Annotated in this window: 455 protein-coding genes, 25 pseudogenes and 1 riboswitch (1 of these 481 cut by a window edge); of the genes and pseudogenes, 82 read left to right on the top strand and 398 right to left on the bottom strand. The window is 37.3% G+C overall.

The window, feature by feature from the left end; genetic code table 11:
- Window positions 1-27: 27 nt before the first annotated feature.
- The gene (locus RE409_RS10910; protein ID WP_201249708.1) at window positions 28-492 is read right to left on the bottom strand and encodes a GNAT family N-acetyltransferase; all 465 of its coding nucleotides are present in this window, start codon (window positions 490-492) and stop codon (window positions 28-30) included.
- A 110-nt stretch (window positions 493-602) separates the two neighbouring features.
- Between RE409_RS10910 and RE409_RS10905 the strand changes: the two genes are divergently transcribed.
- Complete coding sequence (locus RE409_RS10905) at window positions 603-2,003, top strand: MocR-like pyridoxine biosynthesis transcription factor PdxR (protein ID WP_201224900.1); 1,401 nt, start codon at window positions 603-605, stop codon at window positions 2,001-2,003.
- Window positions 2,004-2,365: 362 nt separating this feature from the next.
- On the opposite strand, the gene RE409_RS10900 is transcribed toward RE409_RS10905, so the two are convergent.
- The 3 genes from RE409_RS10900 to RE409_RS10890 all read right to left on the bottom strand — a co-directional run bounded on the left by RE409_RS10900 (window position 2,366) and on the right by RE409_RS10890 (window position 5,012).
- Window positions 2,366-2,671 (bottom strand): hypothetical protein, encoded by a 306-nt coding sequence (locus RE409_RS10900; RefSeq protein WP_201181094.1) that lies wholly within the window; start codon window positions 2,669-2,671, stop codon window positions 2,366-2,368.
- Between the two features lie 451 nt (window positions 2,672-3,122).
- Window positions 3,123-4,400 (bottom strand): MFS transporter, encoded by a 1,278-nt coding sequence (locus RE409_RS10895; protein ID WP_309558952.1) that lies wholly within the window; start codon window positions 4,398-4,400, stop codon window positions 3,123-3,125.
- A 3-nt stretch (window positions 4,401-4,403) separates the two neighbouring features.
- The gene (locus RE409_RS10890; RefSeq protein ID WP_201224903.1) at window positions 4,404-5,012 is read right to left on the bottom strand and encodes a PadR family transcriptional regulator; all 609 of its coding nucleotides are present in this window, start codon (window positions 5,010-5,012) and stop codon (window positions 4,404-4,406) included.
- Between the two features lie 463 nt (window positions 5,013-5,475).
- Between RE409_RS10890 and RE409_RS10885 the strand changes: the two genes are divergently transcribed.
- Window positions 5,476-6,711, top strand: coding sequence for an IS110 family RNA-guided transposase (locus RE409_RS10885; RefSeq protein WP_116821653.1), 1,236 nt, complete (start codon window positions 5,476-5,478; stop codon window positions 6,709-6,711).
- Between the two features lie 224 nt (window positions 6,712-6,935).
- On the opposite strand, the gene RE409_RS10880 is transcribed toward RE409_RS10885, so the two are convergent.
- The 5 genes from RE409_RS10880 to RE409_RS10860 form a co-directional block, all read right to left on the bottom strand.
- Window positions 6,936-7,283, bottom strand: coding sequence for a VOC family protein (locus RE409_RS10880; RefSeq protein ID WP_201224904.1), 348 nt, complete (start codon window positions 7,281-7,283; stop codon window positions 6,936-6,938).
- Between the two features lie 264 nt (window positions 7,284-7,547).
- Complete coding sequence (locus RE409_RS10875) at window positions 7,548-7,685, bottom strand: DUF4272 domain-containing protein (RefSeq protein ID WP_201181098.1); 138 nt, start codon at window positions 7,683-7,685, stop codon at window positions 7,548-7,550.
- Between the two features lie 284 nt (window positions 7,686-7,969).
- Window positions 7,970-8,173, bottom strand: a complete 204-nt coding sequence (locus tag RE409_RS10870) for an alpha/beta-type small acid-soluble spore protein (protein WP_034304517.1) — start codon at window positions 8,171-8,173, stop codon at window positions 7,970-7,972.
- Window positions 8,174-8,874: 701 nt separating this feature from the next.
- On the bottom strand, window positions 8,875-9,717 hold the full coding sequence (locus RE409_RS10865; protein ID WP_309558950.1) for an alpha/beta fold macrolide esterase: 843 nt from the start codon (window positions 9,715-9,717) through the stop codon (window positions 8,875-8,877).
- A 129-nt stretch (window positions 9,718-9,846) separates the two neighbouring features.
- Window positions 9,847-10,038, bottom strand: a complete 192-nt coding sequence (locus RE409_RS10860) for a hypothetical protein (protein ID WP_053345565.1) — start codon at window positions 10,036-10,038, stop codon at window positions 9,847-9,849.
- 348 nt (window positions 10,039-10,386) lie between these two features.
- Here RE409_RS10860 and RE409_RS10855 point away from each other — a divergent pair, with 348 nt between their 5' ends.
- On the top strand, window positions 10,387-11,619 hold the full coding sequence (locus tag RE409_RS10855; RefSeq protein ID WP_309558949.1) for an IS110 family RNA-guided transposase: 1,233 nt from the start codon (window positions 10,387-10,389) through the stop codon (window positions 11,617-11,619).
- A 133-nt stretch (window positions 11,620-11,752) separates the two neighbouring features.
- Here the strand turns inward: RE409_RS10855 and RE409_RS10850 are convergent, their stop codons facing one another.
- The 3 genes from RE409_RS10850 to RE409_RS10840 all read right to left on the bottom strand — a co-directional run bounded on the left by RE409_RS10850 (window position 11,753) and on the right by RE409_RS10840 (window position 13,018).
- Entirely contained in the window at window positions 11,753-12,376 is a 624-nt protein-coding gene (locus RE409_RS10850; RefSeq protein WP_201224907.1) for a hypothetical protein, read from the bottom strand.
- 107 nt (window positions 12,377-12,483) lie between these two features.
- The gene (locus RE409_RS10845; protein ID WP_201224908.1) at window positions 12,484-12,756 is read right to left on the bottom strand and encodes a CPCC family cysteine-rich protein; all 273 of its coding nucleotides are present in this window, start codon (window positions 12,754-12,756) and stop codon (window positions 12,484-12,486) included.
- Between the two features lie 28 nt (window positions 12,757-12,784).
- Window positions 12,785-13,018, bottom strand: a complete 234-nt coding sequence (locus RE409_RS10840) for a hypothetical protein (protein WP_201249709.1) — start codon at window positions 13,016-13,018, stop codon at window positions 12,785-12,787.
- A gap of 234 nt (window positions 13,019-13,252) precedes the next feature.
- Here RE409_RS10840 and RE409_RS10835 point away from each other — a divergent pair, with 234 nt between their 5' ends.
- Window positions 13,253-13,741, top strand: coding sequence for a GNAT family N-acetyltransferase (locus RE409_RS10835; protein WP_309558948.1), 489 nt, complete (start codon window positions 13,253-13,255; stop codon window positions 13,739-13,741).
- A gap of 150 nt (window positions 13,742-13,891) precedes the next feature.
- Here the strand turns inward: RE409_RS10835 and RE409_RS10830 are convergent, their stop codons facing one another.
- The 8 genes and pseudogenes from RE409_RS10830 to RE409_RS10795 form a co-directional block, all read right to left on the bottom strand.
- Window positions 13,892-14,569 carry an alpha/beta family hydrolase gene (locus RE409_RS10830; RefSeq protein ID WP_201249711.1) on the bottom strand — a complete coding sequence of 226 codons (678 nt, stop codon included), beginning with the start codon at window positions 14,567-14,569 and terminating at the stop codon, window positions 13,892-13,894.
- Between the two features lie 153 nt (window positions 14,570-14,722).
- Entirely contained in the window at window positions 14,723-15,184 is a 462-nt protein-coding gene (locus tag RE409_RS10825; protein ID WP_201249712.1) for a GNAT family N-acetyltransferase, read from the bottom strand.
- 51 nt (window positions 15,185-15,235) lie between these two features.
- Window positions 15,236-16,240 (bottom strand): phosphotransferase enzyme family protein, encoded by a 1,005-nt coding sequence (locus RE409_RS10820; protein WP_309559259.1) that lies wholly within the window; start codon window positions 16,238-16,240, stop codon window positions 15,236-15,238.
- 306 nt (window positions 16,241-16,546) lie between these two features.
- Window positions 16,547-16,738, bottom strand: coding sequence for a hypothetical protein (locus tag RE409_RS10815; RefSeq protein ID WP_201224913.1), 192 nt, complete (start codon window positions 16,736-16,738; stop codon window positions 16,547-16,549).
- A 360-nt stretch (window positions 16,739-17,098) separates the two neighbouring features.
- On the bottom strand, window positions 17,099-18,496 hold the full coding sequence (locus tag RE409_RS10810) for an amino acid permease (RefSeq protein WP_201183326.1): 1,398 nt from the start codon (window positions 18,494-18,496) through the stop codon (window positions 17,099-17,101).
- A 372-nt stretch (window positions 18,497-18,868) separates the two neighbouring features.
- Window positions 18,869-20,386, bottom strand: a complete 1,518-nt coding sequence (gene hutH / locus RE409_RS10805; protein WP_309558947.1) for a histidine ammonia-lyase — start codon at window positions 20,384-20,386, stop codon at window positions 18,869-18,871.
- A gap of 116 nt (window positions 20,387-20,502) precedes the next feature.
- Window positions 20,503-20,898, bottom strand: a pseudogene (locus tag RE409_RS10800) (HutP family protein).
- Between the two features lie 113 nt (window positions 20,899-21,011).
- Window positions 21,012-21,185 (bottom strand): hypothetical protein, encoded by a 174-nt coding sequence (locus RE409_RS10795; protein WP_157443890.1) that lies wholly within the window; start codon window positions 21,183-21,185, stop codon window positions 21,012-21,014.
- Between the two features lie 296 nt (window positions 21,186-21,481).
- Here RE409_RS10795 and RE409_RS10790 point away from each other — a divergent pair.
- Window positions 21,482-21,607: pseudogene (locus RE409_RS10790) on the top strand (IS110 family transposase); the annotation flags it as partial.
- 345 nt (window positions 21,608-21,952) lie between these two features.
- Here RE409_RS10790 and RE409_RS10785 read toward each other — a convergent pair.
- The 5 genes and pseudogenes from RE409_RS10785 to RE409_RS10765 form a co-directional block, all read right to left on the bottom strand.
- Window positions 21,953-22,831 carry a glucosaminidase domain-containing protein gene (locus RE409_RS10785; protein WP_201249715.1) on the bottom strand — a complete coding sequence of 293 codons (879 nt, stop codon included), beginning with the start codon at window positions 22,829-22,831 and terminating at the stop codon, window positions 21,953-21,955.
- A 137-nt stretch (window positions 22,832-22,968) separates the two neighbouring features.
- Window positions 22,969-24,366, bottom strand: coding sequence for a sensor histidine kinase (locus tag RE409_RS10780; RefSeq protein WP_201224915.1), 1,398 nt, complete (start codon window positions 24,364-24,366; stop codon window positions 22,969-22,971).
- Window positions 24,350-24,997: a response regulator transcription factor gene (locus RE409_RS10775; protein WP_201181125.1), complete on the bottom strand. Its 648-nt coding sequence runs from the start codon at window positions 24,995-24,997 to the stop codon at window positions 24,350-24,352. The genes RE409_RS10780 and RE409_RS10775 overlap by 17 nt, the downstream gene beginning before the upstream one ends.
- A 103-nt stretch (window positions 24,998-25,100) precedes the next feature.
- A pseudogene (locus tag RE409_RS10770) lies at window positions 25,101-26,362 on the bottom strand (glycoside hydrolase family 5 protein).
- Between the two features lie 362 nt (window positions 26,363-26,724).
- Window positions 26,725-27,459, bottom strand: a complete 735-nt coding sequence (locus RE409_RS10765; protein WP_201181129.1) for an SDR family NAD(P)-dependent oxidoreductase — start codon at window positions 27,457-27,459, stop codon at window positions 26,725-26,727.
- A 253-nt stretch (window positions 27,460-27,712) separates the two neighbouring features.
- On the opposite strand from RE409_RS10765, the pseudogene RE409_RS10760 reads away from it, so the two are divergent.
- Window positions 27,713-28,003, top strand: a pseudogene (locus RE409_RS10760) (hypothetical protein); the annotation flags it as partial.
- Window positions 28,004-28,516: 513 nt separating this feature from the next.
- On the opposite strand, the gene RE409_RS10755 reads toward RE409_RS10760, so the two are convergent.
- The 9 genes and pseudogenes from RE409_RS10755 to RE409_RS10715 all read right to left on the bottom strand — a co-directional run bounded on the left by RE409_RS10755 (window position 28,517) and on the right by RE409_RS10715 (window position 37,281).
- The gene (locus RE409_RS10755; protein ID WP_201181130.1) at window positions 28,517-29,068 is read right to left on the bottom strand and encodes a GNAT family N-acetyltransferase; all 552 of its coding nucleotides are present in this window, start codon (window positions 29,066-29,068) and stop codon (window positions 28,517-28,519) included.
- A gap of 226 nt (window positions 29,069-29,294) precedes the next feature.
- Window positions 29,295-29,594, bottom strand: coding sequence for a DUF3784 domain-containing protein (locus RE409_RS10750; protein WP_397444180.1), 300 nt, complete (start codon window positions 29,592-29,594; stop codon window positions 29,295-29,297).
- Between the two features lie 149 nt (window positions 29,595-29,743).
- A pseudogene (locus RE409_RS10745) lies at window positions 29,744-30,109 on the bottom strand (DUF4440 domain-containing protein).
- Between the two features lie 453 nt (window positions 30,110-30,562).
- Window positions 30,563-31,006: a hypothetical protein gene (locus RE409_RS10740; RefSeq protein WP_201181137.1), complete on the bottom strand. Its 444-nt coding sequence runs from the start codon at window positions 31,004-31,006 to the stop codon at window positions 30,563-30,565.
- Window positions 31,007-31,027: 21 nt separating this feature from the next.
- Window positions 31,028-31,852 (bottom strand): DUF3100 domain-containing protein, encoded by an 825-nt coding sequence (locus RE409_RS10735; RefSeq protein ID WP_056523451.1) that lies wholly within the window; start codon window positions 31,850-31,852, stop codon window positions 31,028-31,030.
- A gap of 80 nt (window positions 31,853-31,932) precedes the next feature.
- Complete coding sequence (locus tag RE409_RS10730; RefSeq protein WP_201249717.1) at window positions 31,933-33,153, bottom strand: M20 metallopeptidase family protein; 1,221 nt, start codon at window positions 33,151-33,153, stop codon at window positions 31,933-31,935.
- A gap of 1,177 nt (window positions 33,154-34,330) precedes the next feature.
- Window positions 34,331-35,458 (bottom strand): PepSY-associated TM helix domain-containing protein, encoded by a 1,128-nt coding sequence (locus tag RE409_RS10725; protein ID WP_309558945.1) that lies wholly within the window; start codon window positions 35,456-35,458, stop codon window positions 34,331-34,333.
- Between the two features lie 464 nt (window positions 35,459-35,922).
- Window positions 35,923-36,114, bottom strand: a complete 192-nt coding sequence (locus RE409_RS10720) for a hypothetical protein (protein ID WP_056523459.1) — start codon at window positions 36,112-36,114, stop codon at window positions 35,923-35,925.
- Between the two features lie 726 nt (window positions 36,115-36,840).
- Complete coding sequence (locus tag RE409_RS10715; protein ID WP_201249718.1) at window positions 36,841-37,281, bottom strand: Lrp/AsnC family transcriptional regulator; 441 nt, start codon at window positions 37,279-37,281, stop codon at window positions 36,841-36,843.
- Between the two features lie 139 nt (window positions 37,282-37,420).
- On the opposite strand from RE409_RS10715, the pseudogene RE409_RS10710 reads away from it, so the two are divergent.
- Together RE409_RS10710 and RE409_RS10705 are read left to right on the top strand one after the other, a co-directional pair.
- A pseudogene (locus RE409_RS10710) lies at window positions 37,421-38,012 on the top strand (DJ-1/PfpI family protein).
- Window positions 38,013-38,668: 656 nt separating this feature from the next.
- Window positions 38,669-39,322: a hypothetical protein gene (locus RE409_RS10705; protein ID WP_201181142.1), complete on the top strand. Its 654-nt coding sequence runs from the start codon at window positions 38,669-38,671 to the stop codon at window positions 39,320-39,322.
- A 143-nt stretch (window positions 39,323-39,465) separates the two neighbouring features.
- Here the strand turns inward: RE409_RS10705 and RE409_RS10700 are convergent, their stop codons facing one another.
- The 27 genes from RE409_RS10700 to RE409_RS10570 form a co-directional block, all read right to left on the bottom strand.
- Window positions 39,466-41,088 carry a long-chain-fatty-acid--CoA ligase gene (locus RE409_RS10700; protein ID WP_201181144.1) on the bottom strand — a complete coding sequence of 541 codons (1,623 nt, stop codon included), beginning with the start codon at window positions 41,086-41,088 and terminating at the stop codon, window positions 39,466-39,468.
- A gap of 148 nt (window positions 41,089-41,236) precedes the next feature.
- Window positions 41,237-41,641, bottom strand: a complete 405-nt coding sequence (locus tag RE409_RS10695) for a PaaI family thioesterase (protein ID WP_098174792.1) — start codon at window positions 41,639-41,641, stop codon at window positions 41,237-41,239.
- Between the two features lie 104 nt (window positions 41,642-41,745).
- A complete protein-coding gene (locus tag RE409_RS10690) occupies window positions 41,746-42,930 on the bottom strand; it encodes a thiolase family protein (protein ID WP_309558944.1) in 1,185 nt (394 codons plus the stop codon).
- A gap of 168 nt (window positions 42,931-43,098) precedes the next feature.
- Window positions 43,099-44,247 carry an acyl-CoA dehydrogenase family protein gene (locus RE409_RS10685; protein WP_201181149.1) on the bottom strand — a complete coding sequence of 383 codons (1,149 nt, stop codon included), beginning with the start codon at window positions 44,245-44,247 and terminating at the stop codon, window positions 43,099-43,101.
- A 108-nt stretch (window positions 44,248-44,355) separates the two neighbouring features.
- On the bottom strand, window positions 44,356-45,525 hold the full coding sequence (locus RE409_RS10680; protein ID WP_309559258.1) for a thiolase family protein: 1,170 nt from the start codon (window positions 45,523-45,525) through the stop codon (window positions 44,356-44,358).
- Between the two features lie 118 nt (window positions 45,526-45,643).
- Window positions 45,644-46,915 carry an MFS transporter gene (locus RE409_RS10675; protein ID WP_056523475.1) on the bottom strand — a complete coding sequence of 424 codons (1,272 nt, stop codon included), beginning with the start codon at window positions 46,913-46,915 and terminating at the stop codon, window positions 45,644-45,646.
- A 232-nt stretch (window positions 46,916-47,147) separates the two neighbouring features.
- On the bottom strand, window positions 47,148-48,761 hold the full coding sequence (locus tag RE409_RS10670; protein ID WP_201181152.1) for a long-chain-fatty-acid--CoA ligase: 1,614 nt from the start codon (window positions 48,759-48,761) through the stop codon (window positions 47,148-47,150).
- A 469-nt stretch (window positions 48,762-49,230) separates the two neighbouring features.
- The gene (locus RE409_RS10665) at window positions 49,231-49,344 is read right to left on the bottom strand and encodes a thiolase family protein (protein WP_201181153.1); all 114 of its coding nucleotides are present in this window, start codon (window positions 49,342-49,344) and stop codon (window positions 49,231-49,233) included.
- 19 nt (window positions 49,345-49,363) lie between these two features.
- Window positions 49,364-49,792: an SRPBCC family protein gene (locus RE409_RS10660; protein ID WP_309558940.1), complete on the bottom strand. Its 429-nt coding sequence runs from the start codon at window positions 49,790-49,792 to the stop codon at window positions 49,364-49,366.
- A gap of 230 nt (window positions 49,793-50,022) precedes the next feature.
- On the bottom strand, window positions 50,023-51,813 hold the full coding sequence (locus RE409_RS10655) for an adenine deaminase C-terminal domain-containing protein (protein ID WP_309559257.1): 1,791 nt from the start codon (window positions 51,811-51,813) through the stop codon (window positions 50,023-50,025).
- A gap of 202 nt (window positions 51,814-52,015) precedes the next feature.
- Entirely contained in the window at window positions 52,016-53,596 is a 1,581-nt protein-coding gene (locus tag RE409_RS10650) for a benzoate-CoA ligase family protein (RefSeq protein ID WP_309558939.1), read from the bottom strand.
- A 91-nt stretch (window positions 53,597-53,687) separates the two neighbouring features.
- On the bottom strand, window positions 53,688-55,055 hold the full coding sequence (locus tag RE409_RS10645; RefSeq protein WP_309558938.1) for an aldehyde dehydrogenase family protein: 1,368 nt from the start codon (window positions 55,053-55,055) through the stop codon (window positions 53,688-53,690).
- Window positions 55,056-55,095: 40 nt separating this feature from the next.
- Entirely contained in the window at window positions 55,096-55,887 is a 792-nt protein-coding gene (locus RE409_RS10640) for a 3-hydroxyacyl-CoA dehydrogenase family protein (protein ID WP_201181159.1), read from the bottom strand.
- Window positions 55,880-56,908, bottom strand: coding sequence for a 3-hydroxyacyl-CoA dehydrogenase family protein (locus RE409_RS10635; protein WP_309558937.1), 1,029 nt, complete (start codon window positions 56,906-56,908; stop codon window positions 55,880-55,882). The genes RE409_RS10640 and RE409_RS10635 overlap by 8 nt, the downstream gene beginning before the upstream one ends.
- The gene (locus RE409_RS10630) at window positions 56,898-57,548 is read right to left on the bottom strand and encodes a Phenylacetic acid catabolic protein (RefSeq protein WP_201181161.1); all 651 of its coding nucleotides are present in this window, start codon (window positions 57,546-57,548) and stop codon (window positions 56,898-56,900) included. Before RE409_RS10630 ends, RE409_RS10635 begins: the two co-directional genes overlap by 11 nt.
- Before the next feature lies 1 nt (window position 57,549).
- Window positions 57,550-57,780 carry a hypothetical protein gene (locus RE409_RS10625; RefSeq protein WP_057217666.1) on the bottom strand — a complete coding sequence of 77 codons (231 nt, stop codon included), beginning with the start codon at window positions 57,778-57,780 and terminating at the stop codon, window positions 57,550-57,552.
- Entirely contained in the window at window positions 57,777-58,103 is a 327-nt protein-coding gene (locus tag RE409_RS10620; protein ID WP_201181163.1) for a metal-sulfur cluster assembly factor, read from the bottom strand. The genes RE409_RS10625 and RE409_RS10620 overlap by 4 nt, the downstream gene beginning before the upstream one ends.
- Window positions 58,104-59,042: a Phenylacetic acid catabolic protein gene (locus RE409_RS10615; RefSeq protein WP_116821863.1), complete on the bottom strand. Its 939-nt coding sequence runs from the start codon at window positions 59,040-59,042 to the stop codon at window positions 58,104-58,106.
- A 147-nt stretch (window positions 59,043-59,189) separates the two neighbouring features.
- Window positions 59,190-60,170, bottom strand: coding sequence for an MBL fold metallo-hydrolase (locus tag RE409_RS10610; protein ID WP_201181165.1), 981 nt, complete (start codon window positions 60,168-60,170; stop codon window positions 59,190-59,192).
- A 2-nt stretch (window positions 60,171-60,172) separates the two neighbouring features.
- On the bottom strand, window positions 60,173-60,952 hold the full coding sequence (locus RE409_RS10605; protein ID WP_201224934.1) for an enoyl-CoA hydratase-related protein: 780 nt from the start codon (window positions 60,950-60,952) through the stop codon (window positions 60,173-60,175).
- Between the two features lie 17 nt (window positions 60,953-60,969).
- Entirely contained in the window at window positions 60,970-61,851 is an 882-nt protein-coding gene (locus RE409_RS10600) for a PaaX family transcriptional regulator (protein ID WP_056523501.1), read from the bottom strand.
- A 96-nt stretch (window positions 61,852-61,947) separates the two neighbouring features.
- The gene (locus RE409_RS10595; protein ID WP_057219234.1) at window positions 61,948-62,376 is read right to left on the bottom strand and encodes an acyl-CoA thioesterase; all 429 of its coding nucleotides are present in this window, start codon (window positions 62,374-62,376) and stop codon (window positions 61,948-61,950) included.
- Between the two features lie 88 nt (window positions 62,377-62,464).
- Entirely contained in the window at window positions 62,465-63,268 is an 804-nt protein-coding gene (locus tag RE409_RS10590; protein ID WP_056523504.1) for an enoyl-CoA hydratase/isomerase family protein, read from the bottom strand.
- Between the two features lie 339 nt (window positions 63,269-63,607).
- On the bottom strand, window positions 63,608-64,786 hold the full coding sequence (locus tag RE409_RS10585; protein ID WP_309558936.1) for an amidohydrolase: 1,179 nt from the start codon (window positions 64,784-64,786) through the stop codon (window positions 63,608-63,610).
- A gap of 59 nt (window positions 64,787-64,845) precedes the next feature.
- A complete protein-coding gene (locus RE409_RS10580) occupies window positions 64,846-66,300 on the bottom strand; it encodes a YfcC family protein (RefSeq protein WP_309558935.1) in 1,455 nt (484 codons plus the stop codon).
- Between the two features lie 102 nt (window positions 66,301-66,402).
- Window positions 66,403-68,019 (bottom strand): M20/M25/M40 family metallo-hydrolase, encoded by a 1,617-nt coding sequence (locus RE409_RS10575; RefSeq protein ID WP_309558934.1) that lies wholly within the window; start codon window positions 68,017-68,019, stop codon window positions 66,403-66,405.
- A gap of 80 nt (window positions 68,020-68,099) precedes the next feature.
- Window positions 68,100-68,861 carry a dimethylarginine dimethylaminohydrolase family protein gene (locus RE409_RS10570; protein ID WP_309558933.1) on the bottom strand — a complete coding sequence of 254 codons (762 nt, stop codon included), beginning with the start codon at window positions 68,859-68,861 and terminating at the stop codon, window positions 68,100-68,102.
- Between the two features lie 255 nt (window positions 68,862-69,116).
- Here RE409_RS10570 and RE409_RS10565 point away from each other — a divergent pair, with 255 nt between their 5' ends.
- Both RE409_RS10565 and RE409_RS10560 read left to right on the top strand, forming a co-directional pair.
- Entirely contained in the window at window positions 69,117-69,887 is a 771-nt protein-coding gene (locus RE409_RS10565; protein ID WP_201181175.1) for an IclR family transcriptional regulator, read from the top strand.
- 348 nt (window positions 69,888-70,235) lie between these two features.
- Window positions 70,236-70,643 carry an Hsp20/alpha crystallin family protein gene (locus tag RE409_RS10560; RefSeq protein ID WP_201181177.1) on the top strand — a complete coding sequence of 136 codons (408 nt, stop codon included), beginning with the start codon at window positions 70,236-70,238 and terminating at the stop codon, window positions 70,641-70,643.
- A 73-nt stretch (window positions 70,644-70,716) separates the two neighbouring features.
- Here the strand turns inward: RE409_RS10560 and RE409_RS10555 are convergent, their stop codons facing one another.
- From RE409_RS10555 to RE409_RS10525, 7 genes are all read right to left on the bottom strand, one after another.
- A complete protein-coding gene (locus tag RE409_RS10555; RefSeq protein ID WP_201224937.1) occupies window positions 70,717-73,848 on the bottom strand; it encodes an SbcC/MukB-like Walker B domain-containing protein in 3,132 nt (1,043 codons plus the stop codon).
- Entirely contained in the window at window positions 73,845-74,990 is a 1,146-nt protein-coding gene (locus RE409_RS10550; protein ID WP_201181181.1) for an exonuclease SbcCD subunit D, read from the bottom strand. Before RE409_RS10550 ends, RE409_RS10555 begins: the two co-directional genes overlap by 4 nt.
- Before the next feature lie 160 nt (window positions 74,991-75,150).
- Window positions 75,151-75,579, bottom strand: coding sequence for a DUF2621 domain-containing protein (locus RE409_RS10545; RefSeq protein WP_053345530.1), 429 nt, complete (start codon window positions 75,577-75,579; stop codon window positions 75,151-75,153).
- Window positions 75,580-75,660: 81 nt separating this feature from the next.
- Window positions 75,661-75,966: a DUF3219 family protein gene (locus RE409_RS10540; protein ID WP_053345529.1), complete on the bottom strand. Its 306-nt coding sequence runs from the start codon at window positions 75,964-75,966 to the stop codon at window positions 75,661-75,663.
- Between the two features lie 215 nt (window positions 75,967-76,181).
- On the bottom strand, window positions 76,182-76,661 hold the full coding sequence (locus tag RE409_RS10535) for a CcdC family protein (protein WP_223305315.1): 480 nt from the start codon (window positions 76,659-76,661) through the stop codon (window positions 76,182-76,184).
- Window positions 76,662-76,768: 107 nt separating this feature from the next.
- Complete coding sequence (locus tag RE409_RS10530) at window positions 76,769-77,128, bottom strand: response regulator (RefSeq protein ID WP_309558932.1); 360 nt, start codon at window positions 77,126-77,128, stop codon at window positions 76,769-76,771.
- 215 nt (window positions 77,129-77,343) lie between these two features.
- Entirely contained in the window at window positions 77,344-78,051 is a 708-nt protein-coding gene (locus RE409_RS10525; RefSeq protein ID WP_053345525.1) for a cytochrome c biogenesis protein CcdA, read from the bottom strand.
- A 258-nt stretch (window positions 78,052-78,309) separates the two neighbouring features.
- Between RE409_RS10525 and RE409_RS10520 the strand changes: the two genes are divergently transcribed.
- From RE409_RS10520 to RE409_RS10495, 7 genes and pseudogenes are all read left to right on the top strand, one after another.
- Window positions 78,310-78,483: an aspartyl-phosphate phosphatase Spo0E family protein gene (locus tag RE409_RS10520; protein ID WP_082527497.1), complete on the top strand. Its 174-nt coding sequence runs from the start codon at window positions 78,310-78,312 to the stop codon at window positions 78,481-78,483.
- 480 nt (window positions 78,484-78,963) lie between these two features.
- A complete protein-coding gene (locus RE409_RS10515; protein ID WP_201225209.1) occupies window positions 78,964-79,686 on the top strand; it encodes a polysaccharide deacetylase family protein in 723 nt (240 codons plus the stop codon).
- Window positions 79,683-79,892, top strand: coding sequence for an NlpC/P60 family protein (locus tag RE409_RS30660; protein WP_313889333.1), 210 nt, complete (start codon window positions 79,683-79,685; stop codon window positions 79,890-79,892). Before RE409_RS10515 ends, RE409_RS30660 begins: the two co-directional genes overlap by 4 nt.
- A gap of 734 nt (window positions 79,893-80,626) precedes the next feature.
- Window positions 80,627-81,027 (top strand): annotated as a pseudogene (locus RE409_RS10510) (DoxX family protein).
- 526 nt (window positions 81,028-81,553) lie between these two features.
- Window positions 81,554-82,484: pseudogene (locus RE409_RS10505) on the top strand (IS1595 family transposase); the annotation flags it as partial.
- 150 nt (window positions 82,485-82,634) lie between these two features.
- Window positions 82,635-83,126 (top strand): DinB family protein, encoded by a 492-nt coding sequence (locus RE409_RS10500; protein ID WP_201224939.1) that lies wholly within the window; start codon window positions 82,635-82,637, stop codon window positions 83,124-83,126.
- A gap of 1,148 nt (window positions 83,127-84,274) precedes the next feature.
- A complete protein-coding gene (locus RE409_RS10495; protein ID WP_309558931.1) occupies window positions 84,275-86,074 on the top strand; it encodes a laminin G domain-containing metallophosphoesterase family protein in 1,800 nt (599 codons plus the stop codon).
- Window positions 86,075-86,379: 305 nt separating this feature from the next.
- Here RE409_RS10495 and RE409_RS10490 read toward each other — a convergent pair whose 3' ends face one another.
- The 4 genes from RE409_RS10490 to RE409_RS10475 all read right to left on the bottom strand — a co-directional run bounded on the left by RE409_RS10490 (window position 86,380) and on the right by RE409_RS10475 (window position 88,916).
- Window positions 86,380-87,504 carry an NADH-dependent flavin oxidoreductase gene (locus RE409_RS10490; protein WP_201224940.1) on the bottom strand — a complete coding sequence of 375 codons (1,125 nt, stop codon included), beginning with the start codon at window positions 87,502-87,504 and terminating at the stop codon, window positions 86,380-86,382.
- Between the two features lie 128 nt (window positions 87,505-87,632).
- Window positions 87,633-87,947: a thioredoxin gene (trxA, locus tag RE409_RS10485; protein WP_098174818.1), complete on the bottom strand. Its 315-nt coding sequence runs from the start codon at window positions 87,945-87,947 to the stop codon at window positions 87,633-87,635.
- 57 nt (window positions 87,948-88,004) lie between these two features.
- On the bottom strand, window positions 88,005-88,391 hold the full coding sequence (locus tag RE409_RS10480; protein ID WP_201224941.1) for an IDEAL domain-containing protein: 387 nt from the start codon (window positions 88,389-88,391) through the stop codon (window positions 88,005-88,007).
- A gap of 105 nt (window positions 88,392-88,496) precedes the next feature.
- Window positions 88,497-88,916, bottom strand: a complete 420-nt coding sequence (locus RE409_RS10475; protein WP_056523814.1) for an RrF2 family transcriptional regulator — start codon at window positions 88,914-88,916, stop codon at window positions 88,497-88,499.
- Window positions 88,917-89,226: 310 nt separating this feature from the next.
- On the opposite strand from RE409_RS10475, the pseudogene RE409_RS10470 reads away from it, so the two are divergent.
- Window positions 89,227-89,787: pseudogene (locus RE409_RS10470) on the top strand (MsnO8 family LLM class oxidoreductase); the annotation flags it as partial.
- A 620-nt stretch (window positions 89,788-90,407) separates the two neighbouring features.
- Here the strand turns inward: RE409_RS10470 and RE409_RS10465 are convergent.
- Together RE409_RS10465 and RE409_RS10460 are read right to left on the bottom strand one after the other, a co-directional pair.
- Window positions 90,408-91,394, bottom strand: coding sequence for a 2-hydroxyacid dehydrogenase (locus RE409_RS10465; protein ID WP_201181196.1), 987 nt, complete (start codon window positions 91,392-91,394; stop codon window positions 90,408-90,410).
- A 21-nt stretch (window positions 91,395-91,415) separates the two neighbouring features.
- Window positions 91,416-92,714: an MFS transporter gene (locus tag RE409_RS10460; protein WP_201181198.1), complete on the bottom strand. Its 1,299-nt coding sequence runs from the start codon at window positions 92,712-92,714 to the stop codon at window positions 91,416-91,418.
- An 837-nt stretch (window positions 92,715-93,551) separates the two neighbouring features.
- Here RE409_RS10460 and RE409_RS10455 point away from each other — a divergent pair.
- Together RE409_RS10455 and RE409_RS10450 are read left to right on the top strand one after the other, a co-directional pair.
- A complete protein-coding gene (locus RE409_RS10455; RefSeq protein ID WP_201224943.1) occupies window positions 93,552-94,313 on the top strand; it encodes a GTP cyclohydrolase II in 762 nt (253 codons plus the stop codon).
- A gap of 191 nt (window positions 94,314-94,504) precedes the next feature.
- Complete coding sequence (locus RE409_RS10450; protein WP_201224944.1) at window positions 94,505-94,666, top strand: hypothetical protein; 162 nt, start codon at window positions 94,505-94,507, stop codon at window positions 94,664-94,666.
- A 495-nt stretch (window positions 94,667-95,161) separates the two neighbouring features.
- Here the strand turns inward: RE409_RS10450 and RE409_RS10445 are convergent, their stop codons facing one another.
- The 8 genes from RE409_RS10445 to RE409_RS10410 all read right to left on the bottom strand — a co-directional run bounded on the left by RE409_RS10445 (window position 95,162) and on the right by RE409_RS10410 (window position 100,654).
- The gene (locus RE409_RS10445) at window positions 95,162-95,317 is read right to left on the bottom strand and encodes a hypothetical protein (protein WP_201181202.1); all 156 of its coding nucleotides are present in this window, start codon (window positions 95,315-95,317) and stop codon (window positions 95,162-95,164) included.
- 208 nt (window positions 95,318-95,525) lie between these two features.
- Complete coding sequence (locus RE409_RS10440) at window positions 95,526-95,723, bottom strand: hypothetical protein (RefSeq protein WP_201254514.1); 198 nt, start codon at window positions 95,721-95,723, stop codon at window positions 95,526-95,528.
- Window positions 95,724-96,094: 371 nt separating this feature from the next.
- Window positions 96,095-96,310, bottom strand: coding sequence for a YneF family protein (locus tag RE409_RS10435; RefSeq protein ID WP_034312934.1), 216 nt, complete (start codon window positions 96,308-96,310; stop codon window positions 96,095-96,097).
- A gap of 84 nt (window positions 96,311-96,394) precedes the next feature.
- A complete protein-coding gene (gene sirA / locus RE409_RS10430; RefSeq protein ID WP_201249729.1) occupies window positions 96,395-96,835 on the bottom strand; it encodes a sporulation inhibitor of replication protein SirA in 441 nt (146 codons plus the stop codon).
- A 296-nt stretch (window positions 96,836-97,131) separates the two neighbouring features.
- Window positions 97,132-99,135 (bottom strand): transketolase, encoded by a 2,004-nt coding sequence (tkt, locus tag RE409_RS10425; protein ID WP_201181206.1) that lies wholly within the window; start codon window positions 99,133-99,135, stop codon window positions 97,132-97,134.
- 233 nt (window positions 99,136-99,368) lie between these two features.
- Window positions 99,369-99,602 (bottom strand): DUF896 domain-containing protein, encoded by a 234-nt coding sequence (locus RE409_RS10420; RefSeq protein ID WP_201181208.1) that lies wholly within the window; start codon window positions 99,600-99,602, stop codon window positions 99,369-99,371.
- 64 nt (window positions 99,603-99,666) lie between these two features.
- Window positions 99,667-100,323: a YneB family resolvase-like protein gene (locus RE409_RS10415; RefSeq protein WP_201181209.1), complete on the bottom strand. Its 657-nt coding sequence runs from the start codon at window positions 100,321-100,323 to the stop codon at window positions 99,667-99,669.
- 19 nt (window positions 100,324-100,342) lie between these two features.
- Window positions 100,343-100,654, bottom strand: a complete 312-nt coding sequence (locus tag RE409_RS10410) for a cell division suppressor protein YneA (protein WP_201181210.1) — start codon at window positions 100,652-100,654, stop codon at window positions 100,343-100,345.
- 155 nt (window positions 100,655-100,809) lie between these two features.
- Here RE409_RS10410 and lexA point away from each other — a divergent pair, with 155 nt between their 5' ends.
- A complete protein-coding gene (lexA, locus tag RE409_RS10405) occupies window positions 100,810-101,433 on the top strand; it encodes a transcriptional repressor LexA (protein WP_053345509.1) in 624 nt (207 codons plus the stop codon).
- 808 nt (window positions 101,434-102,241) lie between these two features.
- Window positions 102,242-102,529, top strand: a complete 288-nt coding sequence (locus tag RE409_RS10400) for a hypothetical protein (RefSeq protein WP_098174826.1) — start codon at window positions 102,242-102,244, stop codon at window positions 102,527-102,529.
- A 258-nt stretch (window positions 102,530-102,787) separates the two neighbouring features.
- Here the strand turns inward: RE409_RS10400 and RE409_RS10395 are convergent, their stop codons facing one another.
- The 4 genes and pseudogenes from RE409_RS10395 to RE409_RS10380 all read right to left on the bottom strand — a co-directional run.
- Window positions 102,788-104,320, bottom strand: coding sequence for an esterase/lipase family protein (locus tag RE409_RS10395; RefSeq protein ID WP_397444178.1), 1,533 nt, complete (start codon window positions 104,318-104,320; stop codon window positions 102,788-102,790).
- Window positions 104,321-104,984: 664 nt separating this feature from the next.
- Window positions 104,985-105,446: an NUDIX hydrolase gene (locus RE409_RS10390; protein WP_201224950.1), complete on the bottom strand. Its 462-nt coding sequence runs from the start codon at window positions 105,444-105,446 to the stop codon at window positions 104,985-104,987.
- Window positions 105,447-106,194: 748 nt separating this feature from the next.
- The gene (locus RE409_RS10385) at window positions 106,195-106,518 is read right to left on the bottom strand and encodes a YqaI family protein (RefSeq protein WP_201224951.1); all 324 of its coding nucleotides are present in this window, start codon (window positions 106,516-106,518) and stop codon (window positions 106,195-106,197) included.
- A gap of 358 nt (window positions 106,519-106,876) precedes the next feature.
- Window positions 106,877-106,986 (bottom strand): annotated as a pseudogene (locus RE409_RS10380) (class I SAM-dependent methyltransferase); the annotation flags it as partial.
- A gap of 61 nt (window positions 106,987-107,047) precedes the next feature.
- Between RE409_RS10380 and RE409_RS10375 the strand changes: the two are divergent.
- Window positions 107,048-108,396, top strand: a protein-coding gene (locus tag RE409_RS10375; protein WP_201182105.1) for an IS3 family transposase whose coding sequence is annotated in 2 segments (ribosomal slippage) — window positions 107,048-107,492 and window positions 107,492-108,396 — 1,350 coding nt in all. Because the reading frame shifts where the segments join, the coding sequence is not laid out codon by codon here.
- A 245-nt stretch (window positions 108,397-108,641) separates the two neighbouring features.
- Here RE409_RS10375 and RE409_RS10370 read toward each other — a convergent pair.
- Window positions 108,642-110,096, bottom strand: coding sequence for an amidase (locus tag RE409_RS10370; protein ID WP_201181213.1), 1,455 nt, complete (start codon window positions 110,094-110,096; stop codon window positions 108,642-108,644).
- Window positions 110,097-110,276: 180 nt separating this feature from the next.
- On the opposite strand from RE409_RS10370, the gene RE409_RS10365 reads away from it, so the two are divergent.
- The 4 genes and pseudogenes from RE409_RS10365 (at window position 110,277) to RE409_RS10350 (ending at window position 113,515) form a co-directional block, all read left to right on the top strand.
- Window positions 110,277-111,329, top strand: coding sequence for a LuxR C-terminal-related transcriptional regulator (locus RE409_RS10365; protein ID WP_201224953.1), 1,053 nt, complete (start codon window positions 110,277-110,279; stop codon window positions 111,327-111,329).
- A 387-nt stretch (window positions 111,330-111,716) separates the two neighbouring features.
- On the top strand, window positions 111,717-112,199 hold the full coding sequence (locus RE409_RS10360) for a DUF2690 domain-containing protein (RefSeq protein ID WP_201181217.1): 483 nt from the start codon (window positions 111,717-111,719) through the stop codon (window positions 112,197-112,199).
- Window positions 112,200-112,723: 524 nt separating this feature from the next.
- A pseudogene (locus RE409_RS10355) lies at window positions 112,724-112,957 on the top strand (IS110 family transposase); the annotation flags it as partial.
- A 135-nt stretch (window positions 112,958-113,092) separates the two neighbouring features.
- On the top strand, window positions 113,093-113,515 hold the full coding sequence (locus RE409_RS10350; protein ID WP_201224954.1) for a hypothetical protein: 423 nt from the start codon (window positions 113,093-113,095) through the stop codon (window positions 113,513-113,515).
- 312 nt (window positions 113,516-113,827) lie between these two features.
- Here the strand turns inward: RE409_RS10350 and RE409_RS10345 are convergent, their stop codons facing one another.
- Together RE409_RS10345 and RE409_RS30655 are read right to left on the bottom strand one after the other, a co-directional pair.
- Window positions 113,828-114,109 (bottom strand): hypothetical protein, encoded by a 282-nt coding sequence (locus RE409_RS10345; RefSeq protein ID WP_201181221.1) that lies wholly within the window; start codon window positions 114,107-114,109, stop codon window positions 113,828-113,830.
- Between the two features lie 587 nt (window positions 114,110-114,696).
- On the bottom strand, window positions 114,697-114,936 hold the full coding sequence (locus tag RE409_RS30655; RefSeq protein WP_397444177.1) for an S-Ena type endospore appendage: 240 nt from the start codon (window positions 114,934-114,936) through the stop codon (window positions 114,697-114,699).
- A 230-nt stretch (window positions 114,937-115,166) separates the two neighbouring features.
- On the opposite strand from RE409_RS30655, the gene RE409_RS10335 reads away from it, so the two are divergent.
- The 3 genes and pseudogenes from RE409_RS10335 (at window position 115,167) to corA (ending at window position 118,147) form a co-directional block, all read left to right on the top strand.
- On the top strand, window positions 115,167-115,643 hold the full coding sequence (locus RE409_RS10335; RefSeq protein WP_201224955.1) for an S-Ena type endospore appendage: 477 nt from the start codon (window positions 115,167-115,169) through the stop codon (window positions 115,641-115,643).
- Window positions 115,644-115,800: 157 nt separating this feature from the next.
- Window positions 115,801-115,971, top strand: a pseudogene (locus RE409_RS10330) (cation transporter dimerization domain-containing protein); the annotation flags it as partial.
- 822 nt (window positions 115,972-116,793) lie between these two features.
- Window positions 116,794-116,955, top strand: a riboswitch (M-box (ykoK) riboswitch).
- A gap of 220 nt (window positions 116,956-117,175) precedes the next feature.
- Entirely contained in the window at window positions 117,176-118,147 is a 972-nt protein-coding gene (corA, locus tag RE409_RS10325) for a magnesium/cobalt transporter CorA (RefSeq protein WP_201181223.1), read from the top strand.
- A gap of 556 nt (window positions 118,148-118,703) precedes the next feature.
- Here the strand turns inward: corA and RE409_RS10320 are convergent.
- Entirely contained in the window at window positions 118,704-118,865 is a 162-nt protein-coding gene (locus RE409_RS10320; RefSeq protein WP_200949483.1) for a hypothetical protein, read from the bottom strand.
- 283 nt (window positions 118,866-119,148) lie between these two features.
- On the opposite strand from RE409_RS10320, the pseudogene RE409_RS10315 reads away from it, so the two are divergent.
- Window positions 119,149-120,573: pseudogene (locus RE409_RS10315) on the top strand (IS4 family transposase).
- 380 nt (window positions 120,574-120,953) lie between these two features.
- Here RE409_RS10315 and RE409_RS10310 read toward each other — a convergent pair.
- The 8 genes from RE409_RS10310 to RE409_RS10275 all read right to left on the bottom strand — a co-directional run bounded on the left by RE409_RS10310 (window position 120,954) and on the right by RE409_RS10275 (window position 129,103).
- Window positions 120,954-123,260 (bottom strand): glycoside hydrolase, encoded by a 2,307-nt coding sequence (locus RE409_RS10310; RefSeq protein WP_201181225.1) that lies wholly within the window; start codon window positions 123,258-123,260, stop codon window positions 120,954-120,956.
- A 36-nt stretch (window positions 123,261-123,296) separates the two neighbouring features.
- Window positions 123,297-124,598 (bottom strand): sensor histidine kinase, encoded by a 1,302-nt coding sequence (locus RE409_RS10305; protein ID WP_201181226.1) that lies wholly within the window; start codon window positions 124,596-124,598, stop codon window positions 123,297-123,299.
- A 61-nt stretch (window positions 124,599-124,659) separates the two neighbouring features.
- Complete coding sequence (locus RE409_RS10300) at window positions 124,660-125,307, bottom strand: response regulator transcription factor (protein WP_201181228.1); 648 nt, start codon at window positions 125,305-125,307, stop codon at window positions 124,660-124,662.
- Between the two features lie 28 nt (window positions 125,308-125,335).
- Window positions 125,336-126,172: a metallophosphoesterase gene (locus RE409_RS10295; protein WP_201181230.1), complete on the bottom strand. Its 837-nt coding sequence runs from the start codon at window positions 126,170-126,172 to the stop codon at window positions 125,336-125,338.
- A 29-nt stretch (window positions 126,173-126,201) separates the two neighbouring features.
- Window positions 126,202-126,366 carry a hypothetical protein gene (locus RE409_RS10290; protein ID WP_201224958.1) on the bottom strand — a complete coding sequence of 55 codons (165 nt, stop codon included), beginning with the start codon at window positions 126,364-126,366 and terminating at the stop codon, window positions 126,202-126,204.
- Between the two features lie 100 nt (window positions 126,367-126,466).
- Window positions 126,467-127,366 carry a DHHW family protein gene (locus RE409_RS10285; protein WP_309558929.1) on the bottom strand — a complete coding sequence of 300 codons (900 nt, stop codon included), beginning with the start codon at window positions 127,364-127,366 and terminating at the stop codon, window positions 126,467-126,469.
- Between the two features lie 21 nt (window positions 127,367-127,387).
- Entirely contained in the window at window positions 127,388-127,699 is a 312-nt protein-coding gene (locus RE409_RS10280; RefSeq protein ID WP_201224960.1) for a DHHW family protein, read from the bottom strand.
- Between the two features lie 12 nt (window positions 127,700-127,711).
- The gene (locus RE409_RS10275) at window positions 127,712-129,103 is read right to left on the bottom strand and encodes an MBOAT family O-acyltransferase (RefSeq protein ID WP_201249739.1); all 1,392 of its coding nucleotides are present in this window, start codon (window positions 129,101-129,103) and stop codon (window positions 127,712-127,714) included.
- A gap of 225 nt (window positions 129,104-129,328) precedes the next feature.
- Between RE409_RS10275 and RE409_RS10270 the strand changes: the two are divergent.
- Window positions 129,329-130,723 (top strand): annotated as a pseudogene (locus RE409_RS10270) (IS4 family transposase); the annotation flags it as partial.
- A 388-nt stretch (window positions 130,724-131,111) separates the two neighbouring features.
- Here the strand turns inward: RE409_RS10270 and RE409_RS10265 are convergent.
- The 6 genes and pseudogenes from RE409_RS10265 to RE409_RS10240 form a co-directional block, all read right to left on the bottom strand.
- Window positions 131,112-131,213, bottom strand: a pseudogene (locus RE409_RS10265) (recombinase family protein); the annotation flags it as partial.
- Window positions 131,214-131,224: 11 nt separating this feature from the next.
- A complete protein-coding gene (locus RE409_RS10260; protein WP_201181238.1) occupies window positions 131,225-131,740 on the bottom strand; it encodes a DUF6262 family protein in 516 nt (171 codons plus the stop codon).
- Between the two features lie 23 nt (window positions 131,741-131,763).
- Window positions 131,764-132,033 carry a hypothetical protein gene (locus RE409_RS10255; RefSeq protein WP_201181240.1) on the bottom strand — a complete coding sequence of 90 codons (270 nt, stop codon included), beginning with the start codon at window positions 132,031-132,033 and terminating at the stop codon, window positions 131,764-131,766.
- A 464-nt stretch (window positions 132,034-132,497) separates the two neighbouring features.
- Window positions 132,498-132,722 carry a YqaI family protein gene (locus RE409_RS10250; protein ID WP_223305321.1) on the bottom strand — a complete coding sequence of 75 codons (225 nt, stop codon included), beginning with the start codon at window positions 132,720-132,722 and terminating at the stop codon, window positions 132,498-132,500.
- The gene (locus RE409_RS10245) at window positions 132,715-132,930 is read right to left on the bottom strand and encodes a hypothetical protein (protein ID WP_056523836.1); all 216 of its coding nucleotides are present in this window, start codon (window positions 132,928-132,930) and stop codon (window positions 132,715-132,717) included. The genes RE409_RS10250 and RE409_RS10245 overlap by 8 nt, the downstream gene beginning before the upstream one ends.
- Before the next feature lie 376 nt (window positions 132,931-133,306).
- Window positions 133,307-133,531 carry a helix-turn-helix transcriptional regulator gene (locus RE409_RS10240; RefSeq protein WP_309558928.1) on the bottom strand — a complete coding sequence of 75 codons (225 nt, stop codon included), beginning with the start codon at window positions 133,529-133,531 and terminating at the stop codon, window positions 133,307-133,309.
- A 134-nt stretch (window positions 133,532-133,665) separates the two neighbouring features.
- Between RE409_RS10240 and RE409_RS10235 the strand changes: the two genes are divergently transcribed.
- The 4 genes from RE409_RS10235 (at window position 133,666) to RE409_RS10220 (ending at window position 137,297) form a co-directional block, all read left to right on the top strand.
- A complete protein-coding gene (locus tag RE409_RS10235; protein WP_116821842.1) occupies window positions 133,666-134,304 on the top strand; it encodes a LexA family protein in 639 nt (212 codons plus the stop codon).
- Window positions 134,305-134,816: 512 nt separating this feature from the next.
- Window positions 134,817-135,143 (top strand): DUF4183 domain-containing protein, encoded by a 327-nt coding sequence (locus RE409_RS10230; RefSeq protein ID WP_207198844.1) that lies wholly within the window; start codon window positions 134,817-134,819, stop codon window positions 135,141-135,143.
- Window positions 135,144-135,643: 500 nt separating this feature from the next.
- The gene (locus RE409_RS10225; RefSeq protein ID WP_201224963.1) at window positions 135,644-136,204 is read left to right on the top strand and encodes a copper resistance CopC family protein; all 561 of its coding nucleotides are present in this window, start codon (window positions 135,644-135,646) and stop codon (window positions 136,202-136,204) included.
- 1 nt (window position 136,205) lies between these two features.
- Entirely contained in the window at window positions 136,206-137,297 is a 1,092-nt protein-coding gene (locus RE409_RS10220; protein ID WP_309558927.1) for a CopD family protein, read from the top strand.
- A 745-nt stretch (window positions 137,298-138,042) separates the two neighbouring features.
- Here RE409_RS10220 and poxB read toward each other — a convergent pair.
- The 5 genes and pseudogenes from poxB to RE409_RS10195 all read right to left on the bottom strand — a co-directional run bounded on the left by poxB (window position 138,043) and on the right by RE409_RS10195 (window position 142,231).
- The gene (poxB, locus tag RE409_RS10215) at window positions 138,043-139,767 is read right to left on the bottom strand and encodes a ubiquinone-dependent pyruvate dehydrogenase (RefSeq protein ID WP_201181247.1); all 1,725 of its coding nucleotides are present in this window, start codon (window positions 139,765-139,767) and stop codon (window positions 138,043-138,045) included.
- 278 nt (window positions 139,768-140,045) lie between these two features.
- Window positions 140,046-140,198 (bottom strand): hypothetical protein, encoded by a 153-nt coding sequence (locus tag RE409_RS10210; RefSeq protein WP_201224964.1) that lies wholly within the window; start codon window positions 140,196-140,198, stop codon window positions 140,046-140,048.
- A 272-nt stretch (window positions 140,199-140,470) separates the two neighbouring features.
- On the bottom strand, window positions 140,471-140,641 hold the full coding sequence (locus RE409_RS10205; RefSeq protein ID WP_201181248.1) for a hypothetical protein: 171 nt from the start codon (window positions 140,639-140,641) through the stop codon (window positions 140,471-140,473).
- Between the two features lie 162 nt (window positions 140,642-140,803).
- Window positions 140,804-140,962, bottom strand: a pseudogene (locus RE409_RS10200) (histidinol-phosphate transaminase); the annotation flags it as partial.
- A gap of 402 nt (window positions 140,963-141,364) precedes the next feature.
- The gene (locus RE409_RS10195) at window positions 141,365-142,231 is read right to left on the bottom strand and encodes a LysR family transcriptional regulator (RefSeq protein WP_201181249.1); all 867 of its coding nucleotides are present in this window, start codon (window positions 142,229-142,231) and stop codon (window positions 141,365-141,367) included.
- 240 nt (window positions 142,232-142,471) lie between these two features.
- Between RE409_RS10195 and RE409_RS10190 the strand changes: the two genes are divergently transcribed.
- From RE409_RS10190 to RE409_RS10180, 3 genes are all read left to right on the top strand, one after another.
- Entirely contained in the window at window positions 142,472-143,140 is a 669-nt protein-coding gene (locus RE409_RS10190; protein WP_242486123.1) for an L-2-amino-thiazoline-4-carboxylic acid hydrolase, read from the top strand.
- Complete coding sequence (locus tag RE409_RS10185) at window positions 143,133-144,350, top strand: Zn-dependent hydrolase (RefSeq protein ID WP_201224965.1); 1,218 nt, start codon at window positions 143,133-143,135, stop codon at window positions 144,348-144,350. The genes RE409_RS10190 and RE409_RS10185 overlap by 8 nt, the downstream gene beginning before the upstream one ends.
- A 203-nt stretch (window positions 144,351-144,553) precedes the next feature.
- A complete protein-coding gene (locus RE409_RS10180; RefSeq protein ID WP_201249741.1) occupies window positions 144,554-146,017 on the top strand; it encodes a sodium/proline symporter in 1,464 nt (487 codons plus the stop codon).
- 411 nt (window positions 146,018-146,428) lie between these two features.
- Here RE409_RS10180 and abc-f read toward each other — a convergent pair whose 3' ends face one another.
- The 4 genes and pseudogenes from abc-f to RE409_RS10160 form a co-directional block, all read right to left on the bottom strand.
- The gene (gene abc-f / locus RE409_RS10175; protein ID WP_201181252.1) at window positions 146,429-148,066 is read right to left on the bottom strand and encodes a ribosomal protection-like ABC-F family protein; all 1,638 of its coding nucleotides are present in this window, start codon (window positions 148,064-148,066) and stop codon (window positions 146,429-146,431) included.
- A 734-nt stretch (window positions 148,067-148,800) separates the two neighbouring features.
- Window positions 148,801-148,912 (bottom strand): annotated as a pseudogene (locus RE409_RS10170) (CoA-transferase); the annotation flags it as partial.
- Window positions 148,913-148,960: 48 nt separating this feature from the next.
- On the bottom strand, window positions 148,961-149,890 hold the full coding sequence (locus RE409_RS10165; RefSeq protein WP_242486185.1) for a VanW family protein: 930 nt from the start codon (window positions 149,888-149,890) through the stop codon (window positions 148,961-148,963).
- Window positions 149,891-149,961: 71 nt separating this feature from the next.
- On the bottom strand, window positions 149,962-150,816 hold the full coding sequence (locus RE409_RS10160; protein ID WP_201181253.1) for a hypothetical protein: 855 nt from the start codon (window positions 150,814-150,816) through the stop codon (window positions 149,962-149,964).
- 731 nt (window positions 150,817-151,547) lie between these two features.
- Here RE409_RS10160 and RE409_RS10155 point away from each other — a divergent pair.
- Complete coding sequence (locus tag RE409_RS10155) at window positions 151,548-152,045, top strand: hypothetical protein (RefSeq protein WP_201254505.1); 498 nt, start codon at window positions 151,548-151,550, stop codon at window positions 152,043-152,045.
- A 217-nt stretch (window positions 152,046-152,262) separates the two neighbouring features.
- Complete coding sequence (locus RE409_RS10150; RefSeq protein ID WP_201254504.1) at window positions 152,263-152,901, top strand: hypothetical protein; 639 nt, start codon at window positions 152,263-152,265, stop codon at window positions 152,899-152,901.
- Between the two features lie 298 nt (window positions 152,902-153,199).
- Here the strand turns inward: RE409_RS10150 and RE409_RS10145 are convergent, their stop codons facing one another.
- Window positions 153,200-154,099, bottom strand: a complete 900-nt coding sequence (locus RE409_RS10145; protein ID WP_309558926.1) for a LysR family transcriptional regulator — start codon at window positions 154,097-154,099, stop codon at window positions 153,200-153,202.
- Window positions 154,100-154,214: 115 nt separating this feature from the next.
- Between RE409_RS10145 and hutG the strand changes: the two genes are divergently transcribed.
- Together hutG and RE409_RS10135 are read left to right on the top strand one after the other, a co-directional pair.
- Window positions 154,215-155,159 carry a formimidoylglutamase gene (gene hutG / locus RE409_RS10140; protein WP_201224971.1) on the top strand — a complete coding sequence of 315 codons (945 nt, stop codon included), beginning with the start codon at window positions 154,215-154,217 and terminating at the stop codon, window positions 155,157-155,159.
- Window positions 155,160-156,254: 1,095 nt separating this feature from the next.
- Entirely contained in the window at window positions 156,255-156,566 is a 312-nt protein-coding gene (locus RE409_RS10135) for a CotD family spore coat protein (RefSeq protein ID WP_201224972.1), read from the top strand.
- A 452-nt stretch (window positions 156,567-157,018) separates the two neighbouring features.
- Here the strand turns inward: RE409_RS10135 and RE409_RS10130 are convergent, their stop codons facing one another.
- The 3 genes from RE409_RS10130 to RE409_RS10120 all read right to left on the bottom strand — a co-directional run bounded on the left by RE409_RS10130 (window position 157,019) and on the right by RE409_RS10120 (window position 157,783).
- Window positions 157,019-157,165, bottom strand: a complete 147-nt coding sequence (locus RE409_RS10130) for an FbpB family small basic protein (RefSeq protein ID WP_152952254.1) — start codon at window positions 157,163-157,165, stop codon at window positions 157,019-157,021.
- 3 nt (window positions 157,166-157,168) lie between these two features.
- Window positions 157,169-157,324 carry a Fur-regulated basic protein FbpA gene (locus RE409_RS10125; protein WP_083450699.1) on the bottom strand — a complete coding sequence of 52 codons (156 nt, stop codon included), beginning with the start codon at window positions 157,322-157,324 and terminating at the stop codon, window positions 157,169-157,171.
- A 228-nt stretch (window positions 157,325-157,552) separates the two neighbouring features.
- Complete coding sequence (locus RE409_RS10120) at window positions 157,553-157,783, bottom strand: flavodoxin domain-containing protein (RefSeq protein ID WP_201254502.1); 231 nt, start codon at window positions 157,781-157,783, stop codon at window positions 157,553-157,555.
- A gap of 567 nt (window positions 157,784-158,350) precedes the next feature.
- Between RE409_RS10120 and RE409_RS10115 the strand changes: the two genes are divergently transcribed.
- On the top strand, window positions 158,351-159,376 hold the full coding sequence (locus RE409_RS10115) for a serine hydrolase domain-containing protein (RefSeq protein ID WP_201183346.1): 1,026 nt from the start codon (window positions 158,351-158,353) through the stop codon (window positions 159,374-159,376).
- A 421-nt stretch (window positions 159,377-159,797) separates the two neighbouring features.
- Here RE409_RS10115 and RE409_RS10110 read toward each other — a convergent pair whose 3' ends face one another.
- From RE409_RS10110 to RE409_RS10100, 3 genes are all read right to left on the bottom strand, one after another.
- The gene (locus RE409_RS10110) at window positions 159,798-160,400 is read right to left on the bottom strand and encodes a nitroreductase family protein (RefSeq protein WP_309558924.1); all 603 of its coding nucleotides are present in this window, start codon (window positions 160,398-160,400) and stop codon (window positions 159,798-159,800) included.
- A gap of 73 nt (window positions 160,401-160,473) precedes the next feature.
- Window positions 160,474-161,124, bottom strand: coding sequence for a DsbA family oxidoreductase (locus tag RE409_RS10105; protein ID WP_201224974.1), 651 nt, complete (start codon window positions 161,122-161,124; stop codon window positions 160,474-160,476).
- A 458-nt stretch (window positions 161,125-161,582) separates the two neighbouring features.
- Window positions 161,583-164,618, bottom strand: coding sequence for an efflux RND transporter permease subunit (locus RE409_RS10100; RefSeq protein ID WP_309558923.1), 3,036 nt, complete (start codon window positions 164,616-164,618; stop codon window positions 161,583-161,585).
- Between the two features lie 771 nt (window positions 164,619-165,389).
- On the opposite strand from RE409_RS10100, the gene RE409_RS10095 reads away from it, so the two are divergent.
- Together RE409_RS10095 and RE409_RS10090 are read left to right on the top strand one after the other, a co-directional pair.
- Window positions 165,390-165,788: a hypothetical protein gene (locus RE409_RS10095; RefSeq protein ID WP_201224976.1), complete on the top strand. Its 399-nt coding sequence runs from the start codon at window positions 165,390-165,392 to the stop codon at window positions 165,786-165,788.
- A gap of 21 nt (window positions 165,789-165,809) precedes the next feature.
- Window positions 165,810-166,379 (top strand): hypothetical protein, encoded by a 570-nt coding sequence (locus RE409_RS10090; protein ID WP_309558922.1) that lies wholly within the window; start codon window positions 165,810-165,812, stop codon window positions 166,377-166,379.
- Window positions 166,380-167,047: 668 nt separating this feature from the next.
- Here the strand turns inward: RE409_RS10090 and RE409_RS10080 are convergent.
- The 5 genes from RE409_RS10080 to RE409_RS10060 form a co-directional block, all read right to left on the bottom strand.
- Window positions 167,048-167,482, bottom strand: a complete 435-nt coding sequence (locus RE409_RS10080; RefSeq protein ID WP_201181267.1) for a protein-tyrosine phosphatase family protein — start codon at window positions 167,480-167,482, stop codon at window positions 167,048-167,050.
- 1,070 nt (window positions 167,483-168,552) lie between these two features.
- A complete protein-coding gene (locus RE409_RS10075) occupies window positions 168,553-168,975 on the bottom strand; it encodes a hypothetical protein (protein ID WP_201224978.1) in 423 nt (140 codons plus the stop codon).
- A gap of 415 nt (window positions 168,976-169,390) precedes the next feature.
- Window positions 169,391-169,735 (bottom strand): hypothetical protein, encoded by a 345-nt coding sequence (locus RE409_RS10070; RefSeq protein ID WP_053345474.1) that lies wholly within the window; start codon window positions 169,733-169,735, stop codon window positions 169,391-169,393.
- Window positions 169,736-169,924: 189 nt separating this feature from the next.
- Window positions 169,925-170,131, bottom strand: coding sequence for a hypothetical protein (locus RE409_RS10065; protein WP_053345473.1), 207 nt, complete (start codon window positions 170,129-170,131; stop codon window positions 169,925-169,927).
- Window positions 170,132-170,724: 593 nt separating this feature from the next.
- A complete protein-coding gene (locus tag RE409_RS10060; RefSeq protein ID WP_201224979.1) occupies window positions 170,725-171,030 on the bottom strand; it encodes a hypothetical protein in 306 nt (101 codons plus the stop codon).
- Window positions 171,031-172,536: 1,506 nt separating this feature from the next.
- Between RE409_RS10060 and RE409_RS10055 the strand changes: the two genes are divergently transcribed.
- The 4 genes from RE409_RS10055 to RE409_RS10040 all read left to right on the top strand — a co-directional run bounded on the left by RE409_RS10055 (window position 172,537) and on the right by RE409_RS10040 (window position 176,158).
- Window positions 172,537-173,895, top strand: coding sequence for an IS1182 family transposase (locus tag RE409_RS10055; RefSeq protein ID WP_201180978.1), 1,359 nt, complete (start codon window positions 172,537-172,539; stop codon window positions 173,893-173,895).
- 821 nt (window positions 173,896-174,716) lie between these two features.
- A complete protein-coding gene (locus RE409_RS10050; RefSeq protein ID WP_309558920.1) occupies window positions 174,717-175,091 on the top strand; it encodes an S-Ena type endospore appendage in 375 nt (124 codons plus the stop codon).
- A 211-nt stretch (window positions 175,092-175,302) separates the two neighbouring features.
- The gene (locus tag RE409_RS10045) at window positions 175,303-175,641 is read left to right on the top strand and encodes an S-Ena type endospore appendage (protein WP_201181274.1); all 339 of its coding nucleotides are present in this window, start codon (window positions 175,303-175,305) and stop codon (window positions 175,639-175,641) included.
- Between the two features lie 181 nt (window positions 175,642-175,822).
- Window positions 175,823-176,158, top strand: coding sequence for an S-Ena type endospore appendage (locus RE409_RS10040; RefSeq protein WP_201181276.1), 336 nt, complete (start codon window positions 175,823-175,825; stop codon window positions 176,156-176,158).
- A gap of 309 nt (window positions 176,159-176,467) precedes the next feature.
- Here the strand turns inward: RE409_RS10040 and RE409_RS10035 are convergent, their stop codons facing one another.
- A complete protein-coding gene (locus RE409_RS10035) occupies window positions 176,468-176,806 on the bottom strand; it encodes a YolD-like family protein (RefSeq protein WP_201181278.1) in 339 nt (112 codons plus the stop codon).
- 223 nt (window positions 176,807-177,029) lie between these two features.
- On the opposite strand from RE409_RS10035, the gene RE409_RS10030 reads away from it, so the two are divergent.
- Window positions 177,030-177,242: a hypothetical protein gene (locus RE409_RS10030; RefSeq protein WP_201183530.1), complete on the top strand. Its 213-nt coding sequence runs from the start codon at window positions 177,030-177,032 to the stop codon at window positions 177,240-177,242.
- A 105-nt stretch (window positions 177,243-177,347) separates the two neighbouring features.
- Here the strand turns inward: RE409_RS10030 and RE409_RS10025 are convergent, their stop codons facing one another.
- From RE409_RS10025 to RE409_RS10005, 5 genes are all read right to left on the bottom strand, one after another.
- Window positions 177,348-177,680 carry a hypothetical protein gene (locus tag RE409_RS10025; protein WP_201221166.1) on the bottom strand — a complete coding sequence of 111 codons (333 nt, stop codon included), beginning with the start codon at window positions 177,678-177,680 and terminating at the stop codon, window positions 177,348-177,350.
- 69 nt (window positions 177,681-177,749) lie between these two features.
- Window positions 177,750-178,022, bottom strand: coding sequence for a hypothetical protein (locus tag RE409_RS10020; RefSeq protein WP_201181282.1), 273 nt, complete (start codon window positions 178,020-178,022; stop codon window positions 177,750-177,752).
- A 302-nt stretch (window positions 178,023-178,324) separates the two neighbouring features.
- The gene (locus tag RE409_RS10015) at window positions 178,325-179,413 is read right to left on the bottom strand and encodes a GerAB/ArcD/ProY family transporter (RefSeq protein WP_201181284.1); all 1,089 of its coding nucleotides are present in this window, start codon (window positions 179,411-179,413) and stop codon (window positions 178,325-178,327) included.
- 494 nt (window positions 179,414-179,907) lie between these two features.
- Entirely contained in the window at window positions 179,908-180,111 is a 204-nt protein-coding gene (locus RE409_RS10010; RefSeq protein ID WP_201254501.1) for a hypothetical protein, read from the bottom strand.
- Between the two features lie 6 nt (window positions 180,112-180,117).
- Window positions 180,118-180,363 (bottom strand): major tail protein, encoded by a 246-nt coding sequence (locus tag RE409_RS10005; protein WP_207196311.1) that lies wholly within the window; start codon window positions 180,361-180,363, stop codon window positions 180,118-180,120.
- A gap of 984 nt (window positions 180,364-181,347) precedes the next feature.
- Here RE409_RS10005 and RE409_RS10000 point away from each other — a divergent pair.
- Both RE409_RS10000 and RE409_RS09995 read left to right on the top strand, forming a co-directional pair.
- Complete coding sequence (locus RE409_RS10000) at window positions 181,348-181,659, top strand: CotD family spore coat protein (RefSeq protein WP_201181289.1); 312 nt, start codon at window positions 181,348-181,350, stop codon at window positions 181,657-181,659.
- Window positions 181,660-181,962: 303 nt separating this feature from the next.
- Complete coding sequence (locus RE409_RS09995; RefSeq protein WP_309558918.1) at window positions 181,963-182,151, top strand: aspartyl-phosphate phosphatase Spo0E family protein; 189 nt, start codon at window positions 181,963-181,965, stop codon at window positions 182,149-182,151.
- Window positions 182,152-182,244: 93 nt separating this feature from the next.
- Here RE409_RS09995 and RE409_RS09990 read toward each other — a convergent pair whose 3' ends face one another.
- The 3 genes and pseudogenes from RE409_RS09990 to RE409_RS09980 all read right to left on the bottom strand — a co-directional run.
- A complete protein-coding gene (locus RE409_RS09990; protein WP_274606901.1) occupies window positions 182,245-182,373 on the bottom strand; it encodes a hypothetical protein in 129 nt (42 codons plus the stop codon).
- Window positions 182,374-182,490: 117 nt separating this feature from the next.
- A complete protein-coding gene (locus tag RE409_RS09985) occupies window positions 182,491-182,694 on the bottom strand; it encodes a hypothetical protein (RefSeq protein WP_201181291.1) in 204 nt (67 codons plus the stop codon).
- 167 nt (window positions 182,695-182,861) lie between these two features.
- Window positions 182,862-183,011 (bottom strand): annotated as a pseudogene (locus RE409_RS09980) (DnaB-like helicase C-terminal domain-containing protein); the annotation flags it as partial.
- 270 nt (window positions 183,012-183,281) lie between these two features.
- Between RE409_RS09980 and RE409_RS09975 the strand changes: the two are divergent.
- On the top strand, window positions 183,282-183,470 hold the full coding sequence (locus tag RE409_RS09975) for a hypothetical protein (protein WP_098177535.1): 189 nt from the start codon (window positions 183,282-183,284) through the stop codon (window positions 183,468-183,470).
- Between the two features lie 41 nt (window positions 183,471-183,511).
- Here the strand turns inward: RE409_RS09975 and RE409_RS09970 are convergent, their stop codons facing one another.
- On the bottom strand, window positions 183,512-183,736 hold the full coding sequence (locus tag RE409_RS09970; RefSeq protein ID WP_201181292.1) for a hypothetical protein: 225 nt from the start codon (window positions 183,734-183,736) through the stop codon (window positions 183,512-183,514).
- A 164-nt stretch (window positions 183,737-183,900) separates the two neighbouring features.
- On the opposite strand from RE409_RS09970, the gene RE409_RS09965 reads away from it, so the two are divergent.
- Entirely contained in the window at window positions 183,901-184,395 is a 495-nt protein-coding gene (locus RE409_RS09965; RefSeq protein ID WP_201181293.1) for an FUSC family protein, read from the top strand.
- 31 nt (window positions 184,396-184,426) lie between these two features.
- Here the strand turns inward: RE409_RS09965 and RE409_RS09960 are convergent, their stop codons facing one another.
- Together RE409_RS09960 and RE409_RS09955 are read right to left on the bottom strand one after the other, a co-directional pair.
- The gene (locus RE409_RS09960) at window positions 184,427-184,672 is read right to left on the bottom strand and encodes a Fur-regulated basic protein FbpA (protein WP_309558917.1); all 246 of its coding nucleotides are present in this window, start codon (window positions 184,670-184,672) and stop codon (window positions 184,427-184,429) included.
- A 62-nt stretch (window positions 184,673-184,734) separates the two neighbouring features.
- Window positions 184,735-185,166 carry a DUF6944 family repetitive protein gene (locus tag RE409_RS09955; protein ID WP_242485295.1) on the bottom strand — a complete coding sequence of 144 codons (432 nt, stop codon included), beginning with the start codon at window positions 185,164-185,166 and terminating at the stop codon, window positions 184,735-184,737.
- A 427-nt stretch (window positions 185,167-185,593) separates the two neighbouring features.
- On the opposite strand from RE409_RS09955, the gene RE409_RS09950 reads away from it, so the two are divergent.
- Window positions 185,594-186,178: a cupin domain-containing protein gene (locus RE409_RS09950; protein WP_309558916.1), complete on the top strand. Its 585-nt coding sequence runs from the start codon at window positions 185,594-185,596 to the stop codon at window positions 186,176-186,178.
- Window positions 186,179-186,605: 427 nt separating this feature from the next.
- Here the strand turns inward: RE409_RS09950 and RE409_RS09945 are convergent.
- From RE409_RS09945 to RE409_RS09925, 5 genes and pseudogenes are all read right to left on the bottom strand, one after another.
- A pseudogene (locus RE409_RS09945) lies at window positions 186,606-186,728 on the bottom strand (LysM peptidoglycan-binding domain-containing protein); the annotation flags it as partial.
- 12 nt (window positions 186,729-186,740) lie between these two features.
- Complete coding sequence (locus RE409_RS09940; protein WP_242485296.1) at window positions 186,741-187,532, bottom strand: GH25 family lysozyme; 792 nt, start codon at window positions 187,530-187,532, stop codon at window positions 186,741-186,743.
- Between the two features lie 48 nt (window positions 187,533-187,580).
- Window positions 187,581-187,727 (bottom strand): hypothetical protein, encoded by a 147-nt coding sequence (locus RE409_RS09935; protein ID WP_309558915.1) that lies wholly within the window; start codon window positions 187,725-187,727, stop codon window positions 187,581-187,583.
- 7 nt (window positions 187,728-187,734) lie between these two features.
- Window positions 187,735-187,917, bottom strand: a complete 183-nt coding sequence (locus tag RE409_RS09930; protein ID WP_309558913.1) for a hypothetical protein — start codon at window positions 187,915-187,917, stop codon at window positions 187,735-187,737.
- 635 nt (window positions 187,918-188,552) lie between these two features.
- Window positions 188,553-189,119, bottom strand: coding sequence for a hypothetical protein (locus RE409_RS09925; protein ID WP_201221181.1), 567 nt, complete (start codon window positions 189,117-189,119; stop codon window positions 188,553-188,555).
- Window positions 189,120-190,101: 982 nt separating this feature from the next.
- Here RE409_RS09925 and RE409_RS09920 point away from each other — a divergent pair.
- Window positions 190,102-191,532 carry a PQQ-dependent sugar dehydrogenase gene (locus tag RE409_RS09920; RefSeq protein ID WP_201249753.1) on the top strand — a complete coding sequence of 477 codons (1,431 nt, stop codon included), beginning with the start codon at window positions 190,102-190,104 and terminating at the stop codon, window positions 191,530-191,532.
- A 488-nt stretch (window positions 191,533-192,020) separates the two neighbouring features.
- Here the strand turns inward: RE409_RS09920 and RE409_RS09915 are convergent.
- The 7 genes and pseudogenes from RE409_RS09915 to RE409_RS09885 all read right to left on the bottom strand — a co-directional run.
- Window positions 192,021-192,459 (bottom strand): annotated as a pseudogene (locus RE409_RS09915) (RNA-guided endonuclease TnpB family protein); the annotation flags it as partial.
- A gap of 88 nt (window positions 192,460-192,547) precedes the next feature.
- Window positions 192,548-192,640: a phage holin gene (locus RE409_RS09910; protein WP_201181296.1), complete on the bottom strand. Its 93-nt coding sequence runs from the start codon at window positions 192,638-192,640 to the stop codon at window positions 192,548-192,550.
- 228 nt (window positions 192,641-192,868) lie between these two features.
- Entirely contained in the window at window positions 192,869-193,756 is an 888-nt protein-coding gene (locus RE409_RS09905; RefSeq protein WP_309558912.1) for an alpha/beta hydrolase, read from the bottom strand.
- A 328-nt stretch (window positions 193,757-194,084) separates the two neighbouring features.
- Entirely contained in the window at window positions 194,085-194,474 is a 390-nt protein-coding gene (locus RE409_RS09900; RefSeq protein ID WP_201181300.1) for a phage portal protein, read from the bottom strand.
- A gap of 267 nt (window positions 194,475-194,741) precedes the next feature.
- On the bottom strand, window positions 194,742-196,091 hold the full coding sequence (locus RE409_RS09895; RefSeq protein ID WP_309558911.1) for an FAD-binding oxidoreductase: 1,350 nt from the start codon (window positions 196,089-196,091) through the stop codon (window positions 194,742-194,744).
- A 407-nt stretch (window positions 196,092-196,498) separates the two neighbouring features.
- A pseudogene (locus RE409_RS09890) lies at window positions 196,499-197,470 on the bottom strand (terminase TerL endonuclease subunit); the annotation flags it as partial.
- A 275-nt stretch (window positions 197,471-197,745) separates the two neighbouring features.
- Window positions 197,746-198,804: an alkene reductase gene (locus RE409_RS09885; protein ID WP_397444160.1), complete on the bottom strand. Its 1,059-nt coding sequence runs from the start codon at window positions 198,802-198,804 to the stop codon at window positions 197,746-197,748.
- A gap of 835 nt (window positions 198,805-199,639) precedes the next feature.
- Between RE409_RS09885 and RE409_RS09880 the strand changes: the two genes are divergently transcribed.
- Window positions 199,640-199,942 (top strand): hypothetical protein, encoded by a 303-nt coding sequence (locus tag RE409_RS09880; protein ID WP_201181306.1) that lies wholly within the window; start codon window positions 199,640-199,642, stop codon window positions 199,940-199,942.
- Between the two features lie 321 nt (window positions 199,943-200,263).
- Here the strand turns inward: RE409_RS09880 and RE409_RS09875 are convergent, their stop codons facing one another.
- A complete protein-coding gene (locus RE409_RS09875; RefSeq protein ID WP_309558910.1) occupies window positions 200,264-200,851 on the bottom strand; it encodes a peptidoglycan recognition protein family protein in 588 nt (195 codons plus the stop codon).
- Between the two features lie 130 nt (window positions 200,852-200,981).
- Here RE409_RS09875 and RE409_RS30650 point away from each other — a divergent pair.
- Window positions 200,982-201,095 (top strand): annotated as a pseudogene (locus RE409_RS30650) (YjcZ family sporulation protein); the annotation flags it as partial.
- 561 nt (window positions 201,096-201,656) lie between these two features.
- Here RE409_RS30650 and RE409_RS09865 read toward each other — a convergent pair.
- Both RE409_RS09865 and RE409_RS09860 read right to left on the bottom strand, forming a co-directional pair.
- Complete coding sequence (locus tag RE409_RS09865; RefSeq protein WP_274608341.1) at window positions 201,657-201,788, bottom strand: hypothetical protein; 132 nt, start codon at window positions 201,786-201,788, stop codon at window positions 201,657-201,659.
- 26 nt (window positions 201,789-201,814) lie between these two features.
- Complete coding sequence (locus RE409_RS09860; RefSeq protein ID WP_201221197.1) at window positions 201,815-202,084, bottom strand: zinc ribbon domain-containing protein; 270 nt, start codon at window positions 202,082-202,084, stop codon at window positions 201,815-201,817.
- 670 nt (window positions 202,085-202,754) lie between these two features.
- Between RE409_RS09860 and RE409_RS09855 the strand changes: the two genes are divergently transcribed.
- The gene (locus RE409_RS09855) at window positions 202,755-203,282 is read left to right on the top strand and encodes a DUF421 domain-containing protein (RefSeq protein ID WP_309558907.1); all 528 of its coding nucleotides are present in this window, start codon (window positions 202,755-202,757) and stop codon (window positions 203,280-203,282) included.
- 387 nt (window positions 203,283-203,669) lie between these two features.
- Here the strand turns inward: RE409_RS09855 and RE409_RS09850 are convergent, their stop codons facing one another.
- The 19 genes and pseudogenes from RE409_RS09850 to RE409_RS09760 all read right to left on the bottom strand — a co-directional run.
- On the bottom strand, window positions 203,670-203,894 hold the full coding sequence (locus RE409_RS09850) for a hypothetical protein (protein WP_201221201.1): 225 nt from the start codon (window positions 203,892-203,894) through the stop codon (window positions 203,670-203,672).
- 126 nt (window positions 203,895-204,020) lie between these two features.
- Window positions 204,021-204,170, bottom strand: coding sequence for a Fur-regulated basic protein FbpA (gene fbpA / locus RE409_RS09845; RefSeq protein WP_207205080.1), 150 nt, complete (start codon window positions 204,168-204,170; stop codon window positions 204,021-204,023).
- A 41-nt stretch (window positions 204,171-204,211) separates the two neighbouring features.
- Window positions 204,212-205,315: a tape measure protein gene (locus RE409_RS09840; RefSeq protein WP_309558905.1), complete on the bottom strand. Its 1,104-nt coding sequence runs from the start codon at window positions 205,313-205,315 to the stop codon at window positions 204,212-204,214.
- 36 nt (window positions 205,316-205,351) lie between these two features.
- Window positions 205,352-205,474 carry a phage tail assembly chaperone GT gene (gene gpGT / locus RE409_RS09835; RefSeq protein WP_309558903.1) on the bottom strand — a complete coding sequence of 41 codons (123 nt, stop codon included), beginning with the start codon at window positions 205,472-205,474 and terminating at the stop codon, window positions 205,352-205,354.
- A 62-nt stretch (window positions 205,475-205,536) separates the two neighbouring features.
- Window positions 205,537-205,899, bottom strand: coding sequence for a phage tail assembly chaperone G (gpG, locus tag RE409_RS09830; RefSeq protein WP_201181320.1), 363 nt, complete (start codon window positions 205,897-205,899; stop codon window positions 205,537-205,539).
- A 138-nt stretch (window positions 205,900-206,037) separates the two neighbouring features.
- Window positions 206,038-206,520: an S-Ena type endospore appendage gene (locus RE409_RS09825; RefSeq protein ID WP_309558901.1), complete on the bottom strand. Its 483-nt coding sequence runs from the start codon at window positions 206,518-206,520 to the stop codon at window positions 206,038-206,040.
- Window positions 206,521-206,662: 142 nt separating this feature from the next.
- The gene (locus RE409_RS09820; protein WP_201181322.1) at window positions 206,663-207,016 is read right to left on the bottom strand and encodes an S-Ena type endospore appendage; all 354 of its coding nucleotides are present in this window, start codon (window positions 207,014-207,016) and stop codon (window positions 206,663-206,665) included.
- Between the two features lie 256 nt (window positions 207,017-207,272).
- Window positions 207,273-207,764 carry a head fiber protein gene (locus tag RE409_RS09815; protein WP_201221209.1) on the bottom strand — a complete coding sequence of 164 codons (492 nt, stop codon included), beginning with the start codon at window positions 207,762-207,764 and terminating at the stop codon, window positions 207,273-207,275.
- Window positions 207,764-208,390, bottom strand: coding sequence for a major tail protein (locus RE409_RS09810; RefSeq protein WP_201221211.1), 627 nt, complete (start codon window positions 208,388-208,390; stop codon window positions 207,764-207,766). The genes RE409_RS09815 and RE409_RS09810 overlap by 1 nt, the downstream gene beginning before the upstream one ends.
- Window positions 208,391-208,428: 38 nt before the next feature.
- Window positions 208,429-208,815, bottom strand: coding sequence for a DUF3168 domain-containing protein (locus RE409_RS09805; protein ID WP_309558900.1), 387 nt, complete (start codon window positions 208,813-208,815; stop codon window positions 208,429-208,431).
- Window positions 208,815-209,207, bottom strand: a complete 393-nt coding sequence (locus tag RE409_RS09800; RefSeq protein WP_201221215.1) for a hypothetical protein — start codon at window positions 209,205-209,207, stop codon at window positions 208,815-208,817. The genes RE409_RS09805 and RE409_RS09800 overlap by 1 nt, the downstream gene beginning before the upstream one ends.
- Window positions 209,204-209,572 carry a phage head-tail adapter protein gene (locus tag RE409_RS09795; RefSeq protein WP_201254486.1) on the bottom strand — a complete coding sequence of 123 codons (369 nt, stop codon included), beginning with the start codon at window positions 209,570-209,572 and terminating at the stop codon, window positions 209,204-209,206. Before RE409_RS09795 ends, RE409_RS09800 begins: the two co-directional genes overlap by 4 nt.
- Window positions 209,559-209,810: a phage gp6-like head-tail connector protein gene (locus tag RE409_RS09790; protein ID WP_190271699.1), complete on the bottom strand. Its 252-nt coding sequence runs from the start codon at window positions 209,808-209,810 to the stop codon at window positions 209,559-209,561. Before RE409_RS09790 ends, RE409_RS09795 begins: the two co-directional genes overlap by 14 nt.
- A 44-nt stretch (window positions 209,811-209,854) precedes the next feature.
- The gene (locus RE409_RS09785) at window positions 209,855-211,000 is read right to left on the bottom strand and encodes a phage major capsid protein (RefSeq protein ID WP_201221219.1); all 1,146 of its coding nucleotides are present in this window, start codon (window positions 210,998-211,000) and stop codon (window positions 209,855-209,857) included.
- 12 nt (window positions 211,001-211,012) lie between these two features.
- Window positions 211,013-211,735, bottom strand: a complete 723-nt coding sequence (locus RE409_RS09780) for a head maturation protease, ClpP-related (protein WP_201221221.1) — start codon at window positions 211,733-211,735, stop codon at window positions 211,013-211,015.
- A complete protein-coding gene (locus RE409_RS09775) occupies window positions 211,725-212,870 on the bottom strand; it encodes a phage portal protein (RefSeq protein WP_309558899.1) in 1,146 nt (381 codons plus the stop codon). Before RE409_RS09775 ends, RE409_RS09780 begins: the two co-directional genes overlap by 11 nt.
- 351 nt (window positions 212,871-213,221) lie before the next feature.
- Window positions 213,222-214,034: a hypothetical protein gene (locus RE409_RS09770; protein WP_309558898.1), complete on the bottom strand. Its 813-nt coding sequence runs from the start codon at window positions 214,032-214,034 to the stop codon at window positions 213,222-213,224.
- A 20-nt stretch (window positions 214,035-214,054) separates the two neighbouring features.
- A complete protein-coding gene (locus RE409_RS09765) occupies window positions 214,055-214,606 on the bottom strand; it encodes a hypothetical protein (protein ID WP_201221225.1) in 552 nt (183 codons plus the stop codon).
- A 403-nt stretch (window positions 214,607-215,009) separates the two neighbouring features.
- Window positions 215,010-215,318: pseudogene (locus RE409_RS09760) on the bottom strand (terminase TerL endonuclease subunit); the annotation flags it as partial.
- Window positions 215,319-215,469: 151 nt separating this feature from the next.
- Here RE409_RS09760 and RE409_RS09755 point away from each other — a divergent pair.
- Window positions 215,470-215,910 carry a hypothetical protein gene (locus RE409_RS09755; protein WP_201254483.1) on the top strand — a complete coding sequence of 147 codons (441 nt, stop codon included), beginning with the start codon at window positions 215,470-215,472 and terminating at the stop codon, window positions 215,908-215,910.
- 272 nt (window positions 215,911-216,182) lie between these two features.
- Here the strand turns inward: RE409_RS09755 and RE409_RS09750 are convergent, their stop codons facing one another.
- The 9 genes from RE409_RS09750 to RE409_RS09710 all read right to left on the bottom strand — a co-directional run bounded on the left by RE409_RS09750 (window position 216,183) and on the right by RE409_RS09710 (window position 221,748).
- The gene (locus RE409_RS09750; RefSeq protein WP_201221231.1) at window positions 216,183-216,503 is read right to left on the bottom strand and encodes a hypothetical protein; all 321 of its coding nucleotides are present in this window, start codon (window positions 216,501-216,503) and stop codon (window positions 216,183-216,185) included.
- Window positions 216,504-216,789: 286 nt separating this feature from the next.
- Window positions 216,790-217,323 (bottom strand): hypothetical protein, encoded by a 534-nt coding sequence (locus tag RE409_RS09745; protein ID WP_309558897.1) that lies wholly within the window; start codon window positions 217,321-217,323, stop codon window positions 216,790-216,792.
- 175 nt (window positions 217,324-217,498) lie between these two features.
- Window positions 217,499-217,744 carry a hypothetical protein gene (locus RE409_RS09740; RefSeq protein ID WP_201221235.1) on the bottom strand — a complete coding sequence of 82 codons (246 nt, stop codon included), beginning with the start codon at window positions 217,742-217,744 and terminating at the stop codon, window positions 217,499-217,501.
- A 178-nt stretch (window positions 217,745-217,922) separates the two neighbouring features.
- Window positions 217,923-218,339 carry a hypothetical protein gene (locus RE409_RS09735; RefSeq protein WP_201254481.1) on the bottom strand — a complete coding sequence of 139 codons (417 nt, stop codon included), beginning with the start codon at window positions 218,337-218,339 and terminating at the stop codon, window positions 217,923-217,925.
- Window positions 218,340-218,761: 422 nt separating this feature from the next.
- Window positions 218,762-219,199, bottom strand: a complete 438-nt coding sequence (dut, locus tag RE409_RS09730) for a dUTP diphosphatase (RefSeq protein WP_201221239.1) — start codon at window positions 219,197-219,199, stop codon at window positions 218,762-218,764.
- Window positions 219,199-220,047, bottom strand: a complete 849-nt coding sequence (locus RE409_RS09725) for a dCTP deaminase (RefSeq protein WP_201221241.1) — start codon at window positions 220,045-220,047, stop codon at window positions 219,199-219,201. The genes dut and RE409_RS09725 overlap by 1 nt, the downstream gene beginning before the upstream one ends.
- Window positions 220,048-220,244: 197 nt before the next feature.
- The gene (locus RE409_RS09720; protein ID WP_201221243.1) at window positions 220,245-220,451 is read right to left on the bottom strand and encodes a DUF4177 domain-containing protein; all 207 of its coding nucleotides are present in this window, start codon (window positions 220,449-220,451) and stop codon (window positions 220,245-220,247) included.
- 417 nt (window positions 220,452-220,868) lie between these two features.
- Entirely contained in the window at window positions 220,869-221,411 is a 543-nt protein-coding gene (locus RE409_RS09715; RefSeq protein ID WP_201254480.1) for a tyrosine-type recombinase/integrase, read from the bottom strand.
- Window positions 221,386-221,748 carry an ArpU family phage packaging/lysis transcriptional regulator gene (locus RE409_RS09710; protein ID WP_397444159.1) on the bottom strand — a complete coding sequence of 121 codons (363 nt, stop codon included), beginning with the start codon at window positions 221,746-221,748 and terminating at the stop codon, window positions 221,386-221,388. The genes RE409_RS09715 and RE409_RS09710 overlap by 26 nt, the downstream gene beginning before the upstream one ends.
- A gap of 573 nt (window positions 221,749-222,321) precedes the next feature.
- Between RE409_RS09710 and RE409_RS09705 the strand changes: the two genes are divergently transcribed.
- The 5 genes from RE409_RS09705 to RE409_RS09685 all read left to right on the top strand — a co-directional run bounded on the left by RE409_RS09705 (window position 222,322) and on the right by RE409_RS09685 (window position 226,362).
- Window positions 222,322-222,942: a hypothetical protein gene (locus RE409_RS09705; protein ID WP_201221247.1), complete on the top strand. Its 621-nt coding sequence runs from the start codon at window positions 222,322-222,324 to the stop codon at window positions 222,940-222,942.
- A gap of 205 nt (window positions 222,943-223,147) precedes the next feature.
- The gene (locus tag RE409_RS09700; protein WP_309559256.1) at window positions 223,148-223,726 is read left to right on the top strand and encodes a site-specific integrase; all 579 of its coding nucleotides are present in this window, start codon (window positions 223,148-223,150) and stop codon (window positions 223,724-223,726) included.
- Window positions 223,727-224,246: 520 nt separating this feature from the next.
- Window positions 224,247-225,092 carry a helix-turn-helix domain-containing protein gene (locus RE409_RS09695; protein WP_309558896.1) on the top strand — a complete coding sequence of 282 codons (846 nt, stop codon included), beginning with the start codon at window positions 224,247-224,249 and terminating at the stop codon, window positions 225,090-225,092.
- A gap of 191 nt (window positions 225,093-225,283) precedes the next feature.
- Window positions 225,284-225,532 carry a hypothetical protein gene (locus tag RE409_RS09690; protein WP_309558895.1) on the top strand — a complete coding sequence of 83 codons (249 nt, stop codon included), beginning with the start codon at window positions 225,284-225,286 and terminating at the stop codon, window positions 225,530-225,532.
- Window positions 225,533-225,582: 50 nt separating this feature from the next.
- Window positions 225,583-226,362, top strand: coding sequence for a peptide arginase family protein (locus RE409_RS09685; RefSeq protein ID WP_309558894.1), 780 nt, complete (start codon window positions 225,583-225,585; stop codon window positions 226,360-226,362).
- 45 nt (window positions 226,363-226,407) lie between these two features.
- Here RE409_RS09685 and RE409_RS09680 read toward each other — a convergent pair whose 3' ends face one another.
- From RE409_RS09680 to RE409_RS09520, 33 genes are all read right to left on the bottom strand, one after another.
- Window positions 226,408-226,752 carry a YolD-like family protein gene (locus tag RE409_RS09680; RefSeq protein ID WP_309558893.1) on the bottom strand — a complete coding sequence of 115 codons (345 nt, stop codon included), beginning with the start codon at window positions 226,750-226,752 and terminating at the stop codon, window positions 226,408-226,410.
- A gap of 218 nt (window positions 226,753-226,970) precedes the next feature.
- A complete protein-coding gene (locus RE409_RS09675; RefSeq protein WP_309558892.1) occupies window positions 226,971-227,279 on the bottom strand; it encodes a hypothetical protein in 309 nt (102 codons plus the stop codon).
- An 814-nt stretch (window positions 227,280-228,093) separates the two neighbouring features.
- Window positions 228,094-229,242, bottom strand: a complete 1,149-nt coding sequence (locus RE409_RS09670; protein ID WP_309558891.1) for a peptidoglycan-binding protein — start codon at window positions 229,240-229,242, stop codon at window positions 228,094-228,096.
- A gap of 56 nt (window positions 229,243-229,298) precedes the next feature.
- Complete coding sequence (locus RE409_RS09665) at window positions 229,299-229,571, bottom strand: holin (RefSeq protein ID WP_397444158.1); 273 nt, start codon at window positions 229,569-229,571, stop codon at window positions 229,299-229,301.
- A 1-nt stretch (window position 229,572) separates the two neighbouring features.
- Complete coding sequence (locus RE409_RS09660; RefSeq protein ID WP_201221267.1) at window positions 229,573-229,857, bottom strand: hypothetical protein; 285 nt, start codon at window positions 229,855-229,857, stop codon at window positions 229,573-229,575.
- A gap of 143 nt (window positions 229,858-230,000) precedes the next feature.
- On the bottom strand, window positions 230,001-233,135 hold the full coding sequence (locus RE409_RS09655; protein WP_309558890.1) for a gp58-like family protein: 3,135 nt from the start codon (window positions 233,133-233,135) through the stop codon (window positions 230,001-230,003).
- Window positions 233,136-233,222: 87 nt separating this feature from the next.
- Window positions 233,223-234,689 (bottom strand): phage baseplate protein, encoded by a 1,467-nt coding sequence (locus RE409_RS09650; RefSeq protein WP_309558889.1) that lies wholly within the window; start codon window positions 234,687-234,689, stop codon window positions 233,223-233,225.
- Window positions 234,690-234,716: 27 nt separating this feature from the next.
- Window positions 234,717-235,580 (bottom strand): phage tail spike protein, encoded by an 864-nt coding sequence (locus tag RE409_RS09645; protein ID WP_309558888.1) that lies wholly within the window; start codon window positions 235,578-235,580, stop codon window positions 234,717-234,719.
- Between the two features lie 14 nt (window positions 235,581-235,594).
- Window positions 235,595-237,286 carry a distal tail protein Dit gene (locus RE409_RS09640; RefSeq protein ID WP_309558887.1) on the bottom strand — a complete coding sequence of 564 codons (1,692 nt, stop codon included), beginning with the start codon at window positions 237,284-237,286 and terminating at the stop codon, window positions 235,595-235,597.
- A gap of 44 nt (window positions 237,287-237,330) precedes the next feature.
- The gene (locus tag RE409_RS09635; RefSeq protein ID WP_309558886.1) at window positions 237,331-242,292 is read right to left on the bottom strand and encodes a phage tail tape measure protein; all 4,962 of its coding nucleotides are present in this window, start codon (window positions 242,290-242,292) and stop codon (window positions 237,331-237,333) included.
- Window positions 242,293-242,308: 16 nt separating this feature from the next.
- The gene (locus RE409_RS09630) at window positions 242,309-242,443 is read right to left on the bottom strand and encodes a hypothetical protein (RefSeq protein ID WP_309558885.1); all 135 of its coding nucleotides are present in this window, start codon (window positions 242,441-242,443) and stop codon (window positions 242,309-242,311) included.
- Between the two features lie 47 nt (window positions 242,444-242,490).
- Window positions 242,491-242,817 carry a phage tail assembly chaperone G gene (gene gpG / locus RE409_RS09625; RefSeq protein WP_309558884.1) on the bottom strand — a complete coding sequence of 109 codons (327 nt, stop codon included), beginning with the start codon at window positions 242,815-242,817 and terminating at the stop codon, window positions 242,491-242,493.
- A gap of 58 nt (window positions 242,818-242,875) precedes the next feature.
- Window positions 242,876-243,448, bottom strand: coding sequence for a major tail protein (locus tag RE409_RS09620; RefSeq protein ID WP_309558883.1), 573 nt, complete (start codon window positions 243,446-243,448; stop codon window positions 242,876-242,878).
- Window positions 243,449-243,832: a DUF3168 domain-containing protein gene (locus RE409_RS09615; protein WP_309558882.1), complete on the bottom strand. Its 384-nt coding sequence runs from the start codon at window positions 243,830-243,832 to the stop codon at window positions 243,449-243,451.
- Window positions 243,829-244,230, bottom strand: a complete 402-nt coding sequence (locus RE409_RS09610; protein WP_309558881.1) for an HK97 gp10 family phage protein — start codon at window positions 244,228-244,230, stop codon at window positions 243,829-243,831. Before RE409_RS09610 ends, RE409_RS09615 begins: the two co-directional genes overlap by 4 nt.
- A complete protein-coding gene (locus tag RE409_RS09605; RefSeq protein ID WP_309558880.1) occupies window positions 244,227-244,643 on the bottom strand; it encodes a phage head-tail adapter protein in 417 nt (138 codons plus the stop codon). The genes RE409_RS09610 and RE409_RS09605 overlap by 4 nt, the downstream gene beginning before the upstream one ends.
- On the bottom strand, window positions 244,627-244,926 hold the full coding sequence (locus tag RE409_RS09600) for a phage head-tail connector protein (protein ID WP_309558879.1): 300 nt from the start codon (window positions 244,924-244,926) through the stop codon (window positions 244,627-244,629). Before RE409_RS09600 ends, RE409_RS09605 begins: the two co-directional genes overlap by 17 nt.
- An 8-nt stretch (window positions 244,927-244,934) precedes the next feature.
- Window positions 244,935-245,156 (bottom strand): hypothetical protein, encoded by a 222-nt coding sequence (locus tag RE409_RS09595; protein WP_309558878.1) that lies wholly within the window; start codon window positions 245,154-245,156, stop codon window positions 244,935-244,937.
- An 18-nt stretch (window positions 245,157-245,174) separates the two neighbouring features.
- The gene (locus tag RE409_RS09590) at window positions 245,175-246,326 is read right to left on the bottom strand and encodes a phage major capsid protein (RefSeq protein WP_309558877.1); all 1,152 of its coding nucleotides are present in this window, start codon (window positions 246,324-246,326) and stop codon (window positions 245,175-245,177) included.
- A gap of 15 nt (window positions 246,327-246,341) precedes the next feature.
- Complete coding sequence (locus tag RE409_RS09585) at window positions 246,342-247,049, bottom strand: head maturation protease, ClpP-related (protein ID WP_309558876.1); 708 nt, start codon at window positions 247,047-247,049, stop codon at window positions 246,342-246,344.
- Complete coding sequence (locus tag RE409_RS09580) at window positions 247,042-248,184, bottom strand: phage portal protein (RefSeq protein ID WP_309559255.1); 1,143 nt, start codon at window positions 248,182-248,184, stop codon at window positions 247,042-247,044. Before RE409_RS09580 ends, RE409_RS09585 begins: the two co-directional genes overlap by 8 nt.
- A gap of 37 nt (window positions 248,185-248,221) precedes the next feature.
- Entirely contained in the window at window positions 248,222-249,907 is a 1,686-nt protein-coding gene (locus tag RE409_RS09575) for a terminase TerL endonuclease subunit (protein ID WP_309558875.1), read from the bottom strand.
- Window positions 249,904-250,233, bottom strand: coding sequence for a hypothetical protein (locus tag RE409_RS09570; protein WP_309558874.1), 330 nt, complete (start codon window positions 250,231-250,233; stop codon window positions 249,904-249,906). Before RE409_RS09570 ends, RE409_RS09575 begins: the two co-directional genes overlap by 4 nt.
- Window positions 250,234-250,383: 150 nt before the next feature.
- Window positions 250,384-250,542, bottom strand: coding sequence for a hypothetical protein (locus RE409_RS09565; RefSeq protein ID WP_309558873.1), 159 nt, complete (start codon window positions 250,540-250,542; stop codon window positions 250,384-250,386).
- A gap of 19 nt (window positions 250,543-250,561) precedes the next feature.
- A complete protein-coding gene (locus RE409_RS09560; protein ID WP_309559254.1) occupies window positions 250,562-250,891 on the bottom strand; it encodes an HNH endonuclease in 330 nt (109 codons plus the stop codon).
- A 70-nt stretch (window positions 250,892-250,961) separates the two neighbouring features.
- On the bottom strand, window positions 250,962-251,183 hold the full coding sequence (locus RE409_RS09555; RefSeq protein WP_309558872.1) for a hypothetical protein: 222 nt from the start codon (window positions 251,181-251,183) through the stop codon (window positions 250,962-250,964).
- 86 nt (window positions 251,184-251,269) lie between these two features.
- Window positions 251,270-251,509, bottom strand: coding sequence for a hypothetical protein (locus tag RE409_RS09550; protein ID WP_309558871.1), 240 nt, complete (start codon window positions 251,507-251,509; stop codon window positions 251,270-251,272).
- 120 nt (window positions 251,510-251,629) lie between these two features.
- Window positions 251,630-252,460, bottom strand: coding sequence for an ATP-dependent DNA ligase (locus tag RE409_RS09545; protein WP_309558870.1), 831 nt, complete (start codon window positions 252,458-252,460; stop codon window positions 251,630-251,632).
- A gap of 175 nt (window positions 252,461-252,635) precedes the next feature.
- A complete protein-coding gene (locus RE409_RS09540; protein ID WP_309558869.1) occupies window positions 252,636-253,421 on the bottom strand; it encodes a hypothetical protein in 786 nt (261 codons plus the stop codon).
- A gap of 981 nt (window positions 253,422-254,402) precedes the next feature.
- On the bottom strand, window positions 254,403-255,701 hold the full coding sequence (locus RE409_RS09535) for an ImmA/IrrE family metallo-endopeptidase (RefSeq protein WP_309558868.1): 1,299 nt from the start codon (window positions 255,699-255,701) through the stop codon (window positions 254,403-254,405).
- Window positions 255,702-255,712: 11 nt separating this feature from the next.
- Complete coding sequence (locus RE409_RS09530) at window positions 255,713-256,033, bottom strand: hypothetical protein (protein WP_309558867.1); 321 nt, start codon at window positions 256,031-256,033, stop codon at window positions 255,713-255,715.
- Window positions 256,026-256,259 (bottom strand): colicin E3/pyocin S6 family cytotoxin, encoded by a 234-nt coding sequence (locus RE409_RS09525; RefSeq protein ID WP_309558866.1) that lies wholly within the window; start codon window positions 256,257-256,259, stop codon window positions 256,026-256,028. Before RE409_RS09525 ends, RE409_RS09530 begins: the two co-directional genes overlap by 8 nt.
- Window positions 256,260-256,462: 203 nt before the next feature.
- The gene (locus RE409_RS09520; RefSeq protein ID WP_309558865.1) at window positions 256,463-256,846 is read right to left on the bottom strand and encodes an ArpU family phage packaging/lysis transcriptional regulator; all 384 of its coding nucleotides are present in this window, start codon (window positions 256,844-256,846) and stop codon (window positions 256,463-256,465) included.
- A gap of 107 nt (window positions 256,847-256,953) precedes the next feature.
- Between RE409_RS09520 and RE409_RS09515 the strand changes: the two genes are divergently transcribed.
- Complete coding sequence (locus tag RE409_RS09515; RefSeq protein ID WP_309558864.1) at window positions 256,954-257,199, top strand: hypothetical protein; 246 nt, start codon at window positions 256,954-256,956, stop codon at window positions 257,197-257,199.
- A 92-nt stretch (window positions 257,200-257,291) separates the two neighbouring features.
- Here the strand turns inward: RE409_RS09515 and RE409_RS09510 are convergent, their stop codons facing one another.
- The 9 genes from RE409_RS09510 to RE409_RS09470 form a co-directional block, all read right to left on the bottom strand.
- Complete coding sequence (locus RE409_RS09510; RefSeq protein WP_309558863.1) at window positions 257,292-257,726, bottom strand: hypothetical protein; 435 nt, start codon at window positions 257,724-257,726, stop codon at window positions 257,292-257,294.
- Window positions 257,727-258,636: 910 nt separating this feature from the next.
- Entirely contained in the window at window positions 258,637-258,861 is a 225-nt protein-coding gene (locus tag RE409_RS09505) for a hypothetical protein (RefSeq protein WP_309558862.1), read from the bottom strand.
- A gap of 117 nt (window positions 258,862-258,978) precedes the next feature.
- Entirely contained in the window at window positions 258,979-259,146 is a 168-nt protein-coding gene (locus tag RE409_RS09500; RefSeq protein ID WP_309558861.1) for a Fur-regulated basic protein FbpA, read from the bottom strand.
- A gap of 171 nt (window positions 259,147-259,317) precedes the next feature.
- Window positions 259,318-259,857 (bottom strand): ERCC4 domain-containing protein, encoded by a 540-nt coding sequence (locus tag RE409_RS09495; RefSeq protein WP_309558860.1) that lies wholly within the window; start codon window positions 259,855-259,857, stop codon window positions 259,318-259,320.
- A gap of 1 nt (window position 259,858) precedes the next feature.
- The gene (locus tag RE409_RS09490; RefSeq protein WP_309558859.1) at window positions 259,859-260,260 is read right to left on the bottom strand and encodes a YopX family protein; all 402 of its coding nucleotides are present in this window, start codon (window positions 260,258-260,260) and stop codon (window positions 259,859-259,861) included.
- Window positions 260,261-260,262: 2 nt separating this feature from the next.
- Window positions 260,263-260,697, bottom strand: coding sequence for a hypothetical protein (locus tag RE409_RS09485; protein ID WP_309558858.1), 435 nt, complete (start codon window positions 260,695-260,697; stop codon window positions 260,263-260,265).
- Window positions 260,698-260,968: 271 nt separating this feature from the next.
- Complete coding sequence (locus RE409_RS09480; RefSeq protein ID WP_309558857.1) at window positions 260,969-263,407, bottom strand: phage/plasmid primase, P4 family; 2,439 nt, start codon at window positions 263,405-263,407, stop codon at window positions 260,969-260,971.
- 70 nt (window positions 263,408-263,477) lie between these two features.
- Window positions 263,478-263,915 carry a DUF669 domain-containing protein gene (locus tag RE409_RS09475; RefSeq protein ID WP_309558856.1) on the bottom strand — a complete coding sequence of 146 codons (438 nt, stop codon included), beginning with the start codon at window positions 263,913-263,915 and terminating at the stop codon, window positions 263,478-263,480.
- A 15-nt stretch (window positions 263,916-263,930) separates the two neighbouring features.
- Entirely contained in the window at window positions 263,931-264,848 is a 918-nt protein-coding gene (locus RE409_RS09470) for an AAA family ATPase (protein WP_309558855.1), read from the bottom strand.
- A 194-nt stretch (window positions 264,849-265,042) separates the two neighbouring features.
- On the opposite strand from RE409_RS09470, the gene RE409_RS09465 reads away from it, so the two are divergent.
- On the top strand, window positions 265,043-265,210 hold the full coding sequence (locus RE409_RS09465; protein WP_309559253.1) for an aspartyl-phosphate phosphatase Spo0E family protein: 168 nt from the start codon (window positions 265,043-265,045) through the stop codon (window positions 265,208-265,210).
- A gap of 56 nt (window positions 265,211-265,266) precedes the next feature.
- Here the strand turns inward: RE409_RS09465 and RE409_RS09460 are convergent, their stop codons facing one another.
- The 7 genes from RE409_RS09460 to RE409_RS09430 form a co-directional block, all read right to left on the bottom strand.
- Window positions 265,267-265,815: a host-nuclease inhibitor Gam family protein gene (locus RE409_RS09460; RefSeq protein ID WP_309558854.1), complete on the bottom strand. Its 549-nt coding sequence runs from the start codon at window positions 265,813-265,815 to the stop codon at window positions 265,267-265,269.
- Window positions 265,815-265,985 (bottom strand): hypothetical protein, encoded by a 171-nt coding sequence (locus tag RE409_RS09455; protein WP_309558853.1) that lies wholly within the window; start codon window positions 265,983-265,985, stop codon window positions 265,815-265,817. The genes RE409_RS09460 and RE409_RS09455 overlap by 1 nt, the downstream gene beginning before the upstream one ends.
- Window positions 265,986-266,082: 97 nt before the next feature.
- Window positions 266,083-266,310: a YqaI family protein gene (locus RE409_RS09450; protein ID WP_309558852.1), complete on the bottom strand. Its 228-nt coding sequence runs from the start codon at window positions 266,308-266,310 to the stop codon at window positions 266,083-266,085.
- The gene (locus RE409_RS09445) at window positions 266,303-266,527 is read right to left on the bottom strand and encodes a hypothetical protein (protein ID WP_309558851.1); all 225 of its coding nucleotides are present in this window, start codon (window positions 266,525-266,527) and stop codon (window positions 266,303-266,305) included. Before RE409_RS09445 ends, RE409_RS09450 begins: the two co-directional genes overlap by 8 nt.
- A complete protein-coding gene (locus RE409_RS09440) occupies window positions 266,511-266,633 on the bottom strand; it encodes a hypothetical protein (protein WP_309558850.1) in 123 nt (40 codons plus the stop codon). Before RE409_RS09440 ends, RE409_RS09445 begins: the two co-directional genes overlap by 17 nt.
- Before the next feature lie 15 nt (window positions 266,634-266,648).
- Window positions 266,649-266,915 (bottom strand): group-specific protein, encoded by a 267-nt coding sequence (locus RE409_RS09435; RefSeq protein ID WP_309559251.1) that lies wholly within the window; start codon window positions 266,913-266,915, stop codon window positions 266,649-266,651.
- Window positions 266,916-266,924: 9 nt separating this feature from the next.
- Window positions 266,925-267,182: a helix-turn-helix transcriptional regulator gene (locus RE409_RS09430; RefSeq protein ID WP_309558849.1), complete on the bottom strand. Its 258-nt coding sequence runs from the start codon at window positions 267,180-267,182 to the stop codon at window positions 266,925-266,927.
- Between the two features lie 150 nt (window positions 267,183-267,332).
- Between RE409_RS09430 and RE409_RS09425 the strand changes: the two genes are divergently transcribed.
- Genes RE409_RS09425 through RE409_RS09415 form a run of 3 tightly spaced genes read left to right on the top strand, consistent with a single transcriptional unit; the run spans window position 267,333 to window position 269,356 of the window.
- The gene (locus tag RE409_RS09425; RefSeq protein ID WP_309558848.1) at window positions 267,333-267,728 is read left to right on the top strand and encodes a helix-turn-helix domain-containing protein; all 396 of its coding nucleotides are present in this window, start codon (window positions 267,333-267,335) and stop codon (window positions 267,726-267,728) included.
- Between the two features lie 16 nt (window positions 267,729-267,744).
- Entirely contained in the window at window positions 267,745-268,206 is a 462-nt protein-coding gene (locus RE409_RS09420) for an ImmA/IrrE family metallo-endopeptidase (protein WP_309558847.1), read from the top strand.
- Window positions 268,199-269,356, top strand: a complete 1,158-nt coding sequence (locus RE409_RS09415) for a site-specific integrase (protein WP_309558846.1) — start codon at window positions 268,199-268,201, stop codon at window positions 269,354-269,356. The genes RE409_RS09420 and RE409_RS09415 overlap by 8 nt, the downstream gene beginning before the upstream one ends.
- 128 nt (window positions 269,357-269,484) lie before the next feature.
- On the opposite strand, the gene glnA is transcribed toward RE409_RS09415, so the two are convergent.
- The 4 genes from glnA to hflX all read right to left on the bottom strand — a co-directional run bounded on the left by glnA (window position 269,485) and on the right by hflX (window position 273,992).
- The gene (gene glnA / locus RE409_RS09410; RefSeq protein WP_053345435.1) at window positions 269,485-270,819 is read right to left on the bottom strand and encodes a type I glutamate--ammonia ligase; all 1,335 of its coding nucleotides are present in this window, start codon (window positions 270,817-270,819) and stop codon (window positions 269,485-269,487) included.
- A gap of 40 nt (window positions 270,820-270,859) precedes the next feature.
- A complete protein-coding gene (locus RE409_RS09405; RefSeq protein WP_201181339.1) occupies window positions 270,860-271,264 on the bottom strand; it encodes a MerR family transcriptional regulator in 405 nt (134 codons plus the stop codon).
- 205 nt (window positions 271,265-271,469) lie between these two features.
- On the bottom strand, window positions 271,470-272,738 hold the full coding sequence (locus RE409_RS09400; protein WP_201181341.1) for a methionine gamma-lyase family protein: 1,269 nt from the start codon (window positions 272,736-272,738) through the stop codon (window positions 271,470-271,472).
- A 12-nt stretch (window positions 272,739-272,750) separates the two neighbouring features.
- Window positions 272,751-273,992: a GTPase HflX gene (gene hflX, locus RE409_RS09395; protein ID WP_201183364.1), complete on the bottom strand. Its 1,242-nt coding sequence runs from the start codon at window positions 273,990-273,992 to the stop codon at window positions 272,751-272,753.
- A 178-nt stretch (window positions 273,993-274,170) separates the two neighbouring features.
- On the opposite strand from hflX, the gene RE409_RS09390 reads away from it, so the two are divergent.
- Window positions 274,171-274,779 carry a trimeric intracellular cation channel family protein gene (locus RE409_RS09390; protein WP_201181342.1) on the top strand — a complete coding sequence of 203 codons (609 nt, stop codon included), beginning with the start codon at window positions 274,171-274,173 and terminating at the stop codon, window positions 274,777-274,779.
- A 37-nt stretch (window positions 274,780-274,816) separates the two neighbouring features.
- On the opposite strand, the gene spoVK is transcribed toward RE409_RS09390, so the two are convergent.
- The 10 genes from spoVK to RE409_RS09340 form a co-directional block, all read right to left on the bottom strand.
- Complete coding sequence (spoVK, locus tag RE409_RS09385) at window positions 274,817-275,779, bottom strand: stage V sporulation protein K (RefSeq protein WP_053348021.1); 963 nt, start codon at window positions 275,777-275,779, stop codon at window positions 274,817-274,819.
- 423 nt (window positions 275,780-276,202) lie between these two features.
- On the bottom strand, window positions 276,203-276,436 hold the full coding sequence (gene hfq, locus RE409_RS09380) for an RNA chaperone Hfq (protein WP_034313436.1): 234 nt from the start codon (window positions 276,434-276,436) through the stop codon (window positions 276,203-276,205).
- Window positions 276,437-276,439: 3 nt separating this feature from the next.
- Window positions 276,440-277,426, bottom strand: a complete 987-nt coding sequence (gene miaA, locus RE409_RS09375) for a tRNA (adenosine(37)-N6)-dimethylallyltransferase MiaA (protein ID WP_309558845.1) — start codon at window positions 277,424-277,426, stop codon at window positions 276,440-276,442.
- Between the two features lie 914 nt (window positions 277,427-278,340).
- Window positions 278,341-279,591, bottom strand: coding sequence for an ATP-binding protein (locus RE409_RS09370; RefSeq protein WP_309558844.1), 1,251 nt, complete (start codon window positions 279,589-279,591; stop codon window positions 278,341-278,343).
- 804 nt (window positions 279,592-280,395) lie between these two features.
- Window positions 280,396-282,336 (bottom strand): FtsX-like permease family protein, encoded by a 1,941-nt coding sequence (locus RE409_RS09365; RefSeq protein WP_201221334.1) that lies wholly within the window; start codon window positions 282,334-282,336, stop codon window positions 280,396-280,398.
- Complete coding sequence (locus RE409_RS09360; RefSeq protein WP_309558843.1) at window positions 282,314-283,090, bottom strand: ABC transporter ATP-binding protein; 777 nt, start codon at window positions 283,088-283,090, stop codon at window positions 282,314-282,316. The genes RE409_RS09365 and RE409_RS09360 overlap by 23 nt, the downstream gene beginning before the upstream one ends.
- Before the next feature lie 98 nt (window positions 283,091-283,188).
- Window positions 283,189-284,250 carry a sensor histidine kinase gene (locus RE409_RS09355; protein ID WP_201221336.1) on the bottom strand — a complete coding sequence of 354 codons (1,062 nt, stop codon included), beginning with the start codon at window positions 284,248-284,250 and terminating at the stop codon, window positions 283,189-283,191.
- Window positions 284,247-284,954 carry a response regulator transcription factor gene (locus tag RE409_RS09350; RefSeq protein WP_201221338.1) on the bottom strand — a complete coding sequence of 236 codons (708 nt, stop codon included), beginning with the start codon at window positions 284,952-284,954 and terminating at the stop codon, window positions 284,247-284,249. The genes RE409_RS09355 and RE409_RS09350 overlap by 4 nt, the downstream gene beginning before the upstream one ends.
- 197 nt (window positions 284,955-285,151) lie before the next feature.
- Window positions 285,152-285,607, bottom strand: coding sequence for an SMI1/KNR4 family protein (locus RE409_RS09345; protein ID WP_201181350.1), 456 nt, complete (start codon window positions 285,605-285,607; stop codon window positions 285,152-285,154).
- 718 nt (window positions 285,608-286,325) lie between these two features.
- Window positions 286,326-286,673, bottom strand: coding sequence for an AzlD domain-containing protein (locus RE409_RS09340; RefSeq protein ID WP_309558842.1), 348 nt, complete (start codon window positions 286,671-286,673; stop codon window positions 286,326-286,328).
- 20 nt (window positions 286,674-286,693) lie between these two features.
- On the opposite strand from RE409_RS09340, the pseudogene RE409_RS09335 reads away from it, so the two are divergent.
- The 3 genes and pseudogenes from RE409_RS09335 to RE409_RS09325 all read left to right on the top strand — a co-directional run.
- Window positions 286,694-286,885: pseudogene (locus RE409_RS09335) on the top strand (zinc-binding dehydrogenase); the annotation flags it as partial.
- A gap of 1,420 nt (window positions 286,886-288,305) precedes the next feature.
- A complete protein-coding gene (locus RE409_RS09330; RefSeq protein ID WP_053345419.1) occupies window positions 288,306-288,752 on the top strand; it encodes a DUF1641 domain-containing protein in 447 nt (148 codons plus the stop codon).
- Window positions 288,753-288,790: 38 nt separating this feature from the next.
- The gene (locus RE409_RS09325) at window positions 288,791-289,972 is read left to right on the top strand and encodes an NAD(P)/FAD-dependent oxidoreductase (protein ID WP_309558841.1); all 1,182 of its coding nucleotides are present in this window, start codon (window positions 288,791-288,793) and stop codon (window positions 289,970-289,972) included.
- Window positions 289,973-290,428: 456 nt separating this feature from the next.
- Here the strand turns inward: RE409_RS09325 and chbG are convergent, their stop codons facing one another.
- The 5 genes from chbG to RE409_RS09300 are packed head-to-tail and all read right to left on the bottom strand — an operon-like array spanning window position 290,429 to window position 294,520.
- Window positions 290,429-291,157, bottom strand: a complete 729-nt coding sequence (chbG, locus tag RE409_RS09320; RefSeq protein ID WP_201221348.1) for a chitin disaccharide deacetylase — start codon at window positions 291,155-291,157, stop codon at window positions 290,429-290,431.
- A complete protein-coding gene (locus tag RE409_RS09315; RefSeq protein WP_053345416.1) occupies window positions 291,154-292,497 on the bottom strand; it encodes a 6-phospho-beta-glucosidase in 1,344 nt (447 codons plus the stop codon). The genes chbG and RE409_RS09315 overlap by 4 nt, the downstream gene beginning before the upstream one ends.
- Window positions 292,494-292,841, bottom strand: a complete 348-nt coding sequence (locus RE409_RS09310) for a PTS sugar transporter subunit IIA (protein ID WP_056526942.1) — start codon at window positions 292,839-292,841, stop codon at window positions 292,494-292,496. The genes RE409_RS09315 and RE409_RS09310 overlap by 4 nt, the downstream gene beginning before the upstream one ends.
- 16 nt (window positions 292,842-292,857) lie before the next feature.
- Window positions 292,858-294,207: a PTS sugar transporter subunit IIC gene (locus RE409_RS09305; RefSeq protein WP_056526939.1), complete on the bottom strand. Its 1,350-nt coding sequence runs from the start codon at window positions 294,205-294,207 to the stop codon at window positions 292,858-292,860.
- Window positions 294,208-294,211: 4 nt separating this feature from the next.
- Window positions 294,212-294,520, bottom strand: a complete 309-nt coding sequence (locus RE409_RS09300) for a PTS sugar transporter subunit IIB (protein WP_053348020.1) — start codon at window positions 294,518-294,520, stop codon at window positions 294,212-294,214.
- Window positions 294,521-294,815: 295 nt separating this feature from the next.
- On the opposite strand from RE409_RS09300, the gene RE409_RS09295 reads away from it, so the two are divergent.
- On the top strand, window positions 294,816-295,532 hold the full coding sequence (locus RE409_RS09295) for a GntR family transcriptional regulator (RefSeq protein WP_053348019.1): 717 nt from the start codon (window positions 294,816-294,818) through the stop codon (window positions 295,530-295,532).
- Between the two features lie 363 nt (window positions 295,533-295,895).
- Here the strand turns inward: RE409_RS09295 and RE409_RS09290 are convergent, their stop codons facing one another.
- From RE409_RS09290 to RE409_RS09270, 5 genes are all read right to left on the bottom strand, one after another.
- Window positions 295,896-297,161 (bottom strand): L-lactate MFS transporter, encoded by a 1,266-nt coding sequence (locus RE409_RS09290; protein ID WP_201181356.1) that lies wholly within the window; start codon window positions 297,159-297,161, stop codon window positions 295,896-295,898.
- A 333-nt stretch (window positions 297,162-297,494) separates the two neighbouring features.
- On the bottom strand, window positions 297,495-298,100 hold the full coding sequence (locus RE409_RS09285; RefSeq protein WP_201181358.1) for a methyltransferase: 606 nt from the start codon (window positions 298,098-298,100) through the stop codon (window positions 297,495-297,497).
- Between the two features lie 205 nt (window positions 298,101-298,305).
- Window positions 298,306-299,115 (bottom strand): SDR family NAD(P)-dependent oxidoreductase, encoded by an 810-nt coding sequence (locus RE409_RS09280; protein ID WP_098175292.1) that lies wholly within the window; start codon window positions 299,113-299,115, stop codon window positions 298,306-298,308.
- Between the two features lie 274 nt (window positions 299,116-299,389).
- Complete coding sequence (locus RE409_RS09275; protein ID WP_053345410.1) at window positions 299,390-299,755, bottom strand: PqqD family protein; 366 nt, start codon at window positions 299,753-299,755, stop codon at window positions 299,390-299,392.
- Window positions 299,745-301,637 carry an OPT family oligopeptide transporter gene (locus RE409_RS09270; RefSeq protein ID WP_201181360.1) on the bottom strand — a complete coding sequence of 631 codons (1,893 nt, stop codon included), beginning with the start codon at window positions 301,635-301,637 and terminating at the stop codon, window positions 299,745-299,747. Before RE409_RS09270 ends, RE409_RS09275 begins: the two co-directional genes overlap by 11 nt.
- 802 nt (window positions 301,638-302,439) lie before the next feature.
- On the opposite strand from RE409_RS09270, the gene RE409_RS09265 reads away from it, so the two are divergent.
- Window positions 302,440-303,096 carry a cupin domain-containing protein gene (locus tag RE409_RS09265; RefSeq protein WP_309558840.1) on the top strand — a complete coding sequence of 219 codons (657 nt, stop codon included), beginning with the start codon at window positions 302,440-302,442 and terminating at the stop codon, window positions 303,094-303,096.
- A gap of 563 nt (window positions 303,097-303,659) precedes the next feature.
- Here RE409_RS09265 and RE409_RS09260 read toward each other — a convergent pair.
- The 3 genes from RE409_RS09260 to gpG (RE409_RS09250) form a co-directional block, all read right to left on the bottom strand.
- On the bottom strand, window positions 303,660-305,189 hold the full coding sequence (locus RE409_RS09260; protein ID WP_201221356.1) for a multicopper oxidase family protein: 1,530 nt from the start codon (window positions 305,187-305,189) through the stop codon (window positions 303,660-303,662).
- A 165-nt stretch (window positions 305,190-305,354) separates the two neighbouring features.
- Window positions 305,355-305,600 (bottom strand): hypothetical protein, encoded by a 246-nt coding sequence (locus RE409_RS09255; protein WP_201221358.1) that lies wholly within the window; start codon window positions 305,598-305,600, stop codon window positions 305,355-305,357.
- 230 nt (window positions 305,601-305,830) lie between these two features.
- Complete coding sequence (gpG, locus tag RE409_RS09250; RefSeq protein WP_201181366.1) at window positions 305,831-306,004, bottom strand: phage tail assembly chaperone G; 174 nt, start codon at window positions 306,002-306,004, stop codon at window positions 305,831-305,833.
- 338 nt (window positions 306,005-306,342) lie between these two features.
- On the opposite strand from gpG (RE409_RS09250), the gene RE409_RS09245 reads away from it, so the two are divergent.
- On the top strand, window positions 306,343-307,038 hold the full coding sequence (locus RE409_RS09245; RefSeq protein WP_201221361.1) for a hypothetical protein: 696 nt from the start codon (window positions 306,343-306,345) through the stop codon (window positions 307,036-307,038).
- Between the two features lie 169 nt (window positions 307,039-307,207).
- On the opposite strand, the gene RE409_RS09240 is transcribed toward RE409_RS09245, so the two are convergent.
- On the bottom strand, window positions 307,208-307,351 hold the full coding sequence (locus RE409_RS09240; protein ID WP_309558838.1) for a hypothetical protein: 144 nt from the start codon (window positions 307,349-307,351) through the stop codon (window positions 307,208-307,210).
- On the opposite strand from RE409_RS09240, the gene RE409_RS09235 reads away from it, so the two are divergent.
- A complete protein-coding gene (locus tag RE409_RS09235) occupies window positions 307,351-307,752 on the top strand; it encodes a site-specific integrase (protein ID WP_201181368.1) in 402 nt (133 codons plus the stop codon). The genes RE409_RS09240 and RE409_RS09235 overlap by 1 nt on opposite strands.
- A gap of 144 nt (window positions 307,753-307,896) precedes the next feature.
- Here the strand turns inward: RE409_RS09235 and mutL are convergent, their stop codons facing one another.
- From mutL to tdh, 6 genes are all read right to left on the bottom strand, one after another.
- Window positions 307,897-309,843 carry a DNA mismatch repair endonuclease MutL gene (gene mutL, locus RE409_RS09230; RefSeq protein WP_201181369.1) on the bottom strand — a complete coding sequence of 649 codons (1,947 nt, stop codon included), beginning with the start codon at window positions 309,841-309,843 and terminating at the stop codon, window positions 307,897-307,899.
- Between the two features lie 23 nt (window positions 309,844-309,866).
- Window positions 309,867-312,494 (bottom strand): DNA mismatch repair protein MutS, encoded by a 2,628-nt coding sequence (mutS, locus tag RE409_RS09225; protein ID WP_201221365.1) that lies wholly within the window; start codon window positions 312,492-312,494, stop codon window positions 309,867-309,869.
- A gap of 296 nt (window positions 312,495-312,790) precedes the next feature.
- A complete protein-coding gene (locus RE409_RS09220) occupies window positions 312,791-313,330 on the bottom strand; it encodes an outer spore coat protein CotE (RefSeq protein WP_056526911.1) in 540 nt (179 codons plus the stop codon).
- A 212-nt stretch (window positions 313,331-313,542) separates the two neighbouring features.
- On the bottom strand, window positions 313,543-313,971 hold the full coding sequence (locus tag RE409_RS09215; RefSeq protein ID WP_053345401.1) for a YlbF/YmcA family competence regulator: 429 nt from the start codon (window positions 313,969-313,971) through the stop codon (window positions 313,543-313,545).
- 1 nt (window position 313,972) lies between these two features.
- Window positions 313,973-315,517: a tRNA (N6-isopentenyl adenosine(37)-C2)-methylthiotransferase MiaB gene (gene miaB, locus RE409_RS09210; protein WP_053345400.1), complete on the bottom strand. Its 1,545-nt coding sequence runs from the start codon at window positions 315,515-315,517 to the stop codon at window positions 313,973-313,975.
- 389 nt (window positions 315,518-315,906) lie between these two features.
- A complete protein-coding gene (gene tdh / locus RE409_RS09205) occupies window positions 315,907-316,947 on the bottom strand; it encodes an L-threonine 3-dehydrogenase (RefSeq protein WP_201183370.1) in 1,041 nt (346 codons plus the stop codon).
- A 315-nt stretch (window positions 316,948-317,262) separates the two neighbouring features.
- Between tdh and RE409_RS09200 the strand changes: the two genes are divergently transcribed.
- Window positions 317,263-317,472 carry a hypothetical protein gene (locus RE409_RS09200; RefSeq protein WP_201181372.1) on the top strand — a complete coding sequence of 70 codons (210 nt, stop codon included), beginning with the start codon at window positions 317,263-317,265 and terminating at the stop codon, window positions 317,470-317,472.
- A 98-nt stretch (window positions 317,473-317,570) separates the two neighbouring features.
- Here the strand turns inward: RE409_RS09200 and RE409_RS09195 are convergent, their stop codons facing one another.
- The 20 genes from RE409_RS09195 to RE409_RS09100 form a co-directional block, all read right to left on the bottom strand.
- Entirely contained in the window at window positions 317,571-318,437 is an 867-nt protein-coding gene (locus RE409_RS09195; protein ID WP_056526905.1) for a 2-oxoacid:ferredoxin oxidoreductase subunit beta, read from the bottom strand.
- The gene (locus tag RE409_RS09190) at window positions 318,424-320,181 is read right to left on the bottom strand and encodes a 2-oxoacid:acceptor oxidoreductase subunit alpha (RefSeq protein ID WP_056526902.1); all 1,758 of its coding nucleotides are present in this window, start codon (window positions 320,179-320,181) and stop codon (window positions 318,424-318,426) included. The genes RE409_RS09195 and RE409_RS09190 overlap by 14 nt, the downstream gene beginning before the upstream one ends.
- A gap of 220 nt (window positions 320,182-320,401) precedes the next feature.
- On the bottom strand, window positions 320,402-321,322 hold the full coding sequence (locus RE409_RS09185) for a dipeptidase (protein WP_309558837.1): 921 nt from the start codon (window positions 321,320-321,322) through the stop codon (window positions 320,402-320,404).
- 135 nt (window positions 321,323-321,457) lie between these two features.
- Window positions 321,458-321,718, bottom strand: a complete 261-nt coding sequence (gene spoVS / locus RE409_RS09180) for a stage V sporulation protein SpoVS (protein WP_029281188.1) — start codon at window positions 321,716-321,718, stop codon at window positions 321,458-321,460.
- Window positions 321,719-321,900: 182 nt separating this feature from the next.
- Window positions 321,901-322,698, bottom strand: coding sequence for a TIGR00282 family metallophosphoesterase (locus tag RE409_RS09175; RefSeq protein WP_201181374.1), 798 nt, complete (start codon window positions 322,696-322,698; stop codon window positions 321,901-321,903).
- Between the two features lie 163 nt (window positions 322,699-322,861).
- Complete coding sequence (gene rny / locus RE409_RS09170; RefSeq protein WP_053345393.1) at window positions 322,862-324,421, bottom strand: ribonuclease Y; 1,560 nt, start codon at window positions 324,419-324,421, stop codon at window positions 322,862-322,864.
- 365 nt (window positions 324,422-324,786) lie between these two features.
- Window positions 324,787-325,827: a recombinase RecA gene (gene recA / locus RE409_RS09165; protein ID WP_053345392.1), complete on the bottom strand. Its 1,041-nt coding sequence runs from the start codon at window positions 325,825-325,827 to the stop codon at window positions 324,787-324,789.
- A 347-nt stretch (window positions 325,828-326,174) separates the two neighbouring features.
- Window positions 326,175-327,407: a competence/damage-inducible protein A gene (locus RE409_RS09160; protein WP_201181375.1), complete on the bottom strand. Its 1,233-nt coding sequence runs from the start codon at window positions 327,405-327,407 to the stop codon at window positions 326,175-326,177.
- Between the two features lie 21 nt (window positions 327,408-327,428).
- The gene (gene pgsA, locus RE409_RS09155) at window positions 327,429-328,013 is read right to left on the bottom strand and encodes a CDP-diacylglycerol--glycerol-3-phosphate 3-phosphatidyltransferase (RefSeq protein ID WP_053345391.1); all 585 of its coding nucleotides are present in this window, start codon (window positions 328,011-328,013) and stop codon (window positions 327,429-327,431) included.
- A 180-nt stretch (window positions 328,014-328,193) separates the two neighbouring features.
- A complete protein-coding gene (locus tag RE409_RS09150) occupies window positions 328,194-329,099 on the bottom strand; it encodes a helix-turn-helix domain-containing protein (RefSeq protein ID WP_309558836.1) in 906 nt (301 codons plus the stop codon).
- 8 nt (window positions 329,100-329,107) lie between these two features.
- Window positions 329,108-329,899: a DUF3388 domain-containing protein gene (locus tag RE409_RS09145; protein ID WP_201181378.1), complete on the bottom strand. Its 792-nt coding sequence runs from the start codon at window positions 329,897-329,899 to the stop codon at window positions 329,108-329,110.
- Window positions 329,900-330,140: 241 nt separating this feature from the next.
- Window positions 330,141-330,398: a DUF3243 domain-containing protein gene (locus RE409_RS09140; protein WP_201181379.1), complete on the bottom strand. Its 258-nt coding sequence runs from the start codon at window positions 330,396-330,398 to the stop codon at window positions 330,141-330,143.
- Between the two features lie 80 nt (window positions 330,399-330,478).
- The gene (gene ymfI, locus RE409_RS09135; protein WP_201181380.1) at window positions 330,479-331,204 is read right to left on the bottom strand and encodes an elongation factor P 5-aminopentanone reductase; all 726 of its coding nucleotides are present in this window, start codon (window positions 331,202-331,204) and stop codon (window positions 330,479-330,481) included.
- A 20-nt stretch (window positions 331,205-331,224) separates the two neighbouring features.
- Complete coding sequence (yfmH, locus tag RE409_RS09130; protein WP_201181381.1) at window positions 331,225-332,511, bottom strand: EF-P 5-aminopentanol modification-associated protein YfmH; 1,287 nt, start codon at window positions 332,509-332,511, stop codon at window positions 331,225-331,227.
- Window positions 332,511-333,794, bottom strand: a complete 1,284-nt coding sequence (yfmF, locus tag RE409_RS09125) for an EF-P 5-aminopentanol modification-associated protein YfmF (protein ID WP_309558835.1) — start codon at window positions 333,792-333,794, stop codon at window positions 332,511-332,513. The genes yfmH and yfmF overlap by 1 nt, the downstream gene beginning before the upstream one ends.
- Window positions 333,795-334,012: 218 nt before the next feature.
- Complete coding sequence (locus RE409_RS09120; protein ID WP_201181383.1) at window positions 334,013-334,972, bottom strand: ABC transporter permease; 960 nt, start codon at window positions 334,970-334,972, stop codon at window positions 334,013-334,015.
- Entirely contained in the window at window positions 334,973-336,016 is a 1,044-nt protein-coding gene (locus RE409_RS09115; protein WP_056526880.1) for an ABC transporter permease, read from the bottom strand.
- Window positions 336,009-337,544: an ABC transporter ATP-binding protein gene (locus tag RE409_RS09110; protein ID WP_201181384.1), complete on the bottom strand. Its 1,536-nt coding sequence runs from the start codon at window positions 337,542-337,544 to the stop codon at window positions 336,009-336,011. Before RE409_RS09110 ends, RE409_RS09115 begins: the two co-directional genes overlap by 8 nt.
- A gap of 207 nt (window positions 337,545-337,751) precedes the next feature.
- A complete protein-coding gene (locus tag RE409_RS09105) occupies window positions 337,752-338,843 on the bottom strand; it encodes a BMP family lipoprotein (protein WP_053345382.1) in 1,092 nt (363 codons plus the stop codon).
- Window positions 338,844-339,003: 160 nt separating this feature from the next.
- On the bottom strand, window positions 339,004-339,729 hold the full coding sequence (locus tag RE409_RS09100; protein ID WP_201181386.1) for a GntR family transcriptional regulator: 726 nt from the start codon (window positions 339,727-339,729) through the stop codon (window positions 339,004-339,006).
- A 313-nt stretch (window positions 339,730-340,042) separates the two neighbouring features.
- Between RE409_RS09100 and RE409_RS09095 the strand changes: the two genes are divergently transcribed.
- The gene (locus tag RE409_RS09095) at window positions 340,043-340,342 is read left to right on the top strand and encodes a DUF6509 family protein (RefSeq protein ID WP_098175318.1); all 300 of its coding nucleotides are present in this window, start codon (window positions 340,043-340,045) and stop codon (window positions 340,340-340,342) included.
- 32 nt (window positions 340,343-340,374) lie between these two features.
- Here RE409_RS09095 and RE409_RS09090 read toward each other — a convergent pair whose 3' ends face one another.
- From RE409_RS09090 to RE409_RS08545, 110 genes and pseudogenes are all read right to left on the bottom strand, one after another.
- The gene (locus RE409_RS09090; RefSeq protein WP_309558834.1) at window positions 340,375-342,705 is read right to left on the bottom strand and encodes a DNA translocase FtsK; all 2,331 of its coding nucleotides are present in this window, start codon (window positions 342,703-342,705) and stop codon (window positions 340,375-340,377) included.
- A 237-nt stretch (window positions 342,706-342,942) separates the two neighbouring features.
- The gene (locus RE409_RS09085) at window positions 342,943-343,170 is read right to left on the bottom strand and encodes a YlzJ-like family protein (RefSeq protein WP_201181392.1); all 228 of its coding nucleotides are present in this window, start codon (window positions 343,168-343,170) and stop codon (window positions 342,943-342,945) included.
- Window positions 343,167-343,913: a ClpP family protease gene (locus RE409_RS09080; protein ID WP_180319959.1), complete on the bottom strand. Its 747-nt coding sequence runs from the start codon at window positions 343,911-343,913 to the stop codon at window positions 343,167-343,169. Before RE409_RS09080 ends, RE409_RS09085 begins: the two co-directional genes overlap by 4 nt.
- A gap of 124 nt (window positions 343,914-344,037) precedes the next feature.
- On the bottom strand, window positions 344,038-345,708 hold the full coding sequence (locus RE409_RS09075) for a ribonuclease J (RefSeq protein WP_201181394.1): 1,671 nt from the start codon (window positions 345,706-345,708) through the stop codon (window positions 344,038-344,040).
- A 331-nt stretch (window positions 345,709-346,039) separates the two neighbouring features.
- Window positions 346,040-346,909 (bottom strand): 4-hydroxy-tetrahydrodipicolinate synthase, encoded by an 870-nt coding sequence (gene dapA, locus RE409_RS09070; protein WP_053345376.1) that lies wholly within the window; start codon window positions 346,907-346,909, stop codon window positions 346,040-346,042.
- A gap of 36 nt (window positions 346,910-346,945) precedes the next feature.
- Window positions 346,946-348,169: an aspartate kinase gene (gene dapG, locus RE409_RS09065; RefSeq protein ID WP_053345375.1), complete on the bottom strand. Its 1,224-nt coding sequence runs from the start codon at window positions 348,167-348,169 to the stop codon at window positions 346,946-346,948.
- 98 nt (window positions 348,170-348,267) lie between these two features.
- A complete protein-coding gene (gene asd, locus RE409_RS09060; RefSeq protein WP_053345374.1) occupies window positions 348,268-349,323 on the bottom strand; it encodes an aspartate-semialdehyde dehydrogenase in 1,056 nt (351 codons plus the stop codon).
- A gap of 194 nt (window positions 349,324-349,517) precedes the next feature.
- Window positions 349,518-350,120, bottom strand: a complete 603-nt coding sequence (locus tag RE409_RS09055; RefSeq protein WP_053345373.1) for a dipicolinate synthase subunit B — start codon at window positions 350,118-350,120, stop codon at window positions 349,518-349,520.
- Window positions 350,117-351,019 carry a dipicolinic acid synthetase subunit A gene (dpaA, locus tag RE409_RS09050; RefSeq protein WP_309558833.1) on the bottom strand — a complete coding sequence of 301 codons (903 nt, stop codon included), beginning with the start codon at window positions 351,017-351,019 and terminating at the stop codon, window positions 350,117-350,119. The genes RE409_RS09055 and dpaA overlap by 4 nt, the downstream gene beginning before the upstream one ends.
- 230 nt (window positions 351,020-351,249) lie before the next feature.
- Window positions 351,250-351,519: a YlmC/YmxH family sporulation protein gene (locus tag RE409_RS09045; RefSeq protein WP_053345371.1), complete on the bottom strand. Its 270-nt coding sequence runs from the start codon at window positions 351,517-351,519 to the stop codon at window positions 351,250-351,252.
- A gap of 171 nt (window positions 351,520-351,690) precedes the next feature.
- On the bottom strand, window positions 351,691-352,917 hold the full coding sequence (locus tag RE409_RS09040) for a M16 family metallopeptidase (protein WP_053345370.1): 1,227 nt from the start codon (window positions 352,915-352,917) through the stop codon (window positions 351,691-351,693).
- A gap of 46 nt (window positions 352,918-352,963) precedes the next feature.
- Entirely contained in the window at window positions 352,964-353,923 is a 960-nt protein-coding gene (locus RE409_RS09035) for a polysaccharide deacetylase family protein (RefSeq protein ID WP_201221378.1), read from the bottom strand.
- Between the two features lie 155 nt (window positions 353,924-354,078).
- Window positions 354,079-356,196: a polyribonucleotide nucleotidyltransferase gene (gene pnp / locus RE409_RS09030; RefSeq protein WP_201249803.1), complete on the bottom strand. Its 2,118-nt coding sequence runs from the start codon at window positions 356,194-356,196 to the stop codon at window positions 354,079-354,081.
- Between the two features lie 319 nt (window positions 356,197-356,515).
- Window positions 356,516-356,785: a 30S ribosomal protein S15 gene (gene rpsO / locus RE409_RS09025; protein WP_053345367.1), complete on the bottom strand. Its 270-nt coding sequence runs from the start codon at window positions 356,783-356,785 to the stop codon at window positions 356,516-356,518.
- A gap of 146 nt (window positions 356,786-356,931) precedes the next feature.
- Complete coding sequence (ribF, locus tag RE409_RS09020) at window positions 356,932-357,882, bottom strand: bifunctional riboflavin kinase/FAD synthetase (RefSeq protein WP_201249804.1); 951 nt, start codon at window positions 357,880-357,882, stop codon at window positions 356,932-356,934.
- 33 nt (window positions 357,883-357,915) lie between these two features.
- Window positions 357,916-358,836, bottom strand: a complete 921-nt coding sequence (gene truB, locus RE409_RS09015) for a tRNA pseudouridine(55) synthase TruB (protein ID WP_053345365.1) — start codon at window positions 358,834-358,836, stop codon at window positions 357,916-357,918.
- A gap of 179 nt (window positions 358,837-359,015) precedes the next feature.
- Window positions 359,016-359,381 (bottom strand): 30S ribosome-binding factor RbfA, encoded by a 366-nt coding sequence (rbfA, locus tag RE409_RS09010; RefSeq protein ID WP_053345364.1) that lies wholly within the window; start codon window positions 359,379-359,381, stop codon window positions 359,016-359,018.
- Window positions 359,382-359,398: 17 nt separating this feature from the next.
- A complete protein-coding gene (locus RE409_RS09005) occupies window positions 359,399-359,680 on the bottom strand; it encodes a DUF503 domain-containing protein (RefSeq protein WP_053345363.1) in 282 nt (93 codons plus the stop codon).
- Window positions 359,677-361,833 (bottom strand): translation initiation factor IF-2, encoded by a 2,157-nt coding sequence (infB, locus tag RE409_RS09000; RefSeq protein WP_201181401.1) that lies wholly within the window; start codon window positions 361,831-361,833, stop codon window positions 359,677-359,679. The genes RE409_RS09005 and infB overlap by 4 nt, the downstream gene beginning before the upstream one ends.
- A 19-nt stretch (window positions 361,834-361,852) precedes the next feature.
- A complete protein-coding gene (locus tag RE409_RS08995; RefSeq protein WP_056526846.1) occupies window positions 361,853-362,158 on the bottom strand; it encodes a YlxQ family RNA-binding protein in 306 nt (101 codons plus the stop codon).
- 4 nt (window positions 362,159-362,162) lie between these two features.
- Window positions 362,163-362,438: an RNase P modulator RnpM gene (rnpM, locus tag RE409_RS08990; protein WP_053345360.1), complete on the bottom strand. Its 276-nt coding sequence runs from the start codon at window positions 362,436-362,438 to the stop codon at window positions 362,163-362,165.
- An 18-nt stretch (window positions 362,439-362,456) separates the two neighbouring features.
- Window positions 362,457-363,587: a transcription termination factor NusA gene (nusA, locus tag RE409_RS08985; protein ID WP_053345359.1), complete on the bottom strand. Its 1,131-nt coding sequence runs from the start codon at window positions 363,585-363,587 to the stop codon at window positions 362,457-362,459.
- Between the two features lie 42 nt (window positions 363,588-363,629).
- A complete protein-coding gene (gene rimP / locus RE409_RS08980) occupies window positions 363,630-364,103 on the bottom strand; it encodes a ribosome maturation factor RimP (protein ID WP_053345358.1) in 474 nt (157 codons plus the stop codon).
- Window positions 364,104-364,295: 192 nt separating this feature from the next.
- On the bottom strand, window positions 364,296-368,618 hold the full coding sequence (locus RE409_RS08975) for a PolC-type DNA polymerase III (RefSeq protein ID WP_201181402.1): 4,323 nt from the start codon (window positions 368,616-368,618) through the stop codon (window positions 364,296-364,298).
- 171 nt (window positions 368,619-368,789) lie between these two features.
- Window positions 368,790-370,490 (bottom strand): proline--tRNA ligase, encoded by a 1,701-nt coding sequence (locus RE409_RS08970; RefSeq protein ID WP_201181403.1) that lies wholly within the window; start codon window positions 370,488-370,490, stop codon window positions 368,790-368,792.
- Window positions 370,491-370,771: 281 nt separating this feature from the next.
- Complete coding sequence (gene rseP, locus RE409_RS08965; protein WP_201181405.1) at window positions 370,772-372,040, bottom strand: RIP metalloprotease RseP; 1,269 nt, start codon at window positions 372,038-372,040, stop codon at window positions 370,772-370,774.
- A 7-nt stretch (window positions 372,041-372,047) separates the two neighbouring features.
- Window positions 372,048-373,208, bottom strand: a complete 1,161-nt coding sequence (gene dxr / locus RE409_RS08960) for a 1-deoxy-D-xylulose-5-phosphate reductoisomerase (protein ID WP_201181407.1) — start codon at window positions 373,206-373,208, stop codon at window positions 372,048-372,050.
- 49 nt (window positions 373,209-373,257) lie between these two features.
- The gene (locus RE409_RS08955; RefSeq protein ID WP_056527103.1) at window positions 373,258-374,055 is read right to left on the bottom strand and encodes a phosphatidate cytidylyltransferase; all 798 of its coding nucleotides are present in this window, start codon (window positions 374,053-374,055) and stop codon (window positions 373,258-373,260) included.
- Window positions 374,056-374,080: 25 nt separating this feature from the next.
- A complete protein-coding gene (locus RE409_RS08950) occupies window positions 374,081-374,854 on the bottom strand; it encodes an undecaprenyl pyrophosphate synthase (protein WP_056526832.1) in 774 nt (257 codons plus the stop codon).
- Between the two features lie 394 nt (window positions 374,855-375,248).
- Entirely contained in the window at window positions 375,249-375,806 is a 558-nt protein-coding gene (gene frr, locus RE409_RS08945; RefSeq protein WP_201181410.1) for a ribosome recycling factor, read from the bottom strand.
- A gap of 3 nt (window positions 375,807-375,809) precedes the next feature.
- Complete coding sequence (gene pyrH, locus RE409_RS08940) at window positions 375,810-376,532, bottom strand: UMP kinase (RefSeq protein ID WP_053345351.1); 723 nt, start codon at window positions 376,530-376,532, stop codon at window positions 375,810-375,812.
- A 122-nt stretch (window positions 376,533-376,654) separates the two neighbouring features.
- Window positions 376,655-377,539, bottom strand: coding sequence for a translation elongation factor Ts (gene tsf / locus RE409_RS08935; RefSeq protein ID WP_056526827.1), 885 nt, complete (start codon window positions 377,537-377,539; stop codon window positions 376,655-376,657).
- Between the two features lie 303 nt (window positions 377,540-377,842).
- Window positions 377,843-378,556 carry a 30S ribosomal protein S2 gene (gene rpsB / locus RE409_RS08930; protein ID WP_056526825.1) on the bottom strand — a complete coding sequence of 238 codons (714 nt, stop codon included), beginning with the start codon at window positions 378,554-378,556 and terminating at the stop codon, window positions 377,843-377,845.
- Window positions 378,557-378,708: 152 nt separating this feature from the next.
- Window positions 378,709-379,341, bottom strand: coding sequence for a hypothetical protein (locus RE409_RS08925; RefSeq protein ID WP_201254421.1), 633 nt, complete (start codon window positions 379,339-379,341; stop codon window positions 378,709-378,711).
- A gap of 61 nt (window positions 379,342-379,402) precedes the next feature.
- Window positions 379,403-379,669: a hypothetical protein gene (locus RE409_RS08920; RefSeq protein WP_201254420.1), complete on the bottom strand. Its 267-nt coding sequence runs from the start codon at window positions 379,667-379,669 to the stop codon at window positions 379,403-379,405.
- A gap of 442 nt (window positions 379,670-380,111) precedes the next feature.
- Complete coding sequence (locus RE409_RS08915) at window positions 380,112-380,879, bottom strand: FliA/WhiG family RNA polymerase sigma factor (RefSeq protein ID WP_201254419.1); 768 nt, start codon at window positions 380,877-380,879, stop codon at window positions 380,112-380,114.
- 134 nt (window positions 380,880-381,013) lie between these two features.
- Window positions 381,014-381,517, bottom strand: coding sequence for a chemotaxis protein CheD (locus RE409_RS08910; RefSeq protein WP_056526815.1), 504 nt, complete (start codon window positions 381,515-381,517; stop codon window positions 381,014-381,016).
- Window positions 381,510-382,148: a chemotaxis protein CheC gene (locus RE409_RS08905; RefSeq protein WP_201249808.1), complete on the bottom strand. Its 639-nt coding sequence runs from the start codon at window positions 382,146-382,148 to the stop codon at window positions 381,510-381,512. The genes RE409_RS08910 and RE409_RS08905 overlap by 8 nt, the downstream gene beginning before the upstream one ends.
- A 4-nt stretch (window positions 382,149-382,152) precedes the next feature.
- The gene (locus RE409_RS08900; protein ID WP_201181416.1) at window positions 382,153-382,623 is read right to left on the bottom strand and encodes a chemotaxis protein CheW; all 471 of its coding nucleotides are present in this window, start codon (window positions 382,621-382,623) and stop codon (window positions 382,153-382,155) included.
- A 147-nt stretch (window positions 382,624-382,770) separates the two neighbouring features.
- On the bottom strand, window positions 382,771-384,816 hold the full coding sequence (locus RE409_RS08895) for a chemotaxis protein CheA (RefSeq protein ID WP_201254418.1): 2,046 nt from the start codon (window positions 384,814-384,816) through the stop codon (window positions 382,771-382,773).
- A gap of 20 nt (window positions 384,817-384,836) precedes the next feature.
- Window positions 384,837-385,833: pseudogene (gene cheB, locus RE409_RS08890) on the bottom strand (chemotaxis-specific protein-glutamate methyltransferase CheB).
- Window positions 385,834-385,843: 10 nt separating this feature from the next.
- The gene (locus tag RE409_RS08885) at window positions 385,844-386,710 is read right to left on the bottom strand and encodes a MinD/ParA family protein (protein WP_201254417.1); all 867 of its coding nucleotides are present in this window, start codon (window positions 386,708-386,710) and stop codon (window positions 385,844-385,846) included.
- Entirely contained in the window at window positions 386,694-387,848 is a 1,155-nt protein-coding gene (gene flhF, locus RE409_RS08880; RefSeq protein ID WP_309558832.1) for a flagellar biosynthesis GTPase FlhF, read from the bottom strand. Before flhF ends, RE409_RS08885 begins: the two co-directional genes overlap by 17 nt.
- Window positions 387,845-389,881, bottom strand: coding sequence for a flagellar biosynthesis protein FlhA (flhA, locus tag RE409_RS08875; RefSeq protein ID WP_309558831.1), 2,037 nt, complete (start codon window positions 389,879-389,881; stop codon window positions 387,845-387,847). The genes flhF and flhA overlap by 4 nt, the downstream gene beginning before the upstream one ends.
- A 38-nt stretch (window positions 389,882-389,919) precedes the next feature.
- The gene (gene flhB, locus RE409_RS08870; RefSeq protein WP_201221401.1) at window positions 389,920-391,002 is read right to left on the bottom strand and encodes a flagellar biosynthesis protein FlhB; all 1,083 of its coding nucleotides are present in this window, start codon (window positions 391,000-391,002) and stop codon (window positions 389,920-389,922) included.
- Window position 391,003: 1 nt separating this feature from the next.
- Entirely contained in the window at window positions 391,004-391,780 is a 777-nt protein-coding gene (gene fliR / locus RE409_RS08865) for a flagellar biosynthetic protein FliR (protein ID WP_057213627.1), read from the bottom strand.
- A 3-nt stretch (window positions 391,781-391,783) separates the two neighbouring features.
- The gene (gene fliQ, locus RE409_RS08860; protein ID WP_056526792.1) at window positions 391,784-392,053 is read right to left on the bottom strand and encodes a flagellar biosynthesis protein FliQ; all 270 of its coding nucleotides are present in this window, start codon (window positions 392,051-392,053) and stop codon (window positions 391,784-391,786) included.
- Between the two features lie 14 nt (window positions 392,054-392,067).
- Window positions 392,068-392,733: a flagellar type III secretion system pore protein FliP gene (gene fliP, locus RE409_RS08855; protein WP_053348014.1), complete on the bottom strand. Its 666-nt coding sequence runs from the start codon at window positions 392,731-392,733 to the stop codon at window positions 392,068-392,070.
- Complete coding sequence (locus RE409_RS08850) at window positions 392,726-393,379, bottom strand: flagellar biosynthetic protein FliO (protein ID WP_201181426.1); 654 nt, start codon at window positions 393,377-393,379, stop codon at window positions 392,726-392,728. The genes fliP and RE409_RS08850 overlap by 8 nt, the downstream gene beginning before the upstream one ends.
- A 23-nt stretch (window positions 393,380-393,402) precedes the next feature.
- Window positions 393,403-393,765: a response regulator gene (locus RE409_RS08845; protein ID WP_053345335.1), complete on the bottom strand. Its 363-nt coding sequence runs from the start codon at window positions 393,763-393,765 to the stop codon at window positions 393,403-393,405.
- A gap of 17 nt (window positions 393,766-393,782) precedes the next feature.
- Window positions 393,783-395,000 (bottom strand): flagellar motor switch phosphatase FliY, encoded by a 1,218-nt coding sequence (fliY, locus tag RE409_RS08840; protein WP_201181428.1) that lies wholly within the window; start codon window positions 394,998-395,000, stop codon window positions 393,783-393,785.
- Window positions 394,990-395,988: a flagellar motor switch protein FliM gene (gene fliM, locus RE409_RS08835; protein ID WP_053345333.1), complete on the bottom strand. Its 999-nt coding sequence runs from the start codon at window positions 395,986-395,988 to the stop codon at window positions 394,990-394,992. The genes fliY and fliM overlap by 11 nt, the downstream gene beginning before the upstream one ends.
- Before the next feature lie 52 nt (window positions 395,989-396,040).
- Window positions 396,041-396,469, bottom strand: coding sequence for a flagellar basal body-associated protein FliL (gene fliL, locus RE409_RS08830; RefSeq protein ID WP_201181430.1), 429 nt, complete (start codon window positions 396,467-396,469; stop codon window positions 396,041-396,043).
- Complete coding sequence (locus RE409_RS08825) at window positions 396,466-396,681, bottom strand: flagellar FlbD family protein (protein WP_309559250.1); 216 nt, start codon at window positions 396,679-396,681, stop codon at window positions 396,466-396,468. Before RE409_RS08825 ends, fliL begins: the two co-directional genes overlap by 4 nt.
- Window positions 396,682-396,731: 50 nt before the next feature.
- The gene (gene flgF, locus RE409_RS08820) at window positions 396,732-397,952 is read right to left on the bottom strand and encodes a flagellar basal-body rod protein FlgF (RefSeq protein WP_201254416.1); all 1,221 of its coding nucleotides are present in this window, start codon (window positions 397,950-397,952) and stop codon (window positions 396,732-396,734) included.
- A 74-nt stretch (window positions 397,953-398,026) separates the two neighbouring features.
- Window positions 398,027-398,413, bottom strand: coding sequence for a TIGR02530 family flagellar biosynthesis protein (locus tag RE409_RS08815; protein ID WP_242485300.1), 387 nt, complete (start codon window positions 398,411-398,413; stop codon window positions 398,027-398,029).
- Window positions 398,414-398,424: 11 nt separating this feature from the next.
- Window positions 398,425-399,057: a flagellar hook assembly protein FlgD gene (gene flgD, locus RE409_RS08810; RefSeq protein WP_309558827.1), complete on the bottom strand. Its 633-nt coding sequence runs from the start codon at window positions 399,055-399,057 to the stop codon at window positions 398,425-398,427.
- 8 nt (window positions 399,058-399,065) lie between these two features.
- On the bottom strand, window positions 399,066-400,388 hold the full coding sequence (locus RE409_RS08805; protein WP_201181436.1) for a flagellar hook-length control protein FliK: 1,323 nt from the start codon (window positions 400,386-400,388) through the stop codon (window positions 399,066-399,068).
- A 29-nt stretch (window positions 400,389-400,417) separates the two neighbouring features.
- Window positions 400,418-401,035: a MotE family protein gene (locus RE409_RS08800; RefSeq protein ID WP_201254414.1), complete on the bottom strand. Its 618-nt coding sequence runs from the start codon at window positions 401,033-401,035 to the stop codon at window positions 400,418-400,420.
- A gap of 8 nt (window positions 401,036-401,043) precedes the next feature.
- Complete coding sequence (fliJ, locus tag RE409_RS08795) at window positions 401,044-401,487, bottom strand: flagellar export protein FliJ (protein ID WP_201181441.1); 444 nt, start codon at window positions 401,485-401,487, stop codon at window positions 401,044-401,046.
- A gap of 2 nt (window positions 401,488-401,489) precedes the next feature.
- Window positions 401,490-402,809: a flagellar protein export ATPase FliI gene (fliI, locus tag RE409_RS08790; protein WP_309558825.1), complete on the bottom strand. Its 1,320-nt coding sequence runs from the start codon at window positions 402,807-402,809 to the stop codon at window positions 401,490-401,492.
- 2 nt (window positions 402,810-402,811) lie between these two features.
- Window positions 402,812-403,576 carry a flagellar assembly protein FliH gene (gene fliH / locus RE409_RS08785; RefSeq protein ID WP_201221415.1) on the bottom strand — a complete coding sequence of 255 codons (765 nt, stop codon included), beginning with the start codon at window positions 403,574-403,576 and terminating at the stop codon, window positions 402,812-402,814.
- Complete coding sequence (fliG, locus tag RE409_RS08780) at window positions 403,569-404,588, bottom strand: flagellar motor switch protein FliG (RefSeq protein WP_397443419.1); 1,020 nt, start codon at window positions 404,586-404,588, stop codon at window positions 403,569-403,571. The genes fliH and fliG overlap by 8 nt, the downstream gene beginning before the upstream one ends.
- A gap of 17 nt (window positions 404,589-404,605) precedes the next feature.
- Window positions 404,606-406,207, bottom strand: a complete 1,602-nt coding sequence (gene fliF, locus RE409_RS08775; protein WP_201221420.1) for a flagellar basal-body MS-ring/collar protein FliF — start codon at window positions 406,205-406,207, stop codon at window positions 404,606-404,608.
- A 94-nt stretch (window positions 406,208-406,301) separates the two neighbouring features.
- A complete protein-coding gene (fliE, locus tag RE409_RS08770; protein ID WP_201183374.1) occupies window positions 406,302-406,610 on the bottom strand; it encodes a flagellar hook-basal body complex protein FliE in 309 nt (102 codons plus the stop codon).
- A gap of 21 nt (window positions 406,611-406,631) precedes the next feature.
- Window positions 406,632-407,090: a flagellar basal body rod protein FlgC gene (flgC, locus tag RE409_RS08765; protein ID WP_056526749.1), complete on the bottom strand. Its 459-nt coding sequence runs from the start codon at window positions 407,088-407,090 to the stop codon at window positions 406,632-406,634.
- Entirely contained in the window at window positions 407,090-407,485 is a 396-nt protein-coding gene (flgB, locus tag RE409_RS08760; protein WP_201181449.1) for a flagellar basal body rod protein FlgB, read from the bottom strand. Before flgB ends, flgC begins: the two co-directional genes overlap by 1 nt.
- Before the next feature lie 800 nt (window positions 407,486-408,285).
- Window positions 408,286-409,065 (bottom strand): GTP-sensing pleiotropic transcriptional regulator CodY, encoded by a 780-nt coding sequence (gene codY / locus RE409_RS08755; protein ID WP_053345318.1) that lies wholly within the window; start codon window positions 409,063-409,065, stop codon window positions 408,286-408,288.
- Window positions 409,066-409,173: 108 nt separating this feature from the next.
- On the bottom strand, window positions 409,174-410,583 hold the full coding sequence (hslU, locus tag RE409_RS08750) for an ATP-dependent protease ATPase subunit HslU (protein WP_056526744.1): 1,410 nt from the start codon (window positions 410,581-410,583) through the stop codon (window positions 409,174-409,176).
- A gap of 13 nt (window positions 410,584-410,596) precedes the next feature.
- On the bottom strand, window positions 410,597-411,124 hold the full coding sequence (hslV, locus tag RE409_RS08745) for an HslVU peptidase proteolytic subunit (RefSeq protein WP_056526739.1): 528 nt from the start codon (window positions 411,122-411,124) through the stop codon (window positions 410,597-410,599).
- Between the two features lie 20 nt (window positions 411,125-411,144).
- Window positions 411,145-412,047, bottom strand: a complete 903-nt coding sequence (xerC, locus tag RE409_RS08740) for a tyrosine recombinase XerC (RefSeq protein WP_201249818.1) — start codon at window positions 412,045-412,047, stop codon at window positions 411,145-411,147.
- Between the two features lie 59 nt (window positions 412,048-412,106).
- Window positions 412,107-413,429: an FADH(2)-oxidizing methylenetetrahydrofolate--tRNA-(uracil(54)-C(5))-methyltransferase TrmFO gene (trmFO, locus tag RE409_RS08735; protein WP_328114025.1), complete on the bottom strand. Its 1,323-nt coding sequence runs from the start codon at window positions 413,427-413,429 to the stop codon at window positions 412,107-412,109.
- 417 nt (window positions 413,430-413,846) lie between these two features.
- Window positions 413,847-415,922, bottom strand: a complete 2,076-nt coding sequence (gene topA / locus RE409_RS08730) for a type I DNA topoisomerase (protein ID WP_053345313.1) — start codon at window positions 415,920-415,922, stop codon at window positions 413,847-413,849.
- 265 nt (window positions 415,923-416,187) lie between these two features.
- Window positions 416,188-417,054: a DNA-processing protein DprA gene (gene dprA, locus RE409_RS08725; RefSeq protein ID WP_201181451.1), complete on the bottom strand. Its 867-nt coding sequence runs from the start codon at window positions 417,052-417,054 to the stop codon at window positions 416,188-416,190.
- A gap of 120 nt (window positions 417,055-417,174) precedes the next feature.
- Entirely contained in the window at window positions 417,175-418,077 is a 903-nt protein-coding gene (gene sucD, locus RE409_RS08720; protein WP_053345311.1) for a succinate--CoA ligase subunit alpha, read from the bottom strand.
- An 18-nt stretch (window positions 418,078-418,095) separates the two neighbouring features.
- Window positions 418,096-419,256, bottom strand: a complete 1,161-nt coding sequence (gene sucC, locus RE409_RS08715; RefSeq protein ID WP_053345310.1) for an ADP-forming succinate--CoA ligase subunit beta — start codon at window positions 419,254-419,256, stop codon at window positions 418,096-418,098.
- Window positions 419,257-419,767: 511 nt separating this feature from the next.
- The gene (locus tag RE409_RS08710) at window positions 419,768-420,040 is read right to left on the bottom strand and encodes an EscU/YscU/HrcU family type III secretion system export apparatus switch protein (protein ID WP_201181453.1); all 273 of its coding nucleotides are present in this window, start codon (window positions 420,038-420,040) and stop codon (window positions 419,768-419,770) included.
- Window positions 420,037-421,953, bottom strand: coding sequence for a hypothetical protein (locus tag RE409_RS08705; protein ID WP_309558823.1), 1,917 nt, complete (start codon window positions 421,951-421,953; stop codon window positions 420,037-420,039). The genes RE409_RS08710 and RE409_RS08705 overlap by 4 nt, the downstream gene beginning before the upstream one ends.
- A gap of 17 nt (window positions 421,954-421,970) precedes the next feature.
- On the bottom strand, window positions 421,971-422,756 hold the full coding sequence (locus RE409_RS08700) for a ribonuclease HII (protein WP_116821772.1): 786 nt from the start codon (window positions 422,754-422,756) through the stop codon (window positions 421,971-421,973).
- 190 nt (window positions 422,757-422,946) lie between these two features.
- Window positions 422,947-423,819, bottom strand: a complete 873-nt coding sequence (gene ylqF, locus RE409_RS08695) for a ribosome biogenesis GTPase YlqF (protein ID WP_053345306.1) — start codon at window positions 423,817-423,819, stop codon at window positions 422,947-422,949.
- A gap of 17 nt (window positions 423,820-423,836) precedes the next feature.
- On the bottom strand, window positions 423,837-424,397 hold the full coding sequence (lepB, locus tag RE409_RS08690; protein WP_309558822.1) for a signal peptidase I: 561 nt from the start codon (window positions 424,395-424,397) through the stop codon (window positions 423,837-423,839).
- 219 nt (window positions 424,398-424,616) lie between these two features.
- Entirely contained in the window at window positions 424,617-424,964 is a 348-nt protein-coding gene (rplS, locus tag RE409_RS08685) for a 50S ribosomal protein L19 (RefSeq protein WP_053345304.1), read from the bottom strand.
- Between the two features lie 130 nt (window positions 424,965-425,094).
- Window positions 425,095-425,829 (bottom strand): tRNA (guanosine(37)-N1)-methyltransferase TrmD, encoded by a 735-nt coding sequence (trmD, locus tag RE409_RS08680; protein ID WP_201249820.1) that lies wholly within the window; start codon window positions 425,827-425,829, stop codon window positions 425,095-425,097.
- A complete protein-coding gene (gene rimM, locus RE409_RS08675) occupies window positions 425,829-426,347 on the bottom strand; it encodes a ribosome maturation factor RimM (RefSeq protein ID WP_053345302.1) in 519 nt (172 codons plus the stop codon). The genes trmD and rimM overlap by 1 nt, the downstream gene beginning before the upstream one ends.
- A 10-nt stretch (window positions 426,348-426,357) precedes the next feature.
- Window positions 426,358-426,744, bottom strand: coding sequence for a YlqD family protein (locus RE409_RS08670; RefSeq protein WP_053345301.1), 387 nt, complete (start codon window positions 426,742-426,744; stop codon window positions 426,358-426,360).
- Window positions 426,745-426,968: 224 nt separating this feature from the next.
- Entirely contained in the window at window positions 426,969-427,199 is a 231-nt protein-coding gene (locus RE409_RS08665) for a KH domain-containing protein (protein ID WP_053345300.1), read from the bottom strand.
- Window positions 427,200-427,212: 13 nt separating this feature from the next.
- Window positions 427,213-427,485, bottom strand: a complete 273-nt coding sequence (gene rpsP, locus RE409_RS08660) for a 30S ribosomal protein S16 (protein ID WP_053345299.1) — start codon at window positions 427,483-427,485, stop codon at window positions 427,213-427,215.
- Between the two features lie 153 nt (window positions 427,486-427,638).
- Window positions 427,639-428,979 carry a signal recognition particle protein gene (gene ffh, locus RE409_RS08655; RefSeq protein WP_053345298.1) on the bottom strand — a complete coding sequence of 447 codons (1,341 nt, stop codon included), beginning with the start codon at window positions 428,977-428,979 and terminating at the stop codon, window positions 427,639-427,641.
- 11 nt (window positions 428,980-428,990) lie between these two features.
- Window positions 428,991-429,323 carry a putative DNA-binding protein gene (locus RE409_RS08650; RefSeq protein WP_056526708.1) on the bottom strand — a complete coding sequence of 111 codons (333 nt, stop codon included), beginning with the start codon at window positions 429,321-429,323 and terminating at the stop codon, window positions 428,991-428,993.
- Between the two features lie 107 nt (window positions 429,324-429,430).
- Window positions 429,431-432,217, bottom strand: a complete 2,787-nt coding sequence (locus RE409_RS08645; RefSeq protein WP_309558821.1) for a VWA domain-containing protein — start codon at window positions 432,215-432,217, stop codon at window positions 429,431-429,433.
- Complete coding sequence (locus RE409_RS08640) at window positions 432,207-433,970, bottom strand: VWA domain-containing protein (RefSeq protein ID WP_309558820.1); 1,764 nt, start codon at window positions 433,968-433,970, stop codon at window positions 432,207-432,209. The genes RE409_RS08645 and RE409_RS08640 overlap by 11 nt, the downstream gene beginning before the upstream one ends.
- 9 nt (window positions 433,971-433,979) lie before the next feature.
- Window positions 433,980-434,774 (bottom strand): DUF58 domain-containing protein, encoded by a 795-nt coding sequence (locus tag RE409_RS08635; RefSeq protein ID WP_242485303.1) that lies wholly within the window; start codon window positions 434,772-434,774, stop codon window positions 433,980-433,982.
- Window positions 434,775-434,842: 68 nt separating this feature from the next.
- The gene (locus tag RE409_RS08630) at window positions 434,843-435,847 is read right to left on the bottom strand and encodes an AAA family ATPase (protein ID WP_201181464.1); all 1,005 of its coding nucleotides are present in this window, start codon (window positions 435,845-435,847) and stop codon (window positions 434,843-434,845) included.
- 7 nt (window positions 435,848-435,854) lie between these two features.
- Window positions 435,855-437,435 carry a hypothetical protein gene (locus RE409_RS08625; RefSeq protein ID WP_201254409.1) on the bottom strand — a complete coding sequence of 527 codons (1,581 nt, stop codon included), beginning with the start codon at window positions 437,433-437,435 and terminating at the stop codon, window positions 435,855-435,857.
- The gene (locus RE409_RS08620) at window positions 437,432-438,283 is read right to left on the bottom strand and encodes an ABC transporter permease (protein WP_201181466.1); all 852 of its coding nucleotides are present in this window, start codon (window positions 438,281-438,283) and stop codon (window positions 437,432-437,434) included. The genes RE409_RS08625 and RE409_RS08620 overlap by 4 nt, the downstream gene beginning before the upstream one ends.
- Window positions 438,280-439,215 carry an ABC transporter ATP-binding protein gene (locus tag RE409_RS08615; RefSeq protein ID WP_056526687.1) on the bottom strand — a complete coding sequence of 312 codons (936 nt, stop codon included), beginning with the start codon at window positions 439,213-439,215 and terminating at the stop codon, window positions 438,280-438,282. The genes RE409_RS08620 and RE409_RS08615 overlap by 4 nt, the downstream gene beginning before the upstream one ends.
- On the bottom strand, window positions 439,212-441,590 hold the full coding sequence (locus tag RE409_RS08610; RefSeq protein WP_309558819.1) for a hypothetical protein: 2,379 nt from the start codon (window positions 441,588-441,590) through the stop codon (window positions 439,212-439,214). The genes RE409_RS08615 and RE409_RS08610 overlap by 4 nt, the downstream gene beginning before the upstream one ends.
- Before the next feature lie 162 nt (window positions 441,591-441,752).
- Window positions 441,753-442,757, bottom strand: a complete 1,005-nt coding sequence (ftsY, locus tag RE409_RS08605; RefSeq protein WP_056526680.1) for a signal recognition particle-docking protein FtsY — start codon at window positions 442,755-442,757, stop codon at window positions 441,753-441,755.
- A gap of 26 nt (window positions 442,758-442,783) precedes the next feature.
- Window positions 442,784-446,347 carry a chromosome segregation protein SMC gene (smc, locus tag RE409_RS08600; RefSeq protein ID WP_201249825.1) on the bottom strand — a complete coding sequence of 1,188 codons (3,564 nt, stop codon included), beginning with the start codon at window positions 446,345-446,347 and terminating at the stop codon, window positions 442,784-442,786.
- A 24-nt stretch (window positions 446,348-446,371) separates the two neighbouring features.
- On the bottom strand, window positions 446,372-447,112 hold the full coding sequence (rnc, locus tag RE409_RS08595) for a ribonuclease III (RefSeq protein WP_053348012.1): 741 nt from the start codon (window positions 447,110-447,112) through the stop codon (window positions 446,372-446,374).
- A gap of 269 nt (window positions 447,113-447,381) precedes the next feature.
- Window positions 447,382-447,615 (bottom strand): acyl carrier protein, encoded by a 234-nt coding sequence (locus RE409_RS08590; protein WP_053345291.1) that lies wholly within the window; start codon window positions 447,613-447,615, stop codon window positions 447,382-447,384.
- Between the two features lie 56 nt (window positions 447,616-447,671).
- On the bottom strand, window positions 447,672-448,415 hold the full coding sequence (fabG, locus tag RE409_RS08585) for a 3-oxoacyl-[acyl-carrier-protein] reductase (RefSeq protein WP_098175375.1): 744 nt from the start codon (window positions 448,413-448,415) through the stop codon (window positions 447,672-447,674).
- A gap of 2 nt (window positions 448,416-448,417) precedes the next feature.
- Window positions 448,418-449,359, bottom strand: coding sequence for an ACP S-malonyltransferase (fabD, locus tag RE409_RS08580; protein WP_201181473.1), 942 nt, complete (start codon window positions 449,357-449,359; stop codon window positions 448,418-448,420).
- 24 nt (window positions 449,360-449,383) lie between these two features.
- Complete coding sequence (plsX, locus tag RE409_RS08575) at window positions 449,384-450,373, bottom strand: phosphate acyltransferase PlsX (RefSeq protein ID WP_056526668.1); 990 nt, start codon at window positions 450,371-450,373, stop codon at window positions 449,384-449,386.
- Between the two features lie 24 nt (window positions 450,374-450,397).
- On the bottom strand, window positions 450,398-450,955 hold the full coding sequence (gene fapR, locus RE409_RS08570; RefSeq protein ID WP_056526665.1) for a transcription factor FapR: 558 nt from the start codon (window positions 450,953-450,955) through the stop codon (window positions 450,398-450,400).
- A gap of 121 nt (window positions 450,956-451,076) precedes the next feature.
- The gene (gene recG, locus RE409_RS08565; RefSeq protein ID WP_201181475.1) at window positions 451,077-453,128 is read right to left on the bottom strand and encodes an ATP-dependent DNA helicase RecG; all 2,052 of its coding nucleotides are present in this window, start codon (window positions 453,126-453,128) and stop codon (window positions 451,077-451,079) included.
- The gene (gene sdaAA / locus RE409_RS08560) at window positions 453,125-454,009 is read right to left on the bottom strand and encodes an L-serine ammonia-lyase, iron-sulfur-dependent, subunit alpha (RefSeq protein ID WP_053345285.1); all 885 of its coding nucleotides are present in this window, start codon (window positions 454,007-454,009) and stop codon (window positions 453,125-453,127) included. The genes recG and sdaAA overlap by 4 nt, the downstream gene beginning before the upstream one ends.
- 37 nt (window positions 454,010-454,046) lie before the next feature.
- Window positions 454,047-454,709, bottom strand: a complete 663-nt coding sequence (gene sdaAB, locus RE409_RS08555; protein ID WP_201181477.1) for an L-serine ammonia-lyase, iron-sulfur-dependent subunit beta — start codon at window positions 454,707-454,709, stop codon at window positions 454,047-454,049.
- Between the two features lie 216 nt (window positions 454,710-454,925).
- On the bottom strand, window positions 454,926-456,596 hold the full coding sequence (locus RE409_RS08550) for a DAK2 domain-containing protein (protein ID WP_201254407.1): 1,671 nt from the start codon (window positions 456,594-456,596) through the stop codon (window positions 454,926-454,928).
- Between the two features lie 19 nt (window positions 456,597-456,615).
- Window positions 456,616-456,978, bottom strand: coding sequence for an Asp23/Gls24 family envelope stress response protein (locus RE409_RS08545; protein WP_053345282.1), 363 nt, complete (start codon window positions 456,976-456,978; stop codon window positions 456,616-456,618).
- Window positions 456,979-457,230: 252 nt separating this feature from the next.
- On the opposite strand from RE409_RS08545, the gene rpmB reads away from it, so the two are divergent.
- Entirely contained in the window at window positions 457,231-457,419 is a 189-nt protein-coding gene (gene rpmB / locus RE409_RS08540; RefSeq protein WP_034313767.1) for a 50S ribosomal protein L28, read from the top strand.
- 196 nt (window positions 457,420-457,615) lie between these two features.
- Here the strand turns inward: rpmB and spoVM are convergent, their stop codons facing one another.
- The 5 genes from spoVM to pknB all read right to left on the bottom strand — a co-directional run.
- Window positions 457,616-457,696 carry a stage V sporulation protein SpoVM gene (gene spoVM / locus RE409_RS08535; RefSeq protein ID WP_034313769.1) on the bottom strand — a complete coding sequence of 27 codons (81 nt, stop codon included), beginning with the start codon at window positions 457,694-457,696 and terminating at the stop codon, window positions 457,616-457,618.
- Between the two features lie 120 nt (window positions 457,697-457,816).
- A complete protein-coding gene (locus tag RE409_RS08530; protein ID WP_201181481.1) occupies window positions 457,817-458,470 on the bottom strand; it encodes a thiamine diphosphokinase in 654 nt (217 codons plus the stop codon).
- Between the two features lie 137 nt (window positions 458,471-458,607).
- On the bottom strand, window positions 458,608-459,255 hold the full coding sequence (rpe, locus tag RE409_RS08525) for a ribulose-phosphate 3-epimerase (RefSeq protein ID WP_201181483.1): 648 nt from the start codon (window positions 459,253-459,255) through the stop codon (window positions 458,608-458,610).
- A gap of 1 nt (window position 459,256) precedes the next feature.
- Window positions 459,257-460,138 (bottom strand): ribosome small subunit-dependent GTPase A, encoded by an 882-nt coding sequence (rsgA, locus tag RE409_RS08520; RefSeq protein ID WP_201221448.1) that lies wholly within the window; start codon window positions 460,136-460,138, stop codon window positions 459,257-459,259.
- A 24-nt stretch (window positions 460,139-460,162) separates the two neighbouring features.
- A protein-coding gene (gene pknB, locus RE409_RS08515) for a Stk1 family PASTA domain-containing Ser/Thr kinase (RefSeq protein ID WP_201249827.1) crosses the window boundary here: on the bottom strand, window positions 460,163-461,373 show its 3' portion. The gene runs 805 nt beyond the window's last position; only the last 1,211 of its 2,016 coding nucleotides appear in the window; its start codon lies off the right edge, out of view; its stop codon occupies window positions 460,163-460,165.

Here is a 461,373-nt window from a genome sequence, read left to right as displayed (position 1 = left end):
ATTACCCCATAATAGGAACGTATATTATTAAAGGACTTTATTGTCAGTTGACGCCAAGCTTAAAGTATAGTGTTCAAAAGTAGCATCACGAACAAATCCGTTCTTTTCATATAATTTTTTGGCTTTTACATTAGTAGAGGCTGTTTCTAAGGTTAAATACTTGGCATCAGTTTGGTGGCATAATTCAATGGATAATTGTAATAACTGCTGGGCCACACCAGAGTGCCTTTCAGTTTCCATTACAAATAAATCATTTAAAATCCATGCCTTCTTCATTGAAATTGATGAATAGGTTGGATAGAGCTGTGCAAATCCTACATATTGCTCCTCTTTTTTTGCCACAAAAATGATCGAGTCTCCAATTAAAAGACGTTCCTCAATAAATTTATGTGCCTCTGTTAAATTCTCTGACTGATCATAAAATTGACGGTATAAATCAAAAAGTTGTGCTACTCCTTCAACGTCAAACTTATTTGCTTTATAAAATTCCATGTTACATTCTCCTTTTCAACGAATTATATATAATACTATTATTCACTTTCATTGTCATTTCGAAAAGGTACAGTTTATAATATTTAAAAATGACAGATGAGGTGCGTAGAATGAAAGAACTTGTATTTAATGTTGATCGAAACAGCACTCTACCTATGTATCAACAAGTTTATCGCTATATTAAAGCCCAAATTGTCTCAGGTAAAATTGTAGAGAATTCGAAACTACCATCTGTTAGGCAGCTTGCAGAGATGTTACAAGTGAGCCGTAATACGTCACAGCTGGCTTATGAACAATTACAAGCAGAGGGTTACATTCGCAGTGAATATAAAAAAGGTTATTATGTACAAGCTTCTATTTCGGAACTATTACCTATTTCCGAGATAATACGTCATACCAAAGCATCATCTAAGAGTATTGTAAATCCTACAATTGATTTTCAAGCTGGAGCTGTAGATGGAAACAACTTTCCTCTAGCGAAATGGCGCTCTCTTTCGAATAAAGTCCTAAAAGATAATCTGATTTATCAATATGGAGCGAATCAAGGGGATTTATTATTACGAGAATCTTTAGCAAAGTATTTATTTCAATCAAGAGGGGTGAGAGCAACCAGTGAACAAATTGTTATTGGTAGTAGCACACAGCAACTTTTGATGATTTTATCAATCCTTTTAAAAGAAGAACATAATCAAATCGCTGTAGAAGATCCCGGATATAATGGTGCCAGAGAACTTTTTTTATTACAATCATATTCAGTTGTGCCCATACCTGTTAAAGAGGACGGCATTGACATCACACACTTAGATAAGTGTAATGCTCGGTTAGTTTACGTAACACCATCACATCAGTTTCCACTAGGGATAACTATGCCTATCAACGAAAGATATAATTTAATTGAATGGGCTGAAAAAGTAAATGGGTATATTATCGAAGATGATTATGATAGTGAATTTCGCTATAAACAGCAGCCTATACCTTCATTACAAAGTTTAACAAACAGTGAGCATATCATATACTTGAGTACTTTTTCTAAGGCATTATTGCCTTCCATTCGGCTGAGCTATATGGTGCTACCAAAAGAATTACTAGTTAGATACCATCAAATTGCACCTTTACTAGAGCAAACAGCATCAACACTTCACCAACGTACAATCCATCATTTTATAGAAGAAGGATATTGGTATGCACATTTACGTAAAATGAAAACAATATATAAACGTAAAATGAAGGTGTTATGTGACACCATTCAAATGTACTTTAAAGATACTGTTACAATTATAGGTGGCTCCTCTGGTCTCTATATTGTCATTGAAGTTACAACAAAGCAAAGAGAAGAGTGGCTCGTCAAAGAAGCGCTCAAAAACGGCGTTAAAGTATATCCATGCTCCCCATTTCACGTAGAGAATTTTCCAGGTCACCCCACTATTCAGCTCGGTTTTGCCGGCTTAGAGGATTGTGAAATACGTAAAGGAATTGAAAAGTTAGCAGACGCTTGGTTAAATATAGTGTGAACAACATATTAATGAGTATTTTATTGAATTATTCATCCTTAAAAACAGCATTTTCCAGAAAATTAAAAGACCATCTCTTAAAAATTGATTTTCTAGGAGATGGTCTTTTACGAATATTTTTATCTATCTTTTTTGCAAATGATCAAAGTATTTTATTAATTTTCAATCTTTATTTTAAATCTACACCAGTCTGTATTGTTCAACATACTAAGACCAATTGTAGAACAAAGATTAAACAGCACTCGTGAACCAACCTGCCCCTTAAGTTCCATTAAAATAAGGAGCTGCCGATCAGCACTTGTTAGTTTAACAACATAGTCATTCTTCTCTATCAATTAATTTTTGGTCATGCACCTGTTAATTTAAAACCTAATTTTCTTCTTAGGTAGTTTATTTGGTGTTTCTATTAGCTTTGCAACTTTTTTATCTTTGTTGAACCTTACATTGTTAAGCCAATATACGAAAGCCTCTCCATTAAAACAGACTCCAAAAATTTTTTCGCCTTCCTCATCTTCTCCTGCGACTTCCCAGTATGAATGCTTGTTTTCTCTGTCATATAACCATTTATCAAATTCTCTCTGCAACTGATGTATATTTCTCCCTACTTTTGCAAGACAACTTATATATTCAGTATCCTCTTCGTACATAAATTCGACTTTCACAATCATAAATATTTTTTCCTCTCTTGCTTTTTAAATTTTACTAGACTGCCCAATCTCATATTTATCTTAATATAAATCTCCTGGTATCTTTAAGAAAATCGAATCATCCAAATTATTTAACGATAAAGCAACCATTTCCTTTAACATAGCCAATATTAAAGGCTAGGTTTATGTCATTTTACCATATTACCTTATGGAACTATCCTTCCCCGTTAGCGCCATAAGAAAAAGGCTGCCTCAGCAACCTTCCTTATTGAAGTAAAGCACCCGTTAGTTCTATAAAGCGAACCTTATTCAAGAATAGCGCCCAATTGTGGAATGCAATCTGATAGAGTTCAAGAATCATACTAATTTCATCTTGCTTTACTTTTTATGACCAATAAATTACGGTTGTTAAAAACCTCCTCCCAACTTCAACGTTCATGTTCCAAAATAAATTGTATCGTCATGTAACTTTTTAAGCTTGGAATTGTTTTTCCTGAATATCTTTTTGAACGTTTATTCTTCTCACGATAAAGATGAGGACAATTGCACCCAATAAGCAGGTTGCCCCTCCTGCTCCTATCAAGACGAAAGAAACTCCAAGCCATTTGGCAAGAAGGGATCCCAAAGCAGGTGCAATAAGCATAGAAAAGGTTTGTAATGATGTGGCCGCAGCAGATACTCTGCCCATCATTTGCTTGGGTGTCTCCGATTGCAAGATAAATCCATAAGGGACCGACTCACCAGAGCCCATGAAACCAAGGAAAAATGCGCCAATCACCCAGGCTAATACAGGAAGATTTACAATCTCCATACTACCAAGTCCCATTACAATTATTAATGAACCGCTAAAAAGTAATGCACTTGACATAAAATGAATAGGTTTTCTTTTCCAATGAGTCCAGTTGCCCATTAAAAGTGAGCCTGCCACGCTTCCCAGACCCACAGCACTAATCAGTAACCCAAAATTCCCTTGCGTGAAGCCAAGGTTTTGGGCAATAAATACGAATAGTCCATCGTACAGGAAAATAATAAAAAACGCTACAGAGGATAGGATAACTGAGCTTTTTAATAATGGGGTATATGAAATGTGCTTAATGCCATCTAATAGTTCTTTCCAATAGTGACCATTATTCCTATTTTTCTTTTCAGATTTAATGTCAGAATTCATTTCTTTTTCATCCATGTTGGGAAGAGTTAATAAAATTAATATAGCGATGAAAAAACCTGCAGCTTCAAATAAGAATGGACTTTTTGCTCCAAATAAAGCTATGACGCCTCCTCCAAGTGCAGGACCAACAATTTTCATCGTATTAACGGAAAGCTGACTAAGTGTTACCGCCTCTGGAAGGTGGTTATCAGGGACCGTAAACCTAATCATACTTTGTCTTGCTGGGTCGTAAATTGCTGCGACTGTTCCCTTCAAAAACACAAATATTAAAAGGATATAAAGGTTAGGAGCAAAAAACAGCCCTCCTACAAACATGATCCTTAAAAATAAACAAATGATCATCATTTGCTTTTTTGGAAGTCGATCCACGAATACACTTGCAAAGGGACCTATGATGACCCAAGGTAGCCCTAATACAATGATCACTGCGGCAATGGCTGTTTCATCTAGCCCCCAATGGTAAGCAACAATAACCTGTAAAGCAATAAAATCGAGCCAATTACCCAGATCAGAAAATAGCTGCGCGCCAAATAATGAACGAAATGGACGGAATTTTAAAGGCTCAAATATTCCAGCTTTCATGAGTTATTTCTCCTTTTCTCCTTGGGTTGCCTCTCTTCGTCTTGCTAGCAGTTTTTCTGTATTCCCATTTGGATCCTGCCCTTTTGGAAGTTGATTATTTCCCAATGCATTTATCGATTCTTCAATCCATTTCAACTCAGCTTCCAGTCGTAATTCGGCATAGCGGATGGTTAGCATACCCACATTACTGATGTAAGAGCTTCCGTTTGTTGGCCAGGCTTTTACAAATTCAAGTAAATCTTCGGTTGTCTCTTTTCTTTTTAGTAGATGACTGATTAATACTGAGCTTTCCATATCTTCGTGCCAAGTGGACATCTTCATTAATAATTCGTCTCTAATAATTGGGTAGGCAGGAGGGAGTCGAAGCCAGTTTTCAAATTCCTCCCACCCTTTTGGGGTAAGTTCATAAAGTTTCTTTTTACGTCCCTCTTCCTCTTGTTCAATAGGATAAACAAGTCCTTCTTCTTCAAGCTTCTTTAATTTCGGATAAATACTCCCATAACTCATTCCCCAGTATAAGCCGGCAGCTTTATGCTCAAACTCTGCTTTAATATTGTATCCTGTACTGGGCCAAAAGCTTAATATAGCAAGAATAGAACTTTCAATTGACATGTAATAATCCCCTTCCACATATCACAATGATATATCAAATTGATATATCATTATGATATGTCTAATAACAGGTAAAAACAACCATAAAATAAAAAAATTCCATAATTTTCAGAAAGTTACCTTTCAGTGATTCAATTTTTTAAGAGTTGTTGTTTACAATCCGGCCCAATTGTTGAAAAAAGATTAAACAGCACTCTGCAACTATCCTGCCCCGATCGTATTATAAAGGTCAGCCAGTTATTTCTGGTTGAACAATTTTTATATCGATATATGATAACGGTAGCCGGGGTAGAACGTTCCTGCCCGTGGGGCTTGGACCCCGTCAACTAAACAGTTCGCCCCCTACTTGCTTAAACATGATTTGGCTGGTTGGGACCAAGATCTCGTATAACAAGCGAAGCTATGATACTGCAAGAAGGATTAGGGGTTACCGGCAATATTATGTTTTTGGAGGAGATAAAAAATGAATCCAGTGGTTGGTCTGGATGTAGCTAAAGGTGAAAGTCAGGTTCAAGCGTTCTTGGATAAAAAGAAGCCTTATAAAAGAAGTTTTAAAGTAGCACATACCATTGAAGGACTAGAGAGCTTACACCAATATCTTAGAGAGATAGAAAACGTAACAGGAATTCGACCTCCGGTCGTTTTAGAGTCTACTGGGCATTATCATACGCCCGTTGTACAGTATTTTGAGGAGAGAGGTTACTTATTAATTATCGTTAACCCACTCATTTCTTATCGTGCGAAGAGCTCTAGTTTACGGAAAGTAAAGACAGATTTAATCGATGCACGTCACCTCTGCGAGCTGTACTATAAAGAGGATTTAGAGCCTTATAAAAAACGAGGGATACAACTCTTAAATCTTCGTAATCTTTCAAGACAACATGCAAATATAACAGGTATCTATGTACAAACAAAACTACAGTTTCAGGCTGTTCTTGATCAAGTATTTCCTGAATATAGAGGGGTTTTTGGAGATTTGTATTCGGTTGTTTCTTTGCTTACTCTATTAGAATTCCCTACTTCTGAAGACATATCAGCAGTCGATGAAGAAACTGTAGCAAATAGGATTAATGAACTTTGTCCAAGTCGTTCTAGAAAGTGGGCGAATACACAGGCAGAGAAACTTATGGCTGCCTCAGCTCGAAATCCTTTTCAGAGAACTTTATATCAGAGTCACATTTTAAGCCTAGAGATGTATATAAAAATGCTTCTAGAATACCAAAAGCACCTATCCAAATTTGAAGAAGAGATAAATGCTTTGGCAAAAGAAATTGAAGAATATAAGATTATCCAATCCATCCCTGGTATCGGTGAAAAAATCGCTACAACGATTATTTCTGAAATTGGAGAGATTGATCGGTTTAATCACCCTAAAAAACTAGTGGCATTTGCCGGAATTGATCCAAGTATCTTTGAATCAGGTAAATTTAAAGGCTCAGTAAATCGGATTACCAAAAGAGGTTCTGGTAGACTACGCCATGCCTTATATATGGCAGTTCGTTGTGCCATTCGTGATTGTCGCAAGAAGAAAACGACAGATGAAATCATCCCTCGGAACAAAAGATTACGAGAGTTCTATGATAAGAAACGTGAAGAAGGAAAGCCCTTTAAAGTAGCTGTGATAGCATGTGCCAATAAGCTTCTACAATGGATTTATGCACTATTACAAAATAACTCGACTTTCCAAGATCTAACCTAGTTTAAAAGTATAACTAAATAGCACAAAACTTTCCAAATATAGTTCATTGGAAGGTTATTTAGCATGCACAAATTTAGTATAGCATGAAATATTTTAAGTTTTCATTGAAAAATGTTGACTAACTATTAGCTGGTTTAGTTGCATAAAAAAAAAGCTGCCTTAAAGGACAGCTCCGATCTTCAGCAAACGCACCTGTTAGCTTAATAGCAAATGATTACAACCCGCTATTTCTCCCAAAGCTCGACCAGTCGACCTTCAGGATCTTCAATCCAAATAAAATTTCCAAATTCACTAATCTCTTTTTTCTTTGCAAGAGGTACACCAATATGTTCAAGATGCTTAATAGTCTCGTTTAGATTATATACTTGGAAATTTAACATCACTTGTTGTTCTGTTGGAAAATAACTGTCATTCTCGGTAAAGAAAGAAAAGATAGTCTCATTTCCTAATTGGGGTTTTATCACAGTCCCATTCCAATTGTCTATTTCTATCTTCAACACTTCACTGTACCATTTTTTTATAACTTCAAGATTCTTAGTTCTCCAAAATATTCCTCCGAAACCTTTTATCATCGTATCTAACTCCTATCTCATCAAATTTTTAGCTATCCGATTACATTAGATATTCGAGATTTAAATTTAAGTTCCTTCTTCAACTATACTGCCCCGAAAGTTGCATAAAGAAAAAGCTGCCTTAAGGACAGCTCTGATCTTCAGTTAACGCACCCGTTAGTTTAAGTATATAACTTCACATTTAACAAAAATAATCAACTGCGTCAGTTCGAACCCTGATCTTTCGCCTCTGATAAAGGAGCATAAAAGTATGTATTTCAACTTTTATGTATCTGTACGTACTTCCCCCCATTCTTGTTCCATATAAGGGTTTACTAGCCAATTAAGAGTGTAGTGTCTTTCATATATAACACCTTCATCTAGAGATGATGGAATTTCCAAATTTGGGTTAAGTAATATCACTTTAACTTAATATATAAGAGAGGTCTGATATTGAATAACCTGTCTCTTCTAAGGCATTCTTCGTGTTGTTCATTATCCTCTATCCCACCATCAGGTATAAAGAACAGTGACTATTTCTCAATTATTTTTTAGATTGATTAGGAGCCTAATGCAAATAATAAACTTCAAAAAACAGTGTTTGAAGATGACTACATTAAGATTATTAAAGGTCATGTAGAATAATACCTTTTTAATATAAATAGGGATAGCCCAATCACTATCCCTAACATTACTTATGATTTCGATTAACGAGTTCTTCCACCTAATTGTTGTTCAGCCATTTGCACTAAACGTTTTGTAATTTCTCCACCAACAGATCCGTTTGCACGCGATGTTGTATCAGCGCCAAGTGTAACACCAAATTCACTAGCGATTTCGTATTTCATTTGTTCTAGAGCTTGCTCTGCACCATTAACTACTAATTGATTACTGTTGTTATTTCTAGCCATGTTGTCAGCTCCTATGAATGTAATGTGTTGCTATTCATAGGTTTTGATATTGTTAAGAATTATATACATAGAAAATTAAATTAAATTAAGGAAGTGATTAAAATTAAAAAACTCACCTGTAGCTCTAGAAGGGAAGAGCGGAAAACGTTGTAGCCACCGGGTTGTATGGGTGTGAGTCCCGGAAATTATGAAAGTGCTGGTAAAAAAAACAAGTAAAACCACACAAGGAAACAAAGCTTTGAAAACGATGGTTGTAGCGTGTGTACTAGCGACGTCAAGGCAAAATAATCGATAATCGAATTACTTCACATCGAAAAAGGATTACCAAATGGCAGGGAAAAATGAAAGGACGAATTGCTTCTGCTCATTTACTATTGACGATTGCTTACAACATCTTAAAAACAGGAGAACCCTCTCATATCTAGGCTCAAATTACCTTGAAGAAAAACAAATTAACGAAGATCGAATTCCTAAAAAAGAAAGGCTATACAATCGCTCCATCTGAACAACAAACTGCATAACCAGTTAATATAACGACATAGCACATTTACGTCCTTCAAAAAATTAAAATATGGTGGGCTTATTTTGTATGGCCTTTCACGAATATGTTTTCATACAAAAAAGGTTGCCTCAGCAACCTCTCATAGTGAAGTAAATCACCCAGTAGTTTAACAACATTAATAAAATAGTATTTTTTATAATTAAGATAACCGTAGAGTGTGTTTTGTAATGACATCAATCAATGCATCCCAATCGTTATAGTGAAGCTCATGCCCTGTACCATTCAATGTGAATAAGTCTGCATCTTTTATTAAGTTAGCAAGCATCTTCCCATGTTTGTATGGAATAATTGGATCTTCAGTACCATGGATGATCAAAGTAGGAACAGTAATTTCTTTCGTTCTCGTTAGGTATGACTCACCTCCTGATATTAGACCATGGTTATTCATGCTAGCTATGTTGTTAGACCTTCTTATTTCTTCGATTGCCAATCGGTGTATACGCTGTTCATCGAATGTATGTCTTGATCCAGAGATTATTCTCCATTTGCCCACGATAAATTCAATAATGGATTGGTCATTGGTCCAGTCTATTGCACCTGCTTGACCAAAAAATTTTGTCACTTTATCCTCCATTGGAGGTAACTCTGGTGCAAAATTTGATGTCGCAATAAGGGTAACTGTCAAAACCCTTTCAGGGTGTCTTAATGCAATCATTTGAGTAAGCATGCCGCCCATTGACATCCCTACTATATGGGCTTGCTCAATACCATAACTATCTAACACATGAATAGCATCGTCAGCCATATCTTCAAAGGAGTATCCTGGGTTTCCTGGTGGATACGTAGTTGAACGGCCAACATCACGACTATCATACCGAATGACATATAGGCCCCGGTCTGCTAAGCGTTGACAGAAATCTTCTTCCCACCATACCATAGATGCAGTGGCTCCCATCATCAGTAAAATCGCTGGATCATTTACATTTCCAAAGCTTTCAGTAAAAATAGTAATTCCATTCACTTTGATTGTTTGTTCGCTCATTTAAGGTCCTCTCCTTTAAAAAGAGTTTTACCATGAAAAATATGAGGACATGCTTTCTTTTAGACAAATACTATTTTTCTATACATATTTTACATAACATTAGTTGCACGAGTTAGTTGAATGAACTTATTATTCTTTGTCCAAATCATCATCTAAGAATGATGACTTTTTAGTTTCTTCGATACCATACTTCGATTCAAGGAGTTGACCAATTTTTGAACGGTTAATACCGTTTTTTACAGCATTTTCAATTACTAAATATAGAATAAATAACGATACAATAAATATAATAATCGATTTGAACATTTTTATTACCTCCATCACAAATAACTAATATACCAATTATATCAAAAGTATTATTCTTCCAGTAAAATAGCCCGTTAACTTCATAAGAAACTCCTATGGCGGCGCTCCTCGCCGCCACCATCTACTACGAAAATCTATACTCAAAATAGAGTCTAACCCTTTAACTCCTTGACGATAATGGATGATAACAATACAACCAGGCTGAACTTTTTTTGGTGGATCTTAAGGAAGATACCCTGTATAAGAAACTGGTTGTGACAGTATTGAAGAACCATTTAGTGTATTACAAGTACGTATACAAAAATTTTTGTAACAAATCTCCTGTCATATGTATTGTTAATCTTTTATTGAGGTGATTCTCCTATGGAAGCAATGATTGAACGGTGTGCTGGCCTAGATGTACACCAAGAAACAGTAGTAGCCTGTGTATTATTTGGTCCATTAGATAAAAAGCCAAAGACCTCTATTGAAACGTTTTCAACTACAACAACGGGACTCTTGGCTTTAAGTGATTGGTTAACTACCCTTCAGGTATCCGATGTTGTGATGGAAAGTACCGGAGTCTACTGGAAACCAATATGGAATATTCTCGAAGATTCTTTTCACCTTGTTCTTGCCAATGCCAGGCATGTCAAAAATGTTCCAGGGCGTAAAACTGATGTGAAAGATGCCGAATGGCTTGCCAAGCTTCTAAGATGCGGACTTATTGAAAGCAATTTTGTTCCACCGGGGGATATTCGTGATTTACGAGATCTTACTCGTTATCGAAAAAAATTGATTCATCATCGCACTTCAGAGCAGAATCGCATTCACAAAATTCTTCAAGATGCTAATATCAAGCTAACATCCGTACTATCAGACATTTTTGGTGTATCGGGACGCCGTATCCTTGAAGCGATTCTAAACGGTGAAAAAATAGAGACCGATGGTCTTCGAAAAATGGTGGATTGGCGAACAAAAGCTAGTATTACGGACATTGCCAGTGCAATTAATGGACGTATTCGCCGTCATCATCGTGATATGTTGCGTTACCATTGGGAGCATATGAGTTATTTAGAAAAAGCCATAGAAGAATTGGAAAAACAAATCGATCAACTCCTGTCCCCCTATCGTAAGGAAGTAGAATTATTGGATGGAATACCTGGTGTGAACAAAGCTGCCGCAGCTACTTTTATTGCAGAGATGGGCGTGGATATGTCCGTATTTAAGTCAGCTAAACATCTTGCCTCTTGGGCTGGTGTGAGTCCTGGAAATTACGAAAGTGCTGGTAAAAAAAAAACGAGTAAAACCACACAAGGTAACAAAGCTTTGAAAACGATGGCTGTAGAATGTGTACTAGCGACATCAAGACAAAATAATCGAATTGCTTCACATCGAAAAAGGATTACCAAACGGCAGGGAAAAATGAAGGGACGAATCGCTTCTGCTCATTTACTACTAACGATTGCTTACAACATCTTAAAAACAGGGGAACCCTATCAAGAACTAGGCTCAAATTATCTTGAAGAAAAACAAAATAACAAAGAATTAAAAATGATCGAATACCTAAAAAAGAAAGGCTATACAATCGATCCATCTGAACAACAAACTGCATAACCAGTTAAAATAACGACATAGTACATTTACGTCCTTCAAAAAAATTAGAATATGGTGGGCTTATTTAAGTATGGCCTTTCACTAAAGTGTTTTCATACAAAAAAGAGCTGCCGAAGCAACCCTAACTAGTGTTTTAATCAATAAACCATTCTTCATACTCTTCCTGATTTAATGCCTTGATCTTGTTAATCGTTCCCCCAAGCAACTCATGGTCAGATTGGATTTCTGTTTGATACTCTGTATAATCACCATCTCCATCAAACGAATCCACAAGGTAATGAATCGACTCTCCATCTCTATCCCATTTCACACCATATATGTCTTTAAATATTTCTGAGCCCCCGTGTCCTTCTTCACCTGAATCCATATCAAATAGGACAATTCTTGCGGAATCAGGATAACCACCGATCAGGGCCATTATATTTTTAGCAGGAGACCAAGCTATTCCATATGGTTGTTCGTATCCAGCATAATCGTATGAATCTGATATATTGCTAGATTCACCTGTTTGCAAATTCACGACGAAAATTTCCACTCTCTCTTGAACCTGACTATCAAAGGCTAAATACCGCTCATCATGGGATAAGTGCAAGCTTTTGAGATGACTATGTTCAGGCAAATCAATCTCTATTGGTTCACCATTTCCTTCAATAGACAATTTACTGTCAGATTCAAACACCTGATATTCACCAATTTTTGTTTTATGTAAAATCAAATCGTTTACGCTTACCATATTAGGATTCGAATAATATTCCATTTCATTCTTAGAACATCCCGCGATCATGAATAAAAAAATTATTAGTGAACACAAGCTACGAATATCTCCCACTCCTCAATAACTGAAATCTCCGTATTTCTATTTTTTTACTCAAGCCTTCCTAATAGTTTCCAATTATTATCCTTTATATCGGACCTTTTTGGTTTTCTTACGTTCTTCGAAAAGGCTCCTTCACTAACTCCTAATTTAATAAAGTTTTGTTGTGCTTCTCTAAAGGAAATATTGTTTGCGTCGTCTTCATCTGGATATTTATATTGATAGCCATCATCTTCCCAAAAGTAGATTTCACAAATTTCATAGGTGTCTGGTGGTTCTTCATTCAGTGTTTTATAACCACAGCATGGACATGTAAATTTCATAAAATGTACTCCTTTTAGAAAATCACTATTAGTTCCAATCAATATCCATATAAATTTCGAAAAGTTTTCTTCCCTTAATCGTTCCATTTTCAAAAAGAGCTTTGGAAGTATCAAATTCTTGAGTTATCGAACCCCTAACTCGTGCAAGGTAGTACTCATCTGGATTTTGACTTATCCAGTATTCCTCATTTTTATAGTCAAAACTAAATTCTTCTCCATTTTCTACACGTTCTTGCATTTCATTAAAATTCTCCAAGGTCATTTGTCTCACCTGCCTGTTTAGGTTTTCGTTAAATTATACCTTTTTCCTTATGCAGCTGTCCCCAAAAGCTGAATTAGAAAAGTCAAGTGGCCTAACCTATGCTAGTTTTTGTTACAATAAACTCATGTACGAAAATCTTGTTAGGAGATGAAGATGTACATTTAAATCTCTATTTATTTAATAAAATATTATAATTAATTTAAGAATATGGTTTATTTTGGAGGAAAGGTAGATATGCTGAACATACGAAAAGTAAAAATGGAAGACTTACCTGAACTTGTAGTTATTGAACATCTTTGTTTTTCAAAAGAAGAAGCAGCTACAAAAGAAGCGTTCGAAAAGCGCATTCAATTAATCCCGGATAGTTTTTTTGTAGCGGAGGAGGACGGTGTGCTCGCGGGTTTAATCAATGGACCAGTCATTGACACAGCGTTCATTACAGATGATTTTTTTAGTGAGATACAGGTAAACCCAGGGTCTGGTGGTTATCAAACTATTTTAGGGTTAGCGGTGTCCCCGCATTTCCAAAAACGAGGCGTGGCATCCGCGTTACTTGCTCATCTTGAAAAAGAAGCGAGAGCGAACAAACGTGAAACGATTACACTTACTTGTAAAGAGAACTTAATTCGCTTCTATGAAAACTATGGATACCTCAACAGCGGTGTTTCAAGCTCAGAGCATGGAAGAGTAATTTGGTACAACATGAGTAAAAAATTATTATGAACGTTATATATCAGCTCTAAATCAATAAGACAATAAGAAAAGTAGCCAATCCACATCATGGATGGCTACTTTTTTTATTTTTACTGAACAGAGTAATATAAGCGGGCAGGATGGTTAACGCACTGATCAATGAATACAGTGTATCCTACTTTATGAAGAATCACACCCGTTAGCTGAACTAGAGTTATATTTTAAGAACTTGTCTATTCTTTTCATTACATTTTCTAAGACTGTAATGGACTTTGAAGTATCAAATGGTTCAATATCTAAAGAATGATTAGCATTGGGGACTTTTTCAATTTTTATATTTGTTTTATTTTCAATTTCTTGGATTTTTCTAGAAATATAATGAGGGTCTTTTTCGCCTATAACAATAAGGGCTGAATGATTACTACTTAATAATGCTTCAAAAATTGAATCAAACTTTAAAAGTGGTGTAAGCAAAATCATTTTAGAATTCATATTCATATCAATTTTCATAAGTCCGTTGATGATAGGAATTGTACCAAGTGATTTTCCTAAAAATACCGTTTCTTGATATCGTTGATTTTTAAACACCTCAGTAATGATGTGATTGACATCATTAACAATGATTTTTGTGATATCTTCCAATGGAAACTTGATTACATCCTGGCCGTATGAATAATGAATATGAACGACATCATACTGATTCTGAAGCATTGTCATTGTCGAATAATAAAATAAAGGCTTCTCATACGTGTAACCTGCTCCAGAAAACATAAAACAAACAACCGGACTTCCGGTTTCAATATGTGTGTATTGAACTTCTTTTTCATTAATAAATGTTGTTCTTTGATTAACCTTCATAATAGTCCCCCTAGTATCATTCATTTTATTAAAATCTTAAATATAAATAAAAGGGATACAATATGAAGTTCTTCTTAAACTCCCTCATTTCTTTAATAAGAAAAAGCGACCTTCCTATATTTGAAGTATCGCATCTGTTAGTTAAACAATAAACTATAACTGTTTATAAACAAATTCTCTGTACTTTATAAAATGATGTTTTTTATAGAACTCTTTTGCATCATCGTTTTCAAACCAATAATCTAATTCAATTAAATCTATATCGTTCCTTTTCGCTATTTTATATACCTCTTCCATTAACCTCGTTCCATAACCTTTTTTCTTTTGATTCTCAACTATACTAATCTGATGCACATATACAGAATTATAACCATTTTTAAAAACATTTTCTGGATAGTTTCTAATCTCTATCCACACGTAACCAATTGATTCTTCATTATCTTCTAAAAGAAGGAAAACAAAACTGTTGTTGTTGATTAAACTTTTGAATGTATCTTTAATTTCACTATAGTTATATTCCTTGAAATATCTGGGATAAAGCTTTGCATGCAAATTGTGAACATATCGATTTAATTTTGCAATTTTTTCATAATCTGTAGTTTGTCTAATTTGCATAATTTCCCCTACCTAACTATTCCTATTTGTTCCATGCGAACCTTCAATCTCTTAAAAAATCACGTTCGAATCGAAGTGAACAATAGTACGACTTTCTTTTATTCTCCGTTCAATTTTTTGAACTGTTTTGTTTAATTGACTATCTGTATTCTTTATATCGTACTTTTTATAGAAAAAACTATATAAAGTTAGATCTCTTAACTTTAAAAATAGAGGTATTGTTTCATAATCTTCAGGTGCAAGGTGATTTTCTGTCTCATATCCTTTTATGAATTCCCTCATAAATTCGGTAGCATATCCATCGAGGTCATTTACGCCCTCACGTTCTAAGCTCCACATAAAATAATACAGAGGTATTGCCAAATCGCTTGCAAACCAGTGATTAGAACAGTCATCAAAGTCAAAAACATAAATCTTACCTTCATGATAATGGAAATTGCCGTGATGAATATCAGAATGAATCAATCCAAAGTTATCTTGATGAACTGGAAGAGCATTTAATTTCTTAATAATTAATTCTTGTTGGTGTATCACTTGCTCTGGAACATCAACATGATAGAGTGTTGCATTCAATAATTCTTCTTCATACCAATTCAATCTTTTATATTCTGTTCCAGGCTTGTAACTTTTTGTTTTTTTATGTAGTTGGCCTATTGTTTTCCCCCATTCAAAAAATAAATGTTCGTTAAAATTTTCATCAGTTACTTTCATCCTTACTCCAGGTGCTTTTTCAAACAGACAACAATAAAAATTTGTCCCATCAAGACCCGTTACAATTTCAACTAAGTTATTTTCTGTTGAAGGAATAACTTTCGGAATGTCACTTCCATCATTTTGTAAATACTCAATCCACTGTAACTCAGCAAGCACTTGCTCTTTTGTACGATGTGATTGGTGTGTCAATCTCAAGATGAATGGTGTTCCATCCCGGTAAACCTCAAATACATAGTTTTCTGCATCCCCAAGTTTTACTGGACTCTCTGCACTCACTTGAAAAAAACGCCCGGCCAATTCCACCATTTCATTTGTAAAAATACTTTCTACCGCCGCTTCCATTATCTTCACTCCTATTAATGTTGTTGCTTAAGCAACAAATGACTAGTTAGTAAAAAAACGAATTACATATGTTTTATACGATATCGAGGTACCTTTTCCCTTTATTTGTATTTCATTCTTTTTTTATAAAGCTTTATGATAACAAAGGTAAATATATGTTTATATGTGTGAAGAGACTAAGAAAGAATTCCTACCATTTTTAAAATCTCGCCCATTTGTTGAAAAAAGGTCAAACAGCACGCTTTAACTATCCTGCACCTCCATAAGAATTGGTTGCCTCAGCAACTCCTCCACTCTTATTTCAAATTATTTTGTTTTTATAGCTGAATTGTTTGAGTCAATGTCACTTTTTATTATTAATGTTCTTTTGCTTCTATCTTCTAAAACTTTATCATTATTTTTAAGAACTTTTTGCCAAAGGTTAAAAACATGGATTGAAAAATAGTTTAAAAAACCCACTACAACAATTTGAATTGTAACTGTCACTAAAGTAGACACCTTTTCACATCCTTGATTTTAAACCTGCTCACTTTTTTGTTAATGTTCTGTATTCACGGAATAATTCACTTAAATCAAATTGCATGGTGTTTATAAAAGCTGTCCAGATAAATGGGTCTCCTCTATACTATTATATTAGTGTATGTAATATTTAGGAACTTTCCTCCCCATTTAGCTATACAAAAAAAGGACTGCATCAGCAGCCCTTTTGTAAACTCTTGCACTTTTTAAAAGCCAATAAGTAAATAATTTTTATTTGAAAGCATCAAATAGTATAAATCATCGGGAACTTTTCTTAACAACGAAAGTTATATTTATTTAATAATTAATTCGAATAAATTCTTAAAAGGGATCTTATGTCTATTTTGCATTCCTGTGTTCATCGAAATCAATTTGACATTCTTCTAACGGAATTACTTTAGTTTTCTTAATAAATTTATAGCCAAGCCACATCACCAAAAATAATGGGATACCAAGATAGCTAGCAATTACACTCGCCCACTCAATGTGATCTCCGATAAAGGCTTGATAGTTTTGCGCCAATAAAACCGAAAAACAAAGGATAAATGAAAATATCGGTCCGAAAGGAAACCATTTTGAAAGATAAGGAAGATCGTCCAGTGAAAAACCTTGAGCAATGTATGCTTTTCTAAACCGGTAATGACTGGCAGCTATACCCAGCCAAAATATAAATCCAGTGACTCCAACTGCATTCATCAGCCAAATATATATTACTCCATCACCAAAAATGGAAGCAAAAAATGCCAACATCCCTACAAGTGAAGTTACAACCAGTCCCCAAATGGGAACGCCGCGTTTGTTGAGCTTCCCAAAAATACGCGGTGCCAGCCCTTCATTTGCCATTGAGTACAACATTCGGCTTGTCACGTAAAGACTCGAATTACCTGCGGATAGTACGGCTGTTAAAATGATAGCATTCATCACGGAAGCAGCAAATGCCAGTCCCACTTTTTCAAACACCATCGTAAACGGACTAACCATGATCGTATGTCCCTGCAGACTGCTATTCGTATAAGGAACTATCAATCCAATTACAAATATCGCTAGGATGTAAAATAGGAAAATCCTCCAAAAGATGCTGCGAACTGCACGTGGTACATTTTTTGCCGGATCTTCACTCTCGCCGGCTGCAACACCAACTATTTCTGTCCCTTGAAAAGAAAAACCAGCAGCTATGAAAATACCCAATGTTGCTAAAAAACCACCGGCAAACGGAGCGTCGCCAACTGTGAAGTTTTTAAAACCAATCGCCTCTCCATTCATAATCCCGAATATCATCAATATACCGACAACGATAAAAATTATGATGGTCGCCACTTTAATGAGCGAAAACCAATATTCCCCTTCTCCATACCCTTTAACGGATACGTAATTCAACAAGAATATCAAAACTAAAAACAAAGAACTCCATAACAATGACGGGCTGTGAGGAAACCAAAACTTCATAACCATCGTTGCGGCAGATAGTTCTGCGGCAAGCGTCATCGCCCAAGTGAACCAATAATTCCAACCAAGCGCAAACCCAAGTGCTGGATCAATAAAACGCGTTGCGTAGGTACTGAAAGCTCCGCTTACAGGCATAAATGATGCTAGTTCTCCGAGACTTGTCATAATAAAATAAACCATTATACCAATAACGGCATAAGCGACCAAAGCCCCTCCAGGTCCTGCAGTGTGAATGGCCGGCCCGCTGCCGAGAAAAAGCCCTGTTCCAATCGCACCGCCCAACGAAATCATCGTTAGATGGCGCGCTTTTAGTTTTCTTTGTAAAGTATTTGACGGCTGGTTTTGTTCATTTTTAGCAGGCAGTTGCAATTGCTGATTTTCCAAATTAGATTCCCCTCCAATAATGCAATTTTATCTTGAATCAATAAAGCAAAGGAAATCACTCTATCAATAGGTATAATTCTTCCGATTTTTCTTTATCACGGCCGTTATTAAAACATATTATTAACTTTTTTTGGAATATAGGGGTCTGTGTAGCATTACGCAACTAGAATAGCTGACATAAAAACCCAGTGAAGGACTACTTTTTGATCTTATTAGCCTAACCTTTATAGAAAAAGCTTCGCATGCATTTTTAAAATTCGGTTACTCCCTCACATACTATTATTTGGTGGGTAAGCTCCTATGAATAAATGAATTCCAATCGATTTGATGTAACCAGCTTGCCGCTGCTTCAATATCTTTTGAAAAGATACGATCATGTGTAATGCTTGGAATAAGCTTTCTTGCTTCCGTATACAACTCTTTTGTAAATGGAGCCATCTTTTCTGTTCCACGGTATTCCACCGCCTGCAAGGCACAAATGAGTTCAATCGCCAAAACGCGACGAACATTTTGAATGATTTGATGGGCGTGTCGGGATCCAATCGTTCCCATGCTTACATGATCTTCTTGGTTCGCTGAAGATGGTATGGAATCCACACTTGCAGGATGTGCGAGTGTTTTATTTTCAGAGACGAGTGAAGCGGCACAATATTGCATGATCATCGCTCCCGACTGCAAGCCAGGTTCCGGACTTAAGAATGGTGGTAAATCATTCAGCTGAGGATTGACGAGTCGCTCAATACGGCGCTCTGAAATATTCGCAAGCTCGGCCACAGCGATTTTCATATAGTCCATCGCAAATGCAATCGGCTGTCCATGGAAGTTGCCTCCTGAAATAACCTTTTCACCATCATCAAAAATAAGCGGATTATCCGTTGCAGCATTCATTTCGATTTCCAATTTTTCTTTTACATAATCGAGAGTTTGCCATGATGCCCCATGCACTTGCGGGATGCAGCGGAGAGAATACGCATCCTGTACCCGTAGTTCCCCTTGCTTGGTGATGAGCTGGCTACCGTTGATCATGCGGCGGATCCGTTCCGCGACCTCTGATTGCTGGCGGTAACCGCGAGCTAGATGAACATCCGGATCAAAGGCGTCTTCAATGCCGCGTAACCCTTCTAACGTCATTGAAGCAATCGCCTCAGTTTGATGGGCCAGCTGTTCAGCTTCGATGTAATTGACGAGTCCCATTCCCGTCATGGCCTGCGTTCCGTTAATCAAAGCAAGACCTTCTTTTGCTTTAAGTGTCAGCGGAAGAATGCCTTCTTTCGATAAAGCTATGATGGCCTCCATTCGCTCCCCTTTATAGAACACTTCGCCCTCTCCCATCAATACAAGTGCCAAATGAGAAAGAGGCGCCAAGTCCCCACTCGCCCCTAGAGAGCCTTGCTGAGGGATGACCGGATGGATATGCGCATTCAAAAGCTCAAGCAAACGCTCAATGACAACAGGACGAACGCCGGAAAACCCTTTTAATAGCGCGTTGGCGCGGAGAAGAACCATAGCTCTTGAAACCAATTCAGGAAACGGTTCTCCTACTCCGCATGCATGGGAATGAATCAAATTCCACTGCAGCTGCTCTACGTCCCCTGCATCAATCAACACATCGCTGAATTTTCCAAAACCGGTTGTAATACCATAGACTACTTTCTTTTGTTTCACGATATTTTCAACAGCTTCCCTACTTTTTTCCACTTTCTTAACACTATCGGCTGAAGCCGCGACAAACGCATTACCATACAATACTTTTTTCGCCTCTTCAATTGTTAAAGATTGGCCCGTTAACATAATCATTTCCTACACCCCTTATTCCTTTTTTAAAACAAACAAAAAGGAGGCTATATTGACAGACTTATCCAGTCGTCAATACAGCCCCCTATTTCACTAAATAACTATAGGCTTTTAATTATTTAAATGTGGTTAATTCCCAAGCTAACCGGTTCATGTTCAAATCCCCGAACTTGTGCTCCAATCGTTCCATACACGGCGACAGCAATCCATTCCTTCGTCCCCGTTTTTAAACGGCCTGCCTCGAACGATAGCAAACCGAAGTCCCGCCGTCCTCAAAAGACCGCCAAGCTCGACTTGGCCGCGTGTCACTCCATGCAGTGCTTCGATAATCGCATGATACAGAACATGCATATCACGATAAATATCGGGATTGACTAATCCCAGTCTTATTGCTGACGTCTCAATGGCCACTACTATTTTTTCTACTCCATTGAACCGACTTTTCCTTTTCCATAATGCCAATTCATTCGTTTTAGATCGCTTGTTAATAAGACTTGTCCCGCTAATCCGTACATGATGCATGACACCCGATTCTTTTGTCGAATACCATTGTCATGCTGATAATTCTTTTTAATTTTCTAAATATACTAATAACTAAGTATCATTGTAAGCGGATACATATCATTCGTCAACATATTTTCACTATTTTATTAATAGTAACTGGCTTTTGGGTATAATCTTTAGATAATTCTTTTATAGGTGTCTCTTCTTTTACTATCACTCCTTTTGCTGTTATACTCTTACCACTTTCATCTTGAACTGCTTTTACTTTTAACTCGCCTAGCGGAAGCTGTTCATCCATTGTCCAAAAAAGCCATTCCTACAAAGGCTTTTCGAAAAAATCAAATTTCCGATTTTCACCCCTTATTTCATATAGCATTATTACATCTTTTATTTTTCATTTACAGTGAATGATGGTGTTTGTTTTGAATTGTTGTTAGGTAATATAATTTTAGAACTAGAATTTGATTTATTACTTTTTTCCTTTGGGCCTTTATGTACTTCTGCTTTCGTAACATTGTAATTCTTTTGCTTCGAAGTACACCCTAACAATAAAACTGAGGATAAAACTAAAACAACAAAATAGTGTATTTTCATTTTATGGCAGTTCGTTGTACCATTCGTGATTGTCGCAAGAAGAGAACGAAAGATGAAATCATCCCTCGGAACAAGGGATTACGAGAGTTCTATGATAAGAAACGTAAAGAAGGAAAGCCCTTTAAATAAGCGACTTTCCAAGATCTAGCATAGTTTAAAAGTATAACTAAATAGCATGAAATATTTTAAGTGTTCATTGAAAAATGTTGACAAACTATTAGCTGGTTTAGCACCATAAGAAAAAGAGCTGTCAAAGCAACTCCCTTATGTATAGTGACAATAAAAATGTTTCATTTACAATAAAGTCATTTAAAATTAAACAAGGAATTGCAAAATATGTCTAGAAGATATTAACATAAACTACATAATTCTATAGGTAACTGAAAACCTACATCTTTTTTTATGGTCTTTTTACACTATCTACCTATAGGGGATAATATCCAACTCACCCATTTCTACGTAAAGAAGAAATCATGCATATTTAAGCTGAACATTACTATCGATCAACTGTAACTGATACTGCTGAATTAATTCTATTAATTGCTTACTATATATTCTCTCACCTTCTTCATTTTCTATCGTACTGTACCCAGCTTCTTGTAAAGCCAGAGCCTGCTCCATATATGTGTTGGAAGAAAACAATCCATGCTTTCTGTAACGAGGATTTTCAGATAAGAATAAACCATGATCTTCTATGGATTCATATACATCCTCATACACCCTGAAATCATCTTTAATGGTCTGATTATAAAACTCATTCGTACTTAAATTCGCTGTTTTCTCGTTCCAATTATAGCTTTTGATTCCAAAAAGATTATGATACTTCGTTGATAATTGTGATCTTCCCCAATTCGATTCCAGTATAGCTTGTGCGATTGTAATAGAAGGCAGGATTTTGTACGCTTTATAATTAGAGATCGCTGCCTCTTCAATACTCTCGATAAAATATCGTTGCATACTATTGTTTTTGTTTTTCGCTGCTATGTCCCCTTCACTAGATAATTGCTTCAGGAACGAGCTAACACGCTTTTTTTGCTTTTGATTGTATTTCATATCCTTGGTCACTTGTTGCATATCCTTTAATATATAGTTATTCTCCCTTTTTCCTATAAAACGAGCTGTAATGCTTTTTATTTCATTTTTAGATACAGAATTAAGACCATATTCAGTATGTACGACCGCGGCTACGTTTCGCCAATCTACTTGTACTTTCCCATGGCTTGTTTCATCGACAATCATTTGAATTTCTTTTATTTTCTCTCTTGGAATAGCAATCTCTTTAACAGACGCGAAGTAAATCAACGCCACCAGTAAGATACTTGCCACAAATGCTACTTTTCCGTTTTCCATCTTGTCTCTCCTTCCCATTTAACATCATTTATATATTTGTTATTTAATGCTGCACTCTTCTTTCATTCATTATCATAACTGCCTTATGTCACAGCAATATAACAAACAAAAAAAGCATCCCTAAAAAGGTGATGCTTTCAAGCTAAATTCAAATGAAACCATATACTAAAACTAATATACGAATCCTCTAGCTTCACTTCATACGACAATTCGTTTTCATCTAAAATAGTAGCCACAATAGATAGGCCTAGTCCAGTTCCTGAGAATGTTTTGTTTCTCGATTCTTCTATCACATAGAAAGAATCCCAAATTTGAGTTAAATGCTCTTGCTGTACACGGGTTGTCTTATTTTTGATTGTACATTTTAGTTCGTTATCTCTATCATTCGTTAGTAATATTTCGAAATAGTCTTCTTCGCCGTACTTGATAGCGTTGCTAATCAAATTATGAAATACTATCTCCATTTGACTCATATCTTCTTCAATACTAAAATTCTCAATTGAATCAAGATTGCTCCTTACATGTAAATGATTGTTCTGCAAAGTAATTTTATATTGGGCTATAACTTTTTGAAGAAGCTCTCTTAAATCAAACTTTGATTTGTTCACTTTCATCGCTTGCACTTTAGACAGTTTTATTAAATAATCGACCATTTCAGAGGTATATGTTACTTGTTCCAGAATGACATCCGTATATGTTCCATCATCTAACCCATCTTTTATCCCAATCGTATAGGCTTGTATTAATGATAACGGTGTTTTTACTTCGTGCGATATACTAGATATCAACGTGTTCAAGCTTTGGTTTTTCTTTACTAGCTCAGAATGGGCATTTTTCAAGCGATTACTCATCTCATTAATGCTATAAGACAATTCCTCAATTTCATCACCTGATTTAATCTCGACTTGTTTAAAATTCAGATTGGAAATGTCCTTCGCTACACTCTTTAATTTCTCTAATGGTGTAATAATTTTTTGAGAGAAATATGCGACCAACAATAAACTAATGATAATGCCTAGTAGAATGGAATATAAATTCAATTGATTTACAATTTGTAAAGCATCCGTATTATGCACAACCACTGTTCCTAGCAAGATCAACTGATTCTCCTGCTCATATAATACTGTTAATAAGCTGGACTTCAGTTTCCCTTGATTGAATAACAGTTTGACCGTTTGCCCTTTAGCTACTTTTTGTAAAGTCTCATCTGTAATCCAAAATTTATTCAGTACGATTTTATCCTTAAACAAAGCAAATTGAACATTATCATTGATCTCTTCCGTGCTACCATGATTCTCAACCATAACAATTGTAACGTTATTATTGTTCTCAATGCTTTGTTCTGCTTCTACTAATTCTTCTATACTCAAGTTCTGCACTTCAAAATAAATGGAGGTGAGCCTTTGTTTCATTTTATACAAGTAATAATCAGACGAGAAATAATTATTCAATAAATAAGATATACCGAAGACTAACAACATAATGATGCTTACCATCATTAATAGTTTTTTGCTTATTTTATTCATTTTTATCATAAAAACTATATCCTGTTCCTCTGTGGGTGATAATATGCTCAGCTCCAATTTTGTCACGCAACCTATTGATGTGAGTATCAACCGTCCTTTCTTCGCCGACATAATCCATGCCCCAGACTGACGGTAACAAAACTTCCCTAGACAAAACCTGTCCTTTGTTTTCGTATAAGTATCGCAGTAAATCAAACTCTTTTTTATAAAGAGTCAATTCTTCCCCCTCTCTAAAGACTTTCTGCCTTTGTAAATCTATCTTTAAATTCCTTATTTCGATCAACTTCTCCATACGTAATATTTTCTTGACTCTAAGAATCAAAATACGGGGATCGAATGGTTTTCTGAGATATTCATCCGCTCCAATATCCAAAGCACTGAATTCATCATCGTTGGAAGACCTCGCTGTTAGCATAACAACCTTTGCCAAACTTGTTTTCTTGATTTCTTGACAAACCTCTATGCCGCTTATCTTCGGCATCATCCAATCCAACACCGCAAGATCGACTTTCTCGGAGAAAAAAAGGTCGAGCGCTTCTTCTCCATCATTGGCGGCAAAAACAGTGAATCCCTCTTTCTCAAAATATGTCTTTAAGATGAATGTCATTTGCTTCTCATCATCGGCAATTAAAATGTTCAAGCCGCTTATCTCCTTTCTCCTCACAAATCCACTTTATTTCATTCAAAACAAAAAGGTGAAAACCATTTTATAGGTTTCACCTACTATTTCATTATGATGCCTATTACTTCTTAAGTTCTTGCTTTAATGTATTCCAAATCTGATTAACTACCTGTATGTCTTCTCGGTTCGGTCTTTTACCATTCTCTAATGCCTCCCAGTATTTCCACTTAAGCGGCTGATCACCTAATTCATAATCCATGCCTTCCCACGTATCTTCACGGAAAGCATAGAAAGCCCAATGCCAGCCATACTCATCAAAAATGGAAATTAAGTCTGATAAATATTGATCCGATCCTTTTACCATCCGATTAATGCCGAATTCTTCTGCAATGATGCGATTAGCCGGTATATTATGTTCTTCCGCCCACTTTTCAATAGGTTCTAAAAATTGTTGCAGTGCTTCTTTATTGAACATTTTTTCTGTCTGTTCTTCACCAACTTTTACTTTGCCAGGGTACTCTGGTCATTTCGTAAGGCTCGTACATATGGAAAGCATATAACACTTTATCGTCTTTCATTGGTTTCAAATATTGAAATGCCCAAGGAGTCGAATACAGACCTGAATTTAATATGATTGGCGTTTCAGAATCTACTGTTCGAATAGATTGCACAATCGTTTCATATAACTTATTTAAATCCGCAGCTGTGTTTTCAACTTTGCTGTACCATGCATGATAGTCCTCTGTCCAAAAATCATTAAACCCTGTAGCCGTTTCAGGATGCGGTTCATTGATAAGATTATAACCAATAATAGCTGGATGATCTTTCAACCTACTCGCAAGGTCCCTCCAAAACTGAGCTGATTGTTCATGGTAACTGAAATCCTGCCAGATGCGATCATCATTTTTATAATCGTTAAACTGTCTCCATCGATTGCCCGGTAGACTCAGCCGTCAGCACAACTTTTGACCCACGCTCGTAAGCCGCATCCAAGTCCGCTTTCAACTTAGTAAAATCCTCTTCAACGATACCTTCATATTGATCGGCATTCCCTATTAAAAAATCCTTATTAGGATTAGCATCAGCCTGATCATTAAATAAAAAGTCTCTATCCTTCGCCCATTTATCCGGAGCTAAACGAATGTATTCAATGTTAAATTCTTTAGCTGCTTCATAATTACCCGGTAAAGATGTGGAATTCATAAAATTTGTTCCTTTTCTCTGCTCATCCCAAAAAGCAATTTTTGTAATTCCTTTTACATCTTTTTCATCTTTCTCTTCCCACGCACTGCACCCTGAAACAAATAGAACGAATATACAAATCAAAAACATCACACTTCTATAAATCTTCTTTGATACTTTTATCTTACTTTCATTCCTCATATGATCACCTCACAACATATTGTAGTAAATCTATGTTACAAGAATGTCACAACAAACCTTGAAAAACTTTATTGTCATTTGAGGATAAGTGCACGGATTAAATACACGAAATTTTCAAATAACTTCATTGTTTTTTAAACAACTTTATTGTTCGGGAACAGTATTGAACCAAGGAATTTGGGAGTTAAGTAAATACAATCCTTTATTTTTTGTCTATGTACACCTGCTGTTCTTAACTAGTCTAATAGTTATCCCATAAATTACGAATATACCCTGGTATTGGCCGCTAAATAATTTCGCTTCTTCTTATAACTTCCTGCAGGTTTAACAAAATTTGCTCGAATGTTTAATAAGGGCTAAAGCTACCTTAAATATCCTCCATTATTAATATCAAATGTTGCACCTGTATAATGCTTGGATTTATCGGATAATAAGAAGACAACAGTATCAGCAACATCTTCAGGCATAACAGGTGTATTGATGAGTCCGTGCTTTAAATACTCCTCTTTTCTCCAATCAGGTATAGATCCCATCATTGGAGTGTTAACCATAGTAGGAGCAACAGCATTAACTCGGATATATGGCGAAAAATTCATTGCACAACTTTTAGTTAATCCTAGTATGCCAGCTTTTGATAACCCATAAACCGCATCTGAACTGCCTTCTATGCCTGAAACTGACGACATATTCACGACCACTCCTTTGCGTTGAGTTTGTAACAATTTCTTCCCAAACATTTGCGAGAAATAAATGAATCCCTTTACATTTATATCTAGGACTTTATCAATTTCATCAACTTGATAGTCCACTATATTTTTTGCCAAATAAATTCCTGCATTATTAACTAAACCATTTACGTTGGAATGTTCTGTTTCAACATATTCAAAAAAATTTGCGACCTCTTCATATTTACTTACATCTAACTGATATGTATGTAAAACATTTCGGTCATCCATTGACCGTTTTAAATCATATAGAGATTCTTCATTAATATCACACGCTATTACTGAAGCACCTTCATATAAGCATTGCTTGACAATTTCTTTTCCGATTCCAGAAGCCGCACCTGTTACTATTATTTTTCTATTTTTAAGCACTTACAAAACTCCTTGCATTATTATTTTATTAATAATTTTATCATAAGCGTCCTCATTAACCCTCTTAAACTAATTCTGCCCCTATAGTTCAAGAAGTTCAACCAATTGGGTGCAAATAATCATTTTAGAGAGTCTACCTTATTGGACAAAATCGCTTCACGAACATTAGTTCTGTATAATAATTAAACATATAGGAAAAAAAGGAGGCTTCCAACTTAGGTGAAGTTTTACAATTGATTTATTTCAAACCAAAGACGGAACAGAACTAGTTAAAGGACTTTATCATATCCAAAATGTAAACAATTATCACAGCCGATTAAAAGGTTGGATGCAACGATTAAATGGCGTGGCTACAAAATACCTCGACAATTATTTGAGTTGGTTTCATTTTTTAGATGTTGTTAAACATCGTAGAGATAACGAAACAGTGAGTAAAATGATTGTTGAAAGTTCTTTATTTCCGAGCAGTTTAACCTATAATAGTATAAGAATGTCGTTATTTATCGAAAAAAATAAAAATTTGTTGCTAAATTTGAGGTTTTGAAATGGAAAATTTATTTCACTACATTTATTCTTGTGTTGGTATTTTAGTCGGTCTATATATTTTTATTACACGAAAAGAATCCAGAAAATCACTATTAATGCTTTTGTTGTCCATTATTGCGTTTTATTATAGTGCATACATTTTTTATTTTGTAACTTACCCTTTCAATTTAATTGGCATATCATTAATACTCGTGCTTTGGGTTGTTATTCTTCAACTTGGTAAAAAATTCAATTCAGGAAAAGAGCAAGTATTCTGGTATGTTTGCATATTGTATGTGGCAATATATCATTTTTTACATTATATTTTCGACCCACTTGCTGAAAAAAATATATGGTATGGTGGAATATTTTTCATATATACGAATGTTGGATTAACTTCACTTGCAGTATATTATTTTATCTGGGTCTATAAGAAGAAGTAGTTGAATACGTTACACATTTTAGGAGACCTTCAATTACGAAGGTCTTTGTTTAAAAATAAAAACAACATGACTCATTAACATAGCCTATTTTAAATAAGAGTGAGATCTTCTTTTATGATTGAGTACATATATAAATCATCGAATTTACCACATGTAAATTCATAATGTCTCAGCAAGCCCTCTCTTCTAAAGCCTTGCTTTTCTACTAGTTTTTGTGATGGGAGATTAGCAGGTTCAATTAGAGCCTCAATTCTTTCTAACTGAAAGTGGCGATAACCATACTTAACAACGGCTTCCAATGCTTCACTAGCTATCCCTTTTCCCCAGTAATCTTTGCTTAATTCATATCCAACTTCAGCTCGATAATGTTTGGTAAGCATATTAAGAAAACCACAACTTCCTATTACCTTACCAGAATTTTTTAGTGTAATTCCCCATCTAATTCCTGTACCTTCTTCGTATATAGATTTGTACCACCTAATTTCATCCCATACGTCCTCTACTGTTTGGCAAGGTACTAACCCCATAGGTTTCACAACATCTTTATCGGATAGATATTTAAACATATCTTTAGCATCCTCTATTATTACTTCTCGTAAGATTAATCTTCTTGTTTCAATTATAGGAAATTCTCTTTCCATTGAATTTCCCTCCTCTCAAGTTTTAATAGAGCAAATCGTAAAAAAAACAATGAAACTATTATCTATTCTTTAACTGGTTCAATCATTACTTAATTAAACCATTAATCAACGTTCTTTTACTGCAAGAACACAAAATATTGTTTTAATGCCAACTTGTCTCTTTAGTTCCATAAAAAAGGAGCTGCCAAACAGCTCCTGGTAAGGACGTAAATCACCATTAGTTGAATTAATGAAGTAATCTTCTATTGATAAATACGTACACAATTGTTAATAAAACCAACATAGCAATTATAAGAACCTTTACTTCATAAGGATAGTCAATAAAACTATTGATGACTACTAACAATCCTAAGGGTAGAAAAAAAACTCCACCTATTATTGTGCCTAACAAAGACTTGTTTTTAATCATTTTTTCATTAAATCCAGCTAAAAACCATGTTTGTTTTTTCACAGCTACTAAGTACGACACAAGTAAAAGAGCTATACCAATAATCCGTAATCCGTAATCCGCCCTCAGACCTCCCAAGGACAACTTTATTTCTTATTACTTTTTATACGAATTAAAAAGGGGGAAGTTTCCATTAATTCAGCTTTCCTGCCCGTTTATTTTGCATTAGAAATAGAGTGATCCTCACAGCTCTTTTTTGAACAATTGCGCCGTTTAGTTGAATAAGATTAAAGGGGTGATTTTGTTTTTGTACCTTGATGAAAAAACATTTGCCATCTACCATTTCTATATTTCCAGATTGAACTTCGTAATGTATGTTCCATTTTTATTTCATTATAAATTCAATAGGTAGTTAACACTGTATCCTCAGACAATTGATGTATTTCAAAATTACTTAATGTCATTGTTCCAACGCCAATTCCCTCGTCTCCAAAGCAATCCCTTTTATACCATACGTTACCTGAACTTCCGAACTCAAAAAAATCATCTTTCAACAATTTTGAAAGTTCTTCAGGAGATGTACGGATTTCAGGTTTTAACAAAGTCTCCTCCAATTGACACAAATGTTCTTTTAACGAAGATTTACTCTCCATTTTCCCAGTCCCCTTTTTAATTTCTGCAGTTGATTCTTTGCTTTTATTTTGTAGAGGGTTTTTTCTTTAATAATATGAAATATTCTTAGGAAAATACATAACTAAACAGCTGCAAACCTCTGTCTACATTGATGTTTAAAAGATTATCTTGCGAATGATATTCTGCTATTCATATATCATATCCATTGGGAATTAGATACCAAGCGCAGGAAGCTAATACATCAGTTCTTGTTGGAGAAATTATTACTTCCTTTGCATAAAAAATACCCGATTCCACCACATTAGAATCGGGCATTTTATTAGCTATTAATATTAAGGTAAAACTGTGCTGCTCTTTTGACATCTCATACAGCGAAGACACCTTCAATATACGTTAAAAAGTCGCCATAAACTCTTTCGATTTTTCGTTTCCTTGGTTTTAAGTCAAATACGGATCAGCACAATCACGAATACTTAATGAAATTTACCAGTTAATCTAAAACCAATTTCTGCAACAAGAGTTGACAGTAAAAATGTTCCTGTATATACAACTAGTGAAATAACAACTATACGCCATCCTAATTTTTTAAACTCTTTCAAATCTTTCCCGAAAGATAGGCCGGCATACGCCAAAATAGGTGTTGCCAAGGCCATAAAATTAACTTGTTCCGTTACTTTTATGATTGATGCGTTTCCTGGAAAAATCGGCGTTGTAATCAATAATGCTATCATTGAAACCCAAACAACAATTGGTAGTTTAATAGGGATGATTTTTGCGAAAAAGAACCCTAATATCGTAACAGCAACAATGATCATCATACCTGGTAATGCGTCAATAGGTGAAACATTATATCCAACCCAATTTCCCATAATGGCTATTATTCCAATAATAATAAAAGTCAATATTTTATCTTTCATATAAAATCTCCCCTTTATGTCCTATGCTCCAATATTTTTCATTTGATCTTTTTTTGACTTTCGCCCTAAAATAGGTTCAAATTTGTTGTATAAATAGTTTGTAAAAGGAAGAGAAAAGAATACACAAATATACGTTCCTAAAATTGTTGTAATTAAGTTAGCAGCACCAGCAAAAACTGCGATATCCTTTGCGGATTCTGGGAATATAACGGCTAATGCTCCAGACATGGCAGCCATCATACTACCTGAACCTACACCGGCACCCATGGCTAGTGAAATTGGGTGAAACCAACCAGTTTGAGCCAAAAAACTTGCTAACACTGACAGATATAAAGCCCCAAACAAAGTACCACAAACATATACTCCAAGTGCTCCCCGTCCTTCTGGTGAATCAGAGCCATATTTTTCAGCAATAATAGCTAAGTTAGGTTCTCTATCAATTGAAAAAGTAGCACCGACTGCTTCTCTTTTCATTCCAAGAAGTAAAGCAATTGGTAAACCTAATAGGATTGTCCCTGCAAAGTGCCCCACTTCTTGTAATCCTAAAGAAATCCCCGCATCAAATATCTTCGGCAATGATGGCCCCATTAACATTCCCAATTTGGCTACAAAAAGCATGAATGAAATTCCTAAAATATTGGCGGCTACATTCATTTCTTTCATTTTTAAAATTTTTAAAGAAGGTAAACTAATAACCGCTCCGATAATTAATGCATACAACATTGGAAATAATGCAATAGCTCCAATCCCGATGTTAAACGTTTTTACGCCGATAAATTCTGTAACACAGACTAATATCAAAACAAATAAATGAATTTTCCAATTACGCAGAGAATTTTCTTGCACTTTTTTTACACTCCTTTTCTACAAATAGTGCTGATTCTAAAAGGGAAAAGCAACACTATTATTGCTTATTATTTTTTAACTTATTGAATTTTTTCAGTAGTATTTAATGCTAGTCCAACGATAAGAGAAATCCCTTGGATCATCGCTTTTTCATCTGGTAAAAATACGTCACTATGTAGCTTCATAGGATCCTCTGGATTTTCTCCTACTCCTAAGAATACAAATGTACCCGGAACTTTTTCTAGATAGAAAGCAAAATCTTCACTTGCCATACTTGGTTTACTCAACCACTGCACTGAGTTTTCTCCAAATAATTCAGTAGCAATAGAAGCAGTATGTTCATTAAATTTTGGATCATTCATTGTAACAGGATACCCCACTGTAAAGTTATAGTTTATTTCAACTTCTAATTTTAGAGCGGAAGCTACTCCCTCGATAATTCGTTGAATACTTTCAGCAACTTCCTTACGAGTGTTCGCATTAAGTGTTCGTACAGTTCCTTTAAAACTAGCTTTTTCAGGAATGATATTATAGCCATCTCCCGCTTCGATTGTTCCGATTGTAATAACAACAGAATCTACTGGATCTGTTTCTCTGCTAACAATTGTTTGTAGAGCTGTTACAACATGAGCAGCGCCCACAATAGCATCTACTCCTTGATGAGGTGCTGCCCCGTGACCTTGTTTACCTTTTAAAATAACATCAAAAGAATCCATACTTGCCATAATCGCACCATTTCTAAAACCGTATATTCCAGTTTCTAACTCAGGCCAAACATGAAAAGCAAAAGCATGGTCAACGGGAGGGTTATTTAATACACCTTCCTCAACCATCATTATTCCACCGCCCTTCATCTCTTCAGCAGGTTGAAAAATGAATTTTATCGTACCCGAAATATTATGCTTATTTTGAGATAAAATATTAGCGGCAGATAGTAACATTGCAGTATGCATATCATGTCCGCAAGCATGCATAACCCCAGGATTTTTAGATATGTAGCTTACATCTGTTTTCTCCTGAATAGGTAAAGCATCAATATCCGCTCGTAAAGCAAGCACAGGACCCTCTTTCTCTCCACGAAGAATACCAACAACACCTGTCTTAGCTACTCCCGTTGTCACTTCAATTCCAAGCCCTTTTAAATAATTCGCAATAATTTCAGCCGTTTTATGCTCTTCAAATCCAAGCTCAGGATTTTCATGGATCATTCTTCTTAATCTCACAGCTTCTTCAAATATTCCAGATGTTTGCTCTACTATTTCAGCTGGCTTTAATGAATTTGAAAGATTTTTGATACTCATCATCATCATCCCCTAAAGAAAAATATATACAAAATATTCTTACTATAATAATAATATTTTAGTTAGATAAACTTTCATTATTATAAAAAAATGATTTATCTAAAAAAACCCTATAATTCGATAACTCTTAATAGATATTGCTATACTACCATTTCAAATATTAACTGTAAATATTGAAAATACAATAAATTCATTATTCGCAATAATTGAGTGTTCAAAAAGGAGAACAAAAAGAGTTAGATGTTCGGGAGCGACAATTTTTAGGACCGGATCTTATGGAGTTAATAAGTGAGGAGCGGACTTGAACAAGACAAGGAAAGCTAAAAGAGTTAGCTTTTTTGAGGACGTGTACGACTTTAGAAGAAGGTCATAAAAAGGCTGGTGTAAAAACTACTTCCTAGAAACTTTGAGAGTCAGTTTTCTGACGTTAGCCATCCCTCTTATCTGTAATAAAGTACCATATTGGTTTATTAGTTGGCTAAAACTGAACGATTTTCAAAGTGCATTGCCCAAGTATAAGCATTGGACAATAGTCTTCCAGCGATAACAACTAAAGATAGTGTTAAGAATTAAAACTAGAATTCGAACACACCTCGATCCTCATATCAAAAGAAAAAAACTTTCGTGCTGAAACAAAAGCTATTCTACATGATCAATTTCAACAGCAAGCAGATGCTTAAGCAACCAACGATATCACTGATAAAGTAGATCTAACTTAATTAGCTAACTCCAAATTACAAATGAATAGCACCCTTTGATGTTTAATGCCGGGAAATATCCTCTTTTTTGGCTGTTTTACATACTCCTTGAGTCAATTACGACATCTTCTAAGGATCACTTTTTTCTTAACCTACCCTTTTAGTTCTAAAAAAAGCAAAAATAGAAAGCTAGTTTACATAAACACTCTTAAACGAACAAAATACGAAAAAGCCCTTTTTTCTTCAAATAAGGGCTTTTCCTGTAAAAATGTACCTTTACAAACGACTTTACTATAAAAGGCATGATCTAAAATTGAAAAGAATCCAATCAAACTGTTCACAAACCTATCATCCATCAATCTTTTTTTAATTAAGCGACATCTTTGAACTCTCCCGTTTTGAGTAAATAATTTTTCTTACAATTTACTTGACAGGGATATAAGCGATAAGATAACAAGGGCTTTCAAATCGCCGTGAGTTTATGCTACGGCTCTCGAGTCGATTTTCTGTTTCCGTTTGTTCTTGTTCTTTTTCTTATACCACCACATATAGACACCAGTGAACATCAGTATAGATGGAGTAAGACCACCGATAGCATACAAAATTTTAGTAAATAAGCCACCAAAACTACCGGTATGTAATGGAAGGTGCCATGTTTGATACATAAGCCCACTATTAACACGTGGATCTAGCTTGCCCACTACTTTCCCGCTATACTGATCTAACCATACTTTTACATTTCCATTCCCTGGATCGAATGAACCGCTGAGACGAAATTCCACTGCGCCTTCTGGAGTTCCTCTTTCCACCTTATCAGGCATTCTAACTTGCATAAGTGTTCCCTGAGGTACTGCTTTTTCAGCCCTACTTATCAATTCATCAAGTGGAAGCTTTCCAGTGGGAAGGTCTTTTGAGATAAGCTGCTCTTCTGGAGGCATGACCTTTGCTTTTGCACCAAACCAACCAAAAATCATTTCATCATACACAAAAAGTGCTCCTGTTAACGAAACAACCAATAAAAACGGAATGGAAACTCCACCAATGACTTTATGTAGATCATATTGCCGTACATAAGGGTTAGCATTACGTCTTAAAATAAACCCACGCGCCCATTTTTTAATCCCCGGCCACCATAAATATAATCCTGATAATGTAATAAAAAGGAAAATAATTCCAATCGTACCGATGATTTTCTCACCATTGAAATCTTTTAACAGCAGCTGTTCGTGAAACTCCGCTATTAGATTAAATAATGTTTTATCCCCTAATGTTCCGTTTATGTATCCTGTTCCTGGATCGACAAATATGTTTTTTTGTTCTTCTCCTTCTTTAAGGCGGAATAGGTAAACTCCTCGAGCGTTAGGTTCACTTGGAGTGTATACACGGTCAATTTGACCTTTTGGATGTGATTCTGATACAACCTGCAAGGCTTGCTGGTACGTAACTTTTTTTCCTTCTGTTACCTTATACAAATTAGGATGCAGCATGCTGTTTAGTTCAGGTTCAAAGACAAGCAAACTTCCTGTTAAGCCAATCAGTACTATAAAAACTCCTGCTAGCATACTAAGCCATAAATGAATTTTTGCGATGATTCTACGTGTTTTCATAGAAATGCCTTCTTTCCAAAAGTAGTATGAAATTATGAATGATAATCAATAATATAAAGAGAATGATTATCATTGTCAATAAAAACTTGTAAAAGTCTACACAACCCTTATTTGATAATCTTTAGAGAACCTAACTATAATAAAAAGAGATGCCCCAAAAGTTATACTTTTGGAACATCCACTTTTAGAAAATGTGTTCAAAAACGTGTAATTTTCCCTAGAAACGTTCGTGGTGGTAAAACCAGCTGTATTCCCCAATGGCTTTCACGAGATCTTCTTCTGTTTGATATGAAGAAAAATGCGCTGTCTCTGTTTTGAGATGCGAAAAGCAAGATTCGATACAAGCATTATCAAGGCAAATCCGCCTTTTCCTGATTTCACTCTGACTGTACTATACATTAATGTTCAAAAATAAAATTAACTCCTAGCATAATACATGCTAGGAGTTAAAATTTTATACTTTATTAATAAGCCTTATCATGTGAATATTCAAGTGAGATACCTCTTTTTAAGGCTGATTGTTCAATCAATCTAATTTCATGATACATAGCATTAGATAAGATTCCTTTTTCTATGTTCTTATTTATTTCATAAAAGAATCCGGCCAATAAATCTAAAGGTAGTCTATCGTAAAGAGAACTTTTTTCTTCCTCCATAAAGCACCTCCTAATTCAACTATACAAAAAATCAGCATCAATTGAAAGCGTTTTCTTTTTTTATAAAAGACAACTACGTTTTAGAAAGGAAACTAAAATGAAAGAATAATCTACCAACATACCAATACGAATTTCAAAAAACAGGTTATACTCTCCATCTGAGTAAAATGCGGGAGGTATAGCCGCTATGTCAGATATATAATGAAGAAGCAGATATGTTTAAAAGTTTGGCGGAACGTGCCATGCAAGAATTAACGGCAATTCCCCTTATTCAGAAACCACCTGCCTAACTTGTAATGGAGGAAGCGCATATAACTCTTTTTTCCTTTTATCGCATTAAAAAATAACTAACCGATGCGATTATTATATTGGGTAGCCCAATCAATACCTCTTTAGTTGAAGATTTACGCTTACGAAGTATTAGGATTCTTTACTTGTTCGGAAAATAATTATTACCATTCGATTTTTCAAATAATATTCCACCACCCTTTATAGGCTTACTTTCAAATATTAGTCCTCAAAATCCTAGGTATAATGAGAAACTATCTTAATGGTTCCTTCACATGAAATCTCCATTAGAATATAGATACATTTTGAATAAGTGACCTTTTATTTGTCCCTTCCAATGCTTGTTCTTTAATTAAACTTGTTTGAATAATCGTCTGTCCATATTAAAAATAATTGCTTTGTTCAATATATTCTTTACTCATGACAACATAGCTCAAACTATTGTTCTTCCGCTAAAAAAGGATCAATTATCTTTTTTTTATGGGAAGATAACACAATGTTTGTTGAAGGTGTACCATATTGCATTGACGCATCGATAAATTGTTCTAAACTCTCGACAGAATGTGTTGCTATTTTGATAATATAGCTAATTTCTCCTGCTACTCGATAACACTCAAGTACATCCGGATGGTTATGACAAAAGTTCGCTAATGCTTTACATTCCTTCGACTCGAACAATATAATAGCACACATTGGTCGATTCATTTTTTTCAATGCGACATGTGCATGATAACCTTCAATAATTTGCTGCTCTTCTAGCTTTCGAACACGCTCTGTAACTGCCGGAGAAGATAAATGAACGACTTCTGCTAATTCCTTCATAGAAATTTTGGCATTTAATTGCAATTCCCTCACTATTTTTTTATCTACTTGATCCATATTTCCCCTCACCTTTTTTTATTAAATAGAATAAACTAAATTCTTTATTATTTAAATGAAAATAAACGAATATCCTTTTTGAACTTATGTAATATAACTCTGTATGCTCATATAATAAAGACATCGGAGGAGATATAGGATGAAAAAAATATTATTGTTATTAGCTGATGGCTTTGAAGCTGTGGAGGCTAGCGTATTTACAGATGTGCTTGGTTGGAATAAATGGGAAGGGGACGGTTCGACTGAGGTTGTGACAGTCGGTCTTAGGGACAAGTTAACTTGCAACTTGCACATGGAATTTCACCGTCGTACCCGAAAAAACAGTTGATGACATTCAATTAGATGATTTCGATGCACTGGCTATTCCTGGTGGATTTGAAGAGGCCGGCTTTTATGAAGACGCATTCAATGAGTCATTTTTAAATGTTATCCGGCATTTTCACGCTGGACAAAAACCTATTGCTAGCATTTGTGTTGCATCGTTAGCACTTGGTAAAAGTGGCATTCTCATTGATAGAAAAGCTACAACCTACGATCATCCAACGAGCAAAAGAAAAGAGCATTTAAAGCATTTCTGCACAAACATACAAAATGAGAGAATTGTTCTTGACGACAATATTATTACATCTTCAAATCCAGGTACCGCTTTTGATGTGGCATTTCTATTGCTGGAAATGCTGACGTCTAAAGAAAATGCACATCATGTGAAAGACCTCATGGGATTTACCTAAACAAAAGTACAAAGTAGAAAGAGATTATTTTACCCAAATTCAATTTACTTTATTTTAACCTTATTGATCAAACGGGTGCGTTATTTCCATAGGAAAAAAAGATACCAAAGCAACTCCCTTATTGAAGTAAAGCACCCGTTACTTTAAGAAAAAAACTCTTTATTATTACTATGTAATTCTCTCATTATCTATCTCACATTAGCGTTACTGTTTTATTTTTAAAAAAATAAATGAATTGATTATGCTCAATCCTAAAATTATAAGAAACAAGTAGAAGGATGTAGCGTCTCCTGCTAAACTCAATTCATCAGATTAAAAAGGAAAATACATCCAACCCTTACATAGACAACCCTCCTTAATTATTCTGTGACTTTTTCACTATCCAAATTTTAACACATAATATAAACTCATATTAAACTAACCTGTCACTTTCAGGTGCTTAATCCCACCATTGGCGAAAAAATGATATATTATAGTTTGTTACATCAAGGGTTTAAGACAAGGAGGGATGAGATATCCATAAAAGATGGGTCATATCAACAATTGCAGGATTTATACTTATTTTAGTAAGCGTATTAACCTTCTATTATTTTGACAACCAAAATAAATCGGAAAAACGGAAAAATATAGAAGCTAAGGAAGTCAATATTCCTGAGGTGCAGGAATATGGTGGGACCCATCTCGATAAAGTTGGCGATAAGGTCCATCAAAAAAATTGGGGAACTTTCACTTTACTAGAATCAAAGTCAATAAATGAGTCGTTTGAATTAGCACCTATGGTCATCACAATCAAGGATATCCGCAGGATTCAATTATCTTCCCTCGAAGAAGAGGCAAAAGAAGAGCTCAAGTCCTATACGGGATTAAGTTTTGAAGAAGCTTATTCAATATACTATAAAGAAAATTTAAGCATGGAGGAAATCGATCAACAGGTTGCGTGGTCTAAAACGGATATAGGCGAAGAGGTTTCTTATCTTGAAATAACGTATTCTGTGAAAAATAAAGACTCCAAAGAGCTCCAATTTTTCAGCATGGAAAATGTTACATTTAATAATGAACTTACATATAATGTGCCGTCTAAAAATTTCATCCACTCCGGGGATACTTTAATTGGGACAAAAAAAGTCAGTCGCTCAGATTACCAACCAGGGGAAACAAGAAAAGGCATAATTAGTTTATTAATTGATTCAGAAGAAAACATTGATGAGCTCACTTCCTTTTCATTTACTACAGATGATATAGCAGATGGTGTTTCTCATGAATTATTAGTTAAGGGGACTTCGTTTACGATTTCTCTAAAAGGAAAATAGATTGGTAGAAAAACGATAGAAAACCCTAAAAAAGGTAACCTTTTTTAAATTCCCCTTATTTAGGGTACTTTCTTGATGTTTATATGAATAGTAAGCTCTGAATCACTTATTACAGACCCAAAGTTTTTTAATAACAAGTACGCTTACCTTTCACCTTTAGTTATTGTAGTTTGCTTCTCCATTTCTTCTTCCAATAATATTCGCCGCAATATTTTCCCTACGGTAGATTTCGGCAATTGTTCCCTGAACTCAAATCTACGCGGCACCTTATATCTGGCCAAACGTTTATAGCAGAAATCCATGATTTCCTGCTCCGTTACACACATCCCTTTCTTTAGAACAATAGCCGCTTTGACTGTTTCCCCTCGATATTTATCTGGTACTCCAAAAACACATGCTTCCTCTACGCTCGGGTGCTGATAGATGATATCTTCCACTTCAATTGGGTAAATATTGTAGCCGCTAGCAATTATCATATCCTTCTTTCTGCCTACAATATAGAAATATCCTTCTTCATCCATCCTCGCGATGTCTCCAGTATATAACCAACCGTCCCGCAAAGCCGTTGCAGTTTCCTCAAGATTTTTCCAATAACCCTTCGTCACCTGCGGGCCTTTAATGATCAGTTCACCAACCTGACCAGTTGGCAATTCATGTATCCCTGTTTCGATATCCACAATTTTAGCATCGGTATTAGGATACGGGATTCCAATACTTCCTGGCTTTCTTTGACCTATCACAGGATTCCGATGAGTGGTAGGTGAAGTTTCCGACATACCGAATCCTTCAGATATCGAAATACCCAATTTTTCTTCAAATTGATTAATGACTTCTATCGGGAGAGGAGCTGAACCGCAGCTACAGTATTTAAAGCAACTTAAATCGTCAGCAGTCAAATCTGGATGATTTAGTAAAGCGATATACATAGTCGGAACGCCTGGGAAAATGGTTGGCCGGTGTTTCCGAATTAAATCTACCACCTTGTTTAATTCAAACTTTTCTAAAGTGATATAAGTCGATCCTGCATAAACAGAACTATTCAAACGGCCATTACCAAAAACATGAAATAATGGTGTCAATCCAAGCATACGCTCACCAGGTCTTTTGAGTTGAAGGGCATTTGCCGTAAATGTAAAGTCTTGATGGACATTGGAGATTAAGTTAAAATGTGTGAGCATGACCCCTTTAGACTTCCCTGTTGTTCCTCCAGAATATTGAAGAACAGCTAGATCTTCTTTAGGATTAATATCCATTTCAGGAAGATCCTTATTTCCTGCCGCACTCCAAGAATAAAGGCTGTTTTCCAACATATTATTAGCTGAAATAATCATAAACTCGTCAGTCAAACCGATTTGCTCTAACTTTTTCTTTTGTTTATCATGCCCAATAAACCATGTGGCTTCGGAATCCCGTAAAATATAATCTAATTCATTTGGCTGATACAAGGGATTTACCTGAACAACCACACCACCCAAACGATGAATTGCATAATAGGCGATAATATATTCTAGACAATTTGGTAGCATGAGTGCTATACGATTGTTCTTTTGAAACCCTCTATTGTATAAATCCGCAGCAAAACGATCTGATGCATTCTTCAATTCCAAATAAGTTAGTTCCTTCTCACCATCTATAACTGCTTTATTAGTTGGGTATTGTTGAGCCGAATTTTCTAATAAATCGTATAATGACAATAATGGGATCTCGATTTCTAAAGGAGTCTCTTTCGGATAAAATTCATGCCAAGTTCTAATCAATTCCCTCACTCCTATTACTTTTTCTACAAATAAAAGTAGAACTCTGCAAATTATGTAAGAACCAATCCATTCTTTGGCTCTTCTTTATTAAACCTTTATTAGTGATTCTTGACTATCACTTTAACCTGAATTTCGTTGACAATTGGACAACCCATTTTCATTTATCACGAATTAGTTTAAATACCCCAGTGCCTTTTGCAATAATATTGCCTTTGGAATCTTTAATTTCTCCCTCTGTAAAGGCAATTTTGTACCCTTGTTGAAGGACTTTTGCTTCCGCAAATAATTCTCCTGATGACATACTGGCTAGATAATGGACGGTTAAGCTTGTCGTCACAACTTTAGATTTAGTCACAGTACGAGTCACCATTCCAAGAATAGTATCCAGCATGGTAGCATGAATACCTCCGTGCAGTGTTCCATTTACATTGAGTAAATGTTCTTCGATATTAAGCTTTAAAAGAACATTCCCTTCTTCAAATCGAACGATTTCAAACCCTATATGTGAAAAGAATGAACTACTTTCGAATAGGTTGCGAATATCCTCCACTTTAACAGGCAAAATGTCACTTCTCCTCTCTAGTTCCCTTGCTATTACATCCTTCTAACTTATGTACCGAAAGGAGAAAAAACATAATGAGTTTCTACTCCTTTAATGGACATTCTTTAAATCGTTTCGATCAAAATGGCCATTCCTTGGCCGCCGCCTACACAAAGGGTAGCAATTCCATATCTTTCTTGCCTGCGAATCATTTCATGTATTAATGTTGTCACGATACGGGCACCCGTTGATCCAACTGGATGTCCGAGTGCTATAGCGCCTCCATTAACATTGACCTTGTTTTCATCAAGGCCTAACTCCCGAATCACTGCCAATGCCTGTGAGGCAAACGCTTCATTTAATTCGAAAAGGCCAATTTCTTCTACTTTTTTCCCGGTGCGTTCCAATAGTTTCCCAACGGCTGGCACCGGACCGATTCCCATCACTTCAGCAGAAACCCCCGCAGTCGCCCAGTCTACAATCTTTGCAATTGGTTTTAATTCTAACCGTGTAGCCTCACTCGCCTTCATTAATACCAATGCCGAAGCTCCGTCATTTCGACCACATGCATTTCCAGCGGTAACCGTTCCATTTTCTTTGAATGCCGGCTTTAAGTTTGCAAGTTTTTCCTTAGTGGTGTCAGGGCGAGGATATTCATCTTTTTCAATTGTAATCGTACTCTTCCTATCAATAACCTGGACAGGAACTATCTCATCCTTAAACTTTCCTTCATCCATCGCTTTAGCCGCTCTTCGTTGGCTTCCAACCGAAAAAGCATCTTGTTCTTCCCTAGAGACCTTGTATCGTATTGCGACATTTTCAGCTGTGATCCCCATTCCTAAGTTTTCTCCGTAAATTTCTTGAGGTTGCTGTCCAGCTTCAGTATTTGAATCTACAAGTTTAGTCCGGTCTCCACCAAAACGAGCACTTCTTAAATAAATTGGTGAACGGCTCATATTTTCCGTGCCGCCTGCAACGACTATATTAGCTTGACCAGACCTTATTTGCTGTGCAGCTGAAGTGATGGCCTGCATTCCTGATGCACATAATCGATTCACTGTAAAAGCGGGTGCAGAATCAGGGATTCCTGAACGAAGTGCTGCCACTCTCGCGACATTGGACGATTCGGTCGTTTGTCTAACCTCTCCCAAGATAACTTCATCGACCTGTTCAGCCTCTATATTTGCCCGTTTGATCGCTTCTTTGATGGCAATACTCGCCAAATGACCCGAACTAATTTCTTTAAACGCACCTCCGTATCGTCCAATTGGTGTTCGGACAGCGCTCACGATTACAATATCTTCTCCCATTTCATTCTCCCCCTTGAAATTTTAATGTGCATATGTACAGGTTTATCTGCCACTACGCATCATCCGTATTTCTCATTGGCTTCAGTAATATACTTTTACCGTTTTAGCAGAACCCCTAACTCCTTACTCTTTAATGCTTAAGTCCATGGTTTCCGAGACAGAAGACGCTTAGTACACTTCCAATATATTCCTAGCGATAATTAAACGTTGAATTTCATTTGTTCCTTCATAAATCTTCGTAATGCGGGCATCCCGATAAAAACGCTCAACTGGATATTCCGCCATATACCCCATACCCCCGTGAATTTGAACAGCCTTATCCGCTACTCGATTAAAAACGTCAGAAGCAAATAGTTTTGCCATTGATGCTTCCTTAATCACCTTTTTCCCTTCATCAATCTTTTGCGCCGCCATCATCGTTAACGCTCTTGCCGCTTCTGTTTCCGTTGCCATGTCTGCAAGCATCCATTGAATTGCCTGGTTGTCTGCAATTGGTTTGCCGAATTGAATACGCTCTTTCGCATATTTAGCAGATAATTCAATTAATTTACCGCATGATCCAACCGCTCTTGCTGCCAGACCGACACGCCCTTCACCTAAGATTTTAAGTGCTGACATATACCCCATTCCAACTTCACCAATTACGTTTTCTTCAGGAATAATACAATCTTCGAAAATAACTTGGGATGTATACGATCCTCTTAATCCCATTTTCTTGTCTTTTTTACCGACAGTTAAGCCAGGAAAATCTCTTTCTATTAAAAATGCAGTAATTCCGCCTTTTGCACCCTTTTCTTTATCGGTTAAGGCAAATACCGTATAGACATCAGCAATCGGCCCATTAGTGATGAAATGCTTCGTTCCGTTCATAACCCAATAATCTCCCTTTTTCACTGCGCTTGTTGCCAAATTTGTTGCATCCGATCCTGCTCCGGGTTCAGATAGAGCAAAGGCGGCAATTTTGTTACCAGCTGCCATTTCAGGCAAATATTTATTTTTCAAATGTTCGGATGCAAGCTTAACTAGACCTGTGCTTCCAATCCCGGTGTGAGCACTAATTAATGAAACAAAACCATTATGTGTTCTTCCTAACTGCTCTAAAACGGTAGCCTTTTCTACCGCATTTAAGCCAATTCCACCGTATTGTTCAGGAATGCTTATCCCGAATAAACCGAGTTCTTTGGATTTTTCAACTAAATGCTGCGGGATGGCATCTTCTTCTTCAATTTGTTGTGCGTAAGGCTCTACTTCCTTTTCAACAAAATTACGAATCATATTCTTCATTTGCACCATTTCTTTATTTAAAGTAATCGTCATAATTCATGCTCCTCCTTAGGTTTGCTCACTTAACTGACTACTAAGATTAAGATCGAAACAATCACATTTTATACGAATTTTTCCTGGATAATGATAAGCAAAAAATCATCAATCACTTTCAATAATCGTAGCAATTCCCTGCCCACCTCCAATGCAAGCTGTAATAAGAGCATATCTTCCGCCAGATCGCTTCAATTCATAGGACGCTTTCGTAATTAGGATTGCACCTGTAGCACCCAGTGGATGTCCGTGAGCGATGGCCCCGCCATTCACATTCACTTTTGCAGGATTCATATCAAGCTCCCGGTTACAAGCAATCACTTGAGCTGCAAAGGCCTCATTAATTTCAATAATGTCCATATCATTTAACGAAAGTCCTGACTTTTCCATTACCTTTCTTATAGCGGGAACAGGTCCGATTCCCATAATGTTTGGATCTACACCTGCAACAGCATGTGCTCTAATTGTTGCTAACGGCTTATTCCCCAATTTTTCTGCTTTCTCCCTCGACATTATGACCAGGGCAGATGCGGCATCATTTAACCCTGAACTATTGCCAGCGGTCACGGATCCACCTTCTAAAAACGCTGGAGATAATTTTGCAAGCTCTTCTTTAGTTATATGCGGTCGTGGATGTTCATCAAATTTGAATTCGCTAGGCTCTCCCGTTCTAACTGGAATGCTCACTGGAACAATTTGCTCATTAAAACGGCCCTCTTCCATTGCTCTGGCCATTTTTTTCTGGCTTTGGAAAGCGAATTCATCTTGTTCTTCTCTGCTGACCTCATATTTTTCAGCTAAGTTTTCAGCGGTTATTCCCATTGGCGGATCACCGATATATTTTGGAGACAACTGTGATTTTCTGAACTTCGGGGGCATTGAACTATATATTTTTTCTGGACGATCCATCAAGTAAGGCGCCCTGCTCATACTTTCAACTCCACCTGCGATATAAACTTCTCCATCACCAGCCCAGATTGCCTGAGCAGCTAGATTGACAGCATTAATTCCTGATCCGCACTGACGGTCAATAGTCAGGCCCGGCAGCTGAATAGAAAAGCCTGTTTGCAGCGCGGTTAACCTGGCGATGTTTCCACCGCCGCTTAAAACATTCCCCAAAATAACATCATCGACCATTTCAGGATTTACATTCGCTCGTATTAAAGCTTCTTTTATCACCTCAGCACCAAATACGTGGGCGGGAACTGACGCTAGTTCGCCTCCTTGTTTCCCAATTGCTGTTCGTACTGCTGAAACAATGACCGCATCTCTATTCATTTCTCCATCCGCTCCTTTTTCTTTGTAATTCAACCCTTTTCATATCAAGGCTATCAAGAAAATAACCTGTCATTTATTTTCATTAGTATCATTTTATAATCAGCTATTGAGACCAAGCTTATGAGGATTTAAGATTATAGTCTTTCTGTTCATCTTTATTCCCTTTTGATTTAGACGGTTTTACAAATATGGCAAATAGTATGCCAAAAGCCAAAACAAGTATGGCCATGAACAAAATAGATAAGTTATAGCCTAATATTTTATTTCCTCCAGCTAAACCTATGATATATCCGGTTAAAAGAGGAGCAATAATCCCTGCTATGTTACCTGATGAAGTTAAAATACTTGTCATCAATCCACCGCGTTCACGCATCTCATTTATCATAATCGTTGGGCCTATTGGTAATATGGCATATGTAAGGCCCTTTGCTAAACACATCGCAAGAATCACCCAAATTGGATTTTGAAAAACCATGATTGATGAAAAAAATATTGCACCCAAGATCATTGCACCAGCTACAACGAATACTCTTGATGACCGCCAATTTTGATTTTTCTTAAATAAATAATCAGACAGCATAGAAACACCCATATAAATACAAACGGAAACGACTCCGATTATTGCCACACTCGATCCCATCTGACCGGGTGTCATCTTAACGGCTTCCACTAAATAAATAGGCAGCCACACTGAGAACCAAACAACAAGAATATAGGTTGAAAAGTAAGCGAGGGTAGTAAATAAAGCAGTAGGTGACGCTAGAAGCACCAGAAAATCTTTCACTTTAATTTTCTCTAGTTTTTCTTTCTTTTTCTTCTGTACATTTTCATAAACTTCAACAGGATTTTCCTTTGTTAAAAATTGAAATAGGAAGAACCAAACAAGACTTGCTACACCAAGAGCGGCAAAGGCAACCTTCCATCCGAAAATGGTAATTAAAGAAACGAGGATTGGTGCAACAATCATTGCCCCAACAGTTCCCCCGCCAACCACTACCGAATTAGCAAACCCTTTTAGTTTGGGAGGAAACCACTTATCCGCATGACTGTAAGCAACTGGGCTATACGGCCCTTCAAATGCACCTAGTAAAATTCTGTAGAGAATCAGAAACGGCAACGCTGCAATGGCCAAAACCCCGAATTGCAAAACCGTCCATGTCAGCATGATGAATCCAAGTACTTTTTTTGCCCCAAGCCGATCCGCCCACGCTGCCCCGAAAATACCTGTTACTGGATATAGCCAATAATAACTACTTCCGACAAGTCCCCACTCAGCATAAGAAAGATCAAATTCTTTCATGATAGGTACAGCTGCAAGTCCGATGATTGATTTATCAGCAAAGTTAATAACGGCACCAAAGAATAATAGAATGAGAACAACCCAACGCATTTGAATTCCTCTTTTCTTTTTGTGTGTTCACACACTTCGAATTTAATCTAATAATTGATTCTTTAATTAATACTAAACGAACTACTTTCATCATCTGTTCTCCCAATGACAACGTCTTCTTGCCCCTATCTTTCTGAATGAATACCTTATAAAATGACTTTAAATCGTGGGAGTATACAAAATATGCATGTTGGATCCCGTTCTGCTACTCTTTCAAACTATGCATTCTTCCTTAATCACTTTTCTCCTCCTTTTCAAGTTCTTCTTTAATAAGCAATCTTTTTAAAAGTTTTCCGACTGTGTTCCGCGGCAGTTCTTTTCTAATTTCAAATTCTTTTGGCACCTTGTAGGGGGTCAACTGGGAATAGCAATATCCTTCTATTTCATCAAGATCAATGGAGGCGTTTTCTTTCGGTACAATAAATGCTTTTACTACCTCACCTATTTCTTTATGAGGTATACCCACCACAGCAGCCTCTTTAATAGTCGGATGTTCATATAGCACTCCTTCCACCTCTTGGGGATAAATATTAAACCCGCTAACAATAATCATTTCTTTTTTTCTCCCGACAATGTAGAAATAACCCTCTTCATCCATCACTGCGAGATCACCAGTGTATAGCCAATCATTTTGTAATGCCTTTTTTGTTTCAGATTCATTATTCCAGTAACCCTTCATAATTTGTGGGCCTTTTATAAGCAATTCTCCAACACCTGTGTTTGGAACTTCATTATTATCATCATCAATAATCAAACAGTCTGTGCCTGGAAAGGGAATGCCAATGCTTCCTATTTTCCTTTTCCCAAAGGGTGGATTACGGTGAGTGGATGGAGAAGCTTCTGATAAACCAAAGCCTTCACCAATTTTGGCACCGGTCAGCACCTCAAATCGCTTCATTACCTCAACTGGAAGTGGAGCTGATCCGCAAGAACAATTTCTTAAACAATCCAGTCCATAGTTTTCGATTTCCGGGTGATTGACAAAAGCGTTATACATCTTTGGAACTCCTGGAAAAAAAGTAGGACGATACTTTTTAATGTTATCAAGTACATTTTGGACCTCGAATTTAGGAAATAATAGAATAGAGGCTCCAATATAGATACCTAGATTCATTGCACTTGTCATTGCATAAACATGATATAGAGGTGTCGATGCCAAGACGATTTCTTCACCTGGTATCATTGAATCCCCATACATTTCAAAGCTCTGTACAACGTTGGAGGTCAAGTTATAATGAGTAAGCATAACCCCCTTCATCTTCCCAGTGGTACCACCGGTGTATTGAATAACAGCAGTATCTTCATAGGGATTTATACATTCAGGCTTTTTAATTGCTTCTCCAAATTCAATCATTGAACGAAGAGAATGAGAGTCATTTTGTTCGTCATCTGTATTAATGCAAGCTACAAAGTCATATATCCCTTTCGTTTCTTCAACTGTCTTCGCAGCAGTTTGATCAAACACAATATATTTAGCATTTGAGTCTATTAAAATTTGCAATAGTTCTCTCGGTTTATACATTGGATTCAGCTGTACAACAATAAGCCCAAGCGCCTGAGCAGCGTAATAACTGACAATAAAATAAGGATGATTGGCCATCATCAGACCAATTCGTTCTCCTTTCACGAAACCCAACTCTTTCCATTTCCCTGCAAGTTTGTCTACCTGCAATTTCAGATTTCTATAGTCTATTAAATTGTCTTCAAAAATAATGGCTGTATGATCAGGAAACTTTTTGGCTGTTTTATCAAGTAGTGTATAGACGGATATTTCCGGTAGCTGTAAGAACTTCATTCTTTCTTCATACCATTGCTTCCATGGCTGAGTTACTGTTTTTCGCACCATTTATCCCTCCTCTTAGTAACAAATCTTTTCATATTTTTCCATTTTCGATTTATACTTATTTATTAATGCAACTTGCATGCCAAGACATATATAGGTGTAAACAGCTTGATTTTACGAAATGAGTCAATTCATTAATGAATTTTATTCTCTTAAAAAGCCTTACTTTTAAGGATTCATGTTAAAACCAATAATTCATTTTTGAATTTTTAATAGAGTTAAGAATAATTCTTAATAGATAAGGATGGGATTTTTCGGAGATGGGATTTTCAATCTTCTAGAAAGCATACAATTCTATAGCAGCACTGATTATACCTGTAATTGCTTTTGAATAATGAATGAGGCAATATAGAAGTCTTATTCTGAGGCTGAACCTGAAATTGGTATAGTGATACTTACTCAACTACCGCCGACATTTAGAATAATCACAAAACAAAGCAATGGAACGATTTGTGAATTGAAATCTCTAGAATCAATCGCCAGTATTTGCCCGCCTTTGGCTTTCCAATGCAAATGCATCTTGAGCTTTACGGGAAATATTATACGTTTCTGCTACGTTTTCTGCTGTCCTTCTATTAAAATACATTTTCTGTTTTATATCTTATTTATCCTTGATGCCACACACCTGGTTTTTTTCCTTCCACATATTGCTTAAGAATGTACATAAGTGAACCCCAAGTTGTATTAATCATCGCATATGGTCCTTCCATTGACTCCCATCCAGAATGATTAAAGTCTACAATCGTCACTCCGTTTTCATTTACATTCAAATCAAAACGAATTTTTGTACCTTTCCATCCTGGCATATCATGTTGAGCTGTCCATACTACCAACTTACCTGGTTCAAGCTGATCAACGTGCATTTGGAAAATAGCTTTACGATTGTAAAAGCCAAATTCAGCAATGCTTCCTACTTGAGGTCCAGCTTTAGCATCTGTTGTCCACAACCCCTTAAATCCTTCAGTCGTGGTTATGGCTTCGTATACTTTTTCAGCAGGGGCGTTTATCATAATTTGATGTAGCATGTTAATCATCATTTATCCTCTTTTCTTCTTTTAGTTTTATAGTTAGCTCTAAGATTGAGCTTTATATCACTCTTTGATGCGAGAATTTATAACGTTAACAATACCTAAATATTAAAAAGCCGAATTCCTCACTGATATCACTGAGAAATCCGGCTTTCGTTTCTTAACAATGGCGCCCTTTTGTACGGGTAAATGAATTCTGCTTTCCATTTAATTAAGTTACTATCATCTTGTCTAACTTAAGCTTTAATTTCGTTTGATAAGTAAGTCATGGGTATGGAAGGTACCAAGATTTTATCGGTTTTTACTTCGTATAACCCAAAGGGAACTAAACGGAGCCCCGGAAGAAAATCACAAGTTAAAAACAATAATGTATATAAAATGTCATGGAAAGGAAATCCTCGTGCTTGGAGTGCCGATAATAATTTATCATTAAATTCTACTGCCTTATCAAAGGAGGGATCAGTGGTCATCATACCGGTTAGCTGTAAAGGGATTTCAAGAATGATTTCCTCACCATCAACTATTACCACACCACCACCCATTTCATAAACACGTGCAGCAGCTTTAGCCATAGCTTCAGGGTTTCTACCGATGGTAAGCAAGTCAGTAGTTGTATTAAAGGTTGAGGCCATCCCATCCAAATTAATCGCAAACTTTTCTAATATTCCTTTTGTCACCCACTCCCCATTTCTATGGATTAGAGTTGCATACATAAGACCTTCTTGATCTGTTAGATCTACAAATCCATTCTTAGTTGGAAGCTCCAAATCTTTTCGTTGAGTTATTACATTACTTCGAAAAAAAATAACCGGCACTGAGTTGCTTGAAGATGTTTCTGGGTAAATATACAGATCTGGGTTTTCTAAAATCTCTCTTGAAAATGTAAATGGTTTTTCAGATAAATATTTACTCCAATCAATATCAGGCATCTGTATGGTTAATTTACCCTTTTCAGCCACTATTTCTCCGTTTGAGATTACTAAATCCGGACGGAACTGGTCGAGGTCAGGCAACAATAAAATATCAGCTTTTTTTCCTGGAGCTATTCCCCCAATATAATCGTCCTGCTTGAGATATGTAGCTGCATTAATGGTTACCATTTGAATTGCTTCCATAACCGGGACTCCTAGTTCCACCGCTTGCCTTACTAGTCCATCAACAAATCCTTCTTTTTCAATAAAAGATGGATGCGGGCCATCTGTTGTCATTAAGATTCTGCTCGTACTTACATTTCCCTCTGTAATCAGCTTGATTATATTTGACAAATCTGGACGCAGCGAACTATTTCGAAGTACTGTCCACAATCCCAAACGTAAACGGTCCAAAGCCTCTTCCGCTGTTATAGCTTCATGACAGGCACTAATTCCAGAAGCTGCTATCGAATTTAATTTATCATAAGAACACCCGGCATTATGTCCATCAGATACTTTTCCCATCTTTTTCGCTGCATCTATAATATCTAATAAGACTGGGTCCCCATTGTATAATAACGGCCAGCGAGTCACTTCTGCTGTTCCAAGGACATTTTCTAGCGTAAGTAGGTCAATAATATCCTTTTGGTTGAACCATTCTCTTTCCCCTGGGAATATGGCCTGCGAAACTAATCTAATCAACCAAAAAAAGTTTCCTGGCAATTTCTCTAAATCGTCTACAAGGTGTTTAAACCCTAAGGCACCCATGTGTAAATAAAAAAACAAATTATCATTTACAGTCGTCGTGGTTCCCAACGGCAATACCTTTTCTGTAACACTTACCGGATTGTATACAACCCATGGATGTGCATGAGTTTCGATAAATCCTGGAGACACGTACAAACCATTGGCATCAATTACAGTGGTGTCGTCATTTATGGTTACTTCATTTTCCCCGACATATGCAATGCAATCTTTATACAAAGCAATATTTTGCTTTAGGAATTCACCAGAATACACATTAATCACTGTTCCGTCTTTAATTAACATATCAGCGGGGCGTTTCCCTTGCGCCACTTCAATTAATTCATCTCTCAGTGCTCTTGTTTTCACTATTCTTCGCCCCCCATCCATATTTTAAGATTCTTTAGATTCGTTTAAAATAATTCTGCTAATGGAAAACTACGGTTGAATATCAAACACACAATGATACGCTTCTGCGTTGATTCCTTATTCTAGAGCAAACTTGACCAGCTTTTATCAAAGGTTATCATTACTTTTTTCTGTTTAGGTTTTACACTTTAATAATTAACTTGTTTCAGCCTCTTAATTTAAATCTTTGAATTTTTCCAGTTGTAGTTTTTGGCAACTCATTCACGAATTCAATGACACGGGGATATTTATATGGTGCCAACACCTTTTTGATAAATCCTTTAAATTCAAGTTTCAGTTCTTCCTTCGGTTCGACACCAGCTTTTAATACAATATAGGCTTTTGGTTTAATTAAATTATTTTCGTCATTTACCGCGACAACAGCAGTTTCTAATATATCAGGATGGGATAAGAGAGCGTTTTCAATTTCTATTGGCGATACCCAGATTCCATTCACTTTCATCATGTCATCAATTCTGCCGGCATACCAATAAAAACCATCTTCATCCTTAAAATATTTATCTCCCGTCACAAGCCAATCACCAATAAATTTCTTTTTATTTTCTTCATTAAGATTCCAATACGATGCCGCAATACTTTCACCCTTAATTAAAAGATCTCCTACTTCATTCACTGCTGCTTCCTGACCATCTTCATCCACAATTTTAGATTCATAACCTGGAACAACCTTTCCCGTGCTCCCTTGCCGAATTTGATTAACTTGATTAGACAGATATATATGAAGAGATTCCGTTGAGCCTATTCCGTCGATAATATCTAAATTAAAAACATTCTTCCATTGTTCTATATAAGAGGCAGGCAACGCCTCTCCAGCAGATACGCAAAGTCTTATCGAAGAGAGATCATAGTTTTTTTTCGTCTTCTCAAGGTAATTGAGCATAGATCCATACAAGGTAGGAACCCCAAAAAAGATGGTAGGACGATACTTTTCAATCGTCTCAAACACTTTCTCTGCAGTTGGTCGGTCCGGCATTAAAACAGTAGTAGCTCCGGCTCCAAGCGGAAAATACATCCCGTTTCCCAAACCATAGGCAAAGAAAAGCTTCGAAGCAGAAAAAGTAATGTCATTTTCAGTGATCTGTAAAATATTTTTGGCGTAATTTTTAAAGGCTTCTTCCATATCTGTTTGAAGATGAATCACACCCTTTGGCTCACCCGTACTGCCTGACGTATAAAGCCAGAACGCTTGATCATTAATATTGCTATAACAGGGAGGCAATTCTTTATCTTTGCCTTTTATTAGATCGCGAAAGGAGTGTTCATCTGCTTCCTTCAAGGGTTGATTTTCCCCGTCAACTAGGATTACATGTTTTAAGAAGAGTAAACGGTTCTTAATAACTTTTAATTCTTCCCAGCGCTCACAAGTTGTAACCAACACTTTTGAACGACTATTATTCAATAGAAACTCATAATCCTTTAACGGTAAAAGTGTGTTGGCAGGAATAGGAATTGCTCCAACTTTAATTGCACCAAAGAAACTAATTATGAATTCTGGAGAGTCATGTAATAATAGTAAAACGCGCTGTTCCATCTCTATGTTTAACTCTTTTAAGGCAGCACCAAATTGGTTAGCAGATGTATCGATTTCTTGGTAGGTGTAAAAACGATCTTCATAATAAATCGCCGCTTTATCACCTCTGCCTACTTCTATATTTTTTTGAAAGAAATTATAAGAAGCATTATACCTCGCGCCCAAACCTCTAATTTTATGCTCGGTTTTTATCACACATATTTCCCTCCAATAACCTTAATAAATTTCCTGCCTTTTTCTAAAATCCTTTATTTTCTGATAAAAATTTTCCCCACCTATTATTCTATTACAGACCAAACATATTTAACTGCTTTTCACCTACATAGGAGACTACACTTTTCGTTTCAGTATATAAATCAAGGGTTTCAAGAGATAGTTCTCTACCAAAGCCTGACTGCTTATAACCTCCAAATGGAGTTCCAGGGAATGCAGAAATCGGGCTGTTAATCATCACAATCCCGGCGTTAATTTTTGCTGCTACCCGATTCGCTTTTGCATGGTTTGTTGTCCAAACTGCAGATGCTAAACCATAAATCGAGTGGTTTGCCATTTCTATTGCTTCTTTTTCATTTGTAAATTTCATGACAACAACAACTGGACCAAATACTTCCTCTTGAGCAATTCTGCTTTCATTTGTGACATCACTAATAACAGTCGGTAAATACCAATAACCGTTTGCAAACTCCTTACCTTCAGGTCTGCTCCCTCCACAAAGAACGGTTCCTCCCTCTTCTACTGCAAGCTTTACATAGTCGTCTATTACTTTTTCATGACTTGAGGATATGACTGCCCCTACATGTGTTCCTTTGTCGAATGGATCACCGACTTTTAGTTGCTTCGTCTTTTCTACGAATCTATTTAAAAATTCCTCGTAAATCGATTCTTCTACAAAAATTCTAGAGCGGGCTTCACATGACTGTCCAGTATTATAAAAGATGCTGTATAAAGATCCATTTACCGCATCTTCTATTTCTGTATCAGCAAAGATGATGCTTGGTGACTTCCCTCCTAATTCTAAAGTAACGCGTTTTAATGTCCCAGATGCTTTAGACATGATATCTTTTCCTGTTTCCGTCTCACCTGTGAAGGCAATTTTATTAATGCCTTCGTGCTCTGTCATGTATGGTCCAATTTCCGAACCACTTCCAGTAATTACGTTCACAACTCCCGCAGGAACTCCCGCTTCTGTACATATTTCAGCAAGCAGGTACGCAGTAATTGGCGTGTAGCTAGCAGGCTTAAGAATCACTGTACAACCCGCAGCGAGTGCTGGAGCTACTTTCCAAGCCGCCATCATTAATGGATAATTCCAAGGTATAATTTGACCGCAGACACCTACAGGCTCTTTCAAGGTATAGTTAAAAAAATTATTCGGCATTGGATTTGTGCGTCCACCTGAAGTTAAAGCAACTCCTGCATAAAACTCGAAATCCTCAATGGCTTGAGTAACTTGACCTCTAGCCGCAGGAATGTTTTTACCTGTGTTCAAAATTTCTGCTTTTACAAGTTCATCATATCTTTCGCGCATGATACTAGCGATTTTATTTAATACCTGTGCTCGTTTACTATGTGAAAAGCGACTCCATTTCCCTGTTTCAAATGCAATTCTTGCTGCAGTCACAGCATTCCGTACTGTCAAAGGACTCCATTTCATCTACCCCATAAATCTCACACACTGTCATTTTCATTGATTATCAGGTGGTAAAAGGAAGTTCTTTATTCTCTATTTGTGACAAGTTATATGACTTAATCTTCTGTTTGTAATTTTCATACCGGGCAAATGCCTCAACGTTCCAACCAGAAATAACAAACTTTCTTAACAATGGAGCTGGCCGATATCGTTCTTCCTGTAAATTATTGTATAACCCTTGTAAGACAGAATACACTTCATCAAGCCCAATACGCTCTCCCCACTCTAGCGGCCCATTGGGATAGTTTGTTCCAAGCTTCATCGCTATATCGATATCTTCCTTAGTAGCTATTTTTTGCGTAAAAGCATAAAATGCTTCATTAATAATCATTGAAAGCACCCTTGGAAAAACTAGTCCTACTTGGTCTTCAACAAATTCCGTTTCTAATTCTACATTTTCAAGTTGTTTAGTAACCGCTTCCAAATTGTTCGTTTCCCCAGTTAACGGCAAAGTTAATTCAACTAGATTTTGAGAATCCAAGTCTGAAAAACAAGCAAATCCTACAATTTTCAAATGTCCATTTGTCCAATTAGATACTTCTGTGCAAGTAACAGAAAGTACACTCGTTATAACAATTGAATGTTTATTTAAAACAAATTTTTCAAGTGCCTGAATTGTTTTTTTCTTGTTTTCTAGATTACCATGCTCTGTTTCCCAAATGAAATCAAAAAATTCTGTTTCACAATCGGCTAAGTGATCAGCAGTTTTAATTTTTGTCGAACCTTCAAAAATTTTATGAAGTCTAGCGGCCAATTGATTAGAGCCAACAATGAGCACCTTCTGGAAGCTACTCATATTTGTAAAACCCCTTTCCTGTTTTCCGTCCAAGCCTGTTAGCTAGTATCATTTCTTTTTGTAAATAATGGGGTTTAAATCTACTCTCATTTTGAAAATTATCAAATAATGATTGAGTCGTATTGTAATTAATATCAATACCAATTAAATCTTGTAATTCAAATGGGCCCATTTTAAACCCGCCAGCCTTTTTCATGATTCGGTCAACTTTCTCATGTGTAACTAAACCTTCATCGACAATTCTAAGGGACTCATTATAAAAAGAACGGGCAATTCTATTGACGATAAAGCCTGGTGTATCTTTACATATTACCGGCCTTTTCTTAATTAGGAGGAAAAGGTCTCTAGTTCTATCGATGGTGGTTTGATCAGTTAATTGACTTTTTACAATTTCAATGAGTGGCATTAGAGGTGCTGGATTAAAAAAATGAATACCAATCATTCTTTGAGGATGATTTAAATTGGCTGCAAATTCTGTAACTGAAAAAGATGACGTATTGGTTGCTAGAATTGTTTCAGGGTCGGAAACTGCATCTAACTTCTTAAATAATTCTATTTTTAAAGATTTAATCTCCGGTACAGCTTCAATAATTAAGTCTAAACCCGATAAATCAGTGAGTTTTGTACTCACCTTAAGGTTTCGATTTGCTGACTCTGCCTGCTCTGGGGTAATTTTACCCTTTACTTTCATTTTTTCGATATTAGTAATAATATTTCTAGAGTTTCTTTCAAGGGTTTCGTCTTCTATATCATATAAAGTAACTGATAATCCACTTTGTAAAAAAGTTTGGGCAATTCCACTTCCAATTGTCCCCGAACCAACTACACCGACTGTTTGGATTCCTTGAGTTTTCTCAGGAGATGCATCAGCAGTTCCACTCCAACGTATACTTTCAAATACAGTTTTACAGTTCTGGCAATAGTACTGCCTAACTAGCTGTGCAGTGCCGAAGGATGAATATAACTCAACATTTTTTCCATCACAAAAAGGACAAGTTGGTTTTTCCTTTTCACTGAGCATTTACAATTTCCTCATCCCTCAAGCTTGGGATCAATGCATTCTTATAAGAATCAGCTAGATTACTATTTTTAAGAAGAACATCACTCTCAACAAGAACAATATTGTTTTCCACTTGCTTCAACCATGTAATGACTTCTTGTTCACAAAGCTTAAAAGCATTAACGAATCGAGCTGGTATAGATCCGCCATCATTTAGCAACTTGAGTGCCCAGCTTTTTGAGTACAAAATATGTTCTTCCTGTTCTTTTACTAATTTATTAAATTGCAGCCCGATATCACTGCTTTTCTGATGACTGGTTAAAGCGGTTATCAATATGTTAAGCGCTGTGTTCATACAGTAGAGTCCTGCAATAAGTGATATCCATTCCTCGATTTTAACTATGCTATCGAATGCTTTTCCTGTTTGTTCCTTCACATCATTTTTGTTACCTTTTCCACCTTTTAAATTCGCTCCCCAGTTATAGAGAAGGCGCGCATGTCCAAGCTCTGATTGCGCCATCGCAATCGCTGCAAGTGTTCCTTCTAAGTCAGGTCCGCTCACACCGACCTCGACAAGACGGTCTCCTAGGATAAATTTGTTATCAGCAATCGTTTCTATTAAAGAAATTAATTCATAATTGACATTTGTGGAATTCACCATATTAAACCACCCTTTTCTTAAAAAATGGTTCTACTTCTCTAATGCAAATCATATTTTCCCTCTTGACTATATACATTTCCACCCATTTTTCTTCGTCGTAAATATATCTTGCATAAACACGCGCCAACTCATCACTGCTGGCCTCGACGGTTCCAATATGCATTAAATCATCACCTCGATTAATTCTGGAAAACACATTATATTCAAACTGTTTAACTGCTTTATTATTCATCTAGAACTAACCCCCCAAGTCTTTAATTTTTGTTTACCTGCTTCACTCATTTGATCGACCGTCCAGGCAGGACTCCAAACCACTTCAATTTCCACTGTATTTATATTCTCTTCTTGAAGCAGTCGATTTTTGATATCGCTTTCAATCCATTGCATACACCCACAGCCTGTTGAAGTATAAGTCATCGTAACAAGCGCCTTATTTTCTTGTTTTTCTACCCCATAAATTAATCCCATATCAACAATGCTTATTGGAAATTCAGGATCAGTAACGTCTTGTAACGCATTGATAAGAATGGGATCTTTATAAAAAACCTTTTCCATCTAGATCGCCTCATTTCGATATTCTTCAAGTTGTTGATATCCTTTTTGAATTCGATTAACAAATTCCTGATTTTGCGGACCTCTCTGCTTAAAGCGCTGGATGACATTATCCCATGTATCTGGCTCATCATATTTCCATCGCTTATTTTCAACATCGAATTTACAAGGAAAGGGAACAAGCAAATCATATTTCCCAGTCTCTTCGTTGTATTGGGCCGGAACATTAAGTCCAAGAGATTCACAGAAAGGAACAGCCGTTGACATCCATTTTTGCCTTAGTTCATCATTTGTTTTTCCTTTCAACTTATAATCAAGCTGGGATGAACGACTTTTTAAGTTATCCGCTACACCAAAGAACTCCAGTGACATTATAAACATCCAATCAATTGCTTCTTGGACCTGCTTAGCCGTTTCCGGTTCTTTCATAGCTGCCTTCATGATAATTTCGCCGTTTCTCAAATGGAATAATTCCTCTTTATCTACTTTGACTAACGCACGTTTCCATGGTCCGTATGATGTATGCTGGTGTGCATCTCCCAACAGGGTGTAACCTGCACGGTCAAACAATCCATTAAACACACCGAGTTCAACCCAATTATTTAATTTAAAATCAAAGGCAAATGGGTTTTTCCACTTATTTGGCGGACGTTTGTATAACAAAGATTGAACATCTTCTCCTAAATCCTTTAATAACCTGTAGGCAATATGCGCATGCCCAATTTCATCCTGCATAACAGCAAGTGCTGTGATTTTGTAATTTAAATTAGGAGCATCTTTGTAAACAGTCAGAAGTGGTGGCACACTTAGTAGCTCTGTATCCCCAACTATCATCAGAGTTTGTTTCAATGCCTTTTTATAATTTTCATCCATATCTTCTAATCTCTCCACCACAAACCCAGATTGGACCTTGCTCATCAAATCATTCGCAGATATTGCCATATCTCCCTCTCCTATCATATTATGTTTTTTGAACTATCGTCTTATATAAGTAATATAATAATTTACTTTATATGGTTAGTCAAGACTTTATCAGATTTTTCAGAAAACAAATAAACGAGATGTACATAAATACATCTCGTTTATTCCTTATAATTTATATTGGAACGTACCATTTGTTGAGATTTTATGAATTCTCTCTGATTCCACTAGATACTCCAGGTGTGCTAATGTTTCCGCAATGGCGAATCGCCACTGATGATCAGTAAGCTTTTTATGATGAAACAGCTTCTCTGTAATCTCAAAAGCTACTTGATTCGTTTCCAAAATGGTTAAAATAGTCGCTAAACGTTCCTTATGATGTACAATGATTTCCTTAGCTCTCTGTGAGAGATTTTCAATAGGTGTTCCATGGGCTGGATAAGCAATGCTTATATCTTGATCAACAAGGCAATGCAAAGTTGAAAAGTAACTAGCTAAGGGATTTTGATCAGAGTTGGGCCAAAGACTAATATTCGGAGTGATTCGATTCAAGACAACATCGCCTATTAACATAATTTTCTGACTTTCATGATAAAAACATAGATGTCCTTCAGCATGTCCACTATATTTATGGACGGCCCATCTTCCATCAGGACTATCTAATTGCGATTCATTGAAATTATTAATTTCGGGAAGTGGATTTACTTTACTTGAAAGAAACAATACGTTCTCTTTAACTTTCGTCAACAATGGCTCTGGAACAGCATGCTTTTGAAATAATTCATATGTTGCCTCAGCCTGCTTCGTGCTGCCGCCAAAAACAGTTTTAATCATCTTAGCTTCTTCTTTGCTCATATAAACATGTGCACCGGTTTTTTGTTGCATCCAACTAATTAATCCTGAATGATCAGGATGAAAATGAGTCAGGATAATCTTTGATATATCTGTTGGATTGATAGACAACTCTTCAAAGACTTCTTCCCAATACTGTTTCGCGTCTGTTGTTGGAAAACCAACATCAATTAATATGATTTCTTCTCTCGTGCGGAATATATAACAATAGACATACTTCATAGGGAACGGTACAGGTATCCCGATACGTGTTAAATAATCTGTTATTTGTTGATGATTTCCTGAAAGCACAGCCATTGTCAGGACCCCCTAAAAACTGGGTCCCGTTTTTCTTGAAAGGCGAGTAATGCTTCTTTTCGATCCCCAGTCCCTATTGTTAACTCATAGGCCTTTGATTCGATGGCAATCCCTGTTCGCAAATCAGTAGCATGCCCTTTATTAATTGCATATTTTGCTTGTTGGAGTGCAATCGAACTTTTTAGCAATATCGGCTCCAAGAATTCAAGTGTATAGGCCTCAAGTGACTCCTGGTCATCAAAGGTTTCATCAATTAATCCAATATTTTTCGCCTCGATGGCATTAAGCTTTTTACCGCTATAAATAAGTTGCTTGGCTTTCGAAATGCCAATCAGCTTCGGTAAACGCTGTGTTCCGCCTGCACCTGGAATGATAGCCCAGTTTATTTCAGTTAAACCAAGCTGCGCCTCCGATACCGCAAATCTAAAATCACAGACAAGGGCTAATTCCAAGCCACCTCCAAGTGCATATCCATTAATCATCGCTATTGTAGGCTGCGGCAAGTCTTCTATTCTATTAAAAACATCTCGAATTAGACAAACATTTCTACGTGTCTCTTGCTCTGACAATGTTTTTCGCTCTTTCAAATCAGCTCCAGCACAAAAAGCTTTCATACCAGTTCCGGAAAAAACCACCGCTTTTATTGTTAAATCGGTACTTAAGTTCAGAACAATTTCATTCAATTCCTTTAACGACCCATAATCAAGACTATTTAGCTCTTCAGGTCGATTTAATATGACATAAGCGATACTTTCTATTTTTGTAACATAAACTTTTGGCATAAAACCTCTCCTCCTAATTAATCATGATAGATTTCTGAAAAAGGGTTGATTGCTTTCTCACGATTAACATAGCCTGCTTTATCAGGCGGATATTCCATTATCGATTCAAAATATTTCACTGCTTTGACTGAAGTCAGTTGATGGATATTCCAAAACAACTCCCTAGCCTTAATTCCATGCCAATCATCAGGCAGCAAATCTAGCGGAAAACCGGGGTCCAGGAAAAGGAATTTCCGGTATTCATGTACAATCTTGGTTCGTTCATAAAAGCATTGCTCATTGGAAATGGTATCTTCCCAAACAGCCTGCTGCATGTCATGAAGCTTCGATTCATATTGCTGTATAAAGGTTAAATAGTTTTTGTTTATTTCTTTTAAATCCCAACAAGTGCGTAAAATCTCTTCATTAGTATGAGTGATGACTTGGCTCGAACTAAATACAATTAAATAGTCCTTTAAATCATATGTATCCATTAGGGTTAGCACTTGTTTTTCTAATGGATTAGGACTGACCCAAATACTATTAGACATAAGCCCGAAACCAGTCCAACTCAATTCCTTACGTACTTGATTTCGAAGCACACGTTTTTCCTCAGGAATTGAGTAGGTTACCACTCTCCATAAACCATCCCATTGATGATTTCTGATTGTATAAACACGTTTGACACCATCATCCATATTGCGCTTTCCTTTTGGTGTTAATGAATAATAGCTTTTATTGCCTATTTTCCGCCCAATTATTAGATCCTGCTGTACGAGTCGTAAAATGGCACCGCGTACAGATGATTCAGAAATACCAAAATGATTCATCATTTTAATAAGGGTGCCAATCCATACCTCCCCTCCATAAAATTGAACGAAATCACCAAAAAGAGTATACAATAATGACCTTGGTTTCATGTTGATTCTCCTGTTCTCATAAAGCCTTTTCTTCTTAATGTAATCTAAATTAGCTCAATTTTCAAACTTGTTAGAGGATTATCCAATATTAAACTATCATCTAACTTTCAATAATCTTTTAATATCTTCAGGAATTGGCACCGCCTTAAACTTATCGCCCTCAATAGAAGTCCAAGCGCGAATTTCATAGCCATGGCCAGTCCTTCTCTCTCCACAAAATACATCATGATGAAAACGAATTGTCTTCGTTTTCATTTCCTCCACATGGGTGTACACTGTCACTTCATCGTCATAGTAAAGGGGATTTTCAAATGTACACTTTGCTTCTAGTAAAGGAATGATAATTTTTTTTTCTTCTTCTAAATATTTAGGACTCATATTTATCGAGCGAAAAAAATTATGACCTGCTAAATCGAACCATTTATAATAATTGGGATAATAGACGATCCCTGCTCGATCTGTATCACCCCATTGGATTTGAAATTTTGTTTCGTTTATGCGTCTTTTTAAATGAGTTTCTTCCATTATATTTTTCACCAGCTTCCTTTTAGCATTGGTATTAAAAAAGCAATATCGGCAGAAACCGATATCGCTTTTTCAAAGGGTAAATTTATTATTTACCTTTCCATTGTGGTTCACGCTTTTCAAGGAATGAAGCCAAACCTTCTTTAGCATCCTCAGAACGGAATAACAGATTTTGTATTTCTCCTTCGTAACGAATCGCCGCGTTTAATGGCATTTCTTTACCATTCATAATCGAAAGCTTGATATTAGTGACTGAATAACTTGCTTTACTGGCGACATTTTTTGCATATTCCAATGTTTTTTCACGAATTTCTTCTTGTGGGTAAACGCGGTCAACCAGACGAATTTCCTTAGCTTCCTGAGGTAGAATCGATTCTCCTGTGATATTCAAGTCGATTGCCTTTGAGTGTCCAACCAACCTAGCCATACGTTGCGTACCGCCTGTCCCAGCAAGAACCCCAAGGTTAACTTCTGGTAAACCAATTTTCCCTGCTTTATCACCCATAAAGCGTAGATCACAGCCCATCGCCATTTCCAGACCTCCACCTACTGTATGGCCTTCTAGGCAAGCAATCCAGATTTGCGGTGAACGAGCAATTTTATCAAGTGTTTCATTACAGAACAAGCAGAATTGTGTTTTAAAAACGGGATCAGCAGCTTTAAGGAAATTAATATCTGCCCCCACCGAGAAAAATTTAGGCATATCACTCATTAACACAGCTACCTTCATATCTGGATCAAAACGAATATCATCAATTGCCTCATTTAACTCTTTGTAAAAATCAAGTGTGTAAGCATTCGTCTTGTTAATATGAAGATGTACCTCTGCAACCCCAGTTTCTTTGTTTTTTTGGATTGTAAGCGTTCTCTTAGTTTCAACTGCTGTACTCATTCATCAACACTCCTTAGTTTTAGTATTATGTTTTATTTACTTCCGTTTATATTACATAATATACTATGGAATTTTCAGAATTGCAATTATTTTTGGTAAATTTTTTAAATTAATATATTTATTAAGATATTTATACTGTTTTTTCAATAATTAAATATCTTAATAGACTGCTTCAGGTTAAACACTAGTACAGCTATTTCAATTGATAATATCTAGGTCTTAAATTCTTTGTGATGGAATATTTGATTAAGATCAAATGGCTAATTAATCAAAAAAATGACCAACTCAAATATGAATTGGTCATTTTTAATAGCTTATATTCTACTTATTGATTCCTATTTAGTGTCCACACACTTTCTTTGCAACCCCTACGAAATATTCTACTCCGTATTGCAAGGCACTTTCGTCAATCTTGAATTTAGGATGATGCAGCGGATACGCTTTTCCTATTTCATCACTGTGAACACCTATAAATTGCATCGAAGCTGGAACAATTTCGGAGTAGGCAGAAAAGTCCTCAGTCCCAAACATTGGATGTTCGACGTTTATCAGGTTATCTTTCCCGCAAATTTCTTCTACAATTTCCCGAGAGATGTCTACTACTGTTTTGTTATTGACCACAGGAGGATAACCTAATAACCAATTGATTTCATAGTTTGCTCCATGTGCATCAGTAATCCCTTTTACAATTTTCTCTAGATATTCTCTAGATTTTACGCGACTATCTCCATCTAGAGATCGAATTGTCCCGCCAAGCTCTGCATATTCTGGTATTACATTTAGAGCACTTCCAGCATGAAATGTAGTAACGGAAATCACGGGTGCTTTAAGTGCAGAAAGTTTTCTAGAGATAATATGTTGAAGATTGGTTGTGATTTCAGCTGCAATGATTAATGGGTCGATTGTTAATTCAGGAGTAGAAGCATGTCCTCCTTGGCCAATTATTTTAATTTCAAAGTCATCAGCAGCCGCACAGAATACCCCATCTCTGATACAAATTGTCCCTTTTCGTTCATAGGGTGAAACATGAAGAGCGAATACATAGTCAACTCCTTCCATGATACCGCTTTTCACTAATTCTGATGCCCCTCCTGGATAGGATTCTTCAGCATGTTGAAAGATAAATCTGATTTCCCCAAAAATCTCCTCCCTTTTTTCAGAAAGAATCTTTGCAGCACCCAATAACATGGCAGCATGTGCATCATGTCCACAGGCATGCATAACTCCTGGATTTTTCGATTTAAAGTCCACATCAGCTTCTTCTTGAATAGGCAATGCATCTATATCTGCACGAAACGCAATGGTATAGTTTTTCTGATCAGCTTTCTTCGATCCTCTTAATACTGCCAATACACTTGTTTCTGTTGGTTTCGTTACTTCTAATCCTGGAAATGTACTTAATAGATTGTAAATATAATCAGATGTATTATGCTCTTGATAGGAAAGCTCGGGGTTTTCATGTATATGGCGCCTCCATGAGATTACCTGATTCATAATCGCCTTTTCCATTGTCATCATTAATGAAAGACCTCCTTATATATATATATATATATTTATTTATTATTTCATATTTTCCGTTAAAAAGGACCATATTTAATAGCTTGGGCAATAATTAAAAAGATTATCGATACGGCCATTTGAATTAGGAAAAACGGAAAGATCCATTTCACCCATTTGGTAAAAGGTATCCCTGCTACTGCTAAACCGGCCAATAGTACTCCGGAAGTAGGAAAAATCATATTAGATAAGCCATCCCCTAATTGGAATGCTAACACAGCGGTTTGTCTTGACATACCGACTAAATCTGCTAACGGTGTCATAATTGGCATGGTGAGTGCAGCTTGTCCACTTCCAGATGGTACAACAAAATTAATGAGCATTTGTAAAATAAACATTCCTAAAGCATTAATTGCAGGGGGCAATTGTTCAACTAATCCAGACGTATAATATAAAATTGAATCCAGTAGACCACCATTCGTGAAAATAACCAAGATTGTTTGTGCGACACCAATTATAAGTGCTCCAGAAACCATGTCACTCGCTCCTGAAATGAAACCATTAGCCATCTTAGAAGGTGACAGCCCTCCAATAAAGCCCATTATGATTGCACACATTAAGAATAACCCGCTAATTTCGCTAATATACCAACCTAATTTAATAACGCCATAAATTAACACAATGAAATTTACCAATAGAAGAAGTAACGCAAGAAGGTGTCTTTTACTTAATTTGAAATTCAAATCAATTTCCGTATGCGCACTAGATTTGAATTTACCGAATTCACCCAATGTCGGGTTACGCTTTACCTTCATCGCATGAAAATAAATATATACTACAGTTACGATATAAAAAGCGACGAAAATGGCAACTCGTAATTCCATACCTGAATACATGGGCAATTCAGCAATACTTTGAGCTATGCCCACATTAAAAGGATTTGTTATACCAGAAGTAAAACCCGTTGATAAAGTTCCGAGCACCACAATCGCGAAACCTGTCATTGCATCGAACCCTAACGCTATACTCATAGGCACGACAATTGCAATATACACTAAGGCATCTTCCGCAGAACCGATCAGCGTACCTAATAAAGCAAATATTAATACCATTAACGGAATTAACACTTTTTCTTTGGTTCCTAATCGTGCTGCAACAAATTTTATTAAGGAGTCCAGTGCACCAGTTGCTTGCATTATTCCAAGAGCGCCTCCGAACAAAAATACAAAAAGAATAATGGAAGCTCCTTCAATCATGCCTAAATGTACACTGCTAAACATATCTAGTAGTCCAACTGGTGACGAATCAACAAATTCGAACGAAGTAGGATTCACGATTGTACGACCGTCTTTTTCAACTCGTTCATATTGACCTGCGGGTAAAACATAGGTTAGAACGGTGGCAATGATAATGACGATGAACATTAAGACAAAAGGATTGATTTCTTTTCCTTTCGCTTTTTTTAGTTGTTTGTCTGGTATAGGTTGATGCTCAAGAGAATTGGATGTGATTTGCTGAATAGTTGAATTACTCATATTTGACCCCCAGTTAAAGTTTAAAATAAATCTACTACTTTCTTTTTCCGTCTATCTAATGGAAATGCACTATAGACTTGTGCAATCAGATTGCAAGATTCATTAAATGGTATTAGCATCTGTAAACATATTTTTCAGTAAACACTCAATCATCATCGGGGTCTGAACGAAGGCACTTTCAATATGAAGTCGCTCCGTACGTTGATGTGCATCTTTTCCAAAAGGCCCTACATTAAAAACGGGTGCTTGAAGTTTCATCATGTCTTTAAAGGGAATATTATAGGTTTCTCCCCAAACGGGCGTATTTCGTTCAAAAGCAGACCAACCATCATCATGATTGTTATAATGGACATAACTCAAATCACAAACACCATTAAAATAGTGAATATGATTGATGTCCATAGAAATTTTGTTTGCCATTTTTTTTATTTTTTTAATAGAATCGATGATAAGCGGATCATGTGATGTATTGACTGGAGGATAATAAGGTGGCGCAAACAATATGACAATCGCTGGTGCAAGTTCCTGGCATTGAATCAACAATTTATCGGCAATTCGTAAAGACTTTTCCCGCTCATCCCAATGAAAGTTCGCCTTCACCTCATTCTTTATTTCTTCTACAAGTCTCTTTCCTAACTTCTGCTCTGCATATACTATCAATTTTTCGTAGCGTAATACTTGGATTACGCCTACTCCATTCAATTGTTCACGTTGGCACAATGTTTTATAGGATGCATTGCATGCTGCGGCTGCTTCTTGTGCAACTTTCTCAAACAGATTCATTATGTCAGAGGCACTTCGCTTCATGACAAAGACATTATAAAGCGCAACGGACCTATAAGGCGTTTGTGTAGAGTATTGTGATTTTAAATCTTTTTGTTGTAATACAATTGGTAACGGGGTAGTTTCACCTAGATCCTTTTCCCTAAAAAGGGCATTCCACTCCATGAGCTGAGTAAGGAAACTTGAAATATAGGGAGCTGTTATTCCTTTAAAAGGTTCACCAACATGAGTTTCTTTTCCATAAAAAAGAGCAGCCGGCATGATTTTACCCATTGTTCCAGAATAAATATACGATTTAGAATCGCCAGGCTTCTGTGAAAAGGAAGGTTCGCCATTTAAAAACAGTTTATAAAAAAGGTCATATTCATCCCGCATCTGGACAAGTCTCGAAACTGCCGCTCTCATTCCTGAAGAATTTACTTCTTCGTCAGGAACGGTAAGGAGGATAAGATTAAGAGGCCATTGTTCGAAAATAGCTTTTTCTATTATTGACATATGAAGGGCAAGCCCCATTTTCATATCCATTGTTCCTCTGCCAAACAAATATTCTCCTGATTCAAGATCATCACATGCTTCATTTGGCAACTCGGCTTTTCGCGTACGAAGTGCCTTCGTGAGTTCTTCCGGGTAAAATGCAAGAGGTTCTAAATCACCATATTCTTCAGTTTGGACCGTATCAAAATGGCTTATCAATACAACGGTATCTTTTACCTTTGGATTTCTGTAAAAGGCTGTGACATAGTTTCTCCCCAGGTCCACTTCATGAAGGGATACGTAATTAGGATTTTGTTGGAAGTATTCAATTTCGTATAATTTATCTCTCAATCTATACGCAAAATTCCGTTCTCCATCTGTGAGTGTCCGGCTGTCCCAACTAACAAGTTCACATAACAGATTTCGAAGTGTTTCTTTTGATCCCCATAATAAATGGCTCATTAAATATCACCTCTTTCAATTTAAATAAAATCTGGAATTTATTTTTTTCAAGGTTTGAAAACTCATCTCTTTAATTTGGATTAAAAACGCAGGGACAAGCAGCTAAGGCCTCCATCTTGTTTTTGAAACTCTGTCATCTCTAATTCAATTGTTTTATAGCCTACCTCTTCAATTTGTCGCTTTGTCTTCTCATATCCTTTCGGTATGATAAGGGAACCATTTACTAAAATGCAGTTAGCGGTGTATTCTTCTTCTTCTGGAACGATAATTTTTTTATATTGATCAAATTCAGGATGATTAATAAATTCGCCTGCAACAATAATAGCGTTGTTACCAAGGTAAGCAATGCCCGTTTTTAAATGGAGAAATTTCTGCAGTGGAACAATCGTTGCTTGATAACCTTCTGATTCTACTATTTCTTTTAGTTGGCGTGCTCCTTCCTCGTTTGTACGTTCAGAAATACCAATATAGAAATGATTTTCAATTTGAAGAATATCCCCTCCATCTAATGTTCCAGGTGTTTTTATGTAGTGGAATTTTTCATAAAAATCCTTTAACACAGATTCTATTTCTACTATTTCTCCATTCCTTGTATCTGCTCCCGGGTTCGTAATAACAGCGAATTCTGGAGTTAAGACCGCTGCATTTTCAACAAATGCTGAATCAGGAAATTCTTCACTTTTCTGCAAACATGTAACGGAGACACCACAGCTTTTCAAAGCCTCTACATAACTTTCATGCTGTTTTAGTAATAACTCATAATCCGGAGTTCCTAAATTGGATGTTGTTAGTCCATTTACATAACTTTGGCTTGGTAATTTTACAATTACATTTTTGTACATTGATAATTCCCCTTCCCCCTCACTCTTTCCTTAAATGTTCTTGACTGATAGATCTTTCTTTTGGATGTTTAATAATTACTCGTTTTATGGGCTTATTCATAGATGAACAATAAATTATTACCTCCTCCTTTTCCGCATAATGGAATTATATTTCTTGAAATGGAAATTTTATTAAATTATAAATTTTAAAATGGTATAATGTCAATATATTAAGAATTATCTGAAATCAACCCCTTGAAGAATGGTGGTATATACATGCAAACAATTGATAGGGCTATGAATGTAGTTAACATGCTGGTATCTAAATCATCAGAAAACGGTTTATCTATTACAGAACTCTCTCAAGAATGTGATCTTCCTATTGGTTCCATTCATCGTGTATTAAAAGCGATGAGTAAGCACGATTTAATTAAGCAGGATGAGCAATCTAAACGATACGGATTAGGAGATATTTGGATGGAATATGGTCTGAAAATGTATGACACTTTGGATTATATTAGTATAATAAGGACAGAATTAGAAAGGCTTATGCATAAAGTAGAGGAAAGCGTATTTCTTTACCGTCCGATGGGATTGGAATCCCTTATTATTGAACGGATTGATAGTGAAAGAAATCCTATTCGAGTCTATGATCAACTTGGTTCACGGATACCCTTTCATGTCGGTGCTGCCAATAAGGTGATGCTTGCCTACATGCCAGAAAAACAGGCAAAAAAAGTTATAGATACCCTTGTACCTGAAAAGGAAAAAATAGAGTTTTTAGAAGTTTTAAAGGATATGAATTCCAAAGGATATGGGATTAGTCACAGTGAAAGAACTGAAGGGACATCTTCCGTCGCTGCCCCAATTTTGAATTTTTTTGGAGAAGTATCAGGTGCCATAAGTATTGGTTTTGTAAGTTTTAATTTGACACCTGAAAGACTCAATATCCTCGTTAAAAATGTGATGGAAACGAGTCAATGCATGTCTGCAAAATTAGGATATAACGGGTCTGAACATACGAAGGCAATGAATCGTTCTTTCTAAATCATGGTATTTTATTTAAAAAAGTAAGTAATCGAGGGGTATAAAGAAAAAATACAAAAAAATTATTTCAGGCTACTTTATCTCTGTTTTCTTGAGACTGAAGTAGTCTAATTTCGTTGGTATGCTTTTTATTTCATTTTACCTGATTTTTTACTTCGCATCTCTCTAAAGTTACCCCTTTTATACTCACACTAAGTTGTCCTCTAACAACAGACCAACAGGATATATTTATAGTTTAAATCGTTTTCAGATTGTGAACTTTATGTCATCACTTTTTATTTTTTTCAATCACCATTCTTCATACTTCAAACATATAATACATACAAAGGAAAAACCGGGGGTATCAACATGCAAGACAATTTACATGGATCGCAAATGAATGAGGTTGAAAAGTTTGATGAATGGGTGAAAAAGTTTTTTCTGGACCCGGAAACAAGTGCGTTGGATCATCAACTATTTTCAATTGATATATACGAAAGTGAAGATGAGTATATGGTGGAAGCGGTTTTAGAAAATCATGATGTTAAAGATATTAAAGTATGCCTAAGTGATAATGAGCTATCGATCATCGTTGACGATACTCATAAACCCTTTCTTGAAAATAAAGCGGATACATTACCCACACAGAGGAAAATCCCCTTCCCCTTTTCAATTTGCTCACGTAGGATTACCGCGGAATTTTCAAATCCGTTATTGGTGATTCGCATCCATAAGTTTTCCCCCGGAAAAACAGCTGACGATATTAATATTGAGTAGTTTTCTTTCTTCATAATAAAAAGAATGGCTAAGGAAGCTGCCTGCTTCCTTAGCCATTCTTTTTTTATCTTGATTAGCCCGCAAAGTAAAATGAAGTTCGACTTCCTTTTTGTGTAGAAATGACTTGAAGCTGGGCATCGATTCGTTCCTTTAATTCTGGAACGTGAGAAATTATGCCAACCAATCTTCCGGTGCTCTGTATATCCATTAATGCTTCAATTGCATGGTCGAGTGATTCAGGGTCAAGCGTACCGAAACCTTCATCAATGAACATGGTCTCAAGTGATATGCCACCTGCATTCTGCTGGACAACATCAGCAAGCCCTAGAGCAAGTGCAAGCGACGCCTTAAAGCTTTCGCCTCCTGAAAGCGTTTTGACATGCCGTTCCTGGCCTGTATATTGATCATATACAGATAACTCAAGACCGCTTTGAATATTCCTTCGCGTTGGGTCCAGTTTTCGTAAAAGCTGATAACGACCGCTAGTCATCTTCAACAATCTTAGATTGGCTTCTTTTAGGATATCATCTAAAAAGGCCGCCAATACATACCGTTCAAAAGTAATACGGAAGGAGTTTTGACCTTTAGAAATCTCGGACAGATGACCAACGATACTGTATCTTTCATCTAGACTTTTCTGCTCTTCCCTTATTAGCTCCAGTTTTCGTTCAATTTCTTCGTTTATTTGCTTGTCAGCCAGTAATTCATTCTGATTTCTGCGCAACAATTCCAATTCACGATCTATGAATTCAAAAGTCTTTTTCAACCCTTCAAGGTCCGGTTTGACCACATCTTTTAATTTCATTTCCAAATCATGAAATAGACTTAGAACGCTTTGCCAACTTTGATTGTATTGCAGAACTTGACTCTCTATATATTCGAGAGCCGATTCTGACTTTTTGGCTGTTGTATATTCTTTATAATTGGCAAATCCTTGTTTGGTCATATCCGTAATCAACTTTTCCCGTTCCTCTGTTAATTCACGATTTAAGGCTTTTATATTTCCAGTTAGTGATTCTTTTTTCGCATTGATGCCCGACTCTTTTTCTTTAACCATTTGAAGATTCTTTTGTGCTTCTTCTAATGCAATTTGTAAACGTTTCTGCGTTTTGACGGCCGCTTGATATGCTGCAGTATATTCTTCCTCAGTCCTGATTCCTTCTGGCATAGAATCAGTTAATCCTTTAAGCTTTGTAGAATTTTCAATATACCTGGTTTTGACTTGATCTTCTACTTCTTCTAAAGATATTCTATTCGCTTTTAGGTGGACTGCTTTCTCTTTTAATTCAAGCAACCTTCTTTCCAATTCACTAAACGCGGCCTTCTTAAGCCTCAATGTCCGTAACTTTTCTTGCAGCTCTTTTCCTTTTTGCTCGAACTGATTCAAGTAAGCATCAATTTGATCGAAAGAAAGCTGTGGCAAACCCTGTTGTAAGTCAGCCAATTTTTCTTGAGAGGACTCTATTAGTGCATTGAACTTAGATTCTGCTTGATAATATTCACTTTCAGCTAGACTTTTTTGTTGATCTGCAGACTTCAGATAGTTTTCCTGCTGTTTCAATTCCATATCCGATGGCATCTCATCATGCATTTTGGCGGGTTTAGGATGACTCACCGATCCGCACACAGGACAATTTTCACCAGTGTGCAACATGGACGCTAGCATCCCTGCCTGACCAGCGCGCCACTTTTCATTAAGAGCCTCTAGTTTTTCCTTTTCCTGAAGCTGAATTTTAAGAAGCTCTTGGAACCGGTTATTCTTTTCATCTAACACCCGCTTTGTGCCCTGTGATTCTGAAAGAACATCTTGAAGCTTTTTCATTTCTGATAACAAATGCTGATTTTTTTCGACTTCTCTTTCCATATCACTATAAAGAAAAGCTGCATTTTCCGCTTCTGATTTTTCAAGACCAACTTTTTCTGCTTCCGCTTCAATTGAACTATGCTCTGATACATTTTTTTCACGAAGCTGCTTACTAGTCTGCCACTCTTTTTCATCTAAAAGAACTTGCGCTTTTAAACTCGCGTATGTCATCACAGCATCTTTTACCTGCTCAAGTTGATGCACATTTCGAACCGCCCGTTCCCTTTCGTCTTCCTTCAATAATTCCTGTTCATAGGAATCTTGTTTCTTAATCCGCTCAGCCATTAACTTCTCTTCCTGCTCACTTAATTTTTGGAGTTCTGTAGTTACATCTTGTACTTGTTTACCAATCCGCAAATAATATTGCTCTTGCTTTTCTAGAGAAGCCGCTTTGTGCGCCATTTTAATTTGTTCTTTTACTTCATCTATTTCAGGTTTTTTCGCTTCAAGGATCTCTTTTTCCTTTCTCAGTCTTTCTTTTTCAGTAAACCTATTTAACAAATCCACCGCTTTTGAAAGCTCTTGGTTAACTTGATCTCGAGCTTCTTGCTTTTCCTGTATTTGCTTGCTAACATACTGACTTCTTTCTGTTGCTGCCGAAATAACAGAATGTAAGAGCGGCAAAATCTGTTGTTCATTTGGCTCTTCTGCCTCCAAATGTTCCTGCAGTCCTTCATGATTACCCGGCTTGATTCCTTTCATTAATTCAATTCGCCGCTGTGCACTTCTTTCACTTTTCTTTTTAAGAATTGAAGCTTCTTCTTTTAATTTTTCTTCTATTCGTTTATAAAGTTCGGTATGAAATAATTTCTGAAGTATCTGTTCTTTATCCTTACTGTCGGATGTTAACAGTTTTCTGAATTCATTCTGAGGAATCATCAGAATTTGCCGAAACTGATTGGCATCAAGTCCAATAAGTAATTTGATTTTCTCTTCAACCTCGCGTACATTGGCACCTAGCAGTTTTTTTCCTTCTGGCAACAGCTCATATAATTCAGCTTTCGCACCAACTGTCGTCGTGCCATCGCCCGATTTCTTCTTTCGTTCCTGTTGTGGTGAACGAGTTACCAAATAAGTTTTTCCACGCAGTGTAAATTGTAGCGAGACTTCCGTCAACATATCATCTTCGGCAAATTGACTTCGTAAATCTTGCCCACTTCGATCTTCACCACTTGCTTTTCCATATATCGCAAAGCTAATCCCGTCAAAAATCGTTGTTTTCCCTGCACCCGTCTTTCCAGAAATGACAAACATAGTTCTTTCTCCAAGGGTATTAAAATCAATAGTTTCTCTTCCGGCATATGGGCCGAATGCCTGCATCGTTAAAATATGAGGTCTCATTTTAAAGCCTCCTCTTTCTTCACAGCTTCAATTACCGAAACCATCAAATCTTGCTTTTGAGAATCAAAGTCTCGATCTGTCATCTCTTGGTAAAACGTTTCAAACAAATCCAATTCGGACTTTCGTTCATCCTTTACAGAAGAAAAGGATTTTTTTCTTCTCAGGTCAGCCAAATCCCATTTCCGCTCTAGGTGAAGTACGTTCGGGTAGACCTGACGTAAGCGATTAATCGGATCGATGAGTGATCCCTCATCATTTAGTGTTATTTTTAAATAGTCATCTATTTTTTGTGATTGATAAAAAGCAGGGTCAAGTAACTCTTCCATTGTGCCTGCCAGTTCCCTCATATCAAGCTTAGGCATCAAAGATCGATATCGCATATCGAAACTGCCATCTTCTTTCATCTCGACAATGGATAACGACTTATTTTGCTTTGCCTCAGAAAAAGAGTACTTCAATAGTGAGCCGGAGTAATATACCTTTGGATGGCGTATCGCATCTGGGCTATGTAAATGTCCAAGTGCCGTATAATTGAACGCATCAAATAAATCAGATGAAACACACCCAGAACCGCCTACTGACAAAACACGTTCTGAATCGCTCGTTTTACCACCTAATACAAAGGCATGTCCAACGAAAACATTTGGTTCATTCGGATTGAATGTTTCCGCAATAGTTCCAGTTATTCGTTTCATTGCTTCTTGATGAGAATGAATACTTTCATCTTCAAAAAGATGGCGAACGGTACCAGGTTCTGCATATGGGACACAATAAAAATTCACGCCCTTAATACGGACCGGTTCACATGTTTTTGTCAATTTCCCATGAATGTATAGCTGGCTATGACGATACCATGATGAACCGAATGACAGCCTCTCCGCCGAATCATGATTTCCCGATATCGCAACGATCGGTGTATTCATTTTCACATTAATGGTATAAAGAATTTCATCAAGAAGCTCTACCGCTTCCGTCGGTGGAACAGAACGATCATATAAATCACCGGCAATCACAACTGCATCCGGTTTCTCTTCTTCTACTATTTCAATAAATTGCAGGAGTGCATGTCTTTGATCTTCTGTCATATGTACCCCGTGAACAATTTTCCCTAAATGCCAATCAGCCGTATGGATAAATTTCATAGTTTCACTCCGTCCTCATTTTTACTTACTATTATTATATCAAAAATTGAAAGGATAGCATGGATTGGGTACAAACGTTCTAATTTTTACCATGATTTGAAGCACATCTTTTTTCAAACAAAAAAAAGGCACACTCTAAAGAGTCTACCTTCTCCTAATATCAGCTAAATAAATGTTCATATGGACTCATATTTACTTTTCGTTCAGCTAATTTTTTTTGTAAAAATTTATGATCACGTTTGGGCGTGGCAATGATATAGCCACGAATTACTAAATCTTCTGTAATATCTCCCGCTTTTTCCTTTAACGCCAATTCACCGATTTTACCAGCAATTTTATGTCGTGCAACATCACGAAAAAGTTCTGGTACAGGGCTCACTAAATCTTCAAGTAAATCCTTTTGCTGCTTTGACCATAAGTGCTTTGTTTGGTCCAAATAATATTCTTCCCAATCCATATCGGATTTTCCATCCTCTTTAGGAAACCTTTTTAAGAATTTCCGAAACATGAAAAAGCCACCGATGCTCATCAAAATTATTAATAGGGCTACCCAAAATAGAATAAACCATAAAAACCAGCCTCCAAGCAAAGAACCACCTCATATGTATAGAATAATTGTTACTATGTATTATAGACAGTAACCCATTTCTTTACAAGGCTGGCAATAGAATCATTCTTGTTCGTTTACTTCCAATAAGACCAGTGAAAAATCTCCCACAGCATTTTCTTCATAAAGATTCGTAACCGAAGTAGCATAGTTAAAAATCTCTCCGCGAAATTCCTCGTTTGACTGAGGGATCTTTATATCAAATACCATTTGATATAGAAGTGTTGTTATATCATGATATTCACTATTAGTTACCTCGAAATTAAAACTGACTTTTCTGAATTCTCTACCTTCAGAATCTTTTATAACTTCTGCATGAAAATCAGTAACATGCAGTGATACATCGTCCAAAATGACTTCATCTACCATCTTACTAAACATCTCCTTTATTTGTGATTAAAGTTATGTTATCACCTCAGGCGTCCCACGCCAACGATTCAGCCTTGAAAATATCAAAAAAAACGTGCACAGGAAAACCTGACATGTTTCTTTGAATTAATTTCCTTTTTCTAATCCATTGTACAAAAACAACACCCGACATAATGGCAGGTGTTGTTTTTTGTTATATTTAGTTTAATTAAAACTTACACCATATTACTTTCGCTTAAGTAAGCCGCTTTGACTTTTTTGTATTGGTATAGCATCGCTATTCGCCATGGAACAATCATCGCAAAAGCAAGAAGGAAAAACATTCCACTAAGCACGCCAACTTCAATTGTACTTCCCAGAATAAGCTTTGCAACAAGTCGTATCACCATTAGTCCAACTAAAATGAATATAAATGCTTTAGACCTCAGAATATAAATTTGTTCATTTCGAACTTCGAATTTGGATGTTTTAATTAAGAGGATAGAAAATACCATCCCTGCTACAAGAGCTTCTAGAAATTCGTATCTAGTGACCCTAAACATTGGGAAAAGAAACATCAAAGCACCCGTACTCATAAAGAGTGGGGGTAATATGATTTTTTTTTCATTCACTGGTTTTTTTGTTTCCTTCATTCGAAACATGAAAACACCCATAGCCATCACAATCGCTATACCTGTTGATATATATATCATCATTTTTATCATCCTTTTAGCTAAAATAGGTAAGTACCATGAAAAATTATATCACTTCAATTATTAAACAAAGTATATATTACCTAAATCAGATAAACAAGGAGAGTGTTTTAATCAAGCACCCTATTGATAGCATCTACTACTCGGCATTCGTCAAACGGCTTTACAATAAAGTCCTTTGCCCCTGCCTCAATAGCTTCGAAAACCATTTTTTGTTGTCCCATCGCTGAGCACATTATAACCTTTGCGTAAGGAAAATCTTTCTTAATTTCTTTAACCGCATCTAGCCCGCTCATGATTGGCATTGATATATCCATTGTAACAAGATCGGGATTTAGTTTACGAAATAATTCTATTGCCTCTTTCCCGTTCTCACCTTCACCAATTACTTCATGTTCTGCTTTTGATAATATATTCGAAAGTGTCATTCTCATAAACTTAGCATCATCAACTACTAATATTCGGGCCATAGCCGTTCCTCCTCATTTCAAACAACAGAAAGCGAAATCTAATCGTATTGAAATGTAATGATAATTTTCAATAATAAGTATAGGATATCTGACTTAAGACCTAAAATCAAATGATTTAATGTGATAATTTAAGTAATTTTACACACGAATAGGTATAAAGAACCACAGACAGAATATCCTATTAAAATATTTTTAAAAATTAACTTATCCATGGACTAAAACCCAGTAAATCCCCCGAATAGTCTAGATAGGACTGCAATAATTTTGGTCATCCAATTAAAAAATAAAATCACGCCCATTAGAATCATTAAATATCCGCCAATTTTCATAATATATTGGCTGTATGTTTTAATCCATTTCAATTTTCCGACAAAGAAGGATAAAATGAAAAATGGTATGGCAAATCCTAATATATAAGCAGTCATATAGCTCATGGCCGCGCCTGGGTTGGTTGCACCTAAAGTGATGACAGCACCCAAAAGAGGACCTGCACACGGCGTCCATCCAGCAGCAAAAGCAAGTCCAATCAAAATCGAACCAATATATCCGCTAGGACGGTTTTTAAACTCGAAACGGCTATCTTTCATTAAGGACTTTGGTTGAAAGACCCCCACAATAAATAACCCAAAAATGATAATTAAAATGGCACCAATTTGACGAATTAATTCCTTGTAATTTGAGAAGAAAGAACCTAGATATGTAGTGCTAAACCCTATTGCAATAAAAACCAAAGAAAAACCTAGTAGAAAGAACAAAGTATGCAACATGCTCCTTCTTTGGAGCATGGCGTTCTCTGATTTAATCTCACCAACACTCATACCAGTGATATAAGATAAAAAAGCTGGGTATAGCGGTAAACAGCACGGAGATATAAAACTCAAAAAACCGGCTCCAAAAGCTAAGAAAATATTAATATCATTCAATAACCCTCACTCCTATGTAAGTACCTATAAACATTGTAACAAATAAGATAAAAAAATACATTTTTGGAACTGTGAATATTTCATGACAAACTCAAAACCAAATTACAAAAATTAGGTTAAACTGTTGTTTATTACCATTAAGGTAACTTATTTGAATTCATTAGACCAACCCTATATAATTGTTATATTCATACAAAATTTACAACTAGCTCATAAAAGGATACCTTAAGAATAGTTGGGTACAGGAAGGATATATAAATGGCGAAAAAAAATGAGTTTCTCGAACAGATTGAATTAAAGAGAAATGAGCTTATCAATATTGTCGCTAAAGACGGCTTAAACTCTAAGGTTGCGATAGAATATAGCCAGCAGCTTGATCAATTATTAAATAAGTATAATGAGCTCTTTTATAAAACTGGTATAGACTTTTAATTATCCCATTAATTTCTTACCAGTTTATCTCCTATTAATAATACTTCTTTCATTATATGCTTTTTGCTAGCAGTCATTCTCCCCCCTCTTTTATGTGTTCCCCTTCCAATTTCCACTTAGTAAATAATCACTTAAGTAACATTTTCTATAACCATTATCATAAAAAAATAGGCAACCGTCTTTGTAAGCTAAGGCCTATTTTTTGTTTCATTATAAGATATTACATACTTTCATGTTTCTATATCGAAATGGAAGTCAATTCGAGGATTGCCACAACAAGAATAACTGAGGATCCAGCTAAGATAGATGAATCTTCGGGTACAGGAATCATGAAACAATTGTTGTTTTCCCCTAATTTCTCTTTCCAAGAAGTAATTTGCTCATTTTAATAAAAAAAATTGAACTCCATATACTATGTCGTAAATACATGTACAGGAGGGCATTATTTTGAGAACTTTATTTTTGGCTTTTTCAGTTTTCATGCTTTTTTACTTTTACGACTGTAATTACATTCAAGCTACAACCGCTAGTCGGGAAGTTTACGAAAAAACAGGAAATGTTATTTGGGAAGGGAATACCCAGGAGAAAATCGTTGCAATAACCTTTGATGATGGCCCTCATCCTTCATACACCCCTCAAATCCTTGATATACTGGCCAAATATAATGCTAGAGCAACGTTTTTTGTTTCTGGTAATAAAGTGAAAAGTTATCCCGATATTTTAGAGAGAGAAGTAAAAGAAGGTCATGAAATTGCTAATCACACTTATAATCATATTTATGACAAAAATATGAGTGCTGTTTTATTATCCTCTGAATTAGATCAAACAGATAAAGTGATTTGGGAAATTGCCAAATATAAACCTTCTCTATATCGTCCTGTAGGAGGCTATCATAACGATTTAATCATTAATACAGCTGTTAACAAAGGGTTTAAAGTTGTTCTTTGGTCCTGGAGTCAAGACCCACAAGACTGGAAAAGACCTGCAGCTAATAAAATTTCGAATCATATTATTAAATCCTTACGAGCAGGTGACATCATTCTCTTGCATGATTGGACCGATCGTCCCCAAACTGTAAAAGCACTAGAAACAACTTTGGATTATTTATATAAAAATGGCTATGAATGTGTAACGGTATCTGACTTGCTATTTCGCTCAAATAATAGCTCACCCGGTTTATTTAGGACTTTTCCTATTGAATAAGATCCTTCCGAATATGTGGAGCAGGTCGATTACCAGAAGATATTGAAAAAGGTCATTTTGATTGCAGTGGATTCATATATGCCATGCTCAGACCGAATGGTATCATGTGGGCGATAGAAATTACAGACACACTCGTAAAACAAGGTAAACGAGTACCAGAAAAGGGCTTACAAGTTGGTGATCTAAATTTTCTTTTATTCTTATAAGAAGTTCTAATCAAACACCTTGGCTTGTGCTAATTAACCGTCTGAATTACTTCGATACTGTTGATAACGCTTTTTGTTTCTCTAGTGCTTTTCATTCTTTTCACATTCCATAAAATACGCTAGGATTCTCTAACGATGTATGCCTATGATGATGCACCCCTGTTCCCCTGGTGAAGATGGTATCGCTTTTAAGAACTAATGATTCAGCAGTTCCTCACAATTCTCATCTAATTCTTAATTTAGACTATATCTTCCTTTTCATGATGTTGTTATAGTACCCCTGCTAAAGAAAGATCTAGAATACATTATATTATTGGGAGCATTCAATATTTCCATCAATTTTTCACTAGAACTGAAAATGATTGACAAAGTCTCCCCTCTATCTACTATCTACTATCCTTTATTCTTTTTCATCGTTCCTGAACAATTTTTCCTACAAGCTGTTTCGAGGCTTTGGAACAACTAGTTTATGGTTTTATTTAATAATGACTAGTTAACGAATACAGCAAAAAAAGTGTGATAAAAGATTTTTCTAAATAGCCCCCTTGAGTTTAGTAAATAATATTATCGCGCTAAAATTATGTTTGACAAAAAGATAATAAACTATTATCTTTAATTAAAGATAATTTAATTCGAGATAATGTCCAAAGATTCGTTATTTATTAATGTAAATATTTTTTTCATATATATCTCGAATCAAAGATATCTAAAAATATTTCCAGGAGGAATTAAATATGATTGGAATAGGTTTATTAGTTATACGGGGGTAATAATTGGTTTATCGTTTGTAGGACACGGTGCACAAAAACTATTTGGCTGGTTTGGAGGTTATGGTTTAAAGGGCACCGGCGGCTGGTTTGATTCAATTGGTATGAAGCCGGGAGTTACAATGGCTCTATTTGCTGGTCTATCAGAGCTTATTGGCGGTGCTTTATTTGCTTTAGGTCTTTTTACACCGCTCGCAGGTATTTTAATTGCCCTTACAATGCTGGTTGCTATCGTTAAAGTTCACGGAGCAAATGGCTACTGGTCAACTCAAAATGGCTATGAATATAATCTTGCCATCCTTGCCGTTGCGATTGGTGTAGCGATTACAGGAGCTGGCCAATACTCACTTGATGCCCTATTATTTTAGCTTCTGTTAAAGTTTTAAGTAAATGTAAAGGTAAGATAACGAGAAAAGTAATTATCAACAAGATACTGTCAACAGAAAAGCCTTACCGATAAAGTGTTTCCTAATAAGTACAGGTATTAGATGGAAAAATAAAAGAGCATCGTATATTCGATGCTCTTTTTAACTAGTTAAATTGTATATAGTTTAAGAGTCATTTTGTTACCGTAAATGGTCACAAAGTATAAGCGAGATTAAAAGAGACCGAAACACTAATGATCTTTTGAAGTAGTAGCTTTCACTTTTTCCCTTTAATATTCGATAATCTAATAAAAACACCAAGACCCGCAAAGAAAAAGCCTAAACATAATAGGCTTCCTGGACTGCCCCATACTATTTCGTGTATCATATTGTTCCTCTTTTCTATATGAATATTTTACCATATTACTATAACATTCACATTAAAATCAAGTCAATATATTCCAATAAAGCACCCTTTAAATTGAAGTTCTTGACAAACTCATTAGGGAGTGCGGGAGAAACATAGTCTGTATTCACTGATGTATCAGAACAGAAACACAAAGACGGCTACACCTGCACCCATTGTCAATCCACTAATGTCATTCGCTTCGGTAAATATCAGGTATAAACTACAATCAATACCATTGAACGTCAAAGATACCGCTGCAAAGAGTGCGGTAAAACATTCACAGATATGACGAACACTCCTCTTCACAGAACTCATATTCCTAGTAAATGGCTTCAGTTCATCGAATGTATGATTGAAGGGTATTCCCTTCGGAAATCAGCTAAACTCATTGGTGCTCATTATGTGACGCTTTTTTATTGGAGGCATAAAATTCTAACTGCATTGAAACAGATGGATTTTGAACTTTTCGAAGGCATAGTAGAAATGGATGAAACCTATTTCCTCTATTCAGAGAAAGGAAAACGGAATATCCAAGGTCGAAAACCAAGGTTACGCGGTGGTAGTTCGGAGCTTAGAGGAATAAGTAAGGACCAAGTATGCGTTCTTGTAGCCAGAGACCGCCAAAAGAGAACGTTTTCCAAAACAATAGGAAAAGGGCGTATTATAAAAAAGAGTTTGGACGAAGCGTTAGGTTCCAAGCTATCAATACAAAATGTTCTATGCACGGATGTTTGGTGGGGTTATGACTTATGCCAAAGAAAAAGGAATTGAGCATCATCGCTTTAAAGCAAATGGTAGGGAGCGAGTTAAAGGGATTTATCACATCCAGAATGTAATAAATAGTTATCACAGCCGTTTAAAGAGCTGGATGGAGCGTTTTAATGGTGTAGCGACTAAATATCTAGACCATTATTTGAGCTGGTTCCAATTCTTAGACACCATCAAACATATAAAAGATAACTTTACGATAACCAAAATGGTTTTAGACAGTTGTTCTTTCTCAGTTAACACAACTTATGATAAACTAAGATTATCAGAATTTTCCAAATAACAGAACGTTCATTGTTCCGTTAAAGGGCCAGTTTAATTGAACAAGGAATTGGCATGACACCTTAATTAGTGAGCTATCTACAACACGCCGCAAATGAATTTTGACCAAAGGGATTATCTATTAAAGGGATTAAAGTGGAGGGAATAGAAAATGGATGTAAAGACACTTTTGTTACAACAATGGGCAAGCTGCTTAGATGAAGAAGACTGGTTTCCACCACTTGAAAAAGTGCTAGAGGATATTACTTTTGAACAGGCAATTTGGAAACCAGTTGAGGGGGCAATGAATTCCATTTGGGAATTAGTTTGTCATTTACTTTTCTATAAAAAGAGACTTCTGATGCGATTTCTTGGTGAAACAGTGAATGAACCCCAGGCAGAAGATAATGAATCTACATTTAGATTACCAACTGAGACGTTTCAAAATTGGAAGGAAACAAAACAAGAATACTTTTATGTTCATCGTGAACTTGAAAAAATACTAGCAAAATCAGAACATGAAGATATGTATAGACAGATCCCTGGAGAAAGATCATTAGTGCTTGAACTGAAGAGTTTAGCATTGCACGACGCATATCATATTGGGCAAATTGTATTCCTAAGTAAAATGCAAGGAGCTTGGGCAGGGAAACGCAGTTTTTAAAAAAGCTTCATTAGCTTTACAGTTATTCCATTATAGGGGGCTTTAATGGAATAAGAACGGGAACGTCCAAATCGGACGTTCCCATATTTTATACCTGAAAAACAATACTACTTAACAAAGCCTTTCTTTTAAATGATTGTAATAAGCTTCATTTGTTTCAACTTTCGTTCCTGGTTTGAATGGCTGCATCCCGTCATCTCCTCCTCTTCATTTATTTTGTTTAGTGATTACAAACAGATCATTCATTGATTATGTAATACACTCTATGGCCTTTTTGTATTTAACCATTATTCTTTTTCTCGAACGTGTACTATGTATCACAATCTTTTCAATATATTCTAGAAAAGTGTCATTCGCTAACTGTACTATTGGACTACCCTCGACTTCCTCTCTTAATGGATCAATAATGTTGCAAACCAATTCGTTTAGATACGACATTACGCTTGTTACCTGAAGCAGAAAAAATAACCAATTGTTATTTTGCTTTTTTTGTACATTATATTAACAATTATGATTAAGAGGGTTTGCAAAGATATATATAACAATGAATACCTTTTTCCATTAAAGAAGTTGAACGATTAAGAGTATAGAAATTGTAAGGATATAGGAATTAAGCAGAGAATCCATAATGCATTGAACTTCTAGGCTATGCACTATTCATTCTTTACAATAAGAAAACGGAGTGGGGGAATAACCCGCTCCCTGTTTTTGCTTCTAATTATTTTTATTTATATTATTTATATCCCTGAATGATAGATGGCAGTTTGGTGCATCTTAGCCATTAAACTTACTTATTTTGTAATAAAAAATCAAATCAAATGCTAATTTGACTTCTTATATTTTTCTTCCAAAGCTGCAACTAAATTTGATATTAAATTTCTCTATATTTCTTTATAATTCCTTGTCTCCTTTGACTTTCTTCTCATCACCTGTCTTTTTTAATCCTATAGTTTTCATTATTTTATTCATTCCATCTAATAAGTTATAAAGAACTAAGTGGACTATCACAGATGGCAGTAAAAAGCAGAACCTTCTGAACCAGCTTTTTTTTTTTACAAAACGTTTACTTATTTTCATAAAAGAATAAATTTATAATTGATATCCTTTATTATGTTATAAAAATTTAATGAGGTGAATGTTTTATGAGAATGAAAAAAGCATTTATTGGTTTATCGCTCTTATGTATGATTGCTCCTGGTTTTGCTAATTCGGCAGCTGCCTCAAATTCTGTTGCTGAAAAAGATCGAAGTAATATCGTGGCAGATTGGAAATTTTCGAAACAACATGTGAAAAGCGGTTCAATCGATAAAGGCAATTTAATTATTGAAGATGCAAGTAAACAAGGAAATGATTTAGAGTTAGTAACGATTGGAGATCAAGCCACGCCAGAATTAAACAATATGATTAAATGGTCTGAAGAAGATTATCATAATCAAGAAAAAGTTGATAGCTTGCAATTCGCTAATTACAAAAATGCCCCTTCAGGAAGATATTTCAAAACAATAAAGGAAGCACCTATTAATAAGGAGCAATTTGATAAAGGATTTACAATCGAGGCTGTAATTAAATTACCATATAATTTTGAAGACCGTTTACATAGCTGGATGGGAATTTTAACAAGACAAGGGCAGGCTGCTGATCTTAATAAAGTGGAAGGCGAGAAAGAAATCCTTACTACATTATCTATATCTAGTGATAAAGAAATTCAATGGACAAGTCATCCCTCTAATCTAAACTATAACGTGGGAAACTGGTCTCGTTCTTTAAATGCTGATGAATGGTATCATTTGGCGGTTGTTAATGACGGTAAAACGACCACTTTAACTGTAAATGGCATTAGTGATTATGGAAAGTCAGAAAAGGTAGTAGGGATTGCAGCTGTAGAAGGTAAAGGCTGGAATATCGGGGCATCTGAGTGGGGAAATGAATTAGATGCACTATTTGCAGGTAACATCCAAGAAATACGAATTGCTAATGAGGCTTTGACTGAAAAAGAATGGCTTGTTCAAGGTGCTCGAGACGATGAACCATTCAAAGGAACAAATGATAGAATTCCATTTCTAACAAACAAAAATAATTATAATTTTCTTTTTGTCCCAGATACGCAAAAATATTCTAGCCAGAATCCAGAGATATTTAATAGCCAAATGAATTGGATTGCAAAAAACACTAAGAAGAACAATATTGTAATGAACACATTTGTTGGAGACATTGTCGATAGTAATTCAAAAGTGCAATGGCAGAATTCCCTCAGAGCCATTTCCTATATAGATAAAAAAGAAATTCCTTATATGATGGCGGCAGGGAATCATGACTATGCTGACGGAGATCCATTCTTAACATATTATGGACCGCAACGTTTTGCGAATAAAAAATACTATAAGGGCTCTTCTGATTCGGGATATGGCTCTTATGCAATTGTTAAAGCAGGAAGCTATGAATACTTAGTCTTAATAGTTGATATGAAAAATCTTCAAAAAGACTTGCAATGGTCAAAAGATGTTTTAAATCAACATAAAGATAAACCGACTATTATCGTTTCTCATGATGTTATTTATCCTGAGGTTGAAAATAATAAAACTGTTGCCGTTGAGTCGACTAACGGCCGACTGATCTGGGATGAACTTATAAAGGATTACAACCAAGTGTTTATGACGGTTAATGGACATTATTTTGGGATAGCACACCAAGTCAAACAAAACGCAGCGGGGAACGATGTCATTCAAATGCTAGTCAATTATCAAGCAAATTACCGAGGAGGAAATGGCTGGCTGAGACTTGTAGAATTCGATGAAAAGAAAAACAAAATGTTTTTCCGTACTTACTCGCCTTTTGTAGATGAAATGCCAAAGAAAGAAAAAACCTATATCGATTATAAATATTTAACAGATGAAAACAATCTATTTGAATTAGATTTCCATTTTAAAGAGAGATTTAATTTCAATTAATCAAATATGAGGATAACTCATAAGAACTAACTTCCCTAAGTAATCATATAGCCTATATTTATTTCCTGCCGCTATAACAGCCTGAGGAGATTGTTTGTTTTGAGTTATCCTTATTTTTATATTAATTCTAATTTTTTGTCCACACTATACTTTTTGGCACAATTTCAATAATGTATTGGGGATAATTTCTGTATAAAAAATCCCTACTCTCATCTGGGTTTCCGCTAAACAAAAAGGCTGTCGAGTATTTACGACAGCCTTTTTGTTTAGCTATATGAATTGGTAACTCGGTATACCACTATGCTTTATTCAACACCTGGAAACCATCCTGGAGAATTGATAATCACTTGCCATAATGGATCTGGAATATCCAGTTGCTGCTGATTATTCTTGTTTATTTTAGTAACAATTTCTGTTTCTCTGCCTTGCTCCACTTTTTGAACCCAGTCAGGATCAATAATGAGTTCACGGGCTAATGCGATTAAAGGAACCCCTGTTTCAAGAGCTTTGATCGCATCATCTGCTGTATAGATGGAACCGACACCTATGACAGGAACTCGATCCCCTACACGATCTTTTATGATTTCTATTCGAGGACGGTTAGCCTCGGCTCCTCGTCTAGCTGTTGACCAGAAATCCATTAATGAAACATGAAGATAATCAAGATCTTTTTTTGCCAGGGCATCTATTAATACCAGTGTATCATCCATAGTGATTCCAGGTGTTTCTGGCTCCTCTGGTGAAAAGCGATATCCTACAATGAACGGCTCTTTGGCATGTTTAGCAACTGCCTTTTTCACTTCATCTACAACTGCTATTGGAAAAGTTAGACGTTTTTCTAGACTTCCACCCCACATGTCTTCTCGACGGTTAGAATGCGGTGAAAAGAATTGCTGAAGTAAGTATCCATTGGCACCATGAATTTCGACACCATCAAATCCTGCTTCAATAGCACGTCGAGTGGTTTCTCCAAAATCAGTAATAATCGATTTAATTTCTGTTTCAGAAAGTGGACGTGGAACAGGTTTACCATCGCCTTGTGAAGGAATATTACTGGCACTTACAACATCGCCATTTGGTACTAATTCAGGTGGAACCTCGCGGCCGCCATGGAAAATTTGTAAAATTGCTTTTGCCCCTTTCGCTTTAATCGCTAACGCTAAGCGTCGTAAGCTCGGAAGCAAATCATCCCGATCACCGCCAAATTCACCATGAAATCCTTTACCATTTGCCGTGACATAGGTACATGCTGTAATAACCATACCCACGCCGCTTGACCTGCGTTCATAATAGTTAATTTCAGCATCGGTAACTGTACCGTCAGGATTCGAAGAGAAGTTTGTCATTGGTGCCATAACCAATCGATTCTTTAAATGTACCTCTTTTCCTAAATTAAACGATTCAAATAATGGTGTAAATTTAGAATTCATTAGTTGTATTCCTCCATTTTAATTATGTTATCTCACCATGTGACAGGTATTGGTTAAGATTGGCTATATTTTTTTCTTGTGCAGTGGAATGAACAGATCCAGGTAATAACTTGTATATCAGAATCAAATTATGCATGCTTTGCAATTAATTCTGTTAAAGCTTCTTTAGGCTGATAGCCTACTACCTGATCCACTATTTCTCCATCTTTGAAAAGAATAAGTGCTGGAATACCCATGACTCCATACTTTCTTGTAGTATCTCCATTTTCATCTACATTAAGCTTAACAATCTTAACTTGATCACCCATTTCAACATCGATATCATTAAGCACTGGCGCAATCATTTTACAAGGTCCGCACCAAGGAGCCCAAAAATCAACTAACACTAAACCTTCTTTAATTTCACTAGCAAAAGTTTGATCTGTTACATGCATTATTGACATAATCATTTCCCCCTCTAATATTATCCATTAAAATATCAATCTATATTTTTAATTACTTTATCTATTTACATCCAGATTTCCAATCCTATTTTCTGGGATAAGAACCTCAGATTTTCTAGTAATCATTTTTGGATGTTTTTTAATAGATGCTAATTTTTCGGACAATTCCATAAACCACGCCTCATCTTTTGAAAGTAAGGCCAAATCAATTAATGTTAAAAGATGAGCTTCGTTACTAATTGATAAATCGGGAAGCTTTTCAGTCCATTTACTTGGAATCCAAATCGATTTTCCAACCGCTTTTTCATTGTCACTTTCCACCACATTCACTTTTACAATTTCTCGATTAGAGTTAACTATTTCAACAAAGCCGTGGATAAGTTCTCCTTCTCTGGACCTTCCCTGTACCCAATCCCCATTTTCAAATCGAATTTTATCGGCCATCTCTATAAATACACCCCTTAAATGTTTAGTCACAGTTCAATTTAAAAGCTTTTAACTGTAAAAATAAAATATACAGTAAGCATAAAAGAAAAAACTAAATCAATATCAAGGACATTGTTTAATTTTTTCCAAAAAAGTGCTAAGGGTAATATTCTCTAAATATTTTTCAAAATATAATTCAGCTTCATCGAATATTTGATCCATAACCATCTGGGTATTAGACGATATAACACATTTTTTTTTCGGATCACCTGTACACCAATTTGGTTTCAGGGTTCCATGTGAGACTGCAATATAAATATCAGCCAAACTTATCTCTTGAGGGTTACAGTCAAGAATATAGCCGCCGCCCACACCTTCTTTTGTCTTAACAAATCCATTATTTCGTAAGCAACTCATCATTTTACGTATTCTAGCTGAGTTTGTACAAACGTTTTCTGCGATAGACTCACTGCTTGCCATATGATCTGGTAAATATGCTAAATAGACTAAACTATGCACAGCTATTGTAAAATCACTATTCACTTTTTTCGCATCCTCCTCAAGAAGATTACTGTAATTTTAATATTTACAGTTAACTATGTCAACTAAAAAACTCACTAATGATTATCTCTATTTTATGCCTAACTTTATTTTATCAGGTTTTTATTTAATCAAATCGTTTTTTTTTGAAACAATAAGAACAACTGTTAGAATGTTTTTTTGTTTCGGGGGGCTAAATGAGTAACACCCTTCCATCCTCCGAAACATCAAGTTTTTTTATAGAAAGAAGTTGAATTTATTGAGTGACTCTAATAATATTCGTTCGAAACGAATAAAAGATATTCCCTTTTCCATGCGATCTTTCTCCCATTGTACTTGGAGGAAATCCTGCTCAATCTTAAAGAAATACACTTAATCTTGCAAGACATGTGAGAACTTAGGGTATAATCGTTTCTGGCTGGCTGAACATCATAATATGCCCTTTATCGCTTGTTCCGCTACATCGGTAGTGATTGGACATGTAGCAGCAGGTACTTCAAAGATTCGTGTAGGTTCAGGAGGAATTATGCTCCATTAGTTATTGCAGAACAATTTGGAACGCTCGAATCCTTGTTTCCTGGTCGAATTGATTTGGGACTTGGGCGAGCTCCTGGTACTGATCAACGTACTGCATATGCTCTAAGACGTGTCCGTCAAATTAATGGTCAAGAGTTTTCAGAACAACTGGCAGCGTAATCCAGCTTTAGCTTCTGAAAAAATGTATGTAAAAGCTATACCGGGAAATGGCTTAAACATTCCGATTTGGTTATTTGGCTCTAGCGGCTTCAGTTCGCAACTAGCTAGGATGCTTGGATTGACTTTTGCGTTTGCAAGCCATTTTTCCCCTGAAGGAACACTCCCTGATCTAGAGATATAAGCTTTTTTCTCAATATCCGCAACTATTACGAATAACTAATGATGGAATTAGAGAATTTGTCTACTACGTATTTCATTCTTTTCATTGATCATCTCCTTCGAAATCTTCTATGTTATTTTTGAGAATAATGCTTGATGCAACAGACAAACCTACTCTTATTAATTTCGTTTAATCAATGATTAATATTGCCCTCATGCAAAAAAAAATACACCATTAATAAATCATGGTGTATAAGCAAATATCTTCTTTTAATGCTTTACTACAATTATTTACCTACTAGACTAGATTAGTAGCTGGAAGGTTCCTCTGTCCAATCAGAAAAAATCATTTTATAACACCATCTAAAGTCTTCTCATTATTTGCTGATTTATCGATTTTTTCAAGGTGGACCAATTTGTTCCAACATTCGAGAAACTTAGAAAAACAGTATTTCTCATTAATCATTACCGTGATCCTTACATGTAATAAAGAGCCGGGAAGATCGTTTAAAACGATGCGTAATAAATTGGATATATTTCAAAAATCCCAAGTGGCCTAATAGATTGGATAATAAATGGTATGAGAGATACCTGTGAGGACATCTCCTATTTCCATTTTGGTGCCTTGCACCAATTTTACTATTTAAGTGGCTGAAGTCCTTTCAATTCAGGAACGACATTCACTATCTCCCTTCCTGTAACCGCTGCTACAAGGTTCTTCGCCGCTAGCATAGCCATATCATATCGTGTTTGATGAGTAGCTGAACCTATATGCGGCAGTGTTACCACGTTTGGCATGGTTAAGAGCGGATTGTCAGGCGCTACGGGTTCCTGATCAAATACATCCAAACCAGCTGCAAGGATTTCCTTATTTTGCAGTGCTTCGATTAGGGCCTTTTCGTCCACCGTCTGGCCGCGTGATGTATTAATAAAGATTGCAGATTTTTTCATCAGTGCGAATTGCTCCCGTCCTATAAGCTTCTTCGTCTCAGGGGTATAAGGGACCATTAAAAGAACGAAATCTGATTCCCGCAAAAGGTGCTCTAGAGAGGCATAGGTTGCACATACCGTTTCCTCTACTTCTGGTTTTCTTCGCCGGTTATGATACAAAATCTCCATGTTAAAACCGAATTTCCCTCGTCTTGCAATAGATTCTCCAATCCTACCCATACCTATGATGCCCAATGTTTTTCCATGAACATCAACGCCAAAGAAGGGTTCATCGCCTTTACTTCCCCACTTGCCGTCCTTTACAAGCTTGTCCAGTTCTGGAAGGCGGCGGGCTGCTGAGAGCATTAAGGCTAAAGCTAAATCGGCCACGGTTTCATCGAGCACATCCGGTGTATTCGTACCGATTACGTTTCTCTTTTTCATTGCCTCTAGATCATAGTTGTTATAGCCTACTGAGATATTGCTGACAGCCTTTAGGTTTGGTGCATGGTCCAGAAATTCATCATCAATTTTTTCCCCGGTGATGAGCAGTCCGTCAGCATCGGAAATTTGCTTTAACAGCTGGCTTCGGGTAATCGGTTCAGGGCCATTCCATTTTTCACACTGGCAATACTGCGAAATATATGCTTCCACCTCAGCCGGTACTTGTCTTGCTATATACACTTTTGGAATCAATTTATGTCCTCCTTCGTTACACTATTCTTGAATAGGATGTTTTACAATAAACCAATAACAGATTGCGGCGCATCCGGCGATTAAACCGCCAGATATAAAGGCAAGGGAGTAAGATCCAGTTGCATCCACAATCATGCCTGCCACAACGGGGGAAAAGGCTCCACCAAAATAACCGCCAAAATTCTGAATGGCACCTACGGAAGCAACCATAGAAGGAGGGGCAATGTCACCAGCAAGTGCCCACGCACTACCTGTAATGGCAGAAATAAAACAAAGAGCAAGGGTCAGTAATGTTAAGGTAATAGCGAGTCCTTTGACAAGCGGAACTGCACATACAACAATGGCGGCCGAGATGGCACATATACTAATTAAGGCACGCTTTGCTTTAATAGGTGTAGTAATTCCCTTGTCCACCCATTTTTTAGTAAGATATCCTCCGAAAATATTACCAAAGATTCCGCCAAGCCAGGGGATACCAGCATATATACCCATTTCTTTTAGTGAGACATGATGGACATCGAACAAATAAAGGGGCAAGAAGACAAGGAAAATATTCCAGATCCAGATGGTACAGAAGAAGCCCAGAATCATTCCCCATACGCTTCGATATTTAAATAACGAACCCCATTTGATTTTTGATGATTGAATGCCTTGCTCCACTCCACCTCCTTCCGACTTAATGTATTCAAATTCCTCCTTGGATAGTCTTTGACTTTTTTCAGGATTTTTATAAAAAATCACAAAACCGATCGCGAATATAATGCCGATCACACCAGTTATATAAAACAGTGCTCTCCACCCAAAAGTCACCATAATGAAAACGAGCAGTGGCGGTGCAATGGCTGGGCCCCATTTGGACGAAGAATCCCAAATTCCAGTCGCCAAGCCTCGTTCCTTTTTAGGGAACCAATACGATGTGATCTTAGCCATCGTCGGAAAACAAGGTGCTTCACCTACTCCAAGTAAAATCCGTACAGCAATAAATGAACTCATTTTATGAACAGCTCCCGTTAAAATGGTCGCACCACTCCACCAAATAAGCGCGATTGTATACACCTTTTTGGTACCGAACCGATCGATCAGCCAGCCGGAAGGAAGCTGCATTAATGCATAACTCCAAGAAAAAAAGGTTCCCAATAACCCGATTTCGGTTACGCTTAGTCCGAGTTCTTTCATCATTTCAGGAGCTGCAATGGAGAGGTTAGCCCGATCTAGATAGTTTATTATTCCTCCGATCAATAACCAGATGACGACGGTCCAGCGAAATTTCCGGCCAATATTTAATGGCTTTTCTTGCTTTGTTTCTATTCTTGCTTCCATACCTTATCCCTCCTTGATATTTAAAACGCCATAATTGGCAGCGCTTCCAAAATAAGAAAAAGCCAGAGCTAACGCTTGGATAATATGTATATACAAGGAGGTTTTTGTTTTATAATATAAAACCCGGTTTTGGAATTGCAGCAAAAAATAAACGAATAATTCTTTTTATTCTGTAAAATATCGTATTATGATGATGGATGATTGTCAATCTTTATTCTTATTTTTAGGATTATATTCCCAGAAAAGATTTTATATCAATGGGGAATTGATCGCCCATTTTTACTTTAAGTGATAATTGTTTATAAACTAACTAAAATCACAATCCATTTCACCTCTAGATACTTTCTCTACTACCGGTAGGGCATAGCCTGGATAAGAAAAAGGCATGATTAGAGCATATACCGTAAGGGAAACTGTCATGGAAATGTCTGAAATAGGATCCTTCACTCCGCGCAAAAGTCGGAAGGATTCAAAGCTCAAAGAAGATCATCTCTCTCTAATTGTAAAAGAGTGGCCATAGTAAATCCATGGATGTATTATTATTCCGAAATAAGCATTCTTTGCAAAATTAAACTACATGTCTGAACACGTAGCATAGGTGTTCTTTCTATTTCTCAGCCCCGTGGGTTTATTTCAACTTGTAGATGATGCCTATATGCTCAAACAATTCGGAAAGAAAGCATCCAAAAACCTTTTAAACGGTTAGATTATTCTTTCCTGCCTCTTATTAAAACAAAAGATTCACAAAAGAATGGATTGGGTACAATATGAACAGAACTGTTAAGCGTAGTATAAATTGCCCAAAATAATATTTTGAAGCATCAGGAGGAAGTTTATATGATTAATGAAAAAGTGGCTTTGATATTAGAAGATAAAATTAACGTTATTAAAAGTGGTGAAAAATCCATTTATTTAGTAGGCCCTATCAAATTACCCGTTAACTTAGAAGGCGAAACAACCATATTCCAATGGTATTGCTGGTTACGTTGTGAGAATATGGCAGGTCATTTTTGTGATGACGGCTCTTATAATACGGAAAAGATCATTGAAACTTTGGCCTCTTCCAATTTAGCGGAAATGCAGCAATCCAGTGTGTTACTGTATGGAGATTTTCAGCATTCTGCCGATGCCCTTATCCGTATGCATAGTATTTGCCATACTGGCGATATTTTTGGCAGCAAACGGTGTGATTGTGGATTTCAATTAAAGCAGGCTATGAAAATGATTGCGGCTCAAGGAACCGGTGCTTTATTTTATTTAGCGAATCACGAAGGAAGAGGCATCGGCTTATTTAGTAAAGCCATGGCTTATGTTCTGCAAGAAAATGGATTGGATACGGTGGAAGCGAACTTGGAGCTTGGGTTTGTTGATGATGCTCGTAACTATGATGACGCCATTCGAGTGTTAAAAAAACTGCGGTCCAATTCAGTGACTCTTATCACCAACAATCCGAGAAAATTAGCAGCCCTTCAAAAGTCAGGTGCCAATGTTGCAGGGAGAGTTCCGTTATGGGGAGATATCTCCGAGTATAATGAAAAGTATTTAGAAACTAAAGTCGTACGTTCCGGTCATTTAAAAGATGTATATCTAAATGAGTGACTGATTTTTATATGAAATTGGCTGTACTAATGAATGGCAAAACCGTTTCAAATCCCCTTGATGTATATGTCATTGTGATTGTTTACCGAATTGTTGGAATCAGAGTCTAGCAATGAAGACCGTACTTAATATTTCTCGTGCAAAGATCGATAATGGGATTGGAATCAGTCCCATAAAAATTGTAGCAAATCGTGAAAATTCAGAGATTCCTTGTCATTATTATCTTTATTAAAAATGGGATTGCCGACCAAATTGTTGAAACTGCAACTGTCCCAAAGACAGCAGCGTTTCTTCTGTTAGCGAGATGTTTTGAAAAACGATTGAGGCATTCATCCCAATCAAGGCTGCAATGATACCAATGGGTAATTACAAGGAAACCCGCATACATTCTTGCTTTCTTAGCCTTACCATCATCTTGTGTTGAAGCTATTGACTGGATAATATTTTTGAGTTGCAAAGATGAAATCGATATTAGCTATAGTCCAAATAAGGAACTAGCTTTCTTCAGTGTGAATGGCAGGGTTGCAGGCGAGACTTCCCCCCTGACTAGAGGTTTAAGACCGTGTTTTTTCATTTTGCGGATTAATGTCTTATAGTAACGCCCAATACCTTGCAGCCTTGCGAATACTCCCTTCCCGCTGAATCATGCTCTCATTTAGCTTTTTCTCCACAGACTTAAATAAGTTTCTTTGGGCATCTCATTTTTTAAGAATTTTGATAGACTGACAACCGTATGTTGTTTTGCTAGGCAACTTGAGTGTAAATACAGTTGATGAAATTTGGATTATTTTAGGATTAACTAATTTTAAATTGAGACTGAAAGCATGAAATGCAACCTGTAACTCCCCCTAAAGTGAAATGGTTACACTTATAGGTTTACTTTCATCAGTTAGTAGACATCCCTTGCATGAGGTTGGCTTAACAATGGTTGCTCCTTCATTAATAATAATTTTCAGTTTCTTAAAAGTTGTATCACTATCTCCATTTACATTGTCTAAAGCCACATGAGACACCCCTGTGTAGGATAAAAAATAAATATTAGTGGTATCACTATCATCGAATTATTCCTTCTTGATCCTTTCGTATTTAATTAAGATTAGGACTGATCAAAACCATTCTTTCCTTGCCCTTTACCATTAACTAAGATAAATGTTTCTCGTACATTCTCTGACCGCAAACCTTTAATCTCCATTGACCTCAGTCCACAGCCTACTAGTATGGCTTTGTTTCTAGTTTCCAGATAGTTTTTTTATAGAAAGAGGCCTCCATCGTCGCCTCCATTTCTTTAGCAGTGAAACCCTTCAACAATTTCCGTGGTACTTTTGGAGCTTCAACCTTTGTCGCAACGTTTACCTTTATATATTCCTCTCGCTCACACCAACTCAAAAATGCCTTAATCATCTTAAACATAGAAACGATACTTTGAGGTTGTAACCTGCTTTTTGTTTCACCCTTATATATGCCTTTAAGTCATGAGTAGTTATACTTTCTAATTCAGTAATAGCTCTTTTACAGGAAATTCTTCAACTGTTTAATTTCTTGCTTTTTGTTCTTCAAGATTTTCTCGGTAAACCCTTTCTTGGCATAATCCACGAACAACACAAAAAAACCCCTCTCTCTGATTTAGTTTCAGTCAGAGAAAGAGGTTTCGAATTAGTCTGATAAAAGATAAAGCAAAAACAATAGCCATTTATGATGAAAGTTTCACTCTATAAGGTAGTTTATGATTTGCTTATCTTATAATTGCTATCAATCAATTGATAAACCCTAAAGTTAAAGGTTTACTTTGTTTGTTGTTTATTCATGGCGCTCATCATTTGATTAATTTTCTTTTGGGATGGTTTCATACCCATTTGCATCATCATCATTTTCAACATTTGTTCGTTAATTGGCGGATTTTTCTTTAAGTAATCCATCATGTATTTACGAGCGATGAAAAATCCCAGCACTACTCCAGCAATCAATGCCAGTACGCCAACTAGAATGTAAACCCACATACTATTTCCTCCTTCATGTTGTCTAACATCAGTGTACTAGACCAAAGGTTATTATACAATACCCGCTACTGAAAAGTCCCCCATTTAGACAAATTTTCTTTCTTTTATCGGTTTTAACCAACCATATTTTTCGTGTTCAAAATCAATGGCCAGAAAACTCGCTTCGTATTTGCGAATACATTCAAAGAATGCTGTCTCCGCTTCATAGTCTCCATCAGCTTTAAGGGTAATAGAATCATCATGGATGGTTAATACTGCTTTGCTTGATCCACTCGTTTTTTCTAGATAGTATTTTCCATTCTGAGACCAAAAATTCATCTTTTTTTGCAAACGCTGTTCAATGGCTACCTGCAATTGGATAATAGGGACTGTCTTGGTGACAAATTCGATTTGTTTTTGCAAAATACTCTTCAGTCTGCCCCTTGCTTGAATATACTCCAAAAACAAATTGAAAAATAGCTTTTCTCTTCCATAATAATGATGGGCAAATTCATCTTCGATTAAAAAAATTTGATAGGTTCTCATTAGCCAATGCCTCCTAGCATTCCTATTTTGGAAACCAGAACATTTTTATTTTTCGATAACCCGCCATTATTTTCTATATTATAATGGCTACTCCCCTTTAATTGACATATTTAAACGAAAATTATTTATTCTTATTATATATTGACAAACCAACAAGATATGTTGTTTGCTGGAGAAATATTTTTCTTTTTTTGTCGAATAGAAGATTTACCGTAAATAATGGGCACTTTCAACATGCTTTAAGAAGATTCGATAAAAAAACTGACACCAAACTAGTTTGGTGTCAGTTCCGAATTTTATTTAAGCATTTCTTTCACACGAGCAACTACATTTTCTACAGTGAATCCGAACTCTTGCATGATCTTACCACCTGGTGCAGAGGCACCGAAATGATTAATTGCCAAGATTTCGCCTTCATCGCCAGTATAACGATCCCAACCAAACGGTGAAGCCACTTCGATTGCTAGACGTTTCTTAACAGCCGGGTTGATTACACTTTGTTTATATTCTTTAGATTGAGTTTCGAAACGATCCCATGATGGCATGCTGATAACAGAAACTTCAATTCCTTCTGATGCTAATGCTTTCTGTGCTTCAACAGCCAGGTTTACTTCAGAGCCAGTCGCAAGAAGTAATGCATCCGCTTCATCTTTATTAGAAGCAGATATAATGTAAGCCCCTTTTGAAACACCTTCATAAGCAGTTTCAGAAGTGTTTTTTATCGTTGGCAATCCTTGACGTGTTAGAACAAGGGCAGTCGGTTTGTTAGTTGACTCCATCGCCACTTTCCAAGCTGCTGCTGTTTCATTACCATCAGCCGGACGGATTACCCCAAGGTTCGGCATTGCCCGCAATGAAGCTAATTGTTCAATAGGCTCATGTGTCGGTCCGTCTTCCCCTACAGCAATACTGTCATGAGTAAATACATACGTAACAGGAAGACCCATCAATGCTGCCATACGTATAGCCGGGCGTAAATAATCAGAGAATACGAAGAAAGTTCCGCCATACACTTTTAAACCACCATGAAGGGTCATCCCATTCAAAGCTGCTCCCATAGCGAATTCACGAACACCGAACCAAATGTTACGTCCACTATAATTACCCGGTAATAGATCTGTCTCACCTTTAATGGCTGTATTATTAGATCCGGCTAAATCTGCTGAACCACCAATAAAGCTAGGAACCTTTTTGGCAATCGCATTTAGGACTTCTCCACTTGAAGCTCGGGAAGCTAATGTTTTTCCTTCTTCGTAGACCGGAATTTCCTGGTCCCACTCCAGAGGTAATTCACCTTTTATAGCCAGCTCTAATTGTTCAGCTAACTCAGGATGTGCTTCTTTGTAATTTTTAAACAGTTCGTTCCAAGCTTCTTCTTTTTTACTGCCTGCTTCGACGCAAGCTTCATTAAAGTGGGAGTACACTTCTTCAGGAACATAGAAATCCTCTTCAAATGTCCATTTGTATGCTTCCTTAGTCAGTTTCAACTCATCTGCACCAAGCGGCGCACCATGAACAGCAGACTTACCAGAACGGTTTGGTGAACCATAACCGATTACGGTTTTCACTTCTATTAATGTTGGACGTGCATCGTCAGTCTTTGCTTCTTCAATTGCCTTCGCAATTTCCTGAAGATCGTTTCCATCTTCTACGCGCAGATATTGCCAGCCATACGATTTGAAACGGTTAGCTACACTTTCACTAAATGATTGGCTTAAATCGCCGTCAAGTGAAATATCGTTTGAATCATATAAAACAACAAGTCTTCCAAGCTGAAGATGTCCAGCTAATGAAGCGGCTTCTGCAGATACGCCTTCCATTAAATCTCCATCTCCACAAATGCTATATGTATAATGATCAACCACATTATAAGAATCACGGTTGTAACTTTCAGCCAAGTGACGTTCTGCCATCGCCATCCCTACTGCCATTGCAATCCCTTGTCCTAGTGGTCCTGTGGTCGCATCAACTCCAGCTGTATGACCGAACTCCGGATGTCCAGGAGTTTTGCTACCCCATTGGCGGAAATTCTTCAAATCATCGATGGATAAGCCATACCCTGACAAATGAAGAAGGCTGTATAACAGCATAGATCCATGACCAGCAGAAAGAACAAAACGGTCTCTATTAAACCAATCAGGGTTTTTAGGGTTATGATTCATATATTCAGTCCAAAGTTTATACGCCATCGGGGCTGCACCCATTGGCATTCCCGGATGACCAGAATTAGCCTTTTCAATTGCATCAATCGATAATGTACGAATTGTATTGATAGAAAGTGCATCTAATTTATCTAACATATTGTAAAACATCCCTTCCTGTAATGTACCTCTTTATATTATAGTGACCTGCTTAATATCACAACTAAAATCACTAAATCCTTCCCCAATATTTCAATTTTCTAGTAACTAGAGAAGTCCACTATTTAGGTTAAGCTAAAAAGGAGAATACATACATGAATGCATTCTCCTTTTAATTCTAAAGACCATAAGAAGGCCCGCCAATGAAAAGTTCCATCAGATAGCCCCATTCATTAATGTAAGTTTCTTTTTTCCTTTATATTTTTAATTTTTTGAGGTGTGACATCATTTCCTTCCGGATCAACAACTTTCACATGTTCCAGCGTATCGGACATAGAACGTCTGAATGTTTCCAAGTACTCACTTCTCAATTGGGTTTGCTCTTTAGACTCAACTTCTGTTAAGCCTTCTGCCTTAGCCTTTTTAGAAAGTTCATTAATACGGGCTAGTTTTTCTTTTGATAGCATAATTTCGCTCCTTCTAATGTACGGATATTGACATCGTATTAAAAAAAAAGCGAAATTACAAGTTCTATGATTGACTTTCAGGTGTATTCTGTTGATATTCAAGAAAGCGCCTGTGAACTGTAGCTTTGGATACATTATAGCCAAAGCCCCTTAACGTGGCTGCGATTTCTGCAAACGTCAATCCATTTACCCGAAGTTTAACAATTTCTTCAATAGGTATCTCCTTACGGTCTCTTCCAGTAGAATTACTCTGGTTTTGAAGGTTTTTTTGAGGGCGATATCCCTTTTCCACTGCTCGTAACATCCCGCGTTTAATTTTTAAATTATGTAGTTTCCTTTGATATTCTTCTACAATGCCGACTATTTGGATAACCATAGCATCTGAATCCGATAGCTCAAGTTCCCCATCATGGGAAAGTGTATAGATTTTAACGCCTTCTTTAAGAACAACATGAAACAGAGCAATTTTTGCATTTCCTCTGCCTAGTCTCGTTTCGTCTTGAATTAATAGAACTTCAGCCTCTTTAGTTTTAAATAGATCCAGCATGTCAAAAATACCATCACGGTTTAATTCGTAACCGCTTGCTTGCTCTTTTATAATAGATACTACATCCATATCCATTTTCTCAGCCAATTTGACTAATTCATCTTCCTGCCTAGCTAACGATGTTTCCTGCGACTCTTTTTCCGTACTTACTCTACAATAAATTACTGCTTTCATAATACCCTACCTTTACTACTTACTGCTGACTGGCCAAATTCTGAACAAGCTTTTCACTTTTAACCGGAATGACGATGACTTGACCAGGTTTAATTGAATCTGCACTGACTTCGTTGTGCTCTTCTATCCAACCAATGAATTCTTTTTTTGTCAAATCAGCTTCTTCATATTTTTCTGCAATCTCCCATAAGGTATCACCTTCATTTACTTCTATTGAAAGAAAATTATTTTTTTGATTTTTGTCTAATGTGCAGGAGAATAAAATTGAAAAGATAAATACTGATCCCGCTAATAGAATCGTATAAATATAATTTTTGTACAACTTTTTCATAAATATCCCTCCAAGGCGAATGTTCGTTCGTATCTTATACCCAGATTATAGTACGAACGTTTGTTTCAGTCAACAACAAAATTCGAACTTATGTTTGTATAGAAATAGGGGCCATGCTATAATAAAGCAAAGAACTTTGGAGAAGAGGTGCACATATGACTAAACTATCAAAACGGCAGCAAGATATTCTTGATTTCATTAAAGAAGAGGTTCGCCAAAAAGGGTATCCACCTTCCGTAAGAGAGATTGGCGAAGCAGTGGGACTTGCATCAAGTTCAACGGTACATGGACATTTATCTCGTTTGGAAAGTAAAGGACTAATCAGACGTGATCCTACTAAGCCGAGGGCCATTGAAATCTTAAACATAGAGGAAGCCAACACTATACCTAAGACTAATGTCGTTAACGTGCCGTTGCTTGGGAAAGTAACAGCAGGCATGCCGATAACCGCCATTGAGAACATAGAAGAATACTTCCCACTTCCCGAAAGTATGGTTCCTCATGATGATCATGTATTCATGCTCGAAATCATGGGAGAAAGTATGATTGAAGCAGGAATTCATGATGGGGATTATGTCATCGTGAAACAACAGAGCAATGCCAATAATGGAGATATCGTAGTAGCCATGACTGAAGATGATGAAGCCACGGTAAAACGATTCTTTAAGGAACCGGATTACATACGGCTTCAGCCTGAAAATTCAAATATGGAACCAATTATTTTAAGAGGTGTCACGATACTTGGAAAAGTAATAGGCCTGTATAGACAAATACACTAAAAGCGCTAACTGCGCTTTTTTTGTTTGTCTAATTTATGTCCCATATTCCATCAATATGCATATGGAAGACTATGTTTTTGTGAATTTTTTATTTTTTAGTAGAAATCGTTTTTAATAGGAGTATCTACTTTTTCTCTTTAATCTATCAAGCGATCTTTGACTTCATATTTCAGTTAACAGTACCTATGTATTAAAAAGGCAAAATACCTCGTTTCGATCTTTCAGTACGGATGAAAGTGCTTAAGGAAAGTTTTTACTCATAAAACCAAATCTTGCTCCCTACTCATTTTTTTACTGCTCTCCTACTTCTACTGTAGTTAAACGTTTAATAACTGTCCAAAAGGTGTATCGGGCAATCTTTAAATCTTTAAGAGTAAAGACGGTGAAAAAGGATGATTTATGAGATAATTGAACGTTTTGTAGGTGAACTAGCTCAAGTAAACGGGGAAAGGAAAGACTGTCCAGAAACTCACTTCCGAAAAATACTCAAGTCGGAGACGTATTGACTTTTGAAGGTATTACTATCGAGGTATCCTAGGAAGAACAATATAAATAAAGAAAAGAAATGGATGGTTTAATGGAAGAACTTTGGGATGACTTACATCAAAAAAAACTTTGAATCCACCATTATGTAATGGATTCAAAGTTTTTTATTTTGAACCATGAAAAACCCTCAAACCAAGTCAAATCAAGAGCATTTAAACATTCCTCTTAATCGGTCTAAATCTTAAGGTATAAATACTTTATTGATGGTAAAAATTAATTAAATAAACCTTCCTTTACTTTCTCGTGAAAGTGGTGTTATTATTTGGATTTCCCAACCATCCATACAAACTTTTGGGATGCAGTAATAGCCATCCCAACTATCATAATCTTGACTCAAATTTTGAAGATCATGTTTCATATCCCTCCAAAATTCATACCTACAATTGCTATAGTTCTAGGATTAATCATTTCCATTTTCATTAGCCATCGTCATCACTTTGTAGCAGGCATTTTCATGGGCTGGTTCTATGGTTACGCAAGCATAGGCAATTATGCTGCGCTCAAAACTGCCATTTTGTCATATAGAGATTCTAATCAAAATAAGGATTAAGTAAACAGCGGTTTGCAGCTTTTTCTGCAGATGCAAATATTCTTAAACCTTATTCTCCTTTTGAATTCAAGTTTAAGCTACATAGTTAATTCCTAAAAATACACACATCGAATTGTTTTATTAACAAATTTTCCTAAGTAGAAATCTTTAAATAAAATAAAGAGAGCCTTATTGCTTCTGCATAACGCTCTTCTCCCTGTATCCCCTAAACAAGATGCCCTCTCAATAAAGAGAGGGCTATTTCCTAATTTTTTTATTCTATTTTTCAATATAGACTGAGCGAATCAAAGTACGAGTTCTTTCAGTACCATCTATATTTTTTTCTTTTACATCAATCGTTATATTATAAACACCTGATTTAGGCACTTCTGGAAAGGCACCCGAAAAATTCTCTGTATCAATTTCTTTTATTGAGCTATTTTTAGCAATTTCATTTCCATCTTCATCAATAAGATGAACAGTAAAGGTGGTGCTAGTTGACTTATATTTATTTTTCATCGGAGTCTTTATTAAGAATTTTGCATCCTTTTGTTTTACTTTCCCGGACATACTTAATGTAATGGGATCCATTTCATTAAATTGTGCTGTTAACAGGAATGCATCTTTTGGTGACTTAGTCTTCATTCGTACCTTCCAGTTTCCAACTTCAAGGCTATTTCTTTTAAATGTTTGGATAGTTGCACCAGAAAAAAAGGATGATTTATTCTCAGTAGAGATTACTTGTAAGGAGGGTAAATATGTTTGATCAGATGGAGAAATTAATTCCACCTCTACATCATCTGAGGCTGTGTATATCGTTACATTACCAGAGGTTGGTTCATTAACATTGAAGGTTTGCTCGATCCAGGCATGTTGTTGCAGCATTCCTCCATGAACTGTTTGAGAAATATCAGTTTTAATAATCTCATCTTGAACTTGTTGTGTTGACTTAGTATTTAAACTTGGAACTCCAGCAATTGAATCACTTCTTAAGTATGGTTCAATTCTTGAAAAGACAGCAGAACCTATGCGTATGTTGTCGTGATCTAAGTTTGGATCAGTAAACAAATGGAAAGCATAAGGTAATTTTGCACTCCATACATTTACTAGACCATCATTTTCTCCATAAGAAGATAAATATTGTCCTCCCATTGATAAAGCGGAAAGAGCTGGACCTCTATTCATTCCTGTAGCGGTGTAATACTTATTTTTTCGAGAGTTTACATGGTTATCTGTGACTGAACGAAATTCTGCCATTTTTCCTACTTGCAAAGAGTATGTTCCATCATCTTTTTGACCAAGCAACGAACCCAGCCAACCCGCATACCAGCTATAAGCTAAATCAGCTAAGTTAGAACCATGATGAGGAGAAGCCAGAGTTATAACCCTTCCAACATAAAGATGTGCTCCATAGTGAACAAGGGCTGCTTGAGTGTCTGGCCCTCCCTTACTATGAGCTATAATATTAACTTTTCTTCCCCCAAAATGGTTACTGATATCAGCAAGTTTTGATGCTAAAAGCCTACCATTAGTATATTGGCTTACTGAACCATTTCCAGCCGCATCATAGAGCTGAACAAAAACAGTTTGGTAACCCGCTTCATATGCTTTTGTATACATATCATTTACACCATGATATTCCGTTTCTCCGTACCAGCTAGTTGAACTCCCATTTTTTCCTTGAACAAATACGATTGGTGGTTTATTTACATCTAGATTAGGTGGGATATCTCCTAGAAACCAATCCCCTGGTGTGAAAGTTTCAGATGGCGGCTTTAATTTCCCTGCCGAGGTAATGTTTGGCTTAACCATAACTAATATTGTTGAAATGAGGACTAGAAAAACGATATATTTAATTAAATTTCTTTTCAATTATTTTCTCCTCCTAGACCTTTTTTTGTATTTTCCGAATATCCAAAACCTCCTTTTCTCATTTTACAAGTCTTTATTAAGTCTATATTTGTGCTTTAGCAATCTATTACCTGCAATCTTTCTAAAAATGAGTGAAAAAAACTAGAGATGCTTCAACAATGTAGAGATAAAGTATGACTAGTATATCTATATCTTATTAATAAACATAGGTCCATCTCATTCAAGAGGTACTCTCATAAATAAAATCTCTAAAATCTGTAGCAGGTGCACTTCGGCCAATTTTTGGTTCAAAAAAAGTTTACAACATTTTTATCGGCATCAGGATGGGAAAACAAAAAGCCAACATTATAAAATGTCGACTCAATCAATACAACACTTAACATTATTCAGCTATAAAGGTAAAGGTCGGCATAGGTTTTATTTCGGTGCTACTTATAGCCGCTTCTAAAAAATTCATTTCCGATTTGATAAGTGTATTTAATCTTACTTTTGTTACATGTTATAGAATTAATCAATACAACCCCACAATAAGAAAGCCAACAATATTTATGCTGACTTTATCATTTTTCATATTAAACTTATCAAAGCTCTAGTTTAATGATAGCTAATTAGCCTCATGTATCATATTACCATCCATATAGCTGAAGATATGAACCCCTTCTTTTTCCAATAATACTGGCAGGTAGTGAGGTATTTTCTCTGGAATTCCAAGGTTTTGAGGGTCGAGTATCCAGTCAATTGACTTCCAATCTAAAATACCTTCTCGCATTTTCTTTGGTGTCTCATATACATGACTGCTATCTAACTCACCTAAAAAAACATGAAGCCCCTCGATTACACCCTCTGCAGTTTCCCATGTTATTGTACCTTGTGAGAAAAAATCTTCTAAGTGTATACCAGTTTCTTCCTCTAATTCACGCAGAGCAGTTTCCTCTGGTGATTCTCCTCTTTCAATTTTCCCTCCCACACCGTTCCAAACCCCCATAATTGGCGCTTTTTCTCTATTAAGCATGAGCAATTTACTCCCTTGCTTAATAAAACAAACTGTATATTTGAACGACCTCATAATCCAACACCTCTAATAGAATATATTACCTTAAATTATTAATTAGATTATTCTTAAATCACTGCATTATCAGCTTACTAACTTGTGGCATCATCCCATTATCGAACAAAAAAGCCAACAATAATTGGATTGACCTATACTGATTCTTATTTTGTTCTTCTAGTTAGATCGTATATTTGCCTATTTTCAGAATAAGATTTCTTCATAAAAAAGCCATTTGTTTTGTATTTTCCCCAAAGTCTTTTTTTCACAACTTCAACTTTTCTTTTGCTTAGGAGTAGTGAATTCCCGATAGTATAGAAGTTTTCTATGATTTGTCGAATTAATTCCCATACAAAGTATAGGGTGACAGCATCTCAACTTCAAATATAGCACACAACTATTGAACAGAAGCAGATAGGAACAATTAGTAAAGAACCTGCGCTAGAGAATTTAACATTTTTATACTTATTTATGTACTTATTACCTTCTTCGATATTACTTTATTAGGTAAATATCTCCCTGGACAGTTACAATTGCACATCCGAATGTATCCAAAAGATTAAAGTACAATTTCTTAGAGAAAATTATTAAATTGAAATTAGTGTATTATTATCGATATTTGACATGAAATTCAGGATGATTTGTCTTTCTATAAGGAACAAGCCCTATCTCCTACAAAGGAAAGAGAGCTCAAATATTTTTATTAATCTTATTTGCAATTTCTTCGATTGCGCCAATTGCTCCTAGTCTTAGTGTACTAAATAATTCATTTCATAGATTTAATTAAATCCTTTCTTTTCGATAACTCATGTTGCCTTCCAAAAACAAATAGATTGTCTTTCTGGGTTTGATCCAAGAGTTCTTTTTTTATCAGCAGTTTTAAATAAAAAACGTAAACTTCACTAAGGTAACTATCTAGGTTTACTTTCAACACAACTTCACCTGTGGATGGATCCATTACAATTGAATCACCCAATAAAATTCCATGGCCATAATAATCAATGCCTGCATGTTCTGGTTGCGCTTTAAAGCTAAGAAAACCTATCTTTAGAGTCTGAGAAATTTTTGGATGTTTGATTTCTTTAGGCACTTAACTCGCCTCCTTTATACTCGTATTTCACACCAACAACAGGTAAATTAATTTCTGTGATAAGCTCTTCTTTTCTTTTGTCAAGTGTTTGTCTACGATTTGAAAACTAAACGAGATACTTTGCGCAAGAGTTATCCTGGCCCTTACCTCTAAAGGGGTACCCCAACATTTCGTGAATTGCTAATTAATATATAGAAAGTTGAAGCTGGTTTCTCTTACACTATGCACTTTTACTGAAATTCTTTGTTGATTCTCGTCCAAAAAAAGAAAAAATCTTCAAATTCCAGTAACGGGTTCGGTTTTGAGGTGCAAAAAAAAGAAATTTATTCTTCTTTACATAAGACTTGAGGGCTCAACTTATTAGTTTATATCCTTTACTTGCTAAAGGAATTGTTGCTCTGCCTGTTCCACAGGCTAAATCAATTATAGGACGGTTTTTGAAGCCCATTTCAAAAGATATGAAAGGTCTTCAATGTTGAACTGCACCCCAATTGTTAGACAACATCTAACAATTGGAGGTGCAGTTTTTTTGACTAAATATACGATAGACGAAAAATTACATGCAGTTTTAGAGTACTTGGAAGGGAAAAAATCCTATAAATCCATCGCACAAGAAAGAAATGTAGGTCTATCCCCTCTGAAGAGATGGGTCGCTCGCTATCTAGAACATGGGATGGAAGGAATTGCTTCATCCTATACAAATTACACTCTGCCCTTTAAACTAGAGGTACTTAATTATATGAACGAATATGGGGCATCGATCAGCGAGACCGCTGTACACTATAATCTTCCTTCCGATTCTACACTTTTGAAATGGTCAAATCAGTTGAAGGAAGGAGGTATAGACGCCCTTAAACCAAAGAAAAAGGGGCGTCTATCCATGAAAAAAGAAACCAAAAAAACATCACCAGCTAAAGGCTCTCAAGAAGCACTTCTTGCCGAATTAGAATACTTACGTGCAGAGAATGCCTATCTAAAAAAGTTGAATGCCTTAGTTCAAGAAAAGGAAGCCCTACAAAGAAAGACAAAGCGAAAGTAGTCCATGAACTAAGGAAACAATTTGATTTAAATCTGCTTCTATCCATTTCTAACATGGCACGGAGTACATACTATTATTGGGTAAACGCCTTCGGGCGTGAGGATAAATACACAGAAATGAAATCCCTTATCGAAGAGATTTTCCATACGCATAAAGGGCGCTATGGGTATCGGCGTATCACCCTAGAATTACGTAACAGAGGTGCTCGCATCAATCATAAAACAGTTCTCCGATTGATGAATGAACTAGGATTGAAGTCTTTAGTTCGCATGAAGAAATACCGTTCGTACAAAGGGAAAATCGGCAAGATTGCACCCAACATTCTAGCACGTGATTTCAAGGCAACAAACTCAAATGAAAAATGGGTGACAGACGTCACAGAATTCCATCTAGCTGGGGAGAAACTATACTTATCGGCCATTCTTGATCTGTTTAATGGAGAAATCATCGCCTATAATGTCGAATCTCGGCCTGTTTATCCCCTCGTTTCCAAAATGCTGGAGAAAGCCTTTGACCGCTTGGAATCGAAAGATTCACCCATTCTTCATTCAGATCAGGGCTGGCATTACCAGATGAAACAATATTCGCATGATTTGAAAAGACATAACATTACACAAAGCATGTCCCGTAAAGGAAATTGTCTCGATAATGCGGTCATAGAAAACTTCTTTGGCCTATTAAAATCAGAGTTACTTTATCTTCAAGAATTTGAAAGCATGGAGCATTTCAAACAAGAATTAGAAGAATATATCCATTACTACAATCATCAACGAATCAAGGTAAAATTAAAAGGCATGAGCCCGGTAGAATTCCGGGTTCATGCCCTCAAGGCTGCCTAATTAAATAAAGTGTCTAACTTTTTGGGTTCACTTCATGTATGGTTCATTTTCCTTTTCTGTACAACACTTTGCGTATGTTTTGAGCTTTTAGTTGGTGGGTTCCCTTCTCGGAATGCAAACGGGGATTTATAGGGGAATAAACGAACTAGAAGAATCAGTTTTTTGTTTCCAACAAAAAAGACTGTCGAGACATTTTCGACAGTCCGATGGACTATATTTTAGTGGTGAACCTTTATTTGTGAAGGTTACCCTTGGGATTCTACGAACTCTTTTACCATAGGCGGACGGTGGTCTTTCCAAGGTCGAGCCTCTTCGATTTGGCGAGCAAGCTTAAGGAGAGTGGCCTCTTCCCCAAATCGACCAGCAAACTGCATACCGATAGGTAAACCATTATGACTCCAAGCAAGCGGAAGCGAGATAGCTGGTTGTCCGGTGGTGTTAAAAACATTTGTGAATGGAGCGTAAGTAAAGATCTGCTCCGTCCATTGTTCTGCACTTACTCCTGGGGCATTGGCATTAAGTTGACCCAAAAGAAGAGGTGGTTGTCCCGTGGTAGGAGTTAGTAAAACATTATAGTCTTTAAAAAACTCTCCGATTGTTCTTGACACCATATTCATAATATCCAAAGCTTGCAACAATTCGACAGCTGTCATCGATTTTCCATGCTGATAGCAAGCCCAGCTTGTAGCTTCTAAATTCTCCTCGGATGGATTTTTCCCCAGAAACTGGGCCACGTTATCCATCATATTTGCCAGATTACTTGTCCATAGTCGAACTGTTGCCAGCATGTGCTGTTCGTTATTAATGTATGGAGTAGTTTCCACTACTTCATGTCCCAGTTCTTCACAAAGTCTCACAGTCTCATATAAAGCTTTATTACATTCTGGATTAACAGGTACACCGGAAAGTGGTTTGTCTGTCCAAGCAATTCGAAGACGTTGAGGTGGTGTAGAGAGTTCCTTAAGATAAGGAGTGGTAGGGCGTTCAGCCCAAGCATAGCACCCTAGATCTGGGCCTGATACAGCATCAAGTAGTGCTGCCGTATCTCTCACGGTTCGTGTGAGCGCAAATTCAATACCGAGTCCACAAAGCACCTCTCCCATATCCGGACCAGTTGGTATACGACCTCGTGTAGGTTTTAACCCAATGAGTCCATTGCAAGAGGCAGGAATTCGAATCGATCCACCACCGTCGTTGGCATGAGCAAGAGGTACAATTCCTGCCGCAACAGCTGCTCCCGATCCACCACTGGAACCTCCTGAACTCCTTTCATTATTCCAAGGGTTACGTGAAGGGCCATAGAGAACAGATTCAGTTGTCGCATTAAATGCAAATTCAGGTGTGGCTGTCGTCCCGATGGTTACAAAACCAGCTTTGCGGAAACGTGCCATTAATTCTGTGTCATGAGGGAGTACGAAACCATCAGCTAGTTTACTCCCCATTCGGGAAGGGATGCCAGAGGCATGAAGAGCCATTTCCTTGATGAGAAAGGGAACCCCTTTGAACGGTCCATTTGGTAAAGCTTCCAGGTCACGTTTCGCGTTTTCCCTTTGAATACTAACTACAGCATTCAGCTTGGGATTTATTTCTTCTATAGCATGTAAGGCTGTTTTTATCAGCTCCTCAGGGGTGACTTCCTTACTTTTTACTAACTCTGCTAAACCAACACCATCATACTGAAGATACTCCGAAAACTTCATCAAAAATCCCTCCTGTTTTTTTAAAATATTATATATTTTCAGTATAATTAAGCGAGGTGAACTCGCCAATTACCTAAAAGGACCAAAAAAGGAGGAGAATGAACTACTTTTAGGTGAAATCGGTTGCAAAATTCAATATAATGGAGTTGGAATATTTTGATTTGTGTGGAGGGTATCAAAATGGAAAAGTTGTCTCGTAAAGATTATGAAGATATACATCGTGTCCTTCATGAAACCATGGTATCACCTGACATGTACCGAAGACAGGTTCTTCAAGCTTTATCCCTTACGTTTGGATATGACAAATCTATATTCTGGATATCAGAATCTAATGGACATTTGGTTGACCCAACAAACCATAATATTCACGACCATATTATAGATCTTTACTGTAGTCAGTACTACCAAATGGATATTTTATATCCAATGAATATTAAAGAAAAAATGAGATGCAAACAAGTTATTACCATAAATGATGTAATGAGCACTTTTAAATACGAGAAAAGCTTATACTATCAGTCCTTTATGAAGGAGTACGGATTTTATGACGAATTAGGCGTATATCTAGTCCATCAAGCAAAACTGTTAGGTGCAATCGGCCTTGTTCGATATGAGCACGAAGAGCCATTTAATGCGAAGGATACTTTTATATTAGAGATATTGGCTAAGTCCATATCATTTTCTTTAGCGAACTTTCTTTCACTAGAAGAAATAGGGGCTCAAAAGAAAACACTAGAAATGCTTTCCAACGCCTCATCCACTGGTCAAATTCTTTTTAATTCCGCCATGACTATCTATCATGCAAACTCTGCGGCTAAGGAAATCTGCTCTATCCATTTTGCATCCCAAGTTATTCGAAACCCTGTTCAGCAATTTTTGCAGGAAGTGATATGGAAAGAAAACTGGAAACTAGGCTTAATCAGCAAGATTCTATTGCCTACCCGGCAAGAAGTTACGATTTATATTATGAAGGCTGACATCTCAAAAGATCATTACGTAGCTTACTTAAGTCTAAGTGATGAAAAAGAAGTACACCATCTAATCGAAGAAAAACTAACCACTAAAGAACGAGATATTCTAGCATACATTACTAAAGGATATACCAATGAGGAAGTATCAAAAGAGCTTTTCATTAGCGTAAATACAGTGAAGCGTCACCTTCAAAATATTTATCGTAAATTAGGGGTAAAAAATCGAACGAGTTTAAGTTATCTAGTTATGATGAGAGACTAGAGGCAATGAACCAGAAGAGTTCGTTGTTGATGAACTCCATCTATATTTAAACTTCGTTACAAGATTCAGGTGGTTTATGAATACTTTCAACAAAGGAAGGTTCTTCTTACCTTAGAATCGTATTTTTTATTATTTCATACTATGTATAAGTGAATGTAAATTAACCGTTAGCGTTCATTTCCTGAAGATAATTAAGTAATTGTGTAATAGTCCAATGTCCAAGTCCCTTTTCTTCAATAAAGAATTAGATGTTTCATGACAATAAAATTATTCCGTTAAAGGGCCAGATTGTTAAATAAGATAGTAGTTTAGTTATATAGATTATAAATACGCATAACGTTAAAATTTTCAGAGTATTTAAAAAATAATATTAAGGGGAGGATTATAATGAAACAAAAATTGTTCGTATTTCTTTCATTTTTGGCGTTAACCACAATGTCATTTTCTATTCCCAATGTAGAGGCTGCAAGTTATAACGGGAAGAGTCCAGTTTCTACTGGTTGTCAAAATGATGCCTACACGGCAGTTTCTACGAGTGTGAAGAAGGATAATGGAACCATTGTTGGAACAATTCAGGTAAAATATAGTCCATCCTGTAAGTCTGCTTGGGCGAAAACTACATTTAATTCTGCCTTGCCATCCGGTTATACAGGGAATGCCTTTATTCACCAGTTTAATTCCGATCATTCAATAAAGCTCCGATCATATGATTGTAATAGTTCTGGAGGAAATGGAAAAGTACTTTCCGGACAAAAATCATGTTATACCCCCATGGTTGATGATCCAGTGGGAAATTATGCGAAAGCAGAAGGATATCGATCAACAAGCTCGAATCCTTTTGAAGCTTATGGTATTACTGGATACTATTAATAGGGGTCCTGCCGACAAAACGCGAATACGCTAAGACAATTTTTGGAATAAAAAGCCCTGAACTTTCTACGCTAAGTAGAAGATTCAGGGCTTTGTTTGAAAAGACTTATCTTATTGTTGATCACACTTTTTCTTTAATATCTTTTTCATCATATTGTTTAACAGTTAGCCAAGGTTCAATTAGCATTTTTAAGTCCTGTTGAAATATGGTAGAATCCGCATTAATTTTGTTAATTCGATTACTTGGTTCGATTTATAACAATTGGAATGTGGCCCCTTAATCCTCGAATCGTTTCCGTGCCCCTAATAAAGTTGTATCGTTTTGAAAAAAGATTGATTGAAATATGGGCTATATTTGATGTGAAACGTTGATTTAACAACGTTTATAAATTTTTTAATCAATCTTTTTTATAAAAATTGAGTTGCTGTTATAAGTTATACAGGTTTGAAAAAAATAGAGCCCCTCAGTAAGATACGAGTATAGAGTCCAATCTAACTCAAAGTCTTAAGGAGGAAGCCCTACTATGAATTTTAAAATACAAAACAAACAAAATCAACTAATTGAAAGAATTACGGATCAACATCTAGTTGTTGGTGTGGATATCGCCCAACACGTACACGTGGCCCGTGCTGTAAACTATCGGGGCATTGTGATCGGGAAACCTTTGTCTTTTGAAAATAACGAAGAGGGTTTTACTAGATTACTAAACTGGATCAAGGAACTAAAACACATGAAAAACCTAGACACCACGATAGTTAAACTGAGGGAGTTCATTATGACTTATTGTAGAGTTGACACAAACTGTGCGGTAAAACTTCCTGGGAAGGTTGGTTGAAGAAGAAATGAAGTTATTTAATTAACTAAAAAGAGATTGTGATAGAGGAGACTTTTAATGGATAACTTTAAGCAAGCAATAGTTAATGGTGATTTTGTTAAAGCAAAACACATTGCTTTGAATATAGACGCGGAAAATCTTAAAGAGATTCTTTTTATTGTTGCCTACGATGATGAAAATATCTCACCATATAGTTTTGTGAATTACTTATTACTTGATAAGGAGACCTCAGAATTACATCATTTGGCATCATTTCTACTTAGTATGGCACTAAACAATATAAAGGGGGCATATCAAACAGCTTGTTTTCATGCGAGAAAGGCTGCAGAATTATCTCCTGACGATATTAGTTTTAAGGAATATTTACTGCTTTTTTATGACTTGCCAGAACAGTTATTAAGTAAAGAGGAAGCTAATGAAATAGCTAAAGAGATATTAATGATTGATCCTAATAATGCAACTGTAAAGAGCATCTTTTAAAGATAACAGACTTTTAATGGATCATCTTTAGGATGATATCGCATTACCGCATAGTACGAATAAACTGAGAGACTGTACTACACATATCCATACAGCCCTATTGTGAAAGCAAACGTCATTCACTGTGCGTTTATACTAAGCTTTTTCAACTAAACTACCTCTCTAGTTCCATTATAAAAAGGCTGCCACAGCAACCTCCCTTATTGAAGTAAAGAACCCGTTAGTGAAAAAAATTAACAGTATTGTTCTCTGAAAATCATATTGAATCTAGGCTTTAAAGTTATTTCGATAATATTTACATATCTGTCCGAATCACCGTGAAACAAACGAATTTTTGAATGCTCCTTTTTTCTTCCACAATTTCAATTTTATTAACAGAAAGTAATTCAATATATGACATACTTTATTTGTTTTCTTTTCCTTAACACTTAAAGTAAATTCGTGATAAAAAGGGGAAAGGATAATCTCATATATTTCTTTTTCATTTTCTAAAACAAAAGTTGATGTGTCGTAATAAAAAGCATCTGTCTCATCTTTCCTCTTAGGAATAGCTCCAAATACAGAAATTAGGTCTAATTCTTCTGGAAAATCCATTATTCTCTCTCCTATTGAGTTATAAAAAATTTTTATAATAAGTAATTCACTTTAATCTTCAGATAATCCTTCTTAAACTAAACTACCCCTTTAGTTCCAAAAAGAAAAAGCTGCCTTAAAGACAGCTCTGATCTTCAGCTAACGCACCCGTTAGTTCAACAACACAAGTATATTTAGCTTATCCATTACGCGTACCTATACGACATTCTTTTCCTTGAATACATTGAAATGTGGACAAGGAAAGTAGGTGTAGATTATTAGGATTTAATGTTAACTGACTTTCTCAATACCCATACGCATGCCGAGGAAACCAAATCCTCAAAGTCCCATGCCGAGCCACGAAGGATATTGCCATGTTGCAATGGATCCTGCATCATTCCCATCCTTCTGTTACCTTGCGGTATATCGGCATTACCGAAGAAGAAACGAATAATGCCTAGAAAACATATTTAGTGTCTTTCACTAAGACTTAAAGCTTGAAATTTAAGATACAAACGAGTTCTTGAACTATTTTTCTAAAAAAACACTTTAGTCAAAGTTGGTAAAATTCTCTTTCCAATCAGTAGTTTGCAGCCGGCTGTAGAAAATTAGAACATTAAAGTGTAATGGATATCCAACTCCATAGAACCAGTACAATATATATCATTATTGGATTGACTTTTACATAAGATTTTTACGGATTTTAGATTAGCGACAATTGCAGTAAACGATGAATTCGGAGCAACATCAATATCCTCATGATCATTGGACAATTTTGTTATGGTAACTTGCATTGCACATGAATTACTAGTGTTTATTATTGTGATGGTTCCCGAAGGATTTTTTATATTGGAATCCGACGAGGCACAAAATACGTTTGAGTCGTAACGTCATCACATTTTTGGTTAATGGGAACACATCTGTGTATGCAAATAAGCTTTTTCCGGGGACATTTTCTACTCCGTTTTTTCTTTTTGGAGTGACAGATACATTCGCAATCTTTGTTTTTTTTTCGTTTGCACTTCTTTCCCATAAAGCCAGCTCCCCCCATATAACTTTGTATGAGGAATTCAGCCGAATGCACCACAACAAACATCCATTTTTCGGGAAAATAGGCCTTGTACCAGTTAAAAATGTACAGGCTTTACATACGATGAAAAGAGGTGGTGATATTATGTGTGGAAATTCATCAAGTTCTGCCGTGTTTAATTTTTGTAATAATGTGTCCAAGCAAATTGTCAACATTCAACAATGTAATCCCATTTTCCAACCTACTCCGAGCGTTACTCCTCTTACCTACTTTACTAATCCAACGGGGTTAGTAATAAATGGTTCATTTACCGTAGTTAATACCAGTACTTCTTCCGTCTTTAATGTTGACTATACAACGGGAGTCACGACATCAACCATCGTTGTTACACCTGGTCGCTCGGAAACGATCTTCGTTGAAGATTTGAAAACCATTACTATCGAAAGTCTTACAGGAGCAACACCTGAAGCCAACGCAACAGGAAGTTTAGTATTAGATTTGCACTATTGCGTAAAATGCGCTTAGTTAAGACGAATAATCCAATTCACCATTGAGCCTTTGAATTTCTGCTTTATGATTATTCAGGATACGGCGGCGGTTACGAAGGCTGCTGCAAAATAGTATGAAAAAAGCCGACCTTTATTGGTCGGCTTCTTCAGCTAACCTGCCCCGTTAGTTGCATAAAAAAATTAAAGAGCGAAACTACGGAAATAATGAAGTGATAGATGTTGTCATTCTTGTTAATTCTACGTTAGATATCAAAGAAGCTCATGATATTTCACCCCATGTGGAGGAAATAATAGTTAAAGATTACGGAGTGTATCGTGTTCATGTCCATGTAGAGCCAAATTAATAAGTTAGCAATTAATATGTTATCTTTCTTCTATTTGCAACTCCCGTGTGCTAGGATTGTTCTTTCATAATAGATCGCTTCAATGGAGTAATGAAAAAAGGCTATTTTCTCAATTTAATGTGAGAAATTAGCCTTTTTAATATTGTAATTTCCTTAACGTTGTAAAACCGCATTTTCCTGACGCTACCCCTTAAAGAAAAAAATAAACCTCTTTTTTAAACGGCACTGAATTAGTACCATAACCCGTCCTTCAAAAAATATCTGCAAATACTCTGTTTAAATCTTAATAAACAATTAGTTCCAAAGTGATTATCAATAAGGTTGGAGGTGCGATAGCTAATCTTCCTCCAATCTTTTATTTAACAAAGTCTCGCTGTTTTTAATAAGTCATTCAAACAAGCAAGCTAGTTTACATAAACCACCTTATCAGAAGTAAATCCATTGGAACCCTCGATTCCAATGAATTTTTCTATTTAGGTACTTGTCCAAACTCTTTTCATCCTTTTACATAAACTGGTGATATAACCTCTTCTAACGCAAACATGATTTAAATAAAAAAGTATTATTATCATTTATCCCCTCAAGCGACTGGAGCTACTGAAGACACAGGACCAACCTTTTTAGCAGCCATCATGTTACCGGGGAACTCATCTTAATAGTATTCTTTATCACTAAATAACGCTTGAAACTCCTTATCATCTGCGAAACATCGAAAAACAAATCCATTGAGCAATCTTGTCTTACCCAAACAATTACCTCTATAAATGGAGTGAACTCATCTTTTAATGGTTATTTTCTAACCTTAGGGTTAACTTTAGTTGAATAGTCTTCTGTTAGGTGAGGCTCCTGTATAGAGATACGTTGCATCCCAAAAATGTCGAAAGGCGCAGATGGGTCAACAGGAAAAATCGGATTATGGTTTTTCTTAATGTAGCTGGTAAAACCTATGCTATACAATGCTAAAACTCAACAAGGGGAGAACATTTAAGCATTTTTTTTTGTTTTTTATGGGCTCCTTTCTGTGTGAAAGGAGCCTTTATATTTTGGAGGTGAGGAATGCATGGGCACTGACGACCCCAATTCGTTGGAAAAACGCAAGTCGACAACAAGAAAGAGGCAACGAAGGTGTTCATGTCCTCTTGTAACAACTAAGAAGACTCATAACCTTTAATGCCTTGATCTATAACGCGAGGTGTAATGTAATATGATTAAAATGTATTTATACGATCATGAGAACCAAGAGATGACCACTGAGTTTAACCTATCTAACGTGCAAGAGCATTTAAAACATCCTAATAATTTGTTGTGGATCGATATTTACGATGTAAAAACCCCTGAATTATATAAAGTGGCAAAGATTTTTGATTTTCACCCTTTAGCAATTGAGGATTGCCTGCATGACAGTCCTCGGGCTAAGATTGACAACTACGAAGATTACCAGTTCTTCGTTTTACATGCCCTTCGGTATAACGAGGAAGAAGATAAGGAAATTACGACCCTAGAGTTAAACGTATTTGTCGGCCCCAATTACGTAGTGACAATCCATAAAGAAAAATTGAAATGGCTTGGCCAGATGGATGTGATTTGTTCTAAGAACACAAAATACATGGATAAGAGTGCAGATTTTCTTTTGTATGCTCTTGTAGACGGCATAACGGATGAATACTTTCCGATTCTTGACCGCATTAACATCCGTATTGATGAACTAGAAGATGAGATTTACGATGAAGAAATAAGGGGAGTGACAGAAGAATTCCTTGCACTAAAAAGAACAATCATTTTAATTCGACGCGTCATCCTTCCTCAGCGTAGGATCTTCATGACTGTGGACGGAAAGTGGAAGTTTGAAATACGGGAAGAAAATGCGCCGTTTTATGTGGATTTAATTGACCATCTCGAGAGGATAGTGGACTCTACTGAAACGTACAGAGATCTTGTAAACAGTGCTTTGGAGACGTATTATTCCATTATTAACGCAAAATCCTCTGAAAAGTTAAACGTTTTGACCATCATTTCAACCGTAATGTTACCATTAACTTTCGTAACCGGTTTTTTTGGAATGAATGTTCCTTTACCCTATCAAGATTCTCCATTCTCAACGATTATCATTTTAGGGATCTTAGTCATTTTAACCTGGGGCATGTGGAAATACTTTAAAAAAAATCGCCTGTTATAATTATAAAATATTCAAATTAAAGAGGTCTCCAAAAGGTGTAATCTTTTGAGTACCTTCGGATAAAATGGGTACCCATTTCAAAAGAGGTTGGGTACCTTTTATTTAGATAAAAATGTTCCTGCAAACTCATGGAAATCAACACCTAATTTTATTTATTCATAGTTCGTAAAAGTTAATGTTAATTTGCGAACGTTCGCAAACTGTTTTATTACTAAAACGAACACTAAAGCTGGCTGTTTTGTAAAGAAATAGCACCGTTCAGAATTGTCTACTTTTACGAACCTACAGCTTTCATAATTAGATAAATAAAGATGAAATAGAAAAAGCTCTAGTGGTAAATCTAGGGCTTTTTATTGATCATCTAGCAAACCCTTGCTACATCAAGGTTGTATAAAATCCTGAATAAAGGATAAAAAACACACAAACGCCAAACTATTGAACCATATGGGTTTGGCGTTTTTGCTATCTTCTTATAGTTGACTTTATGTTAACTAGTATAGAGCATTCATGTGTTCCTTAGAAACCTTATTCAGCAAAAGGGCCAAATTGCAGAAGATCATTTTCCAATCAGTCTCGTTAAAGCTATCCCAAGAAATCCAACACCCATTCCTATCAGCCATCCGTTGTGGGAACTTCCTAACAAATCTCCCACTCCTCCACCAAGAAACATGCAGCCAACGAATACTAATCCTCCAACGCCCCATTTCTTCCGATCCATAATTCGATCACATCCTTTCAATAAAACATATGCTTTTAGCTAACTAACCTTTCTTGAATATGATATGTTAATTATTTTGCTAGAGGTGGTATAGTTGTTTGGCTTAGGATCAGCAATGGTCAGGGAATTCAAAAGATGGAAATTGACGACTTTGAAGGCATTGTAGGAGGTGAATTTAAATATTGAATTTAAGGGGGATAAGAAATGAAGAAAATAACAAAATTTTTCTTCTTTTCGCTATTGATATTACTTTTCTTAAACGGATGTAATTCAAATAATGTAAATGAGGATATATTTCAATTTAAAGATTCTTTCTGAAGAATTACAACGCTTTCTATCTCCAATAGTCCTACAAGATCTCGCCAAACAAGTTGGTTTTGTGCAGCGATCCAGTAAATATCAAGCAGATGAACTCATCGCCATTTGCGTTTGGCTCAGCCAAGAAGTCGCTAGTACATCGCTTACGGCAACTATGTAGTCGATTACAGGCTTCGACGGGCGTACTCATGAGCCCAGAAGGACTGAATCAACGCTTAATCCAACAGCTGTCGCATTTATTCGAGAAGTCTTTACTTTACTCCTTACACAGAAACTCTGTGCTACAAAATCGCTAACTTCACGTATCATTTCTGTTTTCAAACGTATTCGGATTCTAGATGCGACGGTGTTTCAGCTACCTGATTCCTTCGCCACTGATTATCAAGGCTCTGGAGGGAGTAGTAACACGGCTGGTGTGAAAATCCAACTTGAATACGATCTGCTTAGTGGCCAATTCTTAAATGTGCAGCTAGGGCCAGGAAAAAATAACGACAAAACATATGATGCGGATTGCCTTGAAAGTGTCGAGGCAGGCGATTTATGCCTGCGTGACTTAGGTTATTTTGATTTGCGAGATTTACAAGCGATTCATGAGTTGAGAGCCTATTATATATCTCGTTTGAAATTAAATACATGTATTTATGTGAAAAATCTGGAACCAGAGTATTTCAAAAATGGCACGTTGAAAAAGCAAACAGAATATACTCAGCTCGATATGGTACAGATCATGGAGGAACTGGAACCAGGTGAGACCATTGAAATCCCGGAAGCTTACATTGGCCAGATTCAGAAATTACCGACACATGTAATCATCCACCGATTAACGAATGATCAAACCGAAACACGACTAAAAAACCAAGCCGTACGTGAGAAAAAGAACAGTATTGTCATGAAGGACAAAAGTAAGCGGCTAATGGGAATCAACGTATACATCACGAACACATCACCGGAAGAAGTGCCAACAGAATATGTACATCCGTTATATTCGTTACGTTGGCAGATTGAAATGTTATTTAAAACATGGAAGTCGTTCTTTGAAATCGACTAGTGTAAAAATATCAAAAAAGAACGCCTAGAATGCCATTTATATGGGCAACTCATCGGTATTCTCCTTTGTTCTTCTACGATGTTTCAAATGCGACAGCTTCTACTTGAAAAGAAAAAGCAAGAGCTGAGTGAATACAAAGCGATTTACATGATTAAAGATTACTTTCCGTTACTGTTTCGAGCAATGAAAGATGACCCAAATGAACTTGTAACGATTCTGCATCGCCTTTATCAGCTACTCAAAAAGAACGGTCGTAAATGTCATCGATATAAGAAGCAGACCGTTTTTGATAATCTAGGGGTTGTGTATGAAAAGACGGTGAAGCCTAGACAAGCTGCCTAGCAAAAAAATCATATTTTAGTAGGCTTCTTTGGCGTGCCTACTTCTCCATCACTCGCTCGTTTTGCGACAATGGGCATTTTATATCTAGTCATTTCCGTTGTTAGCTTGATGGGTATGTGACTGGACCCCTAATAAATCAAAATGGGTTTAACTGTGTAGAAAGTAATTTACTTTTTAAAAAAGGCATCGTTCGCTCAAAAAAATGAGTAAACAACGCCTTTTGATTCACATGGACTTTTCCAATGGCCTCTTACATTTAAGCTGATAATATGCTTTTTAAACTAGCGATAAGTTGTGGTAAAAGCAGCCAACCAAGGATTCAGTCTCTTGGAAGATTGTCTCATGAAAAATAAGGAATTAGAATGTTGCCGATTTCACGCTTACTTTTTCGGTGTATAGATAGTATTACTATTTCCATCAATAATTAACAATGATTTTCCTGGTATTGTCTCACCCTGAAAATTAAACTCATCTTCCGAAAAATTGGCTACTACACTTAATGCTTCACCAAATTCAGTCATTTGAACTAGCCTATCATCTGATATAATTTTAAAACCCGTCATTTCTTCAGTTATTGCTTTTTTGCTAAAATTTGACCATACCTTAGAATGTCTTACTATTGTTTCTTTATGTTTTTCCCACTCATGTTTATCTATATGATATAAAGGAGGTACATTATAAAGTACTTCATACAACATCCTATTTGATATTTCATCTTCTATTTTTAAGGTTCCCCATCCCCACCAATAAGTCGTGATCACTGAATCGTTGTAAACCAACTTATACAATGGGATTGTGTAGTTTGAATCCAAAAATAACTTCTTGTACTTATTCTTTAAAGGTATTTGTTTTGAAAACAATTCTGGAACTCCACCAGTACTCGAATAGTATCTCCCTACATAGTAGTCACTTTCTTTGTTTTTGCTCATATCCTTATCCATCCAAGAAAATGATGGCGTTTCTATTCCATGTGCAAAAGCAACATTTTTGTTAGCAAAATCATTGCCGCCCTCAGTTCCAACTACCATATTCCATTCTTTTTGCAGATACTCCATTCTCTTAATTCTTGCATGAATATCTTCCTCTTCAGTAGTCACATGTTCTGGCGTATAGTCATCATAGATCTCCCCAGTGCCGTCCGTGTCTAAAAACCATGAATTAAATGCTAAACCAGTATTTAAAATTGAAGTTACTCTTTCTTTTACACTAGGCATTGCAAGCGTCGGATTCAACTTTCTACCTTCACCTTGGAATCCTTCAATCTTATTCCCATCTTTTTTGGTTACAGTTGCATTCTCATAAAGTGAAGTATCTTTAAACTTAGCAGTTTCCCACTTCTCTTTACCTGGTTCATGGATTGAATGATACGAATCATAGGTACCAATTAAATAGCCCATATCTTCGGCTTCTGTTACTAGCTCCGGTTTAATAAATCCTTCCTGCCAGTCATCCAAACCAATCCACATTTTTTCTAGCCCTGAATCCTTCATATCCTTTATCACTTCTACAGTATTTGCATCTGCCCACTGCTCTATTGGGTCAACTGCATTTCCAAGTACGCTTTTTAATAATCTCTTATTTAGGTCAATTAATTCAACAGCATTTATATTGTCTATTCCTTTGTTCAATAATTCCTGTGTTTCTTTATCTGCTTCAGTAAAAATTTCTGGATTATAGAATTCTTTTAGCTGAATTAAAGCACTTAAGCCTTTGACAATTCTATTTTTAGTATATTTGTCTACATAGTCTAAGTTATTTAAATCATTAAAGGCCGATGAAAGTTCTGAACCATCCTCAACTTTAGTATTTAGTAACCTCTGAATCCATAATTTCAGTTTTTCAGGGATAGCGTCTCTCAGTATAGCCCATTCTATATTTTCCTCTGAAATCACAGTTCTATTCCAAAAATAAGCATGTGGGGCACCATAAAGCTTTTCAATATTACTATTTTCTCCCGTCTTTTCGCCCAAGGTTTTGAAGTCCCCTTGTTCAACCAAATAATTTTTATAAGTCTTTGCAACATCTACTGGATCTTTTTTCGTTACATATATTCTAAAACCATATTCCTTCTGTTCGTTAATAGCTGGAAATTCATGATTAAAAGTAAACTCAATATCATTTTTTGTCTTAAAATTAATTTCACTATTATAAGGATTTTTAATTATATAGACTAGTGAATACTCACTTTTTTCAACTGCAAAAAACTGCATAGAGAAAGCCTCAATCACCTTCATTTTTTCTTCACTTAAATATTCTTTCCAAATAGAATCATTGCTTGGAATATACTTCCCTTGATTTAACGGGAGCATATATCCATCACCTTTCACTTTCGGCCACGCGAACATGTTATCTCCATCTTTGTTAGATATTATGGATACATCTACATACTCATCTTTTTTTTCAATTTCAACATCAATTTCCTTTTCTAAATAGCTCCAGGTAATAGTATCTCCACTGTCTTCTAAATTTGAAACCTCCATTTTCTCCAGTGGTTCCGATGCTCTTTCAATAGTTCCATTGGACTCTACCTCAAACGCTAAAGTTTCTGGATCCACACTAAAGTTAAAGTCTAAATTATCTATCTGTGAATGGACCTCTTTGCTAGGTATATTTTTGTCCTTCACACAGCCGGTAAGGACACTCGTTGCAATTGTAGCGATTAACATGATTGATAGTATTTTTTTCATGTATTGCACCTCCATAACTAGTGTAATCCCGGTGTGTTACACGAATGTTACAAAAAACACTAATCTATTATTTTTTAATTCAAATCCAAAATCGAAATTATGATGATCCAAGATGGTCTTGATAATCGGTAATCCCAAACCTGTGCCAGAAAGCTCCTTACTTCTTGATTTTTCTAATACATAAAAAGGTCTCCATATACTGTCCAAATCACTTTCTTCCATGTCGCCAACCCCGTTAGCAATTGTCAACTTCACGCCATTAGCCTCTCTAGTTAACGTAATGTCGATTCGCTTATCATTGGAATATTTAATTGCATTCGTAACTAAATTATCGAGAACAACATCTATTCCTTCTTTGTCTGCACTAACAAAATATTCTTCACTCGCATCAAAATGCAAGGAACAATCAATATCATTTTCCTTTAGAATCAACATGTATTTCTCCATAATATCTACCATTCTTTTACCCAAATCAAAATTAGATTTGGTATATGCGCTACTTTCTAATTCTGTCCAAAACAACATCTTTTCAATTAAGACATCCATTTTCTCAATCTGTTCTTCAATTATATCTCTAAATGTTCCGTCATCTAAACCGTCCACTATACCTTGTTCATACACTTTCACTATGGATAGTGGCGTTTTTAACTCATGGGACACATCTGACATTAATTCTTTCAATCGCTTATTTTGACCATTGATTTCATCATGGGCTTTCTCTAATTTTTCACTCATACTATTTATACTTTTTGCAAGATCGCCTACCTCATCATTGGTGTTAATCTCTTCTTTCCTGAATTTCAAATCAGCTATATCCTGAGACAAAACTTTCAAGGATTCTAAAGGTCTTGTAATTTTTTTAGATAGAATGACTACTAAAGAAACAATCAATAGTACTGAAATAGTCATTAGAAATATATTCAATCGATTGATGATTAAAATTGTTTCTTCCATATGTGGTAATGGCAATGCTATGGCAATAATAAAATGATCTATCTTGATAAATTTAGTTAGAACTTTATATTTGCTTACGCCTTGGTCATAGATTTTATTCACACTGTTGTTCTGCAAAGTATGTAACGTACTTTCCGTAATCCAAAATTTGTTTAGCTTTAATTTCTTCCTTTCAAATTCTGATTTTATGTTGTCATTCAGTCGATCCAAATTGCCACCGATTTCTGAATACACTATGGTTACGGCGTGTTCCTCTTCTATGCGTTCCAAGTCGTTCACAAAATTATTTTCAGATACACTACGTATATCGCTCGCTATCTTGTCTAAAATCTTCCTTTGCTCATAGATGTAATATCTGTCTACCAGGAAAATATTTGCTACCATCGAAAATATAAAAGTGCAAATAACAATGGATGACACACCAACTGAAAACTTGCTCCCGATTTTAATCTTCCTTCACCTCCAGACAATAGCCCACACCTCGGTAAGTTTTGATAATATCAGTACCGATTTTAGTTCTTAGTCTCCGGATATGCGTATCGACTGTTCGAAGATCACCATCATAATCCATGCCCCAAACGCTATCAACCAGCCTGTCCCTCGATAAAATAACACCTTTATTTCTACTGAAAAACAGCAACAAATCATATTCAATCTTGGTAAGCTGTAATAATTCTTCGTGCTTGTATGCTTTTTTTTCATGCTCCATTATCCTAATATCTCTTACTTTAATTTCTTCGCTATTATTCATAAGTTTTTTAGCTCTTAATAGTAGTATTTGTGGATCAAATGGCTTCTTAATATATTCATCAGCCCCATTATGTAAGGCCTTTATTTCATCTTCCGTTTGACCTTTCGCTGTTAATATCAGAACTTTAGTCTGGCTATTATCCTTGATATATTTACATACCTCTATACCATCAATTTTCGGCATCATCCAATCCAAAATAGCTAACTCGATCTTGGTCGATTCAAATATATCCAATGCTTCCTGCCCATCATTAGCCGTCAGGACATTGAAGCCTTCCTTTTTGAAATAGGTTGAAAGTATCTTAACCATTTGCGGCTCATCATCTGCGATTAAAACAGCCATTTCTTATTCCTCCTTCGGCATTTAAGTTTTACATAGCTAAGTCAAACACTGATAGCTCCGGAGGGTTCCAAAATCTCACAGCTATCTTCGTCGTGCCGATTCCTCTATTTACATACAGATATGTGTCCGTCGCTAACTGATACATCCCTTTTGTGTATATCTTCGCAAAAGGGGGTGTCACCAGAGGACCAAATAACGGGACAACCACTTGCCCGCCATGACTGTGTCCCGCCAAGGCTAAATCGAAACGATCTGCCTCTATTTCGTCTACAAGATCCGGCTCATGCAGCAGTAACAATTTGGCTTCCTGGCTGTTAACACCCGCAAATGATTTTTCAATATCTGGGTGTCCAAGCATCGCATCATCCAACCCTATAATCGTTACTAACTGTCCACCGTCAAGTTCAATGACACTATTCTGATTTTTAAGTAGCTTAAATCCTGATTTTATCATAATGTCTTCATAAAACCTGACCCCGCCACCTCCGTAATCATGGTTTCCCCAAATAGCATATTTGCCATATCTACTATTTAGTTTACCCAATATGCCACTTATTTCTGACCTTCCCTCGAACTCAGATACTACATCTATGAGATCGCCCGTAAAAGCGATGATGTCAGGTTCAAGCTCGTTTATTCTATCGACCAGTTTCTCTAGCTGGTGTAATGAATAATTAGGACCCAAATGCACATCTGAAAACTGAACAACTCTGATAGATTCCCGACTTTCCGATGACAGCTCTACTTCAAATTCCCTTGTCACCAAACGTTTTGGCTCTATTTTACATGCAGAAACAATGATTCCTATTACGACTATGCTTAGGATGAACAAGCATTTGATAACTCTCCAAATTACTCTTTTCAAAGTCACACTACCTCTCTTATGTATGAAGACTAACTACTACCATACATTCTCAGTGTGACAACAATGTTACAAGCAAAAACTGCCACAACCTTAAAGGCTGTGGCAGTTCGATCTTTTAAGTGTTTGTAATCTACGCATCCGCAATCAAAGACGTACATGGTTTCCTCACTTGGAATAGGCTTCTGCTTTTTCACTGTAATCCTTCAAGTGTTTTCACAATTTTCTCCGTATTAGCAGCAAATATATTATTGATGAATAATACTTCTTTTACCTCTTCTTCATTTACTAATTTCGTTAAACTACTATTGTATCCACTACATATATTTCGTCATAATGAGGTATTAAAAATGGCACAAATGCATTTCCATAAGACTCTTTTACAACGACTAGTTTTCTCCCTTTATTACTATCATTATTTTGAATTTTAATCATTGGAAAATCTCCATGTAAAAATATAGAGTAAGCATTTACACCATTTGCATAATCGGCATATAACGTTGAAGGTACTGCTGTATCTTCTTTCCCTTTTTCATAACGAAATACCTTGTAATCAACGGGAATCTTGTAATAATCAATAACATCTTTATTCTCTTTTAGTTTAGTATCTTGAGTTTGTGTAAATAATGTACCTAAAAAATCTTTCTTAGAATATTTTTCGTATTCATCTAATGACTTCGCTTTAAATCCTGCTTCTTTCGCGAATTGTTCGTAAGCGTAATATGCACCTAGTGATGTCCAATGATGATCCGTATTAAAATATAAATACTCATTTTTATGTTTTTCTAATGCTTTATACGCATCGACTGTCTTAATTTCACTATTAAGATTGTCATAAATTTTATCAATAACAGGTTTTTGCGGTTTGGACATATGTTGATACTTTTTCGGTAGCGCAAATTCTACACTTGTTGGAACTACCATATTATATACTTCTACTTGCTCTCCTAGAGCTTGTTTCATACTTGAAATAGTATTGGAATATCGCTTTTCAGTTTCTTCATTTCCGTAAAAAATTTCGACTGCTCGATCGCCGAGTGTAATAATGGTGCCGGATTTTTCAGCAGTGGTATTCTCTGGAACTTCTTGTTTATTATCTTCAACAATGCTCCCCTTACTTTCATTTTCTATGTCTTTAGAAGCACATCCTGCAACTAGTAGGGTCGCAATTGCTGAAACTATCATATATTTTTTCATTGTTTTTAAATGTCCTTTTGTTTATTTCTCTATATTGTATATTTGTATCTCATCTGTTCCTAATCGTATTCCTTTTGCATTACTATAAAGGGAATTCAACTCAATCAGCTGCTCACGAAATGGAAATGCATCATTCACATATACATCTATTTGTTTGGAATAACTTTTATTTAGAAAGTTTTCCGCTGAATAAGTAGGGAAGGATGTTAATTGACGTCTTTCATTTTCAGAAATGTTATCTGTTGGTAATATAATGAATAATGTAAAGCCCACTATTACAATTCCAACCATAATACCGATATGGATTATCTCGAATTTATTACCGGTTTTCATTCATTACTCTCCTTAAAATCTGAAATAAAGAAATGGATTATAGCTTTCACTAATCAGAACAGCTGTACACAGGATTAGAATCATAACATTCCCAGTAATCAAGCAACCTTTATACATAGCACCTTTGAAAACCTTTTTCCCAATGACTTTGATTAGTGGTGTACATAATAAAATAGCAATCACTATCCAGAAAATATTATTAGTGACAATAATATATAACTCAGTACTAGCGAAGCTTTGATTAGCAAAACCAAAGAGAACTTTTAAATAAGAGAAAGCATCATTCATGTTAGTAAAGTAGAAGAAAGTCCATCCTATAATTACAACCACTAGTAAATAGCAGTGTGAAACAATTCTCGGCAGTTTTTCTAAAACTCTTCCTATCATTTTTTTCTCTAAGTAAATTAAAACCCCAAAATATAGTCCCCAAACAACAAAGTTCCAGCTAGCGCCATGCCAAATTCCAGTTAGAAACCATACAATCATCAAATTAAAAAATTCATTCTTTCGGTTTCCACCAAGTGGGATATACACATAGTCTCGAAAGAAACTACCTAAAGATATATGCCAACGTCTCCAAAATTCTGTAGCAGATCGTGAAATATATGGATAGTTAAAATTCTCTTTATATTCGAAGCCAAATATTTTTCCTAACCCTATAGCCATATCTGAGTATCCGGAAAAATCAAAGTAGATTTGCAGCGTAAACATCGCAATACCAAACCATGCTTCTGTTACGGTTAAACTTTCCGAAGAACGATCCATAAACATCGTGGCATAACTACCAGCTGTATTAGCTAGCAATACTTTTTTTCCTAATCCAATTATAAATCGATTCACACCATCACTAATTTGGCTAATATTTGTAGTTCGATGCTCTATTTGTTTAGCAATATCCGCATATCTAACAATCGGTCCCGCCACTAGCTGTGGAAATAATGACACATACAAAAGGAAAGTCGAAAATTTTCTTTGTGCCTGTACTTTTCCTCGATACACATCCACTGTGTAAGAGATTGTTTGGAAGGTATAAAAAGATATACCAATTGGTAATGCAACATCGGGTATTTGGAACGACGTATTAAAAATAAGATTAATATTTCCATAGATGAAAGCACTATATTTAAATGCTATTAGCAAAGAAAGATTTAATATAATGGAAGAAACAACACCGTATTTAGCCCATTTCGTTCCATGAAATCTTTCAATATACAATCCATGACAATAATCAACACAACTACTAATAAGTAATAGGACAATCCATACTGGCTCACCCCAAGCATAAAAACATAATGATGTTATTAACAAAATGATGTTTCTAAAGCTTCTATTTTTCACTGAGTAATACAGTATTATATTGATTGGTAGAAATAAATAAATGAACAAAAGACTTGAAAAAACCATCGTATCCTCCTTTCATTTACATAGTAACAATCCTCTGTGACAGCAATGTTACAAACAAAAAACTGCCACAACCTAAAAGGCTGTGGCAGTTCGATCTTCTAATGTCCAAATATCAATATCCACTTTTTTTGTCTTCTTCTATGCTTTTTCAAATGCATCGAGATAAATAAATGAAAAAACGCTATGCTTATCATAAGAAGTTTACGAGAAAGGATGGTGTTTTTTATGAATCCTATCAACTCCAGTGAACTGACACTTTTCGCACAAGAATTACAACGCTTTCTATCTCCAATAGTCCTACAAGAAACTGCCAAACAAGTTGATTTTGTGCAACGATCTAGTAAGTATCAAGCAAATGAACTCATCGCCCTTTGCGTTTGGCTCAGCCAAGAAGTCGCTAGTACATCGCTTACGCAACTATGTAGTCGGTTAGAGGCTTCGACGGGTGTACTAATGAGCCAAGAGGGACTCAATTAACGCTTTAATCCAGCAGCTGTCGCATTCCTTCGAGAAGTCTTTACTTCACTCCTAACACAAAAACTTTGTGCGACACAATCGCTATCTTCACACATGATTTCATCTTTCGAACGTATTCGGATTTTAGATGCGACTGTGTTTCAGCTACCTGATTCTTTCCCACTGACTATCAAGGTTCAGGTGGGAGTAGTAATACGACAGGCGTGAAAATTCAATTGGAATATGATTTACTAAGTGGTCAATTTCTTAACGTGCAACTTGGACCAGGAAAGAATTGATAAAACATACGGTACCATCTGTCTTGAAACCGTAGGGGCTGGCGATTTATGTTTGCGTGATCTTGGTTACTTCGATTTAGGAGACTTACAAGCCATTCATGATAAAGAGGCTTACTATATCTCGCGGTTGAAGCTGAATACCCGCATTTAAATTAAAAACCCTGAGCCAGAATACTTCAAAAATAGCACGTTAAAAAAGCAAACAGAATACATCCAGCTTGATATGACACAAATGATGTCTGGTCTAACCCCTGGTGACACGATGGAAATACCCGAGGCATACATTGAACAAAATCAGAAGCTTCCAGCACGTGTCATTATCCATCGTTTAACCGACGATCAAACGCAAACACGCCTGAAAAATCAAGCGATACGTGAAAAGAAGAAAGGCATTGTCATGAAAGATAAAAGTAAACGTTTAATGGGCATGAATGTATATATCACGAACACGTCGCTAGAAGAAATACCGACGGACTACGTGCATTCATTGTATTCACTTCGTTGGCAGATTGAAAAACTAGATCAAGAGGTTGCCCAAAGAGTTAGTGTGTATCAAGAAAACATAGAACGACTGGATTCAATACCTGGAATTGCCACTCGAATGGCAGAACAAATTCTAGCTGAAATCGGAACGGACGTTGAAAAACAGTTCGAAAGTGCAGCCAGATTATGTTCATGGGCCGCCCTCGTACCAGGACACAATGAAAGTGCAGGAAAAAGGAAATCAACCAGAGGCAAAAAGGGAAATAAATATTTAAAATCTGCTTTAACTGAAGCTGCTCATTCAGTTGGAGCCTCCAAAAACTATCTTGGCGCTCTATACAGACGGACAGCTGCGCGAAAAGGAAGAAAACGAGCTGGAATTGTCGAAGAAACAAAAGTAACCCCATTTCTTTTAATTGGTTTGATCGCAATAATTCCTTTATTTATTTACTTAACAGAAACATTAATAACTTTGCTATCTGGCATAATACCTGTCATTGATAAAATACCTTCCATTATCGTGTTTATTGGTCTGCTATATCCTTTGTATGCCATATACGAGAGAATTAATGGACTTATTATGTTTAATAAAGGCAATTTACAATTAAAAAAACGACAGTCATAAAAGCGTGGTATTTCACGCTTTTTTTATGAGCTTCCTTATCTACTACGTAGTATGGGTCAAATGCGATATTAAAGAGAAATGTATTTTCATTCCTCTTCTAACACTCCCTCAGTTTAAGTAGCAACCTTCACAATCTCAATATCAGGCCCCCCTTTCTCAGCAGCTCAATTCCTTCACGTTGTCGCATAAGTATAAGATCTTGTTCTAATTGATTGACAGCAGCCATGACAGTAATTAAGAACTGACTGTCTGATAAAATTATTGTGGCTCGAAAGTAGCATTTTTTTTATCATCAAATTCATCTGTGTCTACTCCATGAAGATGTAGCTTTCGAAGGAGGCGCAGGTTATGGTGGAGGAGTTTAGCATGTCTCTCTTTAAGTTCTTCATAATCCTGACGATATACGCTGGAACGTGATTTCTCCTTTTCTAGAGAATTTAAGAGGCGTTCTTTTTGATGTTCATTCTTCTGCAGTTGTTGTTCTAAAAGAACAATCTGATCCTCTAACTTCTTTTGTTCCCGAAGTTGACGATTTGTATCGTGTTTACTTTGCCGTTCTTTTTCACTTTTGCTCCACGTTCTATCCCATAAAGGGCGCAAATGGGATTTATATAAAACCGTACGACTTAGACCAGAAATATCCGCGATTTTCTTTGCACTAATTCTAGTATGATCACCCTCTAAGTCTCTCAAGTACTGAACTGACCATTTGACACGCTCAATACTGTCTTCACGCATCTGCTGCTGCTTTTCTAATAATCCTTCATTAGCCATATTTTCACTCCCATTCAGGTGGTCTAAGCAGGTGGCTTGACCTGCTTTTGAAGTTTCTCTTCCTTGGATTTTTCAATACCCTTTTCACATATGTTGATAATTCTCTCTAAATAACTGGCATTGCGTACCGCATTTTCAAAATGAGCTGCTCGATTTGGATCTTTTGATGTTTGATCTATAACATTCTTCCAATGAGTTTGCTCAGCTTTATAGTCGTCATAATACTCAAGTTTTGGCACAAACCAATCACAAGCATAACACTCAATATGTACAGAAGTTCCCTTCGATTGCATCCCGTTATATCACTGCAAATTCCAACCCCTTTCTTTCCATTTGCTTCCCACGTTAAATAGCGCCTTGAATCTTTTGAGAGCTGTTGTGTCGTTCGCTCGTCGAGATTTAAAATTTTCCCACGGAACGCAACTGGGCTTTCATTTGGATACCTCAGCCCTTCAATTTTTTGGTGAATTTCTTTGTGCTTTTCCACAAGTTGACGGGTGTAATACTTTGTCTTTCCTTCATATTTGTCTTTTTATAAGGAACAAGCCCTATCTCCTACAAAGGAAAGAGGGCTCAAATATTTTTATTAATTTTATTTGCAATTTCTTCGAATGCGCCACTGTCCAATTGCTCCTAGTCTTAGTGTACTAAATAATTCATTTCATAGATTGTAATTAAATCCTTTCTTTTCGATAACTCATGTTGCCTTCCAAAAACAAATAGATTGTCTTTCTGGATTTGATCCAAGAGTTCTTTTTTAATCAGCAGTTTTAAATAAAAAACCATAAACTTCACTAAGGTAACTATCTAGGTTTACTTTCAACACAACTTCACCTGTGGATGGATCCATTACAATTGAATCACCCAATAAAATTCCATGGCCATAATAATCAATGCCTGCATGTTCTGGTTGCGCTTTAAAGCTAAGAAAACCTATCTTTAGAGTCTGAGAAATTTTTGGATGTTTGATTTCTTTAGGCACTTAACTCGCCTCCTTTATACTCGTATTTCACACCAACAACAGGTAAATTAATTTCTGTGATAAGCTCGTCCTTGCGATTAAACAATTTGAATACTCCATCGTGTAAGATAATGTCCTCAACAACTTCTCCACCAAATTCTCTACCAATCGAAATGGTATTAACAACGGCTCCTGAAACTACCTCAAATGATTTAATTTCTCTTTCCACTTTATCCACCCTCCCAATTGTTTTCTCAAATCATCATAAGTATGGATTTTTGAGAAAACTCTATTTTTAGTCTGGTTTTCCAGTGGCACGTTCGGATGATTTTCAATATAATAAAGCCGGCTTCTTCAGTCATTAACCAAAAGATAACATCACTCATATGACTTAATTCCTTTAAAACGACCATCAGCCATATTGTTATACAAGTGTTTTATTTTCCGAACTGTTAGATAGTCCATTCACCCAAAGATGTTTGAAGCAATGTTCTTTTGTATCCTAAAATGTTCGCATTTGTTCCATATAATTGAGTGGTTTTATTACCCCATTCAAAAAGGGTTGCTCAATCACTTGTTGTTAAGCCAGATAGTAAACTTGCCCCTTAACTACACTTAAAGTGTATGTTAGGGTCAAAAAAAATGATATCGTCAATCGAAAAACCAACACACTCTGCAAACAAAAAAGCCTTATCAATACGTAAAGGAATTTTATATTGCTCGTAATCGATATAGGTTCTCTTGGCCATTCCTAGCACTTTTGCCATTTCTTCTTGTGTTAAACCTTTATACTTTCTCGCCTGTTTGATTGTAAATTTTACATTTGTCACATCTTGTCACCTCCTGTCTAAAAAAAGAATATCACACTTGAAGTATAGTTAACAACAAATTGTTGTAAAATTCACACACTTTAAGTTTACTCATATTCACTCATAGTGTATATTCAAGGTAGAGGTGAAGAAATATGCACATTGGAGAACGAATTAAAAAGTTAAGAAAAGAACGAAGAATGACCCAAGAAGATTTAGCAAAAATATTAAAAGTTGCTCCTACAGCAGTATCAGCCTGGGAATCGGGGCGTAACAAACCTTTAATGGATAAATTAAGCCTGATGTCTACTTGCTTTGATATACCGCTTTCCCACCTCATTGAAGGATCACCTACAGTTGAAGATAATCCTTCAATGGAATATTTAAACGAGAAGAACGTCAGATTAATTGGTGTTTACGGCAATATCCCTGCTGGTGAACCGAATTTTGCCCGAGAGTATATAGAAGCATATATGCCGACATTAAATTCTATGCTTGAAACAAACAAAGAATATTTTTATCTTAAGGTAAATGGCAACAGCATGAATAAAGAATTCAGCGACGGTTCACTTATCCTAGTTGAAAAAACAACCTATGTTGAAAGCGGTAAAATTGGTGTGGTCTTAGTAAATGGTCATGATGCTACAGTCAAAAAAGTGAACATTTTCGAAGAAAACATCACACTGATTCCATCCAGCACAGATCCATTTTATGAAGAAAAAACTTATAATATCAACAAAGATCGGGTTCGAATATTAGGAAAAGTAGTTCAAGCAATAAAAATATACGATTGATAATTCCAATCGTGAGCATTTAAAGTTGGGCGAAGGTTCACCCTCTTTTAGATGTTTTGTCATTTAATTTATTTCTCTATCAAGGAAGCCCTGGTCATTTTCATCTATCAACCAGGTTGGACCATTATTAATTTTTGCAGCAATCCCACAAAATCTACCGCACAATAAGAAGAACCCTTTTTTATCGTAGGATTCTAATATTTAACAAGTCAGGTTTTTCATTCTTTAATTTCGGTTATACTATCGTTCACAACCACTTATAAGATTCGTAAAATTAGAGTATTATATTTCGCCTCTGTAGCTCTAGAAGGGAAGAGCGCCGGAAAACATTGTAGCCACCGGGTCGCAAGGTAAGGGTTTCAGAAGCACCGAAAAGCAAATAAGCTGAGGCAGGTGCAATTCCTGCCGGTGAAAATCCGTAGGGAAGCGTGTTCTCCCCTATCCTATGCTTACGAAAGGAGTGCGGGTTCGAATCCCGTCAGAGGCTTTCACTTCCTATTGCACAAGTTGCGTTGTTTCCATCTGTTGTAAGGTTCTTCAATGAAGTTACTGCCACTGTTACAGGTGCAGGGAATTTAAGAATTGCAGTTGAAGACTTCTGGACTGACACAGGAGCAGATGCTTCTACACTACCAGCTTTAGCAACACATAATAGTTACTTTAATGGTTATGTTAATTGTGTACTGCAGATGGATGATCTATTAACCTATACTCCTGGAGGTGCAGGTGTAGGGCAATTAGTAATTACAGTTCCTGCTGGTTCAACTATTGAACAAAATTCATACCCACGAGCGATACAACTGTTATCAATTAATCCATTAAAGACCTCTGAAGAATAAGGGGATAAACCTTCTCTCTCCCAAATTGCATGTATAGTTACTCTTACATTTGAGTTGTAGAATTGTATCAGCAATATTTCTATTTATCGATACTTTTCTTAATTTATCTATTCGTTAGTTATCGAAAAACAAGCGCATGGATGGGATTATTTTGAGGTGTTTTGCTTGTGTTTCCCTTTTACATTGCGATGTTAACGAGTATTAAATTTTTATAAAAGTGAGTGAATTGGGGTGCTGAAAAAAGGGTGCAATTAAAGGTTGATAGAATTTTTTTCAATTCCTCTTTTACTCGATTTCCCTTTTCCTCGTCCTATCAAAAAGTCCTCACTATTGTCATTTTGAGTTGAAAATAAAATCTTTTCACTCCTATTGTTCCACCACATTCAAATATTTTGTTTATGCCGAGTTTGCCAATTTGTCGAAAATTTGTTGTAATGATGGTTTGAATATAATACCCACTCTGATACAATGAGTGCGTTATTACTATTTGGAGGTTAATTATGATAAAAAAGTTATTTTTATTTACGTTTATATTCTTCCTAGCATTTGTAAACAATGCTTTGGCTCACACTGGTTTAGAAAGCTCATCTCCTCAAAATGGAGCTATCGTTAAAGAGGAATTGCAAGAAATCACATTAACTTTTGAATCAAAGATAGAACAGAACAGTACATTTGAGATTCAAAATTTAAATGGAGATTCAATACCTGTTAAAAATATCTCTATAACAGAGAATAAAATGATAGGTAGTTTTTCAAATCCTTTAGAGAATGGGAAATATCAAGCGAAATGGAAGATTATCGGAGCAGATGGGCATCCTATTGATGGAGATTTTTCCTTCTCGGTAGATATGCCTGTTACTGAAACTCCTGCAGAAGTACAAAAGGAACCAAAAAAAGAAGATGCGAAACAAGTAGAAGAAAATAAACCAAAAACAGCAAATGAACCAAAAGAAGAAATTGAACAAAACAAATTGCCCTCCTATATAATTCCATCTATCATTGGTGTATTAATTGTGATCGTTGTTGGAAGTTTCATATGGGTATTGAGAAGGAAAAAATAAAATGTTTTTAATAGGAATCATTAGTGAGGCATTGTTATATCTTTGCTTTGCTCTTCTCATCGGTAGCTTTCTCTTATATCTTGTGCCAAGCTCTTATCGACCGGATATAAACGTACCAAAGGGTTATTTAATGATGGCTATAGGGGGTATAGCCATCTTTTCGTTTATCCCCGTTTTACAATTGATTTTATACCTATATGAGGATATTGGATTTGCACAAACTTTTCAGTCTGTTCTTTTTACATTTGAAGTAGGAAAAGCGTGGGTTTTTACTTACATTTTCTCAAATTTATTATTTATTTTAGTGGTTTGGTTTGATTATCGAAAAAGGGCTCTCTATTCTTACATTGGGATTATCTTCACGCTCATATTAATTCTTGCACTTGGTTGGTCAAGTCATGCCAGTTCGTATGATCAGGTGAAGGGCTTTTTAAATCAATCAGCCCATTTTACTGCTGTTAGTGTTTGGACAGGGATACTAATCGTTGTTAGTTGGTTTTCAAAAAATCATTCTAATTGGTTGAATTTCTTAAAATGGTTTACACCTGTTGCTATTGTTTGCTTTGCAAGTACTATTGTGACAGGTCTTATACTAATGACCTTTGTTGTTGAGTTTAAGAATTATCCCAATTCTTGGATGATCCCTTATGGACAAGCACTATTGTTTAAACATATATTGATTATTCCTTTAATGGTTTACGCAGTAATCAATAGTATTCTTATGAAAAGGAAATTAGAGAAAGATATAAACTTTAATCCAAAACCTTGGGCAAGAGTAGAAAGTATCGTAATTCTGCTTATATTTTCAGCAACTGCAGCATTAGGACAACAATCACCACCACACGAAACAACTGTAACAAGTGAAGTGGTTTCTAAATTATTTACGATGTTTTATCAAGGGCAGTTTCAGCCAGAAATGACTGTTCAACTTGTTCTAAACTCAACAAGTATGTCTCTTATTTTGTTAGCCCTTTTATTCTTAGTTTTAACCATTTTTTCATTCACCAAGAAAGCCCCTGCTGTCGTTTCTTTTTTTATGTGTATCCTATTAGTGCTATGCGTTTATTTATCTCTCATATTAGGACTCCAATAAAAATTACTAATAAATTACTCCCCTTGTATTTACTAGTTTCTGATATAAATGCAGGAAGATATGGGGCGTATGGTATATTATGACAACTCTTATAGAAAAACTATTTGCTAACAAAACAAGAGAGATAAAAGATGCTGCTTAGTTTTTTAATACGTAGATTCAAAAGATCGCCAGATAGGCGGTCTTTTTTGCAATCTTCATGTTTAATTTCCATCAGTATGATCGTTTCCCTTTGTCTATCTATACTTCATTTTTAACCCTTAATTTTTGAAAGTCTTAAAAAAACAAAAATTGGGTTGGACAGATATTTACGGATTACAGATTATTCATATATTCTATCGAGGTTTTTTTTGAAATAGATATTATAGGAATATATATCATGCCACTTTAGCAAAAGGTCTTAAAATTGGGAAGCTAGCTAAATCCATACCGCTGCACCTAGGAAGGCATTAACGGTTTGATCTAAATCAGCATCAGGCATAATGATCATGTGGTTCTTTTACCACCAAAAGTAGCGACTCGTTTATTATTTCGGCATCCCTCGTAGAACCCACAAAAGAAATAATTTCTATTTTAAGAAGACATAGAAAAAAGAATGTGAGGCCCTATTTGTGCTCATGCAGATTTACACAGCCCTTTTATTTTACAGTATCAGAGCAGGCTAATGTTCAACCTGCCTGCATTTTTTTATGTTTTAACCTTCACCTTATTTGCTTTCTATTAACACTTGCCTCTTACTTACATACTATCGGATGAGATTGGTCTTAGCCAGCTCCACAATATCATTACCCTGGCCATTCAGCACAGCTTTAAGCATCCAAAGAGTGAATCCTTGTGCCTGTTCTAATTTGATACTAGGCGGAAGTGAAAGCTCCTGGCGGTTTACTACCACGTCAAGTACAACTGGGCCGTTATGTGAAAACGCTCGTTTCACCGCATTCTCAAGATCTGCCGGGTCTTCTACACGAATTCCTTCTATTCCCATCGCCTGGGCAACATCAGCGAAGTTTGGATTCTCAAGACCTGTCCCTGTTTCTAGGTAGCCTGAAGACTTCATCTCGAGTTCTACGAAACCTAGAGCATTGTTGTTAAATACAACTACTTTTACCGGTAATTTATGCTGCCGAAGCGTCAATAAATCACCCATTAACATTGAGAGTCCTCCATCTCCAGACAGTGCCACTACTTGAACTTCCGGTCTCGCAGCCTGGGCTCCAATTGCCTGAGGCAAAGCATTTGCCATCGTTCCGTGATTGAAAGATCCCAGAAGTCGTCTTTTTCCGTTCATTTCCAGGTATCGTGCAGCCCATAAAGTTGGTGTACCTACATCACATGTAAACACTGTGCCCTCACTGGCGAGATTGCTTATTACTTTAGTAAGAAATTGCGGATGAATCGGCATCCTTCCTGGCTTCCCTATTGCAAGCTTATCCAATCCCCTGCGAACATCCCGATAATTTGAAACAAATTTATCTAGATGATGAGTGTCATGTGTTTCACTTAAAAGAGGAAGAAGTGATTCAACTGTATATTTAACGTCTCCACAAAGTCCAAAGGTTAAAGCTGCTCGGCGGCCTAAATGTTCCGCTCGAATATCAACTTGTAAAATAATAGATTTTTTTGGTAAAAATTGCCTATACGGGAAGTCGGTACCAAGCATTAATAATACATCACAATCCATCATGGCATGATATCCAGATGAATATCCAATAAGACCCGTTAGTCCCACCAAATATGGATTATCATACTCAAGATGTTCTTTCCCTCTAAGTGCAATGACCATTGGCGACTTAAGTTTGTCACAAAGCTGCATCAACTGAGCGTGGGCTCCTTCACATCCTGCCCCGCACAATAATGTGATGCGTTTACCACTATTAAGATATTCTGACAGGCGTTTTAACTCTTCATCAGATGGCCGAACAACCGGCTGTGTTATGTGGATTACCTGTTCAGGAACACTTTCATTGTCAGCGAGTAAAGCAACATCTCCAGGAAGAACGAGGACAGAGACACCTTTTCGTGAAATGGAATGTTGTAGAGCCATCGTAACCATGCGGGGCATCTGTTCAGGTTTTGTCACAACCTCACAGAAATGACTGCACTCCTTGAATAAATGCTCAGGATTTGTTTGTTGGAAATAGTCTCCTCCAATTTCATTACTTGGTATATGTGCCGCAATAGCCAACACTGGTATTCGACTTCGATGACAATCGTAAAGTCCATTGATTAGGTGAAGATTCCCCGGGCCACTGCTTCCTGCACAAACTGCGATACTGTTACTTAATAATGCGTCAGAACCCGCAGCGAAGGCTGCAACCTCCTCATGCCTCACCGATATCCAATCAATCTTCCCCGAACGGCGAATGGAATCTAAAACAGCGTTCAGTGAGTCACCCACTATCCCGTAAATCCGTTTTACTCCAGCGTTCAGCAAAGAATCAATCAGTAAATCTGCTATTGTTTGTTTCATCCTTTTCCTTTCCTCCTTAGTAAATATAAAAATCTTGTATTTTATTACCTGCGTCTTAACAAAATAATAATCCTACTATTAATTTCAATTTATTAACATTAAGGTTTCCTTTTTACTGTTTAATATTCTGTTGATGTAAACATCCTTTCACTAAGGCGGAGTTTCGACTTATCATTATTGAAAAAGCTGCCTTAAAGACAGCTCCGATCTTAAGCTAACGCACCTGTTAGTTGAAAAAGTTCGTATCAACTTATTTGTTCTGATTTATACTCAATCTTCTATGCTTGATACATTTTATCTTGAAATTCATAAGAAATTTCAATCGTACCAATGAACATGGCGGGAGTAATTTGACCACCTACAGAAGCCACCAAATGATTATCAACCACATCAAATTTGACGATACTGCCAAAAGCAACATCATTAAACAAATGGTCTGGGGGATTTGAAACTTTTCGATATTAATTACCGTTTTCTTTTCGCCAATTGACACTACAGCTTCATGTTGTGTCAGTTTTGTTTTAATTTTTCAAAATAATCGCTATAGGATTGTCTACTAGAACCTCTTCATAAATCTCGCCTATATTGGTTTGGGTTTTTTTAGTACATGGACTTCACTATCTAAAGCCTCTGTGCCATAACCCTTTGTTAATACAATAGTTAAATCCTTCTTCTTATCTTGATTTAAGTCATTGTATAGGATTCATGGGGCATATGAAGGATTGGTTACATTCACCCAATAAGGAAAATATCTTGTTCCCCCATCAATCTTCATCTCGAATTCTCTGTACATGCCATTTTTTCTATCTATGTCATTAGCATATAAAATAACATTGGCTCTTTTAATTTTGAAATAACCTTTTTGGCGTTTCATTCCTTTTCGAATAAAGAATTCTAAGTGATTTTTAATCAAACTTATTTATAAAACGGAATATTCATTCAAAAAGATAAGAATCCATTTTGATCAACCTTTTTTCAAAATGGATTCTTTTATGTGCCGTAGAATATAAGTTTGTTGAACGTTTTTGATTAAACCTGCTTTGGGTGATGGTCCAATAGGATTCTCATTAGAAGCTAATTTAATAACCCTTTTCAGCCCTAATTTTTTTTGAACTTCCCATAATGGTTTACCTGGTGTATACGGCTTAAGTTTATCCAGTGCTTTACGAGACCTTATCTGATTGGTGTTGTACATTGCCTACTCCTTCAAATCGATTTAGTTTTTTACTCATCTACTAAAACAAACTATAAAAAGATTTTAAATTTTCCTATAAGAAAAATCCCATGATAAAGAGGTAATTCTGAAACAATTCACTCATTTAACCAATAAATAATCATTATTTAGCCATTAATGTGATTGGTAGATTAGAATCGACTCTATAATAATAAAAGATTTAATATTTTTATCATCATTCAATTAAACAATTTTTTTACCATCTATTAACTTTTAATTAATAAAAAAGAATCATGAAAACATCATGATCCTCAGTTGATATAAGATGCTTCCGCAAACCTTTTCTGTTCATTTATTGAAAATATACAATTAATACAAGTGTGACAACGACAAATAGTTTGTTTATGTGCTAAAGAGCTGTTTTCATTTTAACCATTCCTGAATAAACTCAATTAGTTTTTTCGATCCTGGTGACATATAACGTAAGGAAGTGGCTGCAATTCCAATGGAGCGATAATAATTACCTTCCAAAGGGATTATTCGAATACTCTCGTGGATTCGATACAGTATCATTTCAGGGAGGATACTGATTCCAAGACCATTTTGCACCATGGAAATGATCGCCTGATCTTCAGCGATTTCATATTTGATTTTTGGTTTGATTTTGTGTTCTTTCAAAATTCTTCGAACATCCTTATCGATGCTTGATTTAGGCATGATAAAAGATTCATCTTTGAGTTGATCTAAGTAAATGATATCCTGCTGATTTAGAGGGTGCGTATCAGGTAAAATACACAATAGTCTATCTTTTTTTAACGGAATCACTTCATATGCCTTTGAAACTGGCAAGGACATAAAACCAAAATCAATGGTTCCATCCGAGATCCATTGATCAATTTCATCGTAATCTCCTTCAAATAGTTTTATTTCAATGTACGGGAAATCTTTATTAAATTGCTTAATAATCATAGGCAACCATTGAATAGACACACTCGGAAGTGTACCGATTCGTACGATACCTGTTTCTAGTCCATTAATTTTAGATACTTCCTGCATCATCAGCTCATTCCATTTTAATATTTCTCGCATATAAAGCAGCATTTTTTCTCCATTGCTGGTTAAATGAATACCTAAACGTCCCCGAGTAATCAACGAAAAACCGAAGTCGGACTCAAGACTTGCGATTGCATGACTTACAGCTGATTGAGTTAATCCAACTACTTCCGCTGCTTTCGATAGACTTCCTGTTTCTACAACGGTTCTAAAGATCTCATATTTGATCAGTGTCATTCATAGTCACTCCAACTATTAATTTTTTTCATATTTTATATTACAATTATTCATTTGATTTATATAAAGAATTGAATTTATAATAACAATTAATCAATTGCTAGTAAATTTATCGGTTTTATAAATTTAGAAAACTAACTTAAACGAAAGCTAGGATTATACTAAAAAATGAAAAATAGAAAGTGAGTGTTTATATTGAGTAAAACGAATCATGTTATCCCACCATATTCCATGGAAGTCATGACAGCTAAATTATTTACAGAAATAGAAAAAATCATTGTTTCGAAATATAAAGAAAATGGAAAGGCATTACTGCAACAAGGAATTGATAATTTTGGATATAAAGACGCGGAAGAGATTGCGATAAAAGCAACGACAGAAAGAGAAAATCATACGTTATTTGACTATATTCCTAAAGATCATAACAGTCAAAATAAGTATGGAAATCTTACACCCTTTGCCCTATTTGCAAGATTATTTGCCCAAATTACGAAAGCTATAGTAGATACTTATGGCGATGAAGGAGAAGAAGCTATTCAAGAAGGTATATGGCAATTTGGTGAAAAGCGTGGTCGTGGTATTGCACAAAGAGCCAGAGTGAATGGGGCAGACAACACAATTGATCAATACTTAACAAACTACGATATGGGGCGAAGTGATTTGTTTACCATTGAAACGGTGAATAAACCTGAGGAAATCGAGCAAACATTTACAGTATGTCCATTAGGCCAACAATGGGCTGATGACGATATGCATTCTTACGGACTTGTTTATTGTAGGGTGATAGATGATGCAATTGCTCATGGTTTTAACAATAAATTTAACGTCGTACATGATCAATTTGTGTTAAAAGAAGGACAATGTCATTTTCGTTTTCAATTAAAAGATTCAGAGAAAAAAAATGATTAATATCAAGCGATTAAATACCCATTTAGAAGAGTTATCTATCATTGGAAAAACAATGGAAGGTGGCATAAATCGGTTTTCTTATACAAGTGATGAGAGACGAGCAAATGAACGAGTCAAACAATATATGGAATCTGCTGGTTTAACCGTCCATTATGATACAGTGGGCAATCTGATTGGGAGTCAAGAGGCTACGGATGATTTACCCACTATTTTAATAGGTTCACATATTGATACCGTTCCAAATGGCGGAAAGTATGATGGGAGTTTAGGAGTCTTAACCGCCATTGAAGTCATACATTCGTTAAAAGAAAAAGAAATTGAACTGAAACATCCCGTTAAAATTGTTGCCTTTAAGGATGAGGAAGGAACCCGTTTTGGCTTTGGTATGATTGGGAGCCGAGCTGTCGCAGGTACATTGACATCCAATGATTTAAAAAAAGTAGATAATCAAGGGATATCGATTGAACAAGCCATGAGGGATTATGGATTAGAAAAGCAGCATCTCCAAAGTGCGAAAATAGAAAACGTAAAGTGCTATTTAGAAGTACATATCGAACAAGGAAAGATTCTTGAAAATAATGAAGCAGCAGTAGGTAATGTAACTGGTATCGCTGGTCCAGTGTGGCTTCAGTTCAAATTAACAGGACTGTCAGAGCATGCTGGTGCAACACCGATGAATCAAAGACAAGATGCTTTAGTAGGAGCAAGTTTAATTATTGCAGAGGTTGAAAAAATAGCTAAGGAGTCCCCTTCATCTGTAGCTACTGTGGGCAAACTTTCTGTAAAACCAAACGGCGTGAACGTCATTCCTGGTGAGGTGGAATGGACAATTGATATTAGAGATATCGATGAAAAAACCAGAGATCAAGTCGAACAAGAGATTAGAAAATTCGCGAAAAAGATAGCTAATGATCGACAATTACACTTAGAAATCTCTGTATTACAACGTGTTGCACCTGTTCGTTGTGAAGACAACATTCAAGATGTCATAAAGGAAAGTATTCAAGAATTAGGTGAATCCATCGTCTCTTTACCTAGTGGTGCCGGACATGATGCCATGCAGTTTAAAAATCGATTCCCAATTGGTATGATTTTTGTTAGATCGAAAGATGGGATCAGTCATAATCCAAGAGAATTTTCTTCAGAGCAAGATATTGAAAAAGCCGCTAAAGTCTTATATTTAACAATTCTACAATTAGACCAAAACTAAAGAATATATCATTGTAGTATGTTCAGAGCCTGTTTATGATTATACTCTTTCAAAATCTGGCTCTGTTATTTATATAAATCAAGGGTTAAATCATGTTTTTGAAATTAGTTGTTAACCATGAATAATCCCTGATGGGAAAAAAATTTTGTATTTATTCTCACTATACAACTTTGTTTAATATAATTTATAAAGGAGATAATAAAATGAATTTTTCAGGATCTTCGATTGTTTTTGCCGAAATCATCATTTACCTTCTCTTAATGCTTGGAGTGGGTGTGCTCTTTAGTAGAAAAAAATTGGACCACGCTGATTATTTTCTCGGAGGAAATAAGTTACCTGGTTGGGCACTAGCTTTTTCTGAAAGAGCTACAGGTGAATCCGCCTATATGTTCTTAGGGGCAGTAGGTTTTATTTATGTAACAGGTTTGTCAGGAATATGGATCTTATCGGGAATGTTTATAGGCGTCCTCTTTTCTTGGCTCTTTTTAGCCAAAAGATTTATGAATGAAACAAAAAAATATAAAGTGTATACATTAACCGACTATATAGCTGTGAAATTTCCTAATCACACTAATTTGATTCGTTGGTTGTCATCGATCATTATGGTCATATTTTTTACTTGCTACTTAGCAGCTCAATTTTCCGGTGTTGGTAAAACTCTTTATTCTTTTTCTGGACTTAATATTACGGTAGGAACCATTGTAGTTGCCCTCATCATTATTGCCTACTCTTGTATGGGTGGGTTTATGTCAGTTGTATGGACTGATACAATTCAAAGTTTTTTAATGGTTTTAGCGTTTATTATCGTTCCAATTGCAGGATTTTTTGAAATTCAACAAAATGATTTATCGATTTCGTATACCTTAAGTTCAATGGGAAGTGGTGCAGATAGTTGGATCGGAGGATTATCTGGACTAGCCATCGGAGCCATGCTATTTACAAACCTTTCTTGGTTCTTTGGCTGGCTTGGCGGACAGCCGCAATTAAGTTCTCGCTTTATGGCGTTAAAGGATGAAAAAGAACTAAAAACAGGAAAAATTGTTGCGATTATTTGGACATTAATTGTCTACGTCGGTGCCTTTTTATCTGCCATTTTTGCTTCCGTTATCTATAAACAAGGAACGATTGAAGATTCTGAAATGATTTTGCCTCATATGGTATTCGATTTGTTGCCACCATGGGTTGCAGGAATCATCATTGCAGGAATTTTAGCTGCTATCATGTCAACAGCTTCTTCTCAATTACTCGTTATTACAACATCAGTAAGTGAAGATATTGTTCATAAAGCAATGGGTATGACGATAAAGAGTCAAACCTTAGTGAAATTATCTCGTTGCATTGCCATTGTAGCTGGTCTTGTAGGTATTGTTGTTTCGTTAGCATCTGGCTCCATTATTTATAATATGGTCAGTTTTGCTTGGGCAGGAGTCGGCAATACATTTTCTGCCGTCATTTTACTTATATTCTTTTGGAAAAAAACATCTGGTACAGGCGTAGTAGCCACTATTATTACAGGGTTTATCAGTGCCATCCTGTGGACCACTTCTCCTTTAGAAGCCATCGTGACTGCTAAAGCGGCCACTTTCTTTATCTGTCTTATTGTTGGTATTGTAGTGAGTTTATGGTTTCCTGAAAAAGTTTCAAAATCAGCTAAATTAGCTTCTTAATTGTTCCAAATAGGTTGGAAGGATTGACAGTTGCTAGTTCAAATCAGAATTACCTTATATAAACCTTGTAATCCTTGTCTCTCAAGGATTACAGGTTTTTTTGGATTTAAAAGAGTCTGTTGTGGATGTAATACAAAGTTGTACCCTAAGTAATAAATTTACTCCATTTTGAAATTATCAAGACCTAATAAAGGAAAGCTAACTGAATGGCAATACACATAGCAGATAAACTGGCAGCTGTATAGAGATAATAAAGTCTTTTATTTTGCTTTAAGAAACCCAAAGGAGATACTATCTAAAACGTAGTACCTCCTTTTTAAGCTCTTTAATATGATTCGTTCAGAGTAAATACAATTAATAAAACTAAAATCAAATTCGTTTAATTTCCACTAAAGTGCATTCGTTACTGAATTATAGATTTTCTAATCCCTTAATCTTTTTTGTAAGTTCATTGAATCTTTGATCGAGTTCTATATACTCTGGGCTTTTGGATGATAAAAAGCTCAATTTCCCTAATACTTCTTGTCGTTCTGTTTCAAGCTTTAAGCGCTGTTCTGCAAGTGAATCAACCTTTTCATTTGACTGCTTTAATTTCTTTTGTATACGGTGATTTTCAAAAATCAACTGAACTGAAGTCGTTTTACTCAAGAAATATTGATCGTGTGAAACAACGACCAACGTACCGGTATACTCTGCTAACGTTTTTTCCAATTGCTCTCTCGAAGGCAAATCTAAATGGTTTGTCGGTTCATCTAAAATTAGTACATCTTTTTCTTCCAGTATATATAGCATAAGCTTACACTTCACGCGCTCTCCCATACTCATCTGTTCAATTGGCTCAGACCATTGACTTGCTGTAAATCCTAAATGCTTCATTAAATTCTGAACCTTGCCCCGTTCTTTAAATGTTTCACGTTTAAATAATTGTTCAGGCGTTTTCTCTAGAGGCAAGTCAAATACTTGCTGCGTTAAATAACCAATATTCGCAGATGGGGAAACCCAAATGTCCCCTTCAGCAAACTCATTGCCCATTACGATATTTAAAAATGTCGTTTTCCCACTACCATTCGGGCCAATAAGTGCTACTTTTTCACCGTGTTGAATTGTAAAATTCGTCTGTTCAAATAATATTCGTTCCCCAAAATCCTTTTTTAAGTTTTTCACCTCTAAAAATCTTTTGCCGACCTTCGTATTCGCTTCTAACGAAAATCGAACAAGATAATCTTCCTCAACACGTTCAACCTTTGTCTTCTCAAGTTCCTTCTCAAGACGTTTACGCTTAGATTTGACTTGAGAATCCATTCGTTTCGCTTTTAGGCGGTAATATTCTTTAAATCCTTCTTGCTTAGTCGATTGTGCATGCGCTTTTTGCGACCACGATGTCAGTTCGTTTATTTGATTTTCTACGAGTTCCATTTTTCTTTGTTGTTTTTCGTACTCTCTTTGTTGAGTTAATCTTCTTTGTTCTCGAATCTTTATATAATGTGTATAATTTCCTTTTTGCTCGAATAATTTCGTATTTTCAATCGACCAAATTTTCGTCGCTACAGTATCCAAAAAATATCTGTCATGTGAAACGACAATGATTGTACCCGTATAATTTTCTATTTGATTAACTAACAGCTCCGTACTTTCTATATCTAGATGGTTTGTTGGTTCATCTAATAAGAGTAAATGCGGTGCTAACGCGAAACCTTTTGCAAGACGAATTTTGAGCTTTTCTCCGCCACTTAACACTTCGTAAGGAACATCTGGAATATGCCATTTCGCCATTAGAGTAGCTTCTAATTGTGTAACATGCTCAGATGCGTATGTTTGTTTTTCCTGATCCACTAAAAAGACTTCGGTTTTGCTATTTTCCCATTCAACCTGTCCCTCAGATAGTTTTACATGTCCAAGTAAAATTTGTAATAGCGTGGACTTTCCGCTACCATTACGGCCAACTAGACCAATCACTTCTCCACGACCAATAGTTGCGTTAAGATCTTTAAATATAATACGGTCCATAATTTCTAAATTTATTTGATTTAATTTTACGATTTCTTTCATCGTATCACCCTTTCTTTTTCAAGGGAGAAAAAAATCCTCCCAAATGAATTTGGAAGGATTAGTTGCATTTTTCATAATGAAAATAAGCTATTTAATGAATAGCTTAAAAAATTATATGGAAAATGGGCAGACTAATCCTATTTTTTAATTTGAAAAATTTTCTCAAATGTTTGAAATAAGATTAGAACTTCATCGGCCACCCATCATCCCTTCTAATATGATTTAATATATTATACCCACAAAATCGAATAATGAAAAGAAAAATCTGGTTAAACTATTCCGTTCCTCCACTCAGTATTTCCTCGAACGTTTCAGAATTTTTCTGTTTCATCTATTATTATCAGCTCTTTATTAATCGATTATAAAATTTAATTTTAGTTGAATAAACACTAATACCATGATTCAGTATGAATTTACTGTATAAAGGTATTAGCGATAAATTGATGATGAATTGCCTCGTAACATCGCTTGAATAACAAAGTTGAAAGTTTGATATACATATTCATTACTTTATTGTTTGGTCACATTTGTTTTCCGCTGCTAATTACCAATGGATCTTTGAAGGAAAGACCTTGTTTCAAATTAAGTCCCGCTGCTACAATGATGGTAAAAACAGCGCAAGCCATTAAATAAACAAAAGCTGATGTCTCGATATCTTATTAATTCAACACCATCACCAACTGCTTCTTTCATTTGTTCAATGTGTATTTTTGCTATGCTTACTCACATGTTCCGATAACGTGTTTCGCTCCGTTGACAAGATCCATCGCTCCACTCAAGTCCTTTGAAGACCTTGTCTGGGATCATCCAGTTTGCCAAATCACCATTTTCCGCTACTTCCATACCGCTAAAAAAACGAGAGAATATGGCCGCACAGATTGGTGGGCCCCTTGTTTAATCAACAATTTTCACATTCGTATAATCCAAAGCTTCCTTTAATATCTGACTTGAAGCATAGGGAACTTTCCGTGTCTCATTATTTATCATATCTGAAGAGTAAACACTGATACTTACTGTGCCTTCTTGCGTTGTAGCTCGGATTAGGATTGGTTGATTGTACTTGTTTTTAAAGCGAAAATCAGGACCATACCAGCTTACCGTGGCATCGCGGCCTGGTGGAACATAAGGAACATGCCTAGTATGGGAATAGCGGCGAATAATTTGTAACCCTGCATTGTCGATGGCATTATACAGAGTGGATGAAACCTGACAAATCCCTCCACCGACCCCTTCAGAAAACTCTCCTTTGACGATAACGCGAGCGGGCAAATATCCTTTGTTCACTGTTCTCTTACCAACGGCTTGGTTAAAAGAAAACGTCTCTTCTGGAAACACGACATAATTATTAATGGCGTCTGTAGCGAGCGAAATATTATTATAACGATTTTTATTATTCACATTAAAATAGGTTCTATATTCACCAATCTTATTTACACGAATCTGAGCAAGTAGTTCGTTATCAACCTTTGGATGAATGGCAAGTAAGGGAACTTCAACTTTCTGTTCTCTACGTCCGTATAGAAAGGAAAAAAATTGCTCTTTAAATGCTTGATGGTATAACTTGTAACCCACCCGCCCAGGAAGAATATTACCATTCTTGTCGATTGTGGCATTTACAGGCTCTTGATACACATGACGGTCTATTTTTTCGATAAGCTGATTGTATTTATCCACGTCCATCATAGGAACATCTAGAAATGGCATAGAAACATCAGCGCGTTTGACAACAGCAATCGTTTGCCCTTGCTGGGTTACCGATAAGCTGTCAGGAATATACACTTGTTGAACGAATAGTAAAAGGCCGGCAATCCATGTTAATCTCAGTGAAACCACCCCCACATTAATTTAATATGGGTTGGAATTTATCATTTCATGTATTCCTCATTTTACATATCCTATTTTAAGTCTTCATAGAGCGAATCTTGATCAATAAACCAACGATCAGTCAAACTGTCCCTTCGGATCATAAAATGCATAACCTTTTTTTCTTTGCCCTCTCTCTTCTTATAGATAGCTACTTGAACGGGTACATCCACGAGAAATACCCCATTTAGTTGCTCAGGTGGTTGTCTTAAAGGGTCAACCACACCAAAATATGTAATATCTTCAATAAGTTTATTGACACGATTAAGATGACTCGGATTTGATAAGGTCAGTGCTAATAATTTCTGATTTCCTTGATTAATGGAAATGGTAAAAATACGAATAAGTTCATAGGGACTTACCGTTTCTATATAATCGTCAAGCTTACCAGCCGCTTTCAATACCATTAATTTATGAGAAAGATCTTCGTTTTTCAAACGATGCGTTATACTTCCAGAGAAATGAACACAGAAGTGACCTGAAAAACCATTTTGAAGAGCACCAGCGCCATGTGGCATTCCATGCATAGATGCAGCAATCATTTGATTATTGATTAATACAATAATAGCTCTTCTATTCCAACTCCATTTATTATTATAAATTTTCTTCATGATTTGAGTATCTTCCTTGGTTAGTGGCTGTACATCGGCATGATGGCTACCTGCTCTTCGTTGTACTTTAAATGATAAACCAGTTTCAATATCTATAATGGTGAAATTTGTTTTATTAGGAATAATGTTATTTACAATCTCCCAAGGCAACATCTCAATTTTAAAGCTTATAGGTACATCTTCATCTTCCCATTCAATTGCATAAACAGTGTGATTAATCATTAACACAAATAAAAAAGTAACGATAAATACTTGATAAATTTTTTTGTTTTTCATTTGATTTCTCCATTGTGTTTTTTCTTATTATTTCTGGAAACACTGATTTGAATAGCTTTAAATATTTGGAAATACATCCATAAAGATGTTAAAAATATAATTTAACAATTAGGGTCTAATCACGTTTAGTGAATCAGCTTTAGTCCTAAATGTATTAATAAGATGGAATGAATCGAAAAACTATGAAAACAACACCAATCAAAATAAACGGGTAGCCTATTCCATCACTTACCGGGGAAGACAAGCTGGAAGGATACATTTCGATACTCCTTAATTATCATTTCGATTACTCTTTATACAATTAACATATGTGGCATTGACATATGCTAATTGTATAGATTATTAAATGATCTGAACCGCGTCATTCCACCGAGCTAGCTTTAATTTATTGTCAGCTGATCCTACTTTATCAAGAAGCATACTGTAGAGAGTTGGATATAGTGGCTCCAGGTGAAAATGTTTATAGTACGTATATTGACAATCATTATATATATAAACGGAACTTCTGTGGCGACACCATATGTTGCAGGTGCAACAGAAAAATTGGGAATCCTCATGAATATGGATATGGTGTCCTTGATAATACAAAAGCTTTAAAATTAGTACCTTCTAAAGAGGAAAGTTAAGACACAGACATTTTAACAATTCCCCCCATTTACAATCCCTTTAAAAGGGAAACAGTTCATTAGATTATTTATAATGGTTAAAAATAAATTAAGAGGAGATATCACATGAAAAAAACTTTATTTATTAAAAATATTTTATTAATCTTAATTATTGCTATTATGGGGGCTTGTAGTAATAAAAGTACTAGTAAAGAGGAAAATGTAAATTTGAATGTTCAAATAGATAAATTAACGGATGATGAATTTAAAGAAGTACAGGTGAATTACCTTAAAGACCCTAAAAAAAAGGATGACTTTAGAAAATTTTCTCTTACCTTCCAGATAGATGGTTCTAGTAAGAAGAGAGTAAATATACCAGACTTTAAGAAAGTAATTAATACAATTGATAATCAGCAGAGATATTGGTTCGGGAATTCCTCCGAAAAAGAAAGTGATAATTCTGATATATACAAGAGCGAATTTATATTCTATTCTAAGGGGATAACGGAAGATACCATCATAAAAGCTTTTGAAGAAAAAGAGGTCAAGGTTATTTTTTACAAAAAAGATAAAATTATTGATGAAAAACAATATAATATTGGGGATTCTTTAATATTCGAATAGAATAAATCTACTCTGAATAACGTTTGCAACTCTAATTAACATAATTGACCTTATTGGAAGCTACTAAACAATATCATCTGACAGATTGTCTGCTGGAAAATATCGTGCAAAACTAGATGGAACGTTCATGACAGTAAAAAATGGTCATTATTCAGCAATTGCAAATGGTTATAGTTATTTTGAGGTAAAATAAAAACATACTAGGTGGTTTTCTATATTGGAATGGATGAAACCTTTTGAAGCAAATAATCAGTTTGAAGACAATACAAACAGTCTTTTGGATTTCAAGATCAGGGAATGTATTCCCGAATCAAATATCCAAAAAAAATATTCACTATTAACTCAATTCTTTTTATTGTTGGGTTCTCAAGATGATAAGAGTGTTACTTCGTTATTTGTCGATAATAGAATTGATAATCAAGTAATCGAAGAAATCATTATGCATTTTGACAACACGAAAATTGTATTAGAAAATGAATTACCATCAGAAATAATGTTAAGTAAGCCGAATCAAGAATCTCTCTCTTTGATCAGATTGAATAATTTAAATCCAATAATAAAAAATCTATATGGGACAATTAACAACACACAATATGAATGGAGACCTCAAAAATCATACAAGATATTATCTGAATTTATAGAGAAATACGAAGATATGGAGTTCGATGAGGTGTTAGATTGTTTAAAAAACACATCACAGGGTCCTATAATTTCTCTTGCCTTATCCAGTTGGACTTTAGAAGATTCTTTAAAAGATACTTTTGCGATTAGATATTTCACGCACAAATGTAAGAATGTTTATTTATGGATCGATGATGCTAATATTGTTACTACAATTCAATTAGAATTAAATTAAAATAGGACTGGTTAAAAATTAAAAGAATAGCAATTGCTACTCTTTTAATTTTGGGCTGTTAGAGACAACATACGAAAAATCCCAGTTACCCCCTTCGGATTATTGTTTCGTGATATAAAGAAACATGAAAAAACTGGTGTTTTTCAAGATCACTGGGGATAATAATCATACTTTTCAGGAATAACATTTTACAAACGAGATACTTCTATAGGTGCTTAATCCTCCACCCCTATTATGTGAACTTCATATGGGACCCTCGGATTATAGCTTTCTTACGACAAAAAAGCCCCAATAGGCTTTACTCTATTGGGACTTCGAGATTGTGAAAATCAAAAATATGTTTAATAAATAAGTTAACATGTGGAGCAACAAAACGATTCTTACTTGTAACTAGATACACAGTACGGTTAAAATATGAAGAATCCAAATATTCAAAATGCAATCTAGAATCATTTATACTTTCACAATATCGTTCAGGTAAGATACTGATGCCTAAGTCATTTGAAATTAGTTCACAAATTGTTTCAAAGCGTTCGACGGAAAATTGTACATCTAGAGAAAGATTTTCGGCCTCAAAGGCTTTGAAAATGTTATTCCTCGTTTCAAATCCATCTGAACATATAATAAAAGGGTATGGCTGAATATCCGATAATGAAATATTCGGTATCTTGAACAGTGCATGATTAACATTTGCAATTAAACATAATTTTTCAGAATATAATTTTTGTACATTTAATTCTTGGTGAGTAATTTCTTGATTTGTTAAAACAAGATGATTTTTATAATTTAGTAATGCGTTAATTACATTTTCTTTACTTAATATTTCGTCTAATTGATAATGAGTTATTGATTGATGTTTATTGTAATCTCTAATTACCTGAGATATCCAATGTTTTGTTGATTCAATAATTCCGATAGACAGCTGCTTATTTCCAACTTGTTGTATTTCTGCCGATTCTATTTCAAATTGTTGGAATTTTTTTAATATTTCAATTGCTCTTTGATAGAATAATTCTCCTGAATCTGATAGTCGAACAGAACGAGTAGACCGTTCAAGTAAAGGAAATCCAATATTATGTTCTAATTTTGTAATTGCATTGCTTAACGAGGGTTGAGAAAGGTGCAATTTTTTTGCTGCTTTTGAAAAACTCTTATTTTCTACTACAGAAATGAAATAAGTTAGTTGCCTAATATCCAAAAATGCACCCCACTTATAGTTTTTTTATATTAATATATTGAAAATACGTATTGGATATTATAAATAATAGCAGATATACTCTAATAAATAAATAATTTCTAGGGTGGGATAATAAATGTATGAAGTACCAAATATGGATTTATGGAAAGGCAGAACAGATAGTTTAATAGATAAAGATGAATTTAGAATTCATCAAATAGTTAGTGATCATTCAAGAACATCAACAAATGATTCATGCGGGATAATAGGATTCTCTTGTGATGAAGGCGTACGCAGGAATAAAGGAAGACTTGGAAGCAAAGAAGCTCCAAATGAAATACGTAAATCCTTATCTTCTTTATCTTGGCACGGCCAATCAACAGATAGTCTAGTTGATTTTGGAAATATCATTTGTGAAAATCAACAGTTAGAAGCAGCTCAAGCTGAATTAGGAAGTCACGTTGAGAAAATATTAACTAAAAATATGTTTCCTGTTATTTTGGGAGGCGGACATGAAACCTTTTATGGACATTATCTAGGAGTAAGGTCGCATGTTGGACCAAATGTTAAAATAGGGATCCTTAACATCGATGCTCATTTTGACTTACGTTCTTATGACCAAATGACTTCTTCTGGAACAATGTTTAAACAAATATTGGACAATGATAGTCAAGCAAGTTATTTACCTATTGGTATTCAACGTTATGGAAACACAAAAAAATTATTTAACACCGCTACCTCACTTAATTGTTCCTGGATTTATGAAGAAGAATTAGTAAATGAGATTTCCAATGAAAATGAAGAGAAAATTCAAAATTTTATAAATCAAAATGATTGTATTATATTAACACTTTGTATGGATGTTATAAACGCTTCTGAAGCACCAGGTGTTAGTGCACCTTCCTCATTTGGTCTCTCTGGAAAAATAGTTAGAGAATTAATTCGCAAAATTACTTCACATAAGAAAACTATTTCATTTGATATCTGTGAAGTAAATCCATCATTAGATTATGATAATCGCACGGTAAAACTAGCTGCTAACCTAATAAATGAAGTATTCATGTGCGTAGACAAGAAATAATAATATGACCATCGAGATCGAGATCAATCTCTGCTAAATATGGGCCTTCAAGTAAAGCGTTCTTAATCGTTCCTATAGTAGGTGCGTTTCTAATTTATGTTTTTGCTATGCCAATTATCAGTATAAATATATTTAAATGATAATTTTTTCATAATTTTTGTTTTTTAAGCTAAACAAACGATTCTAACCTCACTAGAAGTCGATCAATGACTTCCTGTGGGGTTTTTGATTAATGTAGAGTGACCACATCAACACGGATAGGGTAAAGCTTGCTAATGAAGACAGAGCTAATCACTCGCTCAAAGCCATTCCACAGCCTTTAGATTGCTCATGAAAAATTTAGGCAAGATGTATATTATCGCTTAAACCTGTAACAGTATTACTGCCTCTTTGGTTCCCTCCACAAATTAATCAAGAAATCGGTCACCTTAACCTACATACATTACCTAAAAATTAAAAGGGGCCAGGTGTCCATATCAGCATCTTGCTCTACATATTCGTAAACTTGTTTCGAAACTTAGTCTACTGTTTTAGTAGGGCACTATTCAAATTAAATGCTAGCCTAATAAATAGCTTTCCGTATGTCATTGCGCTTATAGGGGGATTAAACTTAAAAGACTAGATTTGATAATCCTACACAAATTCACCCTCTTATAATTACGTCTCTTCCATCGATAACCCCTTCCATTTTAGGCACATAATAAACAGATGTGGATGTACATGTTCTCTGTTTCTAGAACCAAAGATGCAAAACGGCTGCTTTTTGAAAAAGTATAGATGTTAGTTGGTCTATCGTGTTCATTGGAACCACCTTTGGATCACTACTTATACTGACAATAGATAGAATTTTCTTTTGCATTTCCCTTAGACCCCGATTAACTTTTGTAACTATTTCTTATCCGGAATAGTTATTTTTTATTATGCTTTAGCCGTACTGAGTAATATTACCAAGATGAAAATTATATATTTTTGATAATTTTCAAAGTTAACCTTTTCGATGTTATTGTTTTGAAATGAGGCATTTATACTAGTCCATTTATTATTGCATTTCATAAACTATCAATGACTTATAAAATAAGAATCGGAGGTTTTGAAATGTATAATAGAACATGGGCTAATGCACACAATGGTCAATGTCCACCACAATATTGTCCGTCACAAACTTTTCCTATTCAGCATAGTCCACCTCAAATTTCACCCACAAAACAATTTGTTAAAACCAATGTCACGAACACAGTAATACCTGTTGTTCATCCGACACATACTACAATCGTTAATAGACATGTGAAAAAGTATATACATCATTCTCCAAATAATGTATCTGTAGTGAATGAGTGTTACACTCAAAGGTTTGTTGGTGGAGTGCCACAACCTCCTTGTTGTCCGCGAAGACCATTCAGATATTAACTATATAAACCCCTATTTGGGGTTTTTTATTAGTTTTCTCATTCTTTTCTCACAGTTTTTATTCTCTATTCATCTTCAAATTTAACAACCACTTACACATTTTTATACTCTTTTAACTTTGTAATTCTTTTTACATATGCAAGGATGAAGTCACCCTTTGTGCTCGTAGGAGAGGAACGCTTTCTATAAAGAGATAGGCTTAAACAATGATTTTTTGATTTAACGACGTAACTGATACGTAGTTAAAAAAGATCCTAAACGACATACTCAGTTAGCCCTTAAATAATTTATAGAGGATTTTTTCCGGAGATTTATCGAGCAGTTGGTATATGTATTAGGATTCATGAAAAAATGCACGATAAGTAAAAGAACCGAAATCACATTTTGATTTCGGTTAATCATTTTTATAAACTGTTTAACTATTTATCAAACGATGTTTAAGTCATTGTCTATTATGATTGTACTTGATCTTTTTTTAACTCAACAATCGCTTTTTGATCTATTTTTGTAAAAATTCGTTCCAACTCACTTTTGTCATGCAACAAATGTTCGCGGTTTTCCTTGAGTAGTTCATTAAAAGATTTCCTTTTTCTAGACATTTTTTATTCACCTCTTAAGTGATTGAATTCTTTTTGGAGGACAACAATTGGAAGTTCATATAGTTGTTTATTATATTTTTTAAATATCCCAAATTTCAGAAGTTCTTGTATAAGCTGATCTTTTTTTACTTCTCCTTTTATACTTAATTGCGTATTCATCAAGCGGCCTCCTTTACAAATATGCAGACTTTTGGCATTTCGGGATGCTTAGCACCCGATTCCACGAGAGAAATCGCCATTTTTTCCTCTTGTTTCCCCATATAAAAGCATAAACTGCAAAATCTTCGCATTTCTTTATTTGATCATATGTAGAGCTTTCTTGATGAATTTTTAATATTTTCTCAAATACATGAAAACCATATTCCTTCATTTTATCGGAAAGAATAATTATTGCGGCGCAAGGTTTTGTTGGGTCAAGTCGCCGGCACCCAAAAATGCGACTTTTACTTCTTGAAAATCTACTTGTTCTATTTCTTCATAAAGTTCGTTTGCTTCATATGGCAAATCTTCTTTATTCCATGTATATAATCCAATAATGGCCAAATCAAAATCCTTTAAGGTATCTACTTCTACCGTATCCAATCTTTCCATATATACCTTACAGCCTGCAGCCTTCATTCTATAAACTTTATGATTACAGCCATTTTCTCGGTATTATCTGATAAACTTACGTAGCCAATGAATACCTTCATCTATATCACCAACCTAATTGAGAATCACTTTCAGTATACACTTAATATAAATGAAAATGATTCTCATTGTCAATTATTTATCTCCAAACTAATTCTATGCAGAAAGAACATCAAAACTGAAATAATATTTCTACAACAAAAAAAGGAAGACATAACACTCCATGATCTTCAAGGTTCTTTGCTAAAGTATCATCAATGGACAATAGGTTAACTACGATAACAACTAAAAATATGTCTGGCTTCAACTATCATGGTGCAACACAGACTCAACCACCTCAAGCAATCCTAGTAGATTTTCACTTGAACTTTTCAATAAACCCTCCTTTATTAGTATTAGTTAAATCGCTAGGATATCTCATTAATTTAGTAAATAATTCCATTCGATAAAAATAATGTGATAAAATTATTAGGAGTCCTGGAACAGTTAATTAAAATAGTAGCTAATAATTACTCAGTAAAAAAGATTGGTAAATCAGATATAGGATGTGTTTTTATGATAAATATAAATAAAGATATAGTAGATTTAACAAGTAAGATAGACTTTTCTGGTGTTATTTTAATAAATAATAAAAATAATTGCGTTTATGAGGCTGCCTTTGGTTTTTCTAACAGAGCTGATGAAATAAAAAATAAAATTAGCACTAAGTTTGGAATCGCTTCTGGGTGCAAATTGTTTACAGCGGTAGCGATTTGTCAGTTAGTAGAAAAAGGAGATATTGCTTTCGAAACAAGGCTTAAAGATTGTTTAGACCTTAATTTTCCAAATTTCGATGAAGATATAACGATCCACCACCTTCTAACACATAGTTCGGGGATACCTGATTATTTTGATGAAGCTGTAATGGAGAATTTTGAAGACCTTTGGAAAGATAAACCGATGTACCTACTAACAAGTTTATCTGATTTTTTACCTATGTTTCAAAATAATAAGATGATGTTTACTCCTGGAGAAAGGTTTCATTATAATAATGCTGGCTATATTCTATTAGGACTAATTATTGAGCAACAAACAGGTATAAGTTTTACTAAATATATAGAAACGAATCTTTTTACAAAGTGTGATATGCATGATTCTGGTTATTTCTCTTTAGATAGACTACCTAAAAATACCGCAATTGGTTATATAGATTTAGAGGACGCTGGAACATGGAAAACCAATAATTATGCCGTCCCAATTCAAGGTGGGGCAGATGGAGGAGCATTTATTACGGCTCCTGATATGATGAAGTTTTGGGAAGCTCTACTTAGCTATAAACTTTTAAATGAAGAGACAACCCATCTACTTTTGACCCCTCACATTTGTGAGGAGGACGAAGAATATTATGGATACGGGATTTGGATAAGTAAGAAGGATAATACAATTTGTAAATATCATGTCATGGGTTATGACCCAGGTGTCAGTTTTAACTCTTCTTATTATCCGCAGTCTGGAATTACAACGGTCATACCTTCAAATAAAGATGAGGGGCCATACGATATATCTCAGACAATTGAAACTAACTATATAAAATTTGGATAATAACTCTTATCAATGATAAGCACAGACCACCATCTAAAATTTAAATGGTGGTCTGTTTACTATTAATTTAATTATGAGATGCCTTTCTTCAGCTGATAGATCACCAGTTCTTAAAATTCCCTACTAATTTACTATCCAGCTTAGCAAATGCCGACAAAAAAAGAGCCAGTTTTTACTACGTTAAAAGTAAACAGGCTCTTTTTATTTAATGGTTGGAATGTTAAATTAAGAAACTTGATATTTTTAGACTGTAATAGCCTTTTGAACAACATGACTATCCACATATTGATTAAATTTCACTATTTTCTTATTTTGAAGTTCCTAAACATGTACCAAAATCTGCTTGATATGCTGACGTAGATTCTGTAAAGACTTCAAATTGTAAATTTGACATGTTTTTTCCTTCATATACTTGCTTGTATTAATAAAATTTCACAACATCTTCGAAAGGTAAGAAGGTTTTTTCTCCCGGTTGTTCATTCGGCTCACCAAATGGCATTTGGGCTACTAAACTCCATTTTCCTGGAATATCCCAAGTTTTCTTTACTTCTTCATCAATAATTGGATTATAGTGTTGTAAAGATGCCCCAATACCTTCTGCTGATAAAGACATCCATATTGCATACTGCAACATTGCACTTCCTTGATGGGACCAATATGGAAATTGTTCTTTATATGATGGTGCTTTATCTTGTATTTGCTCTATTGTTTCTTGGTTTTCAAAGAATAGAATTGTACCTACTCCATCACGAAATCCTTGTAATCGTTCTACAGTCGCTCCAAAGTTCTCTTCTGGAACACGAGAACGAAGTGTTTCTTTAACAATATCCCAAAACTTTTCATGCTCGTCATTCATCACTACCACTATACGTCCACTTTGCATATTAAATGAAGATGGTGCATGTATTGCGGTTTTTAATACTTCATTGATTCTTTCTTTCGTAATATTTTCGTTCTTTTTCACCTTTCGAATGGAACGACGATTGATGATTGCGTCTTTTAAATTTGTTTTAGTTACTGACATTTTGATTCCTCCAAATTATGTTTAATGTTAAAATTATATATTCATAGATTTTTTCTAATAGTTTAAACCGTTATTAGCAATTTCCCTTCATATCACATTGCAAGCCATCAAATTCATTTTGTTTATTTTTTTCTGCTTCGTTCTCAATGGCTTGTGCTAACCTTTCTTTGCTAGCTAGTCCTTGAATAACTTCATCACCAATAATAAACGTTGGAACAGCCATAATGTTAGCTTCTTCGTAAGCATGCTTTAGAGCTTCTTGATGCACTTCGCGATACTTACGTGACACTAACGCTTCTCTAAAAGCATCCTCAGGCAGTTCAACTTCACCTGCTAATTTTGTTAATACTTCAATATCTTCAATATTTTGTTCCTCTTGAAAAAATGCCGTAAACACTCTGCTGTGGAACTCATTCCCTTTTCCATGCTCCTTTGCAAACTGACACCCTTCAAAAGCCAAATGTGTATATGGATGTGGAGAAACACGTGGTAAACGCATATCGACTCCGAGCTTTTTCGCAGTAGGAAGAATATAAGAATCCCATGAATTCAATTTTTCAGGCTCTTGCCATGGATCAATTTTGGAATATGGACTCGGACGCAATTCAAATGGCATCCATTCTACTTCTACATCTTTTTCCTTTACGATTTCATCTAAAGGACCTTTTCCTAAAAAACAAAATGGACATATGAAATCAGAATAAGCTTTAATTTTTACATTCATATTATATTCCTCTCTTTTTATCAATAGTTTCCACTTGTAACTTAATTAGTTACAATAAAGGTAAAAAAATATGCTTTCTCTACAATATAGAATGCAATTGATTAACTACACATTCACTGTGCAGCATTATTTGATTTAGTAGTGATGTAACTACTTGTTCCATTGCTTCTTGCGGTTGTTTTATTTATCACCTCTGCTGTAACTATTTTAGTTACAGGTTGAACGGAAGTCAACTATTTTTTAAATAAAATTTAAAAAGCATGAGATGATCATATGTATTTTGATATATATCTACGCTGAATCTAAAGGACTACAGGAAAAACAGACAAAGAATCTAAAGGCCATCTTCCCTATTCTTTGACTGGCTCTTGTAACTGTAAGTTTTATATCCATTTTACAGAAAAAAAAGTTTGTAAAGAAAGCGTCGCTTTCTCTACAAACTTTTTTATTAAGCTTCCTTACATCTCCATGTGTTCGTTAACGGGTTCTCTCTTTTTCTTTCTCTGTTTTTTCGATTTTTTATAGTGTAGCAATTCGTATATACATGGAATGACGATAAGTGTGAGCAGTGTAGAAACAGCTAGCCCGCCAATGACAACGATGGCTAAGCTTTGTGAAACCAGACTTCCTGTTTCTGCCTTTTTATATAAAAGAGGCAGCATTGCACAAATGGTTGCTACAGCCGTCATAATAATCGGACGGAATCTTGTAGCCGTTGCTTCAATAATTGCATCACGAATAATCATTTTTTGTTCGTTTTGTTTGACTCGATCCAGAAGCACAATCGCGTTTGTCACCACAATTCCAATTAACATAAGCGCACCCAACAGTGCTGTAATATCCACTGGAATTCGACTGATAACCAATCCTAACACTGCTCCAATAGCAGCGAACGGCAATGAAAATAAAATCGCGACCGGTGCTTTAATTGATTTAAATGTTATAACCATGATTAGAAAGACAATGCCTATAGATATTAACATGGTAAGGAACAAATCAGTAAAATCATCAGTTTGCTGTGCGCTAGCTCCTCCAACATATATATCTACATCTTTCGGAATAGCAAGGCCTTTGTTCTCCTTGTCTCCAAAAATCTCAAGATTTATTTTGCTTGCAATATCAGAAAGCTTAGCCGGATCTACGGTTGCAGTTAATTGAAGATACGTTTCTCCGTCTTTATGGAACTGGGTAGTTGCACTCTCTTCACTCTTTAAAGAAGCAACTTTTGACACCGGGACTAAACCACCATCTGTCATAATAGGTATATTCTTTAAATCCTTTGGTTTTTTAGGATCTAAGATTGGTTCAAGGACTACAGGTGTCTGCTTATCCTCCAAGGTAATATTGCCGATTGGGGTTCTATTAAGCATGATACCAAGTTGTTGCCCTATTTGTTCTGTGTTGCCTTTAGCCGGATCTACCTTGAATGAATAAATGGTTTTCTTTTCGTCTTGGTTCGTTGTAACATCTTCAATTCCTTTAATATCTTGAATATTTTGTTTGATCTTATTGGCTGTCGATTCCAAATCTTCAACATTACTGCCAATCACGTCTATCGTAATGTTCGTCTTTGATGCCCCCATCATAAATGAAGAAGCGGTGGCAGTAAGCTTCGCATCAGGATAGTTTTCTTTTTGCTTTTCGATTTCCCCCAAGATTGTATCTATGTTTGCTTTATCCTTCACTAAGATACCAAAAGTCGCTTCTGTAGGTGATGTGACAGCGCCATATTGAGCCGCTTCGGCAGAGTTTCCTAATTGCATGAACACATTATCCACTTCACTCATATCTTGAATCGTTTCTTCGAGTTCAATCGCTTTTTCTTTTACTTTATCAAAGGGCTGATCATTTGGATAAGTTAACGTCACGGAGACATAGTCAGCTGAAGAATTATCAATTGCTCCTTTTGGCATAGCAAAATATGTGCCAATTGAACCGACAAACAACAGCAATGCAACAATCAAGACCATCCATTTATGGTTTAATGACCAAGTAACCAACTTAGTAAAACGCTTAGCTGGTCGATGTTTTGGCAACTTCGCTTTCTTCAGCAATCCTGCACTCATTAACGGAACAACAGTTAATGCTACAATTAAAGAAGCTAGCAAAGAATAAGTGACCGTTAAAGCAAAAGGCAGTAGAAATTCTTGAAGCCCTCCGTTCAATAAAGCTACTGGCAAGAAGACGGCTACAGTAGTAAGTGTTGAAGCTGTTATCGCCACTCCTACTTCTTTTGTTGCATCCATAACCAATTGGATTGAAATCTTCTCTTGTTGCATTTTCCGGAAAATATTTTCAATAACAACAATACTATCGTCCACCAAGCGACCAATCGCTACAGCGACACCGCCTAGCGTCAATATATTTAACGTCACTCCTGACAATGACAGCAAAAATAACGTGAAGCCAAGAGATAACGGTATGGATACGATTGTAATAAATGTAGACCGTACATTTCGTAAAAAGACCATAATCACAATAGTGGCGAATAGTGCACCAAGTAGCACTTCTTTAACCATCGTCTGAACAGAAGTCTCCACCATATCAGCTGTAGATAAATAGATAGTTGATTTCTGGTCAGGATACTTTTCATTAATTTCTTTTGATACTTTTTCAACTTCTTTACTGATTGTGACAGCATTTGATTGGCTGTCCTTAATAATGCTTATATCAATGCTTTCTTTTCCGTTAAAACGACTAATGAGGTTACCATTCTTCGCTTCGTCAACTTTTGCTATCTCTCCTAGCGTGACCTTTGAAGTGACCTTTAGCGCTTTTAATTTTTCAATACTCGTTAAATCACCGATAACCTTAATATTACTTGTCTTCCCATCAATCACCTTCTCGCCAACGGCTAGAGCTGTATTCTGACCGTTAAGGACGCTCATTACATCTTGAATGGAGACTTTCTTTTTAGCCAATTGTTTATTATCCACTTTAACTGAAAGAACAGATTGAGAAACTCCAAATGTCTGTACATCTGAAACTCCTTTAATATCTTTATATAGAGGCTCTAATTCTTTCTTAGCAAAGTCTAGATTTTCAGCTGTTAATCCTTCCTTAAAAGTCACAGCAATAAATGAAATAGGAATCATTGAGGTATTAAGCTGTGTAACAGTAGGCTTTGCAATATTTTGAGGCAATGTTACATTGTCTAAAGCCTCTTGAACATCAAGTTTTGCTTGTTTCATATCAGATCCCGATTCAAAGAATAGATCTACTTTTGAAAATCCATCTCCAGTAGTGGAGTATACTGAACTCTTTCCTTTTACTCCTGTAACAACCCTTTCTATCGGATCTGTAACTTGCGTTTCCATCGTTTTCGAATCAGTGCCCTGCCCCATTGTGACAATCGTAACTTGTGGATTATCAGCAGATGGTAAAAATTCCATAGGCAGTTTAAAATAACTAACAACTCCTATCAACAAAATAAAAATGGTTACTAATGAAACAGCTGCCTTGTTCTTAAACGACCACTTAGTAAAAAACTCCATGTAAATTCCACCCCAGATTGCATATTTTAGAAAATAATACCATTTTAAATAATACCATATATTACTAATGTAAGTGAGTAAAATTTTTAGTTTTGAAATAAAATTTATTTTAAATTAATGCTCCCTTAATAAACGAACATAGAAAAGAGCGTGTTTTGAAAAATGATTGTTCAAAACCTGCTCTTATAATATTTAATCGAATATTCTTTAATAAAAAAGATTGATAATTTTCGTGTTCCTTATTTAATTACGCTACCCGTTAACTGAATAAGAATTGTCTCAAAAACTACTTTTTTCCCAATGTTCTTTAGCTTCGTTCAAATGAATTAATACTTCATTTGCCACCTATCGTATACATCCAATATTCATTATTTTCTTAAATGTATCTAAACCAGTGCCCAATATTATTTATTTATCGCATCAACGAACATACCCCATTGAATTTGCATTAGCTAACTGATGAAAACCAAGTTCTTACCCAATTCGGGCCAACGGTATCAATAGGAGCAGTTATCCGAATACTTTGTCGCGATTCCTTGAAAACTCCCCATCCATGTTTCAAACAGTGATGAAAGGTATTAACATGCTGTAGGGGGAAAATCCCCATTTTTACAGGGGAACATTAGCATAAATAGCCCTCACAAATGAGAAGAGTTTTTATCATTATTTTATACAAATGAACCCTTATTTTTATTTGAACCATTTTATTTCCATCGCATACATTATCAAAGATAAAAGCCCAATGTGTTTTGGTTATCAGGAGGAAATTATATGAGAAGAAATTTAAAGAAATACGGGCAAACTCTACAATTGGTGGGAGGAAATTTAGTTTATATCTCTAATATGGTACATCCTACTTATATTGATGGAATAATTTCTGATTATGACCAGTACTGTATAGATTTAAAAAATGCGATTAGTGTAGGACAGTGTAGTGTCCAATCTCTAGAGACTATTGTTCCCCCATATATTTTGGATGGGGAACATGGGTTATTAATAAAATCATTCAAGGAAATTTTAGATTGTTTGAATAATTTATTATGGAGAATTGATAATGAAACCCTAACAGAATTGAATGAAGACGATATACAAAATGCAATTTCCAAATTAAAAGACATCGAACAAGAGCTAAATGTGGCAACATTGAGCTTATTTAAAAAAATAAAGTAACAGCCAAGAAGGTGAGAAGTTTTGAACCAGTGGAAACCCGAAGAAGATCATATTTTAAATTCCTTACCTACTAATATTGGAGATAAGATTGATTTATTTGGTTCATTGATTGTTAACATAGGAAACATTCTTACTGTTCTTGGAATTGCAGTTGAAGCTCAAGAGGTAGAAGAAATTGAAGAAGTAGAGGGTTTAGAAAACCCCGATACATCAAGAGCAGGAACAGGTTCAGGAACAAGTTCAAGAAAAGGAAAAGGAAAAGGAAAAGGTTCAGGTTCAGGTTCAGATTCAGATTCAGGTTCTGGTTCAGAATCAAATGTAGGCTTTGCATTAGCTTTAATAGGTGCCATTATAATTACAATTGGTGACTTAGTTTCATCAAGTGGTGTCGCGATTGAAATAGAACAATCCGCTATATTAGAAAAAAAAGAAGAACAAGAAGCAAAGGAACAAAGTAGGAAAATGAGGAAAATGGAAAATCAAATCACCTCATTGCAAAAGGATGTGAACTCATTACTCCAAGTTTCCGAATCCCTAAAAAGAGAAGTGATTTTCTTACAAAACGTCATCTATCCTAATTATCACCAATAACAATCATTTTGTGTTCAACAAAACGTGATAATATAAATAGCTATCAGTTTGTAGGAAATTTATAATGAATATTCGACATAATGGGCAGTTCCCTTTGTATATAGCAATTATATTTCGTCCCTAAAAAACCTTTATATATTTAATAAATTATTATACTCCTTTCATAAGGAGTTTTTGCTATTTAGCTCTTTTTCTCTAATGAAAAAATGCTGAATTTCATCAAATACACACACGAACAAACGTTCTTTTATGAATAAAGAAAATCCCATCCCTATATTTTATTCAACTTTTATGAAAGATCTTTAGTTTTCATTTGCAATTGCCTGATTGATATACAAAACGCTATAAAAAAGCATGGGAAATCAACAGTAAATAAGGCAGCTTCAGTGTGAAAAAAGCTGCATCTAAAGATTTATCTAAATTAAGATTCACAAGTGTAGTTGTTTTAAAGACCGGACATTTCAACTTTCACTGGTTGAATAATAATGGCATTAGCAATCTGCAGCATATTTTTTCTCCTCATTGCTATCTGGCGGATAATACCAAGAGCTTCTAGTTTTTTATCATACAAGTTCCAAAAACGACTAAATGATCGAGCTCCGATTGAATATAGTCTTTTTTTATAACTGTCTATTTGACAGTGATAAGTACATACATGGGTCTTTTTCTTACAGGTTTAAATAATTTTCATACTGAGTTAGCAATTGCAGATAGTTTTCAGTGGGTTTTATATCAGGTTTTTTTTGTTTAACCAAGTAAAGGGCCTCTTCTCGATTTAATCTATATTTTTGCATATAAAATGCAGTAATGATAAAGCCCAATCGTTGTATTCCTAAAGTATCGTGAATTAATATTCGATAGCCCTGGTCAAACAATTGATTAAGCTGTTTGATCAAGTTATCGACCAATTCTAAACTAGGAGTTACCCATATAGTAATAGGAACCCATATCATTATTCTTCTTGAAAAATCAAATGGAGGACGATCAGGTTTCGTACGTAGGTTCACGATGACTGATATATTTCTCTGAACAAAACCCCAATCATCGGAAGAAATTCGTCCTCCAATGTACAATCGTCCTGGTATCATCTCCACAAAACCCATTTACATGGCCACCTACTCCATATTTTTAACTAATGCATATTATGATGGAATACAATTTAGTATTCTTAAAAAATCACCCTCGACTTTAGAGAACGAGAAGACCTAAGCTTTGTTTATTTAGTAGAGGGAAAGTCTTCTAGTGTAGTTCTTTTAAGTGGTAATTCCCTCCATATTTTGATACCTCCATGAATAATAGTCATGCAAATTCGTATATTTTTATGATCATATTGCCATTGATTTTTTATACTGAATTTAAAAGAATGAAGGAATATATGAATCAAAATATTTATTAAACAAATGGGAGATAAAAGAAGAAAATTTCTTTACCATCTCGGGAGATAGACATACGTGGATTGTATAGAAAAAATAAAATTAAACCAGAAATAACTTTTATAAGACATCGAAGCGAATAAAACAACTGTAATCTTTAGGTCTTTCATAGAAATGATTAATTACCTCTACGAACACATTGAAGATGATATTGATGTATGTGAATTTGAATATGAGATATCTGCTAAACGCGCTAAAGAGTTATTGAAAACCTGCTATAAAGGAAAAAGCCGATATTAGATACTTGTAAAAATTCAAATAGAAAAGAAGATTTTTGATCTTTAGAGGATACTCTGAAGTGGAAATTGAAGAGCTTTAAGAATTATTACGGGTTACAAAACATTAACCACCCTTCACAATCCCGAAAAAATAAAAAGGGAATAGTAGCAGCCATACCCAATTAGTATGGCTGCTTATAAATGAAATCGGGATGTATGAGCTGTGAACTGCTTGTGAATCTCATTTCACATTGGATTAATTGTTGCTAAGAAGACTTCTAGTGTACTTGGTTTAATCCATTGACTATTTCGAAATCCCCTTTGAATTTAGAGCTTTTGCAATCTCGATTTTTCCTTAGCCTAGTACTTACAAAGCACCTTGTAATTCTAAGTGGTTCCTAGAAAAGTTTGTGAAAACATAGACTAAATCATCCTACATCTTTTTACCTTCCCTTACTTAGGGAGCAGTTTTATTTAGTTATAATTGCACTTGCTTCTAAAAGGTATAAGTATAACTTAAGTTTAAACCTCTCTGGATAGATATATTGCCTCAACCTCTTTTTCAGTAAGATTGAATTTTACAGAAGCTTTTTTAATGGATTCTTCCATGCTTTCAATCTCTCCAAAGGTATTTCTAACAAAATCATAGATCATTAATTGGACCTTTTCTCTTTTAGCGTCTATATTAACTTTATTTGGATGTAAATCTGGTGTAAGTTGTACAGCTCTACCATTAATAGCCTCTATAACTTCACCAACTATTTTCCATCGATATTTCATTGTTAAATGTGCTACTTTTACGTAATAACCTATTTCATCCTTATTTACTACCCAATCACCATTAGGATGTTTTTGTTTTAAAAATTGGGTTACACTAACACCTGTACTTGTTTTGTGATTTTTTAGTGTTTCCAATGTAAAAATTGATAATTGACTACTATCCATTTTATCAACTCCCTTTGTCCTATAAATTCGGCACAAGGAGATAATTTCCTGCAAATGAAAAGCACCCATTATTATGCTTTCGAATTATCATTTTAAAAAGTCTCTCATTTCTCTAGCCATAATTTTAAATTTATTAAATATTCTCTTCTAGACTTGCATCCTTTTAACGTAGGTATAGCCTAGCCCAAACCGACACCAAGTTTGATTATTACTGATTCACGCAACATTAATAATTTATTAAGTTTGGTCGTCCTCCTCGTTTTTTTCAAGATCATTTAATATTACATAAATAAGTTTCAATGTATTCGTGTCATCAACTCCTGTCGCCTACTCAATTTGACAAAAGAGATAATCCCCTTTTATTAAAAAAGGCAAAAGCACCCAATGAAATGAGTGCTTTGAACTAAAATGATTACTATTCATTTAGGTATGTTTTGAGTTTCTCTTTATCAGAAACATGAATCCAAGGTAAATCAAGATTATCATCATTAATACCAGGCGTGATAACACGAGTATATAAAAGGTCATAAATACAATCATTAATTAAAAGGGTATCTTCATCTGATATTCTTTCTCTATTGGTTATAGTACCGCCACCTGAATGTTCAGTTACCCCAAATATTAAGCCTTGTTGTTTTAAAGAACTCCTAATCACTTCTCTAATAGCCTCTAGACTAGTTAACGGGAATACATCAAGGTGTTTAACAATCATTCTTAAAATATCCTCTTTAGTTAAAACCAGTTCACTATTTTGTCGCAATTATCCCACCCCCTCTCGTCATATTCTCCAAACGACAGGTTATTTCCTTCTTTATCCATAAAAAGACGACTCTCTCTTCATGAGTGCCGTCCCTTTGCTTATTATAAATTTTCTATGCCTTAATCAAACAACATTTCGACTAAAGGAGATAATTTCCTGCAAGTAAAAAACACCATCGCAAGGATGCTCCTACATTGGTTCAAAGCTTTTCATTTTAAATTCATTTACAGGCCGATTAATCGACTTTCCTAACTTTATATTAAGTTCTTGGTAATCCTTAGTATCATCAGGATCAATATCTTCTCTGACGTTTAGTATCTCGTATCGGTCATATTTCTCGGGAGTAAGACCTCCGTCAACATGAATAAAAAGCCTATATTTAACTCTCAGATTCATTTTTACCATCTCCTTTATCTAACAGTTCGATATTAGGAGATAATTTCCTGCTTATTTCCTCCTGACAGCTCTATCAAATTACTGATCAGCATTATAAATAGCTATATCTCTCGTAAGATCACTAGTCTAATTAGTCGGTATGGATACGAAGAAATACATAATTATTTTAATCCTAGATTGAGAAATAGATGTGAGGAGTTATTAAAATTTTATTTAGGTGATAGAACATGAACATTAATATTGAGGTCAACTTACACGCAAAGGGAAATATTTTTTACAGAGTGGAGTTTTCCAGTCGTCGGTTCACACTACAAGAATGATCCAGATTGTACAGCTGCAATTACCGCCTACGAATGGATTCAGCAGATTCAAAGTGAATACGGATCTAGTTAGGATTTCAGGAAAAAAAGTGTTTTTAACGGAGATAATAATATTACGGAGTTAGTTAAGAAGGTTACACCTATAATTCAGGATGATTTACCTTTTTAAATAAAAATAAGCCCTTCTTAAAAGATAAGGGCTTTAAAATAAGAAGTATCTGTACAATTTCATATAGGCGCTCTCAAAGTTTCTATTAGCCACTAACTTCTTTTTCAATAAGGGTAGTATGAATATGGGGCTGGGTATGGAGCATATCCTGGATATCCATAATCATATCCATAATAGCCATCATATCCACCACCATAATAGGGCCCTGCAAGCAACGCTCCTGCAGCAAGACCTCCTAGAAAAGGAAATCCAAAACCAAATGGTCTCCCAAATCCAAATGGCCTCCCAAATCCAAATGGTCTCCCAAAACCAAATGGTCTCCCAAAACCTCCAAAGTGACCCCCACCACCAAAACCAATTCTTCTTAAATCAATTGCATTTATATCTTCGTTTTTTATTAAATCATACATTTTTAGTAAATCCCCCTCAATTCTTTATTTGATTTAGATTATGTAAAGATAAGGAAGATGTTTAGGTTCATTACCTAGAAATATGTACATTCGTGGAGTTTTTACTTCTTGTTACGAACTAATACCCCCTCTCGAATATGAGAGGTCCTGTTAGTTTTTAATGAGTAATTATTTTAACCCTTGATTGAGAAATAGATGTGAGGAGTTATTTGAATTTTATTTAGGTGATAGAACATGATCATTAATTGAGGTCAACTTACAGGCAAAGAGAAATAACTTTTTACAGTGTGTTATAGTTTTCCAGTCGTCGGTTCACACTTAAGCAAATATGTTTGAGTGAATGGAGAATCTTTATTAGGTAAATTGTGAAATCGGGGTTTTTTCAATGGCTAGAGGATTTTGGACAGACAAGTTTATCTATGCCTTGTATCACCCTCTAAATTTTTACTTTTAATCTCAATTTCTATTTTTTTAATGCGAATCCATATTTTTATGCTTATCAAAAAAATAAATCAAACTAACAATAATCACCATAATAATTGAATAAAGAACAGCCTTTATAAAAGTGAATGAAGTCTAAAATAAAATAGGAAACCATTAATAAAACAACAAATAATAATAATATGTGCTTCATCATCTCATCACCTCATTTTTAACAAATTAGTATTTTTAGAAAAACGGTTCCACGATAGTGGACTTCTTATATCAGTTCTTAACCTGCCCCCCAGATTTTTTTAAAGATTTAGTAATTATCCCCACTTTTCCGATCTCATAATTCCCCATAATATTAGAGGTCTCTTTCAAAACTTCTATGCTATTACTATATTAGGGGTAAACCAAAAATTAGCCAAACACTTACTCAAGTAATTCAACATCATCATATGCATCAAAATCAATAAAAACTAACCTTGAATCATTTACACCACCATGATTTAAATCTAGTACTTTGCATAGATGGTGGTAGCTTCATGCCAAAGTCTATTTTATTTAATGCATTCAGTCGTATATTAAAAAAATCTGAGTTGCCTTCTCTGCCTATCCTTACGTCATACACATACGGTGCCCCTACTTAAAGCTGGAGCAGATATGAAATATATTCAGGAAAGATTAGGTTATGGCAGCCTTGCTATAACTTCTGATGTTAACGCACATATAAGCAAAAAGATAGAAAAGACAAACATGGACAAGTTTGAAAAATACATCAATAGAATAATTGATGTATCAGACTGTAGACAAACTCGATGAAAATCGAGTTTGTCTACAGTTTTTTTGAGGGGTTGTAAAAATTCGACGTTGATTTCCACTCCAGGCACTCGCTTTCCGCGGGCGGTCAGGGAGCCTCCTCGGCGCCTTTGCGCCTGTGGGGTCTCCCTTGGACACGCATTTCCCGCAGGAGTCTCGCACCTTCCGTTCCAATCAACTTTGTTTTAACAATTAGATATAACCACTTTTGCCTACAGTCCTTTTTGTTTTAATATAGAAGTATTAAAACTTGAGGTGATGACGATGCTTTCGAAACATAATTCTATTCAGCGAGATCAACTTGAAATGATTACTTTGGATCAACTGGTGCCAGCGAACCATTTGGTTCGTAAAATTGAGGGGGCCATTGACTTCACTTTCATTTATGACTTGGTGAAAGATATGTATTCAGAGATAGGGCGCCCAAGTATTGATCCAGTTATTTTAGTTAAATTGACATTCATTCAATATACCTTCGGTATTCGTTCGATGCGTAAAACGATTGAAGAAGTTGAAACGAATATGGCTTACCGTTGGTTTTTAGGTTACGGTTTCCATGATAAAGTACCTCACTTCTCAACGTTCGGGAAAAATTATGAGCGTCGCTTTAAAGATACAGACCTGTTTGAACGGATTTTTTATCGTATCTTAATGACAGCTTCAGAAAGAAAGTTAATAAGTGCAGAGCACGTATTCGTTGATTCAACACATGTGAAAGCCAGTGCGAATAAGCGAAAATTCGAAAAGAAAATCGTTCGTAAGGAAACACGAGCATATCAAGGACGCCTTCAAGAAGAAATAAATCAAGATCGTGAAAACAATGGAAAGAAGCCTTTTCCACCGGATAAATTTGATAAAGAAGAAACCAAAGAAATTAAAGAAAGTACAACTGACCCTGAGAGTGGCTACTATGTAAAAGATGAACGAACAAAACAGTTTGCCTATTCATTTCATGCGGCTGCGGACCGCAACGGTTTTGTGCTGGGGACGATTGTAACACCGGGAAATACGCATGATAGTCATATCTTAGAGCCTCTTGTTGAACAAGTGATTGAGAAAGTTGGAAAACCTGAAGCTGTTGCCGCAGATGCAGCTTACAAAACACCAGCCATTACAAGCTACCTTTTTGGGAAAGAAATCACACCAGCTTTACCCTATACACGTCCACGAACAAAAGAAGGGTTCTTTCGCAAGCATGACTATGTTTACGATGAACATTTTGATTGTTATCTCTGCCCATCGGGCGAGATTTTAAAGTACTCAACAACAAATAAAGAGGGCTATCGCGAGTACAAATCACCCAAACACACTTGTGCGACATGCTCATTTTTATCACAGTGTACAGTAAGCAAAGACCATCAAAAAGTGGTGACACGCCATATCTGGCAAAATTATATGGAAGAAGCAGATCATCTGCGTCATCACAAGGATGTAAAACCTATATATGCGAAACGTAAAGAAACAATAGAGCGTGTATTCGCAGATGCAAAAGAAAAGCATGGTATGCGTTGGACTACTTTAAGGGGACTTAAAAAATTGTCGATGCAGGCGATGCTTACTTTCGCTGCCATGAATTTAAAGAAGATAGCCAATTGGACATGGCAAGGTCCAAGAATGGCTTAATAAAGTGGGCTCGTAGAGGCCCAATCTCTTATTCTTGAGCAAAATTCAAAGGGAATTTCAAAAGGGGTCCGGAATTAAAACATTCCGAACCCCTTTTGTCTACAAACTGATACATCAATAGAATAATTGATGTATTTTTTTTGCTCACGTTGGTGGGCAATCGATGGGCAATTATCTATTTAATATATTTCCGGAAAATCTGCCCACAAAATAAAAAAACCTGACACGAAAGGCGCCAAGGGTTTTAGTTATTAATAAGTTGACATATATTGTTCGCGTTCTCATGGGTGAACTTGTGTGCGGAACATATCTTCGCCTTTCTTACTTTTTCAGAATGATACATATATGCTTATTTAATAAGGTTTTAGATAGATTGTATACAAATTCCCATTAAGTTTTTTCACCTTTTAATTTTTATTATGTGGTCAGATGGTTGTCAATTATATTTCGGATCACCTAATGTTTTTTATGGGTTCACCTATAGGTCTTCATGATTTGTTTTTATAAATTCAGCAACCTCCATTTTTGAAGCAAATCACTTAATCCAATAGCAAACATTTTAAATGAAGTAACGTGATTCCCATAAATACGCCAAAAGTAGTCCCATTTTTAATCATAAAACCATTGTTCGAGCTATAAGTACAGGCAACTTGTCCAGTATGTTAATAGAAATATAGTAACTTGAATTAGGAGGTGCTAGTAATTTGAGTGAACAAAAAAAATGTTCAGATTGCAAGCACAGTAAATGCAGATGCAAGCATAAAAAATGTAGAGTTTGTGGGCACAAAAAATGCAAATCCAAAGTCGAGAAAAAAATCAAAGTGAAAGTAAATGTACCTACAGAAATGTCAGTACCAATTGTATGCAATAGCACATGTGGTAATCTGTTATTGACCGAGCAGGTTCCGAGTCTAGAAATTTGGAAAGCGAGAATTGCGATGGACGCTACCGTAACAATCTCTGTATTCAATAGCGCTATGAGCACTGAATCGGTTCAGGTTCTCGTGATTCGAAATGATGGAAGCCCAGTTGAATTCTCCGTTCCTTCTGGCAATACGCTTTCAGCAACAGTAGATGCTGCCGAATCGATTATCGTATTTAGGATAGACACAGGGAGAACTGAGGGGAAATATTTTTTGGAAGTATGCTTTCCTGTTATTTGTGATGACCAACGTAAACATAAAAAAGATAAATAAGACCTCAAGGGGTTCTATTCTATTCTTTATCCTTCCCCTGTATTCCTCATTTTTAAGGGAAATTGCCTTCCACCTTTTCTAGTTCTTTTAATGAAATAAAAATAATTCAGCAAATGTTACACTCATGTCAGTTGCAAGATTGCAAAATTTACATTCTATAATACTGAATGGCTAATACAAGCTGTTTAATAGTAAATAGGAGGAATTCATAATGTGTGGTTCAAATGGAATTAACGGAGGTTGCTGCCCTCCTGCACAGGTGTTTCAAGAAAAAATTTGTGGTAATTTTAACGGACCTTTAGCAGGTGTTGAAATATGGTCTGCTCCAGCAGGCGCTTATTCTTCAGGAACTTTTGAAATTTTCAACTCAGCTTCTAGTACGGCTACAGTAACGGCTACGGGGACATCAACTCCAGCAATAGCTTTAAGTGCTGCTCCAGGAAATACTGACTCACAATCAGTTAATCAACCTACTAGTTTTACTATTACAGCAGGTGCTGGAGATAGTGGGTCATATTGTATCAATTTGTATAAGCGTGTTCTAGCGTAATAAAGATATAAAGGAATACCTTTTTCTAAGTTATTACTCTATATCTTTTAAAACGGACAAGATATATAAGAAATTTCTATAAATCTTTCATACTCTATTACAGGAATGAAGATTAAGTATCGCACAGATAAAACGTATCTGGAAAAAATTTTTCGAAAGGAGAAATATACAATGTGTTTTAGTGACTCTTGTTGTCCTCCTGCTCAGATATCAAGAAAGCATTTGTGGTAATTTTAATGGTCCAACAATTGGAGTAGTAGATGAGACGGTATTTACTGCTCCCGTTGGTGCTTACATTGAAGGGACTTTTGAGATTTTTAATTCTGCTGCAAGCGTTTCAACTGTAACAGGTACAGTCAATTCATCAACAGCTCCTGTTACAACTACGATCGGGCCAGTACCACCAGGAAATACGATTGGTAAAACTGTACAAAATCCGATTTCTTTTGTTATTCAAATGCCCGCAGGAACAAGTGGGACATACAGTCTGACGCTATACAAGTGTATTCTAGCTTAAAACACTTTAAGTGCTGCCCCAGGAAATTCAGACTCATAATCAGTTAATCAACCTACTAAAATTGCTATATCCTCACTAGCAAATGGGTTCTGGTGCAAATATGATTTGTTCGAGTTGATGAAGGAACACAAAAATAAACAATCTTTTCTCAAAACATGCTTTTGTACGTTTATCAAGAGTTATAGCATAAATTTGTTTAACCTATATTTCAAAGAGCTACAGAAGAATCTGCGCCAATGGTCAAGCAGAAAATTCACAACCTTCTTTAACAGAAAAACAGGCTCCTCTCAACTATGAGAAGGACTTTTTTTAATCCTCTACGATCACACCAATAACCTCATCAAACTGAATATATTCAAATGAATTATCTTTCTTTTGAATATGTAACAATTTATTAATTGAGTTTATGTATACACTATGACCCTGTAATTCTCTAGGAAACCTCTTATTATATAATTGAAACTTTATCGGCAAATGGTTTTCCATCGAGTAATGAATTTGATTTTCATATTCTTCTTTTTGATAATCATCAAGAATTGGTTTTTCTTGTCTAAAATAGTCTTCGTTCATTTGCTTTTGAAATGCTTTATGCTCAGGTAAAATTAAGGCTACTTGCCACTTTAGAATTCCTCGGTCACGAATAGACATCTTAAGAGGACCTCCCTTTTTAATCATTACAAACGAGCACACGTTCTTTAGAAAGTAAAAAAATCTCTTCCCCAATTAAGGAAATTGCATTCCATTGAACTTAACATTATTTATGGTTATTTAATTTTATTACTTGGCGTTATTACAGGCCATTGATTGATGGGAATATGAATGTTAAATATAGATGGTACTTACATACAAAAGAAACTAATTTTTTGCAGATTTGGAGGATTCCCCAGTCGCTAATTCGGGATTTAAGAAAGCTCCTGATTGGGCCGCTGCAATTGCAGCCTACGAGTGGATTCAACAGATTCAAAATGAATTTGGTTCTAGTAAAGATTTCAGGATAGATAAAGTGGTTTATAACGGAGACAATGATATTACGGAGTTAATTAAGAAGGGTAGGCCTATAATTGAGGATGATTTGCCTTTTTAAACAGAAATAAGCCTCTCTCTAATGAGAAGGGCCTTAAAATTAGAAGTATCTATACAATTTCATATTCGCTCTCTCATAGTTGCTCTTAGCCACTAACTTCTTTTCTCAATAAGGGTAGTATGAGTATGGGTATGGGTAGGGGTATGGGTATGGGTAGGGAGCATATCCTGGATATCCATAACCATCATATCCATAGCCACCATAATAGGGTCCTGCAAACAACGCTCCTGCAGCAAGACCTTCTTCAAAAGGAATTCCACCTCCAACTGGAGCTCCACCAGCACTACCTCCAACACCACTACCGTGACCAACGTGACCAACACCACCAAAACCTCCGACATGACCAAAACCTCCGATGTGACCAATACCACCAACACCAACAGCAATTCTTCTTAAATAATTTGCATTTATATCTTCATTTATTATTAAATCATACATTTTTAGTAATTCCCCCCAATTCTTTATTTGATTTAGATTATGTAAAGATAAGTAGGATGTTTAGGTTCATTACCTAGAGATATGTACATTCGTGGAATTCTGCTTCTTGTTTTCCGTAATAGATAGGATGTCTTTATCGATTTCCCACCGTTTACCTATGTCTTCCCCTCTTCTAGGCAGGATGTCGATAAATCGACCAGTTATCCTATTATCCTCAATTTCCACACGGTCCCTAAGTTCACCTCCCCAAGTATTAATACATTCTGTATACTTTCCCGTTTCAATTTCACCTTCCTTCACTTCCTTTACCAATTCGATCATGTTTCTTTTTAAATTTGCCATTTCAAAACATCCCTTCGTTTTTTAAAGATTTGATAAACATTGATGTTGATTTTTGAACAAATAAAAAGAGACCACTTATTGTGGTCTTCTTTAGTTCATCCTGTGGAACTATTTCAACTGTTAGTTCAATAAGGAAAGCATGCCTTATTAAAGAACTGCGCCCTTTAATGGTATAACACCTAAGCTTCTAATAGCGTTTATTGTTAAGATAACTATAAAGGTTTTCATGGATGGTTTGTGTAAAAATTACAGAATTCCACAGAAGTTACTTAACAAATAACACCCAATCTTAGTTTGGTCCATCATTTTTTGTGAACTTTGGCGATTGTTAGTAATAACAATGGTAACAGAAACCCGAATGTCATTGCATAAAAAGGCCAGATGTCTGAAATAAAGTTACTATAATAGACGGTATTGGGTGCCATAATCAATGTAAAGACAATCAAAATCATACCAAATGGAAAAACCAAAGGACGATAATCTTGCAATTTTAACGTTTGTGCCAGACCTAAAACGGTCACATAAAAAAACAAACTAAATCTAATAAAAATTGTGATGAACCATATTATGGCTAGTATTGCTTCCAGCCTCGTCAGGAAATTAGCGATATTGATTTTCTGAGCCAATTTATAGCTTGGATAAATTTCTTTTGCTGTTAAATCGACACCAAGAACAAGAATGGCTAACATTGTTATTATGATCAAAACACTTCCAGCCAACAATTGACCGACAAACAGACTTTTTCTTATTCTGTCTTTTTGACTCACGAACGGGAGGATCATCAGAACCGCAACCGGTTCTATAAAGGGAAAGACAATAAATGGTATAGACCCCCGTATAACTGGTTTCACTCCTCCCTCCCAGACGGGTTGCAGATTTTGAAATTTAATCTCAGGCAATAGAAGAATCATCAATGATGATAAAAGTATTACAACAAAAGGAAACAATATTTCCGCGCTTCGGGCCAAAGGTTCCAAACCAAGCCGTGCGGACATGAGGACGATACTCATAAAAAGAAACATGATCACTTGAATTGGAGTTTCAGGCATAATCTGACTTGTCATAAAATCACCAATTTCTCTCAGGTAAGTCGCTGTGGTTATAAAAAAGTAGCTTATAAATAGAAGCGAAATCGCTATTCCCAGCCACTTACCCAAAATTTTTTGGCTGTATTCCACTAATGTTAAATCAGGATAGCATTTCCTTAAAGCGTCATATAAAAAGACAACCAATAACGGTGCTATCGCCACGCTAAAAATACCAGAAACCCAACCATTTTGTTTTGCTTCAGAAGCGACAATGGAGGGAATAACTAAAATAGAATCACCAACCGTATATAATATCACTAATATCGTCAGTTGACGGCTTCCGATTTTACCCTTCTCGAGCATTTTGATAAGTTCCTTTCACGACAAAACGGTAAGTTATATACAAACGGTAAAAAAACAAAGAAGAGCAAAATTTGTTTCCTTTTTTCTAGCTTACTCAGCTCATTTGTGATTTCATAACCATTATTGACAGAAGATGAATATACAAACCCTTTTGAGGACAAGTTATTCAACAACATCATTTAATAGAGCATTAAATTAAATAAAGATATAGCAGGAGTATTCCAGCTCTTTATCCTTCTAGTGTCTCTACTCTCGCTACTATTTCGTTCCACTGTTCTTCCGTCGGGAATCCATCAGCACCCTTGTCGCTTTGAGCCTTGCGGACCCGGAACACCTTCTCCTCCGTCCTTTACATTACGGACATAGCTTACAACTTCCCCTGCAATTTCCGCATTTATTGAATATCCGCTGATAGGAGGCGCCTCTTCTCCAAGAGCTTCAACGATTTTTCCATCTTCACCAGTTTCAACAGAAACACCTGCTTGAATGTCTTCTCACGCTTCGACCTTCCACGTTTCTCTTTTCTTAATAGATACATAGACAGTTTCGCCTTCTTTGATCGCTCTTGTTACTAAAAAGTCAGGTTCTCTTTCTTGAGCTAAACGAATATTAATTTCATTTTCTTTATCTTCGATTGCTAATACTACTAATCTGTTAGCGGGAATATCTTCAACCACAACAGCTTTAAAGTTTGACATTATCCTTCAACTACACTTTGCTCTCCTCACTTTTTCCTGGATAAGGCTTGCCAAATATCTTTTGGAATAGAGAATCACGGTTGTCTGTTTCACCTTTTTGTCAGCTCCGAACAGAACAGATTTTTCAGCCCCTTGAACATAACGCTCCATAAATTCTCCAGTTATTTCTTCATTATCAAATTCTTTGTTTTCTTCTTTGGTTTTACCGGAAATTTTAGAACATATGAACATTCCTTTTGTAAGCCTACCCACTCTTTAGATCCGTCCTCAAATGTCTTGGTAAACACTGCTGCCACATAAGGCCCAACGCTTTTGCAACTTGGTCGAGAAAACCATCTATAACCTTATTTACCTCGTCCACACTTTGTGATTGACTATTCTTCATTTCCTCGTATTTAAAGCCTTTTTGTTGAGTAACTATAGCCACGGACTTTCCGGAGAAAGCTCTATAAATCTTGTTGATATAATTCTGTAGTTTTTCCTGCCCTTATTCCGTTTTATCACTGACAGCCTCTATATGAACCACACCACGTATCTGATTCTTGCGTTTCTAAAATTCTACGATTCTACTAAATAGTTCCCCATATTCGGCATATAGACCATCAAGCATAGTTGATTAGTTTTTATTACTGTATTCCAGGTCAATAATATCGTTCATTTTGAAGGAACGGTTAAAAGTAAAATTTTTAACGGTCACATCTGTGAAAGTATCCTCAAAAATCGCATATTCGATTCGTATAAAAGAGTCAGTGCATCAGCAGCCCCCTATTAACCTCTTGCACCTGTTAGTTTAGTAAGAAAAAAAATAGCAATTTTACCGAAAATGAAACCAATAATAAATATAGATGATTATTACAAATGCAATGATTTAACGGTTAGAAAAAATACAGTGCGATATCTTACTGTTAACTGATGTTATTTTTATTTGTGATTAATTATCAGAGACGCATAAAGGCCGGAAAACTGAATTACTTTATCTCACAGATTTTGTCTGCATAAGTGTAGTCTAGCTTTAAACGCATCAAAATGTTGGATTAGATATATTTGGAATGCTGTTACATATCGTCATAGTTAATTCGAACTGCGCAATATTATCATATAGAAATTGTATATGTGCAATATAAATTTAGCTTTTTCAATGTAGGTGTATTGAAAAGAGGCATTAATACTAGTCCATTTATTATTGCAGTTCATAAACTATCAAAGGTTTATAAAATAATAATTGGAGGTTTTGAAATGTATAATAAATCATGGGGTTCTACAAACTGCGGCCAATGTCCACCACAATATTGTCCGCCACAAACTTTTCCTACTCAGTATGATCCACCTCAAATTTCACCTACAAAGCAATTTGTTAATACGAATGTATCGAACACGGTGATACCTGTTGTTCATCCTTCACATACTACAACTGTGAATAAGCATGTGAACACGTATAAACATTATTTCCCGCATACACAATCTGTGGTGAATGAGTGTTGCACTCAAAACATTATTTGTGGAATGCCACATAATCCTTGTTGTCCGCCGATGCCATTCAGATATTAAATTTAAGCCCCTATTTGGGGCTTTTATTATTAATTTTCTCCTTCTCTCACAGTTTGAATATATCAATTCACCTACTTCGTTACATTCTTTTTCATATTTTATTAATTCAAAAATGAAAAATTGGAATATGGGCTGCTTATTCATACTGTACGGTAATTTTATCCCTATACTTATGAGGTCCAGTCAATAATGATAAGGGTCTAGTTAATAGTTGTTTGATAAGATTTTGTAAAACTCTTGTCTCTTTGTTAAATATTATCTATAATATTACCTATTGATTTTATTTTTTGAAGATTATTACAAATGAACAAGAGAAAGGTTTTGAAAACTGAAGTGTTATCCCTTAATGAAATGAAAAGCAATATTGATTGCTTGAGAGCCCATTTGATTGAAATTGGAACCTTAAAAGGACTTTCTCATCCCGAAACGATTAAATTTAGTCAAGAGTTAGATAAGTGGTTGTACAAATATCAAAAATCCATATCAAACTGATCCTATATTCCGGAAGTTACTTTTTCTACACTCTTCCTTCACAGTCATTGTCCACTATTCTTCAGCCACTTTAAACGCAATCCAAGCATTCTTTTAATCGATTTGGTTCTTTGATTTTCCGATGCTCTCTTTTGGAACAGCATTATCGTTTTGCCACATAATCATTGTTTCCCCGAAAACTCCAATTGGTAGAATCATCGGAGTGAGTTTTCGGTTGCTCACAATATAAATCATATTTGCTTCTAAACTAATTTTCGCTTCCTATGCCACTTGATCCACCCCCTATTTTTCTTTTGCGAAAGTATTTAAATCAATAATTTTTAACATTTGCTTTTCCTCCTAAAACCACTTATTAGCGTCACTGGTTGCATTGATTTCTTTATACTCTGCTAGAACTAACTCATATTTCAAATCATCATAATCCAGTAATTCAATGGACTGTCCGTGATGGGAGTTAGTCACTTCAAGTGCTATCAACTTTCCCAAGACAAAATTCCGTTTCATTTGGTTTTGAGATTGTGCAGCATCATATAGCTGACCCATAAATACTTTTCTGATATTCTTTCAACAACTCATTCATTCTCGGCCTATTATTCTCCTTTAAAAAAAGATCGAGTACTGATTTATCGTCAGTAAAGTTGACCGTGTTTTTTTCGTATACCAGAAATTCAATCAACAAACGGAGTGATGTATGCTTGTTTTTGACGGACTCATGATAAAGCTCTCAAACCGTCATGTCTGCGCTCCAGATTGAGGAACACCCCATATTCTTTGATGAATGCAAGTGATATGGTTCCAATGGGACCATTTCTTTGTTTACCAATAATAATTTCTATAATGTTTTTGCTCTCCAATTGCTGTTTTATTTAAAGGCGTAATGTAATTTTCCGTAGCAACATTATCCCCTCAATTTGGACAATGGGCCTTCTTACGAGGAGCTAGTTTCCCATGGATTTCAATAATTAATATGCAATCATTGCAAATGTACTTCAATTTAGCACCCTCCTTAATTGCCTAATGCATGGCTTATTCGAACTGTGCAGTAATAAAATCAATTAATGGTTTTAAAACCAACTTTATCATGGTAACCTTTTTATAAATATATTTTACATATATAAGGAGGGAATAAAATGTCTCTTAACGTACGCCTTTTTATAACCATAGTTACTGCTCTTTTATTTGTCATTCTTGTGTTCATGAATTTTTTGGGATATTGGAAAGCCAACTCAGCAATACAAATTCTTTTTTTCTTTATTATGGTAGTATCTATTTTCAATGCGGGTACTGAAACCGGTAAAAATCTAAAAAACAGGAGCTGATTGGAAAATTCTAATTGGCTTTTTTACTGCACAGTTTGTGTCTACTCTTCGATTCTTCTTAACTTAGCAATCCAAGGAGAAGAAAAATCTTCTACCTTGAATCTCCTCTGTTCGAATGAAAGATTATGAAGCACTTCAGATTGAGGATTTTGCTGTTTAAGAGGAGAAATAACCTCAAATCCTCTCGCCTCTAAATCCTTGATATCTTGTTCAACGTCATACTTCCTTTGACGACGTATAATAATCGGCTGCATATGCCTGGACATTAATACCCTTCTTCCTGACGTTTCCCTTTCAGCGTCATACTTTGGTCACCTTCTTTTTCTTCTTAGGCTTGTTCAACTACATAAAAAAACAATTAATCTATATACATAAAAATTCACCATAGGAAGGATTCTATAAAAAGGTAGAATATTACACCGAGGTGAATATGAAAACAAAAAAACACGAAGTTCCAAATAAGAACTTTTCAATTCTAATATGGAAAATGGCAATAGGTTCTACTCTGTCCTGGGAATTATCAAAACTATTGGGTTCTGATCATCCTTACTTAGCTCCACTCACGGTCATCCTATGCCTTCAATCAACAATTGACATAACGGTCCAACGATCCATACAACGTGTAATTGGAACCATGATTGGTATTTCCGTAATTGTACTCATTGCAAGACATATGAGTATAAATGGATGGAATTTAGGACTATTAATTCTTTTAGGATGTTATATCACACAGTGGTTAAAATTTAACAAAACAGTAATTCATCAAGTCGCACTCACGATATTATTTGTCTTTGTACTTGAACACCAAACGAAACATTATGCCATAGATAGAATGACAGATACTCTGGTCGGTGTAATTATTGCAGTTTTGATACAGTTTGTTTGGTTCCGTCTAATTTTCAAGAGAAAGCAACAAGCCCGGTAGTAAAGATTTACACAAATGACGTTTCTTTTTATTAGTCATGTATTTTCCTCACTTTTGCTTTTTCAGTATCAAATATGCTTTCTAATTCGGGTAAGGAAAGTTCATATAATTGTCGACCCTCAGGAGTTTTGAAATAATCCATTATCAAAAGTTCAGATTTATAAAAATCCCTTTGCAAAACTATGGATTTATTTAATTGATTAGTGGAAACTTTTTTTCGGGCAATAATCGGGAAGCTGGTAAATCCATTAGAATTAAAATACTGCCCGATAATCACCCGATAAATGCCCGATTAATCTTGAGCTGATTTGAGTTATTATCTGTGTTTCTGTTCTTTTCTTATTCATATACTCCTCCAATAGCCTGTAATGAGTTCCCTGTAGATAGTAATAGGTTTCCAATAATGTTTTCTGAATGGCCTGGGAGGGGATTGAGCTCGATTCCGTGTCCCACGTTAATAAGTCCACCTAACGCTTGTATCCAGTTCCCGGTAATGAATATTTTCTGTGCTGTTTGTTTTTTTAAGTTAATAACCAACCCAGTAATGACGGTAGTATTCCCAATTGACTGAAATTCCTTCCCAATTTTTCGAAGGGCGTCTCCTTGCCCTTCAGCTTGTAAAGCATTACCCCCTGACTGTAAGACGTTCCTCCACAAACTTAGGTCTTCTCGCAAATTAGTTTTTATGAAGTACAGTGGCGAAGCTCCAATCGCAGCAGAAATTGTTCCCACAACTACTATCACAGAACCAAAGATCTCTTTAAATTTCATTATTCATTTCACACCGCCAACCTATTATTAGGTTATAGCCTATGTATATGAAAATTGATGTTTTTATGTCAACAGGCTTTATGTATACGATTCCTCATAACTTACGGCATCATATTCAACGCCCCGCCCCTTTAATCAAAAGAAAAGAAAGATGCCGTCGCGATCATCCCCCTGTTTAATAAAAGCATCCTTTTAACTAGGTTAAGTTTTTTGTGACTTGTTCCGCCAGTAATTATTGTAGTGTAAACGAAAAAGATAAGAGGCTCCCTATTACAACCTTCACCTTATGTTCATTTTATGTAATAGGTTTCAGTTGCCTATAGGTACTTATCTGATTCATATTGCATGTCGTTATCCCATATAACATTATAGTAATACCTTATTATTCGCATTATATAAAAATTCTTAGGCAATGGGAGGAAGATTCATGGGGAAGTCTGGATTCGTACCTGACAATACAAACATAAAAAAAACAAGCGGAACACCTAATCTCTTTTTTGACTCAAAGAATAGTATCTTCCACCAAAGAGACCCTGAAAATGTTTTATATGAGATAACCTCGACCCAAATTCCTGCAATGGTGGGTGGTGCTTTTGCAGACCTCTATCTTACAAAGGGACATATTCGGGAACCACATTGGCATCCTAACGCTTGGGAGTTAGATGTTATAGTTTCAGGTGAAGCCCAAATCTCACTTATTGACCCAGATACTAATAAATTGCATACCTATATGGTGAAACCTGGTCAAGTTGTTTTTATTCCGATGGCTTGGTGGCATTGGATTATACCTAAGTCAGAAAAATTGCATCTCCACCTCTTTTTTAACAATGACCAACGTGAAGCAGCAGAAGGTTCTGATACGTTACGACTAACACCTCCAGAAGTTTTCCAACTAGCATATGGTGTTGATGCTACAAAAATAGCCGATGTATTAACTCCAATTAAAGAATCGGTCGTAATTGGACCACCTCATCCTATAACTCACAAAACTAGAGGAATGAATTTATGTTAATATATGGATTGATTGCATTTTTAGTGAGAGGAGTGTTTTGAATGACAAAACGATGTACTGGTGAGAGGTAAATTGGATAAGAAAAAATATTTTATTCTATTACCGCCAGCATTGATTATAGGAATAATTTTAATAATATATCAATATCATCATTCAAAAGAATTTAAACCTTATGTACTTTTAGTACCCTTGGTCTTCTGGCTGTTCTATTATAGTTGGATATATATTGAAAAGAGGAAAATGAAGAAGTTCAAATAATTATTTTGAACTCGCTCGGTTAGGTTAATTTTTCTCACGAATGCTAACGGGGGCAAACCACATTCAGTAATATATCTCTTAAAAGGTAGTAAAAGTTCCTAAATAACGGGGAGTTGAATAAGACTTAAATCCTAAAAAGTCCCCTCTAAATTAAGAGAAGGACTTTTACTTATTTCACACGTAATTTTTGACCGACATAAATTTTATCGATATCCTTTAAACTATTCCAATTTTTAATTTGGGTTGTGGAACTTCCGTATTTTTTAACTAATGCTGATACGGTGTCGCCACTTTTAACAGTATGTTACTTTTTGGTACTATTTGTTGATACTGATCCAGTGACTTTAAGTTTCAGACCGATATTAATTTTGTCTGGGTCTTTAATTCCATTAAGACTTACTAGGGCTTTTACGGTTGTTTTGTATTTTTTTGCAATCAAGCTAAGTGTGTCGCCTTTTTTTACAGTATAAGTTGTTGTGGATGTACTGGATGTATTGGGCGGGCTAACAGTATTTTCTGTGTCCGTGAAATCCCTATAGGCTACATTTAAATCTACCTTTGTGCTAATACCATTTATTTTACCTGAATCAGAATGTTGCCAAATATCTGCGCTACGTCCCAATGTGCTGTTGTATCGAGCAATCCACAAAGTATACTTCTTCAATCTTGATTCATCTAAAGCATTTTCAAGAAAGGATTTACCTGTATATAACATAGCAGTATGTCCTGCATCTTCAATGGCCTCTAAAAATGCAATAACGGCGTCAGTTAGCGTCTTTTTCTTTGCCTTTTTTTTGTTTTCTTCAAGGTCAAGAACAGCAGGGTAATTTAAACCAATAGAACTGATAGAATCTATAAAATACGCAGCCTCAGCCTTTGCTTCTGCTTCAGTAGCAAACTTAGCATAGTGATAGGCCCCCACTTTTAATCCCGCTGACAAAGCTTTAGGAGCATTTTCTTTAAAGTAGGAAAGCTTAGAATAACTCGTTCCCTCGGTTGCTTTAATAAATACAAACTTCACACCATCTTTTGCGACTTTGTTCCAATTAATTACACCTTGCCAATGTGAAACATCAATTCCTTTTATAGTTGTCATATTAATATCCTCCTCTTTTTTTAAAAGAATAGCCACCCAACGGGCAGCTTATTTTGAAGTTCCTTCTCTTTTTGCTATTAACTCATATAGCCCTGTTCCACCAAGACCAGCGAATGCACCAGCCCATAACCTCAAAACAATATCCATATCTGTGAATGGAAAAGAAACTGAACCTATTCCTAGTCCGATTACCAAGCTTAAGTTAGGTAAAAATATTGTTTGGTATAGTAACGGTTTGCTTAACGACTTGAACCACTGCTGCTACTATTGGTGCTAAAATAGTTTTAAAAATTAATACTTGGTGCATGACTTCGTTTTCTATATTAAACATCTCCTTTTTTTTCGATTTGATCAATGCGTTTATGTGCCTGTTTTGTACTTTCATCTATACGTATAACAGTCTCTGACAATGCAGTCCAACGTTGGTCACTAGCTTTAAAATCAATCCTAATTGAATCAACTGATTGACCAATATTGTCTAATTTTGTTCTTATAATTGCCGATTCTGTAGCATCACTTTTAACATCCTTGTCCCTATTTCTGTTAAATGTAAAGAAATCAATAATAACACTAGCAGTTGATTACACCGATTTCAATTGTCAAAACATGACCTCTTTGAACGCTCTATTTATGCATAATAAAAAGCCGTTTCAAAATTTAGAGACGACTTGAAATTTGTTGCGATTTAGTTTTTTAGTTACCGCACAGTTTGTTCCTATTGGGGTCCTACCAACAAAACGCGGAAAACATACGCTAAGGGAGTAACATCAGGAAAATACAGATTTACAACGGTAAAGAAATCCAAATATAAAAAGCCTAATTTCTCGCTTTTAACACCGAGAAATTAGGCTTTAGTTACTTCATTAAAGCGCCCGTTAACGGAGTAGCGAAAATGATCCTAATATGAGTATACTTTTAACAAGAAATTCTTTTGTGACTAACATCTTATTAAACTATATGAACCTTTACAAAGAAAGAGTGCATGTCATATTCCTAGCAATGTGCCCTAAACTTGCTTACCTATTTTTCCCCCATCAATTTATACCATTTCTTAAAGATAAACCTGCTTAATTCAACCCATACCCAGCTATATATAAAAGAAAAAATGTAAATAAATCCTATAACCTTTAATGAAAGAGATGTACTGGCGATTGGTCCTAAAACAGGGAAATGGACAATATATAAAAGAAAACAAATTCCACCCATTAATAATATAGACGTAAAAACTATGATGCCAATTCGTCTTTTTAAAATAAGAAGAGCTATTCCAAGTCCTAAACCTACTATCCCTGTTGTAAACGGGAAAACAAAAGATTCGCCAGGTTGGATCAGAATCAGTAAAAGAAACGTTAAAACATAACTTTGAAGCCCAAAGGGAATAGATATAATGGTACAAATCAAGATAGGGAGAGTGGCAAAAGGACTGATTAAATAACCGATCCCTGGGAGAAAGTTTCCGGTTGACTGCAGGATAGCTGCAAGTGCAGAAAAAAGGGCGGCTAATACGAGCTTTTCAGAATAAGAAAACGTTTTAAAATAATGGTGGAGCATGTATGATTCATGTGATAAAATGCTAAACCAATTCATGAGTTCCTCCTTCTCTTCTTACAGCACATAAGCTTTATTACTCCATCCTTTTTTCGGTACATAAGAAACTTCACATAAAACGCATTTATCTATGCAATCGCCATCATTACATCACTTATACCTACTAACATCACTAAAAAAGAAAAGAAAATCAATCATATTCCGAGTGGTAATTCAGAGTAAACAGCTGTCATTTCAATTAAAGTCCAAGTCCTCTATCCTTCTTAACGCGTCATATAGAACCGGTTTTAGGGATCGTTTTTTTCCAATAGTCCGAATTCCTAAGATTCCAAAATCGACAATATATAAAGACTTTTCCTTCGGACTAAATTTTGCTTGAACTGGACGAATACAACCATGGGAATTCTCCTCACCTTTTTTATTCACAAGGAAGTCCTAATTTGCCGGTTTTAAGATTGACTCGTACGACTTTAAAGCCAAAGTTCTTTCCGCGGATACAAAGTCCATATCCCTGGTTTGGTCGATAGACATTTCACCGACATGGCCGAATGACTGTTGAGTTGAAAAATCGAATATATTTGATGAACTGTGACGTTCAAAACGAGCCAACGTTTGTCCGGCTATTTTTATCGTTAACTAAAAAATAATACAAATGACTACGAAGAAGCATCATATGCAGCAGGAATGAATTTTGGTCTTGAAGAGGTAGAACTTTTTTTAAACCGTTATCATCCTCAATATTGGATTCAGGTTTTAGTTAAGACGAAATCAATACTATTTAATGAAAGAAGACAACCAAGTAAAAGAAATTGGAACCGTAGATGTTATTTATGAAGGACAACCGACAAAAATACGGATTCAAGCTGAAATTCTTATTGAAGATGTTTAGAAAGAGATTGTTCTATATATGTTTATATTATTAAGTAAATTCCCGAAATTCCCCGGCCCTAATTTGATTCTAATAGAACAGTTCTAATCATATTCTTATAAAAGAAAACAATAAGAAGGAGTGTAAAGTTAGTTGATAAAAGTTAAGGTTAGTTTACGGCCCATTGTAAGTAAAATAAATTTACCCACTGTTTTGAAAACAGCAATACTTCCGGGTGACTCAATTGAAAGATTATTTATTGTAACTCAGGTAGGAGAGATCTTTTACATAGGGGACGGGGTTATAAGGACTTTTTTAGATATTCGCCCCCGAATCATAAAACTTGGTGATTCTGAACTAGGTGTTTCTCGTGGAGGATATGATGAACGAGGACTGCTAGGGCTAGCGTTTCATCCAGAATTTAATTATAACGGTCTGTTTTATCTTCATTATTCAGTAGCTGGAACACAAGGTCCAGGTGCTCTTTCTGAACCTTTTAGGCCTAACCCGTGTGATCCCAGAACTTTAAACCTAAGATGGATAAATAGAGAAAATCAATATGATCATATTGATACAGTTGAAGAATGGATTTTACAATCGAATGGTCAACCTCAAAAACGACGAACATTACTTAACTTAAGAAGACCATTTTTCAATCATAATGGTGTCAATAGCTTAAACTTTTCACCTGAAACCGGAAACCTTGTTTTAACAACCGGAGATGGTGGATCAGGCTATGATCCATTTAATTTAAGTCAGGATGATATGGAAATTGCTGGTAAAATAATTGAAATTGATATAGTTAAGAATACATTTATCTATAATCCACCGGTAATCACACGTTTTAATGAACTTCCCGCACCTATTCAAGAAACGCTTACGGTAATTGCCAAAGGGGTTCGCAATATACCAGGCATTTCATTTCAAAAGTTTTATAATCAGTATATCAAATATGTGGGAAATGTCGGACAGGATTTGGTAGAGTCGATTTTTTCATTCGTTCATTATAAACCAATACCGGTTACTCAGCTTATTCAAGCTTCTTTAATGAAATCTAAACCTGACCTAGAAGGAATTATTAACTTTGGCTGGCGAGGATGGGAAGGTGCTTTTCCTACTTCGTTTATAAGGGGCTGCTCTGCAAATCCAACTTTGGATGAGAAAACAATTGCTTATTACAATGAAGCAATAAATTCTTCAGTGAAGCGTATTCAGCCTATAACTAGTTATTTTCATAAAGATCCCCGACCCGATAAGTTTGGAGGAACTGCACTTACGGGAGTTCAGCCATATATGGGGAATGGAATCCCCAATTTAACGGGAAGCGTTGTGTTTACCGATCTTGCCAAGGATAAAGAATCTCAGCCACCGGTTAGAGGGGTTTTAGCTTATACCAGGGTAGGTACAGATTGTAAACTAAATGATTTTAGTGTTATTGAAACCGATTATAATTTTGGGTCTCAATCAGCTTATTATGTTAATTTGGGAACGAATCTGGATCAAACAAGACTATATTTAGGGGTTTATGGCTCTATGAAAGTGACTGATTTTCACCAAGGTACTGTTTTTGAAATTGTTCCATGATTTATAACTATAAAATTCTACTTAATACCAGATAAATCTCCTTCTTGGATTTAATTGAATTGAAATATAAAACAAACAAGAGAGCAATCATGTTCCTTCGTTTGTTTATTTTTCAGGAAATTTAAAAGCCGAACATCTTAATTTCATCCCAAATATTTGTATTTCTCTTACAATAGAGCAGATATTATGTTGCTTGTCCTCTTGAGATTACTCGTCGTCTTTGAAGAAGTTATATTCCGCGACTTCTTAGACAAGGTTCTCCTGTATTTGGAACTTAAGTATAATTCTCCACATTCTTCTCCATAGTTTTCACATAAATATCCAATTTCTAAAAAGAGTTATTCCACAAAATGGCACGATTGTTGAACAAAATTAAAAAAGATATTTAATTCATTAGTTCATGGTTGAACTACCCACCACTTATCGACCTTACGGTCTGATTGAAGTTGGGGATTCCTAAGAACATTAGCCTATCGGCCAATTTTTAATTAGGCTATTCCCGTAGTTCCTACGGTTAGAAGCCTTATGGCTTCATTCATTAGATTGAGTCCTGCGTTAATACCTCGATCGTGGTGAGTAGAACAAAAAGGACCTCCCATTCACGAAGATTCAGATGTTTAACCTCTTTATTTTGGTAACCGCAGCTAGAACACAATTGGCTAGAAGCAAACGTTTTAGATACGGTCACGATTTGTTTGCCATACCATTTTGCTTTGTATTCCAACATTTTTTTGAATTGGTACCAAGATACTTCACTAATAGCTTTAGCTAGTTTGTGATTTTTATCATATTCGACACTTGCAAGTCTTCCATTCCAATAACATCGTGGTTTTTGATGATTTCGGTAGAAACTTTATGTAAGTAATCCATTCGGGCATTTGAAATTTTTTCGTGTAGGATAGCCACTTTTCGTTTTTGTTTTTGATAGTCATTTCCCATCGTCTCCTTTTAATTTAAAATAAAAAGCCACCCAGTGGGCAGCTTATTTTAATCCTTGTTTTTTCGAAACTTCTTCTTATTTCTGAGCTTTCTTGGTTACTAAATACTGATTTTTATATACTCCATACAAAGCAAAACCAAGTGGAACAATCGCTGTTAGAAAGTTCATGCTTATAATCACTGCCTAGTTGTTCCTACTACTTCCGTTAATTCTATATTGAGTATTTGGAAACACTTCAAGTGTTAGTTAATTAGATACTACTAATACTTAAAGAGGGACCCTGCAAAGGATGGCCTTTTTAAATACCTCCTGTTTCCTTTTCGATCAATTCCCGAATCTTGGCGGATTACGGATCGATCTTGCTCTGGCCACACAATAAAATGCTCTTACAGCACGTCAGTCCCGGCCCGCCTCGTAAAACTTCTGCGCCACCATATCCGGCCTTGTACGCGTGTCCGTAAAGTGGTCGCCGTCGCTGACGATCAGGCGGAACTGGCCGAGCCGTATGGACATATGCGGATGCCAGCCGAAGCCCTCTCCTTGTGGCAATGCGTTGTCTTGGTAGAAATAGACATAGCTTTTGGGCGTAGGCAGCGCGTAGAACGCTTTAAGATCTAGCTTCTCGAAAAGCGGCTTAGCCGGTTCCGGAGTGATGCCTGTATACATCCGTTTGGCTTCCTCCAAAGTGGCCGTATTGACGAACAAATCCCGAAACAGCGGAAACGGAAGCATGATCGTATCGTCCTTCGAGCCGGCTCTGAGCTGCTCAAAACCTTGCCTCATTTGGGGCGAGAACTCGTCGGCAACCGATTCGCCGTCTTTCAGTACGAATGCGTCCCAGAAGACAAGGCGTTTTATGCGATCCGGGACCTGTTCTGCAACCTTTTGGATGACAGTTCCGCCGAAGCTGTGCCCGACGAGAACAAAGTTGCGTAGGTCCAGTTTCGTTATAAAATCAACGACGGACTTCGTGATCATCTCATGCGTGACATCTTTGTTCGGATCTTTGCCGTGACCTGCGTATTCCGGCGTATAGACGGCATGCCCTCGACTGCGCAGCACCGCCGCTACGTCGTCCCAGAAGTGAGCGTCAGCCCAAGAACCATGCACAAGTACGAAGGTAAGCCGTTGCTGTGCGGGTAAACGGTATCTTTCATCCGATTCGGGGGCACCATCGCTCCAGAGCCACCATCCTTCAGAATAAGGGGAGTAATAATAGCCGCGGGGCATAGACCTATAATCGGGATAGGGGAATTGATGAATTTCTTGAAGATAAGGAAACATGTACAAGACATCCTTTCAAATCGACATATACTATCAGCCTATGCCCACTGCGTTTGAGAGGTTCCCACACTCGATCCGCCGAAAAAAAGCCGCAAGAGAAAACCATCTATAACCTTGTTTACCTCGTATACACTTTGTGATTGTCTATTCTTCATTTTCTCGTATTTAAAGCCTTTTTGTTGAGGAACAATAGCCATGCACTTTCCGGAGAAAGATTTATAAATCTTGTTGATATAATTCTGTAGTTTTTCCTGCCCTTTTTCCGTATTATCACTGACAGCCTCTATATCAACAACGCCATGTATCTGGTTCTTGCGTTTCTGAAATTCTATGATTCTACCAAATAGTTCCCCATAATCGGAATACAGACCATCCAACATGGAGATAGCTTTTTATTGCTGTATTCCAGATAAATAACATCACTCATTTGAAATGTACGGGAAAACGTATAGTCTTTAATGGTTACATCTTTGAATGAATCATTTACTAGGGCATATTCGATTCGTGAAAAAGAGTCAGCAAACAATAAATCTTCCGAATCTGCCTGAATGATCAAACACTCGTTGTCATATATCAGCTTGTGAACAACAGTCTGCCAAAATTGGCTGGCTGACATGTTCGGGTTAGGTCTGACATTTAACCAGTAATACATTTCATCCTTCACAAACTTTTTATCATTCTTTACATAAAACTCGGTTTGGCTGATGGGTTCGGCCAATCATATTGATACCTGTTTGAATCGCCAATTGCTGCATGTGAATTTCTTGGAAGTGTCTTCGATTAAATCAAAGACTAACATGAATTCAAGTTCTTTATTTCTGCTTTTCACTAAAATCCCAATTTCTCACCTCCCTTTTTTAAGGCTTTGTTTAACATTAATGTTGATCTTAGTCGCACCATAATACCAGTTATTGGAAGTTGTTACTTCCTACTAACAATTCTAGATATCTGAATACATAAAAAATGATAAATGCAAAAGATATATTTAAAATTTAGGAGGTATACTTTGCGGAAAGTGGAATACATTTTCGGGATCATACTTGGCTTTTATTCTTTGTAATCTATCAAAGTTGGTTCCATAATAAGCCGGTCCAAAGTTTATAATATTCTGATCTGGAGAATTTACGTAGGCCCCTTCAACGAAAGGATTCAACTGCTGGTGTGTTCTTGCAACCAATGCAAGATTCCTTGATGCCTCAGAGTCTTGTGTCCAGGTTGTATTCCACTCCAAATAAAACTTCGGACTACGCCAAAAAAAAGCAGTCGCCTCAGAAGAGATTCTACTTACAGCGCCACCACAGTTCAGAAAAAAGAAACTGGATTCGGTTCCGGTCGATTCTTCTAGGAAACTGCGCATGATCTTGATTGCTTCATCCGGAAACAGACATGTCGCCCAAGCCGATGAAAATTTATAGTTCCGGTCTGCTCTTCCAGGGATTGGTTCATCTGGTATCAGATGTTCAACAACATTCGGATAGGACAATTCTTGGATAAACACCTTTGTTGGAGTACCTACGCTCGTTAAAGGCTCTAACAAGCTAGTTAGTTTCGTTTTTGAACCCAGGAATAGTCCTGTTGCATGAAGCAACCCATTATTTTTAGAGAAAATATCTAATATAGAACCTAGTCGGTTGTCAACAAAAGGAGCCCATTTTTGCCACGCCTTGAAAACTTTCTCTAGTTGGTTCCATGGCCAAATAATTTCGAATACTGTTGCTTCAGCGGGGGCATGATGTACCTTGAACCTATATTCAGTATTAATTCCGAAATTACCCCCACCTCCACCGCGAGAAGCCCATAAAAGGTCTGAATTGTTGTTTTTGTTTGCCTTTAAGACTGTTCCATTGGCGTCAACCATTTCCAATCCAATGAGATTGTCACTGATAAAGCCAATTGATCGCTGAAGTAGCCCCATCCCTCCACCCAAGGTGATTCCGCCAATTCCAACGGTTGGGCTATCTCCGAATGGGACCATGAAGCCTTCCTGTGCTAATTTCTTTACTAGTGGACCTACATTGATGCCAGTTTGGACGATAGCAGCTACTTCTTTCTCCCTAATTAACTGCACCTTTTTCATATCACTCACATCGATAACAATACCGTCTTTAACTATTGAAAGATTTTTGTCCAATGCATGTCGTCCGCTCCGAACCCGAATCGGCACATTGTTCATTCGTGCCCATTTTATAGCATTTGTAACATCCTTCGTGCTTTGAGCAAAAACAAATACAAGGGGAAAGGTATCAACGTACGGGTTCCAGTTTAGGCGTGCCTGTTCATATCCTGGTTCCCCTTTAAAGATGACTCGTCCTGTCAGTCGTATTTTTAATACCATCAATTCAACCCCTAACCTTAATTTAGTATTCGGGCTAAACTATGAAACAATTCATTTTCCAAATTCCCTATTTTTCTTTCTTCGTTTAAAATTCAAAAAAATGTACCTATACATCATATTTAATGTAAATAATAAAAAATATGCAACCTAGACTGATAATGCTGGGGATATATTAATAGGATTAATAACAATGATCATAGGATATGGAACAGAAATATTTGGTTGGGTAAGGCTTGTATAAGTTGGAGGAATCTCTAGGAAGGATGATCATAAAAAAGTGGGGTTTTATTCAACCTCTTACTAAGCTAAATGGCCCAATTGTTGAATAAAGATCAAACAGCGACTCTTCAACTATTCTGCCCCGATAGTTCCACAAGAAAATAAACAACATCGTTTAACAGAGCCTTTTAAAAATCTATATCATCCAAGAAAAAGTCCACGTCATCCACTAAAAGTTCATCTGCTTTAAATAAAGAGTAGATAAACGCCTGGAAACCATCTGTTTTCCTTCTAAATTCGTCTTTTTCCAAATATTCCTTGTTCCCATCCTTTTTAATGTGAACATAGACATTATTGGTATACCAACGCATGAGTGAGTTGTCATCAAAGATGATATTACTCTTAGCGAACAATGTTTCTACCCTCGGCGCTAATAAGGAATGAATGGCTTTAGGATTACGTATAAATTCTAATTCAAATCCCTCTGCTTCTCATGCGGTTCTTACTAAATCCAAACGGAAAGTATCAGCTACAATTTTCGTCAGTCCGTATTGCCCACGCATCTCTACAAACCAATTAACAATATGACGGATATCAATAAAAGGCTCATCCACAATGGTGATGTGCCCTAGGTGTTCCCATTCTTTGATAGGTACCTTTAGCGTAACGATATCCAAAAACCCTTTACGAATGAATGAATGAATGAATGGGATTTCCAAACGTAATCCTCACCGACTTTAAAAAGCAACCCGACTGCAGCAAAGTCTTTGATACTGGCAAAATCCAAACCGCCTACACAGGTTCGGTGCGATAAGTCAGGGAATGGTCTGTTTGTGGCCAGGATATCTTCCCAGCTTGCTACACTTTTTGCCAAGTCCACTTCCTGAAGATTCATCCCTTTGGTCATGAATTCTTCTCGGTTAGCTGGATTATTAGCAAGTTGCTTAAATTGAGTTAATACCTTTTTGAATAATCCTTTGGCATATGGGCTCCTTGGTTCGCTGAACATAGGATTCGTCTTTTCCCAAAAGTCGGGATTATCAACCTCGTTAGGGTCATCCAATTTTGCAGATGAAAGGGAATAAAGGGTCAACCAGGTCTTTTCCTTCAAGGATGTTCATAGCTCGTTCTTTCATTTTGTCTAGGAATCCTTCACGCACCTGTTAGCTCAATAAGAAAAACGATACCTCTTATTGAAGTATCGCGTTAGTTTAAGAAGAACATCATTAATCAATCAAATGGTTCTTTTCAATTTTCTTACTTATTTGAATCAGTAATTAATATTAAAATTAGGATTATTAGGCTTATTCCAAGTATAATTGTACCTACCATACTTACTCCCATTCCTGCAAATCCCCTAATTAACTTCAAAACTAACCTGCCCCGAAAAGAAGGTACGCTGACATGAACAAGTAAGCTTCCTGTTTTTTTTCTATTAAACCAATTGAATTAAATGTTTTTTTGCTTCGTAATCAACAAGTTTTTTATCCTGCTTAATTCGTGCAAGATAATCCGGATTGGCGATAAGCGGACGGCCAATCGCGGCAACGTCAATGGTGCCTTTTTTTAGTGCGTCTTCTGCTGTTTCAGCATCAAGCCCGCCTACACCAACTATAACTCCATCCCAGTGGCGACGTACCAATTCATGCATGGTTAGCCCTCTGGCAATCGGTTTGGTAAATTCCATTGTAGAAGGGTGAATCATTTTGACGCCTGTTTCTTTAAAAGCTTCAATAAACGTTTGAATCGCTGATTCAGGATCTTCCCACATGTAAGACGGCTGGTCAATTTTTAAAGCCGAGAAACGAATAAGGGTACGGTCTATTCCAACCGTATCAATGACTGCTGTTAGCACTTCCTTCATAAATGTCAGGCGTTGTTTTAAATCACCGCCGTACCGATCCGTCCTTTTATTGGAAGTGTCAGAGTTAAACTGGTCGATTAAGTAGCCATGTGCACCATGAATTTCCACGCCGTCAAAGCCGGCTTCCATCGCATTTTTTGCAGCTTGCGCATATTGGCTGACTACTTCTGCAATATCTATCTCTGTCATTTCCTCAGGAATATCAAAAGGTTTTCCGAATCGTGAAACCTTTCCTTCAGCAGCAAAAGGGGAAGGAGCCTGTGGTGGAAGTCCTCCTGCAATTTCGTGGTGGCTTGCACGGCCGACATGCCAGATTTGCGCAATAATGGTTCCGCCTTCAGCGTGTACAGCTTCGGTAACTTTTTTCCAACCATTAATTTGTTCTTGAGTGTAGAGCCCAGGAACGCCAGGATTACCCTTTGCTCTTGGTGAAATTACAACACCTTCCGTAATGATAAGTCCGATTCCATCTTGAGCTCGCTTTCGGTAATACTCTACGGTTAGGTCATTCACAACACCAGTTTTATCATCAGCAAACGACCGTGTCATAGGAGCCATTGCTGTTCTTGTTTTTAAGTCCCATGCACCAATTGTTACAGGTTCAAAAAGCTTAGTTTTTATTTGATTCATTTGAATTCCTCCTGTTAACCTCTTATTTATTGAGAAAGCTAACTTTTAGTAACCATTATGTGTAAGATTATATGAAAAGTGGTTAATTTTCAAATGATTCACTTCATCACCGGAGCTAATTGGTAAGATATTGTAATTAAGACCAATAAACAATCCATTCAGCTGTTACTAATAGGATTTTAAAAATTGAGGGTGATGCTCCTAGCGCACATTTTCCATTTCTTTGATTTGGACTGCCTCTCTTTTCAAACAAAAAGCGACTCAAACGAGTCACTTTGTAAATTCGGTTATGACTTAGGCTAATCTTTAGCACCCAAATTAATGGAAGTTTTGTACGGTCATTGTTTCGATTTAATATGTATAAACATTACTATTCCATATCGAATTTCGCTTGAATCTAGCCAAAAACACCCCTCTGAGTTATCTTCAAGACATAAGGAGTTTAACTTCGTCACCATCGTCAAACCGTTGCTTTATAAAGCTTTCAGGTCCCTTAAATAATCGAGTTGAACAATAAAGTTTTTATGTCTAACTGTTTAGGCAAAAAAAAAGGTTTATTTGATTCTCAACCCTGTTTAGTATTTATTCTGCATGTCCTGAGTGATGCCAATATTCACTCTAAACCAGACACCACGGCTACACTAACCGGGTCACTTGTTAAACGATCATGTAGTTATGTATGTGCCGCAGTAGTTTCAATAATCAGCAGTAAACAAAGGTAAATAAAAAATATTTTGGGATTTATGAAAAAGGGACGAAAAGGAACATAGATATAAGGGAACACATCTAAAAAAATGTATTCCATTTATGCAACTATGATTAGGAGTGAATTATTATGAGCAATCTGGTAACTTTGACGATAGCTTCAGAAGCGTTTCTCTTGCTATCCTTCATTATTATTTTTTTATCAACCAGGAATACGAAAAAGAATGTTCTATTGGTCATCCTGCTCATCATTGGAGGTGCGCCGCTTCTATATTTAGCCATAGATCATGTGAACAGCGAATATGTGGATGCAAATATCGGATTGGGCATTGCTTTTATGTTTACCTGGATATATAGCTTAATAGCTTTTATCATTGCTATCATTCTTTTAGTAAAAAAGAAAAGGAATAATAATATTTCAAAAGAACAGTAATCATCACATTTTGTCTGGTTTACAGTGAACAAAAAGAAGTGTCGCTCGGCCATATTCCAAGCAACCACGAATAATAAACCATTCAGGTAAAAAGGGAAAAGGTGCAACAGCTAAAAACCATCACGCCTTATTTAGAAGTCTTCTTCAAAACTTCCATACTATTACTTTATCACATGCAAAATGAATCAGTGTCCGTTTATCGTTCGGAAATCCTTCCCTCTAATATAGAGCCATTAATTCATCCACTTTTATTTGCCTTTCCGATGCAAAATAAGGTTAAAATACCCCTTTGAATTAGTTATAATCCAGATTGTGTATAATTCACATGCCCCGCCTTTTCTTACATTCTTGGATAGTGTAAACATCAGGTGCTGGAGATGGTTTAGCTGGTGTCTTTGAACCTTTCCAATCAAAAATTTCTCTGTAGTTATACTCACAACAAGCTTTCCAACTATAACCTGGCATTTCATTATGGGCTTTATCACACTTCCCTATCCCATTTTTAACAAGTGCAGTGTGAAGTTCTGCAATACTTGCAAGTGTGGCTTCATCTATATCGTCATATCGATAGTCTCCAGCAACACAGATACCAAGCGAAAATTGATTGCTGTTCCCTACATGATAAGTGAGTTTGTCTATATCATTCGCATATACAATCATAGCCCTTTTTCCGTTCGGCGTGTTAATAACATTCTTAGGTTCAATGATGAATGTATATCCTATCCCGGGCCACACCAGCGTGTTTACATGGTAATCCGCGAAACTTGCTGCATCAGATCCGGGCAAATGTTTTTTGTAAGTGAATGGTGATACACGGTGAGTGATTGTTTTCGTACGTTTTGAATACATGCCTTTTGATTTTAATTCCCCTCTCATATCGACTAATTGGGGTAGTTTAGAAAAGTTCATCTTTCATCGTCTCCTTTTTATTTAAATAAAGCTTTGTTAAAGATTAAGTGTCATTTTCCTGATTAGAGCATAAGGTAATATAACCCATTTAAGTTTTTCCTCCTTAAAAAACAAACAAGGAGATGTCTTTATGTCAGGTTGTGAATCAAGGTGTGACGACGGCTTTGGATTTGGTGGAGGTTTCGCCTTTATAGTCGTTTTGTTTATACTCTTAATCATTGTTGGAGCTAGCTTTGTTGGTGGAGGCGGCTACGGCGGCGGTTACGGCGGCGGTTACGGCGGCGGTTACGGCGGCGGTTACGGCGGCGGTTACGGCGGCGGTTACGGATATGGCGCATGTTGTTAAAAATAGTTAAAAAAAAGCCGACCCTTATTGGTCGGCCTTTTTTATCTATTCCGCCATAAGAAAATCAGCAACATCCTTTAACAGAGCCTAAAATAAAAAGCCGTTTCAAAATTTAGAGACGACTTGAAATTTGTTGCGATTTAGTTTTTTAGTTACCGCACAGTTTGTTCCTACTGGGGTCCTACCAACAAAACGCGAAAAACATACGCTAAGGGAGTAACATCAGGAAAATACAGATTTACAACGGTAAAGCAATCCAAATATAAAAAGCCTAATTTCTCACTTTTAACACCGAGAAATTAGGCTTTAGTTACTTCATTAAAGCGCCCGATTATGAAATATCTTTTAGTTATCTTATTGAAGATAAGCATCTGTTAGTTGAAGTAATTTACATAAATTCTTCGTTAGTGAAATAAAAAAAAGCCCTCCAATTGGCAGTTAGAACTACACTCATGCACCTTAGAGAATTACAACTCCTGCGTTATTCCAATAATTTAAGATTCCAGTTTTTTTCTCGGACGGATGGGATTGTTTGATTAGGTAATAAAATGGCTTCCAACCACCTGATTTTGATTCTGATTTCGTTTTCATATTCATCACCTGCACAATTTTGTGTTTTAGCGCCAGCGCTCTAATTTTTTTAAGAATTTTTTTGTATACATTTTATTGAGAAAAAATTTTTCAACCCGATTCATATCTGATTCCTGAAACCTTTTTAAACTGAATGCATAAAATTCATCGAATGTTACATCAGGATGCATCCATTCACCATTTTCGTAACAATAGTGACAGTATTTTTCTGACGGTGTCCCATCCTTTTCAGTTCCAAAGTCACTTGACACTTTCATGGGCATTCCACAGCTTTGACACATGTTTGGTTTTGCCATTTTTATTCCTCCGATTTTGTTAAGTTTTGAATTTGTTATCATTCACATTTACGAGTTTAAACTGATTCGCCGATGCACAGCCATCATATTAATTTCATCTAGGAAATCTAGTAAATGGCCCTTATTAGGGATTCCATTTATACGTAATTCATCTAATTATATAGATGATTCATATCAGTTGCAATGGTTGCCAATTGTTTACTCATTCTTGCGACCGCTTCATCGGCACTGAATCAGAAGTGCTGAATAAGTGCCTTTCTGTCAGCCCTAAGTTAAAACAGGCTTACGATATATATCAAGACCTTTTATTACGCATTTGAACACAAAGACGGAAATTAGAGAGTTTTCGAATGTGTTTAGGAACAATAGAGTAAACGCTCCACTAGCCTGTACTGTTGTCAAAAATCAATCAACGAAGTTTCTTGTTCTTCTCGGGAATAGCCCATATCGTTGATACCTTCCTTTCCCTCGATCTGCGATATCGTTCGTCTGTGTCCCGCATTATTTTTATCAAAACTGTATATCAACTAACTATTAATCAAAGACTATATAGCACCAAGTAACGTGGCGGTGCTAAATTATGGATATAAGTTGGATATGGAAAACGATGTTAATTGTCATCTTTGGAATATTATTAATACGCATTTCAGGTAGAAGGTCTGTCTCCAAAATGACTACTGAAACAACTGTTATCATGATTTTTATAGGGACCCTTTTAATACACCCTGTTATTGGCGAAAATCTTTGGGTTACTTTTGCGATTGCAACCATTCTCATTGGAACTTTACTACTAATTGAATACATCCAAATGAAATGGGATGTTGCCGAAATTTTTTTAACTGGCAAGTCAAAGATTGTTATCGAGAATGGCTCAATAAATGAAAAAAATTTAATAAAACTTCGACTTTCTGTTGATGCACTTGAAATGCTCCTACGACAAAATGGGATAGAAAATATAAAAGATGTACAATGCGCCACTATCGAACCCAGTGGACAATTAGGATATTTACTCACTAATAATAAGAAATTCGCAACCAAAGAAGATATAGAAAAAATTCAGCATGCACTTACACAACTCTCCACCAAATTAAATATTAATTCGAAAATGCAATCAGAAAATAAACCTGATGAAACAAGAATAAATCTTTTTTCCAAAATTAAAGAAGGGGACTCATCTTATCCCAAACGTCTTAAATAATCTACCTTTTCCCATCTGCCTTACTAGTAAAATTGAATTAGTCAGGCCCTACTATGTTGTAATGACAGGCACTTAAAGTCTGATTACCACTAACAAGAGAGAGGAAAGAAGCCTATCAAGTGAAAAATTGTTTTACAGTTCGTTGACGATTATAAGATTAAATACAGTGTAATAAGTAATATTTCAAACTGGGAATGTTGGAATATGAACATTTTATAAAGACTTTCCATCAAAACAGATAATATTTTTATCTTTCAATCTTTGACACATATATTAAAATGAGCAGAACACCTATTTCTCCCTTAAATATAGGAAACCGATTTTAGAAGTAGCTATTTCGTCCGAGGATAGTTACTTTTTTCGGACTGTAACAATCACAGTTTGTGTCTATTCTTCGATTCTTCTTAACTTAGCAATCCAAGGAGAAGAAAAATCTTCTACCTTGAATCTCCTCTGTTCGAACGAAAGATTATGAAGCACTTCAGATTGAGGATTTTGCTGTTTAAGAGGAGAAATAACCTCAAATCCTCTAGCCTCTAAATCATTGATAGCTTGCTCAGCTTCATACTTCCTTTGACGACGAATGATAACCGGTTGAATTTTCTTTGCCATCAATAACAGTCCTCCTCTACTCTTCCAAATAACCCGACATAACAAAAATGTTTCTGAATGCACGAGTCAACCTATCCTTTTTTCTCTTTACCAGAGACTTTTTCAACCGACGTTTTCCTTTACGAGTCATGTATTTTCCTCGCTTTGGCTTTTTGCTTTTTCAGTATCAAAAATGCTTTCTAATTCGGATAAGGAAAGTTCATATAATTGTCGACCCTCAGGAGTTTTGAAATAATTCATTTTCAAAAGTTCAGATTTAAAATAATCCCTTTGCAACTCTATCGATTAATTTAATTGATTAGTAGATACAGAACTAATCATATAAAACCTCTTTTCAACAACTGGCGACCAACAGCCGCCCACATATTAGCGATCCCAGCAGTAAATGATTCTTCACCCATTTTTCCAGCTGCTCCGCCAATGTTTTTTTCAATGGCATTCATCAGCATTTCGGAGGATATTTCACCATCGGAAGCCATTTTAAATACCGCTTCTCCGGTCACTCCTGCTTCCTTTGCCAACCACTGATAAACGGGCAATCCCCTGTCAGATAATTGCTGTAATTCCCCGTTGTAAGCCTTATTAGATGTCTGGACTTTATTTAGGATAGATCCCATCTCACCTAACCCTGCCCCGGCTATCGCTGCCGCATCACCAGTTAAGGATATATACCTTGTTAATTCCGTCCCCTCTTCAACTCCAGCAGCCACAGCATTAGCTGCCGTTGTTGCAGCTTCGTCCAATCCGAATGATGTCCCTTTAACGGATTCGAGGGCTGACTCCATTATTTTTTCTACGCCTTTAGCATCGTGACCCAGCCCCTTTAATTTTGCTTTGGCTGTATCTATTCCGACTAGGCGATTAAACCCTTTAACCAGCGCTATGCTCGCTAGTGCCGATGCCGCCCCTACAGCAGGTAAAGTAAGTTTCTTGGTTAAACTTTTTCCTAAATCCTTTGTTTTGTCTGATATAGATTTCAAACCACTTCCGAAATTAATAAGAGAGTCGCCAGCTTTTGTCCATCCAGAAGAAGCAATTCGTTGTTCTTCTTTCATTTTTTTTAGTTCTTCTTTTACACCACCAACATAGCGTTCTAAGTTGTTTAGAGCAGCAACTTCATTGTTATAGCTTTTGGCAGCTTTATCCGCTTCTTTGGAGCCTTCTCCATTCTCTCTGTCCATCTTTTCGTACTCAGCCTTGGCTTGTTTCGTGACCTCTTTTTGGACTTCTAGTTTCCTATTCAATCCAGATAAACGTGTTTCGTATTTCCCAATAGAACGATCACCACGGTCAAAAGCTGACATGTTTGCCTTCATTTCACTGTTTACAGTCCTTAACTTATCTTTTACCCCAGTTAGACCACGATTGAGGGCTGTGGAGTCAAGGTCAAGTCCAATCGAAAGGCCTTCTATTTTCTCCATCAATCACCCTCCCTTCTCATACCAATATAAAAATCCCTAACCTCCGAATGCGGCGATTAAGGATTTCTCTTGTTTTGGTTTATTTTCTTCTCTTAATATTTCAAGTAAAAAATGGTAAGGCATACCCAATATTTCGTTGATATCCTTACCATCTTTCATGAGATTAAGGATGAGTTTGTCCATATATTCTTTTTGCTTGGCTGGGGAAAAGTCTTCATCCGTTAACCTTTCTTCGCCAAGAACTTTTTTGTTTCATCATTTTGGTGGCCTTGAGCCACAAACATAATTTGTTCTTGTAAGGTTTGGATAGCATCTGGTGCGTGAAGACCATTAAATAAATCTTCTTTTGTGAATTGCTTGTTATAAATCTTGTTTGCTACAAAATCTAACAGTTTATCAATCAATTCTTTTTCAGATGTAGCACTTTTAGCATCTTCGCTTCTATCAATTTCTTGTGTCATATCGATTGCTTCATAAACTACTGAAAAAGGAATGAATACAGGTGTGAGATACTTTACCGTTTCAATTTCACCTTCCTTCACTTCCTTTATCAATTCGATCATGTTTCTTTTTAAATTTGCCATTTCAAAACATCCCTTCGTTTTTTAGATTAGTCTTGGATAAACATTAATGTTTATTTTTGAACAAATAAAAGAGACCACTTATTGTGGTCTTCTTTAGTGCTTCTTCTTCAACTAAACCAGCTAATAGGATATCACCCGTTAGTTGAAGAAGGATTTTTTGTCACGGAAAGGAAAACAAATTTCTAAACAGAATTTACCCTCGACTCTTCCTCCCTCTTCATGTACCACGAAAATAGAAATAACATCTTCTATGGTTGCGGAAAGTGTGTTTCCTTTTGGTATATTTAATACTACAGGACTTCCCTCCATACAAACCACGAAAACTTGAAGAGAACTAATACTCCAGGCACTGTTGAAAACGGAAACGGTGACCATCGTTTTTTCATTCAGCTCTTTTTTCCAAATCTCCAAATCGTGAACATCCTGATCTAAATGTATATTTCCACAAATATCCGTACAGAAGATTTTTTTATCGCAATTTGGTATAGGAAAGCAACTTTTCTCAGGTGACCTGGTCTTCTTTTTTTTCTTTTTTTTCTTTTTTTCACATTTACATTCACATTTACATTCACATTTACATTTACATTTACATTTACATTTCTTGTTCTTGTCATTTCCCACAAATGATTCCTCATTTCTGTATACGGACAACTCTATACACTATTACAATTTCAGACATTCGTTTCAAATAACACCCAGTGTTGCTCTCAACAAAAGGGAGTCCTCTATACAAAATGAGAACTCCTTTTTACTTTTAACTAAACTATGCTAATACACGCTTATACAGAGTAATACAGTACGTACCACTTGATCCTGCTGGTATATCAAGGCTGAAAGAAGTCGGATTTCTCACTGCACTTGCAAAGGTATTTCCTGGTGGAACGGGTCCTACACCAACAGAAGGACCGACTGAAGTATTGACTGTACCTGTTACAACTCCTGAGCTGGATGCAGAGTTAAAAATTTCAAAAGTCCCTTCGATATAATCGCCAATTGGAGCATTAAATACCACCTGATCTATTACCCCAATACCTGGATTACTAAAATTACCACAAATTCGTTCTTGAAACGTTTGTGCTGGAGGGCAACAACCGCCCATTCCATTAGAACCACACATAAATCATTCCTCCCATTCTTTGAGGTTGTCCTCTCATTATTTAATGATTTTATTAAAAAAATGTTCAGGATAATGGTGGAATTATAGTAAAATGTGCTCAGTCATTAATTAGAAAGGGCTACTACTTAATTTTTTTCTATAAAACAAATCTTGTTTTTAAAAATATATCCATACTCGACTAACTTGCCCCATTAGTTCAACGAGAAAATCAACAACACCCTTTAACAGAGCCTTAAATCAAGAATATTCTTGCTCTTTATCCTTCTAGTGTCTCTACTCTTGCTAATAATTCGCTCCACTGTTCTTCCGTCGGGAATCCATCAACACCCTTGTCACCTTTAGCACCAGTAGAGCCTTTGTCGCCTTTTGGGCCCGGAACACCTTCTCCTCCGCCTTTTACGTTACGGACATAGCTAACAACTTCCCCCGCACTTGCCGCATTTATGGAATATCCGATGATAGGAAGTGCATCTTCTCCAAGAGCTTCAACTACTTTTCCATCTTTACCAGTCCCAACAGAAACTCCTGCTTGAATGTCTTCTCCCGCTTCGACCTTCCACGTTTCTCTATTCTTAATGGTCACATAAACCTCTTCACCTTCTGTGATCGCTCTTGTTGCTAAAAAGTCAGGAACTTCGCCTTCTTGGGCTAAACGAATATTTATTTCATTTTCTTTTTCTTTGACTGCTAATACTACTAATCTGTTGACCTGGATATCTTCAATTACAACAGCTTTAAAGTTTGTCATTATCCTTCCACACCACCTTGCTCTCCAGTTGTTCCTGGATAAGGCTTGCCAAATATCTTTTGAAATAAAGAATCACGGTTATCTGTTTCTCCTTTTTTGTCAGCACCGAAAAGAACAGATTTTTCAGAAGAGGCTCCCTCAACATAACGCTCCATAAATTCTCCAGTAACTTCTTCATTATCAAATTCTTTGTTTTCTTCTTTGGTTTTACCGGAAATTTTAGAACGCATGAACATTCCTTTTGTAAGCCCCACCCACTCTTTAGAACCGTCCTCAAATGTCTTGGTAAATACCGCTGCCACATAAGGTGGCACATCCTCACCGCCAATAGAAGAAAGACCATCCACTTTTTCTAAACCAAATAAAATATTCTTATCCTGAATCGGTACTTTGTGAAATTGAGTGGATACTGTTACATTTCCACCTGAAATAGCAATTTCAGCTGTACCATTATCCCCATACGCCCTCATCGCTTCTTGCGGCATTTCTACCTCAATATTTTGTAGAAATTTAATCCGGGTAATTTCACCAGCCGTAAATGAATGGTCATCGTCATCTGTTAAAACCGCATAATAAAATTCATTCACACCGGTTGATGCTCGATAGCTTTTTTTCTCTTCTGCCAAATTAATCACTCCTATTTTAAATAATAAAAAAAGACACCTTAAAAAGTGTCTAAATCGTCTCTGTATAATTTTCCCCGATACCTTCTTGCATCTCGAATAATACCTGTATCTTCATCCCATTCACCCACACCCGTTCCTTGGGAAAAACCAAAGTTCCACATGACGTTACGGATACGTCCGGATAATTCGTTTGTGGCCAGCCTATTCTTTGGCCAAACTTCTATTTGAAATAGGCAATCATATGTCAGCCATGTATCATCAGCGAAATCTTTAGGAAGTGGGACATCTAATGGATATATGATGATATATGGTGCAGTAACATCTCCAGTTCCGGGAAACTCATAATATTTGATTCTCCCAGAAGCCTTTTCCTTGATGTATGGCTCTGCAATCAACGTATTATATATCATCCCTAGAACATCCATTATATCCCCTCCCTTATTGCTTGTTTAATAGCCTCTCGATAAGCCCTTTCAACATTTCTCATTGCTCTTGCAATTGAACCCTTCCCTTTTGGGTTTGGGTTTTGCACAGTGCCAAACTCATTTAAATGAATGATTCGAAAACGTTCTTTCGGACCACGCCAATAAACTTTAACAGTCCTAACACCAGCTACCCACATCGGCTCTGATATTTTCATTTCTTCAATGGATGCCCCAGTATCTTTAAAGGATGCAAATTGACTTTTTAGTTCCTTTATAAATACTTGGGCACCACGTTTTAAGGCTTTATCACTTAATTGATGCGCCTTCATTTTTCCAATACGTCTTTCAAGTTCTACAACCAGTGCTTTTTCACCTTTGACCTTTACACTCATTCGGTTAGCCTCGCTACGATTGTGATAAACTCCTTATTTTGCAAATCGGGTTGAGCATGCTTGATGTTATAGCGTTTGTCTAGGTATTCAGGAGCATCGATGGAAAGATAATGCTTATTAGTCGGAATATAGTCAGCATGTGGGTCTCTAATGGTGATGGTTATATCTGATAAAGTTCCATTAGACTTAGCAATCTCCAAATCCTTTAGCCAAACGTTAACAACTTTTGACCACCCTTCATAAAGAATCTTTTTTTCAGATTCCTCAGGTTCGGGACCATTATTGGGTGCATACTCATAAAAAGTTATAAAAGTACGTAAATCCCCCGTCTTCACTCTTGGCGGTTTATATTTAAACGGCTGCATCTGGTTCACCCTCTTTTAATGCGATCGATAATCCTAAACTATTAAGCTGACTAAGAAAGTTATCGTTGAAGTATTCAAGGGCATCATTATAGGCATAACGAGTACGTTCAAAGACTAGCTCCTTTGCCCTCTCGTCTCTTTCTACATCGAATTGTCCACATTTGTCTAGCAAATCCACAATAGAAAAGGACAACAATCGTTTTAAATTGTCGTCCTCGCTTGAATGTGATATATGCATACGCTCTTTAAATTCTTTTAATAGTTCATCCTTGACCAATTAAATCACCCCTCTAGACCGCCTTCCAAGTCTAGGTCTAAGTCATAAACTTGTACTGCGTAATTGTCTTTTGGTTTACCCGTCGCATATTGTTTCGCGATATAAAGTGTCGCATCTTCCATGGCAAGTGTTTGGTCAAATTTCTTCACTTCCATCGCTCCACCGACAGCTGCAATATACTCACCACGAATAAAGAATACAACTTTGCCTTTTGGCACAAACATGGATTCAGTAATGTTTGGATTAAATGGCAAGCTTGTCACGTATATACCTGCAGCATTTTGGACGGTCGCATTAGCTTGGATGCTAAAGTTATCAAAGGGATTGACAATCATTACAACTTTTCCAGCCACATTGCGGACCTTTTCTTCTTCATCTTTCCCAACTGGACGAATAGATAATTTTTCGACAACACCTTTTAATTCATTGATTGTCGCCCTACCTGGTTCAAATGTAAGGATACCGGCAGATGCCTTGTCAGGATATTTTCCGTCCACAACAGATCCCTTCAAATCTTTTAACAATCCAATCGGCATGTCTTTCCCTGTCCCTGCAACATATCCACGCTCAAGACCAACGGACATTGCTTCCGAAATCATAGTCCGAACATAGCGCTCCACCCATACAGGTCCAAGTTTTAGCATGTCGTTTGATAGAGGAATAAAAGCTGTTAACTTAAGTTGGCTGATAGACTCTTTTCTAAATGTTGCATTTAGTTGCCCTTGGATGTCTCCGAATAATGGGCCCCATACTGCAGCACCTTCCGGATCTCCATAAATGAATTCTGTAACCGCACCAAGATTTTGAATACCTAGTTGCTGCAGTAAAGGATGCCCTTCAACTAGATCATCAAAAATCCGTTCTTGTGTTGTTTTAGGCAGTGTTTCTGTATCTTTAAACCCACCCTCTTCAATCACGACATTGAAAAACTTTGTCTCTTCACTCGTAAGAACATTAGCGCCCCTGGCTTGCATGATGGAACGGTCAAGCATTGATGTATTAACTTGATTCATAATATCGCCCTGTACGTCCTGAGCCAACGCTTCCAGCATATTATTTAACGCAGCAGACTGATCTTCAGCACTACCTTCCTGTGTTGCTTTAGCAAATGCTTGTTTTTTCTCTGCAAAATTATTAAATTTAATTGTCATTTTCCATACCTCCTATAAATGTAAAAAGAGCGTGCTCAAGTTCTGTTTTGGTTCAACAGGGTCTTGATCAGGCTCTTTTTTAAGTTCATTTTTGATTTCATTTTTAAATTCAGCTAACATTTGTTTTAATGTGTTTTCGTCGATGCCTGATGCTGATGCAGAGATAGGTTGCTTTGGTGCAACAGCAGCCGTAATTTTATTGTTAAATGCTTTTGCTTTGTTCTCAAAGATTTCAGATTCGACTTCTTCTGGTTCAGCATCGATGATTTCATCAATTAGCCCATATTTTAATGCTTCTTCAGCAGTAAGATATGTTTCATCATCGAGTAATTTTTTCATAGTATCCTCATCTACCCGATTTGTATATGATTTCAGTACAGCTTGGCTTACCTTTTCAACATCATCAGCAGCCTTTCGAAGTTTTTTAGCGTCTCCAGCTACAAATGTTTGAGCATTGTGGACCATCAGCATGGTATTTGCATGCGCTTGTATTTTATCAGCACCCATACAAATAACGGATGCAGCACTTGCCGCCATGCCTGTTATCGTCACAGTAACAAGTCCTTTATGATCTTTAAGAGTATTACAAATGTCAATTCCTAAAAAGGCATCGCCTCCATAAGAATTAACAGATAAATCAATATCCTCATCTTCTTTTATAGACTTCATTTGATAGTTAAAATCCCAAATACTCGAATTCCAATTGATAATATCACCTTTGATTTTATGCTTCATTTTTCTCACCTCCTTTAAGTGCTTCTGAACTTTCTTGATAGTTTTTGGTGATAAAGTATTTATCCATCATAAGGTCGTCCACCCTTTCCAAACCAAGTTCCTCACGCAGTTCATTCCCGTTTACAGTACCGGATGATCTTAACTTATCGACAGCAGTGGCAACATCAAAAATATTACTGTAAGAAACCCGTTTAGTTTCCATCTTCTTCCCTGCCAAGTATTCCTTTTTATCGATCATCTTGGCATTCAATTCATCTTTGATTTTTTTCAAGAAAGGATCAATGCAAAAAGTCATGTAATTGCGAGTAGGCTTTTCTACATCAGCCATATCACCGTGAAGTAAGGAAACCGGAATTCCTAAGGCTTTTGCAACCTGATCTAAAAAACCATCAATTACTTTGGCGACTTCATCCACACTTTGAAGCTGAGTAGCGTTTTTCAATTCCTCTAATTTAAAGCCTTTTTGTTGTGGAACAATAGCTACAGATTTGTCTGTGAAAGCAGTATAAATTTTGTTGATATAATTCTGTAGTTTTTCCTGTGTCTTTTCTGATTTATCACTGACAGCCTCTATATCTACCAAACCGCGAATTTGATTCTTGCGATTCTGAAATTCTATGATCCTACCAAATAGTTCTCCATAATCGGAATATAAGCCATCAAACAAAGTCGATAGCTTTTTGTTGCTATATTCCAAATAAATAACATCGTTCATTTGAAATGTTCGAGAAAACGTAAAGTCCTTAATGGTTACATCTTTAAATGAATCATTGACCAAGGCATATTCAACTCGTGTGAAAGAGTCCGCAATCAATAAATCCTCGGTATCCGACTGGATGATCAAACACTCATTTTCATAGATCAGCTTGTGAACAACAGTTTGCCAAAATTGACTGGCTGACATGTTCGGGTTCGGTCTGACATTTAACCGATAATACATTTCGTCCTTCACAATCTTTTTATCCTTCTTCACATAAAATTCCGATTGGCTAATGGTACGGCCAATCATATTGATACAGGTTTGGATAGCCAATTGCTTCATGTGAATTTTCTTGGAAGTATCTTGGATTAAATCAAAATCAAACATGAATTCAAGTTCTTTATTTCTACTTTTCATCAGATCTAATATTCCCAATATCTCACCTCCTTTTTTAAAAAGGCTTTGTTAATCATTAATGTTGATTTTTGAACAAATAAAAGAGACCACTTATATTATTGTGGTCTACTTTATTGGATCCTATGGAACTAACGCACCCGTTAGTTCATGAAGGAAAACCAAAATCAATACTTGATTTTGGTTTATCATTTTATAAACGATTAAACTTTATACAAAACGGTGCAACCTTTTTATAAACGGTACGACTTTATTTTATAACTACAGGAGATTTTCTAAAACAAAAAGATTAGCGCGAAGGCTAATCTTTTTGTTTTAGATTGATGGTTTAATAGTCGACTAGTCTGTATTCACCGAACATATTTTCTACCGTTACTTAATCATTTTTTCTATCTTATCAGTGTCAGAATCAAGAATACCATAAACAACTCCTGGCATATTATAAAGATAACTTTCGTTATCAAAAGTATATGAAAGAATAGGTGAAACAGTCATAAAATCAAATTCCTTTTTACCTTTATAAAAGGTATTAATTTTAATGTGTTTTTTATCATGTGGTTGAAATTCGAAAGGTCTATCAAATTGATAGGATAGATTTTTCGTAAGATCAGAAATTTTAGATGGAGAAATAGTCTGGTCTGTCTTGTTTCTAAGATTAATATCTAAACCTAAATACGGATATGCAACAGTATATTGACCTGATGGTTCAAAGTGTTTATTTTGATAAGACATATCATTTTGTACTGTTATACTTCCAATATCATAAGTTTCTGTATTCTCGTTATTAAACTGAATTAAAAGTTGGTCAGCCGTTTCAACATTATTTGTTAATGGTTTTAAAGTAACAAGAATATTAACTAATTTATAGTTTTTATGAACAATTCCAGTATCTACTTGGTAATCGACAATCCTTATATTAGGATTATTTAATTCAATAGATGATACTACGTCCACGAGAGAAGAATCCTTGTCTTTAATATTTTGAACACCAAAAATGTTGAATGACATACCTTCTTTATCTTCAATAATGTAACTTATTAAGTTATTCGCAAACTTAAGTTTTACTTCATCAGTTTGATTACTTTTTTTTCCATATTTATGGTCGGTTTTCGTTAGTATAAAAAAAGCCGAAATCACACATACAGATATTATCAATCCAATAATAATTTTCTTATTTTTTACCATAAACACTCTTCTCTCAAAAATTATTGATATACGACCTGTAAATAAGTGTCTTTACGTGGAGCATAATGATTAGTTTTTTTGTCAGAATACAATATCCCATTAAAATTATACAACAATACTCGAACATACCTCTTATTAAAATCGCTATAGAAAGCTAGTTTACTGAACTTTTTTTTGTCTGCGGGAATAGTTATGGCAACAGAATATGTAGTGGTTACTGAATTTGAAACTCCTAAAGAACTCGAAATACCACCTGCACTTGCACCTGCATCAGATGACACAGTTGAGGTTGCAGAATTACTCTTGGACCATTGGTATGAGCTTGCCTTCACCCATGAACCTGTTAAATACCTAACGCGTTTTTTTACTTTGGTTGGTCCTTCTAGAGTTTTGACTACTCTATCTACTGCTTTAGTTCCATATCCAGGTCCTGATAATTCACCTTCAACCATGATGCTTTCTCCTAATTCTAAATCTTCTTCGACATCCTCTTCACTATAACCTAGACTAACTTGTGGAACGATTAACAAGAAAAACAATGCAAAAACGAAACTTTTCATTACTAATTTCAATAAACCCATCCCCTTTTTTGTAATTCCCAATATATGTTAACACAAAACAAAGGAGTGAAGGGTAAATTTGGGAATTAAAGAAAATAAACTCTTTATTAAAATTAATAATTCTGCTTAATTGCGTGAAAATAGTAATTTATTCAATGGAGATAATTTTTCAATAGAGATAAAGAAAGAATCAATAAAGATAAGGAGATTTAAAAAAACAACCATAGGACCAACAGCAGCAAGGCTTTAATCACATTAACTCATTTCATAATCTCCCTCAATGCACCTGTTAGCTGTTCTCCTATTCTCTCTAATTTACTTTTAACAATTATTACATATTGGTTCAATTTCTTATAGAGCTATCCTGCCCCGATAGTTCAACAAGATAATCAACAACATCCTTTTACAGAGCCTATTAAAATTCTATATCATCTAAGAAAAAGTCCACATCATCGACTAGTATTTGATCAGCTTGCCACAGAGCGTAGACAAAAGCTGAAAATCCATCTGTCTTTCTCCTAACTTAATCTTTTTTGACAAAGTCTTTATTTCCATCATTTTTAACTTTTACAACAATGTTATTTGTGTTCCACCTCATCAATGGATTATCACCAAAAATAATACGTTTTTGGGCAAAGAGCATTTCAATTCTAGGAGCAAGTTTTGCATAGATTGCATGAGGGTTTTGTATATATAAAACTTTGAACCCTGCTTCTTCTAATGCCTTTACATGCTTCATTAAGATTTTCTTTAGTATATTCTATCCTCATAAAAAATAGGAAAAAATACCTATTTTTAAGCGATTATATGTAATATTTTCTAACTTATGATACTATGGTTCTGGTATTAGAAAATTATTCAAGGGGTGTTAAAAAATGAAAAAATTCATCAAAAAAATGTATATTGTCATGTTGATCTCAGTAATAGGGATTACTGGACTATTTACATTTACATCAAGCGCATCAGCAGCATCAGGTTGTAATGATACTTCTTCAGGTACAGAACTTAATAGAACTTTTAAAGTATGTGGGAAAGATTCAGGTGACAATGTTATTGGAGAAATATACGGATCTGGATTTCAGACTTATGGTAAGACTTATTGGAAAATGGATTTGCAAAGAAATGTAAATGGAAGCTATCAAACAATTGGAACTCGGAATGGATACATAGACTGGGGAAGCCCTTCAAGTAGAACATTTACAAATGTATCGAAAAAAAATGCTAAAACTAGAATAAAGGTAACTTATTATTTTGATTCGTCTCATTCAAGTCCAATAGTAAATGGTACTGTTTATTCAGGATACTGGTATAGATAACATTAAATGAATAGCCATCACAAACGCAAAAAAGTACTGACCTCAAAGGTTAGTGCTTTTTCTAAATTATAAAATTGATAGAAGACAGCTAGTTTAGTTCTTTTATTTCATTCTTCCCCTCCTTTTTGCTTATACATTCAAAAAAAAAAGTTAATTTCCCGCAAATAAAAAGCACATAAATGAGTGCCTCCAAATTCTTATTCAGTTTCCAACTGTACCTGGATCTAAATGTTCACTACTGACCACTCCTGGATCTTTCATTGTTCGCCCCCTTAATATCCTGACGGAATATATTGTTTAACAGTATATCCTTCGGTTTTATATCTTTCTATCATCCTTTGTTGTGAAGGTGATTGCATCTCATAATCAAGAGGCTCAACTTCAACATGAATTCCAGTTTCACTAAAGTCTTTCACTGACGAATCATCCTCTTCAAAACAAGATATAATATTTCTAACTAAAAAATATGAAGTGCCATCTTCTTCTGTCAATTGAATATACTCACCTTTTTGAGGGATTCTGTTACCCTTTATAGGAGCTGAGAAATTTGCTTCTCCCCCATCTGGTGGAACTACTACAATATTAAATTTCATTTCAAAACACCCCTTTCTGCCTACTACATTCGACACAAAGATTTATTTCCCTTCTTTATCCGTAAAAAGACGACACCATTTGAGTGCCGCCCATTCCTTTATTCTCGATGATATAAACTTAAAAGAATCCCTTCAGAGGGTTTTCTTTATATATTTTCTTTAAAGATTTTCTTTAGGAATTTCGCTCTAATGAAGGAAAAAATTTTAGAGTACCCTAATTGGAGTACGGACATACCTTCGTATGATTAACCATATAAAAAGCACTCAACGAATGAGTGCACTGATTTTAAATTTCTATTGTTGGTAACCGTAATAATTTTCGTATAGAATGCAATTCATCTGTGATTATTTCTGTAATCTCTTTATAAGCCTCATTTAGATAAGAGTAATCCCCATCTTTAAATGCCCATCTCATTTCTATGGCCTTGATATATATTTCCGAATCAGTATAAAGTAAATTGTCGCTCAATTCCTGCAAAAAAAGCTTCTGTTCATCAAAATCTAAATCAGAAAAATTATGGGCATTATGTCTAAAATCAAATTGACTCCTAAGCATACTCATAGGTCCATAAAATTTGGTTAATCTTTCTTTTTTAGTCTGAATCATAATTTCGTGTTTTTGAAGATTTTTTTGTTGATTAATAGTTCTTTTTACACCTTCCATAGTTGAATTAATAGTCATCTTTACTCCTATCAAAGTCAATGCTCCTGCAATTATTCCACCTATAATTGCGCCATAATATGTTGCAAAAAAACCTATCCATGTATCTAAGTCTCCATGAGTTATGGTTGTTCCCCAACTAAATATTAAAACATTCATTATAATTGGAAATAATATTATGAATATAAGAAAATAGACCACGTACTTATTTTTTAATAATGATGATATGATATCCACTTTTTAACGCTCCTTTCACCCAATAATTCGACAAAAGGAGATAATTTCCTGCAAAACAAAAAGCACCCAAATTAATGGATGCTCACTAAAACTTTATTTATCTAAACCAATTTTCATTTAAACTTGGATTCTCTACTACAAACACATCTTGAATGAATTCCCATCTAATTAATACATGGTATGTAATCCATTCTGTTTTTGGTGGATCTACTGCTTTCAAATCGTTATCGAAATAAACTGTAGTCTCTTGAAATCCTTCTACCCACATGCCCAATTGATCTACTGTTATCAAAGTGTTTCTTACATAATGATTATCTGCATGTGTACTATAGAAAGCTTTCATTGACTTATTTTCCTTAGCGGATTCATGTAAATTAAAAATCACTTTGTGTCCTATATATTGTTCTAAATAGTTTTATACATGGTTGATGTATCAACATTTTTGGCTTTGAAAAAAGCCTGTAATTTGTATAAAAAAGTGGAGTTTTATACAATCCTTTCTTCTGTTAATGAAATGTCTCTTATCTAATCCACGACTGTGTTGCATGGGCACCCTCACTTTTTGTATGAGCTGCATCTGAATAAAACTTTACATAAATTCTTGTTTTCGCATTCTTTTTCGATACATCTGTAAATGTTCTATATGAATTATCACCCCATTCAATATAACCTGTTCTTGTTCCTATTGTGTTCCATTTACTATTTTCATAACGTTGAAGATACATTGTCCAATACGATATAGAATATGTATGACTAGTAATTGTTATACTTGCATTTACATTAGATCCATCATCGGAACCACAAATAGCATAACTCCCCGATGTAGTATCACATGCGGTTGCTGCTTCCGCTTTTTGTACTGGCATTAATCCAAAACCAATTATGGCGATAGATGTTGCCATAATTACGGAAAAAACCTTCATTAATTTCCTTTTCATCTTGTGTCCTCTCCTTAAATACTATATTTCACTGAATAAATAATACCATTATAGTAATTATATGTAAACAAAAAATTACAAAAAAGTCCAAAAATTGACAATTCACAATGTTCGTCCAATACCAGCGAAGCTACTATTAACAGCAATAAGGCATAGTGACAGGGTAGCTGTTCTAGTCCATATACATTGTTTCACTCCACCTCCATTCGCCCTCTAATTATCAGGCTAAGAAAGTTAGTGTACAATCTTTATCGTTCGTCAAATAAAGACAGAAAAAAACGGCATCTGCAAGGAATGCCGCCCTATCACCAATATTGGCTTTGTTTATTTTCTTGATAATATAAATTTAACACATATAATTCCTAATGCCCTGCCGACTTTCTGTCAAAAGTTTGCCGTTTGTCTGCCAGATTATTTACTATTTATTTTGTTCCACTGGAACCAAAACCACCTTCAGATCTCGCAGTTTCGGATAATTCAACAGTTTCCGAAATGTCTACACTAATTACTGGGGAAATCACCATTTGTGCAATTCTCATTTGTTTCTCTACTTTAAAATTTTCTTTACCATGATTAATTAAAATTACACCAATTTCACCTCTATAACCTTCATCGATAGTACCTGGGCTATTTAAAACAGTGATGGAGTGTTTCAAAGCTAAACCACTCCTTGGTCTAATTTGTGCTTCTGTCCCCGGTGGAAGCTCAATTTTTATACCGGTTTTTATTAGTGCTGAATCCGATGGTTTAATAATTTTTTCTTCAACTGAAAATAAATCCATTCCTGCGTCACCTGGATGAGCTTGATAAGGAAGTTTAGCTTCACCATTTAATAAACTGATCTTTAGTTGATATTGCATTATTTTATTTCCTCCTTGATGGGCTTTGTAATATACAGTAATCCGATTACTATTGTTATAAGTGCAACAACTGTAGCTTGATCAAGTACCAATAAAAACTCTAACATCTTTATGGGTTTGAAATGAATAATTATCCTGAGAGTAGTTACTAAGATAAGAATAATACAAAGAGCACTTAATCCATAATATTTTATTACATTCAATCCAAACTTCACTCTGCTCCGTTTTATAGCATTTATAATTGGTTTTTTAGATTCCGTTGAAATACTTCGTACCTTTTCTGAAAACTCTTGAGAAATATTTTGATCGTTAAAAATGGTATTAGTCTTAGCTATAAAGTTTCTTTGGCTATCAGATAAATCTTTTTCTAGAATTTTATCTGATATTGATTTTAAAATATCTTTTCTGCTAGAAACATTATCATGATCTTTAGATGATGGTGTACGCAATTTGTAAAATATTAAGGTGATAAATGTCTTATCAACCGGTAATTTCAACTCCATTTTTGTAGGGTTGTTAATAGAAATCAAAAGTGGTCCATTCCAATTAGGATCTAAAGTTGTTGAAATATGTCCGAATCCATTAGAAACCACTCCTACCTTTGAATGAAAAGTACCCGCAATTTTTTTTGAAATCCACACTGATTCTTTAGTTAGTACTAATACTGTATCATGTGGTTTAATGTGATAATAGCCGTCTTTTTCTAGAATTAAATCTTTCTCCTGTAAAGAGAACACAAAATCACTGGGACTGAGATTATAACCAAGTGGCGTCAGATTACTTTCAGAATATGGATGAATAACAATTTCTTTACTAAGGTAAGAATGTATATCCCTATCGGATAACATCTTTATCAACTCCTATCTTTTCCATATTTGCGTGTTATAATTACTTGTTTCAAAGAAAAACACCCATAATGGGTGCATTCATTTGTAAACTTCAATCTTTAAAACAAATGTCAGATAGTAAAATATTCCCTATTTTAGTCGATAATTCCTTCTTTCTTCAAAATAAAAAGCACCCTCGAAAGGATGCTTACATAAAATTAATTTTCTTTTTTAAATATAAATTTAATGTCATCCGTGTAAACTGAAATTTCGCCTTCAGAACCCGATCCATTAACAACAGGTAAAGCTGAAACTAACTCCCAACCTTGTTCACCAAGTTTTACTAATTTAGACTCTAGTAATCTATCAGTATTATAAGTATCACGATTATTATACGTTAAGACTTTATATTCAAATGTCGGCATATTATCACCACCCTTGCCATCTAATTCGACAAAAGGAGATAATCCCCTTCTTTATACCTAAAATGAGGTAAAAAAGGGGATAAGTCGCAACAACTAAAAACCATCACGCCTCATTTAGAAGCATCTTCAAAACTTCCATACTATTACTTTATCACAGTCAAAATGAATAAGTGTCCGTTTATCGTTCGGAAATCGTTCGCGAATCGTTCGCCTTTCCTTTTGCCCTTTCCGATGCAAAATGGGCTGAAAATACCCCCTTTGAATTCGTTACAATCCAGATTGTGTATACTTCACAGGCAACCACCTTTTCTTACAGTCCCAAGGAATATCCCCTTTCCTAAAAATGAATTGAACAACCGCCAGGTTGAAGTGAATTTAATAGGACAAAAAGAAAAAGAACACACAAAAAAGAGGAAATCACCAATCGATTTTCCCCTGCATTTTATTGAGTTCATCTTGTTTAATCCCTATGTAAATTAAGGTTTCTCGTTGATCCGTGTGATTCAGGATCTGTTGAAGGGCTACGACATCGTTGAATTTCTTGTAATGATTATACCCGTAAGTCTTTCGAAGGGAATGGGTCCCGATTCGTTCCAGTCTAAATTCCTCCGCCAACTGACTCAAAATCACATAGGCCATTCCCCTTGTAATCGGTTTGTTTTTTCCGTTTCGACTTTTAATCAAATACTCATTCGAGGGTTTGTCTTTCACATAACTGCGGATGGCCCTTTTCAATTCATTCGACATCTTCACTTCTTTATGTTTATCCGTCTTCTTTTCCTTCAGGACAATGTCCCATCCTTGCACATCCCTTACCCGTAATCGAAGAATATCCGAGATACGTAGGCCTGTATGGATTCCGAGCAAAAACATAATGTAATTTCGTTCATTATTCTGTTTCAGGAAGTCTTTCATATCCTGCAGCAGGGCCTTGTCACGAATGGGTTGGACCACGTTCATTCGAAACACCCCCTTTTTTATAGACTTCGATTTTCAAGGCGAAGGCCAGGCGCAACACGGCCTCTCCTTTAATGGCATAATACTTGGTATTTCCTAGCCCTAATTCAGTCCAAATTAACAGGTCGTAACCGTGTTGATCATGGAGAAGATACTTTTTCACCATGATCAATTTCTCGATATCTTTCAAACTATTCACCGCATCGTGCATTTTAGTTAAACAATCCGATCGGTTTTGCTCAAATTCAATCCGTTCTAGTGCTGCATCTTCCGTGCTGGAATGAAACGCGTTGGTGTTAGAAGGAGGCACCAATGAATAAGAGGGTGTCACTTTTGGCATTTAAAAAATAGGAAGTGTGATTAAGAAATCTCGATATTCTGAAATCGCCTTCTACACTTCTCTTTTGGTCTTTTTTTCATCAACAGCCGGCATATCACTTCTTCTTTTCATGTGTCCTGGCACCTCTTTCTATTCTTTAGGAATTTGACGTTCTAGTTCATCATAAGCATATTGTACATAACGACTTGGCTTTACCGGACTGATGGCGCCCGTGCGTTTGTCCGTCCGATACCGATCCACTTTCCATTTGATTAGGTACTTGATTTTTCTTTCTTTTTTTCTTTTTCCATTTCAATTCCTTCTCTCTTTTTCTAAATAAAAAAGGACATCCATTGAAAACAGGAATTCTAGTTTCCTATCTTTAATGAATGTCCTCCAGTTTTTCCGGCCAGACGTTTATGAACTATACAAACCTCTAAACTCTAAGAACTTAACTTTCTTGACTTTATTTTTAAGCATTCATTATTTCCCTATTCCCATCATATTTATGCAATATGTCACATAATTTATTAGTTTTTATTTGTGAGATTTCTCCAAATGTTTGTCGAATCTTTTAATGATGGAAGTGACTATATGAATACTACTCAAAAAATTAATATTGGTCTTTCGCAGTTTACTGAATTTACTCTGAAAGGAGTTTCAGCAAAAACCAACATGGTAAGAAAAATCAAATATCAAAAAGAGTATCATCCAGCCTTCGATTATTGGAAGCAACTTAGAGATCAGATTGTTTCGTATCATAAAAATGATTTAAACAAAAATTGTTTTGAGAACCTAATTCCAAGGATTGATATAAAAAAACAACCGAACTATATATATGCAATCAGACAATATTTAAAATTCCTAAATAAGAAAGAAACGATATGGTTTGATCCTGGAAAGTCTGTCTGGATTGGCGATAAACTTTCAGTTCGCTCTTCTTCTGAATTAGGTCTTTTAATTAACGGTGTTCCACACCTCATTAAACTTTATTTCAAAGGAAAAAATGATAAGGTTGATAAGAGAAACATTAACTCATCACTGATACTGCTAAATACTTCAAGCTATGATAAAACGTTCAATTTCGAGGTTAATCATTCTGTTTTAAATTTGCATAAGAACAAATTTTATATAAAGAATGATTATAATGAAGACATGTTAATTGCTTTAGAATCCGAAGCAAGTCAATTTGTTTATATCTGGAATAAAATTTAATTAACTTCATTTCCTAAATCATTCATGTACTGAGCACAAGATTTACATACCCACTGTTCTTAATTAATTTGTAATTCAGCTTCGTTATCTGAACAAACTACACATTGCTTTTTCTGAATCACTTCTTTATAAGTGGTTCTTTTTTTCAAATTTCAACACCCACTTTCATTTTAGGAGACATAATTAAGATAATTGGAACTATTTTATTTTATTTAAAACACTAATCGATACTGGTTTAAGTAAAGGTGAAGCTTTAGCTCTCCAGGTATTAGATTTAGATTTCACTGATAATAAAATTAAAATCTACAAAACTTTAAATTATGATGTTTTGGATATTGATAAAATGTTCGGACCACCTAAAACCGAAACATCTTATAGAAAAATTTTAATCGACGAAAGCCTTACTGCTCTATTAACGCGTCATGTTATTAAGCAAAAGGAAATAAAACTGAAATTGGCAGAAAGGTATCATAGAGAAACAAATCTTGTTTTCGAAAGAGGGAATGGCCTCCCCTATTCAAAATCTACTTTACACAGGGCATTTATTCGCATATGTAGAAAAGCAGGAATTACAAAACATATAACCATTCACGGTTTACGTCATACCCATGCTGTTTTACTTCTTGAATCTGGAGCAAGTTTAAAAGATGTACAAGAACGACTGGGACATAAATCAATTCAAACAACAGCAGATGTCTACGCTCACATGTCAAAGGAACTCGAAGAAAAAAGTGTAGTTGGATATTCTAAATACATGGATTATGAACAATTAAATATGAAATAGTATGAAATGTGGTCAAAATGTGGTCAATCATCTAGTTTCCTTCTCATATCATTAAAATAAAAAAAGCCTTGGCAACTGAGAAACTCAGTAATGCCAAGGCTTTTAAGCTATTAATAAGTAGACATATATTGTTCGCGTTCCCATGGGTGAACTTGTGTGCGGAACATGCTCTGACCTTTAAATGTGACTCAAACCTTCAAGAAAACGCCTATATATAAGGTTTATTATGACCTGACGAATCATAATAACTCAAATCAGCTCAAGATTAATCGGGCATTTATCGGGTGATTATCGGGCAGTATTTATTTCATATCGTTCAATTTTTTTTATAAAAAACAAAAGAGCACAGCGTGTATAAGTAGTGCTACCAACACTCTTATACCGTCCGCCTACTCACGATAGGCAAACACTTGCTGTACTCTATGCATGTATTTTATATCATGTTTAGAGTTAAAAGCAACAGTTTGCTTTCATTTGGCAATCTGTTGCTTTTTTGTTTCCAAAGAGGAGACATTATTAAATGAAGAAACGTATCGACGTAATAGCAAATGAAGAAGCATATAACAACCTATCATCTTTCATTGAAATAGAAGAGTTAAATAAGAATGTACGAGTTTGCCGAGACGCCATTCGTAAGTCTGTAAAACGTGTGGATGTACAAGCTAGATTAATTAAATTGTTAGAGATTTTAAAACGACACAGTTGCAAGCAAATAGGCGTGAGCTATATGTCTAAAAATACGATTGCAGCTAAAATGAAACTTTGTTATAAAACTGTTCAACGTTTAATGAAGAAACTAGAAGACCTAGGTATGATCCGTCAGGTACCTATGAAGAGAAAAAAGGACATGATGCAAACAGCCAATGCCATCATTATTCAACCTGTGAAAGATGAAATGTCCGGCAAGGACCCTATGGAAGAGTCCAAGAAGTGTCCGGCCAATAAAACAACTACATCTTTCTTAAAACAAAATACTAAAAACAATAAACGTAAAGCTGTGGCTCAATTCTCTCATGTGGATAATTCTCTAGAAACCTCTTTAAAACATGCGAATTTTGTAGCCCATTGGGTTCCAGGTGTATTTAGTAATCTAGTAGGGGCTTTCTACGAAAAAGCTGAAACTATACAGGAGTTTTGGAAGGTAATTAAACAGTGTAATAGAGTGGTTGATTATTCTACTAACAAAAGAGCATTCACAGGTTCACAGGAAATACAGATTGGCATCAAAGCATTCAAGGAATTTGCAATGAAAGTTAAGGCTGGAGTTAACATGCATAAAGGACAATTTGCTTATTTCAATGGGATTGTGAACAAGCTTATGACTAATCTTTACTTTGATACGGATTTTATGGACAACCTTAATTAATCTCAATAAAAGGTTTTACCTGGCCGTGGATATTCTTTTCTTTTAACCATAAGTTAGTGATAAACCTTTTGGAAATTTACTTACCAAAGTAAGAATCCCTTATAATAATAAAGGTAAAGCAATGATTGGAGCAGATAACCTAGATTATATCTTCGAAAAGAAATAAGGTAATGTCATTGGGGTGTTGAATGTTGAACATTAATATCAAAGTATACTTACACACCAAGGGAACTAATTTCTTTCAGAGTGGAATTTTTTCGGTTCTAAATTCAGATTTCAAGAAAGATCCAGATTGGACATCTGCAGTTGCTGCATATGTATGGATTCAGCAGATTAAAATGAGTTTTGCTGCGAGTGAGGATTTTCGTATAAATCAGGTTGTTTATAACGAGGATATTGATATTACGGAGTTAGTTGAAAAGGTAAAGCCTCTAATTTAAGACGGTCCAACTTATGATTTTCTTGGAAAAGAAGGGAAATGAATTTCACAATGACTTGGAAAGAAGACGATAATTGGAAAATTGTTTTTCCAGATAGAAAAATTTTCATTATGAAGCACCATAATTGGGCTTTTGTTGCATGGGATATAGCGCGCGACAAGGGATGGATTAGAGATAACTCTACATTGTTTCACGTTGACCAGCATCTTGACGCTGCAATTGATGGAGCTATGGTTCCAGGGGTTTTAAATAAAAAAGGGTTGAAAGAACTGTCTAAGATAACCCAAAGTTTATACGGGAATAAAAGTTATGTAGGAACAGATAATTTTATTTGGGCTGGATTTGCAAGAAAAACGATTCAAAACGTAATCTATGTATCACCTGAAAATCCAATTGATGATTTATTCGATATCGATTCTCACTCCCACCACCTGAAAGATCACCTTAGTCAAAAAAGGATAGAACAGTTCGCCGGTTACCACTGGAGATCAATGGAGACTTTCGAGTATTCCCAAGAGAAAAAAATAAATGATATTTTCACTAATGGAAATACCTTAATCTTAGATTTGGATTTGGATTTTTTCGCCTATGAGAGTAAGACAGATACAGAACATACTTGCTATAAACTAAAGGATAAAGAGGAAATTCAAAGAGACTTACGGGTTTTAAAAGATATGTACGTTTGGGATGCGATTACAATAGCTCTTTCTCCTGAAGATTATCACATAGGTGGTCCAAACAATGCAGAATTTGTTTTAAACTTATTCCTAGAAGAATTTCAGGTTGATCTCTCGCAAGGCAAGGATTGGTCGACATTAGAATTGAAGTAAGTAGAGCATCACAAAGAAAAAGCCCACTCATAAAGAGTAGGCTTTTTAATCCTCTACAATTACATCAATAATCTCATCAAACTTAATATACTCAAAGGAACTATCTTTCTTCTGAATACGTAACTCTTTCGTGAAGGGATGTATGTACACACAATGCCCGTATAATTCATGTGGATTTCCCTCATTATGTAATGTAAAACTTATTGGTAAATGATATTCCATCGCATAGTGAATATTGTTTTCAAACTCTTCAACTTGGTATTCATCAAGGATAGTTTTTTTATTTAAGAAATAATCAACCTCACCTATTTTTTTATTTAAAGCTTTATGTTCTGGCATAATCAATGCTGCTTGCCATTTAACGAGCCCTCTATCACGAATTGTCCCCATCAGAAAGATCCCTCCTTTACATCCATTATATACGAACTAACGTTCTTATGGAAAACAGAAAAAAATTCCTTCCCTAATTATGGAGATAGAGGCATAGAGTATAAATTAAGGAAGAATAAAAAGACCCTCTCATAAGAGAAGGACTGTAAAAAGAAGTATCTGTACAATTTCATATTCGCTCTCTCATAGATGCTCTTAGCCACCACTAATTCCTTTTCTCAATAAGGGTAGTATGGGTATGAATATGGATTTGGGTATGGAGAATATCCTGGATATCCATAGCCACCATAATGTGGTCCTACAAGCAACTCTTCTGCAGCTAAACCTCCTACAAAAGGATATCCATATGCTCCAACTGGACCCCCAACACTAACACCTCCAAAGGGAACAACGGGGGCAACGTGACCTGCACCAACACCTCCAACGTGACCTACACCTCCAACGTGACCTACACCACCAATACCACCAACAGTAATTCTTCTTAAATCATTTGCATTTATATCTTCATTTATTATTAAATTATACATTTTTAGTAATTCCCCCCCAAATCTTTATTTGTTTTAGATTATGTAAAGATAAGGATGATGTTTAGGTTCATTACCTAGAGGTATGTACATTCGTGGAATTTTACAGTAAAAAGCCCACCATCACTGGCAGACTTTAAACGAAATTTTGTGACATTTTTGTATTTATTTACATGCTTGTACTTTAACCATAGAAAATATCATCGTAAAAATTATCCCAATAACGATGGGAATAGCGGTTAGGATAGTGGTTGAAACGGAAAAGGCGGTGCTCACGGCGGTGGCCCCTACTACAACGAAAGTCAAATTCTCTGTCAAATTCACGACGGCGAAATTCGTTACACATATAATCACCTCCTGAATACTTATAATTTATGTTATTCTTTTTTAGATTTTACGATTGGACAAGCACATAGAACAGCAACACATTTTATAAAGTCAATATTCTGTTGGCTATTTTAGTGAATAAGTAGGAACATTCTGTTCATGAATCTTTATTTATTGTTCAACTAACGGTTCAAAGAAGACCACAATTTAAGTGGTCTCTTTTATTTGTTCAAAAATCAACATTAATGTTTAACCAAAGCCAAAGTAAAAGAAGCCCCTCTCAACTAAGAGAAGGACTTTAAAAGGTCGGAGTGTTACTAAGTTAGGGCAAAACAATAATATTTTATCCATTGAATTACATATATTCTTCCTTATTAAAAAATAAGCCCCATCTCATTTAAGAGTGGGGCTTTTATTCTGACGGAGTGCCAAGGGAAAAAAACTATAATATTATTGTATCCATTCATTTACTTTTTATTCATCCTTTTTGTTATGCAGCAAATAACTCTTCAAATGTCTCTTTCCCTGCTTTTCCATCATCGAATAAACCTTTTTTCTCTTGGAATTTCTTCAGTGCTTTTTCAGTACTTGTCCCGAAGTCCGAATCAAGGGATCCAGGTTCAAATCTTTCTGTGTAAAGTGCTGCTTGTAGAATCCATGTGAGATTACCTTTTGCACCCTTTTCGACAGTGACGACAGCTGCCTTCGTCTTAGCTCCCCATTTTCCATCCACAACAAGCTTTTTATTGAATTGCTTATTTAGTTCTGTTTGCAAGGCTTTGATAAGTGCTGATTTAGTTTTTGTACCCTTAATTCCATCCACAACAAGACCAGCTTTATACCTGCTATTTAACGTTTTTTGAATAGACCTGACTGTTGCATCTCCACTGTTCGATGATTCGGTTTCTTCTTTAGTATCATTATCAGGTTGTACAATTACTTCTTTGGCATTTCCGAAGTTGATTTTCTGACCAATTTTCAATTTAGTTGGATCGATGCCAGGATTCGCTTTAATTAAATCTTCAACTTGCACGCCACCTGTTCCGTCCTTATGTGCTATGCTCCATAATGTATCACCTTCTTGGATAGTATAAACAGCAGGAGCCGGAGATGGTTTGGCTGGAGTCTTTGAGCCTTTCCAATCAAAAACTTCTCTGTAGTTATACTGACAACATGCTTTCCAACTATAACCTGGCATTTCATTATGGGCCTTATCATATTTTCCAATCCCATCCTTAACAAGTGCAGCGTGAAGTTCTGCAATACTGGCAAGTGTGGCCTCATCCATATCGTCATATCGATAGTCTCCAGCAACACAGATACCAAGCGAGAATTGATTGCTGTTCCCCACATGATAAGTGCGTCTGTCAATATCATTCGCATATACAATACGAGCTCTTTTGCCGTTCGGCGTGTTAATAACATTCTTAGGTTCAATGATGAATGTATATCCTACCCCTGGCCACCCCAGCGTGTTTACATGGTAATCCGCGAAACTTGCAGCATCAGATCCGGCCAACTGTTTTTTTGTTAATGAATGATGCCATACACGGTGAGTGATTGTTTTCGTGCGCTTTGAATAAGTACCTTTTGATTTACCTCTCAAATCGACTAATTGAGGCAGTTTAGAAAAGTTCATCTTTCATCGTCTCCTTTTAATTTAAATTCAAAAGAAAAAGCCACCCGATGGGCAGCTTATTTTGTAGTTCCTATACGATTATTGAACACTTCATAAAGACCAGTACCACCAAGACCTGCAAATGCGCCCGCCCATAACCTTAAAACAATATCCATATCTGTGAACGGAAAAGCAACTGAACCTATTCCCAGTCCAACAACTAAGCTTAATATTGGGAGAACATTGTTTGGCAAAGTGACGGTGCTTTTAACGACTTGGACCACCGCTGTGACTATTGGTACTAAAAGAGTTGTAAAGATTAATACTTGTTGCATGATTTCGTTATCCATTTTAAATCTCTCCTTTGTTTTCGAATTTATCAATACGTTTATGTGCCTGTTTTGTGCTTTCATCAATACGAATAACGGTTTCTGACAAAGCAGTCCAGCGTTGATCACTAGCTTTAAAATCAATTCTAATTGAATCAACCGATTGACCAATATTGTCTAATTTTGTTCTTATAATTGCCGATTCTGTAGCATCACTTTTGACGTCCTTGTCCCTATTTCTGTTAAATGTAAAGAAACCAATAAGAAAACTGGCAGTTGCAATTAAAACCCCGATTTCAATTGTCAAAACACGACCTCCTTGATTTTCAATTTATGCATAATAAAAAGCCATTCCCTAATTAAGAGAAGACTCGGATATGTTGCTGATATCGAATGTGATTGAAAACGAATTGAATATATTTTCCCACCCTTATTCTGTTGAAAAAAACTTTAATTCTCTAATGCTGTTATTCTTTGTTCCATTTTTGCCATTAAAGTGGCCATATTCTCTATGGTTTGTTGCTGCTGCTTCATCGTCGCATTTAGTAAAGCGATTTCTTCCTTATGTTCCCGAACAATAGGAATAAGCAAAGTCCAAAGGCGGTCATACATTATCCCCTCTACTTCACGATTCCCGTCTTTATCGAATTCACCATAGGATGCAAATTCAGGAAGACCAGCTTGGATAACTTCTTCAGCAATTAGCCCGTGCACCCGTTCTATGCCTGGAATATCTACATCGTCCCAATCAACAATTTCCCCAGCTTGTTCAGCCGTCAACGCATCTGCATAGGCTTCAGTGGCCGATTTGTCGTACCATGATCTAGGGTTAATCTCTAGCAGTCTATGAGGATCAACTTTACTATCTTCAATGTCCAGCTTGTACTTTCTCGCTGATGTTGTCCGCCCAATTACTCCATTACTTGTTACATATACATTAGATGCAGCAGAATAAGTACGATTGTATACGTCCATTGACTGAATGAATGGGCTTGTAGCATCAGAACTTAGGTGAAACTCTGACAAACCTGTTTTATTCAGTAAAGACAGTTTCCCCTCGGCTTCGTAACTTCCCCCAGTCCCTTGAATCCTGAATAGGCTACCAGTAGCGTAAATATTACCCGTGGCCCCTATAGTTGCCCGTCTTGTAGAACCTGTGAAGAATTGGAAAGCACCTGGATTATTAGAAGCATCGTCCGGCGACTCAAATATTTTCCAGTTGTTCCCACCTAACCACTCAATACCCTCATTACCGCCGTAATCATTAATAGTCATGTGATTTACGTTTTTGAGGTTATAATTGTTCATGTTCACATCACTACCAATACCTGGTACGATCAATTGGCCATTAATAACTACATTACCATTAAGTGCCGTCTTACCATTTACCGTTAGATCAATAGTGGTCACTTTGGGGCTTTCCAAGAATTCGGCCCTAATATTTGTTTGATATTTGAGTGTGTTGTTCGCGTTAAATTCGGAAAAAAGAATATATTTTGGTGCAAGATCTAATTCATATATTCCAATCCCGGCAGCATTATTGCCGGTCATCCATATAGCCCCATTATTAATGTGAACATCGTTCGCATTCGCTCGACTTACGGTATCGGGGTTAATATCTGTTACAAAGATTTCCCCGTTTTTCATCTGAACAAAGGTAGTCCCGTCCTCATACTTAGGTTTATTGGATATTTTCAAGGTAGAACCCGATATATTAACACCAGTTATATTCCCAGCCGTAACATTGCCTAAATTTGCGCTAATAACTGATAAGGAATCTGCTATTATTTTACTCGCTAACAAAGAAACAATCTTTGCACTGCTGATTGAAGCATCGTCAATCGTTGTCTGTCCTGTGATATGAACTTTCTTACCGTCTATCAATATACCTTCTTTTGATAAATTGATTTGGTTGACGACATCATTTTCTTTTACTCTCAAATTAATATTGTCTACTAATTGAGATATTTGTGATTGTGTTGCCATGTCCTCTGGTGCTGGTGTCCAACCCTTAGTTGATTTATCACCCTCAACAACCATAATCTCTCTAAAATAAGAAGGTTTTCCTCCTGCACCGTCTGCATTATATGGTATAACTCTTAGCCATTCACCTGCTGTTGGGGTAAAAGTAAAAGTAAAAGTAATCCATTTATTTGCAACCGTAATATTATTAAATTTTAAAAATGTTTGACTCCATACAGAATCTGCCGCACCTGTACCTGTATCTTTAGCGTTAAAAGACCTTACAATAAATAATATTCCAGTGTTATTTTTTACTGTATCTATTTTTACATCAAAACTAATTGTATATTTTCTACCTACCTCAATTCTAAAGGCATCACTAGCTTTTTGAGATGTCGTTGAAGCAGGTACTATTTTTAAAATAGATGAATTTGGTTTATCATCCTCTGGCGGTACAATACTGTATGTCGTACCCCATGGATTTGTCCATCCGCTGATACCATTATTCCAAGTCGAGTTTAAGACTATATTCCTTCCACCAATTTCTAAATCATTAATAGTCTGAGTAATCGTACTTTGTAAACTAGTAGAAGTTTGTGTTAATTGAGATTGTGTTGCATACTTTCCATCGGCATCAACCTTGCTTATTTTCGAATCAATAACATCCGCTAACTGCGTTATTTTGCTAGTGCCATCTTTATTAAATACCGCTGTTTGTAGGCCGTCGGCTGTTTGGGTTACTGTGCTTACTTTTCCTTCGGCTGAGGTTAAACGACTTCCTAAGCTGTTAGCGGTTTGCGTTACTGCGCTTATATTCCCTTCGGCTGAGGTTAAGCGACTTCCTAAGCTGTTAGCGGTTTGCGTTACTGCGCTTATATTCCCTTCGGCTGAGGTTAAGCGACTTCCTAAGCTGCTGGCCGTTTGGGTTACTTCGCTTACTTTGCCGTCTGTCGCTTCGATTTTGCTCGTTAATTCGTTGGCTGTTTGCGTTATTTTGCTAGTGCCATCTTTATTAAATACGGCTGTTTGTAGGCCGTCGGCTGTAGCTTTTACTGTAGCCACATTTTTTGTATTAGCATCTGCGATAACTTTAACGGCTGCGGCGTTGTCTATAGCTTTCTTGGCTGTAGAATCCGCTGTAGCTGCATTTCCTAAAGCGGTTTGGGCGTCGTCAAAGCCAGATTGTGCTTTTGTTAAAGCTGCGTCGGCCTGAGCCTGTGCAGCTGCTGCTTTCTTGTCTGCGGCTGAGCTTGCTGCAGCAGCTTCTTTTTTGGCTGAATCTATAGATTGCTGTATTTTCTCCTGGTCTACTTCATTCGTCCAGGCCGTACCATTCCAGCGATATATAGCCACACATATTCCATTAGCATTGTATTTAAACCATAAATCATTAGTTTTCTGCCCTGTCGGTTCTGCTGATCCATAGAAGTTTTTGTTTTTACCATTTGCGCTTGTTAAAGCTGTATTAGCTTGGGTTTGTGCGTCTGCTGCTTTCGCTGCTGCATCTACTGCTTTTTTGTCTGCATCTACAGCTTTTTTGTCTGCATCTACAGCTTTCTTGTCTGCTTCTCCTGCTAAAAGTTTGTTATCTGTAAAAGAAGCGTCTACCGTTCCTACTATCATAAAAAACGCCCTTTCTATAAATTAAAAAAGTCCTAAGCTCCTAAAATAAGGGCTTAAGACTTCTTCTTAGTAATATACCTGGTTTAACTATTCCGCTCTGATCGTTTCTTTTGCTCGATATAAAACATTGTTTCGACGCTTCCAGTCTTCTACTTCGTGGGAAAAGGCAAAGCCTTGTAAAATCCACTTCGTACCGTCTTTATCATAGTAATAATTAACCGTTTCGGCTTCGTGGTGTTCGTCTTCTGGCGTTATTGTTCCTTCTGTAAAGGTATAGTTAATTTTATAGACTAAAGAACGGCTGCGGACATCCACACAAAATAAAGTAGGTGTATCACCGTTTGAAATGTTTCCGTCTGATCCTCCATAGGTCACATACAAATAAGGAAAATCTAAAGTAGCACTTTGATAGACTTGGTTAGCAGAAACGCCAAAGTCTGTAGCAGCTAAAGAATATAAGATTTTATAGATCCCTGCGTCCATATCGGCTTTTCTTGCAATTTTAAAAGTCGCTTTTTCTCTAAAGCCATTCGTTAATAAATAATAACCGTTTTTATCATCTAAATTAAACCGGGTATCTACAGCGTAAATGCTTTTAATTGAGCTATCGCCCCATTTAAGCAGCTTTCCCGCTGTATAAGGGAACTTGACTAAATACCCCTTATTTTGGGCCACATCTTTAAAGGGAGAATAAATATATACTTTTCCACTTTCGATTTTTAGGCCAAAATGTGAGCCATGCCCGCCGTGTTTACATACCATTCTATCTAAAATAGTGCCGCTTAAATCAGTACGTGTTATAGAGAAACTTTCCCCGGCTGCAATGTCTGCCGCTGTTACCAAAGATCCTCTATAGCCTTGCGTCCAATAGATATGATTGTTTGTCGTGTCTACGGATGCATATTGGGCCACACTGGAATTAAAATCTGTGTCGCCTGGGTTCGGTTCATTTTGAAGACGACAAAAGAAAGCAAAGTCCTTTTCTTCTGCAAAAATTACAGGCTTTGTTGTTTCGTCGTTCACACTACAGCGGATTGTATAAGCTGCTACTTCCCGGCCTACTTCTATTACGTTTCCGGCTCCTACATGGGATTTTTCCCATGCCTCTACATGTGCGCCTTCATTGTCTAGCATTTCCCACAAAAAGCCCTCTTTTGGTATTTGAGCCGTTATATTGTCCAGGCCCTCAAATACGCGAATAATAAGACGTTTCTTTTCAGTGTCGCTGCTAAAATCCAAACCATCGGGCGTGAACATTTCAATTTTCCAACTTGTCTTTTCTTGTATAGCCTGTAGGGCCTGAGAAGCCAAGGCTTGAAGTTTCCATATCTCATTAGGGGTAATAGTGTTGATTGTGACAAATTCACCAAATACGACGTTATCCGTTGAGCTGTTGGCCTGGCTGTAGTTCGTTTCTAATACGCGGGCCGTAATGGTTAAAGGTGGATTCATTTCATGATCTATAACGGCTATCGTATCTCCTAGCCCTGGCAAAGTATCCAATAAAGCTACGTCTACGCTATACGTATATTTAGGGTGGTTGTATGTCTTCATTTGCTCTTGGCCCCATGTTAAAAGGCCTTAGGGTCTGATAATATTCTCATTTACTATAAATCCTTCTAAATAGGCGTTTCCATTGTTATATTTGTCGTTTGCTTCTTCATCTAAAATAAAAGGCAGATATTCATAATTATTAGATCCTGGGACTTTTACTTTATTTACGCTGGTAATAGTAGCGCGTTCGCCCTTTGCGTTTTGCCCGCCGAATACATATAATTTTGTATAAAATTCTAGGTTCGATTTGGTTCGGGTTGCTCCTTTTAGATTGTGCCGATACTCAAAACGCTGGCCTGTTACTTCTCCTAATCGTTCAGTGGGAAGGGCACGCTTTTCTATAATGTTTCCTTTTGCAATTACGGCGTATGCTTCTATTTCGATAGAAAAGTCTTTTGTAGCATTATCTATAGCTGCCTGGGCTTTCCCTTCGCTTACTGTATAAGATTTTTTCCCACCATTAAAGAATTCGTTAAACTCGTCTAATGTCCAGCCGCTACGCTGAAAAATATAATTAATAACATCTTTTGAACTTGCAGCCGTCCAGGTCTTTTCCTCTAAAAAAGTATGATTTAATTTCCAAGCTAAAGAATTAATAGCTTCCACCTTTTTTAAATGGCCCAGACCGTTTATCACGTCGCTTTTGTCGTAAATAGTAAATAATTTAAAGCGATCGTTACTGTCTGCAATAAGCAGCTGCGTTCCTGTGTCTAATAGATCCGTTTCCTCATAACCATAGGGAACATCAAGCGTTAAAGTCTCGGCCCATATCTTGCCGCTTTCGTCTGCTATTTTAGAGCTATGCACATCATTATAAAAAGGGCAGGCCCCGGCGCTGTTATTGTCTAAATATCCTATAATTTTATCGTCGCTATTTACAATATAAATCATCTGTTTCCCACTCCTTAATTATAACGTGGGCTGTAATCCAGCCACCAACTAGCGCCGCTTCCTGGTTCGGGACTTACTGTAAAGCTTCTAGGTATGCCGCCGTTCATGGTTAAAAATTCGCTTCCAATGTATAGATTTTCTAAAAATAAAGATCCATTTCGATAGACTTTATTTTCTTCGCAATTAATGACGATTTCATCCCCGGCCCTTGCTACTATTTCTACCGTATCGCCTAAAATCTCATAGACTTTTAAATCCGTTATAGCTGCGGGATTCGCTTTGTATTTCACACCTTTAGAATCCTCGGTTATATCATATTTGCCTATATAAACAGCTACGCCCGCTATCTCGTCGCCAAATTTATTTGAGCTGTCTGTATATGTGCCGCTCCATTTCTTCCCTGAGGGTTGGCCGTTGCTTTGGCACTTTTGAAAGGTGGCCGAATATTTATTTCCTACCTTTTGAAACGTACATACTCCATAAAACCCGGTAAATGTGTTTTCGTCTAAATCCTGAGGCAAAGCCATAGTTTTAGAGACTACTTTTGTCGTCGTCTTTTTATTTTTGCCTTTCCCTGTCGTGACTTTAACCGTCTCTTTGTATTTGATCGTTTTCTTTTTATTAGATCCGTTCTTTGTTCTTTTTACGCTGCTGTCGTTTACGCTGTTGTAAACAGACTTTGCGACGCCGTTTGAATCGTAGCCTATTTGAGCGCTTGCCAAGACTTCATAACTATCTCCGCTATCTTTTAACATGATCTTTCCTACTCGGCGGCCTTCACTATCCAATAAATACAGCTCTATTTTATTCCTAGCGCGGGCATAACCTTTTTTTAGGTATAGACGGGCTTCGACTTTCCAATCTTTCAGCGCTTTAGAAAACCATTGCTGCCGGGCTGGCCCATGCCATTTTTTAGACACATTAGCCCCAAAATAATCCGCGTTATCTTTTAAGGCCACCCTTAAGGCCTGGCCTGTTGTCCTCATATCGCTATCGCTACTTATCACGCCGTTTTCAATATTAAAGGTTAGGTTGGCAGCGGTTAATTTTGTCCAGCTTGCCAGGGTGTTACAGGCATCGTTTAAAATCTTTGGCCGTTTATTTATTGGTTTGTCCTGGTTTTCTTGGTCAAATCCAGCGCCTAAATATATATAACTATCATCGTCCGAAGCTATAGCAATAGAATCCGTTTCCGCTGTTGGTACTACCGTAAAAATGGGGTAGGTTGTTGTATTTCCACCGGGTGTAATAACTGTAGTTTGTTTGGTTAAAATTTGTTCTACCTTTTCGCCCAGGGCCACACCTTCCGAAGATGAAAACTTAATAGAGAATAAAACGCTGTTATCTGACTGGCTTACTCGCTGCGGTTCGCTCACATCTACCGGGTGAACATACCAAACTACCTCGCTTTCATCAGAGAAGATTAAGGGGTATTCGTCGCCGTCTCCTGTTTGTGTAAAAAGGTTGGCTAGCTCCCTCAATTTTAAAACTCTATCGCGTTCGCTGCTGGCTTCTAAAAGAACGTCAATCGTAAATGTTTTGGATCCAAAAGAAAGGCCCTCGTATATGTTGCCGAACATGCCAGGTATTGTTGTGGTTTGCTCGGTTGTTTCTGCTAGGATAGGTCTTTTTATGTCCACTACCATTAAACCTAAGTCGCTGCGGCTGTCGAAACCACAATAATTAAATTTGGTTTCAATGCTCATTTTGTTTATTTCTCCTTTCTGAAAAAGAAAAAGCTAAAAGCGCGTTATACGCCTTTAGCCAGTTTGAATAAGGTATTTTCCTTGTTTTGCTGTTTTTTTGCTGCATTATGAATTTCTTTTCCATCAATATACGTATTATTGTCTTTTAATAAAATCTTCGATAAAAGGCCAAGTTGCTGCTGCAATAATTCGATTTGGGTATCCTGTTTTTTCAGCAAAGAAAAAATAAGACTATTATCGTTATTACTAGTTTTAGACGGATCACCAAATATTTTACTAGAAACAGCAGCAAGTAATTCTAGCGCTCTACTACGTTTGTTTGGACTTAGTGGGATAATTGCTTCTGGTTTATTACCTTCACCTACCATCGCCAAATGTTCCTTGGTGATGATGCCGCCGTTTTCATACCCATGACCATGACCAATGTATTTAAGCATATTTGATCCATAACGAGATTTAGCATAGTTCATGCCTGCCAGTAAGCTGTCTAAGCCATTCATCTGATTTTTATGTCCAGGGAATGCAAAACTTCGAAATGTTGGCGGGATCACCTGGACGAGGCCGCGAGCTAAATTTCCACTGTAGTAGTTAACATCTTTAACACCTGATGATTGGATAGCATGTGGATTGCCGCCTGATTCAGATTTGATTTGTCTTAACCATGCGTTCACGTAAGCTGCTGTAACAGGAAGACCGTTCATTCCCAATGATTTCATGACAGTGCCCCGCCATCTTTCAACTCCACTACCCACAGGGCCCATACTACCATCGAAGCCTCCACCGAAGCCATCGAACAATGAACTGAAATAATCCATTGCTTGATTTTTTGCCCACGGTACAACGCCTTTCCCACCTGCCCATAAGTTCGCGAAATCAGGAAAAGTATCCTTATAGTTTAATGACTTTGTTAAACTACTCCATAACTTAGATGGTCCTTTTGTGATGATATCGAAAGCATCTACAGCTTTTCCACCTAATGTTCCAATGCCGTTTACAACTTTGTTAGAACCATTAATGATGTAATCCATAAATGAATCATCATCGCCTGTACCTTTAGCGAATCCTGGAATCGAATTTGTAGGAAAACTATAACTGCTTAATACAGCTTTTGTTTTGTTATGAGGAAGTATAGCTGAACTCCTGGGTAAATTCATCAGTTCAGTACCTGTTGTACCAACCAACCCTAATCCTTTACCTGGTAAGTATGCAAGCTCCGGACCTTCTTCACCAACAAAAGAGAGACCGCCTTTAAAGGGACCTTGAAAAGTACCTTTAGCATTTTGGGCAATGCTTCCAGGATAACTTGCTTTATATTTAGGAGGGGAAGAGGTCTTATCTTTATTACCAAATAAACCTTTAACCCAACTAACCATGTTTTTCAAGAAACCTGTTAAACCATCCCACGCTTTTCCTACTCCACTTGTTTCTTTTTGGGCATTTTCAATATTTTTCTCTTTTTGTTTTTTTGAAGCTTTTACGGACTCGTCTTTTTGAAGCTTTGCATTCTCTATGACGCCGTCTCTTTTCTTTTTAGCTTGATCGATGGTCTTTTCTTTTTCTTTTTGAGCATTATCACGAATTTTTTCATATTCAGCTTTAGATATGACGCCTAATTTCTTGTATTGTACTTCAGCATGATGAACTTTATTTTTTTGTTTTTCCTTTGCATTTTTAGCCGTTTCTTTATATTCTTTTTCGGCCGCTTTAATGGTATTGTTCATTTCTTTTGTAGTAATATCATAGCGTTGCTTACTTCGTTGCCGATTTATTGCGGTTAGCTCATTTTCACTCTTGGCCGTCTTTTTAATTTTTGTATTATACATCCGATCATTGATCTGGGTAATTTCGAGCTTTTCACTACGATTAAGAGCTCTTTTTTGTTTAGAGGCATTACTCATAATTTGTTTAATGCGCTCATTGTCACCTTTGACTTTCCCAATTTCAGCTTTGTGCTTTTCATCTAATTTTTTTAGAGCTTCATTTTTTTCTTTTTGGGACAATGCCTTATTAGAATTTAAAGCCTTTATGGCTTCTACTCGTTCTTGCTGGTGTCGATCTTTTAAGGATGAAAGTACATTATTGGTCATTGAATCATATTGTTTGATGGTGTCATCTTTAATCTTTTTATTAATCGTAGTATTGGATAACATTATTTGATTGAGCTTGGTTTTTGCTCCCGTATATAACTTGTCATACTCACCTAGTGCCTTTTGGGTGGACGCTGAAACACCATTGATTTTAAGACTGAGCGAAGCCCCACTTTCCGCCGTTTTCATAGCTTTTTTACGTGCAGCTTCCTTCTTATCTTGTTTATCAAAACTTTTCCCAATGGATGAACCAATTTTATCACCGGCAATCCCACCGATAATGCCTCCCGCAATCCCTCCAATCGCTGTACCGAACACAGGGATGACAGAACCTAAAGCCGCACCTGTTAAAGCACCCGCGCCCATTCCCCCTAATGTCCCACCAATACTACCACCAATCGATTCTTTTGTTCCAGAACCGGTAGCTAATTCATACCCTAATGCACCGACCCCAATAACAGCTCCAATTGGCGCAGCACCTTTTACATATTTTAATGCCTTAGCACCTTTTCCAACCTTACCAGCGTTATTGGCCACTCTACTTCCTGTGGTAGAAACATTTGGAATAGCTGTTGTTCCTGCTAGTGCTTTTTTTCCGCCTTTACTTCTTCTGCCAACGGATGTTCCACCGCCACGAGCGCCATTGTTTCGTTGCAATGCCGTGGTGTTTGTATTAAGAGCAACTGTCTCAGCATTTAAAGATTGTGTACTGCCTCGTGTCATGGAATTAAAACTGCCTAAATTGATGACACCATTTGATAAAAATTTAAGTAGGCCAGCCCCACCAAGCGTAATTTTTCCAACTCCAGTGACTAAACCGCCAATACCAATGGTTAAAAATCCAAGTGCCGCACCTACACCAGCAACGCCCACACCGATCGCTGTCCATTTTGCTAAGGAATGTTGAGTGCCTTCATCTAATTTATTGAACCATCCAACTACATCCTCGATGGTTCCAGCTACTGTTTTGATGGTTGGGATCAATGCAGTTCCGAATGTAGTGGCAGCACTCTCTGCTTCACCTTTCATTTTTTCAATAGAGCCTTTTAATGTATCCATTTTAGTTGCGGCTACATCATCGGCACTAACTTTATTAATGGATACTCCCATTTCATCAAATGCTTCAGCACCTGCTTTACTAGCAATCATTGCCCCACGAATAGCATCGGAACCAAATATTGTATTAAAAGCATTGATTTTTTGTTCTTTTGATAGGTTCTTTGTAGAAACTTGAAGAATATTGAAAACTTCAGACATGGATTTAACATTGCCTTGCTCATCAAAGAATGAAGATGAAAGATAACCACTCGCTTTTTGAAGACGATCATACTCTTTTCTTAATTTTGCTTTAGATGCCCCAGAACCAAGTTCTTGTTTGGCTAACTTTTTGAATGCCTTATCCAAATCAGGAATCGTTCTTGATGCTGGTTGGATTCCTTTTTCCACTAAGTACTTATATCCGGCAGTTGTATTGGTTGTGGCAATTCCCAATTCATCCATCATTGTTGCAGCTGCATCAGTCTGTGGAGATAATCGCATCAACATGGTTTTTAAGGATGTACCTGCATCGGAGCCTTTTAGGCCAGATTGGGCAAACACTGCCAATGCTGTGTTTGTATCAGCAAAGCTAAAACCAATTGGTCCTGCCACACTTGAAACTTGGGATAATGAATAGTTCATTTCTTCCACAGATGTTGCGGAGGCATTTGCAGACCCAGCTAGTAAATCGGCTGCTTTAGCCATATTAATCCCATCATCTTTAAATGAGTTTAATACGGTAGAAGCAATCTCTGCCGCAGCACCTAACTCCAATTCACCCGCTGTTGCTAATGAAAGTGATGATTTTAATCCACCGCTCATGATTGCATCTAGATCAACACCAGCTTTAATTAACTCTTGCAAACCAATGGCAACTTCTTTATTACTATATTTAGTTTCAAGTCCGAGTTCTTTTACAAGACTGTTCATTTGTGACCCGTATTGCTTCCATTCTTTTGGGCTCATTAAAGCTTTAATGTCAGCCATGGCTTGTTCAAAATCAGCTGCTTGCTTGATGGTATAACCTAAACCTATACCACCTGCTAAAGTAATTCCGCTAAAACTAGATGAAATTGATCGACCTGTTTCATTTAATGTTGAACCAGTGGATATAGCACGATTAGATAATCCGCGAAGTTTAGCTTCAGCCTTTCCTACGTCATCTGCCAACTTACCAATAGAAGGATTAACCGTACTGATTCTTTGATTTAGAGTATTGAACGATCTATTCAATCTATGTTGTTCTTCCGCAAGGGATTTATATTTATTTTTGGCCTCAACGACTCTATGATCATGTTCTCCAAATTCACTAGTCAAATCTGCAATTTTTTGCTTTTGAGCATCGACAATTTGTTGATGTTTTCTAGTCTGTTCACTTAATCCTTTGAGTTTTTCTTTTTGAGCAGAAAAGGCTAAACCACTTTTTTTTAGACTCGCAACATTGTCGTCAGTCTTTTTTTGTAGTTTAGCCAATTCAGATTCTAAATCTTTGGTTGACGTTTTATAGTCAACCATTTTACTTCTGCCATTTTTTAATTGCTTTTCCCAAGCACTTTGTCGTTGAATAGCTGTGTTAATTTCTTTATTTAAGTCTTGAATAACCTTTGAACTTTCAGCGTTTGTCTTGAGTTCTTTTTTACGTTTCTCATTTAACTGCTCAATACGTTTTTCGTTCAAAGACATGATTTTATTCAAGCCTTCTACTTGCTTTCCTAATGCACCATATTTATCATCAGCATTATTCAACACAGCCATATTGGCTTTCATTTCACGCTCTGCGCTTTTAATCGAACGATTTACAGCAGTTAAAGATTTTGTGAAATTGGCAGACGATAAATCCATTTCAATAATCATTTTTCCAAGTGGTTGGTTTCCTAACAATGTTTTACCTCCTTTCCTAAGAGAGTGATTTCACAAAGTCTGCTAAATCCATCGTTTTTTCTTCTTTAGATTTTTCATCATTATTTAAAATTTCCATCAAATGATAGTAATCTGCATTTACCACATCGTTATAGCTCATGCCCTGCTGCATTAAATTCAGAAATAGCGTATTCAGATTTTTAATGGCTTCTTGTGGTGTTAATCCAGCTCCGCTTCTGTTTCTCCGTCCTTCATAAACTGAATCAACTTCTGACTCTTTTTTTCGCTGTAACCAAGAACTTTGTAATATACTTCATACATTTTTTGCATCAAATCATGTGCCTGGATACCTTCTAAAATGTCATTCGCTTTAATTCCAAATAAATCAGCAACGAAATTGATAAGAGCCATTGTAGATTCTTCATCATCTTCATAGACGGAATTATTCAGCTTTAATGCTGTTAATAATTGTTTACCGCTTACCCATACTTGCGTATGTGTAGTGACTTCTTTTGTTTTTGGATTGGTTAGTTCTAATGTGTACATGTTTAATTCCTCCAATTTTCATTAAAATGAAAAAGCCCTCCAAAAGGAAGGCTTCTATTTATCCCACTGGTATTCCAGGGGGAAATGCATATGTTTTTAATTTTGCTACTATTTCAGTACCGATGCCATAAGCAATGGTTTCACCATCGTTATTTGCAATGCATTCCATCGTCAACTTTTCATCTTCTGGTGTCGCTTGTTTATCTTCACTGGTTTTGAGTGACACGTCACCAATAGACATTTTACCTTTTAACAAAGCAAATAAAACTGGCTGGCCTGATGCATCTTCCGATTCAAGTAATCCCGCAACATACGGTGGCGCTGTACGTTCACCAATCAATGTAAAGCCATCCGTGTGTTTCTTACGACCAAGCACTGCTTCTGTCATAGCTTCTGGTAAGTCTAAAATACCAATTTCCGCTTTAACGTCACCCGTACCTTTTGCCGACACGTAATAAGCCACATTTGATGCATAGACCTTTATAGAATCCGGAGATACACCTGAAATGGTTGCTTCCGTTGTACCACCCTTATCGGCCTTACCTTCTACAACAAAAACATCTTTTGTTGCTTTACCATCTTTATCTAATACGACAAACGTGGCTCGTTTGAAACCTACTCTAATACCCATTTACAACACCTCTTCTTTTATTAGTCCTTGATAACGTCTAGCATCAACATAGCGTTTTGTTTCTTTGAAATACTCATCTAAACCATCTTTTAACTGTCCGAAGCCAAGTTTTTTCAATTCCTTTTTTATCTCAGCCTGAATCTCTTTGACTAGCAAACGGTTCGTAGATTCCACGTCAATTTGATACAAATATTCATTGGCATGATTTTCATTACTGGCATAAACAGTTGGGACAGGAACATCTAATGGATCAATCACAATAAAAGGTTTGTTGGCATCTCCTGTTTCGGGATATTCATAAAATTTAATACGGTCTTCACAAAGGGAAACAATTAATTCATTTGAAATTAGCTGGTTATAGATCACCATTAATCCATCTGTCATAATTGTTTTTTCAGCTCCTTCGTGACCGTATACAAAAAGGCTCCTTCACTATTCGAAACTGCTCGTTGAATAGATCCGTAGCCTCTAGGTTTTATTTTTTCCCCATTTCGGTTATAACCAAATTCATTAAGATGGACTAATCGATAACGCTCTTTCGGTCCATTCCACCCCACTAATACCGATTTAAAACCGTTTCGGTTTGTTACCTTACCTACGATAATTTCATCCTCGGAGGCTCCGGTATCTTTAAATGCCTCGAATTCGTGGGAAATGGCTGCTGCAACCACTTGGGCTCCTGCAGTTAAGGCTTTGTTGGACACTCTGCCTAAAGCCTGTTCTGACAATTGATTTTGCAGTTTTTTATAAACTTCCTCGAACCCTCTAAATTCAACACTCATGTTATCACCGCCAATAAAACAGTAATAAAATCATTTTTTGTTAAGTTGGGACGAACGTCAATCACGTTAAAGCGGATATATTTACGTTTACCATCTACCATTTTTGAATAACGATCATCCTGCAACTCTGCGTAGTGTTCAGTGTCGGGGAAATACTCACCGATTGAATCGCGGATATTAATAGTCACAGCATTTTTTGTATTCATAAACTTTAATTGCTGTTGTTCCTTGCCAGAGTTGAGAATCTCGATATCTTTCATACTTGCACTGTACACTTCCGCAAAGCAATCATATATCTTCACCAATTCTCTTTCGCCTGGCTCTGGACCATTATTAGGGGCATATTGATAAAATACAACAGGTGTCCTTAATTCAGCGCTACCAATTCTATTCGGATTAAACTTTGGTTTCATCAGTAATCTCCCCGCTAGGCATATAAAGCTCCAAAGCTAATGATGTAATTTGTGATGCAAAATTATCATTAAAGAATTCTAAAGCATCGTTATAAACATAGCGTGAGCGTTCAAATACAAGCTCTCTAGCCCGTTCATTCGATTCAACAGTAAAATACCCACACTTCGCTTTAATGTCCTCCACAGATGCAGAGAGGATATCTTTTAACGTCTCATCCTCGATACTGTGTGAAATCTTCAAACGCTTTTTAAATCTAGCTAATAATTCGTCTGTGATTGTCATTCAATCACCTACTTTATTTTCATTTTCTTATCTTGCTTTTCTTCTTTACCATCGTCTTTATTAGTCCCAGGATCTTCTTGCTTTTCTTCCACACGAATTAAAAAAGAGTCGTCAAGGTTTGTTGATACCTCGTCGGCTCTTTTAACTGTCATTTCAATTTCAGTATCTTCGTTGTAAATCATTTTTGTGTGAATATCTTGAAATTTTTTTAATACTTTATATTTAGCCATTCAAAAAACCTCCTTAGCCTAGCCTTGTGGAATTGCTGCTGGTAATTTATAAATCAGTGAAGCGTTATTATCTTTAGCTTTACCAAATGCAAAACCTTTCGCAGTATACAGATTTGCATCTTCAATAGCTAACGTTTGATCGTATTTATTAACTTGAACACCACCAGCTGAATAAGCATCATAACGATCACGAACGAATGCTACTAATTCGCCTTCTTCTGCAAATTCTGATTCAACAATTTGTACGTTAAATGGTAACGCTGTGATGTATGCGCCTAATGAATTTTGAATCGTGAAATTAATTTTTACATCCCACGCATCCATTGGATTTAGAAGGAAGTAAACTTTACCGCCGACATTGATTTTTTTGTCTTTTTCTGTTTTAGATAATGTTTTGCAAATAGTTCCAATTTCTTTAATAGATGTTTTAGCATCAGTGAAAGTTAGAGATCCTGTAGAATCTTTTTTAGCATGTCCATTTGTTGGGTCTACAGCTTTCTTTAAATCACGAATTAAACCGATGGGTTCGTGTTTCGTTGGACCAGCACCAAGGATAATACCTTGCTCTAAAGCTACCGCATATGTTTCTGTAATTTGTGTACGTACATATGCTTCAACCCACACTGGACCAAATTTATCTAAATCTTTTGCAAGTACAACAAACGCTGTAAGTTTAGATTGATCGAATGATTCCTTTTTGAACGCAGCATCTAATTGACTGCGAATTTCTCCGAAAATTGGGCCCCACGCAAATGCGCCAGATTTTTCAGATGTAATAATTTCAGCTTTCACAGTGCCTAGATTAGTGAAGTTGATAATTGATAACAGTGGATGTTCTGTTGTTAAATCTTCAAAGATTCGGTCAACTGTTGTGTACGGTAAAACTGTTTCAGATTCAAAACCTCCAGAACGAACAACTTCGTTGAAGAATTTATGTTCTTCAGTTGTTAATATATTCGCTCCACGACCTGCAAGCACCATTTGATCATTGTTGTTATTCGCAACGTTTTGAGTGATTTGAGTAGTTAATGAATTTACTAATTCATCCTGCATGTTCGACCAAGCCGTTTCAATTTGTTCTGGTGTTGCATTCTCGTCTTTTGCCAATGTGGCATATTTTTTCTTAGCATTTTCGTATGTTTCGGAATGATTGTTTAATTTAATTGTCATTTATTTTTCCTCCAATTAAAAAATGAACCCTTGTTTTTTGGCAACTATAGGTTGCTGAAAAGGTTCATCATTAGTTTTATTTGTTAAGTTGTTTGTAATTTGTGCTGCAAGACGATTTATCAGTTCATCTGTAAAAACTGGATCCGTTACTTGTGGTTCCTCCGCGACTTCTACTGAGTCAGCAAACCCATGCTTAACAGCTTGTTCCACTGTGAACCAAGTTTCAGCCTCAATAAATGCGTTGATTTCTTCAGCTGATAAACCTGTTTTTTCTTGATAGATGCTAACGATTGAATCGTCGATTGCTTCTAAAGCATTCATGGTTTTTTGTATATCTGATTTTGTACCTTCAGCCCATGTGGAGGCTTCATGAATCATCATTGTAGCCCCTGTTTTCATTATCACTTCATCAGCACCCATTGCAATGATTGACGCTGCAGATGCTGCATTTGCAGTTACCTCTACAATAATTTTTTTGTTCAAATCTTTTAAATAGTTGTAGATTTCAATGCCATGAAAGACATCACCGCCACCACTATTTAATTTAATTCGAATAGTAGACTCCGTTACATCATGTAATGCATTACGTACATCATCAGCACTTGTAGCTTCATAGAACCAACCACCACGACCAATTGCACCATTTAAAGTCATTACGTGTTCATTGTCTGTAGATTGATTAGAAAACTTATGCTCAATTGCTTTGATTTTATTTTTAGTCATTCCTCTCACCTCCTTTCACAGTTGCAGCACTTTGATAGTTTTTCGTGATTACAAATTCATCTAGTTCAGGATTATCAGAACGTTCTTCACCGAAAAGTACTCGTACTTGATTCCGTGTGAATGCACCCGATGCAACCAACTTATCGACAGCTTCGGCGTGTTCAATAATCTCTTTTTCTTGAATACCTTTAATATCAAATTTCTTACCCTCTTGATATTCCTTTTTAGAAATTAATTTGGCATTCAACTCGTCTTGTATTTTTTTTAATAATGGGCCAATGCAAAACTTTATATAAGCTTTCATCGACTTCTCTAAATCCGCCATCTCTCCATGCACTAGAGCTGTAGGGATACCAAGTATTTCTGCAACATCATTAGTAATGGATTTCTTTAACTTCGATAATTCGTCGATGGAGGGACCTGCAGCCACACCATCGGAAATTTCGTTGTACTTAAATCCTTTCATCAAAGGAATAATTGCCACTGCATTCTTCTTTATCGAATTAAATACTCTGTCAAGGTATCCCTGTAGCTTGTCTTGTTTCTTATCCTCCAAAGATTGAGCAGTTTCAACCTCCACTGTCCCCCTGATTTGATAACCACGCATTGAGGCTTCCATCATACGGCCAAACAATTCCCCGTAGTCAGAAAACAAACTATCTAAGAACTTTGTCAATCGTTCATTATTGTAATTTAAATAAATCACTTCATCCATTTTGAAAGAACGATTAAATTGATAGTTTTTGACCACCACCGATTCAAAAGTATCAGGATATACAGCAAGTTCGTTTCGAATAAAACTGTCAGCTATTAATAAGTCATCTGTATCAGATAGAATTACAAGCACTTCATTTTCATGAATCAGCTGGTAAATAAAGCTTTGCCAAAAATCTGCAGCTGATTGATCGGTGTTAGGGCGTACATTAAGCAAGTAATCCCAATCATCACGGAGTCGTTTGTTATTCTCCATAATACGAAAATCTGATTGTGAAATAGTACGCGCGATGAAGTTAATGCAAGTCTCTAATGCTATGGATTTTAAATAGACTCGTTTCGATGCTTCAGTAATCAATTCAAAATCAAAGGAAGAATCGATTTCACTGTTACGCTTGAAAATATCACTTAAAAATCCGATTATTCTCACCCCCTTTCTCTCAAAGTTATGGGTAAAGTTAGAAATTCAAACTTTCTAAGATATCTAACGCTCCACTAATATCCATTTCCTCGACTTCATCTGCTCTGTACATACCATGCACGAAAGCCTGAAAGCCGTCTGTTTTGCGTCGAATTGGCTCTTTTTTCAGATACTCCTTATTGCCATCTTTTTTAATTGAAACCAATACGTTATTTGTATACCAGCGCATTAATGGATTATCTCCAAAAATAATCTGTCGATTAGCAAAAGCAAGCTCAATTCTTGGTGCTAAAAGACTGTGAATGGCACGTGGATTTTTGATGATTTCGACTTCAAAACCTTCCGCTTCGAATAATGGTCTTAATACCTCCATCCGAAAATTATCAGCAATGATTTTCTTGATATTGTAATATTCCCGCATCTGAACGAACCATTGAACAATAATATTGGGATCTAAGGTTTCGCCTTCTATAACTGTTAAGAGGCCCTTTTCCTCCCATTTACGGATAGGTGCGAACTTTTTCTTTCCAGCCATTTCAGCATCATGCTTTTTCGAATAACTATAAAATTTATCAGCGAACGATTTTCGAACATAAGAATGTGTTTTGAAAATGTACTTGCCATCGTCTCTAAATAAAAGACCGCAGGCAGCAAAATCACGAATGGATGCATAGTCTAAACACCCAATGCATTCTTTGTATTCAAGGTCAGGGAATGGGCGATTAGTTGCTTCTATTTCTTCCCACTTGGCAACAGACCTTTCTAGATCTGTAATAGGTAAATTCATACGTTTGGTCATGAATTCTTCGCGGTTTGATGGATCGTCTTCTAAATCCTCATATTCTTCATAGATGGTGTCGAATAAACCCTGCGCATAGATGCTACGAGGTTCACACAACATCGGATTCGCTTTTTCCCAATTAGACGGATCATCGATTTCACTTTCATCATCCAATTTGCAGATGAAGGGAAATAATGCATTTGCCCGGGCTTCGCCATTTAAAACTTTCATGGCCTTTTCTTTCAGCTTGTCCAGGAATCCATCACGTACATATCCATCTGTACCAATGTAAAATTCGCGCGGATTTGCCTTTTTCCCTAAACCGGAAATGTGGACGCGGACATCTTTGTTGCTTTCAAATTGATGTATTTCATCAAATACAACGGCCCCGTCACGCAAACCATCTTTCGTTTCTCCATTTGACGTTCGGTATTTTAAAACCGATTCCGTTTTCTTATTCGTAATTTTTTCTTTGGTGCGCGCCCACATTCCTTTTAACGTGCTGCTCCGACCGATGACGCCATAGGTTTCGTCAAACGAAGTTTTTGCCTGCTCCTCACTGTTCGCGACAATAGAAACGTTATATTCTCGTATACCATGTAGAGGGCTCGTTAAGAAGTGTGTGATGACAGAAATCAAGCCATTCTTTCCGCCACCTCGGCCAAGCATCCATAAATGCTTTCTGTAAAAAACACGATCATTTTTTTTATAAAACAAAAAGACGAATGCAATTAAAAACTTCTGGAAAGGACCAAGTGGAAAATACCACTTCTCTCCAAACCGAATACAGTTTTCAATCATTTCGTCATTGAAGTACAAATCATCTCGACTTAATACATGCTCACGCAAATAATTAATTAACATGATTCGCTCTTTATTTAGGATTATCTTGCCGGATTCATAGAGTTGGATATATTCATCGACGTATTTATTTGCATTCAAATTAGATCAGCATCCGTTGGTTCTCCGTCTTCCACAGTTGATGCAGAGGAAGGGGAGCCCTCACTGATGAAATTGAAAGTTTTCTCAATCGCAATAAGTTGTGAATTAATTTTGGTCTTGTCATTCATGGATGGATGGCTTTTAACAAAGCGTTGTTTGCCATTTTCAATAACAATTGTCGAGCCATCCCGTTCAATTGCCTCATTGCACAAGTGATCCATTTCCAGTAATTTAATATAGCGTCGCACCTTTTTCACTTCCATCAAATCGTCAATATCAATTTTACTCATTAATTGTTCGTGTAACTTTTTAATATCAGATGTCATGCTACACCCCCCTCCCCCTATATGGCCTCTACGTGCGTGAATAACTCTAAAAATCTCGACAGAACACCCCCTCCCCGGTCCCCGGGTTTGAAATAATTGATGAAATATTTTATGGGGGGGTATATCTTAACGAATGTGTTTAAATAATTTTTAGTTACGTTTTCTTTTCTTATCAAATCTTTTAGACTGTTCTTCAATTTTGCTTTTTATTTCATTTCTTTTAATTTCATTCTCAATAGACATTCTGTTATATCCATCTTCAATAGTTTCGTAATCTTTAATTGCTTTATCGAACATCTTAGCAATCATTGATATCATCATTTCTTATTTACCACATCTCATCATCCCAACGTTTCTTTTTCTGTTCACCGAATACTCGATTATGCATCTTGTTATGACAGTTCAAGCATAAGGTCTCAAGGTTATCCAATACCAAAGCTAACTTTGGATAATGTTCAATCTCATACTTATGATGGACGTTAAGCTCTACACTCTTACGTTCACCTTGTACCTTGATTGAGTCCACATGCACCTTACCTTCACGCTTACACTGTTGGCACTCATGGTTGTCTCTATCCAAAGCTTCAAGCCTTAACTTGTTCCAATCACCTGTTCTATAGAACTTCTTCTTCTGTGCCTCTGTCTTGTATTCAACCATCCTTACCCATTCCCTCACCCTTCTTTCTCCAAAATAAAAAGCACCCACATAAGTGAGTGCTCTCAGCATATTAAAGTATTTCTACTCCCCATTCATCGGTTTCCTTAATTTCTTGTATAGTAACGAGAATACAATCATCTAGAGAAAAACGATAATACATACTATTGGCTTCATATTCAACTTCTGTACTACCGAATACTATTCCTTTAATCTCATCTTGATTTTCAGCAGATAAAGTCCGATGTAATTTAAGGTTTTCAGTTAAAGTATAAGTAACATTATATTTTTTCATTTAATCACTTCCTTTTACCCATTAATTCGACAAAAGGAGATAATTTCCTGTAAATAAAAAGCAACCCGAAGGATGCTTCAATTTATTTAAAGATTTTCGAACTTACTTTCGTATTCTTGCACTTCCTCCCCATTCATACTAATTCCAATTCCAATAATCTCATTTTTCAATACTTGGTATCGGACATATTCCTTTGTTACAAAATGATACCATCCATTTCCATGCTTATTTATTATATGATTTATTATTTCATCTTTACTACTTGCAATTACGAAAAAAGTATACGATTGGCCATTTTTTAACCCAATATGCACTTCATATTTCATTATTATCACTACTCCTCTTAATACTCAATTCGAAAAAGAGGATGTTGTTCCTGTTTATTTCAAAATTTTTTTTTACAAAGAAGGTATTAAAAAACGCCTACCTTATGGATGGATAGACGGTTATGATATATATTCAACAAAAGAAGGAATGCGTAGCAAACCATTCTTGGTATAGTTTCTGAACTTAACTCTGCATTTAATCTTCGGATCCAAGTAAATGAATTTCTTGTTTTCATCTACAATTAAATCTTGATACTGGTTATAGAATTGCTTCCTTGCTGAAGGTGTAACAAACTCCATTATGCCAGCTGGCTTTATTCGGTCATTTTCTTCAATTCCTAGCAACAATCCAAATTCATCTTTTCGTAGACCAGTTATAACAGCATCAGTGTATTGATAATTAATAACCTTTAGCCAATCATGAGATCGTTTATTAATCTGATATATAGAGTTTGCTTTCTTCTGGACAATTCCTTCAAGCCCTTGTTGTTTCACTAAATCAAAATAAGCTGGGCTATTTCCATACATCCATCGAACCTTACAAATTAAATTGGAATCTTTCACTATTTCTTCAAGCAACTCTTTTCTCTCGTGTAGAGGTAAATGAGTTACCTTTTGACCATTATGATAAATTACGTCAAATACGCAATATTGTATAGCATGTTCTGATTTCTTTGATTGAAACCTTTCCATCATTGCTTCAAAATCAGGCTTACCTTGTAAATCAGTCACGATAATTTCACCGTCCAGTATAGTTCCATCCGGAATATCCAACTGGAACAATTCATGGAATTTTGTTGTGACCTCATTATTGTGGCGAGTATACAATTTTATCTGATCATCAAACTTAGAAAGAATTAATCGAATCCCATCAAGCTTCAGCTCAGTTATAAAATCATCATCCTCGAAGGGCTGCTCTGTTTTTTGTAATAGCATTGGAGAAATAAACAAAGTTACCACCTCTTGATAATTGTAGCACTATTAACTCATTATTCTCTGAGGTAGATAATGTAAAATCAAAAGCAATAGAAAACCTCAGCGAGTCGGTGAGAACTTATGTTTTAGTCGAAAACTATTCCCGATATATCTTCTAAAAAAGCACCCACTGAATGGATGCTCTCTTTTTTTATTTAGTAACCACTTCTTCAGTTAAAGTTAATTTAAACTGAAGTTTTTTTTCAAAAAATTGTTTCGTTGTAAAAATGTTAGTAAATTCTTTTATACTACCGATATCTATAATTTCTGCTTTATCACTTATTAATTCAGGGAATACAAGTCTGTACTCGCTTTGGTAAGCGAAAAAAATATCCTTTTGAAAGAAGAAGTTGGCATTACCTGTACCGAATGCTTTTATACGGTCTGAATGATTGATTGACATATCTCGGTACTCAACTCGATTTCCTATCACTTTAATACCTTCTTCTACGCAAACTTGCTCTAACCTTTCAATGAAGCGTCCTATATCAATTAACATCACATGGTCCCCAAAGTTTTCGAGAGCCTTTTCTTTTAATTCATCAGACAACGCAAGACTGGTAGTGGCAACATTATCTTTTATTTCGACTATTTCTAATAAGTCAGATGTTATTCCAGTCATGCAAAATAGGTGCTTTTGATAGTCTTCCTTACTCTCCAAATTAGAATTGCTGGCTTTACCCTTAAAAAGCACTTCCCCTGTTTCCGGGTGTTCAAAGGTTATATCTACATCAGAAATCCGAAGAGTCACATCATAGGCATCACCTTGTCCCTTTCTTTTCTCTTTCAACTCCTCATCTTTGTAGTACTGGAAGTTATTTAAATAAAGTGTTCCATTCTGTAGGCTTTCTAAGTTCTCTTTACTGGAAAATTTCAAAGCACCTCGCAGTTTATTATCCTCTGCCAAAATTTCGTTTAATCTTTGCTTTTTCTGCATAATAACTAGTTCCCCCTTCTTGTACCTCAGAAGAACATAACCGAATCACGTAAATATTAATACAAAAACCGTTCGTCAAATTGTGACATTCTACCTATAACCACCCCATTATGCTAATTGCTTATTAAAATAAGTTTTGGAGGGCTCTTACCCCCTTGCCCCACCAGCAGCCACCGCAAACAAAGTGCATCAGCATAAACTTCATGCCTGTTTGACTACTCGAGTAATGCACTTTGATATGGGATATGTGCGTTTCCCAGGAATTTCTTTCCTGAGATAATCTTATAAAAATGGCAAGAAAAAAAAGGCCACAATTTTAGCAGCCTTTTTCTCCACATTTTGTCCTGATTTTTGTTCAGTATCATTATCAAAAACAACACCCATTACATATTCTTTATACATAGGCGTTAATAACCTTTTTTAAAAGGAATTAACAAAGTAATTTAAAAATAAGGACTAGCCTATTGTTTTTAACTCTTTCCAAAGTAGTTAATTGAATCAAAGTCAGTAATTGTATTTCTTTACGTTAATAAATTGAAATCAAATTTAATTAGATTCAAAAAAAGGATTTCATCTTAAATTTTTAAAATCAGTACTATAAAAATGAGAAAGTTGGTATCTAAACATGAAGAAAAAGAAAAATAATCAAAAAGAACTTAAGACTAGTATTGAATTTCGTCGTAAGTCTGAAAAAGGTGAAACCTACATAAAATACAACTGGAACACTACTTGGCGGAGTATGATTATAATACCTATTGTTTCTCTCTTTTGTAATTTATTAATCAATGTCTTTCTTTAAAATTGGCTTTACTAAACTTAATCTTGGAACAAATAAAAGGGACTACTTAAGTAGTCTCTCTTTTATTACATCTTATGGAAATAAAGCACCCGTTAATTGAACAACAAAAAACCTCTAGCTTGATAGAAGTGGGATATTTTCTTTAAGAGGAGATTGATGGAACATAAGCAATATAATAGAAATCATCGATTAACCCTTTTGGCTAATAGCTCATTAATTTTATTAATCATGAAAACTTCAAAATCTTTATGTTGCATTATTCTTTCGAATATTTGCTCACCTAATAACCTTTCTTGAAAAAGTCTATAGAATTCATTAAATTGACTAGGGGCTTTATTATTTAATGATCCAATTATTCCGTTCATTTTATGAGTCAATTTTTTTCTTTTGGAATCCTCCGAATAACACTCCCTAAGAATTGCTTTTAGAATATCCTTTGATAATCGTTTATCTTGAGTTTTTTGGTTATGCGGTGTTTTTACGACAAAGTAACCCCAAAAATAGTTATATCCGAGATACTTAAAATACCCGCTTTTGTAGGAATGTTCCTTAAACCAAGCAATCTCGTCGTTCGCGCTTTTAAAATTGGGTATACCTATATTGGTATTTGGAGATCGGAAGAATCTATTATAATCGCCCCCCTTTATGTCTATAATATACCCTGTTGGAAGAAGATTAATTAAATCAGTAAATGATGATACAAAAGCGTCATCTTGTAATCTATTAACCTTATCACGAATATAAGTTAGGTCTTTGGATTCTTCAATTATCTTTGTTAATTGATCAGTAGATAAAACATTTGGTACCTTCCACCACTTAACCTGTATTGAATCCAAATCATAAGTCCCTGTTTTAATTGCAATTTCATCTAACCATTTTCTATCATATTTATCATCCTGAGAAGGGATGATGATGCTTGTACCAGGTGATCTTTTAAAACTATCAAAATACATCTCATTATTTTGAATATGAAAAACATATCCACTAGGCAAATGTTTTATTACTGAAAAAAAAGCAGCACTTCTAGAAACTTCAGCCTTTTTGGCAACAAAGTCCATTAAATCTTTTAATCCACTTTTTTCTTTTTCTAAAACCATCTCTGTTAACCATTCAGTAGGCATTAAAATCTCTGCAGCAAAACTATTAGCTTCAGATTCCATAATTTGATAAGCAGTTTGATCGACCATATCTACTTTATCGGTATGACAGGAAATCATACCGTTATGCCACGGTATGATTAAATGACCTAATTCATGTGCTAAAGTAAATCTCTTACGCGTTTCAGATTTAAAACGATCTAAAAATACTACAGGCCGTTCAATGTTCATGATACAGATAGCATCAGCATTACTTGGCACTGAATCCTCTACACATTTTGCATATTTATCTATGAGTTCTCTAATATTGATTGGCGGAGTTAGCGAGTACTTTTTCGATATTCTTTGTGCTAACTTTTTTTCACGTGGGATAGAATTAACCATTGATTCATCTCCTAAGATAACCAGCCTTTTTTCTTTAGCCAAACCTTAACTTGCGCAGCTTCTTCAGGAGTCTCAGCTCTAGCAACAAGCTTCTGAACGTCACTTTCTTTGATGACTTCTATAATAGGTTTACCTATCTCCCTAGAATAAAAAATTGTTTTTAACATAAAATCATTCTCAACCCAAATTCCGTACTCTTCCAATGTCATTCCTAAAAAATCATAAATTTCTTCTTCAGTCTCACTCTCATGCCATTCTTCAATATATTCATCAATATCTTCAAGTAGTGCCTCTCCTTGTACGCAAGCATCCATAAATGTTAATTTAGACATCTAATTTCCTTCCTTTCACTGCCGTTTTGATTAATGCACCCGAAATAGCATCTGCCGACCCCAAGTGTCTCCCTTGCCTATTAAAAACTTCTATTTCACCGTGTAAAGAATCCCATGTATATAGTCTTTTACCATCGTGGGACCTCCATACTTTTCTATTCCCTACAACTTTTAGAGATACACAAGTATCTAAAAAAGATGGTCGCGGAAGTATTTTATGAACCATCCTAATTCACTCCATTCACATAATTTTCCCATAAACACATGTACTTCCACATTATACTAAATTAATTATAGAATTTATTTATTTTTTCAATTATTTCTTTTGTTGTTTTAAATTTCTATTTATCCCATAATTCAACTCAACTCTCCGTTAAGCTTTAATAATAGAATAAGTAAAAGACAGATAAAATGTAATCTGTCTTTCCTTTAAATTATTCCCAATGCTGAAGCTAGTTGAAAAATAGCAACTTTCTTTTTCTCATAATATGGAGTCTTTTGTAAACCAAGCTCCATATATATATTAATATCATTTTGCCTTTCTGAACTGAGATACTTCATTTCGATTATTTGTCTTTCAATACTGTCCAGGCTTTTTTTTAAGGCCCTTTCCATATGACTGACCTTGAATTCTTTTTCTGCGTCATTTTCTAAAAGTTTCGGAAAGATGTGGCTAGAAATCCCATTCTCGTCTAGTTCTTTTTTATTTTGCAAGCGTATTTTGAGAGCTTTGTAAAGCTTCAGTTCCTTGGCCACTAATGAGCGAACTTGCTTCTCATCAACATCCGGAAAGAAGGATAATTGGTTACTCATTCATTCTCCCCCTATGTTATAATACTTCAACTAAAACTTTCACCATAGCCGGGAGGAAGCCTGGTTTTTTATGTTATAAAATACTTCATAAAAGTAAGGGGCACAAAATGAAAACTATAGAAATTTCACTTTCCTTTGACTGGTCCATATTTATTCATCGGACTTATACGCTATATAAACACCGAACGGACCCAAACCAATTCGTTATATTAGATAGTGATTTTGATCAGGTAATAGCATTTAGAGTGGATGAAGGTTCATTTGAAATTCTAAGTTGTCGTTATGACGCGAAACATAGAATCGAACTTCCAGGGAAAGTTGTTTACCTAAAACATTATCCTGATGAGGAGTAGGTTAATTGAAACGCATTCACTAAGGTTGCAACAATGCTGGGAGCAATCCCAGCTATTTTTTTCACTTCAAGCAATAGCACAGTGCAGAATTTTTAATGTTTTACTACAACCTCATCCATTTCGATTTGGCCACTTGGTATATTGGCCGTACCGTCTGGATTTACGCTATATTCCAAACCTTCATGTGGTTCTTCATAAAACTCCTCAATGCTCATTTGCGAAGGCTGAAGAGTAATAGAAACATTTGCTCCAGCATGAGGATATAATTTGTTAACCTTCTCATCCACATCTCGCTTAATATGGAACTTTAAAACAGTTTTTTTATTATCACGTTGAATGGATATAAATTCAGCTCCAATTTCTCCAGCTTCGCTTTCTTCCACATTCAGCATTGTAATCGATCCTGGCATTTTTAAAAGCTCATTAGCATGCGGTAATTCATCCCCTTGAACATGGAACATGAGAACTTCCTTTTTATCATCCTTTTGAATTTTCTTGAATAATACGTTCAATTTAGCAGTTGTCATAGTATTGGCTCCCTTTATATTCAGATTGGATTTAAAGTTTTGTTTTCCTTTATTTATAGGGCGTTTCTAGCCTTAAAAAACCTTTCAGCAGCTCTTTCCCTCTGCTCATCTGTATAGACCCGTTCCTTTTTCATATTGAAATATTGAACTCCCTAACAAGCAGAGGGTTCCAGTGAGGAACCTCTTTGAGACTTATATCACCGGTGTGTTACATGCAATGTAAATTTTCAGTAAAGGATTTATCACTCCTATTGTCGGTTAATGAGTGTCGATGATAAAATTAGTTCCTATTCTTAACATCTAGAAGTGAGGTAATGATTTGCATTTTCCAACCATCCAAATTAATACTAATGATATCCATATTGTTAAAAATAAAAGTCAATGTGAATGTGACGTTGAATATGTTACGTTTAATTTAAGACAGATTAAATTTAGACCCTTGTCAAAAGTGACTTGTACTACTTGCAAATCCATTCTGCATTTTAATGACAAGTTGTAATATGGAAAGGATATGATTATGACAGTCGAAAATATAAAAAATTTACTTACTGAACTATGCAACTTTGATAAAGTAAACATTACACAAACATTTTCAGTTAATGAAATTCGTATTCTACAAGTACGGTGTCTAACTGTAGATTCACACCATACTTTTGAATTGACTTATCCCGATAGTGGTCATGTGGATTTAATTAGTGATATAAATTATGCTGCTAAATTAATTGACAATATCATCTCTATAAACACTCCTATCTAGGGGTGTTTTTATTATAAGTAACCTCTCTTTCACAATTTATAACACTAGATATTATTATGGTTATTGCCCTTTTCATAATTTTAATTATCAAGGTAACATTGATTTTTTATAGAAAAAGAGATGTTGATTAAGCGGTTTTAACACAGTTTGTGTCTACTGTACGACTCTCCTCAACTTAGCAATCCAAGGAGAAGAAAAATCTTCTACCTGGAATCGCTTTTGCTCAAAAGAATAATTACTAAGCACTTCAGATTGAGGATTTTCCTGTTTAAGAGGGGAAACAATCTCAAATCCCCTCGCTAATAAATCCTTGATAGCTTGTTCAGCTTCATGCTTCTTTTGGCGGCGGATAATAACCGGTTGAACCTTCTTACTCATGGATATCTGCCCCCATACTTTTTTAGATAACCTGACTTAACAAAGATGTTTCTCCATGCACGATTCAAGCGATCCTTTTTTCTTTTGGCCAGAGACTTTTTTAAACGACGTTTACCTTTACTCGTCATGTTTTCCCCTCGCTTTTTCAGCTTTATAGATATCCTCCAATTCGCTCAAAGTTAATTCATAAAGTTGCAGCCCTTCCGGCGTTTTGAAATATCCCATTTTTAAAAGTTCATTTTTATAAAAATCTTTTTCAAGTTCGACTCTTTTACGTAAGACCATAGTTCAATCCTTTCTAGCAAAGTTAATATCTAAGACAAAATGACAACCGCAGGAACATGTGAATTTATAATTATTTAAGCGTAGGTGTTTTCCTGAATACACAGTGAATTTACAGGCTGGACAGAAAGCTATATATATTTGTCCGTTCATAAGCCTTCACCCTTTCACAGGTTAGATAAATCCTTTTTTCAGTAATTCACGAGTCATATAGTAAAAGTGATGGTAAATATAGTTACCAGTAGCACCAGGGGCCAAGAAAACAGTTGAGAAGTTATATCTCACCTCAAATGTCTTCAAGCTTCCTAAGAGCGATTTAGGTTTATATTGACTACGATAATGTCCGTTTAAAATTTTTGAATATCCTTCTAAGTCTTCACAAATTAAGACGAATGGATTCTTTGAAGCTCGAATCAACTCATTTTCAAACCGGTTACGATCTTTTATCGATTCAACCAGCTCATCTACACCATTTTTACGTTCAATACCTGCAGCTAAGTAAATGTCCCGGGTGATACCCATTTCAGGGTTTTTAGGGATCATCGCTGAGTAATCCGCGGTCTTCATGGTCCTTAATTTGAAAGGAACATTTTTCTTTCTGAAGTAATCAAGTACATGTTGGTTTTTTTGCTCCCTGGTATCCACAATGATTTCAAGTGTGGAAAGGATTGATTCTAATTCCTTGTCGGAATATCTATAATGGATAACGCTCATATTAGGACTCCAATAATTCTGGATTTTCGTAAATATTGCCGATGATTTTTGAGTAATCATAATCATCTAGTCTATAGATGTCTAAGTCATCCTTAACATAAAACCCGCACTTTTCTTCATCCCGATAGACCAAACCTTTCCAGCTAGATAAGATTGAACCGTATTCCCCTATCTCTTCGCCGTAAAGTACGTCTCCTTCATAAATCCCATCGTACCCGGTGCACTCACGCAATTTAGCTTTATTTAAATCAAATGATGTATGTGAGCCCTTATTAGGTCCATCAAGGAAAAATCCTTTTGAATCGTTAGTATATAAACCATCACGTGCGTTCTTTATCATATTTAATGTTGTTACTTGCACCATGCAGTTTCCTAGCCATGCTTGATAAATTGGTTCTTTCATCCTCATGCTCCTTTCTTGAAATAAGCCATCGCTCTTTCGAATATTTCCTTAGACAGCTTATCCGTCACATCATTTTCAAAATTACATATTGGCTCAGTGACCTTATCCCAGCCATTATTATTCAAATCAATCAGCAATTGCATAACAGCTGCGGTTCCTGCAGCATCATTATTTAGCCAATTATTTATTTTTTCGTTCATATCTTGGTCAATTCCACAATAGAATTTAATAATCTTGTCTATCGTTTGCTTAACTGCATGATCCTGATCAGAATAATTTCCTTTCAGGAAAGCAACGATTCTAGCTTTATATGATTTGGCTAGCTCCTCTAGTTCTGGATAAATATTTTCTGGGTTGTCTATGAACAATTCGTCACCATCTAGAACAAATGGAGAGCATAAGGATTTGAAATCATCACAAATTTGCTTTGGATGCATAAAACACCTCTTTTAAAATAAGGGTTAATAGGTTAATTAACCTTTTTTACTCATTAACCACTAAAAACGTTGATATATAAGGGTTTATCGAACATCAGGATTAACGAGTTAATAAAGTTAATAGGAAAAGTATTTAAGCTCTTATATATATATTATTTTTTTTATTAATTAATTTTCATGACGTATAACAGTAAAAATTCATTAACCCCATTAACCCTTAGTAAAAAATAATAAATTCTATCAAACTAACAAAACTAGATAGGATAAGGCTTTAAAGCTTCTTTCTGTTAATAGGAGTGACTTTATTTGAATCATTAATAGAATTTGATTCGTTATCCTTATTAACATCTTTATTAACCTCATAATCTAACGTTGGTAGAAATCCGACACCTGAGTATTGGCTCAAAGTAAGGCCATGTATATAAACCTTGTTTTTAGCTCCATTCTCCTTTTTAAATCCACGAACTTCCATTTGTCGATAAAATGAACGGTTTTTCAATTCCATCTCATTATTTGAAAAACACCATTTTTTATAATTTTCATATAAAGTTTTCGCTTCAATCCTAGCTTCACTTTGAATAACACAATTTTCATCTATAAAAGGACCTAAAATATCCATGTCCTGTCTGTAATTGTCCGTCGCTTGTGTAACAGCCTTTGGATCTTTCAATCCTTCTGCCTGCCATTTTAAGCATCCCTCAACAACCCAACGCAGAATACCTGGCATTTCCTTTTCAAGTTTCTTTGGTAGGTCCTTGTCTATTTTTTCTTCTGGAATCGTAACAGTAAAAGGAACGAGTTTAATTCTTCTCCAAATACCATTGTCTCCACCCTTCACAATTGGCTTATGGTTGGTAGTGAAGAATACTTTAAATTCTGGTGTAAATTCGAAATACTCTTGTCTAAGGAAACGTGCGGACATTTTTTCACCACCAGTAATCTGCTTTACCAAGGATTCGGACAGTTGCTGCCCTTCCTCACTTTCAACAGCAGATACGAAACGGGCTCCATCTAACCGGGCCACATCATTGTTGATTCCACTGTCGTTTTTCTTTTTGATGAAAGTATCACTGTTCGTCTGTCTGCCGTAATCACCAAGCAGATCCTGAATGACATTAATAAAGGTTGATTTACCATTCCGTCCATTACCGAATAAGAAAAACATGACTTGTTCTGTCGTTTCCCCAGTTAACGAGTACCCTACTGCTTTTTGCATGTATTCTATGAGCTCGTGGTCAGGTAAACCAGTTGGTGTGAGAAAGATACTTTCTAAGAAAGTCATCCAGCTTGGACATTCGGCATTTTTCCTGTACTCAATTGGTGAGATCTTAGTAAAAAGCAAGTCCCTATCGTGTGGTTTTAACTCTCCTGTCTCCAAGTCAATGACTCCGTTATCACAATTAAAAAGAAATTTATGAGCGTCCAAGTCTTTCTTTTTTATAGAAACCATAGGTCTTACATCCAAAATGCTGTTTATTCGAATAGCACGCTTTTCACACTTCTTTGCCCAATCGTTTAGCTGCTTTGCATGATATCGATCTTCTTCAGTTTTCGACTCCTGGTAGAGCCCTCTAAGCGTTTTAGCAGCAAGTGCCTCGATATTCCTCTTGCTATCCTCCTGCCACTGCTTCCCGTTCCATATGAGCCATTCCAGTTCGTTACAGTACCGGATATTGTCTCCATGGTAATAAACGATTCTCTCTGCATTTCCTAGCTCTGTTAAATGAAAATTAGGTACCTTATCAATGATCTCTTCAGTATCTTCAATTTCATGTTGTTCATCGGAAATGTATATTTCATATTTCTTTTCTTCCGGTGGCTCGAAATCAGATATAGTTGAGGGAGTAGCAAGAATGGCCGTTTCAATTGTCATTTGACCATATGTACGACCATCCCCTGAATGCTGCTTATCCCACTTTTCACGAACAAGGCTTGATTCTCGAAACATCGAATCCATTTTCGATGCGTCCTTATCCGTCCAGAATGCCAAGTGATTACACAAAGCCATATCTGTGGAAGAATGGTCCCCGTTTATCAGGTGCCCCTGAAAAAGATCTTTGATATTTCCACCGTTCTTGCTGCTGAACATCCTTTCCCATAACTCTGAGTTTGGAAGGCTCCGGATATCTTCACGTTCAGAAACATTGGTATTAACCTTTGATTCTTGCTTTGGCTTTTCTTCCAAATACTTTTTAAAAAGAACCTTAAAGTGTTCAGTACCATCTTGAACTGGCGTTTCGCCTAAACTGTCTCCAGTGAAAGTGAAGTACCGGCCATGCCGATATATTTCTAAACCAAGTTTAGGATTTTTCCTCCCAGTGCCTGGTCCTTTGAGTGGTAACGTACCCTTTGCAATGATGTGGATGCCTTCACCACTTGGAGAGTATTCCGTATAGCTTTGGACTATTTCAATAACATCCTCAGCCAGTTCAGTAAGGGCCCCTTCATTCACACAATGGTCGATATCTATTCCAATGAATTGATCATCTTTGGAAAACATAAAGCCAATCCCGTTATACCCACCCTTTTCGAAAAACTTTATAGCTGTAGGGAACGTTGACCAGCTGCGCTTATTATTTGATTGAGCCATCTCCCCGTTAATCTGATATGGAACCTTTGTCTTTTTACCTTCACGCAGTTCAGAACGCCATAGGATCCAATGAGGAGTGTTTTTAAGCTCTACAGGTATATTGTGAAATTGATGTGTCATTTGATTACTCCCTTTTGAAAAGGGAGCCTATCAAGCTCCCCTCTATTCATTGAATCTATTAATTTCTAGCTTAAAATGGAACATCGTCATCAGAAATTGAAATTGTTGTATCTGGTGCGCTTACTTCAGAAACTTTAAGCGCCTTTACTTCAGCGTATTTTTTACCGTTATATTCTCTTTCTCCGACTACTAAACGGACAGGTTTATTTAAGAATGCATCCGCCCATTCTTTGTAGTTCGCGAACTCCATACCATTAGGGAACTGTGCAGCTACCGAGGCCTGTTGGAATCTCCACAAAGTTGTATCAGAAACGATGAAGTTATCGAAAAGAATTTTTTGCCCTTGGCACGGTTGCTCTACATCTGAACGAATTTCATAATCGACAACGACCATGTTCTTCTTAGTTGAAGATTCCTTTTGTTCGTAATTAATAACCATTGCTTCATATTCACCTGGCTTGATTTGTTCGAATGTTGATTCACCTTTTGTATGGTCTACTTTAAACATTTATAATTCCTCCTATTATTTAAATTCTGCTAATCTATCGAGTGCGGTACTTGCAAGTTTGATAGAAAAATCATCAAGCTTCGTATTTGCTTTAAATTCAAATTCTTCCACTTTCTTTTGCGCTTCAGCATTACTGGATGCAATGGCCTTCACCTGTTCAATCAGGCTAATCTTTCGGTCTTCTTCCTCGGCTTTCACATCTATCCCGAGCTCGAGCCATCGGAAAAGTTTTCGGCCAACATCAACCGTAATTTTCTGTGGCTTACCTTCAAACATTTGAGTATTGTCCTTGGATATATCAGCAAAATGATCAATATCAATTACAAAGTTGAGCATGAACTCATATTCCATTTCTTCTTTTTGTACAGGCTTGGTACCAACTTTTCTTGGTGCCATCTTACCTTCACTGTTCGGCTCCACGACATACTCTGTTTTGGTCCGGAAGGTAGCCAAAATATGAACATTATTTTGTGTAAGTGTTTTTATTAACTTTGTTGTTTCCGGTGCAAGCTTGCCCCAGTTTTGAAATGAGTTACCGGACATTTGTCCATGGGTTTCAACAATGCCGCCCTCACCCATCCAATTGTGAGAAATCGAATCGATTATAACTACCTCTGCACCAGCTGCCTTTATTGTCTGAACAGCCATTTGATATCGTTCAGTTGTGAATGGCGGTGTAAAATCAATGTGTCGGAATTTACCGATACGAATATCACCTATTTGCAAGTTGGCGTATAATTTCGATCGCCTGTGCTCGGTATCAACTACACCGATTTTCAGCCATATCTCAGCCTCACCGGCATCCGGATATGCTTCCTTCATCATCCCGTAAGCAACGACCAGTGCACTAACTGTCTTACCGGATCCACTGCATCCTATGAAGCCTACGACTGCCTTTTCTTTTTCACGTTCAGCTTCTGTAACTTGGAACACGGAATCACCTTCTTTACACTTATTTCTTATAGTTGCATCTGTGTTTATTCAGATAAATAAATAGTGAATATCGACTAACAAAATACAATAATTGTCGATATATCACTTTTTTTGACAAACCTATTTCAAAAATTCACATTTCGTAATACTATAGACTTTGTTATTCACATAAGAATTTAAAAGGAGCCCTTACTATCTGTAATTTCAAATCCCATACGGAATTATTAGATTTTAAAATAAAGTATCTAAGAAAAAAACTTGTACAATGTGGTCTAAACAAAGGTCTTACTCATTGGGAAACCCTTCAATATAGCCAAAGCTTAGACAAGTTAATTTTTAAGTCTTTATTGAAATCTAAATAACCTTTAACCATTGACGCTTTCCTCTAGCCTTTGAAACTCTTAGTTTTAAACCTGAGTCATAGTTCAACAAAATAAGAAGTTGACTCAGGTTTAACACTAACTCCAGGAACAATCTGGCCGTTTTCATCCACAACTACCTTTTCACCACTTATTTCCACAATCTTCAATGACTTTTTCAAGTCTGCCCATTTCACACTGCTCTTGATGAATTCATCCATTCCGTTTTCAATAACGTATTGAAGGATTACATCCTCATTTGCCTTATCAGGGGTCTCCTTAGACTTACGAGTTTTCGATTTGCCATAAGGTGTGCTGATGGTTTTAGCCTTAGGGTCCTCAACCAATTGTTTAGCATGATATAGAGTAACAAGTGATTCAAAAAAACTAGTGCTACTGGTTATCGATGAAAGTTCACCTTTTTCCCATTCAGCAATACGATCACGTTCCACGTTCGCCAGCTGCTTAATTTCCTTCTCCTTTGACTTAAGAGCAGTAAGTTTACGGAAGGCCCAATTTAGGCTGTTAATGTCCGTAATCTCAAAATTAGTTTCCTGTGATTGGATTTCTTCAACTTCCATAAGCTCAAATTGTTGTAATGAATTCATTAGTTTTCCTCCTTCAATTCGTTATCAAGCGATTCGTATACTTCAATCAAGTCATCATAAAAATGACTTCCACCTAAAGCAGGTTCATGTTTTGCAAGCAATTTATAAAGATGTTCTAATTTAGGATTAGCAGGACTAAAAACGGTATTTTTCTTTGTTTCGAAAAACATTTATTAATCCTCCTGTTGCATATTTTTTAAAAAAATGTTTAGAATATCTATAAGCGTTGTACATTTTTCAGGACTCCTGCTCCAACAGGAGTCTTTTTTATTCGGCCGTTTTAAATGAAAATCCATATACATCACTAAGGTAACTTTCCAGATTTTCTTTCAACACAATCTCTCCTGTGGATGGATCCATTACAATTGAATCGCCTATTAAAATTTCATGACCATAAAAATCAATACCTGCATGTTCTGGTTGTGCTACCAAGTTTGGATAGCCTGTTTTTAATGCTTGGGTATTTTCTGGCTTTGTGATATCCTCTTTAAGCACTTAATTCGCCTCCAATGTATTCGTATTTCACACAAAGAACAGGTAAATGAATTTCCGTGATAAGCTCGTCCTTTCGATTAAACAATTTAAATACTCTATCGTGTTCAATAATGTCGGCCACTATTTCTCCACCGAATTCTTTTCCAGTGGCAAATGTATAAATAAAAGGATTAGTTGCTTCAGCAGCTACTTCGAAAGATTTAATTGTTCTTTCCATCGATTTCACCTCCCTTCAATCGCCCTTCTGTCAATGAGCTCCCACACATACATCCTCCTAAAAACACCAGAAGAGTGAACAATCCGTATACCATGAATTCGCCCAATTAAATAGCCTCCTTTTAAGATGATTTACGCTCAATCCATTCTAATAAGAACACTCTTGTTTCCTTAGCTGGAAAATACCATTTGCCCCCAACCTTCCTTTTAGGAAAGTCAGGGTCGAAGAAGAACTCTTTCTGAATTGTGTTCCAAGACATACAAGTTCTTCTTTCCAGTTCCCTTGCGTCCCAAAAAACCAGTTCAACATCAATCTCTTTCATTTTTTCTTTAATTTCGTCGAGATAGATTTTTTTGAATTTAACTTCATCGATTTGAACATTAAAAATGTGATTACCTCATCCCGTTCGTTCCTTTATAGGAACGATTACTTCAAAAAAAAATGCACTTGGAATGCCTAATTTTTCAGACATCACTCTTGCTTCCTGTAAAGAAAAATCTCCTCCCGTCCCATTTAGCTTTTGATTAACTGCACTTTGGCTTTTTTCAAGTAAGACACCAAGATCTTTTTGAGAAATATCGTTTTCTACCAAGTAAGCTTTAATTTTCCTGTAAGGTTGATGTCTACGAGAGGTGCTTTGATTGATGTTTGCCATTTTTTCACCTCACTCTCATTTCGTTCCTTTTTAGGAACATTTTTAGTATAGGTTAATAAAATTTATATGTCAACGAATAATATTCCTTTTAAGGAACGTTTTTTATACAATACATTGCATTATAGGAACGAATAAGTTAGTATATTAGATATGAATAATATAGAAGAAGGAGAATCTAGTTTTATGTACTCATTTGGATCTATTCTTAAAAATTTGCGAACTTCAAAAAGAATTAGTATCGAACAATTAGCAAAACAGATTAATGAAAAATATGAAACAAAAATTAGTAAAAGTATGATTTCAAGATATGAAAATAATTTAGCAGAACCAAAAATGGATATAATTAGAATTTTCGCTGACTTTTTTGATGCATCACCAGAATATATAATGGGCATAACCGAAGATGAATCTTCTATAGAAAACAAAAAAAATAGCAAAGCAATTGAAACTATAGCAGCTCACTTGAATGGAAAAGAAGTTACTGAAGAAAAGATGAAAGATGTTTTAAAATACATTGATTTTATCTTCCAAGACGATAACAAATAAGGGCGTGTACTCCCAGATGCATTATAATAAATTACTTTTCGAATATGAAGAAATACCTGTGAGAGAAAAAGAACTTGAATATGGTTTTAAAGGATTATACAGGAACGGTCACATCATAATAGAAAGACGGCAAACAAAAGTAGAAAAAGGATGCATTTTAGCAGAAGAATTGGGTCACCACTTCAAAACAGTAGGAAATATTATTGATCAAACTAATCTAAATAACGTTAAACAAGAAAAAATTGCAAGGCGCTGGGCATACAACGAGATATTACCATTATCTTGCTTTGTGGCTGCCTACGAATATGGATGCACAAATCGATATGAAGTTGCTGATTTTTTAAACGTTACTGAGGAGTTCTTACAAGAAGCATTAGACAGGTATATAGAAATATACGGAGACTCTATCTATCATCACGATTTAACCATTAGACTTAATCCACTCGATATTATTGGGAAGGAGAGAAAATATGGCTAAATATTATAAATACAAAAAGAAGGGCTTAAACAAGGATTTTTGGGAGTATCGAATCTATTATCAGGATCCAATAACACGAAAGACTAGAGAAAAATCTAAAAAAGGATTTGAAAGTAAAAAAGAAGCCCAATTAGCTGCTGAGGAAGTAGAAAAAATGATTCGCGAAGGATTCGAAATAACTGCTGAATCATTAAATACGTACCTGAACATGTGGTTAAATGAACATAAAAAGGGTGCAGTAGCTAAAAATACATTTGAATTACACAAGCGTAATATTGAGAATCACATCATTCCATATTTCAAAAATATATTACTTAAAGATGTAAAACCTTTAATGTATCAGAAATTCATTAACCAACTAACTGAAAAAAAATATAGCAGAAGAACAATAGAAATCATACACGGTACAATGTACAATGCCTTTGAAAAGGCCTTAACCTTGGGTAAAACCAATATGAATCCATGTACTGGAGTTACTATAAAAGGTGAACATAATAACAACGGAATAAAGTTCATCGAATCAGAACAGATTGGTAATTTTTTAAAAGCAGCCTATGAGTATGGATATATTTACTGGATATTTTATAAAGTGCTTATTGAAACCGGTATGCGTAAGGGTGAAGCAGCTGCCTTGCAATGGACAGACATTGATTTAAAAGAAAAAACAATTACTATTAATAAATCCCTTGATTTTCAAGAAGCTAGTAAAGATAAAAGTAAAATGTTCGGTGATGTAAAAACTTATAATTCAAAACGTGTTATCACCATCAGCCAAACCATTACAAACGATTTACTTTTTCACAAGAAGTTTCAAAACCAAAACAAGTTGGCTTTACAAGATGATTTCCACCATGACCTAAACTTAGTGCTATGCCGAAATGACGGAAACTACATGCCTAAAACAAGCCTTTTTAATTCATTTGCTCGTATCTTAAAAAAAGCTGGTATTCCACCTTTACCAATTCACTCTACACGTCATACTCATGCAGTATTGCAGTTAGAAGCAGGAGCAAGCATGAAATATATACAAGAGCGTTTAGGACATGGCAGTATGCAAATTACAGCGGACGTATACTCTCATATTAGTAAAAAAATAGATAAGGACACTATGGGTAAATTTGAGGAGCATATGAAAAATGTCCTTGAATAATTTTTTCGGATTTTTTTCGGGCAATAATCGGGCAGTTGGTATATCCATTAGAATTAATGAAATGATGCCCGAAAAACAAAGAACCCTCAACACCAATGGCGTCAAGGGTTTCAAAGCTTATTTTGATATTAATAAGTAGACATATATTGTTCGCGTTCCCATGGGTGAACTTGTGTGCGGAACATATCCCACTCAATTTCTTTTGCTTCGATGAAGTGTTCAAGCAAGTGATCACCAAGAGCTTCTTTGATGATTTCATTGGATTTTAATGTTTCCAATGCAGCATATAAAGTAGCTGGTAGATCTACGATTCCTACTTCTTCACGTTCTTCTTTATTCATTACATAAATGTTACGGTCAACTGGAGCTGGAGGAGTTAGGTTGTTTTTGATACCGTCAAGACCAGCTTTCAATATTACAGCAAGTGCCAAGTATGGATTGGCTGCTGGATCGACACTACGTACCTCAACACGAGTACTAACACCGCGTGAAGCTGGGATACGAATTAATGGGCTACGGTTTTTAGCAGACCAAGCAACATAACAAGGAGCTTCGTAACCAGGCACTAGACGTTTGTATGAGTTAACAGTTGGGTTTGTTACCGCTGTGAAGCTAGGAGCATGCTTAATGATACCTGCGATAAATTGCTCTGCTGTTTTACTTAGTTCTAATTTTCCTTCTGTATCGTAAAAGGCATTTTGGCTTCCTTTGAATAAAGAAACGTTACAGTGCATACCTGATCCATTAACACCGAACAATGGTTTAGGCATGAATGTTGCGTGTAAACCATGTTTACGAGCAATCGTTTTAACAACCAATTTGAAAGTTTGGATGTTATCACATGCTGAAATTGCATCTGCATATTTAAAGTCAATTTCGTGTTGTCCTGGAGCTACTTCATGGTGGGATGCTTCAATTTCAAATCCCATTTCTTCAAGTTCAAGAACGATATCGCGACGGCAGTTTTCTCCTAGGTCAGTAGGTGCAAGGTCAAAGTATCCGCCTTTATCATTCAATTCTAGAGTTGGCTCTCCAGCTGCATCTAGTTTGAATAAGAAGAATTCTGGTTCAGGTCCAAGATTAAAATCAGTGAAGCCCATTTCTCTTGCTTCAGCAAGGACACGTTTTAAGTTAGTACGAGGGTCTCCATCAAAAGGTGCTCCATCTGTATTATAAATATCACAAATTAGACGAGCAACTTTACCTTTTTCAGAAGTCCAAGGGAAGATAACCCATGTATTTAAATCAGGATATAGGTACATATCAGATTCTTCGATACGTACGAAGCCTTCAATAGAAGATCCGTCAAACATCATTTTGTTATCAAGAGCTTTTTCTAATTGACTAACTGGGATTTCAACGTTTTTAATCGTTCCTAAAATGTCAGTAAACTGTAAACGGATGTACTTAACATTTTCTTCTTTTGCTAAACGAGTGATGTCTTCACGTGTGAACTTTGCCAATTTTAATTCCCCCTAAATAATAATTCATAAATCATATTTTTCATTGGAAAAAACGGGACATATCCCCTTGTCGAAGAGATGTTCGATGCTTACTGCCTTGTAAAAGCTCAGTACGTAGAAGCTTACGAAGCTCCTCGTCACTAAGGTCCTGTCTTATCTTTTCCGCTTGTTCTAAATCTTGAGTCTTAGGTAAGTTCTGTTCCTTTACAGTGAAAATTTTTTTTATGCCGGCCAGATTGACTCCTTGTTCGATTAAATCTTTAATCTCAAGTAGTCGATCAATATCGTTTAAAGAAAAAACCCGACGATTTCCATCTGTTCTCATAGGAGTAATTAGTTGATGCTCTTCGTAGTATCGAATTTGACGCGCAGACAATTCAGTTAGCTGCATCACAATTCCGATGGAAAAAAGAGGCATCGAACGCCGAATGTTGTTGCCACTCATTCTTAGCATCCTCCTTTTTTTATCTGATATAATCATATTACATGTTATTAAACTTGTCAAGATGATGTTACATTTTATGACGTGATATTTTTAGAAAAGCAAAATGATTTGTAACTTATCAAATATTATGACTATTATTTTTTCTGTGAATCCAGTTAAACTGGATTCTGAGACGAAAACTGAAAAAATTCAGCTAGTATTCTTATTACAATTGGATCAGTTTTTTATCCATTAAAGAATTCACAGCAGTCAACACGGCGATTTTAACATGAGCATATGTTAATCCACCTTGAACATAGGCAACATAAGGAGCTCTTGTCGGACCATCTGCTGTCAGTTCAATGCTTGCTCCCTGAATAAAGGTTCCTGCTGCCATGATCACATCGTCTTCATAGCCAGGCATATATGCAGGATATGGTGTCACATGCGAATTGATTGGTGATGCATATTGAATGGCCTGACAAAAGGCAACCATTTTATCCCGGTCATCAAATTGGACAGATTGAATTAAATCGGTGCGTTTCGCATCCCATCTAGGATACGTATTCATACCGATTTTTTCTAAAAAGGCAGCAGTGAACATGGCACCTTTAACGGCTTGTCCAACGACGTGGGGCGCAAGAAAGAATCCTTGATACATTTCCTGCAAACTATAAAGCGAGGCACCAGCTTCCGCACCAATTCCTGGTGATGTTAAACGATAAGAGCAAGCTTCGACCAATTCTTTTTTACCGACAATGTATCCACCTGTCTTTACTATTCCGCCACCTGGGTTTTTAATGAGAGAACCAGCCATTAAATCTGCCCCTACATGACACGGCTCTTGAGTTTCAACAAACTCCCCATAACAATTATCTACGAACACGACGATTTCAGGGTTTATCTCTTTAACGAAAGAAATCATCTCTTTAATTTCATCAATCGTAAAGGAAGGACGTGTAGCATACCCTTTTGAGCGTTGGATTCCGATCATTTTCGTATTCGGTTGAATTGCCTGTTTAACGGCTTCAAAATCAACTGTTCCATATCCCGATAACGGAACAGCCTTATAACTAATTTGAAAATCACGCAAAGATCCGATACCCGAGCCTCGGATACCGACAATCTCTTCCAATGTATCATATGGCTTTCCAGTTATGTACAGCAATTCATCCCCTGGACGTAATATGCCGAACAGAGCAGTTGAAATCGCATGTGTACCCGAAATTATTTGTGAACGCACCAATCCCGCTTCTGCACCAAAGACATCTGCATAAATCAATTCAAGAGTGTCGCGGCCGATATCATCATATCCGTACCCTGTCGTAGGGATGAAATGAGAATCACTCACTCGATGTGCTTGATAACTTTGTAACACACGAAATTGATTTTCTTCAATTCGTTCATCAACTTGTTTATGTAACGGAGAAATCATTGCTTCTACTTCCTGGGCAATGTTTTTTAACACTTCTCCATGTGTTAACTGCTGATACATCTAAATTCCCCTTTATAATGAATATTTCTCTAGCTGGCCGGTTAATGGATGATCAGCTAGACAAAAACCTTTGCATTCATATCTTTCCGATCCTTCATTAAAGGAGAGAGTGCGCAATATGGTTTCATTTTTCAGCTGTGATAATAGTTTACCCTCACTTGAAGGGAGGAAAACATTATACGGGATCATTTCATCAATCACATACTTTTCAATTTCTTCCATGATTTGATTCAGGTCTGAATGATCATAGGCACTTATTAATAATGAAGCATTACTAGATGACCTTACAAAGTCAGTGTGAATCCTATCTTTCTTATTATACAACGTTAGCTGTGGAATGGAAGGGACTTCTAAGTCATTTAGCAAATCGTGTACCGTTTTCTCGTGATTAAAGTAATCCGAACTTGAGGAGTCGACAACGTGGAGCAATAAATCAGCTTCCTTCACTTCTTCGAGTGTCGAGCGAAATGCTGCGATTAAAGAAGTCGGCAAATCTTGTATAAAGCCAACAGTATCCGTCAGTAGCACGGTAAATCCGCTAGGAAGAATGGCTTTTCGAGTCATCGGATCAAGTGTAGCAAACAACTGGTTCTCCTCGAAAGAATCTGCCTCAGTTAAACGGTTGAACAGCGTTGATTTACCCGCATTCGTGTATCCGACCAGGGCAATTTGAAAGGTTTTATTTCGTTTCCTTCTGTCGCGATACCGTTCACGATGCTTAACTATCCCGCTTAATTGTTGTTTGATTTCATCAATTTTCCCACGAATGTGGCGGCGGTCGCTTTCTAACTTCGTTTCTCCAGGTCCTCTTGTACCGATTCCGCCTCCAAGCCTGGACATTGCCGTACCCTGCCCCACCAAACGCGGCAATAAATATTGAAGCTGAGCCAGTTCAACCTGCAGCTTCCCTTCTCTTGAGCGCGCTCGCTGAGCAAAAATATCTAAAATAAGCTGTGTCCGATCTATGATCCTTGCTTGCAAATGTTTAGAAAGATTACGAATCTGACTTGGAGATAATTCATCATTAAAGATAAATAGATCCGGCTCCAACTCTTCTTCTAAATTCTGAAGTTCCTCCACTTTTCCTTTACCTATATATGTAGACGGATCAACCCTTTCCCTTTTCTGAGTGATTGTCATTAGCACCTCGCCATTCGCCGTCTTCGCTAACGAAGCCAGCTCATCCAACGAATATTCAAAACGCTCGTCAGCCTCTGTTGTTTGGCATCCTATTAATACAGCCGTTTCCTTCATTGATTCATCCAAATCGGCACCACCTTTATGAAAGATTTCAGTTAATCATAACAAAAAAAATTAAACTTATAAAACTTTCGTAAAAACAAAGATTTTAACCATTTTAAATTATTCGATAACATGCTAAAATCAAATTTGACTTTAACATCAAATTGAAAAGACATAGAGGGAAAAACATATGACATGGGAAGTATTAAGCCTCATAGGTACAATTGCATTTGCCATAAGCGGGACCATTATTGCCATGGAAGAAGAGTATGATATTTTAGGAGTCTATATTTTAGGAATCGTAACCGCTTTTGGTGGAGGAGCAATCCGAAATTTATTGATTGGTGTACCTGTATCAACATTATGGGATCAAAGTTTCTATTTTATCATTGCATTAGTATCTATCACCATCGTTTTTGTTTTTCCTACCATTCTATCAAAGCATTGGGACAGATGGGGGAACTTAAGTGATGCGATTGGTCTTTCTGCCTTTGCTATACAAGGGGCCATGTATGCGGTTGATCTGAATCATCCCATAAGCGCCATTATTGTTTCAGCTGCGTTAACAGGATGCGGCGGCGGGGTAGTCCGTGACGTGCTGGCCGGAAGAAAACCATTAGTCTTTAGAAAAGAAATCTACGCAGTCTGGGCCATCATTGCAGGCTTAGCGTTAGGCAGCGGAGTCTTATCTCAGTCATGGCAGCTATATACGCTCTTTACCGCTATCACTTTATTGCGCGTCCTTTCCTACACATATAATTGGCACCTTCCTAATAAAAAATGGGTACCAAAAACATAAATCTGAAAGCCCGCCATTTTTGGTGGGCTTTCGTATGTCATTCTTTCTCATCATCCTCAAAAATTAAATCCTGGCTGGTTAAAGTGAGTAAATCGACTTTTTCAAACGAATCTTCTATTAATAGCCGCATTGCCTGCGCCCTAATCGACTTTTCAAGAACATTTCGGATATAGCGGCCGTTAGAAAACGATATAGGTCCACGAAACGAACGTAATATGATTAAATGATCTTTTAATTTTCTCTCAGCATCTCTGTTCATAATATATTCACGTTCCTGAAGCATTCGATCAGATATTTCCATCAACTGATCAATCGTATAATCTGGAAAATCTACAACAAGCGGGAACCTGGAATGAAGGCCAGGATTTAGACTGAGAAAATAATCCATTTCTCGTGAGTATCCTGCAAGAATTAAAATGAATTCGTGTTGTCGGTCCTCCATATGTTTCACGAGCGTATCTATGGCTTCTTTGCCAAAGTCCTTTTCGCCTCCTCTCCCCAAGGAATAGGCCTCATCAATAAATAATATCCCGCCAATGGCCTTTTTAATTAAATCACGCGTTTTTTGGGCCGTATGACCAATATATTCTCCGACCAAATCTGCCCTCTCCGCTTCAATTAAATGCCCCTTCGAGAGTACATTCATTTTTTGAAACAACTTTCCAATTAAACGTGCAACCGTGGTCTTCCCTGTTCCAGGATTTCCTTTAAACATCATATGGAGCGCTTGACGACCAGTCTTCAGCCCTCTTGTTTCCCGTTGCTTATTGATGTAGATCCAGGCATATATTTCTTTTATCATCCGTTTCATTTCTTCCATGCCAACTAGCGCTTTTAATTCATCTTCAATTTCCTTTAAAGCTACATGCTGGTGGGGAATTTCTTGCACCAAAATTTCTTTTTCTTTTATCGGCAGATCCTTTTGTAGCGCTTTTCTATTTTCCGCATTAAACACAATGTTGATTTGCCCGTTATTTTTCATACGGATCGGTTGTTCCAATGCATTCACCTCTCCATCTTGGACCCCTGACGCCACAATTTTCATTCGATTTATGATGGCCATATGCCGTAGTAATGAGCACAGCCTTTAAACTAAACTAATCGGGAAATTCCCTTATTACTTTTCATGATTTCCTAAGCTTTTAGAATAATTAGCTAATTCCCTCTTCAAACGGCGACTTAATTAAACAAGATTCTCACCTCTAGAATATAAATACGACAATTTTATCTCCATTTCATCAATTCTTTTTTTAAAAATGTCATTTCCTGCGCTTTCCCGGAAAATAATCCGTCCCTTAATATATATTCAAAACGTGTGCGTAAAATAATCGAATCCTTGAAAAAGATACAAGAGTAGGCTCAAAAAAAAAAAAAAAAACAGGTCGCTATAAGCGAAGCCTGTCTTTTTGATCCATTTATATGATTATTCCTTCACTTCGTAATCAATTTGGACATTACGTTGTGGAGCGAATGTAGAAATCGCATGTTTATAGACTAATTGCTGCTTGCCCTCTGATTCAAATAAAACAGTAAAATTATCGAACCCTTTAACCTGTCCTCTAATTTGGAAACCGTTTAATAAAAATACCGTCACATACGTACCATCTTTTCGTAATTGATTAAGAAACTGATCTTGAATATTTACTGATTGTTTCATGTATTAGTCCTCCTCTTTTCTCTCTAAATTTATGTATTCGCCTTTATTGAAAAGCTTTCCTGCTATAAACCCAGATATTTCATGTATTTTTTTTGAAAAATCTTCTAGATTGGTCATATCAAACCAAATTACATCCATTTTATTCCGGAACCAAGTCAATTGCCTTTTAGCATATCGGCGAGAATTTTGCTTTAAAGCCTCTATTGCTTCCTCTAATGATGCTCTTTCATCAATAAAATCATAGATCTCTTTATAGCCAATAGCCTGTATTGATTGGCAATCCCTCAAACCTTGATCATAAAATGACTGAACCTCTTGAATCAGCCCTTCTTCTATCATCCCGTCGACGCGCTGATCAATACGCTGGTATAATTTTTCCCGATCCATTGTCAAACCAATGATGCACGTATCATATTTCATTTCTGTCGGCTGTTCATCCAACTGCTCACTCATCGTTTTTCCTGTACAATGAAAAATCTCAAGTGCTCTGATTACCCTTCTTACATTATTAGGATGAATACGTTTTGCACTTTCTGGGTCAACACTCCGTAATTGTTCAAAAACAGGATCGATTCCTAATTCCTTAACTTGTTTTTCCAACATACCCCTGTAACTGGGATCAGATGGCGCTTCTGAAAATTGATAATCATAAATGACCGATTGTATGTATAGACCTGTACCACCGACGATAATAGGGAGTTTTCCTCTGTTTTGGATATCCTCGATACATGCATTAGCACGCTCCTGGAACTCAGCCGCGCTAAATGGTTCATCCGGTTCCTTAATATCAAGCAAATAATGAGGAATTCCCTCTGTTTCTTCTCTCTTGATTTTCGCAGTCCCTATATCCATCTCTTTATAAACCTGCATGGAATCTCCGCTGATAATTTCACCATTAAATTGTTTAGCCAACTCAATGCTCATTTTCGTCTTACCAACAGCAGTCGGTCCGATGATAACGAGAAGTTTTCTTTTTTGTTGTTTCAACATTCTCACTGCCTTATATGATTTTTCCCTATCTTATCATAATCTCGGGGAAAGCAGCCAAACATCTATCCATTATGTCCAAAAGCTATTAGTTTATTCACATCTTCTATCGAAGCCACCCTGAATAATATTCACTAAAACAAGGTGATTAATATTTTTTTTAGTGATGCTACTTTTTTCATTAAAAGGTTTATTTAGACGATAAAGGTGCTTTTCTCTCTGGAGAAAAGATGACTACGCACCCTAAAAGGAGTCGAGAAAAATGATTTATGAAGAAACATACCATTATCTATTACGTAATGTATCCTCTACTGAATTCGATACTTGCTTATATTCGCTATTACATATCGACTGGGAGGGGGTGTTGTTCAGCGTTCTTTACATCAAATGGCTCAAGGAATAGGCTCAACAAAAAAATATTTATATCAAACACTTAAAAAACTTTCGAACAATCAACATAAGGTTTTCATTCCCGTTGAAAGTAATGATGAAAAGAAATATATATCCAAACTTGCTTGACCGGCCATCTTGACTTCAAAGTAAAACAGACCTCTATTGTAAAAAATAAAGTTTCTTCTATAGTAGTGTGTTTCGTAATTTACCAATCCATTCGAAAAGGTTACTGATGATGCCCGCTTATCGGATGTCTGTATTTTTCATAAGTAATCTTTCGTAAGGCCAGTCGTATCAAGGCTCCTAGCAAAATAGTTATTAAAGGTACTAAAAGAAGGTTCTGAATGAATGGGATACTTAAAATTATTATGAATAAGGGAATGAAACTTGAGAGATTAAATAAGAGACAAACCATATTATTAACCACCTAAATCTGTATGTAATGCATTCTATAATAAAAAAAGAAAAATAGACCGTATCAAACCGGTCTATTTACTTTCCTAAATTCTCTTTTACATAAGGAACTAGCTCATTCTTCCATATACAGGTATCATCATCGTAACGGAGGTTCCTGTCTCATTAGACTTTACGGTAATGTCACCATCATACCTGTTAACTAAGTCTTTTACGATAAACAGGCCTTGTCCTCTAACCTTCCCCTTTTGTGCCTTTTTGGTAGAATAGCCGCTGACAAAAATATTTTCCCGATCTATAGTAGAAATCATAGGTCCGGTATTGGTAACCTCAAACGTATACTTTTCTTCGTTAGCTTTACAGATTATATTCATTCGGCGTTCTTGCTCAGGTAATTCAGTCGTTGCCTCAATAGCATTGTCGATTACATTCGATAACATTTTAATCAAGTCTATTGTTTTGACCATGTTGAAAGAATTAGGAGAAACATCAAGTGTAATATCGATGTTATAATTCTGGGCTGAGAGCTTTTTCGTCTCTAAAAGTACAGATAAGCCAGGATGATTCACATCCAATTTCATCGATTCAATCGATTGCACTTCTTTTGAGAGACCGGTTAAATAATCTAATGCTTTACCATTTTCACCAAGCTTGAGAAGTCCATGTATAACTTGAATATGATTTGAAAAATCATGTCTTAATGAGCGGACAGAAGCGATAAGTGATTGAAATTCTGATTGATACGTATCCTCAGTATCCCCCACTTCCCGTTTCAATTCTTTTTGATACCATTTTTGAATCACAAAAAAGGTAACTAACAGCATAATAACAAAGCCCCCATTATAAACGAGGATGGCAATACTGCTTTTTAATACCTTTCCATTAATGGTATTAATATCCTCTGCACTCACATCAATACCTAAAAAACCAATAATGGCACCTTCATGATCTTTTATTGGCACCCCTACAGTCAAATATTCGCCATATACTGGATCCTCCAGTATTCCAGTAATAAAGCTTTTTCCTTCATAGGCTTGTTTGACCTGCTTTTTAGGAACCGTGCACACCCCTCCAATAGGAAATTCCTTTTTAGAATCTTTAGAAAACCCGGTAATCATAGCTCTCGATTCTTTCGGATTATCCACAATCAGAGTATATACATACAAAGCCCCAATTTTTTCCCGTGCATCCTCTAAGTAGGTTTCTATATCCGTATATTCTCGGCTCTTTACTGGGTTATTGAGGAAACGTTTATACGCCTCTATATCCATTGAGTCAGCAATAGACTTAGCAGCTACCAAGTTTTGATTCGCAACAGATTTCTGAACAGAATTTTTAATACTTAAATAAGTAGAAAACATGTTTAGAAGAATAAATAGTATTAATAAAATAATGGTCAAATAAAGAAATGCCCTTAACTTTTTATTTTTCATAGCATTAAATTTACCTCATCTCTAGCAGTTAAAAGTTAACGAACCCATTCTGAGTTTACTATATAAAGGGACAAAGAAATAGAGAAAAATCAAATCACCTCTATAATAGCAGGCTTATAAGACTATATTTAATCAAATAATTACCAGATAATTCACTTCGTTCTTTTGAATTTTTCTCAACTTGCTATGATCCTGAAACTCTTTACATTTCAAACTACTTTAAATCCAATTTTTATAAACTAAAAAAACCATTCCACTTCCTTATGTTTTACAAATAAACTAATAAAATCCAACATTTAACTATACGTTCCCCCACCTAAACTATGTTATTAACATTCAAAAAAGCCAATAATATTCTATTGCCTCTTGAAATAAATAATTTTACCCTTTATATGAAAATATTTCAAGAATGAAAAGGTTTTATGAGTACAATACATACCAATTTTCACATTATTTCATTCACCTTTTAGTAACATATTATCTAGCTAAACCAAAAAACAGACTGTTTCACTCTTGCTGGCACTATTGAACTACTTATAGATTTTGAAAAAATCAAATTGAATTTGGCCTGTTCCTTAAGAATGAGGATAGAAACATTTGGAAGGGAACACCAAAGGTTCCCACTCATAGTCGTAGCTCACACCAGAAAAAACCTCTGGATTCATATCTTAATATCAAACAAGAAGGAATCAGAGAATAAGCGTCTGATTCCTTCTTAATTGGCACCTTATTCTATTTAATCGTACTAATAACTGCCCGCTCATACATTATCTTTGTTACTTGGTAATATAGTAGCTGAAGAAGAAAATAGGTTCCGATAACTATAGCCGAATAGCCGAGCAAATTAGAGCCCAATAAATTACTTAATGCGACGAAAGCAACGATCGCATGAATCATCCCAATTACAAAAGGAACAAAAAATAGAATGCGTATCTCAGCACTTAGGATTTTGCGGATTTCTTTTCCTGTTAACCCCATTCGATGCAGAGCATTAATTTGGATTTTTTTATCTTCCAAATTCGTAAACACACGAAGATACATCATGCTTCCTTGGACGATAAAGAATAATAAACTGACAAACAGGCCGATAAATAGTGTTAACATACTTCCCTGCCTCACTTTCTCATAAATCGGTGCTCTTGTTTGCACTTTATTCTGTTCAGGGTTAATAGCTATTTTTTCGATTTTCTCAGATGCTTCTATTGCATCCTCCCAATCTTTAACTTCGTACCCGCGCACCCTTACCTTTTGTTTTAGAGGCACATTATCAGTAATATCAGTATACAACTTATCATCGACAACCATCAGAGTAGTTGCTAATCCGATTGGGGCTATTACGGTTTGATTCCGCTGCCCTAACATAGTTACCTGTATGATATTTTTCCCATAATGAAGTTCCTTTTGATCACCTCGTTGTACGAATTGAGAATCTAGTGTTGCATAAGGAAAAATAAATAACGCTTCATCTCCCGACAACTCGACAGGGTCTAGCTTTCGAAATGCTGCGACTTTGTTATAGTCTCTTTCCGAGATTAATAATGACTGATTTTCACTAGGTTCTCCTGTACCTATTTGGGGAATCATAGTTGTAACCGGCACACCTGTCACATTGACTTTGTAGGGTACCTTAAATCCATCTTTCTTTAAGGTTTTCTCTACTTCTGAAGGCTCAATAACGGAATAAACAGAAGCATCATTTTCTATCCAGCCGATTGCTTGTGGAATGTTATCCATTCCCTGCTTCTTTAAATCTGCAGTGAACATAAAAAGCGTTCCAGCTGCTGTCAAAATGACAGCAGTAATAATCGAAGTCAAAAAGAATAATCTCGAATAATTCTTAATATCAAAAATAAGGTTAGTTTGAGTAATTAAATTCGTCCCATTATATAAGCTTTTCTTCTTCCTATACAGCCTTCTGCACATAGCAACAATACTTTGGCTGAATAAAAAATAAGTACCAATCAGCACGAAAAATAAAATCGGCAATACTCGTAGTAATGAATTGTTTAGTGTCATAGTAGCTGCCAAAAAATAAGAAATACTTAAACAAATTACGGATAATGCAATTAACCACTTGGATACGAATGGCATCTTTTTTGGTTTTTGTTTATCTTTTAGTAAATCGACTACCTCTAAATTTTCGATTTGTAACAAAGATAGGAGTGATAATAACTGAAATAATAAAAAGAAACCAACAATCGTATAAACAAAGGCTTTAGGGACCAAGACAAATGCTAATGGTTCATCGACCGCTAATAAAGACGAAACAATCATTAGGAACAACTTTGAGAATAAAAATCCCAAACCTACCCCAATCGCAATCGATACAAGAGACACAATCGTTTGCTCCATATAAATTAGTCTTCTAAGTTGAGATTTAGACATTCCAAATAGTGTGAGCAAACCAAACTCTTTTTTTCGCGGCTGTATAAAAGCTGTATTAGAATAAGAGATAAAGAAAACGGAAAAAACAATGATTACTATTTCAGCCGCAATAAGCGCAACACGCACAATCTGCCCACCACTAATATTTGCATTGACTATGTCAGGATGAAAGATAAAGGATGCATAGATAAAAAAGATTGAAACGGAAAAGACAATGCTGAAAAAATAGGCAAGATAACGTTGGGTATTTCCTTGGATATTTCTCTTAGCGAGATGTCGAAGGTTCATGATAGCCACCTCCCAGTACACTCAACGTATCTAAAATCCGTTGATAGAAGCTACGTCTTACCCCTCCATTGTGAACCTCTGAAAAGAACTTACCATCTTTAATAAATAGAATCCGATCACAAAAACTAGCAGCAGTTGGGTCATGGGTGACCATTAGTATGGATGCCCCTTTTTCCTTCTGAAGCGTTGTGAAGGTATCCATCACCTGCTTGGCAGATTTGGAATCTAAATTACCTGTCGGTTCGTCCGCTAAAATAATTGATGGTTCGTGAATCATTGCTCTTGCACATGAGGTTCGTTGCTGTTGACCTCCAGAAATTTCAAAAGTCCGTTTATCTAAAATTCCCTCTATACTAAGAAGATGTGCCAACTGATTTACTCGATCTTCCATTTCTTGCTGTTCATAATGATCTAACGCTAAAGGAAGAAGAATATTTTCACGAACTGTGAGTGTATCAAGAAGGTTAAAATCCTGAAAAACAAAACCAATTTCCCTCCTGCGAAACAAAGCAAGATCACGGTTTTTCAATTCATTAGGGTTTTTTTCATTTAGAATGACTTTCCCAGAAGTGGGCCTATCAATGGTTGCCATTAGGTTCAGCAAAGTTGTTTTTCCGCTCCCGGATGGTCCCATCACCCCAACAAACTCCCCTTTTTGAACATCCATGGTAAAGTTGTCTAACGCTTTATGAAATAAATTTCCTTGCTTTTGAAAATAGGTTTTGGATAGTTGCTCTGTTTTTAATATCGCCATCTATATGACCTCCTCTTTCTAAAGTAAAGTATAAAGAATAAAGCAGGAGGCTCACATCGATGTTTATTACATAACCGCCTAACAACCTTACAATTTTGTCATCTTTCATGTAAGGTATTTGTGTTAAAGAGAAATTGCACTGTAGATCCCTCAGGAACAGTCGATTGAATGCTAACCCTATGTCCAAGCCTGTTAACGATTTCCTTTACTAAGTATAATCCCATTCCCGTCGACTCTTGTTGTGTTCGTCCATTTTCTCCTGTAAAAAATGGATCAAACACTCGTTTTAAGTCATGAGGGGCAATTCCTATGCCTTGATCCGTAATGCAAAGGACAATATCACGACCTTTTTCTGTAATGCTGAACGTAATAGTATCCCCCACTCCCTGCCTTGAATACTTCAATGCATTAAAGACAACTTGACTGATGGAAAAGTGGAGCCACTTACGATCTGAATGCACTTGAAAATTCTCATTCTCAGTTTCAAGCTTGGGATAAATGGTCCGTTGAATGAACTGTTTTTTTTCCTCGTTAATTACTTGCTTGACTAGATTTATTAAATCAATCGGCTCGGCCTTTACATCCTCCGAAAAACGCTGCAGCCTTGCTCCGTGTAAAATAATTTCCAGCCCCCTGCGAAAACGGTCATTTTCCTCTCCAAGCTCTTTAAGAAAACCCTTCATCGACTCATCCGAAAATGTCCTTTTCCCTTCTTGAATTAGTAAAGAAATGACTGAAACAGGCGTCTTCATTTGATGAACCCATTGGTGAATCAAAAGCTCATATTGTTCCTTCATTTTTATTTGTTCTTGTAATTGCGTAATAGTAGCCTGGTTCATTTGGTGAAAAAGCTCAATCCATGTTTTTTGTTCCTTTGTCACAGGATTCATAAAGATTTCGACAAATTCAAAAGTCAAACTCGGTTCTTGCTTCATCCTTACTAACTGATTAAGAAAACGGTAATGCCTTATGTAATCAATCGCTAAAAATAGTAACAGCATAAAAATGGAGAGAACAATCATATAGAAGATATTAGATATCGATATCTGATTTCCCGCTTCTAGAATGACTAATACATATGTAAGAATAAGCAAACATCCTAATAGAATGGTATAAAATATAAAATAAAGACGGTCTTTTATAAAGGAAAGTAGATTCACTTATCTTCACCTTCCATTACCTTGAGCCGATACCCTTTTCCTCTGCTGGTTTGTATGGCATGTTTGACGCCAATGTCTTCGAGTTTTCTCCGTACCCTTGTGACATTGACTGTCAAAGTATTATCATCAACAAATGAATCATCATTCCATAAGGCTTCAAGTAAATCTTCACGAGAAACAATGGTGTCGTACTGTCGAATTAAACAATTCAATAAACGAAACTCATTTTGGGTTAATATCGCCTGATTTTGCTGGTATTCAATCATCGCCTTTTCCGTATAAAGGGTTAATCCATCCATTTCTTTTACCTGTTGATGGAGTGATGATGTTCCAGCATACTCGCCATATGCCCGTCGAAGAGCACTCTTTATTTTCGCTAGTACGACTTCCAAATGGAATGGTTTTGTAATATAATCATCACCACCATGTTCAATTGCCATGACTTGGTTCATTTCATCAGTCCTTGCTGAGATAAATAAAATGGGAACTTTTGAAATCGTCCTCATTTGGCGGCACCAATGGAAGCCATCAAAAAAAGGTAGATTAATATCCATTAAAACCAAATCAGGCTTCATCTCTTTAAACTCGACAAAGACATGGTCTAATCTCTTAGCTTCAGAAACTTCATACCCGTATCTTTTTAAATAATTGATTAATATTGCAGCTATTTTGACATCGTCTTCAACCAAAAAGATTTTATACATCTTTTCCTCCTCTAACGAATAGTTTTCAATACCAAATTTTACAAGTTGCGAAATCAATATACCTATTCGAAAATGCATCTCTTGTTTATGTAATAATTTCCCTTCTACTCAGAAATCATATCAATCTGTGCTTTCTTTGTAAATTCACAATAAAAAACCTTGAAAGGTCAGAGCCAATCAAGGGGATTCAAATAAAATTAGATTTCCTCTGGGATCTTCAGTCCCTCAATGAAAGATTTAAAACTTTCTGCAACCTTATATATATTTTCATCCTGGCTTGATGGATCCGAATACCAACCCTGATCCCAGAAATAAACTCCTTTTTCCTCTTCGTTATATATAAGCAAGATTTTACCAGCATACGTGTCATTACCTATGATTATACAATTCTTATGTAAGTCTTTTTTATTCTCCTCATGCCATTTCTGTAAATCAAGCTCTTTTTCCTCAAGATCCAATCCATATAATACATTTAAACAAACGAGGGTGTCTAACGCATCCACATAAAACTTGCAGTTTTGTACAGTAGTGGTACCACCATTATATTCAAGGAGAAATTGTTTATAATCCCCAGGGATTTCAAAACCCACATATTTTTCAAAGTTATTTACTGCATCTTGCGAGCCTTTTCCGTATCCAGTAATATTTACCATTCTATCAACTCCATTTCAATTTTATGTGTAGCAACATACTATTAATATATTACTCTTCACTACATGCTAATCCTGATTCTTCAAGAAATATTCACTTCGAAATTTCAAATTAGGGGCTATTTTTGAGGTTTTTTAACAATATAGGTATCTTACCTATTACCTTTCAGCCAAAATTCAGTCTTTTTGCTAAAATAAATAGCCAAGTTGATTATTCTTTACGATGATAATTCACGGAATAAGTCCTGGCGACCATTAAAGCTTTGACAACGCCCCCTAGCTCTTCTCTCGATGAGACCCTTGAAAAATACTTTTTTTAAATATATTAACATAATTTTACTAATTTTTTCAGTATTTTCTGATATTTTTTTATTACAATTCTATGTCAACTTAAGAACAAACGTTGTTAAAAAAGGATTTCTCCCCGCTTAGAGCGAATATAAATTTTGAAAAAATGTGTAGAAGAAGGTCTTAAAACTAGAACATAAAACAAAAGATTTAGTCTATATAGCAAGAATGAAAGAAGCAAAAACACAGGTATTGGTTTTCAACATTCAAGTTCTGTATCCTATCCAAAATGTCAATAATCACCACACCCCTATTAAAAGGTTGAATGTGACGATTTTATGGCGTGGCGACCCCCATTCTTAAACTCATGCTCCCGATAACTGAATAAACACCTTTGATTCTCAAATATGAAATTAATTAAATATTAGCTAATCTAATATGCATTTATTAAAACTGTTAATTGAATATATACTACAATAGCCATAAGAACTATTCCAGCTATTACTGTAACTGATAAACTCTTCGTCCATAAGGCTATAATTAGAGTTGGTACAATAACAGTAAGTACACTCCAATCAATTGATATTAGAGATTCATCTTCAATGATAATGCTGTCAACGACAAGTGCTGTAAGAATGCAAATAGGGATAAATGAAAGCCATTTAGTTATGGGCATTGGAAGAGTAATATTTCTTACAACCAAAAATGGAATAATTCTTGGAATAAGGGTTACAATTGCACATCCCAAAATCACAAGAATAATGGTTAAGTTAAAACTCATTTGTCTCTCATCACCCCGATTTGGGTCAAAATTCACCTGAAAATTCCGAAGCTCTAAACTTCCTCAAAGAACTTGTTGAGACGGGGAAGTTAAAAGTGGTCATTGACAGATACTATGCGTTTGAAGAGATAGTTGAAGCTCATAGATATGTCGAGAAAGGACACAAGAAGGGAAATGTCGTCATAACTGTGGAACATAATAGCAAATCCTAATAAATGGAGCACTATTCTATCAATGATTGGGGCAATGGAATCTGTTTATGGGTTAGGAAACCATTGAAACACAAGAGTGAGTTTTCAATTAAGATAACATCAAGCTATCATTAAGCTAACGGGTGCTTTTCTTGAATAAACACCAATCCGAATCCTTTTCCCTTATTCATTATGATGCAAAAAAATCCCTACTTTTTAATCGCAAACAGGGATTTTTTCTTTGTTTAAATATTGCGTTTTTCTCAAAGCACTACACTACATTGAAGAAGAAAATACTTAAACTACTTTAATCGCTTCTTCAATTGTTTCAAATGGAATGATTCATTCACCAACGGTCCACACTTCCTCCAAACTACTTTATTTTTCCTTGGAGGATTTAACACAGTATGTTTAAATCAGCCTTATCCCTACCTCCGTCGAAAACCAAAGATGCTCCTACCCAAGTTTCTTATCCTAGATAGGCTTTAGCATCCACCATGCACCTAACTTCGGTATTTACCTCAAGTGGTCCCTCCTACTTTTAATTTCAGTTGGATTTGAATATACTCACTGAGCTCACTGCTTTAAATTGCCTAGATCCGTTTGAAGAACTTTAACCTCAGAGATTTTTTTGAAAAGTTTTCGTGTTTGAAAGCTTTTATACGCTTTTGACACTCAAGATTAAACCAAAAGCACAAGGAAGTAAGTAATATCCACATTCGAAATTTAATTCCCTAGAAATGAAGCATAAACGATAATCCAAAATAAAAAACAATTTAATGAAGTAAAAATTATACTATCTACCTCATTCCTCTCACTTGCGGATCCAAGATTACCTCAAAATGTATTTTTGATATTTAGAAATGCATTAATAAAATCCCTTTCCTGAATATATCAACGATAAGATAAGAAAAGAAAAAAACTTTATTAAGTAAGGATCTGTGCCTCATTTACTTATCTTTTCGTCTTGAACAACTGGTCAGCAAAAGCCGCAAGAAGTTCATGGTTCCTCTTTGACTTTTTTCTCATATGAACAAAATAATTAGTTTCTAAAAAATCCTGAATAACAACTATAAATTCTAGTAATCCTAATGACATGGAGTACACGTGAAAACGTCCAATTATTATTTGTTTGGTACTAACATTATTTCAAGGAAGTAAAGTGTCTCCTATTTTTGGTGTAAAATGCTGTTACTGAGGAGGAAGAAGTCTATTTAAATCCCCATGGAAATAAGTGTTATACATAGAATACTTCTAATGTTTTCTTGAAATATTAAGATGAATGATAAATCCCAAATACTAACTTAAATTAATAACTTTAAAGTTATATTCATAACATAAAAAATATATTTGAAATTAAGTGTCTAGAGTCGTATGATAAGTAGTGAAGATTTAAATTTAATACAAAGCAAATTAAGTTTAACGTAAAGGGGAAATAGATATGGTAGATGTAGCTTCAAAAACAAAGCCTGAACAAGAATCATTTAATTTCACTGCAAACCAAGAACAACTGGATATTCTGGATCAGCTTTTAAAGCCTGAGGTTCAGGAATCATTGAATACTTTAGTTGAGCAATTGCCAAAATTGACTGAACTAGTAAGTATCTTGACAAAGTCTTATGATTTTGCTCAATCAGTAGCAACTGATGAAGTATTAAAAAAGGATACGGTTAGTGCGATTACAGAAATCGCTGTACCTGTAGTTGATTCAGTGAAAGGGCTTGCAGCTAATGCAATCGAAGCTAAAGATCGTGCAGAAGAAAACAATGATGTAATCGGTCTTTTCGGTTTGTTAAGAATGATGAAAGACCCACAAGCACAAAAGCTTTTCCGTTTCGCGAGTGCTTTTCTTGAAATTTCAGCAGAACGAAATAGTCTAAAAAAATAAATCTTTAAACTTTCAATTAGTAAGGACGGGGGATTAATATGTCAAAACAAATCGTCATTTTAGGTGCAGGCTATGCTGGATTACTATCTGCATTAACTGTTCGTGAATATTTTAATAAAGATGAAGTCCAAGTAACAGTGGTGAACCAATACCCAACACACCAAATCATCACAGAACTTCACCGTCTTGCAGGCGGATCAATTTCTGAACCAGCTGTTTCAATACCTTTAGAGAAACTTTTCAAAGGAAAAGATATCGATCTTACCATTTCGAAAGTGGAATCTTTCTCAGTAGATAAAAAAGAAGTAAAACTTTCTAATGGTTCTACTTTATCATACGATGCTCTTGTTGTAGCTTTAGGTAGCCAAACAGGATTCTTTGGTATTCCAGGACTTGAAGAAAATAGCATGGTGCTAAAATCTGTAAATGATGCTAACAAAATTTACAAACATATCGAAGATCGTATTCGTGAATATGCACAAACAAAAAATGAAGCAGATGCAACGATTGTAATCGGCGGCGGTGGATTAACTGGCGTTGAGTTAGTTGGTGAAATCGTTGATCATTTCCCTAAAATCGCTAAACAATTTGGCGTAGACTTCAAAGACTTGAAAATCAAGCTTGTTGAAGCTGGTCCAAAAATCCTTCCAGTATTACCTGATCCTTTAATTGAACGTGCAGTGGTAAGCTTAGAAGCACGTGGCGTTGAATTCTTAACAGGTCTGCCTGTAACGGGTGTTAAAGGAAATGAAATTGCTTTGAAAGATGGACAAACTATCCTTGCTAATACGCTTGTTTGGACTGGTGGCGTTGCTGCTCTTCCTATCGTTGGTGAATCAGGTCTTGAAGTAGATCGTGGTAAAGCAACTGTTAATGAGTATCTACAATCTAAATCTCATAATGACGTATTTGTTGTAGGAGATAGTGCTGTTGCTTTCCCTCCAGAAGGTGGCCGCCCATACGCACCAACTGCACAAAATGCTTGGCAAATGGGAGAACTTGTTGGTTACAACCTATATGCAGCATTAGAAGGCAAAAAACTAGAAGAATTTTCACCTGTAAACTCAGGAACACTTGCTAGCCTTGGTCGTAAGGATGCTGTTGCTACAGTTGGAGCTAATAACACCCCACTTAAAGGTCTACCAGCTTCATTAATGAAAGAAGCAAGTAATGTTCGTTACCTGTCTCATATTAAGGCAATGTTCAGCCTTGCTTATTAAGTGAAATGTTGAACTAAAGAAATGTAATATTGCACTATGATTGAAAGCTTCCATTTTAAATGATTATTTTTAAATGGAAGCTTGGAAATCGAGTATTCCATGAACTGGAACAAGGGGAACGTGAAGTAAAATAAATGATTGCTTGATCGAGGGTCATACTCACAATAGCTATTCTAGATATTTTTTCTCAGTCCCGTGGTCCAGTTCATATAGATTATTAAGGATTTTTCATTGATACGTCTGCAACTACACCAAAAACTTCAACCCAAGTCTCTTGGCTTTCCTCCCCTACTTCACAAATCCTGAACAGAAGATACCTACATAACCCCCCCCCCCATTTAGAGAAATTCCATACATTATCTAAGGATAGAAAGAGACCATTCATCCTTGAGATGAATGGTCCCTTTTTGAAAGTCGATAAAATATAGAAACAATCTTTGCCCCTAAAAGAACCTACTAAATAACTTGGTTGATGCCAAATCTAAGGATAAAACCCTCTGGCAATCTTGCGTTTGTCAAAATCCTGGTCTCCTTTAAGCGATTACTATTATAGGAAGATACTTGCATCAAATCTTCATCCATATAAGCAGGATGAGTCATTATTTCCACACTTTGCCCATCGATTACCCGACCCTTGAGATTATGAAAATAATCTTCAACCACCGTTTCTCCATAAAAATCATCAAGAAAAACATCTGTAACGGTTTGGACACCAGCAAAATGTTTTCCAGCATTACGCACAGGAAGTTGATATTTCTCTGTCAGATTTTTTACAACCGGCAGAAAATTTTCAATCCCGTGTACATGATGATGGCTGTCTAAATGAGACGGATAAAGACCAAATTCTAAAAATCTTTCAATCTGAGCTGACCACTCTCTTTCCAATTCAAGCAAAGAAATGTCGGCTGGTTCACCATATACCACCCCTTGTTTCTTGAAGTGTCCGGAATCGTCAATTAAACTCGGCACATCGCTCAACAAAGGTGTCCCCCATGTCAATACCAAGTGTATACCGACTTTCAACGAGGGCGTCCTCTTTGCGATTTCAATCGCATGCTCCGTTGCTTTTGCATTCATCATGATTGTTGTTGAATTGACAATTCCATATTTGTGGCTATCCAAAATTCCATAATTTACTGATTTAGTTAACCCGAAATCATCTGCATTTACAAGAACTTCAATCATGATAGGTTATCCTGCAATTCCTTTTTTTCAAAAAACTGTGGCAAGAAATCTTTATGCGCCTCAAGCATTTCATCTAAAATAAGTTTCGCAACCCGGTCACTTGGAACGAGAGGATTAATCGTCATAGCAAGCAATGCAGTATCATAGTTACCTGAGATTGCAGCTTCGATGGACACTCTTTCAAATGACTTGATTTGCTGGATTAGACCACGAATCGCCACTGGAAGCTCTCCTACGTTAATTGGTTTCGGACCATCCTTAGTAATCACACAGCTAATTTCAATAGCCGAACCATACGGAATTCCCTCAATTGCACCATGGTTGATAGTATTTACCGCTTGAATGTCACACTTATCCGAATGCATCGAGCAAATTAAACGCACTGCTGCATCGCTGTAGTAAGCGCCTCCTCGCTCTTCAAGCTGTGGTGGCTTAATAGCCAGCCCCTTGTCTTTGTATAGCTCGAATAATCCTTCTTCAAGCTTTTGAACCACCTCAGCGCGTGTTTCTCCTTTTTCAGCATCCTTCAACTCTTGAGCAAGCACATCTCCTGTTTTGTAATAGTAGTTGTGGTATGGACAAGGGAACAAATTTAAAGCTCTAAGGAATTCTGGCTCCCAGCCCATTGCGTGAATATTCTTCATTGTAACGGCTTTAGCTGGATCTGTTATCAGATTAATGATTTGATCTTTCACACTTTTCCCATCAACGAATACATCGAGGCCGTAAACCATATGGTTCAAACCAGCAAAGTCGATCCGCACTCTTGAGGGCTCCACGTTCATTAAATCGGCTACTCCACGCTCCATACCAATCGGTACATTGCAAAGTCCGATGACTTTGGTAATATTACTGTGACGTAACACAGCTTCCGTTACCATACCAGCAGGGTTTGTGAAGTTAATCAACCATGCATCCGGACAAACTTCCTCCATCTCACGAGCTATATCAAGAATAATAGGAATTGTTCTAAATGCCTTGAAAAGTCCACCTGGTCCGTTCGTCTCCTGTCCAATAACTCCGTGTTTCAGTGGAATCTTTTCATCAAGAGCCCTAGCAGCGAGCTGACCAACACGTAGCTGAGTTGTTACATAGTCAGCTCCTTTAAGCGCTTTCTTTCTGTCTAATGTTAGATGAACATCAATCTTTACACCAGCCTTTTCAACCATCCTTCTTGCCAAGTCCCCAACAATTTCAAGCTTTTCCTTTCCCGCTTCGATATCCACAAGCCAAATCTCGCTTACAGGAAGCTCTTCATGGTATTTAATAAAACCTTCAATCAGTTCCGGCGTATAGCTCGAGCCGCCGCCAATTGTGACAATTTTTAACCCCTTACTCATTCTGCTGTCCCCTCCTTCACAGCATCTGCATTTAAAAACTCTTCACGCAGATCAATCATTTCTATCGCAAGATCCTTTAACGTCATGGCTGTCATTAAATGATCCTGAGCATGCACGAGGAGAATTGGAAGGTCAAATTGGTCTCCGCCTGCTTCTGCATGGATTAATTGAGTTTGAAATTTATGGGCTTGTAATAATTCTGTTTCTGCCTCAGCGATTTTCAATCTAGCAGAATTAAATTCTTTTTTCTTCGCTTCTTGCATGGCTTCCATTGCGAAGCTTCTCGCATTTCCACTATATAAAATCAGTTGAAATGATAATTGGTATAATTCTTCTTTTTCCACTTTTATCACTACTTTCTTAAACGTTTAGCGTTTCTGAATCTTTTGTAAGCTCTGTTTTATTTTTTGTGTCTATCTTCACTTGGGCATAAACGAATGGTAAATAAATCACTGTTGAAATGACTAAATTTATAGCAGCTAATACCGCTCCCGACATATGTCCCCCTGTAGCAAGAAATCCTCCAATAATCGGTGGTGTAACCCAAGGTATCTTAGCGACAATTGGAAAAACCATTCCGCTACTTACTGCTATATAAGAAATAACTGTTGTAATTACTGGACCGAGGACAAATGGTATGAACCACATTGGGTTCAGAACAATAGGCAATCCGAATAGAATGGGTTCGTTAATCTGGAACACCCCTGGTGCCCCTCCAAGTGCAATCATCTGTTTATAACGTTTTCGGCCGGCAATGATCATTGCAATGATCAGACCCAATGTTGCTCCAGATCCACCTAAATAAACAAATGCATCTAGGAAAGAACCTGCCAGTACTCCGTATTGGTCCATATCTTTGACACCTTGTGCGTATAAATCAATATTTTTCACTCCCGAACTTTCAAAAAGCGGTGTTGTAATTCCACCAAGGATATTTGGTCCGTGTAAACCAATCATCCATAATAAATGAACAAGAAATACTAGTAAAATGGCAAATGGCAGTGAATCTACAGCACTTTGTAAGGGGGAGACAATTACTTTACTAAGCCAGTCATTTAATACCTGTCCATCTGTAACTTTACGGAAAAGTAGTCCGAACACACCAGCAAAAAAGATTGTTGCCATACCCGGCACTAACTTTGCAAATGAACGAGCTACTGCTGGTGGTACTCCATCAGGTAATTTAATGACTAAATATTTTACTCTTGAAAGTCTAACAAATATCTCTGTTGCTAAAAGGGCAACGACTATTCCTGTAAATAAGGCTGTTGCATTAAAATAATTTACGCTGACGAATCCCCACGCTCCACCTGTAACATCCTTATCATCGATGGTTAAAGTGACATTGCCGATTTGAGGCAATAATAAGAAAAAACAGGCTGCAGAAACCAACATTGCTTCAAAACCGTCATCCCCGTACGATCTTGCTAGTTTATAAGAAATACCGAACACAGCGAATACCGTCATAAACGCAAAGGTTCCAAACCAAATATCACTGCCAAGCGTATTCCATGCAGGGCCGAAAATGGCCTCCATCATTCTTCCATAAGGCTTGATGACTTGCCCAAGGTTATTAAACAGGACAGCAAACGACCCGATCATTGTAATCGCTATCATTCCAATCAACGTATCACGAATTGCAAGTAAATGACGGTTATTCCCTACCCTTACAGCTCCAGGCATAATATACTTATCAATAAAAGTCATCATATCCTTATTCTCCTTTTATTAAAGTAGTGGCTTGTTTTAGTACTTCTTCACCATTACATAGACCATAGAACATTGGATTGATGGTTGCGACTGGAATTCCTTTTTCTTTTCCTGCTTCCTGTAACTTAGAAAGAAGATATCGAACCTGTGGACCTAATAAAATGACATCAGCCTTATCCATTTCGTTGTTCACTTCTGCAGAACCAACAGCCCATATTTTACAATCTACTCCTTGTTTCTTTGCACTGTCTTCCATCTTGGTAACTAGCAAACTTGTAGACATTCCGGCTGAACAACATAATAAGATATTCATTGAAATTACCCCCCTTTTTAATAATTGATTATTCTGTATTTTTACAATAAATGAAATCAAACATTTTTTGCTCAACCAATGATTTGTCTTTTTCACATCACACTCCTTAATAGATAATTACTAAACTGGGTATTATTGCCTCTGTATTTATATTGTAGTTACAAATATAGAAAATATCAACACAAATTTTTACTTGTTACTACAAATTTATTATTTAATGTTGATTATTGAACTTATCCGAGATAATCTTAATGTATATATTGGAAAGAGTTAAGGAGGAATCACTTTGGAAACCATGAATAAAGAAGCGGCATTGCATTCCATAGTTAAAGAATCAATTATCGATCTAATAAAAAACGGCGAATATCAAACGAATACAAAATTACCAACTGAAGCGGAATTTTGTAAAATATACGGAGTAAGCAGGACAACAGTGCGCACTGCTTTACAGCAATTGACTGTCGAAGGCTATATCTATCGTGTTCAAGGTAAAGGGACTTTCGTTTCGGAAAATAAAGTGAAGCAATTTCTTACAAGCACGGTTGAAAAGTTCTCTGAGCAAGTCACGATGCAAGGGAAAAACCCCTCTACAAAGGTCATAAGCTTAAAGGTTATCGAAGCAAACGCTACCCTAGCCAATCTTTTCAAGCAAAACGTAGGTGATCCTGTCAACAAGCTAGAGCGTGTGCGTTACGTGAACGATGTCCCACTTCAATATGAAATAGCCTATCTCCCTTGGTACAAAACGCCTGGGCTGAATATTGAAGCCTGTGAAAAATCACTCTTTAATGTGCTTGAAACACAGTTTAGTTTAAAAGTAAAAAAAACAGTCGAACACTTGGAATTTTCCCTTGCCGATGACTCCATTTCAGATAAGTTAGAAGTCCCTAATGGTTCACCCTGTTTTTCGTTAGAAACATACACATATGAGAATGATGGATCGGTTATTGAATTCTCTAAGACCCTCTTTAGAGGCGACCGTGCACACTTTGTTATTGAACGAAACTATTAAAATATTTAAACACTAAAAAAAGACTGATACTTGCTTCAATAAGGCAATTCGTTTTTTTATATGTAATTCTCTTAATCTAAGGAATATAATGTTCCCTATATTGTGCCATATGGAAGTTTTCTCATTTTTAATTCATTTAAAAAGGTTAATTCAATATTTTATTTAATCATGGTTTTTCAAATACAAAAACACAGCAATCATTATAAAGATTGCTGTGGCTAATAATATAATCTTTACCAAGATTATTCTACAAAGCTTTAATATAAAAAGGTGTTTATTGCTGAACTCCAATTCATACTTATTTATGATTTCTCAATCCTTCGGAGATGTTTACATTCAATTAATAGACTTGTCAGGATATTATCAAACACCGATTTGTTTAATATCGTTAGTCTTGATATTTTTCAAGCGCTTTATATCCAAGCGAATCAATATAGAGATGATCAAAGCAACCACGAAAAAACCTGTGAAAACGATTAAGCTTTGGGAATAGCTACCTGTTGTTTCTCTAATCCATGAAGCGAACATCGGTCCAACAAGACCTGCTGCTGCCCATGCCGTTAAAATATACCCATGAATAGCACCTAACTGCTTTGTTCCGAACAAATCACCGATATACGCTGGAATCGAAGCAAACCCTCCCCCATAGCAGGTATAAATAATCGCTAATAAAATTTGAAAAACAACTGGATTATCCGTAACTGTCAAGAGTGGGAATGCGATGACTTGTATGGAAAAAAATACGGTATACGTATTCGGGCGACCAATGAAATCTGACACAGATGCCCAACCTATACGTCCAAGGCCATTAAAAGCACCAAGAACCCCAACTAGGGCAGCTGCTGCAACGGCACTCAATCCAATACTTTCCTGAGCAAGTGGAGATGCTGCTGAAATGATAGCAATCCCACAGGTAATATTAATAAACAGCATAAGCCAGAGATAATAAAAACGTTTTGTCTTTACTGCCTCGTTTGCCGTTAGTTGCGAAAGATCCTGCAATGGCTTCACTTTTCCCATTTTAATTTTTTCTTTATACCCATCAGGTAGCCAGTCTTTCTCCGGGGGCTCCAAGTAAAGAGATGAAGCTATCATTATAATAAAGTAAGCGGTTCCAAGAGTAAAAAAGGTATTAGCAATTCCAATAGAACCAATCAAACTTTGAATGATTGGTGAGTTAATCAGTGCCGCAAATCCAAAGCCCATAATGGCTAGACCAGTCGCTAGCCCCCTACGATCTGGAAACCACTTCACTAAAGTCGATACAGGGGCGATATACCCTACGCCAAGTCCGATTCCACCGAAAACTCCATATGCAATATAAAGTAAAGGCAATGATTCCATGTTGATCGCTACACCAGCACCCGAAATACCTAAGCCAAAAAAAACGGCTGAGAGTATGCCAGCTTTTCTAGGACCATACTTTTCAACAAAATGTCCAAGAAATGCCGCGGATAGGCCAAGAAACAAAATTGCAATACTAAATGTTAAGCTAATATCAGTCAAATCCCATCCGAATTCACTTGCAAGTGGTTTCGTAAATACGCTCCAAGCATACACAGAACCAATCGACAGGTGAATCCCAACTGCCGAGGCAGCAATCAGCCACCGATTCTTTGTTTTTCCCATTTCTCCATCATCCCCCTTACAAAATAAACCGCAAATGATTTTCTACCAGTGACAAAATCTGCGGTTAACTACCAGCAGGATCACCGCTGTTTACATCCTCATATCAATGAAGTGCACTTTTACTGGTAAAGTAACAGATTTCTGTCCTAGATATAAAATATCACAATTAAGTGAACTTTCTACAAAAATAGTAATAAATAGATAAATTTCACAAGTTTTTTTGGAGTTTGGATAATTAAGGAGAAACTACCTTTCCTTCAATGCAAAATATCCATGTCGATTTGAAACTTTTTTTATGAATAGTTTATTACCTTCCAAAAAGAGTTTTGTTTACTATAACAATTGATATATGACAAATTTCTCATAAGGATTATGCTCAGACAAATCTGGTAACATTACTTCTTCTTTCATTTCAAAAGCGGTTTGATTTTCTAAGAAAAAGATATAATCTTTTGATCCATAAAATAAAACCAATTCGATTTCCCGTGGTTCCTTTTCGAATGAAAGCAATATATTATTAATGATTTTCATGAAAATTTGCACGGAAAACGGATTAAAGAAATAAAAACGATTGTCTCGCAAATCAATCTCGTAATTTTCTGCCAAACAACAATGAAATTCTATATTATCTTTGTTTTTATTCGTTTTTTTCATATACCTATATCGGTTTTCAATAGCTTCTATATAGAAAGTTCTATTCATTTCTACTCCAACAACAGAAGCTTGAAATAAGTAATGAATAAAGAAATTCAATCGCCCTTTACCACAACCAAAATCCACAATGCGATCACTACTTTTTAATTGATACTTCTTGAATAATTGTTCTAGTGCGCTATATGGCGTTGGCTCATAACGATGATAATGCAAAGACTTATTAAATTCCTTTTGTTCTCCTACTGTTTTGATGTTTAGCAATTCATCATAATATGTTTCTTTCATTTAGACACACCTGCTTAAATGGAATTGTGATTTTTCATGGTTTATTATATAAAAAAATTAATTTAATCGTAAGCCCTTGTTTATGTCGAGGATTGTATTTTTTCATTATTATTTTCATAAGATGCCTTCTAGCTAATGTTAAAAACCCCGAATGATAAAAGTGCTATTCGGGGTAAAGTTTATTATATGAATATCTACTCTATCGTTATTTCGACTGTGCTTTTGCTACAAATTCATTGAAATCGGAGATACTTGGGTTGGCCATATAGTGGCCGCCTTCCACCTGGATCGTCTGTCCTGTAATGAATTTTGACTCATCAGATGCAAGGAATACAACGGTATATCCGATATCATCCGCTTCACCGTGGTATGGCAATGCATTATACTTGGCAAATATATCGAGTACAGCTGGAGGAATATTATCCTTTGCTGCAGGAGTTAAAATAAGGCCTGGTGCCACTCCATTGCAACGAATATGATCTTTACCATATTGTGCAGCGATATAACGAGTCAGGTTCACAACACCTGCTTTTGACGCGCCATAAGCTGATCGTACGGCATCGCCCGCAAACCCAGCCATTGATGCAGTATTGATAATGGAACCTCCACCTGCTTTAATCATGTGTGGAATAGCAAATCTGCTTCCTAATAGTACACTTTTCAAGTTTACATCCATAAGTCGATCCCATTCATCCAAATCTAAATTCACGACATCAAGATCTTTATGTAAGTTAGTTAAGCCAACATTATTAACTAGTACTGTAATAGTTCCGTATTGTTCTATTGTAAAGTCAACAGCAGCCTTAATCGAATCTGCCTGTCCAGCATCTAAAAATACTCCGGTTGCTTCTCCACCTTGTTTTTTAATGCTTTCTGCCGCTTCCTTAGCTCCTGCTTCATTAAAATCAGCTATCACGACTTTTGCGCCTTCTTTAGCCATTAATGTGGATATAGATAATCCAATACCAGATGCTCCACCTGTCACTAACGCTACTTTACCTTGTACTCTCCCCATAATTCTCCACCTGCTTTTCATGAATATAACGTTCTTACTTTTTTTTATTTATGCCCAACATGTCTAGAATACACCTACAATAAATAGATTACAAATAATTATACTCGTTGTTCATTTTTTAATATATAAATAGGTGTAACTTGAAATAATGAAATAAAATTCCTGACTACCTTGATATCATTTCGAATAATTATTCTATATGTTTTCTCTATACTAGACTTTCCAAAACAGCAAAAAACAAGCTGAAGCATCAAAATATGCTTCAGCTTGTTTTTCATTTCTCTTCATCTGCATCCCATATGATCCAATCATGAACCTCAAGAATTTCCAAAAATTTCATTAACCGTGGTAGGGCTGGTTCTGCTTCCTCACCAAAATGTTCGCTCATAGCTTCAGAAATCTGATTAACATTTCTTTGGAATTCCATTTGTTGAATAGCAAATGCTCCAAATTTATCTAGCTTGATTCGGCGAACTGAAGGCTGTTTGAAAAAACGAATCGTTATTCTTTCCACAAAATTGGTCCGTTGAATGATCAAAAAGGTTGCTTCCGAAGAATCATGTTCCAAAGTGACGCGTCTTTCCAAATGAGGAACCATTGTTAACAGATTCCTCTTTTGTGATTTGCGTTTACGAAGCATCTTCTTTTTTCCCTTTGCTAGATATGAACCAGAGCAATCCAGCTAGAGCAAGGAATAGTAAGAATGGAATCAGATTGCTTGCTAATTTCGCAGCAGCTGGAACTTGAACTCCTGCTGCAATCAATATTGCAATAAACACACCAATTAATGATTCTCCTGCTATTAATCCAGATGCAAATAATGTACCTCTATCTACTCGTGCTTTTAGTGCTTCTTTTGTTTTCGCGAAGTATTCAACGAAGAAACGTACAAATCCACCAATCATAATTGGGGCACTAGTATGAACTGGCAAGTAAATACCTACTGCAACAACTAGTGAATTTAGACCGAAAAACTCTAAAGTGATGGCAATGGCCGCACCGATAAAGATAAGGGTCCAAGGTAAGTCTCCTCCAAGAACACCTTCAGCAAGTATTTTCATAAGTGCCGCTTTAGGTGCAGGAAGTTCTGCAGATCCCATTGTATAGGCATTATCCATAAGAACTAGGATAAACCCAATCACTGATGCAGAAGCGACAACACCAATCATCATAGCAACTTGTTGTTTCCATGGCGTTCCACCTACGATATAACCTGTTTTTAAATCTTGAGAAACGTCACCTGAAACAGCAAGTGCTGTACAAATGATTGCAGCCACGGTTAAAGCGGCCACCATTCCCGTTGTACCTGTAAAACCAGTAGCTTTATAAACAATCGCTACAATTAATAGTGTGGCTATAGTCATTCCAGAAACAGGGGAAGAAGAACTTCCGACGATTCCAACAACCCTTGAAGCCACTGTTACGAATAAAAATCCAAAAATCGCAATTGCAATCGCACCGATGATTCCTACATCTGTTATAGGTGTGAAAGCAATGATTAAAATAACAATGATTGTTCCCAACCAAACGTATTTAGCTGGTATGTCTTTTTCAGTACGTATAGAACCAGATTTAAGATGTCCTTTATTAGCTTTTACGCCTTTAAGAGTATCAAAAACTGAACTGAAAAGAATAGGTAATGTTTTAATTAAAGTGATTAATCCACCAGTAGCAACTGCACCAGCTCCAATATAACGGATATAGTTATCCCATATTCCCCATGCGTCCAATTCACCGATTGGTACATCAGAAGGGAAAATAGCTGTTGTATTGGTGCTTCCAAAGAAACTAATTGCTGGTATAAGAACGACCCAGGCTAATAACCCTCCACCTAGCATTTGACCAGCAACACGTGGTCCAATGATATAACCTACTCCCAAAAGAGAAGGAAAGGCATCAAGACCAACTACTGCATTTTTAAAATTCGAAATTCCTGTTTCAACTTCTGTTTTGAAAAGCTTAAATCCATCACCAAGCGCTTTAACAACTCCACCGATTACTAATCCGGCTCCGATTAACTTGGCACTTGTACCACCTTTTTCACCTGACTTCAGTACTTCAGCACATGCCGTACCTTCAGGATAAGGTAATGTTTCATGTTCTCTCACAATTAAAAGTTGACGAAGGGGAACCATCATAAAGACTCCTAGGAATCCCCCCGTTAATACAACGAAAATGATAAATGCTTGACTCACTTCGATATCCCACATGAATAATGCTGGAATAGTAAATACAGCACCGGCACCAATGGCCTCACCTGCTGTGGTCATCGTTTGCACAATATTGTTCTCTAAAATTGAATCCCTACGAAAAATCCCTCTTAAAATAGCCATGGAGATTACCGCTGCGGGTATTGAAGCAGAGACAGTTAATCCAATAAGTAGGCCTAAGTATGCATTTGCTGCCCCAAATACGACGGCAAGAATAATCCCTAGAATTATAGCTGTTACAGTTAATTCTGGTAGAGATTTAGATGCAGATACGTACGGGACGAATTTACTTTCTTTTGAATTGTTCGACAATTTAGCCACTTCCTATGTTAAACTTTTAAAATCATAGGAAACATTATATCACTGTAATTTCATAACACGCAATGGGAAAATTCTGCTTATTTAAAATTAGACTATAGTGAAAATTCAGATAAGCCATTTCATTTCAATATTATAGAAGAATAATGCTCAATTAATACCTTCTATCTTCTAGCGTTAAATACAAAACTAATATGGGTACCCATATCGTCAAACTCTGGCTAATCTCTACAAAAAGAGTCTCATCTAGGCAATCTAAAACTGAATTGCCGTTTCTTTTTACGATTGATTTTCATTACTTGACATGCAATAAAGTCAATCACTGCTTTGGTTTGTACATCTATTCTTCAATGTCTATCAAAAGTAAGGTATATGCCAACAGGCCTTGATACGGATTAATGTTTTGGATTTTTATAGAGCTGTTTGCCACAGAATAAAATGGAATATATATCTAACTTACAATCGAAATTTATCCTAGCTGGGTCAAGGAACTTCCTAGTTCTCGCACAATAAAATTAAGCATTACTATTTAATATAACCAATTAAATAAAGTTCAGACGTTTGAAATTATACGCCTGAACTTTTTATATTATTTAAATTAATAGTATTAAATTGAAGTGCTTTTATTTTATAAACACCTTAGGTGAATTAATTATTATATTACTCTTACATCGGATTCCCATTTGCATTTGTTACAAACTGTACAACAATTTATTTTTAACTAGGCATTTGCACATTAAAATGAATATATACATATCCTGCATTAAACTTCGATTTTTAAAAGGAATGATATACTATGGTTTCATATATGGACTACACTTCACCATCAACACAATTCACTTTTGATATAAATAAAAGTCTCCTCGTAAAAAAAGATAATCAAAATTATATAAATGTATTAAGTGTCAAACAATTGAACACACTTGAAAATACGTCTTTACTAGATATTTTCCTGAGCGTCAACAATGTGGTGGAACCGCATTATCACCAAAATGCTGCAGAACTAGTTTACTGTATTTCTGGAGCTGCAACTGTTTCATTACTGAATCCTTTTACAAAACAAATACAGAATTATCCTATTACACCTGGTCAAGTAGCCAACGTTCCACAAGGTTGGTGGCATTATGAAGTGGCGACTGTTGATGACACACATCTACTTGCTATTTTTAATGCACCAACGCCCGAAGTAATTCTTGGTTCGGATATCTTGAAATTGACACCTCCGGATATTATGGCGCATACCTATTGCATGGATGAAAACCAATGGAAAAAAGCAATTGCACCAGTCAAACCAGCAACATTTATTGGTCCACCTGCTAACTGCAACAGAGCTAGTGAAGGGGCTACACATCAATATCCGCAGCAGTATATAAATCACTATGAAAACCAAATGTATACAACTCCGGCATATAACTATCAAATTCCATCTAATCCTCAGTATTATTTTTACTAAAAGTTTACTCATCTTCTGATAATTTTTTAAAAAATTTGAAAGACAGGTTTAGAAAAATAAATAGGTGTTATTAAATGATTTTTTCATTCAAAAAACAATGGAGAACCCTATATAAAAAGGGTTCTCCATTGCTATTAATTACATGACTCTTTTAAAAAGTCGATTTCATATATTTTCGCTACACTCCACTAAATTATAGAGAGGAATCAATTTTTTAATTCTCATATATTATAGAAGAAACTAGTCGGAATATGAAATTTGAAAAAGATAAATCCTAGTATTGAATAATCGTATCCAAGTATGTGCTGGATTTAATAATACTTATTAACACATTGGGTGACCACCATAATATGAATGACCACAAAAATGACCACAAATTTTCTATTCGGAAATGAAAAGTCATGAGTACATAGGATTGATAAAATTAAGTAAATGAGTAAAAGTAACTTTATCACTAGATTTTATATTACGCTTCCAATCTCCTTGAATACATTCAAAAAAATCGCATGCTCTGTATTAAAATATACCCTAGCGTGCATTGAGGATTGACAGGATACAGTCTATTATCGGATAACAATATATGGTCTCATCATCTCATAATCCTCGTGCTCCAATATATGACAGTGCCAAACATACAATCCTGTATAGGGACCAAACTTCATGATAATTCGAGTTACTTGTTTAGGATTAGCTCTAACTGTATCCTTCCCTCCTCGTTCTTGTGGTTCGGGTGGCAACGCGGGGCCCGTATAATGGATAATTCTCTCCTTGTTATACTTTTCTACATCGAAATCTCTCCGGTCTAATATTTGAAAATCAATTAAGTGAAGATGAATAGGGTGTGTATCTGTAGTTAAGTTAATTAGATACCATATTTCGGTTGATCCCAATTTTGGATTTTCTGTAATAGGAGCATCCCACGGTTTATTATCTAATAACATGAATTCCCGTCCGTACTGATCCATATTATCATTTAAAGTTAAGTATCTCTCCTTTGAAGCCGACTGTTCAATAATCTTTGGAAAAGGCTCCATATACGACGGAATAACACTGGTATCAATACTTGTAAGAGGAAGAGAGACTCTAAATTCCATCACTATACCTACTGCATTTGCAGGATCCCCATCTGGAAAAGGTGCGGGAGCGTCATTTTTCACGATAATATTCATTTCCTCAAGATTGGTAAAATCAATGATGACATCTGCTCTTTCTGCAGGTGCCAATATGATTTCTTTGACTCCTATCGGATATTCCATTAATCCTCCATCCGTTCCGATTTGATAAATAAGTTGTCCCGAATCAAGCTTGAACCTATAGAAACGGGTGTTAGATGCATTAAGCAGCCTAAATCGATATTTACGTGGTTCCACTTTTAAAAAGGGCCATACTTTGCCATTCACTAGGATTGTATTCCCAAAAAATTCAGGAACTATCGATGTTTCTAATTCCACAACTGGTTTTTTTGGCTTTCTTGGGTAATAAAGAGAACCATCATAATTAAAGGTTTTGTCTTGAATCATAAGTGGGATTTCGTATTGACCAGCTGGTAAATTTAATAACCTTTCCCGTTGCTCTCTTACAAAGTAAAACCCTGCCAATCCAGAATATACATTGAGTCTTGTGATACCAAGTGAATGATCATGATACCAGAGGTTGCAAGCCCGCATGTTATTATCATATTGATATATTTGCTTTCTAAAATATGGACCCACTTGTTTGAATCCTTTTGTAAACCAAGCCTCCGGGTAGCCATCACTTTCCGGTTCAACACTAGCGCCATGAACATGTACTACCGTTCGTACTTCTGGTACATCCAAATGGGCACCATGTACCGTATAGTCTACCGGCAAAAGATGTTTTTCTGGAAGATTGTTGATCCATTTGATAAACACTTTTTCTCCGCTCTCTACTTCAATTGTAGGTCCTGGATAGCTGCCTTCATAGCCCCATACAGTTGTATCATTTAACTCACTATGGAGTGATTGTTTAAATTCTGTCATATTCACTTCATAATAAGTATGAAATTGATCTTTCCATCGAGCTTTTAAAATAGGTGGGATAGGAAGTTCATCTACAAATTTAGAGAGAAGCATATTTCCGCTCCTTTCTGATCATAATTAACTTCTTTCTAAGGTTATAAAAATTACAAGCTTTGTATGACAAATTCAAATTGATTCAATGAGATATTTCTCACAACATATTCAATATACTTTATACAATAGGGGCTTTAGTAAGTTATTTAGTTCTTCATCAAAGAACTAACTTTCTAATAATGCAGTCCAAGGTTGATCACATGCTTTAAAATCTATCCTAATTAAATCACCTGATTGACCAATATTGTCTAACTTTGTTCTAATGATTGCCGATTCTGTAGCATCATTTTTGACATTACTTTTGATATCGTTTTTTCTATTTCGGCTATATGTTAACAATCCTAGGACAGCCCCTGTTTCCGTACATAATGAACCAATAAGAGTGATCAATAACCCAATTGAAACATTCATCTTTTTCACCCCATTTGTATACAAAATAAAAAGAACTATTCGGCTTATGGGTGCTTCTCACCGCCAAAAACTTATTTGTTTCATCATTTTGACGGCCCTGTGCACAAAAATAATTTGTTCTTGCAGGGTTTGGATATCATCTGGGGCATGAAGGCCATTGAATAGTTCTTCTTTTGCTTGTTATAAATCTTGTTTGCTACAAAATCTAACAGTTTATCAATCAATTCTTTTTAAGATGCAGCACTTTTAGCCTCTTCGCTTTTATCAATTTCTTGTGTCATATCGATTGCTTCATAAACTACAGAAAAAGGAATAAATTCAGGTGTGAGATACTTTACCGTTTCAATTTCAGCTTCCTTCACTTCTTTTACCAATTCGATCATGTTTCTTTTTAAATTTGCCATTTCAAAACATCCCTTCGTTATTAGGCTTTGTTAAACATTAATGTTGATTTTTGAACAAATAAAAGGGACCACTTATTGTGGTCTTCATTATTTTATTTAATCCAAAATAGATTCCTGCTGGTTTAATCGGAAAATCTTATAATCCTCCTTTTCCATCGTCACCCTGATTTGATAGTACAAATACTAATCAGTCTGTAGGTTTAAAACAAAAAAATCAAATTTAGGCATAAATTATTAGTTTTTGTTCTTTAAAGTCCTTATCAAAAAAAGGGATAGAAGTCAGATTGTTATGTCCAATCAATACTTAATCCCTTCCCATATATTAATTAAAAAAGGAGATGAGAAAAGTGGGTAGTGATAAAAATAAATATAAAGATAAAGATAAATATAAAGATAATAAAGGTACAGATTCCTCAAGCAATTCTAAAAATGAACCTTTAAAGGAAGAAGTATATTCATCATCGGCACACCAAGAGTGTATTGACCGTGCTTATCGTATTCCCATATTTTTAAGTACGACAACTCATTTAAATGATAACCAACGACAGTTTCTAAACCGTCTAATTTTTGAGATTGAGAATGCTTTGCTTTTTCCACGTACATTACCTTTAAGCGAAAGTTATCCCGAAGCCATTTTAACCGATATTCGTCGGTTAGTTTCATCAAGCTATGGAATGTTGGCAGTAAACCTCCGTCGTTTTCAAATTAAGACAGTTGGCGTCAATGAGGGACCCCTTCCACCATCCACTCCGTTCTGGGAAGGATCAGTTTATTCACAAGTAGAACCTTCAATGGCTTTTCAATTTGGTCTACCCTTATTATTAGTAAGGGAAGAAGATACTGACGCAAATAATGGAATTTGGGCAGGAGGAATTGCCCCACTCAACCTATTTATAGTTTGGCATTCTGAAACTCAAACTGTAGATCAATTCTTTAACACTCCTGAATGGAGATCAGCCTTTGCAAATTGGAGTGCACAAGTAAGAAATGCCTTTTATATTCAGACAGAGCCTAAGTTCAAGTACAGTTGTTAGTACACAGAATTAAAAAATTATTTGATTGGAGTACGCTTTTTCAAAGCAAGATATCGTAATAAAAGAGTGATATAGAACAAGTTGAGATGATGTCTTTGTTTAGCGAACGGTGAACTGGCACTTTAGTACCTAATTGAACATTTTTATAAGTCGAAAAATATACATATTTTTATATATTTTCGGCTAATTTTACATACAAAAAAATATTGCCATATACAGCATTTTTTAATTTCCAAATACACTTACCCAAATTGGAAACTTGTTTTGGTCTTCCATCCTTAGCTGCATAGGAACACCACCACATGTATTCCATTGATAAAATGGAAGGATATGGATTTTAACAAAAAGAAAATTTTTGTGCAGCACTCCCTTTATTATATTTCAGGTCAAGGTCTTGTTTTACAAACACCTAAAACACATAACGGAAAAAGGAATAAGAAACAGGCACAACTATTAAAAGTGGGGTTGAAGTTAATAGAGGATCACTTTGTCGTTTCTGCTTTTGGCGGAGAACCAGTCAATCCCAATACGATACTCAAGCAGTTTCTTTATGATAGTAAGCTTGCAGGAATGAAGAGGATTCGATTTCATGATTTACGACATACACATGCAACTATAATGTTGGAGATCGGAGAAAATTCTAAAGTGGTATCAGAAAGATTAGGACATTCAAATGTTTCTATAACCTTAGATAAATATAGTCATGTTACTTAGAATATACAGGACTCTTCAGCAGAGAACTTTTCAAAAGCTCTAGGTAAAAAGAGCATAGACCAATAAATGTGGTCATTTAGTGGTCATTTCACCAAAATAACGCTGGAGATCCCTTGTAAATAAAGGGTTCACCAGCGTTTATAATTACATAACCCGCTTGAACATCTTCTCCATCTCATAAATCGAATATGAGATGATGATAGGTCTTCCGTGTGGGCAGGTGAATGGGTCTGTTGTTTGTCTTAGTTCATCTAATAGTGCTTGAATTTCGTCATTCCGCAGATGACGGTTTGCCTTTATAGAGGCTTTACAGCTCATCATGATCGCCGCTTCTTCGCGGAGTTTTTTGATGTCGACTTTTTTCATAGATAACAATTGTTCAATCATTTCTTCAAGGATTTCCTGTTCAATACCTTTAGGAAACCACTGAGGGTGTGACCGAACTATATAGGCATTATAGCCGAACTCCTCTAAATAGACGCCTACTTTTTCTAGTTCATGCTGGTATTCATTGATTCGGATACATTGGTCGGTCGAGAACTCAAGTGTGATGGGAACCAGCATATCCTGTAGCTCGTTTTCGACACGTCCGACTTTTTCTTTAAAATATTCGTATTTAATCCGTTCCTGGGCAGCGTGCTGGTCGATGATATACAAGCCTTTTTCGTTTTGGGCGAAAATATACGTACCATGCATTTGCCCTATAGGGTACATGGGCGGGATGCGGCTTGCCGATTCATCGATTTCGATCTCTTCCTCTTGTTCGACTGTATATGTTGTATACCCTTTTGCGGATTCGAAATATGGTCTTCTTTCGTCTTCCGGAATGACCGGGATATACGTGTCTTCCATTTGCTGCTGTTCGTCACTTCTGTAAACTAATTCCTCTATTGGTTCGATATTCACGATTTCTTCAACAGGATCTTGATAGTTCTTCTGTTCCTGATTTTCTCGAATCAAGGTATTCTTCAGGAGTGAGGCTTCTTTCTTTGCTTCTTCAAGGACCCGCTTCCCGCTTTCCACGACATGATCTAAATCTAGCGTAGTTTGCTCACTTTTTACCTGTTCCAGCTTTGGTGAGGGTGTATATCCACTTGGAATTAAAGACAGTTTTTTGAAAGCAGATTTAATTGTTTCCGACACAAGATTGTACAATTCCTGTTCCTTACTAAGCCTTACCTCCATTTTAGATGGATGAACGTTGACATCGACCAAAATTGGATCCATTTCAATATTTAATAAAGCAATCGGGAAACGTCCAATAGGAAGAAGCGTATGATATCCATCCAAGATTGCTTTCACAAGTGCATAGTTTTTAATAAACCTACCGTTTATCATCGTTGATATATAATTCCGTGAGGCACGAGTGACCTCGGGCATAACGATATATCCAGATAGAGTGAAGTCCAAAGAGCTTGCCTGAATCGGAATCATCTTTTTCGCGATATTCATACCGTAGATTGCTGCTAGTACTTGCCGCACATCCCCATTACCATTCGTATGCAGGATACGCTTCTCATTGTGTGATAAACGAATCGAAACATCCGGGTGGGAAAGTGCCAGCCGGTTAGCGACATCCGTAATATTACCGAGTTCGGTATGAATTGTTTTCATATATTTCAACCGGGCAGGTGTATTGTAAAACAAGTCGGAAACCATGATATCCGTACCTTTCCGACTGGAAGAAGCTTCGAGTTCCTTAACGATGCCCCCTTCAAGAAGTATACGTGTTCCTACTCCTTCACCTGTGCAGCTTTTCAGTTCGAAACGGGAAACTGAAGCGATACTCGGCATAGCTTCGCCTCGGAAACCAAGCGTCCGAATCCGGAAAAGGTCATTCTCATCTTTTATTTTACTTGTAGCATGACGTTTAAAAGCTGCCTCAATATCATCAGCTAATATCCCATCTCCATTGTCTACAATTCGGATAGAACCAAGTCCAGCCTCCACTAGTTCGATTTCTATGATGGTACTGTTAGCATCTATGGCATTTTCCACAAGTTCCTTCACGACTGAGGCAGGGCGTTCAACAACTTCGCCAGCAGCGATTTTATTCGATAAAGCCTCGTCAAGCTGTATGATTTTTCCCATTTTCATCGCCTCACTTCAATATTTCATTTTAGTTTCTTTTGCAATTTATAAAGAATATTCATCGCTTCAAGTGGTGTCATTTCCAGGATATCAAGCGATTTAATGTCATCGAGCACCTTTTTTTCCTTAGGAGAAGAACTTATTTTTTCTTTAGGAGCCTCTTCTCTGAAAAAGGATAGCTGTGCCTCATTGACCTCAGCTTTAGGAGCAGTTTCAGTAATTTGTTCTTTTGAAACAACGGCTGGCTGTGCAGGCAATTCCTTTGCTTGGCCATTTTCATTTTCTAGCTGTGCTAAAATATCTGCTGCACGGTCAATTAACTGTTTCGGCAAATCAGCAAGCTTAGCCACATGAATTCCATAACTTTTATCTGCTGGTCCTTCTTTTATTTTATGAAGGAAGACAACATTTCCATTTTGCTCAATTGCACTAACATGGATATTTTTCAATTTAGGTAGCTCCGATGCGAGTACAGTCAATTCGTGATAGTGTGTTGAAAAGAGTGTCTTTGCTCCAATTTCTTCATGAATATATTCTATGATGGCCTGAGCAAGTGCCATACCATCGTAAGTGGAGGTCCCACGTCCAATTTCATCAAATAAAATCAGACTGTTTTCAGTCGCATTAGTGATCGCATTTCTTGCTTCGAGCATCTCGACCATAAACGTACTCTGGCCGGAAATCAGATCATCGGCCGCTCCAATCCTAGTAAACACTTTATCAAAAATAGGTAATTCAGCTGTAGTTGCTGATACAAAACAGCCAATCTGTGCCAGAATAGATGTTAACGCAATCTGACGCATATACGTACTTTTCCCGGACATATTCGGACCTGTAATTAAGAGTAGTTCACGTTCGCTATCCATAAAACAGTCATTTGGGACATACTCCTGTGATTGAAGCACTTTTTCGACTACAGGATGTCGTCCTTCCTTCAAAACAATTCTTCGATTCTCTGAAAAGACCGGCTTCACATAATGACGCTCTTCGCTAATAGTGGCAAAGCACTGTAGAACGTCTAGCTCACTGACGCCTTTCGCTAGATCTTGTAAACGCGGGATATAGCTTTTTATCTCTTCGCGAAGATTGAGGAATAAGTCATATTCTAAACCGATGCTTTTTTCCTCGGCTTGTAAAATTAACGCTTCTTTTTCTTTTAATTCAGGTGTGATATAACGTTCAGCATTCGTTAAAGTCTGCTTCCGTTCATAGCGCCCCTCTTCAAGCAGATGCAGATTAGCCCGGGTGACTTCAATATAATAACCGAACACACGGTTATAACCGATTTTCAATGACCTAATCCCTGTGCGTTCCCGTTCCTCTCGTTCAAGCTGAGCAATCCAAGTTTTTCCGTTCCTACTGGCATCTCGGTATGTATCCAGCTCAGTGTGGAAACCATCTCGAATAATATTCCCTTCCTTAACGGACAACGGCGGGTTTTCAACAAGCGCAGTTTCGAGCAAATCTGTCACTTCTTCACATGGATCCAATTTATCGGCAAGAACAGAAATATCCTGATTAGAGGCCATTGACTTTACAATTTCACGGATGACAGGCACCTGTTGCAACGAACGTTTCAACTGGATCAAGTCCCGCGCGTTAACATTTCCAAAGGCGACCCGTCCGGCAAGCCGCTCCAAATCGTACACTTCCTTCAGGCGCTCACGGAGGTCTTGACGTTCGAAGTATTGACTTTTCAGTGTTTCAACAAGACTTTGTCTCCGCTCAATTTGTTTTTTATTAATGAGTGGTCTGTCAATCCACTGCTTAAGCATACGTCCACCCATTGCTGTTTTCGTTTCATCAAGAAGCCATAATAATGATCCTTTTTTACCTTTGGAACGGATGGTTTCGGTCAATTCCAAATTTCGTTTGCTATAATAATCAATTTTCATATAGTGTGACGTCTCATATGCAAGAACCGGCTGCAAATGATCAAGACTTCGTTTTTGGGTACGATATAAATAATTCAATAAACGAGAGGTCGTTGTCATCTGCTTTTCGTCCTTTAATAGATGCAGTAAAGGAACGAACGACTCACTATGTTCCAAATTGTCCTCTAATGATAAAGCGGCAGCGCCCCGTTCCTGAAGTTTCTTTTTCCATTCTTCATTAAAATCAGCAGCAATAACAACTTCGCTCGCACCAAGGATGGCAAATTCATTCAGTACCTCATCAAAGTTCTCAATCAAAGTGACCTTATTTTCACCTGTCGATAAATCGTTGTATCCAAAACCAAACTGGTCATTAGAAAAATGAGTGATCGTCGCAATGTAATTGTTTTCTTTTTCACGAAGACCCTTGCTATCCATTTTCGTTCCCGGCGTAATCAGCTGGACAACTTCCCTGCGAACTACCCCTTTGGCTTGCTTAGGATCTTCTGTCTGTTCACAAATCGCCACTTTAAATCCTTTTTCTATCAATATATCAATATAATTAGCCGCCGAATGATACGGAATCCCGCACATTGGAATTCGGTCTTCACTTCCACCTTCTCGGCTCGTTAATGTTATTTCGAGCTCCTGTGACGCATTCAGCGCGTCATCAAAAAACATTTCATAAAAATCGCCTAAACGAAAAAATAAAAAGGCATCCTGATACTCTGCCTTAATTTTTAAATATTGTTGAATCATCGGAGTATATCCAGCCATTCCTTCAAAACCTTTCCTAACTAAAATCTATTACTCACATATGTCTTTTATTATAACATATGGGAAAGCAACATTGCCTGTATTCGATATTGCATGGTAAATCCCTGAACCTGTGAGTAAAGCCGATAAATTCACTAATTCTCTACAGGTATTAACAAGTAAAACTTAACATTTTATCCGTAAACTTATTGGGACTGGTATATCAATATGCCTGCATAAAGCCTGTCCCTCTTCAAATTAAATAAAACCGGATGAAGGGAATGTCATCCGGTAGTGACTTTCTATATTCTATTCGTCTATTCGTCTTCGAATTCATCTAGGAAATCCGGATCTAAATCTTCGAATTCCTCATCATCGAAATCAGAGCCCCAGTCATCCTCACAGCGGCCATCTGGATTTACAGCGACACAAATTTTTGTTTCGCCGACGACTTCTACAAAGAATTCTCTTTCCACATGGACAATGATTTTTTGTCCACATGGGGAGATGCAAGCTTCTAAACAATTAGGCTGTTGGACAGCTTGTGCAACGATTTCATGGTCATCATGACAATCCGGATCACGGTATTTCAGCGAAATCACGTCGGTATATTGTACTTTTTCAGTAACAACTTCCGTCTTTGAATTATGGTTATAGGAATACCAAACGTTGATTTCGTAGCTGCCGTGAATTTCTACCTTTTTGCCGACTTTCTTTGCATCGTATTTATGGTTGATGATCCAACAACCTAGAATGCTAGAAGGATGATGAGCCGGGCAAATGGTGTGTGAGGACTTTGTGAATTTCCGTCCCTTTGCCACCACCGCTTTAGTAATTATCTCTCTATATTGTGACATGCTAGCGAACCCTCCTCATACAGTTTCCATTCATCCTATGCGTGGTAAAAGTCTAGTGTGCGTAGAATTTTTATTGTTTGAAAACTGCTGTATTGTTTTAAACCTAGGTTATTTTATGCGCATGTTTTGGGATATGTGTCACGAATGGGCACTGTATAAGGATTTACGAGTATAAAAAAGCCCTCCTGAAATCAGAAGGGTTTTAGAAAAGTTTATGAACAGCTTCCGCCGCCAGCCTGTACCTGCGAACCTGTTTCACCGCGAAGGATGTCTCCTTCGGTTGATTCAATAATTAAATCCGTCACCTTATTAGAAACTTGTGAGGAGACCATTTGTAAAAGATCATTTACATCAACTTGGGATTGTTTGAATTCTTGGACAATCGGAAGTTCGTCTAATTGTTTTTCAAGTGCATCAATTTTGGCCTGTACTTGGCCGTATGCTTTCTCTTTTCCATAATGTTGGAAGTTAACAGCCTGCTTTTGCAAGCTTTTGATGCTCGCGATCATTTCACGGATTTTTTGGTTTTCGTTGATGTGAGCTTCCGCCCGTTTAAAGAAATCGACTTCTTCTGTGCTGGCAATCATTTCAGCCAACTCTGCCGCTTTTGTTAAAATATCGTCTTTTGTATATTTCGTCATTTTACTCCACCTCAATTGCTGTAGCTTCTTCAACCATATCCCCATTTAATGACCATGTTTTCGTTCCAGTGATTTTCACCTTTACGATTTGGCCAATGGCAGATTTTGGTCCTTTGAAGTTCACAAGCTTATTTTTCGTTGTATAACCTGCTAACACATCCGGATTCTTCTTGCTTTCTCCTTCTACAAGGACTTCTACAATCTGTCCATCATACTCTTTCATTTTTAACGCACACGTTTCATTAACAAGGGCATTCAAGCGTTGCAGGCGTTCTTTTTTTACTTCCATCGGTACATTATCCTGCATTTTCGCGGCTGGTGTTCCCTCGCGTGGTGAATAAATGAAGGTATAAGCAGCGTCGAAACCGACTTCTCGGTATAAAGACATTGTTTCTTCAAAATGCTCTTCCGTTTCATTCGGATAGCCGACAATGATGTCTGTTGTTAAAGATGCAGTTGGGATCGCTTCTTTTATTTTTCTAACTAGCTCTAAATATTGTTCGCGCGTATATTTACGAGCCATAATCTTAAGCGTTTCCGTACTTCCTGATTGAACAGGAAGATGGATGTGGTCTACAAGATTACCACCTTTTGCTAGGACTTCAATCAAGTGATCATCAAAGTCACGTGGATGACTAGTTGTAAAACGAATACGCGGAATATCAATCTTGCGGATTTCATCCATCAAATCACCGAGACGGTATTTAATATCCGTAAAATCTTTACCATATGCATTCACATTTTGACCAAGCAGTGTTATTTCTTTATATCCTTGTGCCGCTAAATGACGAACTTCCTGAATGATATCTTCCGGACGGCGGCTTCTTTCTTTTCCCCTCGTGAAAGGCACGATGCAGTAAGTACAAAATTTATCGCAGCCATACATGATATTGACCCATGCTTTCGTTTTGCCTTTACGCACTTTCGGAAGGTTCTCAATTACATCGCCTTCTTTAGACCAAACCTCAATGACCATTTCCTTTGAAAGATAAGCTTCATTTAGAATTTGGGGTAGACGATGAATGTTGTGAGTTCCGAAAATCATATCAACAAAATGATGTTTCTCAAGGATTCTTTTTACAACTGATTCTTCTTGAGACATACAACCACAAACACCAAGCAATAAATCAGGTCGTTCCAATTTTAATGATTTTAAATGGCCGAGTTCCCCGAACACTTTATTCTCTGCATTTTCCCGAATCGCACAAGTGTTAAGTAAAATGACGTTAGCATCATCTACCGTGTTTGTCGGTTGATAGCCTAGGGCCGTGAAGATACCAGCCATGACTTCTGTATCATGTTCATTCATTTGACAACCGTATGTACGAATGTAGAACTTTTTGCCTTCTCCCATTCCACGGAAATCTTCTGGAATCGCAAAATCATCATGATATTCGACTTCTTCTTTACCTCGTTTTTTCGCATCTTTTAAGGACGGCGGAATATAAACGGCCTGAAAGTACTTACTGTAGTCCTTGTCGGATTTTTTGTCCGCTGGATTTTCAGCGTGTACTTGTTGTGATTCTAATCGTTGTTTCTCGTTCATGTTAATCTCCTTTCAAAATAGTTAGTTTATTTGTTTCCCTAACTATTTCAAGACCTGTCTTGTTCTAAAGATTTTTATACGTATTTTCCTTATAAAATTACCAGTAAATATTAGCTTTTAAGTGTGATATATCCACATTAACATAGTATAAAGCTTTTACCAGCAAGAAACAATCATTCTGTCGTGCCTACTTCATTTGTAAGAAAAATTTCACAAATTCTGTAATTATAAGTTCTAAAAAAGGCTCAATTCACCACATTCCATGTGACGAACTAAGCCTCTTCCTTTTACTTAATTAAAATATTCCTAGTTCCTTTCCGGCTTTTTTTAAAGCATCTACTTCTTCTTTTAATATTCAAAACCCTTCATTTCTCCTCCTTTTAAGTTGGCTAAGGTATTAAGAGTACCTTACCACACTGTCCCTTTATCATCAGTTCAAAACCCTTTTCAAAGTCACTTAGCGAAAAACGATGCGTAATCATCGGTGTGACATCAACTTTCCCACTCCCTAGCAGGCTCGAAACCTGCTGCCAGGTTGAGAACACTTTTCTTCCTGTTATTCCTTGGACAGTAAGACCCTTGAACACTATATCCTCCGTTATATTAAGCGTGACCGGCTGAGCTGGCAGGCTCAAAATTGATATCCTCCCGCCATTTGTAGCCATTTTAAACCCTTGATCGATGGCCGTAGGATTACCGCTCATTTCGCAGACCACATCCACCCCATCCATATCTGTGAGTCTTGCCGTGATTTCCAGAGGATTTTGCTTGATTGAATGAATTGTGTGCGAAGCCCCCATCTTTTTTGCCAGCTGAAGTCGATAATCATTAACATCAAGAGCGATAACTTTATCTGCACCTGCAGCCTTTGCTACAGCCACTGCCATAAGCCCAATTGGTCCGCAACCAATGATCGCCACCGTTTTACCAAGCACTTCACCAGCAAGCACAGAATGGACGGCATTTCCCATCGGTTCTTGGATCGTAGCTATATCAAGTGGCATGTCAATCGGATTTTTCCAAAGATTCTTGGCTGGCAAAGCTACATATTCAGCAAAGCACCCTTGTGTATCGAGACCAATAATATTTGTATTTTTACAAATGTGTAACTGTCCCGTTAAACATTGCCGGCATGTACCGCACACGATATGGGTTTCGGCGGAAACGTAATCACCAACTGAAACATTACTCACCCTCCCCCCTACCTCAATCACTTCTCCGGCAAATTCATGCCCAAATACATATGGTGGATTCACTCTTCCCTGTGACCATTTATCCCAGGTGAAAATGTGAATATCCGTCCCACAGATTGAAGCCATTTTGACTCGAATTAACACCTCATCTTCACGAATATCTGGAATGTCGACAGCTTGCAATTGTGCCCCATATCCTCGGTGATGTTTGACAACTGCTTTCATTTTCCCTTTCAACATATACACTCCCCCTGAAATAGGGCTACATTTTCCTGAATATATTAAAGGTATGAAAAACCGATTAAAAAAATACCAGTATTCCTAATGTACGGGCCATTTTACCTTTATTGACTAATCATAATCTTAGGGCTATCGTACATTTTCACTAATAAGGTCATGATCCCATAGCATCCTGTCCGCTCTTGAATAAGATATCTCGTACAACAAAAATAATTAAAGGAGTGACTTATATGTCATGTTCTGAAAATAATAATCGTGACCACCATCACCATGAAAGGAACGAAGACGATTTCTGTCGTCGAGTGAGACGCTGTGATAGACGCGATCGTGACCGTGACCGCGATCGTGATCGTGACCGCGATTGTGAACGTCACCATCATCATCATCATCATCACGACAATGACCGTTGTTGTTGTAGAAGAAGGAATCGTTGTGGCTTCGGTTTCGGTGGCGGTTTTTGTGGCGGTTTCGGTCGCGGTTTCTTTTAACCGTAACTTCGGCGGATGCCATAACGATTGTTAAGCTACCAGTAAGCGTTCTAGCATGAGGCATAATTACTGGAGCGCTTAATTTTTCACAAAAAAGGTTCACCCCATCTATAGGGGTGAACCTTTTCACTTTTACATAAATTCTGCAACAAGTTTATCAAAATGAGCTTGATCTAGAGTTAGATCAGATTTATTTAACGCTTTTTCTGCATATCCTGGTACTAACTCCTGATAAGAAGGGCGTGAAGAATCTTGATAAATAATCCCTGTCACAAGGCTGTCATGCTTCATTAATGTTTGCATGGCCTGTTCTTTATTTGAAGAATCATATCCTTCAATCGTGTTTAATTTTGTTAAGTTTTGTTTGAACCAATCGTACGTATTAATCTTGTTATATGTTACGCATGGAGAGAAAACATTGATAAAGGAGAACCCTTTATGATTGATCCCTGCTTCAATGATAGCAGTCAAGTCTTTTAAGTCAGTCGAAAAGCTTTGTGCAACAAATGTAGCACCAGCCGATAACGCTAATTCCATTGGTGAGACAGCCTGCTCGATTGATCCTTCAGGAGTGGATTTTGTCTTAAATCCAACAGCTGATCGCGGAGAAGTCTGACCTTTTGTCAAGCCATAAATTTGGTTATCCATTACAATATACGTTATATCGATATTACGACGGATTGCATGAATAGTATGTCCCATCCCGATTGCAAAACCGTCTCCGTCTCCTCCTGAAGCTATTACGGTCAATTCACGGTTGGCCATTTTCACTCCTTGGGCAATCGGCAGAGAGCGGCCATGAATTCCGTGGAAGCCATATGACTTGATGTAACCGGAAATACGTCCTGAACAGCCGATACCAGAAACAACAGCTAAGTTTTCCGGCTCCAATCCTACATTGGCTGCCGCACGCTGCATGGCAGCCTGAACGGAGAAATCTCCACAGCCAGGACACCAGTTAGGTTTAACATCATTACGAAACTCTTTAAACGTTGCCATATTCGAACATCTCCTTGCATTGTGTGTGAATTTCATGCGGGAGGAATGGGTTGCCATCATATTTTAGGATGCTTTTAATTTTATTAACATGTCCGACATTCATCTTGATAATATTAGCCAATTGTCCAGTCGCATTATTTTCGATTACTACTACTTTCTTAGCCGATTGTACTAAAGATAGAACTTCATCGGTTGGGAACGGATGAATCAAACGAATTTGCGCATGATTCACTTTTACCCCATCCGTTTCTAGTCTACCAATTGCTTCATCAATCGTACCACGGGTAGAGTTAAAACCAAGAATTAGTAAATCCGCTTCTTCATGCGGTGTGTTTTTGTATACAGGTGTATGGAATGTGTTAGCTAAATTATTCAGCTTACGCATCCGTTTATCCATCTGCGCTTTTCGATTCACAGCAGTCTCAGAAGGTCTCCCTGTCTCATCATGTTCAACACCAGTAACATGGTGAATTCCATTTTTCATACCAGGAACAACACGAGGTGAAACGCCGTCTTCCGTTACTTTATAACGCTTGAAGTATGATTTATTTTCTGGTTCTTCAATTTCAAAATCTACCAATTTACCGCGTCTGATCTCTACTTTGCTGTAATCAAGCGGCTGAACCGTTTGTTTACCTAGCGATAGCTGTAAGTCGGATAAAATGATAACCGGACATTGATATTCCTCCGCGAGATTGAACGCTTCTGCCGTATCATAAAATGCTTCTTCAACAGTACTTGGGGCCATGACGATTTTTGGGATTTCACCGTGTGTACCATAAATCATGGCCATTAAATCAGATTGCTCTTGTTTCGTAGGAAGTCCAGTAGAAGGACCGCCACGTTGTGTATCAACAATGACAATAGGCGTCTCGGTAATACCCGCTAAGCCAATTGCCTCCATTTTTAAGGAAAGTCCTGGACCAGCAGAAGCTGTGATAGCACGAACACCACCGTAGTTTGCACCGATTGCCATTGTGGCTGCAGCTATTTCATCTTCTGTCTGAATGACAGTACCGCCCAATTGTGGAAGTTTTTTGATTAGATATTCCATAATTTCAGAGGCAGGAGTAATTGGGTATGCTGCCATGAAGCGACATCCGCCTGCAACAGCTCCTAGAGCGATAGCATCGTTTCCGATCATGAATAAACGTTTCTGTCCGTCTGCTTTTTCTAGCTCCATTGCGCCAAGCTTTTCTCCAAGCAGTACTTCCATGGCTTTGTAGCCAGCAGTAATGGCATCCATATTCTTTTTAACGATTTCTTCGCCTTTACGACCGAAGATTTCATCAACAACATCGTTGAATACGGAAATTTCCATACCAAGTACAGCACATGTCGCACCGATAGCCACCATGTTTTTCATTAATGATGTGCCTAATTCTGCAGCGATTTCCGTAAATGGAACAATATATAATTCTGCCTTTGTATCTTCTGGGCAGACAGGTTTGAATTTTGCATCAGCGATTATGATGCCACCTTCATGTAATTCTTTATAATTGACGTCAATTGTTTCTTGGTCAAAAGCAACTAAGATGTCTAAATCATCAGAGATAGCACGAGTTTCGGTAGTACTTACACGAATTTTGTTATTCGTGTGTCCTCCCTTAATTCGGGATGAGAAATGACGGTAGCCATACAAGTAATAACCTAAGCGATTGAGGGCAATACAGAATATTTCTCCTGTACTTTCAATACCTTCACCTTGTTGTCCGCCAACTTTCCATGAAAGTTGATTGATCATGTCTTACACTCCTTTAGAACGTTCGTATATAAATGCATTTAACCGCACCTCTCGCCAGAACATTAGACTATGTATATAAATCGTTCTATTTAGGAAAGGTGTACTAAACGCTTTCAATTCTATCGGTTAAATCATTAAATTGCAACCTTTTTGCCTCCATTTTTTATATTTTCAGAATATTTATTCATATCTATATAGTCAGAATTAAATTTATCACCTTTTAACGTGGAAAATTCCGAGTGAAATTCTCAAAAAGGAGTCCTTTTACAAACTCAGCAGAATAAAGCCTATTCAGCTCATTGATTAAGTTATGATAATCATTAAAGGATGCTAATTTGTCTACCATATGTTCTATTCCATCGAAGTCAGACCCAAACCCAATTTGTTTTTCCCCGCCCAAACTGCATATATGGTCTATATGGTTCAGGATATCTTTTATTGAAGCCGAATAACCACTGGATAGGAATTGTGGAACAAAGGTTACCCCTATCACGCCATTTTTTTGTAAAAGGGCTTTTATCTGGCTGTCTTTTAAATTCCGCGGATGCGAACATAAATTATTAGCATTCGAATGGGATGCAATTGGAAAATCCGCTCTTTTTAATGTGTCCCAAAAACCAGCTTCAGATAAATGGGATAAATCACACCAAATCGATTGCTCATTTAATAAGGTCACAACCTCTGTTCCAAATCGTGTCAACCCACTTCCTCTTGTTTCTAATGCTCCATCAGCCACAAGGTTGGCATAATTCCATGTTAGCCCTACTGAAGAAACACCAAGATGGAGAAGTGTTTTTAGCTTTAATAAATCATTTCCAATACAATCGCAGCCTTCCAATGTAAGCATAGCACCGATTTCTTTTTCTTTTAGATTATCGATGTCAGTCTTGCTCCGTATAAATTTCATTTCCGGCTCTGATAAAATCTTTTCATGAAAAATATCAACCATCGCTAAGGCTGCCTGAAATCTCATATCTGGGTGGACTTTTTCTGGAATATAAATTGCAAAACATTGGACCTTTCCTCCTGCATCCAATAATCCCCGTTTTGTTATATGTAACTTTTCACTGTCCAAAAAAGAAATATCTGGATCTATAAACATCTTCATTAACACATCACAATGCGCATCAAAAATCGCCAAAATGATCCTCCTCCCTTGCTTAACTTTCATAGCTAATATGATCTATTATAAAATGGCTAAGGTTTTTCGTCATTTGAATTTTAGTACAAAAAAGAACCTGCTCGCCAGCCGACAAACAGGCACCCACATATGAAATTATCTTGGTTCAATGATTAGCTTAATCGCCGTTCTCTCTTCGCCATCAATAAGTATATCTGTAAAGGCAGGAATACAAATCAAGTCAACTCCACTAGGTGCGACAAACCCTCTTGCGATTGCTACTGCCTTGACGGCTTGATTTAACGCACCTGCACCGATTGCTTGAATTTCGGCTGCTCCTCTTTCTCTGAGCACTCCCGCTAGTGCGCCTGCTACAGAATTAGGATTAGATTTTGCTGAAACCTTTAATATTTCCATTCCTAGTCCTCCTTGTTTTCCCTGCCGATTATAACTTGGCTCAATAGTTATAACACTTTCCACTGCTACTATATTCAGGAAGTAAAACTTGTATGACAAAGAAAACAGGGATTGTCCACCAATCAATTTTTTATTGAATAAAAAAATGGACAATCAGTCATTTGACTGTCTGTCCATTCAATTCATGTGTAAAGCGGATGATCTTCATTGATGAGTATTCGGTCTATTTTTTTAGCCATGCCCGTCTTATCATCAATATCTATGAGCACAGCACTTAATAGGGTACGCCCTTCTTTAGGTACTTCGAAACGAACAGGAAGGCTGGTCAAGAAGCGATGGATGACTGCCCCTCTCTCCATGCCGAGAATGCCATCATACGGGCCTGTCATACCTACATCTGATATATAAGCGGTCCCTTCGGGTAAAACCCGGTTATCGGCTGTCTGGACATGTGTGTGTGTACCTACAACGGCTGTCACTTTTCCATCTAAGAACCAACCCATCGCCTGCTTTTCACTTGTAGCCTCACCATGAAAATCGACAAAGATGATTGGTGTCCTTTTTTGAGCCTCCAACACGAGTTCTTCCGCTTTTTTGAACGGACAATCCAAATCAGGCATGAATGTCCTCGCTTGCAAATTTATGACCGCAATTTCCTGCTGGTTCAATTTAATAAATTTTATTCCTTCTCCGGGAGTTCCCTCTGGAAAATTCGCTGGACGGACGAGATATTTCGCTTCATCAATAAAATTGAAAATATCGCGATTATCCCATGTATGGTTCCCCATCGTTACTGCCTGTGCTCCCCACTGTAGAAAACTACGGTAAATCTTTTCCGTAATCCCCCTGCCACCTGCAGCATTTTCCCCATTAATAACCGTGATATGCGGTCTATACTTTTCTTTTAATTTTGGAAGGTATTCTTGGACCATATCACGGCCAGGAGACCCTACAACATCTCCAATAAATAGCAATTTCATAGTAAAACCCTTTCTAAATCCACATTTCTAATGATAAGAATATTCAATGTATGTATTGTAACATAATATGGAATTATAATTTTGTAAAAACACCCCATAATAGCTCTTTATAAGCAAAATGAAAACGAAGTGGTTTTCACCACTTCGTTTTCATTACCAAATATTATTTGGCATATTCTACTGCTCTTGTTTCACGGATAACCGTTACTTTTATATGACCTGGGTAATCGAGCTCTTCTTCAATCCTTTTCCGGATATCACGTGCGAGTCGATGTGCCGAAAGATCATCTATTTGTTCTGGTTTCACTAGAATCCGCACTTCACGTCCGGCTTGAATTGCAAATGATTTTTCCACTCCATCATAGGATTCGGAAATCTCTTCAAGTTTTTCGAGTCTTCTAATGTAATTTTCCAGCGTTTCACTTCTTGCACCTGGTCTTGCAGCTGATAACGCATCAGCGGCTGCCACAAGCACTGAAATAATGGAAGTTGGTTCTGTATCACCATGATGTGAAGCGATGCTGTTGATGACAGTTGGATGCTCTTTATACTTGGTTGCCAATTCCACGCCAATTTCAACGTGACTGCCTTCTACTTCATGATCAATTGCTTTCCCTATATCATGCAATAAACCTGCACGGCGGGCAAGAACTTCATCCTCACCAAGCTCAGCAGCAAGCAACCCTGAAAGCTGGGCCACTTCAATTGAATGCTTCAGCACGTTTTGACCGTAACTGGTACGGAATTTCAAACGACCGAGTATTTTGATGAGATCTGGATGGAGCCCGTGAACACCAACTTCAAATGTTGTTTGTTCACCAATTTCACGAATATGTTCATCTACCTCACGTCTTGCTTTGTCAACCATTTCTTCAATACGTGCAGGGTGAATCCGACCGTCCTGAACTAGTTTTTCAAGAGCCAAGCGTGCCGTTTCCCGTCTGATTGGATCGAATCCAGATAAAATGACAGCTTCAGGAGTATCATCAATAATAAGGTCAATACCTGTTAGCGTTTCTAATGTCCGGATATTTCGGCCTTCACGTCCGATAATCCGGCCTTTCATTTCATCGTTTGGAAGATTTACTACAGAAACGGTGGTTTCTGCGACATGATCAGCCGCACAACGCTGAATGGCAAGAGAAAGAATTTCTTTTGCTTTTTTATCAGCTTCTTCTTTGGCACGGGTATCACTTTCTTTAATCATAAGCGCTACATCGTGAGCAAGCTCGTTTTCCATTCGGTCTATAATGATTGCTTTAGCTTCTTCACGAGTTAAGCCGGAAACACGTTCAAGCTCTGTTTGCTGCTTACGAACCATCTCGTCCACTTTGCTTTCCATCTCTTCAATATGCTGTTGTCTTTGGTTTAGAGAATCCTCTTTTTTCTCCAAAAGGCTTTCACGTTTGTCTAACGTTTCATCCTTCCGGTCAAGATTCTCTTCTCTTTGCAATAACCGATTTTCTTGTTTTTGTAATTCGCTTCTTCTTTCACGAGATTCTCGATCAGAATCAGAGCGAACTTTATGAATTTCATCTTTTGCTTCCAACAAGGCTTCTTTCTTAAGAGCATCCGCTTCACGTTTTGCATCCTCAAGGATTTGTTCTGCAGAGCCCTTTGCCCCTGCTATTTTACTCTCAAATTTTGATTTGTGAATAAAATAACCAACAACTGCACCGACGATTAGGCCAAGCAAAGTGAAGATGATTGTCATGGGTTCCATCGTTTCACCTCCCCTTGCTATGAACTTTTTACATAAAATGTTGAACTGTCGGCAAGTACATTGCACATAAATTCAATATACAGCACTTAATTTTCAAAATTTTAGTTTGAAAAATTGTAAAATATACATATTAATTGTATAGTTGAGAATTTTTATTGTCAAGCGTTTGTCCCTTATGTATCAATGATTATTCAAGTTTTATTAATATCAATCGCTATTCTGTACAACATTATTATGGAAAAAGACTGTAAACCTGTTTTCACGACCGATAAATTCGCTGAAAATTTTGTACTTTTTTCATTTTACTTGACTTCACAAGATATAGAAAAAGACCTAAGCAAACAAGCTTAGGTCTTTTTCTATCATTAATCAAGTAATTCAAAATGTTCCTCTTCTGTCTCTTCTGGTAGTTCATGCTCTCCATCAAGGTTATAATGATCTCTGATTTTCTGTGAAATTTCCAGAGCAATATCCTGATTTTCTTTCAAGAACATTTTCGCATTTTCCCGTCCTTGTCCGACACGCTCTTCATTGTATGAATACCAAGAGCCGCTTTTAAGGACAATATCAAGATCTGCACCCATATCAATGATTTCACCTTCCTGAGAAATCCCTTGACCATACATAATGTCGACTTCTGCTTGACGGAATGGGGGAGCTACCTTATTTTTTACGATTTTAATTTTGGTTTTATTACCGACAATTTCATTACCTTGTTTCAATTGTTCAGCACGACGTACTTCAAGGCGAACAGTTGAATAGAATTTCAATGCACGGCCACCTGGAGTCGTTTCTGGATTCCCGAACATAACCCCGATTTTTTCACGGATTTGGTTAATGAATATAGCAATGGTATTTGATTTATTAATGGCACCAGACAGCTTTCTAAGCGCCTGTGACATCATCCGGGCTTGAAGACCCATATGGGAATCTCCCATTTCACCTTCGATTTCAGCTTTTGGAACAAGAGCCGCTACGGAGTCGATAACAATGATATCTACCGCGCCGCTTCGCACTAACGCCTCAGCAATCTCAAGTGCTTGTTCACCCGTATCAGGCTGAGAAAGCAGTAACTCATCAATATTCACACCAAGTTTTTCTGAATATGCTGGATCTAAAGCATGCTCAGCATCAATGAATGCAGCCGTGCCTCCAGTCTTTTGTACTTCTGCAATTGCATGCAATGCAACAGTCGTTTTACCTGAGCTTTCAGGTCCGTATATCTCAATGACCCGACCTCTTGGGTATCCGCCTACTCCCAATGCTACGTCCAATGCTAAAGAACCGCTTGAAATCGTTGAGATTCTTCGATCAGACTGTTCTCCAAGTTTCATAATAGAACCTTTACCAAATTGTTTTTCAATTTGTTTTAACGCCATATCTAAAGCCGCTTGACGATCACTCACTCAATTTCCTCCTCTATATTCAAATAATCGGCTGTCCGATTAAAGATGTTCTTACGTAAGCAATTATTTGAGAACAAGGTTTGTATCTTGTCTCAAAACCTATCTTTACTATATACTCTTTTTACTATTTTGCCAAGCAAAAAGTCGAACATTCATTCGTTTTTTTCCATTGGAATATTCTTTACAAAAAAGTATTTCTCCTGAAGAAAATCATCATTTTCATTCAATAACGTCTTTGAAAAAGCATTTTTATAGAATTAACTGTTTTTTCTTTTCCCTTTTTTTACATGAAAGAAACTTCTTAAATCAAACAAAAACAGAGCCTTTAAAAAGCTCTGCTTCGTCTTTTATAAGTCTCTTAATAAATAATGACAGCCGTACTTCACGCTACGAACACGGATTTGCGCCCTGCTTCCAGATAAACTCAATTCTTTAAAGTGAGTGTCTCCATCACGGTAAGAAATTCCAATGAAGACCGTACCTACTGGCTTGCCTTCTTGTTCATCAGGCCCTGCAACACCCGTAAAACTGATACCTACATCCGCATCGAACTTTTCCCGGGCATTAGAAGCCATTTCCATTGCACACTCACCACTGACTACGCCATTTTTCGAGATTGTCGCGTCACTGATGCCCAAAACATTCGACTTCGCATCATTTGTATAACTGACAATACCACCCTTGAACACTTTTCCGGCGCCTGGTATCGTTGTAAGTTGCTCTTGAAACATACCGCCGGTCAAGCTTTCCGCTGCCGCTATTGAAAGCTTTCGGACCGTTAATTCTTTAACAAGTTCTTTTATGAGCGAAGTATTATCACTTCCATAATAAAACTTGCCGACCCTGTTTAAAATTTCTTTTTCCGCTTCTAAAATAAGCTCCTCACATTTTTCTTTAGAAGAGTCTTTAGCGGTAATCCTTAACGTTACTTCCCCTTCAGCAGCCAGTGGAGCGATTGTGGGATTCGTTTGATTGACAAGAAGATCTTCAATCACTGTTTCCAGTTCAGCTTCCCCTATCCCGTAAAACCGAAGAACCTTGGAGTCGATCCGTTCATGCTTTTCAAGTTTATTCATAATCGATTCATAACCATAGCTTAAAAACATTGGTTCCATTTCACTCGGAGGACCAGGAAGCAACATATACGTGATTCCGGATTTCGCCAAGATCATCCCCGGAGCCATGCCATGATCGTTTGCCAAGACCTCGCTGCCTTCTAAGACGAGAGCCTGCTTTTTGTTGTTCTCCGTCATCGTCCGGCCGCGTTTTTCAAAGTACGCTTCAATGGATTGAAGTGCTTCATCATTAAAAACGAGTTTTTTTCCTATATGGCGAGCGATCGTTTCCTTCGTTAAATCATCTTTAGTAGGACCAAGTCCACCGGTAAATACAATCAAGTTTGCCCGGGATTCTGCGATTTCTATGGCTTGTTGTAATCGTCGGTCATTATCTCCGACGACAGTATGGTAAAAAACATTGACACCCATTTCGGCAAACTGTTGTGATAAAAATCTTCCATTTGTGTTATTAATTTGTCCCAAAAGAAGTTCAGAGCCTACTGCAATGATTTCTGCATCCATATTTTCAAACCACCCATTCGTTTACTTAGAATTAACAAATACCTCTTTGTTTTTTATAAAATAATCCAAACCAGACCATATCGTAAAGATTAATGCAATCCATAAAGTGATATTAGCAAACGGCAGCGAAATGAGGGCAAATGGTAGGTTATGCAACAATAATGCTGAAATAGCTACTATTTGTGCCCATGTTTTGATTTTACCAAGCTGGTTCGCTGCAACTACTTCCCCTGTACCAGCTAATACCAATCGTAATCCAGTCACAGCAAATTCACGGCTAATGATAACGATAGCAATCCAAGACTGATCGTACATTAAATCTAGATCAACCAATACAATTAATGCAGCCGAAACCAGAAGTTTATCAGCCAATGGATCTAAAAATTTCCCTAAATCAGTAATCATATTATATTTTCTGGCAAAATGACCATCAATCCAATCCGTAGTAGAAGCGATAATAAAGAGAATAGCTCCCGCTAAATGCGCAACTGGTAATTTGTACTCTCCCCAGGTAAGCGTCCCCCATGAAAAAGGTACGAGCATGATGATTAAAAAAACTGGTATTAAACAGATTCTTGCTACTGTAATCTTATTAGGCAGATTCAAACTTTTAACCTCCAAAATTTACGCCTGCTTTTTGGGCAATGCGTTTTCAATCTAAATAATATGAGGCCTAAGGCCAAGATATTTCCTATGTATAATTTAACTCAAAAGCCAATGTTATATGCCGGGCAAACCATTTTCAACCTTTGAAATATAAAGAGAAAAATAGTCATCTAAAGATGACTATTCGGCTTTCGTAAATTGTATCGTAACCAATTGCGTAGCCATTTCAGTCGGCGAAATGGAATACTCCAGCTTCTCATCATTCACAAAAATTTCAGTTTCATACGCTCTACCTACATTAATGACAGCTTCTTTTTCATTAGTGAAATCAATTTCCTGGCTTTCGTTTTTATTAATTGTGCCCTGGAATAGTAATTTCCCTTCTCCGTTATTAATGCCAACCCACGGTGAGCCTTTAGAAGTCACCTTTAATTTAAAGGTATCTGTATTTTTCAATTCATACGTACTATTTTTACCGCTAGTGCTGACAACGGCAAGTTCCTGCTGTGTCTTTTCATCTACAGTGTCATCTGCATCATCTTTCTTGTCAGATGTATCTTCTTTCTTTTCATCTTGCTTTTTGTCTGCTTTCTCTTGTTCTTTATTATTAAACTCATCACTTTTATTGTATCCCACTTCATTCTGTTTATCGTTCTTTTTATCGTCACTATCAGGCTTACTCATATTACTGGATACTAGCACCCAAATTAAAATAGCAACACCGATAACTAAAACGGCAACCAGGATTTTAGGTAACATTTCTACAACTTTGGAGTCCCCAGCAGGAATCGTTTTCCGGGATTGGACCCTCGAAAGTTGTTCAGGTAGTTCATCACTATAAACTGAAGGCACTTCACTCTTGTACTGTTCAAAAATCTCTTCTGAATCCAGTCCGACCGCTTCACAATATTGCTTAATGAATGCCCGTACATAAAACTTTCCAGGCATCATACTGTAATTGCCCTCTTCAATTCCAATGAGGTAACGCTTTTGAATCTTCGTTAATTCTTGTAAATCTTCTAAGCTAAGCCCTTTGGCTTCCCTAGCTTCCTTTAATCGATTACCTAACTCAGTCAAATAAAACACCTGCCATTTTAAAAGTCAAAGGAACCAAATTCCGACCCTGAAAACTGGTCTTTTTGGTCGACAACTTCATATGTTATTTCTTCATCTGGATTGTTTCGCAATTCAATAATATAATCAAAGTCTTCGAGAGTATACTCCGTATTTTGTACAAAAACGTCAGGATGTTCGATGACTTTGACAGCATCAAGCCTCATGATTTCGCGGATTAGCTGCCAATGACGCTCATTTGCACGGCGAGTTGAAACAATCCCATCTAAAATAAACAAATTATCATTGTTATATTCATCTTCAATAAGCTGACTGCGGATAGTCTGCTTTAAAAGGGTGGATGACACAAATAACCATCTTTTATTAGCACATACACTCGAGGCTACGATAGATTCGGTTTTCCCTACGCGGGGCATGCCTCGAATCCCGATTAACTTATGACCTTCTTGTTTAAATAACTCGGCCAAGAAATCGACAAGCAACCCTAGTTCATCACGTACAAACCTGAACGTGTTTTTTTCATCAGCATCGCGCTGAATATAACGCCCATGCCTGACAGCAAGACGATCACGTAATTTAGGTTCCCTAAGCTTAATGACCTTTATCGTATCCATCGTATGGAGGATTGATTCGAATCTTTCTATATTCCGGCTATCTTCTGCCATTAGAAGTAAACCTCGCCTACCTTCATCGACACCGTTAATAGTGATGATATTGATGGATAGCATACCCAGCAGGGATGAAATATCCCCCAATAAACCTGGACGGTTGACTTGAATTTCATATTCAAAATACCATTCTTTTTTCTCCACGATAACACTCCTTAAGCCTAGAAGCTTTTACCCAACATTCGAGCAAAACTTATCCATCGTAAATTTCAAGGTCTGTAACCATTAATTATTATTGTCTAGCTTCTATAATATAGTATTTCGTGATAAGTTAAAAGGAAAAACCCTATAAAAGTGTTCATTTTTATATTAGAGGATAGATCAGGTAGTTATCTTCAAGCCAAAGGCCCTGTTATTTAAATAACAGGGCCTTTGGCTTGAAAATTTACTTTGTTCCATTGTTTCCAACTAACTTGACCATAACGCTTGCCATGGCATGTTTTTCATCATCGCTTGCAACCGACCAAAGGTCAGCAAGTACTTTCTCTTGATCGTTTTTAGGATCAACCTGCTGAGCAAGGTAATCACCAATTTCGAAAGCTAAGTTGTTAACAGCACCTTCTGACAAACCTTGTTGTTCACCTTGATTTAATCTGTCGCCTAAGAAATTTTTCCATTGATCCCAATTGTCTAGTACAGACATGAATGGTCACCCTTTCCTTCAAAATAGTACATAGATATTTTGTGAAGGAAACGAAAGAATTATACATAGTATTAAAAAAATCAGGTGTACCAGCCACCGTTTACTCCTAAGATTTGCCCGGTTATATAAGAGGCCTTGTCAGACAGTAAATAAAACACGGCCTCGGCTACTTCCTTCGAACTACCCATACGTCCCATAGGAATATCGCCTTTTATGATTTCCAAGTCTTCGGCACTGAAAGACTCAAGCATAGAAGTGGAAATCGCCCCGGGAGCAACTGCATTGACCCTAATTCCATTAAGGGATACCTCTTTGCTTAACGCCTTGATAAAAGCATTTTGACTGCCCTTGACCATTGAATATAGCACTTCACAAGATGCACCCGTCTGTCCCCAAATGGATGTGACGGCCACGATGGCAGCCTGTTCTTGATACATTAATTTCGGAAGTAGTTCCTTTGATAATTGGAAAGGACTCGTTACATGCAACTGAACCATTTCATTAACGATTTGCTCATCCATGTCGGATATGAGTCCATAATAGCTATTGCCACTATTAAGAACGATGGCATGAAGGGCAAAAATATTTTGCGCCAGTTTCTTGTATCCGTCCGCTGCGGCTAAATCTGCTTGAATCGGAATAAGTTCAACCTGATATTGTTTAAGCTCTTCAATCAACTTCAGAATCGCTTCCTCGTTGCTGTTGTAATGTAGATAAAGTGAATAGTTCTCCTCGGCGAGCTTTAAAGCAATTTCCCTGCCGATTCCTCCACTAGCTCCCGTAATAAGGGCAAAACGCTTCCCCACATTTACGCCCCCTTTATATATTATTTTGGAAGTACATGACAGACTGTCATCCGTTCATCGGATATAAATTCCTTGGCGACCTTCCCTATATCTTCAATCGTAAGTTTTTCCAATACCGATACCACATCAAACAAGTTCATATCATTGAAAGCATATCGGGTGAATTGATTCGCAATATATTCCGGTGAATTCAGAGAACGAAGGAAAGAACCGATTTTCTTCTTAATCGTCCTCTGCAGGCTTTCTTCACTCAAGCCGGTTCCAGATTTGGACTTTTGCAGAATTTCCAATAAAGACTCTGTTAGTTCTTCAGGTTTTGTACTATCCCCGCCAATTAATGCAAACCCAAAACCTTGTTCCTGCGTATAGTCATAAGAGAAGCTTTGATCAATCAAACCCTTCTCGTACATTGTTTCGTGCAGAGGAGAACTTTTGCCGAACAACATTTCTAAATAAATATTGGTCGCCAACTCCCTTTTCAATAGTTGTACACCGGATTGATAAACATCGGTAGCCTTGATTCCCACCATCACTTTCGGTGTCTGAACATTCATTTTTAATATTTCCTTATCTTTAGCAACCGTTTCCGGCTCTGCTTCAAATTTACGCTCTACTTCCGGCTGTTCCTGATATTCTTTATTATTTTGATTATCCCGAATCAACTTCATGGTACTTTCAGCATCAACCGGGCCTACAACGAATAACAGCATGTTGCTTGGATGATAAAACGTATTATAACATTCGTAAAGCATGTCTTTCGTAATACCAGCAATAGATTCCACTGTACCGGCAATATCAATTTTCACAGGATGTTGATGATACATGTTTGCAATCGTCCCGAAATATAATCGCCAATCAGAATTATCATCATACATATTAATTTCCTGCCCAATGATTCCTTTTTCCTTCTCTACAGTCTTTTCCGAAAAATATGGGTCCTGAACAAAGTCGATCAACGTCGTTAAATTCCTTTCAAAGTCGGAAGTGCTTGAGAATAGATAAGCTGTCCGGGTAAACGAAGTGAAGGCATTTGCAGATGCTCCCTGCTTTGAGAATTGCTGAAAAACATCACCATCTTCTTTTTCAAAAAGCTTATGTTCTAGAAAATGTGCAATTCCATCAGGCACCTTCGAGAATTCTTTTTGATTCAATGGTTTAAAATGATTGTCGACTGAACCATACTTCGTTGTAAACGTCGCGAAGGATTTATTAAACTCTTTTTTCGGGAGAATATATACTTCAAGGCCATTCTCCAATTTTTCATGGAAAAGCTCTTCTTTCAATTGACTAAATACTATTTTCTCCATTACCCTTGCACCTCCGCTTCTGTTAGGAAATAGATCGTATCAAGCTGAATTTTTTGACCAACGGCGACGATTTCTTCCTTTGTCGTCTGCTCTGTTTTTGCAAACCATTCGTCGAGTGAGATATCATGGCCGGAAACCACATTATGATATAAAATTTCGACCAGACCTCTCGAAACGTCAATGGTTTCAAGAAGTTGATTTTTAATGACCGCTTTTGTCTGTGCCAGTTCTTCTTCAGAAAAATTCCCTTGCTTCATTTCATTCATTTGTTCATTAATAATATCTAGTGCTTGCTTATAGTTGGCATTTTCAATACCTGCCATAACCATTAGAAGGCCTTTATGGCTTTCGAGCCTAGAGGCTGCGTAATAGGCAAGGCTAGCTTTCTCCCGGACATTGATGAAAAGCTTTGAATGTGAAAAGCCACCAAAAATCCCATTGAATAGCTGTAATGCATAATAATCCGGATCACCATACGCGACATAGGTTCGATAACCTATATTCAATTTTCCTTGTTTCACGTCAGAATTCTCAATGATTTCTTTTTCCTTACCTACTTCTTTACCTGTATCCCTCTGCAGCCTTGCCGCCACACGATCTGGAAGGAGGGAGACATATTTGTCAGCTAAGACTTCAACTTCTGCTTCGTCGATATCTCCGATCACATATAAATCAATTTCATCCTCAGTTAATACTTTTTTATAATAGGTAAAAAGGGACTCAGGGGTAATCGTCTCCAAGTCTTGTAGATTCCCGCTCGCTTCTAGAGCATATGGTTCGTTTTTGCACATTTCTTCAACAAGACGTGTAGCAGAATACCGCATTTTATCATCGGAAATTGATTGAATCCGCTGTTTTAATGACCGAATTTCATTAGAGACCGTTTTGTGGTCAAAGGCTTCACCATTTTTCTTTGGATGAAATATCACTTCGGATAACAACATAAAAGCCTTTTCAAGAAGCGGCGTCGGGTCACTTAGAAATTTTTCATTGACGATATCGATTGTAAAGCTTAGGATTTGGTATTCTCCTTTTTTAGCGACATCGACATAAAACCCTGCTCCATAAAGATCATCAAGATAAGATCGAAGCTCGGGTGTTGTAGGATATTTACTTGTATTGCTTTGTAGCACATATGGCAGTAATGCACGATATGTAACGTTCTCTTTTGTCAACGGTGCTTTCATTTTCAGAACGAGAGTATTCGTTTTATATTTATCCGTGCGGACCACGTGAAGCCTGTAGCCGCTTTTTTCCGTAATTGTATCGGAAGCAATAGACATGAATAATCCTCCTCAATATATAATTCAACTTTATTAGCTTATTGTTTGTAGATAGGTAACCTTTTAAACATCTACTTAAAATATACATGCGAAAGGAAAAATCATGCAAGTTACAGCTATTTTTTTTATTTCAACAAGGACTCCACATATTGCTTAAAATCTTTCCTCTCTTTCACAAGGAAAAACCGGTCAGCACATAAAGCGGACCGGTTAATAACTTATCTTTTCCCTTTAATATATGGCTGGCCAGAAGCTTTTGGAGCATCTGCGCGGCCAATGAAGCCTGTTAATGCTATGATTGTTAGTACATAAGGCGCGATTAATAGGTAAACGGATGGGATGTCCTTGAAGAAAGGAAGGCTCGATCCTACAATGCTTAAACTCTGGGCTAATCCAAAGAATAGCGCTGCCCCCATCGCACCGATTGGATGCCATTTACCGAAAATCATAGCGGCAATGGCCATAAATCCTTGACCATTAATTGTCGCATGATTAAATTCATTCGAAAAAATAGTAGCATAAATCGCACCGCCGATTCCGCCAAATGCACCAGATAGCAGAACCGCTGCATAGCGGATTTTCGTAACATTGACACCCATCGTATCAGCAGCCATAGGATGCTCCCCTACTGCACGAATCCTTAAACCAAATGGGGTTTTATAAAGTACATACCATACGACAAAAGATATCAAAATGGCTATATAGACAATATAATAACCATTTGAAAAAAGGATAGGACCTATAAATGGAATATCACTTAATAAAGGAACATCAATCCTTGGGAATGTTTCTGTAATTCGATCTGTTTGGCCTTTGTCATAAATCAGCTTCACTAAAAACATAGTGAGGCCTACAGCCAATAAGTTGATTGCAACCCCACTTACCGTTTGATCAGCTCTAAAAGTTATACACGCCACAGCATGAAGAACTGAGAATAACAATCCAGCAATCATTGCCGCTAAAACAGCCAGCCATGGAGTCCATTGCCCGAAAACATCTGCAAACATTAAGTTAAAAACAATTCCCGTAAAAGCACCAATGACCATTAATCCTTCTAAACCAATGTTTATGACACCTGCTCGTTCAGAAAACACTCCTCCGAGTGAAGTGAATATAAGTGGAGCAGCTAGAGCAATCATAGATGGAATAATAATTTGTAATACTTGGTAAAAATCCACTTATTTCACCCCTTTCTTAAATCGAGCGGCAATCCAACGAATAAAATAACTGGATGCGACGAAGAAAATAATCAATGCTATGACAATATCCACAATTTCACTTGGTATGCCAGTTTCGAGCGGCATATTTAAGGCCCCTGCCTTCAGACCGCCAAATAATAAAGCAGCAAGAACTACTCCAATAGCCGTATTTGCTCCTAGTAAGGCTACTGCAATCCCATCAAAGCCCATACCTGTAAATCCACCTTTGACCGCAGCATAACCGAAGGTTCCTAAGCCTTCCATGGCACCAGCAAGGCCTGCAAATGCACCAGAAATAACCATGGAAAGAATGATGTTTTTATTAACGCTCATCCCTGCATACTCTGATGCGTGCTGATTGAATCCTACCGCTTTCAGTTCAAATCCCGTTTTTGTTCTTTCGAGAATGAACCACATGATGATTACACAAATAATAGCTACGACTATTCCCCAATGCATACGGGAAAAATCCGTAATGCTTTCAAAGAAAGGCGACCGTAGTGATGCTGTATCAGCAATTCTTTCAGTTTTATCAAGCTTGTCTGTCATTACATTCCGAATTAAATAATTCGTTACATATAAAGCTGTATAGTTCAGCATAATAGAAACGATTACTTCGTGTACTCGAAACTTAGCTTTTAAATATCCCGGAATAAATGCCCACAAAGCACCTGCAGCTGCTCCCGCTAAGATCGCTAATGGCAAATGGATAATTCTTGGAAGATCAAAGGCAATCCCTACCCATACTGCGGCCAGCCAACCAACAATTAATTGCCCTTCGACTCCGATATTGAACAGACCAGTACGAAAAGCAAAGGCTACCGCCAAACCAGCGAGGATATAAGGAATAATTGTCCTGACGGATTCTCCTACATAATACGAATCTCCAACAATTCCACCAATCATGGAGCCATACCCTGCAATTGGATCATAGCCACTTACTAACATGATGATAGCCCCAACAATTAAGCCAAGGATAACCGCTATCACTGGACTTGTTAATTTAGAAAAATACTTAGACATTTTGTTTTCCACCTGCTTCCATACGCTTGCTGCCAGCCATAAGAAGACCAAGCTCCTGTTCAGTCGTTTCTTTAGGATTGACAATGGCGACGATTTCTCCTTCATAAATAACGGCAATTTTATCGCTCACATTCATGATTTCATCTAATTCAAATGAAATGAGGAGTACCGCTTTTCCTGCATCACGCTGTTCAATCAGGCGTTTATGAATAAATTCAATCGCCCCAACATCGAGTCCGCGAGTTGGCTGCGCGGCAATCAATAGATCTGGGTTCCTATCAACTTCCCTTCCTATGATTGCCTTTTGCTGATTCCCGCCAGAAAGGGCCCTAGCTGGCGTATATTCACTTGGAGTCCGAACATCGTAACTTTTAATCAATGAACGCGCTTTTTCAAAGATTCTCTTTGAATTTAAAATACCAGCTTTTGAATAGGGCTTTTGATAATATGTTTGCAAGACGATATTTTCTCCAATGCTATAATCGAGAACTAAGCCATGCTTATGCCTGTCTTCTGGAATATGACCCACGCCTGATTCAGTAATTTTGCGCGGCTTTAGATTCCTAATTTCTTTCCCATTTAATTTTATGGACCCTGCTGTCGTCTTCCTTAAGCCTGCTAATGCTTCAATTAATTCCGATTGACCATTGCCATCTACACCGGCAATCCCGACAATCTCCCCTGCACGAACCGTTAATTCCAAGTTCCGGACAGCTGAAACTCCCCGTGAATCCTTGACTTCTAGTCCGCTAACATCAAGAACAACATCAGAGGGGGAGGCTGCCGTTTTTTCCGTTTTAAATAGAACTTCCCGACCAACCATTAAGCTGGCCAATTCGTTAGGATTCGTTTCATTGACATTCACTGTCCCAATCCCCTGCCCCTTGCGGATGACAGTTACCCGATCACAAACCTCCATAATTTCCTTAAGTTTGTGAGTAATCAAAATGATTGATTTCCCCTCTTTGATCAAAGCCTTCATTATAAAAATCAGTTCCTTAATCTCTTGAGGAGTCAACACAGCTGTTGGCTCATCGAAAATCAGTATCTCTGCACCACGGTATAGCGTTTTTAGAATTTCGACACGCTGCTGCATCCCTATTGAAATATCTGCAATTTTTGCATAAGGGTCGACACGAAGCTGATATTGTTCTGATAGTTTCCTAACTTCCTCACTCGCTTCTTTTAAGTCGATTTTACCTCCTTTGGAAGGTTCTTTTCCTAAAATTATATTTTCTGTTACTGTAAAAGGGTCAACAAGCATAAAATGCTGATGCACCATCCCAATCCCTAATTCATTGGCAATGTTCGGACTGGTAATCTTGACTGGCTTGCCATTTACACGGATTTCTCCCTGCTCTGGCTGGTATAGGCCGAATAAAACATTCATCAATGTAGATTTACCCGCACCATTTTCACCTAATAATGCGTGAATCTCCCCTTTTTTCACTTGAAGGGTTACGTTATCATTAGCGACGATGCCTGGGAATTCCTTTCGGATATTGAGCATCTCAATTACATATTCCACGTATTATCAACTCCTAAAATGAGTGTAAATGATTCTTAATTAGAAAATTGCTGTTCCTTACCAATTTGGTTTTTTTGAAAAAACCAAATGAAAAACTACGATTCTATCATAGTTTTTCATTCGATATTTTACAGTCTCCAGGAACTATATGTAGAAAAGAAAGAATAGAGGGCAATTATGCCTCCCTACTCTCTCTAAAATCACAGCTTATAAACCAAGTTTTTTGAATTCTTTATCCGTACCAGGAACTACGAATTCACCTGATTTAATTTTCTCTGTCCATTCTTCAACCGCTTTTAAAGATTCTTCAGTTACGTTATCTTTTGTATCAGAAATGCCTACACCATTTTCTTTGATACCGTATTCGATAACTTCTCCACCTGGGAAGTTTCCTTCTTTGGCTTTCGTAGAAAGGTCTTTAACTGCAACATCAACACGTTTTATCATAGAAGTTAAAGTAACGTTGTCGTCTGTTCCAGGAACTGCTCCTAATTTAGCTTGGTCACTGTCTACACCGATAACATAAATTTCTCTCTTAGGATCTTTTTGTTTTTGCTCGACTGCCTCAGTAAATACACCTTTTCCAGTTCCGCCAGCAGCATGATAAATGATATCAATACCTGAAGAATACATAGATCCTGCAGTAGATTTCCCGATGTCAGCTTTATTGAAATCTCCGGCATATTTAACTTCTACCTTCGCATCCGGATTTACAGATAAAACCCCAGCCTTAAAGCCAATTTCGAATTTCTTGATTAATTCAGATTCAACTCCACCGATAAAACCGACTTTGTTTGTTTTCGTTTGTAGACCGGCAATTACACCAACAAGGAATGATCCTTGCTGTTCTTTAAAATTAATGCTGGCTACATTCTTTTTATCTACAACTGTATCCACAATAGCAAATTGTGAATCTGGACGTTGGTCAGCCACTTCACCAACAGACTCGGCTAAAAGGAAACCGATACCGTAGATAAGTTTGTAATCTTCACGAACAAGCGTATTCAAGTTTTTAGCATAGTCAGCATCCGATTTAGATTGAAGATAGTTGTATCCATCTTTACCTTTTTCCAAATCATTTTCTTTACCGAATTCCTGAATTCCCTTCCAAGCTGATTGGTTGAACGATTCATCATCGACGCCGCCTGTATCGGTAACCATAGCTACTGTGAAGTTATCCTTCTTTTCTTTCCCATTTGAAGATTCTTTATCATCATTCTCTGAATTACCACATGCTCCTAAAAGCGTACCAGCAGCAAGAACAAGTGAAAGAGCTAGACCTAATTTGCGCTTTTTCAATTTTTTACCCCCTAAGATTTATAATTTTTCAGCAGGAATGTTCTGAAAAGTCATTCATGTTTGCGTTTTCACATCTCGGTAAATTTTTTTTACATACGTTTGATCAATTTTTAAGAATCGAAACAAACGCTTGCATTCATCCGTATGTAAGAGTTTTGAACTAAACTCGCTTCCGAAGAACATGAAAACTAAACATATTGGCTTTAAAGTAGTTTACAGAATATAGGATAGGCTGGTCCCAATCATCCAAATGCATCTGCTTCAGAACGAGTAATGCGGCTTCTGACGAACATTTCAGGATAGGAGAAACTTTCTCATGATACCCGATCGGCTCAATTTCTGCTACGGCATGCGTAATTTTCCGATTCGCATCTCTTTCCAATATATCAAAAAGAGACTCATCATTACGGTCAAAATTTTCTGAAAGAATTGATTCAGGAATTTTGTCGACACAGTAGATAACCGGCTCGCCATCTGCTGTTCTTACACGTTCAATACTCACGATGCGTTCAACTGGTGAACAAGAAAACCTGCGGATATCCTCGTCTGTAGGTTCTTGAGCCGTCGAGCTTAAGAAAATCGTACCCGGCTTCATCCCTGCCTCTTCAATCATGTTCGTGACACTTTTTAATTGCTCGATACCAGAAGTAAACCGAGGTTTTGGATTGACAAAAGTTCCAACTCCATGGCGGCGAATGATAATGTTTTCTTCTTCTAAAATCCGCAGCGCTTCTCGAAGTGTCGCCCTACTCACTCCCAGTTTTTTTGCAAGATCAAATTCAGAAGGGAATTTTTCATTTTCCTGATAAACTCCTGCTTCAATATCCTGCTTCAGGTAATCAATGACCTGCAAATATAAATGTCGACTATCTGATTTAATTGACATACAGTTTCCCCCAGCTAGTTTCTTAAGACATCAGACCTCTGATGTTGAATCATTCCTACTAATCGAAAATAATATAACATTTTTTTCGATATAAATAAATAGTGTTTTACTATTTAACATAAAAGAATTTAGGATAAATTACCCTCCCCTGTGCCTTTTACTCTAGTAAAGGCCGTAGAAGTTGTACGATTATTCTCCTAAATCAGATAAAATATTTTTTTTATAAATGCAAAATGAAAATCGGTAGCTTTCTTTTCAAGATACTTTTTTCCTGTATAATAGTATTTATCTTCTTTGAAGGGATGAACACATGATGTTAAACATTACAGAATACAGCGTTGAAAAATTGAATGATCCATTCGGGATTTTATCCGGAGAGCGTTTCGAGTATTTCTTGGATATTGAAGTACCGGAAGAAGACGAGCTCTTTTCAGAGAATGGTTTATATATCCGGGTACTATTTGTTGTTGAAGAACAAGTAGGCAAGCTGATTAAATATGATATTTATGAAAAAGGGAACGACGAAGTACTCGATTTTGATTTAGAGGAAGAGGAAGAAGCAATGATTTCTGACTTCTGCCTTAAACATTTAGACGAAGCAATGATCAATTAAAAAACCGGGCGCCTGCCCGGTTTTTTAATTACCTATGATAAATGAGCTTCATCCTGTTCATCTTTAGATAACAATACATTTCGTGGTTTGCTGCCCTCATATGGACCGACAATTCCTCTTGCTTCCATTTCATCAATTAATCTGGCAGCACGGGTATAGCCAATCCGGAAACGACGTTGCAGCATCGAGACAGATGCCGTCTGCATTTCTATAATTAAGGACACAGCATCCCCGTACAAACTATCTTCGACTTCACCGCTAGAAGTCTCTTGTATTTCGTCCGGAATCATTTCTTCATTATACTGAGCTTTCTGTTGCGAAATAACATATGTGACGACTTCCTCGACTTCATGATCGGATAAAAAGGCACCTTGGACCCGAACCGGTTTCGAAGCTCCCGCAGGCAAGAATAGCATGTCACCTCGTCCTAACAGTTTTTCGGCTCCCCCCATATCCAGAATTGTTCTTGAATCTGTCATCGATGATACACTAAAAGCAATCCGGGATGGGATGTTCGCTTTTATGACCCCTGTTATAACATCGACAGACGGCCGCTGAGTGGCAATGATTAAATGGATACCAGCAGCCCGTGCCATTTGAGCAAGGCGTGTGATGGCATCCTCCACATCATTTGAGGCGACCATCATCAAGTCAGCCAATTCATCCACAATAACTACGATATAAGGCAGGAGCGGCTGCTTGGCATCTTCCTCAATATTATACCGATTAATATAATCGTTATAACCTTCAATATTACGCGTACCAGAATGGGAAAATAGCTCATAGCGACGTTCCATTTCACTGACCACTTTTTGCAAAGCCTGAGCAGCTTTTTTGGGATTTGTCACAACTGGGGCCAGTAAATGGGGAATTCCATTATATACATTAAGCTCCACCATTTTAGGATCAATCATCATCATCTTCACTTCATGTGGTTTTGCCCGCATCAAGATACTCGTGATAATACCGTTAATACAAACGGATTTCCCACTGCCTGTCGCTCCCGCTACAAGTAAATGCGGCATTTTATTAAGCTCCGCCTTAACCGCTTCACCCGAAATATTCCGTCCTAAACCGATTTGCAGTTTCGCATCAGGCTTGTCAACTTCTTTCGCCTCTAAAACTTCCCGTAGTGACACCATCGCCACTTCGGAGTTAGGGACTTCTATTCCAATCGCCGATTTACCGGGAATTGGTGCTTCAATACGGATATCTTTCGCTGCTAGAGCCAGGGCCAGATCATCGGAAAGGCTGACAATTTTACTGACCTTGACACCCACATCCGGATGTACTTCATATTTGGTTACAGCTGGGCCTAAATGAACCTGTGTGACCCTTGCTTTAACTCCAAAGCTATGGAAAGTGCGTTCAAGCTTTGCCGCGTTTTCATGGATTAATTGATACTCCCCGCTTTGGTCTGTTTTTTTGGGCTGCAATAATAAAGAGAGCGGCGGTAAAAGATATTCTTTATTTTCTATTTCTGTAAAATTCATAGGCGGAACAGCATCATCCTGCTCCTCTGTACTTTCAACTGAAGGTGTCGCTTTAACCGGAAGTACTTCCGGTTCGTCGCCATAGGCTTTATCAGCAAAGCTTGAAATGATCCGTTCCGTTGCCATTTGCTGTGTTTCATCTTCCGACTGAATGGCCTGAACTGTTTCTTCCACCGATTCTTTTTCACGTTTTTTCTTTTTAACTGGATTTTTTTTCTTTTCTTTTTTGTCATCATTCCATGTTTTCATATCGTCTCTGAAAGCGGACCATTGCTTTATAAAAAAGCCGCCAATACCCATGAAAAATTTACCAAGAGTTTCTCCTAACGTTTTGCCGGTCAATAACACGCCCCCTACAATGATAAAGAGGAATGAAACTATTTTTGATCCCGCTTCATCAAATAAGAAATAAGAAGCAGCAAATAAAATCGCACCGATCATTCCACCGCCAAGATCCTTGGTACTTGTCTTGCCGGTCACTTCCATCCAGAATAATTCCCATGTATTCGAAATGACGCTCGGCTTCGTAAATGGGCCTCCATCTGCAAGCATATTAAACAGAGTTACATGACTAAGTAACAGCATGCTCGCGACAAGGAAATACATTCCTATTAATTGTCGTTTCAGCAAGTAAGGGACTTCTCTTTTAATCATCAAATAGAATCCGGCTGCAATCGCTCCCAGTAAAAAGAGGATATACCATTCTCCCATAAAGAAGCGGATTAAAAAGACCGTCCCTTTTCCAACTGCCCCAAGCTTTGCAATTGCGATGACTGCCAACCCTATTAAAGTCAAGCCAATTAATTCATATTTCAGCGTAATTTTTAATTTCTCTGTACTTTTCTTTTTCCTGCGTTTCTTCTTTGCCATAACATCACCTGATTCTTCATGAAACTATTCTTTCCATCCTATTCAACATCCTGTAGTGATTTCCCTTCACAAAACAAATGTTCGCTCACTAATTATACCAAATAAAAATGACCTTGTCCCTTGATACAGCTAAATTACAACTCATAATGACAATTCTTTCATATAATGAATAAAGCAGCCAAGCGGCTGCCAATTTTTTTCTTAGTATATCATAATTTACCTATATTAGCGTTTTTTCTAGCTTTTCAACTGGTCGAAAACATTGATGACAGCACCCGGCTGAATGTGAACATTCATATAATCTTCAGGGTTTGTGCTCACAATTCGATCGATACGAAACATTCTCCCTCCGTCATGTTCAACCATCACATGAACCCCATTATATATCATTTCAATTAAATTCGCAGTCTTCTCATGATGATGAGGGAAAATGATTTCTTCAGGAACAATGGTGTAGAGTGTCATTGTAGAAGCCCCTCTTCCCCTGCTATTTTTGGCCTTCTCTCATCCATAAAGCTATTTAGTTTTCTCATGGCTTGACCGACTCCACCAACATCATCAATCATCCCAATTTCAACCGCCTCGGCACCAATCACATTCGTGCCAATATCTCGGGTTAGATTTCCTTTAGCGAACATTAGGTCTTTAAAACTTTCTTCCGTGACGTTGGAATGCCTCGTAACAAATTTAATAACTCGTTCTTGCATTTTATCCAAGTACTCAAAGGTTTGCGGCACTCCTATGACAAGACCTGTCAAACGTATAGGATGAATAGTCATAGTCGCTGTTTCAGCTATATAGGAATGGTCACAGGAAACAGCAATCGGAACACCAATAGAATGGCCCCCGCCAAGTACAATCGACACGGACGGCTTGGATAGGGATGCCAACATCTCTGCAATGGCTAGTCCCGCTTCAACGTCTCCTCCTACTGTATTTAAAATAACTAGTAGTCCCTCAATATTAGGATTTTGTTCAATTGCCACAATTTGTGGAATAACATGTTCATATTTGGTCGTTTTATTCTGAGGCGGCAGCTGCATATGTCCTTCAATTTGTCCAATGATCGTCAAACAATGGATTTTTGAGTCCTGTGATAGTTGCGGGACGTTTGTAGTTCCCAGCTGCTGGATTTTTTCAATCAAAGTCGAATTTTTACCTTCCTGCCGGCCTTCATTTTCATTTGGTAATGGTGCATTATCCACTATGCCAACCCCTTTCTCTAAAGCCTATAGCTTTATTATGTCACGAGTCTCAGACTTCATTCTTCAAGATAAAGAGGTTTCACTTAGATAAAAAAAACCTGACAATAATTCGTCAGGTTTTTTTTACTTAATACTCCATGATTATTGGTAAAATCATTGGACGGCGTTTCGTTTTTTCATAGAAGAATTGATTTAAGGCATCACGCATTTCCTGTTTCAGAGTAGACCAATCGAAAGGTTGGCGCGATCCATTTTTCTTCACGATTTCACTTACAATCTCAGTAGCTTCCCCAATCATTTTTTCTGATTCACGTACATATACGAAACCTCGTGAAATGATTTCCGGGCCAGCTGCAATACTTTTATCTTGACGGTTCAATGTGACAACGACGATTAAAATGCCATCCTGTGATAACAAGCGACGATCACGGAGTACGATATTACCCACATCTCCAACACCGCTCCCGTCAATTAAGATATTTCCTGCAGTGACTTTGCCGGAGAGGCCCATTTTGTCACCTTTTAATTCGATGACATCACCTTTTTCAGCAATCACGATATTTTCCCGTTTTATCCCTGCAGCAATTCCTACTTTTTGATGGGCATATAAATGACGGTATTCTCCGTGTACTGGGATAAGGAATTTAGGATTCATCAAGTTAATCATCATTTTCAGTTCTTCTTGACTGCCATGACCCGTTACGTGCACTTTATATTTACTAGCAGATACTACCTCTGCACCTACCCGGTAAAGTAGGTCGACCGTTTTCGATAAAATAAGTTCGCCGCCCTGTAAGGGGGATGCACTTATCAAGACTGTATCTCCCTTTTTAATCGTTACCTGCTTATGAGTTTGTTTCGCCATTTTTTGAAGCGCTGCAATAGGCTCTCCTTGATGCCCAGTCGATAATACAACGATTTCACGATCATTATACTTGTTAATTTCATTGACCGGGATAATCAGCTCTTCCTCGACCTTTAAGTATCCAAGATTTAAGGCTGTTTCATAGACACGTTGCAAGCTTTTACCCACAACAGCCACTTTCCTTCGACTAGCCGCCGCTGCATTGAAGACATGCTGAATTCGATTAATATTTGAAGCAAAGCAAGCAACAATAATTCTTCCAGAAGCTGCATGGAAGGCTTCTGTAATATCCCTTGACACAACTGCTTCAGATGGCGTATAACCCGGTCTTTCCGCGCCTGTGCTATCAGATAGCAAGCAAAGGACACCCTCTTCTCCAATACTTGCCATTTTACCGATTTCTGGTTTATAAAGATCGGTTGCAGCTTGATCAAATTTGAAATCCCCTGTATAGACGATGGCTCCATCACGCGTATGGATTACAATTCCGACAGAATCGGGAATACTATGGTTTGTCCTGAAAAAGGACACGGCTGCTTGAGGGAAACTTAAAAGAGAATCTGAATCGATCTCAGTAAATGTTGCCCTGCCATTAAAGCCGTCTTCCTTTAATTTTGTTTTGATTAAAGCAAGTGTAAGCTTTGTACCGTAAACAGGTACCGGTAAATATTTTAATACATAAGCAAGCGCACCCATATGGTCTTCATGACCATGGGTAATGAAAATACCCTGTACCCGTTCTTTATTATCCATCAAATAAGAAATGTCAGGAATTACCGCATCAATTCCCAACATTTCTTCTTCTGGCAGCATTAATCCTGCATCAAGAAGGTAGAGGTCTTCATTTACCTCAATGACGTACATATTTTTACCAAGTTCCCCTTGTCCTCCAAGAGAAATAACTTTTATTCCATTATTTTTATCTTTACCCAATCGAATATCCTCCTTAAAAAATCGCCGTTCATAATTTCCCAATGATTTCATTATAACCGATGTTCAAAAAACATGACAACACATACCATTTTCTAAGGAATTTTTTTACTTTATTTCCTATTTTAAAAATAGTCCTGCATTTATGTAGAAGGCATCCATTCCCTGTACTAAGGGTGAACACATGACTTTTATCCTTTTCTAATCGAAAGATAATTAAAAGTATAAACTTTTATCCTATAACTGGAAAGAAAATCGTCTTTATTTTCCAAACAAATACATCTTTATGTAAAAACAAGCCAATCATAAATCGATCAGCTTGTTCAGAAACTATTTATTTTTTTAATACGGAGGCTAAAGATAGGCGCTCTTGTTCAGTCAATGGCACGATTGGTAGCCTGACTGAACCTACGTCAATTCCAAATAACTGAAGAGCTGTTTTAACTGGGGCAGGGCTAGGCGCTGCAAACAAGCTTTTAATAAGTGGCAACAGCTCCTGATGTAGCCTGGCCGCCTCGGCCGTATTCCCGCCGATAAAAGCTTCTATTATTTTTTGTAATTCATTACCGGCAATATGGGAAGCAACTGAAACTACTCCTGCTCCGCCAATCGCTAGTACTGGCAGCGTTAATGCGTCATCCCCGCTGTATAACGCAAAATCATCATCCGTTTCAGCAATGATTTGAGTCATCGCGTTTAAATCCCCGCTCGCTTCTTTTACTGCTACGATATTGGGAATTTTCGAAAGACGGATAATTGTTTCCGGTTCAATATTAACAGAAGCACGACCTGGGATGTTATATACCATTACAGGTAGCGTCGTACTTTCTGCAATTACTTTAAAATGTTGGTAAAGACCTTCTTGATTCGTTTTATTATAATACGGAGCCACAAGCATGATCGCATCTGCACCGTTTTGTTCTGCCTTTTTTGTCAACTCAATAGAAGCATACGTATTGTTGCTTCCCGTACCCATGATGACGGGTACCCGTTTTTCTACAACCTTCGAAACATGACGCAATAAGGCGATTTTTTCCTCCGAAGATAAAGTTGGAGACTCCCCAGTTGTGCCCGAAAGCACAAGTGAATCCGTTCCATTCGTTAATAAGTAATTGACCAATGAAGTCGTTTTTTGAAAATCAACATTTCCCTTGCTATCGAAAGGGGTGACCATTGCCGTTGATACTCTACCAAATATCATCATATAACACCTCTTTAATTAATAAAACTTGTATGCTTATTATGCTTCACTTTCATGCAAATGAAATGCATAATGAAGTGAATTAACAGCTTCTACTAAATCTTCTTCTTTTACTAAAACCCAAATAGTCGTATGGCTGTCAGCAGATTGAAGAATAGCAATTTCTTTCTCAGAAAGCGCTGTGACAATCTTCGCTGCAACGCCTGGCACTCCGTTGATGCCTGCACCGACTACAGAAACTTTAGCACAATTCCGCTCAATTACAGGTTCATGACCAAGCTCGGCCAAAATAGAAAGAGCAAGTTCTGTCATCTCCTCCGAAACCGTATAAACAACGCCATTTGGATAAATATTGATAAAGTCAACGGAAATGGAGGCATTGGCCATCGCTTTAAAAACTTCTGCTTGTAAATTATATTGGTCTTTTTTCGCTCGTACTTTAATTTGGGTTATTTTAGAAACGTGAGCTATTCCTGTAACTAGTCTTTCCCGTATGTCACTACCCTGGCTTCCCTTATTTACACCTGTGACAAGTGTTCCTAATCCATCACTGTATGTTGAACGGATCCTGATCGGAACTTTTGCCTGCATGGCAATTTCAACAGCACGGGGATGAATGACCTTGGCACCTTGATAAGCCATGTTGCAAACTTCTGTATAAGAAACGACTGATAATGGACGAGCTTGCTCGGCAATACGTGGATCGGCAGTCATTATTCCTTCCACATCCGTAAAAATATCGACCCTTTCAGCTTGTAAAGCCGCACCTAATGCTGCAGCTGATGTGTCGCTTCCGCCACGGCCAATAGTCGTAATGTCTCCGTTTTTAGCTGCACCCTGGAATCCTGCAACAACGACAACGTCCTTCAATTCCAGTTCTTTCACGAGACGGTCACATTTCATTTCCATTATTTTGGCACTAGAATAGTCGGAATTAGTCAAAAATCCCGCCTGAGCCCCTGTATAAGCCACGGCATTAATACCATGTTCTAACAGCATGTTCGTAAATACGACAGAAGATATCGTTTCTCCTACTGACAAAAGTAAATCCTGTTCTCGTTTTGAAAGGCTGGCTTTCGCTCCATTTACTAGAGATAGTAAGGTATCTGTTGCATAGGGATCGCCTTTTCTTCCCATGGCTGAAACCACAACCACCACTTTGTAGCCTTCTTTGATTGCCTTTTCAATATGCCCCCTGGCAAATGAACGGCTTTCCTCATCACGGACAGATGTTCCTCCGTATTTCTGGACGATAATTTTCATAATCCATACACCCCAAATATAAGCCAGCTTCCCGGTTCGGGAAGCTGACAAAAACTCTCTATCATGTATTGTTCAGTTCTTTAAGAATATATAATTTCTTACTTAACTGTTACCAAACCTAATTTTAAAAGGCTTTCAGCGATTTGAACAGAGTTCCAAGCTGCTCCTTTTAATAGATTATCGGAAACCACCCATAAATGGAAGCCTTTATCTTCATCTAAATCTTTGCGAATCCGTCCAACGAATACATCATTCTTTCCGACAGATGAAGCAGGTGTTGGATAAACTTGTTGTTCCGGCTCATCTTCTAATACAATTCCAGGTGCTGTTTTCATCAAATCTTTGATTTGAGAAGCAGATATGCCTTCTTTTTCAACTTCAATATAAACAGACTCTGAATGACCTGTTACAACAGGAAGCCTTACACATGTTGCGGCTACAGGAAGTTCTTCCATGTGCATAATTTTCTTTGTTTCATTAATCATTTTCATTTCTTCAAAAGTGAATCCATTATCCTGGAATTTATCGATTTGGGGAATGACATTAAAAGCGATTTGGTAATGCTTTTCATCTCCTTTTACCGGTAAAATTTTCGGATTGATTTCTTTCTCATCCAGCAAGTCGCGAGCTTGTTCTTTTAATTCGTTTATTGCTGCAACTCCTGCACCAGAAACAGCCTGATAAGTAGAAACAACAACTTTTGATAAGCCATAAGTCTGGCGGATAGGTTCTAATGCCACAACCATTTGGATAGTTGAACAATTCGGGTTGGCAATGATCCCATTATGCTGTTTTAAGTCTTCTTCATTTACTTCCGGTACGACAAGCGGCACATTTTCATCCATACGGAATGCGCTCGTATTGTCTACTACTATTGCTCCGCGTTTCACTGCTTCTGGTGCCAATTCCTTAGACACGCTTCCTCCAGCACTGAATAAAGCGATATCGACACCTTCAAAGCTTTCAGGTTTTGCTTCCTGCACTTCGATTTCTTCGCCCTTAAATGAAAGTTTGATTCCTGCGGAACGAGCCGATGATAAAAAGATGATTTTCTTAATCGGTAGGTCCCGTTGTTCAAGTGTTGAAATCATTTGTTGTCCTACAGCTCCAGTTGCTCCCACAACTGCAATATGCAATCCCTGTGTCTCAGTCATTTGTCAATACTCCTTTTCTATCTCTAAAAGTTAGTTGGTTGTTAGATTTACTTCTTCTTGTTCAGAATATCATTTATTTTATCACATTAACATTCCAAAGGGTCGCACTTTAACAAAATATTCTGCATCTACCGCTACAAAGTTATGCATATATTACAGTTTTTAGGAACTAGGAGCTTACTTAGAGCGCATGATCAGTTTAAATCATCCTTAAACCTTTCGACAATAACTGGTTGAATTTGCTCTCTCTCTATAGCTGCAATGATTGTATCCCGAATCATGCTCATCCTGGCAACCATGGAACTTGGTTTACCAATGGGGTTATCCTGGCCGTAAGGAACAAAATAAATATCTTTTGCGGCCATTAGCCTCATTAAATTGACACCATTTAATCCAAGCGCATCATTTGTTGATATGGCGACCACAACAGGACGGTGATTTCTCATCGTTGCTTTTGCAGCCATAAGTACAGGCGAATCGGTAAGAGCATTAGCCATTTTACTCATTGAATTACCTGTCAAAGGAGCAATTACCATACAGTCGAGCGGTAATTTAGGTCCTAAAGGCTCTGCTTTGACGATTGTATCAACGACACGATTCCCCGTCAATTTTTCGATTCTTTCAACCCAGTCCTCGCCCTTTCCGAAGCGGGTTTCCGTGTTTTGAACTGTCGATGTTACTATTGGTATTACTTCCGCCCCTTCATTTACAATCTTTTCTATTTCCGGAAACACTTCATCGTATGTGCAATGCGACCCTGTTAATCCGAAACCAATCCGTTTTCCTTGGAGACTCATATTTTTTTCCCCTTCCTTTTCATGAACTCACCTTGGATCAAAAGCCCAAGTGCATTCGCTAAGATCTGACCCGCTGTTTTTGGGGCAACTATCCCCGGTAGACTCGGAGCCAAAAGTGCCTTTATTCCCCTTTTTTCAGCATAACGAAAATCCGTCCCCCCCGGTTTTGAAGCAAGGTCGATAATTAATGTATGGACGGGCATGTTTGCAATTACTTTGGCCGTAATAATCGGAAAAGGGATCGTATTAATACATATATCAACATTTTTCATTTCTGAAGCAATATCATTTAAATGAAAGGGGGTTAACGCCATTTCACAAATCCTCGCAATATCTTCGCTTTTTCTTGCTCCAACCTTTACCTTTGCTCCAAGGGCTTGGAATGACCGAGCTACACTCATACCAACCCTACCCAGTCCGAGAACAGATACATTCGAGCCATGGATTGTGAAATCCGTATGCTGAATGGCCATCATGATTGCTCCTTCAACAGTAGGAATCGAATTGTAAATAGCCACATCATCACGTTCAAATAGTAGTACGAGTTTGCGGTCCGCTTTCTTAAATATTCCATCAAGATAATCATTACTAATCCCTGAATAAAAAACGCAATGGGCTGGGGTCTTTTTTATCATTTCTTCGCTCAAAACAACTTCTTCACTGGAAAAAATCGTTTCCACCTTACCATTTGTATCAGTACCTCGGACTGGTAAAATAACCGAATCTAATTCATTAAAATTTATATCCTCCATTTTTTCCTTAACCGCTCCTGTAAAAGCATGGTCGAGCTGTTCAAAACCTACTAATAGTAGCTTTGCATCAAGTTCTGTCAGTTTACGGACAACTTCAAGTTGACGCGCATCTCCACCAATTACAGCGATTTGCATGCCTGTGAGCATTAAAACCGTCACCTTCTTTATATAAAAGATCCTAACATCCCTCGCCTCTTGGTAAATATTCCTCAAGAAGCAATTCGGTTTTTGCTACATTCTCTAGTTACCATGCCATCTTATGTTTTTACTTAAAAAACGGTGATAAGAAAAGCAAAAACGCCTTAGCAAATGCCTGCTAAGGCGTTTATTATATTGATGAATAGTTTCAATAGTAACCATCCATGCTATAAATTGGTTTATCCGTCCATATGCTCGCCATCTTTAATGGGAAGTCCCTCCTGAAAATCGATGATGAGCATATCCGTTCCTATTTTTTTAATATGCTCCCATGGGACGCGAATTTCACTGCCATTTCTTAAGAGTCCGAACCACTTAACTGAAGGAATAATCAACGTGGTAATTTGTCCAGTTTCATCTACTTCCAAATCCGTCTGACCAAGAACACCTAATCTCTCCGCTCTGTTCACATCAACAATTTCTTTACCACTTAATTCACTCAATCTCAATACAAGCTCCCCCTTTTTTCACCTTCTATTCAATCTATATCCGAAAAAGGTGAACTTAGAAGGCATTTATCTAAAAATTGTACTTACCGAAAGGTCCTTGTATTTTCAAAAGCTTTTAAAAAAAAAGCCTGCTCTTCTATATAATAAACAGAAGTTCAGGCTTGTGAATTTTTATTTGTCCCAATTTTCCAGCGGGCTCACCAATGACAAGGAATGTTCCTTGAAGATTTGGTTTGCCATTTCATTGACGCTATTCTCTGTCACTTCATCAATCTTGATAATGATATCATCAAGAGAGCGGTGCTCACCCAGCATAAGCTCATTTTTCCCGTTACGGCTCATGCGGCTGTTCGTGCTTTCAAGGCTTAGCATTAAGCTTCCTTTAAGTTGCTCTTTACTATTGCGCAATTCCTTTTCCGTGATACCGTCTTTTTTTAGTGTATCCAGTGTTTCCTGAATGGTTTCATACAAACTATCAAGCTGACTTGTGCCTGTCCCTCCATACACTGTCACCAAACCTGTATCCTGGTAGCTGGAATGGTAAGAGTAGACAGAATATGCAAGACCGCGTTGTTCCCTAACGTCCTGGAATAGACGGCTACTCATGCTTCCACCAAGAATATTATTCAAGGTAATCAAGCTGTATGTTTTGTCATTACCAATTTCTAACCCTTTAAAACCAAGGCAAAGATGGGCTTGCTCAGTTTCTTTTTTACGCGTGATCCTATTTTCATGGAATGCCGGCTTCACCAATTCAAGACGCTCTTCCCCTCCTTGGTACGAGCCAAAGTAGCTTTCGACTTCTTGAATTAATTTTTCATCCACATTTCCTGCAATGGAAACGACGACTTTATCAGGCGTGTACATATCGTGAACATATTTCTTTAATGTCTCACTATTGAATGTTTCAAGTGTACTTTCCGTACCTAGTATTGGATAGCCAAGGGGATGATTTTCGTATACCGCCTTGCTTAAGAGATCATGGACAATATCATCAGGTGTATCTTCATACATTTTAATCTCTTCGTAGACGACATTTTTTTCTTTTTTCAATTCTTCCTCATCAAAAGTGGAGTTGAAGAACATATCAGCAAGGATTTCAAGCGCATAGCTAGCATGGTTATCCATAACTTTTGCATAATAGCATGTGTACTCTTTTGAAGTAAATGCATTCACTTGTCCGCCAATACTGTCAAACGACTCGGCAATTTCACGTGCATTCCTCGTAGTTGTTCCTTTGAAAAACATATGTTCAAGGAAATGGGAAACCCCATTCAATTCTGGTGTTTCATTTCGTGAACCTGTTTTGATCCATACTCCAATTGCTGCTGAACGTACTGTTGGAATATTTTCTAATACAATTCTTACTCCATTTTGACAAGTGTATTTCTTAATCAACTAACATTCCTCCCAATCATTCTATGCTGCTTTCGTAACCATAACGTTATGGATTCAACCGCTCTTCATCTACTGCTTCTGAAACGGTAACAACATCTAAGTCTTTCTTTTCTATATTAATAATTAACGTTTCCAATGATTTCGCGGTAGATTCTGTAGGATGCATTAAAATAAATGCTCCCGGGTGAACCTTAGAAAGCACCCTCTGTTGAAGTACTTCAGGACTTGGTTTTTGCCAGTCAATCGTATCCACACTCCACATAACTGTCTTTAAACCGAGAGAATCCGCGATTTTTACCGTTTCGTCTCGGTAGCTTCCGCTTGGAGGGGCGAACCATTTCATCTTCACACCTGTCACCGCTTCAATGACTTCATTCGTTTTACGAATTTCCTCACGTGTAGCCTGAGAGGAAATATTTTGCATATTCGGATGTGAATAGGAGTGGTTTCCGATTTCGTGTCCTCCACCCTTAATCATCTTCGCCAATTCTGGGTTCTTCTTAGTCCAATTACCTTCAAGGAAAAATGTTGCCTTGACATTATGTTTTTTTAACACAGCCAACATATCCTGTAAGTATTCATTACCCCAGGCCACATTGATTAAAAATGATACCACTGGCTTTTCCGGATGGGCCCGGTAAATCGGAGCCGGGTCGAGATCGTTTAAATGAATCTTTGCTGGAACTTGTTGATATACCAGTTTATCCTTATCGAATCCGCCCTCCTTCTTCATAGCTTTATACGAATCATCAATATTTACCTTTAGGCCATTATATGCAGGAACGGTTTTCCAAACCGAATCTATTCGTGCATCCTGTGGTGCAATCTCATATTTTTTTGTTGATTCTTTTATTTGTAAAAGAAGCTCATCTTCCTGCTTCATTGACGCAACTGAATGATCTGTTAATTGGGTCAAATAAATATGTGTATATGGATTTTGCACTAATAACCATGATATACCTGCAATGGCACTTATCGCAACTATCTGCTTCCATTTATTATTCATTTTTTACGCCCCCTTCATACAAAAATGTATGAAGAAAACGGACAAGGTAGAACATTACATACTTTTATTGCGAATTTCCATATATAACGATGAATCCTTTAAAACAAAAAAGCATGCAGATTCACTAGGAACCGCATGCCGAATTTTTATTTCTATTATGACTGAGAAGGATTAGCTGCCTCTTTTTGTTCTTTAAGGACCGCTTTACGGGAAAGGTTAACCCTTCCTTGCTTATCAATCTCAGTAACTTTAACTAATAGCTCATCGCCAAGTGAAACGACATCTTCCACTTTACCGACTCTTTCTTCAGCCAGTTCAGAAATATGGACCAAACCATCTTTACCATTGAAGATTTCAACGAACGCTCCGAATTTTTCAATACGTTTAACTTTACCTAAGTATAGTTCGCCTACAACGACTTCACGCACGATATCTTCGATAATTTTCTTCGCTTTTTGAATCATTGCTTCATCTGTAGAAGAAATGAATACCGTTCCATCTTGTTCGATGTCAATTTTTACGCCAGTTTCTTCAATGATTTTATTGATATGTTTACCGCTCGGTCCAATGACATCGCGGATTTTGTCTGGATTAATAGACATTGTAACGATTTTCGGAGCATATTTGGATAATTGCTCACGCGGTTGATTGATTGTTGCCATCATTGATTCCAAAATGTGCATCCGGCCATGTTTAGCTTGAAGTAATGCTTCTTCAAGAATTTCTCTTGAAAGACCCTCAATTTTAATATCCATTTGAAGGGCTGTAACACCTTTTGACGTTCCAGCAACTTTAAAGTCCATGTCTCCTAGATGATCTTCCATGCCTTGAATATCTGTTAAGATCGTGTAGTGCTCACCTGTTTTAACAAGACCCATTGCAATACCTGCAACTGGAGCTTTCAACGGAACACCAGCATCCATCATTGCTAGCGTACTTGCACAGATACTTGCTTGCGATGTTGAGCCATTAGATTCAAGAACTTCAGACACAAGTCTAATTGTATAAGGGAAGTCTTTATCATTCGGTATAACCGGTTCTAATGCTCTTTCACCAAGTGCACCATGTCCGATTTCACGACGTCCTGCACCACGAATCGGGCCTGTTTCACCAACACTGAAATGAGGGAAGTTATAATGATGCATGAAACGTTTCGACTCTTCGGTTCCAAGACCGTCCAAAATCTGTACATCGCCAAGGGCACCTAATGTACAGATAGAAAGTGCTTGAGTTTGTCCACGTGTGAACAAACCAGAACCGTGTGTACGAGGCAGAATAGTTACTTCAGATGATAATGGTCTAATCTCATCCGGGTTACGGCCATCTGGACGTACCTTTTCTTCCGTAATTAAACGACGGACTTCTGATTTAACCAATTTATTTAGGATTTCTTTGATTTGTTTTAGTTTAGCTTCATCAGTTTCTTCTTCATAATGAGCCAACACGCGATCTTTTACTTCTTTAATAGCATCTTCACGAGCATGTTTTTCCTGAACTTGTACAGCTTTGTTAAGGTCTGATTCACAATGACCTTTTACTTCTGCTTCTAGATCTGCATCCACTTGGTATAGAGAGATTTGTAGCTTTTCCTTGCCGATTTCAGCAACAATTTTCTCTTGGAATGCAATAACCTTCTTGATTTCGTCATGACCAAACATAATTGCTTCAAGCATAGTTTCTTCTGGTACTTCATTTGCTCCAGCTTCAACCATGTTGATAGCATCTTTCGTACCGGCAACTGTCAAGTTAATGTCGCTTTTTGCAAGTTGGTCAACAGTAGGGTTAATAATGAATTCATTATTAATTCTTCCGACTACAACTCCAGCAATTGGACCTTCAAACGGAATATCGGAAACTGAAAGTGCAAGGGATGAACCAAGCATCGCTGCCATTTCAGAAGAACAATCTTGATCAACACTCATAACCATACTGATAATTTGAACATCGTTCCGGAAGCCATCTGCAAATAGCGGACGGATTGGACGGTCAATTAGTCGGCTTGCTAAAATTGCTCTTTCACTCGGTCTGCCTTCACGTTTGATGAAGCCACCTGGAATTTTACCGACTGCATACAGTCTTTCTTCGTAGTTGACTGTCAAAGGGAAGAAGTCGACATTTCTAGGTTCCTTTGAAGCTGTTGCTGTACTTAATACAGCTGTTTCTCCATAACGGACTAAAACTGCTCCGTTCGCTTGTTTGGCCAATTGGCCAATCTCTACCGTTACATTACGGCCGGCCCAGTCAAATGAATACGTATGTTTTTCCTGTCCCATTTATTAAACCCCTCTCTGAATCTTCACTTAGAGGCTTAGTTTACCTAAACCTGTATTGGATTAAATCATTATATGTGAAAGTAACTGAACTCAAGTTAAAACCAAACTATTCCTATTATGCACGAAAAAAACAAGCATTAACAGTAAAATGAATAAAATTTTCATTCATTCAATTATGTATATCCTAATCATTTATAAATAGAAAAAGACCCGGCTCCTGCCGAGTCCCAAGGACGAAGGCTTAGCCTAAAAATAGAACACGTCCAAATCATTTGATTAACATCAAAAAAGCGGGAAATTTCCCGCCTTCCTGAAAAAATTATCTACGTAGACCTAATTTGTTAATTAGTGTACGGTAACGAGTAACGTCTTTGTTACGTAGGTAAGTTAAAAGATTACGACGTTTACCTACCATTTTAAGAAGACCGCGACGTGAATGGTGGTCTTTTTTGTGTGTGCGTAAGTGTCCGTTCAAGTTGTTGATTTCTTCTGTTAATACTGCGATTTGAACTTCTGGAGATCCAGTGTCAGTATCGTGAGTTCTGAACTCAGCGATAAGTTCGTTTTTGCGTACTTGTGTAATAGCCATGTTATTATTCCTCCTAAAATTCTGTAAAATCACCTATTACCGAGCCAGCGTCGGAGTCTCGACTAGCCAAGCAATGGTTATTTTCATACATACAATAGAATACATGTTTTTCATTAAAATTGCAAGTATTGTCTATTGTTAACCGTTTATACTTTCAGTTTTGAAAAATAAGCTAGCGCATTTTGCTTATCAGTTTCAATCTGTGCGACTAACGCTTCAAGTCCAGAAAATTTCTGCTCACTTCTCAGCCTAGTATGCCATTCTACCGAAACTTGATTGCCATAAATATCACCCGAGAACTCCAAAGCATGAACCTCTACGGTTGGATATTTCGGCTTTTCTTCATGGAACGTAGGTTTATAACCGACATTACAAACCCCATTATACCATTGGCCGCTTATATTAATCTTGACAGCATATACCCCAGCAGCTGGGAATATATAATCGTCACTCACTTCAATATTAGCAGTGGGGAAACCCAACTTCCTGCCTCGTTTTTCACCATGAACGACATGCCCTTTCGTTAAATAACGGCGGCCTGCCAAATGATAAAAGTCGGAAAAGTTACCGTTACTAAGTGTTTCTCTGATTCTGGTCGAACTTACCTTTTCATCTTCAAGTGTTTGTTTCGCAACAACCGTCTGCGTAAACCTTCCTCGTGCGTATACAGGCAAATCTTCCATCGATCCTTGACCGTAGCGGCCATATGAATAGTCAAAGCCGGCTACAACGTGACGGACATTCAGCCCGACAATATATTCGTCAACGAACTGTTCCGGCAACACCGAAGCAAATTCCTTGCTGAAATGAACGATAAACAGATAATCTATCTCCATCGATTCTATGATATCTATTTTATCTTCGAGTGGTGTAATATAGCGAATATTTTCCGTTTTCCTCCCCAATACTGCGGAAGGATGTGGGTCAAATGTCATAACTGCTGACTTAAGATTCATTTCATCGGCTTTTTGCTTGGCAGTTTGAATAACAATTTGATGCCCTTTATGTATGCCATCAAAAAATCCAAGCGCCATTACAAGCTCCGGAAAATCATCCGAATTAAATTGATGAGGATGCTCTATTGCGATCACTTTCACCTTTCAATCTCCTCTTTCCGACGGCAAAACGGTCTATAATTCTTGTGCCAAAACTTTTACAGGTTTAATTAATCCCTCTTTTGTCGGATGTATTTGATAAATGGCAATAGCCTTATCAGATGGATCAACCATTACAAAAGGCTGACCTTTCTCAACAACAACATCCTTAGCCTGTTCCAATACCGCACCGTTAAGTACTTTCTTTGCTACTTTATCACTAATCTGAATTTTGGGCAAATGAAATAATCCTCGCTCTAAGGGCAGCAGAAACTCATCTGTTTGTCCGGTTTCCATGAATGCTTCCACCTCAGCGAATGTCAGACAGTCTTCAAGCTTAAAACCAGCTGATTCAATCCGCGTTAGGTCTGACATATGTGCTGGAAATCCCAATTTTTCACCTATCATGACAGCAAGCGTTCTAATATATGTTCCTTTACTGCACTTAACACGAAAACGGAAAGAAATGGTTTCTCCTTTGAATTCAGAACGTTCATCGAGAAGGGTGATTTCGTAAATGGTAACCTCCCGTGTCGGTCGCTCCACTTCGATTCCGGCCCGAGCGTATTCATATAACTTTTTCCCGTTTACCTTAACAGCTGAAAACATCGGCGGAGTCTGTTCAATTTTTCCTGTTAATGATTCTAAAACTTCAAGAATTTGTTCACGCTGAATCACTTGAGTAATCCTTTTTTCAGCTACCTTATCGCCGCTTGCATCTTCCGTTGTCGTTGAAAAACCAAGGGTCACTTCCCCTTCATACGCTTTACCTGCCTCTGTCAAATATTCGGCGACTTTTGTTGCCCTACCGATACAAATCGGTAAAACCCCTGTGACATCAGGATCTAAAGTGCCTGTATGCCCAACCTTTTTTGTTTTTAATATCTTCCTTAATTTAAAAACACAATCATGGGATGTCAATCCCTTTGGTTTCCATAATGGTAGAATACCGTTCACACTTTCACCTCATTTTCTAAAAGTGGAAGCACCTCTGTCAGCTTGCACAAACAATATGAACTTAAATTCGAAAGGTGTCTTTTACTTTTTGCTACGCTTTCCTGTCATTTCAAAAAAAAGAGATCGACCCCAAGAAGTGCAAAGCACTTATTGAGTCGACCTCCTTTTCTGCTTGCTTATTATTCGTCTTTTCCAGCCGGTTTTTCCTCTGAATTGATTTGTGAAATTAACGATTCGATTCGATTTCCGTAATCAACCGATTCATCAAATTCAAAAAACAGTTCCGGGGTTTTGCGAAGACGGATTCTTTGCCCAATTTCTGAACGCATAAATCCTTTTGCCTTTGCAAGGCCTTGAAGAGTTTTTTCCCGTTGTTCCTGATCACCCAACACGGAAATATAAACAGTTGCCTGTTGTAGATCGCCTGTAACGTCAACATCTGTTACTGTTACAAATCCGATTCTTGGATCTTTAATTTTTCGGCCGATAATTTCACTCAGCTCTTTTTTCATTTGTTCGCCAACACGATTTGCACGAAGGCTCATAATATCACCTCGCTAGCCTAAAGCCAGTCTATATCTGTTATTGTTCGCTCTATTTCCGGAAAAGAATCTAGAAATTTAAGGGCATTTTGAAGTTCTCTCTCAGTAGCCTTCCTTGAAGATGAAACGGTTACGATAGAAATCTTTGTTCGTTGCCATAGATCCTGAAAATCCGTTTCTGCTACCGATATATTGAACTTCTGTTTAAGCCGTGTCATAACACGCTGCAAAACGGCTCGTTTTTCTTTCAAAGAATGGGTGTCATAGATGATGCACTCACATTGGACAGAGCCAACGATCATTTACGCTCTATCTCTTCCATTACATAAGCTTCAATTACGTCGCCTTCTTTAAGGTCATTGTAATTTTTAATGGTAATACCGCACTCATAGTTCGTTGCCACTTCTTTTACATCATCTTTAAAACGTTTCAATGCATCAATTTCACCTTCGTAAATGACGACACCTTCACGAATTAAGCGAATGCCGCTATCACGTGTGATTTTTCCTTCTGTAACATAAGAACCAGCGATCGTACCAACTTTAGATACTTTGAAAGTCGTACGAACTTCAGCCTGACCAATAATTTTTTCTTCAAATTCAGGGTCAAGCATCCCTTTCATAGCCGACTCGATCTCTTCGATAGCTTTATAAATGATACGGTGAAGGCGGACATCAACATTTTCTGATTCAGCCGCACGCTTCGCATTCACATCAGGACGGACGTTAAATCCGATGACGATTGCATTAGAAGCCGTAGCTAGGATAATGTCAGACTCTGTAATAGCCCCGACGCCAGTGTGAATAATTTTCACTTTTGCGCCTTCTACTTCTATTTTATTCAGGGAAGCGGCAACTGCTTCAGCAGAACCTTGAACATCCGCTTTTAAGATGATGTTCAATTCTTTAATTTCCCCTTCTTTCATTTGCTCGAACAATGTATCAAGCGTTACACGAGATTTTTCATTACGTTGTGAAGCAAGCTGTCTTTGCGCACGAACTTCCCCAACTTGACGGGCAGTTTTTTCATCTTCAAAGACGATGAAACGGTCCCCAGCCTGTGGAACTTCATTCAAACCTGTGATTTCAACCGGTGTAGAAGGACCTGCATCCTTAACACGACGGCCAAGGTCATTAAGCATTGCACGAACGCGGCCGAATGTATTACCAATAACGATTGGATCTCCGACTTTCAACGTTCCGTTTTGAACAAGCAATGTTGCTACAGAGCCGCGCCCTTTATCCAAACGTGCTTCGATAACCGTTCCGTTTGCTTTACGAGTTGGATTTGCTTTATATTCTTCTACTTCACTAACTAGTAGAATCATTTCCAACAAGCTATCGATTCCTTCGCCATTTTTAGCTGAAATAGGTACGAAAATTGTATCTCCGCCCCATGCTTCAGAAACTAAACCGTGCTCTGTCAATTCTTGCATAACGCGGTCTGGATTAGCGGCTTCTTTATCCATTTTATTAACAGCGACGATAATTGGAACCTCTGCTGCTTTAGCATGGTTAATCGCTTCAACCGTTTGAGGCATAACACCATCATCCGCTGCTACAACTAGGATTGTGATATCTGTAACCTGAGCTCCACGAGCACGCATTGTTGTAAACGCAGCATGTCCTGGTGTATCAAGGAATGTAATTTTTTTGTCGTTAACTTTAACTTGATAAGCACCGATATGCTGAGTGATTCCGCCTGCTTCGCCTTCAGTTACTTTAGTATGACGAATAGAATCAAGCAATGTCGTTTTACCATGGTCAACGTGTCCCATGATCGTTACAACAGCCGGACGTTCGATCAAATCTTCAGAAGCATCTTCAGTCACTAATGACTCAAGGTCAGTTAGATCAACCCGAATCTCTTCTTCAGCCAATACACCGTATTCTGTACAGATTAATTCTATAGCATCTTTATCTAATGTTTGGTTAATTGTAGCCATCACACCAAGCATGAAAAGCTTTTTAATGATTTCAGACGGTTCACGGTGAAGTTTTTTACCAAGTTCCATAACAGTCAAAGACTCATAAAACGTAATTTTCTCTGGAAGTTCTCTTTCTTTACGTTTAGTAACAGGAGCCTGTGGTGCTTGTTGTCTTTGTTTATTATTTTTATTTCGGTTATTTCTACCTCTACTAAACTGTCCTGCTGGTTTTTTCGTACCTACAGGTTTAACGGGAGGTTTTTTCTTTAGCTTTTCTTTATTAACTGTACTCTTCTCATCTGCTTCAGCTTCGTATTTTGCAACCGTAGCGTTAGCTTTTGGTTCAGTAGCTGGGCTTTTATCTTCGCTTTTAGGCTTAATTGAATCGTTTAATTTATTTACAGTTGAATCGTCTAATGCTGTCATATGGTTTGTTACCTCTATATTCATTTCTTTAAGTTTAGTTATTACTTCCTTGCTTGAAACGTTCTTTTGTTTTGCATATTCATATACACGCAATTTTGTCATACGTTCACCCCCGTAAAATTTAATCGAGCAGCGTTCGGAGTTTTTGTGCAAAACCTTCATCCAGAACTGCGACGGCAACTCTAGCTTCCTTACCAATCGCATGGCCGAGCATAGACCTGCTTTCGACTCTTTTTAAAGGAACCTGATAAAATGCGCACTTATCAGATATTTTTTTTTCAGTGTTTTTTGAAGCGTCCGCGGATAAAATAACAACTTTGGCATTACCGCTTCTAATCTCTTTAACCACTAATTCTTCACCCGAAATTAGCTTGCGTGCTCGATTGGCCAAACCTAATAGAGACATCCATTGTTGTTGTTGGGTCATGGTGTTAGTATTTCTCCTTATTCACTAATTCAAGCAATTGTTCATAAAGGGAGGAATCGATTTGGGTACTAAGGTGATTAGCCAGCACATTTTTCTTTTTGGCCAGCTCGATAACATCCCGATCAAGAGTCAAATAAGCTCCCCTTCCCGATTTTTTTCCGGTCGGATCAAGGCTGACTTCCCCTTCTTTAGATCGAACGATACGTATGAGTTCTTTCTTCGGCTTCATTTCGCCTGTGGCCACACATTTACGCATCGGGATTTTTTTTCGGCTATTCATCTTTTTTCACCTCTAAATTTACTCGTTATCCTCTTCGAAATCTATATCCTCTTCATTCACATAGCTATCCCTGCTTAAAAGGAATTCCTGTTCTTCAACCGGGTAAATACCCGCTTCACGGGCTTCTGTTTCACTCTTGATATCAATTTTCCAACCAGTAAGTTTGGCAGCTAAGCGAGCATTTTGTCCACGCTTACCAATTGCAAGTGAAAGCTGATAGTCCGGAACGATTACAGTTGTCGCCTTTTCTTCTTCTTTTACGATAACTTCAAGTACTTTTGAAGGGCTTAAAGCATTCGCAACAAAGATAACCGGATTTTCCGACCATTTAACGATATCGATTTTTTCACCTTTTAATTCATTGACGATGGCCTGGACACGTTGTCCCTTTTGGCCTACGCAGGAACCGACCGGATCGACTTCTTCGTTTTCAGAGTGCACGGAGATTTTTGAACGGTCACCTGCTTCACGAGCAACTGACTTAATTTCTACTGTTCCATCAAAAATTTCAGGCACTTCGATTTCGAATAAACGTTTTAAAAGTCCAGGATGTGAACGGGATACAAAAATTTGCGGCCCCTTGGACGTCTTTTCAACTTTTGTGATAAAAACTTTAATACGATCATGAGGTTTATACTGCTCATTAGGCATTTGTTCATTGACTGGAAGCAATGCTTCGATTTTACCTAGACTCACATAGATAAATCGAGAATCCTGACGTTGAACAATCCCTGTCATGATATCCTCTTCGCGATCAATGAATTCAGCATAAATGATGCCGCGCTCTGCTTCACGCACTCTTTGAGTAACAACTTGCTTCGCTGTTTGTGCAGCAATGCGGCCGAAATCTTTTGGCGTTACTTCCATTTCGACAATATCCTCTAGCTGGTAGTTGGGATCAATCGCTCTTGCTTCTTCAACAGAAATTTCCAGACGTGAATCGAATACTTCATCTACAACGTCTTTTCTGGCAAATACACGCATTGTTCCTTTACCAAGATTCAAATCGATACGCACATTTTGCGCTTGGTTAAAGTTACGACGATATGCCGATATAAGAGCAGCCTCAATCGCATCGATTAAAACTTCCCTGGAAATTCCTTTTTCGTTTTCTAAAATATAGAGAGCATCCAATAACTCATTGCCCATGGTGATCCCCCTTACGGATATTTAATTATTGATTTGCTTGACTTAAGAGAAGGTAATCGCCAATCTTGCTTTGGCTACCTTTTCGTATGGAATGACGATTGTTTTCTTTCTTGTCTTGATTTTGATTTCAAGCGTCACTTCGTTCCCATCGAAGCTGGTTAAGATTCCTTCAAATTCTTTTTCATCTAAAATGGGCTCGTATGTTTTTATGTAAACATTTTTACCGATAGCATTAAGGAAATCTTTCTCTTTTTTCAGAGGCCTTTCAGCTCCGGGAGATGAAACTTCGAGAAAATAAATTTGTGGAATTGGATCAACTTCATCAAGCTTTTCACTGAGCTTTTCACTCGCTTTTCCGCAATCTTCAAGATCTACGCCTGTTTCTTTATCAATGTAAACTCGAAGGAACCAGCTTTTACCTTCCTTCACATACTCCACTTCAACTAATTCAAGCTGCAATTCTTCAAGAATTGGTAATGCTAATTCTTCTACAACTTCCGTTACCTTTTTACTCATTTGTTTCCTCCATACGTGCGTTGTATGCGCTTGGTTTCGGATTCAAAATAAATGGTCAATACAACACGAAAGAGTGGGTTTCCCCACTCTTGCCATTGGTTCCTCTTAGTATTTCCAATAAAAATATACCATAATCAAGATATTTATGCAAATATCATGTCTGTTTCTTCCTTTTTATCATCAGCTTCTCTTTTAAAATAAAGATAACTGATTTTGTTCAGGCAGAGACTCTAGACAGCCTTGTTTATCAAGGTATTCAAGAATAGTCTTGGATACTTTCCCTCGCTGTTGTAAATCTTCTTTCGAGAGGAATTCTCCATTCTTACGTGCATTAACGATATTGATGGCCGCATTTGTTCCAAGACCTGGTATTGAATTGAATGGTGGAATCAACGTGTTACCTTCAATTATGAATTGGTCTGCACTAGATTTATACAAATCCACCTTAGCAAAGCTGTATCCGCGCTCACACATTTCTAAGGCAAGTTCAAGAACCGTCAATGTATTCTTTTCCTTAGTAGAAGCATCCAATCCTTTTACATTGATTTCTTCAATCTTAGTTTTGATCGCCTGAGATCCCCGCGTCATCGCATCGATTTCAAAATCATCGGCACGAACTGTGAAATAAGCGGCATAATATAATAAAGGTAAATGCACTTTAAAATAAGCAATCCTGACAGCCATTAATACATAAGCTGCAGCATGGGCTTTCGGGAACATGTATTTAATCTTTTTACATGAATCGATATACCATTCCGGCACCTCATTTTTTCTCATTTCTGCTTCGAATTCCTCGGAGAGCCCTTTCCCTTTACGTACTGATTCCATAATTTTAAACGCCAGAGAAGGATCGAGCCCTTGATAAATCAGATAGACCATAATATCATCCCGACAACCGATAACTTCGCTAAGTGTACATATTCGGTTGTGAATCAGCTCCTGTGCATTACTCAACCATACATCGGTACCATGAGATAATCCGGATATCTGGACAAGCTCGGAAAATGTTGTAGGTTTCGTGTCTTCAAGCATCTGCCTAACAAAACGCGTACCAAATTCGGGAATACCTAGCGTTCCAGTTTTACACATAATTTGATCTTCGGTTACTCCTAATGATTCGGTACTACTGAATATTTTCATTACTTCAGGATCGTCTGTCGGAACCGTTTTTGGATCGATGCCGCTCAAATCCTGAAGCATCCTGATCACAGTCGGATCATCGTGACCAAGAATATCAAGTTTTAAAATATTATCGTGAATTGAATGGAAATCAAAATGAGTCGTTTTCCACTCGGAAGTTCGGTCATCCGCTGGGAACTGAATAGGTGTGAAATCATAAATATCCATGTAATCCGGAACAACGATGATTCCACCTGGATGCTGTCCAGTAGTCCGTTTTACTCCTGTACATCCAGCAACAAGACGGTCAGTCTCAGCTCCCCGCATATGGATATTATTGTCGGTAGAATAACCTTTTACATAGCCATACGCCGTTTTTTCAGCTACCGTACCAATCGTTCCAGCGCGGTAAACATACTCTTCTCCAAACAAGACCTTAGTATAGTTATGGGCCTTCGGCTGATATTCACCGGAGAAGTTCAAGTCAATATCAGGAACCTTATCCCCTTTAAAGCCAAGGAAGGTTTCAAACGGGATATCATGTCCGTCTTTTGTATAAGCAATGCCGCAATCTGGACAGTCTTTATCTGGCAGGTCAAATCCAGAACCCACAGAACCATCATTGAAGAATTCCGATTTTTTACACGTTGGACACACATAATGCGGCGGCAGTGGGTTTACCTCAGTAATTTCAGTCATCGTTGCAACGAACGAAGATCCCACCGACCCCCGTGATCCCACGAGATATCCATCATTCAAAGATTTTTTAACTAGTTTGTGAGAAATCAAATAAATAACGGCAAATCCATGGCCAATGATGCTTTTCAATTCTTTTTCAAGACGAGCTTCTACGATTTCCGGCAGGTTCTCTCCGTATATCTTCTTTGCCATGCCGTAACTCATCTCACGCATCTCTTCTTCTGCGCCTTCAATTTTAGGCGTGTATAACTCATCCTTGATAGGCTTGATTTCATCTATCATATCAGCGATTTTATTCGTGTTAGTTACCACAACTTCTTTGGCTTTCTCAGAACCAAGGAATGAGAAGGCCCTCAGCATATCATCAGTTGTCCGGAAATGTACATCCGGCAGCTTATGACGATTCAGCGGGTTCGCTCCACCTTGTGAATTCACAAGGATTTTACGGTAAATTTTGTCGTTTGGGTCCAAATAATGAACATTCCCTGTGGCAACGACAGGCTTATCCAATTTCTCACCAAGCTTGACGATATTTGTGATGATTGTTTCTAACGATTTATCATCCCTGATATATTCAAGCTCAATCAAATGCTGGTATACTTCCTTCGGATGAATTTCAAGATAATCGTAAAATTCAGCGATATCTATGACTTCCTCAAAACCCTTTTGCATCATCCCTTCAAAAACTTCCCCTTTATCACATCCGGATCCAACGAGAATTCCTTCACGATACTTTTTAAGTTGGGAACGCGGTAACCGAGGTACACGATAATAATAATCAATATGTGATATCGAAATTAATTTAAAAAGGTTTTTTAAACCAGCCTGTGTTTGCGCAATCAGCGTACAATGGGACGGACGGGAACGCTGATAAGCATTTCCTTTACCCATATTGTCATTTAGCTGATCATGATGGGTAATGTCTTTTTCCATCGCATCCTTTAGCATCTTCAACATAAGATAGCCTGTAGCTTCGGCATCATATATGGCCCTATGATGCTGAGTCAAATCGATATCGAACTTTTTACATAATGTATTTAAACGATGGTTTTTAAACTCCGGATATAAAAATCGGGCTAGTTCCAATGTGTCCAGAACTGGATTCGCTGCCTTAGGATATCCCATGTTTTTATAACCTATATTCAAAAAGCCCATATCAAATGTCGCGTTATGAGCAACGAGTATGGCATCTCCTGCCCAATTCCTGAACTTTTCGAGTACTTCCGAGACTTCTGGAGCATTTTCTACAAGATCATCAGTGATTCCCGTCAAATCTATGGTCGTATTGGATAACGGATGATGAGGATTCGCAAATGACTCGAATCGATCAATAATGTCCCCATCACGAATTTTTACTGCAGCAAATTCAATTATCGTATCATAAACGGCAGACAGTCCTGTCGTTTCTACATCAAACACGACATAGGTGGCATCAGCCAATGCAATATGCGCCTCATTATAGACAACCGGCACGCCGTCGTTTACAAGATTCACTTCGACGCCGTAAAGAATTTTAATGTCATTCTTTTTCCCGGCACTATAAGCTTCAGGGAATGATTGGGCACCTGCATGATCCGTGATGGCAACAGCCTTATGCCCCCACTTGGCTGCCTGGGCAATAAGGGCAGAAGTCGGTGTCACCGCATCCATAGAACTCATCGGAGTATGCATATGCAGTTCGACCCGCTTTTCCCCTTCAGGAGCCTTGTCCTGTCGACCCTGTTTAGAGATTTCATTTATATCATTTGCAATCATAACCAAATCCCGTACAAATGTATCATTTTGAATGCTACCTTGAGCACGTACCCACATTCCCTTTTTCACACGGGCAAGAATTGCGGCATCTTCTTTATCACGTGAAAACATTTTGACTAATATTGAGCTGGTATAATCCGTCACTTTGAACGTCAGTAAGCTACGGCCACTGCGAAGCTCTCGGACTTCCGCATCAAATACGAAGCCCTCAATTGCAATTCTCCGCTCTTCATCGATAATCTGTTCAATTCTTCGGAAATCAGCATCTTCTTTAATCGTATAACCAATCTTAACAGGTCCTTCGTAGACGCCATCGTCTCCACCTTTTTCCGATTCTTTCTTCTGCATTTCCACTAGGGCAGCAAGCCCCTTTTCCGCGTCTTCCTTTTGTTTCTCTTCCAAAAACTTCTGATAATCAGGATTCGAAACTGTTTCCTTTACTTCCGCATCAAGAGTCAGTGGAGGGAAACCAAACGTTTGATAGATATTCGAAATGAGTCCAGAGTATTTTCGTTTCAACTGACCGGCCTCAGTATCATTTCGTGCACTTACGATAATTTTATATCCGTTTACTGTAGGCTCTTGCTCATTTAGTAGTGACAATAGAGCTGGAGACATGCCTTGAAGCTCGCCTATGCAGTTTTTCCAATACTCTTTAACTAATTGTTCGGTCACTTGCGGGTTAGCTACATTCAAAGTGAATGAGACCTTCGCAATATGGGCGAAGGTACTTGCTAATTGAGTAGCAAGTCTTGTATGAACACTGCAAGGAATTAACGCAGGTATATTAAAGGCAAAATGCCATGTTTTGGACTCTCTCTCAATTGAGAGCTTATCAATTTCGGCACCAATGAAAAAGTTCACAAAGGCATCCTCAGTCAAGTCCATCTGCTGGAGCAAGAGTTGAAATCTCTCTCTACCGCTATTAGGATTTTGATCCATTTCCTCTCTCCCCTTATCTACTATCTCTTAAGATTTTATTCATTATTATTTCCACTCTAATATCAGTGGTTATTATAACATAACACGTACCTTTCACGAGTATCTAAATGTAGGAAAAGGAAAAGCATCATTCAATTGAATGATGCCTCCCTTCGCTATTTTTCAAAATAATTATCCTAATATTTCGCGAAGTTTTTGAGTTAGTTCAGCTCTTTCAATTTCAAGAACCTCACCAGTTTTACGGATTTTCACTTCGACAATTCCCTCTGAAGCCTTTTTACCGACTGTTACACGGACAGGAAGTCCAATTAAGTCTGAATCAGCAAATTTAACACCGGCACGTTCTTGACGATCATCCATCAGAACTTCCAAGCCTTGTGTTTTAAAATCATTATACAATTCTTCTGAAAGTGCAGACTGCGCTTCATCCTTCATATTAATTGGAATCAAATGAACTTGGTATGGCGCTAAGTTCACTGGCCAAACCAATCCTTTTTCATCGTTGAATTGCTCGGCTACAGCTGCAAGTGTGCGAGATACACCAATTCCGTAACAACCCATGATCATCGGCTGTGATCGTCCATTTTCATCAAGGAAGGTCGCGTTCATCGCTTCGGAATATTTTGTCCCAAGCTTGAATACGTGACCAACCTCAATACCTTTAGCAAATTGAATTTTTCCGTTTCCATCCGGTGATGGGTCACCCTCTTGAATAAAACGAAGATCCAAATAGTTGGCTACATTAAAATCACGGTCTGGATTTACATTCACATAATGGTAGTCTTCATCATTTGCACCACAGATTCCATTGACCATTACTTCGATAGCAACATCCGCAATCACTTCTACGTCAGAAGTGACATTGATTGGTCCTAGAGAACCAATTGCACAGCCTAAAACCTCTTTCGTCTCGATTGGATCTGCCATTTCTACGACTGATGCGTTATAGAAATTCTTCAACTTAATATCATTGACTTCATGATCACCGCGCACCAATACGAGCACATATTTTTCATCCACTTTAAACAACAACGATTTAATCAACTTCGTAGCATCCGTTTTTAAGAATGTTGCTACTTCCTCGATTGATTTTTGCCCAGGTGTATGAATTTTTTCAAGTGCACCCTGTGCTTCTGAACTTTTTTCATAGTTCACACTTACTGGTGCCATTTCAATATTAGCTGCATAATCAGACGTATCTGAATAGGCAATTGTATCTTCCCCTATTTCAGATAGGACCATGAATTCATGTGTATCTTTTCCACCCATAGCTCCTGAATCGGCAATGACCGCACGGAAATCAAGACCGCAGCGGCTAAATACATTTGCATACGCCGCATATAATTTTTTATAAACAGCATCAAGGCTTTCTTGATTAGCATGGAAAGAATAAGCATCTTTCATGATAAATTCACGTCCACGCAACAATCCAAAGCGCGGCCTCTTTTCGTCACGGAATTTCGTTTGAATTTGGTATACTGTTAAAGGAAGACGCTTGTAAGACTTCACTTCATCACGAACTAGGCTTGTAATCACTTCTTCATGTGTGGCACCAAGCGCAAATTCACGGTTGTTGCGGTCCTTCAAACGCATCAACTCTGGACCATATGTATACCAGCGTCCAGATTCCTGCCAGAATTCCGCTTGTTGTAAAGCAGGCATTAATAGCTCAACTGCACCAGCATTATCCATCTCTTCCCGAACAATGGCTTCAACCTTTTGAAGCACCTTTTTCCCAAGCGGCATGAAACTATATACCCCACTGGAATTTTGTCTCATAAATCCTGCACGTAATAAAAGCTGATGACTTTTAATTTCTGCATCTGCAGGTACTTCTCTCAATGTAGGGATTAACGTCATACTTTGTTTCATATCTGCACCTCTTCAATAATTCCTTTAAATTAAACTGCCGCCACGGATAATTACATACCGTAGCTTTTATACGGTCATATAATACAAAAAAAGACTTTCTGAGATATTCAGAAAAGCTGATTTAATATACTCATTCTCGATTATACTTACGATTTACTTAGAAAACAAACTATTTCCCCAAAACGTTTAAAAAACTTAAGAAAATGGTGATTTCCATTCCCATGATTAGAAACAGCCAACAGATAATTCTGCTGGCCTGTTATACCTTATTCGAACATGTTTTATAAGAAGAATCGCTGGATGTCATTCCAAGTAACGACAATCATTAACAACATCAGCAATGCAAACCCGATAAAGTGAACCATTCCTTCTTTTTGGCGGTCAATTGGTTTTCCTCTTAAGAATTCTACCACGAAGAATAGCAGTCTTCCTCCATCCAACGCTGGTAATGGAAGAAGGTTCATAATTCCTAGGTTAATGCTGAGCAGTCCTGCCCATTTCATCAACGTGAATATACCTTGTTTTGCAACTTCTTCTGTGGATTTATAGATTCCTACAGGGCCTGATAGACTGTCGATCGTAAAGCCGCCCGTTACAAGGTCACCAAGAATAATAAAGATCTGTTTTGTCCAAAAATATGTTTCGGTAAAACCGTATTGTATTGCTTTAATCGGTGCTTTTTCAACTGGAGGGTAGACACCGATAATTCCAATTTTCTTGCCATCTCTCTTCACTTCTTGAGGAACAACGGGTACTTCTAATGTTTTCCCGTCCCTATCAACGACAAACTCTATTTCTTGTCCAGGGTTTTTTTGTATGCTTTCCTGAACATCTCCCCAAGATGAGACTTCTGCTCCCTCAATCGATTGAATAACATCCCCAGATTTTAACCCGGCATTTATAGCCGAACCATCCGCAGTCAGTTCACCGAGTTTTGCTTCATCCACAACAACCCCTTGAAACAAACCAATCAACACAAAAATGACAAACGCCAAAACAAAGTTCATCGCTGGCCCAGCTACAATCGTAAGGAAGCGGTGTCCAAGCGACTTTGAGGCAAATTGTCGGTCATAAGGTGCAATCTGATTTTCCACACCATTTTCAACGATTACCGCTTCTTTATGAATGGTAAAGGTTTTTAACGTATCTTCCTCTCCCTCTTCATAACCTGTAAGAATCAGTTTGTGATCAAGGTCGATCACTTCTACTTCAACAAGCCGGATATCAGGATATTTATCTTTATTGTTCAAAATGATTTTTGTAACATACTCTTCATTATCAAAAATTAATCCTACGCGATAACCCGGCTTCAGCTCAATATTTTCAGCATCTTCGCCAGCCATACGCACATACCCACCTAGAGGAAGCAGGCGAATCGTATAAACGGTTTCCTTCTTTTTATACGTGAATACTTTTGGTCCGAAACCGATTGCGAACTCACGGCATAAAATTCCGGCACGCTTTGCAAACACTAAGTGTCCAAGCTCATGGAAAAATACAAGAGCACCGAATATGATAATGAACGCTATAATCGTTTCTAAAGTCTGCATGTTCCGGTCACCTATCTTTCACTAAAGATTCTATATACTGCCTTGTCATTAAATCTACTTCCTGAATGGTTTCTAAATCCGGAAGTGTTATGACAGAATGCTGATTCAGCGCTTTTTCAATCAAAGTCTCAATTTCCAGGAATGATACCTTTCCAGATAAAAATGCAGCTACTGCTGCTTCATTGGCTGCATTCAAAACCGTTGTCATTGTTCCGCCCATTTTACCTGCTTCATAGGCAAATTGCAAACAAGGATATCTGGTGAAATCCATATCGCTAAAATGAAGTTTCCCTGCATCAGCCAAGTTCAGACGTTTACGCCCCACGAGTGGCAGACGGTCTGGATAAGTAAGTGCATATTGAATCGGTACGCGCATATCGGGTGTGCCCAGTTGGGCAATCACACTGGAATCATGAAATTCAACCATGGAATGGATGATACTCTCCTTATGTAGCAATACATCAATTTTATCGTAAGGAAGATCGAATAGCCAGTGGGCTTCAATGACTTCCAACCCCTTATTCATCATCGAAGCGGAGTCTACCGTAATTTTAGCACCCATTGACCAGTTCGGATGGTTTAGGGCCTCTTCCACCGTTACACCTTTCAATTCTTCTCGGGTACGATCCCGGAAGCTTCCGCCTGATGCAGTAATGACTAGACGTTCGATATTCTTTTCCTTTTCACCCTGTAACGCCTGGAAAATCGCTGAGTGCTCACTATCAACAGGGAGTAATCTAACTCCAGCTTTTTTAGCTTCATTTATGACCAAATGACCTGCAGTCACCAGTGTCTCCTTATTGGCGATTGCAATATCCTTTTTAGCCTTTATTGCCTGTAAAGTTGGATAGAGTCCTACGCTTCCGATGACGGCATTGACTAATATTGTAGCTTGATCATAAACAGCAACAGCGGTCAGTCCTTCATCTCCGTACATGAACTCGATATCTTTTTTGCTGAAGAATTCACTTTTTAAAACATGATAATCCTCTTTAGTCTGTACTGAAACAAGTTTCGGTTCAAACTCTTGTATGTAAGTTCTGACCAATTCTATATTTTTCCCGGCTGAAAGCGCCACTATTTTGAATTGATCAGGATGAGCCCTCACTACATCCGCTGTTTGTTGGCCAATCGAACCTGTTGCACCCAAAAGGCTGATATATTTCAAATTGTTCATCTCCTAATTTATATAACACTTGCCTATGCCTTTATTTGTATTATAATACATGCAATAAATGCAAAATCGGTAAAATAAATATCAAACTATCAAGCCTGTCCAAAATTCCTCCATGACCTGGAAGAAGCTTCCCTGAATCCTTTACCCCATAATGACGTTTATAAGCCGATTGAACGAGATCTCCCAATTGGCCGAAAATCGCAATGATTAAAGAAATCAATAACAATTGTAATAATGTATAGTCGAGGGAAGAGAAAACATAAAATAGCACACCCACTATCAACGCGGAGAATATCCCTCCGAAAAATCCCTCCACCGTTTTATTTGGACTGATTTCAGGCCATAACTTTCTTTTACCTAGTGACTTACCGATAAAGTATGCTCCTGAATCGGTTGCCCAAATCGTAAATAATGCAAGCAATATATATATCAGACCCAGACCCAACGAATCACGTGTTTCAAATAGATAGTAGAATCCCATGCCTAGGTATAGGATCGTGATCACTAAAAAGCCTGCGTCATCAAAAGTAAAACGATTTTTTGAAACGACTGTATAAAGAAGTAGCAGTAAAACGCCCATTAAGAAAATTTGGACTTTATCGTAATTAATATTGGCTAAAAAAGCGGTATTTTCATTGGGTAGTAAAAGTACCCACAACAAGATATGTGAAAGAATCGCTTCAAAAGAGACCACACGCATATTTTTCATTTTCATCAGTTCATACAAACCAATGGACGCTAGCAGATATACCAGCAGTAAAAAGGGAATTCCCCCTAAAATAACTATTGGAATGAAGATAGCGGCAGCAACGACCGCCGTAATAATTCGCTGTTTCATTATTCCATTTTCCTCGCCTTCTACATTAAACGCCACCGAATCTTCGTGAACGCTTTTGATACTCCTCAACTGCCTGCAATAAATGCTCTTCACTAAAATCCGGCCATAATACATCTGTAAACCATAGCTCTGTATAAGCCGCCTGCCATAGCATGAAATTACTTAAACGGATTTCACCGCTTGTGCGAATTAGTAAATCTGGATCTGACAAATGCTTAGTCATTAAGTAACTTGTCAGTATTTCCTCCGAAACATTTTCCTTTATTATACCATTCTTAACATCATGAACGATGCTATTCACTGCGGTTACGATTTCTCCGCGGCTTCCGTAGTTTAGAGCAAAGTTTAAAATCATCCCATCATTATTCTTAGTATCTTCCATTGCCCGTTTAACGGCATTTTGAGTATGTGACGGGATGAGAGACAAGTCGCCAATCGTCTCTACTCTTACATTTTCAGAAATAAGCTCAGGTAAAAAGGTCCCGAGAAATTCCTGAGGAAGCTTCATTAAAAAGTCGACTTCACTTTTCGGACGTTTCCAATTTTCAGTGGAGAACGCATAGACGGTTAATGTTTTTACTCCTAATTTATTGGCTACTTTCGTAATTTTACGAACGGTTTTCATTCCTTCATGATGACCGGCCACGCGTGGCAGTGCACGCTTTTTGGCCCAACGGCCGTTTCCATCCATAATAATGGCAATATGTTGAGGAACATCAAACTTCTTAATATGCTGAATCCTATTTGTTACATCGGAAGAAGCATCTTTTTTAACGAAACGCTTCCATAGTGAATACATATGTTAGTCCCCCATTAGGTTGTACTTATCTCTCTACAAAGTTAAAAATATTCGCGCTCTATGTATATCAAGCTTTCTGCGAAAAAGAACAGAATCTTTATTATAATATCAAAAAAAAACTTGTTCTCATATTATTATGAAAAAAAATTCTTAATTAGAAGTCAGAAGGGGAGAAATTATCACTTCTTTTTTCTAAAAACAGTTTATCATTTGCAATGAAAAATACAAAAAAGGACCACCTCCAACGTTTGCATGCAGCTTACTAACTCAAGGCGTAATCATTATCGGAGAAACCTTATTATAACAGTTTTCTCTTTTTAGCACACCTATATGTTAGAACTAAGACATGACCAGTATGGATTCGGCCCTCTTTATTTTATATTTTAAGAAGAGATTATACTTCCAAAATTTCTTTTTCTTTATCTTTCGTAATCTCATCGATTTTCGTGATATTGCCATCAGTCATCTTTTGGATGTCATCAGCATAGCCGCGTAAATCATCTTCAGTGATTTCACCATTTTTTTCAAGTTTTTTCAAATCGTCATTACCATCGCGACGAACATTACGGACTGCTATTTTCGCTTCTTCCGCTTCTTTCTTGACAACCTTCACAAGCTCTTTTCTACGTTCTTCAGTTAACGCAGGAATGGCAATACGGATGATTGATCCATCATTGGAAGGATTTAAACCTAAGTCAGATTTCAAAATCGCTTTTTCAATCTCACCTAAGACGGTTTTGTCATAAGGCTGAATCACTAAAAGTCTAGCTTCCGGTACAGAAATACCAGCAAGCTGATTAATCGGGGTTGGAGAACCATAATAATCAATAGATATTCTATCTAGCAACGAGGCATTCGCCCTGCCGGCACGGATGCTGGCTAATTCACGTGTGTAAGCTCCAATGGCTTTTTCCATTTTCGTTTTCGCATTTGAAATAACTTGTTTCGGCATCTTTTATTTCCCCCTTACAATTGTTCCAAGCGTTTCGCCTAAAACGGCTCGTTTAATATTACCTTTTTCCATAATCGAGAAGACAATCAATGGTATATCATTGTCCATGCAAAGTGAGGACGCAGTCGAATCCATTACTTCTAATCCCTCTTTAATCACATCAAGATAAGAAAGTTCATCATACTTCACAGCATTTTTGTCTTTAACAGGGTCAGCATTATAAACGCCATCCACATTATTCTTCGCCATCAAGATAACGTCAGCTTCAATTTCAGCTGCACGCAAGGCCGCAGTAGTATCCGTTGAAAAATAAGGATTACCTGTACCAGCTGCAAAAATTACAACTCTCTTTTTCTCAAGATGTCTGATCGCACGGCGTCTAATGTATGGTTCTGCCACTTGTCTCATCTCAATGGAAGTTTGAACGCGTGTTTCAATTCCAAGTTGATCAAGGCTATCTTGTAAAGCCAATGAATTCATGACTGTAGCCAACATACCCATATAATCGGCATTAGCACGATCCATGCCCATTTCACTTCCGATTTTCCCGCGCCAAATGTTTCCGCCACCGACAACTACAGCAACTTCTACATCAAGTTCAGCTACTTCTTTAACTTGTTCAGCAATTGATTTAATTACTGCAGGGTTAATTCCAAATCCTTCGTCACCGGCTAATGCTTCGCCACTGAGTTTTAGTACAACACGTTTATATTTAGCGTTACTCATGAAAACCTCCAACTATGTAATCTTTTCGTTCGTTCATCCTGTTATTCTTGCTACCAAAAGTTCATGACATTTCAAAAAATAGGGAACACTAAAGTGTTCCCTATTCAATCATTTTCTTGCAATTAGTCTTTTTTAACTTGGTTCATTACTTCTTCAGCAAAGTTTTCTTGACGTTTTTCAAGACCTTCGCCTACTTCATAACGAACGAATGATTGGATTTTTCCACCTTTTGATTCTACGAATTGTCCAACTTTTTGATCTGGATTTTTAACGAAAGCTTGTTCGTTCACACAGATTTCTTCGTAGAATTTGTTGATACGTCCTTCAACCATTTTCGCAACGATTTTTTCTGGTTTACCTTCATTAAGAGCTTGTTGTGTAAGAACTTCACGTTCGCGGTCTAGTTCGCTTGCATCCACTTGGTCACGTGAAATATATTTCGGGTTAATAGCAGCGATATGCATTGAAACGCCTTTAGCTGCCTCTGCATCAGTTGTACCCTCAAGAACAGAAAGCACACTGATACGTCCACCCATGTGAAGGTATGCGCCAAATGCGTCATTATCTGTTTTTGTAACAACTTGGAAACGACGTAGAGTTAATTTTTCACCAATTTTAGCAACTGCTGCATTGATATGATCTGCAACTTTTGCTCCATTTTCCATTGTTTGCTCAAGAGCAATTTCAACGCTTTCAGGTTTGTTAGCAAGAAGGAATGCAGCCAATTCTTTAACAAGAGCTTGGAAGCCTTCGTTTTTAGCAACGAAATCTGTTTCTGAGTTCACTTCAAGGATAACTGCTTGGTTTCCTTCAACAACGATAGAAGTTAAACCTTCAGCAGCGATACGGTCTCCTTTATTAGCAGCTTTCGCAATTCCTTTTTCACGTAGGAAATCGATTGCTTTTTCCATATCACCTTCAGTTTGTACTAGCGCCTTTTTACAGTCCATCATGCCGGCACCAGTTTTTTCACGCAATTCTTTAACTAATTGTGCAGTGATTGCCATAATATTTATCCTCCTCAAATTAAATGCAGTTTATTCAGTCTTTACCCATTTCGCCAGATAATACCTGTTTTTATCAATAAAAACAACAAATTATAGCAAAATTCTCAAAAAACCATCAACCGGTCAGTCTTATGGACAAAACCCTGATGTCATATTATCTTCATTCCCTGAAAATCAACCGTAACGTTTTTAAAAAATTCGCACGGGATTTATGTATGCTTATTTAGTGCAAAAAAAAGGGATAAAAGGCATTATCCTCTTATCACCTTTTTTTCTTACTAATTAAGCAACCTTTTTTGCCTATTAAGCAGTTGTTGTTTCAGTTGCTGTTTCTTCGCCTTGTTTAGCTTCTAAGATAGCATCTGCCATTTTACCTGTTAATAATTTAACAGCACGGATTGCATCGTCATTCGCAGGAATAACTACATCGATTTCATCCGGATCACAGTTTGTATCAACGATACCAACAAGTGGAATGTGTAATTTGTGTGCTTCCGCAACAGCAATACGCTCTTTGCGAGGGTCGATAACGAAGATCGCATCTGGAAGAGTCTTCATATCTTTAATACCGCCTAAGAATTTCTCTAAGCGATCCCATTCTTTTTTAAGTTGGATAACTTCTTTTTTAGGAAGTACTTCGAAAGTTCCGTTTGCTTCCATTTTTTCGATATCTTTAAGACGAGTAATACGTTTTTGGATTGTTTCAAAGTTTGTTAAAGTTCCACCTAACCAACGTTGGTTTACATAGTACATACCAGAACGGATAGCTTCTTCTTTAACAGATTCTTGAGCTTGTTTTTTAGTACCAACGAAAAGAACAGTTCCACCGTTAGCAGCTAGTTCTTTAACGAAGTTATAAGCTTCCTCAACCTTTTTAACTGTTTTTTGAAGGTCGATGATGTAGATGCCGTTACGCTCAGTGAAGATATATTTCTTCATTTTCGGGTTCCAGCGACGTGTTTGGTGTCCGAAATGCACACCAGCTTCAAGCAATTGTTTCATAGAAATGACTGACATTTTAGTTCCTCCTAAATGGTTTTGTTTTTCCTCCGCACCGATCATTTTCATACAGAAACTGTCTAAACAGCACCATCTGTTAGAATCACGGGGCGTGTGTATTAACACCATTTCATAATATATCATAATGATACGACACAATCAAGCACAAATTATCTATTCATGCGAAACTTTAATAAAAGTTCAATTTCTGTTTTGCCGCGATTTAATTTTTTTGCGATTTTTTCTATAGAATGGCCTTGATCCGCTAAATATTCTACTTGTTCATTTAATGATAATTCATTTAATCCAACCTGTAACATGCCTGAAAATTCTTTTTCATACTCCTGGTTGGACAGAGAAGGGGCTTCTGAAGAAAGGTCCAATCTATCTTCCGATTTTAAGGGAAATCTATGCTCCTCATTATCTTCTGGCTGTTTTTTATAGGCTTCGGTAGCTTGCTTTTTTGTTCCCATATGCCGCCCTTCTTTGTAATCGAGCAACATTTTTTTCTCTCGCTTGATTTCGTTATCTCTCGTGGAATTCTTCACTACCGCACGTTCTTGTTCTTCATGACCACGCTTGGGTTTTAATGCAACTGAATTCGTAAAAGTCTTTACCAACGTCTCGTTATCTTCCTTCATTTCCATTAAATAACCAGACAAAAGTTCTTCCAACTCACTTATGATGGCTTTTTGGTCTTTTTCGAGCATACATAAACGATTTTGACGGAGATATAAAACGACAACGGCGAAAATGGTGAGTATGTTTAAAAGAAACAGTAGAAACATAAAAATTACTAACATGGTGCCTCCTCTTAACCCGAATAGTCAATCCTGATTCCTTTATACGGATGAGAATCTTTTTTCACTGTTGTTGTTTTTTTCTTATTTTCTTTCTGCCTATCTTTTTTAAGAAACTGCCATTTATCGGCATTCCCTTCTTTTTCATAAAAATGAGCGGGAAGCTTTTGTTCTTCACTACAGTCTTTTGTTTCCGTTCTTGATTCTCTCGAACTTGATGGGCAGCATGATCTTGTTGGATTAAATTTTTTTGTTGATTTTGCTCTTGGATTTTCCCTGCATCTTGGGTTCTTGAAAGAGCAATTTGCATCTCGATCGCGTTAAAACTCATGACAACCCACCCCTTTCTATAAAAACGGCATTTACAGTACTCTTTCTGACCTTAACTCAAAATACTGAACAAGGAACTAGCAAGTATTATCGTCATCGTAACCAATTAAGTTGGATGGATGGACCTGAACTGGGCAGTGGATTTTTTTGTTGGCGATTTGAAGAGTATTGCTGGTTTACTCTACAATTGGGATGCAAAACACAACTCAAACTACACTTTCAGGCACCAATATAGAATACTATGTAATTTATATACCTTGTACAGGGTCTATTTTCGAACACATGACGATTTAATCTGGGTGATATTATTTATTATGCACTTAGGGAAGAAATCCTCAACCGTTTCCAGATTCCATCTCTCGGATAGAAAATGGAAAGGAACTCTTTAACAGCATGATATGAAACCCAGCCTCCATGCCCCTTTACCCTCTCTATATTACTGCTTAATTCTTTTTATCCTGCATCGCGTTTCTTAGTTTATATATCGTCTTAGAATGGATCTGAGAAATCCGCGAAGTAGATAGGCTCATTACTTGTCCAATTTCGGTTAAAGTAAGCTCTTCTTTATAAAAAAGTTGTAAAACCAACTGTTCCTTTTCATTAAGTGTTTCTATAACTTTGGCTAATTCCACATACAGTTCTTCCCTTAACAGATGTTCCTCAGGTAGATTTGCTTTTTCATCTTTAATATGAAAGTTTGTGCCTTCTTTATCATCTTGCTCTTGAGGATTCTCATCCATTGATAAAACGTTGGCAAAGAAATTCTCATTTAATGCAGCATATACATCATCTTCCGGAATATTTAATTCAGATGCAATTTCATTTGGCGAGAGATTCCTCATGTATTTCTGCTCTAATTTTTCGATCGCAGACTCAATTTTCTTGGCTTTATCTCTAGCACTTCGCGGGAGCCAATCTTCTTTCCTTAATCCATCTAGTATCGCGCCACGAATTCGAAATGAAGCATATGTGTCAAATTTCAGATCACGTTTTGGATCAAATCGTTCTAGGGCATTGAATAACCCCATCATCCCCAAACTCCTTATATCATCACGGCTCACATTTTTAGGCAGGCTCACTGAAATGCGTTGGACATGATAAGATACAAGTGGGATATATTTCTTAACCAAAATGTCCCCGGCTTGTTGATCTCTGCAGTCAATCCAATTTTTCCAGCATAACTGTTCCTCTCCGATAGTCAGATTAGACATAGGACTTCCTCCTAACATTGTATACATTTTGTAATCAAAACGGCCCTCGAAGGCTCTAGATGCAACAATATTTTGATTGCAAGTGTTCCTGTCATTTCAAGTTGCACTTTTTTCTGACAAGTCGTAATCCCTTATTATATGTTTTTTGTCCCTTTATTCACGGTCCGGATATTTAACATACAATCTTTCGAATTAAATTCTATTGTTCTACCGCTATTCCCACCCACATCTTCAGCAACAACATGGATGTGCAAGTCTGCTAATTCTTTCCGGACGGCTTCCACATTTCTGGGCCCTATTCTCATGAAATCCCCTCCAGAGGCAAATTGAAACATTTGTGCCCCACCAGCCATCTTTGCTTTTAAAAAAATCAATCTTGCCCCTTCTTTTACTAAGCGCTGCACTAATTCCTTTACCGCCGTATCTGCAAATTTGGCAACGTTAATATGTCCCGATTTAGCGAGTGAAGAGTCAGGCAACATGACGTGAGCCAAACCGGCAATCTCTTTTTTTTCATCATAAATCACAACTCCAACACATGATCCTAGACCAGAAGTACGGATCGAATAGGGAGGTTTTACAATATTCATATCTGCTATGCCGACTTTTACAACCTTGACCTGTAATAATTCAGTCATTTGTTGTCACTCCTAAAGAGGAGAAAATGATATCAAAAGATTCAGGATCGGGTAACAGAAAGAAATGTCCGTCTATAGATTCCGCAAATAGCTGATCCTTTTCAAGTACAGTATCTATGACAATGGCCGTGTCACTTACTTGTGACAATTCCAATAATCCATAACTGATTGTTGCTCCTACCATGTCAATACTCAATGACGGAACAGATGGATATAAATTCAATTGGGTGAAATCTGATAGAGAAGTTAGATAGGATCCCGACAATATATTCCCTAATTCCTGAAGGCAAGAAAGCGCCAAATCAGTATATGGAGTGGAATCTATTGAAAAGGTTTCATCTCCTGTCATCTGTTGAATGAAGTATTCAGCCACAGGTAGAGAAAGGATGAAAAACATGCTACCGGAAGCATCGCCTACTATTCGCAAGAAAATGCTAGCAACAACTTGTTCAGCCCCACCAGCCATTTCCATCATTTCATCAAAGGAAACCACTCGGACATTAGGAACATTCATATCAATTTTCCTATTAAGAATTGCCGAAAGTGCAGTGGCTGCGTGCCCTGCGCCAATATTGCCAATTTCCTTCAAGATATCGAGCTGAAGGGGATTAATTTTCTCAATAAACGACATATGATTATCCTTCTATTCTCATATTTTCATTTACTTCAAGACTTAAAGCCTTTTCCAAATTAATTAACACGAGCAGTCGTTTTTCAATTTTAGCCACGCCGCTAATGTATTCTGACGCCGAATGACCAACAACTTCCGGCTGCGGTTCGATACTATCAACTGGAATATCCAATACATCATTGGCAGAGTCTACTATTAACCCCACTTCCATATCATCTAAAATGACCACGATAATCCTTGTAGAGTCGTTGTATTCTAACTCTTCAAGACCAAAACGGACCCGTAAATCAATAATTGGGGTAATTACACCCCTTAGATTTATGACTCCCTTAACAAGCTGAACAGCCTTAGGAACTCTTGTTATATGCAAAAGTTTTTCAATTCCACTAACTTTATCTACTGGAATGGCATATTCTTTATCTTTAATTTGAAATACAATTACTTTCATATCTTGAACGAGATTTGTAGTCGACATCTATTCTCCTCCTCTTAAAGATGATAGCAGAGAGTAGCCTTCACGATGCCTGAATGCGAACAACCACTTAAATCAGAACTCTTCCGCCCATTGCATAACCACGGTTAAACCCTGCTGACCGTCGTTTCCTCTCTATTTCTCTATCGGTCAATGAATCAATGTGTTGCAATCAATGATCAAAGCAACTTGACCATCACCTAATATCGTTGCCCCAGATATCGCAAAAGCAGATGTTAAATAATTACCAAGAGATTTCAAGACGATTTCGAGTTGTCCAATAAATGAATCCACAACTAATCCTGCCAATTTATCACCTTTTCTGACAATAACCACAGAGAGAAATTCCTCTTCTTCCTGATGCACAGGCACTTCAAAAATTTCCTTCAGGAACAGGAGCGGTAGAACTTTCCCCCTGAAGTCAATAACTTGTTGATTATGAGCATTCATGATATCTTCTTTTTTTATAATCGCAGTCTCTATAATAGAAGAAAGTGGAATAGCATATTTTTCCTTTTGGATTTCAACCAGCATTACAGAAATTATCGATAATGTAAGGGGAAGTTGAATAAGGAATATAGATCCTTCGTTCTCTTTTGAATCGATCGTTACAGACCCACCCAATGACTCGATCGTATTTTTAACCACATCCAGCCCTACACCACGTCCTGATACATCTGAAATGGTTTCAGCTGTTGAGAACCCTGAAGCAAAAATTAATTCATAGATTTGCTTATCTGTTAAAGTAGCAGCAACTTCCTTTGTCAAAATTCCATTGGAAAAGGCCTTGTTTAAAACAAGATCTTTATTTATTCCCGCTCCATCATCGTCAATTTCAATGAAAACATGGTTGCCGCTGTGATACGCTTTTAAAAGGATTTTCCCTTCTTCATTCTTCCCTTTCGCTAGACGTTCTTCAGGTGTTTCAATTCCATGATCCATTGCATTTCTTAATAAATGGACGAGTGGATCACCAATTTCATCTATAACTGTACGATCAAGTTCTGTTTCAGCTCCGATGATTTCCAAATCTACTTTCTTATTCAAATCCCTTGCTAATTGACGAACCATTTTAGGGAAACGATTGAATACAGTTTCTACAGGAACCATCCGCATATTCAACACAATTGTTTGCAAATCGCTGGTTATCCGGGACATTCTTTCAACTGTTTCATGCAGTTCCTGGTTATCCAAATCGCTTGAAATTTGATCGAGTCTACCTCTATCAATTACAAGTTCCTCAAATAAATTCATTAATATATCAAGCCGCTCGATATTTACCCGAATAGTCTTACTTGAGGCCGGCTTAACAGGTGCCTGCTTCTTAGTCTCCTTATTCTCACTTAAAAGCAAGGCGTTCCTTTCTTGGGCCTGGTTATCCACTGCAGCTTTTTTTTCCTCCTTAGCATTGGCAGTGTGTCGTAGATCGTCAAGATTAAGAGCATTTATATCAACTTTTTCCACTTCAGAAATCTTCATGACTTTTTTATGAAGCTCTTCACTCGATTCTTTTGTTACCACCGTAACTGTAAACTTCCGATCAAACTGTTCTTCTTCCAAAAGTTCAACTGGTGGATTGGACTTGATTACTTCACCTGATTTTTCAAGCACCTCATATACCATAAATACCCTCGCTGCTTTTAAAAGACAGTCTTCACGCAAATCTATCGAAATTTCATAACTGTCGAATCCTTGTTCTTTGGACTGCTGCAGGACTGTCAATTCAAATTCATCGTACTCACCACTTGTCACTTCTTCCTTTTCATGAACAGTAGATGCAGCTGCAGTCTCTGCGATAGAAGAGAAAACAGGCGACTCCCCTTTTTCAATCAATTGCAGCTGACGAACAACATTCTTCACATCTCTTTTTCCATCGCCACCTTCAGCAATAGACATGACAATTGCTTCTAAATCATCAACGGCTAAAAATATCACATCAAACAATTCAGGGGTAAGAATAATTTGACTGTTTCGAATCGCATCCAACACATTTTCCATTTTGTGGGTCAAGTTCGCTAAATCCTCATACCCCATGGTGGCCGACATCCCTTTTAAAGTATGAGCGGAACGAAAGATTTCGTTAACAATTGAAAGGTCTTCCGGGTTTTTCTCAAGTACCAACAGCTGTTCACTGCACGTTTGAAGATGTTCTTTACTTTCTTCAATAAATACCTCTAGATACTGATTCATATCCATGCAATCTCCACCTCCACTTGTTAACAATAGCTAATTATTGCGTTAGCTATTGTTTCTACATCCTCTATGCTATCTATCAAATTGGTAGCAATCGCCGCTTTCGGCATTCCAAATACGATTGATGTCTTCTGTGACTCTGCAATCGCTTTTAAAGGACCCGATTGATTCAACTTAATCATCCCACTTGAACCATCCATCCCCATCCCGGTCATGATGACAGCTATTTTCGCAAAATCAGTAATTTCACTTACTGATTCAAACAGCACATCTACTGAAGGGCGGTGTCCGCTACGCAGTTCGGATTGATCCAAAAGTACTGCAATGCTCATCCCCACTTTTCTCACTTTCAGGTGAAGACCTCCAGGGGCAATATAAGCAACTCCTTTTTGGATCAGTTCCCCATCCTCTGCTTCCTTCACTTGAATCCTACATAATGAATTTAGACGGTCAGCCAAGGATTTTGTAAAACCAGAGGGCATATGCTGGACAACAAGAATAGGTGCATCAATTGTTTCTGGGAGTCCCGTCAATACTGTCTGAAGAGCCCTTGGTCCTCCAGTCGATGTACCAATGACTATAATTTTTTTATTCCAATTGGACCATTTATTTTTATTTTTTTCATTTTCTAATATTTCTCTTGTATCTTTTTTACTATATTTTCCCCAAAACGATGGATTTCCCTCAATATTTATTGCATTTTTTTGTAGTTTGTGAACATTCTCACGGCTGGCTGCCATAACTTTTTCAAACCCGTTCTTTCTTAATTTTGTACAAATCCAGTGAAATGGCACCTAAAGGTTTAGCCACAAAGTCAAAGGCTCTACTGTACATAGAAGCAAAGGTATTTTCCATTCCTTCTTTCATCGTGCTTGAAAACATGATTTCAGCAGTTGGACATTCATCCATAATCCGATTTAATGCTTCTCTTCCATTCATAACCTGCATCTCTACATCTAAGGTGTCGAACTTTCTCAAATACGCAGAATCATCCACAATCAGCACTTTAACTTTATCCATGTAAGGAGACCTACTTTCCAAGAAGATATCTCTTCATATTGCTAAGGAAGTTGCTTTTTTGTAAAGTCAATTCTCCACCAAATGAATGGCTTGTATATCTCGATGCAATATCCATAAGAGCTTTAGATACATTAGCTTCAGAATCAAAAAGGATAAAGGGTATTTGTCTTGAAACAGCTTTGGAAACAGTTCTATCGTCCGGCAGGTAACCAAGTGCTATACTTTCCAGCCCCAAAAATTTCTTAAGTGCATTTTGAAGCCGCATAATCGTTTCTTTGCCTTCCTTATTTGTGAAAACTCTATTACAAACCAGAAAATATGGAATTTCTTTTTTGACGGAATGTATGTATTTCATTGTAGAGTAGGCATCCATTACGGAAGTCGGTTCAGGCGTCGTAATAACGATTAACTCATCAACACATAACAGAAATTTTGCCGAGTCCTGAGTTATACCTGCCCCCATATCAAACAAAATATAATCATAATCCGTCAACAGCAAACTAAATTCTTCATTAAACCGCATAAACTTGTTTTCATCGAGGGAAAAGAGGCTTGTCAGCCCTGTTCCACCCGTAATGATTGAAATACTCTCTGGGCCTGTCGTCATAATATCTATCAAGCTACGACCACTTTCAAAGAAATCAACGATACTGTAAGATGAATGTTCACCAATCAAAATATCTATATTTCCCATCCCGATATCCATATCGAACAACAGGACCTTATTTCCTCGTTTAGATAAAGCGAGGGAAAAGTTCAAAGAAAAGTTAGATTTTCCGACGCCACCTTTACCACTTAAAATGGCAAGAGTTTTAGCCACTGATTGATTTTGGTGGGTTTCCAGTCTTCTTCGTAAGTTCTCAGCTTGATCTTTCATATTTTTTAGCCCCAAAAGCCATTTTCAATAGCTGTAATGATGTAGCTTTTTTAATATCATCTGGTACATTCTGTCCATTTGTTATATAAGCGGCTCCTAGTTTATGAGCGTGTATAAAATTAAATATAGCCCCGAAAGTAGATGTCTCGTCAGCTTTAGTAAAAATGACCTGTTTAATTGGTATGCTAGCAAACTGCCGATAAATATCTTCCATATCCTTTTGCTTCGAAGTCAATGACAAAACTAAATATGTTTCCATCTCATCTGTAAAATCAATAATTTCACTAAGGTCTTTAACATACTGTGGATTGCGAAAATTCCTTCCAGCAGTATCTATAAATACATAGTCATAATGAGAAAAACGTTCCGTTGCTTTTTTAAAATCTTCCAAATTATACGCTACTTCAATCGGAACATTTAAAATCTTTGCATACGTTTTAAGCTGATCTATTGCTGCAATCCTGTATGTATCTGTCGTAATGAAAGCCACTTTTTTACCATACCTAAGCATGGTCTCTGCTGCTACTTTAGCGAGGGTGGTTGTCTTACCAACTCCTGTTGGTCCAACAATATTAATATATTTTTTTTGCAGACCGGGTTTCCCGTTTTGAACCTTCTCCAATATTTCAAATAAGGCTTCTTCTAACCAACCTTGTACTTCTTCGTCAGTGGATTGTTGTTTGAGAGCAAACCATTTTTCAAGTAATTCATCCATGATTTGCGAGCGAAGCTGTACATCCACTTCCTGCTCTGTGAGATAATCATTGATTTTCTGCAGTTTTCCCGGATAGTGTCTATCAGATGTGATTTGTATACTTTTAATCATATCCTTTAAACCTTCTAATTCTTTTAATAGATCCGTACTTTCATTGTTACCTTCCTGTGTAATAGTGCTATTACTCGATATTTCTTGTTTCACAGGCAACTTCTTCGTTTTTTGTTTAGTTACCATTTGGTTGGGCTGTGAAACTGGATCGATGGCTGCAATGACTTCGATATTCCGTTTTTTAAATAATCCTAGGAAACCACCAATATAGACAGCTTTTGAACTTAAAATAATCGCATCACTGCCTAATTCTTCTCTTATTCGCTTCATAGCTTCGGCCATTGATGGTGCCATATATTTCTTTACTTTCAATCGATATTCACCACCCCTACACTTTGTACTTCTACATTCGATTCGAGTTCATTGTATGAAAGAATCGGTACATTAGGAAAATAACGTTCTGTTAACTGCCGGGTATACATCCGTACTGCTGGAGAACAAAGTAGGATTGGTTGATGTTCCATTAACGTCAGCTCATCCAATTTGGCCGCAATTGCCTCCAATATGGACTGAGATATATTTGGATCTAGTGATAAAAAGTTTCCATGTTCAGTTTGTTGCACTCCATCTGCAATGGTTTTTTCTACTTTTCCCGATAACGTGATGACTTTTATTCGATTTTCTTCTACGATAAAGGAATTAGTAATCTGCCTGGCTAAATTCTGTCGTACATATTCAGTAAGCAAATCTGTATCCGTCGACAACTTACCATAATCAGCAAGTGTTTCGAAAATGATTGATAAGTTCCTTATAGAAACTTTTTCCTTTAACAATTTTGCCAATACCTTTTGTACATCACCTATCGACAAGGGATTCGGGGTGACCTCTTCTACAAGAATTGGTGATGATTCACCAAGATAATCGATCAATTGTTTCGTTTCCTGCCTGCCCAAAAGCTCATGAGCATTCGCTTTTATGACTTCCGTTAAATGTGTGGATACAACACTTGGAGGATCTACAACTGTATAGCCCATCATCTCTGCATGCTCTTTCATATCATCCGTAATCCATTTAGCTGGTAGACCAAATGATGGTTCTATCGTATCGATTCCTTCTATTGATTCATCTTCTATTCCTGGACTCATTGCCAAAAAGTGATTCAGAAGCAATTCCCCTTTTGCAATTTCATTTCCCTTAATTTTTAGCCGATACTCATTAGGGTTCAACTGGATATTATCTCGTATTCTGACGACTGGAATGACAAGTCCCATTTCAATTGCCAGTTGTCGGCGGATCATGACGACACGGTCTAGTAAGTCTCCCCCTTGATTGGCATCAGCAAGGGGAATTAGTCCATATCCAAACTCGAATTCGATTGGATCGACACTCAAAAGGTTAACGACACTTTCTTGACTTTTCATTTCATCTGTTTCCAACACTTCTTCCATTTCTTGTATTTCACTTTCATTCGGCTGTGGTATCCTAGAAATCGTATACCCTCCTATGACTAATAACGCTGCAATTGGAAACGTAAATATATCTGAAATTGGCGTGAATAAACCTAGCAAAAAAATTGTTGCTGCAGTCAAGTAAAGCATCTTTGGAAATTGAAATAACTGTTCAACAATATCTGATCCAAGATTACCATTCGAGGCTGCCCGGGTTACGACTATTCCTGTTGCTGTTGAAATCAATAAGGCAGGCACTTGACTGACAATTCCATCTCCAACTGATAACATGGAAAAATGAACAGCAGATTCTCCAAAACTCATATCCAATTGCATGACACCAATAATCATTCCAAAAATCAAATTGATGATGACAATGATAATACCGGCGATGGCGTCTCCTTTAACAAACTTACTCGCTCCGTCCATGGATCCATAAAAGTCAGCTTCATTGCTGATTTTTTCTCGTCTGGTACGTGCGTCATTTTCTGAGATCATCCCAGCATTCAAATCTGCATCAATGGCCATCTGTTTCCCAGGCATCGCATCTAGCGTAAATCTTGCTGCCACTTCTGACACCCGTTCAGAACCTTTCGTGATGACGATGAAATTGATGATAACCAAAATGATAAATACAACTAAACCTACAAGCACGTTCCCTCCGACTACAAACGAGCCAAAGGTTTCGACTACACCGCCAGCATCACCATATGTCAAAATGGCACGTGTCGTCGACACATTCAACCCCAGCCTGAATAATGTCAGTAAAAGGAGCAAGGAAGGAAATATTGAAAATTCCAAAGGCTCTTTCATATTCATCGTAGTCAATAGAACCAACAGCGCAAGAGATATATTTAAAAGAAGTAAAATACTTAACAACCATGTTGGTAATGGAATGACCAACATGGCAACAATCATGATGACGCTCGATATGACAACTAAATCTCTTGCTCGCATGTTCTTCTCTCCTAACTAGCGGGTCACATTTTACTTCCTTACAGCTTACCTTTCGTTTTATAAACAAAGGCGAGTATTTCAGCGACTGCCTTAAAAAATTCCTCAGGAATCGCCTGGCCTATTTGCGCTTGATCATATAAGGACCTTGCCAAAGGACGGTTTTCTACCATGATCACATCGTTTTCTTTAGCAATATATTTAATTTTCTGAGCTACAAAATCAACGCCTTTTGCCACTACAAACGGAGCCTCCGCCTTATTTTCATCATATTTTAAAGCAATCGCAAAATGCGTCGGGTTTGTGATGACGACATCAGCATTTGGCACTTCCTGCATCATTCTCTGCGCTGCCATCTGCCTTTGCTTTTGCTTAATCTTTGATTTAATTAACGGGTCACCTTCGGAATTTTTATATTCATCCTTAATATCCTGTTTGGACATCCGGATGTTTTTTTCAAAGTCATATTTTTGATACAAATAGTCTAATAGAGCAATGAACAATAAAGCCACGGCAGCATAATACCCTACCTTTATCGTAATATCTGCCAATGTTGCCATTGCTTCTTCCACAGAAATCTGGGATAAAATCATAATCTCGTCCATACGCTGCCAAAGTACATAAAAGGCAACTAAACCTACAAATGATATTTTAAGAATGGATTTCAATAATTCAACAATGGCCCTCAAGGAAAAAATACGTTTGAACCCTTTAATAGGATCCAATTTTTCAAGTTTAAACTGAATTGACTCAGTAGAAAACATAAACCCAATTTGCATCACATTAGCCAAAACTCCTGCAATCACCGCTGCTGCAAAAACAGGACCGAGGATAAGTCCCATCTCCTTCAAAACCTCTATCATAGTAATTTGTATATTTTCCTCACTGAATCCTGCAATCGTAAAGTGTTGCAGATATTCTTTCATGAGACCGAGAAGATGATTGTACATATAAGGTCCCATCATCAATAGCACCGAAAACACAGCAATTAAATTCACAGAGGTATTTACATCCTGACTTTTAGCTACCTGTCCTTTTTTCTTCGAATCCTGACGTTTTTTTGGAGTCGCCTTTTCCGTCTTTTCACCAGCGAAAAACTGTAAATCCAGCTGAATCCACCCCATGTTATACTCCTCCGATCAGCTGCATTAACTGACGCATCGTCACAAGTAAGAAATTAAAAAGTTGGGTAACAACCGTCATCATCATTCCCATGACTATCACTATAACCGCTAAACCTGCTATAATTTTCACTGGAATTCCGACAACAAATACATTTAATTGGGGAACTGTCCTTGCCAGAATTCCAAGCGTGACATCCACTAAAAAAATGCTGCCCACTACTGGAATTGACATTTGAAACGCAATCATGAATGTCTTACTAAATGCTTTGGCCAAGTACTCTATTAATGCCTGGTCCCCAAAGGGCACAAATAATTGATCAATCGGGATGAACTGATAGCTATAAAAAATTCCATCCAAAAGCAAATGATGACCGTTTGTACTTAAAAGAAATAATAAGGCAATCGTATATAGATATTGTCCCATTAATGGACTTTGAGCCCCTGTTTGCGGATCGATGACATTGGCAATTGAAAAACCCATTTGAAAGTCAATTAACCCACCTGCAACTTGAACCGCTGATAAAATCATATAGGCAGCAAACCCGATGAAAAGCCCTACAAATGCTTCCTTTATGATTAATAAATAAAATGTGACATCCAAAGCTAGAACCGGCGCTTCAATGGTATAGTACATAATCCAAGCAAGGAAAATCCCAAGTCCGATTCGATGCTGTATCGGTATAGATCGATACGAAAAAATCGGCATTGCCACGAAAAAGGTTGTAACCCTGACCACTATTAATAAAAATGCAGGAAAGTACGGAAATATATCCTCCATTCTCTACCCTACAAATCGATTCAAGTTACCGAATATTTCATTTGCGTATGATAATAGATGACTTAGCATCCATGGAGCGAGTAAAATAAGTGCCAATAAGACAGCCACAATTTTTGGAACGAAGGCCAAGGTCTGTTCCTGAATCTGTGTGGTCGCCTGAAAGATACTTACTAATAGTCCTACAACAAGAGCTATCAACATCAAGGGGCCAGCTATGATCAATACCATATAAATTCCTTTTTCTGCTACATCAATAACAAACTCTGCGCTCATTTTTTCTCACCTGCTTAAAAACTCTGTAATAAAGACTTCACTACTAAATACCAACCATCAACAAGAATGAAGAGGAGGATTTTAAACGGCAAGGAAATCATGACTGGTGGTAACATCATCATCCCCATCGACATCAGGACACTTGCAACGACCATATCAATAACCAGAAATGGAATGAAAATCATAAAACCTATTTGGAAGGCTGTTTTGATTTCACTAATTGCAAAAGCTGGTACAAATGCGGTCAAGGGAATATCCTGTATCGTTTCCGGCTTATCGACCTTGGCATATTCTAGAAATAAGGCCAAGTCCTTCTGCCTTGTATGGGCACTCATAAATTCCTTAAAAGGAATCGCAGTCTGCTCATACGCCTCTTCTAAATCTATTTCTTCATTAAATAGAGGAGTTAATGCTTTTTCGTTCACTTCCTGAAAAGTCGGTGCCATTACAAAAAATGTCATAAAAAGAGCTAGACCAACCAGGACTTGATTCGGCGGCATCTGTTGTGTAGCAAGCGACGTTCTCACAAAACTGAGGACAATAATGATTCTTGTAAAGCATGTCATTAAAATCAAAATGCTTGGAGCAAGCGATAAAACAGTCATCAGGAGAACAAGTTTGACGGAAGTAGAGACATTAGTGGGATCGCTGTTATTAAAAAACTCCATGAACTCATTCATTGTCTCTTCCTTTCCTTTCAAGCTCATTTAACAGCTTCTTCCTACTATCAGACATTTGATCGAGCTGATTTTTGAACTCTGAGGAAAAACTATTAGTTTCGATTTCTCTTTTTTTCAGCCACTTATTTTTCAATTTCGTGGCAAATTCTCCTGGCTGAATCATTTGATCCATTTTTTCGTTGTAATCTTTCATTAACTGCTCATATTCCTCGGGATTATCTATTTCTTTCAAGAGCTGTATGTTTTCGCCAACTCCGACTACTAATATTCTACCGCCCACTTTAACAAGCTGAACCGATCGATTTGCTCCAAGGCTTGTGCCGCCTAAATTCTCTACTGAATTTGCTTTTTGATACGATTTACTTTTTTTATTTATGAACTTTAATATGATATATAAAAGCCCCACCACAAAAATGGTCGCAAAGATCATCCTTAGAAACTCCCAAATAGTTATCCCCACTTGTTCGGGATTTGAAGCTTGTTTGGTAGTTTGGGAGTCTTTTGATTTATCCGTTTTCAAATCATCTGGCTGTTCATAAACATCCTTAACTGTTTTATCAAGATCTTCCGCACTCGCCTGAATGGCCCCTGAGAAGAAAACTGCTATCACAAGTGAGACCTGAAGCCATTTTTTAATAAAAAACAATATGAAGACACCCTCTTACTTCATTAACTTAATGCTTTATTTATGGCTTCCAATACCCTGTCTGCCTGAAATGGTTTCACGATAAAGTCTTTTGCCCCTGCCTGGATTGCATCAATAACCATTGCTTGTTGCCCCATTGCAGAACACATTATGACCTTCGCTTGCGGATTTACCTTTTTAATTTCTTTTAATGCTGTGATTCCATCCATTTCAGGCATAGTAATATCCATCGTTACAAGATCCGGATGCGTTTCTCTATATTTCTCTACTGCCTGAGCACCATCTGCTGCTTCTCCAACAATTTCAAAACCATTTTTAGAAAGGATATCTTTTATCATCATTCTCATAAATGCTGCATCGTCAACAATTAAAATTTTATTTGCCATTTTTTTGTCCTCCAAATTTATCTAAGTTTTTTTAGTCGATCGCTCTGACTCATAATATCCGTAACACGAACTCCAAAGTTTTCATCAATCACAACAACCTCGCCTTTTGCAATTAAGCGGCTGTTTACCAGGATATCCACCGGTTCACCAGCTAATTTATCCAATTCAATTATAGAACCAGATGACAGCTCTAGAATTTCTTTGACAGAGCGCTTTGTTCTCCCAAGCTCTACGGTTACCTGCAATGGGATATCCATCAGCATGCTAAGATTTTTCGTTTCGGACTCTTGAAGCTGATACGGCTGAAAACTGGAAAAACTGGCTGGCTGAACATTTACCGGTTGTCCTGTTGGAACGGATGAAACTCCAAAATGTTGCGGTTCATTCGGTATTTTGTATGTCGGTTTTGTTTGGTAACCACTATGTCCATAATTCTCATTTGTCGGCTGATTCGATACAGGATTTTGGAATGATACCGGCTCTTGAAGAGAATTGCTCTGTGTTGGGTTGGTTTGTATCTGTTCCATTTTATTTTCATCGGCTTCACTTTCACTTGTTCCATTTAATAGTTCACTGACTAACCCTTTTGCAAATTCTAAAGGCAACAGTTGCATAATGTTGGAATCAATTAATGTCCCCACTCTTAAACGGAAAGAAATTTTTGCAAATAAATCCTCATCCGGTATTGCACTTTCACCTTCACCATTTAAAAAGTTCAGTAAATCGATGCTTGGTGGTGAAATATCTACCTTTTTACTGAAAATGGTCGACATTGATGTAGCAGCCGAACCCATCATTTGGTTCATTGCTTCCTGGACCGCACTTAGTTGAATTTCTCCTAGCATCTCTGAAGGATTCAAACCATCACCGCCAAGCATCAAATCGGCAATGATCGCCGCATCACTTTGTTTGATGACAAGCATATTAATGCCTGTAAAACCTTCTGTATATTGCACTTGGATGGCTACATAGGGATGCGGGAATTCTTCCGCAATCTTACCCCTTTCAATTAATGTAACCGCCGGGGTAGTGATATCCACTTTCTGATTCAACAAAGTGGATAAAGCAGTGGCCGAACTCCCGAAAGAGATATTCCCAATTTCACCGAGCGCGTCCAGTTCCATCATTGATAAATAATCTTCTATCGAAAGAAAGTTCACCTCATCTTCTATATCACTTGTACCTTTTAAAAGGGCATCTATCTCGTCTTGTGAAAGCATTTCATCACTTATCATTTTCGTCTCCCCCTTTCAAAATATTAAGAATCTGGATGGCGTGTTTTTTACCTACTTTGCCTGGTTGTCCACTATATTTCGGAATTCCCCCTACTTTAATTGTTAAAGGCTTATCGATAGCATGATTTAAATCGATGACATCACCTACATCAAGCAGAAGGAAATCCTGGATAGCGATATCCGTAGTTCCTAATTCGGAAATAATTGAGAGATCTGCATTCCTAATACGATTTTCCAAAACCTTGATTTCCTCAGGAATTCTTTCTTTTTGAGAATTTTCCATCCAGTAGTGAGCAGACAACTTCGGTATGATTGGTTCTAAAACGACGTGAGGAATACAAATGTTAATCATTCCGCTCGTTTCACCGATTTGCGTATTTAGAGATATGACTACAACTGTGTCATTTGGTGAAACCAATTGTAAAAATTGCGGATTCACCTCAAACTCTGTCATTACCGGTTCGATATCAACAATCGTCCCCCAAGCTTCTTGTAAATTTTCAAAAGCCTTTTCAAATAGATTTGACATGATCTTTGTTTCTATTTCAGTTAAACTGTCGACTTTATTAACGCTGATACCCCGTCCTCCCAAAACTCTATCCATCATGGAATAAGCGATATTCGGATTGACCTCAAGAATGATACGGCCATCCAGAGGCGGTACCTCAAACACATTCAAAATGGTCATCTTAGGTATTGAACGTATAAACTCTTCATATGGAATTTGATCTGCAGATGCTACGGATATTTGAACATATGTCCTCAGCTGAGCAGAGAAATAAGTTGTAAGCAATCTTGCAAAGTTCTCGTGTATCCTAGTCAAACTGCGGATTTGATCCTTTGAAAACCGAAGTGCTCTTTTAAAGTCGTACACCTTCACTCTTTTTTCTACTTCTTCTTTCTTTAAATCATCTGCATCCATTTCACCTGTAGAAATGGCCGATAACAAAGCATCGATTTCATTTTGCGATAATATTTCCCCGGACATTAGCACTCACCTCCAAAGCTTCCCCTTCTTATTTAATGAAGCAAGGATGTTCTTATTGAAGAATCGAGGAGGTTATATAAACCTTTTCAACTTTTCCTTCTTCCATTAATTCATTAATTCTAGTCTTTAACGTATCCTGAAGTTTTTCCTTGCCCTTTTTACCAGTTAACTCTGTCGCCTTCATTTCGGACAGTTCGGCAATAATAATGTTTTTCACCTGAAAACTTCTTTTTTCCAACTCTTCTTTTGCTTTTTTATTTTCTGTTTGGACCATAAATGAGATTTTGATATAATCATTACCCGAGAGATTCGTTGTAATTTCAGGAATTTCAACAGATGATTTGATAATTTCATCTATGGAGGGTTTACCCTCTGCAGATGTGGGGTCAGATAACTTTGTAACAACCACGACCGCTATTACGCCAACAAGAGTAATTGCCACCAGCATAATCAACATAATCGTCAATAGTTTTTTTTTCATAACCTTTCCTCCTCATCATCACGCAATCCCAGAACATTCACGGTACGATAAAATTGTATAATGGCTTGAATTATTTCTTCTTCCTTCTCGAGCACCACGATTTTCTTCCCATTTGTAAACGTAATAGTCGAATCCGGCAGCGATTCGACCATATCTATGTACAATGCATTGATATGAAAGCTTTTGCCATTCAGCCTTGTGACTTTAATAATAATATTTAGGAGCCAGAGCAAATAAGCACCTGGCTCCTCCCTCCCTTAACTTATCGTTTTAAGTTAACCAGCTCTTGTAAAATTTCATCCGACGTCGTGATAATTCTTGAATTCGATTGGAATCCACGTTGCGCGACGATCATTTCCGTAAACTCTTCTGATAAATCGACGTTGGACATTTCCAAAGAACCTGATGCAATTGTTCCGCGTCCTTCACCTGCGACATTGATGTTTGCTGTACCAGAGTTTATTGATTCTTGGAATATATTCCCTCCTGTTTTAGTCAATCCGGATGCATTTGTAAACTTGGCAATAGCCAGTTGACCCAAAGTCACAATTTTCCCATTTGAGTAGATACCGCTAATTTCACCTGATGGCCCAAAATTAAAGCTCTCCAGTTTCCCTTCTTTATTACCATTCGGGTTGACCATAGCTGTAGTTGTTCCTTTATCTTGGGTGAGAGTAGAGAAATCGAAATCTAATTTTATTTTTTTACTATCATCACTGTCATCACCTTTACTAATATCAATTGATAGGTTAACATCGCTTGTCACATCGCATTTACCATCCGTAAAACTAAGAGTAGTTAAAGACTCTAGTTCAGAGTCCGAAGTTGGATCCTGATCATAAACTCCCCAATTATTCTCACCATTTTTCTTGAAATAAATAGTTGTTGTTTGTTCTTTACCTTTTTCATCAACAACTTTTATTTGCTGGCTGAATACGGAACCCTCAATTGCGTCCGCTGCCAAGTTTTCACTTACGGATACTTTTGTAGTTGTTACAGCAGGTAAAACCGCATTAACGTTTACAGATACATCTCCGATTGTTTTTGATGGTTTTCCGTTTGCATCAACCTTGTAGGCCTGCACTTTCATTCCATTAGAATTTACAAGCGTGCCATTATCATCTAAATAGAAGTTACCAGCACGTGTATAAGATAATACATCTCCTTCTTTGACGACGAAATAACCATCTCCAGATATACCCAAATCAAGATCGCGTCCAGTAGTTTGCAAGCTTGATTGAGTATGAATGGTGTCAATTGTTGCGATAGTTGACCCCAATCCAATCTGCTTAGAATTGGTACCACCTTTATTTGCTGTCGCGGCACTAGCACCAGATATTGTTTGGTTCATCGTATCACTGAATGTTACACGACTTTTTTTGAAACCATAGGTGTTGACATTAGCCACATTATTCCCAATAACATCTAATTTTGTTTGTAAGTTCTTCAATCCGCTTATTCCTGAGTACATTGAACGAAGCATTATAAGCTCCCCTTTCATATCGTGACTGCTTCTGTCATTCCACAGCCTAGGCTTCCTATACTAGGTCCGGCCTATTAATCTAATAGTATGGTACCATTGATATTCGTAAAAATTTGAGACGAGGCTTCCTCTCGATCCACAACAGTAATGACTTTGTTATTTTTAGTGCTGATTACGAGTGCCGCGTTATCGATAATAATAAGAGATTCTGTCACACCCATCTTTTTGGCCTCATTTGCTTTATCGGCTATTTTGTCCCAAGTTTGTTGCTCTATTACTATTTTCCTTTGATCCATCCGCATTTGTGCATGTTTACTAATTGTCAGCTTTTCATTAGTAGATATGGCTTCTTGAAAATGCTGTTGAAATCCTTGTTGGATCATTTGCCTTTGTCTTAAGGGAGTAGTTTTTGTTTGTGGAATCATCTGAGCGGAATTTGCTTGAAAACCGAGTTTATCCATTATTCCGCTCCTTAAGCACTAGCGATTTTGATCAATTGATCTAATGATAGTTTTGTGCCGCTTTGATCATCCACTTCTATCTGCACCTTGCCTTTATTCATGGATACTGATGTAACAACGGCAGAAAGGTCTCCATTTTCTTCATCATTCCATGTGACACGTTTGCCTATTAATTCACTTGCATTAGTCAAACTGTTAGATGTCGTGCTTGATTGTTTCATTGCCGAAATATTTGCTGGTTGAAGTTTTGTGCCATCTTCTAAAATGAAATAAATATTGTCACCTTTATATTGAATCGATTCCACGATACCTACACCTTCTTCTATCGCAAGGTTCTCACCGCTTTCATCCAATATATTCCAAGTTACTTCCTTACCAACGAATGAGTTATAGTTCATTAGACTATTTTGTTGGTTTAACCCAATTAGTTCATCTATTTGGGATCCTATATTCATCATTTGTTCCAAAGAAGAAAAAGTGGCCATTTGGGCTATAAATTCTGTATTGTCCATCGGACTGGAAGGATCTTGGTTTTGCAGCTGGGTAAGCAATAATTTCAGGAAATCATCTTTTCCGAGTGAACCGCCTGTTTTTCTATCTGATTGATAGCTTGATAATAATAGTGACGTATCAATGGTCGTCATTTCTTCACCTACACTTCTAGATTTAGCAGAGCTTCTGCAAAGGAGCCTGTAAATTCACTTTCCGTCTCGTCATTGCTTTCCCTCTTATTCTCTTGTTGTCTATTTTGTTCATCCGCATCTTTCTGGCTGAATTTCTCAGAGTTGAAAGCATTGTAAGCCTGTGATACTTCAATTTTTTCAATTTGGATATTTTGGCCGTTAAAGGCTTGCTTTAACCCGTGAATCTGTTTCTCCAGCATATTTTTTGCTTGCGCCGATGTGGCCAAAATTTTTGCTGTCATCATGCCATCCTTTTGAATCAACTCAATTCTAAGTGACCCTAGGTGTTCGGGATTCAATTTTATTAACAGTTTATTTACACCGTTAGCCCCTGTGAAATTTGCTTTACTCAAGATACTTTCAAACTGTTTAACAAACTCTTCCTGACTGACAGTTTGTCCACCCTTAGCAGCCGTCAAGACGAATTGTTCAAGCTTTGTCATTAGAAATGACATACCCGAACCTTGATAGTTACTACTATCCGCTGTTTTTAAAGTCAGACCGGTACTATTTGTTCCATCTTTACTTTCCTTGTCGCTTCCAGTTAATTGTGAGAATGCGCTTTTCACAGTTTCCAATGTTTTATTTTGCCCTTTTTCCAAAAGAAGAGAAAAATCAAGGTTAGTATTTGTTTTCTGATGCTGATTAGGCAGCCATTTTTCCAGTTTTCCTGATATCTCTTCAAGCAGATTTTTCATTTGCTTATGGATGGTTGCTTCATCTTGTGTCATATCTTTATTCTCTGATAAAAGATCGTGAAGTTTTACCAACTTTAATAGATTCGCTGTCCCCTCTAACGGGAGCTGTTTCCACTCTTCTTCACTCAACGAAGCAACCTGTTTTAGGATTGTATATAGTTCCATGACATTGGCTGATAACAGGCTTTGTGAATCCAACCTCAAGTCTTCCGGTTCTTGATCTAAATTGATTTCCTCTATAGTCGTAAAGAATTCTGTAAGAGTCTCTTCATTATTACCGCTAAGCCTTTTTAGTAACTGGAATAGGAGGGTTCTAACATCCCCTTGATTGTTTACTAAAGGATCTTCAGCAACACTTTCTTCCTCAAGGTCACTTAGACTGTTAAGTTTCAAAATATCTAGTAAATCCTTTAGAGTTGACAACCCCTCATTGGAAAGACGAAAGGATTCAGTATCTAATGGACTGCCTGAATCTACCCCTACGGCGGATTGAAGGACTGAACCAAACCCCAATTTCATCCCCTGGTTTTGCTTTAATTGAACAGTTTGACTTACTGCTGCCAAGGGGAATAAAGAATTAATGGCCAAATTCATATATTATTCACCTCCTTTAAAGCTTCCCCTTAAGAACTTTGCTCCGATAGTCTCTTCGTTAACCTGGCAGCATCTGCTGTTGTCATTTGCTCTAATACCTTCGCTAAAGTATCAGCTTTCATACTTGCCAAGATCTTAACAGCATCTTCATCACTCATTTCTGTAATGATAGGAGCTGACTTCTTTGGTGCCATGGTTTCATAAGTGCGTATTATATCTTTGAAAGCCTTTTTACTCCCATCCTGACTTTCTCTAAGCTGTTTCACTTCAGACTGAAGCTGCTGTTTTTCTGCTTCAGCCTTTTCAACGGCCTTGTCTCGTTTATCAATTATTCCTTCCAGCTTCTCTATCTCTTTTTCTTTGTTTTCTATTTCGGTTTCTAACTTCGCCAGTTTTCTTGAAACTTTCTCAGTGTCTTTGGCTGAGTTTTCTTTTACCTCATCCTTTTGAATAAGTTCGGCGAAGGGGATTTTAGCGGACATCTCCTTAGCCTTTTCCACTACATTAACCCCCGCAACTGAGAATACTACCATGGCTACAGTTACCGCAAAGATTAGAGGGATGAAGATTACAAGAAACCATTGAAATTTGCTTATTTTATTTTCTTTTAATTCATCTAATCCAGTAGATTCAACTTTTTTACGCATTCTATCACCTAACGCCCTTTGCTAAAGAATTGCCGGATAGATATTTCATCCATTTGTTTATTCTCAGCTTCCTTTATGACATCCAGGAATTTAAGAAACTCATTTTCTTTCATTTTCTCGTACTTTTTGACTTCAATATTTCTTTCCAATAATACTTCCTGCAGGACATTCATTTTGTAACGGGCTTCAATGACTTCCTGTTGACAATGGCTTAAGAGCTTTTCCATATTGTCCATAAATAACTGATGATGGCGAATTTCCTGAACGGATAATCCATTTCGGAGCTTTTCCTGCTGGAATTCCAGAAGGTCTTCTTTTTTCTTTAAGAGCTTATACAATTTTTCGGCTACTTTTTCAAAAGTTTTTAGAGCAGCATTATATTTAGAAAGTGCGTCCCTTTTTTCTTTTTCCTTGATGGTTAGGATCTTCTCAAATTTATATTGATAAATCATTGCTAATCACCTTTCTCCATCAATTTTACGAGGTTGATAATACTCTTATCTTTGGGTGCTTTTTCATGAGTGCCTTGCTTTAAAAATGAAATGATTTCCGGATATCGATTAATGGAGTTATCAATTTCCTTTGAAGAACCCTTTTTATAGGCACCTATATTAATCAAATCTTCAGACTCAATATAGGTTGATAAACTTGCCCGTAAGTTTTCTGCTGACTTTTTATGCCTTTCCTCAACAATATTATTCATGACACGACTTATACTCTTTAGAACATTGAGAGCCGGAAACTGTCCTTTATTGGCTAAGTTTCTGTCTAAGATGAAATGACCGTCCAATATTCCCCTGACTGCATCGGCGATTGGTTCATTCATATCATCACCGTCGACAAGAACCGTATAAAAAGCTGTAATGGATCCTAACTGATTTGTGCCTGTTCTTTCTAGTAGTCTTGGAAGGATAGCGAAAACGGATGGCGTATAGCCTTTTGTGGTGGGTGGCTCTCCGACAGCAAGTCCGATTTCCCTTTGGGCCATCGCAACCCTTGTGACGGAGTCCATCATTAACATCACGTTCAATCCTTTGTCACGAAAATATTCTGCAATGGCAGTAGCCGTCAAAGCACCTTTAATTCTCATCAACGCTGGCTGATCAGATGTCGCTACAACAACAATTGATCTTGCTAATCCTTCCGGACCAAGATCTTTCTCAATGAATTCACGGACTTCCCGACCACGTTCACCAACAAGGCCAATCACGTTTAAGTCAGCCGTGGTATTCCGTGCTACCATGCCAAGCAAAGTACTTTTTCCAACACCGCTCCCAGCAAAGATGCCAACACGTTGGCCTTTCCCTACTGTTAATAAACTATCAATCACACGTACACCTACATCAATCGGTTCATCAATCGGAGGCCTTTCCATAGGGCTGGGTGGATCTTGATCCACCGGAACCGTAGCAAGTCCTTTTGGAAGCAGCGAATCGTCGATTGGATGTCCTAAAGGATCGACAACCTTACCTATTAATCCACTGCCTACCTTTATCTCAAGGCTTCGTCCGCTTCCTTCAACAATACATCCTGGTCCAATATCACTTACCGCTGTAAACGGCATTAAAATGACCATTTCATCACGAAAACCGACAACTTCCGCTAATATTTTCTTTTTCTTTTTTTGTATACCTGTATAGATATAACAAACGTCGCCTACAGAGCTTTCAGGGCCTTGGGATTCTATCATTAACCCTACGACACCTTTGACTCGTCCATAGTGTTTAAATGGATCGACTTCATCAACTAAGGGTAAGAGATCCTTCGCTTTCATCTTTACTCACCTTCCAGCAACTCAGTTAGTTTCATTTTAATTTCCTGTAGCTGACTATCAACGCTGGCATCTATTCTTCCATTCTCCGACTCGATGATACAACTACTTTCATTTAGATCATCATCCGGATAAATATACAATTCTGTTTCTTTTGGAAAGATTGAAATCAACTCTTCCTTATGAGTAAGAATCGATTGGTATTGAATCGGATGAATATGCAGCTGCACTTCCCGATAATCCCTCGCTTCTTTAATGGCTTTCTTTACGATGGATAAAAAAGACTCTTCATCATTTTCAAGCTGACGGCCAATAACTTTCCCCGCCACTTTCATTGCAAGATCCAAAATAACTGATTCAGATGATTCGATATGTTGCTTATAATCTTTTTTAGAGGACTCTACCACTTTCTTTGCAAAAGCGATCTCCCCTGCAACCTCGTTATAGCCCTTTTGGATTCCATCTTCGATTCCCTGCTGATACCCTTCTTTTTGAGCCTGTTCGATATACATTATTTTTTCTTGCTTCTCCCAATGTTCGCGGGCTTGCTGGACTTCATCAGCAACCGCTTTGGCTTTTTGTTTTGCTTCTATTAATAGAGATTCTGCCTCCTGCTTGGCTTGGTTTAGAAATTCATCTGATTGAAAATAATGAACGATTTGCCCTTCATCCTCGCTTTCTGTTTCAAGTGAGTCCAAACAGCGAATTTTTATCGTTATCTTATTGCTTTTCTCCTGATTTGCTTGGTGGGACTTAATAATTCTAGACAATGATATCATCCCCTCCGCCGCGGGCGATTACAATCTCACCCGTTTCTTCAAGGCGGCGAACAACAGCAACAATTCTGGATTGTGCTTCTTCTACATCCCGCAAACGTACAGGACCCATATATTCCATTTCTTCCTGGAACGTTTCGACCATTCGTTTCGACATGTTACGGAAAACGATTTCCTTCACTTCATCGCTTGCCACTTTAAGGGAAAGTTTGAGATCTTCATTTTCAGATTCCCGTACAACACGCTGAATGGCTCTTCCATCAAGAGTCACGATATCTTCAAAGACAAACATCCGTTTCTTGATTTCTTCTGCAAGTTCTGGATCTTGGGTTTCAAGTGCATCTAAGATCGTTCTTTCTGTTGAGCGATCAACTCCGTTCAATACATCAACAACCGCTTCGACTCCGCCAGTCTGGGTATAATCCTGGGTAACAGTTGCAGATAGTTTTCTTTCTAATATCTGCTCTACTTCATTAATGATTTCCGGCGAAGTGCTATCCATTAAAGCGATTCTTCTTGCAATATCGGCCTGCACCTCTTGGGGAAGTTCAGACAAAATATGGCCTGCCTGTGTTGGATCAAGATAAGATAAAATTAAGGCAATCGTCTGCGGATGCTCATTTTGGATAAAATTCAATATCTGTCCAGGATCTGCCTTCCTTGCAAAGTCGAATGGACGAACTTGTAAGGAAGATGTTAAGCGGTTTATGATTGCCGCCGCCTGATCAGTCCCTAACGCCTTTTCAAGAACCTGCTTCGCGTATCCAATCCCACCCTGTGATATGTAATCCTGTGCTAAAGCTATATTATGAAATTCCTCTAAAATTTCTTCTTTGTCCTGCGAATCTACTTTTCTAACTCCCGAAATTTCAAGAGTCAATCTCTCAATTTCCTCTTCAGAAAGATGCTTATATACGGATGCAGAAACATCCGGGCCTAAGGAAATAAGGAGGATGGCAGCTTTCTGTTTGCCAGTCAATCCGTCCTTTTTTTTTCTTTCTGTCACTTGCATAGCCTCCTAGTCTAATCTTCTGCTATCCAACTTCTTAATAATTTTGCAAATTCATCCGGCTTTTCTTTTGCCAGTTTCTCAAGTTGTTTTCTTTTTAACGATGCCTCTGTTTCCTTCTCTGTATTTAAATCTGGAACCTCGAATACGACTTCTTCTTCCTCTTCCTCCACGTATTCCTCTTCCATTTCTAATCGCCTTCTTGACCGGAAAAATAAGAATAATAGAATGATAATGACTAATAATAATATTCCACCTACAATGTAAACCCAAATGGGCACTGAAGTTCTCGTTCCATCTTCTGGAATTGTCATTTTTCCGTTAAAAGGTTGAACGGAAATCGCTATCTTCTTATTTAGCTCATCGTCTGTAAGTTCTTCCCCTTCAGCTTTTTTCTCAATTGTCGTACGGATTATTGTGCTAAGGATTCGTGTAATATCATCTACACTCTGCTGAGATAAGGAGTTTGGATCATCTGCCGTAGGAGGCTCGACCATTACCTGGATACCTAAATCCTTTACTTTGTATGGACTTTCCACTATTTCTTTCTTTATTCGGTTCACTTCACTATTTATTGTTTCATCAACTTTTTCATAATCACCGGATCCGTTTGTTCCCTCTTTATAACTAGATCCTAATGAATCAGAGGAGTCCTCACTTTGCGGAATGCCACCAGCCCCAGCTGCATCCCCACTATACGATTCATTGATTCTTTGCGCAGAAATCTCAATTCCTGCCATATTTTCTTCATCCACCGGTTCAACTATATTCTCTTCCCTGTTTTCCTGAGTGAAATCAATGTCTGTTGTGACAGAAACGACAACTTTATCTCTGCCCATTATTGTTCCTAGCATATTTTGTACTTGTCTTTGAATATCGCGTTCAATTTCTTTTTTTATTTCGTTTTGAGTAACAAAAGCAGACGCGAAATTAGAATTTTGATTTTCAAGGTCATAATACTCAAAATCTTGGTTCATAATGACGATATTATCTGTAGGCAGGTTCGGAACACTTTTTGATACAAGATGATAAAGTGAATTAATTTGATTTTCTTCAAATTTATAGCCGGATTTCGTATTCAAAACAATTGATGCTGACGCTTCACCTGCTGTATCACTTACAAAAACCCCTTTATCCGGAAGTGTAATCATCACACTCGCATCTTCAACCCCGTCAATCTTCTTTATTAAATTGGCTAGTTCCGTCTGCATCGAATCCAATTTAATAACATTGAATTCATTTTCGGTCATTCCGATACCAGCGCTCTGACTAAAAAATGAATAGTCGATGCTTCCTGAGTCCGGGATCCCTTCAGCTGCAAGCTCCACTTTAAGTGTATCCAACTTTTCTTCAGGAACTTTAATCGTTTTACCGTTGTCTGAAATTTCGTTCTTAATTCCTTGACTATCTAAATTCTCTTTAATACTCCCCGTTTCTGATGGCGTTAAATTAGAATATAAGGGTACCAGTGTTGTACGGGAGGCAAAAACCGAGACAACCATAATGACGATGATAATCAATGCGGTTGCACTAATCATGAGGACTTTTTGTTTTTTACTGCGACTAGTCCAGAAAGCAGTTATTTTATTTTTCAAATTCACTAGTACATCATTCATTTAAATCCCCCGGTCAGTCTATGAATTTATGAAAGGGGGAATCTTTTTCCCCCTGGCCATTTTTCTTTATATAATGAGGTTTAAAAAATGAATGCTATATACTCATTCTCATCATTTCCTGATAGGCTTCAACCACCTTATTCCGGACCTCTAGTGTAGCCTGCATTGTAACACTGGCTTTTTGTGAAGCAATCATCACTGAATGAAGCTCAACATCTTCACCGTTAACCAGTTTAGTTGTCAGATTGTCTGATGCAACTTGAGTTTCATTAACTTTATTCAACGATTCTTTTAATACGGACGCAAAATTCCGATGTGCTTCGTATGGTGTATTTGTATTACTCTGGTCATTTTTCAATACATTAAATGTATTGCTCCCTGCCGAAAGAGAAATCCCCTCCATATCTCCACTCCCCATTCAAGTTTATTTGCCGATTTCCAATGCTTTCATCATCATTCCCTTTGATGCATTCAAAACTGTCACATTTGCTTCGTATGATCGTGTGACACTCATTAAGTCGACCATCTCCCTAAGCGGATCGACGTTTGGCATTTCCACATATCCATCATCATTGGCATCGGGGTGTTCTGGATTATAATCCAACTCAAAAGGCGTTTCATCTTTTACTATTTCCGTAACCTTTACACCGTTTCCAATCCCGCTGTTTTTCCCAGTGGCTGCGTTTAAAAAGCTTGAAAAACTACCTTCCTTACTTTGTAGCACAACTGCTTTTCTCGAGTATGGTTTCCACTCCTTTGTTTCTGCATCATATTCCGCTCTGGTCGTATCTGCATTCGCCATATTGGAAGAAATCACATCCATCCTTAACCTTTGACTAGTTAGGCTTGAGCCAGTCGTATTTATACTTTGGAAAATCCCCATTACTTACCTCCCCTAATTACAGTTTCCAATGATTTGAATTTACCTGAAAGTCGATCGGATACTGCATTAAAATAAATTTGGTTTGCAGCAAGGTCAGTCATTTCTTTATCAATGTCCACACTATTTCCATTATTGTTGTATTGCACATTCCTCTGCGTCACGATTGAAGAGGATTCACCGCCCTCTGATTTAAAACTTAGGTGTCTTTCATCGGTACGGTATGATTGGATGGAAGATTCTAACTCTGCTTGAAACGACTGTTTTTTGGAGATATCTTTAGCTTTATAATTCGGTGTATCTGAATTCGCAATATTCTGTGAAATAATCTTTTGTTTTGTATTAGAATAATTCAGAGCGTTTTCAAGTGATTGAAAAGTATTTGAAAATAATTCCATATTATCGCTCACCTCTTTCCATTTTAAACAGATAATAACTTAAGAAATAAATTAACCCAACGTATTCATGGTTTAATTCTAAAGAAACATTATAACTATGTCCACAAACATTTTTAAGACTTTAGACCTATTATTGTCGAAAAATGTCACAATTTGCTCAAATTTACTGCTTTTTTTAGTATTATTCCAGTTCAATTATTACGATTTATTACATTTTACATACTTTTTCGACATTTTAGTCAAAATTTATCTCTAGTTCCTTATTTATCATACCGAAAAACGAATCTATATACCTGATACTTTAGAACTAATTTACAATATTTTTTCATAAGTGATTTTATACATCATTGCTTTTTTAGCCTTATTTTATAACGGTTTCTTTAAAATTCTATATTAATATTTTTTTAAAAAAAAATGAAAATTTTTAAAGTGAATTTATATTCGACAAATTCAGCATCTTATTTCATAATTAGGACTCTTAAAACCGCTACTAATATCAACAGATATTTTGTAACACTTTGATTAAGAAGGGAGGGAATTCATTACAAGTTATTTTTTACATTATCACTATAGTTATAGTAATATAATTACTCTTATTTTGAAGAATTTCACTATATTTCCAGTGACATCAGAATAATATCTAAATACTCACATTTCAAATTTAAATTCTCAATTCGAATTGCCTTTTTTTCTTGCATAACGCATTTTTCATACCGATTAGCTTTGAAGTTCTTGCTAGCTTGTCGTTCAAATTACACACAAAAAAGGCAGCCCTTTTTTAAGGACTGCCTTTTTCTTTGTTAGTTATTTTTCAGTTTTTCTAGTTCAAGAAGGAATTTATCATTCAATACTTTGATATACGTACCTTTCATACCAAGTGAACGTGATTCGATAACCCCTGCACTTTCTAACTTTCTCAACGCATTTACGATTACCGAACGAGTGATACCAACACGGTCTGCAATTTTCGATGCTACAAGTAGACCTTCATTACCTTTAAGCTCTTCAAAAATATGTTCAATAGCTTCTAATTCGCTATATGATAATGAGGAAATGGCCATTTGAACGACCGCTTTACTACGTGCTTCTTCCTCGATTTCTTCGGATTTTTCACGAAGGATTTCCATACCGACTACCGTTGCACCATATTCAGCTAAGATTAAGTCGTCATCGTGGAATTTCTCTTGTAAACGAGCAAGAACCAATGTTCCTAAACGTTCTCCTCCACCCATAATCGGTACGATCGTTGTTAATCCAGTTGCAAAAAGCTCTTTGTTTTCTACTGGGAAAGCAGTGTACTCACTTTCGATATCCAGGTTAGAAGATGTTTCTGGAATATTAAATAAGTTTTTAGTATACACTTCAGGGAATTGCTTATCTTCTAACATTTTGTACATACGTTCATTCTCGATTTGCTGACTTACTGCTATGCCGAGTAATTTTCCACGTCGACTGACGACGAACACATTTGCTTCGATAACTTCACTTAAGCTTTCTGCCATTTCTTTGAAGTTAACTGCTTTTCCTGCTGCTTTTTGGAGCATTGCATTAATTTTTCTTGTTTTTGCTAATAAGTTCATTTGATTTGTTCCTCCTAAAAATACCATGGTTCACAATAGACTATGAAGTTGTATTTCCGTAATTTTATGTTCATTGCATGGGCAAACATATTGCCATTTGTTTCATTCTTAAAGGATAAACTGGCTTAAATCTTTATTTCGGGCGATTGATCCCAGTTTTTCTTCGACATACTGAGGAGTGATTGTAATCTTCTCCATCGTGATTTCTGGAGCTTCAAACGACAAGTCTTCAAGAAGCCGTTCTAAAATAGTATGAAGTCGTCTTGCACCAATATTGTCTGTGTTCTGGTTTACCTCGAAGGCCACTTCAGCTATCTTACGAACAGCATCGTCAGAAAATTCAATTTCTATACCTTCAGTTTCTAACAAAGCTACATATTGTTTTAACAAAGCATTATCTGGTTCATGAAGAATCCGGACAAAGTCGTCTACAGTTAATTTGTTCAATTCTACACGGATCGGGAACCTTCCCTGTAATTCAGGAATAAGATCGGATGGTTTAGCCATATGGAAGGCTCCGGCCGCAATGAACAGCACATGATCCGTTTTAACCGAACCATATTTAGTCACAACTGTTGAACCCTCAACAATTGGTAGAATATCCCTTTGAACCCCTTCTCTCGACACATCCGCTGATGAACCCCCAGATTGCTTACTGGCGATTTTATCGATTTCATCGATGAAGATAATCCCGTTCTGCTCAGCACCGTACACAGCATCCGAAGTAACTTCATCCATATCAATCAATTTTGCCGCTTCTTCATTCGTTAAAACAATTCTCGCTTCACTGACCTTCAATTTGCGCTTCTTACTTTTCTTTGGCATCAAGCTTCCTAGCGCGTCTTGCATATTCATCCCCATTTGTTCCATTCCCGAACCTTGGAGCATATCAAACATTGAAGCGGCCTGTTCTTCCACTTCAACCGTGATCATTTCATTCTCTAACTCACCTTTAGCCAGTTTATCAGCTACAATGTTTCTTTTTTGCTGCAGATTTAAATCTTCGGAATTTTCATCCGGATCCTGCTCATCTTGATTGTTACTGCCTCCAAAAAAAACTTCAAGTGGATTCTTAAAATTGCTCTGTTTTTTTGTTGATGGCACTAATAATTCTATTAACCGGCGATTCGCATTTTCCTCTGCCCGTTCTTTTACGCTGGCCATCTTTTCTTCCTTCACGAGGCGGACAGATGTCTCTACCAAATCACGCACCATGGATTCTACATCCCGCCCGACATATCCAACTTCGGTAAATTTCGTTGCTTCAACTTTCACAAAAGGAGCACCAACCAATTTAGCCATTCTCCGAGCAATTTCTGTTTTCCCAACGCCGGTCGGTCCAATCATTAATATGTTTTTCGGAACGACTTCATCACGAAGTTGATCCGATAGAAGGGAACGGCGGTATCTATTCCGGAGAGCCACTGCCACTGCCCGTTTTGCCTCCCGCTGTCCCACGATATACTGATCCAGTTTTTCAACGATTTGCCTCGGTGTTAAATTAGCTTTTTTTGACATTATGCGCTCCTCCTTACAACTCTTCCACGATTATATTCGTATTCGTAAACACACAAATTTCCGCTGCAATTTGTAAAGATGATTGGGCGATTTCCTTGGCTGATAAATACTCACTAGAAAAACGCTTTAATGCCCTGCCGGCTGCCAGTGCATAATTTCCTCCTGATCCTATTGCAAGAATCCCGTCATCCGGTTCAATTACTTCTCCGGTACCAGAAACGAGAAGCAGATCATTTTTATCCATGACGATTAACATCGCTTCCAGCTTTCTCAGTACATTGTCACTTCGCCATTGCTTCGCCATTTCGACGGCAGCACGTTGAAGATTGCCATTATACTCTTCCAGCTTAGCTTCGAACATCTCAAATAAAGTGAATGCATCTGCAACCGAACCTGCAAAACCTGCAAGGACATTACCATTAAAGATCTTCCTTACTTTCCTTGCCGTATGCTTCATCACTACTGAATTTCCTAAAGTAACCTGCCCATCACCGGACATGGCACATTCACCTTTATGATGTACTGCAAATATCGTTGTCATAAAGAGTCCCCTTTCAACATTTAAGCTCGCGGATGTGATGCATTGTAGACTTTTTTTAATTGGTCTTTTGTAACATGCGTATACACTTGCGTTGATGAAATTTTTGAATGACCAAGCAATTCCTGTACTGTACGTATGTCCGCCCCATTATTTAATAGGTGTGTAGCAAAGGAATGCCTTAGCATATGGGGGTGAAGACTTCCCTCTGCGGCTGACTTTTTAATCAATTCATTTAAAATATAGCGAACTCCCCTAGCTGTCAGAGGGTCTCCACGAGAATTAACAAATAAATAAGCATGCGCCTTAGCGTCAGACGAAGTCATTTCCATCCTAGCTGTACGTATGTATAAATCTATCGCTTCCTGAGCATATCTTCCAACTGGAACGTAGCGATCTTTCTTCCCTTTTCCATGGACGAGTACTGTACCTAGAGACAAGTCGATATCCTGCAGTTTAACTTCACAGCACTCACTAACCCTAATGCCCGTAGCATACAGTAATTCCAATAGTGCAGTGTTCCTTATTCCTATCGGTGAATCTTTCTTTAAAGAAGAAAATAACTGATTCATTTCTTCCTCATAAAGAAAACGTGGCAGCTTTTGATCCTTTTTAGGTAAAGAAGCAAGAGAAAAAGGATTATCCTTCACATCACCTTCACGTAATAAAAATTTATAAAAGCTCCGCAGGCAAGATGTTTTTCTTGCCACAGTTCGCTTAGAAAGTTTTTTCTCATATAAATTCGTTAAAAACAACCGGACATCAAAGTATTCGACAGACGTGACATCGGTAATCCCTTGTTCATTCAGGAACAAAAAAAATTCGTGAATATCCCGTTTGTAATTTTCAATGGTGTAATGTGAACTGTTTTTTTCTATTTGTAAATATTCAATGAAGGATGATAATGCCTTATTTTGATTAATCATGGAAACACCTCGCAAAGGCTAATAAATAGTATCATACTTTAAAACAGCAGGCAAATATTTTACAAAGTTTTCACAAAGTTCTGAATTGTGTCTAAAGCGCGTTTAGCATGCATTTCATTCCGATCTTTCTTCGCTTTGATTCTTACTTCAAGGTCTGGAAGCAGGCCAAAGTTGGCATTCATCGGCTGAAAGCTCTTCCCATTTGTCGATGTAATGTACCTTGCCATACTACCCATTGTCGTTTCGGCAGGGAAAATGGCAGGCTCCAACCCTTGGATGATTCTCGCGGCATTGATACCCGCAACTAATCCTGATGCAGCTGACTCTACATATCCCTCGACACCCGTCATCTGACCGGCAAAGAATAAGTCATCGCGATTTTTGAACTGGTACGTAGGTTTTAGAACGTTAGGAGAGTTAATGAAAGTGTTGCGGTGCATTACTCCATAACGAACAATTTCAGCATTTTCCAATCCTGGTATAAGCTGCAGTACTTCTTTTTGCGGTCCCCATTTTAAATGTGTCTGAAAACCAACAATGTTGTAAAGAGTACCAGCTGCATCATCCTGTCGCAATTGGACTACAGCAAATGGTCGTTTTCCTGTTTTCGGATCTTCTAAACCAACTGGCTTCAATGGTCCGAATAACATCGTTTTCTTCCCACGTGATGCCATCACTTCAATTGGCATACACCCTTCGAAAAAGATTTCTTTTTCAAATTCTTTAAGAGGAACAGTTTCAGCAGAAATCAATGCTTCATAGAAACGATCAAACTCTTCTTCCGTCATCGGACAATTCAAATAGGCTGCTTCCCCTTTATCATAACGGGATTTTAAATAAACCTTATCCATATTGATGCTTTCTTTTTCAAGAATTGGAGCAGCAGCATCATAGAAATATAAGTATTCTTCATCCATAATCTGCTTTAAGCTGTCAGATAGAGACTGACTTGTAAGCGGACCAGTGGCAATGACAGTAGGACCTTCAGGAATTTCTGTCACTTCTTCATTAATGACAGTAACATTTGGATGATTTTTCACCTTTTCCGTAACAAGACTGGCAAATTCATGACGATCGACAGCAAGTGCACCTCCGGCAGGAACAGCACAGGCGTCTGCTGCAGATATGATAACAGAATCCAAAATCCGCATTTCTTCTTTTAAAACACCTACAGCATTTGTTAAGGTATTTGCCCGAAGTGAATTGGAACAAACAAGTTCAGCGAATTTGTCGGTATGATGTGCTGGTGTTTGTTTTACAGGACGCATTTCGTATAAATCTACTTTAATTCCTCTTTTAGCTAATTGCCACGCCGCTTCACTTCCTGCAAGCCCAGCGCCGATTACACTTACTTTTGCTTCTTTCATTTTTCGAACCTCCATGTATAGATATGATAAGACAGGATCATTTATCATTAAAATTGCTTTTATAAAAGACTTCATTTTTAACGATATGTATGTATTTTACCCATAAAATACTCGTTCCTGCTGACAACAATTATAAACCCTATGCCATCAATCCTGCATTCTTCCTACAACCCAAGTTTCCTAAGATGGATAACGGACACAAAGAGGAATTATATCTTTAAGTTAATACACTTGTCCACTGAATTTTACATTACATGACCCAAATAAAAAAGTTTCAGGCTTTATCCAATTTCTTCTTGGAAATAAAATCCTCTTATTATGATGATAGCACACATCCATGAACATAAAGAAACTCGGCAGATGCCGAGTCCACATTTTATTCTGAGTTTCTCAATTGAACCTAGAAATATGGGAGTAATTAGTCCACCTTTTCTAAGCTTGAGGTGTTTCTTTGAAATCACAATCCATACACTGTACCTGCACGCCTTTTTTGAGTTTTTTCTCAACTAGCGTACCTTCACATTTTGGACAACTACGAGGTAGAGGTTTGTCCCATGAAATGAAGTCACATCCTGGATAAGTATCACAACCGTAGAACAGTCGGCGTTTTTTACTTTTTCGCTCAATGATGTTGCCTTCTTTACATTTCGGACATTTCACTCCGATTTCTTTAACGATTGGTTTTGTATTACGGCAATCCGGGAAATTACTGCAAGCCATAAACTTTCCATATCGACCCATTTTAAAGACCATTTCATGTCCGCATTCTACGCAATCTTCCCCTGCAGGCTCATCCTTGATTTCAATTTTCTCCATTTCGACTTCCGCTTTAGCCAAATGAATAGCGAAATCTTTGTAAAACTCATCAATGACCTTAATCCATTCAACGCTTCCTTCTTCGACACTATCAAATTCCTGTTCCATCTTGGCAGTGAATTCTGCATCTAGAATATCCGGAAAGAATTCACGTATCAATTCAAGGACAATTTCACCAAGCTCAGTCGGGATAAATCGCTTATTATCAAGCGTAACATAGCCACGTTTTTGAATCGTATCCAATGTAGGAGCATATGTAGACGGCCGGCCTATGCCTAGTTCCTCTAGTGTTTTGACAAGACGCGCCTCTGTATAGCGTGGCGGTGGCTGTGTGAAATGCTGCTTCGGTTCGACATCTTTTGAAAAGAATTGATCTCCTTTTTTTACATCTGGAAGGGCATTTTCCTTTTCTTCCACTGAGTCATCCGAACCTTCAACATATACCTTCATGAAACCTGGAAATTTAATTTTAGAACCATTTGCCCGGAAAATGACATCACCGTTGTGAAGGTCAATGCTCATTGTATCCATTACAGCCGAAGACATTTGACTTGAAACAAAGCGTTCCCAAATTAATTTATATAAACGGAATTGATCTCTAGATAAAAACTCCTTCACTAAACTTGGTTCACGTAATGTGCTTGTCGGTCTAACCGCTTCATGCGCGTCCTGAGCATTTGTCTGTTTTTTCTCCTTGCGCTGTTCAACCTGAACATAATCATCACCATAACTGTTTTGAATAAAGCTATGGGCTTCCTGCTTGGCAATATCCGAAATCCGGGTCGAATCCGTTCTCATATAAGTGATTAGCCCGACTGTACCTTCTTTTCCGAGCTCAATTCCTTCATAAAGCTGCTGAGCAAGCATCATGGTTTTCTTGGCACGGAAATTTAATTTCCGCGCGGCTTCTTGTTGCAAGGAAGAAGTCGTAAAAGGTGCAGCTGGATTACGCTTTCTTTCCTTTTTCGTCACGGTACCAATGGTGAATTCGCCGCCGCTTAAAGAAGCAAGTACTTTCTTGACATCTTCTTCCGTGTTTAATTCTTTCCGTTCACCACCAAGGCTGAAAAAGGAACCTTCAAACTGTTCATTTCCTTTAACAAAATCTGCCCTGATTGTCCAATACTCTTCCGGTACAAAGTCTTTGATTTCTTTCTCTCGGTCAATAATCATCCGAACAGCAACCGATTGAACTCGTCCTGCACTTAAGCCTTTTTTCACTTTTTTCCACAAAAGCGGGCTGATATTGTATCCGACCAAACGATCCAATATTCTCCTTGCCTGCTGTGCATCAACCAACTTCATATTAATGGGTCTTGGTGATTTAAATGATTCTTTGATCGCTTCCTTCGTAATCTCATTGAATACCACACGGCAATCTGAATTAATGTCGACATCGAGACTGTGAGCTAAATGCCAGGCAATCGCTTCACCTTCTCTGTCGGGGTCAGCTGCGAGATAGATTTTTTTTGCTTTTTTTGCAGCTGTTTTCAATTCTTTTAGAACCGGTCCTTTGCCGCGGATAGTTATATATTTAGGCTCATATTCATTTTCAACATCGACACCCATTTGGCTTTTAGGCAAATCGCGTACATGCCCCATGGAAGCCTTTACTTTATATTTTTTTCCTAAGTAACGTTCAATTGTTTTCGCCTTTGCGGGCGATTCCACAATCACTAAATATTCTGACATCCAATAAATCCTCCTCAAAGAGGTAATATAAATCTTCACTATTATTAATCATTCAAATTTCATTTGTCAACACCTCTTTATTTTTCAAAGCATGCTGATTTATTTAATTTTAGGTATTTTAACAAGAGGTGTCATTTGCAAAACTTATAACAGTTTTACAATATTTTCAACCTTTTTGACTAAAATTTCAACCTATTCATCTAAAAAAGCATCTTTTTTGCTATTTCCCCTTCAATTTTTCCGTATATCTTCTATATTATATTGTTCAAAATTCTTCCTCAATCTGTAACGAACTCAAAACAAGTTTGGCTCCATCTTGAATTAATTGATTGGCCCCTAATGATTCTGGGCTTAATACGTTACCTGGAAGTGCAAATACCTCTCTGCCATGATCAAGAGCTGCCTGTGCAGTTATTAGGGAACCGCTCTTTTCTTTAGCTTCTACCACAAATACTCCCTTGGATAATCCACTAATAATACGATTGCGCAGCGGAAACATCCAAGGTTCCGCCCTCATCGCCGGTGGAGTCTCAGAAAGCAATAACCCTTTATTGCTTATTTCTCTTGCAAGCGGGATATTAGATTTTGGATAAATTTGCAAAAGTCCCCCGCCCAAAACTCCAATCGTATTTCCACCTTTATCCAATGTGACTTTGTGTGCAGCCGCATCGATTCCAGCTGCCACTCCACTGATGATGACAAAGTTTTTCTGCACAAGTGGCGGTAAAATCGTTTTTAAGGCCTCCAGTCCATACCAGGTTGGCTTACGTGTTCCAACGACACCTAGAGTACTCTTCTTCTCTAGAAGCTGTTTATCGCCTTTAAAATAAAGCACCCACGGGGGATCAAATATCTGCTTCAGCAAAAACGGGTAATCTTCATCAAACATAGTTAGACATTTAATTTGGTTAAATTCGTATTGCTTTACCTTTTTAATCGTATTAAGAGAATGTAAATCTTTCAGAAAGAGATTTAATTTATTTGAAGGTATAGGAAGGATTTCAGCCCATTCGGTGTACGTGGTTGTGAAAAGAGAAGAAAGGGATGGATTATAGGCCAGAATTGTTTGGATCGTTTTCCATCCTGCTCCACGGCAATGATGGAGGTGGATTAATTTTTCTTTCCTGTTCAATTAGAAGCACCCCTAATCGGAAATTTTTAAAAGAAGATTAATTGCGGTTGTTAAGATGTGTTTCGGGGAGATTGAAGTGAAATAAAGACCGACCCAAAAAACAGGTCGGCCCATCTTAGATTAGTGTGTTTTGCAAGGTTCATACATGTCTTTTTCTTTAAGGACAGAAATCAAAGTTTCGCCCATAACGGATGGAGTCTCGGCTACTTTAATACCGCATTCATTCATAACGCGGATTTTCTCATCAGCTGTTCCCTTACCGCCTGAAATAATAGCACCAGCATGTCCCATACGTTTACCCGCTGGAGCCGTGCGGCCACCAATAAACCCGACAACTGGCTTCGTCATATTTTCTTTCACCCAGATTGCTGCTTCTTCTTCTGCTGTGCCACCGATTTCCCCAATCATGATCACCGCATGAGTTTCTGGATCTTCATTGAATGCCTTAAGTACATCAATAAAATCAGTTCCGTTAACAGGATCCCCACCGATACCGACAGCGGATGATTGTCCGATGCCTGCTTGTGATAATTGGTGAACGGCTTCATACGTCAAAGTTCCAGAACGAGAAACCACGCCTACATGACCTTTTTTATGGATATACCCTGGCATAATACCAATCTTACACTCTTCCGGACTAATAACACCCGGACAGTTTGGTCCAATTAAACGAGTTTTTTTGCCTTGCATATATCGCTTCACCTTAACCATGTCAAGGACAGGAATGTGCTCCGTGATACAAATTACAAGATCAAGTTCTGCATCAACCGCTTCAAGAATGGCATCTGCTGCAAATGGAGCAGGTACGTAGATAACAGATGCATTTGCTCCGGTTTCAGTGACAGCTTCGGAAACTGTATTAAATACAGGTACCCCTTCCGCTTCTGTTCCACCTTTACCCGGAGTTACTCCACCCACGATCTTCGTGCCGTATTCCAACATCTGTTTTGTATGAAATAATGCTGTTGAGCCAGTGATTCCCTGAACGATCACTTTCGTATCTTTATTAATATAAACGCTCATTATGTTCCCCCCTGCCTATTATCCTACAAGTGATACTATTTTTTGTGCTCCATCTGCCATTGATTCAGCAGCCGTAATATTTAAACCAGACTCTTTCAAAATCTTTTTCCCAAGATCCACATTCGTTCCTTCAAGACGGACCACAAGAGGGACATCCAAGCCTAGCTCTTTTGCAGCAGCTACGACACCTGTCGCGATGATGTCACACTTCATAATTCCTCCGAAGATATTTACAAAGATACCTTTTACTTTTTGATCAGATAGGATGATTTTGAAAGCCTCTTTAACTTTTTCCTCTGTAGCTCCGCCCCCAACGTCAAGGAAGTTAGCCGGGTCTCCCATATAGTGTTTAATGATGTCCATCGTTGCCATTGCAAGCCCCGCACCATTAACCATACAACCGATATTTCCGTCAAGCGATATGTAACTAAGACCGTGTTTGGATGCTTCAATTTCTTTAGCATCTTCTTCATCTAGATCACGGTACTCCGCAATGTCTTTATGGCGGTAAATCGCATTATCATCGAAATTCAATTTTGCATCTAGTGCCATTACATTGCCGTCGCCTGTCACAACTAATGGGTTGATTTCAGCAATTGAACAATCCTTTTCAACGAATGCTGTATATAAGTTGACCATCAGTTTAGACGCCTTATTTATTAGTGAAGCCGGAATGTTGATATTGAAAGCGATTCTTCGTGCCTGGAAGCCAGTTAAACCAACAACCGGATCGATCACTTCCTTGAAAATTTTCTCTGGAGTTTTTTCAGCAACTTCCTCAATTTCCGTTCCGCCTTCTTCAGAAGCCATCAATACCACACTATTTGTTGCACGGTCAAGGACCAGTCCAATATAATATTCCTTCGTAATGTCGCAGCCTTCTTCAATAAGTAAACGCTTAACTTCTTTACCTGAAGGTCCTGTTTGATGGGTCACCAGCGTTTTACCAAGAATCTCTTCTGCATATGTACGCGCTTCGTCAAGATTCTTTGCTACCTTAACTCCGCCGGCTTTCCCGCGGCCGCCCGCATGAATTTGAGCTTTGACGACAACAACATCTGTACCTAACTCCTTCGCTGCTTCTACTGCTTCATCAACAGTAAAGGCAACCCGGCCATTCGGAACAGATACCCCGTATTGTCTCAAAATCTCTTTCCCCTGATACTCATGGATATTCATTTCCCATCCTCCTTATCTACTAAAAACCAACTACCAAAAAACAACATTTATATTTAATGCGTGTTTTCTCTATCATATTACAACAAAATTCTCCTTCGTGCATGATTTTCTTTCGTAATATTTTAAAAAAATTATTACAATATACTTCTAGGTCGGTGTATAAAATGGAAAAAACATAGTCCATTAATATGTTTATTTTTTAAAAATAGTATTTATCCCGGTCCGAAATCTCCATTCTAAAAATAGCCATTCCATTTTTCATTTAGTATAAACACTTTGTTTACAAGCCTTTTTTCATCATTTTTTTCATCTATCTTTTTCTGAAACATTATAGTTATCTTTCTAAAAAATTTTAAATTTTCAGAAAAAGAAAAAGGACAAAACCGTAGCTTTATCCTTTTTCTGATAGTTTAGTATGTTTTTAATATAATAAAAATTTTTAAGTGCATTTCCTAAAATTCTACATAAACCAACCATAAATTCACATAAATCAACCCAAATAATTTGAATCTTACCGATTCAAGTCCCGGTCAACTTTATAAACAAACGCAAATACCTCTGCAACCGCTTCATACAATTCTTCCGGAATCGTTTGATTAATATCCAATTGCCCCAAAAGGGAGATTAACGACTCATCTTTTTGAACAGGGATATTCAGTTTCATTGCTTTATCTAGAATCTTTTCTGCAGTTTTACCTTTCCCCTTTGCCAAGATGACAGGGGATTTCGAAATCTCCGGGTCATATTTTAAAGCGATCGCTTCTTTTCGTTTTTCATTCGTCATATCCGAATATCCACCCCACTATATGATTCTTTTTCTGAAAAAAGGGCGGATTTAAATTTCGTGTCAGTATTTTTTTTGCTCACTGGATTTTCAAATAAAACTCCGGATAATCTGTAATCCATTTTTTCCAGATTCGCCTTCAACAGTGTAAGATAATTGTCGGCGGCTGCTTCTATTGTTTTACTATACTCATTAATGACCGTCACTTTTATGACACGGTTTTGAACCTGCATGTCAATGAACGTTTCCTTAAGACGTTCTAACTCTAAATAAAACAGGATTCGACAATAATCGGGGTCTATCTTGCCATCTTTTTTTTTCCTTCCGCTCCATTGCAACGTTAAGTCCGTTTGAGAAGACCCAAGATTAAGAGGCAATGTAAGGAGTAAGTTCTGCAAGGGGCCCGTTTCCTGCGAAAAAACCTGTTGAGCAGTAATTCGATTCAAAATTTGTTCTGCCAGTTCCTTAACGGATGCCGGATTTTGCTCGTTCAGAAGTTTAAGTAGCAACGGTTTGAGGGTCTCTAAATCCTTTATTAAATCTTCCAAACCATCTCCAGGCATATTAGCAAGAGCATGTTCCAACTGTAGTCCAAGCATCTTCGTCCACTCTTTAAGTTGTTGCGCAACAGAGGCACCATTCGTGAAATCGATTGTTTGAAATTCAGTTTCCAGCACTTGTGTAAGCACTAGTTTCTCAGCATTCGTAACGGAGAGCGCCTCAGGACGTCGCTTAAGCGATTGAATCAACAGTTCTGTCACTTTCCCCTTCGACTCGGTAACTTTCTCTGTATCCTTATTTAAATGGGCTATTAGGTCATTTACCTCTATTTCGGCACCCGCTATTCTATTTCCGACTGATGCTTCTGCAAACGTACGCTCAAGCAAGCGGGAAGCAAGAGCGGACAGTTCTTCTGTAGAAATGGTTTTTTGCTGAATTGATTTCGTATCAGTAGACGTTTCTGCTTCTACATAATCAAGACCGTTCAATAACCGATTTAGACTATATTCGACCTTTTCAACTTTCCCCAACGTTCCATTTTTTGCATCAGATAGCAATTGCAGTCCCTGTTGTAGTTTATCAGTCACTGAGTTCTTAGTAGATCCTGATATTTCCGCCGATTCGACAACTAATTTCTCCAAAAAGCCAGCCTCAGTAATCCCCATTGGAATGAAACCAGTCTTTTGAAGCAGGGAGAATGCCCCGGTTTTCAATTCAGGTGATGCACTGGAATCGATCCAAGTGGTAACAAGTTTCTGTAGACCAGTTTGTTGAAGCTGATCCTGTTTAGCTACATGTAACGAGTCTAATACGCCTTTTAGTTTTACTGATGTTTCCGAATCACTGTCCTTTAATTGTTGCTGCAGGCCACTGAGCAATTTGTGAAAAGGTTCGCCTTTTGCTTGTGCTAACAACGCTACAAATACTTCTTCAACAAAAGGTAATTGCTGAAGGAACATTCTTTTGATGATAGACAGGCCATATTCTTTTGCATCAGCAGTTTTTACCCATTGCAAAGCAGACATAAAAGTATCCTTTGTAATTGGGAGTTGATTTTTCAGTAAATACTCGGCAAGGCTGGCTGCCTCCGGTTCTGGAGATATGCCAAGATGAGAGAGCAATTGTGCAGCCGCTCCTTTTAAACTAGAAAAGTTCACATTCGGAGAATCCAGTACTTTTAACACAACCTTCCCCTCATTTGGCTGCTGTACTTGAAACCAATACATTTCTCCAGCCTGAAGTGGGATATCGAGTGTGGCAATCATTTTTTGATGGCCAATCTGCACTTCCGTTATTTGGTTAGGATAAATCCTATTCACTTTTCCGAAAAGGATTTGTCCGTTTTTCAAACTCGTACTTCCCTTTATTTCAATGGGTGACGACACGGATTGACCGCTTGTTATCGATTGCATCTCTCTCGCCCTCTCTCTTAATCGTTCGTTCGTGCGGCGATTTCCTTTACAGGTGCAAAACTCCTCCTATGCCAAGGTGTAAGCCCGTGATTATCGAGTGCTTCTAAATGTTGTTTAGTCCCGTACCCCATATGCTTTTCAAATCCGTATTCTGGATACGCTTCCCCATATCCCTTCATCATCCTGTCACGTGTCACCTTAGCGATAATAGAGGCAGCAGAGATAGAAATACTTCTTGCATCTCCCTTTATGAGTGAAAGTTGAGGAATCGGCACTTCAAGTTCCATCGCATCAATCAGCAAATGATCCGGGAGTTCTGAAAGATTGTTCACCGCCGCAATCATGGCTTTTTTCGTAGCTTGATATATATTGATTTCATCAATTTCTTCGCTATGTACAATGCCCACCCCGATGGATACAGCTTCCTTTAAGATAGTCTCATAAAATAGTTCCCTCTTTGACTCAGGAATTTTCTTAGAATCATTTAGCCCTGGTAGATAAAAAGATTCAGGTAAAATAACTGCACTAGTCACAACCGGTCCCGCTAGCGGCCCTCTTCCTACTTCATCGATACCGGCAAGAACTGAAAATCCCTGTTTTCGCAACTCCCGTTCAAACTCCGTCATTTTCATAAAATTATTCTTTACCTGTAGCTCTTTTTCATAGGCTCTTTGCCATTTACTTACTAAGTCTGTTACTCCTTTTCGTCCATCCTCCTGGCATTCTTTTAAGAACGAATCTTCTGGCTCGCTTACTGTTTTTAATTTTGAAGAGATTTCTTTTATACTCATGGCAGTTTTCATCATTTATCACCTATCATTTTAATTATCGGCAGTCTTGTTTCATTTCTACAGCTTAAACAAAAATACGGAGCGGAAAAGAGACATCAAAAGGTAAAAAAACCTTTTGACATCTACCTCCAGCTCCGTATCAACCCTATACACAGACATTCCTTTTAAGAATCATGTCTGTGTTCTCTAACCTCAAAAGAAGTTATTCGGGGGTATTTTCTTCTTCTTTTTCTATCGGTAGCTCAAACGTGAGCGGCCCCATCTTTTCAGAACGGATTTCTCGAACGACCAATTCTGCGGTTTTATCATAATCAATAAAGCCCCCAGATGCTAGACAACCTCTGAACTTTCCAACTGCATCAAATAGTTCTAGCGTTTCTTGAGGAATTACATCCAGATTATAACGGGATTTCAAACGATCCGGATATTCTCTTTCCAAAAAGCGAAGGCCGTATAAAGAAACTTCATGCAAGTTTAAAATCGTATCTTTGATTGCTCCTGTTAGCGCTAGTCTTAAGCCAACTTCCTGATCCTCAAATTTAGGCCAGAGGATCCCCGGAGTATCCAGAAGTTCTAATTCCTTTCCTACTTTTATCCATTGCTGTGCTTTCGTAACACCAGGTGTATTCCCTGTTTTTGCAATGTTTTTTTTAGCAAGACGATTGATTAAAGTAGATTTCCCTACGTTCGGAATACCGACAATCATAGCACGAATCGCACGCGGCTTAATTCCTCTTGATTCCATCCGATCATACTTTTCTTTTAAAAGTTTCTTAGAGGCAGCTGTAATCTGGTTTAAGCCATTTCCTGCCTGTGAGTTAATAGCGATTGCCGTTTTACCTTGTGATTTATAATACTCAAGCCACTCATTGGTTTTTACCGGATCAGCCATATCAGCCTTATTCAAAAGGATAACCCTTGGTTTATGCTGTATGATTTCATCGATCATCGGATTTCGTGAAGATGCAGGAATCCGGGCATCCACAAGTTCAAAGATGATATCGATCAGTTTTAATTTTTCTGTTACTTCCCTTCTTGCTTTGGCCATATGGCCAGGGAACCACTGTATTGTCAATGGAATCAACCTTCCTACTATTCCGCCAATCGAAAATCTTCAATCGGCCAATAAACTAATTTAGTTTTACCTAACACCTTATAGTAAGGAACAACACCAACGCCAATATGGCGGCTGTCCTTACTAAAACGGCGATTATCTCCTAAGACAAATAGATGGTCTTCAGGCACGGTTTCTTGTTCTATAACATCGCTTAATGTAAATGGTTCTGTCAAAGCCCCGCCATCAATCAACTGCTTTTTATATTCATCCAAGTAATGCTCTGCATAGGCTTTTCCATTCACGTAAAGCGTATCATCTTTATATTCTATTTTTTCGCCTGGTAACCCAATGACCCGTTTTATATAATCCTTGCCTTCAGGGGCTTCAAAAACAATAATATCGAATCTTTTCGGTTCACTAATTGAATAGGAGATTTTATTTACGAGCATGCGGTCCGTGTCCTTTAATGTCGGCATCATGGAATTGCCGTCCACGACAATCGGAGCCAGGAGGAAATAACGAATCAGCGTGGCTGCTATAACCGCGATTATGACCGCCTTAGTCCATTCCCACAATTCATTTTTCTTTTTCGTCATCCTTACCCACCCTTTTAGAAAGCATATCAACAATTATTTTAACATGTCGCGGACGCTATAGCGAGCAGGATTCTTTATAGTCTTCACCCTGATGAGCGATTATTTTTTCTTCAAGTGCAAAAAAAGGAGCCTGTTAAACAAGCTCCTTTTTTGCATAATACTGTTTGGTTACTCACCATATGTGAATCATGGCAAACCCGCATAGAGATATTCGAAGAATTAACGACGAATTTCTTTAATACGTGCTTTTTTACCACGAAGTTCGCGTAGGTAATAAAGTTTCGCACGACGTACTTTACCGTGACGGATAACTTCTAATTGCGCAATTTTTGGTGTGTGAAGAGGGAAAGCACGTTCCACTCCAACGCCGTAAGAAATCTTACGTACTGTGAAAGTTTCACTAACTCCGCCGCCACGACGTTTGATTACAACGCCTTCAAACAACTGGATACGTTCGCGAGTTCCTTCAATAACCTTTACGTGTACACGTACTGTGTCACCAGGTCTGAATGATGGAAGATCTGTGCGAAGTTGTTCTTTTGTGATATCGTTAATAAGATTTTGCATCGATTTCAACTCCTCCTGGACGCTCTTACAAATACTAATTGTTTGCAGCGGAACATCGTTATAAGACTGAGCATTTTGCCCAAGTCACAAGGTATATCCTATCATACTCTAGATGCTGATGCAATAGACATCAGTCTTCTTTTTGAATCTCTGACAATAATTTTTTTTCAACGTTCGAAAGTTCATAGCTTTCGAGCAAATCCGGTCGTCGATTCCACGTCCTGCGTAATGACTCTTTCATCCGCCATTCATCGATTTTTTTATGATTACCGGATATAAGCGTATCAGGAACTTTCATTCCCCTGAAATCTGCAGGTCTAGTATAATGGGGATGCTCTAACAAACCAGAAGAATATGAATCAAGAATCGGGGAGTCTACATTTCCTAACACGCCCGGAAGCAAGCGAACAACGCTGTCTATAATAACCATAGCACCCAATTCACCACCTGTAAGCACAAAGTCACCTATTGATATTTCATCTGTGACAATATGCTCCCGGATGCGCTCATCATACCCTTCATAATGTCCGCAAATGAAAATAAGATGATCTTCTTTCGCAAACTCTTCAGCTTTTCTCTGCGTGTAACGCTCTCCCTGTGGACATAGCAAGACAACTCGTGGCCTTTGCTCAGCGTGCCCTTTAAGGGCTTCTACGGCGTCAAAGATGGGTTGTGCCTTCAATACCATCCCTGCACCGCCACCATACGGATAATCATCTACTGTCGAATGCTTATTGTCTGCATAATCACGAAAATTGGTCACATTGTAGCTGACAGCCTGTTTTTCTGCGGCCTTTTTTAAAATTGACGAGCCAAATACCCCTTCGAACATTTCTGGAAATAGCGAAAGTACATCGATTTTCATCAGTCTAAAAGCCCTTCCATCGGTGTGATGATAACTTTTTTAGCAGATATATCTACTTCTTTCACAATTTGATCAATATATGGAATTAAAATATCCTTACTGCCAGCTTTCTTAATGACCCAAACATCATTGGCGCCCGGCGTTAGAACCTCAATGATCTCCCCTATTTCTACACCTTCATCTGTAAACACCGAACAGCCGATGATTTCATGGAAGTAGAATTCACCTTCATCCAATTTACCTAGCTGAGCTTCCTTAATTTTCAAGACTCCATTCCGGAAAGCCTCGACCTGACCGACGTTGTAGTAGTTTTCAAACGTCAATAAGTTAAAGTTTTTATGGTTGCGATGCGACCTGATAATAAGTGGCAAAGGCTTTTTCTCTGTTTCTCTAAATAAATACAGCGTATTGCCTACTTTGAAACGCTTTTCCGGAAAGTCTGTTGATGAAATAACACGGACTTCACCTAAAAGACCATGTGTGTTGACAATTTTACCTACATTAAACCAATTTTCCATTCTTTCACCTCTAACGAATTTCCGAGACGATTCCATCTTTAATGACAATAGTCTTCGTTGTCATAAGTTCGTCCCAATCTGCCCCAATTTCTACCTCAATGATACTTTGAACTTCCCGTTCCTTCAGTTCGCTTCCAGTAGGAAGGATTTCCAACTGTTCCATTTGAAATTCAAGCAGTTTGATTTTTTCTTGCCTTTGGTTTATTTCTTTTTCAAAATGAGCACGGAGACTAGCGGGCTGAAGGTTCCTAGTTTTTTCAAGTTTTTTCAGTTCAAAACGAAGCTGTTCACTCTCTTTTTGAAGCTGTAGACGTTTTGATTTGTACTTCTCGAGGAGCTGATTCTTGCTGGATTCCGTTAATACTTGGTTAACGATTACATTTTGGAGAATTTTCATTCCAGCACCTCCTATTATCTATGATTTCTTATTTCATTCAAAAAATATGTATGATAGGGTAATCTTTTTGAAAAATGGGGGTCATTCTCTTAAGTATAACGTAAATCGGTAAAAGATGCGTCTTAAAAAGGCGTAAAGTTTAAACTCCGAGTCGTATTTGAATATGATTAAAGTCGGAATTCAACTTTCTTGAAGTACAAAAAAAGGAGGGGTATTAGCCCTCCTTATTCGGAAATCTCCAAATAGATTTTCTTCTGCTGTGAGGATCCTGCTGCATATACCACAGTCCGAACCGCCTTAGCAACACGCCCTTGTTTACCGATGACCTTGCCCATGTCTTCTTTATGAACGGAGAGGACATAAACAATTCGGTCGGACTCTTCCTTCGAAGTCACGATGACTTCTTCCGGATAATCCACAAGTGCTGAAACAATTGTTTCAATTAAAGCTTTCATCAACTACCGTCGATTACTTGCTGTTTTTTGCAACATGGAATTTTTCCATGATGCCTTGTGTTGAGAATAAGTTACGAACTGTATCAGATGGTTTAGCTCCATCTTGTAACCATTTAAGAGCAAGCTCTTCGTTGATGTCAACTTTAGCTGGTTGAGTCACCGGGTTATAAGTTCCTACAACTTCAATGTAACGTCCGTCACGTGGTGAACGAGAATCTGCAACTACAATACGATAGAAAGGAGATTTTTTAGCTCCCATACGTTTTAAGCGAATTTTTACTGCCATTTTAAATAAGCACCTCCGAATAGTTTCACACAAGATAGTATAATATCAAATGTCTTGTATGTTTGTAAAGGTTTTTTTCTTAACAGGTAAAAAAAGTGTTGAAATACATGGCTTCAGCCTGTATTTACGCCTCGTTTCGACCTAAAATAAACCTTACATGAACGGGAATTTGAATCCCTTTTTCTTCCCTTTTTGCATGTTTGTAACCTGTTTCATCATCTTTTTCATTTCTTCAAATTGCTTTAGTAAACGGTTCACTTCTTGAATAGATCTGCCGCTTCCTTTGGCAATCCGTTTTTTGCGGGATGCATTCATGGTTTCTGGATGTTCCTTTTCCTGCGTTGTCATTGAACGGATGATAGCTTCAACATGACCGATCTGTTTCTCATCGATTTGAAGGTTATCCATCCCTTTCATTTTGTTCGCACCAGGAATCATTTTCAAAATGTCATCAAGCGGTCCCATATTACGCACCTGACCAAGTTGCTCAAGGAAATCATCAAAGGTAAAAGTAGCGGTACGCATCTTTTTCTCTAATTCTTTCGCTTTTTCTTCATCTACATTGGCCTGTGCTTTTTCGATAAGGGTTAATACATCACCCATACCGAGGATTCTTGAAGCCATCCGTTCTGGATGGAATGCTTCAAGTGCATCCAATTTTTCACCCATACCGACGAATTTAATCGGCGTGTTGGTAACTGAACGAATCGAAAGTGCCGCACCACCACGTGTATCCCCATCAAGTTTCGTTAATACGACCCCAGTCAGGCCAAGCTGCTCATTAAAGCTTTGGGCCACATTGACAGCATCCTGCCCGGTCATCGCATCAACAACGAGGAAGATTTCATCCGGTTTGGTCAATTCTTTGATATCTTTCAGTTCGCCCATCAGGTTTTCATCAACATGAAGACGACCTGCGGTATCAATCAACACATAATCATGATGTTCTTCCTTCGCTTTTTCGATCGCCTGTTTGGCAATTTCAACAGGACTGACCTGATCCCCAAGGGAAAAAACAGGCATGCTTAATTGTTTGCCAAGTGTTTCAAGCTGCTTAATCGCCGCCGGACGGTAAATATCAGCCGCAACGAGCAATGGCGTGCGGTTGTATTTTTTTCTAAGAAGATTGGCAAGCTTTCCGGTGGTTGTCGTTTTACCTGCCCCTTGAAGCCCTACCATCATAATGACAGTCGGTGGTTTCGAGGCAACGGCTATCTTGCTCTGTTCGCCGCCCATCAGCTCCGTCAATTCTTCCTTAACTACTTTAATTACCTGTTGACCGGGGGTTAAGCTTTTTAGCACTTCCTGGCCTACCGAACGTTCACTTACACGCTTTACAAATTCCTTCACGACTTTAAAGTTAACGTCCGCTTCAAGTAGGGCCAATCGAACTTCACGCATCATTTCTTTAACGTCTGCTTCGTTGACCTTCCCTTTTCCGCGGATCTTTTGCATCGTGCTCTGCAGTCGGTCGGCCAATCCTTCAAATGCCATATTGCCGCCTCCTAATCCAACTTCTCAAGCGTTGTGATTGCGTCAAGCAGCTTCTCTTTTGAAAAGGATTCCTTTTCTATGAGTTCCTTCATATTCGCAATCCACTGGTTACGCTCTTGAAATTTTTGAAATAACAATAGCTTTGCTTCGTATTCCTCAAGCATTGCTTCTGTTCTTTTTATATTATCATAGACTGCCTGTCTACTCACTTCGTATTCATCGGCAATCTCCCCAAGAGAGTAATCATCCAGATAGTAGAGGGACATATAGCTCTGCTGCTTCTCTGTTAACAACGATTGGTAAAAGTCATACAAATAGTTAATCCGCGTTGTCTTTTCAAGCATCTTAGCAAGCCTCCCTGCTGTTAAGTGAAAACCCTTTACAAGTTTATATTGTATAGCGTTGCCTATTTGATGTCAAGCTAAACTCCTTACCACTTGTTTGGAAAGCATTATTTTTTTCGTTTTCTCGCTTCCAGAAGGCGTTTCATCTGGCTCTCTCGTTCTGATTCGGTTAATTTCTTTTCAGATTGGTTCTGTTTCCTGCGTTCTGTCACTGGTCTTACAGATTGATTATTAGACTCTGATTTCAGGTTTGCCTTCCCTGTTATACGTGTTTTATGTGTCGCTTCTTGCACAGTTTTCAGTTTCTTGACTGTTTCAGCCGATTTTAATGATCTACTTCCTGTCTTTTTAGGAATTCCTGCAAATAGGTGCATAACTCTATGCAAGCCAAAACGCCGTATTGTAATTTCTACAAATAAAAGTAGGAACGCCGTTAATAGAAGCCAATGGCTAATGCTTTGCTTTTGTCTGGATGTGGTCTGTAAATCACGGAATGCCTGAGCCTCCGTTTTCAACTCCTGGCCACCCGAAACAGCCAACAATTCCTTGATAAGCGACTTGTTTAGACCTTGCTGCAGGTACTCTTCTGAATAGGGCACAGTGAAACCTGTTTGATACAGGTTCGTACCACCCTCATTGTTTTCCTGTTTTACACTGATATAATACATACCAGACTGCTTCGGAATAATAATTTCATATTTCCCGGGAGCGACGAGTTTTGTATTCGCATCAACTATTTGTCCATTTTCCGAAACCACATTTGCAGATAAAGGCAAGTTGTTTTGTGAGGCTGATTCTAGCATAATCACGGTTTCTTCACCACTATTTTCCTGTGTAAGAGTATATGGCTCACTTTCGAATTTAGGAAGCGTGATTGTGACCAATTGATTGAGGAAAGAGCCCCACTTACCCCAAGCAGGCCAATCGCCAGACCATTTGCCACTTAGATCCGAAGTGAAGGCCACCGTTGTCCCCATTCCATATTGCCATTGAGCGAGGACTGGATCTTCTTTTTCACTGACCAACGGCAGGAAAGCACGCTGTTTCGTCGTTGTCGCGATGTATGCATTCATCTTAGGTACTCCATCATTAAACAAGCCATTCCATTCAGGAGTATCCTGTATGGATGGATAAAACGGATTGTCCTCGATATATGTACGGCTTGCCATCACCGTTTCACGTGATAAAATGCTCGGAATTAAGGAGGCATCCGTGACATCGTAAAAACGCCCCGTTCCGAAATCGGCCAAGTCCTCGAGCAAGTTCTTATCGGCATCGCTGCCAATGGACACCGTTGAAAGTGTTATGTTCTTTTCCTTCCCGTCTTCGATTAATGCTTCATAATCGCTAGAAGTATTTGACTGACCGTCCGTCAACAAAATAATATGCTTACGCTGTAACTTTTCATCCATTAACTTGTTATACGCCATCTCAAGAGAACTGTAGATTTCCGTACCACCTCCTGGAGCAAGCGAACGGATTTTCCCCATGGCTTCTTCCTTATCCGTGAGTGGACCGGCTTCGATAATTTCCCAAGGGCGGTCATCAAAGGCAATGAACCCGAAGGTATCTTTCTCACGTAAAAGCTCTACGGACCGGGCCGCGGCTTCTTTTGCTAATGAAAGCTTGTTGCCAACCATACTGCCTGACCTGTCGAGAACAATCATTAATCCGAGCGAAGGCATTTCTTTTTTTCCTTTGATATCCATGTCCACTGGTAGCAGATGCTCAATTGGAGTCTTGAAATACCCTCCAAGTCCGAAACTATTTTCTCCTCCAGTCATCACGAACCCATTGCCGAATTCCTTGACGGATTGTTCGATTAATTTCATCTGATTTTCCGTGACAGAGGTTGCGGAAACATTGTTAAACACAATCGATTGATACTGTAAAAAGCCAGATAATGTAGTCGGCAACTTTTCTGGTACGGTCGTCTCAACAATCAGTCCGCTTCCTTTCAGAATTTTTTCAATCCGACCGGTCCCTTCTGCCTCGACAATCAGAATTTTTGGCGTCCCTTTTACTTTCGTAATCGCCTGTAGCTGATTATTTTCCGTAAAGGTGTCCTTTTCGGCAATGATTTCAGCTTTGTATACCTGTAAACCTGTATCATCTACAGTATGGTTAAATGTGTATAAATTGGACCCTTCCTTTACATCCACGTTTTTTTTGATAATTTCCTGATCGTTCAGTGAAATACGAACGGTCGCTTTTTTTGCTGAATTACTATCCACTTCTAAAGAGAGCTCCGTTTTTTCTCCTTGATATAAGGAAGGAGGTATCGTTAAATTCCTGAGAGCAATGTCCTCGCCAGCCTCCTCAATTAAAGGGATCACATCGAGTTCGATGTTTTTGTTCTTTAGTAATTTTGCCCCTTCCACGGCATTGCCGGAAGTTTCATTACCATCCGAAAAAAGCACAATCCTGCCGCTTGAGTGACTCGGAATAAGCGATGAGGCAAACTGAATTCCAGACTCTAAACGGCTTGCATCTTCATCAACTTTGCCACTATATTGAGTAGTGGATGAATGTTTTGTCGTCATTGCCTGCTCGGCAACAGCACTGTCACCAAATGCAGCCACCGCAAACGAGTCATCTTTATCCATTTCCTCCGTGCTTTTCTCAATCCAGGCAAGCGTTTTAGCTTCCGAATCTTTGACACTTGCAGAACGATCGACTAAAAAAACGACCGTAGATCCCTTGAGAGGCAGTAATATTTGCGGAACTGTAAGAGCTAAGATGATGAGTAAAAAGATCAAGGACCGCAGTACCGCAACCACCGTCGTTTCCTTTCGCTTAGCCTGATGTCGGGATTTAAGGAGATAAAAATAAATAAGTCCTGCACAGGGAATGAGTAATAGAAAAATCAGAGGATAGGTAAACTCAACGCCCACGACGATACACCTCCCATTCAAACATCAACAGTAGAAGGGCCGCACATGCTAGCCAATACCATAAAAAATTCTGTTTATTATCGGATACCACTTTCATTTCGGTCGATTTTGAATTTATACTGAATGAAGGAGCAGAGATGATTTCTTTTTCACGTTCGTCAAGCAACACGGAAAAATAAAACACCTGATCTCCTGATACTGCTTCGTATGTACCAGGCATACTTGGAGCCTTAAAACCTTCTTTCTGTAAGTCTACGGAATAGAGATTATTTCCAGACTCAGAGAAAATAGCTAGTTTTTGTGTATCCTTCCCAAGGTTCAACCACTTTTCTTCACCAGGCTGGTAGTACCCCAGAAAATTCGTTTGCTGTGTCAGCCATTGAAATGAGTTATATAAAAAGATTGGAAAACCCGGCTGCAACGGCCAATCACTATCAGCAACAGAAAAGTTCAAGGCAATGATTGGTTGGCCTTGATATGTTCCTTTTTGAATGAGTGGAAGGTCGCCGCTTACGAGTACATTTGTCCATTGTTTATTGATAGGAGGGGATGTTGATTCAATATAAATTTTCTCTGTTTGAACATACTCCATCAAGGGATCATCCGTTCCTAACAGCTTTTCTGTTAATTTTTGTTTTCCTTTTTTAGCCTCGTTCACAAATAGCAGCGGATATGAACCAAGTTCTTCTAGTTCCATCCCTTGAGCAATCACAACCCCATCCTTTCTAACTTTTTCTTTATCTTCAAGTTGGATGACGTCAAGCCCTATTGTTTCAAGAGCATTAATGAGAAAAGCATTCACATTTCCGACTGCATAAACCTTTTCATAAATCGCCGATTGAATAGCCGTCATTTCGTTGTCAGCGGAATAATTATCATTCGCATTGATGGAAGCCGTGTAATAAGGCTTTTCTTTGAGTACTGGAATATCGACCGTTTTCTCACTATTGGCTTTAACAGACAGTTTTTTGATAAAAAGAACTTCTTTTCCATTCGTAACTTGGAATTCTAGGGTTTTATCCTTCTTGGTTTGATTTTCAACGACAGCCACTCCGGTAATGCCTTCTTTGCGGTTGGCCGTACCAAATGAAAGTAATGACAGATTGTCATTTTGACTACTGAAATTATGTACATCAATCGGTATATTTTCAGATAGCCCGCTAAGGTCATCTTTCACAACCCTATCAGAAAAAAGATGGATGACCGTTTCTTTTCCGTTGGAAAGTGAGTCCGCTAATTTCAGTGCTTTATCAATATTTTCATGATCATACGTTAACTCTAATGCTGCTGTTTGTTTTTTCAGTACAGCGTGGTTAGTCTCATGATTAGCACGGATGATGGGCTTTTGACCAGCTTCTATGATAGTCACTTCTTGATTATCTACTTCTTTAAGCATCTCCATCAATTCTTGTTTAGCCTTTTCAAAACGGGTAAGTTCCCCATCTTTTGCACTCATTGTAGCGGATGTGTCGATTATAAGGATAAGGTGATCGCCCGGAATTCCTTTTTGAAACCAAAAGGGACGGACTAACGAAAACATGAGGAGAAGAAGCACAAGAATCTGTAGCCAGAATAAAAGGTTATGCTGCAATTTATGAAGCCATGGGGAAGCTTGCCATTCATTCAGGACCTGCTCCCATAATAAATTGGATGAAATCGTTGTCGTTTCATATTGCTTCCGGAAAAAATGGAACAAAATCACGGCAGCGATAAAGATTATTAATAGAAAAAAGAGCGGATTAGAAATATGCATATCTTCACCTCAATTCATTAGCCCATGGCGTGGAAAGTCTTGAAATAAAATCGTCTGTATATCAGTTTTAGCACTGATAAGAATATAATGGCAGCCAAAACTTCGGCATACCCCTTCAAGCTTTTGGTTATGTTTGTTAAGACGAGTCTGATAGTTTCCAATGAGCGAAGGATGGATGCTTACGTTGACTGCTGTATCCATTTCACTGTCGACCAGTTTTAAGTCTCCGTTAAAAGCAGGATTTAGTTCCTCTTTTCCCAACAATTGAATGAACCAGATTTCTTGTTTTGCAGAACGCATTTTCCTCAAGGTCGCCTCCACTTTATCAAGGGGCTCAAGACCGTCGGAAATAATGATTGACAGCTGATGATTCTTCAACATTACCTTGCCCAACTGATCATAAAAATGACCACTTTTCTCGGTATCTTCTAAACCAGCAATCTCCCGAAAAACGCCTTTTCGGTGAACCGCTCCCTTTCGGCGAATCGGATGGGCAGTCTTGGACGCAACTGGAATAAAGGCCAGCCGGTCCTCACCAGCAAGGACGACAAAACTTAACGAAGCTGCAAGCTGGCGTGCCAGCTCCCATTTATCCGGGAGAGCACGCATCGACGAGGTCACATCCAAATATATAGCTACCGACAACTCTTGTTCATCGAGGAACCGTTTAATATAATGCTTTTGTGTTCGTCCATAGACATTCCAATCAATTTGCCTAACGTCATCTCCTGGTTGATAGGCCCGGAAATCGGAAAATTCAAGGGAGGTGCCAAACGCACTCGATTTCCTTGAACCTTTATGCATCCCACGTCTCCGTGTTTTCACAAGTAATCTTTTTTTCTGCAATCTTTCTAAAAAAGCATAAGAACCCATCACACTGAAAGTCCTTTACCTAATTTGTAAGCCGATTCAACGACTTCAGCAATGATGGAATCGGCCAGCACCCCGCTTGCTTCCGCTTCAAAGTTGAGTAAAAGTCGATGCCTTAATACAGGATAAGCCGTTTGCTTTAAGTCTCCAGCAGAAACATGATAGCGTCCTGCAAACAGAGCTCTTGCCTTTGCCATTTTTATTAAGCTTTGCAGTCCACGGGGGCCACTTCCAAATTGCACATACTTTTGGACTACTTCCGGAGATTCCTCTGTATTTGGATGAGTACTGGCAATAATGGAAACCGCATAATCTAGCATTTCATCTGAGACAAGTACCTCTTTTACGAGTTTCTGCAAAAAAATGACATCCTCAATTGAAGCTGCTTTTTCAATCCTTATGGTTTCTTTGCCAGTCGTTCTAAGAACAATCTGCTTCAATTCCTCCTTTGATGGGTAACTGACATGAATTTTGCAGATAAACCGGTCCATCTGTGCTTCAGGAAGTGGATATGTCCCCTCCATATCAATCGGATTCTGGGTCGCAAGCACAAAGAACGGCTGTTCAAGCTGTTTCGTTTCTCCCATCACGGTCACAGTTTTCTCACCCATTGCCTCAAGTAGCGAGCTTTGGGTCTTTGGTGTCGCCCGGTTGATTTCATCAGCAAGGACGATATGCGAAAATAGCGGCCCCTCATGGAAAATAAATTGTTGCTTCCCGTCTTCATCAGGCTGTAACAACATCGTTCCCGTAATATCGGATGGCATTAGATCCGGTGTGAATTGAATCCTGGAAAACTCTAAATCCATGCATTCTGATATCGTCCGAACAAGCATCGTTTTTCCGAGTCCCGGTAGCCCTTCAAGCAGCACATGGCCGCCGGCAAAAATACTCCATAAAACTTGCTCGGTCACTTCCTCCTGTCCAACGATGAAACGGGAAATCTCCTGCTTGACCTTATCAATCAGCACTGCTGCTTCATTAAATTGCTGTTCTTTCTCGTTCATTTTCCCACTACCTTTCCGGATCAAGCTTGTTAAAATAATTTTTGACAAGATTATTTAAATCTGACGGCAGTCTGAGCCTCTCAGTACTTTGGCGATAAGAATTCTCATACTGCTGATAGACCTCTTCATAATTTCGAAGATTCCCCTTTAATACAGGGCCATCTGCCTCCTCTTCCTCGCCACTTCCCTCACCAAGCTGGCCGTTATCGGTTTCTGTATTCTGTTTCCCATCAGTCATTTCGGGAATTGTCAGCATTTCCCTCGTTCCTTGACCCTTTCCGCCTTTAGTGCCTCCTTTCCCGCCACCGCCATTACCGCCTTGTCCTGATTGTTGGCCTTGTCCGACGCCTTGTTGCCCTCCTTGACCCCCTTGTTGTCCTTGTCCGCCTTGACCCTGTTGATTTGGAGCCGAGTTACCTGACTGTAAATTAGGCTGCCCGTTTGGAGAAGCTGAAGTTGAGGGCTGACCTAATGGTTGGTTGGCAGCCTTGCTCCCCTGTGCTCCCTTGTTATTAGTAAAGGCTAGTTGAGAAGAAGGCATTCCATTTTGACTCAGTTGATTCTGAAGTTGCGTTCCCGCTTGGTGGACCGCTTGGTTGGCCTCAGCTAGCTGCTTTACAAGCTCAGCTGACTTCATTGCTTCCTCCAACTGTTTGATTAGTGCCTCTAATTCTTCTTCGCTTAATGGATTCTCCTGCTCTGTCAAACTCTCGAGTGCCTGTTTTTGCTCATCAGGAAGCTCATCCCACTTTTCATTCAACTTTTGCAGTTCCTTTTCAACCTTAGACATATCTTTTTGTGCAAGTGCCTTTGCAAGCTCGGAAAATCCTGATTTTTTCGTCTGTTCCTGCCATTCTTCAAGGAGTTTTTGCTTTTCTTTTTGCTTCACCTCTTTTAATTGCAGCTCACTTGATTGTTTAGCGAGGGCCTCAAGCGCCTTTTCGCCATCTTTCTCAAGGGCCATTTTTTTCTTTACCTCTTTCAATGCCTTTTCAACTGCCGGTTCTTTAGAATCGTTCGCTTTTTTTTCAAGCTCTTTTTTCACTTCTTCAACAATCTTCACTTCTTTTTCCAACTTCTGTGCTTCTTTCATTTCCTTGTTTGGATAAAAAATGAACAGAAGCACACATACCGCTAAGCACAATGCTGACGTCAACCATTTAGGATAGAACCACCTTTTCTTCCGGCTTAGTACTTTCTCTTGATGGATTTTCATATGACGGATTGCATCTCGAAGTTGCAGCGTTTCAAGTTCACCAGCGTTTCCTAAAAAAGCAAACCCTGTTACGACTCTGTCATCCGGAACAAATTTATTAAACAACAAAGCTGCCATCTTTTTGTCTGGTTTCCGTTTTACGACTCTATATAGAAAAAATGCTAACAGACATATTAAACCTATGAAAAAGTAACGTAAAATAAACGGAATTACCATTATGCGAGCTATAAACAACAGCAAAAATGACCATACAGCCACAGCAAGGAGCAGAAGCTGCCCCTCTTTCAGCAACAACTGTATTAAAAGTTGCTGTTGAATTGGCTTTAGAAGTTTGAGAAACTGACTTTCATCACTTATTTTTTCCTTTTTCATCGTCTAGCCTTCATACCGACCCGAAGTTTCTTTACGCTAAGTAAAACGGCGCCGATTAACAGTAAGGTATAGCAGATCAAATGTGCAGCCCATAGGGGGAAATCAATGCCCGCTAACTTCTGGATTTCCTCGGAGTATGTAGGTTCGATGAAACCGATCATGACAATTGGTGTATTAAGCATAGCCGCTATATAAGGCAGAGGGTTTGTTGTAGGTGTAACAGAATTTCCCTGCAATCCTAAAGCCATGCTGGAGAAAAGCAAAGTCAATAGGGCTGTTCCCCCGACTAAAAACAATGTGACCCCATAAGTGGTTACCATCGCGGCTATTGTTTTACGTACGAGTGTAGAGAAAAGTACGCCTATGCTGCCATACACGATGACAGTAAAAACATTGAACCCTAATACCATTAAAAGTTGTGCGGGTGAAATTCCGCCAAATAAAAACACGATGCTATATAGCGGCAAACTAGCAACCACTAACAATAACAAATAGGAAATGGATGAAATTAACTTTCCGAAAATAATACCCGCGGAGCTTTGCGACGTCGTCAATAGAATATTCAAGGTCTGTCGCTCTCGCTCACTGGAAATGACCCCAGCTGTCAGCCCTGGTGTAATGAAAAGAATCAAAGCTAACTGAACTACCGCTAAAAATATGAACATCGACCGGCTTGAATCAGGATCAATATGCCCCCCTATATTGGATAGCGATTGGATAAAGATCATGCCAATGACGATAGCTCCAATAGCAAGAACATAAAATAAAACACCTAAAAAACTTTTGAAAGAGCGAAACCGCAGTTTAAATTCTTTATTTAAGACAGGATTCATCAGCCAGCTTTTCATGACAGTTCGACCCCTTTCGTAATTTCCATAAATACGTCCTCAAGATCCGTCTCAATTTCAGCAAATGAGACAATGGGCAAATCCTGTAACATGCAAGACTTCAACAGTTTTTGTTGGGCAAATGCATCTCCTTTGAATAAAAACTGAATCGTTTCCCCATCAAGATGGACGCTGATTTGACTAATGTCAGGATTGTCTTCAAAAAAAGCAATGGAACGCTCAACATCCTGATGTACTTTTACGATAAGACTCTTTTCGCCTTGAAGTTTATGCTGAATTTCTGCAACAGTTCCTTGCGCTTTCAATTTCCCTTGATCGATAATGCCAAGTACATCACACATCTCAGCAAGCTCCGGTAAAATATGTGATGAAATCAAAATCGTTTTCCCCATATTCTTTAACTCTTTTAATATCTCACGCATTTCCACCCGAGCACGTGGATCAAGGCCCGACGCCGGTTCATCAAGAATAAGCACCTCCGGGTCATGGATCAGGCTCCGTGCCAAACATAGTCGCTGCTTCATTCCACGCGAAAGCAAGTCAACATAAGACTCACGTTTATCGGATAAATTAACTAGTTCAAGTAACTGAGGAATCAGTTTACTCCGTTCCGACAGGGGAATTCCATAGCTAGCACCATAAAAGTCCAAATACTCCTCAGCTTTCAATTGATCGTACACCCCAAAGAAATCAGGCATATAACCGATTTGGCTGCGCACTTGTTTTGGCTCCTTCGAAATATTGTAGCCATTAATATAGGCGGTACCTGACGTTGGAGCAAGAAGGGTAGCCAAGATGGAAAAGGTCGTTGACTTTCCGGCACCATTTTGTCCGACGAATCCAAACACGGTTCCTTTGTCAATTTGCAGGTCCAGGTGATCCAATGCGGTGAAATTGCCATACTTCTTCGTTAACTGTAAAATCTCTATCATTTCGTCACTTCTCCCTTTACATTGATTTCCGGCACCCTTAAACTTGAATCGTCTTCCCTTTCTTTAATTATCTTAATTTGAATATCTCCTTCTTTTGAAATATAAGAAGAGATCTCTTCTTGTCCTTCAATCGAAATAGACCGTTCTTCAGCAGGTATAGGTTCATATTTTTCAGTTGAAAAGTTATAGAGTTCATATTGAATTTTTTGTTTACTGAACTTAATCGACAATTGCTTCGCTTTAAACGAATGATCTTTCATGATTAAAGGAACTTGACTGATATATTCATATTCACCTATTTCAAACCAATGTTCTCCGATTCCTGCTTCTTCATCATAAGAACCGCGGATGACATCCACCCAGCTTTTGAACATTTCTTTCGACAGGGTTACATCACCAGAAAAAATTGTTTCTGGTTCGAAAGTTTGAAAAATAAGATTATCTATATTCTTTTTTGGCTTTTTCGATACTTTAATATCGACTATTGAATCACTGGTCACCCCAGCAATGACAGGGTCGGTACCGGCATTTACCCCGCTAAAGAAAAAAGTTTCCGTTACATAAAGCAATTGATCTCTTCGGATTTTATCGAGGTCTATTTTTTGTCCTGCGTTCCAGTTATTCATCGGTCCTGATGTCACAGCATAAGGCTCAATCAAGAAGTCTCCCTTCAACTTTTCTTTAACCGTTAACGTTTCCCCTTTTTTTAACTTACCAAGATTAATTCTTTCTTGGCCTGACATGATTAGCAATTCTTTAAAGTCATATGGTGTTTCATTATGAATCGTTCCGGTCAAGGTTTTATTTTCAACTGTCAAATCAGTCTTGAATTGACCAACATTCCCTTTATAAACTTTTCCAAGTAATGACCGAGTTGACCAATATTCAACGTTTGGAAAGATAAGTTCTGTATCTACCGCTTTTTCCTCAAGGATTGGTGACCGTTTAATGTTTCCTCCTAAGCTTTCCTGCGTCATTGGCAAAGCTGTCATCTCATTTTTTGGGAAAGACAGTGCATAATCCCCACCTTTATTGGAGAGGAGGACATCAGATTGAAGCCCGACAAGTTGACCATCCTTAGAATGATAGATTCCGAGTTGATTCAGTTGCGGCTGAGCAAGACGGTCTTTCGCCCCGACAGTAAAAGTCAAGACTGACGTGATGCAGGCAATCAAAGGAATAATCCACCATGCATGCTCTCTTTTGTCGATTTTTTTCAAAACTACATATAAAATAGGTACAATAATTACGATATAAGCACACAGTAGAAATAATAATTGTCCGATCGATAAGGTAGTATCATCAAAATAGCTATTGGGCTCATTCAATTCCCATTGCGCCTGCTCCAAGAAATTTTCCGTTGAAGAAAATGAGTTTATGTCTGCCTGATTTAAAATCTTTTCAAGCCAGGTACCATACCCTTTCCATGAAGCTAGCGGCTGGTCTCCAAGTGAAAAGCCTGTTTGAACAATTACCCCGTTGCCGTACTGTTTTTTCACAACTGCCGGAAATTCACCGCTTTTTGTGAGAATTTCCGCTCCCTTCTCTACATCACCTATAAAGCCAGGTATATAGCTAAAGGAAGGCCTATCCTTTTCCTTTTTGGCAAAAAGGGCAGTTTCAAGCTTAACCTCTTTATCCATTTTCATCGGTAGAAGATCATAAATGGATCCATATTGCTGTGCTCCATTTGGTGATGCTCCAGCAATTAAAATACCCCCGGATTTGATCCAGCCTTTTAACGCTTCTTGCTGCGCTGCATCCAAAGCAGCTATTCCATATTCGTCAATAATCAAATAACTTAACATTTCAAGGCCCATAGAACGACTTGGTAGTTCTTCCTTTGTCAGTTCAATCATCGTGGAGTCTGTTGATGGCAAAACCCTTAATTCAGTCAACCGGTCGTACTTTTGACTTAATACACCAATTATGTCCTGACTTTCATCATAATATTTCGGTGTTAATATCTTTGGACCTGAATAGTCTACTTCTTTACCATTCTGCCAATCTCCCTCATAGAGATAAATCGACTTATTCAATACGTTTCCATTGTAATTATCATCTGTGTAGCCCGGAAGTGAAATCGAATAGGTTTTCGAACTTCCCTTTGGCAACTCTACTTTTAGGGCCTGTGCCCCACCGTACTCATAAGTGGATTGAAATTGAAACATAAGCGTACCGCTAAAGGCCTCTCCTTTATTTTCAATTTGCACTTTCATTGGCATTGCCATTGAACGCTTTATGTATCCATCAAAACCTTGTTCAATCGATATTTTAATCTTCGGGTCAACTGCTTCTGCCTGTGGCGCCAACATATGTAAAAATATGCTGAAAAGTAATAAACAAGCAGCTATTCCCTGTATTTTTCTGAACAACCTGACTCCCCCTTTTCTTTAATTAAATAGACGACCAAATACTGAAAAAGTATACAGTATTTAGGAAAAAAGTAAAGCGAATTTCAAAAAGTAATGGAGATGCGCAAAAAAATTGACAAAAAAATCCGGAAGAGAAAATCCCTTCCGGACTACCAAAAAATATTAAGTTTCTTCTTTATCAATGATATCAGCAAAGAGGCCGTATACATATTTCTCAGCATCGAATTCCTGAAGATCGTCCATTTTTTCACCAAGCCCGACAAATTTAACGGGAATAGATAGCTCGTTGCGGATTGCCAAGACAATTCCACCTTTCGCTGTGCCATCAAGCTTCGTTAAGACTATTCCAGAAACATTGGTCGCTTCCTTGAACGTCTTCGCTTGAATAAGCGCATTTTGTCCTGTTGTTGCATCAAGAGCAAGTAACACTTCATGTGGTGCACCAGGTATTTCACGTTCAATTACACGTTTCACCTTTTCCAATTCCTTCATTAAATTCACTTTATTTTGCAAACGTCCAGCTGTATCACAAATCAGGATATCCGCCTTACGTGCCTTAGCAGCCTGAATGGCATCGAACATAACCGCGGCAGGATCAGAACCTTCTCCTTGCTTGATTACACTGACACCAACACGTTCTCCCCATACCTCGAGCTGTTCAATCGCTCCGGCACGGAATGTATCACCAGCTGCTAATACAACCGATTTACCTTCTGCCTTAAACTTATGAGCAAGTTTACCAATTGTCGTTGTTTTACCTACCCCATTCACTCCGACAAACAGAATGACAGTTAAACCATCTTCTTGTATGTTCAGGCTTGATGTCTCTTCCTCATCACCTTGATAGATTTCAACAAGTTTTTCGGAAATAACAGATTGCACTTCTCTCGTATCAGAGATATTGCGGAGTTTCACTTCCATTTTTAATTGATCGATTAATTCCATTACCGTATCGAAGCCTACGTCAGCCTGGATAAGGATTTCCTCAAGTTCTTCAAAAAAGTCTTCATCCACTTTCCGGTAACGGGCAACGAGTTCATTAACCCGTCCAGTAAAGGAATTCCTCGTCTTAGTTAAACCTTGCTTAAATTTTTCGCCAATGGATACTTCTACTTCTTTTTCTTCCTGGGTCGTAAATTTTTCTTTTAGCTTCTTGAAAAAACTCATTGTCCCACTTCCTCTAATTCATGAATTTATACTTCTACAAAGTTCTCTGATTCTTCCATGCGGACGGAAACGAGTTTGGAGACACCTGACTCCTGCATCGTAATGCCATAGAGGACATCTGCCTCCTCCATCGTACCTTTACGATGAGTAATCACGATAAACTGTGTTTCCCTACTGAATTTCTTTAAAAATTGGCTGAAACGTACTACGTTCGCCTCATCAAGAGCTGCCTCGACTTCATCAAGGATACAGAAAGGCACTGGTCGAACTTTTAAAATGGAGAATAAAAGTGCAATCGCGGTCAACGCTCGTTCTCCACCGGATAAGAGACTTAAATTCTGCAATTTTTTCCCCGGTGGCTGAGCAATGATATCTACTCCCGTATTAAGTAAATCATCTTGATTTGTCAGCTTCAACTCAGCTCTACCCCCGCCAAACAACGCTTTAAAGACTTGCTCAAACTCTTCACGAATCGCATAGAAGGTATCCGCAAAGCGGCGTTTCATTTCATCATCCATCTCATCGATAACTTGGAATAATGTATCTTTCGCCTGCTGAAGATCTTCCTTTTGGCTAAGAAGGAACTCATAGCGTTCGGCCACACGCGCGTATTCCTCAATAGCCCCTAAATTAACCGTCCCTAATTCCTCGATGGCAAGTTTGATGAGCTTCACCTTCTTTTGAGCTTCTTCTACAGGCATCACCAATGGATACTGTTCTTTAGCCCCTTCAAAGGATAGCGTATATTCCTCGCGTAAATGGTCTAGCCGATTTTCTAATTCCACATCAAGTCGGGTTAGTTTAACCTCTTCATCCTTAATCACTTCAACGATACCCTTATAAAGACGGCTTTCCTCTTTTAAGGATATTTCAAACGCTTCAACCTGCGATTGCATTTCGGCTTTTTCTTGTTTTTTCACAAAAATTTCTTCAATTGCTCTATTTTTATCAAGCAATTTCTGCTGTGCCATATCCTCAAGTGTTTCTTCTCCACTCGAACTGTCAGTCATTTCATTAGTCAAGAGTCCCAAATCATCCTTATTTTCAGCAAGTCTGCTTGTTTCTTTTTCAAGATCAGATTCAAGGCGCTCCATCTTTTCTTTTTGGTTTTGTAGCTGTCCACGTTTAGAGGCCAATGTAACTCTTAACTCATTTGTTTCTTCAGAAAGGCTCTCTTTTGAGGTTTGTTGAGATTGTTTTTGTTTCGTCATATCAGCAATTAATCGGTCAAGCTCTTCAATTTCAGTTTTACATGAATCCAAGAGCTCTTCCAATTCTTCCAGTCTAGCTGTTTTTTGCTGTTGCTCTTCTAAATATGAATTTTTATCCAAATCATAAAGATGCAGACGATCATTCACATTTCTTTCCTGCAGCTCCACTTCACGAAGTTCACCCTTTAGAGATTGTTCTTGTAAACGAAGGGTTTCACCTGCTTTTCTGGTTTGTTCAAGCGTTTGCTCTTGAACACCAACATCCACTTTAAACTGTTTGACCTGCTTTTCAAGCTGGTTCGTTTTCGATTCCATGGCGGCAAGTTTTTGGTGCAGTTCTTCCAATTCAGTTTTCCTTGAAAGCAGAGAGGTTGTTTTTTGCTTAAGCGCTCCACCTGTCATTGAACCACCTGGATTGACGACATCCCCTTCAAGCGTTACAAAGCGGAAACGGTGCTGCACCATTTTTGCCAGGTCATTAGCACCCTTTAAATCTGTCGTGATAATGACGGTGCCAAGTAGGTTTGCCGCGATTGCTGCATGTCTTTCATCATATTGGATTAATGATGAACCAGTCCCGACAAAAGCAGCATGGTTTTTCAGCATCGATAATTGGTTCGGTGAAATCTCTCTTCCTTTTATGACTGATAAAGGCAAGAAAGTCGCTCGGCCGTACCGATTTTTCTTCAGGAAGGAGATGGCTTCACGTGCATGCTCTTCGCGCTCTACAACCACATGCTGCATCGCTCCACCCAGTGCCGTTTCAATGGCCGTTTCATATTCCTTTGGAACCTTAATTAATTCTGCAACTGCCCCTTCAATGCCTCGAAGGGTTTCTTTCGCTTTTAAAACTTCTTTAACACCTTGAAAAAAGCCTGCATAATCCTCTTCCATTTCTTCAAGCAGCTCTTTGCGTGATTTTGCTTGTTGAAGGAATTGATAGGCCTTATATAGTGTCGTTTCTTGTTTTTGATACGTATCTTTTGCTGCATTTAGTTTATTCTGCTGATTTCGGAAAAAAGAAACATGGTCTTCAAGCTGCTTGGTCACCTTTTCCATCAGCTGTGTATATTCCTTTTTTTTTGCGGTGATATCTGTTCTTTCCTTTAAAAACTTTTCGTTTTCCTGATCAAGCTTGGCATTTTTATGTTCCTGCTGTGTAAGCTGCTGAAGCAGGTATTGCTTTTCATTTTTTGCCGATGCTTGCTTGTTCAACCACTCGATGTAGTCACTCTTTTTCACTTCGATCATGGCTTCGATATCGCTATTGAATAGGCCTAGGCTTTTTTGCTTTTCATGTAAAATTTCTTGTATGCCCTTTACTTCGGAGTTGAGTGCATTTAGAATTTCCGTTTCTCTTTCCTTTTGTGAAGACAAACGCTCAACCGCTGCTTCGCCTTCTACGATCGCTTTTTCAAGCTGTGACTTATTTTGGGCAGCATTTTTTTTTCGTTCTTTCAATACTTCTTTACGGCCTTCAAGCTTTTCAAGCTCTTCACTCGCATTCAACAGTATTTCCTGAAGTCCATTAATTGATGTCTCAAGTGTGGCTAGATCGCCCCGGACATTTTTGAGATGCTCTTCCCGCTCATGAAGCTGGCCACCCATTTGTTGCTCCATCTCATTATGTTTTTCAAGCTCTTGGGACAAGCTTTCCCATTTTGCATAAAGTTCTTCTATTTCAAAAACGGTTAAAGCTACTTCTATTTGTTCAAGCTCCTCTTTCTTCTCCAAATATTCCTTGGCGAGGGAAGATTGAATTTTTAACGGTTCCACTTGGCCCTCTAATTCATGGAGAATATCATGGACCCGGTTTAAGTTATCCTGTGTTTCCGTTAGCTTCGATTCAGCTTTACGTTTTCTTGTTTTATATTTTAAGACGCCGGCTGCTTCTTCAAAGATAACACGTCTTTCTTCTGCCTTACTGCTTAGGATTTCTTCTACTTTCCCTTGGCTAATGATAGAAAATGCTTCGCGACCAAGACCAGAATCCATAAACAATTCAATGATATCTTTCAGTCGGCAACCTTGATTATTAATGAAAAATTCACTTTCACCCGATCGATACACCCGTCTTGTCACACTGACTTCATGAAAGTCAATCGGCAGGGTATTGGTCTCGTTATCAAGGGTCAAGGACACCTCTGCAAAATTTAACGCTTTTCTCGTGTCACTTCCTGAAAAGATGATATCTTCCATTTTTGCACCACGCAGCGATTTTGCAGACTGCTCTCCAAGTACCCATCGGACTGCGTCGGTCACATTACTTTTACCGCTTCCGTTTGGTCCAACCACTGCCGTGACACCAGGTACAAAATCAATCGAAATTTTATCTGCGAAAGATTTAAATCCTACAACGTCCAAGCGTTTGAGGAACATGACCTTTCCTCCTCTACTGTTCAACTATCTTGTTGAGCTTTTTTCTTTTAAAACGATCAATGCGTGCTCGGCAGCATGCTGCTCCGCTTCTTTTTTCGATTTTCCTACTCCAGAACCCAAATCTTCTCCATTCAAAGAGACAGTCGAAACAAATTCACGATTATGGGCCGGCCCTTTTTCATGCAAAATTTTATATTGCAGGACACCGATAGCATCTCTCTGTATGAGCTCTTGAAGCTGGCTCTTATAATCCATCACATGAGAAAAAGCACCCTCGTCTATCTTCGGAAATACAACATTTTTCAAAAACTGCACAACTGGCTCTAATCCTTGATCGAGGTACAAAGCCCCTATATAAGCTTCAAATACATCCGCAAGCATGGCAGGACGTTCTCTTCCGCCTGTCATTTCTTCCCCTTTTCCGAGTAATACATATTCCCCGTAAGAAAGACTATTGGCAAAGGCAACAAGTGATGGCTCACAGACAATGGCTGCCCTTAATTTTGTAAGCTCCCCTTCACTCATCATCGGATATTTTTGATACAAGTATTTAGATATAGTCAGTTCAAGTACAGCGTCTCCTAAGAATTCAAGCCTTTCGTTATCTTCATAAGGCTTACGGCGATGCTCATTCACATAAGATGAATGTGTAAAAGCTTGTTTCAATAAATTTTCATCTTGAAAATAGAAACCTAAACTTTCTTGTAACTGTTTAAATTTATTATCTTTGATTGATGGTTTACGATTATTTCCGTTCCTACGTATCACACAAAACCCTCCACAACGGTTCAAAAAAAACATATTTTTCCAATATATAAAAAGAAACTTGGCAGGAATTCCTGTCAAGCCTTCCTATGTACCATCATACAGTATAATCCGCTTAATGAAAACTAGCCGGCCGGCTTACAGCTAGGCAGACGGAGGCTCAGTTGGATGTATACTTATTCCCTTAAAATCGGCCGCTGCTTCAGGCTTCTTTAAGTATAAGAGAAAGCTCCGTTAAAAAACGGAGCTTTTAGTCAAAGGACATTTCATTACATAGTGCTTTTTATGTAATTCACAGCATCACCTACTGTGGCGATTTTTTCAGCATCATCGTCCGAAATTTCCATATCAAACTCGTCTTCAAATTCCATAACTAGTTCGACTACATCTAGGGAATCGGCACCAAGATCTTCTTTGAAAGAAGCTTCAAGTTTCACTTCTGATTCTTCAACGTTCAAACGATCTACAACGATTTTAGTTACTCTTTCTAATACATCTGCCAATGTGTTCACCTCCCCTCAAAACATTATAAATTAATTTTGAAAAAAATCAAGAAAATCTACATAACCATGCCGCCATCAACATGAAGTGTTTGTCCAGTCATATATTTGCTTGCATCTGAAGCCAGGAAAGACGTCACTGCAGCTATGTCTTTAGGGTCACCAAAACGTGCCAGTGGAATTTGATCCAGCATCGCTTTTTGGACATCTTCAGGCAATTCCCCTGTCATATCCGTCGAGATAAAGCCTGGAGCAATCGCATTGACCGTAATCCCTCTTGATGCAAGTTCCTTGGCTGTAGTTTTAGTCAAGCCGATCACACCAGCTTTGGCCGCTACATAATTAGCCTGCCCTGCATTTCCGCTAACGCCGACGATTGATGCCATATTGATGATCCTTCCGCTACGTTGCTTCATCATTTGTCTAGTGACTGCTTTTGTGCAAAGGAACACACCTTTTAAATTCGTATTAATGACTGAATCCCATTCTTCTTCTTTCATCCGCATCAGTAGGTTATCACGTGTGATACCAGCATTATTAACTAGAATATCTACTCGGCCAAACTGTTCGATGACCTCTTTGATCATGCTTGTTACCGATTCACTATTTGCAACATCACATTGAATCGCGAATGCTTTACGGCCCAATGCCTTGATTTCACTTACCACTTCATTGGCTTTCGATTCGCTGCCAGCATAATTGATAGCAACATCTGCTCCCTGTCGAGCAAGTTCTAAAGCAACTTCCCTTCCAATACCACGGGATGCTCCAGTTACAAGTGCTTTTTTACCTTCTAAGATCATGCTTATACCCCCTTCAATGCTTCAACTGTTTTAGTTAGAGTATCTAGATCGGAAACTGAGTAAATGTTAACAGAACGATCAATTTTCTTTATTAATCCGCCTAATACTTTTCCAGGACCTACTTCGATGAACGTATCAACACCTAATTCAAGTAGTTTTTTTACGCAATCTTCCCAAAGTACAGGTGAGTACAGCTGTTCAATTAATTTTTCTTTAATTTCTGCCGGAGCGGTAATAGGGTTTGCCGTTACATTTGAAATCACTGGTATTTCCGCTTGTTGAAAGCTCACTTCATCAAGTACATTCTGTAATTTCTCAGCCGCTGGTTTCATCAATTCTGAATGAAACGGCCCGCTTACTTCAAGTGGAAGTGCCCGCTTTGCTCCATTTTCCTTTGCTTTTGCACTAGCCAGCTTTACGCCTTCTGTAGTCCCTGAAATGACAATTTGCCCCGGACAATTTATATTAGCTAATTGAACAGATTCCCCTGTTACAGTAATTTCAGCAGTTATTTCAGTAAGTGCTTCACGGTCCATTCCTAGAATCGCAGCCATTGAGCCTTGACCATTCGGTACCGCAGCTTCCATGAATTCGCCACGCTTACGGACAGTATAAACGGCATCTTCAAAAGAAATAGCACCTGACGCTACTAATGCAGTATATTCTCCTAAACTATGTCCTGCCGTAAAATCGGGTTTGATGCCTTCTTCTTCTAATGCCCTAACAAAGGCATAACTTGTAGTCAATAATGCGGGTTGCGCATTGTAGGTTACCGTTAATTCTTGTTGTGTTCCATTAAAGATAAGCTCAGAAAGTGGAAAATCAAGTTTTTCATCCGCTGTTCGGAAAATTTGCTGAGCTCGCTCGTTTTCCTGAAATAAGTTCTGACCCATTCCTATTGACTGTGAACCTTGTCCTGGAAAGACAAAAGCAATTTTACCCATCAGTTAATCCCCTACCTCTATAAATTATTGATCTTTTTCTATCGTCTTCGCAATGGTTGGAATGACGTCATGGCTAACCATATCACGTGTCTGGCGAATTGCATTATAGACAGCGTTCGCATCGGAAGATCCATGCGCCTTAATGACAGGTGCCTTCAAACCGAATAAGCCGGCACCACCATACTCCGAGTAATCCATTTTATTTTTAATGCCTTTTAGTTCCGGTTTCACTAGCGCTGCAGCAATCTTACTCTTCAGATTGCTCATCAACGCTGTTTTTACCATTTTAAAGACACTCATAGCCGTACCTTCAAGGGTCTTCAATACCATATTGCCAGTGAAGCCGTCCGTTACGACTACATCTGCAGGTCCGTTAAGGAGATCCCTTGCTTCTACATTACCGATAAAGGAAATTTCTGATGATTGCTGCAGCAATGTAAAAGCATGCTTCGTCAGTTCATTTCCTTTTTTTTCTTCAGTCCCGATATTCAAAAGTCCGACGCGGGGCTTTTCAATACCTCGTACTTTTTTTGCATATACAGAACCCATTATGGCAAATTGAAGCAGATGCTCCGGTTTCGCATCGGAATTCGCACCTACATCAAGAAGAACAAAACCTTTTCCATCGATTGTCGGTAAGGTCGGAGCCAATGCAGGACGTTCAATTCCTTCTATTCTACCTACAACAAACAAGCCTGCAGCCATTAATGCACCTGTATTACCGGAAGAAATGCATGCATCTGCCTCTCCGTCAGCCACCTGTTGAGCTGCCAATACCATCGAAGCACTTTTCTTGCGGCGAACTGCACGAACTGGTTCATCGGTACTTAAAATCTTTTCTTCTGTATGTATAACACTTATCCGGTCATGTTCCGTTAAGTATGGACTAATTTCAGCTTTATTGCCTACCAAGGTTATTTCTACATCGGAAAAGGCCTCGACAGCTTTCATTGCCCCTAACACCTGTGCCTTGGGAGCATTATCGCCACCCATTGCATCTATCGTTATTTTCATGTTCTTTCATCCTTTTCTAGAAAGTTAAGAGCGATACATATCGAACTCGCCTTTAAAAACCAGTTCATTTCCCACGTAGCTTCTGACTTCCACCACGGAACGATCTGTAGTGTGGTCCACGTTTTTAACTTTCGCTTTAGCTACCACTCTTTCATTTTCTTTAACAGAACGAGTAAATAAAATGGATGCTTTCGCTGTTAATGCCAGTTCATCATTGATAACCGCGACAGCTAAAGAATTTGCTTGGGCAAAAAGGTGATGTCCCCTTGCAATTCCATTCCGCTTAAAGACATGCTCTTTTTTTATATCTAAAATAGAAATTGCATTTTCATCTAAATTAAGATCAATTACTTCCCCGATGATTTCATCCAAAGGCAAAGCTCTAATTTCGTCACTGAATTTTTTCTCGGCCACGCTTTTAATACGTTCTCGAAGCTCCGGTATCGATAATTCAAGACGGTCGAGCCTAATTGTTTGGACGCTCACCGAATACTTTTCAGCCAGCTCCTCATCCGTTACAAAAGGATTCTGTTTAATCGTTTCGATTAATAATTGCTGGCGTTCCTTCTTGTTTCTTCGCATTTGAAGGTCACCATCCGTAGTATTATGACTAGGTACTAATAGTAGTATATATATTTTAAAAACAGATTGCAAGATATTGTAGAAATTCTCGCAATCTGTTAATGGCTTTCTTTATTATTCATTAATCCAGCTTTTCTCCAGTTAATACGCCTGTTCTCTCTAAATAAGCCCTTAGAGGTGCATATTCTGGTGAATGCCAAAAGCTTTGTGAGGCAATCAATTTTGCGGCATCTGTCCTAGCAACTTCTAGGGTCCGGTAATCGTGGACCATGTCGGCTACTTTGAACTCAGGAAGCCCGCTTTGTTTTTTGCCGAAAAAGTCCCCGGGGCCTCGAAGTTCTAAATCTTTCTCGGATAGGACAAAGCCATCATTTGTCTCGGTCATGATTTTCATTCGTTCTTTGCCGACTTCTGTCTTCGGATCAGCCAGAAGAATACAAAAAGACTGATCACTTCCCCGTCCTACACGCCCTCGCAACTGATGTAGCTGGGATAGACCAAAGCGTTCAGCATCATAAATGACCATCACCGTTGCATTAGGGACATTTACGCCAACTTCGACAACCGTTGTCGAGACAAGAATTTGCACTTCATTGGAACTAAATTGCTGCATTACTTCGTCTTTTTCATCCGCTGGCAAACGCCCATGCATAAGCCCTACTTTATAACGGTTCGCAAAGTACTGTGTCATCATTGCATGAACATCAAGAACATTTTGTAAAGAATCAAGCTTTTCCGACTCCTCAATTAAAGGACAAATGACGTATGCCTGTCTACCCTGCTTAAGTTCCTTTTCCACAAAAGTTAAAATCCGATCAAGCATTTGGTGCTTCGCCCAATACGTTTCAATAGCTTTGCGTCCAGCCGGCATTTCATCAATGGTCGAAGCGTCCATCTCTCCAAACACAGTAATCGCAAGCGTACGCGGAATTGGTGTTGCCGTCATAAATAGAACATCTGGATTTTCGCCTTTTTCACGAAGGATACGACGCTGCTCCACCCCGAAACGATGTTGTTCATCGGTTATGACAAGACCGAGGTTCCTAAAATTCACTTCATCCTGGATTAATGCATGAGTTCCTATCAAAAGGTCTAGTTCCCCTGATTCAAGATTCTGTAATAGTTCTCTGCGCTTCTTGCCTTTCACTGAACTCGTCAACAAGGCTACCTTTACTCCGATGGGTTCTAGCATTGCCTTCAATGATTGAGTGTGCTGCTCAGCCAAAATTTCAGTTGGGACCATAAGTGCGCCTTGGAAACCAGCTGAAATCGTTGCATTTAAGCAAACAGCGGCAACCACGGTTTTTCCTGACCCAACATCCCCTTGAAGCAAACGGTTCATCCGGTAAGGAGATTTCATGTCATTTAAAATTTCTTCGACGACCCTATTTTGAGCGTTTGTTAAAGGAAAAGGTAGGGTTTTTATGAATGCATTCACTTGCTCTCCCTCAATGTCCTGTCCAGTTCCTTTTGACTGCTCACGCTGTATTTTACGAAGCGCCTGCATTTTCAATTGAAAGAATAAAAATTCTTCATACACAAAACGGCGTCTGGCCTGTTTGACATCATTAGCCGATATAGGAAAATGCATCATGCGAAGAGCTTCTTTACGCGGCATCAGTTTGTATGTGGCCAACAGCTGTGGTGGCAAATTTTCTTCAATCATGGCCCCATATTGAGAAAAAGCATTGGCGATAAAGCGACGCATCCCTTTTACAGTAATATTTCCCTTTACTGAATACACGGGTTCGAACTCTTTTTCCCGACTATGGTCCCCGACATGACATTCGGAGCCAGTAATGGTTTGGCGATGTCGGTCCCACTTTCCAGTCACCGTGACGGTTTCGCCAATCGCAAGCTTCGGTTTCAGATAAGGCTGATTAAAAAAAATGACATTTATCAAATATCTGCCTGTAAGTAATTTGATCGTCAGCCTGGATTTTTTCTTCCCAAAGTAACCTAAAGTCGGAACCGTATGAATCTTCCCTTCTACAGTAACCCTCTCATCATGTTCAACCGTTTCTAAATCTCTCAATCGATAATCTTCATAGCGATAAGGAAGATGTTCAAGGAGATCTACGACGGTATGGATCTCCATTTCCTGCAAGGCCGCAGCCGTTTCACCCCCAATGCCTTTAACTGCTGTTATGGGTTCCTGTAAAGCAACGTTCACTTTTTATTTAGCGGCAAGCCAAAGATCTTTGCTTCCAACTCCCGTCCAGTCGGTGTAGCCGCTAAACCTCCTTGTGCTGTTTCTCTCAGAGCTGACGGCATCGTTTGTCCGATTTTGTACATCGCATCGATGACTTCATCACACGGTATCCGGCTTGTAATCCCTGCTAACGCCATATCAGCGGCAACCATTGCATTTGCTGCACCCATTGCATTTCGCTTCACACACGGTACTTCCACGAGCCCAGCAACCGGGTCGCACACAAGACCAAGCATATTCTTTAGAGTAATTGCCATCGCTTCTGCACTTTGTGCTGGCGTCCCTCCCGCCAATTCAACGATTGCTGCAGCCGCCATACCCGAAGCCGAGCCGACTTCCGCCTGGCAGCCTCCTGCCGCTCCAGAGATGGATGCGTTATTCGCTACAACAAAACCAAACGCACCTGCTGTAAATAAAAACTCAATTTTCTGTTCCCGATTCGGTTTTAATTTATTTTGCAAAGCAAAAAGGGTGCCAGGTACCACACCAGCAGAACCTGCAGTGGGTGTTGCACAGATAGTCCCCATAGCTGCGTTCACTTCGTTTGTTGCCACAGCTTTGCTGACCGCATCCAACAACAGTTCACCTGATAAAGCATTTCCAGATTTAATGTAATTCTGAAGAAGAACTGCATCTCCACCTGTAAGGCCTGAAACAGAACGTACACCTTGCAGTCCCTTTTCAACAGCCTGTTCCATCACATCCAAGTTAACTCCCATTTGATCGATAATTTGATCACGGCTTTTACCCGTTACTTCCATTTCCTGTTCAATCATGAGAGTTGATATTTTTTTCTGCTTTGATTCTGCTAATTCTACTAATTCCGCTACATTTCGAAACATATTATCCTCTCCTTCCTAAGTGGAAACGATTGCCCTATTAATCAACAATCCTTGCCACTTGAGTAATGTTAGGGAGTGCTGCAATTTCATCGATGACAAGGTCTTCTAGATTATGATCCACTTCTATGGTCATCAAAGCCATCTTCCCTTTCTCTTTGCGGGACACTTCCATCTGGCCAATATTAATTTGATGCTTAGCTAAAATGTTTGAAACATTTGCAATTGCACCATAGCGGTCATCATGAACAACCAGTATTGCAGGGTTATGGCCAGAAAGCCTCAATTTAAACCCATTCAATTCGATAATCTCGATCTTACCCCCTCCAATCGATATTCCGACAAGCTCAAGCTCACCATCATCATCTCCCACCGTTATTTTCGCAGTATTAGGATGTTCCGGGACGGCTTCTTCTTCCCGAAAAGTAATTTTCATTTTCTTTTTACGAGCTATTTCAAGAGATTCTTTGATTCTCTCGTCAAATGTATCAAAATCAAGCAGGCCTCCTACAATGGCTACATCTGTTCCGTGGCCTTTATAGGTTTGGGCAAATGAACCATAAAAGGAAATACGGGCCCATTTTGGTTCCCTGTTGAATAAATTCCTGGCTACCCTACCGATTCTTGCAGCTCCTGCTGTATGAGAGCTAGAAGGACCAATCATTACTGGGCCAATGATATCAAATACACTTCTAAATTTCATGATCTACTCCTCCTTCTTTAGAACTGAACTCAAAGGAACACGCTGGGAGTTATTTATATTGTACCCAGATTTACAGTCGCTCCATCAAAGCTGTTTATTATCCTATATCGCAAAAATAAACTGCATAGCCTAATGACATATGCAGTTTATTGCCTTTTATTCTTACAGTATCATAACAAAGCGACGGTTCAGTCCCTTATTTTAATGATGCCTTAATTATTCAATTGAAAAAATGAAAGAATATAACGGTTGTTTTCCGTTATGGACTTCAACTTCAACGTCTTCAAAATTATCATTACAAAATGCAACAAGGTCCTCTACTTCTTCTTTAGTTGCATCCTCTCCATATAAAATGGTCAGGATTTCGGAATCTTCATTGATCATCTCAGAAAGAAGGTCCTTTGCTGCCTGAGATTTGTCTTTATCTTTCACTTTGATGGTTCCTTCATCGATTCCCATGAAGTCTCCGGTCTTGATTGTAAGGCCATCAATGTTCGTATCCCGGACAGCATAAGTAATCTGACCCGTTTTCACATGTGAAAGGGCTTCAATCATCGCCTTTTTATTCTCAGAAGCATCTTGTGATGGATTAAAAGCCAACAATGCAGCCATGCCCTGTGGCACTGTCTTCGTAGGAATAACAGTCACATAATCTCCCAGAACATCTGCAGCTTGATTGGCAGCCATAATAATATTTTTATTATTAGGTAAGATGATGACATGTTCGGCATTCGCCTCTTCGACTGCTTTAACAATGTCTTCTGTGCTAGGGTTCATCGTTTGTCCGCCTTCAATAACCGATTTAGCACCGATGCTTTTGAATAGCTCGCTGATACCTGTGCCCATAGCTACCGACACAACACCGTATTTTTCTTTCGACTTTGGCTTCGTTTGAAGCGACGCATTCGTTTCACCAACAATCGCTGTATGCTGTTCGCGCATATTATCGATTTTCATCTTGATTAAACTACCATATTGCTGTCCATAATTAAGACAGTTACCAGGCTGTTCTGAGTGAATATGTACTTTTACAACTTCATCATCAGAGATGACTAATAATGAATCTCCGTATTCACTTAAATCGTTGCGGAACTTTTCTTCATCAAACGAATTGTTAGCCAGCTTGTCACTTTCCAATCGGACCATGAATTCTGTGCAATAGCCAAACACGATATCTTCAGTGTTCATATGTCCTTGCACGTTCATGTGATGCTCGGCACTGACCAAATCATCCATGCTTGGACCGTTTGCTGATCGGACAGGAAGAGCTTCACCCTTCAATACAGCAAGGAAGCCTTCATACACGAAAACCAACCCTTGTCCGCCACTGTCAACAACTCCCACTTCTTTTAATACAGGAAGAAGATCAGGTGTGCGTTTTAGTGAAGCATTTGCCTCAGCTACGATTTCTTCCATTACCTGAATAAGGTCCTGGTGCTTAGCTGCCGATGAAACCGCTTGCTTGGCAGCATCTTTCGCAACCGTTAAAATGGTACCTTCAACAGGCTTCATAACGGCTTTATACGCTGTCTGAACACCTGCATCAAAAGCTTGGGCAAATTCTTCACTATTAATTTCCGATTTATGTTCAATCGCTTTAGCAAAACCTCGGAAAAGTTGTGAAAGGATAACCCCAGAATTACCGCGTGCACCCATTAATAGGCCTCTTGAAAGAGAAGTACCCACTTTCCCGATATGTTCCTGCACATTATTTTGTACTTCCTTCGCTCCGGAAGTCATTGATAAATTCATATTTGTTCCAGTATCACCATCCGGAACAGGGAAAACATTCAATGCATCAACCATTTGGGCATTAGCTGCTAAATGATTGGCTCCTTGAATGATCATTTCTGCAAAGCGCATTCCGTTTAAACTTGTAATTGACACAAAACTTTCCTCCTATTGCTTAAGGGTTCGTCACACGAACTCCCTGTACAAAAATGTTAACGGATTCAACAGCTAATCCGACAGTTTTGTCCAGAGTGTATTTTACCTTTGATTGCACATTATGTGCAACCTCCGAGATTTTAGTTCCATAACTCACGATAATATACATATCGATATGAACTTCTTCCTCTACTTGACGCACTATTACACCCTTTGTAAAGTTTTCTTTTCTTAAAATTTCGGCAATGCCGTCTTTAAATTGTTTTTTGGAAGCCATTCCTATAATTCCGTAGCAATCCACAGCTGCGCCGCCGGCTACAGTAGCGATCACATCATTAGAGATATCAATTTGTCCATATTTTGTTTGTAATTCGATAGACATTTTCTTTTCCCTCCCAAAAATCAAATCAACTAAAGACATTTTACTATAATGTCTATTGTTTTAAAAGTAAATGTCTTACGGTTCTTATTATAATTCAATTTTAAAGTATGTATGTCAAGGTTTTTTTCTTGAAAGTAATTAACTGAAGTATTGCATTCTCACGGTAGGTATGATAAATTATTAAAGTATTTTACAAAGACTTAAGACGACTTTGAAAAACTTAAGCTTGTTGTAGTTAGGAGGGAATTTAACATGGCACGTAAATGTGTAATCACTGGAAGAAGAACTCGTTCTGGTAACAGCCGCTCTCACGCAATGAACGCTAGCAAGCGTACATGGGGCGCTAACCTTCAAAAAGTACGTATTTTAGTTGACGGTAAACCTAAACGTGTATACGTTTCTGCAAGAGCTCTTAAATCGGGCAAAGTAGAACGCGTATAATGTTACGGCATCCTCTCAGGATGCCTTTTTATTTGAAATGGCTGCATTTTTAATGGGTATGCTTTATTTGATTTGGCCTAGTCCTCATTCAATAAAGTCATCACCCATTAATGGCTTGCCTATTCTTTTCATTGTCCTCCAATCATTCCGAAAAAATAACACCCCCCTAAATAGAGAGGTGTTATGGAGATAAGTATCAGCCTTTTTTAAACGCTCCGAGCATAGCCCTTACCAAACTGCCCAGAACTTTTGGCAATTTAATCGTATAAAATTTCATCATGCCCCTCCTCTTTGCATCCCACAAATAAGATGAAGTGGAATTTTTTCTATTACAACATAAGCTTTTAAGCGGATATAGGATGATCGTATATATCCGAATCTGCTCTAAGCATGAATTTTAATCACTGCTTCTTATCACCATTAATATGCCTTCCTCAAATGAAACATTCCCACAATCAGAAATTAGTTCATTGCTAATGCAGAGTGTCGACCCTATCTCTAGCCTTGCGTCAATTAGCGGATATTTGAAGCCTGAGAGTGTAATGCCGGTGATTTCTGCTGTAACAGGGAGTAGAGACACATACTTCTTGTCTTTCAATGCAGTGACCTTATAAGAGCCCGGTGTCTTTACTGAAAATATATTTTGTTTATCAACTATGTACATATCTATTTCCTTATGAACAGGAAGGATGCTTTCTTTCTGAAGTAACTGGATATTACCAAGAAAATGATCCAATCTCCCTCCTGTAGCACCCAATATATGAATTTCACTTGGTTTTTGTTCTACAGCCCATTTAAAAGCAATTTCTAGATCTGTTTCATCCTTCTCAGAAGGATATAGATTGATATGTTCCAGTCTTTGATTAATACTCATATATTCATCTTCTGAAACTGAATCAAAATCGCCGAATACGTACCTAGGCTCTATATCATTTTCAAGCAGCGCCCACACTCCCCTATCGACTCCAACCCATAAATCTGTCATCTCTTTATATACTGTTAAATCCGGCCACAAATTCTCAGGGCCTCCAGCCATTATACTAATAATCATGAAATCATCCTTCTTCATAAAATATTCTTATCGCTCATATCGTTACAGAAACATCGTTTTTATTTATTAGCACATACTTTCTGTGTAAAAAAAGCCGATCACTATCATACGAATATGATAATGTCGGCTTTTTTCTTTTAGTTTCCACGAATCCTTTGAATAGCTGCATGGCGATCTTCTTGATTATATATGGCAGATCCGGCCACAAGCACGGTTGCCCCTTGCTCGATACAAAGTTTAGCCGTTTCTTCATTTACTCCGCCATCAATCTCAATTTCAAGCTTTGGATTATATTTGTCTGCCATCGCCTTCACTTCAGCAATTTTCGGTAGTACGGATGCGATGAACTTTTGCCCGCCAAACCCTGGGTTAACAGTCATTAACAACACCATGTCAATATCTTCGATTATAGGCTGAATTAAGGAAGCCGGAGTAGCCGGATTAAGCACAACGCCTGCATTCACACCAAAAGATTTTATTAACTGAATCGTGCGATGCAAATGCGTGCATGCCTCAACATGTACAGTTATATAATCAGCTCCCGCTTTCGCGAATGCTTCGATATAACGATCAGGGTGTTCAATCATCAAATGGACGTCAAGCGGAAGCCTTGTCACCGGTCGGATAGCATCGACAATTAATGAGCCTATCGTAATATTGGGCACGAAATGACCATCCATGACATCCACATGGATAAAGTCCGCCCCGCCCCTTTCCACATCCAGAATCTCTTCTCCAAGTTTTGCAAAATCAGCTGATAAAATAGATGGTGCAATTTTAACCATTCTAATACCTCGGCTTTCTATCTCTAATTTCCTCTAAAAACTGCATATAGTGCTCATAACGATACCGTGGAATCTCTCCTGTATCAACAGCTTCCTTCACAGCACACTTCGGCTCTTTGTCATGCAAGCAAGCCCGAAATTTACAGTCTTCTCCATGCTTATGCATTTCTGGGAAGCAATAGGATAAGCGTTCAGCTTCCATTTCCATAAATTCAAGTGAACTAAATCCAGGTGTATCCGCAACAAGTCCAGAACCAATATGAATCAATTCTACATGACGCGTGGTGTGCTTTCCACGTCCTAAGTGGGACGATATATCATCTGTCTTTAAAGCCAATTCAGGATTGATTGCATTCAGCAATGAAGATTTCCCAACCCCTGACTGACCGGCAAATACACTTGTTTTTCCTTCTATATAAGGAACAAGCTCTTCAATACCACCAGTGGAAACTGAAGAAGTCTCCAGCACTGTATAGCCCAACTTCTGATAGTCTTTGATATACTGAGACAATTTCTCTTTGCTCTCAGCAGTCACTAAGTCCATCTTCGTTACAACGATAATGGGTTCGATTTCGTTATCTTCAATAAGAACGAGAAATCTATCAAGCAAGGCTGGGCTGAAATCAGGTTCAACGGCCGAAAACACAAGAATGGCTTGATCTACATTTGATATCTGAGGACGAATCAATTCATTCTTACGTGGCTTTATTTCGGTTACAGTCCCATCTGTTTTATTATCCGCCTGATAAACCACATAATCACCAACAAGAGGTGTTACCTTATTTTTTCGGAATACTCCACGGCCTCGGCATTGAAAAACCTCTTCTCCATCAAGAACATAATAAAATCCACTTAATGCTTTAATAATTTTTCCTTCGGGCATAGCCACACTCCTAATTTAATATATTTAATTTGGATAAGAGACGGCTTCGTCGATAATGACCTGATTGTCCCGCATGACTTTATATCCGGCTTTCTTATCTGGAGATACCATTAGATCAATCTTTCGTTTTTCCGTTTCTACGATTAAAAATGATTCTTGAGGCTCCGTCATGCTATTGTTGATATCTTCAATGAAAATTTGGACCTCTTGCGCTTTGCCTGGCTCTACTGGATCATACTCAATCGTAATTTCCTCTGTTACCTTTTTTGGAGGGATTTCTTCTTTCCCTTTTGAAAGGACTACTTTCACCGTACTACCTTGTTCGACTCTAGTAGCCGGTTCAGGTGACTGAGATATGACAAGCCCCTCTGCAATGGAATCATTATAGACTTTATCTTCCACCTCAATCTTTATTCCACTGTCATTAGAGTAATCATTTAGGCCAGCTTCATTGAAACCGGTTAGGTTCTTTAAGCTTAATCGATCTGCACCTTTACTTATAGTAAACTCTAGTTCCGTTTCGGATGGTACGATTTCGGTACCTCCCGAAGGAGTTTGTTTTATTATCGTACCTGCTGCACTGTCATCATACTCTTCGGTCACGACAATGTCCTTGAACCCCATTTTTTCAAGGAAGGATTCGACATCTGAATACTTTCTGCCTTCATAGCTAGACAACGAAATCGTTTCTTTACCAACACTCTGGTAAATATCAATTTTCGCACCTACCTTGACCGTCTTGCCTTGCTTAGGGTTCGTTTTAATCACTAGGTCTTTTTCGACCTCTTCATCTTCAATCTCAATCGTATTTCCAACAACCAGTTTCAAATTAACCAATTCAGTAATAGCATCATCCAACTCTTTCCCTTTAAGATCAGGGATGGTAACTTCCTTCGAATCAAGCATCGTCGGTGCAAGAGTTATAAATAAAACAGCAAGCAGGGCAAGAACTAAAAAGATGGTAACTAAAATGGTAGACAATTTTTTTCGTTTTTTATCTTTTTGTTTTGACTTTGTTTTTTGTTTTTTCTGTTTCTTTTTTGTTTTAGTGTCCGCTTCTGACTCACTATCCTCATCATCCGCATAGACTAGAGTGTTTTTTTCCGGGCCCCTTACTATTGTCTCATCAATACTTGAAAGTTGATCATCCGTGATGATTGGTATGGCCTTTGTTGCATCATGATCTTCAGGAATAGCAAAAGGAGATTCATTTAAACGCTCTGGATTAAGCGACG

Source organism: Peribacillus sp. R9-11 (genome assembly GCF_031345095.1).
GTDB lineage: Bacteria > Bacillota > Bacilli > Bacillales > DSM-1321 > Peribacillus > Peribacillus butanolivorans.
This window is presented reverse-complemented; position numbering and strand designations above follow the sequence as displayed.

Coding starts and splice junctions, on each gene's coding strand:
- RE409_RS10605 (WP_201224934.1), bottom strand. CDS start 60,952: ATGCCAAAAGTTTATGTTACAAAAATAGAAAGTATCGCTTATGTCATA.
- RE409_RS09115 (WP_056526880.1), bottom strand. CDS start 336,016: ATGTCTAAGTATTTTTCTAAATTAACAAGTCCAGTGATAGCGGTTATC.
- RE409_RS09850 (WP_201221201.1), bottom strand. CDS start 203,894: ATGGCAAAGAAAATTCAACCGGTTATCATTCGTCGTCAAAGGAAGTAT.
- RE409_RS09725 (WP_201221241.1), bottom strand. CDS start 220,047: ATGTTATCCGATAGGGATATACATTCTTACCTTAGTAAAGAAATTGTT.
- RE409_RS09245 (WP_201221361.1), top strand. CDS start 306,343: ATGAGAAAAGTGGGTAGTGATAAAAATAAATATAAAGATAAAGATAAA.
- RE409_RS09585 (WP_309558876.1), bottom strand. CDS start 247,049: ATGACTAAAAATAAAATCAAAGCAATTGAGCATAAGTTTTCTAATCAA.
- gpGT (WP_309558903.1), bottom strand. CDS start 205,474: ATGAAAGATGGTAAGGATATCAACGAAATATTGGGTATGCCTTACCAT.
- RE409_RS10100 (WP_309558923.1), bottom strand. CDS start 164,618: ATGGAGTTTTTTACTAAGTGGTCGTTTAAGAACAAGGCAGCTGTTTCA.
- RE409_RS08845 (WP_053345335.1), bottom strand. CDS start 393,765: ATGGCAAATAAAATTTTAATTGTTGACGATGCAGCATTTATGAGAATG.
- RE409_RS09735 (WP_201254481.1), bottom strand. CDS start 218,339: ATGAAAAGGAAATTAATGAAGGTTTTTTCCGTAATTATGGCAACATCT.
- sdaAB (WP_201181477.1), bottom strand. CDS start 454,709: ATGAAATTTAGAAGTGTATTTGATATCATTGGCCCAGTAATGATTGGT.
- RE409_RS09600 (WP_309558879.1), bottom strand. CDS start 244,926: ATGACAATCACAGACGAATTATTAGCTAGATTTAAAAAGCGTTTGAAG.
- RE409_RS10190 (WP_242486123.1), top strand. CDS start 142,472: ATGACAGCTAAATTATTTACAGAAATAGAAAAAATCATTGTTTCGAAA.
- RE409_RS10630 (WP_201181161.1), bottom strand. CDS start 57,548: ATGGTGAATTCCACAAATGTCAATTATGAATTAATTTCTTTAATAGAA.
- RE409_RS10155 (WP_201254505.1), top strand. CDS start 151,548: ATGAAAAAAACTTTATTTATTAAAAATATTTTATTAATCTTAATTATT.
- RE409_RS10825 (WP_201249712.1), bottom strand. CDS start 15,184: ATGCAAATTAGACAAACTACAGATTATGAAAAAATTGCAAAATTAAAT.
- RE409_RS09565 (WP_309558873.1), bottom strand. CDS start 250,542: ATGATTGCTAAGATGTTCGATAAAGCAATTAAAGATTACGAAACTATT.
- yfmH (WP_201181381.1), bottom strand. CDS start 332,511: ATGGAGAAAATAGTATTTAGTCAATTGAAAGAAGAGCTTTTCCATGAA.
- RE409_RS09400 (WP_201181341.1), bottom strand. CDS start 272,738: ATGTATCAGCAGTTAACACATGGAGAAGTGTTAAAAAACATTGCCCAG.
- RE409_RS09265 (WP_309558840.1), top strand. CDS start 302,440: ATGGTTTCATATATGGACTACACTTCACCATCAACACAATTCACTTTT.
- RE409_RS09785 (WP_201221219.1), bottom strand. CDS start 211,000: ATGACAATTAAATTTAATAATTTTGCAGAGAAAAAACAAGCATTTGCT.
- RE409_RS08915 (WP_201254419.1), bottom strand. CDS start 380,879: ATGTCTAATCTGACTATCGGAGAGGAACAGTTATGCTGGAAAAATTGG.
- RE409_RS09500 (WP_309558861.1), bottom strand. CDS start 259,146: ATGGTCTTACGTAAAAGAGTCGAACTTGAAAAAGATTTTTATAAAAAT.
- RE409_RS09975 (WP_098177535.1), top strand. CDS start 183,282: ATGTCTCTTAACGTACGCCTTTTTATAACCATAGTTACTGCTCTTTTA.
- RE409_RS08545 (WP_053345282.1), bottom strand. CDS start 456,978: ATGTCTATCGAATTACAAACAAAATATGGACAAATTGATATCTCTAAT.
- fliJ (WP_201181441.1), bottom strand. CDS start 401,487: ATGATTTATCAATATAAATTTGAGAAGATCCTAACCATCAAGGAAAAA.
- RE409_RS09560 (WP_309559254.1), bottom strand. CDS start 250,891: ATGGTTGAATACAAGACAGAGGCACAGAAGAAGAAGTTCTATAGAACA.
- dapA (WP_053345376.1), bottom strand. CDS start 346,909: ATGATGATATTTGGTAGAGTATCAACGGCAATGGTCACCCCTTTCGAT.
- RE409_RS09480 (WP_309558857.1), bottom strand. CDS start 263,407: ATGACACATCAATTTCACAATATACCTGTAGAGCTTAAAAACACTCCT.
- rpmB (WP_034313767.1), top strand. CDS start 457,231: ATGGCACGTAAATGTGTAATCACTGGAAGAAGAACTCGTTCTGGTAAC.
- pyrH (WP_053345351.1), bottom strand. CDS start 376,532: ATGAGTAACGCTAAATATAAACGTGTTGTACTAAAACTCAGTGGCGAA.
- RE409_RS09505 (WP_309558862.1), bottom strand. CDS start 258,861: ATGAGTAAGAAGGTTCAACCGGTTATTATCCGCCGCCAAAAGAAGCAT.
- RE409_RS09315 (WP_053345416.1), bottom strand. CDS start 292,497: ATGAGTAAGGGGTTAAAAATTGTCACAATTGGCGGCGGCTCGAGCTAT.
- RE409_RS10755 (WP_201181130.1), bottom strand. CDS start 29,068: ATGGAAAGAGAATTTCCTATAATTGAAACAAGAAGATTAATCTTACGA.
- RE409_RS09795 (WP_201254486.1), bottom strand. CDS start 209,572: ATGCAGCCGTTTAAATATAAACCGCCAAGAGTGAAGACGGGGGATTTA.
- mutL (WP_201181369.1), bottom strand. CDS start 309,843: ATGGGAAAAATCATACAGCTTGACGAGGCTTTATCGAATAAAATCGCT.
- rseP (WP_201181405.1), bottom strand. CDS start 372,040: ATGCAGACTTTAGAAACGATTATAGCGTTCATTATCATATTCGGTGCT.
- RE409_RS10740 (WP_201181137.1), bottom strand. CDS start 31,006: ATGAAAGATAAAATATTGACTTTTATTATTATTGGAATAATAGCCATT.
- RE409_RS09680 (WP_309558893.1), bottom strand. CDS start 226,752: ATGGGGACAATTCGTGATAGAGGGCTCGTTAAATGGCAAGCAGCATTG.
- RE409_RS10015 (WP_201181284.1), bottom strand. CDS start 179,413: ATGCTCGAGAAGGGTAAAATCGGAAGCCGTCAACTGACGATATTAGTG.
- RE409_RS08815 (WP_242485300.1), bottom strand. CDS start 398,413: ATGGATAAACTCGGTTTTCAAGCAAATTCCGCTCAGATGATTCCACAA.
- RE409_RS10620 (WP_201181163.1), bottom strand. CDS start 58,103: ATGGAAAAGGTTTTTTATAAAGATCCCATTCTTATCAATGCGTTACAA.
- abc-f (WP_201181252.1), bottom strand. CDS start 148,066: ATGAAAGAAATCGTAAAATTAAATCAAATAAATTTAGAAATTATGGAC.
- RE409_RS08910 (WP_056526815.1), bottom strand. CDS start 381,517: ATGACTGAATTATTACAGGTCAAGGTTGTAAAAGTCGGCATAGCAGAT.
- RE409_RS10260 (WP_201181238.1), bottom strand. CDS start 131,740: ATGGCTAATGAAGGATTATTAGAAAAGCAGCAGCAGATGCGTGAAGAC.
- hfq (WP_034313436.1), bottom strand. CDS start 276,436: ATGAAACAATCAGTAAATATTCAAGATCAGTTTCTTAATCAATTACGA.
- RE409_RS10880 (WP_201224904.1), bottom strand. CDS start 7,283: ATGATAAAAGGTTTCGGAGGAATATTTTGGAGAACTAAGAATCTTGAA.
- RE409_RS10350 (WP_201224954.1), top strand. CDS start 113,093: ATGGATAACTTTAAGCAAGCAATAGTTAATGGTGATTTTGTTAAAGCA.
- RE409_RS09705 (WP_201221247.1), top strand. CDS start 222,322: ATGAATACTACTCAAAAAATTAATATTGGTCTTTCGCAGTTTACTGAA.
- RE409_RS10345 (WP_201181221.1), bottom strand. CDS start 114,109: ATGGATTTTCCAGAAGAATTAGACCTAATTTCTGTATTTGGAGCTATT.
- gpG (WP_201181320.1), bottom strand. CDS start 205,899: ATGGCAAATTTAAAAAGAAACATGATCGAATTGATAAAGGAAGTGAAG.
- RE409_RS08635 (WP_242485303.1), bottom strand. CDS start 434,774: ATGCATAAAGGTTCAAGGAAATCGAGTGCGTTTGGCACCTCCCTTGAA.
- RE409_RS09745 (WP_309558897.1), bottom strand. CDS start 217,323: ATGAATGTTTTAATATTTAGTTGGGGAACAACCATAACTCATGGAGAC.
- RE409_RS10865 (WP_309558950.1), bottom strand. CDS start 9,717: ATGAGCGAACAAACAATCAAAGTGAATGGAATTACTATTTTTACTGAA.
- RE409_RS09285 (WP_201181358.1), bottom strand. CDS start 298,100: ATGAAAGAAACATATTATGATGAATTGCTAAACATCAAAACAGTAGGA.
- RE409_RS09895 (WP_309558911.1), bottom strand. CDS start 196,091: ATGGTATTAAAAATACGACTGACAGGACGAGTCATCTTTAAAGGGGAA.
- RE409_RS09175 (WP_201181374.1), bottom strand. CDS start 322,698: ATGAAATTGCTATTTATTGGAGATGTTGTAGGGTCTCCTGGCCGTGAT.
- RE409_RS09220 (WP_056526911.1), bottom strand. CDS start 313,330: ATGTCACAATATAGAGAGATAATTACTAAAGCGGTGGTGGCAAAGGGA.
- RE409_RS09995 (WP_309558918.1), top strand. CDS start 181,963: ATGAACAAGAGAAAGGTTTTGAAAACTGAAGTGTTATCCCTTAATGAA.
- codY (WP_053345318.1), bottom strand. CDS start 409,065: ATGAACTTATTAGCAAAAACAAGAAAAATTAATGCAATGCTCCAAAAA.
- fabD (WP_201181473.1), bottom strand. CDS start 449,359: ATGGGTAAAATTGCTTTTGTCTTTCCAGGACAAGGTTCACAGTCAATA.
- RE409_RS09820 (WP_201181322.1), bottom strand. CDS start 207,016: ATGTGTGGTTCTAATGGAATGGGCGGTTGTTGCCCTCCAGCACAAACG.
- RE409_RS09620 (WP_309558883.1), bottom strand. CDS start 243,448: ATGGGTATTAGAGTAGGTTTCAAACGAGCCACGTTTGTCGTATTAGAT.
- RE409_RS09445 (WP_309558851.1), bottom strand. CDS start 266,527: ATGGAAAGAACAATTAAATCTTTCGAAGTAGCTGCTGAAGCAACTAAT.
- RE409_RS10360 (WP_201181217.1), top strand. CDS start 111,717: ATGAAACAAAAATTGTTCGTATTTCTTTCATTTTTGGCGTTAACCACA.
- RE409_RS10680 (WP_309559258.1), bottom strand. CDS start 45,525: ATGAATAGAGATGCGGTCATTGTTTCAGCAGTACGAACAGCAATTGGG.
- trmD (WP_201249820.1), bottom strand. CDS start 425,829: ATGAAAATCGATGTACTTTCGCTATTTCCAGAAATGTTCGAAGGGGTA.
- flgD (WP_309558827.1), bottom strand. CDS start 399,057: ATGACGACCATTGATACGTCACTATTATTATCAAGCTATCAATCAGAT.
- RE409_RS10225 (WP_201224963.1), top strand. CDS start 135,644: ATGATAAAAAAGTTATTTTTATTTACGTTTATATTCTTCCTAGCATTT.
- RE409_RS09415 (WP_309558846.1), top strand. CDS start 268,199: ATGGCTAAATATTATAAATACAAAAAGAAGGGCTTAAACAAGGATTTT.
- RE409_RS10455 (WP_201224943.1), top strand. CDS start 93,552: ATGATTAATGAAAAAGTGGCTTTGATATTAGAAGATAAAATTAACGTT.
- RE409_RS10255 (WP_201181240.1), bottom strand. CDS start 132,033: ATGCAATCGAAGGGAACTTCTGTACATATTGAGTGTTATGCTTGTGAT.
- RE409_RS09295 (WP_053348019.1), top strand. CDS start 294,816: ATGAATAAAGAAGCGGCATTGCATTCCATAGTTAAAGAATCAATTATC.
- RE409_RS10110 (WP_309558924.1), bottom strand. CDS start 160,400: ATGTCAGTAACTAAAACAAATTTAAAAGACGCAATCATCAATCGTCGT.
- fliL (WP_201181430.1), bottom strand. CDS start 396,469: ATGAAAAAAAAACTATTGACGATTATGTTGATTATGCTGGTGGCAATT.
- RE409_RS10835 (WP_309558948.1), top strand. CDS start 13,253: ATGCTGAACATACGAAAAGTAAAAATGGAAGACTTACCTGAACTTGTA.
- RE409_RS10690 (WP_309558944.1), bottom strand. CDS start 42,930: ATGGGAGAAGATATTGTAATCGTGAGCGCTGTCCGAACACCAATTGGA.
- RE409_RS09190 (WP_056526902.1), bottom strand. CDS start 320,181: ATGATCAATCAACTTTCATGGAAAGTTGGCGGACAACAAGGTGAAGGT.
- RE409_RS08640 (WP_309558820.1), bottom strand. CDS start 433,970: ATGCATATTTCTAATCCGCTCTTTTTTCTATTAATAATCTTTATCGCT.
- RE409_RS09425 (WP_309558848.1), top strand. CDS start 267,333: ATGAATAATATAGAAGAAGGAGAATCTAGTTTTATGTACTCATTTGGA.
- rimM (WP_053345302.1), bottom strand. CDS start 426,347: ATGGAAAATTGGTTTAATGTAGGTAAAATTGTCAACACACATGGTCTT.
- fliQ (WP_056526792.1), bottom strand. CDS start 392,053: ATGAGCGCAGAGTTTGTTATTGATGTAGCAGAAAAAGGAATTTATATG.
- spoVS (WP_029281188.1), bottom strand. CDS start 321,718: ATGGAAATATTAAAGGTTTCAGCAAAATCTAATCCTAATTCTGTAGCA.
- RE409_RS08630 (WP_201181464.1), bottom strand. CDS start 435,847: ATGAACGAGAAAGAACAGCAATTTAATGAAGCAGCAGTGCTGATTGAT.
- RE409_RS08885 (WP_201254417.1), bottom strand. CDS start 386,710: ATGAAAGATCAAGCTGAGAACTTACGAAGAAGACTGGAAACCCACCAA.
- RE409_RS10640 (WP_201181159.1), bottom strand. CDS start 55,887: ATGAGTAGCTTCCAGAAGGTGCTCATTGTTGGCTCTAATCAATTGGCC.
- fapR (WP_056526665.1), bottom strand. CDS start 450,955: ATGCGAAGAAACAAGAAGGAACGCCAGCAATTATTAATCGAAACGATT.
- RE409_RS09525 (WP_309558866.1), bottom strand. CDS start 256,259: ATGGTTCATAAAATACTTCCGCGACCATCTTTTTTAGATACTTGTGTA.
- RE409_RS09805 (WP_309558900.1), bottom strand. CDS start 208,815: ATGGATGTTCTAGGGATGATATATAATACGTTGATTGCAGAGCCATAC.
- RE409_RS09215 (WP_053345401.1), bottom strand. CDS start 313,971: ATGACGAAATATACAAAAGACGATATTTTAACAAAAGCGGCAGAGTTG.
- rnpM (WP_053345360.1), bottom strand. CDS start 362,438: ATGAATAGCCGAAAAAAAATCCCGATGCGTAAATGTGTGGCCACAGGC.
- RE409_RS10885 (WP_116821653.1), top strand. CDS start 5,476: ATGAATCCAGTGGTTGGTCTGGATGTAGCTAAAGGTGAAAGTCAGGTT.
- RE409_RS09420 (WP_309558847.1), top strand. CDS start 267,745: ATGCATTATAATAAATTACTTTTCGAATATGAAGAAATACCTGTGAGA.
- RE409_RS10895 (WP_309558952.1), bottom strand. CDS start 4,400: ATGAAAGCTGGAATATTTGAGCCTTTAAAATTCCGTCCATTTCGTTCA.
- RE409_RS10460 (WP_201181198.1), bottom strand. CDS start 92,714: ATGGAAGCAAGAATAGAAACAAAGCAAGAAAAGCCATTAAATATTGGC.
- dapG (WP_053345375.1), bottom strand. CDS start 348,169: ATGAAAATTATCGTCCAGAAATACGGAGGAACATCTGTCCGTGATGAG.
- RE409_RS10300 (WP_201181228.1), bottom strand. CDS start 125,307: ATGGCTGTTTTAATCGCAGATGATGAGCCGCAAATGGTTAAGATACTT.
- RE409_RS10795 (WP_157443890.1), bottom strand. CDS start 21,185: ATGGATGAACAGCTTCCGCTAGGCGAGTTAAAAGTAAAAGCAGTTCAA.
- RE409_RS09630 (WP_309558885.1), bottom strand. CDS start 242,443: ATGCAGCAGGGCATGAGCTATAACGATGTGGTAAATGCAGATTACTAT.
- RE409_RS10570 (WP_309558933.1), bottom strand. CDS start 68,861: ATGTACAAAAATGTAATTGTAAAATTACCAAGCCAAAGTTATGTAAAT.
- RE409_RS10615 (WP_116821863.1), bottom strand. CDS start 59,042: ATGGCAATATCTGCGAATGATTTGATGAGCAAGGTCCAATCTGGGTTT.
- RE409_RS10410 (WP_201181210.1), bottom strand. CDS start 100,654: ATGAAAAAGTTGTACAAAAATTATATTTATACGATTCTATTAGCGGGA.
- RE409_RS09715 (WP_201254480.1), bottom strand. CDS start 221,411: ATGAACGTGGTCCAACCCATTCGTGACAAGGCCCTGCTGCAGGATATG.
- hflX (WP_201183364.1), bottom strand. CDS start 273,992: ATGAAGGAAACGGCTGTATTAATAGGATGCCAAACAACAGAGGCTGAC.
- RE409_RS09965 (WP_201181293.1), top strand. CDS start 183,901: ATGAAAACAAAAAAACACGAAGTTCCAAATAAGAACTTTTCAATTCTA.
- fliI (WP_309558825.1), bottom strand. CDS start 402,809: ATGAAAGCGAAGGATCTCTTACCCTTAGTTGATGAAGTCGATCCATTT.
- RE409_RS09740 (WP_201221235.1), bottom strand. CDS start 217,744: ATGAAAGCTTTCTATAGTACACATGCAGATAATCATTATGTAAGAAAC.
- RE409_RS10115 (WP_201183346.1), top strand. CDS start 158,351: ATGATAAATATAAATAAAGATATAGTAGATTTAACAAGTAAGATAGAC.
- rpsP (WP_053345299.1), bottom strand. CDS start 427,485: ATGGCAGTAAAAATTCGCTTAAAACGTATGGGAGCTAAAAAATCTCCT.
- RE409_RS10590 (WP_056523504.1), bottom strand. CDS start 63,268: ATGAGTACAGCAGTTGAAACTAAGAGAACGCTTACAATCCAAAAAAAC.
- RE409_RS10810 (WP_201183326.1), bottom strand. CDS start 18,496: ATGATTTCGTTGGGCGGTGCGATTGGAACAGGGCTTTTTCTCGGCAGC.
- RE409_RS10560 (WP_201181177.1), top strand. CDS start 70,236: ATGCAAGACAATTTACATGGATCGCAAATGAATGAGGTTGAAAAGTTT.
- RE409_RS09455 (WP_309558853.1), bottom strand. CDS start 265,985: ATGTTTTTCGAAACAAAGAAAAATACCGTTTTTAGTCCTGCTAATCCT.
- RE409_RS10780 (WP_201224915.1), bottom strand. CDS start 24,366: ATGATAAAAATGAATAAAATAAGCAAAAAACTATTAATGATGGTAAGC.
- RE409_RS09665 (WP_397444158.1), bottom strand. CDS start 229,571: ATGGATAACGAAATCATGCAACAAGTATTAATCTTTACAACTCTTTTA.
- RE409_RS09685 (WP_309558894.1), top strand. CDS start 225,583: ATGACTTGGAAAGAAGACGATAATTGGAAAATTGTTTTTCCAGATAGA.
- RE409_RS09655 (WP_309558890.1), bottom strand. CDS start 233,135: ATGATAGTAGGAACGGTAGACGCTTCTTTTACAGATAACAAACTTTTA.
- sirA (WP_201249729.1), bottom strand. CDS start 96,835: ATGAGAACCTATCAAATTTTTTTAATCGAAGATGAATTTGCCCATCAT.
- RE409_RS10520 (WP_082527497.1), top strand. CDS start 78,310: ATGGCGAAAAAAAATGAGTTTCTCGAACAGATTGAATTAAAGAGAAAT.
- RE409_RS10645 (WP_309558938.1), bottom strand. CDS start 55,055: ATGAAATGGAGTCCTTTGACAGTACGGAATGCTGTGACTGCAGCAAGA.
- RE409_RS09035 (WP_201221378.1), bottom strand. CDS start 353,923: ATGAATAATAAATGGAAGCAGATAGTTGCGATAAGTGCCATTGCAGGT.
- RE409_RS09390 (WP_201181342.1), top strand. CDS start 274,171: ATGACATGGGAAGTATTAAGCCTCATAGGTACAATTGCATTTGCCATA.
- smc (WP_201249825.1), bottom strand. CDS start 446,347: ATGTTCCTCAAACGCTTGGACGTTGTAGGATTTAAATCTTTCGCAGAT.
- RE409_RS09720 (WP_201221243.1), bottom strand. CDS start 220,451: ATGCCGACATTTGAATATAAAGTCTTAACGTATAATAATCGTGATACT.
- RE409_RS10000 (WP_201181289.1), top strand. CDS start 181,348: ATGTATAATAAATCATGGGGTTCTACAAACTGCGGCCAATGTCCACCA.
- RE409_RS10850 (WP_201224907.1), bottom strand. CDS start 12,376: ATGGAATATTATTCGAATCCTAATATGGTAAGCGTAAACGATTTGATT.
- RE409_RS09280 (WP_098175292.1), bottom strand. CDS start 299,115: ATGGGGAGAGTACAAGGTAAAGTAGCGTTAGTGACAGGTGGAGCATCT.
- RE409_RS08650 (WP_056526708.1), bottom strand. CDS start 429,323: ATGCTTGAAAAGACAACGCGGATTAACTATTTGTATGACTTTTACCAA.
- RE409_RS10020 (WP_201181282.1), bottom strand. CDS start 178,022: ATGGCAAATTTAAAAAGAAACATGATCGAATTGGTAAAGGAAGTGAAG.
- RE409_RS09515 (WP_309558864.1), top strand. CDS start 256,954: ATGAAAACTATAGAAATTTCACTTTCCTTTGACTGGTCCATATTTATT.
- RE409_RS10900 (WP_201181094.1), bottom strand. CDS start 2,671: ATGATTGTGAAAGTCGAATTTATGTACGAAGAGGATACTGAATATATA.
- RE409_RS10665 (WP_201181153.1), bottom strand. CDS start 49,344: ATGTATTTTAATAGAAGGACAGCAGAAAACGTAGCAGAAACGTATAAT.
- RE409_RS08975 (WP_201181402.1), bottom strand. CDS start 368,618: ATGGATCAAAATCCTAATAGCGGTAGAGAGAGATTTCAACTCTTGCTC.
- RE409_RS09340 (WP_309558842.1), bottom strand. CDS start 286,673: ATGAGTTTTAACTTAACCATTATTCTTGTGATTTTGGGATGTGCAATT.
- rbfA (WP_053345364.1), bottom strand. CDS start 359,381: ATGAGCCTTCGTGCAAATCGTGTTGGCGAACAAATGAAAAAAGAGCTG.
- RE409_RS09695 (WP_309558896.1), top strand. CDS start 224,247: ATGAAGAAACGTATCGACGTAATAGCAAATGAAGAAGCATATAACAAC.
- RE409_RS10830 (WP_201249711.1), bottom strand. CDS start 14,569: ATGAAGGTTAATCAAAGAACAACATTTATTAATGAAAAAGAAGTTCAA.
- RE409_RS09780 (WP_201221221.1), bottom strand. CDS start 211,735: ATGAAGCATAAAATCAAAGGTGATATTATCAATTGGAATTCGAGTATT.
- trxA (WP_098174818.1), bottom strand. CDS start 87,947: ATGTCAATAATGCATGTAACAGATCAAACTTTTGCTAGTGAAATTAAA.
- RE409_RS09595 (WP_309558878.1), bottom strand. CDS start 245,156: ATGGCTAAATATAAAGTATTAAAAAAATTTCAAGATATTCACACAAAA.
- RE409_RS10420 (WP_201181208.1), bottom strand. CDS start 99,602: ATGCTATCAAAAGAAAAACTAGCCCGTATTAATGAACTTTCTAAAAAG.
- RE409_RS09800 (WP_201221215.1), bottom strand. CDS start 209,207: ATGAGTGTAAAGGTCAAAGGTGAAAAAGCACTGGTTGTAGAACTTGAA.
- fabG (WP_098175375.1), bottom strand. CDS start 448,415: ATGATCTTAGAAGGTAAAAAAGCACTTGTAACTGGAGCATCCCGTGGT.
- RE409_RS09100 (WP_201181386.1), bottom strand. CDS start 339,729: ATGTCAATTAAATCAGATAGTCGACATTTATATTTGCAGGTCATTGAT.
- asd (WP_053345374.1), bottom strand. CDS start 349,323: ATGACTGAGACACAGGGATTGCATATTGCAGTTGTGGGAGCAACTGGA.
- RE409_RS09490 (WP_309558859.1), bottom strand. CDS start 260,260: ATGAAAGAACCAATTTATCAAGCATGGCTAGGAAACTGCATGGTGCAA.
- RE409_RS10075 (WP_201224978.1), bottom strand. CDS start 168,975: ATGGATAGTAGTCAATTATCAATTTTTACATTGGAAACACTAAAAAAT.
- plsX (WP_056526668.1), bottom strand. CDS start 450,373: ATGAAAATAACGATAGATGCAATGGGTGGCGATAATGCTCCCAAGGCA.
- poxB (WP_201181247.1), bottom strand. CDS start 139,767: ATGAAACAAACAATAGCAGATTTACTGATTGATTCTTTGCTGAACGCT.
- RE409_RS09475 (WP_309558856.1), bottom strand. CDS start 263,915: ATGTTTAAAGTAGACCATACAAAAGGTGAATCAACATTCGAACAAATC.
- RE409_RS10785 (WP_201249715.1), bottom strand. CDS start 22,831: ATGGAAAACGGAAAAGTAGCATTTGTGGCAAGTATCTTACTGGTGGCG.
- RE409_RS09260 (WP_201221356.1), bottom strand. CDS start 305,189: ATGCTTCTCTCTAAATTTGTAGATGAACTTCCTATCCCACCTATTTTA.
- RE409_RS09530 (WP_309558867.1), bottom strand. CDS start 256,033: ATGTCTAAATTAACATTTATGGATGCTTGCGTACAAGGAGAGGCACTA.
- fliR (WP_057213627.1), bottom strand. CDS start 391,780: ATGGAGGATATATTTCCGTACTTTCCTGCATTTTTATTAATAGTGGTC.
- RE409_RS09590 (WP_309558877.1), bottom strand. CDS start 246,326: ATGACAATTAAATTAAACAATCATTCCGAAACATACGAAAATGCTAAG.
- lepB (WP_309558822.1), bottom strand. CDS start 424,397: ATGACGAAAAAGAAAAATGAATTGTGGGAATGGACTAAGGCGGTCATA.
- RE409_RS10660 (WP_309558940.1), bottom strand. CDS start 49,792: ATGATTAACATGCTACATCAAATTATGATAAACGCCCCTGCTGAAAAA.
- RE409_RS10670 (WP_201181152.1), bottom strand. CDS start 48,761: ATGGTGCGAAAAACAGTAACTCAGCCATGGAAGCAATGGTATGAAGAA.
- RE409_RS10725 (WP_309558945.1), bottom strand. CDS start 35,458: ATGAAAACACGTAGAATCATCGCAAAAATTCATTTATGGCTTAGTATG.
- lexA (WP_053345509.1), top strand. CDS start 100,810: ATGACTAAACTATCAAAACGGCAGCAAGATATTCTTGATTTCATTAAA.
- RE409_RS08615 (WP_056526687.1), bottom strand. CDS start 439,215: ATGATAGAGATTTTACAGTTAACGAAGAAGTATGGCAATTTCACCGCA.
- fliF (WP_201221420.1), bottom strand. CDS start 406,207: ATGAATGATGTACTAGTGAATTTGAAAAATAAAATAACTGCTTTCTGG.
- flhA (WP_309558831.1), bottom strand. CDS start 389,881: ATGCGAGCAAGAGATTTAGTTGTCATATCGAGCGTCATCATGATTGTT.
- RE409_RS09460 (WP_309558854.1), bottom strand. CDS start 265,815: ATGAATTCATTACAACAATTTGAGCTTATGGAAGTTGAAGAAATCCAA.
- hutG (WP_201224971.1), top strand. CDS start 154,215: ATGTATGAAGTACCAAATATGGATTTATGGAAAGGCAGAACAGATAGT.
- RE409_RS08710 (WP_201181453.1), bottom strand. CDS start 420,040: ATGACGAATGAAAAACGAAAAGAAGCGATCGCTTTAAAATATGACCCG.
- RE409_RS09670 (WP_309558891.1), bottom strand. CDS start 229,242: ATGAACTTTTCTAAACTGCCTCAATTAGTCGATTTGAGAGGTAAATCA.
- flgB (WP_201181449.1), bottom strand. CDS start 407,485: ATGGAATTATTTTCAAATACTTTTCAATCACTTGAAAACGCTCTGAAT.
- RE409_RS08620 (WP_201181466.1), bottom strand. CDS start 438,283: ATGAAAAGCTGGCTGATGAATCCTGTCTTAAATAAAGAATTTAAACTG.
- flgF (WP_201254416.1), bottom strand. CDS start 397,952: ATGCTTCGTTCAATGTACTCAGGAATAAGCGGATTGAAGAACTTACAA.
- rplS (WP_053345304.1), bottom strand. CDS start 424,964: ATGCAAAATCTTATTAACGATATCACAAAAGAACAACTTCGCACAGAT.
- RE409_RS09710 (WP_397444159.1), bottom strand. CDS start 221,748: ATGCCAAAAGTGACACCCTCTTATTCATTGGTGCCTCCTTCTAACACC.
- RE409_RS10530 (WP_309558932.1), bottom strand. CDS start 77,128: ATGGCCCGAATATTAGTAGTTGATGATGCTAAGTTTATGAGAATGACA.
- nusA (WP_053345359.1), bottom strand. CDS start 363,587: ATGGGCAATGAGTTATTGGATGCTCTCTATATTTTAGAAAACGAAAAA.
- RE409_RS10370 (WP_201181213.1), bottom strand. CDS start 110,096: ATGAAGTTTTCGGAGTATCTTCAGTATGATGGTGTTGGTTTAGCAGAG.
- rpsB (WP_056526825.1), bottom strand. CDS start 378,556: ATGTCAGTCATTTCTATGAAACAATTGCTTGAAGCTGGTGTGCATTTC.
- pnp (WP_201249803.1), bottom strand. CDS start 356,196: ATGGGACAGGAAAAACATACGTATTCATTTGACTGGGCCGGCCGTAAT.
- RE409_RS09495 (WP_309558860.1), bottom strand. CDS start 259,857: ATGAGCGTTATCCATTATAGATATTCCGACAAGGAATTAGAATCAATC.
- RE409_RS09880 (WP_201181306.1), top strand. CDS start 199,640: ATGAGCAATCTGGTAACTTTGACGATAGCTTCAGAAGCGTTTCTCTTG.
- RE409_RS10550 (WP_201181181.1), bottom strand. CDS start 74,990: ATGAAATTTATCCATACGGCTGATTGGCATTTAGGGAAAATTGTTCAC.
- RE409_RS10135 (WP_201224972.1), top strand. CDS start 156,255: ATGTATAATAGAACATGGGCTAATGCACACAATGGTCAATGTCCACCA.
- RE409_RS10575 (WP_309558934.1), bottom strand. CDS start 68,019: ATGAGCCATTTATTATGGGGATCAAAAGAAACACTTCGAAATCTGTTA.
- rpsO (WP_053345367.1), bottom strand. CDS start 356,785: ATGGCTATTACACAAGTACGCAAAAACGAACTTATCGCTGAGTTCAGA.
- RE409_RS10080 (WP_201181267.1), bottom strand. CDS start 167,482: ATGGGTTTTGTGGAGATGATACCAGGACGATTGTACATTGGAGGACGA.
- RE409_RS09485 (WP_309558858.1), bottom strand. CDS start 260,697: ATGCATCCAAAGCAAATTTGTGATGATTTCAAATCCTTATGCTCTCCA.
- RE409_RS08665 (WP_053345300.1), bottom strand. CDS start 427,199: ATGAAAGCTTTAATTGAAACAATTGTTTCAGCACTTGTGGATTATCCG.
- rny (WP_053345393.1), bottom strand. CDS start 324,421: ATGGAACCCATGACAATCATCTTCACTTTGCTTGGCCTAATCGTCGGT.
- RE409_RS10890 (WP_201224903.1), bottom strand. CDS start 5,012: ATGTCAATTGAAAGTTCTATTCTTGCTATATTAAGCTTTTGGCCCAGT.
- xerC (WP_201249818.1), bottom strand. CDS start 412,047: ATGATTAATCAAAATAAGGCATTATCATCCTTCATTGAATATTTACAA.
- RE409_RS09605 (WP_309558880.1), bottom strand. CDS start 244,643: ATGAAACCAAAGTTTAATCCGAATAGAATTGGTAGCGCTGAATTAAGG.
- RE409_RS10585 (WP_309558936.1), bottom strand. CDS start 64,786: ATGATGACAATGGAAAAGGCGATTATGAATCAGGTAATCTCATGGAGG.
- RE409_RS09875 (WP_309558910.1), bottom strand. CDS start 200,851: ATGAACTTTTCTAAACTACCCCAATTAGTCGATATGAGAGGGGAATTA.
- miaA (WP_309558845.1), bottom strand. CDS start 277,426: ATGTTGAAACAACAAAAAAGAAAACTTCTCGTTATCATCGGACCGACT.
- RE409_RS10035 (WP_201181278.1), bottom strand. CDS start 176,806: ATGTCTATTCGTGACCGAGGAATTCTAAAGTGGCAAGTAGCCTTAATT.
- RE409_RS09090 (WP_309558834.1), bottom strand. CDS start 342,705: ATGGCAAAGAAGAAACGCAGGAAAAAGAAAAGTACAGAGAAATTAAAA.
- RE409_RS08950 (WP_056526832.1), bottom strand. CDS start 374,854: ATGTATTCACTATGGAAGCGTTTCGTTAAAAAAGATGCTTCTTCCGAT.
- RE409_RS09095 (WP_098175318.1), top strand. CDS start 340,043: ATGTTAAACATTACAGAATACAGCGTTGAAAAATTGAATGATCCATTC.
- dpaA (WP_309558833.1), bottom strand. CDS start 351,019: ATGCTCACAGGCATGCAAATCGCTGTAATTGGTGGAGATGCGCGTCAA.
- frr (WP_201181410.1), bottom strand. CDS start 375,806: ATGCCGAAACAAGTTATTTCAAATGCGAAAACGAAAATGGAAAAAGCC.
- RE409_RS10120 (WP_201254502.1), bottom strand. CDS start 157,783: ATGAAGGCTGCAGGCTGTAAGGTATATATGGAAAGATTGGATACGGTA.
- RE409_RS10065 (WP_053345473.1), bottom strand. CDS start 170,131: ATGAATCTGAGAGTTAAATATAGGCTTTTTATTCATGTTGACGGAGGT.
- flgC (WP_056526749.1), bottom strand. CDS start 407,090: ATGGGGATTTTCCAAAGTATAAATACGACTGGCTCAAGCCTAACTAGT.
- RE409_RS08670 (WP_053345301.1), bottom strand. CDS start 426,744: ATGAAAATTCTCCAAAATGTAATCGTTAACCAAGTATTAACGGAATCC.
- RE409_RS10840 (WP_201249709.1), bottom strand. CDS start 13,018: ATGACCTTGGAGAATTTTAATGAAATGCAAGAACGTGTAGAAAATGGA.
- RE409_RS09365 (WP_201221334.1), bottom strand. CDS start 282,336: ATGAACCTTCGACATCTCGCTAAGAGAAATATCCAAGGAAATACCCAA.
- flhB (WP_201221401.1), bottom strand. CDS start 391,002: ATGGGGTGGATTCAGCTGGATTTACAGTTTTTCGCTGGTGAAAAGACG.
- RE409_RS10365 (WP_201224953.1), top strand. CDS start 110,277: ATGGAAAAGTTGTCTCGTAAAGATTATGAAGATATACATCGTGTCCTT.
- RE409_RS09305 (WP_056526939.1), bottom strand. CDS start 294,207: ATGATGACTTTTATTGATAAGTATATTATGCCTGGAGCTGTAAGGGTA.
- RE409_RS09540 (WP_309558869.1), bottom strand. CDS start 253,421: ATGCAGAAAAAGCAAAGATTAAACGAAATTTTGGCAGAGGATAATAAA.
- RE409_RS09855 (WP_309558907.1), top strand. CDS start 202,755: ATGACTACTGAAACAACTGTTATCATGATTTTTATAGGGACCCTTTTA.
- ftsY (WP_056526680.1), bottom strand. CDS start 442,757: ATGAGTTTTTTCAAGAAGCTAAAAGAAAAATTTACGACCCAGGAAGAA.
- RE409_RS09925 (WP_201221181.1), bottom strand. CDS start 189,119: ATGAATTGGTTTAGCATTTTATCACATGAATCATACATGCTCCACCAT.
- RE409_RS10855 (WP_309558949.1), top strand. CDS start 10,387: ATGGAAGCAATGATTGAACGGTGTGCTGGCCTAGATGTACACCAAGAA.
- RE409_RS09005 (WP_053345363.1), bottom strand. CDS start 359,680: ATGATCGTTGGCTCTGTCCAATGTGAGTGCATCATCTATGACACCCAT.
- RE409_RS09330 (WP_053345419.1), top strand. CDS start 288,306: ATGGTAGATGTAGCTTCAAAAACAAAGCCTGAACAAGAATCATTTAAT.
- RE409_RS10045 (WP_201181274.1), top strand. CDS start 175,303: ATGTGTGGTTCAAATGGAATTAACGGAGGTTGCTGCCCTCCTGCACAG.
- hutH (WP_309558947.1), bottom strand. CDS start 20,386: ATGATTATGTTAACGGGCCAATCTTTAACAATTGAAGAGGCGAAAAAA.
- RE409_RS10730 (WP_201249717.1), bottom strand. CDS start 33,153: ATGAGTATCAAAAATCTTTCAAATTCATTAAAGCCAGCTGAAATAGTA.
- RE409_RS09555 (WP_309558872.1), bottom strand. CDS start 251,183: ATGAAAAAATATAATGTTACTTATACTTTAACTGAAAACCTTAAATTA.
- RE409_RS09985 (WP_201181291.1), bottom strand. CDS start 182,694: ATGGGTCAGCTATATGATGCTGCACAATCTCAAAACCAAATGAAACGG.
- RE409_RS09520 (WP_309558865.1), bottom strand. CDS start 256,846: ATGAGTAACCAATTATCCTTCTTTCCGGATGTTGATGAGAAGCAAGTT.
- fliY (WP_201181428.1), bottom strand. CDS start 395,000: ATGATAAGTGATGAAATGCTTTCACAAGACGAGATAGATGCCCTTTTA.
- RE409_RS10285 (WP_309558929.1), bottom strand. CDS start 127,366: ATGAAAAAATATATGATAGTTTCAGCAATTGCGACCCTACTAGTTGCA.
- RE409_RS09160 (WP_201181375.1), bottom strand. CDS start 327,407: ATGGATGCAGAAATCATTGCAGTAGGCTCTGAACTTCTTTTGGGACAA.
- RE409_RS10435 (WP_034312934.1), bottom strand. CDS start 96,310: ATGTGGGTTTACATTCTAGTTGGCGTACTGGCATTGATTGCTGGAGTA.
- RE409_RS09360 (WP_309558843.1), bottom strand. CDS start 283,090: ATGGCGATATTAAAAACAGAGCAACTATCCAAAACCTATTTTCAAAAG.
- topA (WP_053345313.1), bottom strand. CDS start 415,922: ATGTCAGAATATTTAGTGATTGTGGAATCGCCCGCAAAGGCGAAAACA.
- RE409_RS10180 (WP_201249741.1), top strand. CDS start 144,554: ATGAATTTTTCAGGATCTTCGATTGTTTTTGCCGAAATCATCATTTAC.
- hslU (WP_056526744.1), bottom strand. CDS start 410,583: ATGTCAAAAAAAGCTAATTTAACACCGAGGCAAATCGTTGAAAAACTG.
- RE409_RS10860 (WP_053345565.1), bottom strand. CDS start 10,038: ATGGAGGTAATAAAAATGTTCAAATCGATTATTATATTTATTGTATCG.
- RE409_RS08925 (WP_201254421.1), bottom strand. CDS start 379,341: ATGTTAGTAATTTTTATGTTTCTACTGTTTCTTTTAAACATACTCACC.
- yfmF (WP_309558835.1), bottom strand. CDS start 333,794: ATGTCTATTGCTTCCGATACAATTACGGAAAAAAGCGGCTACAGGCTT.
- RE409_RS10390 (WP_201224950.1), bottom strand. CDS start 105,446: ATGAGGTCGTTCAAATATACAGTTTGTTTTATTAAGCAAGGGAGTAAA.
- RE409_RS09345 (WP_201181350.1), bottom strand. CDS start 285,607: ATGGTAAATATTACTGGATACGGAAAAGGCTCGCAAGATGCAGTAAAT.
- RE409_RS10610 (WP_201181165.1), bottom strand. CDS start 60,170: ATGGCTGTGCTTTCAGGAAATCATCAACAAATAACAGATTATTTAACA.
- RE409_RS10565 (WP_201181175.1), top strand. CDS start 69,117: ATGCAAACAATTGATAGGGCTATGAATGTAGTTAACATGCTGGTATCT.
- RE409_RS10205 (WP_201181248.1), bottom strand. CDS start 140,641: ATGAAACGCCAAAAAGGTTATTTCAAAATTAAAAGAGCCAATGTTATT.
- dut (WP_201221239.1), bottom strand. CDS start 219,199: ATGCAATATCAACTAAAGATCAGTTTATTAAATGGTGAAGCTAAACTT.
- RE409_RS09790 (WP_190271699.1), bottom strand. CDS start 209,810: ATGCATATATCACATTCAAGCGAGGACGACAATTTAAAACGATTGTTG.
- RE409_RS08700 (WP_116821772.1), bottom strand. CDS start 422,756: ATGAAAACTGCCATGAGTATAAAAGAAATCTCTTCAAAATTAAAAACA.
- RE409_RS10555 (WP_201224937.1), bottom strand. CDS start 73,848: ATGAGACCTCATATTTTAACGATGCAGGCATTCGGCCCATATGCCGGA.
- RE409_RS09300 (WP_053348020.1), bottom strand. CDS start 294,520: ATGAATATCTTATTATGTTGTTCAGCCGGAATGTCTACAAGTTTGCTA.
- RE409_RS09610 (WP_309558881.1), bottom strand. CDS start 244,230: ATGAGTGTTGAATTTAGAGGGTTCGAGGAAGTTTATAAAAAACTGCAA.
- RE409_RS09675 (WP_309558892.1), bottom strand. CDS start 227,279: ATGTATAATTTAATAATAAATGAAGATATAAATGCAAATGATTTAAGA.
- RE409_RS09885 (WP_397444160.1), bottom strand. CDS start 198,804: ATGAATCAAATAAAAACTAAGCTTTTTGAACCTGTAACAATTGGTGCA.
- RE409_RS10105 (WP_201224974.1), bottom strand. CDS start 161,124: ATGAATGTAAAAATTAAAGCTTATTCTGATTTCATATGTCCATTTTGT.
- RE409_RS09255 (WP_201221358.1), bottom strand. CDS start 305,600: ATGAATGTTTCAATTGGGTTATTGATCACTCTTATTGGTTCATTATGT.
- RE409_RS08705 (WP_309558823.1), bottom strand. CDS start 421,953: ATGCAATCGATAACAAGCGGTCAATCCGTGTCGTCACCCATTGAAATA.
- RE409_RS09510 (WP_309558863.1), bottom strand. CDS start 257,726: ATGACAACTGCTAAATTGAACGTATTATTCAAGAAAATTCAAAAGGAT.
- RE409_RS10280 (WP_201224960.1), bottom strand. CDS start 127,699: ATGAAAACCGGTAATAAATTCGAGATAATCCATATCGGTATTATGGTT.
- RE409_RS09905 (WP_309558912.1), bottom strand. CDS start 193,756: ATGTTTCCTTATCTTCAAGAAATTCATCAATTCCCCTATCCCGATTAT.
- RE409_RS10320 (WP_200949483.1), bottom strand. CDS start 118,865: ATGGATCGGAAGAAATGGGGCGTTGGAGGATTAGTATTCGTTGGCTGC.
- sdaAA (WP_053345285.1), bottom strand. CDS start 454,009: ATGTTTCGAAATGTAGCGGAATTAGTAGAATTAGCAGAATCAAAGCAG.
- RE409_RS08895 (WP_201254418.1), bottom strand. CDS start 384,816: ATGGATATGAATCAGTATCTAGAGGTATTTATTGAAGAAAGTAAAGAA.
- RE409_RS10025 (WP_201221166.1), bottom strand. CDS start 177,680: ATGTATGATTTAATAATAAATGAAGATATAAATGCAAATTATTTAAGA.
- mutS (WP_201221365.1), bottom strand. CDS start 312,494: ATGGCTGGATATACTCCGATGATTCAACAATATTTAAAAATTAAGGCA.
- RE409_RS09930 (WP_309558913.1), bottom strand. CDS start 187,917: ATGAAAGTACAAAACAGGCACATAAACGCATTGATCAAATCGAAAAAA.
- infB (WP_201181401.1), bottom strand. CDS start 361,833: ATGACAAAATTGCGTGTATATGAATATGCAAAACAAAAGAACGTTTCA.
- fliM (WP_053345333.1), bottom strand. CDS start 395,988: ATGTCCGGGGAAATATTATCGCAAAATGAAATCGATGCTTTGTTATCG.
- trmFO (WP_328114025.1), bottom strand. CDS start 413,429: ATGGAGGTTCGAAAAATGAAAGAAGCAAAAGTAAGTGTAATCGGCGCT.
- RE409_RS10685 (WP_201181149.1), bottom strand. CDS start 44,247: ATGACGATTACTTTAAATAAAGAAATGGTGCAAATGAAGAATATGATT.
- sucD (WP_053345311.1), bottom strand. CDS start 418,077: ATGAGCGTTTATATTAATAAAGATACGAAAGTGATCGTTCAGGGAATC.
- RE409_RS09430 (WP_309558849.1), bottom strand. CDS start 267,182: ATGGCAAACATCAATCAAAGCACCTCTCGTAGACATCAACCTTACAGG.
- RE409_RS10310 (WP_201181225.1), bottom strand. CDS start 123,260: ATGAAAAAAATACTATCAATCATGTTAATCGCTACAATTGCAACGAGT.
- RE409_RS10845 (WP_201224908.1), bottom strand. CDS start 12,756: ATGAAATTTACATGTCCATGCTGTGGTTATAAAACACTGAATGAAGAA.
- RE409_RS08920 (WP_201254420.1), bottom strand. CDS start 379,669: ATGAGTTTTAACGCGATCGAGATGCAAATTGCTCTTTCAAGAACCCAA.
- RE409_RS10715 (WP_201249718.1), bottom strand. CDS start 37,281: ATGGATCAAGTAGATAAAAAAATAGTGAGGGAATTGCAATTAAATGCC.
- RE409_RS09290 (WP_201181356.1), bottom strand. CDS start 297,161: ATGGGAAAAACAAAGAATCGGTGGCTGATTGCTGCCTCGGCAGTTGGG.
- RE409_RS10500 (WP_201224939.1), top strand. CDS start 82,635: ATGGATGTAAAGACACTTTTGTTACAACAATGGGCAAGCTGCTTAGAT.
- RE409_RS10395 (WP_397444178.1), bottom strand. CDS start 104,320: ATGGTTAAGCCAAACATTACCTCGGCAGGGAAATTAAAGCCGCCATCT.
- RE409_RS09950 (WP_309558916.1), top strand. CDS start 185,594: ATGGGGAAGTCTGGATTCGTACCTGACAATACAAACATAAAAAAAACA.
- RE409_RS09755 (WP_201254483.1), top strand. CDS start 215,470: ATGAAAAAATTCATCAAAAAAATGTATATTGTCATGTTGATCTCAGTA.
- RE409_RS08900 (WP_201181416.1), bottom strand. CDS start 382,623: ATGTCGACTACAAATCTCGTTCAAGATATGAAAGTAATTGTATTTCAA.
- RE409_RS09940 (WP_242485296.1), bottom strand. CDS start 187,532: ATGACAACTATAAAAGGAATTGATGTTTCACATTGGCAAGGTGTAATT.
- rpe (WP_201181483.1), bottom strand. CDS start 459,255: ATGGTTAAAATTGCACCATCTATTTTATCAGCTGATTTTGCAAAACTT.
- spoVM (WP_034313769.1), bottom strand. CDS start 457,696: ATGAAATTTTATACGATTAAATTGCCAAAAGTTCTGGGCAGTTTGGTA.
- RE409_RS09085 (WP_201181392.1), bottom strand. CDS start 343,170: ATGACACTCTACACCATTGTTCCTGAAGAAATCATTTTCCCTCATCAT.
- rimP (WP_053345358.1), bottom strand. CDS start 364,103: ATGAGTAAAAAGGTAACGGAAGTTGTAGAAGAATTAGCATTACCAATT.
- RE409_RS09860 (WP_201221197.1), bottom strand. CDS start 202,084: ATGGCAAAACCAAACATGTGTCAAAGCTGTGGAATGCCCATGAAAGTG.
- RE409_RS10535 (WP_223305315.1), bottom strand. CDS start 76,661: ATGATGATATATATATCAACAGGTATAGCGATTGTGATGGCTATGGGT.
- RE409_RS10060 (WP_201224979.1), bottom strand. CDS start 171,030: ATGTATGATTTAATAAAAAACGAAGATATAAATGCAATTGATTTAAGA.
- RE409_RS10495 (WP_309558931.1), top strand. CDS start 84,275: ATGAAAAAAGCATTTATTGGTTTATCGCTCTTATGTATGATTGCTCCT.
- RE409_RS10095 (WP_201224976.1), top strand. CDS start 165,390: ATGAGAAGAAATTTAAAGAAATACGGGCAAACTCTACAATTGGTGGGA.
- RE409_RS09955 (WP_242485295.1), bottom strand. CDS start 185,166: ATGAAATTTAAAGAGATCTTTGGTTCTGTGATAGTAGTTGTGGGAACA.
- miaB (WP_053345400.1), bottom strand. CDS start 315,517: ATGAACGAGAAACAACGATTAGAATCACAACAAGTACACGCTGAAAAT.
- tkt (WP_201181206.1), bottom strand. CDS start 99,135: ATGTTAGATAAATTAGATGCACTTTCTATCAATACAATTCGTACATTA.
- fliE (WP_201183374.1), bottom strand. CDS start 406,610: ATGGAGGGGATTTCTCTTTCGGCAGGGAGCAATACATTTAATGTATTG.
- RE409_RS10235 (WP_116821842.1), top strand. CDS start 133,666: ATGCACATTGGAGAACGAATTAAAAAGTTAAGAAAAGAACGAAGAATG.
- sucC (WP_053345310.1), bottom strand. CDS start 419,256: ATGAATATCCATGAGTATCAGGGGAAAGAGATTTTGAGACAATACGGG.
- RE409_RS09650 (WP_309558889.1), bottom strand. CDS start 234,689: ATGAAGACATACAACCACCCTAAATATACGTATAGCGTAGACGTAGCT.
- RE409_RS09405 (WP_201181339.1), bottom strand. CDS start 271,264: ATGAGTGGCAACAACATTCGGCGTTCGATGCCTCTTTTTTCCATCGGA.
- RE409_RS08905 (WP_201249808.1), bottom strand. CDS start 382,148: ATGTCGTTTATTGAGAAAATTAATCCCCTTCAGCTCGATATCTTGAAG.
- RE409_RS09140 (WP_201181379.1), bottom strand. CDS start 330,398: ATGTCTGTACTAGACAATTGGGATCAATGGAAAAATTTCTTAGGCGAC.
- RE409_RS09055 (WP_053345373.1), bottom strand. CDS start 350,120: ATGAGTCTCCAAGGAAAACGGATTGGTTTCGGATTAACAGGGTCGCAT.
- RE409_RS09770 (WP_309558898.1), bottom strand. CDS start 214,034: ATGGTAAAAAATAAGAAAATTATTATTGGATTGATAATATCTGTATGT.
- hslV (WP_056526739.1), bottom strand. CDS start 411,124: ATGACAACGATATTTGCAGTACATCATAAAGGTGAATGTGCCATGTCC.
- gpG (WP_201181366.1), bottom strand. CDS start 306,004: ATGGCAAATTTAAAAAGAAACATGATCGAATTGGTAAAAGAAGTGAAG.
- RE409_RS10540 (WP_053345529.1), bottom strand. CDS start 75,966: ATGGTAGATGAAGTCATTTTGGACGATGTATCACTGCATGTTACTGAT.
- RE409_RS10480 (WP_201224941.1), bottom strand. CDS start 88,391: ATGGCCGATAAAATTCGATTTGAAAATGGGGATTGGGTACAGGGAAGG.
- RE409_RS10820 (WP_309559259.1), bottom strand. CDS start 16,240: ATGGAAGCGGCGGTAGAAAGTATTTTTACAAATGAAATGGTGGAATTG.
- RE409_RS10580 (WP_309558935.1), bottom strand. CDS start 66,300: ATGAGTAATTCAACTATTCAGCAAATCACATCCAATTCTCTTGAGCAT.
- RE409_RS09640 (WP_309558887.1), bottom strand. CDS start 237,286: ATGAGCATTGAAACCAAATTTAATTATTGTGGTTTCGACAGCCGCAGC.
- RE409_RS08625 (WP_201254409.1), bottom strand. CDS start 437,435: ATGAAAAAGGAAAAAATAAGTGATGAAAGTCAGTTTCTCAAACTTCTA.
- RE409_RS10055 (WP_201180978.1), top strand. CDS start 172,537: ATGCTTTCGAAACATAATTCTATTCAGCGAGATCAACTTGAAATGATT.
- RE409_RS10125 (WP_083450699.1), bottom strand. CDS start 157,324: ATGAATACGCAATTAAGTATAAAAGGAGAAGTAAAAAAAGATCAGCTT.
- RE409_RS09865 (WP_274608341.1), bottom strand. CDS start 201,788: ATGAAAACGAAATCAGAATCAAAATCAGGTGGTTGGAAGCCATTTTAT.
- tsf (WP_056526827.1), bottom strand. CDS start 377,539: ATGGCAATCACTGCACAATTAGTTAAAGAATTGCGTGAAAAAACTGGT.
- gpG (WP_309558884.1), bottom strand. CDS start 242,817: ATGTACACATTAGAACTAACCAATCCAAAAACAAAAGAAGTCACTACA.
- RE409_RS08805 (WP_201181436.1), bottom strand. CDS start 400,388: ATGAATTTGGCCATTAATTCTTTATTCCCCTTGGCAGCAGTAAGTCAA.
- RE409_RS10160 (WP_201181253.1), bottom strand. CDS start 150,816: ATGAAAAACAAAAAAATTTATCAAGTATTTATCGTTACTTTTTTATTT.
- RE409_RS10675 (WP_056523475.1), bottom strand. CDS start 46,915: ATGCGTTGGGTTGTTCTCATTCTATTATTCTTTGGTGCCGTTATTAAC.
- RE409_RS09370 (WP_309558844.1), bottom strand. CDS start 279,591: ATGTTTTCTACTTATTTAAGTATTAAAAATTCTGTTCAGAAATCTGTT.
- RE409_RS09815 (WP_201221209.1), bottom strand. CDS start 207,764: ATGACAAACTTTAAAGCTGTTGTAATTGAAGATATCCAGGTCAACAGA.
- RE409_RS08970 (WP_201181403.1), bottom strand. CDS start 370,490: ATGAAACAAAGTATGACGTTAATCCCTACATTGAGAGAAGTACCTGCA.
- rsgA (WP_201221448.1), bottom strand. CDS start 460,138: ATGCCCGAAGGAAAAATTATTAAAGCATTAAGTGGATTTTATTATGTT.
- RE409_RS10130 (WP_152952254.1), bottom strand. CDS start 157,165: ATGTCTAGAAAAAGGAAATCTTTTAATGAACTACTCAAGGAAAACCGC.
- RE409_RS10010 (WP_201254501.1), bottom strand. CDS start 180,111: ATGTCAAACTTTAAAGCTGTTGTGGTTGAAGATATTCCCGCTAACAGA.
- RE409_RS10910 (WP_201249708.1), bottom strand. CDS start 492: ATGGAATTTTATAAAGCAAATAAGTTTGACGTTGAAGGAGTAGCACAA.
- RE409_RS10335 (WP_201224955.1), top strand. CDS start 115,167: ATGCACCACAACAAACATCCATTTTTCGGGAAAATAGGCCTTGTACCA.
- RE409_RS10720 (WP_056523459.1), bottom strand. CDS start 36,114: ATGGAGGAAGAAAAAAGTTCTCTTTACGATAGACTACCTTTAGATTTA.
- RE409_RS09195 (WP_056526905.1), bottom strand. CDS start 318,437: ATGGCAACGTTTAAAGAGTTTCGTAATGATGTTAAACCTAACTGGTGT.
- RE409_RS09350 (WP_201221338.1), bottom strand. CDS start 284,954: ATGTATAAAATCTTTTTGGTTGAAGACGATGTCAAAATAGCTGCAATA.
- RE409_RS09325 (WP_309558841.1), top strand. CDS start 288,791: ATGTCAAAACAAATCGTCATTTTAGGTGCAGGCTATGCTGGATTACTA.
- RE409_RS09550 (WP_309558871.1), bottom strand. CDS start 251,509: ATGAAATATGAAGTGCATATTGGGTTAAAAAATGGCCAATCGTATACT.
- RE409_RS10220 (WP_309558927.1), top strand. CDS start 136,206: ATGTTTTTAATAGGAATCATTAGTGAGGCATTGTTATATCTTTGCTTT.
- RE409_RS10625 (WP_057217666.1), bottom strand. CDS start 57,780: ATGAATAATAAAGCAGTTAAACAGTTTGAATATAATGTGTTTTCCAGA.
- RE409_RS10275 (WP_201249739.1), bottom strand. CDS start 129,103: ATGGTTTTTTCAAGTCTTTTGTTCATTTATTTATTTCTACCAATCAAT.
- RE409_RS10870 (WP_034304517.1), bottom strand. CDS start 8,173: ATGGCTAGAAATAACAACAGTAATCAATTAGTAGTTAATGGTGCAGAG.
- ffh (WP_053345298.1), bottom strand. CDS start 428,979: ATGGCATTTGAAGGATTGGCCGACCGACTGCAGAGCACGATGCAAAAG.
- chbG (WP_201221348.1), bottom strand. CDS start 291,157: ATGATTGAAGTTCTTGTAAATGCAGATGATTTCGGGTTAACTAAATCA.
- RE409_RS10600 (WP_056523501.1), bottom strand. CDS start 61,851: ATGAAACCAAGGTCATTATTGTATACTCTTTTTGGTGATTTCGTTCAA.
- RE409_RS08955 (WP_056527103.1), bottom strand. CDS start 374,055: ATGAAACAGCGAATTATTACGGCGGTCGTTGCTGCCGCTATCTTCATT.
- RE409_RS10635 (WP_309558937.1), bottom strand. CDS start 56,908: ATGCTCAGTGAAAAGGAAAAACCAACTTGTCCTTTTTGTGATGGAAAA.
- RE409_RS08995 (WP_056526846.1), bottom strand. CDS start 362,158: ATGACCCAACAACAACAATGGATGTCTCTATTAGGTTTGGCCAATCGA.
- RE409_RS10185 (WP_201224965.1), top strand. CDS start 143,133: ATGATTAATATCAAGCGATTAAATACCCATTTAGAAGAGTTATCTATC.
- RE409_RS09910 (WP_201181296.1), bottom strand. CDS start 192,640: ATGAACTTTCTAACAGCGATTGTTCCACTTGGTTTTGCTTTGTATGGA.
- RE409_RS08530 (WP_201181481.1), bottom strand. CDS start 458,470: ATGATTATTAGTATAATGGCTGGAGGCCCTGAGAATTTGTGGCCGGAT.
- RE409_RS10515 (WP_201225209.1), top strand. CDS start 78,964: ATGCTTTTTTACTTTTACGACTGTAATTACATTCAAGCTACAACCGCT.
- RE409_RS10490 (WP_201224940.1), bottom strand. CDS start 87,504: ATGAATTCTAAATTTACACCATTATTTGAATCGTTTAATTTAGGAAAA.
- RE409_RS09750 (WP_201221231.1), bottom strand. CDS start 216,503: ATGAAATTTAATATTGTAGTAGTTCCACCAGATGGGGGAGAAGCAAAT.
- RE409_RS09615 (WP_309558882.1), bottom strand. CDS start 243,832: ATGACAGATGGATTAATGGTGATCTATAACCAGCTAATTTCAAATGAA.
- RE409_RS09645 (WP_309558888.1), bottom strand. CDS start 235,580: ATGATTTATATTGTAAATAGCGACGATAAAATTATAGGATATTTAGAC.
- RE409_RS08800 (WP_201254414.1), bottom strand. CDS start 401,035: ATGCGTAAAAAAGTTGAATCTACTGGATTAGATGAATTAAAAGAAAAT.
- corA (WP_201181223.1), top strand. CDS start 117,176: ATGATTAAAATGTATTTATACGATCATGAGAACCAAGAGATGACCACT.
- RE409_RS09240 (WP_309558838.1), bottom strand. CDS start 307,351: ATGGAATACATGTGGTGGTGTTCCTATGCAGCTAAGGATGGAAGACCA.
- RE409_RS09535 (WP_309558868.1), bottom strand. CDS start 255,701: ATGGTTAATTCTATCCCACGTGAAAAAAAGTTAGCACAAAGAATATCG.
- RE409_RS10195 (WP_201181249.1), bottom strand. CDS start 142,231: ATGACACTGATCAAATATGAGATCTTTAGAACCGTTGTAGAAACAGGA.
- RE409_RS10440 (WP_201254514.1), bottom strand. CDS start 95,723: ATGTTTAAGATGATTAAGGCATTTTTGAGTTGGTGTGAGCGAGAGGAA.
- RE409_RS09840 (WP_309558905.1), bottom strand. CDS start 205,315: ATGGAGAAAATAGAAGGCCTTTCGATTGGACTTGACCTTGACTCCACA.
- RE409_RS10305 (WP_201181226.1), bottom strand. CDS start 124,598: ATGGTAGCAAATATTTTCCTGGTAGACAGATATTACATCTATGAGCAA.
- RE409_RS09275 (WP_053345410.1), bottom strand. CDS start 299,755: ATGCTTCGTAAACGCAAATCACAAAAGAGGAATCTGTTAACAATGGTT.
- fliP (WP_053348014.1), bottom strand. CDS start 392,733: ATGAATGAGTTCATGGAGTTTTTTAATAACAGCGATCCCACTAATGTC.
- RE409_RS10595 (WP_057219234.1), bottom strand. CDS start 62,376: ATGGAAGAAACTCATTTAAAAAGACGCATAAACGAAACAAAATTTCAA.
- RE409_RS09970 (WP_201181292.1), bottom strand. CDS start 183,736: ATGTCCAGGCATATGCAGCCGATTATTATACGTCGTCAAAGGAAGTAT.
- RE409_RS09570 (WP_309558874.1), bottom strand. CDS start 250,233: ATGACATCTGATATTAAAAAGTTACACGAACAATTAATGAGTAAAATT.
- RE409_RS10905 (WP_201224900.1), top strand. CDS start 603: ATGAAAGAACTTGTATTTAATGTTGATCGAAACAGCACTCTACCTATG.
- RE409_RS10415 (WP_201181209.1), bottom strand. CDS start 100,323: ATGAAAGCAGTAATTTATTGTAGAGTAAGTACGGAAAAAGAGTCGCAG.